The 461,373-nt window shown below is 50.8% G+C and carries 432 protein-coding genes, 3 tRNA genes, 11 pseudogenes, 2 riboswitches and 1 other annotated feature (1 of these 449 only partly in view); of the genes and pseudogenes, 104 read left to right on the top strand and 342 right to left on the bottom strand.

The features are described from left to right. Positions 1-15: 15 nt before the first annotated feature. The gene (gene lpdA / locus ABIE48_RS04750) at positions 16-1,407 is read right to left on the bottom strand and encodes a dihydrolipoyl dehydrogenase (protein WP_192715197.1); all 1,392 of its coding nucleotides are present in this window, start codon (positions 1,405-1,407) and stop codon (positions 16-18) included. A 185-nt stretch (positions 1,408-1,592) separates the two neighbouring features. On the opposite strand from lpdA, the gene ABIE48_RS04745 reads away from it, so the two are divergent. Continuing rightward, on the top strand, positions 1,593-2,171 hold the full coding sequence (locus ABIE48_RS04745; protein WP_192715383.1) for a TetR/AcrR family transcriptional regulator: 579 nt from the start codon (positions 1,593-1,595) through the stop codon (positions 2,169-2,171). A gap of 197 nt (positions 2,172-2,368) precedes the next feature. After that, complete coding sequence (locus ABIE48_RS04740; protein ID WP_192715198.1) at positions 2,369-2,815, top strand: GNAT family N-acetyltransferase; 447 nt, start codon at positions 2,369-2,371, stop codon at positions 2,813-2,815. Between the two features lie 106 nt (positions 2,816-2,921). Here ABIE48_RS04740 and ABIE48_RS04735 read toward each other — a convergent pair whose 3' ends face one another. Both ABIE48_RS04735 and ABIE48_RS04730 read right to left on the bottom strand, forming a co-directional pair. Continuing rightward, positions 2,922-4,007 carry a Gfo/Idh/MocA family protein gene (locus ABIE48_RS04735; protein ID WP_192715199.1) on the bottom strand — a complete coding sequence of 362 codons (1,086 nt, stop codon included), beginning with the start codon at positions 4,005-4,007 and terminating at the stop codon, positions 2,922-2,924. Positions 4,008-4,056: 49 nt separating this feature from the next. Beyond that, positions 4,057-5,241: a Gfo/Idh/MocA family protein gene (locus ABIE48_RS04730; protein WP_192715200.1), complete on the bottom strand. Its 1,185-nt coding sequence runs from the start codon at positions 5,239-5,241 to the stop codon at positions 4,057-4,059. Positions 5,242-5,405: 164 nt separating this feature from the next. Here ABIE48_RS04730 and ABIE48_RS04725 point away from each other — a divergent pair, with 164 nt between their 5' ends. Continuing rightward, positions 5,406-6,284: an AraC family transcriptional regulator gene (locus ABIE48_RS04725; RefSeq protein ID WP_192715201.1), complete on the top strand. Its 879-nt coding sequence runs from the start codon at positions 5,406-5,408 to the stop codon at positions 6,282-6,284. Between the two features lie 75 nt (positions 6,285-6,359). Here the strand turns inward: ABIE48_RS04725 and ABIE48_RS04720 are convergent, their stop codons facing one another. The 4 genes from ABIE48_RS04720 to ABIE48_RS04705 form a co-directional block, all read right to left on the bottom strand. Continuing rightward, the gene (locus tag ABIE48_RS04720; protein ID WP_354518395.1) at positions 6,360-6,743 is read right to left on the bottom strand and encodes a hypothetical protein; all 384 of its coding nucleotides are present in this window, start codon (positions 6,741-6,743) and stop codon (positions 6,360-6,362) included. Between the two features lie 14 nt (positions 6,744-6,757). Beyond that, positions 6,758-8,077 carry a hypothetical protein gene (locus ABIE48_RS04715; protein ID WP_192715203.1) on the bottom strand — a complete coding sequence of 440 codons (1,320 nt, stop codon included), beginning with the start codon at positions 8,075-8,077 and terminating at the stop codon, positions 6,758-6,760. 92 nt (positions 8,078-8,169) lie between these two features. Beyond that, complete coding sequence (locus ABIE48_RS04710) at positions 8,170-8,562, bottom strand: hypothetical protein (RefSeq protein WP_145025249.1); 393 nt, start codon at positions 8,560-8,562, stop codon at positions 8,170-8,172. Between the two features lie 31 nt (positions 8,563-8,593). Then, positions 8,594-9,157, bottom strand: coding sequence for a hypothetical protein (locus tag ABIE48_RS04705; RefSeq protein ID WP_145025251.1), 564 nt, complete (start codon positions 9,155-9,157; stop codon positions 8,594-8,596). A 338-nt stretch (positions 9,158-9,495) separates the two neighbouring features. On the opposite strand from ABIE48_RS04705, the gene ABIE48_RS04700 reads away from it, so the two are divergent. The 3 genes from ABIE48_RS04700 to ABIE48_RS04690 all read left to right on the top strand — a co-directional run bounded on the left by ABIE48_RS04700 (position 9,496) and on the right by ABIE48_RS04690 (position 13,593). Further along, positions 9,496-10,989, top strand: a complete 1,494-nt coding sequence (locus tag ABIE48_RS04700; RefSeq protein ID WP_354518392.1) for a metallophosphoesterase — start codon at positions 9,496-9,498, stop codon at positions 10,987-10,989. Between the two features lie 82 nt (positions 10,990-11,071). Continuing rightward, entirely contained in the window at positions 11,072-12,229 is a 1,158-nt protein-coding gene (locus ABIE48_RS04695; protein ID WP_192715205.1) for a HupE/UreJ family protein, read from the top strand. A gap of 23 nt (positions 12,230-12,252) precedes the next feature. Next, complete coding sequence (locus ABIE48_RS04690; RefSeq protein ID WP_192715206.1) at positions 12,253-13,593, top strand: tetratricopeptide repeat protein; 1,341 nt, start codon at positions 12,253-12,255, stop codon at positions 13,591-13,593. Between the two features lie 371 nt (positions 13,594-13,964). Here ABIE48_RS04690 and ABIE48_RS04685 read toward each other — a convergent pair. The 6 genes and pseudogenes from ABIE48_RS04685 to ABIE48_RS04660 form a co-directional block, all read right to left on the bottom strand. Then, positions 13,965-14,192: pseudogene (locus ABIE48_RS04685) on the bottom strand (helix-turn-helix domain-containing protein); the annotation flags it as partial. Positions 14,193-14,823: 631 nt separating this feature from the next. Further along, a complete protein-coding gene (locus ABIE48_RS04680; RefSeq protein WP_192715208.1) occupies positions 14,824-17,349 on the bottom strand; it encodes a DEAD/DEAH box helicase in 2,526 nt (841 codons plus the stop codon). 352 nt (positions 17,350-17,701) lie between these two features. Continuing rightward, positions 17,702-19,648 carry a UvrD-helicase domain-containing protein gene (locus ABIE48_RS04675; protein ID WP_192715209.1) on the bottom strand — a complete coding sequence of 649 codons (1,947 nt, stop codon included), beginning with the start codon at positions 19,646-19,648 and terminating at the stop codon, positions 17,702-17,704. Next, positions 19,641-21,620 carry an ATP-dependent nuclease gene (locus ABIE48_RS04670; protein ID WP_354518389.1) on the bottom strand — a complete coding sequence of 660 codons (1,980 nt, stop codon included), beginning with the start codon at positions 21,618-21,620 and terminating at the stop codon, positions 19,641-19,643. The genes ABIE48_RS04675 and ABIE48_RS04670 overlap by 8 nt, the downstream gene beginning before the upstream one ends. A 731-nt stretch (positions 21,621-22,351) precedes the next feature. Beyond that, positions 22,352-22,525 carry a helix-turn-helix domain-containing protein gene (locus ABIE48_RS04665; RefSeq protein WP_192715210.1) on the bottom strand — a complete coding sequence of 58 codons (174 nt, stop codon included), beginning with the start codon at positions 22,523-22,525 and terminating at the stop codon, positions 22,352-22,354. Between the two features lie 109 nt (positions 22,526-22,634). Then, complete coding sequence (locus ABIE48_RS04660) at positions 22,635-23,486, bottom strand: hypothetical protein (RefSeq protein ID WP_354518387.1); 852 nt, start codon at positions 23,484-23,486, stop codon at positions 22,635-22,637. 235 nt (positions 23,487-23,721) lie between these two features. Here ABIE48_RS04660 and ABIE48_RS04655 point away from each other — a divergent pair, with 235 nt between their 5' ends. Genes ABIE48_RS04655 through ABIE48_RS04645 form a run of 3 tightly spaced genes read left to right on the top strand, consistent with a single transcriptional unit; the run spans position 23,722 to position 27,311 of the window. Further along, a complete protein-coding gene (locus ABIE48_RS04655; RefSeq protein WP_192715212.1) occupies positions 23,722-25,200 on the top strand; it encodes a tyrosine-type recombinase/integrase in 1,479 nt (492 codons plus the stop codon). 11 nt (positions 25,201-25,211) lie between these two features. Further along, on the top strand, positions 25,212-26,342 hold the full coding sequence (locus ABIE48_RS04650; RefSeq protein ID WP_192715213.1) for a tyrosine-type recombinase/integrase: 1,131 nt from the start codon (positions 25,212-25,214) through the stop codon (positions 26,340-26,342). A gap of 3 nt (positions 26,343-26,345) precedes the next feature. Continuing rightward, positions 26,346-27,311 carry a tyrosine-type recombinase/integrase gene (locus ABIE48_RS04645; protein ID WP_192715214.1) on the top strand — a complete coding sequence of 322 codons (966 nt, stop codon included), beginning with the start codon at positions 26,346-26,348 and terminating at the stop codon, positions 27,309-27,311. Between the two features lie 425 nt (positions 27,312-27,736). On the opposite strand, the gene ABIE48_RS04640 is transcribed toward ABIE48_RS04645, so the two are convergent. Further along, positions 27,737-28,735 carry a DGQHR domain-containing protein gene (locus tag ABIE48_RS04640; protein WP_192715215.1) on the bottom strand — a complete coding sequence of 333 codons (999 nt, stop codon included), beginning with the start codon at positions 28,733-28,735 and terminating at the stop codon, positions 27,737-27,739. An 83-nt stretch (positions 28,736-28,818) separates the two neighbouring features. Beyond that, complete coding sequence (locus ABIE48_RS04635; RefSeq protein WP_192715216.1) at positions 28,819-29,067, bottom strand: hypothetical protein; 249 nt, start codon at positions 29,065-29,067, stop codon at positions 28,819-28,821. A gap of 282 nt (positions 29,068-29,349) precedes the next feature. Here ABIE48_RS04635 and ABIE48_RS04630 point away from each other — a divergent pair, with 282 nt between their 5' ends. Next, positions 29,350-29,700: a helix-turn-helix domain-containing protein gene (locus ABIE48_RS04630; protein ID WP_192715217.1), complete on the top strand. Its 351-nt coding sequence runs from the start codon at positions 29,350-29,352 to the stop codon at positions 29,698-29,700. Positions 29,701-30,445: 745 nt separating this feature from the next. Here the strand turns inward: ABIE48_RS04630 and ABIE48_RS04625 are convergent. Together ABIE48_RS04625 and ABIE48_RS04620 are read right to left on the bottom strand one after the other, a co-directional pair. Then, positions 30,446-31,822 (bottom strand): S-layer homology domain-containing protein, encoded by a 1,377-nt coding sequence (locus ABIE48_RS04625; RefSeq protein ID WP_354518383.1) that lies wholly within the window; start codon positions 31,820-31,822, stop codon positions 30,446-30,448. Positions 31,823-31,953: 131 nt separating this feature from the next. After that, positions 31,954-32,691 (bottom strand): CAP domain-containing protein, encoded by a 738-nt coding sequence (locus tag ABIE48_RS04620; protein ID WP_354520587.1) that lies wholly within the window; start codon positions 32,689-32,691, stop codon positions 31,954-31,956. 676 nt (positions 32,692-33,367) lie between these two features. Between ABIE48_RS04620 and ABIE48_RS04615 the strand changes: the two genes are divergently transcribed. Next, positions 33,368-34,174, top strand: coding sequence for a hypothetical protein (locus tag ABIE48_RS04615; protein WP_192715220.1), 807 nt, complete (start codon positions 33,368-33,370; stop codon positions 34,172-34,174). Between the two features lie 965 nt (positions 34,175-35,139). On the opposite strand, the gene ABIE48_RS04610 is transcribed toward ABIE48_RS04615, so the two are convergent. From ABIE48_RS04610 to ABIE48_RS04600, 3 genes are all read right to left on the bottom strand, one after another. After that, a complete protein-coding gene (locus ABIE48_RS04610; RefSeq protein ID WP_354518381.1) occupies positions 35,140-35,757 on the bottom strand; it encodes a WG repeat-containing protein in 618 nt (205 codons plus the stop codon). Positions 35,758-36,104: 347 nt separating this feature from the next. Further along, positions 36,105-36,440 (bottom strand): YolD-like family protein, encoded by a 336-nt coding sequence (locus tag ABIE48_RS04605; RefSeq protein WP_192715222.1) that lies wholly within the window; start codon positions 36,438-36,440, stop codon positions 36,105-36,107. 14 nt (positions 36,441-36,454) lie between these two features. After that, positions 36,455-36,733, bottom strand: coding sequence for a LexA family transcriptional regulator (locus ABIE48_RS04600; RefSeq protein ID WP_192715223.1), 279 nt, complete (start codon positions 36,731-36,733; stop codon positions 36,455-36,457). Positions 36,734-36,883: 150 nt separating this feature from the next. Here ABIE48_RS04600 and ABIE48_RS04595 point away from each other — a divergent pair, with 150 nt between their 5' ends. Then, the gene (locus ABIE48_RS04595; protein ID WP_192715224.1) at positions 36,884-37,741 is read left to right on the top strand and encodes an ATP-dependent DNA ligase; all 858 of its coding nucleotides are present in this window, start codon (positions 36,884-36,886) and stop codon (positions 37,739-37,741) included. Positions 37,742-38,335: 594 nt separating this feature from the next. Further along, on the top strand, positions 38,336-38,722 hold the full coding sequence (locus tag ABIE48_RS04590) for a response regulator (RefSeq protein WP_192715225.1): 387 nt from the start codon (positions 38,336-38,338) through the stop codon (positions 38,720-38,722). A 484-nt stretch (positions 38,723-39,206) separates the two neighbouring features. Here ABIE48_RS04590 and ABIE48_RS04585 read toward each other — a convergent pair whose 3' ends face one another. Continuing rightward, positions 39,207-39,959 carry a creatininase family protein gene (locus tag ABIE48_RS04585; protein WP_192715226.1) on the bottom strand — a complete coding sequence of 251 codons (753 nt, stop codon included), beginning with the start codon at positions 39,957-39,959 and terminating at the stop codon, positions 39,207-39,209. A gap of 112 nt (positions 39,960-40,071) precedes the next feature. Here ABIE48_RS04585 and ABIE48_RS04580 point away from each other — a divergent pair. After that, positions 40,072-40,286, top strand: a pseudogene (locus tag ABIE48_RS04580) (IS1595 family transposase); the annotation flags it as partial. Positions 40,287-40,289: 3 nt separating this feature from the next. Continuing rightward, the gene (locus ABIE48_RS04575; protein ID WP_192715227.1) at positions 40,290-40,754 is read left to right on the top strand and encodes a hypothetical protein; all 465 of its coding nucleotides are present in this window, start codon (positions 40,290-40,292) and stop codon (positions 40,752-40,754) included. 253 nt (positions 40,755-41,007) lie between these two features. Here the strand turns inward: ABIE48_RS04575 and ABIE48_RS04570 are convergent, their stop codons facing one another. Both ABIE48_RS04570 and ABIE48_RS04565 read right to left on the bottom strand, forming a co-directional pair. After that, positions 41,008-41,919 (bottom strand): copper amine oxidase N-terminal domain-containing protein, encoded by a 912-nt coding sequence (locus ABIE48_RS04570; protein ID WP_192715228.1) that lies wholly within the window; start codon positions 41,917-41,919, stop codon positions 41,008-41,010. Positions 41,920-42,016: 97 nt separating this feature from the next. Beyond that, positions 42,017-42,910 carry a copper amine oxidase N-terminal domain-containing protein gene (locus tag ABIE48_RS04565; RefSeq protein ID WP_192715229.1) on the bottom strand — a complete coding sequence of 298 codons (894 nt, stop codon included), beginning with the start codon at positions 42,908-42,910 and terminating at the stop codon, positions 42,017-42,019. A gap of 591 nt (positions 42,911-43,501) precedes the next feature. Here ABIE48_RS04565 and ABIE48_RS04560 point away from each other — a divergent pair. The 4 genes from ABIE48_RS04560 (at position 43,502) to ABIE48_RS04545 (ending at position 49,146) form a co-directional block, all read left to right on the top strand. Next, positions 43,502-43,969 (top strand): hypothetical protein, encoded by a 468-nt coding sequence (locus ABIE48_RS04560; protein ID WP_192715230.1) that lies wholly within the window; start codon positions 43,502-43,504, stop codon positions 43,967-43,969. A 428-nt stretch (positions 43,970-44,397) separates the two neighbouring features. Continuing rightward, entirely contained in the window at positions 44,398-46,326 is a 1,929-nt protein-coding gene (locus ABIE48_RS04555; RefSeq protein WP_192715231.1) for an AAA family ATPase, read from the top strand. Continuing rightward, on the top strand, positions 46,319-47,458 hold the full coding sequence (locus ABIE48_RS04550) for a hypothetical protein (protein WP_192715232.1): 1,140 nt from the start codon (positions 46,319-46,321) through the stop codon (positions 47,456-47,458). Before ABIE48_RS04555 ends, ABIE48_RS04550 begins: the two co-directional genes overlap by 8 nt. An 824-nt stretch (positions 47,459-48,282) precedes the next feature. Further along, the gene (locus ABIE48_RS04545) at positions 48,283-49,146 is read left to right on the top strand and encodes a hypothetical protein (protein WP_192715233.1); all 864 of its coding nucleotides are present in this window, start codon (positions 48,283-48,285) and stop codon (positions 49,144-49,146) included. Between the two features lie 243 nt (positions 49,147-49,389). Here the strand turns inward: ABIE48_RS04545 and ABIE48_RS04540 are convergent, their stop codons facing one another. The 10 genes and pseudogenes from ABIE48_RS04540 to ABIE48_RS04505 form a co-directional block, all read right to left on the bottom strand. After that, positions 49,390-50,892 carry a cysteine peptidase family C39 domain-containing protein gene (locus ABIE48_RS04540; protein WP_192715234.1) on the bottom strand — a complete coding sequence of 501 codons (1,503 nt, stop codon included), beginning with the start codon at positions 50,890-50,892 and terminating at the stop codon, positions 49,390-49,392. 96 nt (positions 50,893-50,988) lie between these two features. Then, positions 50,989-51,681 carry a 4'-phosphopantetheinyl transferase family protein gene (locus ABIE48_RS04535; RefSeq protein WP_192715235.1) on the bottom strand — a complete coding sequence of 231 codons (693 nt, stop codon included), beginning with the start codon at positions 51,679-51,681 and terminating at the stop codon, positions 50,989-50,991. A gap of 64 nt (positions 51,682-51,745) precedes the next feature. Further along, on the bottom strand, positions 51,746-52,444 hold the full coding sequence (locus ABIE48_RS04530) for a thioesterase II family protein (RefSeq protein WP_192715236.1): 699 nt from the start codon (positions 52,442-52,444) through the stop codon (positions 51,746-51,748). 13 nt (positions 52,445-52,457) lie between these two features. Continuing rightward, positions 52,458-54,935 (bottom strand): amino acid adenylation domain-containing protein, encoded by a 2,478-nt coding sequence (locus ABIE48_RS04525; protein WP_192715237.1) that lies wholly within the window; start codon positions 54,933-54,935, stop codon positions 52,458-52,460. Positions 54,936-54,999: 64 nt separating this feature from the next. Further along, the gene (locus ABIE48_RS04520) at positions 55,000-56,397 is read right to left on the bottom strand and encodes a condensation domain-containing protein (RefSeq protein ID WP_192715238.1); all 1,398 of its coding nucleotides are present in this window, start codon (positions 56,395-56,397) and stop codon (positions 55,000-55,002) included. Between the two features lie 198 nt (positions 56,398-56,595). After that, positions 56,596-58,191: pseudogene (locus tag ABIE48_RS34450) on the bottom strand (condensation domain-containing protein); the annotation flags it as partial. A 105-nt stretch (positions 58,192-58,296) separates the two neighbouring features. After that, positions 58,297-59,646 (bottom strand): annotated as a pseudogene (locus ABIE48_RS34445) (amino acid adenylation domain-containing protein); the annotation flags it as partial. Positions 59,647-59,778: 132 nt separating this feature from the next. Further along, positions 59,779-70,665 (bottom strand): annotated as a pseudogene (locus tag ABIE48_RS04515) (amino acid adenylation domain-containing protein); the annotation flags it as partial. A 131-nt stretch (positions 70,666-70,796) separates the two neighbouring features. Further along, positions 70,797-72,560: an ABC transporter ATP-binding protein gene (locus ABIE48_RS04510; RefSeq protein ID WP_192716604.1), complete on the bottom strand. Its 1,764-nt coding sequence runs from the start codon at positions 72,558-72,560 to the stop codon at positions 70,797-70,799. A 980-nt stretch (positions 72,561-73,540) separates the two neighbouring features. Next, the gene (locus ABIE48_RS04505) at positions 73,541-74,575 is read right to left on the bottom strand and encodes a hypothetical protein (RefSeq protein WP_192716603.1); all 1,035 of its coding nucleotides are present in this window, start codon (positions 74,573-74,575) and stop codon (positions 73,541-73,543) included. A 190-nt stretch (positions 74,576-74,765) separates the two neighbouring features. Between ABIE48_RS04505 and ABIE48_RS04500 the strand changes: the two genes are divergently transcribed. Together ABIE48_RS04500 and ABIE48_RS04495 are read left to right on the top strand one after the other, a co-directional pair. Further along, a complete protein-coding gene (locus tag ABIE48_RS04500) occupies positions 74,766-74,915 on the top strand; it encodes a hypothetical protein (protein WP_192716602.1) in 150 nt (49 codons plus the stop codon). A gap of 842 nt (positions 74,916-75,757) precedes the next feature. Beyond that, entirely contained in the window at positions 75,758-76,936 is a 1,179-nt protein-coding gene (locus ABIE48_RS04495) for a tyrosine-type recombinase/integrase (RefSeq protein ID WP_192716601.1), read from the top strand. A gap of 163 nt (positions 76,937-77,099) precedes the next feature. On the opposite strand, the gene ABIE48_RS04490 is transcribed toward ABIE48_RS04495, so the two are convergent. Together ABIE48_RS04490 and nrdR are read right to left on the bottom strand one after the other, a co-directional pair. Continuing rightward, positions 77,100-77,172 (bottom strand) — tRNA-Ala (locus ABIE48_RS04490). A 243-nt stretch (positions 77,173-77,415) separates the two neighbouring features. Continuing rightward, positions 77,416-77,883, bottom strand: coding sequence for a transcriptional regulator NrdR (nrdR, locus tag ABIE48_RS04485; RefSeq protein WP_076170449.1), 468 nt, complete (start codon positions 77,881-77,883; stop codon positions 77,416-77,418). Positions 77,884-78,097: 214 nt separating this feature from the next. Between nrdR and ABIE48_RS04480 the strand changes: the two genes are divergently transcribed. Further along, positions 78,098-78,316, top strand: coding sequence for an alpha/beta-type small acid-soluble spore protein (locus tag ABIE48_RS04480; protein WP_076170450.1), 219 nt, complete (start codon positions 78,098-78,100; stop codon positions 78,314-78,316). Positions 78,317-78,407: 91 nt separating this feature from the next. On the opposite strand, the gene ABIE48_RS04475 is transcribed toward ABIE48_RS04480, so the two are convergent. From ABIE48_RS04475 to pnpS, 10 genes are all read right to left on the bottom strand, one after another. Beyond that, on the bottom strand, positions 78,408-78,971 hold the full coding sequence (locus ABIE48_RS04475) for a lytic transglycosylase domain-containing protein (RefSeq protein ID WP_076170451.1): 564 nt from the start codon (positions 78,969-78,971) through the stop codon (positions 78,408-78,410). Then, positions 78,968-79,564, bottom strand: a complete 597-nt coding sequence (gene coaE, locus ABIE48_RS04470; protein WP_145025258.1) for a dephospho-CoA kinase — start codon at positions 79,562-79,564, stop codon at positions 78,968-78,970. The genes ABIE48_RS04475 and coaE overlap by 4 nt, the downstream gene beginning before the upstream one ends. Before the next feature lie 14 nt (positions 79,565-79,578). After that, positions 79,579-80,349: a manganese efflux pump gene (locus tag ABIE48_RS04465; protein ID WP_116232274.1), complete on the bottom strand. Its 771-nt coding sequence runs from the start codon at positions 80,347-80,349 to the stop codon at positions 79,579-79,581. A 141-nt stretch (positions 80,350-80,490) separates the two neighbouring features. Next, a complete protein-coding gene (mutM, locus tag ABIE48_RS04460; protein WP_192716600.1) occupies positions 80,491-81,324 on the bottom strand; it encodes a DNA-formamidopyrimidine glycosylase in 834 nt (277 codons plus the stop codon). A 128-nt stretch (positions 81,325-81,452) separates the two neighbouring features. Continuing rightward, the gene (polA, locus tag ABIE48_RS04455; protein ID WP_192716599.1) at positions 81,453-84,119 is read right to left on the bottom strand and encodes a DNA polymerase I; all 2,667 of its coding nucleotides are present in this window, start codon (positions 84,117-84,119) and stop codon (positions 81,453-81,455) included. 179 nt (positions 84,120-84,298) lie between these two features. After that, positions 84,299-84,958 carry a phosphate signaling complex protein PhoU gene (gene phoU, locus ABIE48_RS04450; protein ID WP_116232271.1) on the bottom strand — a complete coding sequence of 220 codons (660 nt, stop codon included), beginning with the start codon at positions 84,956-84,958 and terminating at the stop codon, positions 84,299-84,301. 49 nt (positions 84,959-85,007) lie between these two features. Beyond that, positions 85,008-85,763: a phosphate ABC transporter ATP-binding protein PstB gene (gene pstB / locus ABIE48_RS04445; protein ID WP_076170457.1), complete on the bottom strand. Its 756-nt coding sequence runs from the start codon at positions 85,761-85,763 to the stop codon at positions 85,008-85,010. Between the two features lie 145 nt (positions 85,764-85,908). Next, complete coding sequence (locus tag ABIE48_RS04440; protein ID WP_192716598.1) at positions 85,909-87,099, bottom strand: methyl-accepting chemotaxis protein; 1,191 nt, start codon at positions 87,097-87,099, stop codon at positions 85,909-85,911. 155 nt (positions 87,100-87,254) lie between these two features. Further along, entirely contained in the window at positions 87,255-87,989 is a 735-nt protein-coding gene (locus tag ABIE48_RS04435) for a response regulator transcription factor (protein WP_076170458.1), read from the bottom strand. Positions 87,990-88,154: 165 nt separating this feature from the next. Continuing rightward, entirely contained in the window at positions 88,155-89,960 is a 1,806-nt protein-coding gene (pnpS, locus tag ABIE48_RS04430; protein ID WP_192716597.1) for a two-component system histidine kinase PnpS, read from the bottom strand. Between the two features lie 243 nt (positions 89,961-90,203). On the opposite strand from pnpS, the gene yfbR reads away from it, so the two are divergent. Next, positions 90,204-90,863 carry a 5'-deoxynucleotidase gene (gene yfbR / locus ABIE48_RS04425; protein ID WP_192716596.1) on the top strand — a complete coding sequence of 220 codons (660 nt, stop codon included), beginning with the start codon at positions 90,204-90,206 and terminating at the stop codon, positions 90,861-90,863. Between the two features lie 179 nt (positions 90,864-91,042). Here the strand turns inward: yfbR and ABIE48_RS04420 are convergent, their stop codons facing one another. From ABIE48_RS04420 to ABIE48_RS04360, 13 genes are all read right to left on the bottom strand, one after another. Beyond that, the gene (locus tag ABIE48_RS04420) at positions 91,043-91,918 is read right to left on the bottom strand and encodes an SDR family oxidoreductase (RefSeq protein ID WP_076170461.1); all 876 of its coding nucleotides are present in this window, start codon (positions 91,916-91,918) and stop codon (positions 91,043-91,045) included. A gap of 233 nt (positions 91,919-92,151) precedes the next feature. Continuing rightward, a complete protein-coding gene (locus tag ABIE48_RS04415; RefSeq protein WP_076170462.1) occupies positions 92,152-92,577 on the bottom strand; it encodes a hypothetical protein in 426 nt (141 codons plus the stop codon). Positions 92,578-92,712: 135 nt separating this feature from the next. Then, on the bottom strand, positions 92,713-93,654 hold the full coding sequence (gene mdh / locus ABIE48_RS04410; protein WP_145946997.1) for a malate dehydrogenase: 942 nt from the start codon (positions 93,652-93,654) through the stop codon (positions 92,713-92,715). A 15-nt stretch (positions 93,655-93,669) separates the two neighbouring features. Further along, positions 93,670-94,962: an NADP-dependent isocitrate dehydrogenase gene (gene icd / locus ABIE48_RS04405; RefSeq protein WP_145025270.1), complete on the bottom strand. Its 1,293-nt coding sequence runs from the start codon at positions 94,960-94,962 to the stop codon at positions 93,670-93,672. A 124-nt stretch (positions 94,963-95,086) separates the two neighbouring features. Next, complete coding sequence (gene citZ, locus ABIE48_RS04400; protein WP_089545820.1) at positions 95,087-96,202, bottom strand: citrate synthase; 1,116 nt, start codon at positions 96,200-96,202, stop codon at positions 95,087-95,089. Positions 96,203-96,540: 338 nt separating this feature from the next. Further along, positions 96,541-96,942 (bottom strand): FxsA family protein, encoded by a 402-nt coding sequence (locus ABIE48_RS04395; RefSeq protein WP_076170466.1) that lies wholly within the window; start codon positions 96,940-96,942, stop codon positions 96,541-96,543. Next, the gene (locus tag ABIE48_RS04390) at positions 96,939-97,448 is read right to left on the bottom strand and encodes an acyl-CoA thioesterase (protein WP_105441752.1); all 510 of its coding nucleotides are present in this window, start codon (positions 97,446-97,448) and stop codon (positions 96,939-96,941) included. The genes ABIE48_RS04395 and ABIE48_RS04390 overlap by 4 nt, the downstream gene beginning before the upstream one ends. A gap of 180 nt (positions 97,449-97,628) precedes the next feature. Next, entirely contained in the window at positions 97,629-99,053 is a 1,425-nt protein-coding gene (gene pyk / locus ABIE48_RS04385) for a pyruvate kinase (protein ID WP_192716595.1), read from the bottom strand. A gap of 136 nt (positions 99,054-99,189) precedes the next feature. Beyond that, entirely contained in the window at positions 99,190-100,173 is a 984-nt protein-coding gene (locus tag ABIE48_RS04380) for an acetyl-CoA carboxylase carboxyltransferase subunit alpha (RefSeq protein ID WP_192716594.1), read from the bottom strand. Beyond that, complete coding sequence (accD, locus tag ABIE48_RS04375) at positions 100,174-101,064, bottom strand: acetyl-CoA carboxylase, carboxyltransferase subunit beta (protein WP_192716593.1); 891 nt, start codon at positions 101,062-101,064, stop codon at positions 100,174-100,176. It abuts the gene before it with no gap. Positions 101,065-101,142: 78 nt separating this feature from the next. Next, complete coding sequence (locus ABIE48_RS04370) at positions 101,143-101,331, bottom strand: glutamate decarboxylase (protein WP_076170471.1); 189 nt, start codon at positions 101,329-101,331, stop codon at positions 101,143-101,145. Between the two features lie 135 nt (positions 101,332-101,466). Continuing rightward, positions 101,467-101,973, bottom strand: a complete 507-nt coding sequence (locus tag ABIE48_RS04365; protein WP_089545818.1) for a phosphatidylglycerophosphatase A family protein — start codon at positions 101,971-101,973, stop codon at positions 101,467-101,469. 228 nt (positions 101,974-102,201) lie between these two features. After that, the gene (locus ABIE48_RS04360; RefSeq protein ID WP_192716592.1) at positions 102,202-105,870 is read right to left on the bottom strand and encodes a DNA polymerase III subunit alpha; all 3,669 of its coding nucleotides are present in this window, start codon (positions 105,868-105,870) and stop codon (positions 102,202-102,204) included. 155 nt (positions 105,871-106,025) lie between these two features. On the opposite strand from ABIE48_RS04360, the gene ABIE48_RS04355 reads away from it, so the two are divergent. From ABIE48_RS04355 to ABIE48_RS04345, 3 genes are read left to right on the top strand one after another with little or no spacing between them, the layout of a single operon-like run. Further along, on the top strand, positions 106,026-106,352 hold the full coding sequence (locus ABIE48_RS04355; RefSeq protein ID WP_076170474.1) for a YtrH family sporulation protein: 327 nt from the start codon (positions 106,026-106,028) through the stop codon (positions 106,350-106,352). A gap of 3 nt (positions 106,353-106,355) precedes the next feature. Then, complete coding sequence (locus ABIE48_RS04350; protein ID WP_145025280.1) at positions 106,356-106,859, top strand: sporulation membrane protein YtrI; 504 nt, start codon at positions 106,356-106,358, stop codon at positions 106,857-106,859. A gap of 23 nt (positions 106,860-106,882) precedes the next feature. Next, positions 106,883-107,221, top strand: coding sequence for a YtpI family protein (locus ABIE48_RS04345; protein WP_308737496.1), 339 nt, complete (start codon positions 106,883-106,885; stop codon positions 107,219-107,221). A gap of 187 nt (positions 107,222-107,408) precedes the next feature. Here ABIE48_RS04345 and ABIE48_RS04340 read toward each other — a convergent pair whose 3' ends face one another. The 3 genes from ABIE48_RS04340 to ABIE48_RS04330 all read right to left on the bottom strand — a co-directional run bounded on the left by ABIE48_RS04340 (position 107,409) and on the right by ABIE48_RS04330 (position 109,591). Beyond that, a complete protein-coding gene (locus tag ABIE48_RS04340; RefSeq protein WP_145025282.1) occupies positions 107,409-108,743 on the bottom strand; it encodes a DRTGG domain-containing protein in 1,335 nt (444 codons plus the stop codon). Positions 108,744-108,871: 128 nt separating this feature from the next. Further along, complete coding sequence (locus ABIE48_RS04335) at positions 108,872-109,159, bottom strand: hypothetical protein (protein ID WP_076170477.1); 288 nt, start codon at positions 109,157-109,159, stop codon at positions 108,872-108,874. 84 nt (positions 109,160-109,243) lie between these two features. Further along, positions 109,244-109,591: a YlbF/YmcA family competence regulator gene (locus ABIE48_RS04330; protein ID WP_089545814.1), complete on the bottom strand. Its 348-nt coding sequence runs from the start codon at positions 109,589-109,591 to the stop codon at positions 109,244-109,246. 291 nt (positions 109,592-109,882) lie between these two features. On the opposite strand from ABIE48_RS04330, the gene ABIE48_RS04325 reads away from it, so the two are divergent. From ABIE48_RS04325 to ABIE48_RS04300, 6 genes are read left to right on the top strand one after another with little or no spacing between them, the layout of a single operon-like run. After that, a complete protein-coding gene (locus ABIE48_RS04325) occupies positions 109,883-111,250 on the top strand; it encodes a YheC/YheD family endospore coat-associated protein (RefSeq protein WP_145025283.1) in 1,368 nt (455 codons plus the stop codon). An 11-nt stretch (positions 111,251-111,261) separates the two neighbouring features. Next, positions 111,262-112,383 (top strand): YheC/YheD family endospore coat-associated protein, encoded by a 1,122-nt coding sequence (locus ABIE48_RS04320; protein ID WP_145025285.1) that lies wholly within the window; start codon positions 111,262-111,264, stop codon positions 112,381-112,383. Further along, positions 112,383-113,759: a YheC/YheD family endospore coat-associated protein gene (locus ABIE48_RS04315; protein WP_076170481.1), complete on the top strand. Its 1,377-nt coding sequence runs from the start codon at positions 112,383-112,385 to the stop codon at positions 113,757-113,759. The genes ABIE48_RS04320 and ABIE48_RS04315 overlap by 1 nt, the downstream gene beginning before the upstream one ends. A gap of 2 nt (positions 113,760-113,761) precedes the next feature. Beyond that, complete coding sequence (locus ABIE48_RS04310) at positions 113,762-114,868, top strand: YheC/YheD family endospore coat-associated protein (protein ID WP_145026353.1); 1,107 nt, start codon at positions 113,762-113,764, stop codon at positions 114,866-114,868. Positions 114,869-114,890: 22 nt separating this feature from the next. Next, positions 114,891-115,412 (top strand): GNAT family N-acetyltransferase, encoded by a 522-nt coding sequence (locus ABIE48_RS04305; protein WP_089545810.1) that lies wholly within the window; start codon positions 114,891-114,893, stop codon positions 115,410-115,412. Next, positions 115,394-116,554 carry a YheC/YheD family endospore coat-associated protein gene (locus ABIE48_RS04300; protein ID WP_145025292.1) on the top strand — a complete coding sequence of 387 codons (1,161 nt, stop codon included), beginning with the start codon at positions 115,394-115,396 and terminating at the stop codon, positions 116,552-116,554. Before ABIE48_RS04305 ends, ABIE48_RS04300 begins: the two co-directional genes overlap by 19 nt. Positions 116,555-116,616: 62 nt before the next feature. On the opposite strand, the gene ABIE48_RS04295 is transcribed toward ABIE48_RS04300, so the two are convergent. The 5 genes and pseudogenes from ABIE48_RS04295 to ABIE48_RS04275 all read right to left on the bottom strand — a co-directional run bounded on the left by ABIE48_RS04295 (position 116,617) and on the right by ABIE48_RS04275 (position 118,912). Further along, a complete protein-coding gene (locus tag ABIE48_RS04295) occupies positions 116,617-117,303 on the bottom strand; it encodes an HAD family hydrolase (RefSeq protein WP_145025294.1) in 687 nt (228 codons plus the stop codon). Between the two features lie 123 nt (positions 117,304-117,426). Next, positions 117,427-117,810: pseudogene (locus ABIE48_RS04290) on the bottom strand (manganese catalase family protein); the annotation flags it as partial. Between the two features lie 166 nt (positions 117,811-117,976). Next, complete coding sequence (locus ABIE48_RS04285) at positions 117,977-118,312, bottom strand: YolD-like family protein (RefSeq protein WP_354518365.1); 336 nt, start codon at positions 118,310-118,312, stop codon at positions 117,977-117,979. 14 nt (positions 118,313-118,326) lie between these two features. Beyond that, positions 118,327-118,605, bottom strand: coding sequence for a LexA family transcriptional regulator (locus tag ABIE48_RS04280; RefSeq protein WP_192716591.1), 279 nt, complete (start codon positions 118,603-118,605; stop codon positions 118,327-118,329). 85 nt (positions 118,606-118,690) lie between these two features. Continuing rightward, complete coding sequence (locus tag ABIE48_RS04275) at positions 118,691-118,912, bottom strand: helix-turn-helix domain-containing protein (protein WP_192716590.1); 222 nt, start codon at positions 118,910-118,912, stop codon at positions 118,691-118,693. 136 nt (positions 118,913-119,048) lie between these two features. Between ABIE48_RS04275 and ABIE48_RS04270 the strand changes: the two genes are divergently transcribed. The 4 genes from ABIE48_RS04270 (at position 119,049) to ABIE48_RS04255 (ending at position 122,192) form a co-directional block, all read left to right on the top strand. Next, entirely contained in the window at positions 119,049-119,174 is a 126-nt protein-coding gene (locus ABIE48_RS04270; protein WP_354518363.1) for a hypothetical protein, read from the top strand. 248 nt (positions 119,175-119,422) lie between these two features. Further along, complete coding sequence (locus ABIE48_RS04265; protein ID WP_192716589.1) at positions 119,423-120,280, top strand: ATP-dependent DNA ligase; 858 nt, start codon at positions 119,423-119,425, stop codon at positions 120,278-120,280. Positions 120,281-120,410: 130 nt separating this feature from the next. Continuing rightward, positions 120,411-120,875: a hypothetical protein gene (locus ABIE48_RS04260; RefSeq protein WP_192716588.1), complete on the top strand. Its 465-nt coding sequence runs from the start codon at positions 120,411-120,413 to the stop codon at positions 120,873-120,875. 321 nt (positions 120,876-121,196) lie between these two features. Further along, positions 121,197-122,192: a phosphotransferase enzyme family protein gene (locus tag ABIE48_RS04255; RefSeq protein ID WP_192716587.1), complete on the top strand. Its 996-nt coding sequence runs from the start codon at positions 121,197-121,199 to the stop codon at positions 122,190-122,192. Between the two features lie 105 nt (positions 122,193-122,297). Here ABIE48_RS04255 and ABIE48_RS04250 read toward each other — a convergent pair whose 3' ends face one another. The 47 genes from ABIE48_RS04250 to ABIE48_RS04020 all read right to left on the bottom strand — a co-directional run bounded on the left by ABIE48_RS04250 (position 122,298) and on the right by ABIE48_RS04020 (position 155,896). Next, positions 122,298-122,498, bottom strand: a complete 201-nt coding sequence (locus ABIE48_RS04250) for a hypothetical protein (RefSeq protein WP_354518360.1) — start codon at positions 122,496-122,498, stop codon at positions 122,298-122,300. Between the two features lie 498 nt (positions 122,499-122,996). Continuing rightward, positions 122,997-123,638, bottom strand: a complete 642-nt coding sequence (locus ABIE48_RS04245; protein ID WP_354518358.1) for a DUF3800 domain-containing protein — start codon at positions 123,636-123,638, stop codon at positions 122,997-122,999. A gap of 129 nt (positions 123,639-123,767) precedes the next feature. Continuing rightward, positions 123,768-124,568, bottom strand: a complete 801-nt coding sequence (locus ABIE48_RS04240) for an N-acetylmuramoyl-L-alanine amidase (protein ID WP_192716585.1) — start codon at positions 124,566-124,568, stop codon at positions 123,768-123,770. A gap of 6 nt (positions 124,569-124,574) precedes the next feature. Then, positions 124,575-124,835: a phage holin family protein gene (locus ABIE48_RS04235; protein ID WP_354518356.1), complete on the bottom strand. Its 261-nt coding sequence runs from the start codon at positions 124,833-124,835 to the stop codon at positions 124,575-124,577. Positions 124,836-124,861: 26 nt separating this feature from the next. Further along, positions 124,862-125,239: a hypothetical protein gene (locus ABIE48_RS04230; RefSeq protein ID WP_192716583.1), complete on the bottom strand. Its 378-nt coding sequence runs from the start codon at positions 125,237-125,239 to the stop codon at positions 124,862-124,864. 32 nt (positions 125,240-125,271) lie between these two features. Then, entirely contained in the window at positions 125,272-125,466 is a 195-nt protein-coding gene (locus ABIE48_RS04225) for a hypothetical protein (RefSeq protein WP_192716582.1), read from the bottom strand. 70 nt (positions 125,467-125,536) lie between these two features. After that, the gene (locus ABIE48_RS04220; RefSeq protein ID WP_192716581.1) at positions 125,537-126,112 is read right to left on the bottom strand and encodes a stalk domain-containing protein; all 576 of its coding nucleotides are present in this window, start codon (positions 126,110-126,112) and stop codon (positions 125,537-125,539) included. A gap of 41 nt (positions 126,113-126,153) precedes the next feature. Next, positions 126,154-128,244 carry a phage tail protein gene (locus ABIE48_RS04215; protein ID WP_192716580.1) on the bottom strand — a complete coding sequence of 697 codons (2,091 nt, stop codon included), beginning with the start codon at positions 128,242-128,244 and terminating at the stop codon, positions 126,154-126,156. Between the two features lie 46 nt (positions 128,245-128,290). Next, a complete protein-coding gene (locus ABIE48_RS04210; protein ID WP_354518354.1) occupies positions 128,291-128,743 on the bottom strand; it encodes a phage distal tail protein in 453 nt (150 codons plus the stop codon). Positions 128,744-128,808: 65 nt separating this feature from the next. Next, positions 128,809-128,955 (bottom strand): hypothetical protein, encoded by a 147-nt coding sequence (locus tag ABIE48_RS04205; protein WP_192716578.1) that lies wholly within the window; start codon positions 128,953-128,955, stop codon positions 128,809-128,811. A gap of 1 nt (position 128,956) precedes the next feature. Continuing rightward, positions 128,957-129,223, bottom strand: coding sequence for a hypothetical protein (locus ABIE48_RS04200; protein WP_192716577.1), 267 nt, complete (start codon positions 129,221-129,223; stop codon positions 128,957-128,959). A gap of 15 nt (positions 129,224-129,238) precedes the next feature. Continuing rightward, positions 129,239-130,789: a hypothetical protein gene (locus ABIE48_RS04195; protein WP_192716576.1), complete on the bottom strand. Its 1,551-nt coding sequence runs from the start codon at positions 130,787-130,789 to the stop codon at positions 129,239-129,241. A 14-nt stretch (positions 130,790-130,803) separates the two neighbouring features. Further along, on the bottom strand, positions 130,804-131,205 hold the full coding sequence (locus ABIE48_RS04190) for a phage tail fiber protein (RefSeq protein WP_192716575.1): 402 nt from the start codon (positions 131,203-131,205) through the stop codon (positions 130,804-130,806). A gap of 27 nt (positions 131,206-131,232) precedes the next feature. Further along, entirely contained in the window at positions 131,233-131,769 is a 537-nt protein-coding gene (locus ABIE48_RS04185; RefSeq protein ID WP_192716574.1) for a phage tail domain-containing protein, read from the bottom strand. Continuing rightward, entirely contained in the window at positions 131,762-135,751 is a 3,990-nt protein-coding gene (locus tag ABIE48_RS04180) for a phage tail tape measure protein (protein WP_192716573.1), read from the bottom strand. The genes ABIE48_RS04185 and ABIE48_RS04180 overlap by 8 nt, the downstream gene beginning before the upstream one ends. Before the next feature lie 3 nt (positions 135,752-135,754). Then, a complete protein-coding gene (locus ABIE48_RS04175) occupies positions 135,755-135,991 on the bottom strand; it encodes a hypothetical protein (RefSeq protein WP_192716572.1) in 237 nt (78 codons plus the stop codon). Positions 135,992-136,047: 56 nt separating this feature from the next. Then, positions 136,048-136,446 carry a hypothetical protein gene (locus tag ABIE48_RS04170; RefSeq protein WP_192716571.1) on the bottom strand — a complete coding sequence of 133 codons (399 nt, stop codon included), beginning with the start codon at positions 136,444-136,446 and terminating at the stop codon, positions 136,048-136,050. Positions 136,447-136,501: 55 nt separating this feature from the next. Beyond that, a complete protein-coding gene (locus ABIE48_RS04165; RefSeq protein ID WP_192716570.1) occupies positions 136,502-137,044 on the bottom strand; it encodes a hypothetical protein in 543 nt (180 codons plus the stop codon). Positions 137,045-137,057: 13 nt separating this feature from the next. After that, positions 137,058-137,432 (bottom strand): minor capsid protein, encoded by a 375-nt coding sequence (locus tag ABIE48_RS04160; RefSeq protein WP_192716569.1) that lies wholly within the window; start codon positions 137,430-137,432, stop codon positions 137,058-137,060. Next, complete coding sequence (locus ABIE48_RS04155) at positions 137,432-137,830, bottom strand: hypothetical protein (RefSeq protein ID WP_192716568.1); 399 nt, start codon at positions 137,828-137,830, stop codon at positions 137,432-137,434. The genes ABIE48_RS04160 and ABIE48_RS04155 overlap by 1 nt, the downstream gene beginning before the upstream one ends. After that, on the bottom strand, positions 137,830-138,141 hold the full coding sequence (locus ABIE48_RS04150; RefSeq protein ID WP_192716567.1) for a hypothetical protein: 312 nt from the start codon (positions 138,139-138,141) through the stop codon (positions 137,830-137,832). Before ABIE48_RS04150 ends, ABIE48_RS04155 begins: the two co-directional genes overlap by 1 nt. After that, positions 138,141-138,704 carry a phage gp6-like head-tail connector protein gene (locus ABIE48_RS04145; protein WP_192716566.1) on the bottom strand — a complete coding sequence of 188 codons (564 nt, stop codon included), beginning with the start codon at positions 138,702-138,704 and terminating at the stop codon, positions 138,141-138,143. Before ABIE48_RS04145 ends, ABIE48_RS04150 begins: the two co-directional genes overlap by 1 nt. 12 nt (positions 138,705-138,716) lie before the next feature. Then, positions 138,717-138,923 (bottom strand): hypothetical protein, encoded by a 207-nt coding sequence (locus ABIE48_RS04140; RefSeq protein ID WP_192716565.1) that lies wholly within the window; start codon positions 138,921-138,923, stop codon positions 138,717-138,719. A gap of 58 nt (positions 138,924-138,981) precedes the next feature. Continuing rightward, positions 138,982-140,166 (bottom strand): phage major capsid protein, encoded by a 1,185-nt coding sequence (locus ABIE48_RS04135; RefSeq protein WP_192716564.1) that lies wholly within the window; start codon positions 140,164-140,166, stop codon positions 138,982-138,984. Between the two features lie 45 nt (positions 140,167-140,211). Beyond that, the gene (locus ABIE48_RS04130) at positions 140,212-140,790 is read right to left on the bottom strand and encodes an HK97 family phage prohead protease (RefSeq protein ID WP_354518348.1); all 579 of its coding nucleotides are present in this window, start codon (positions 140,788-140,790) and stop codon (positions 140,212-140,214) included. Between the two features lie 22 nt (positions 140,791-140,812). Beyond that, complete coding sequence (locus ABIE48_RS04125) at positions 140,813-142,093, bottom strand: phage portal protein (protein WP_192716563.1); 1,281 nt, start codon at positions 142,091-142,093, stop codon at positions 140,813-140,815. Positions 142,094-142,101: 8 nt separating this feature from the next. Next, positions 142,102-142,290, bottom strand: coding sequence for a hypothetical protein (locus ABIE48_RS04120; protein WP_192716562.1), 189 nt, complete (start codon positions 142,288-142,290; stop codon positions 142,102-142,104). Next, the gene (locus tag ABIE48_RS04115) at positions 142,283-144,016 is read right to left on the bottom strand and encodes a terminase large subunit (protein ID WP_354518345.1); all 1,734 of its coding nucleotides are present in this window, start codon (positions 144,014-144,016) and stop codon (positions 142,283-142,285) included. The genes ABIE48_RS04120 and ABIE48_RS04115 overlap by 8 nt, the downstream gene beginning before the upstream one ends. Then, the gene (locus tag ABIE48_RS04110; protein ID WP_192716561.1) at positions 144,016-144,549 is read right to left on the bottom strand and encodes a phage terminase small subunit P27 family; all 534 of its coding nucleotides are present in this window, start codon (positions 144,547-144,549) and stop codon (positions 144,016-144,018) included. Before ABIE48_RS04110 ends, ABIE48_RS04115 begins: the two co-directional genes overlap by 1 nt. Positions 144,550-144,702: 153 nt before the next feature. After that, entirely contained in the window at positions 144,703-144,891 is a 189-nt protein-coding gene (locus ABIE48_RS04105) for an HNH endonuclease (RefSeq protein ID WP_354518343.1), read from the bottom strand. A gap of 381 nt (positions 144,892-145,272) precedes the next feature. After that, entirely contained in the window at positions 145,273-145,980 is a 708-nt protein-coding gene (locus ABIE48_RS04100) for a nuclease-related domain-containing protein (RefSeq protein ID WP_192716559.1), read from the bottom strand. Positions 145,981-146,240: 260 nt separating this feature from the next. After that, complete coding sequence (locus ABIE48_RS04095; RefSeq protein ID WP_192716558.1) at positions 146,241-147,431, bottom strand: hypothetical protein; 1,191 nt, start codon at positions 147,429-147,431, stop codon at positions 146,241-146,243. A 383-nt stretch (positions 147,432-147,814) separates the two neighbouring features. Then, complete coding sequence (locus tag ABIE48_RS04090; protein WP_192716557.1) at positions 147,815-148,360, bottom strand: tyrosine-type recombinase/integrase; 546 nt, start codon at positions 148,358-148,360, stop codon at positions 147,815-147,817. 479 nt (positions 148,361-148,839) lie between these two features. Then, a complete protein-coding gene (locus ABIE48_RS04085) occupies positions 148,840-149,238 on the bottom strand; it encodes a hypothetical protein (protein WP_192716556.1) in 399 nt (132 codons plus the stop codon). A 102-nt stretch (positions 149,239-149,340) separates the two neighbouring features. Next, positions 149,341-149,562: a hypothetical protein gene (locus tag ABIE48_RS04080; protein ID WP_192716555.1), complete on the bottom strand. Its 222-nt coding sequence runs from the start codon at positions 149,560-149,562 to the stop codon at positions 149,341-149,343. Further along, positions 149,544-149,912, bottom strand: a complete 369-nt coding sequence (locus tag ABIE48_RS04075; protein ID WP_192716554.1) for a hypothetical protein — start codon at positions 149,910-149,912, stop codon at positions 149,544-149,546. Before ABIE48_RS04075 ends, ABIE48_RS04080 begins: the two co-directional genes overlap by 19 nt. Then, positions 149,906-151,096, bottom strand: coding sequence for a DNA cytosine methyltransferase (locus ABIE48_RS04070; protein WP_192716553.1), 1,191 nt, complete (start codon positions 151,094-151,096; stop codon positions 149,906-149,908). Before ABIE48_RS04070 ends, ABIE48_RS04075 begins: the two co-directional genes overlap by 7 nt. A 193-nt stretch (positions 151,097-151,289) precedes the next feature. Further along, the gene (locus ABIE48_RS04065; protein ID WP_192716552.1) at positions 151,290-151,469 is read right to left on the bottom strand and encodes a hypothetical protein; all 180 of its coding nucleotides are present in this window, start codon (positions 151,467-151,469) and stop codon (positions 151,290-151,292) included. Beyond that, the gene (gene dnaB / locus ABIE48_RS04060) at positions 151,466-152,818 is read right to left on the bottom strand and encodes a replicative DNA helicase (protein ID WP_192716551.1); all 1,353 of its coding nucleotides are present in this window, start codon (positions 152,816-152,818) and stop codon (positions 151,466-151,468) included. Before dnaB ends, ABIE48_RS04065 begins: the two co-directional genes overlap by 4 nt. Further along, the gene (locus ABIE48_RS04055) at positions 152,787-153,131 is read right to left on the bottom strand and encodes a replicative helicase loader/inhibitor (RefSeq protein ID WP_192716550.1); all 345 of its coding nucleotides are present in this window, start codon (positions 153,129-153,131) and stop codon (positions 152,787-152,789) included. Before ABIE48_RS04055 ends, dnaB begins: the two co-directional genes overlap by 32 nt. Continuing rightward, positions 153,118-153,894 carry a DnaD domain protein gene (locus ABIE48_RS04050; protein WP_354518338.1) on the bottom strand — a complete coding sequence of 259 codons (777 nt, stop codon included), beginning with the start codon at positions 153,892-153,894 and terminating at the stop codon, positions 153,118-153,120. Before ABIE48_RS04050 ends, ABIE48_RS04055 begins: the two co-directional genes overlap by 14 nt. Before the next feature lie 33 nt (positions 153,895-153,927). Beyond that, positions 153,928-154,230, bottom strand: a complete 303-nt coding sequence (locus ABIE48_RS04045) for a hypothetical protein (protein ID WP_192716548.1) — start codon at positions 154,228-154,230, stop codon at positions 153,928-153,930. After that, entirely contained in the window at positions 154,208-154,489 is a 282-nt protein-coding gene (locus ABIE48_RS04040; RefSeq protein WP_192716547.1) for a hypothetical protein, read from the bottom strand. The genes ABIE48_RS04045 and ABIE48_RS04040 overlap by 23 nt, the downstream gene beginning before the upstream one ends. 10 nt (positions 154,490-154,499) lie before the next feature. Beyond that, positions 154,500-155,015 (bottom strand): helix-turn-helix domain-containing protein, encoded by a 516-nt coding sequence (locus ABIE48_RS04035; RefSeq protein WP_192716546.1) that lies wholly within the window; start codon positions 155,013-155,015, stop codon positions 154,500-154,502. Positions 155,016-155,118: 103 nt separating this feature from the next. Then, entirely contained in the window at positions 155,119-155,361 is a 243-nt protein-coding gene (locus ABIE48_RS04030; RefSeq protein ID WP_192716545.1) for a hypothetical protein, read from the bottom strand. A 21-nt stretch (positions 155,362-155,382) separates the two neighbouring features. Then, the gene (locus tag ABIE48_RS04025; protein ID WP_192716544.1) at positions 155,383-155,628 is read right to left on the bottom strand and encodes a hypothetical protein; all 246 of its coding nucleotides are present in this window, start codon (positions 155,626-155,628) and stop codon (positions 155,383-155,385) included. Between the two features lie 19 nt (positions 155,629-155,647). Next, positions 155,648-155,896, bottom strand: a complete 249-nt coding sequence (locus tag ABIE48_RS04020; RefSeq protein WP_354518336.1) for a helix-turn-helix domain-containing protein — start codon at positions 155,894-155,896, stop codon at positions 155,648-155,650. 165 nt (positions 155,897-156,061) lie between these two features. On the opposite strand from ABIE48_RS04020, the gene ABIE48_RS04015 reads away from it, so the two are divergent. From ABIE48_RS04015 to ABIE48_RS04005, 3 genes are all read left to right on the top strand, one after another. Continuing rightward, positions 156,062-156,409 carry a helix-turn-helix domain-containing protein gene (locus ABIE48_RS04015; protein ID WP_192716543.1) on the top strand — a complete coding sequence of 116 codons (348 nt, stop codon included), beginning with the start codon at positions 156,062-156,064 and terminating at the stop codon, positions 156,407-156,409. A 76-nt stretch (positions 156,410-156,485) separates the two neighbouring features. Beyond that, positions 156,486-157,334: an ImmA/IrrE family metallo-endopeptidase gene (locus tag ABIE48_RS04010; protein WP_192716542.1), complete on the top strand. Its 849-nt coding sequence runs from the start codon at positions 156,486-156,488 to the stop codon at positions 157,332-157,334. 39 nt (positions 157,335-157,373) lie between these two features. After that, the gene (locus ABIE48_RS04005) at positions 157,374-158,957 is read left to right on the top strand and encodes a recombinase family protein (RefSeq protein WP_192716541.1); all 1,584 of its coding nucleotides are present in this window, start codon (positions 157,374-157,376) and stop codon (positions 158,955-158,957) included. 20 nt (positions 158,958-158,977) lie between these two features. Here the strand turns inward: ABIE48_RS04005 and ABIE48_RS04000 are convergent. The 9 genes and pseudogenes from ABIE48_RS04000 to ABIE48_RS03960 form a co-directional block, all read right to left on the bottom strand. Next, positions 158,978-159,178: pseudogene (locus tag ABIE48_RS04000) on the bottom strand (manganese catalase family protein); the annotation flags it as partial. Positions 159,179-159,213: 35 nt separating this feature from the next. Further along, positions 159,214-159,489, bottom strand: coding sequence for a spore coat protein CotJB (locus ABIE48_RS03995; protein WP_076170486.1), 276 nt, complete (start codon positions 159,487-159,489; stop codon positions 159,214-159,216). After that, positions 159,473-159,715 (bottom strand): spore coat associated protein CotJA, encoded by a 243-nt coding sequence (locus ABIE48_RS03990; RefSeq protein ID WP_145136083.1) that lies wholly within the window; start codon positions 159,713-159,715, stop codon positions 159,473-159,475. The genes ABIE48_RS03995 and ABIE48_RS03990 overlap by 17 nt, the downstream gene beginning before the upstream one ends. Positions 159,716-159,961: 246 nt before the next feature. Then, positions 159,962-160,993 (bottom strand): sporulation integral membrane protein YtvI, encoded by a 1,032-nt coding sequence (gene ytvI / locus ABIE48_RS03985; RefSeq protein ID WP_076170488.1) that lies wholly within the window; start codon positions 160,991-160,993, stop codon positions 159,962-159,964. A gap of 10 nt (positions 160,994-161,003) precedes the next feature. Further along, positions 161,004-162,366, bottom strand: a pseudogene (locus tag ABIE48_RS03980) (hemolysin family protein). Between the two features lie 19 nt (positions 162,367-162,385). Further along, a complete protein-coding gene (gene yfkAB / locus ABIE48_RS03975) occupies positions 162,386-163,516 on the bottom strand; it encodes a radical SAM/CxCxxxxC motif protein YfkAB (RefSeq protein WP_192716538.1) in 1,131 nt (376 codons plus the stop codon). Positions 163,517-163,814: 298 nt separating this feature from the next. Then, positions 163,815-164,897 carry an HD-GYP domain-containing protein gene (locus ABIE48_RS03970; protein ID WP_354520584.1) on the bottom strand — a complete coding sequence of 361 codons (1,083 nt, stop codon included), beginning with the start codon at positions 164,895-164,897 and terminating at the stop codon, positions 163,815-163,817. Positions 164,898-165,031: 134 nt separating this feature from the next. Then, on the bottom strand, positions 165,032-165,859 hold the full coding sequence (locus ABIE48_RS03965; protein WP_192716537.1) for an undecaprenyl-diphosphate phosphatase: 828 nt from the start codon (positions 165,857-165,859) through the stop codon (positions 165,032-165,034). Between the two features lie 21 nt (positions 165,860-165,880). Continuing rightward, positions 165,881-167,317, bottom strand: a complete 1,437-nt coding sequence (locus tag ABIE48_RS03960; RefSeq protein ID WP_483312680.1) for a bifunctional metallophosphatase/5'-nucleotidase — start codon at positions 167,315-167,317, stop codon at positions 165,881-165,883. Between the two features lie 130 nt (positions 167,318-167,447). On the opposite strand from ABIE48_RS03960, the gene ABIE48_RS03955 reads away from it, so the two are divergent. Together ABIE48_RS03955 and ABIE48_RS03950 are read left to right on the top strand one after the other, a co-directional pair. After that, positions 167,448-168,176: a molybdenum cofactor biosynthesis protein MoaE gene (locus ABIE48_RS03955; RefSeq protein ID WP_192716535.1), complete on the top strand. Its 729-nt coding sequence runs from the start codon at positions 167,448-167,450 to the stop codon at positions 168,174-168,176. Positions 168,177-168,265: 89 nt separating this feature from the next. Next, positions 168,266-169,315 carry an HD-GYP domain-containing protein gene (locus ABIE48_RS03950; protein ID WP_192716534.1) on the top strand — a complete coding sequence of 350 codons (1,050 nt, stop codon included), beginning with the start codon at positions 168,266-168,268 and terminating at the stop codon, positions 169,313-169,315. Positions 169,316-169,551: 236 nt separating this feature from the next. Here the strand turns inward: ABIE48_RS03950 and sufB are convergent, their stop codons facing one another. The 6 genes from sufB to ABIE48_RS03920 form a co-directional block, all read right to left on the bottom strand. Beyond that, on the bottom strand, positions 169,552-170,949 hold the full coding sequence (gene sufB / locus ABIE48_RS03945) for a Fe-S cluster assembly protein SufB (protein WP_076170496.1): 1,398 nt from the start codon (positions 170,947-170,949) through the stop codon (positions 169,552-169,554). 21 nt (positions 170,950-170,970) lie between these two features. After that, entirely contained in the window at positions 170,971-171,402 is a 432-nt protein-coding gene (sufU, locus tag ABIE48_RS03940; protein WP_116232670.1) for a Fe-S cluster assembly sulfur transfer protein SufU, read from the bottom strand. After that, positions 171,402-172,613 carry a cysteine desulfurase gene (locus tag ABIE48_RS03935; RefSeq protein ID WP_076170497.1) on the bottom strand — a complete coding sequence of 404 codons (1,212 nt, stop codon included), beginning with the start codon at positions 172,611-172,613 and terminating at the stop codon, positions 171,402-171,404. Before ABIE48_RS03935 ends, sufU begins: the two co-directional genes overlap by 1 nt. Then, positions 172,610-173,914 carry a Fe-S cluster assembly protein SufD gene (gene sufD / locus ABIE48_RS03930; protein ID WP_145025309.1) on the bottom strand — a complete coding sequence of 435 codons (1,305 nt, stop codon included), beginning with the start codon at positions 173,912-173,914 and terminating at the stop codon, positions 172,610-172,612. The genes ABIE48_RS03935 and sufD overlap by 4 nt, the downstream gene beginning before the upstream one ends. A 25-nt stretch (positions 173,915-173,939) precedes the next feature. Further along, positions 173,940-174,722, bottom strand: a complete 783-nt coding sequence (gene sufC, locus ABIE48_RS03925; RefSeq protein WP_076170499.1) for a Fe-S cluster assembly ATPase SufC — start codon at positions 174,720-174,722, stop codon at positions 173,940-173,942. Between the two features lie 616 nt (positions 174,723-175,338). Beyond that, entirely contained in the window at positions 175,339-175,800 is a 462-nt protein-coding gene (locus tag ABIE48_RS03920) for a Dps family protein (RefSeq protein WP_076170500.1), read from the bottom strand. A 321-nt stretch (positions 175,801-176,121) separates the two neighbouring features. Here ABIE48_RS03920 and mtnK point away from each other — a divergent pair, with 321 nt between their 5' ends. Continuing rightward, complete coding sequence (gene mtnK, locus ABIE48_RS03915) at positions 176,122-177,345, top strand: S-methyl-5-thioribose kinase (protein WP_192716533.1); 1,224 nt, start codon at positions 176,122-176,124, stop codon at positions 177,343-177,345. After that, positions 177,342-178,427: an S-methyl-5-thioribose-1-phosphate isomerase gene (gene mtnA / locus ABIE48_RS03910; protein ID WP_192716532.1), complete on the top strand. Its 1,086-nt coding sequence runs from the start codon at positions 177,342-177,344 to the stop codon at positions 178,425-178,427. The genes mtnK and mtnA overlap by 4 nt, the downstream gene beginning before the upstream one ends. A gap of 121 nt (positions 178,428-178,548) precedes the next feature. On the opposite strand, the gene ABIE48_RS03905 is transcribed toward mtnA, so the two are convergent. Beyond that, positions 178,549-178,851 carry a YunC family protein gene (locus ABIE48_RS03905; protein ID WP_192716531.1) on the bottom strand — a complete coding sequence of 101 codons (303 nt, stop codon included), beginning with the start codon at positions 178,849-178,851 and terminating at the stop codon, positions 178,549-178,551. Positions 178,852-179,067: 216 nt separating this feature from the next. Between ABIE48_RS03905 and ABIE48_RS03900 the strand changes: the two genes are divergently transcribed. Next, a complete protein-coding gene (locus ABIE48_RS03900; protein WP_105441770.1) occupies positions 179,068-179,598 on the top strand; it encodes a hypothetical protein in 531 nt (176 codons plus the stop codon). A 107-nt stretch (positions 179,599-179,705) separates the two neighbouring features. On the opposite strand, the gene ABIE48_RS03895 is transcribed toward ABIE48_RS03900, so the two are convergent. After that, a complete protein-coding gene (locus ABIE48_RS03895) occupies positions 179,706-180,086 on the bottom strand; it encodes a DUF423 domain-containing protein (RefSeq protein ID WP_192716530.1) in 381 nt (126 codons plus the stop codon). 176 nt (positions 180,087-180,262) lie between these two features. Here ABIE48_RS03895 and ABIE48_RS03890 point away from each other — a divergent pair, with 176 nt between their 5' ends. Both ABIE48_RS03890 and ABIE48_RS03885 read left to right on the top strand, forming a co-directional pair. Continuing rightward, the gene (locus ABIE48_RS03890; RefSeq protein WP_192716529.1) at positions 180,263-180,700 is read left to right on the top strand and encodes a hypothetical protein; all 438 of its coding nucleotides are present in this window, start codon (positions 180,263-180,265) and stop codon (positions 180,698-180,700) included. A 49-nt stretch (positions 180,701-180,749) separates the two neighbouring features. Then, on the top strand, positions 180,750-181,601 hold the full coding sequence (locus ABIE48_RS03885; protein WP_105441773.1) for a DegV family protein: 852 nt from the start codon (positions 180,750-180,752) through the stop codon (positions 181,599-181,601). A 36-nt stretch (positions 181,602-181,637) separates the two neighbouring features. Here the strand turns inward: ABIE48_RS03885 and ABIE48_RS03880 are convergent, their stop codons facing one another. The 6 genes from ABIE48_RS03880 to ABIE48_RS03855 form a co-directional block, all read right to left on the bottom strand. Further along, positions 181,638-182,795 carry a phosphodiester glycosidase family protein gene (locus tag ABIE48_RS03880; RefSeq protein ID WP_192716528.1) on the bottom strand — a complete coding sequence of 386 codons (1,158 nt, stop codon included), beginning with the start codon at positions 182,793-182,795 and terminating at the stop codon, positions 181,638-181,640. Between the two features lie 183 nt (positions 182,796-182,978). After that, positions 182,979-183,755, bottom strand: a complete 777-nt coding sequence (pdaA, locus tag ABIE48_RS03875; RefSeq protein WP_076170508.1) for a delta-lactam-biosynthetic de-N-acetylase — start codon at positions 183,753-183,755, stop codon at positions 182,979-182,981. Between the two features lie 85 nt (positions 183,756-183,840). Further along, positions 183,841-184,227, bottom strand: coding sequence for a response regulator (locus ABIE48_RS03870; protein ID WP_186326018.1), 387 nt, complete (start codon positions 184,225-184,227; stop codon positions 183,841-183,843). A gap of 114 nt (positions 184,228-184,341) precedes the next feature. Then, positions 184,342-185,022, bottom strand: a complete 681-nt coding sequence (locus ABIE48_RS03865; RefSeq protein ID WP_145025325.1) for a Na-translocating system protein MpsC family protein — start codon at positions 185,020-185,022, stop codon at positions 184,342-184,344. Positions 185,023-185,168: 146 nt separating this feature from the next. Next, positions 185,169-186,344 carry a DUF4349 domain-containing protein gene (locus ABIE48_RS03860; protein WP_192716527.1) on the bottom strand — a complete coding sequence of 392 codons (1,176 nt, stop codon included), beginning with the start codon at positions 186,342-186,344 and terminating at the stop codon, positions 185,169-185,171. 156 nt (positions 186,345-186,500) lie between these two features. Then, entirely contained in the window at positions 186,501-187,253 is a 753-nt protein-coding gene (locus ABIE48_RS03855; RefSeq protein WP_145025329.1) for an SDR family NAD(P)-dependent oxidoreductase, read from the bottom strand. Positions 187,254-187,539: 286 nt separating this feature from the next. Here ABIE48_RS03855 and ABIE48_RS03850 point away from each other — a divergent pair, with 286 nt between their 5' ends. Continuing rightward, positions 187,540-188,214, top strand: coding sequence for a TetR/AcrR family transcriptional regulator (locus ABIE48_RS03850; protein WP_192716526.1), 675 nt, complete (start codon positions 187,540-187,542; stop codon positions 188,212-188,214). 88 nt (positions 188,215-188,302) lie between these two features. Here ABIE48_RS03850 and fba read toward each other — a convergent pair whose 3' ends face one another. From fba to ABIE48_RS03775, 15 genes are all read right to left on the bottom strand, one after another. After that, a complete protein-coding gene (fba, locus tag ABIE48_RS03845; protein ID WP_076170514.1) occupies positions 188,303-189,166 on the bottom strand; it encodes a class II fructose-1,6-bisphosphate aldolase in 864 nt (287 codons plus the stop codon). Between the two features lie 22 nt (positions 189,167-189,188). Next, on the bottom strand, positions 189,189-190,193 hold the full coding sequence (locus ABIE48_RS03840; RefSeq protein ID WP_192716525.1) for an ROK family protein: 1,005 nt from the start codon (positions 190,191-190,193) through the stop codon (positions 189,189-189,191). Between the two features lie 30 nt (positions 190,194-190,223). Continuing rightward, the gene (locus ABIE48_RS03835; RefSeq protein WP_145025334.1) at positions 190,224-191,009 is read right to left on the bottom strand and encodes a DeoR/GlpR family DNA-binding transcription regulator; all 786 of its coding nucleotides are present in this window, start codon (positions 191,007-191,009) and stop codon (positions 190,224-190,226) included. 20 nt (positions 191,010-191,029) lie between these two features. Then, positions 191,030-192,091: an SIS domain-containing protein gene (locus ABIE48_RS03830; RefSeq protein WP_192716524.1), complete on the bottom strand. Its 1,062-nt coding sequence runs from the start codon at positions 192,089-192,091 to the stop codon at positions 191,030-191,032. A gap of 280 nt (positions 192,092-192,371) precedes the next feature. Next, positions 192,372-193,328 (bottom strand): ROK family protein, encoded by a 957-nt coding sequence (locus ABIE48_RS03825; RefSeq protein ID WP_483312644.1) that lies wholly within the window; start codon positions 193,326-193,328, stop codon positions 192,372-192,374. Positions 193,329-193,360: 32 nt separating this feature from the next. After that, positions 193,361-194,065: a copper homeostasis protein CutC gene (locus ABIE48_RS03820; RefSeq protein ID WP_145025340.1), complete on the bottom strand. Its 705-nt coding sequence runs from the start codon at positions 194,063-194,065 to the stop codon at positions 193,361-193,363. After that, positions 194,062-195,519: a leucyl aminopeptidase family protein gene (locus ABIE48_RS03815; protein WP_192716522.1), complete on the bottom strand. Its 1,458-nt coding sequence runs from the start codon at positions 195,517-195,519 to the stop codon at positions 194,062-194,064. Before ABIE48_RS03815 ends, ABIE48_RS03820 begins: the two co-directional genes overlap by 4 nt. Positions 195,520-195,561: 42 nt before the next feature. Further along, positions 195,562-196,995 carry a dipeptidase PepV gene (gene pepV, locus ABIE48_RS03810; protein WP_145025344.1) on the bottom strand — a complete coding sequence of 478 codons (1,434 nt, stop codon included), beginning with the start codon at positions 196,993-196,995 and terminating at the stop codon, positions 195,562-195,564. Then, positions 196,992-198,011, bottom strand: coding sequence for an ABC transporter ATP-binding protein (locus ABIE48_RS03805; protein WP_192716521.1), 1,020 nt, complete (start codon positions 198,009-198,011; stop codon positions 196,992-196,994). The genes pepV and ABIE48_RS03805 overlap by 4 nt, the downstream gene beginning before the upstream one ends. Beyond that, positions 198,008-199,018 carry an ABC transporter ATP-binding protein gene (locus ABIE48_RS03800; protein ID WP_076170523.1) on the bottom strand — a complete coding sequence of 337 codons (1,011 nt, stop codon included), beginning with the start codon at positions 199,016-199,018 and terminating at the stop codon, positions 198,008-198,010. Before ABIE48_RS03800 ends, ABIE48_RS03805 begins: the two co-directional genes overlap by 4 nt. Before the next feature lie 12 nt (positions 199,019-199,030). After that, positions 199,031-199,945, bottom strand: a complete 915-nt coding sequence (locus ABIE48_RS03795) for an ABC transporter permease (RefSeq protein ID WP_354520580.1) — start codon at positions 199,943-199,945, stop codon at positions 199,031-199,033. Between the two features lie 13 nt (positions 199,946-199,958). Beyond that, positions 199,959-200,894, bottom strand: coding sequence for an ABC transporter permease (locus tag ABIE48_RS03790; protein ID WP_076170525.1), 936 nt, complete (start codon positions 200,892-200,894; stop codon positions 199,959-199,961). 124 nt (positions 200,895-201,018) lie between these two features. Next, positions 201,019-202,668, bottom strand: coding sequence for a peptide ABC transporter substrate-binding protein (locus tag ABIE48_RS03785; RefSeq protein WP_192716519.1), 1,650 nt, complete (start codon positions 202,666-202,668; stop codon positions 201,019-201,021). Positions 202,669-202,915: 247 nt separating this feature from the next. Further along, the gene (locus ABIE48_RS03780; RefSeq protein WP_192716518.1) at positions 202,916-203,923 is read right to left on the bottom strand and encodes an asparaginase; all 1,008 of its coding nucleotides are present in this window, start codon (positions 203,921-203,923) and stop codon (positions 202,916-202,918) included. A gap of 24 nt (positions 203,924-203,947) precedes the next feature. Beyond that, positions 203,948-205,126, bottom strand: a complete 1,179-nt coding sequence (locus ABIE48_RS03775) for an ROK family transcriptional regulator (RefSeq protein ID WP_192716517.1) — start codon at positions 205,124-205,126, stop codon at positions 203,948-203,950. A 484-nt stretch (positions 205,127-205,610) separates the two neighbouring features. Here ABIE48_RS03775 and ABIE48_RS03770 point away from each other — a divergent pair, with 484 nt between their 5' ends. Next, positions 205,611-206,846, top strand: coding sequence for an MFS transporter (locus ABIE48_RS03770; protein ID WP_192716516.1), 1,236 nt, complete (start codon positions 205,611-205,613; stop codon positions 206,844-206,846). A 140-nt stretch (positions 206,847-206,986) separates the two neighbouring features. Here ABIE48_RS03770 and xynC read toward each other — a convergent pair whose 3' ends face one another. From xynC to ABIE48_RS03730, 8 genes are all read right to left on the bottom strand, one after another. After that, positions 206,987-208,273, bottom strand: coding sequence for a glucuronoarabinoxylan endo-1,4-beta-xylanase XynC (gene xynC, locus ABIE48_RS03765; RefSeq protein ID WP_192716642.1), 1,287 nt, complete (start codon positions 208,271-208,273; stop codon positions 206,987-206,989). 467 nt (positions 208,274-208,740) lie between these two features. After that, positions 208,741-209,757, bottom strand: coding sequence for an endo-1,4-beta-xylanase (locus tag ABIE48_RS03760; RefSeq protein WP_192716515.1), 1,017 nt, complete (start codon positions 209,755-209,757; stop codon positions 208,741-208,743). A gap of 156 nt (positions 209,758-209,913) precedes the next feature. Next, positions 209,914-210,873, bottom strand: a complete 960-nt coding sequence (locus ABIE48_RS03755; RefSeq protein ID WP_186326057.1) for a carbohydrate ABC transporter permease — start codon at positions 210,871-210,873, stop codon at positions 209,914-209,916. Positions 210,874-210,875: 2 nt separating this feature from the next. Next, positions 210,876-211,835 carry an ABC transporter permease gene (locus ABIE48_RS03750; protein WP_145025362.1) on the bottom strand — a complete coding sequence of 320 codons (960 nt, stop codon included), beginning with the start codon at positions 211,833-211,835 and terminating at the stop codon, positions 210,876-210,878. A gap of 87 nt (positions 211,836-211,922) precedes the next feature. Beyond that, positions 211,923-213,617 (bottom strand): ABC transporter substrate-binding protein, encoded by a 1,695-nt coding sequence (locus ABIE48_RS03745; protein ID WP_192716514.1) that lies wholly within the window; start codon positions 213,615-213,617, stop codon positions 211,923-211,925. Positions 213,618-213,748: 131 nt separating this feature from the next. Beyond that, positions 213,749-215,293 (bottom strand): response regulator transcription factor, encoded by a 1,545-nt coding sequence (locus ABIE48_RS03740; protein WP_192716513.1) that lies wholly within the window; start codon positions 215,291-215,293, stop codon positions 213,749-213,751. Between the two features lie 26 nt (positions 215,294-215,319). Next, a complete protein-coding gene (locus ABIE48_RS03735) occupies positions 215,320-217,122 on the bottom strand; it encodes a sensor histidine kinase (protein ID WP_192716641.1) in 1,803 nt (600 codons plus the stop codon). Between the two features lie 4 nt (positions 217,123-217,126). After that, on the bottom strand, positions 217,127-218,689 hold the full coding sequence (locus ABIE48_RS03730) for a response regulator (protein ID WP_192716512.1): 1,563 nt from the start codon (positions 218,687-218,689) through the stop codon (positions 217,127-217,129). Between the two features lie 255 nt (positions 218,690-218,944). Between ABIE48_RS03730 and ABIE48_RS03725 the strand changes: the two genes are divergently transcribed. From ABIE48_RS03725 to ABIE48_RS03705, 5 genes and pseudogenes are all read left to right on the top strand, one after another. Next, positions 218,945-220,720, top strand: coding sequence for a sensor histidine kinase (locus ABIE48_RS03725; RefSeq protein ID WP_192716511.1), 1,776 nt, complete (start codon positions 218,945-218,947; stop codon positions 220,718-220,720). A gap of 2 nt (positions 220,721-220,722) precedes the next feature. Then, the gene (locus ABIE48_RS03720; RefSeq protein ID WP_192716510.1) at positions 220,723-221,517 is read left to right on the top strand and encodes a response regulator transcription factor; all 795 of its coding nucleotides are present in this window, start codon (positions 220,723-220,725) and stop codon (positions 221,515-221,517) included. A 119-nt stretch (positions 221,518-221,636) separates the two neighbouring features. Next, positions 221,637-222,975, top strand: a pseudogene (locus ABIE48_RS03715) (extracellular solute-binding protein). A gap of 205 nt (positions 222,976-223,180) precedes the next feature. Further along, on the top strand, positions 223,181-224,062 hold the full coding sequence (locus tag ABIE48_RS03710; protein ID WP_192716509.1) for a carbohydrate ABC transporter permease: 882 nt from the start codon (positions 223,181-223,183) through the stop codon (positions 224,060-224,062). 54 nt (positions 224,063-224,116) lie between these two features. Next, the gene (locus tag ABIE48_RS03705) at positions 224,117-224,962 is read left to right on the top strand and encodes a carbohydrate ABC transporter permease (RefSeq protein WP_397344938.1); all 846 of its coding nucleotides are present in this window, start codon (positions 224,117-224,119) and stop codon (positions 224,960-224,962) included. Between the two features lie 81 nt (positions 224,963-225,043). Here the strand turns inward: ABIE48_RS03705 and ABIE48_RS03700 are convergent, their stop codons facing one another. The 6 genes from ABIE48_RS03700 to thiE all read right to left on the bottom strand — a co-directional run bounded on the left by ABIE48_RS03700 (position 225,044) and on the right by thiE (position 233,024). Next, positions 225,044-227,923 carry a DUF5704 domain-containing protein gene (locus tag ABIE48_RS03700; RefSeq protein WP_354518319.1) on the bottom strand — a complete coding sequence of 960 codons (2,880 nt, stop codon included), beginning with the start codon at positions 227,921-227,923 and terminating at the stop codon, positions 225,044-225,046. Positions 227,924-228,432: 509 nt separating this feature from the next. Then, positions 228,433-229,665, bottom strand: a complete 1,233-nt coding sequence (locus ABIE48_RS03695; protein WP_192716507.1) for an S-layer homology domain-containing protein — start codon at positions 229,663-229,665, stop codon at positions 228,433-228,435. A 570-nt stretch (positions 229,666-230,235) separates the two neighbouring features. Continuing rightward, the gene (gene thiO, locus ABIE48_RS03690) at positions 230,236-231,381 is read right to left on the bottom strand and encodes a glycine oxidase ThiO (protein WP_192716506.1); all 1,146 of its coding nucleotides are present in this window, start codon (positions 231,379-231,381) and stop codon (positions 230,236-230,238) included. 26 nt (positions 231,382-231,407) lie between these two features. Beyond that, entirely contained in the window at positions 231,408-232,187 is a 780-nt protein-coding gene (locus ABIE48_RS03685; protein WP_192716505.1) for a thiazole synthase, read from the bottom strand. 8 nt (positions 232,188-232,195) lie between these two features. Beyond that, positions 232,196-232,393: a sulfur carrier protein ThiS gene (thiS, locus tag ABIE48_RS03680; RefSeq protein WP_089545768.1), complete on the bottom strand. Its 198-nt coding sequence runs from the start codon at positions 232,391-232,393 to the stop codon at positions 232,196-232,198. Continuing rightward, the gene (gene thiE, locus ABIE48_RS03675; protein ID WP_192716504.1) at positions 232,377-233,024 is read right to left on the bottom strand and encodes a thiamine phosphate synthase; all 648 of its coding nucleotides are present in this window, start codon (positions 233,022-233,024) and stop codon (positions 232,377-232,379) included. Before thiE ends, thiS begins: the two co-directional genes overlap by 17 nt. A gap of 143 nt (positions 233,025-233,167) precedes the next feature. After that, a riboswitch (TPP riboswitch) is annotated at positions 233,168-233,277 on the bottom strand. 238 nt (positions 233,278-233,515) lie between these two features. Here thiE and yhbH point away from each other — a divergent pair. Further along, positions 233,516-234,673 (top strand): sporulation protein YhbH, encoded by a 1,158-nt coding sequence (gene yhbH, locus ABIE48_RS03670; protein ID WP_089545766.1) that lies wholly within the window; start codon positions 233,516-233,518, stop codon positions 234,671-234,673. A 277-nt stretch (positions 234,674-234,950) separates the two neighbouring features. Here the strand turns inward: yhbH and ABIE48_RS03665 are convergent, their stop codons facing one another. From ABIE48_RS03665 to ABIE48_RS03610, 12 genes are all read right to left on the bottom strand, one after another. Next, positions 234,951-235,505 (bottom strand): riboflavin biosynthesis intermediates N-glycosidase, encoded by a 555-nt coding sequence (locus tag ABIE48_RS03665; protein ID WP_192716503.1) that lies wholly within the window; start codon positions 235,503-235,505, stop codon positions 234,951-234,953. Between the two features lie 86 nt (positions 235,506-235,591). After that, a complete protein-coding gene (locus ABIE48_RS03660; protein ID WP_192716502.1) occupies positions 235,592-236,311 on the bottom strand; it encodes a DUF1266 domain-containing protein in 720 nt (239 codons plus the stop codon). A gap of 15 nt (positions 236,312-236,326) precedes the next feature. Continuing rightward, on the bottom strand, positions 236,327-237,673 hold the full coding sequence (locus ABIE48_RS03655; RefSeq protein WP_145025396.1) for a tetratricopeptide repeat protein: 1,347 nt from the start codon (positions 237,671-237,673) through the stop codon (positions 236,327-236,329). After that, a complete protein-coding gene (locus tag ABIE48_RS03650) occupies positions 237,670-239,373 on the bottom strand; it encodes a molecular chaperone HscC (RefSeq protein WP_145025398.1) in 1,704 nt (567 codons plus the stop codon). Before ABIE48_RS03650 ends, ABIE48_RS03655 begins: the two co-directional genes overlap by 4 nt. A gap of 130 nt (positions 239,374-239,503) precedes the next feature. Continuing rightward, positions 239,504-240,511, bottom strand: a complete 1,008-nt coding sequence (locus ABIE48_RS03645; protein WP_145025400.1) for an AAA family ATPase — start codon at positions 240,509-240,511, stop codon at positions 239,504-239,506. Then, positions 240,511-241,185 carry a nicotinamide riboside transporter PnuC gene (gene pnuC / locus ABIE48_RS03640; protein ID WP_105441885.1) on the bottom strand — a complete coding sequence of 225 codons (675 nt, stop codon included), beginning with the start codon at positions 241,183-241,185 and terminating at the stop codon, positions 240,511-240,513. Before pnuC ends, ABIE48_RS03645 begins: the two co-directional genes overlap by 1 nt. Before the next feature lie 209 nt (positions 241,186-241,394). Beyond that, complete coding sequence (locus ABIE48_RS03635; RefSeq protein WP_145025404.1) at positions 241,395-243,122, bottom strand: ABC transporter substrate-binding protein; 1,728 nt, start codon at positions 243,120-243,122, stop codon at positions 241,395-241,397. 500 nt (positions 243,123-243,622) lie between these two features. Then, on the bottom strand, positions 243,623-245,320 hold the full coding sequence (locus ABIE48_RS03630) for an ABC transporter substrate-binding protein (RefSeq protein ID WP_145025406.1): 1,698 nt from the start codon (positions 245,318-245,320) through the stop codon (positions 243,623-243,625). Between the two features lie 109 nt (positions 245,321-245,429). Then, positions 245,430-246,329 carry a carbohydrate ABC transporter permease gene (locus tag ABIE48_RS03625; protein WP_076170554.1) on the bottom strand — a complete coding sequence of 300 codons (900 nt, stop codon included), beginning with the start codon at positions 246,327-246,329 and terminating at the stop codon, positions 245,430-245,432. A 16-nt stretch (positions 246,330-246,345) separates the two neighbouring features. Next, positions 246,346-247,329 carry an ABC transporter permease gene (locus ABIE48_RS03620; RefSeq protein ID WP_145025408.1) on the bottom strand — a complete coding sequence of 328 codons (984 nt, stop codon included), beginning with the start codon at positions 247,327-247,329 and terminating at the stop codon, positions 246,346-246,348. A gap of 243 nt (positions 247,330-247,572) precedes the next feature. Beyond that, the gene (locus ABIE48_RS03615) at positions 247,573-249,117 is read right to left on the bottom strand and encodes a response regulator transcription factor (protein WP_145946929.1); all 1,545 of its coding nucleotides are present in this window, start codon (positions 249,115-249,117) and stop codon (positions 247,573-247,575) included. Continuing rightward, positions 249,110-250,897, bottom strand: a complete 1,788-nt coding sequence (locus ABIE48_RS03610; protein WP_145025412.1) for a sensor histidine kinase — start codon at positions 250,895-250,897, stop codon at positions 249,110-249,112. Before ABIE48_RS03610 ends, ABIE48_RS03615 begins: the two co-directional genes overlap by 8 nt. A 264-nt stretch (positions 250,898-251,161) precedes the next feature. Here ABIE48_RS03610 and ABIE48_RS03605 point away from each other — a divergent pair, with 264 nt between their 5' ends. Then, entirely contained in the window at positions 251,162-252,598 is a 1,437-nt protein-coding gene (locus ABIE48_RS03605) for a SpoVR family protein (RefSeq protein WP_192716501.1), read from the top strand. Positions 252,599-252,644: 46 nt separating this feature from the next. Here the strand turns inward: ABIE48_RS03605 and ABIE48_RS03600 are convergent, their stop codons facing one another. The 4 genes from ABIE48_RS03600 to ABIE48_RS03585 all read right to left on the bottom strand — a co-directional run bounded on the left by ABIE48_RS03600 (position 252,645) and on the right by ABIE48_RS03585 (position 254,659). Continuing rightward, a complete protein-coding gene (locus ABIE48_RS03600; protein ID WP_192716500.1) occupies positions 252,645-253,112 on the bottom strand; it encodes a hypothetical protein in 468 nt (155 codons plus the stop codon). Positions 253,113-253,267: 155 nt separating this feature from the next. Next, a complete protein-coding gene (locus ABIE48_RS03595; RefSeq protein WP_192716640.1) occupies positions 253,268-253,705 on the bottom strand; it encodes a hypothetical protein in 438 nt (145 codons plus the stop codon). After that, the gene (locus ABIE48_RS03590; protein WP_354518311.1) at positions 253,689-254,144 is read right to left on the bottom strand and encodes a MerR family transcriptional regulator; all 456 of its coding nucleotides are present in this window, start codon (positions 254,142-254,144) and stop codon (positions 253,689-253,691) included. Before ABIE48_RS03590 ends, ABIE48_RS03595 begins: the two co-directional genes overlap by 17 nt. A 377-nt stretch (positions 254,145-254,521) precedes the next feature. Beyond that, the gene (locus ABIE48_RS03585) at positions 254,522-254,659 is read right to left on the bottom strand and encodes a hypothetical protein (RefSeq protein ID WP_192716498.1); all 138 of its coding nucleotides are present in this window, start codon (positions 254,657-254,659) and stop codon (positions 254,522-254,524) included. A 143-nt stretch (positions 254,660-254,802) separates the two neighbouring features. Here ABIE48_RS03585 and ABIE48_RS03580 point away from each other — a divergent pair, with 143 nt between their 5' ends. Next, a complete protein-coding gene (locus tag ABIE48_RS03580; protein ID WP_192716497.1) occupies positions 254,803-255,135 on the top strand; it encodes a hypothetical protein in 333 nt (110 codons plus the stop codon). 140 nt (positions 255,136-255,275) lie between these two features. On the opposite strand, the gene ABIE48_RS03575 is transcribed toward ABIE48_RS03580, so the two are convergent. The 8 genes from ABIE48_RS03575 to ABIE48_RS03540 form a co-directional block, all read right to left on the bottom strand. Beyond that, positions 255,276-256,379 (bottom strand): TolB family protein, encoded by a 1,104-nt coding sequence (locus ABIE48_RS03575; RefSeq protein WP_192716496.1) that lies wholly within the window; start codon positions 256,377-256,379, stop codon positions 255,276-255,278. Positions 256,380-256,533: 154 nt separating this feature from the next. After that, positions 256,534-258,003, bottom strand: coding sequence for a sensor histidine kinase (locus tag ABIE48_RS03570; RefSeq protein ID WP_192716495.1), 1,470 nt, complete (start codon positions 258,001-258,003; stop codon positions 256,534-256,536). Further along, entirely contained in the window at positions 258,000-258,698 is a 699-nt protein-coding gene (locus tag ABIE48_RS03565) for a response regulator transcription factor (protein WP_192716494.1), read from the bottom strand. Before ABIE48_RS03565 ends, ABIE48_RS03570 begins: the two co-directional genes overlap by 4 nt. A 198-nt stretch (positions 258,699-258,896) precedes the next feature. Continuing rightward, positions 258,897-259,919 (bottom strand): LacI family DNA-binding transcriptional regulator, encoded by a 1,023-nt coding sequence (locus tag ABIE48_RS03560; protein WP_192716493.1) that lies wholly within the window; start codon positions 259,917-259,919, stop codon positions 258,897-258,899. Between the two features lie 148 nt (positions 259,920-260,067). Beyond that, positions 260,068-261,075 (bottom strand): globin-coupled sensor protein, encoded by a 1,008-nt coding sequence (locus ABIE48_RS03555; RefSeq protein WP_089545748.1) that lies wholly within the window; start codon positions 261,073-261,075, stop codon positions 260,068-260,070. 110 nt (positions 261,076-261,185) lie between these two features. Then, the gene (locus ABIE48_RS03550) at positions 261,186-261,908 is read right to left on the bottom strand and encodes a MerR family transcriptional regulator (RefSeq protein ID WP_192716492.1); all 723 of its coding nucleotides are present in this window, start codon (positions 261,906-261,908) and stop codon (positions 261,186-261,188) included. Between the two features lie 32 nt (positions 261,909-261,940). Beyond that, positions 261,941-262,828, bottom strand: coding sequence for an Hsp33 family molecular chaperone HslO (locus ABIE48_RS03545; RefSeq protein WP_192716491.1), 888 nt, complete (start codon positions 262,826-262,828; stop codon positions 261,941-261,943). A 154-nt stretch (positions 262,829-262,982) separates the two neighbouring features. Continuing rightward, a complete protein-coding gene (locus ABIE48_RS03540; RefSeq protein WP_145025428.1) occupies positions 262,983-264,878 on the bottom strand; it encodes a PrkA family serine protein kinase in 1,896 nt (631 codons plus the stop codon). A 288-nt stretch (positions 264,879-265,166) separates the two neighbouring features. Between ABIE48_RS03540 and ABIE48_RS03535 the strand changes: the two genes are divergently transcribed. After that, the gene (locus ABIE48_RS03535; RefSeq protein ID WP_192716639.1) at positions 265,167-265,943 is read left to right on the top strand and encodes a DUF2161 domain-containing phosphodiesterase; all 777 of its coding nucleotides are present in this window, start codon (positions 265,167-265,169) and stop codon (positions 265,941-265,943) included. On the opposite strand, the gene ABIE48_RS03530 is transcribed toward ABIE48_RS03535, so the two are convergent. Continuing rightward, complete coding sequence (locus ABIE48_RS03530) at positions 265,940-267,163, bottom strand: aminotransferase-like domain-containing protein (protein ID WP_145136222.1); 1,224 nt, start codon at positions 267,161-267,163, stop codon at positions 265,940-265,942. The genes ABIE48_RS03535 and ABIE48_RS03530 overlap by 4 nt on opposite strands. A 97-nt stretch (positions 267,164-267,260) precedes the next feature. Further along, complete coding sequence (locus tag ABIE48_RS03525) at positions 267,261-267,917, bottom strand: response regulator transcription factor (RefSeq protein WP_076170630.1); 657 nt, start codon at positions 267,915-267,917, stop codon at positions 267,261-267,263. 297 nt (positions 267,918-268,214) lie between these two features. Between ABIE48_RS03525 and ABIE48_RS03520 the strand changes: the two genes are divergently transcribed. Continuing rightward, entirely contained in the window at positions 268,215-268,622 is a 408-nt protein-coding gene (locus ABIE48_RS03520; RefSeq protein WP_483312679.1) for a hypothetical protein, read from the top strand. Beyond that, entirely contained in the window at positions 268,619-269,686 is a 1,068-nt protein-coding gene (locus ABIE48_RS03515) for a phosphodiester glycosidase family protein (protein ID WP_192716489.1), read from the top strand. Before ABIE48_RS03520 ends, ABIE48_RS03515 begins: the two co-directional genes overlap by 4 nt. 351 nt (positions 269,687-270,037) lie before the next feature. On the opposite strand, the gene ABIE48_RS03510 is transcribed toward ABIE48_RS03515, so the two are convergent. From ABIE48_RS03510 to metA, 20 genes are all read right to left on the bottom strand, one after another. Further along, on the bottom strand, positions 270,038-270,292 hold the full coding sequence (locus ABIE48_RS03510) for an AbrB/MazE/SpoVT family DNA-binding domain-containing protein (RefSeq protein ID WP_076170632.1): 255 nt from the start codon (positions 270,290-270,292) through the stop codon (positions 270,038-270,040). Between the two features lie 203 nt (positions 270,293-270,495). After that, positions 270,496-270,960: a tRNA (uridine(34)/cytosine(34)/5-carboxymethylaminomethyluridine(34)-2'-O)-methyltransferase TrmL gene (gene trmL / locus ABIE48_RS03505; protein WP_076170633.1), complete on the bottom strand. Its 465-nt coding sequence runs from the start codon at positions 270,958-270,960 to the stop codon at positions 270,496-270,498. A gap of 158 nt (positions 270,961-271,118) precedes the next feature. Continuing rightward, complete coding sequence (serC, locus tag ABIE48_RS03500; RefSeq protein ID WP_192716488.1) at positions 271,119-272,207, bottom strand: 3-phosphoserine/phosphohydroxythreonine transaminase; 1,089 nt, start codon at positions 272,205-272,207, stop codon at positions 271,119-271,121. Positions 272,208-273,601: 1,394 nt separating this feature from the next. Next, positions 273,602-275,026 carry a type I glutamate--ammonia ligase gene (glnA, locus tag ABIE48_RS03495; RefSeq protein ID WP_076170635.1) on the bottom strand — a complete coding sequence of 475 codons (1,425 nt, stop codon included), beginning with the start codon at positions 275,024-275,026 and terminating at the stop codon, positions 273,602-273,604. 260 nt (positions 275,027-275,286) lie between these two features. Beyond that, positions 275,287-276,345, bottom strand: coding sequence for a 3-deoxy-7-phosphoheptulonate synthase (gene aroF, locus ABIE48_RS03490; protein WP_145946913.1), 1,059 nt, complete (start codon positions 276,343-276,345; stop codon positions 275,287-275,289). 271 nt (positions 276,346-276,616) lie between these two features. Continuing rightward, positions 276,617-277,573, bottom strand: coding sequence for a 4-hydroxy-3-methylbut-2-enyl diphosphate reductase (locus ABIE48_RS03485; protein WP_192716486.1), 957 nt, complete (start codon positions 277,571-277,573; stop codon positions 276,617-276,619). 47 nt (positions 277,574-277,620) lie between these two features. Further along, on the bottom strand, positions 277,621-279,081 hold the full coding sequence (locus tag ABIE48_RS03480) for a sensor histidine kinase (protein ID WP_105441831.1): 1,461 nt from the start codon (positions 279,079-279,081) through the stop codon (positions 277,621-277,623). A 3-nt stretch (positions 279,082-279,084) separates the two neighbouring features. After that, entirely contained in the window at positions 279,085-279,774 is a 690-nt protein-coding gene (locus tag ABIE48_RS03475) for a response regulator transcription factor (RefSeq protein WP_076170639.1), read from the bottom strand. A gap of 144 nt (positions 279,775-279,918) precedes the next feature. Then, positions 279,919-281,586, bottom strand: a complete 1,668-nt coding sequence (locus ABIE48_RS03470; protein WP_192716485.1) for a S1C family serine protease — start codon at positions 281,584-281,586, stop codon at positions 279,919-279,921. A 135-nt stretch (positions 281,587-281,721) separates the two neighbouring features. Beyond that, on the bottom strand, positions 281,722-282,378 hold the full coding sequence (locus ABIE48_RS03465; protein ID WP_192716484.1) for a response regulator: 657 nt from the start codon (positions 282,376-282,378) through the stop codon (positions 281,722-281,724). A gap of 44 nt (positions 282,379-282,422) precedes the next feature. Continuing rightward, a complete protein-coding gene (locus tag ABIE48_RS03460) occupies positions 282,423-283,436 on the bottom strand; it encodes a histidine kinase (protein ID WP_192716483.1) in 1,014 nt (337 codons plus the stop codon). Positions 283,437-283,440: 4 nt separating this feature from the next. After that, a complete protein-coding gene (liaF, locus tag ABIE48_RS03455; protein WP_192716482.1) occupies positions 283,441-284,547 on the bottom strand; it encodes a cell wall-active antibiotics response protein LiaF in 1,107 nt (368 codons plus the stop codon). Between the two features lie 214 nt (positions 284,548-284,761). Next, complete coding sequence (locus ABIE48_RS03450; RefSeq protein WP_181909105.1) at positions 284,762-284,938, bottom strand: hypothetical protein; 177 nt, start codon at positions 284,936-284,938, stop codon at positions 284,762-284,764. Between the two features lie 197 nt (positions 284,939-285,135). Continuing rightward, positions 285,136-285,681 carry a 3D domain-containing protein gene (locus ABIE48_RS03445; protein WP_483312678.1) on the bottom strand — a complete coding sequence of 182 codons (546 nt, stop codon included), beginning with the start codon at positions 285,679-285,681 and terminating at the stop codon, positions 285,136-285,138. 395 nt (positions 285,682-286,076) lie between these two features. Further along, entirely contained in the window at positions 286,077-288,017 is a 1,941-nt protein-coding gene (thrS, locus tag ABIE48_RS03440) for a threonine--tRNA ligase (RefSeq protein ID WP_089545737.1), read from the bottom strand. A gap of 410 nt (positions 288,018-288,427) precedes the next feature. Further along, complete coding sequence (locus ABIE48_RS03435) at positions 288,428-289,327, bottom strand: putative sporulation protein YtxC (RefSeq protein WP_145160290.1); 900 nt, start codon at positions 289,325-289,327, stop codon at positions 288,428-288,430. Between the two features lie 294 nt (positions 289,328-289,621). Continuing rightward, a complete protein-coding gene (mqnC, locus tag ABIE48_RS03430) occupies positions 289,622-290,755 on the bottom strand; it encodes a cyclic dehypoxanthinyl futalosine synthase (RefSeq protein ID WP_089545734.1) in 1,134 nt (377 codons plus the stop codon). A gap of 186 nt (positions 290,756-290,941) precedes the next feature. Next, complete coding sequence (locus ABIE48_RS03425; RefSeq protein ID WP_192716480.1) at positions 290,942-292,123, bottom strand: aminotransferase class I/II-fold pyridoxal phosphate-dependent enzyme; 1,182 nt, start codon at positions 292,121-292,123, stop codon at positions 290,942-290,944. Continuing rightward, complete coding sequence (locus tag ABIE48_RS03420) at positions 292,120-293,304, bottom strand: PLP-dependent transferase (protein WP_076170649.1); 1,185 nt, start codon at positions 293,302-293,304, stop codon at positions 292,120-292,122. The genes ABIE48_RS03425 and ABIE48_RS03420 overlap by 4 nt, the downstream gene beginning before the upstream one ends. A 24-nt stretch (positions 293,305-293,328) precedes the next feature. Further along, positions 293,329-294,264 (bottom strand): homoserine O-acetyltransferase MetA, encoded by a 936-nt coding sequence (metA, locus tag ABIE48_RS03415; RefSeq protein WP_145025454.1) that lies wholly within the window; start codon positions 294,262-294,264, stop codon positions 293,329-293,331. Positions 294,265-294,386: 122 nt separating this feature from the next. Next, positions 294,387-294,513, bottom strand: a riboswitch (SAM riboswitch). A gap of 424 nt (positions 294,514-294,937) precedes the next feature. On the opposite strand from metA, the gene corA reads away from it, so the two are divergent. Continuing rightward, positions 294,938-295,873 carry a magnesium/cobalt transporter CorA gene (gene corA / locus ABIE48_RS03410; protein ID WP_076170651.1) on the top strand — a complete coding sequence of 312 codons (936 nt, stop codon included), beginning with the start codon at positions 294,938-294,940 and terminating at the stop codon, positions 295,871-295,873. 125 nt (positions 295,874-295,998) lie between these two features. Here corA and ABIE48_RS03405 read toward each other — a convergent pair whose 3' ends face one another. The 6 genes from ABIE48_RS03405 to ABIE48_RS03380 form a co-directional block, all read right to left on the bottom strand. Then, positions 295,999-297,006, bottom strand: coding sequence for an HRDC domain-containing protein (locus tag ABIE48_RS03405; RefSeq protein WP_145026371.1), 1,008 nt, complete (start codon positions 297,004-297,006; stop codon positions 295,999-296,001). 228 nt (positions 297,007-297,234) lie between these two features. After that, complete coding sequence (locus ABIE48_RS03400) at positions 297,235-298,401, bottom strand: ROK family protein (protein WP_192716479.1); 1,167 nt, start codon at positions 298,399-298,401, stop codon at positions 297,235-297,237. Between the two features lie 115 nt (positions 298,402-298,516). Beyond that, positions 298,517-300,145, bottom strand: a complete 1,629-nt coding sequence (locus ABIE48_RS03395; RefSeq protein ID WP_145025458.1) for a glycoside hydrolase family 43 protein — start codon at positions 300,143-300,145, stop codon at positions 298,517-298,519. A 61-nt stretch (positions 300,146-300,206) separates the two neighbouring features. Beyond that, the gene (locus ABIE48_RS03390; RefSeq protein WP_192716478.1) at positions 300,207-301,673 is read right to left on the bottom strand and encodes an MFS transporter; all 1,467 of its coding nucleotides are present in this window, start codon (positions 301,671-301,673) and stop codon (positions 300,207-300,209) included. 610 nt (positions 301,674-302,283) lie between these two features. Continuing rightward, positions 302,284-303,165 carry an ROK family protein gene (locus tag ABIE48_RS03385; RefSeq protein ID WP_192716477.1) on the bottom strand — a complete coding sequence of 294 codons (882 nt, stop codon included), beginning with the start codon at positions 303,163-303,165 and terminating at the stop codon, positions 302,284-302,286. Positions 303,166-303,336: 171 nt separating this feature from the next. Then, on the bottom strand, positions 303,337-304,197 hold the full coding sequence (locus ABIE48_RS03380; protein ID WP_145026373.1) for a 5'-3' exonuclease: 861 nt from the start codon (positions 304,195-304,197) through the stop codon (positions 303,337-303,339). Between the two features lie 314 nt (positions 304,198-304,511). Here ABIE48_RS03380 and ABIE48_RS03375 point away from each other — a divergent pair, with 314 nt between their 5' ends. Next, the gene (locus tag ABIE48_RS03375; protein WP_152400814.1) at positions 304,512-305,573 is read left to right on the top strand and encodes a Gfo/Idh/MocA family protein; all 1,062 of its coding nucleotides are present in this window, start codon (positions 304,512-304,514) and stop codon (positions 305,571-305,573) included. Between the two features lie 24 nt (positions 305,574-305,597). Continuing rightward, the gene (locus ABIE48_RS03370) at positions 305,598-306,440 is read left to right on the top strand and encodes a Gfo/Idh/MocA family oxidoreductase (RefSeq protein ID WP_192716476.1); all 843 of its coding nucleotides are present in this window, start codon (positions 305,598-305,600) and stop codon (positions 306,438-306,440) included. Between the two features lie 97 nt (positions 306,441-306,537). Here the strand turns inward: ABIE48_RS03370 and ABIE48_RS03365 are convergent, their stop codons facing one another. From ABIE48_RS03365 to ABIE48_RS03325, 9 genes are all read right to left on the bottom strand, one after another. Next, the gene (locus ABIE48_RS03365) at positions 306,538-306,897 is read right to left on the bottom strand and encodes an arsenate reductase family protein (RefSeq protein WP_116232167.1); all 360 of its coding nucleotides are present in this window, start codon (positions 306,895-306,897) and stop codon (positions 306,538-306,540) included. A 15-nt stretch (positions 306,898-306,912) separates the two neighbouring features. Beyond that, positions 306,913-307,929: an RluA family pseudouridine synthase gene (locus ABIE48_RS03360; RefSeq protein WP_192716475.1), complete on the bottom strand. Its 1,017-nt coding sequence runs from the start codon at positions 307,927-307,929 to the stop codon at positions 306,913-306,915. Then, positions 307,926-308,495, bottom strand: coding sequence for a cob(I)yrinic acid a,c-diamide adenosyltransferase (locus ABIE48_RS03355; RefSeq protein WP_076170668.1), 570 nt, complete (start codon positions 308,493-308,495; stop codon positions 307,926-307,928). The genes ABIE48_RS03360 and ABIE48_RS03355 overlap by 4 nt, the downstream gene beginning before the upstream one ends. Before the next feature lie 77 nt (positions 308,496-308,572). Beyond that, positions 308,573-309,115, bottom strand: coding sequence for a hypothetical protein (locus ABIE48_RS03350; RefSeq protein WP_076170670.1), 543 nt, complete (start codon positions 309,113-309,115; stop codon positions 308,573-308,575). A gap of 93 nt (positions 309,116-309,208) precedes the next feature. Continuing rightward, on the bottom strand, positions 309,209-309,472 hold the full coding sequence (locus ABIE48_RS03345) for an aspartyl-phosphate phosphatase Spo0E family protein (protein ID WP_076170672.1): 264 nt from the start codon (positions 309,470-309,472) through the stop codon (positions 309,209-309,211). A gap of 114 nt (positions 309,473-309,586) precedes the next feature. Further along, complete coding sequence (locus ABIE48_RS03340) at positions 309,587-310,798, bottom strand: aminotransferase class I/II-fold pyridoxal phosphate-dependent enzyme (protein WP_192716474.1); 1,212 nt, start codon at positions 310,796-310,798, stop codon at positions 309,587-309,589. 13 nt (positions 310,799-310,811) lie between these two features. Next, complete coding sequence (locus tag ABIE48_RS03335) at positions 310,812-311,312, bottom strand: Lrp/AsnC family transcriptional regulator (protein WP_076170676.1); 501 nt, start codon at positions 311,310-311,312, stop codon at positions 310,812-310,814. A 248-nt stretch (positions 311,313-311,560) separates the two neighbouring features. Beyond that, entirely contained in the window at positions 311,561-311,953 is a 393-nt protein-coding gene (locus ABIE48_RS03330; RefSeq protein ID WP_145025473.1) for a spore coat protein, read from the bottom strand. Between the two features lie 20 nt (positions 311,954-311,973). Further along, on the bottom strand, positions 311,974-312,210 hold the full coding sequence (locus ABIE48_RS03325) for a hypothetical protein (protein WP_145025475.1): 237 nt from the start codon (positions 312,208-312,210) through the stop codon (positions 311,974-311,976). Positions 312,211-312,381: 171 nt separating this feature from the next. On the opposite strand from ABIE48_RS03325, the gene ABIE48_RS03320 reads away from it, so the two are divergent. After that, positions 312,382-313,623, top strand: a complete 1,242-nt coding sequence (locus tag ABIE48_RS03320; protein ID WP_192716473.1) for an NAD(P)/FAD-dependent oxidoreductase — start codon at positions 312,382-312,384, stop codon at positions 313,621-313,623. Positions 313,624-313,746: 123 nt separating this feature from the next. On the opposite strand, the gene ABIE48_RS03315 is transcribed toward ABIE48_RS03320, so the two are convergent. The 4 genes from ABIE48_RS03315 to ABIE48_RS03300 all read right to left on the bottom strand — a co-directional run bounded on the left by ABIE48_RS03315 (position 313,747) and on the right by ABIE48_RS03300 (position 318,561). Then, a complete protein-coding gene (locus ABIE48_RS03315; protein WP_145025479.1) occupies positions 313,747-314,967 on the bottom strand; it encodes an MFS transporter in 1,221 nt (406 codons plus the stop codon). 78 nt (positions 314,968-315,045) lie between these two features. After that, on the bottom strand, positions 315,046-315,624 hold the full coding sequence (locus ABIE48_RS03310; RefSeq protein WP_145025481.1) for a hypothetical protein: 579 nt from the start codon (positions 315,622-315,624) through the stop codon (positions 315,046-315,048). A gap of 103 nt (positions 315,625-315,727) precedes the next feature. After that, positions 315,728-316,156, bottom strand: coding sequence for a DUF350 domain-containing protein (locus ABIE48_RS03305; RefSeq protein WP_105441850.1), 429 nt, complete (start codon positions 316,154-316,156; stop codon positions 315,728-315,730). 38 nt (positions 316,157-316,194) lie between these two features. After that, positions 316,195-318,561, bottom strand: a complete 2,367-nt coding sequence (locus ABIE48_RS03300) for an endonuclease MutS2 (protein ID WP_145025483.1) — start codon at positions 318,559-318,561, stop codon at positions 316,195-316,197. 159 nt (positions 318,562-318,720) lie between these two features. On the opposite strand from ABIE48_RS03300, the gene ABIE48_RS03295 reads away from it, so the two are divergent. Beyond that, on the top strand, positions 318,721-319,074 hold the full coding sequence (locus tag ABIE48_RS03295) for a phage holin family protein (RefSeq protein ID WP_145025485.1): 354 nt from the start codon (positions 318,721-318,723) through the stop codon (positions 319,072-319,074). Between the two features lie 50 nt (positions 319,075-319,124). Here the strand turns inward: ABIE48_RS03295 and ABIE48_RS03290 are convergent, their stop codons facing one another. After that, positions 319,125-320,240: a GGDEF domain-containing protein gene (locus tag ABIE48_RS03290; RefSeq protein ID WP_076170694.1), complete on the bottom strand. Its 1,116-nt coding sequence runs from the start codon at positions 320,238-320,240 to the stop codon at positions 319,125-319,127. 254 nt (positions 320,241-320,494) lie between these two features. On the opposite strand from ABIE48_RS03290, the gene ABIE48_RS03285 reads away from it, so the two are divergent. After that, positions 320,495-320,881, top strand: coding sequence for a cupredoxin domain-containing protein (locus ABIE48_RS03285; protein ID WP_145025489.1), 387 nt, complete (start codon positions 320,495-320,497; stop codon positions 320,879-320,881). A gap of 130 nt (positions 320,882-321,011) precedes the next feature. Here ABIE48_RS03285 and ABIE48_RS03280 read toward each other — a convergent pair whose 3' ends face one another. The 4 genes from ABIE48_RS03280 to abc-f form a co-directional block, all read right to left on the bottom strand. Next, positions 321,012-324,569, bottom strand: a complete 3,558-nt coding sequence (locus ABIE48_RS03280; RefSeq protein WP_192716472.1) for a cell division protein ZapA — start codon at positions 324,567-324,569, stop codon at positions 321,012-321,014. A 115-nt stretch (positions 324,570-324,684) separates the two neighbouring features. After that, on the bottom strand, positions 324,685-327,135 hold the full coding sequence (pheT, locus tag ABIE48_RS03275) for a phenylalanine--tRNA ligase subunit beta (protein WP_145025493.1): 2,451 nt from the start codon (positions 327,133-327,135) through the stop codon (positions 324,685-324,687). Positions 327,136-327,176: 41 nt separating this feature from the next. Continuing rightward, positions 327,177-328,211: a phenylalanine--tRNA ligase subunit alpha gene (gene pheS, locus ABIE48_RS03270; RefSeq protein ID WP_145025495.1), complete on the bottom strand. Its 1,035-nt coding sequence runs from the start codon at positions 328,209-328,211 to the stop codon at positions 327,177-327,179. Between the two features lie 150 nt (positions 328,212-328,361). Beyond that, positions 328,362-328,651: a binding site (T-box leader), on the bottom strand. 189 nt (positions 328,652-328,840) lie between these two features. After that, the gene (gene abc-f, locus ABIE48_RS03265) at positions 328,841-330,682 is read right to left on the bottom strand and encodes a ribosomal protection-like ABC-F family protein (RefSeq protein ID WP_192716471.1); all 1,842 of its coding nucleotides are present in this window, start codon (positions 330,680-330,682) and stop codon (positions 328,841-328,843) included. Between the two features lie 600 nt (positions 330,683-331,282). Here abc-f and ABIE48_RS03260 point away from each other — a divergent pair. Genes ABIE48_RS03260 through ABIE48_RS03250 form a run of 3 tightly spaced genes read left to right on the top strand, consistent with a single transcriptional unit; the run spans position 331,283 to position 333,682 of the window. Beyond that, complete coding sequence (locus ABIE48_RS03260; RefSeq protein WP_192716470.1) at positions 331,283-331,735, top strand: CcdC protein domain-containing protein; 453 nt, start codon at positions 331,283-331,285, stop codon at positions 331,733-331,735. A 46-nt stretch (positions 331,736-331,781) separates the two neighbouring features. After that, positions 331,782-333,002 (top strand): sensor histidine kinase, encoded by a 1,221-nt coding sequence (locus ABIE48_RS03255; RefSeq protein ID WP_192716469.1) that lies wholly within the window; start codon positions 331,782-331,784, stop codon positions 333,000-333,002. An 8-nt stretch (positions 333,003-333,010) separates the two neighbouring features. Next, positions 333,011-333,682 (top strand): response regulator, encoded by a 672-nt coding sequence (locus tag ABIE48_RS03250; RefSeq protein WP_192716468.1) that lies wholly within the window; start codon positions 333,011-333,013, stop codon positions 333,680-333,682. A gap of 93 nt (positions 333,683-333,775) precedes the next feature. Here the strand turns inward: ABIE48_RS03250 and ABIE48_RS03245 are convergent, their stop codons facing one another. The 4 genes from ABIE48_RS03245 to xylA form a co-directional block, all read right to left on the bottom strand. Continuing rightward, positions 333,776-335,809 carry a beta-galactosidase gene (locus ABIE48_RS03245; RefSeq protein ID WP_192716467.1) on the bottom strand — a complete coding sequence of 678 codons (2,034 nt, stop codon included), beginning with the start codon at positions 335,807-335,809 and terminating at the stop codon, positions 333,776-333,778. 177 nt (positions 335,810-335,986) lie between these two features. After that, positions 335,987-338,395 (bottom strand): glycoside hydrolase family 95 protein, encoded by a 2,409-nt coding sequence (locus tag ABIE48_RS03240; protein WP_192716466.1) that lies wholly within the window; start codon positions 338,393-338,395, stop codon positions 335,987-335,989. Positions 338,396-338,908: 513 nt separating this feature from the next. After that, positions 338,909-340,405, bottom strand: a complete 1,497-nt coding sequence (gene xylB, locus ABIE48_RS03235) for a xylulokinase (protein ID WP_192716465.1) — start codon at positions 340,403-340,405, stop codon at positions 338,909-338,911. A 162-nt stretch (positions 340,406-340,567) separates the two neighbouring features. Further along, a complete protein-coding gene (xylA, locus tag ABIE48_RS03230) occupies positions 340,568-341,884 on the bottom strand; it encodes a xylose isomerase (protein WP_076170725.1) in 1,317 nt (438 codons plus the stop codon). A 188-nt stretch (positions 341,885-342,072) separates the two neighbouring features. Here xylA and ABIE48_RS03225 point away from each other — a divergent pair, with 188 nt between their 5' ends. Both ABIE48_RS03225 and ABIE48_RS03220 read left to right on the top strand, forming a co-directional pair. Beyond that, positions 342,073-343,236, top strand: coding sequence for an ROK family protein (locus ABIE48_RS03225; RefSeq protein WP_192716464.1), 1,164 nt, complete (start codon positions 342,073-342,075; stop codon positions 343,234-343,236). Between the two features lie 227 nt (positions 343,237-343,463). Then, positions 343,464-343,688: a hypothetical protein gene (locus ABIE48_RS03220; protein WP_258169034.1), complete on the top strand. Its 225-nt coding sequence runs from the start codon at positions 343,464-343,466 to the stop codon at positions 343,686-343,688. Between the two features lie 615 nt (positions 343,689-344,303). On the opposite strand, the gene ABIE48_RS03215 is transcribed toward ABIE48_RS03220, so the two are convergent. The 3 genes from ABIE48_RS03215 to ABIE48_RS03205 form a co-directional block, all read right to left on the bottom strand. After that, a tRNA-Gly gene (locus ABIE48_RS03215) sits at positions 344,304-344,377 on the bottom strand. 65 nt (positions 344,378-344,442) lie between these two features. Further along, positions 344,443-344,516: transfer RNA gene (locus ABIE48_RS03210), tRNA-Pro, on the bottom strand. 74 nt (positions 344,517-344,590) lie between these two features. Next, on the bottom strand, positions 344,591-346,648 hold the full coding sequence (locus tag ABIE48_RS03205) for a putative bifunctional diguanylate cyclase/phosphodiesterase (protein WP_354518293.1): 2,058 nt from the start codon (positions 346,646-346,648) through the stop codon (positions 344,591-344,593). 255 nt (positions 346,649-346,903) lie between these two features. On the opposite strand from ABIE48_RS03205, the gene ABIE48_RS03200 reads away from it, so the two are divergent. Together ABIE48_RS03200 and ABIE48_RS03195 are read left to right on the top strand one after the other, a co-directional pair. Next, complete coding sequence (locus tag ABIE48_RS03200) at positions 346,904-347,227, top strand: YbjQ family protein (protein ID WP_105445850.1); 324 nt, start codon at positions 346,904-346,906, stop codon at positions 347,225-347,227. 8 nt (positions 347,228-347,235) lie between these two features. Continuing rightward, positions 347,236-347,478 carry a hypothetical protein gene (locus ABIE48_RS03195; RefSeq protein ID WP_076173228.1) on the top strand — a complete coding sequence of 81 codons (243 nt, stop codon included), beginning with the start codon at positions 347,236-347,238 and terminating at the stop codon, positions 347,476-347,478. Between the two features lie 66 nt (positions 347,479-347,544). On the opposite strand, the gene ABIE48_RS03190 is transcribed toward ABIE48_RS03195, so the two are convergent. The 6 genes from ABIE48_RS03190 to leuB form a co-directional block, all read right to left on the bottom strand. Then, the gene (locus tag ABIE48_RS03190; RefSeq protein ID WP_089545713.1) at positions 347,545-348,510 is read right to left on the bottom strand and encodes an aldolase catalytic domain-containing protein; all 966 of its coding nucleotides are present in this window, start codon (positions 348,508-348,510) and stop codon (positions 347,545-347,547) included. 160 nt (positions 348,511-348,670) lie between these two features. Continuing rightward, the gene (locus tag ABIE48_RS03185; protein WP_192716462.1) at positions 348,671-350,215 is read right to left on the bottom strand and encodes a leucyl aminopeptidase; all 1,545 of its coding nucleotides are present in this window, start codon (positions 350,213-350,215) and stop codon (positions 348,671-348,673) included. 105 nt (positions 350,216-350,320) lie between these two features. After that, complete coding sequence (locus ABIE48_RS03180; RefSeq protein WP_145025517.1) at positions 350,321-351,430, bottom strand: ATP-binding protein; 1,110 nt, start codon at positions 351,428-351,430, stop codon at positions 350,321-350,323. Between the two features lie 387 nt (positions 351,431-351,817). After that, entirely contained in the window at positions 351,818-352,225 is a 408-nt protein-coding gene (locus ABIE48_RS03175) for a hypothetical protein (RefSeq protein ID WP_076173231.1), read from the bottom strand. A 318-nt stretch (positions 352,226-352,543) separates the two neighbouring features. Continuing rightward, entirely contained in the window at positions 352,544-353,092 is a 549-nt protein-coding gene (locus ABIE48_RS03170) for a peroxiredoxin (protein ID WP_076173232.1), read from the bottom strand. Positions 353,093-353,386: 294 nt separating this feature from the next. After that, complete coding sequence (gene leuB, locus ABIE48_RS03165) at positions 353,387-354,466, bottom strand: 3-isopropylmalate dehydrogenase (protein ID WP_076173233.1); 1,080 nt, start codon at positions 354,464-354,466, stop codon at positions 353,387-353,389. Between the two features lie 258 nt (positions 354,467-354,724). Here leuB and ABIE48_RS03160 point away from each other — a divergent pair, with 258 nt between their 5' ends. Then, the gene (locus ABIE48_RS03160) at positions 354,725-355,705 is read left to right on the top strand and encodes an aldo/keto reductase (protein WP_116232141.1); all 981 of its coding nucleotides are present in this window, start codon (positions 354,725-354,727) and stop codon (positions 355,703-355,705) included. 102 nt (positions 355,706-355,807) lie between these two features. Here ABIE48_RS03160 and ilvC read toward each other — a convergent pair whose 3' ends face one another. The 3 genes from ilvC to ilvB form a co-directional block, all read right to left on the bottom strand. Next, positions 355,808-356,800 carry a ketol-acid reductoisomerase gene (gene ilvC / locus ABIE48_RS03155; protein ID WP_076173235.1) on the bottom strand — a complete coding sequence of 331 codons (993 nt, stop codon included), beginning with the start codon at positions 356,798-356,800 and terminating at the stop codon, positions 355,808-355,810. 153 nt (positions 356,801-356,953) lie between these two features. After that, a complete protein-coding gene (gene ilvN / locus ABIE48_RS03150) occupies positions 356,954-357,439 on the bottom strand; it encodes an acetolactate synthase small subunit (protein WP_076173236.1) in 486 nt (161 codons plus the stop codon). A 2-nt stretch (positions 357,440-357,441) separates the two neighbouring features. Next, positions 357,442-359,184, bottom strand: coding sequence for a biosynthetic-type acetolactate synthase large subunit (ilvB, locus tag ABIE48_RS03145; RefSeq protein ID WP_192716461.1), 1,743 nt, complete (start codon positions 359,182-359,184; stop codon positions 357,442-357,444). A 588-nt stretch (positions 359,185-359,772) separates the two neighbouring features. Between ilvB and ABIE48_RS03140 the strand changes: the two genes are divergently transcribed. Next, positions 359,773-360,219, top strand: a complete 447-nt coding sequence (locus ABIE48_RS03140; RefSeq protein ID WP_192716460.1) for a GNAT family N-acetyltransferase — start codon at positions 359,773-359,775, stop codon at positions 360,217-360,219. A gap of 55 nt (positions 360,220-360,274) precedes the next feature. Here the strand turns inward: ABIE48_RS03140 and ABIE48_RS03135 are convergent, their stop codons facing one another. The 9 genes from ABIE48_RS03135 to ABIE48_RS03095 form a co-directional block, all read right to left on the bottom strand. Further along, positions 360,275-360,598: a hypothetical protein gene (locus ABIE48_RS03135; RefSeq protein WP_192716459.1), complete on the bottom strand. Its 324-nt coding sequence runs from the start codon at positions 360,596-360,598 to the stop codon at positions 360,275-360,277. A 246-nt stretch (positions 360,599-360,844) separates the two neighbouring features. Then, positions 360,845-361,807 carry an ABC transporter permease gene (locus tag ABIE48_RS03130; RefSeq protein ID WP_094595544.1) on the bottom strand — a complete coding sequence of 321 codons (963 nt, stop codon included), beginning with the start codon at positions 361,805-361,807 and terminating at the stop codon, positions 360,845-360,847. A 1-nt stretch (position 361,808) separates the two neighbouring features. After that, positions 361,809-362,888 (bottom strand): ABC transporter permease, encoded by a 1,080-nt coding sequence (locus tag ABIE48_RS03125; RefSeq protein WP_145025521.1) that lies wholly within the window; start codon positions 362,886-362,888, stop codon positions 361,809-361,811. Beyond that, positions 362,888-364,423, bottom strand: coding sequence for an ABC transporter ATP-binding protein (locus ABIE48_RS03120; RefSeq protein ID WP_192716458.1), 1,536 nt, complete (start codon positions 364,421-364,423; stop codon positions 362,888-362,890). Before ABIE48_RS03120 ends, ABIE48_RS03125 begins: the two co-directional genes overlap by 1 nt. 127 nt (positions 364,424-364,550) lie before the next feature. Beyond that, positions 364,551-365,588, bottom strand: coding sequence for a BMP family lipoprotein (locus ABIE48_RS03115; protein ID WP_192716457.1), 1,038 nt, complete (start codon positions 365,586-365,588; stop codon positions 364,551-364,553). A gap of 573 nt (positions 365,589-366,161) precedes the next feature. Next, positions 366,162-366,521 carry a 50S ribosomal protein L20 gene (rplT, locus tag ABIE48_RS03110; RefSeq protein ID WP_076173244.1) on the bottom strand — a complete coding sequence of 120 codons (360 nt, stop codon included), beginning with the start codon at positions 366,519-366,521 and terminating at the stop codon, positions 366,162-366,164. A gap of 30 nt (positions 366,522-366,551) precedes the next feature. Further along, entirely contained in the window at positions 366,552-366,752 is a 201-nt protein-coding gene (gene rpmI, locus ABIE48_RS03105) for a 50S ribosomal protein L35 (RefSeq protein WP_076173245.1), read from the bottom strand. Positions 366,753-366,770: 18 nt separating this feature from the next. Beyond that, positions 366,771-367,268 (bottom strand): translation initiation factor IF-3, encoded by a 498-nt coding sequence (gene infC / locus ABIE48_RS03100; protein ID WP_076173246.1) that lies wholly within the window; start codon positions 367,266-367,268, stop codon positions 366,771-366,773. Positions 367,269-367,538: 270 nt separating this feature from the next. Continuing rightward, positions 367,539-368,777 (bottom strand): glycosyltransferase family 2 protein, encoded by a 1,239-nt coding sequence (locus ABIE48_RS03095; RefSeq protein WP_076173247.1) that lies wholly within the window; start codon positions 368,775-368,777, stop codon positions 367,539-367,541. Between the two features lie 807 nt (positions 368,778-369,584). Here ABIE48_RS03095 and ABIE48_RS03090 point away from each other — a divergent pair. Together ABIE48_RS03090 and ABIE48_RS03085 are read left to right on the top strand one after the other, a co-directional pair. Continuing rightward, positions 369,585-370,112: a phosphatase PAP2 family protein gene (locus ABIE48_RS03090; RefSeq protein WP_076173248.1), complete on the top strand. Its 528-nt coding sequence runs from the start codon at positions 369,585-369,587 to the stop codon at positions 370,110-370,112. A 51-nt stretch (positions 370,113-370,163) separates the two neighbouring features. Then, positions 370,164-371,297, top strand: a complete 1,134-nt coding sequence (locus ABIE48_RS03085; RefSeq protein WP_116232134.1) for an MGDG synthase family glycosyltransferase — start codon at positions 370,164-370,166, stop codon at positions 371,295-371,297. A gap of 22 nt (positions 371,298-371,319) precedes the next feature. Here ABIE48_RS03085 and trmB read toward each other — a convergent pair whose 3' ends face one another. Beyond that, entirely contained in the window at positions 371,320-372,081 is a 762-nt protein-coding gene (trmB, locus tag ABIE48_RS03080; protein WP_145025527.1) for a tRNA (guanosine(46)-N7)-methyltransferase TrmB, read from the bottom strand. 198 nt (positions 372,082-372,279) lie between these two features. Beyond that, a complete protein-coding gene (locus ABIE48_RS03075; protein WP_076173251.1) occupies positions 372,280-372,477 on the bottom strand; it encodes a hypothetical protein in 198 nt (65 codons plus the stop codon). Between the two features lie 380 nt (positions 372,478-372,857). On the opposite strand from ABIE48_RS03075, the gene mnmL reads away from it, so the two are divergent. The 4 genes from mnmL to ABIE48_RS03055 all read left to right on the top strand — a co-directional run bounded on the left by mnmL (position 372,858) and on the right by ABIE48_RS03055 (position 376,574). Further along, positions 372,858-373,811: a tRNA modification radical SAM protein MnmL/YtqA gene (gene mnmL / locus ABIE48_RS03070; protein WP_192716456.1), complete on the top strand. Its 954-nt coding sequence runs from the start codon at positions 372,858-372,860 to the stop codon at positions 373,809-373,811. A 1-nt stretch (position 373,812) separates the two neighbouring features. Beyond that, positions 373,813-374,394 carry a tRNA 5-(aminomethyl)-2-thiouridylate-methyltransferase MnmM gene (mnmM, locus tag ABIE48_RS03065; protein WP_192716455.1) on the top strand — a complete coding sequence of 194 codons (582 nt, stop codon included), beginning with the start codon at positions 373,813-373,815 and terminating at the stop codon, positions 374,392-374,394. Between the two features lie 218 nt (positions 374,395-374,612). Beyond that, positions 374,613-375,581, top strand: a complete 969-nt coding sequence (locus tag ABIE48_RS03060; protein WP_116232131.1) for a type I phosphomannose isomerase catalytic subunit — start codon at positions 374,613-374,615, stop codon at positions 375,579-375,581. 69 nt (positions 375,582-375,650) lie between these two features. Continuing rightward, the gene (locus tag ABIE48_RS03055; RefSeq protein WP_192716454.1) at positions 375,651-376,574 is read left to right on the top strand and encodes an alpha/beta fold hydrolase; all 924 of its coding nucleotides are present in this window, start codon (positions 375,651-375,653) and stop codon (positions 376,572-376,574) included. A gap of 143 nt (positions 376,575-376,717) precedes the next feature. On the opposite strand, the gene ABIE48_RS03050 is transcribed toward ABIE48_RS03055, so the two are convergent. Both ABIE48_RS03050 and recQ read right to left on the bottom strand, forming a co-directional pair. Continuing rightward, the gene (locus ABIE48_RS03050) at positions 376,718-378,487 is read right to left on the bottom strand and encodes a B12-binding domain-containing radical SAM protein (RefSeq protein ID WP_192716453.1); all 1,770 of its coding nucleotides are present in this window, start codon (positions 378,485-378,487) and stop codon (positions 376,718-376,720) included. An 18-nt stretch (positions 378,488-378,505) separates the two neighbouring features. Next, the gene (gene recQ / locus ABIE48_RS03045) at positions 378,506-380,362 is read right to left on the bottom strand and encodes a DNA helicase RecQ (protein ID WP_192716452.1); all 1,857 of its coding nucleotides are present in this window, start codon (positions 380,360-380,362) and stop codon (positions 378,506-378,508) included. 319 nt (positions 380,363-380,681) lie between these two features. Here recQ and ABIE48_RS03040 point away from each other — a divergent pair, with 319 nt between their 5' ends. Beyond that, the gene (locus ABIE48_RS03040) at positions 380,682-381,233 is read left to right on the top strand and encodes a hypothetical protein (RefSeq protein WP_192716451.1); all 552 of its coding nucleotides are present in this window, start codon (positions 380,682-380,684) and stop codon (positions 381,231-381,233) included. Positions 381,234-381,406: 173 nt separating this feature from the next. Here the strand turns inward: ABIE48_RS03040 and ABIE48_RS03035 are convergent, their stop codons facing one another. Beyond that, complete coding sequence (locus tag ABIE48_RS03035; protein ID WP_192716450.1) at positions 381,407-381,946, bottom strand: hypothetical protein; 540 nt, start codon at positions 381,944-381,946, stop codon at positions 381,407-381,409. A 90-nt stretch (positions 381,947-382,036) separates the two neighbouring features. Further along, positions 382,037-382,333 (bottom strand): DUF6509 family protein, encoded by a 297-nt coding sequence (locus tag ABIE48_RS03030; RefSeq protein ID WP_105445864.1) that lies wholly within the window; start codon positions 382,331-382,333, stop codon positions 382,037-382,039. A gap of 115 nt (positions 382,334-382,448) precedes the next feature. Here ABIE48_RS03030 and ABIE48_RS03025 point away from each other — a divergent pair, with 115 nt between their 5' ends. Next, entirely contained in the window at positions 382,449-382,721 is a 273-nt protein-coding gene (locus ABIE48_RS03025) for a SemiSWEET family sugar transporter (protein ID WP_076173260.1), read from the top strand. A 29-nt stretch (positions 382,722-382,750) separates the two neighbouring features. Here ABIE48_RS03025 and ABIE48_RS03020 read toward each other — a convergent pair whose 3' ends face one another. Together ABIE48_RS03020 and ABIE48_RS03015 are read right to left on the bottom strand one after the other, a co-directional pair. Further along, a complete protein-coding gene (locus ABIE48_RS03020) occupies positions 382,751-383,680 on the bottom strand; it encodes an AEC family transporter (RefSeq protein ID WP_192716449.1) in 930 nt (309 codons plus the stop codon). Between the two features lie 30 nt (positions 383,681-383,710). Then, a complete protein-coding gene (locus tag ABIE48_RS03015) occupies positions 383,711-384,331 on the bottom strand; it encodes an NUDIX hydrolase (RefSeq protein WP_192716448.1) in 621 nt (206 codons plus the stop codon). 136 nt (positions 384,332-384,467) lie between these two features. Between ABIE48_RS03015 and ABIE48_RS03010 the strand changes: the two genes are divergently transcribed. Beyond that, a complete protein-coding gene (locus ABIE48_RS03010) occupies positions 384,468-384,629 on the top strand; it encodes a hypothetical protein (protein ID WP_163878816.1) in 162 nt (53 codons plus the stop codon). Positions 384,630-384,756: 127 nt separating this feature from the next. Here the strand turns inward: ABIE48_RS03010 and ABIE48_RS03005 are convergent, their stop codons facing one another. The 5 genes from ABIE48_RS03005 to ABIE48_RS02985 form a co-directional block, all read right to left on the bottom strand. Then, positions 384,757-385,365 carry a HEAT repeat domain-containing protein gene (locus ABIE48_RS03005; protein ID WP_354518283.1) on the bottom strand — a complete coding sequence of 203 codons (609 nt, stop codon included), beginning with the start codon at positions 385,363-385,365 and terminating at the stop codon, positions 384,757-384,759. 91 nt (positions 385,366-385,456) lie between these two features. Beyond that, on the bottom strand, positions 385,457-386,404 hold the full coding sequence (locus ABIE48_RS03000) for a S8 family serine peptidase (RefSeq protein ID WP_192716446.1): 948 nt from the start codon (positions 386,402-386,404) through the stop codon (positions 385,457-385,459). Positions 386,405-386,524: 120 nt separating this feature from the next. Continuing rightward, positions 386,525-387,796, bottom strand: coding sequence for a 2-oxoglutarate dehydrogenase complex dihydrolipoyllysine-residue succinyltransferase (odhB, locus tag ABIE48_RS02995; RefSeq protein ID WP_145025553.1), 1,272 nt, complete (start codon positions 387,794-387,796; stop codon positions 386,525-386,527). Between the two features lie 5 nt (positions 387,797-387,801). Beyond that, positions 387,802-390,669, bottom strand: a complete 2,868-nt coding sequence (locus tag ABIE48_RS02990; protein ID WP_145025555.1) for a 2-oxoglutarate dehydrogenase E1 component — start codon at positions 390,667-390,669, stop codon at positions 387,802-387,804. Positions 390,670-390,923: 254 nt separating this feature from the next. Continuing rightward, on the bottom strand, positions 390,924-391,811 hold the full coding sequence (locus ABIE48_RS02985) for a DUF72 domain-containing protein (protein WP_145025557.1): 888 nt from the start codon (positions 391,809-391,811) through the stop codon (positions 390,924-390,926). A 178-nt stretch (positions 391,812-391,989) separates the two neighbouring features. Here ABIE48_RS02985 and ABIE48_RS02980 point away from each other — a divergent pair, with 178 nt between their 5' ends. The 3 genes from ABIE48_RS02980 (at position 391,990) to ABIE48_RS02970 (ending at position 394,740) form a co-directional block, all read left to right on the top strand. After that, positions 391,990-392,727: a YwaF family protein gene (locus ABIE48_RS02980; protein WP_105445872.1), complete on the top strand. Its 738-nt coding sequence runs from the start codon at positions 391,990-391,992 to the stop codon at positions 392,725-392,727. Positions 392,728-392,871: 144 nt separating this feature from the next. Further along, positions 392,872-393,795, top strand: coding sequence for a cysteine synthase A (cysK, locus tag ABIE48_RS02975; protein ID WP_192716445.1), 924 nt, complete (start codon positions 392,872-392,874; stop codon positions 393,793-393,795). A 180-nt stretch (positions 393,796-393,975) separates the two neighbouring features. Beyond that, entirely contained in the window at positions 393,976-394,740 is a 765-nt protein-coding gene (locus tag ABIE48_RS02970; protein ID WP_145025561.1) for an SDR family oxidoreductase, read from the top strand. A 99-nt stretch (positions 394,741-394,839) separates the two neighbouring features. Here ABIE48_RS02970 and ABIE48_RS02965 read toward each other — a convergent pair whose 3' ends face one another. From ABIE48_RS02965 to ABIE48_RS02890, 16 genes are all read right to left on the bottom strand, one after another. Further along, on the bottom strand, positions 394,840-395,367 hold the full coding sequence (locus ABIE48_RS02965; RefSeq protein WP_089545691.1) for a hypothetical protein: 528 nt from the start codon (positions 395,365-395,367) through the stop codon (positions 394,840-394,842). 209 nt (positions 395,368-395,576) lie between these two features. Beyond that, positions 395,577-396,275, bottom strand: a complete 699-nt coding sequence (locus ABIE48_RS02960) for a YjjG family noncanonical pyrimidine nucleotidase (RefSeq protein WP_145025563.1) — start codon at positions 396,273-396,275, stop codon at positions 395,577-395,579. A 179-nt stretch (positions 396,276-396,454) separates the two neighbouring features. Further along, positions 396,455-397,336 (bottom strand): serine/threonine-protein kinase, encoded by an 882-nt coding sequence (locus ABIE48_RS02955; RefSeq protein ID WP_192716444.1) that lies wholly within the window; start codon positions 397,334-397,336, stop codon positions 396,455-396,457. Positions 397,337-397,351: 15 nt separating this feature from the next. After that, a complete protein-coding gene (locus ABIE48_RS02950; protein WP_192716443.1) occupies positions 397,352-397,639 on the bottom strand; it encodes a hypothetical protein in 288 nt (95 codons plus the stop codon). 5 nt (positions 397,640-397,644) lie between these two features. Beyond that, on the bottom strand, positions 397,645-397,956 hold the full coding sequence (locus ABIE48_RS02945; RefSeq protein WP_354518279.1) for a hypothetical protein: 312 nt from the start codon (positions 397,954-397,956) through the stop codon (positions 397,645-397,647). Between the two features lie 71 nt (positions 397,957-398,027). Continuing rightward, complete coding sequence (locus tag ABIE48_RS02940) at positions 398,028-398,834, bottom strand: inositol monophosphatase family protein (RefSeq protein ID WP_192716441.1); 807 nt, start codon at positions 398,832-398,834, stop codon at positions 398,028-398,030. Between the two features lie 109 nt (positions 398,835-398,943). Beyond that, positions 398,944-399,138: a DUF4177 domain-containing protein gene (locus ABIE48_RS02935; RefSeq protein WP_076173494.1), complete on the bottom strand. Its 195-nt coding sequence runs from the start codon at positions 399,136-399,138 to the stop codon at positions 398,944-398,946. Between the two features lie 95 nt (positions 399,139-399,233). After that, complete coding sequence (locus ABIE48_RS02930) at positions 399,234-399,830, bottom strand: HAD family hydrolase (protein WP_192716440.1); 597 nt, start codon at positions 399,828-399,830, stop codon at positions 399,234-399,236. Between the two features lie 32 nt (positions 399,831-399,862). Continuing rightward, on the bottom strand, positions 399,863-400,768 hold the full coding sequence (locus tag ABIE48_RS02925) for a sugar phosphate isomerase/epimerase (RefSeq protein WP_192716439.1): 906 nt from the start codon (positions 400,766-400,768) through the stop codon (positions 399,863-399,865). A 173-nt stretch (positions 400,769-400,941) separates the two neighbouring features. Then, a complete protein-coding gene (locus tag ABIE48_RS02920) occupies positions 400,942-401,718 on the bottom strand; it encodes an aminoglycoside adenylyltransferase domain-containing protein (protein WP_192716438.1) in 777 nt (258 codons plus the stop codon). 61 nt (positions 401,719-401,779) lie between these two features. Continuing rightward, complete coding sequence (locus tag ABIE48_RS02915; protein WP_192716437.1) at positions 401,780-402,175, bottom strand: VOC family protein; 396 nt, start codon at positions 402,173-402,175, stop codon at positions 401,780-401,782. Between the two features lie 161 nt (positions 402,176-402,336). Beyond that, on the bottom strand, positions 402,337-402,771 hold the full coding sequence (locus tag ABIE48_RS02910) for a histidine phosphatase family protein (RefSeq protein ID WP_354518276.1): 435 nt from the start codon (positions 402,769-402,771) through the stop codon (positions 402,337-402,339). A gap of 259 nt (positions 402,772-403,030) precedes the next feature. Further along, positions 403,031-403,885, bottom strand: a complete 855-nt coding sequence (locus ABIE48_RS02905; RefSeq protein ID WP_192716436.1) for an ABC transporter ATP-binding protein — start codon at positions 403,883-403,885, stop codon at positions 403,031-403,033. A 289-nt stretch (positions 403,886-404,174) separates the two neighbouring features. Further along, the gene (locus tag ABIE48_RS02900) at positions 404,175-405,044 is read right to left on the bottom strand and encodes a serine hydrolase domain-containing protein (RefSeq protein WP_354518273.1); all 870 of its coding nucleotides are present in this window, start codon (positions 405,042-405,044) and stop codon (positions 404,175-404,177) included. Between the two features lie 15 nt (positions 405,045-405,059). Continuing rightward, positions 405,060-405,656: a serine hydrolase domain-containing protein gene (locus tag ABIE48_RS02895; RefSeq protein WP_192716434.1), complete on the bottom strand. Its 597-nt coding sequence runs from the start codon at positions 405,654-405,656 to the stop codon at positions 405,060-405,062. A 23-nt stretch (positions 405,657-405,679) separates the two neighbouring features. Continuing rightward, entirely contained in the window at positions 405,680-406,189 is a 510-nt protein-coding gene (locus ABIE48_RS02890) for a GNAT family N-acetyltransferase (protein WP_192716433.1), read from the bottom strand. Positions 406,190-406,346: 157 nt separating this feature from the next. Here ABIE48_RS02890 and ABIE48_RS02885 point away from each other — a divergent pair, with 157 nt between their 5' ends. Further along, a complete protein-coding gene (locus ABIE48_RS02885; RefSeq protein ID WP_192716432.1) occupies positions 406,347-407,810 on the top strand; it encodes an ATP-binding protein in 1,464 nt (487 codons plus the stop codon). 83 nt (positions 407,811-407,893) lie between these two features. Here the strand turns inward: ABIE48_RS02885 and ABIE48_RS02880 are convergent, their stop codons facing one another. The 7 genes from ABIE48_RS02880 to ABIE48_RS02850 form a co-directional block, all read right to left on the bottom strand. Beyond that, the gene (locus ABIE48_RS02880) at positions 407,894-408,310 is read right to left on the bottom strand and encodes a GNAT family N-acetyltransferase (protein WP_145025591.1); all 417 of its coding nucleotides are present in this window, start codon (positions 408,308-408,310) and stop codon (positions 407,894-407,896) included. A 76-nt stretch (positions 408,311-408,386) separates the two neighbouring features. After that, a complete protein-coding gene (locus tag ABIE48_RS02875) occupies positions 408,387-408,869 on the bottom strand; it encodes a DinB family protein (protein WP_192716431.1) in 483 nt (160 codons plus the stop codon). Next, entirely contained in the window at positions 408,859-409,425 is a 567-nt protein-coding gene (locus tag ABIE48_RS02870) for a GNAT family N-acetyltransferase (RefSeq protein WP_192716430.1), read from the bottom strand. The genes ABIE48_RS02875 and ABIE48_RS02870 overlap by 11 nt, the downstream gene beginning before the upstream one ends. Positions 409,426-409,473: 48 nt before the next feature. Beyond that, on the bottom strand, positions 409,474-410,052 hold the full coding sequence (gene pgsA, locus ABIE48_RS02865; protein ID WP_192716429.1) for a CDP-diacylglycerol--glycerol-3-phosphate 3-phosphatidyltransferase: 579 nt from the start codon (positions 410,050-410,052) through the stop codon (positions 409,474-409,476). Then, a complete protein-coding gene (locus ABIE48_RS02860; RefSeq protein ID WP_186326033.1) occupies positions 410,049-410,396 on the bottom strand; it encodes a glyoxalase superfamily protein in 348 nt (115 codons plus the stop codon). The genes pgsA and ABIE48_RS02860 overlap by 4 nt, the downstream gene beginning before the upstream one ends. 46 nt (positions 410,397-410,442) lie before the next feature. Further along, positions 410,443-411,111, bottom strand: coding sequence for an HAD family hydrolase (locus ABIE48_RS02855; RefSeq protein WP_354518269.1), 669 nt, complete (start codon positions 411,109-411,111; stop codon positions 410,443-410,445). Positions 411,112-411,151: 40 nt separating this feature from the next. Then, the gene (locus tag ABIE48_RS02850; protein ID WP_192716638.1) at positions 411,152-411,868 is read right to left on the bottom strand and encodes a Type 1 glutamine amidotransferase-like domain-containing protein; all 717 of its coding nucleotides are present in this window, start codon (positions 411,866-411,868) and stop codon (positions 411,152-411,154) included. A 940-nt stretch (positions 411,869-412,808) separates the two neighbouring features. Between ABIE48_RS02850 and erm the strand changes: the two genes are divergently transcribed. Then, positions 412,809-413,669 carry a 23S ribosomal RNA methyltransferase Erm gene (gene erm, locus ABIE48_RS02845; protein WP_192716427.1) on the top strand — a complete coding sequence of 287 codons (861 nt, stop codon included), beginning with the start codon at positions 412,809-412,811 and terminating at the stop codon, positions 413,667-413,669. Positions 413,670-413,700: 31 nt separating this feature from the next. Then, positions 413,701-414,573, top strand: a complete 873-nt coding sequence (locus ABIE48_RS02840) for an alpha/beta fold hydrolase (RefSeq protein ID WP_192716426.1) — start codon at positions 413,701-413,703, stop codon at positions 414,571-414,573. 52 nt (positions 414,574-414,625) lie between these two features. Here the strand turns inward: ABIE48_RS02840 and ABIE48_RS02835 are convergent, their stop codons facing one another. The 12 genes from ABIE48_RS02835 to ABIE48_RS02780 all read right to left on the bottom strand — a co-directional run bounded on the left by ABIE48_RS02835 (position 414,626) and on the right by ABIE48_RS02780 (position 422,475). Further along, positions 414,626-415,105 carry an NUDIX hydrolase gene (locus ABIE48_RS02835; protein ID WP_145025607.1) on the bottom strand — a complete coding sequence of 160 codons (480 nt, stop codon included), beginning with the start codon at positions 415,103-415,105 and terminating at the stop codon, positions 414,626-414,628. Between the two features lie 3 nt (positions 415,106-415,108). Continuing rightward, positions 415,109-416,338 carry an aminopeptidase gene (locus tag ABIE48_RS02830; RefSeq protein ID WP_192716425.1) on the bottom strand — a complete coding sequence of 410 codons (1,230 nt, stop codon included), beginning with the start codon at positions 416,336-416,338 and terminating at the stop codon, positions 415,109-415,111. Between the two features lie 40 nt (positions 416,339-416,378). Then, positions 416,379-416,684, bottom strand: coding sequence for a hypothetical protein (locus ABIE48_RS02825; RefSeq protein ID WP_192716424.1), 306 nt, complete (start codon positions 416,682-416,684; stop codon positions 416,379-416,381). Between the two features lie 35 nt (positions 416,685-416,719). Next, positions 416,720-417,259 carry a ribonuclease FAU-1 family protein gene (locus ABIE48_RS02820; protein WP_192716423.1) on the bottom strand — a complete coding sequence of 180 codons (540 nt, stop codon included), beginning with the start codon at positions 417,257-417,259 and terminating at the stop codon, positions 416,720-416,722. After that, positions 417,256-417,699 (bottom strand): hypothetical protein, encoded by a 444-nt coding sequence (locus ABIE48_RS02815; RefSeq protein ID WP_354520576.1) that lies wholly within the window; start codon positions 417,697-417,699, stop codon positions 417,256-417,258. The genes ABIE48_RS02820 and ABIE48_RS02815 overlap by 4 nt, the downstream gene beginning before the upstream one ends. Before the next feature lie 84 nt (positions 417,700-417,783). Beyond that, positions 417,784-418,581, bottom strand: a complete 798-nt coding sequence (locus ABIE48_RS02810) for a GNAT family N-acetyltransferase (RefSeq protein ID WP_192716421.1) — start codon at positions 418,579-418,581, stop codon at positions 417,784-417,786. A 56-nt stretch (positions 418,582-418,637) separates the two neighbouring features. Continuing rightward, on the bottom strand, positions 418,638-419,081 hold the full coding sequence (locus ABIE48_RS02805; RefSeq protein WP_192716420.1) for a GNAT family N-acetyltransferase: 444 nt from the start codon (positions 419,079-419,081) through the stop codon (positions 418,638-418,640). 126 nt (positions 419,082-419,207) lie between these two features. Next, a complete protein-coding gene (locus ABIE48_RS02800; RefSeq protein WP_192716419.1) occupies positions 419,208-419,726 on the bottom strand; it encodes a GrpB family protein in 519 nt (172 codons plus the stop codon). A gap of 43 nt (positions 419,727-419,769) precedes the next feature. Then, a complete protein-coding gene (locus ABIE48_RS02795) occupies positions 419,770-419,982 on the bottom strand; it encodes a helix-hairpin-helix domain-containing protein (protein WP_192716418.1) in 213 nt (70 codons plus the stop codon). A 2-nt stretch (positions 419,983-419,984) separates the two neighbouring features. Next, entirely contained in the window at positions 419,985-420,539 is a 555-nt protein-coding gene (locus ABIE48_RS02790) for a hypothetical protein (protein WP_192716637.1), read from the bottom strand. Positions 420,540-420,734: 195 nt separating this feature from the next. Then, positions 420,735-421,340, bottom strand: coding sequence for a hypothetical protein (locus ABIE48_RS02785; protein WP_192716417.1), 606 nt, complete (start codon positions 421,338-421,340; stop codon positions 420,735-420,737). A gap of 58 nt (positions 421,341-421,398) precedes the next feature. Continuing rightward, positions 421,399-422,475 (bottom strand): M42 family metallopeptidase, encoded by a 1,077-nt coding sequence (locus tag ABIE48_RS02780; protein WP_483312643.1) that lies wholly within the window; start codon positions 422,473-422,475, stop codon positions 421,399-421,401. Positions 422,476-422,754: 279 nt separating this feature from the next. Between ABIE48_RS02780 and fabV the strand changes: the two genes are divergently transcribed. Continuing rightward, complete coding sequence (gene fabV, locus ABIE48_RS02775; RefSeq protein ID WP_192716416.1) at positions 422,755-423,948, top strand: enoyl-ACP reductase FabV; 1,194 nt, start codon at positions 422,755-422,757, stop codon at positions 423,946-423,948. Positions 423,949-424,206: 258 nt separating this feature from the next. Here the strand turns inward: fabV and ABIE48_RS02770 are convergent, their stop codons facing one another. Both ABIE48_RS02770 and ABIE48_RS02765 read right to left on the bottom strand, forming a co-directional pair. After that, positions 424,207-425,061, bottom strand: coding sequence for a GNAT family N-acetyltransferase (locus ABIE48_RS02770; protein ID WP_145025635.1), 855 nt, complete (start codon positions 425,059-425,061; stop codon positions 424,207-424,209). A gap of 101 nt (positions 425,062-425,162) precedes the next feature. Then, positions 425,163-425,684, bottom strand: coding sequence for a PadR family transcriptional regulator (locus ABIE48_RS02765; RefSeq protein ID WP_145025637.1), 522 nt, complete (start codon positions 425,682-425,684; stop codon positions 425,163-425,165). A gap of 227 nt (positions 425,685-425,911) precedes the next feature. Here ABIE48_RS02765 and ABIE48_RS02760 point away from each other — a divergent pair. Further along, a pseudogene (locus ABIE48_RS02760) lies at positions 425,912-427,145 on the top strand (cytochrome P450). Positions 427,146-427,198: 53 nt separating this feature from the next. On the opposite strand, the gene ABIE48_RS02755 reads toward ABIE48_RS02760, so the two are convergent. Both ABIE48_RS02755 and ABIE48_RS02750 read right to left on the bottom strand, forming a co-directional pair. Further along, positions 427,199-427,966: an AAA family ATPase gene (locus ABIE48_RS02755; protein ID WP_145025641.1), complete on the bottom strand. Its 768-nt coding sequence runs from the start codon at positions 427,964-427,966 to the stop codon at positions 427,199-427,201. 76 nt (positions 427,967-428,042) lie between these two features. Then, entirely contained in the window at positions 428,043-428,963 is a 921-nt protein-coding gene (locus tag ABIE48_RS02750) for an aminoglycoside phosphotransferase family protein (protein WP_145025643.1), read from the bottom strand. A 128-nt stretch (positions 428,964-429,091) separates the two neighbouring features. Here ABIE48_RS02750 and ABIE48_RS02745 point away from each other — a divergent pair, with 128 nt between their 5' ends. After that, the gene (locus ABIE48_RS02745) at positions 429,092-430,060 is read left to right on the top strand and encodes a helix-turn-helix transcriptional regulator (RefSeq protein ID WP_145026391.1); all 969 of its coding nucleotides are present in this window, start codon (positions 429,092-429,094) and stop codon (positions 430,058-430,060) included. A gap of 108 nt (positions 430,061-430,168) precedes the next feature. Next, positions 430,169-430,828 carry a peroxiredoxin-like family protein gene (locus tag ABIE48_RS02740; RefSeq protein ID WP_145025645.1) on the top strand — a complete coding sequence of 220 codons (660 nt, stop codon included), beginning with the start codon at positions 430,169-430,171 and terminating at the stop codon, positions 430,826-430,828. A gap of 85 nt (positions 430,829-430,913) precedes the next feature. On the opposite strand, the gene pdxR is transcribed toward ABIE48_RS02740, so the two are convergent. Beyond that, positions 430,914-432,335 carry a MocR-like pyridoxine biosynthesis transcription factor PdxR gene (gene pdxR / locus ABIE48_RS02735; RefSeq protein WP_145025647.1) on the bottom strand — a complete coding sequence of 474 codons (1,422 nt, stop codon included), beginning with the start codon at positions 432,333-432,335 and terminating at the stop codon, positions 430,914-430,916. Positions 432,336-432,432: 97 nt separating this feature from the next. Here pdxR and ABIE48_RS02730 point away from each other — a divergent pair, with 97 nt between their 5' ends. Further along, positions 432,433-433,680: an MFS transporter gene (locus tag ABIE48_RS02730; RefSeq protein WP_192716415.1), complete on the top strand. Its 1,248-nt coding sequence runs from the start codon at positions 432,433-432,435 to the stop codon at positions 433,678-433,680. A gap of 81 nt (positions 433,681-433,761) precedes the next feature. On the opposite strand, the gene ABIE48_RS02725 is transcribed toward ABIE48_RS02730, so the two are convergent. After that, positions 433,762-434,256 carry a cysteine hydrolase family protein gene (locus tag ABIE48_RS02725; protein ID WP_192716414.1) on the bottom strand — a complete coding sequence of 165 codons (495 nt, stop codon included), beginning with the start codon at positions 434,254-434,256 and terminating at the stop codon, positions 433,762-433,764. A gap of 200 nt (positions 434,257-434,456) precedes the next feature. On the opposite strand from ABIE48_RS02725, the gene ABIE48_RS02720 reads away from it, so the two are divergent. From ABIE48_RS02720 to ABIE48_RS02710, 3 genes are all read left to right on the top strand, one after another. Beyond that, positions 434,457-435,764 carry an SPFH domain-containing protein gene (locus ABIE48_RS02720; protein ID WP_192716413.1) on the top strand — a complete coding sequence of 436 codons (1,308 nt, stop codon included), beginning with the start codon at positions 434,457-434,459 and terminating at the stop codon, positions 435,762-435,764. A 31-nt stretch (positions 435,765-435,795) separates the two neighbouring features. After that, on the top strand, positions 435,796-436,542 hold the full coding sequence (locus tag ABIE48_RS02715) for a DUF2730 family protein (protein ID WP_354518262.1): 747 nt from the start codon (positions 435,796-435,798) through the stop codon (positions 436,540-436,542). Between the two features lie 76 nt (positions 436,543-436,618). Further along, positions 436,619-437,425 (top strand): hypothetical protein, encoded by an 807-nt coding sequence (locus ABIE48_RS02710; RefSeq protein WP_192716411.1) that lies wholly within the window; start codon positions 436,619-436,621, stop codon positions 437,423-437,425. A 22-nt stretch (positions 437,426-437,447) separates the two neighbouring features. Here the strand turns inward: ABIE48_RS02710 and ABIE48_RS02705 are convergent, their stop codons facing one another. After that, positions 437,448-438,680 carry an MFS transporter gene (locus ABIE48_RS02705; protein ID WP_192716635.1) on the bottom strand — a complete coding sequence of 411 codons (1,233 nt, stop codon included), beginning with the start codon at positions 438,678-438,680 and terminating at the stop codon, positions 437,448-437,450. Positions 438,681-438,980: 300 nt separating this feature from the next. Between ABIE48_RS02705 and ABIE48_RS02700 the strand changes: the two genes are divergently transcribed. Further along, positions 438,981-439,562 (top strand): TetR/AcrR family transcriptional regulator, encoded by a 582-nt coding sequence (locus ABIE48_RS02700; RefSeq protein WP_192716410.1) that lies wholly within the window; start codon positions 438,981-438,983, stop codon positions 439,560-439,562. A gap of 60 nt (positions 439,563-439,622) precedes the next feature. On the opposite strand, the gene ABIE48_RS02695 is transcribed toward ABIE48_RS02700, so the two are convergent. The 5 genes from ABIE48_RS02695 to ABIE48_RS02675 all read right to left on the bottom strand — a co-directional run bounded on the left by ABIE48_RS02695 (position 439,623) and on the right by ABIE48_RS02675 (position 443,723). Beyond that, a complete protein-coding gene (locus tag ABIE48_RS02695) occupies positions 439,623-440,591 on the bottom strand; it encodes a phosphotransferase family protein (protein WP_192716409.1) in 969 nt (322 codons plus the stop codon). 23 nt (positions 440,592-440,614) lie between these two features. Continuing rightward, positions 440,615-441,364, bottom strand: coding sequence for a protein-L-isoaspartate O-methyltransferase family protein (locus ABIE48_RS02690; protein ID WP_192716408.1), 750 nt, complete (start codon positions 441,362-441,364; stop codon positions 440,615-440,617). Between the two features lie 47 nt (positions 441,365-441,411). Then, entirely contained in the window at positions 441,412-441,978 is a 567-nt protein-coding gene (locus ABIE48_RS02685) for a histidine phosphatase family protein (protein WP_192716407.1), read from the bottom strand. 294 nt (positions 441,979-442,272) lie between these two features. Continuing rightward, positions 442,273-442,788, bottom strand: coding sequence for a dihydrofolate reductase family protein (locus tag ABIE48_RS02680; RefSeq protein ID WP_152400625.1), 516 nt, complete (start codon positions 442,786-442,788; stop codon positions 442,273-442,275). Further along, entirely contained in the window at positions 442,785-443,723 is a 939-nt protein-coding gene (locus ABIE48_RS02675; protein ID WP_192716634.1) for an alpha/beta fold hydrolase, read from the bottom strand. Before ABIE48_RS02675 ends, ABIE48_RS02680 begins: the two co-directional genes overlap by 4 nt. Before the next feature lie 191 nt (positions 443,724-443,914). Between ABIE48_RS02675 and ABIE48_RS02670 the strand changes: the two genes are divergently transcribed. Next, on the top strand, positions 443,915-444,262 hold the full coding sequence (locus ABIE48_RS02670; RefSeq protein ID WP_145025663.1) for a winged helix-turn-helix transcriptional regulator: 348 nt from the start codon (positions 443,915-443,917) through the stop codon (positions 444,260-444,262). Positions 444,263-444,427: 165 nt separating this feature from the next. Here ABIE48_RS02670 and ABIE48_RS02665 read toward each other — a convergent pair whose 3' ends face one another. The 4 genes from ABIE48_RS02665 to ABIE48_RS02650 form a co-directional block, all read right to left on the bottom strand. Continuing rightward, complete coding sequence (locus ABIE48_RS02665) at positions 444,428-444,892, bottom strand: peptidase M56 (protein WP_354518258.1); 465 nt, start codon at positions 444,890-444,892, stop codon at positions 444,428-444,430. Positions 444,893-445,052: 160 nt separating this feature from the next. After that, positions 445,053-445,793 carry a hypothetical protein gene (locus ABIE48_RS02660; RefSeq protein ID WP_354518256.1) on the bottom strand — a complete coding sequence of 247 codons (741 nt, stop codon included), beginning with the start codon at positions 445,791-445,793 and terminating at the stop codon, positions 445,053-445,055. Positions 445,794-445,951: 158 nt separating this feature from the next. Continuing rightward, complete coding sequence (locus tag ABIE48_RS02655; protein WP_260869410.1) at positions 445,952-446,251, bottom strand: GNAT family N-acetyltransferase; 300 nt, start codon at positions 446,249-446,251, stop codon at positions 445,952-445,954. Positions 446,252-446,278: 27 nt separating this feature from the next. Continuing rightward, on the bottom strand, positions 446,279-446,485 hold the full coding sequence (locus tag ABIE48_RS02650; protein ID WP_260869411.1) for a hypothetical protein: 207 nt from the start codon (positions 446,483-446,485) through the stop codon (positions 446,279-446,281). A gap of 285 nt (positions 446,486-446,770) precedes the next feature. On the opposite strand from ABIE48_RS02650, the gene ABIE48_RS02645 reads away from it, so the two are divergent. Next, a complete protein-coding gene (locus ABIE48_RS02645; protein WP_076173321.1) occupies positions 446,771-447,688 on the top strand; it encodes an aldo/keto reductase in 918 nt (305 codons plus the stop codon). A 51-nt stretch (positions 447,689-447,739) separates the two neighbouring features. On the opposite strand, the gene ABIE48_RS02640 is transcribed toward ABIE48_RS02645, so the two are convergent. The 4 genes from ABIE48_RS02640 to ABIE48_RS02625 form a co-directional block, all read right to left on the bottom strand. Beyond that, positions 447,740-448,216, bottom strand: coding sequence for an SRPBCC family protein (locus ABIE48_RS02640; RefSeq protein ID WP_192716405.1), 477 nt, complete (start codon positions 448,214-448,216; stop codon positions 447,740-447,742). 56 nt (positions 448,217-448,272) lie between these two features. Beyond that, entirely contained in the window at positions 448,273-448,713 is a 441-nt protein-coding gene (locus ABIE48_RS02635; protein ID WP_145025669.1) for a hypothetical protein, read from the bottom strand. A gap of 15 nt (positions 448,714-448,728) precedes the next feature. Next, positions 448,729-449,184 (bottom strand): hypothetical protein, encoded by a 456-nt coding sequence (locus ABIE48_RS02630; protein ID WP_192716404.1) that lies wholly within the window; start codon positions 449,182-449,184, stop codon positions 448,729-448,731. A gap of 87 nt (positions 449,185-449,271) precedes the next feature. Further along, positions 449,272-449,727, bottom strand: coding sequence for an NUDIX hydrolase (locus ABIE48_RS02625; protein WP_192716403.1), 456 nt, complete (start codon positions 449,725-449,727; stop codon positions 449,272-449,274). 108 nt (positions 449,728-449,835) lie between these two features. Between ABIE48_RS02625 and ABIE48_RS02620 the strand changes: the two genes are divergently transcribed. Next, a complete protein-coding gene (locus ABIE48_RS02620) occupies positions 449,836-450,105 on the top strand; it encodes an excalibur calcium-binding domain-containing protein (RefSeq protein ID WP_192716402.1) in 270 nt (89 codons plus the stop codon). Between the two features lie 100 nt (positions 450,106-450,205). Here the strand turns inward: ABIE48_RS02620 and ABIE48_RS02615 are convergent, their stop codons facing one another. From ABIE48_RS02615 to ABIE48_RS02580, 8 genes and pseudogenes are all read right to left on the bottom strand, one after another. Continuing rightward, complete coding sequence (locus tag ABIE48_RS02615) at positions 450,206-450,601, bottom strand: VOC family protein (RefSeq protein WP_192716401.1); 396 nt, start codon at positions 450,599-450,601, stop codon at positions 450,206-450,208. A gap of 135 nt (positions 450,602-450,736) precedes the next feature. Beyond that, on the bottom strand, positions 450,737-451,339 hold the full coding sequence (locus ABIE48_RS02610; protein ID WP_192716400.1) for a dienelactone hydrolase family protein: 603 nt from the start codon (positions 451,337-451,339) through the stop codon (positions 450,737-450,739). Positions 451,340-451,387: 48 nt separating this feature from the next. Beyond that, complete coding sequence (locus tag ABIE48_RS02605) at positions 451,388-451,732, bottom strand: nuclear transport factor 2 family protein (RefSeq protein ID WP_354520573.1); 345 nt, start codon at positions 451,730-451,732, stop codon at positions 451,388-451,390. Between the two features lie 24 nt (positions 451,733-451,756). Continuing rightward, positions 451,757-452,299: pseudogene (locus tag ABIE48_RS02600) on the bottom strand (O-acetyl-ADP-ribose deacetylase); the annotation flags it as partial. Positions 452,300-452,345: 46 nt separating this feature from the next. Continuing rightward, entirely contained in the window at positions 452,346-452,549 is a 204-nt protein-coding gene (locus tag ABIE48_RS02595) for a GNAT family N-acetyltransferase (protein ID WP_354518252.1), read from the bottom strand. Next, positions 452,521-452,892 (bottom strand): GNAT family N-acetyltransferase, encoded by a 372-nt coding sequence (locus ABIE48_RS02590; protein ID WP_354518250.1) that lies wholly within the window; start codon positions 452,890-452,892, stop codon positions 452,521-452,523. The genes ABIE48_RS02595 and ABIE48_RS02590 overlap by 29 nt, the downstream gene beginning before the upstream one ends. 33 nt (positions 452,893-452,925) lie before the next feature. Further along, positions 452,926-453,363 (bottom strand): GNAT family N-acetyltransferase, encoded by a 438-nt coding sequence (locus ABIE48_RS02585; RefSeq protein WP_145025683.1) that lies wholly within the window; start codon positions 453,361-453,363, stop codon positions 452,926-452,928. A 218-nt stretch (positions 453,364-453,581) separates the two neighbouring features. Beyond that, complete coding sequence (locus ABIE48_RS02580) at positions 453,582-453,791, bottom strand: KGG domain-containing protein (RefSeq protein ID WP_076173330.1); 210 nt, start codon at positions 453,789-453,791, stop codon at positions 453,582-453,584. A 350-nt stretch (positions 453,792-454,141) separates the two neighbouring features. Here ABIE48_RS02580 and ABIE48_RS02575 point away from each other — a divergent pair, with 350 nt between their 5' ends. From ABIE48_RS02575 to ABIE48_RS02565, 3 genes are all read left to right on the top strand, one after another. Continuing rightward, complete coding sequence (locus ABIE48_RS02575) at positions 454,142-455,317, top strand: AGE family epimerase/isomerase (protein WP_192716398.1); 1,176 nt, start codon at positions 454,142-454,144, stop codon at positions 455,315-455,317. After that, positions 455,314-456,495, top strand: a complete 1,182-nt coding sequence (locus ABIE48_RS02570) for a glycoside hydrolase family 130 protein (RefSeq protein WP_192716397.1) — start codon at positions 455,314-455,316, stop codon at positions 456,493-456,495. Before ABIE48_RS02575 ends, ABIE48_RS02570 begins: the two co-directional genes overlap by 4 nt. 178 nt (positions 456,496-456,673) lie before the next feature. After that, positions 456,674-457,690 (top strand): substrate-binding domain-containing protein, encoded by a 1,017-nt coding sequence (locus tag ABIE48_RS02565; protein ID WP_192716396.1) that lies wholly within the window; start codon positions 456,674-456,676, stop codon positions 457,688-457,690. A 53-nt stretch (positions 457,691-457,743) separates the two neighbouring features. On the opposite strand, the gene ABIE48_RS02560 is transcribed toward ABIE48_RS02565, so the two are convergent. The 6 genes from ABIE48_RS02560 to ABIE48_RS02535 all read right to left on the bottom strand — a co-directional run. Then, positions 457,744-458,289, bottom strand: a complete 546-nt coding sequence (locus tag ABIE48_RS02560) for a GrpB family protein (RefSeq protein ID WP_192716395.1) — start codon at positions 458,287-458,289, stop codon at positions 457,744-457,746. 85 nt (positions 458,290-458,374) lie between these two features. After that, on the bottom strand, positions 458,375-458,515 hold the full coding sequence (locus ABIE48_RS02555) for a hypothetical protein (protein ID WP_186326037.1): 141 nt from the start codon (positions 458,513-458,515) through the stop codon (positions 458,375-458,377). A gap of 33 nt (positions 458,516-458,548) precedes the next feature. Further along, positions 458,549-459,319, bottom strand: a complete 771-nt coding sequence (locus ABIE48_RS02550) for a nucleotidyltransferase domain-containing protein (protein ID WP_192716394.1) — start codon at positions 459,317-459,319, stop codon at positions 458,549-458,551. Positions 459,320-459,378: 59 nt separating this feature from the next. Continuing rightward, positions 459,379-459,765: a tautomerase family protein gene (locus tag ABIE48_RS02545; protein ID WP_192716393.1), complete on the bottom strand. Its 387-nt coding sequence runs from the start codon at positions 459,763-459,765 to the stop codon at positions 459,379-459,381. A 49-nt stretch (positions 459,766-459,814) separates the two neighbouring features. Next, positions 459,815-460,747: a cysteine synthase A gene (cysK, locus tag ABIE48_RS02540; protein ID WP_192716392.1), complete on the bottom strand. Its 933-nt coding sequence runs from the start codon at positions 460,745-460,747 to the stop codon at positions 459,815-459,817. Between the two features lie 136 nt (positions 460,748-460,883). Continuing rightward, positions 460,884-461,373, bottom strand: partial view of a DJ-1/PfpI family protein gene (locus ABIE48_RS02535; protein WP_192716391.1) — the 3' portion only. Its footprint extends 92 nt past the window's final position; only the last 490 of its 582 coding nucleotides appear in the window; its start codon lies off the right edge, out of view — the gene reads right to left on this strand; the stop codon is at positions 460,884-460,886.

Raw genomic sequence — 461,373 nt, 5'->3', positions numbered from 1 at the left:
GGTAAAAGTCCGCATTTATTTTGCCATTCTCATTTTTCTCACCGCGTTCTCGGCCGCCTCCATAATGACTTCCCCTAACGTAGGATGGGGATGAATCGTCATCGCCAGGTCCTCTACGGTCGCTCCCATCTCGATCGCCAAGGCCAGCTCCGATATGAGGGTTGACGCCTCTATGCCTACGATTTGCGCTCCTTTAACGATCCCCGACGCTTGATCCGCAATAATTTTCACAAATCCTGGCTCTTCTTTCAGTGCCAAAGCTCTGCCATTAATACTAAAGGAGGATTTGCCCACGATAACCGGGATGCCTTGTTCCTTGCATGCCGTCTCTGTCAGACCAACGCTGGCCAATTCAGGTTCGGAAAACACAACAAGCGGAATAGCTCTGTAATCCACGATAGAAGGTTTGCCGGCGATAGCTTCTGCCGCGACTTTAGCTTCGTAGGAAGCTTTATGGGCCAGAGCCGGACCTTCCGTAATATCACCGATCGCAAATATATGCGGAACCGCCGTTCTGCACTGAGCGTCCGTTTCGACCAGCCCCCTGACTTTTGTCTGCAAGCCGATGTTCTCGAGCCCTAATCCGCCGTCCGTATTCGGTCTTCTTCCGACAGTCACCAGCGCATATTCTGCTCTAACAGTACGCTGCTCATTTTGACATACATAGCGGAGTGTCAGCCCGCCCGCATCCTGTTCTGCATGGACGGCTATAGCCTCCGTAATGATGGTTACACCGTCTTCGTTTAACTGCCGTACAACCGGAGCCACAAGGTCCGCCTCAAATCCGGGAAGCACCTGTCCTCCTCCCTCCAGAATCGTAACTTTGGTTCCGAATTTGGCATACATTTGCCCCAGTTCAACGCCGATATAACCGCCGCCGATAACGACCAGGCTCGATGGAATTTGTGAAAGGGACAACGCTTCAGTGGAAGACATAATACGTCCGCCGTAGAGCAAAGCCGCAAGCTCAATTGGACGAGAACCGGTTGCTAAGATGGCGTGTTTAAAAGAAATCCTTTGTTCGGCTCCCGCTTGTTGAATGGAAGCGGTGTGCTCGTCAATCAAGCGGGCCTCTCCTTCAAGAATCGGAACTCCGGCCGTCTTTAACAAATATTGAACTCCACCGGCTTGCTTGTTCACGACGGCTTGTTTGAAGGCCTGAGCATCCTCAAAGGAAGCAACAGCAGCAGCAACTGTGTGATTCCATTGCTTACGCTGCTTGAAGCGATGCGCCTCCCCAATCAACGCTTTGGAAGGAATGCAGCCTATATTGGTGCACACTCCACCGACCCGGCCGCGCTCAACGACAGCCGTTGTCATTCCAAGCTGTGCTGACCGAAGCGCCGCCACATAACCTCCCGGACCCGATCCTATTACCAGGGTGTCTACCGATTTAAGGTCAATCATAACTTTACACCTCCGAAATAAAATATGATGAACGTAATATATTATAGTCATCATATTTTACAACAGTCAATATCATCTGCCCATTTGCCGCAAAACCAAACGATTGGACCGAGTGAAATTGACACATTTTATTATGATGCCTATAATATTTTAAAATGCGTTTTTTGCCACTAGGAGTGATTGCTTTGCCTTATCCGGAAGGTCATAAATTAAAGGTTCGCGGCCGTATTATTGAGAGTGCAGCCAAAGCCATTCGAGCCAGCGGAGTACGCGACATCAGCGTTCCCTTTATTATGAAGGGGGCCGGTCTGACGCATGGGGGGTTCTATTCACACTTTGACAATAAAGAGCAATTGGTCGCTGAAACTTGCCGCTTTGCGATCAGCGAGACCATTGCCCTGCTGCAGAAGGCGGCGGACCAGGAAAAGGAAGCACCCAAGATCCACGCGGTCATTCATTTTTATTTGAGTCCGCAGCATCGCGACCAGACCGAGGTGGGCTGCATTCTTCCCGCCCTTTCCGCTGAAGTATCCCGAATGTCCGAAGAGGTGCGCCAAGTCTTTACCGAGGAGCTGCAGCGCATGATTGATTTAATCTCTGACCTGGCAGAAGTCGATCCACTGACTGGCCAAGCTTTGCTGAGCCTTATGGTCGGCACGATTGTACTGGCGCGTTCCGTTAGTGATGCCGAGCTGAGTGACAGTCTATTATCGACAGGAAGGCAGCATGCCAAAGATCTTATCAAGACAAGCGCACAGAGCTAAATTGAGATTGAGATGGTCACAGCATTTTTGTCATCAGACCAACCAATATGATTTTTTCAAGCCCCGTTATTTGGGGCTTTTTTGCTTCTCGTTGGTGTTTTCAACCGCAGAGATTTATTTTTATTGCATTTACAATATAATTCGTCCTATAATTTGAATCACGATCATTGAATACATCATGAAAGGGACGAAAACGATTGTTAACCCAAAGAATTAATCTACCTGAAGAGTTAGAGGCTGCATTTGCTATCCGGAGGAACGTATTTGTTGAGGAACAGGGCGTGCCGCTGAATGATGAATTCGACGAGTTTGATACTTTGGGTGGACCATGTGAGCACATCATCGCCTATTATGATGATCAGCCCGTCGGGACGGGAAGGATACGAATTCATGAAGGATCCGGGAAGCTGGAGCGGATTTGCATCCTGCAGCCTTACCGCAAATTCGGAATCGGGAGAAGGATCATTGCATCGTTAGAAGAAATCGCTAAAGACAAAGGGGTACAGCAGGTTAAATTGCAAGGGCAAAGTCAGGCGGAAGGGTTCTATAAGAAACTTGGGTATCGAACTTCTTCGGAGGAATTTATGGAAGATGGCATACCTCATATCCTCATGGTCAAACAACTGACAAATCAACCTAAATAACGAATAAGGGAGGGATGTATGATACATACGCGGCCCTCCCCAGCTTATTTTTAACAGAAGCAGTTTTAAGCAGCTGACCCATGACCTTCATGGCTTACTCATACAGTCAGCTGCCGCTTCGGGTCACGTTCATCGCCATTTCCTGCGCTTTCAAACACAATTCCGCCGCCATAAACGCATGCTCCTGCGTCATGGCATTTTCGGTCCGGTTCAGACAGTCAAGAATGAGTTCTCCAAAGAACGGATATCCAACCTGTCCGCCAACATGAAAATAGTATTCCCCTTCCTGATTGACCAGGTAAACATGATTGCCGGTCCGGTCGCGGGCGATATCGATATATTTTCTTAGCTCAATATAACCTTTGGTTCCCAAGATGATCGTACGGCCGTCTCCCCATGAACCTAAGCCGTCCGGCGTAAACCAGTCCACCCGGAAATATTGCGTGGCCCCGTTGTCCCCTAGCAGGGTAGCATCGCCAAAATCCTCAAGCTCCGGATATTCAGGGTTATTGTAGTTTGCCACTTTACTGTGCAGAACCTCCGCTTGTTTACAACCCGCATAAAAAAGAAACTGCTCGACCTGGTGGCTGCCAATATCGCATAGAATACCTCCGTATTGCTTCTTTTGAAAAAACCACTCCGGTCGAGACGAAGCATTTAATCGATGCGGTCCGAATCCCGTCACCTGCAGCACCCGCCCAATCGCGCCCTGCTCAATGAGCTGCCCGGCATAAACCGCCGATTCGACATGCAGCCTTTCGCTGTAATAAACCATATACTTTCTTCCGGTTTCACGCACTTTGGCGCGGGCCGACTCCAGCTGCGCAAGCGTTGTAAAGGGGGCTTTATCCGTAAAATAATCTTTGCCTGCGTCCATCACCCGAAGCCCCAGCGCACAGCGTTCCGAAGTAATGGCTGCTCCTGCAACAAGCTGAACCTGCGGATCTGCCAGAATCTCTTCCTCGGAGGCTGCAATCGTTACTTGAGGATAGGTTCGTGCGAATGCTTCAGCTTTGGCCCGGTCACGGTCATAAACCCACTTTAATGTAGCGCCTGCCTCGATCAGTCCGTTGACCATTCCATAGATGTGCCCATGATCGAGCGCCACCGCGGCGATCACAAATTCACCCGGCCCGACTACTGGATTGGGTTTTCCTTTCGGGGCATAATTCATTCCGTCGTTCTTCTGCATTTCCTTCATCCCTTTCGCGTTTAAGGTTCTCCATCCCGATGATCGGGATTTACTGTTCGCCTGACGTTTGTCCGTTCGTTACGCCGCCGTAACGGCTTCCTGTCGTTATTTTCAGATCCGCAAAATTTTCAATGCTGCTGCCCTTTTCGTAAAAATGTGGTGCATTCTTCATTAGGCCTTCCCGCGTATAAAATGGATCGTCCTGCTGCAGGGGAAGTTTGACCTTTTCTCCGGTGCTGGCGGATTTGTAAATACTCATAATGAGTTCCAACGTATTCCGTCCGCAGATTCCATCAATCCATACCGGCGCCCCGGTCTCGATGGCATTCAGCACATTGTCGATCTGTGCCGTATGGCCTTCATATGGCAGATCCGGCAGTTCGTTGTAGTATTGCTGAATTTTGTCCTCTAGAGATGGTTCCCGCTCCGGGAAGCCGTTCGGCAGTGACCTGGAAGCTGTGACCCGCCACGGCGCCGAGATCCGGGCATGCTCACCCTGGAAAATAAACTGCTGTTCTTCACCATGATGAACGACGGAGCTTGTAATTTGCCCTAAGCTGCCGTTCGGATATTTCAAAATCGCGATGGACAGATCCTCCACTTCCGCATTGTCATGCGCGACGTTGCTCATATAAGCCTGAAGCTCGCTGGGCTGACCCAGCATCCAGAGCAAGGCGTCGATATGATGAACCGCATGATTCAGCGTCGGACCGCCTCCCTCCTTCTCCCACGTGCCGCGCCACCATAGATCGTAATAGCAATGGCCCCGCCACCAATGCGAATCCACCTGGGCATGAACAATCCTGCCGGCCAATCCGCTGTCCACAACGTGCTTCAGCTTCATAATCGGATTTCTGAAGCGATTTTGGGCAATGACGGATAATACTTTCCCGTTTTGTTCCGCAGCTTTGATCATGGCGTCGCATTCTTCAAGAGAAGAAGCCATGGGCTTTTCCACGATCACATGACTGCCTGCATTAAGAAAATCAATAGTAACAGGCGCATGAACAAACGGAGGCATACAAACGGAAACGAGGTCGATCTCCTGATCAAGCAGTTCCTTGTAATCCTTAACGATGACAGCGTCCAAACCGTATTGCTCCCGCTTGCTTTCGGCTTTCTCGGGATAAAGATCGCATAACGCGACAATTTGGCAGCGGTCCTTCAACTGCAGATAACCTTCGATATGAGCGGACGAAATCGCCCCGGTCCCAATAATCGCAACCTTGATCATCCATTTAACCTCCCCTGAGCTTTCTTCATTGGCATATAAGGATATTAACTGAAGCTGCGAGAACATTGTGCTTCGCTGTGGGGGAAAAAATAACACTGGGTTGCGGTTCTGCGATAGAATAGATCGAAAGCGAGTACATACGGGGGAAGAAGGAGGCAGCGGCCATGTCTTTTGTAGCGGGTAACTATAGCGAGGTGCCCCTGCATTTTGCCTATAAACGTAAGAGCGTCAACTATGAGCACAAAGAAACCTTCCATTCCCACCTCGGGGTGGAAATATTGTTGATCCATCAAGGGAAAGGGACGATGATCGTCAATAACAACCGCTACGACATCAAACCGGGCATGCTCTGCATTTTTCAGCCTTATCAGCTTCATCATCTCAAGCTCGAATACGACGAAGGCCAATGCTTCGAACGTTCCCTTGTGACCTTTGAACCGACGATGTTTGAGTCTTATTTTGAAAAATGGCCTTCTCTGCACTCCTTTTATAAATTCATGTATTTAGGTGAACTCCCTGTTCCGTGCTTGTATGACACCGGCGATGAACTTCACATCTTGGACGCTGTCTACAGAAGCCTGGATGATCAATTACCGATGCTTTCAGAGGCAGAAAGATATGAGGAATTTTCTTTATTTCTCGTCATGCTGTACCGTTCGATCCAACACGTATGGGATCAGCGGACGGAAGCCGGGCTGCCCAAACCGGCCCTTCGCCAAAATCATCAGGTGGAGCACATATTGACATGGATCGAGGCCAACTATACGTTACCGTTTCGATTGGACGACATGGCTAGGTCGCTGCATTTATCCTCTTATCATGTATCGCATCTCTTCAAAGAGGCGACAGGCATCAGCATCTCCGAGTACATCATGGCCCGCCGGGTCCATCAATCCGTTCTGCTGTTAACGACTACTAAAAAACCAATCTCGCTCATTGCTGAGGAGATTGGTTTGGCGAACAGCTCTTATTTTTGTAAATTGTTCAAGCAGCGCATGGGCACTACCCCACACCAGTATCGGAAGAAGTGGGCCAGGGCTTAAAATCATAATAAAATAAAAGAACAAGAAAACCCTTGATTCCCAAGGGTTTTCTTCTTGATTTTCATTGGCCGCGAATTACCAACGAAAATGCCTTATATTGCCCATCGTATCGTGCACATCGATCGTTACATTGCGCACGCTCAGCAGCCTGCGCTTGTAACTATGGCCCTGATCGTCAACGAAATCGGATAACGGCAGGCTGGATTTGACGGCAGGCAGTACATCCACTTTATAAGTGTACTTGTCATCGATAGTGATTTTGGCATTGAACCATACATGTCCGGTGTGGTTTTGTACCAATAGGTGTCCATTTGTAACGGCAATCTCGGCCAGGGGGACTGGGCTGGTTGGTGCGGGGACACATCCCGTCATCATGCTGGCAAGGCAGACGATCAACAAGAACGATGAGCCGATTCTCATTGCAGGCTTACTTATGAAATTCATCAGGTTTATCCGCATGATCCACGTTCCTTTCATTCTGATTCAACAGACAATGCCAGGTCAAAGAACAGATTGGGCGAGGAGGGGTGGCTGCGGTGCACCTCAACAGCTATGACATTAGCACCCTTCAGCAGCTTGTTCAAATGGGCTTTTAGATCAACTCTTCGATAAAAGGAAAACTCATTTGGAAATGCCAGCGAGGATTCAGTTAAGATCCCCGATAGAATGGCGTCCCGGGATACTTCCTGGCCGTTCAGATAAACGGCGTAACCGTCCTCATAGGCGATATTCAAAACTAAATCGGATAGCTCCTTCGGATCGACATCCAAGTCAAACGACTTGCGAAAATAATAAGTTGGGGATTTTACGGCCTCCAAGTTTGTTTGAACATAAGTCTGCCGCTCCTTGTTATTCGTATTTCCCAAAGGAGCCCTGCCGAACTTCCAGTCGGAATCGTTGTATTCCGGACTGCGCCAATCGTTAGCAGGCAGTGGAACCGTTTCCGTATGAGATGTTTCAATGATCGGCCCCTCTCCCACCAGGTCCACCCCTTCCGGTAAAGCGGATTTGATTGCCTCGCTGCCCGGATGATAGCGCCATATAGATTGAATCCCCACGAGAGGGATTTCCTGTTTTTCCTTCAACGTCGTCAGATTCCAAGATGCCAGATTCTGCGCATCCTGTTCCAGTTGATCCAGCACCTGTCCTTGTTTATTTTCAGCTTTAATGAACAACGTATTATCTGTGGCTTCCAATACCGTAATGAAGGGCTTTTCCTTCAGCCTGTTCAAATCCCAAACTTCCCAGCCCTCATATTCGTTGGGCATATCATCGGAAGACTGCTGCGTAACGGCCAATTGAAGAACATATACGGAATCACCGATGAAAACTGCGTTAATTCCGGCGGTTCTGAACGCGTTCCATACTTCGGGAAGCTTCGGATCTTTGCTCAGCCAGACGAAGTTGAAAAGCTTCTTATTTTCATTAGCCGTCCTGCGAATCCAATCCAACTGATCGTCTCCCGCACCCGATAACCGATCGGCGTTCAGGAAGAACATCCTGGTGTTGCCATGACTGGCCGCATACACCGTTTTCCCGTAACCCGGAAGAGTCCCGGTAGGCACATGGGGATAAGCTTGGTTGAAACGCTGTTCCGTTGTGGAACTGTCATATATGGGATAAATCTGGGATGCTTGCGCTTCCGGATGATTCTGCAGCCACTGATCGGATGCGACAAAGTACGAAATGTCTTGGAATTGCTTGAGCGAATCCCCGATTTCCCCTCCCTGCTCACTAAAATAACCGAATCGAAATGAGATGGACGATGCGGCGGATGTTTTGAATCCTGCCATCGGCACTCTTGTCCAATAAAAAGAACACCAAAGAACACAAATGAATACCAGCAGCGATAATGAGAGTTTATATTTGGAAATAATCAGCATGGCTAACCTTCACCTCCGGGCAGCGTGTTCGGAAGGGCTGGCCACCACAGGATCGTGTGGTAAACCGTAGGCCACAGGATGATCAGATTGCCAACAAAGGCAATGGCAAATCCGATCGTCCATGGTCTCAGATCAACCTCTTTCCGTCCGATCGTCCAGTGGAATATAGCCCATGAGACCAACCAAACGAGCAGTCCTACCGTTTCTTTACCGGCATAGGGACCGATACCCCACCAAGAGGGAATCCAGGAGCCTATCTTCAGCAAAATCGCATTCGCTTTGAGCGGATTGTAATAACTCCATAAGTGACTGGCCGTTGTCGCAAGGATACCGAGATATACTGACAGCAGAACGGATGCGACCTCGCCCGTTTTTCGTTGCTTGTCTTTTTTCATGATGTTCTCCCCCAGTGGATCGTCTTCAGATTCATACCATTCTCAGTTTCGCTATGCCGATGCCAAACGCAAATCCAATCAGCAGACAGATCCAGAATAGCGTGATCAATAAAGCGATGATTCCGCTAACCGCCGAGCCAGGTTTGAGCGTATGGCGAAACCGGCGCAATAAAAAGCCTGCCGCAATTCCCAAGGGGAGCGGATACAGCGAGACGAATTCTTTATATTCCATGAGGATCAAATGTACCTCGGGGCTGTGGAACATCAGCCATTCCTGCGGACCGTCAGGTCCCCGGTATGCGATGTAGAGCCAGTTACCGAACACGATCGTGAGCAGAACCATAACATTCGTGAGCCAGAGCACCCATTCCAGTTTTGCCGCAGCCCCTTTCTTGCCCCGCAGCATGGGATAGGTCAGGTGAATCATTTGGCAGCTCATGATAACAGTGACGGTTGCCCCCAATCCGTGAAGGACGGCTTCAAGCTTATGGTTGCTGAATCCGATCACATTGACCAAAGGAATAGATAAAAAAAGGGCAGCGGCTACACAAGCTTGCGTAACCGCAAAATCTCTTGCAGTGAACAATGATTTCATCGGCTGTCCATCTCTCTCTCGTTGATTGCTATTATTATCTCAATGAAGTTTACAGAAGAATTGTAAGGGGAATATCATAGCAAGTTCAGGAAACTGAAAAATTATTGATTCTATTAAAGGATTCAATAACATTACGATATGGTGGGACTTGAGAACATTAATATTAGCTTAAAGAACTCTTACAACAGAATTTACGTTAGACGAGTAAGATGTGATTTGCTCGGACAGTCGGAAGAAACCTGTTAACCGTAATTTCTTAAAAATGTCAGTGGGTGAAAGGAGGTTGGGAAGCGGTTTCCTGTGTCTCCGACTACTAGAATGAAGTTGAGAGGAAGTTCATGATGAAGGAAAAATTAATAGGCAAGTTGAAAGGCAAGTGGAAAAGCGTAACCGCACTTGTAAGTGTTAGTACTCTTCTTTTTACGGTTGGTATGTTCAATGCGTCAGCTGAAAGCAACTTTATTAAAAGCCCGTATTTGCTGTTCGAAGGTTCCAACACCTCAATGAGCCTACTTTGGCAGACGAGCGATGACCAAGCAAATGTCATCAAATGGGGTACCGATACTTCCTATACGATGGGACAAGAGACCGTCGGGACATACGGTACCGACCACCAGCACAAGTTCACCATCAATGGGCTGAAGCCGGCTACCAAATATTACTATGATGTAGACGGTCAGACTGGTTCTTTCGTCACCGCGCCTGCGGACGATGCTACTTCCGTGAAGTTCCTGTCTTACGGCGACAGCCGTACCCAACCAAGCTATCAGGAGCAGGTAGCCGGCCTGGCGCTTAAGGCTTATGCCGCCGATCCTGCCTACCAGACTATTCTCTTGAACAGCGGGGATATTGCCTCGAGCGATACGGAGAGCAACTGGACAGCTCAATACTTCGTTCCCGGATCCACCTACCCTCAGCTGCACACTCTCCAGTCCGAGGTTCCTATGGTTGGAGCAAGGGGCAACCATGAGGGAGCAGGATCTGTCTATGGAAAGTACTTCCCTTACCCGTACGTGTCTAATTTCTACTGGTCCTTCGATTACGGCCCGATTCATATTACAGTACTGGACGAGTATTCCGACTATAAACCCGGCTCGGCTCAGTACAACTGGCTGGTCAACGACCTTGCCTCCACAACCAAACCGTGGAAGATTGTGATGGCCCACAATCCAGCGTGGGGTGCCGGTACTCATGGAAACGACACGAATGTTCAGAATGTCATCCATCCCCTCCTGAAGCAGTATGGAGTACAGTTGTACCTCAACGGACATAACCATAACTATGCCCGTGCGGAATACGAAGGGATCGAGTACCTCACCTCCGGCGGCGGCGGCGCTCCTTCGTATGCAGTAGATCCGACATGGCCGAACATTGTTAAAGCCGAAAGTGCGTACTTCCTATCCGAGTTCGATGTGAATGGAAAAACTATGAAAGTCACTTCCCGCCGGATTGACGGCTCGGTCATTGAGACCGTGACGCTCAACAACAACAAGGTACCCGCTGCTGATGCCGGACTTGACCAGACGGTGACTGACGACTGCAACGGCAACAGCTGCAATAATGTAAACGCACCGAAAAGAACCGGACCCAAAGATCCGGGTTACGAAATGATTACCCTAGACGGGACCAAAAGCTTGGATCAGGACGGAACGATCTCTTCCTATGTCTGGAAAGAGGGGGAAACCACGATTGCCACCGACGCCACTCCGAGCGTCAAGCTGGCTGTTGGCACCCATACCATTATTCTTACGGTGACAGATGATGATGGCGCCACTGCCACGGATACTGTGGTCATCACCGTGAATCCGAGCTTGAAAGATAACAACAAGTAGTACCCGCATTGAAAAATAAAACAGCGGCCGCAGGGAAAACCTGCGGCCGCTCCTAACTTCAAGAAGAAACGAGGGCATCATCATGCCTATACAATGGTTCCGAAAACTAGCTCCAATGATTCTGATGTTCGGTTTGTTTTTTGGCGGAGTTACCCCCGTCTTCGCACATGACATGTATCTAGGAGGATCAGAATGGGCCGTCGGCAAGGATCGCATTCTGTTCACGATTGACCTTGATCCCGCCATATTACAGCAAATCAATGGGTTCAAGGAACTCGGAGTTAACCTTGACAGTCTCACCGATGAGCAGCTCCTTAAAATGGAAACTGATTTCATCCAACCTTACATGAACGAGAAGCTCTCGGTCTCCGTTAATGACCGTTCTTATCCAGTTAAGGTAGAGAAAATGGAGAAGGAAGGGACAGTATTCAGAACATGGATGAGGGTTAGTGATCTAAGTTTAAACCAGCAAGACAACAAGATTAAGATTAATTACCATCTTTTGTTTAAGGAAACCAATAATCAGCATGTGAGTATCGGCTATATTTATTTTGCCGATGCCGATGACGATTCGGTGAAGCAGGTTTTCAATTATAGCCAACCGGATTTGATGTATACGTTCGATTCCGGTCATACGGAATTTGAGTTCTCGGTTAAATCTAAAGCCGCCGCTTTGCAGTCGCAAATCTTTACCTTCTTAGTACTTGGAATCAAGCATATCCTGACCGGATATGATCACATAACCTTTTTGGTTGCTTTAATTGTGATAGGTTTATCCAACCGGGAAGCCCTAAAAATTATCACTTCATTTACTTTGGCTCACAGCATTACTTTGCTGCTGGCGGCCATGCATGTGATCAATCTGAACTCTAGATTTGTCGAGAGTGTGATTGCCCTCTCCATCTGTTATATCGCGTTGGAAAACTTGTTCGCAAAACAGGTCAATTATCGATGGCTGATCACCTTTGTCTTCGGATTGGTGCATGGGTTCGGCTTTGCCAGTGCTCTCGAGGAGCTCGTCAGAGGAAAATCCAATCTTGTTCTCTCGGTGGTCTCGTTTAACGTCGGCGTGGAGGCGGGACAGTTGATGATCTTTTTAATCCTGATGCCCCTTCTGTACCTGATAAGGAAAAAGTTCTCGATTAGAAGAGTAGCCGCCGTAGCATCCGTAGCCATTTTTATTGTTGGTTTCCTCTGGTTCGTCGATCGGGTGTTCAATTTGCAGCTGATACCGTTCTAAAAATAACAGGAAGAGAGAACGACATGAAGAAAAATACTTCATCTTATTTTTTTGTTTCCATCATGGTTGCTTTTATTGTCTTCATTACGAGTCCTGGCACCGTCATGGCTCAAAGCCGCTCTGCCGACTTTGAACAGGAATACAGCAAGAAAGCGAACCAATTCATTGCCGACAAAAATTATGAGCAGGCAGCTTTAGTTTTGGAGGAACTCCTAATAAAGAATCCGGAACTGAACAATGAAAGGGTCTACAAGCAACTGACCCATATCTATGATGATTACCTCTTTAATTTTGGAAAAGCGTTGTCCGTGTATAAAAAGTATCTTGACCAATTCCCTGAAGGAAAATTTGCCAATGACTTTCGGGTAAGGATCGCTTATCTGAATGAAAGACGTTCTGAATGGCAGGCATTGCGAGATTTTAGAAAAGTCCAGTTGGAAGAAGACCATATTCCCCTCAAAGATAGCCTTGAGGAAGTTGAAACCATTCTATCCAAGAATGAGGACACATTGATTGCGCCGGAAATGCATATTTATTTGGCTAATAACTATTTTGAAACTGCCGACGATCAAAAGGCGAGAGAGCATGTGGAAAAATATATACAAAACTTTGATAAATCCCTCATGTCAACTACAGACAAAGCCCTGGCCCTGCAGTTGTATTCCGACATTCTCGTTAAGCAGCATCATTTCAAAAAGGCCATCGGAGCTTTGGATCAGGCAATGGAGTTGGGGAATCCGGGAGAAGACTTTAATTATGCAATAAAAAAAGGCCATATTATTAACCAAAGGAACATGTTGTATGGATTCATGTTTTGCCTTTTGTATTTTATAGCGGTGGTACTATTGCTAATCCCTTTAAAATCTTGGAGGCAGATTAATTCACGAAAATATGCCGGGCGGCTTGCCACGCCTTTATTGCTTCTTGCCCTCATATCGCTAGGTCCTGTCTTGATCCTAAACTTCATTGAAGTGCCTGAAGTCGACCTGCGGGTTTTCTTTGGCCAGTTGGGCTTATCGATCCTTTCGCTTATGATCATAAAGCTTCTTGCCCCGCTGTCATTGAAAACAGGTCGATTGGTTTATGTATTGATGAGTTGTTTGCATATGGCTGCCGCTTCTTTCATGACCTATCACATGACTATTTACAGGGGGACGAAAATCGTTATGAACACTGTAATAGAGGCTGATAAAGACCCCATGGCTTCCTTGTTTCTGATGTTAATGTGGAGTTCGGCCGCTGCAGCCTTATTGATAAACATCATTTATGCCATTATTTTTTCAAAAAAGGAGCAGATGGCGAATATATTTTGTCGGAAATCGCCCAATTCGTCCCCAACTTCAAATTTAATTAAGCCAAACTGAAAATAAAAAAACAAAAAACCCTTGATTCCCAAGGGTTTTCTTCTATGGAGCCTAGGGGGATCGAACCCCTGACCTCATCGCTGCCAGCGATGGATACGTATTATGTTTGAATTGGCTAGATTGTGAAAAAGCCTGATTTTTATGGTTTTTCAAAAGTACATATACGATCGTTTAGGCTCCTTTAAGGGGTAATATGGCGGTTTTCGTCCCCAATTCGTCCCCAAAATAAGGAATTAAAAAGCTTTATGCCAGCTAAAAAAATCACCAAATTGAGTAAACTTAATTGCTCACAACATTCTTTAATATATGTATTTAAATGTCTAATGTATTGATTTTAAACTTTGTACAAGATTCAATTTTATCGGGTTATTTTAAAGAGATATGTAATGTCCGTCGCCAGCTTTTGCTTGGGCTAAAAGCGTTAAACTTCCGCCCTTGAGTCGGTTGGGATAGACGACGGAGGGGGTATAGCTGGAAGATTTGCGTTTCTTCCGAATGACCGAGGAAATCGACAACTTCTTCATGAGTCGCCACACTTTCTTATTGTTAATGATATATCCTAGCTCTCGCAAAGCGACCTTCATACGGGGACATCCGAAATAGGGATCAGAAGGTGAATCGCTACCATGTGCTTCTTGATTTCATTACTCGTGAATATCGTTCCTAGCGTGCGGACGCAGTTGCCCCTTGTAATAGCTTGCTCTCGGGACTCCAACAAGGGTGAAGAGCAGCGTCCCTGGAAACTGTCCCTTTAATTCTTCGATAATCCTGTAGTGCCCGTGTAGGCTGAGCTTCCCTCGAATACCGCTTTTTTAGGTAATCCACCTGCGCTTTCAGCTAGTCCATTCTTCCTTCCTCCACCGTTTTAAACTTCGTACGTTGGCGTACTTTAGGAGGACTCTCTTTACGTGTGTCGTAAACCTCTCCCACTTTGTACTTCTTCACCCAGTTCATAAGTTAGGTCTTACTCCGAATACCGAGTTGCTTACTGAGCGATTCATATCCGCCTTTCCCTTTCAGATAAGCACGTACAGCTCAGTTTGAATTCCTCGGTGTATGTCTTTAATGTCTGACCCTTGATGGCCGTATAAAAATCCCCTCCAAGTATTCTCCGACCTCATAACATCATGAGGTCTTTTGGGAGTGTCTAATTAGAGAGGATAATACCAATTTGGATGTTCTTTTTCACGATTACAGCGCTGTAAAGCGAATCAACAAATTTTATTTTCTTTATTCTACTGATATTAAATAATTATAAATTAATCTTTTATTTAATTTATACTCAGTTAATTTAGCAGCGATTTCTGAAATGGTAAGATGTTGAGGTTGGTTGCTTGCGATATCTCTAAAGAACGCTTTTACATTTTCAGTTAAACTCATTAAACCCTGTGGTAATAGAACAACAGTACCTTTTGGTGCAAATGCTTCTCTATGCGTTTTATTACTCGGATGAACTAAAACCGGAGTTCCTTTCATACCAGCATACGTATCATTGAACCAGTTCATACTATTGCTTATCTGTTCTGATTCGGACTTATAAATTTCCGTTCTTGAAATCTCCACTTCATTTTTGGCTTCAATAATCAAATAATCATCGTCGTATAGGTTCCAAAGAACATCACAACCAACACCAAATTCTCTTTCTGGTTCCTGGCTTTCAAAACCAAGTAAGCGCCCCATTTCTGCAAAAGCATTTTCAAATTGTTTAGAAGTCCCTGGTGCAAAGGCAATCTTATCAAGTAGATTACTAACATGTAGAATAATTCCATTAGACTCACTAAATCTTGAAATAAACTCTTTTACTTTAGCAGCTTGAATGGTATTCCGAGCATTTATTTTAGAGTATTGTATTCCCGCTGGAGGCTTAAGCAAGAAAGTGTTTATCTTGTGAGAAGAAAGCTGAATCTCCATGGCTCTTGCTCTATTATCTTCATACAAATAAGAAGCTGCCAATTGCATAAACCAACTCTTATCAGTATCCTCAAGCTGAGGATTTTGATTTATGAATTGTAACAAAGTTTCGCCCGCTTGAGTAAGTTGACCTGAACAAGCTAAATCAAATGCTTGTCTTTCTACTACTGATGAATCTACATATTGAACGTACACAAACGGTTTATTAGATTTTGCAATCTTTTGTTTGTGTAGTTTTACCCACTTCTCATCTCTAGCTATACTTCTAGTTATTGTTGAAAGGAGAACTTGAATCGGAGTTTCTGCTGTCTCCTGTTTAATGAGTCCAACTACTTGTGTTCCAAGTTTAATCTGTGCAACAGTTTGAGGAGAAACCAACGTATCAAACTCATTAGTCGAAACAAATGAAACCAAGTCAGAACCACAAAGAAGGACCACGCAATAATCATTTACTGATCTTACTGCCCTTCCTAGTCCCTGCTCAATCTTCTGAGCTTGTGCAACTTTTAGCATTTTTGATTCTGGTCTTGCATACAAACAAAACTGCTCGAGCAACGTTGTTGCATTAGGTAAATCGTGTATTATCAGTATTCTACACATTTCATCTGGTAGATCTACTCCATCATACCTATTAGAAAGCACGACCTTGTTTCCGACAGATGATCTCAGTTTACCTAAAACATTTTTTATTTCGTGGGGCTGAGGCCTTTTAAAGACATTCCTTTCCCATAGCTTAGCTTTATTATCAGATGCGACGAGACTAACTATATTCAGACTGTTAATTTTAGAGAGAGTTTCAGCAATATTTACTGTATTCAAACTGGAATCAATCAGAAATGGTGAAAGAATCATCCGTTCGCCAATATCACTTGCAGATTCCGGCGAAAGTGGACTTAAAACTGCTTCTTTTGAGACCTGCATGTCTTTAATCAGTGCAGAATCATCATTCAAAGTTGCGGACATAAAAATACGCCTTTTTGCTTTCTTAAACGATGGTATCTTTTGTATCGGCAAACATTTTGGGGTTATTTCAATCCTATCAGCAGAGACTAACATATGATAATGTTTTAAAAAATCCCTCACAATAGCCCATTTAAATACTAATTCTTGATCATTGTTATTATCACGAGCATAAACTGAAATTTTTTGTGTAACAACTTCGACCTTCTCAATCCACGCCCAATAAGGTACCATGAGGATACTAAACTTGTCGCTACCTTCAACAATATCTGTTGCTGTACCTAGAGATTGAGCCTTGAGACTCTCCATAAACATACCAGCTAATTCTTTATATAATGAGTGAGTACTTTTAAAGCTTAGTGTGAATACTTCTCGAGCTTTTGATAAAGCAGCGTGTGCATCGTCAACCACTATACTCCCTACATTTGTAACAACTTTCGTCACATCACCTTGTATACCGAACACTGACTTTGCATTGAATAGTTTTTGAAAAGTTGTCACTAGTACAGCATTACCATTTATAAAATCAATAGGAATTGAGTTGTCAGCCTCAAAAGTTACACATCTAACTCCCAGTTTACTTCCGTCCTCTATTACTTGATCTACTAATTGATTGTCTAGGCACAAATATAGCGCGGGACCACAACCCTCATTGAGAGAAGATTGTAGAAGCAACAACCCAACGGTTGTTTTACCTGCTCCAGTATTCATTTTAACAATTAGATCATCATCATCTCTTCTGTCAAACCATTTTAAGAGAATCTCCTGCTGATCCCCTCGAAGATATGAAAACTTCGGATCTCGGATCAAAGTATCGAATATCTCCTTAGGATGAATAGGTGCTTCTTCTTCTGAATCTTCAAGTAACTTTCCAAAATCTATCATTTAAGCCACCCCACTCTATGTAATAAGCATCTTAGATTATACATACTCAGCTATAAAAAGTTTGTCGCAAAATGTCTAATACACTAGTAATAAATCACAAAATAAAATTCCCGTTTACTAATGGCTATTTCCCGTTACTATTGTAGAGAAAACAGGGCCTCCCACCAAGGGTTCCAGTATACTTCAAAGGCGCGTGAACCTTTCTGTTAACTGCATTAATCTTTTAAATCGTTGTTTACCAAGGATTCGAAGTACATTATTATCCCATTTCCTCAAACAACAAAATATTTATCTAAACTATCGCATGATCTGTTCAAATTAGGTAAAGAGATTAATTAGCTAATCCAAATCATTAATTTTCAATTGCCTGTTTGAAGCCATAAGACTCAATCAAAGCTCTCTCTTCATCCTTTAAAATTGGGACACCCCAAACTAAAAAATACTTTGCCCTAGTATTTGCAACATATCCAATACGTCCAGATTCTAACTCTCTTTCAATCCACTGTTTCCAATAACCACTTCCTGAAGTGTGGCGACTTGAAACCAACATTACACTATCAAAATCCTTGCCTTTAACAGAATGAATTGTGTTAATTGAAATGTTGCTTATATTGCCTTTAGTAGTATAAGCAGAAATACGAGAATTAGCAGTACCGCGTGGAGATATTATTTTAGGTAAATCTTCAAAGCCTCTCTTCTCACTATCAAAATCAGAAAGGTCTTTATACGCTTCTTGAAGTATGCGCTTATAAATATTGTTAAAATCCTTGTACCACGTGGAATATTCAATATCATTAAACCTCACCAGTTCCGGGTATGCAGCACATCCATCCAAAAAGTCTTTAATAAAGATTCTCCATCTATAAACAGAGTCAATTGCAATTGGACAATAGTAGTTACTTCTTGTTTTTGCGCCCCCAAACCATTTATGAATATGGCTACTTGCAAGTTCCAATGCCAACATCCGTGAGTTGGGTGTGTTTTCAGTCCATAATTGTAGGGCATCTAAAATTGGATGCTTACTTTGGTTAGTGTTTGTCTCAAAATCCTGTTTTAATGCTTGCTGCCGCACCAAGATAGCTGACCTTCCGAAGGGTATATCTAGTTTCTCAAGTAAATTAGCATATTGTTGTTTAAGCACTGCTAAGTCCTGATATTCCAAGTAACAAACACTTTTATCACCAAATTTATCAACTGCTAATCCACGTATTGGTAATGTAACATCTAATAGTTTATTGGATATTTTCACGATTGAATGACTGCTTCTAAAATTATCAGTTAAATATAACTTTTTAAAACTAGACAAATAATTGATCGTAGTCGCTGGATCTGCACCTTTAAATTCATAAATTGATTGGTTAAGATCCCCAACAAAATGTAGGATAGCACCGCGCTGCTTTAATTGATCAAGAATGTTAATTTCTATCCAGGAGAGATCTTGACACTCATCTACAATAATAAGAGGAAACCGCGTAGCTATTAGCGAAGCTAAATAAGCATCCTTTTTTAAAACTCTATACGCAATACTATTTATATCCTCAAAGTTAGCGAATCCATCCTCAAAAAAAGCCTGTTTCACTTTTCCTATTTCTTTTTTTATGTAATCAAGACTTAATAATCGATCATTCCTTTTCCTTTTTCTATAATCCTTAACAAACTCTTGCACTCTAGTTAACTGATAATATTCTTTCAATGGAAGCTTATAATTTTCTGAATAATAAATAATAATATCTTTTATCTTATAATCGTAATATATTTGGTGTGCATATACATCTTTTCCTGATGAATTTAGGTTCATGTACGGAAGCTTATATTTTTCCAGCCAGTGATTTTTATAGATAGCTAAGCTTTTGTCAACAAGCCTATACGAGGCGTCTCCTCCTCTATTTTTATGTTTAAAGTATTTATATCCGTAACTCTGAGCAATAAACCCGTGAATGAATCCAGATAAGGTGCCTATATAGTGTGGGTATAACGTATTTAAACCAGAAAATATTTTCACCCGCTCTTTAATAGTATCTGTCGCCTCGTTAGTAAAAGTAAGAACCGCAATGCCGCTGTTCTTAGAACTCCATTTATTGATCTCAAATGCTGTCTTCATTCCAACAACCTCAGTCTTACCACTACCTGCACAAGCTTCTAAAAAGATGTTTTCTGTGGTAGGCGAGAGAACATATTCTAATTGTTGATCTGTTTTTTCCCTCACTTTATTTTGTATCAGAGATATATATGTACTCGTAGCTCCCTTATTACTACTCAAAGTGCTTATGACCTCTCGTTCCATTTCTCCCTTATTCATCTTCAATCTCACCACCACAAGCCCAAATTATTGATTTTCTAATATAATCAGGAATGTTTATGATATTACTTATGTTTGCGTAAATATCTTTAATATTTGATTTTGTAACATTGATATTATCCAACTTCTCTCTTATCTGAGATTCCAAATGCTCTGTTAACTCTTGTGCGTAAATTCCTTTCCCAATTTCATCAGCATCAATATGTTTGAATATGTATTCAGCATCTTCCCTTAGTTCATGTTCATTTTCTAAGTATTTATTATTTTTTGAAACTATTGAATTGCATCGGTTTTTTACTGCTCCCTCAGTCGGCCATAGATCATGAACTACCTTTGCCATTATCTTTGTGTTACCATTTATGGCTAAGTCGTACTCAAATGTTTTTAATGGAGAAGAAAACAACCGCCCCCACGTACTCTGATTAATATCATTAACAAGTTGAAGTGCACTATTGGCACCTATAGGCGGCTTGCTCGGTAAAGGAAAAGTATCTTCAAGTTTAGTTAAGGGTTCATCATCTTTGTCCATTTTCAGCTGACCCTGCTTATCATATACAAGAACCTTAAGTTTAGGAGGATCATTATCTGTAATTCCTGAACAAAAAATAGGCAAATGTATCACACTTGAAGAACCTTCGCAATTCGAAAACAACTTCATGAAATGTTTAAAGTTAATTCCATTGATATTTATTGTAGAAACACCAGCTTCCTCCAAGGAAGTTGGTAACAATCTTCTGGATTCATCTAGGGCCTCTTTATTATATTGGGCCAACACTATCTTTGCGAAAGTAGGTATAAGCATAGCCTCACTGATGCCTTCTACAAAAATTATACCTTTTGAAAACAATAGTGTAGATTTTGTAACATCAAGCCACCTATTAATATAGTTTTTGCTTTCACCTAAATCTATCTCCTTTAATGGAGTTGCAATAATCTTATCTTCCATTTGCGAAATATGAATTATATTATTTGAATCAATAGAAGAGGCTAGCACTGGAGAATGTGTAGTTATAACAACCTGCAAGTTCTCCAGATTTCGGGTTACCTCTTCCAAATACTTTATAAATTTCACCTGAAGCTGGGGATGTAAATGTGCCTCTGGTTCCTCAATTAATAAAACAGTCATCATATTATTTTCTTTTAACAGTTCAAGCTCTGCAAATACAGTAGCAATATATAACAAGTTGTTGTATCCCAAACTATTGGTAGCAATATCTCTAAATTTATCTGGATCACTCTGCTGGATACCAGGGAAAAACACCATCTTTATATTTTCCACAATTTTATTGAATGATGTCTCTGCAAATTGAAGATTTATACTCTGTCCAAGTCGTTGCCCCAAGGCATCCTCAAGCTTAGTATTAATATTATTCTTCGCGGTTTCAATTTCATTGTACTTATTTTCTGCATTACTTGTAATTTGTTCATTGAACTCACTTACATTCTGTACAAGTATCTCCTTATTGTTGCCATATTGTTTTTTTAGAAGCTGTGCAAGTCTGGACCTCTTTCCGTTAACAAGTTTCTCCTCAGCATCTCGAAGAGGGGGAAGGTAGATACAATCAATATAATCAAAGGTTTCCTCTTCAAAGATGCTTGACTTTGATGCCCCACCCCAAATTTCTTTCTTATAATAACCCTTTCTATTTGGATTTGAGCTAACCTCTAAATGCAATTGCGCATCGAAGTCTGCATCGCACCAAGTTAGAAATGTAACTTGTTCATTTGATTTCAAGGACTCCAAAGTAAGGTCTATTCTTATATTAGGGGCTGAGTATTGCTTATCCAAAGAAATAAAAAAATCGTCCTCATCTATATTCATATAAGAGAACTCGTTTTCCCGAAGAATAAGTCTTAATGCATTTACAATAGTTGTTTTACCAGAACCATTTTCCCCCACGAGCACATTGAGCCCTTTGTTAAGCCTTATTTCAGAGCTTCCTTTAGTGTTTTTATAGCCCGTAATATTCACCTTAGATATATACACCATATAACCCACCAATCATTTTTTAGCTGGAGTGAAACGACTACAAGCACAGAGAAGGAGTAGGGCATGTTAACCATTTGTCTTTATTAGGCGCCTTAATCCAACATATAGATGTGGCAAGATCTATAATTCCAAATAAGGAAATCAACTAGACGGTTTACTTAGTACAGAAGTTAAAATGCCTAGTTTGTCCTCACTGTATCATATTCGCAATATTTTAATATTCGACACCAAAACTGTTCTCCCTGCCTTAAGACCTATTTGTTAAAGACGAAAGAAACACATCCCCTCAAGTCAACGGGGCTGGCTTTAATTAATAGCTTCATAATTATAAATATTCTTACTTAGAAGGCCTAGGAACAAGTTCTCAGTAAAACACAACAAAAACTGACATAGCTCATGAAACCACGTCTTCAAAGTCCAAAACATGTCGCCATACGTCACACTCAACCTGTTCCCATATCAATATTTGCAATCTTAATAATATCCCCCCAAATTTTACATTAAAAATTTAAATCTAGTCCCTCCAACATAACATTAGAAAAAAACGAGAAGAGTTACGCCCCGGTTATCCGGTTCTTTTGCAGCCCGGCCGTGCGTGTCATTCTCGCCTTTTCTATACTTATATATTATCACAATAAAAATGTCCGATGATATTCAAAATCCCTCTCCAATTGATTGATACATGCTGACATACTAATTCCAAGAAACGAGAGCTAAGACGAGCAAGATCGGAGCCACTCCTCAATAGTTTCCTTATGAAAAATAATTCTTCTCCGTATTCTCAAGAAGGGTATTTGCTTTTCCCTAACCATTGTATAAATGGAGTCAGGGGAGACTCCGAGTAATTCTGATAACTCAGCAACTGAGTATGTAATTTTTTGACTCAACCTTTATTCCTCCTTTATAAAAGGTACTAAAAAACCAATCCTTTTTACAATAAGGATTGGTTTTTTAACTTGTTTATATGGGAGTACTACATATTTGTAGCAAAGCATCTCACGTTAGAAACTCAATTGGAAGTTCAACTGTACCGGTATAAAATGTGGCATTTACTCGTCCAGGTATAACAGTTTCCATATATCCGTACTTACAATTGAATTGCTCCAGTATTTGTCTTAGTAATTTAAATTCACGTCCTGAAATTTCAGGGTTAAGCAGTTCAACAATAAACCCTTCTGGCTGTGTCTCAACTCGCAACTTTAGTGAAAACTGCAGATCATTCAGCACTGCGCATCTCACAACATGATACTCATTTCTTTGACCCTGGAGAAGTGAAATCAATTCATTAATTGTATTTACCCTGTCGGGAATAAGTGCAATATAACCTATATCCCATTCGTCATCTGGTTCTTCATTCATAAGCCAACTTAATGGAACTCTGCATAACAAGGCAAGATTTGCGAGGAGTCGATAATCATATCCACGCTTCGCTTCATTTTTAATAAAATTATTCAATTGAGGTGCATTAATACCAAAGCAATTCTTAATATCTTCCCAAGTCATACCCGTTGATGCCATATTAAGTAAAGCTTTGCGCCGCGTACTTACAGATAACCTTCGAAGGTATCTTCTGAAATCATCATACTCCTTTTTTATTTGGGGTATCTCATACCAAAACTTTTCCCCATCATTTTCATGATTGAGTACATACTCATCTTCAATTAGTTGATAAAGATACCTATTAGCTTCTTCAGTTGATTCAATTTTGTCTTTATTTGAATTTGAATTATTCAACCAGGCTTCGTATTTTGCCTTACTTTCTTTAGTCATAATGTTGTTCATTAAATTGTTGTAATATTTCAAATGCTGAGTTGTTCGATATTTAGAACCGGATCTTGGTTTATACATCAAAATCACCAAGTCCAGAATAATTCTTATTCATTGAAATTAGAACTCTGCTACAAATTCGTAGTGCATGTGAGTTTTATCGACTTCATGGAAATTAATAAGGTCAGTCCCAAACAATAAATTTTCACCAGACAGTTAACAGGAGCTTGTTCTTGTCCTCGACTAAATGTATGGACATCCCTCACCTCCTAAGTACTGATAACCGCGTAAAATAAATGTTTAAGGAGAAGTCGATATGAAAAAAAATGAGCAATTTGTTTCGAATAGTGATGTTGCAGGAGTTCAAGATTTGTGGAAAGGGGCGAACATTTTTTCGTGGTATGCTTCTACCACGCATAATTCTTCGCACATGAGTCTAAATGTTCCCCTTTCAGTTGATACTTTTAATAAAGAAATCTCCGGGGGAGAAACCACCATGGAACATGAAAATAATAAACCAGTTGGTGAAATTCACTGTTTATACGAGTGGATCTCCATACATTTAATTGATCATAATATTGGCCCAAACTCAGTAAAAGAAATTCTAAAAACGACTAAAGTTCGTTCACCAATTAGGCTTTACAATCTTTATATTTATACATTATCACTTCTGGATTTTTTCGAATTTCATCTAAATGTATCTCCCTCATACCTTCGGGATGAGGACCTCTATAATAATTACCATTTATTTGGAGAGTTTCTTCAAAACAAGACTTGTCCATCGATTCGATATTACAAAAGTCTAATGAAAAAAATTGGCTTAAGTAAGTCGAACATTGAAAAAGTAATGAGCAGGGCTAAGTCTTCTTCTTGGAAACCAAAATTTTCATCAGAAGATTTTATAAATCCTTATTTTGAAGCTCACAAGAAATATTTACGCCTTCTCGGGATAAAGGAAGATACGATTCGCCAATATTCACAGTACCACTTTTTGTTTGTGAATTGGCTTATCAAGACCTCCTTTAACTCTTATGAGCCCAATGATTTCCCATTGGAAATGGTTACATCAACACATTTAGAAAATTTTAAGTACTACTTGCTTCAACTCGTTAATGAGGAAGTTTACAGGGAGCATACAGCCAGTAATATTTTCTACGAAATCAGATCAGTGTTTAACAATTTGTATAAGAAGGGAATCCTGAGGCATTGGATATCTAGAGAAGTGACACCTATAGATTTTAAACATTACCAATACCGGGAGATACCAAGTGATCAAGAAATTAAACACTTTTTGAAAATCGTTTCTCAATATTCACCTTTCCCAGAATACCATTTACTCGGTTACTTGCTTATGTTAAATCTGGGATTACGTAAAAGCGAAGTAGGGAATCTAAAATGGGAACATATCAATTTTGAATCTAAAAGTGTTATCATTCACGGCAAAGGCGGATATACAGATGAACTGCCAATTCCGTCAAACATTTTACAGCTAATGATAAAACTACATTCTCACCAACCCCATCATCAAGGTGTATTCCAAGAGTTCGCAACGAATATCGAAATATCACTTTACGAATACAGCAAGCTATTCGCAACAATGGCGGATTGGAAATCTCCAGGTGGATTACACTTGCTAAGACATACCTTTCTCACCAGGCTGTCTAAACATCCAAACTGTACACCTCAACAGCTTATGAAGCTAGCTCGACACCGACGGCCAGAAACGACGGCTCTATATATCCATAGGAACCATAGCGACTTAATCGATGCCATTGAAAAAATCAATTTTAAATAGGAGGTATTATGATGAGTTTCATTGAACGGAAATCCAAAATTTCCTCACTGAGAGAGGAGTTACTTTCGCTAATTAGTCAGTACGGACATCAAATAATGACAGAAGCAATTGAAAGTTCTATGCCAAATTTAATACCCAATACAAAAAAGGATAATGGCATGGAGCCCTCATTTCATGAAGCTTGCACGTATTTTCTACAAAGTGGTAAATTCAATTCGCTAAGCGATACTACAAAAAAGAGCTACCGCTCAGAAATTGCCCAATATTCGAAATTTATTAGCAAGACTATTTCTGAAGAGAACCCTTCACTCTCAACAGCAATAAGGTCTGAGTACCTTCTAAAATTTCTTGAACCATATAAGAAAAGCAATACTTATATGAAAAAGAGTGCCTTTTTTAGAACGTTTATGCAATGCATATTCTCATATTATCATGGTAAAACATTGGACCAAGACATGAAAGATCTATTGCCTATAATCTGGAGTAGAGATGAGCTCCCTAAGTCCTTCACCAAGTTAGAAACAGCCGAGTTACTTTCATTAGCATCATCAACGAATCATGGTGACAGAGACTACGCTATTTTATGGACCCTTCTTTCGTCTGGCATACGCCTCAATGAACTTTGTAACTTACAAATCAAAGATATTCTATTTGAGGAACAGATAATAATGGTTACCCCCAAGCGTAAACCACGTGATAAATCCACAAGCAAAGTTAAACGTATAATAACTAAATTGGGTCTATCAATCCTAACAGAATTCATTAATTCCCGGTATCACCATAAGAAAATGACTTTATCAGATGATAAGTATGCGAATTTGTATATTTTCTCTGCTTCTAAAGGAGACAAACCGATATCTGGGCGAGCTATTCAATATATGGTTCGAGATTTAGTTAATTCTGCAGTCAGTATTCCTACCGCAAGGAAGCCGCTGCTTACTGTTCACTCATTTAGGCATACTTTTGCAATATACGGCCTGGAATCTGGACTCGATATTTATACACTCAGCAAATTTCTAGGGCACAGTTCAGTTCAGTCTACTTCTCAATACTTAAAGCTTGCAGATGATCAACTTAGAAATGCCATAAACAGACATCCGTTTGCAAAAGAGATATATCTAAAGATGGAAAGGAGTTTATAAAATATGTGTATAATTCTAAGCACCCATTATTATAAACAATGGTATAACCATTCCCATGTTGCGCAAACAACAAAAGCTGCTATGACTAATGAATTAAGAAGACTTGAAGATTTTTTGATTCAAACTGGTTTTCCAGCGGAAGAAAAGATAAATTTTGATCGCTTCTATTATGATCCTACCACCGAAGTATATGAACCATTTGATGAAGAGATGATTGATAATTATATTCTTCACCTGAAAATGAAAAATTCTTCAGACAACTTACTATATAATTCAATTGTCTATCTAAGATCCTTTTTTAAATTTTTAAAGGCAGCTAATCTAATTAAACATAATCCCGTTGCCTTCTATCGTAACTCACACTATAAAAGGCCAATACGGAATAAGTGGCTGTCAGTGGATGAATGTAATAAGTTACTTCACCTTGCCATAAATAAAGACCCAGATTTGAAACAAGACTATGTATTACTGCTATTGATGATTTCAACCGGACTCCGAAATAGCGAAATAACCAACTTATGCTACCATCAGATAGATTTTGAAAGAGATGTTATTTATGTTGATAAAGGCCATAAAACTACAGCGAGTACAGTTTATATGACTAATACTCTTAAGAGGGTTCTCAAAGAATACACTAATCACCCCGACTATAAAAAAAGGTTGAGTAATGGTAATCAGCGGTTATTTTATACGGACACCGGAAGAGAGCATAGTCCTGCGAGCTTAAACATTAAAATAAAAAAACTATGTAAAAATGCAGGGATAACTCATGTAAATGTTTCCCCTCATTCTTTTAGATTTACTTGTGCACGTCTAATGTTCGAGAGTGAGATTAGTCTCGTCACTATTCAAAGGCAACTAAGACATAAATATTTAGCCACCACACTTAGATACTTAGGTTTAGATTCTGCATCTAAAGAATTAATTGAAGACCTTAGTAATATTACACCAGATGTTGATTATGAATGACATAATTATAAATGCTGTACTTTCAACATTTTTTTAGAATTGGCTACGTTCTTAATGCAAAAAAAATTTAATTTCAGCTTAGAATAATGGGGATATAAGCTTTCAAAGATACCTAAGAGGAGATATCCAATTTGGCTTGAGGAGAGCCATTACGAGCATCTTAGAGGTAAAAGATGCCAATTTAGTGTGGTAAATAAATATTAACTAAACATCACGAATTTGTAAAGCATTAAAAAGTAAGATATAGGTTCATAAGCTAGAAACTGTTTTGATAAAAGACTGCAGTTTTTGCCAGCCTTTAATTATGATTAAGTGACAAATGATAGAACATTGACTTTGTCACTTTAATCATAATTATTATGTTGATTCTTCACAAATTCGAAATGCATAAAGTCCTTCTCATAGATTTTAAAAAAAACTATATCTCATGTGTTGTTTAATGCTGTAGCTAAAATATCACTCGCCAACATCCTCGCTCCACTAATTCCTTTAAGGTATTTCAACGGGCCTTCTGCACCCCATTCCATTCCTTTTAATCGCTTAACAGACTTTTGTATAAGGTTGTAATCTATTTTTCCCTGATGCTTGGTTACTGCCGCCAAAAAGATTTCAGCTCCCGCGATTGCCATTGCATTCAGGCAAACAATGTGTGTTAAACGATATTCTTTGTAATTGAGCCACTCCGTATTAAATTGTTCTTTAATGGCATTAAAATAGATCAAACAAAGTGTTAGTTTTTCTTCTTTACTCAGTGACGAGATTTCATCTGGTTTAGTAAGCAGTTCTAAAACTTTATATAAATTTTGAAGTGTTACATGACGTCCCGATACCCGTTTACCGGTGACCGTACCGATAAAATGAAAGGGACTGTCCCCTCTCGTTATCAATTCAGTCGCGACCCAGCTATTTTCATCAGAATTTCGATGGAGATATTTACTTAAAGAAGTACCAATTCCCTTAGCCTTGGTATTAATGGTGTCAAACAGTTCTATCTCTTCGTCTTCATCCAGATAATGAAAAGCCAAGAAAGGAACATTGATTTCTGAATTTGTGTCCTGTGTATAGCGTTTTATTCCCCCTAAACGATGCTGCCCATCCATTAAGGAGGCCTGACCTTTGCATATTAATCGTCCATAAGTTGCTCTTGATTTGTCATAAGGGCTAAATTCCCACCTAGATTCTGCATTTAGCAATATCGGTGTAAACAGCGCGTTTTCTCCTTTGGAGAGATATAAAGCAAAGTCATTACAACGTTTATTATCCACCGGTCTTTGGTAACCTTTCCCCGATGGGTGATCATATGGCTTGACATAGGTAATTTGTAAAGCAGAAGTAGCAGAAAAGTTGCCCAGGTAAGCTACTTTCCCACGCATTTTATACTGAAGAACATTCTCAATAACTTGGTGATGTGGCAATGATGTCATTTGATATTCTCCTTTAAGTAAATTTCTTATTTATACTTCAGAACATATAGTACCTAGGTTAGTCATCTAAAATTTCTAGGCCATTAGCATCCTCCTCTATGTCTTGCAGATCGAATTTTTTTCAGTGTTTCATCCGAATAGATGTGAGGATAATTTGTTTTTAAATACAAAGGCCCGCCATCCATTAATCCACTTTTATATGCATCATTAAGCAATTGAGTAATTGTTTTAGCCCACTCTTCATTTTCAAATTCAATAATGGGCTTATCAAAAACACCATCAGTAAAAACAACTTGATATGTCTTATTAGAATTCAAAAGGTATCGATACATTTTCTCACCCCCTCAGTCCATTGATCCGTAGGACTCAGACTTATCTTCGCCTTTTTGATAAAATAATTCGCATCACTCGGATGTTCGTGTGGCACGCATTTATATTGGAGAACATTCTCCTAACTTGGTGATATAGCAATGATTCATTTTTGATATTCTCCTCTAAATGAATTTCTTATTTATATTTTAGGATATATAACACCTATAATCAATTGGTATTATGTAGTTTAACAACCTTCATTCCTGATCGAAACTTGCCTACTCTTAAATAGAGGTGGCATGATGTCAAATCCATATCTTCAATTAGGTAAAAAGATTAAATTGTATCGGAAAGCAAGGAAATTAACGCAAGAGGAATTAGGGGAGTACTTGAAAATTGATCAGTCTTATATAGGAAGAATTGAACGAGGAGAAGTTAATATCACTTTAGAAACACTCTATAAGATATCAAACGCTCTTCGAATAAACCCTGTTCAACTTTTTGAGGATGACAAAAACGAACGACCCCGGAAGTTAAAATCTGATGTATTAGATAAAATTGATACTTTATTAATCCCTTTAACCGCTAATGAGCTGCAGGGTATCCATCGAGTAATAAAGGAAGTATTAGCACTAAAAAACGGACGCTCTTAATATGACTTATTTAGAACAAAAACACCCTCATTGATATAAAGGGTGTTTTTGTTAATCCCGCATTTAAATATTAATCTATCTTCCAACGTTCCCTGTAAATCTTCTCAGTTTCTTCTTTTGGTAGTTTCAAGAACTCCTCAAAATTAAGGATGACATCAGCTGCATCCATCGACTCAGCATAACCAACTTTATCGAATGCTGCTATTAGTGAGCCGACTGCCTGTTTGGAGGTAAAGCGTAAATCTCAAGACAAGTTGTCTATATATAATTCACTATTAGAAATTGCAGCTCTTTGAAGACCGGGGTCTTTAGCTTTTAGAAATCCAAGAATATTCTCCAGATAATTTGTGATGTTCCCCTCGTTCGAGAGTTTCTTCGTATGAAGCTCTAAAAGTTCGATTAGTAAAGCAACTTTCTCATTATCATTTAACAATTATTTTTCACCCCATTGTGATCGTTTGTCTTCTGATCAATCCTCTATTATGTTACGCGAGACCCTCGCTTAAGTCCTAAGATATCTATTGGCTAATGCGTTAAATAAACCGGGCATTGCCCCCTTGTTAAATTGTTTAACTGGATCCTCGCTTTAATAACCTTACAGTGTAGCCTTTTTTGTGAAGGATCACCGTCCGCATAATGGCTGATAAAAAAAACAAAAATCCTAGAAAACACAGAGGTTTTTAAACATTGCTTCATTTATGATAACAAAGATGGCAAAGACTTTTACTTTTACTCTACAATCTGACTAATTAAGCTTAGTGTATGCATAAGAGTATGTGGTTTCTTTCCCTTGATCAACATCTATGTAATAAGAGTAGTCACTCCGGATTTTGACATAAATATTGAGCGAAGAAGCCTCAATGGGACCCGTATCTAACTTAAAGTTCCCATTGGAGTCGACCATTACCTTTTCTGAACTTATCAATTTAGTAATACCATAAATATCAACTGTAACGGTGCTATTCGCCATTTCAGTCAGATTTCCGGTAAGTTCTAAATTTTTCTCTTCCGTAAATTTTGCTCTAATTGTCAAATCAGCAAGCCATCCGTTTTTTTCATTATCAGAAAGCTCTGAGATATTGTCTGGTTTCCCTAAGATGATATAATCATGCTCCGATAAATTTTTAAGAAACACAATGGCTTCAGCACGGGTGAGAGAATCCTGACCAGCAAACCCCTGAACAGAGGGACCATTCTTACCGGTTGCGTACCCCATTACTAGTAAATATTGAATAGCCTCTTCATTGGTTTTGAAGTTTTTGCCCCCAAGTCCAGCAATAATTTTCGCAACTTCATTTCTAGTTATGAAGTGCTTTCTATAAGTTCTATCAGTAACGCTCTTGTCTAACTCCAGATTCAAAAATTCAGCATATCGGTAAAACTTATCGTCCCAGGATTTATTTGATATTGATTCCTTATTGGTATCAATCCTTTGGATTGCATCAGAATCTTTATAGAGTGTAAATAGCATGGATAAGAACTCAGCCTCTGTTACAGGTTGATTCGGTTTAAAGGTATTGTCAGAATAACCTCCAGCCATCCTCTTTTCTAGTGCCCATTGTATTGCTTGTTTTGCCCAGTGAGACTGGACATCTGCAAACTCTGGTACACTATAAACATCAATCTTTAAAGCAGTAATTTTTCCTTTATATTTTATTTCTACTTTAGCCTCTCCTTGCTTAGCACCGATAACTTTTTGGTCATCAATATGAATGGCGTCAGAATTAGATGTAAGCGATACTTCAGGGGTTACATCGAACGAATCTCCCCCGTTGTAGTGAGCTATCACATTTGGGATATTAACGGCTTCACCTACCCTAATGGATAGAGTTTGTTTATCCGCTTTAATATCCACAAGGTTATCATTAACTTCAGGAATAATATTGAAAAAATGCGTTTGATATGAAATCTCTGCTGAGGTTCCATCTGTCTTCTTGAGGCCTGTAACAACGACAGTAAAATCATCTCCATTATGTATTGGTGATGTAAGTGACGGGCGGAATATAATAGCGTAATTTCTCCCGTAGCTTGCTGTATCTACATTAAAATAATTTTGTTTAAACCAAGCTACGTTACCAGAATCTATTTTCGTATATTGGCTTGGAAAATCTTCAGGCTGCATGCTCTGGTTAAAAATCCACTTATGGTTATCTGATACTGGAGTTAGTTCTATACTTACTTCCGAGGATTCAGGTTTTTGAAAAACAGCAGGATTCAATAGTACGGACCAAGATTGCTGGTTGGTAAACGCCTCTAAAGGAAATGCTCCTTCGCTGGGATACAACGTGTAATTATAGGAGAAATTCGAGCGACTCGATCCAAAACTTGCATTGGTGAAAAAAAACTTTTCTCACCATCTTTTTCTACCCTAAAAGCAAGACCAAATCCGATTTTCTGAAGCCCGGGATTGAGAATCCAACGTCGGTGACCAAGTCGATCAATATTACTTAGATCAGAGTCGTCCATGTATGCTCTAACACTTTTTCTGAGAATGTTTTCGTTAGAATTGAATGTTTCGAATAGGTTAGAACTACTTGTAGAATCCTTACCTCGTTTATAAGTTTCCTCTGGCATATCCGCAGGTTGGGATGGGTAGTGATTTAATTTGCCTGTAGCAGCCAACAGAATTGCACCGAACTGTGCCTTATTGTTTAATTCATCATCTAAGGTTAAATCCGAAGGAAGGCCAGCAATAAAGCGATAAAAGTTCGCTGAATCAACTCCCTCTTGAAGATAACTCTCTTGCAATTTGCCCACTTGATAAGGAAATTGACTGGTTGGTTTTTCGATAAAAGGATCCTCTTGCGGCAAAGCAGGCTTCATCCATTGGTTCCATTTTTCAATAACATCTTTTTGAGTACGCTCAGGGAGCCGACTGTCAATCTCTTGTGCAGAAACCTGTTTTGACACTGCTAGTGAAATCAAGATACAACCCATTACCATTAATGCTGATTTTCTTCCATGCCTAAGCTTCCATCGATTCATTTGCATCACTTACCCTTCCTCCAATAATCAAGCTTATACTAATAACCCTCTGTTATAGATCTATTTACATATGTATAATATCGGATTTAGGGGAACATTTTTCAAATTGTGATGATTAACGGTTTAATCTGGGGACCTTCGTAACTTTAAGCAACCGGACACCCGAAAAAGAGATACATCAGGTAATAATAACAAAGGTATCAAAGCATAGCTAAAAAAACATGAGTCCGGTTATGTACCGAACTCATGTCTTTAATGAAACCTAACTTCTTTGGGGGCACTTCAACATCGAGGTTTTTAAAATTTCTAAAAATTGAAGCCACCACTATCCGGCTTAGTAGGATTAGATATTATTCCGAAAGTAGATAGAATACCAAGATAATATCAACAACGGATAGTATATCCAGTTTGAGTATATCTGTTAATATCAATGGTTAAGTGGCCAATAAGTTCTACGAGAAGCAGGACTTGAGAGTATAGTTCCTATTAGAAACACTCTCAGGGCTAGTGAATCAAAGCAACGCTTCAGAGCATAAGTCTGGATAGCGAAACAAGGATCCCTCAGACCTGCCGAGCTGCAGGTACAGATGAAACTCAGCACGGTAGCTTCTTTGCTTGAAATATTATCAATTTATGAAGATAAATTATACAGTTGTAGTCCTCATCAGAAAAGAGGTGTAATATGAAAAAAAGAACCGATCTCTTATCCATCAAATTTTCAGGTGTACTTTTAATCTTATGGTTAAGTTTTACTTTTTTATCATATAAATATCCGCTGTTAATAATTTTCCCGTTTTTAGCTTTTATTTGGTACCTATTCCCCATAATCCCATTGGTAACATTGCTTTATTTAATAATGAAACACAAGAAGTGGACTATTTCAGAGTCAATTGTTCTTCTTATGTTCATCATACCCGCTTCTTACATATACTTTGTTCCAAATATCATTCATGAAGTTAAAATTCAAACTACTATTCCCACCAATAAAATAGTAAGACAGTTTATGGATCAATATTTTGCTGGAACTGCTTCATCACTGGATAGATCATCTCCTTTGATAAACTACAATGAAAAAACAAAGGTATTAGACATTTATCTAAAAGCAAACCCCGATAGATTCATAGAAAATCGAGATAAAGAGGATAGCAAAAATTTATTGCCTACAGAAAAAGCAAAAATCTTTATTAATGGACTTTTTTTCGAAATGTTTTTACTCCCGATTAATCTTCAGGAGAAAACAACTGTTCCGAGTTATATACATGTATATTGTTATTGGGGGGATACCCTAATATCTAAGCTCAATATTAAGAAAAAAGATGGCCACTATAAACTTATCGAGCCTTACCCAACAATTAACTTAGTTGGGAAAGAAGATTCGTGGTTTTTAGAGTTCGAAATTGATGGTATAAGAGATGAACTGTTTATAAAAAAAGAGCCCCTCACTAATTTCAGTATCAGTTTTGATCCTTGGATACAGCAAATAAAATAGGTATGATCAAAATAACCACTTGAAAGAAGCCAAGACTTTTATCTTAAGTCCCTTTGGTTTCTTATAAATTAACCTAAACCACATCAGCAATCATAAATTACGCAGCAGGTCTCAGAAGGTAGTTAAAGTAATAAAAAGAACCATGACCCTCTATTGAGGTCATAGCTAAAATGGAGTATTCTTCCTGAGGAGGTGATTCTAAATGAACAAGTACATGAAGACCTTAACTTCCCCTATCCATTTTCACACAGCATTGTTGGATGGAACATCAATTTGTGTATTTAACGGACAAGAACTAGTCGGAAGCGGAAAGATTGAGAAGATAACAGAACTTAGTATTAAAATAGCGAACGAGTACTACGTAATATCAGCATGCACGTTTAAATATGCGAGTTAAACAATAAACCGAGTGAATACTGGGCTACGCAGGAGTCACGCCTTAGTCCAGTTTCTCGTTTTGACTTCAGCGCGTATTCGCGGCTCGAGATACACAAAATTCTGATCCTCCCCGGACATAATCCCCTTGCTTTCGCCATAAAAAGCTTTCTTTTCCTTAGGCCAAGGGACCAGCTCAATGATTCCGACTGGCCGCATCTTTCCGGCTCCATCTTGAATGGCTGATAGCCCCTTTTTGTGTATCAATATTTAATTTTGCATTCTGCCAACTCTCCAGCATGGAGTTCCAATACTCAGGTCGAATTGGTAGACAGTCGCTCACTTCTTTCAAGAAGCCATATTTATTGCCAAGCTCAAGAGGTATGATCGTGATCTTTACCCAGGCCCAGTTGTAGAGTGCAGAATCGAGGATTAACTTCCTAGAATTTAATTTGATTGTATAGTCATTTATTCTTTTAATAATATTAATGCTATCATCCATTTGCCATTAGAATTGTTAGTTTCGATAATTTCATTAGCTGTAATGCGCTCTTTTTCCGATACAATCCGTGAAGCTCGGTTGTTCTGCCTTACTGTAGTTTTGTCACTCCGTTCGGAAGTTCGGAAGCCGGCGGCCAGACGATCGCTCCGCTGCGGTTCACGTACCCTCTGATTTCCTCGCGCGAATTCAGAACGAGCAAACTGATCACCGCCAATTCGCCGTTAAAATCGTCAGCCCAATAGAATTTCGACTTGATCACAAAGCGGCCGGATGTATAGCCGTACCTCTGCCCCTGGCCGGCCGGAGCCAGGCCGCCCTTGAACAAACCTCCGGCTTTAAAGCCCTGGATGACTTTGGTGCCCTTCTTGTTGATATAAAAGGTGACTCCATTACGCTCGACAAAAGCCAGTCCTTCCAAGAACGGCTGCGCCATGCTGAACTGCGGTGTTAGCAGGTAATTGCCCTTTTTGTCGATGTACCCGTATTTTCCGTTCACGTAAACTACTGCCGCCCCGTTTGAAAACGGTGTGGCGTGATCATACCGGGGTGTAATGCGGAGCTTGCCGGTGGTGTCGATATAGCCGTATTTGCCGCCGAACGCAATCATTACGGCCGCCATACCTTCGGAGAAATCGGACGTCGAGCTATACCGGTATGGAATGACCAGCTCGCCCTTCGTGTTGATGTAGCCCGATGCTTTGCCCACATTGACCCGAGCCATATGCCTTGGCGTAGATGGGCTGTATGCTCACCTTGCCATGGCTGTCTATATATCCGTACCGTGTCGCCGTACCTCGGTCAGCGTCCTGAACAGAGACTATTTTCCATCCTTTAGTATTGACGACGCTTGTACCGGTTTTGTTGTGAGTGATTGGGAATAAATCACAAAAACATTCGCTTAATCCCACATTTCGCCCGCCCACATACTGCTGATCATAAAATGCTGTTTCGTTCCGTAGTCTTACGGACACAGGAGTTGCTATTTGGTGAAATATGATTATTCTCTACTTACCGCACTACTAGCTCATTACGGGAAACCCATTCACGATTTTTTTATGTACTGGCTGCGATGATATCGCCGAATTTAATCCATTCCCATTCATTCTGGGCTATCGATAATTTAATTTCTTTGCGGAATGTATTTATGACCGTCACGAATCCTGTGAGGTCTCGTGTATGAAATGGGTCAAACACGGTCAGTGTCACCTTGATATGTTCATTGAACGAATCTTGAAGTACTTGCCCGATCAGCTGCCACTGCTGTTCATCGATGGTCGGCTTCGTTTCGCTCTTCACCCCCATTTGATAGGCCAGGATCGCGGTTCTGTGCTGCGGCAGCATCATCCGTGAACTATCAAACAATCCGTTATCGGTTAGCTTCTTACTCATGGCTAGTACCCTCCTCAATACATGGTCCAGTAATCGGCCCCGCGGCTTATGTTAGGGCTCTTTGCAGGTCCAGCACCTCTCTCCCACGCTTGCAAAATTATGATGTGCTTCACTGATGGTTTGTTTTCCCAGCGGATGTATTCCTGTTTCTCTAACTCCCTTAGGGACTGAATAATTTGATTCTTGCGCTTGCCGGCCATGGTTTCAAGCTGCTCCAAGGTCGGCATTTTATTATGCCGGGTCAGGTAATTACTCATGATCCGCAGGAGCTTTCTCTCCGAGTCCATAAGCAAGTCAACCCCCTCCTTGCCAAACATCTGCTCCTGTATTATACCCAAACATTTGTTCGTAAATCAATGTAAAAATTCCCCCTGCCCGTCCCCAGAACTTACCTCCTGATTTCGTTTCTGAGGAACGTTATAATGACGGGAAGAGGTGTTTTTATGTTCATTGAACCGATGTTACTCGAAACTGCACCGAGTCCTTTTTCCCACTCGGATTATATATTTGAACCCAAAATCGACGGTCACCGGATGATTTTCTCTCAGGAATCCGGAGTGATTCGCCTATATACCAGGCACCATAACGATTGCACGCGGCAATATCCGGAGCTGCTCATTCCGTTTGATGATGATATTGTCCTGGATGGCGAGGTCGCGTGCGTGGACCCTGCTACCGGTATTTCAGATATTGATGCTGTCGGTGCCAGATTCAAAGCAGGAAAGCATGATAAGATCGCACGCTTGCGCAAATTGTTGCCGGCAACGTTCGTTATCTTTGACATCCTTCAATACAAAGGCCAGGACCTTCGACGACTGCCCTTAATGGAGCGAAAGGCAGTCCTTATCTCCCTTAGCTTACCGAGTACAGCTTTCGGAGTCGTTCCCTATATCGAGGGGGCTGGAGAGGATTTATTTAACCAGATCAAGGCATGGGGCATGGAGGGCATGGTCGGCAAACGAAAAAATAGCCGATACGTCAGCCACCGATCGATCGCCTGGCAGAAGGTTATCAATTGGTCGTATTGCGAGGTATTCATCACGGGATACCGTAAAGAGAAGTTTGGCTGGCTTACTGCTGTGTTGGATGGGACCGGCAAGCTCCGGCCGACCGGGATCATTGAGCACGGGCCGGGCCCCAAAGCAAAGAAGGCCTTTTACGGTGTAAGTAAGGGGATTATTTCCGGCGAGAGTAAAGACTTTGTATACTTGGACCCCCTGATTCGCGCCGAAGTTAAAATGAGAAACTGGACCAAGGCCGGGCTCCTTCGCGATCCTGTCTTCACACGGTTTATCGTTTAGACAGCAGCATGTTTAAATGTGCATGTTTCACGCTATTTGAATGATTCGGTTGTGTACCTAACTAAGGTTGACTAAATTTCTGATACTCCAAAAAATACCTGCTGTAAAAACTAAAATTTGACCTCTGAGCTCCGAGGTTATAAGAATGCGATCAGATTATATTCTGGTCGCTTTTTTCGTATTGTTTGAGTCACCTGACTCTGTATTTGCAATTAACCGATGAGCTAATCTTGGCTGGTATAAATTGAAGAAGGTCGAACATTCCCATTTTTTAATAATAGAAGACGACGAGTTTTTCTTTTCTTACAAAGCGTAGAATCTGGAGTTATTTATTCAATTTCATCAAAATTCGTCGTCTTCTGTATAGAGAAGACGACAAACAGATATTCGAAAATTCTCGAAGAATAATTTCGTCAATAAACAGAACTATGAGCATAACCATACACTCAGAAGTGCTGATAAAAATTATCACAATTTTGTAATAACTGATTCAATTTGATTCTCGGGTGGGTAACTTTATACATTAACTTAACGCCTCATATACCACTTATCCCTCTGACCAGTTCCTTCTTATCTAAAAAGGATGATGTGCTCATGACTATACTCGTTGTAGATGACCATGAAATTGATCGCACGGTATTAGTTCGTATTCTACAAAAGCTAGGTTATACAGCAGATATTGCAACAAATGGCTTGGAGGCTGTAGCACTCGTTAAAACCAAACCTTATCAGCTTGTTTTCATGGACATTCACATGCCCGATATGGGTGGTATTACGGCAGCTTCGGAAATCCTTTCTTCTACTCCTTCCCCTCTACATATCATCGCAGTTACGGGGGATGGATATAAACGCAAAAGGTGCATAGAACTTGGAATGGTAGACTTAATCGAAAAACCCATTGGGATTCAGCGAATTAGACAATCCATAGATTCTCTTTCCTTATTTCCTTGGCCGGATCGTGAAATCCTGACTGATGTGTAGTCAAACACTGCCTAAGAAAAAAGCCAACTCATTCATCTGAGTTGGCATTTCCCATATTTATCCTCTTCATCGATAAAGAACTCAATCGCGTCTACTTCGTCCACCCCTGAAACCCGCTTGCCGTAGCACTTCCCCATGATTTTACCCAATTATCTTTCTCCACTATTTATTAATTTTCCTCTTGTAGAGCCTATCTATAAAATGAATTAAAATATGTATTATTGTAATAAGAGATGCCATCTGTATGGACTTTATAAAGCTAACCCCTACAAAGTAATAACTCATAAGCAAAGTTGCAAAAAAATAAACTCCCACTCCTAATATAAACTTAAACATATTTACACCCCCTACCTTCCCAATATTAACATTTATCACACTTTCTATATTGAGTCTAACTGCCCGTTAGCTTAATGAAGCTGCCGATCAGCGCCGGCAGCTTAGTCTTGGTCGTTTATTCAACTATCGTTTCCCGTTAGTTGAATAGTCATTGAGTTTTTCGGCGGTATCCTTCTTCAATAATTTGTTTAAGATCTTCAGTTCTTCTTTGAATAAAAGTGTTCCAAAAAGATTTACCTTTCTCAGCTAATTCTTCTGGAGAATAAATCCCTTCATCATACTTTCCCCAACAACCGTCCTTGGTTAGTTTCTCCCATCCTATATAATCTGCGTAGAAACGGTTTTCTGAAGGTATGTCTGAACCCATGGAACTAGATTTAACTAGTTCAGGACAAAGCCACATAGCCGTGCAAACGGACAATAGACCACCGTGCATTTCGTTTAAGCCCCTTAATCCAGCTACTTCAATTGCTTCTTCCCATGCAAGATGATTATTGTGGTTTGCAGAAATTACGATAATCTCTGGGTATTTGTAATTGATATGCTTAATAAATGCACCTTCCCAGTAAGATCCGCCATGTCCTGTGCAGACTAAGAACTTTCTAAATCCTTGTCTTGTTAAGTTGCTAATAATATCTTCCAACATTGCTGTTAAGACGTTGGGGCTTACGGTAACAGTCCCCTTGAAGTTGGCATGTTCTTCAGATGTGTTAAAGGGAATTACAGGTAGCACATAAGCATTCAATTCTCTTCCATATGCGGTAGCATATAACTCAGCAATAATCGTATCTAAATGCATGGGCAAGTACGGTCCGAACTGTTCCGTCGCCCCAACTGATACAATCGCTGTATCAACACCACTATTTGAAATATCCATTGTTGTGTTTCTATAACTAACCATAATAGCACCCCCTATATCAGCTAAATAACACACCAAATTGTACCATTTTTTAGGTGGTAGAAAACAATTAAATTAAAACCTGGTCTTATATTTAACTATCGTGTACCGTTAGTTGAACAAGGTAAACAGTTATCATAGTCGCTTAAAACGCTGGATTGACCGTTTCAACGGCGTTGCAACGAAGTATTTGCAACATTACTTGGTTGGTTCCGTTTTATAGATAATAAGGAGTATGAGAATACCAAGGCAATTAAGAAACATATGTTGGTCACATCATGTTTGTTTAGGACAATGAACACAAATTCTTCGATTCGAACAGGGGTGTGATATTTGAAGTATTTGATTCCAATTCTGTTGTTCGTATTATTAATTGGTTGCACAAAAAATAACGAAATACCGAAAGAACAGTTCGTTTCGAAAAGCTATCTTGAGAATAAGGGCTTCCAGGTAATTTCTTATGAAGGGCGTGCTGAGAGTTACGAACTGACAAAACAGAAAATCGTAACACTACCTTATTTGATATATTGGGGATTGCAACCTGTTGACCCATCCATGTATTTTGGCAAGACAATAAACGTTGAAAAGTTCATCGTTAAAAATCATCCGCTATCTCAAGGAGAAGTTGATGTTTATGTCTACGAAGTTAATGGGAAACCCATAGGAGGTACTTCGTATCCACATGGCGATACATCAGTTGGTGGGTATTGGTCAATAGAAGGTAAAACATTGGAAGAACTCCAACCTAAGTCCTTGCAAGATTGGCAAAAGGATTGGAATAACAAATATAGTAATTAAGCGAATGGGCGTAATTAAACGCCCATTTATTTTGAGCTTAAATCAACAATCTTGTTTAACATAGCCTTTATTATATTCATGTCGTTCCCGCTGACACCGCTAAGCGAGTGGATAGGTCGTTGAAGGGAAGGATTATGGTGTTCTGGTCGTTGGCAACCAAATTTGTATCAAAACCCACAATGGAGTCACTTATGTGTCATTAGACAAAAAAAGTTGCACCAAGTAAAAGAAGTGTCTTTGTTCAAATTATTAATTATTTATTTATCGGAAGTTTTTGAATAATATCGGAATATATCTTTATGGAACCTGAACTAGAAAATCTTTTAATGTTACCTTCATCATCTGTATAGTACGTTAAAGTCGTACCATTTAAATTCTTGCTGTAGTTTACATTATCTTCAAACAATGGTCTCAACACAGGGTCCGCAAGATCCGTAAAGTTGCCTGCAGTATATGCAAAGTCTGATCTCGCGCCATATACATACTGACCAAGTACTACCGCCTTTCCATCCTTTATTTCCACAATAGAAGATGTGTAGCTATCATTAAAAAGAAACATATCCGCCCTACCGGCTGGGAAAGTATAGTTGTGCAGGGCCTTCGTGCTAAAACCAAGCGTTTTAAAGCTTGCCTCGAATGGCAATGAGATGGCAGCTTTGCGCGCAGCTTGCAAATCCTTTTGGCTTAACAAACTGACATCAAACTTATAAGCATTCGAAGTAATAAAGACGATTTTACGGATGGTTTCATAGTTCACGTGATAGCCTAAATTCTCGGATACAAATCGGATAGGAACCAGTACACGTCCGTTCTTGATTTGTGCAGGTGCGTCCATTTGTTCATCGACTCCATTGATAAAGGCCATTTCATTACCTACTTTAACTTCCAATTTCACCCCCTCCATCTCTTTACTTTGAATAGTTGTAGTTTGGGATGAAGGATCCCAGCTATAAGATAGTCCTAAAGATTCAAGCGCTCGGATGGGAATGAAAAGACGATTCTTGTCCAGTACCGGATGAACATCCATGTGAACGAAATGACCGTTCACATTTACTTCGGCCTGAGCTTCATACGCATCGTAGTCCGTTGCTGCATCAGATACTAAAGGATGACTCAACAAGCCCAAACCAATAGTCAAGATTAATGCTGACAAAATTTTTCTCATAGCTTATTCTCCTTCTCTATTAGATAACTTCAAGAAGACAAACTCGTTTGACCTCTGGATGCCCCCGAAGTCTAAGCCTCAGGGGGCATTTCCAAAATTACTTAGTTACTTTGTCTGTTCTGACTTCATTAGGAATCGGTTGAATCATTCCAATCAAGAATTCCGTGCCAAGACGATCAGCATTTCCTTTTAATTGCTCCCTAGCTTTCAATCTTCCATAGGTCACATCGTTGGAGTCTCTTGCAAGATCGAAATAAATGTCTTTCGCTGCCGATGGTTTCTTTCCATATTCTTTTGTTATGGTACCGGGTTGGCTATTGCTTTCTAGCCCCTCCCAAACCAAATAGCTGACATCATTCTTTACTTCATAATAAGATACTAAGTTCCCCCAAACGTGGTAAAAACGCAAGGCTTCTCCTTCTGGGAAAAACAATTGATGCGATGCCATTTCCTTCCCCATACTCAGCTTGTTTTCACCCATTACTGGAAGAGATACAGCAATCTTCCGAGCTCCGACAAGGTCGTCACCTTTATACAATGTATTGTAGGTCTCCATCTTATCTTTACTTCGAATAACAATCGTATTTTTATCTTTGTCCCAGTTTACTTCGGATTGAAAAGCTTCACTAATAAAACGTAAAGGAACCATGACACGATTATTTCTGAGTTGAACTGGGGAGTCCAGAGGTATTTCCTTATCTCCAAACGCAGCCACTTTATCACCAACTTTAAGCACCAACTTATCCTTATTGACCTTCGTGGTTACAGTAACGATTTTAATTTTTGAATTCCATTCTAGCGTAAGATTCAGTTCCTTCAAGGAGTTCAATGACACCAATGTACTTCCATTGATGACGACGGGGGGTGAATCCGGATTAATAACTTCACTGTTGATAATGAGCTTAACATTAGACGATGCTGCCTGTGTTGGAATTGAGGCAATCAGATATGCAAAGCACATTACTAAAAGAGAACTCAATAATTTATTCATTTCTTATGACACCTCCAAATTGTTGTTATTGGCCTAATTATAGACGTCTAGATTTGAAGAGAAGTTTTGCAAAAAATAAATATAAAACGATACTCTCTATTCCCAATTCACGAGATGCCGTTCTGGGTTTTGATCCTTCGCCGAAACCCGGCCATATCCGATCTTCATTTTTGTACCCTCTCTGCTGTTTTCTGTTCCAAAATCCCCCTCTTACAAGTGGGATGTTTCTAAATATATTTCAGGACATTTTGGAACAAGGAAACAGTCCCTTTCTAGCTGTTCCAAAAAGCATGCTTTATGACACATTCATTCGAAAAAACCGTAATTACATCATAAGGTCAAAGTGACAGTGGCCTTACTTCTTGGTAAATACGAACTCTTTCCGATACACGCTGTTTGCCGCTAAAACTACGACGAACCATTGCTACCCGAATTTAATGTAACAACAGCCCACAATCTATGAGCCCGGTAACTTTCTCGGGAAAATGGATATGGGGTAATGTGTTCATCATAGAATAAGATTCATGAGCAAAGACGTGGGTTTATTTCCAATAGTTATGGTCAAGACTACGTATTGAGGTGATAAGTATAATGGAGAAAAAAAATAGCTGGTCATTGAATGATGATAATCTCTTAGCCGAGGTAGTTTTGGCGCACATTAAGAACGGAGAAACACAAATTAAAGCTTTTGAAGCCGTTGCTACAAGGTTGGGGCGTACAACTGGAGCTTGTGCTTTTCGATGGAATAGTACAATTAGAAAGAAATTTGCTGACACTATAATCAATATAAAGAACAATCAACAAACCTCAACCAATTTATTTGAGAGTCATAGACAAATTCAAGAAGAAGATGGTAAAAGCACCACCTTAATTGAGGAAATCACGGACTATGTTAAAGAATTAGAAAATAAAATCGAACAGTTGCAAACCGAAATTAAGAAGTTAAGAGAACAAGCCAGTCATAATAAAGATAAGTACTTAGCTAATGAGGATTTCCAAAAGCTCATTAGTATCATTACGAATGCTAGAGATAAGGGATTTCTAAATCGAGCAAACTAAAAAGAGCTGGATGAAATCTTTTATTCTGCATGACTCAATGCATATTGTATGAGTTTAATCGATATACTATTAACAAAGACAGCTGCTAAAAGAAACCAAGAGCAAATTCCTGCTCTTGGTTTCTTTTTACTGATCTTTTGATTTCTAGAACCTCATCTGGAATACAAATGACGTAAGGCAGCCACTTGAAGTTTATAGCGCCTTAGATGTTGCTGACCATCAAATATCATGTCCTCAGAAATCATTAATATGTTTAAGCTGAGGAATAATCGGTAGTCAGACTACCAACATATAATTCGATTCAATTACAGATGATGGAACCTCTAGCACGCTCCCTTTTTATTTCATCACCTCTCGCTAAAAAATGAGGCAGCTCTTATAATAAATGGGAATGCTATGTTGCTTCCAAAGGAGAGACACTGTCGCAGATGAGTCCGCAGCTATTGTACATTTACCTTCATAAACTTGGCACATGCTATGAACAGCAAAATTTTATCTTTACTAATGAGTTTGACATCACTTATAAGCCAGCGTCCAGCGAATTAAAACTTGCGCCCAAAAACAATCCGTACGAAGGTCTTTGGAACGAGCGGATTCACAATATCAATCTGATTATCGGTAAAAACGGCGCCGGCAAAAGTACGTTGCTCGATCTGCTAGGTTCGGTCAAGCAAAACCGAGTCAACCGTTTTCCATTCGAGGAAAATAGATGGTTCGCGATCTATCATGTCGTTGCCGAAACTTTTTTGATTGAAGGCTATCATTCGGAGTTGCTCGGCAACGTTCAAGGCTTACCACTTGATATAGACGTCGAATACTGTATTACGGTCAAATATGAACAAGAAACCGGGCAGCTTTTCGCCTCCGACTATATCCAGCATGCAACAAACAACCAAAGTTATCCAATCAGAGAGCTGCTTCTGCCACTTTACCTGGCGAGTGGTGTCAAGCAGCCATGGTACAGCGGCCAATCAAACCGGTCCATGCCCGAAACCTACGTCGGCTTTCAAAGGGAGTATTTAGACCAGCCACACTACGCCAATTTGTATCAGTTTATGACGAAGGAATATCGCCTGCTGGAGCAGGATTACACGATTGCGGATGCCTTGCTTTCTTTGAACCGAGAAGAAGATATTTTCCCTGCATACAGCACGATTGAAGAAAAAAAGAAGTTGCTCGATCTCAACCTATACAACAAAAAAGCAGAAGCGCTGATTTTCAAGCCAGACGTTTCCATTCGTCTTTACCATACTTCAGACCCGCAAGACCGGTGGACCGCTAAGGAAAAGTTCATCATTCGTCACCTTGAAGCGGCACTTATTTCACTTTGGATCCGGCTCAAACAAAGCCGTAATAAAGAAGGTCTCCAAACCTTCCGCTCTCTGCTTGCCAAAATCAAATTGGACAGCGACGGCTTAATTGGCCGTACAAAATATTTACTGCAGGCGCTGCGTGAACTTCAAAATTCGAGGACCCCGGTCATGAATGAATTCAATCTTCGCTTGGATTGTGATGCTCTTGAACGAATCATATGGGATCTCATTGAACTCGATGAACGCTACTTCATTTCTTCAAAAGCAGTCACAGTCTCGTTAAAAGAAGACATGGATCCTCACTTGGTTCGCTTCTTGCAACACTATGATAATGAGAATCCACGGGTTGGCGGCTCTTCCTTGCATGTCTCGTTCAAGCGCATGAGCACAGGCGAGCTGGAATTCATCAACGGCTTCGCCAATCTGTACAAAGCTGTCCATCAAGCTCTTGGCCCGCAAGTCGAAACGATTCTGCTACTCATTGACGAACCCGACGCCTCCTTCCATCCGGAGTGGTCGAGACGTTATATCGCGAACCTGGTCAAGTTTCTCGGGCAAGGTCATTTTACACGACCGGTCAAATTCCAGATCCTACTTACTACGCATTCGCCATTTATGGTTTCTGACGTGCCCAAGGAGCATATCAACTGCATTAAAATTACAAACAATAGCGGGAAAATCAAACGAGTTGTACAGCAAGCAGACTTCGGATTGATGAGCAATATTTATGATATTATGAAGAGCGATTTTTTCATCGGCGCTCCGATTGGCGAATTTGCAACGCAAGTGTTCAAGCACATGCTGTACCGGATTGAGCGGCTCGATGCGTACGACTCTCTCGAGGTGGAGCAAATCAGCAGGCTGATCGACGGCATCGGTGAAGACGTTCTACGCAAAAAACTGACGCAAATGTTGAACGACCGGATCGCCAAACTGGAGCCCGAACTGCTGCAAATGAAAAAAATCGAGCAATTGGAAAAAGAACTCAAGCTTGAGCGGGAAAAACTGAACAGACAGCGCAAAGGCAGAAACAGCAATGATTAAAATTGATTCTCAGCGCCTGTTGATCGTCAGCGACTATTATTATCAAGAAATTCAAAGCGCTGTCATTGACCGCTTCCATACGGTAGCTCTGGGCAACAATCCATTTACAGGTAACAACCTGCGCCTTTGGTTCGTAGACCCGGCAACCGGCAGGTTGAACAAGAGCTTTCTGAAAATATTGCTGACAGGCACATTTGATGAAATAATCTCCGCCAATCCCGAAATCAATTACTATTTAGAAACATGCAAATTTCTTCACTACAGCTCTGAGCAGGTCGATGCCAAGCTTCTCGGTAAGAAAAAGGTTGCCCGCATCGCCATTCGCCAGGCTCATGTGGAAAAGTACCGTAATCCTTGGCTGAACAAGCATGCAAATGCGCCTGGCCATCTCTCCTTTTTCAGCTCTAATCAAAACTATAATAAGCTCGTTCGCAATGTCAGAGCCGATATGGATCAATTAAACACCCTTATCGCTCAAATAATCGACTATTCGTACATGAGCAGCGAATTACGACATGAGTTGCTGCACCGGATAGGCGTAGAAGTTTGTCCCTATTGCAACCGTCAGTATATAACGAATTACATAGACCACACCGAAAAAAAATCGACGGCCGATCTGGACCATTTTTATCCCAATTCCGTTTTTAAGCTGTTTTCCCTGTCGCTGCACAATTTCGTGCCTTCCTGTCAAATATGCAACTCCCGTTTCAAGCTTGCGAGGGGGACTGAGATCTTAAATCCATACAAGCACGGCTTTGACTGCGATACTTATTTTGACATCGCGCTTACATCTGCTTCGAACAGCGATTCCTTGATCGGTGGCAATACATTTTTTAATATAGAGCTACATCAGACGCATACCGGAGATCGAGCGAATCCTTTGGAGGGTAGCATTCGGCTTTTTCAGTTGCAAGAGGTGTACCAAAGCCATAAAGAATACGTAAGAGAACTGCTTTACAAACAATATGTCTACAAGGACGCCTATAAAAAGGATCTGACCGCTCTATTCGACAATATGCAGCTCACGGAGCAAGAAATCCAGTTGTTCCTCTACGGACAAGTGCTGCAAGAAGACAAGCTTGGCGACCGGCCGTTAAGCAAGCTGGCGTACGATATTATCACGCGCGGGTAAGCTGGGATGCGTCAGCAAAAAACACGACCTTCTCCTAGAGAAGGCCGTGTTTTTTTCCGCATCATCCATAACGCCGTTCCGGCACGCCGCTGTGTTGTGAAAGAAATAGCATCGCCCGCCGGCGATATCAGAACGAGCTTCGATTGGACGTATGAGCGGCTGCGGGCTGGTACTCGATAGCCCGATCCTCTGATAAAAGATCGCGTGCGCCACGACCTACGATGCCGACGACAGGTTCCTGCAAGTGAAGACGAACACATGCATCACTACAGCGCGATCGACCATTAGGCATGACAGCCCGCTCCTGCAGCTGAAACGAGTTTCGAACGTCCTGACGTGTCCGGCAGCGTCGGTCTACCGCCAGGCGGAGCGACGGCCACTTCAAGCCAATGATCACCCATATCTCATTCTTCTAAATGCGAAAGCCTCCCTAATAAGGAGCGGCGTTCAAGTTAATCCACACGATGAGTTTTTGCTTGGTCCCAAATATCATCTTTGATTTTAATTGGAACGATTGTCGATTTCACAATGCCATTCGAATAGGTCAACGTAAAACCTAAAGTTATAGGTGCCATCAATTATCTTATTAGTTACAGTTAACTATATTTGTTCTTGTCATTTTCGACTAACAATATATGTTCTTTACGTGTGTTTTGTCAAGAACATATATCGTTAAAAAAGGCCGCAGTTACGCAGCTTTTAAGCGTGTATGTTCTTGTCATTTTTACACATCATCCTAGGATTGTAATAAATACTCTTGGAATTTCAGCCGATATTAGTATAATGAGGATGTTGTCTCGATTCGTAAATTGGAGGAGTTTCATTTGAAAACACCTTGGATCGTTATAGGCGTTTGTATAGTTTTGGTTTTCGCTGCTTTTTTGCGTTTATCCGGACAGGAAATACCTTCATTAGCAATAGCATCCTTTTCAGTCACTGCCCTCTTTACAAGCCTTGCAGATCTACTTGAAGTTCTTCGACTTAAAAGACGATATCAAACAGTATCACTTATCTTATCAATGTTATTTTTCGTTATAGCATTAATCGTTTGGTTCTTTCCTCCGAACTTAGATCCGAAAATTGCTCAGTATGTTGGAGATGCATTTACAATACTGGGTATTGCATCTGTAATTGTTATTTTTGCTGTCAAGGAATTAAAGGCTCCGGTTGCTCCCATTACGTCAGTTAGCGAAACAGAGGCCCCTACGGAAATAATTGATACAGAACTCGAATTTTACATGACAAAACACGAGTATGCAGAAATGTTGAACCTAAATGATATAATTGAACAGTTAAAGCTAATTGATGAAGAAACTTTCCCATATCATCGAGTTCATAACGGGTGGGCTATGCTATACGATACAATTGTAGAACACTGGCATAGAGGGCAAGGTCCTTTTTACGATGGATTAAACCGTCAGATGTACTTAGACTTCATCCTAAAGCTTGATCATGCAACCGAAAATATATCCAATATAGCTGATACAGATCCAAGAACATACCGGGAAAGAAATATTAAAATGTGGAATGAAAATATCTCTGTTACGATCCAACCGGCTTACTATAACCAACACGTGCCAACGATTCAACAAGTCCATACTTATTTAACCACTTCTCTCAACGCTTGGGATGATATAAAAAAACAAATATCTGAACGGTTTGAAAAGTCACGTGTAACAAAACTTTAATCAGGCACACATTAAATTTTTTATATTACAGGCCAAGGCTCCTTTACCCAATTTCCACAGTATTTGTTTTAGAAGGATCTCAAACTTTCCAGTTTTCGATTCATGGGAAAAAGACCTTACTTCTGTGAATTATGTTATAGGCAACATAATCTACAAGAAAGGTCTTCTTTTTTCTATTTTCTATATTATTTCTCTAGAATACTCGACACTCTATCTTTAAATTGATCTTTTAGATAATTTACTTTAAATAGTATTCAAACGAATTGAAAATATATGTAAATTGGGGTAAAAAGGTAATTGTAAAGAATGCAACTCTTCTGATGCATTTATTGGTATTATTAATTGTTTAATAAATTTTTCATAACCTTCGTCACTAATTCCTTTCCAATGTACCTTCAAATTCTCTTCTAATTGCTCTTCTTCCCCCCAATCTGAAAAATAGATATCCTTAATTACACTAAACTTCTCATATTGCAATTTAAGGTTAGTATGGCACCCTCCAAACTCACTACAACCATATATTAAAATATGGTTATAAAACCCTTTTGGAACTTCTATTATCTGATTCTCACATTTAACATTATCGTTTCCGTCAATGGATTGTTCAAAATATTTCTTGTCACTTAACTTAAGGTGGATGTAACGTCCTTCACCATTAAAATCTGGTTCAATACCACTATTATCTCCTTCAACTAAGAATGTCTTATTATTATAGTAATCCTTAAGAGGAATTATAATGGAGTTTTGTTTAACATAATTAGAATTACTGGTGTTTTTTGGATGACTTAAATTAGAAGAATAGTTATTTTCAAAAAAGAGCTGGATATTTTTCTCACATTCATATACTTCTTTTAAATAATTATACATATTTTGTATATTTTTTTCTTCAGAGGTTTTTGTATAATACATTTTTGTTATTATTGATCTGACCATCTCCCATTTTCTATATGACAAAAGAGCATCTTTTTCTATTACCTCTATTTCACTATAGTGTTTTGAGAAGTATCTAATAAATCGAAGAAGGTAATACCTACCAAATATTATTTTGTCTAACTCAATCCATATTTTGGTTCCCCAAATATCTTTTTTTCCATCAATCTCATATTCAATACTAAAACTACTTTTTAGACTGTCAGCGAAAATTAAAATATCTTTAATTTTGTTTTTAGTTTCAAGTTGATTTTTTATTTTGCTGAGTATTGTACCAATGGCATCAGAAGTTAGCTCCATCGGTATTTCTTTTGTAAACACAACAAGCTGCCCATTATTTCCTTTTAGAAACTCATTATAACTTAATGTTTCTAATTTATTGCTATATACTGGATCAATACAGTATAGGACTGACAACTCATGATCATAATCTACAACCAAACAAGTATGATTAGCGTGAACAGTCCTATATGAACCGTGTATATGCCAAGGAGTATAGAACGTGTCTAAATGAATAGCCGCCAATTTTTCTTCATCAATAATCTTCATAAGTAAGTCAAGAGATTCTTCAGAAGAATTCATTTCCTTATATTCCATCTTAATACCATGATACTTTTCAGACATATCATAAGTTGTTATCCTATTAGATACTAGACTCTCGCCTAGCCTTCTTCCTTGTTGATTATTAAATTCGAACTCCATACTTTCACAGAAAAACAATTCATAATCAGTTCCCCAATGGTTGGAGACCGTGATAATTAGATCTTGAAAACAATCAGTTCCTTTGCCTCTAATTGCCTTTACTTCTCGCTTCATTTGTCTTCTCCGCCTTTTTGATGATAATATTTACCCATAGATTTTATCGGCATTATATCTCAACAATATGTGTTAAGTTTATTTCATTTACATTCCTCACATTTTCTTCATAATCGAGTTTATTATTGTTTTACATAAATATGAATTACTTATTATCGTGAGTGAATTAGGAAATTCAACATTTTTTTGTAAAGCACAAATACTAAATTTGTAATTTTTATCAATCTCGTACTGTTTAAATGTCTGCTTCTCAACCGATAGTAACAGTTCGTCATATAAAGAAAATGAAGTTATTGGGGTAGACATTCCAGTTCCAATAGCCTTGATAAAACTTTCTTTATATGTCCAAAGGTCATAGAAGAAAGCTAAGAACTCAGCACCAGTTCTTTTCATAAGCTCCTTGTATTCGTCTTCCATTAATATATTTTGCATTAAGGATATATCTATTTCTTTTATTTCTTCGATATCAATACCTAAAGGTATATCTCCACAGGCACCAACTACCCATCGACCTGAATGAGAAATATTAAAATAAAAGTCCTGTTTCCCATTCAAAATTGGCTTCCCGTATTTATTTTTTGATAAACTTATATCTTTTAAAGGTATATTACATTTTTTTATCATATATAATATTAATAACTCCCCCAATAAACTTCGTTGGGCGTCTTCGAAATATTTAAACCTACAAATTCGTTCACGCTTTTCATTATTTAACAATAACAAACACTCATTAAATGTTGCTCTTGGAAGGGGAGCTACTACATTGACAGCTATTATATGCTTTATCATAATTTTATTCTCTCTTTAGTATAAAAATTAGTCTAAACTAATCCTCATTAAAAATAATACTTTTTTAAACTGCTAAAATTGAATTCAAGTAATTCAATACTTTAATTTCCTGAGCTATAACAAAAAAATGTCCTCCTTCAAACTTTTGAAAATGGCAGCGACCATTAGTTTCTTTTTTCCAATTCATTAGTTTATTACCATTATTACTTACATCTGTATTGCCGAATAATATATATAAATCCTTTTCTAATTTTCTATGATTATTGGCTTTATATTCCTCTGTTATTTTATAATCCGCTCTAAGAATAGGTCCAAAGAGATCTTTCAGTTCATCATTCTCAAAAACCAACGCATTGGTTCCTCCCAGATCAAATATTTCTTTAAAAAAAAGTTCATTTGGTAGTAAATGAATTTGATTATTTTTTCTTTCTAAAGGACAAGTACAACCTGATATAATTATTTTTTTAGGCATTTTAATTTTTTGATTGGCAATTCGATGGGCCAACTCGAAAACGAGCAGCCCCCCCATACTATGTCCAAATAAAGCATACTCAGAATAATCATCTATTTGATCAATAATTCTTAAATAAACATCATCTACAGCCTCATCGAAAGTATTGTATAAGGGTTCGCTTATTCTTGACCCCCTACCTCTTAGTTCAATCGGCACTACTTCTATATTTTTGTTCATTCTCTTCCATTTATTGAATACAGTTGCTGAAGCGCCTGCATATGGAATACAAAACAACTTTAAGTTAATCATTTTATCTCCTTTCTTAACTCAACTTTTTAAAATAAGAAGCCATTTCCATAATATTCCTATATGAATACACTAAAATTTCTTCTACTTGAAATCCGCTCTTTTCTAACTCAATTTCTAATTTGACTGCTTTAATTGAATCTCCACCTATTTCAAAAAAATCATCGAGAATACTTATTTCATCTAATTCAAGAATTTTTCTCCAAATTATTGAGATCTTAGTTTCTAATTCATCCCTCGGAGGATAGTAATAATTGGTTTTCATTAAATGTGTCTCTCCAGAAGGTAACTTATTACGATCTATCTTACCGTTGTGCGTCAAAGGTATTTCGTCTAATTTAATATACCTACTTGGAATCATATATTCAGGAAGTATCTTCATTAAATCCTCGATAATTAGTTTTGGATTTAAAATATCATCACCCAAAATATAGGCACACAATATTTCATTTTCAATTACAGTTACAATTACGTTTTCAACTAATGGATTCTTTCTTATTGCATTTTCTACCTCTTCTAATTCAATTCTAAAACCATTTAATTTAACTTGATGGTCTTCTCTACCAATATACTCTAAGTAACCATCTCTATATTTTTTAGCTAGATCACCTGTTCTATAAAATCTTTTATTGTCTAGTTGAATAAATTTCCGTGTTGTTAAATCTTTACGATTATAATAGCCTCTCGCGAGACCTTCTCCTGATATATATAATTCCCCCATAACTCCGTATGGCTGTTCTGTTAATTCATTATTCAAAATTTTTATTTCAATATTTTCCAACGGTTCACCTATATTCATATCGAACTCATCTCTAACTTTATTGATTGTTGTCCATACTGTTGCTTCTGTTGGACCATATAAATTATAGATATTTGCATTAGAAATCTCAGTAAGTTTGCTGTACAAGTCATTAGGGAACTTTTCTCCACCTATTAGAAATTCTGTAACAGAACCATAACTATATAGACCTTTTTTCATTTGATTAACTAATAAATTTATTTTTGAAGGAGTTGCCTGAATCATATTTATTTGAGTCTCAGAAATAAACTGACTCAATCTCTGATAGTTATCCTTAGACTGATCATCTGGAAATACGATATGCATACCATTACACAATGGAAGTAAGGACTCTACAATAAATATGTCAAATGAAACGGTCGTTAAGGCAATTATCTTCTTGCCTTTACTGAAATCAATTTTTTTACTCATTCCCTCAATAAAATTAACTACGGAAATATGCTCAATCATCACACCTTTAGGTTGGCCCGTTGATCCAGATGTATATATAAGATAAGCTAAGTCTCTATTGCTATTTATGTTCTCTATTATTAATGATTTGTTATTATCTCGCTGCCTAGAAGACACATCAATAATTTTCCCCTGAAAAGTAATACCATTAAAGTTTTTACTTCTTGCAATGATAAATTTGGCATCACTATCCTTCAGCATATAATTAATTCGATCTTTAGGTAGTTTTATATCTATGGGCAAGTATGTGCCTCCTGCTTTTAATATTGCTAACATAGATATGATAAATTCTATTGATGGTTCCATGAAGATTCCAACTAAATCTTCCCTTTCAACGCCTTCATTTCTTAATCTAGTTGCCAACTGATTAGCCAATTGATTCAATTCACTGTACGTGAGACTAGTCCCATTATGAGTAACAGCAATTTGATCTGACCAATTATTTAATCTTTCTTCAAAGTATTGGTGTATGGCTGAATTGCTATAATTCCTTTTTTTTATTTCTACTAATTCTTTATTATTAACTAAATTAATTTGGTTGATTTTTTTATCTTTATTTTCAATTATTTCTACAAGTGTTTTCTGAATATCCTCTACTATTTGTTTAATATAGAAGAGATCATATCGCGTATCATTAAAATCTACTTCTAATTCTAAGCCACTTTCTGTTTTGTTAAACAAAAATGCTGTATCATAATAAACATCCTTCATATGCTCTTTACTATGAATTGGGGTGTAATGCACTATAGTATTTAATATTTTCTTATTTGCTTTATTACAATGTAAAAATATATCTATCGGAAAGTTTTGATTACTTAGAGCGTTCAGATAATTTTTTTTTGTTTCCTCTAACCCTTCACTTAAGCTCATTGTGTCAGTTATTAATGATTTTAACAAAAGCCAATTTGTAAGTTCATTCGTTTCACTACTATTCAAAACAGGGATTGCAATTGTTATTTCATTTATATTGGAATACCTAAAAATAACAAATTTTATTGCTGATACCAATAATACGAAAATAGCTTGATCTGAGCCTTTACAGATTCGGTTTATTTTTTCGTATATTTCTTCGGATATACTCATACGATAATTAGTATCATTAGTATTTTTGCTAATATCAAGATCTTTCAATTTTAAAAATGAACTTTGGGTAGTTTCTTTTGTAATTAGGTTCATCCAGTATTCACGTTCTTTTTGAAATTGTGGTTCCGTTAGTACAATATTTTTATTGATTGAAGTATTCATAGTTTTCCTCCAAGATAAGCTATAGAAAGTCAAAATAAATTACAATTTAATGGGGATATCCACTTTAAAAATCAAATACTATTTCTTCTATCTGCTGCACTACTTTTCTTATATTTTTTTCCTCTGCTGTCATGATATCAATCTCATCCATCGTTATGTCCGGATTCGCTATGACCTGCTGCATCACATGCTGCACATGGCCTTTCATCCGTTCCACGCTTCCCGATTCAAATGCATTCAGATTGTAACTGAATTTTATTGCAAATTCCTTCCCAGGGATAAGGATCATATTAAAATCATAGGTCGTCTGTTCAATTATTTTGAAATTGGATATTTCCAACCCTATTCCGTCTGTCTGTCCCATTTCCTTCAAGCGATCATCCGTCGGGTAATTTTCAAATACCATAATATGATTGATCAAATCTTGTTTTAATGTACTCTGGTTTTGGATGTCATATAACGGGTATGAACTATATGTATCTGACACAGTCGCTGCATCTTGAACCGCCTGCAATACCTCAGTAAACGATTGTGCCGGGCTACTTGAAATTCGGACTGGGATGGTATTAATAAACAGGCCCACCATTTTCTCAATTCCAGGGATCACGGCCGGTCTTCCCGAAACTACGGCGCCAAACACCACATCATTCGTTCGGTTGTATTTCTGTAAGACTATCCCCCAGATCGTTTGCATCATAGTATTCAAAGTGACCTGGTTTTGGTTCGCCACCTGTTGGAGTTTTCGCGTCTGTTCCTCATTCAGCGCAAACCACAGTTCCTCTTGCTCATAGCCTTCCGTCGTCTTTTTATATCCCGGCAGGGTAGTCACTTCATCGATGGGCTGCAAATAATTGTTCCAGTAATTCGATGCTTTTGCTTTATCTTGTTTCTCTAACCACTGGATAAAGCGGCTGTAAGGCTGGGCTGTCTCCAGTTGTAAAGATGTTCCCTTGTTTAAGGACTCGTAGATTTGGAGTAATTCACCGAATAGAACGCCTAACCCCCAACCATCCATTACTATGTGATGGAAGCTCCAAATCACTTTGAACTCATTTACTCCTGTCTTAAAAACAGCGACTCTCATCGGAATGGTGTTGGTCAAGTCAAAGCCCTTGCCTTTATCTTCTTCCAAATATTTAAATATTATATCTTTCTTAACATTCTCAAGTTTAATGGAAATATTCTCATATTTAATTCGGAACTTTTCCTGCCTTTTTAAAACAATTTGCACTGGTAACTTAGTACTCTTATGGGAAAAAACAGTCCTTAATACTTCATGCCTCTCAATAAGTAGATTGAAGCATTTTTCTAAAATCAATACATTTAACTCCCCCTTCACACTAAAACTAATCTGCTCGTGATAGACAGCATCCTTATGATAAAGGGACTGAAACAGCATTCCCTCTTGCATAGGTGATAAGTAGTATACATCTTTAAAATTAGTCTTCGAAAAAAGGTTCATAAATTTCAATCTCCTAGTATCAATCAATAATTTTCAATTACTAATTTTACATTGTGGATACTGATATATTCGAGAATCATTCTTTTCTTTCCTCACACTAAAAAAAATGAACGATCGGTATAGCCAATTCTTAGGGTTCCAAATTTTTTATATTTGGAACCCTTGTTTTAATCCACTATCGAAGGAAATAATATTACTTTAGTCTATAAATGATTGATATAATGCCTCTAAATCTTCAAATGAAATATTTTTACTACTCAAATCACTTGGAGTCAGTTCTGTACCCTCTTTCTCCACGCAGTGTGTAATAATTGCGGTTAGCTTCTCCATGTAACAGTCAGCAAGATTCTTCATCTCTTGCTCAAGATACTGCTTTCCGTTGTAACCAAACGCAAACCGCATTCTTCCTTCTTTCACCATACCACTTACTTCTAATCCACTACTTCGCTTTAGTTCTGGACTTGCCATATCCCCTACAGGTAACGAAGAACCTTCGAAGATCGCGGTTTGGAAGTCTTGGTCAAACTGGCCCAAGTAGTTGAAACTAATGCCGGATACGTTCGACCCCACTCCTTGGCCTTCCTCACTCCAGTAACGGTACATGCCGTACCCGATTCCTTTGTTCGGAATGGAACGTAGCGCTTCTTTTATCGTTTTGATTTGTCTTCCCAGTTCCTGTTCTTGGACTGGAAGGATCACTGGATAGATACTTGTAAACCATCCTACCGTTCGGGTAATATCTAGACCCTCGACCAATTCCTCTCGGCCATGACCCTCCATATCTATACAGATTTCTTCCCTTCCATCCCATTCATGGATGGACATCGCGAGGGCTGTCAGGAGAATATCGTTAATTTCGGTGTTGTACGCCTGGTTGACCTGACGAAGTACTTTTTCCGTCTTGTCCTCATCCAGTTGTACTTCGATATATTTTCCATCGCCGATTTGTCCGACTTCTTCCGCCGTTAATCCCGTTCCTGCTCCAATGGCCTCAGTTACGTGCTGCCAGTAGCTCTTTTCTGCCGCGAAGGCTTCACTGCGGACATATTCCTTCATCCGGCTTGACCATTCTTGGTATGATGCGGTCTTCGCCTGGAATTTGATCTCTTCACCTTTCAGCGCTTGAGCGTATCCCGAAGCAAAATCTTCCAATAGAATCCGCCATGATACACCGTCGACTACTAAGTGATGGATTACAATGAGCAAGTGATCCCCATCGTCTGCTCGGAACAGCCCCAGTCGTATCATTGGACCTTTTTCCAGGTCGATACTTTCTTGAATACGCGTGGCTTGTTTCTCTACTTCTTCCAGGCTTTTACCCCTTATTTCCAGTACCGGTACCTCTAGCATCCATTCCTGAGTACCCTTGTTGAACTGATGCACCGCGCTTTCCGTTTGTTCATACACCATGCGCAAAGCATCATGATGCTCCATCATACGCTGCATCACTTGCTGTACGATATCTTCCCGATAACCTTCCTTGCGATACAACATCACACTCTGGTTAAAGTGGTGGCGTGCCTTCTGTTGTCCTTCAAAGAACCACTGTTGGATCGGCGACAATTCCACTTCTCCTTCTACAGTTCCTTGATGACTCAGTTTAGTCTGCCTTTTCAAGTATGGACTAACCTGCTCTACACTTGGGTTTTGGAACAAGTCCCGGATTTCCATCTTCAAGCCATGCCGCTGCAATCTCGCAGATACTTGCACGGCCTTAATGGAATCTCCACCTAGCTCAAAGAAGTTATCTGTTCGTCCCACTTGCTCAATCCCCAATACTTCTTTCCAGATCTCGGCAAGCTGCTCTTCCATTGCACCTTGCGGAGCAACATATTCATTTCCTCGCATCCAACCTTCTGCTGGTAACGGCAGAGCCTTCCGGTCTACTTTTCCGTTGGCAGTGAGTGGCATTCGCTCTACCTGGATAAAATAGGCGGGTACCATATAACTTGGTACGTGCTTCTCCAAATGTCTTCTTATTTCGGTGACATCTACGATAGTCTCACTCACGATATATGCACACAGATACTTACTGCCACCATCCTCTGATTCCCGTGCCATCACCAGCGTTTCGTTAACCGATTCATGCTTCAACAGCTGCGCTTCGATCTCGCCACATTCAATCCGGTATCCTCGAATCTTCACCTGATGATCCATCCGCCCCATATATTCCAGCGTTCCATCCGGTAACCACCGTGCCAAGTCTCCACTCCGGTACATCTTTTCTCCGGGCTTAAACGGGTTCGCTACGAATTTTTCAGCGGTTAATTCTGGTTGATTCAGATAACCTTTTGCCAGTCCTTCTCCCGATATACATAGCTCGCCTATACTTCCCATCACCACTGGATGAAGCTGTTCATCCAACACATAGGTTCCCATGTTGTCTGCCGGTCTGCCTATCGATACGGACGCCTTCTGTTCCGACGGGTCGTACTCATAAATCATACATCCCACAGTGGCTTCGGTCGGGCCGTATTCGTTGTAAATAGTGACCTCTCCGTTGAACTGCTGATGCACTCGCTCTGCCAAATCTCTTTTCAGATCTTCCCCGCCTGTAATAAGAACCTTCAAATTCCTACTTTCCAAATTCAGCTCTACTAGCAGCTTCATATGAGATGGAGTGATTTTCAGCATTCCTACTCTATCATCCGTCAGCACTTCGGTCAGAACAACCGCTGCATCGCTTCCCCCATAGATGAACAAGGTTTTTCCGGTAATCAGCGGCAAGTACAGGGACGTGACTGTTAAATCAAATGCTATGGACGAGTACAACGCACAGTGATATGCTTCGTCTTTAAAATAAGATTTCTTCGCCCACCACAAATAATTCAGCAATCCTTTGTGCGGGATCATGACCCCTTTTGGATTCCCTGTGGATCCCGAGGTATACATGATATAGGCAAGATCCTGTGATCCGGTAGAAGAAAGTATATTCGTATCCTCATAACTATCTGTAGGCATAGATAGATCTACCACAGTTTCACAATATAATCCCTCTGTCTTTAAGTGTGCCTGGGTGAGTACTATCTTCGCCCCACTATCCTTCAACATATAATTCATGCGGTCCATTGGAATGCTCGGGTCTATCGGTAAGTACGTTCCCCCTGCTTTTAAGATCGCCAATATTCCTGTGACCATATCTATTGAACGATCGGCCATGATCCCGACTACTTGATTCGCCGTAACACCGCACTCCTGAAGATATCTCCCCAGTTGATTCGCCTTCTGATTTAATGAACGGTAGCTCATTGAATCCTGCCGATGTACCAGAGCAAGATGATCCGGGGTCTTCTCAACTTGTTCTTCAAATAGCACATGCAGTGTTTTTTCTTTCGGATAATCGGTCTTCGTTTGGTTGAATCCATATACCAGCAGTTCTTTTTCCTCTGCTGTCAAGATTTCAATCTCATCGATCGTTGCGTTCGGATTCGCTATGACCTGCTGCATCACATGCTGCATATGGCCTTTCATCCGTTCTACGCTTCCGACTTCAAATGCATTCAGATTGTAACTGAATTTTATTGCAAGTTCCTTCCCAGGGACCAAGATCACATTAAAGTCATAATTTGTTTGCTCAAAGGTATGGAAATTAGAGAGTTCCAAGCCGACTTCCGCTGCTTGACTCATATCCTTCAAACGATCATCCATCGGGTAATTTTCAAATACCATAATGTGATTGATCAAATCTTGTTTTAATGCACTCTGATTCTGGATCTCATATAACGGGTATGAACTATACGTATCTGAAAAAACCGCTGCATCTTGAACTGCCTGCAATACCTCTGTAAACGATTGTGCCGGGCTACTTGAAATTCGGACTGGGATGGTATTAATAAACAAGCCCACCATTTTCTCAATTCCAGGGATCACAGCCGGTCTTCCCGAAACTACGGCGCCAAACACCACATCATTCGTTCGGTTGTATTTCTGTAAGACTATCCCCCAGATCGTTTGCATCATGGTATTCAAAGTGACCTGGTTTTGGTTCGCCACCTGTTGGAGTTTTCGCGTCTGTTCCTCATTCAGCGCAAACCACAGTTCCTCTTGCTCATAGCCTTCCACCGTCTTTTTATATCCCGGCAGGGTAGTCACTTCATCGATGGGCTGCAAATAATTGTTCCAGTAATTCGATGCTTTTGCTTTATCTTGTGTCTCTAACCACTGGATAAAGCGGCTGTAAGGCTGGGCTGTCTCCAATTGTAAAGATGTTCCCCTGTTTAGGGACTCGTAGATTTGGAGTAGTTCCCCGAATAGAATACCTAATCCCCAACCATCTGTTATGATGTGGTGGAAACTCCAAATCACCTTAAACTGGTTTTCTCTTGTCATAAAAACAGCGACTCTCATCGGAATGGTGGTGGTCAAGTCAAAGCCCTTGTTTTTATCTTCTTCCATATAACGTTGCATAACTTCTTCTTGCTCTGCATCGGATTTGTCCGCGATCTTCTGCACATCAATGGTGAACTTCCACTGCTCCAATACCACCTGTAACGATCTTTTTATATTCTCAAAGACAAATACACTTCGAAGCACATCATGTCTGTTAACGAGCTCCTGGTAACTTTGCTCCAACAAATCGATATCCAAACTGCCTCGAACCTCGAAGCTCGTTTGCACAAAATACTGCAAGTCTCCCTTGTTCATTACATGGTGGAATAACATTCCTTCTTGTAGTGGGGCCAAAGGATACATTTTCTCTATGGTTAATCCTGGGCCTACATTGCTTGATGTTTGAGCGTATACATCTTCGATTTCCTCGATGCTCATGTCATGCACCATGACATCACTTGGAGTCAGCTCGGTACTCTCTTTCTCCACGCAGTGTGTAATAATCGCGGTTAGCTTCTCCATGTAACAGTCAGCAAGATTCTTCATCTCCTGCTCAAGATACTGCTTTCCGTTGTAGCCAAACGTAAACCGCATTCTTCCTTCTTTCACCATACCACTTACTTGTAGTGCACTACTTCGACGCAACTCAGGACTTGCTACTCCCCCTACAGGTAACGAAGAACCTTCGAAGATCGCGGTTCGGAAGTCTTGGTCAAACTGGCCCAAGTAGTTGAAACTAATGCCGGATACGTTCGACCCCACTCCTTGGCCTTCCTCACTCCAGTAACGGTACATGCCGTACCCGATTCCTTTGTTCGGAATGGAACGTAATGCTTCTTTTATCGTTTTGATTTGTCTTCCCAGTTCCTGTTCTTGGACTGGAAGGATCACTGGATAGATACTTGTAAACCATCCTACCGTTCGTGTAATATCTAATCCTTCGATCAATTCCTCTCGGCCATGACCCTCCATATCTATACAGATTTTTTCCCTTCCATCCCATTCATGGATGGACATCGCGAGGGCTGTCAGGAGAATATCGTTAATTTCGGTGTTGTACGCTTGGTTGACCTGACGAAGTACTTTTTCCGTCTTGTCCTCATCCAGTTGTACTTCGATATATTTTCCATCGCCGATTTGTCCGACTTCTTCCGCCGTTAATCCCGTTCCTGCTCCAATGGCCTCAGTTACGTGCTGCCAGTAGCTCTTTTCTGCCGCGAAGGCTTCACTGCGGACATATTCCTTCATCCGGCTTGACCATTCTTGGTATGATGCCGTTTTCGCTTGGAATTTGACCTCTTCACCCTGCAGCGCTTGAGCGTATCCGGAAGCGAAATCTTCCAATAGAATCCGCCATGATACACCGTCGACTACTAAGTGATGGATTACAATTAATAAGTGATCCCCATCATCTGCCCGGAACAGCCCCAGCCGCATCATCGGACCTTTTTCCAGGTCGATACTTTCTTGAATACGCGTGGCCTGTTTCTCTACTTCTTCCAGACCTTGGCCTCTTACTTCGATCACAGGCACTTCGATTAACTTTTCCTGGGTACCCTTGTTGAACTGATGCACCGCGCTTTCCGTCTGCTCATACACCATGCGCAAAGCATCATGATGCTCCATCATACGCTGCATCACTTGCTGTACGATATCTTCCCGATAACCTTCCTTGCGATACAACATCACACTCTGGTTAAAGTGGTGGCGTGCCTTCTGTTGTCCTTCAAAGAACCACTGTTGGATCGGCGACAATTCCACTTCTCCTTCTACAGTTCCTTGATGACTCAGTTTAGTCTGCCTTTTCAAGTATGGACTAACCTGCTCTACACTTGGGTTTTGGAACAAGTCTCGGATTTCCATCTTCAAGCCGTGCCGCTGCAATCTCGCAGATACTTGCACGGCCTTAATGGAATCTCCACCTAGCTCAAAGAAGTTATCTGTTCGTCCCACTTGCTCAATCCCCAACACTTCTTTCCAGATCTCAGCAAGCTTTTCTTCCATTGCACCTTGCGGAGCAACATATTCATTTCCTCGCATCCAACCTTCTGCTGGTAACGGCAAGGCCTTCCGGTCTACTTTTCCGTTGGCAGTGAGTGGCATTCGCTCTACCTGGATAAAATAGGCGGGTACCATATAACTTGGTACATGCTTCTCTAAATGTCTTCTTAATTCGGTCACATCTACAGGGGTCTCGCTCACGATGTAAGCAGCTAAATACTTACTGCCATCCTCCGATTCTCGTGCCGTCACCAGCGTTTCGTTTACCGATTCATGCTTCAACAGCTGCGCTTCGATCTCGCCACATTCAATCCGGTATCCTCGAATCTTCACCTGATGATCCATCCGCCCCATATATTCCAGCGTTCCATCCGGTAACCACCGTGCTAAATCTCCACTCCGGTACATCTTTTCCCCGGGTTTAAATGGGTTCGCTACGAACTTTTCAGCGGTTAATTCTGGTCGATTTATGTAACCCTGAACTAAACCATCGCCTGCTATGCATAGTTCCCCAACTACACCTATTGGTTGTATTTCTCCCCCATTCATAACATAAATTTCCGTATTCGATAGTGGTCGACCAATAGGAACAGTTTTAAGTTCATCTGTTACTCTAGGTATTTCATAGGCTGTAGCAAATACCGTACTTTCAGTCGGGCCATATACATGCATGATCCTACAATTCGTTTCTTGAAGCACTCTCTGGATATGAACAGCTGAATGGTTCTCTCCTCCAGTTAAAACCTGTTTAATCCCTTTTAATGCCGCTATATTCTCATCGACCAACACATTAAATAATGCTGTGGTTAAAAACACGGTGCTTATTGCCTCTCTCTGAATCACTTCACCCAATCGCTCTGGCGCTAGTATCTTATCCCGGTCCAGCAATACTAGCTTAGCTCCGTTCAAAAGTGCTCCATAGATGTCAAAGGTTGATCCATCAAATGCAAAGTTGGATAATTGAAGAATATTGTCTTCATCTGTTATCTCAATATAATTTGTCTCTTTTACTACCCGGCTCACGTTATAATGCATCGTCAAGTTTCCTTTTGGTACGCCTGTCGAGCCCGAAGTATATATAACATATGCTGGATCTGAAGAACTGTTGAGATGACCTAGATTACTTTCCTCTTCTTCCACATACAATTGGTGAAGCTCTTTCCAACTCCATATTTCCTGATCTTTTGTAATCTCACTGAGAACGTCTTTATCTTCTACGATAATATGCTTGCTTCCGCTATCCTCCAGAATGAGCTGAATACGTTCCATTGGCGCTGCCGAATCGATCGGTAAGTATGCCCCTCCAGCTTTCAAGACCCCTAGCATTCCAATCATTCTTTCGATTGAACTTTCCATTAGTAGACCGACAATGCTGTTTCTCTTTACACCTTGACGGCGTAATACACGCGCTACCTGGTTTGCTTGCGCATTAAGCTCTGCATAGGTTAAGGACTGATCGTCCTTCACTACTGCTATATGATGTGGTGTCTTCTCAACTTGTTCTTCAAATAGCACATGTAGTGTTTTTTCTTTTGGATAATCGGTCTTCGTTTGGTTAAACCCATATACCAGCTGTTCTTTTTCCTCTGCCGTCACTATTTCAATCTCAGATAATTGAAGTTGCTCTTGCTCTACTACCTTTTTTAAGATCTGCATGAAATGTCCGGTCATGCGTTCTATCGATTCTTTTTTATATAACGATGTACTGTATTCCACGTTACATTCAATCGCGCCATCCTGCTCTTCTACTGCTTCCCAAGTCATATCAAATTTAGCTACTCGATGATCTACTCCAAAAGGACGACCTGTAATTCCACCCATCTTTAACTTCGGAATATCCATGTTTTGAAGTATAAACATCGTGTCAAACAACGGATTACGTGCTGCATCGCGCTGTACTCCCAACTTCTCAACTAGCCGTTCAAACGGATAGCTCTGATGCTCATTTGCTTGAAGAACGTGTTCTTTAACTTCTTCTAAAAATTGACTGACTGTTTTTCCTTTAGCCGGAAAATGGCGTAATGCTAACGTATTAATGAACATACCTACGGTTTGTTCCACATCTGCATGGGTTCGCCCAGCCGTGGCAGTCCCTACGACAATATCTTCTTGTCCTGTGTATTTTGACAACATGATGTTATATGCTGCTAACAACACCATGTACACTGTACTTCCTGTCTTTAATGCCAAATTACGAATTTGCTCTCCTAATTCCGATTCAATCGTGAATTGGATTGCATCTCCTTTAAAATCCCGCACCAACGGCCTTGGATAATCGGTTGGCATATCTAGTACCGGTACTTCCCCAGCATAGATGTCTAACCAATAATCTTCTTGCTTGTTCATAACCTCTACTTGATGCTCTTCTTGCTGCCATACAGCAAAATCTTTGTACTGTACAGAGACTTCAGGTAACTCCTCTCCCTGATACAAGGACATGAATTCCTTCATCAAGATTCCCATCGATGTTCCATCCGACACGGAATGATGAATATCGAAGAATAGAAGGTGTCGTTGATCCGTTAGATGAACCATTCCAACTCGGCAAAGAGGGCCTTCATTCAAGTCAAAAGGTTGTATCCATCCCGAGACAATGTCTTTTGCTTCAGCATCATCTGCTGCTTTTGCATGCATCATTTCGATATCTACCTCATGATGAACACGTTGCATCAATTCTTCATTTACCCATGCAAAGGACGTTCGCAGTGATTCATGTCTTTGTATGATTTTTTTCCAGATGTCAGTCACTAATTGGATATCCATTAAACCAATAAGTTCAAATAAAGCCGGCATATTGTAACTGATACTTTTCTTATCTACTTCATTTATCAGAAGAATTCTCCGCTGAGCAGAAGTAGTCGGATACCATTCTAATTTCGGAGCTATCGTTATTGAGTTAAATCTCCCCTTCTCCGAATATCCTAAAATTTCTGCCATGCTATACAACGTCTGATAAATGAATATTTCTCTGATTGCAAGTTCAATTTGCAAACATTTTCTTATCTGTGCTATTAGGCGAGTTGCTTTTAGTGAGTGACCACCTAGCTCAAAGAAGTTATCTGTTCGGCTAACTTGCTTAACCCCTAGTATTTCTTTCCAGATCTCAGCAAGCTTTTCTTCCATTGCACCTTGCGGAGCAACATATTCATTTCCTCGCATCCAACCTTCTGCTGGTAACGGCAGAGCCTTCCGGTCTACTTTTCCGTTGGCAGTGAGTGGCATTCGCTCTACCTGGATAAAATAGGCAGGTACCATATAACTTGGTACATGCTTCTCTAAATGTCTTCTTAATTCGGTCACATCTATCGGGGTCTCGCTCACGATATATGCACACAGATACTTACTGCCATCCTCCGATTCTCGTGCCATCACCAGCGTTTCGTTTACCGATTCATGCTTCAACAGCTGCGCTTCGATCTCGCCACATTCAATCCGGTATCCCCGAATCTTCACCTGATGATCCATCCGCCCCATATATTCCAGCGTTCCATCCGGTAACCACCGTGCTAAATCTCCACTCCGGTACATCTTTTCCCCGGGTTTAAATGGGTTCGCTACGAACTTTTCAGCGGTTAATTCTGGTCGATTTATGTAACCCTGAACTAAACCATCGCCTGCTATGCATAGTTCCCCAACTACACCTATTGGTTGTATTTCTCCCCCATTCATAACATAAATTTCCGTATTCGATAGTGGTCGACCAATAGGAACAGTTTTAAGTTCATCTGTTACTCTAGGTATTTCATAGGCTGTAGCAAATACCGTACTTTCAGTCGGGCCATATACATGCATGATCCTACAATTCGTTTCTTGAAGCACTCTCTGGATATGAACAGCTGAATGGTTCTCTCCTCCAGTTAAAACCTGTTTAATCCCTTTTAATGCCGCTATATTCTCATCGACCAACACATTAAATAATGCTGTGGTTAAAAACACGGTGCTTATTGCCTCTCTCTGAATCACTTCACCCAATCGCTCTGGCGCTAGTATCTTATCCCGGTCCAGCAATACTAGCTTAGCTCCGTTCAAAAGTGCTCCATAGATGTCAAAGGTTGATCCATCAAATGCAAAGTTGGATAATTGAAGAATATTGTCTTCATCTGTTATCTCAATATAATTTGTCTCTTTTACTACCCGGCTCACGTTATAATGCATCGTCAAGTTTCCTTTTGGTACGCCTGTCGAGCCCGAAGTATATATAACATATGCTGGATCTGAAGAACTGTTGAGATGACCTAGATTACTTTCCTCTTCTTCCACATACAATTGGTGAAGCTCTTTCCAACTCCATATTTCCTGATCTTTTGTAATCTCACTGAGAACGTCTTTATCTTCTACGATAATATGCTTGCTTCCGCTATCCTCCAGAATGAGCTGAATACGTTCCATTGGCGCTGCCGAATCGATCGGTAAGTATGCCCCTCCAGCTTTCAAGACCCCTAGCATTCCAATCATTCTTTCGATTGAACTTTCCATTAGTAGACCGACAATGCTGTTTCTCTTTACACCTTGACGGCGTAATACACGCGCTACCTGGTTTGCTTGCGCATTAAGCTCTGCATAGGTTAAGGACTGATCGTCCTTCACTACTGCTATATGATGTGGTGTCTTCTCAACTTGTTCTTCAAATAGCACATGTAGTGTTTTTTCTTTTGGATAATCGGTCTTCGTTTGGTTAAACCCATATACCAGCTGTTCTTTTTCCTCTGCCGTCACTATTTCAATCTCAGATAATTGAAGTTGCTCTTGCTCTACTACCTTTTTTAAGATCTGCATGAAATGTCCGGTCATGCGTTCTATCGATTCTTTTTTATATAACGATGTACTGTATTCCACGTTACATTCAATCGCGCCATCCTGCTCTTCTACTGCTTCCCAAGTCATATCAAATTTAGCTACTCGATGATCTACTCCAAAAGGACGACCTGTAATTCCACCCATCTTTAACTTCGGAATATCCATGTTTTGAAGTATAAACATCGTGTCAAACAACGGATTACGTGCTGCATCGCGCTGTACTCCCAACTTCTCAACTAGCCGTTCAAACGGATAGCTCTGATGCTCATTTGCTTGAAGAACGTGTTCTTTAACTTCTTCTAAAAATTGACTGACTGTTTTTCCTTTAGCCGGAAAATGGCGTAATGCTAACGTATTAATGAACATACCTACGGTTTGTTCCACATCTGCATGGGTTCGCCCAGCCGTGGCAGTCCCTACGACAATATCTTCTTGTCCTGTGTATTTTGACAACATGATGTTATATGCTGCTAACAACACCATGTACACTGTACTTCCTGTCTTTAATGCCAAATTACGAATTTGCTCTCCTAATTCCGATTCAATCGTGAATTGGATCGCATCTCCTTTAAAATCCCGCACCAACGGCCTCGGATAATCGGTTGGCATATCTAGTACCGGTACTTCCCCAGCATAGATGTCTAACCAATAATCTTCTTGCTTGTTCATAACCTCTACTTGATGCTCTTCTTGCTGCCATACAGCAAAATCTTTGTACTGTACAGAGACTTCAGGTAACTCCTCTCCCTGATACAAGGACATGAATTCCTTCATCAAGATTCCCATCGATGTTCCATCCGACACGGAATGATGAATATCGAAGAATAGAAGGTGTCGTTGATCCGTTAGATGAACCATTCCAACTCGGCAAAGAGGGCCTTCATTCAAGTCAAAAGGTTGTATCCATCCCGAGACAATGTCTTTTGCTTCAGCATCATCTGCTGCTTTTGCATGCATCATTTCGATATCTAGTTCATTATGGATTCGCTGCACTGGTTCTCCAGCTATCCAGACAAAAGTAGTCCTCAACGATTCATGACGCATTATTATTTCTTTCCATGCTTCATCCATTTGTGCAATATTTATAGGTCCACTTAGCTCCATAACAAGAGGTATGTTATATACAATACCCCCCTTATCTATTTCATTAAGTACAAGCAACCGATTTTGTGCCGGAGTGATTGGATACCATTCTTGCGTTTGAACTCTTGCAATAGATGAATATCTCCCATGTCCTGCTTCTTCAATTTTCTTTGCCATAGAAGCTAGTATAGGAAATTCAAAAACACTTCTAACACTAAAAATTTTCCCGAACTCCTTTTGTAGGCGTGTCGATAGAAGTGTAGCTTTTAATGAATTTCCCCCTAAAACAAAAAAATGATCGTATCGTTTAACTTCTTTCAGATCCAATACTTCGCACCAGATACTAGCTAGTTTATTTTCGAGTACTCCTTCTGGGGGTAAATTTACTTGTTTGCTGTGTAATTCAATTTCCTGAATAACACTTTTATATATACCTGACTTAAACTCATTTGATAAAAAATATCTTTGCACCTTGCCACTGGTGGTTTTAGGTACTTTTCTAATTGGTATAACGTGTGCTATAGAAATATTCATGTATGTAGCAATATTTTCTTTAATTGATATACTTAAAGGAATGAAATCCTCAATCTTATTTTTAAAGTATACAAAAATTAATATTTCATCTTGTCCCAAATCTTCATTAAATGCGCCACATGCTACTACTTTTCCTAAATCTACATGATTTAAATCAGTTACAACTCTTTCTATATCATGAGGATAATAATTCTGCCCATTTACGATTATTATATCTTTATACCGACCTGTAGGGATTACTCTACCCTGATCAACAAATCCTAAATCGCCCGTAATCAACCATCCATCCGAAGTAAATAGACGTTCTGTTTCTATCGAATTGTTATAATATCCTTGGCTGACATTCCTACCTTTAATCTGGATATGTCCTACCGTACGATCTTTTAGCACTTCTCCAGAGTTGTTGCATATTCTTACATCACAATGCTCCATCGGTTCGCCGACACTAACAAAACTGACATGTAACTCATTTTTTGAAACCTCTCTTATTTCAGACCCAATACTAATAGATTCTCTATCTAAATAATATGTTGAAAGGTCTTCTCCAAGCCCCGTAATTGCAACAGCAACTGTACCTTCAGCAAGGCCATACCCCGCCGCAACAATATTCCGTTTAATCCCAGTATGTTCAATAGCGTCAAAAAACTCATCGCAAAGTGATTCCGATATTGGCTCTGCACCGTTATAAAGTGTTTTAACTTTAGATAGATCCCAGCCTATCGATGAACCAGGTTTAAATAAAGATAAAAAATGCTTATAGCCAAAATTTGGTGAGGATATTATAGTCACATGGTGTTCCGATGCTTTTTTTAACCAAAGAGATGGTCGATGAATAAAGGTGTTTGTATTCATGTTATACTGATCAATTTTAGCCTTAATAGGCATTATATGACACATAATGAGTCCCATATCATGGGTTAAAGGCATCCAGCTTAGTTGAGAATCATCGTATGAAATACTTCTTCCTTTAATAATATCCGTGACATTTATGAATAAATTCTCATGAGTTAAAATAACTCCTTTAGGAGTTCCAGTCGATCCGGAGGAAAATTGAATAAAAGCAATATCATCGGGTGCTGGATTAAATAGATCTTTCGATTCTTCCCCAAGATTAATCTTGTCAATTATAATGACTCGATCATTAATCAGATTAAATAGACTAAATGATTCATTTGAATTTTGGCGTAAATACTCTGCAGTCTTATTTGTTGTTGCAACAAATGGATTATTCAATACATTGATAATATTAATTAATTTTAAACGGTGCGCTTCATTACTACCAATAGTAACAGGAATAGGTATAATACCACCTAAGATACAAGCCCAAAATAATAAAAGAAACTCTTTGTTATCCTCTATTTGAAAAACTAGCTCATCTCCTGCTTTTAGCCCTATCTTTTGAATTTGATTTAAAATCTGTAATGTTCTTTTATAAAAAGAATGATATGACATATATTCTTCTTTCTTATCGCTGTAAATAAAAGTTATACCTTTATCTGTTATTGTTTTTATTTCATGAAACATGCTAGTTAACGTATTACTCATTATATAGGTCCCCCCAAGGTCGTAAGCGTGACGGTACTGCACTTAAAAGCATTACACTCAAAAACAATAAAAAATATTCCACTATAGAATATGCGATTCAAATATGGTAGCTATGCTTCCATAATAATATTTTCAGTACCTTCATTTTCCTCTAATTGCGTATAGTACAAAGAATGATATCGACCACCAGCTAGAAGTAACTCGTCATGCGTGCCTTGTTCAACAAGATTCCCGTTTTCCATAACTAAAATTAAATCTGCATTTTGAACCGTAGTAAGGCGATGTGCGATAACAAGCGTAGTTTTTCCTACCATTAGTTTTGATATAGCATCCTGTACTATCTTCTCGGATTCATTATCTAAAGCTGCAGTTGCCTCATCTAATAGTAATATTGGTGCATCTCGTAAAATTGCTCTTGCAATGGCAATCCTTTGTTTTTGTCCACCTGACAACCGACTGCCACGCTCCCCTATTGCTGTATCAAAGCCTTCACTTAATTTCATAATAAAATCATAAGCATTTGCTTTCTTTGCTGCTGCAATAACACTTGCCTCATCTGCCTCTAAGTTACCATCCAAAATATTATCTCTAATCGTTCCTGTGAAAAGAATTGTTTCTTGAGGAACAAGCGAGAAATAGTCTCGATATTCCCTTAAGCTCATTGACTCTACATTTCTATTATCAATTTCAATCACTCCACTTGTTGGAGAATACAATCCAAGCAATAATTTAAATAATGTAGACTTCCCTCCCCCACTACCACCTACTATGGCTATTGTCTGTCCCGCTTTCACATGAAAGTGAACGTTTCTAAGAACTAAGTCTTCCTTAGAATTTGAATAAGAGAATCCAATATTAGATACAGTTAAACACCCAAAAGATTTTGCACAACCCTGTTCCGGAAGTTTTTCATATTCCTTAGGCGCATCAATGATTTGAAAGATCCGCTCAGCACCAGCCAATGCTTGCTGCATATTTGACCAAAGCGCGGGTAGTTGCGAAAACGGCTGGACTAGATAGTTCATGAGTTGAACAAATGCGAGCATAGCACCTACTTCTAAGTTCCCTTTTGCAACAAAGAAGCCAGCAATTAGGATTGCAATAATAAAGCTGAGACTTGCAATGCTTCCTGATATAGCATTTGCACTCCCTTGTACTTTACCTTGACTCCGCTCGATTTCAGAAATCCTTGTACTATACTGTTGATATTGCTTCGAGATTTTCTTCTCTAGACCAAAAATTTTATATAAAACACTGGCGCCCAATACATCTTGCAAGAATGAGGTCGCCGTACCAATTGCTTCTTGCAGAATGATGCTCTTCTTACGCATAGCTTCACCGAATAGTTTCCCTGCCAATATCATGAGCGGTCCTATTGAAATTGAAATCAAGGCGAGTGGCCAATTAATGTTCAATAAATAAATAAACGCACAAAGTGCTAGTAACGGATTTTTAAGAAGACCCATTATAATGTTACCACTTGCTTCTCCTACAGCTTGATTATCACTTGTAAAACGAGCTAGCAATTCACCTGAATGATTCTTATCGTAATACGATTGAGGTAATCTTAAGGCATGATCTAATGTATCTAGCCGAATGTCGTTTCTTACCTTTAAAGATGCCTTTTGTTTGAAGTATGTATCAATATATGAGTTCAAGGCCATAAAAAGCAAAATTCCCACAGCTATCAAAATCAATTTTGACCAAGCCTCAACTTCTCCTTTTACAGCAGCGTTTGTTATAAGAGACAAAAACCACGCAACAGAGAGTTCTAAAAAGGTACCCGCTACCATTGTAATGATCAAACAAAAATATAGTAACTTATATCTTCTCATATACTTTAACAACCGAGTAAAAGAACTTTGTCTATTCATGCCACACCTCTTCTATGTTTCCGTTATTTCCCGTCTCCAGCAAAAATAAAGCGCTGCCAAAATGAACTATTTTAGGCATTTGATATAATGAACATCTCAAGAAAGCGCAGTCATTTATTAGCTAACCTCCTCTTGGAAAACTCTGACTATATACAAGCAGTATAGTTAACTCGCTTATTATTAGTAAATATGTAATTTTTGAGTATTAATCTCAGGCAAAATCTCCAAAATCATAAACTCAAATGCATAACGCAATATATACATATCTAATAATCAATCCATGAGGTTATGGATTTTTTCTTTATTTTCCCATATAGCATCTCAATAAACACGGGTATGACTGATACCGCAATATGTTATTATTGATATTCTATCTCAGAGGTTGTGATTTCTCTTTATTTCTCCATCTAGCATCTAAATAATCACAAGTACAACTGATTCCGCAATATGTTATTATTGATAATCCATCTCATAATTGGACTCTAAACAAATATGATTTCTCTTCACCAGAGTTCATTTATGAACCTCTGATATTCTCCTGTCAACTTAGTAAGAATCATTTGAACGATGCTCGGACTACTTCATCAAATTCGTTATAGGAATTCTCCACATACTCGCTCCATGACCTGCAGGTTCGAGAGGAATAATTTTTATTTAATTGATCGGTGTTTTGCTCCATGACTGATATATACTAGAAGATCCGGCTTTGAGTATGAGACAGAAAAGCAAAATATTTCGACAATTATTATCCCCCACAAACACTATATAGTTTTATAAATAAAATCTTATGAAGCAAAAGAATTCTGAACAAGAATATCAATATCCATAATCGCCGAAAATTTAAAACAAGAATTACATATTGCCATAAAAGGCTCACTAACTTGTCTAAAAAAATTTCTACAGACTCAAATTATAGTTGCATTCCTAAGCAAACAGAATCTACGTTTTTTAAGTTGTGCAGATTGCAGGGTAACCCTATACTACTTATCGAAATAATGTTTTGACCTTTCTAACACAGGAATCATTTCCTCAAGAATGTTCTTTTCTTTAATAAAAATGTTGTTTAAAGAACACTTTAACCTTGCTAACATCCCAGATTCTCTAGTAATGTTATACTTTAATACCATATTTCTAACCTCGAGAGCTCTTTTTTCTAATGAGTCATACTGACTTATAAAAATGTCAAGATCTGTTCCAAACCTATTCATATAATTCAATCTCGCATTCATTGTCTTTTTATGCTCCCACAAGACGTGAAATGGCCTAATATCAACACCATATGTATTATTTTGATGAATATCTAAGTATTCTTCTAAATATTCATATGTTTTTAATCCAAAAAAAGCTTCTTGGTCTGGTTTTTCAAAATGTCTAATTTTTTGATCAGAAGGAATTGAACCATGATATTCTTTCAACCCCTCGATAACACAGTTTATGTCAAATTCATAACTTGATGATGGGTTTTTTTTGTATAATTGCAAACGATTAATCCATAGATTATTATGATCAGGCTTTGCATTGGTATACCCCTGTTTAACAAGGTCAAAATCAACAAGAACAGATTCATATTTATAATTATTAAAAAATCCACTAACATTAAAACTACGTTTTAACCTATTGTAACCATATATAAATACTGGATGAAAAAATGGACTCTGTTTATATCTCGGAGATTGTGGTATGTAAGACTCATCTATATTAATGTGAACATAGAAATCTGCATCGATACAATTAATAATAAAATCTACTATATCAATTTCGCTTATACTGAGCATTTCCCGTTGAAGCACTTGACTGGTAGTCGTTAGAAGAGGATTATAATGATATGCAGGATCAAGTGTATAAAAGTCAAACCAAATACTACCTCGCCTATAATCAACACACTTCAACTGAATATAATTACTAAAAAACCACCCCAAATAGTCATCCGAGCAGGATAAAACTGACAAGTAAAAAGCATGATTAGCATAAGAAGATATTGGAGGGTTCGCAATAGGCAGTACCTTAAAATCCATCCTTATCAATTCTCCTTTTTGTAAAGGTTATTAAATGATGTTTATATCGAATTTAACATAAGGACACATTAGAATAAAATATTGGAAGTTAACGATTTGTATTTGATATTAACTTTTATAATTTCGAATAATCTGATCCCTTGAGCGACAAGATTTTCTGAGCAAACCCGAAATTTGGGAAGGTATTCAAATGACCAAACCAGAAACCCCAATAGGGGAAGTCACTTTGTATATTATCCAAGGTAGTCCTATTTTTCTTAAAAAAGAATCTAAAGAACGCTTGCCTATTTCTTTCATTTCAAACGACTCACGCAAATTGAATTCCCTCTACAATATGTAATTATTTACTTCTATCACATATAAATCACTTTTCACTGAGTTTCTACTATAACATTAATAAGAACAAAATACGTATCTTATCATCGAATCGAATCCTTATTATTACACACGGGAATGAGTACATGTGATAAGCTGCTGCATCAGGTGCATCGACAAAATACATATTGGATACCAAATTACAATTTAACAGAAATCCGTACAGACTTGTTCCCTTCGCAATTATCAAATGTCTAGTTACTCTCCAAACCTAACGTGCTTGCCAAAGTGTAAGTAACACAGAAGAGTGGCTGATTGCTGCATCATCGCCTTAAATCCTGTTCCTTGTTTCTGAAACTTCTCTTGAATAACATGCCTTGTTATTTACTAATCAATTTCTCAACCATTGGGACGGCAAGAACCATTTGTAATTGGCTGCGAGAGAAGTTAAGAGCTCTACATTTGTGGTAGCAACTTGAGACGCTTTAATATTCCCCACCTTGTTCCAGAGATAAGTGCATCAGCACATCTAAAGCGGAGTGAATTTTGATGTATTTCATTATGTGACTGCTCTCTAAAACAACTAATGGCTTCGCCCCTCATGCAAGGGACGAAGCCATTAGTTGTGCATTGTTTGATGTCAACTAGCGAATAGACACCAATTCTTTTTAAAAACACTATCTTTATAAAGGCTCTAACAATATGAACTTGAAGTGCCTGGCACGTTAGTGTTTTTAAATTTAAGGCACTACTCTTTTGTTGACAAAAATATAAAAAACTCATTATATTACTTAATTAATTTCTGGTATTCCAATTATATTATTTGACAATACTGTTTTCTATATAAAGCTATTAGAGGTGATATTCATGGCTAGTATAGAAAAGAGAGGGAAAAACTCTTATCGTTTGATTGTTGAAGCAGGATATGACACGGAAGGCAAACGAATAAAGCGCTCTAAAACAATTAAAGCAACAGGGAGAAGAGAGGCAGAGAGGGAGTTAGCCAAATTTCAGGTTGAAGTTGAAGCTGGAGAATACATTGCCCCAGAAAAGATGACTTTCTCCAGTTTTATTGAGGAATGGAAGCATAAATACGCTAATAAACATTTGGAACTTAAGACTATTGAAAATTACTCCCACATGTTAAAAAACCATATCCTTCCAGTATTCGGAGGTAAGCAGTTGAATGAAATCAAACCATTACATATTGTCAGTTTTTTAAAGGATCTTGAACAGGAAGGTGCACGGAAGGATGGTAAAACCGGTGGTTTAACTTCAACTTCTATTCGATTCATTCACCGAATCATGAAAGATGTCCTTGATCGGGCTGTTGAGTGGAAGATTATTAAGGATAACCCCGTTTCATCAGTAAAGCGGCCAAAAATTTCAACATCTAATATTGAGGTATATAACGAAGATGAGGTAACCCTCTTAATAAAGGCACTAAATGACGAACCAATTCATTGGAGAATTATGATAATTCTGGCCCTTACCACGGGTTTACGCCGGGGTGAATTGTTAGCCCTTGAATGGCAGCATATAAATCTTGAAGATGGTGTTATCGATGTTAGACAATCGCTGAGTTATGTCAATGGTGAAAATGTAATTAAGATGCCAAAGACCAGGAATTCAATACGTAAAGTTTCAGTACCAAACGGCTTGATTAACGATTTAAAGGAGTACCAAAATCATGCCAATCTCATCAAAGAACAGGCAGGTGATAAATGGGAAGGAATGAATAATCACTTCTTTGTTTTCTCAACATGGAATGGCAAACCATATTATCATACAGTTCCTGGGACATGGCTTCGACGTTTTATCAAAAGAAAAAAACTCAAGCCAATTCGTTTTCATGACTTACGACATACATCTGCAACGTTACTTATTAATCAAGGTATCCACGCCAAAACAATTTCAAGCAGGTTAGGACATGCAGATATTAGAACAACTATGAATATTTATGGGCATGCACTTCAGTCAGCCGATAAGCTTGCTGCAAATGCTTTTAATACAATTATTTTTCATCAAGGCAATGACACAAATTGAACAATTCCAAATAAGTCAAGCGCCAATTTCAAGCGCTTGACTTATTTTGTAACTTTAAGGGAACTTAACATTTGTCCCCAATTCGTCCCCAACTTCAAATTTTATTAAGCCAAACTGAAAATAAAAAAACAAAAAACCCTTGATTCCCAAGGGTTTTCTTCTATGGAGCCTAGGGGGATCGAACCCCTGACCTCATCGCTGCCAGCGATGCGCTCTCCCAGCTGAGCTAAGGCCCCTTATGATTTTCTACTGATTTATTATGTATCAGCGACTCTTATAATTTATCAAAGATTTATGCATGTGTCAACAATAAAATTCAAAAAAGATTTTGGAGCTCACGCAAGTGTTCAGCCTTATGCTCCCATGCCATGGCCACCACCAACGCAAAAGGGCCCTTAAAGAGCCATGAAAGGCCCTTTTGCTCTTCGGGTGGTTCCCATCCTCTGTACAGACCGGCCAAGCAGTGTGCTCCCTTACGGTTAGTCCTCCACCGTATTTTTGGACAGCAGCCCCTTCAGCTCTTTCATGAACATGTTGATATCTTTAAATTGGCGGTAAACCGACGCAAAGCGGACATAAGCCACCTCGTCCACGGGATACAGCTGCTCCATCACCAGCTCGCCGATCTGGCGACTCTCCACCTCCGCCACGGCGGTGTTGCGCAGTGATTTCTCCACCTCGGAGACGATCATGTCGAGCTGCTCCACGGATACCGGGCGCTTCTCGCAGGCGCGAATCAGGCCGCGGAGGATTTTATCCCGGCTGAACTCTTCCCGGCTTCCATCCTTCTTGATGACCATCAGCGGCGTTTCCTCCACCATCTCAAACGTGGTAAAGCGCCGGCTGCACTTCTCACACTCACGCCTGCGGCGGATCGATTTATTTTCGTTAGCGGGCCGTGAGTCCAGCACTTTCGTGCCGGCATAATCACAGTACGGACATTTCATGGTAAACTCCCTTCCTTTGCAAATCACGGTGTATATAGAACAAAATCACGAACATTCACAGGGTCCGAATACCGCAAACCCTTATCCCGTCAGGGATTAACTTGCCGCCTCACCGAAATGTATTAAATTTCCAACAAAAACTTTTCAAAAAGAGTAATGAACTTTTGAGCTTCGAGACATAATACATTTACAAACAGCGAGGAGGTGAACAACAATGGCTTCCAACAACAACAGCTCCAACAACCTGGTAGTACCTAAAGCTACCGCAGCCCTGAACCAATTGAAATATGAAGTCGCTCAAGAACTGGGTATCAGCATCCCACAAGACGGATACCAAGGCAACATGACTGCATATGAGAACGGTTCGATCGGGGGACTTATCACTAAACGTTTGGTGACCCTGGCTGAACAACAACTGGCTGGTCAATTCTAATTCGGTTTGATACCCGAAGAAGTGTTGGAGACGCTAACCTAGCTTCTCCAATGCTTCTTTTGTTATGTTTAGCGATTGAACAGTGCTTCCTTTAAAACTCGCTGTAAATCCGCGTGTACTGATTGTAGTAATAAATGACCCGCTGAACGTAGTGCCGGGTTTCCCCAATGGGAATATTTTTGACCGAGTCGTAGGTCCCGTCCCATACGCCTCTTTTCAGCCAACCATCCACTTTACCAGGCCCCGCGTTGTATGCGGCGATGACGGCAATCCGGTTTCCTTTAAACTGCTCCGACAGCGTTTTGAGATACCAGGTGCCGATTTCGATGCTGGCCTCCGGCTCATGCTTAATATGGTCCAGCGTCACCTCGGGAAGCTTGGCCTTTTCCATCGCCCAATTGGCCGTATCCGGCATTAGCTGCATCAAGCCGAGAGCCCCTTTCTTGGACTCCTTGCCCAGCTTGTAATTGGATTCCACCCGGATAATCGAAGCCACCAGGAACGGGTCGACGTCATAACGCTCAGCCTGCTCACGAATGTTCTCTTTATAATGAATCGGGTAAAACCACGACATCCAGTTCGTATTAAAAAACAGGATGACGACAAATCCTAAGAACAACAGAAGAAGCACTCTTTTTTTGCGTAAAAACTTCATAGCAGGCCCTTCCGGTTCCAAAATTCATCCACTTGGCGCTCCGTCTCGGAAGGTTGTCCACTGTTGTCGATCACAACGTCGGCCCGCTTCTTCTTCTCTTCGATATCCATTTGGGAACGAATCCGCGCGACCGCTTCATCCTTCGTCAGCCGGTTCCTCTCCATCAGGCGTACCACCTGAACCTCGAACGGGGCATAGACCAGCAGGACCTGCTCAAACATCGCTTCCAAACCCGATTCAAACAGGAGCGGGATGTCCACCACCACCAGGCGGTCCGGGTGCTCCCGTTCAAAGGTCTGCATCTGCTCCCTGATCTCCTGACGGATCGCAGGATGCGTAATATCGTTCAGAGCTTTGCGCTCGCCGGGATCGCGAAACACGATATCCCCCAAGCGTCTGCGGTCCAGCGTTCCGTCCGGAAGGAGGATGGCTTGTCCAAAATGCTCAACGGCCGCCGCCAAAACCGGATGACCCGGGAGCATGACTTCCCGGGCGATGACGTCGGCGTCAACAAGCAGCGCCCCCTTGCTGACTAAGAGGGCGGATACGGTACTTTTTCCTGTCGCTATTCCTCCGGTTAACCCGATGTTCATATCCTTAACTCACCTCATAACAGCTTCATTATTCCCATTACAATTAATAATATTGCCGGCAGCACCGTAAACCGGCGCATCCACGTTCGGGACGCAAAGCGCAGACCCGTCTTCATTCCGACGACCAAAAAGGTGCCGCTGAAGAGAGCGATCACGACGGCGGTCAGCAGCGGCGAAAATCCGAGCAATGCCGCGCCTAGACCCGCGCCGAACGCATCCAGGGATAAGGCGATACCAAGCCACATGGCCTCCCATCCGGAGATGCTGCCCGACTTATCCATATCAGCGGAAGACGGCGTCCGCAAAATACGGATCACGACGCCCAGCTTCCGGATTTCCAGTGAAAACACCGTCTGTTCAGGTGCTTCATGCTGGGCAGGGTCCAGTGTACCTTCTCCGCCGGAGCTTTGCAAGCCATGCCCCCCTATCCCGCTGGTTTGGGCGTCTTTAGCCTGCTTGGCGACCTCTGCGTCTTTGGCTTCCAAGACTTCTTTGCCTTCCCCGCTCTTCTCCTTCTGGATCCACATCTGTACAAGCGACCAAGAGCCCATAATGATCAGGATGACCGCTCCAATGATGGAGGCGATCGAAGGGGATACGAATTGGGCCAGCAGCACACCCACCTGCATGGACACATAGATGATGACCCCGGAGCATAAAGAAATAATCGCTATCGATAACGGCGAAATCCTCATTTGACGAAGGCCGTATGTAATGCCGACACCAAAACTGTCCAAACTTAATGCTAACGCAAGCAGCAGCAGTGCAAGAACATGACTGAGCACCCCGTTCCCTCCCTGTGACAGAAGCGGTGCCCCGAAAAAGCCTGCAGTATGGATCAGGCATTCGGAAGCCCCGCTTCATAAGATATCTCTACCTCAGTATATGGAGGGTACAAAAAAGGGGTGCACGCCCAGTTCGAATTGTTACGATTTCAGGGTTTGGCAGGAAGGGCAGAAATGGGTTCCGCGCCCGCCAACGACCGTTTTCTCCACCGCGGTCCCGCAATTTACGCACGGCTGGTTCTGCCGGCCGTAAATCTTCAGCTGGTGCTGGAACATACCCATCTCACCTTGTCCATTGACATAAGACTTGATGGACGATCCCCCCACCTCAACCGACTCGGCGAGCGTGGCTACAATCGCCTGATGGAGCGCTTCGAGCTGCCCATCCGTCAGCGTATCGGCCGGCTGCTCGGGGTGAATGCCCGCCCGAAACAGCGACTCATCCACATAAATATTCCCGATGCCGACGATATATGCCTGGTTGAGCAGGACAGCCTTGATTTTGGTCTTCTTCCCCTTCAGCGTTTCTTTGAAACGTTCCAGCGTAAACGCCGGATCCAGCGGCTCCAATCCCAGCTTGGAGAGCGGGGGAAGCTGGAATTCCTCTCCGGGCTGGAACAAATGCATCGTTCCGAACTGCCGCACATCCTTGTACCGCAGCTCGGTGCCGTCGGTAAAGTGGAAAATGACATGCGTATGCTTTTCCACCGGATCGCTGCTCTGGTATACCCCGTACCGTCCCTCCATCCGCAAATGGGAGACGAGCACGAGCCCGTCCAGCAGGATCCGCAAAAATTTGCCGCGCCGCTCCACACCTTCAATGGTGTGTCCGGCCAGCATCCACGCAAACTGATCTATATCATCGGGGCGCTGAATGATCCGCGCCAAGTTCACACTAACGCGGTCAATCACTTTGCCCTTCACGAGCTGATTGAGTGTTCTTTTGACTGTTTCGACTTCCGGCAATTCCGGCATGATGACTTCACCTCAACCTCTATTATAGCGTAAGACAACCCCACAAAGCGGCGCTTTTTCTTCGAAGCCTGCTCAAGTACTCCGCGGGGCCCCCGTAAAAACCTGATTACGGGCGCTTACGGAGCCCTTTATTTCGCCTCGTACCAATTGACTCCGTAGCTCACTTCGGCTTTGAGCGGTACGGACAGGGCCAGCGCATGCTCCATCGTCTCCGGCACCAGTTTTTTCATGAGCTCCAGCTCGTCCTCAGGGACTTCGAATACCAATTCGTCATGCACCTGAAGCAGCATGCGGCTCTTCAGCTTCTCTTTGGCCAGCGCCGCATCCATCTGAACCATAGCCAGCTTAATGATATCGGCGGCAGTGCCTTGGATCGGCGTGTTCATCGCCGTCCGCTCGGCGAAGGAACGCAGATTAAAGTTGCTCGCATTGATTTCCGGCAAATACCGTCTGCGCTCCAGCAGCGTGGTGACATAACCGTCGCGCTTGGCGTCTCTGACGATATCGTCCATATATTTGCGAACACCCTGGAAGGCGTCGAAGTATTGATCGATAAATTGGGCCGCTTCCTTCCGGGTAATGTTCAGGTTCTGGGACAGACCATAGTCGCTGATGCCGTACACGATACCGAAGTTAACCGCTTTGGCGGACCGGCGCATATTGGCGTCAACGTCTTCGGCTTTAACACCGAACACGTCCATGGCCGTCTTCGTATGGATGTCCATATCGTGCAGGAAGGCTTCCTTCAGGCCTTCGTCCCCAGAGATATGGGCCAGCACCCGCAGCTCGATCTGCGAGTAGTCGGCGGCCAGAATGTACCAGCCCGGTTCGGATGGCACGAACACCTTGCGGATTTTCCGTCCTTCTTCCAGGCGGATCGGAATGTTCTGCAGGTTCGGGAACTGGCTGCTTAGGCGCCCTGTAGCCGCAATCGTCTGGCGGTAATACGTGTGCACCTTGCCCGTTTCCTCCGAAATTTCCTTCAGCAGGCCTTCCACATACGTCGACTGAAGCTTGGCGATGGTCCGGTACTGCAAAATCAGGCGTACGACATCGTGATACGGTGCAAGTTTCTCCAGCACTTCGGCGTCAGTGGAATAGCCGGTCTTGGTCTTTTTCACAACAGGCAGGCCCAGCTTGACGAACAGAATCTCTCCCAGCTGCTTCGGCGAGTTGAGGTTGAACTCGGTGCCTGCAATTTCATAAATCTGCTCGACCAGCGACTTGATCTGGGACTCGAATTCCGTTCCGAGCGCCTTCAGATCGTCCTTGTTGACCGCGATGCCCTGCTTCTCCATGTCCGCCAAAATCCGCGACAGCGGCATCTCCAGGTCATGGAACAGCGAGCTCATCTCATTGTCCGCAAGCTCCTTCTCCTGAAGCGGAATGATCTCCAGCAGCGCGGCGCTCTTCCGGGCCAGATGCCCGCTCAGCACGTCCAGCTCCGGCACCTTGTATTTTGCGCCCTTGCCGAATACGTCCTCATCCGCCGCCAGCACCGTCAGCCCGTATTTGGATGCAAGTGCGTTGACATTCTGGTTGGCTTCCGTCGGATCGAGCAAATACGCGGCCAGCTGCACATCAAACGACGCCCCGGCAAACGCGATTCCCTTCCAGTGAAGCGCCAGATCCGTGCGGTGCAGGTCATATCCCCGTTTCGGAACATCCGGGTTCCCCAGCCACGTCCGCAGCGGCTCCGCCCAAGACTCGTTCATTCGCTCGAACGGAACGTAGTAATGCTTCGGCTCGGCGGAGAAAATGACTCCGATCACGTCGGCGTGATGCGGGTTCTCTCCGCTGGTCTCGACATGAATAAGCTGCACGGCGTCCAATGCAGCGACCAGCTCGTCCGCATTTTCGCCGTCAACGACAGTGACCTCGATCTCCCGTTCAGCAGCCTTGGCCTGCTCCTCATCCGAGTGCGTGTTACCGTCCGCATGGAAGGACAACCGCTCCAGCAGCGATTTGAATTCCAGCTTGGCGAGCGCAGGCCCTGCCGTTTCTTCCTTCAAGCCCGGGAATACCATCTCGTTAAACGACTTGTCCAGCGGCACCTCGCGGTAAATGGTCGCCAGCTTCTTGCTGAGAACGGCGTCATCCGAATGGGTTTCGATCTTTTCCTTCATCTTCCCCTTCAGCTCGGCCGTATTGGCCAGCACTTCCTCGACCGATCCAAATTGGTGCAGCAGCTTGAGCGCTGTCTTCTCGCCGACGCCCGGAATTCCCGGGATGTTATCCGACGGGTCCCCCATGAGGCCCTTCAGGTCAATGATTTGAAGCGGGGTCAGTCCGTAACGCTCCTTGATCTGCTCAGGTGCGTAGGTTTCGATTTCCGTTACCCCTTTGCGTGTCAGGCCCACCTGAACATGGTCCGAAGCCAGCTGCAGCATATCCTTGTCCCCGGTCACGACGAGAATTTGCTGCCCTTCCTCCTCGGCGATGCGGGAGACGGTCCCGATGATATCGTCCGCCTCATAACCGCTCAGCTCATATTGGGCGATGCCAAAGCTCTGCAGCAGCTCCTTGAGCAGCGGGAACTGTTCCGACAGCTCCGGCGGCGTCTTTTCCCTTCCGCCCTTGTATTCCTGGTAGCCCTCGTGGCGGAACGTCGTTTTTCCGGCGTCAAACGCAACCATCATGTGCGTCGGCTTATGGTCTTCGATCAAACGCAGAAGCATATTCGTAAATCCGTACACAGCATTCGTATGCAGACCCTTGGTGTTCGTCAGCGGGGGCATTGCGAAAAATGCGCGGTAAATAATACTGTTTCCATCTATCAAAATCAGCTTGTTCATTGGGCACCTTCCCTTTATCAAACGTCCTTCATTTATGATACCATACACGCCCCTTTTCGAGAAAAAATTAGGCCGTTTAACCGCAAATCTCCTAAGCGTAATTTCTGACAATTCCTTTACGACAAAAAAGGAGCTTCCCGCCTGTGCGGGTCAGCTCCTTGATCTCATGTATGATGATGCTATTGATTCAAATCAGGACGCCGGCCGGTAACGAGATACACCGTGCTCTCCCCGATATTCGTGGCGTGATCGGCGATCCGCTCGATGTACCGGGCAACCAGTGTGAGCAGCATCGCTTGTGACAGCGTCTCGGGGTTCGAGGCGATATAGCCGTACAATTCCGTGATGATCCGGCTGTAGAATTGGTCCACCTGATCGTCGTCCTTGGCCATTTTATAAGCAAGGTCGGTATTTTCGTCCAAATAAGACGTAATAGACTCCTCGATCATTACTTGCACCAGATCAGCCATTTGTGGAATGTCGATCAGCGGCTTGATCAGCTCCTGCCCCTGCAGCCGCAGCGTCACCTTGGCAACGTCCAGGGCAAGGTCTCCCATGCGCTCCAGGTCGCTCGAAATTTTAAAGGCCACGAGAATTCTCCGCAAATCCTTGGCTACCGGCTGCTGGGTGACGATCAGGCGAGAACCGATGTCCATGATTTCCTCTTCCATCGCGTTCAGCTTGGCGTCATCCTTGACGATTTGCTGTGCCTTCACCGCATCGAGCGTTTTCAGGCTGATAACCGCCTCTTCCAAAGCATGCACCACATGCGCGCCCATCTGGCGAAGCAACGTGCGCAGTACCTCTAAATCCTGATCCAACTCTTTTCTCCGAATCATCGCTGCCCTGTTCCCCCTAGGATATATTTAATGCTCACCTTGCTGCCGGTTACCCGAAACGCCCGGAAATATAATCTTCGGTACGGGAGTCCCGCGGGTTGGTAAACAACTCCTTGGTATCGTCGGCTTCGACGACTTCCCCGTTCAGGAAAAATACCGTGCGGCCGGAAATCCGGGCAGCTTGATGCATATTGTGAGTAACCATAACGATGGTATAGGTCTCCTTGAGCTCCTGTACCAATTCCTCAATCTTTAGTGTCGAAATCGGATCGAGCGCAGAGGTCGCCTCATCCATCAGAAGAATGTCCGGCTGAACCGCCAATGCTCTGGCAATGCACAAACGCTGCTGCTGTCCGCCCGAAAGGCTGAGGGCCGAACGCTTCAAGTAATCCTTAACCTCTTCCCACAGCGCAGCCTGGCGCAGGCTCTGCTCCACAATTTCGTCGAGCACCTTCTTATCGCGCGTGCCGTGCAGACGGGGGCCGTAGGCAATATTGTCGTAAATCGATTTGGGGAACGGGTTCGGCTGCTGGAACACCATGCCCACCTGCTTGCGAAGAGCTTCCACGTGCACGTCATTGCCGTAAATATCTTTGCCACCGATTTTGACGGAGCCTTCGATATGCGTGCCTGTGATCATGTCATTCATCCGGTTCAGCGTCCGCAGCAGGGTCGACTTGCCGCATCCGGAAGGGCCGATAAAGGCAGTAATCGTTTTCTCGGGAATGTCCAGGTCTATATTTTTAAGCGCATGAAACTGCTCGTAGTACAAGTTCAACTGCTCAATATCGATAATATCTTCCATTTACAATCGCTTCTCCTTTTTTCAAAAAGGGTCTATGAAGTTCAGTTCATCTATATGGCACCTATCTATAGTAATGCCGTTATGTAAATACTGTGTCCCACAATTGTAAACGCAGTGTAAAATGTGTAAACTAGCAGATCCAATATTAAGCAAAAGAACTTCCCTTTTCCAGTTCCTGCCTGATGACGGCGGCCCGCATGGCCGTATCTCCCGCCAACCGGTTCACGGTTTCGCCGGTCCCCTCTACATGCTCGACCGCCTTTTCCAGCTCACCGAACATCCGGCTTCCTTCGCCTAGCAGCTCCGCGCTGGCCGTGATCTCGCCCACTCCGGCCGTGGTTAAAGCTCCCGTTTCCTTTGCCAGCCGGCTGATGCTTCCGAGCAGTCCGGAAATATCCGCCGCCAGCTGCCGTGTCTGTCCTGCCAGCGATCTGACTTCAGCAGCGACGACCTGGAAGCCGCGTCCGTGTTCGCCGGCATGCGCCGCCTCGATCGATGCGTTCATGGCCAGCAGGTTGCTTTTATCCGCCAGCTCCGAAATGCTCCGGTTTAATGCCGAGATCGTGTCGACATCCTGGATCAGCCGGGCAACCTGATGCTGGTTGGCGTTCATCCGCTCTACCACATTGGAATAGGACTGGCTGACCTCATCCAGCTTGCTGCGTCCGTACAGCGACCATTCTTTCATCTGGCGGCATTCTATCAGCGTAGCGTTCGCCGCCTCCGCTACCTGCTGCAGCGATTCCTCCATCCCGGTGACATGTCTGAAGCTCTCCGCTACCGTCTGCCTGCGCCGCTGCTCAGCCCCCGTCTGGAGCAGGCCCGACATGATCATCAAATCCAGGACCGTCAACACACCTGCCAGCTGCCCGTGTTCCGTCAAAATGACACAGTCATAAAATTGGGATTCGGGTCGGTCCAGCGCCTGCTGGATCAGCAGTCCGGGATCGGCTCCAATGTCGGCGATCAGGGGCTGCATATCCGCAAATCTCTCCACCGGACGGGCAAAATACAGATCGGCACCGAACCGGCCGGTCAGCTTCCGGTAAAAGGTGTCCCGCATGACCAGCCCATACGGCTCGCCCTCTTTCCCTCCGATGACCACGCAGGGAAGATCCGGCTGCTCCTTGATCAGCTCCAGAACTTCACGGCAGCTCGTCTGGGCGTCCAGCAGCGGAACCATACGGCAGTATTCCGCCGGCGTGGGGCGATCCCCGGAATCCCCTCCCTCTTGCGTGCTTGCTTCAGTATGGCCTTGCGCGGAGGCGTTACCTTCTTGAGCTGGGTTTCCATTTGCACGAATGCTTTGTTCCAGATCGGCGTACAGTGTGGACACTATGGCCCTCCCCCTCTTCGGCTCTCTAGTCTTTAGCCGCATCATACCTCCCGAGCGTTAAGAGAATATGCGGACAATGTAAATTGTATGTAAACCTATGATCAAAGAACTAGTTCCTTAGGTCTAATGCATGCAAAAAAAGAAGCTCTCTCCTTTTATTCCACAGGATGAGAGCTTCTTTTTTTATTGACGACCAGCTTATAGCCAACGCCGCGGATGGAATCGATATGAACGGATTCGGGGTCGAGTTCCAGCTTCTTGCGCAGGGAGCTGACATGCACATCCACCGTCCGCTGACCCCCGATGTAATCAAAGCCCCACACCGCGTTCATCAAATCATCCCGGGTCAGGACAACACCGGGTTTGCGGGCGAGGTACAGCAGCACTTCAAATTCCTTCGGCCGCAGATTAATGCTGGTACTGCCCAGCATCACCTCGTATTTCTCCGGATAAATCTCCAGCTGTCCGAGCGTGATGGCTGAGGTAGGCGATTCCGGAACGGCCGCCGCTTCCTCTCCGGGACCGGACACTCTGCGAAGCACTGTGCTTACGCGCGCCAGCAGCTCCGAGACCCCGAACGGTTTCGTAATGTAGTCGTCGGCGCCCAGCTTAAGGCCCTGCACGACCTCTTCCTCCGCGTTTTTGGCCGTCAAAATAATCACCGGCGTCTCCATTCCCTTGCTGCGGAGTTTGCTCAAAATGTCAAATCCATTCATTCCCGGCAGCATCAAATCCAAAATAATGAGGTCGTAAGGCTCATGGGCGGCCCGCTCGTACCCGGACGTGCCGTGGTCTTCAATCGTGACATCGTAGCCTTCCTGCGTCAAGTTGTACGAAAGTAATCTGGCGAGCGTCGGCTCATCCTCGATTACCAACAATCGTTGAGTCATATTCACCGGTCCCCCTGTTTCTTGTATCAAATGAATGAATGCTGACAAGCAACATCTTATCATCTGATTGTTAACGCTGTGTAAAAGAATACATAATGTTTACCTTTTTCGAAAAGATAAGCCTATTGTCTCTAACGAAAAGGAGGAATATTCCATTTCCCCCGTTTACAATCCGTCCGGTTCCTGAAGCATCGGAAGCTTAACGGTAAACGTGGTGCCGATGCCGAGCTCGCTTTCCACGGAAATCGCTCCGTGATGGAGTTCAACCAGATGCTTCACGATCGAAAGCCCCAGCCCGGTTCCTCCCGAGCTTCTCGATCTTGCCTTATCCACCCGGTAAAAGCGTTCGAAGATCCGCGGCAGGTCCTTCTTCGGAATGCCGATGCCGGTATCGGAAACGGCGAATACGACTTGTTCGTTCCCGTCGGCGTCCTGCTGATCGCGTACGGACAGCTCGACTCTACCGCCATCCTGGGTATAGCTGATCGCGTTCGAGAGCAGATTGATAAAAATCTGCCGAAGCTTGTCCTCATCCGCTTCGATAAACAATTCATCCGGAATGTCCGTCTGCAGCGTGATCCTTTTTTTCCTGGCGACCGTGCCGAGCGTCTCCATCATCGTCCCAAAGAACGTGGACACGTCGACGGGAGCGTAATCCATCGGCGACTGCTTCGATTCGATTTTCGACAAATCCAATATATCGCTGATCAGACGGTTCAGCCGCTCGCTTTCATCGAAAATGATCTGTAAAAACGACTTGGCTGTTTTCTCGTCATTGACGCCGCCGTTCAGCAGGGTTTCGGCAAAGCCCTTGACCGCCGCCACCGGCGTCTTGAGCTCATGGGACACATTGGCCACAAATTCGCTGCGCATATTCTCCAGCCTGCGGATCGCGGTAACGTCCTGCAGCAGAAACAGCATGCCGCTGAACTCTTTGCCGCTTTGCTCCCGGAACATCGGGACCCCGTCCATGCGGAGGATCGTTTCCTGCGGAATGTAGACCTTCCGCTCCTCGTGGATTTCGATGCGCTCGGAGATCCCTTCCTTGATCAGCTTCGTCAGTTCGTAGTACTGCTTCAGCTCATCATAAGAGCGGCCGGTAATGTTCTGGGCACTCACGCTCAGCATATTCTCGGCAGCCGGATTCACCAGCGCGATCTTCCCTTCGGCATCCACAAGCAGAATGCCTCCGGTCATATTGTCGAGCACGCTCTGCAGCAGATCCTCATTGTCCTGGATCGTTTTGAGCTGTGTCTGCAGACTGTCGGCCATCCCGTTGATCGCCTTGCCCAAAAGGCCGATTTCGTCCTTTCTGCGCAGGTCGACGCGGGCGTCGTAATCCTGCTGCGAAATGCGTCTGGCCACCCGGGTGATCTTCTCCAGCGGCGATGTCATCCCGGATGCGATGCGGTAGCTGATCAAGGCAGCCGCGGCAAACAGGATCACAAGGCCGACGGCCATGACCATCCAGCCGTTCCGGACACCCTCATCGACGGATTTCAGGCTGACCGACAGCCGGATGAAGCCGTCGAAATTCTCGCCGGAAGTCACCGGCACCGCCACATACAGCATATTCTGACGGAGCGTATCGCTGTAACGGATGGCGTGCCCCACCCCTTCTTTCGAAGCCGTCACAACCTCCTCCCGCTTTCTGTGGTTGTCCATCTCCAGCGGATTGCTCTCCGAATCGCCGACCACGGTGCCGTCCCTTTTAATAAAGGTCACCCGCGCTTCCGTCAGCTTGCCGAGCTTCCCGGCTTCGCCGGTATAATAGCTGACCGCATCCGCCCCCTGCATCGGCATAAAGTCAAACGTCGTGCTGAGCAGTTTTATTTCGCGGACCATATTCTCTTCAAGTCCCGTAATATGCGATTTCTTGAACACCTGGGCCATCGTGATGCCTGCCCCGAGCATGGATACGCCGATCATCACCATAAGAATCAGCGTCAATCTGATCCGAAAAGGTTTCATGGGTCCCTTCCTTTATCCTCAAGTTTCCTCTTTTCTATTCCTAATCCTAACGTGAATCCCGCCCTTTGACCAGTGGAAAATGGACAGCCCTGTTCCGGGGTGCCTCTTCCCGGATATAATAGGATTATCCAGATAGGATGAACAAAAAAAATGAAATTATAGGCCTCTGCTGGGCCTTTACAACAGGAAGTCTAATGCAAATCTTGAGTTCAATCTATCCAGCTTCGAAAGGAGAACCGAACGTTGAACTATCATTTTTCCGCTTACATGTACCGTCTGCAGTATATCCAGCGCTGGAGCCTGATGCGCAGCACCTCGCCGGAAAATGTGGCGGAGCACTCGTATCACGTCGCTCTGCTCGCACATATGCTCTGCCATATCGGCAACGTCTTCTTCGGGCGCAAGCTCAACGCGGACCGTGCCGCGTCCCTCGCCTTGTTTCACGACGCGGCGGAGGTGTTCACCGGCGACATCGCCACGCCGGTGAAGCATAACAACCCGCGGCTCCTCGGAAGCTTCCGCGAGATGGAGCAGATCGCCGCGGAGCGCCTCGCCGGCATGGTGCCTCCGGAGCTGCAGGCGGTCTACGGCCCCCTCCTTCATCCGGATACGGTGGATGAACAGGAGTCCGAGCTGCTGCTCTATGTCAAAGCCGCCGACCGGCTGGACGCGTACCTGAAGTGCACGCGCGAGGTTGCCGCAGGCAACCGGGAATTCGCCGCCGCCAAGGAGCAGACACTGGCGAAGATCCGCCAGATGAAGCTCGCCGAGGCGGATTATTTCCTGGAAAATATGGCGCCGAGCTTCGAAATGTCGCTGGATGAGCTGTCCGCCGACGATGAAGGCGGCAGTAATCCAGCCGACACTGCCGACGATGGAAATCACGGTAGCAGTCCGGAATGAAGCGGCCCTCTGACACCACCACCAAAAAAGGTTGTACCCGGAAAAAGAGACTCCGGGTACAACCTTTTGTTCAAGGGATGCTTGAAGTCAATCCCTATGGATAACAACCGATCCAAATACAGGCTGCGGCTGCCAGACGTTTCAAGGCATCGCTGCCCTTTTTTAACGTTCCGCTCGGCTTAGCCGTTTACGACTTCGCCGCCGTTCACGTGGATCACCTGTCCGCTGACATAAGACGAGTCATCCGACGCCAAATAGACATAGGCCGGCGCCAGCTCTTCCGGCTGACCCGGACGCTTCATCGGCTGCGACGCGCCAAACTGGCTCACCTGCTGAGCGTCGAACGTGGACGGAATGAGCGGGGTCCAGATCGGCCCCGGAGCAACCGCGTTCACCCGGATGCCCTTCTCCACCACGTTCATGGACAGCGCGCGCGTGAAGCTGACGATTGCGCCCTTCGTCGAGGAGTAATCGATCAGCGTCGGATTGCCTTTATAGGCCGTAATAGAGGCCGTGTTGACGATCGCGCTGCCATTCTTCAGATACGGCATCGCCATCTTGGTCATAAAGAACATGCCAAAAATGTTCGTACGGAACGTCTTTTCGAGCTGCTCCTTCGTAATGTCCTCAATTTTCTGCTGCGGATGCTGCTCCGCCGCGTTGTTGATTAGAATATCCAGTCCGCCCAGCTCCTGTACCGACTGGTTGACGGCGTTTTTGCAGAAAGACTCGTCTCCGATATCGCCAGGGATCAGCAGGCATTTGCGTCCTTCCTGCTCGATCTGGCGCTTCGTTTCTTCGGCGTCCCCATGCTCATTCAGGTATACGATCGCGATATCGGCACCTTCTTTAGCGAAAGCTACGGCCACCGCACGGCCGATTCCGCTGTCGCCGCCGGTGATGATCGCCTTTTTGCCCTGCAGCTTGCCCGCGGCTTTGTAATCCTTGGGCTCGTATTTCGGTAGAGGGTTCATTTCCGATTCCGTCCCCGGCTGATGATTCTGATGCTGAGGAGGCAAAGTCTGTTTAGATTGCGATTGCGAATTTCCTGACATCATTCATTCTCCTTTCACGGATGGGTTTCATCGGTGCACATGCCATCACATTCCGTATTAGGATGGCATATGACGGATGGATTATTCTCTACCGTTGATACTTACCACATCGCCCCCGGAGTTAAACAGCAGAAGACCGCTCTCCATCAAGAAAAAGCAGCCCATGGTCATTATTCTCAAAAAAAAGATGACCCCGCAATGCGGAGTCATCTTCAAACGTTAGAACCTATTACTTAAATAATGTGGTTGTAGACCATGAAGAAAGTCATGATCAACAGGCAGATCGCCAGCAGGGCGCTGAGCGTACGAATTTTCCCCATTTCTACGGAAATATCCCTTTTTTCCTGAATGCCCTTGATCGCCAGACGGAGCGGCTTGCCCATGATTCCGCTGATTGCGCCGAGCGCCAGCAGCAGGATGACAATAATGATCATCCACGGCACGGAATAGTCGCCTTGGCTCATCAGATAGCCGCCTGTCAGCAGCTGGATCACAAGGCCTACCTGAGCAAACGTATTGAGGCTGCGGATCGCTGCCGCGCTGCCTTCCTGAGCAGGGAGTGACAAACCGGCCACTTTACCTACAACGAATGGCAGAACCAGATAGAATCCGAGAGCCAACGCTCCCAAAATATGTACGAAAAACATCACAGTGGTCATTCCATTTCCTCCCCGCGTGCTTGTGTTTCCATAACATTCATTATACTTATAAACCTTTGAAAAGAAAAGAAAACCTCCATGGTTGTCACACATTAGAGGTTTTCTTGTTCAAAGTTTGGACACGAATGGTCCCGCTTATACATTCACTACAGCGATGACATTGCGGACCGAATCGGCCGATTGATCCAGCGCCGCTTTCTCTTCGGCCGTCAGCTCCAGCTCGAAAACTTTCTCGATGCCGCTGCCGCCTAGAATCGTCGGTACGCCTAGGAAAATGTCATGGTAGCCGTATTCGCCGTCAAGGCGCGCGATGACCGGAATAATCCGTTTCTTGTCCTTGAGGATGGCTTCCGCCATTTGCACCAATGAGGCTGCCGGGGCGTAATACGCACTGCCGTTGCCGAGCAGGTTGACGATTTCGCCGCCGCCGACGCGGGTGCGCTGCACAATCTCCTGAATGCGCTCCGGCGATATCAGCGTGTCGATCGGAATACCGCCGACGCTGGAATACCGCACGAGAGGCACCATGTCGTCGCCATGGCCCCCAAGCACAAAGCCGCGCACATCCTCGACGGAGACGTTCAGCTCCTGCGCGATGAACGTGCAGTAGCGGGCTGTGTCAAGAACGCCGGATTGGCCGATCACACGGTTTTTAGGGAAACCGAGTGTCTTGTAAGCGACATGCGTCATGGCGTCCACCGGATTGCTCAAGATGATTACGATGGATTCCGGCGCGACGCGTTTTACGTTGTCGCAGACCGATTTAACGATGCCTGCATTGGTGTTCACGAGGTCGTCACGGCTCATGCCCGGCTTGCGGGCAACGCCGGCCGTAATGATCACGATGTCGGAGCCAGCCGCATCATCGTAATTCGAGGTACCGATGATCTGACTGTCAAAGCCTTGAACAGGACTCGCTTCCAGCATGTCCAGCGCCTTGCCCTTGGTTGGGTTCTCCAGTTGAGGAATATCCAGCAGCACCACGTTGCCAAGTTCCTTTTGCGCGAGCATCAGCGCCGTCGTGGCACCGGTAAAACCGGCACCCACAACGGTAATCTTTTTACGAGTCAAGGCCATGATCGGATCTCTCCCCTACATGTTTTTGATAACTTCGTCAGCAAACTCGGAGCATTTAACTTCCGTAGCGCCTTCCATCAGACGGGCGAAATCGTAAGTTACCGTCTTATTGTTAATCGACGTTTCCATGCCTTTGTAGATCAGATCAGCCGCTTCCTGCCATCCCAGGTGCTCAAGCAGCATAACGCCGGACAGGATAACCGAACCCGGGTTCACAACGTCTTTGTCCGCGTATTTCGGAGCTGTTCCGTGCGTTGCTTCAAAGATCGCGTGTCCTGTCACATAGTTGATGTTCGCTCCTGGAGCGATACCGATACCGCCGATTTGGGCAGCAAGGGCGTCGGACAGATAGTCACCGTTCAGGTTCAGGGTTGCAATCACGTCGAAGTCCGTCGGACGAGTCAGCACCTGCTGGAGAGCGATGTCGGCAATCGCATCCTTGATGATGATTTTGCCTTCGGCTTCAGCGGCTTTTTGAGCGGCATTCGCAGCGTCTACGCCGTCTTTTTCCTTGATGACGTCATATTGCGCCCAAGTGAACACTTTATCGCCAAACTCCTGTTCAGCCACTTCGTAACCCCAGTTTTTGAAGGCGCCTTCGGTGAATTTCATGATGTTGCCTTTGTGAACGAGCGTCACGCTCTTGCGGCCGTGCTTGATGGCGTATTCTACTGCAGCGCGAACGAGGCGCTTGGAGCCTTCGGAAGATACCGGCTTGATACCGATACCGGAAGTTTCAGGGAAACGGATTTTGTTAACGCCCATTTCTTCCTGGAGGAATTTGATGACCTTCTTCACTTCCTCCGAGCCTTCCTTGTACTCGATACCTGCATAGATGTCTTCCGTATTCTCGCGGAAGATGACCATGTCGACCAGCTCAGGATGCTTAACCGGAGATGGCACGCCGTTGAAGTAGCGCACAGGACGCAGGCAGACGTACAGGTCGAGCTCTTGGCGCAGGGCCACGTTCAGGGAGCGGATACCGCCGCCGATCGGCGTAGTCAAAGGTCCCTTGATTGCTACAATGTACTCGCGGATAGCTTCGAGCGTATCGTTCGGCAGCCACTCCCCGTATGTATTGTAGGCTTTTTCACCGGCAAATACTTCATACCAGGCGATTTTTTTCTCGCCGTTGTAAGCTTTCTCAACAGCCGCATCCAGAACGCGCTTGGAAGCTCTCCAAATGTCGCGGCCGGTGCCGTCGCCTTCGATGAACGGAATAACTGGATTGTTCGGAACCTGCAGCTTGCCGTTCGTTATTTCAATCTTTTCACCTTCGGTAGGGAGTGCAAATTTCTCGAGTTTCATGAATAAATTCCTCCTTATAGTTTTCGTCGGGCATCAGATTTCTGCCGGGACAAGCACAAAGCCAGAGGGAACCGCCCGTGCCCGGGTTGATCGTTCACGGTGTTCCCCCTTTTTCTATTATACCTTAAGAACGCTGCTCAATCGGAACATATTTTTGATCCGTTTGGCCGACATATTCGGCACGCGGACGGATGATGCGGTTGTTTTCATATTGTTCCAGAATGTGCGCCGTCCATCCCGACACGCGGCTGATCGCAAAGATCGGCGTGAAGAGCTCCTGCTCGATGCCAAGCTGAGTATATACGGAAGCGGAGTAGAAGTCCACATTCGGCTTCAGCCCCTTCTGGCCAGTCACGATGTCCTCCACTTTGACGGACATTTCGTACAGGCTTGTATCCCCTTTCATTTCACCCAGCTCGCGGGACATCTTCTGCAGATGCTTGGCGCGGGGATCCCCGTTTTTGTAAACGCGATGGCCGAAGCCCATAATTTTGTCTTTATTGTCGAGCTTCTCTTGAATGTAAGGCTCAACTTTGTCGATGCTTCCGATTTCGTTCAGCATCTTCATGACCGCCTCGTTGGCACCGCCGTGCAGAGGGCCTTTCAATGCGCCGATCGCCGATGTTACGCCGGAGTAGATGTCCGAAAGCGTCGCCACGGTTACGCGCGCAGCAAACGTCGAAGCGTTCAGCTCATGGTCGGCATGCAGCACGAGCGCCTGATCGAGAGCCTTCACCGAAGTCTCCTCAGGTGTTTCACCTCTGAGCATATACAGGAAGTTTTCGGCAACCGACAAGCCTGCTTTCGGTGCGACAGGCTCCTGGCCTTTGCGGAGGCGGGCCATAGCCGCAATAATCGTAGGGAGCTGCGCCTGCAGGCGGATCGCCTTGCGCTCATTGGCTTCACGGCTCATATCGTCGGCTTCCGCATCGTACAGCGCCAGGGCCGATACGGCGGAACGGAGAGCTGCCATCGTGCTCATATCTTTAGGGTACAATTTCATTTGTTCGATCAAAGCATCCGGAATTGCGGCATAGTCGCTGAGGTCCTGCTGAAGACGACTCAATTCGTCCTGATTCGGCAGTTTTCCGAACCAGAGCAGGAATGCCACTTCTTCGAAGCTCGCGTTCGCTGCCAGGTCATCAATGTTATAACCGCGGTATGTGAGCACACCGTCGACAATCGAGCTGATGGAAGAAGCTGCGGCAACAATTCCTTCCAGACCTTTGGTAGCTGTCATCGTACATCTCTCCTTCGTATAACGGAATTTTAACAACATGCATGAACCGTGAAAACAGTTACATTTTACTGAAAAGAAAAACGTCCATCGACGCAATCCACAGCAGACAGGCCGTGCCATAATGCCGTTAACGCGGAACCGGGCGGGCTGTACTCTCCTGTTCGGAACCCGCAAAACCGTTGTCCGCTACTCTACCTGACACTAATCGCCAAGTAATGGAACCATATATTATCATAAAGTATTTTGACGTCTATGTGAACAATTACAAGGTGACAGAAAACATCAAATTGTTTTATCAGCCAAATAAACAATTTTTTATCAGGTATGCTCTCCTGCCGCTAACGGCGGTAAATCTTAATGTTTCCGTCTTTCATCTTCCGCTCGATCCACTTCAAAATGACATAGCGGTACAAGGGCCGAGTCAGCGGAAATACCATCGTAAACCCGATCAGGTCCGTTACAAAGCCAGGAAGGACAAGCAGCATCCCTCCGATAAACACGCATAAGCCATCCACCATGCTCCGGCCGGGAACCTGGCCCGAATTCATTTTGGCCCGCGAATCCTCCAGCACCTTGCGCCCCTCAAAGCGCATCATCAGCATGCCGATTCCGGAGGTGACGATGGTCAGCAGCAGCGTATTGGCCGCTCCTACCCGGGTAGCCACCCATTCGAAGCCGAATATTTCGACCACCGGAACGATAATGATCAGGGCCAGCAGCCATTTTCTGAACGCGGTCATGCTTCTCCTCCTGTAATCGACTTGGACAGGGCCGTATACAGCGCAGGCGAGTGTTTGTCAAGCCTTACGGGCTGCCAGTCCCGGTTCAGCCACACATGCTGCGTCGAACCCGTGACGAGCACTTCTCCAGGCAGTTCTTCGCCGATCTTATACCCGCTGCCGGCAAACGTCGCCTGCTCCTGTTCGGATAGTCTTCGAATTTCATAGATATAGTCAATCCGCAGTTTGGTGAACCGCGTCATTCTCGTAAAAATGGTAATCATGTCGTCATAGCGCGCCGGCTGCACAAACTTCATGTCAAGCTCTGTGACGGGCAGAAACAAGCCCTCATCCTCCATACTGCGGTAAGTAATGCCCAATTCGCGGATCATTTCGGTCCGGCCGATTTCAAACCAGTTTAAATAATTCGCATGGTAGACGACAGCCATTTTGTCGCTTTCCTGATAGCGTACCCGGAGTGACGTCGTAAACCAGCGGCTGAGCTGAATGCCGTTATCTTTTCCCATCCTCCACTGTTCCCTTTCTTGCTGTAATTAATGTCCTTCAGTTTAGTATAACATAAGGGATGCCTGCTTCTGAAATTTGCCCGGTATCAGCAAAAAAAGCCTGCCAGGAGTGAATCCTGACAGGCTTTTCTATGAAATGGATCTATCTGTAGGCTAGCGGCGGTTTGCGCCGCAGTCCTCTTATTCGTTTGGAATTTGGCTGACTTTCACCAGGTTCGTCGAACCGGATTGTCCCAGCGGAACCCCTGCAGTAATAACAACCAAATCGCCCGGTTTTACGAGACCGGACTCCAGGCCGCCCTTCAAGGAGTTCTCGAACATTTCATCCGTCGATGTAGCAGTCTTGCCCGGGACCGGTGTAACGCCCCAAGTCAGAGCCAGACGACGCAGCGTGCGCTCCTGCGTAGTCACTGCGATGATCGGTGCTTCCGGACGGTACTTGGATACCATGCGTGCCGTATGGCCGGATTCCGTCGAAGAAATGATTGCCTTGGCGTTCAGATCCAGTGCGGAAATCGCCACCGATTGGCTGATCGCTTCAGTAATTGTCGTTTCCTGGGCAATCCGCTGCTTCAGGAAAATCTCGCGGTAGTTCAGCGCGGATTCAGCCTTCTCGGCGATGCGGGACATCGTCAGAACGGATTCCACCGGATATTTACCGGCAGCCGTTTCCCCGGACAGCATGATTGCATCCGTGCCGTCAAAGATCGCGTTCGCTACGTCACTCGCTTCGGCGCGTGTCGGACGCGGGTTGCGCTGCATGGAATCCAGCATTTGCGTCGCCGTAATGACCGGTTTGCCGGCAACATTACACTTTTCGATCATGTGCTTTTGCACCAGCGGTACTTCTTCAGCCGGAATTTCCACGCCGAGGTCGCCGCGGGCAACCATCAGACCGTCGGACGCTTCCAAAATTTCATCGAGGTTGTCCACGCCTTGCTGATTCTCGATCTTGGAAATGATCTGGATGTGCTCTGCGTTGTGCTTGGCGAGCAGCTCGCGGATTTCTTGAACGTCACTTGCTTTGCGTACGAAGGAAGCTGCGATAAAATCGATGCCCTGTTCGATCCCGAATACGATATCGTTCGCGTCTTTCTCTGTGATGCCCGGCAGAGAAATCGCCACACCCGGTACGTTCACGCCTTTTTTGCTCTTGATCGTACCGCCATTGACAATACGGCATTTAATTTCAGTGCCCTCAACTTCCACAACCGTCAGGCCGATCAATCCGTCATCGATCAGGATCGTCGAACCCGGCTGCACATCACTAGGAAGGTCTTTGTACGTGATCGAAATCCGGTCTTTGTCACCCAGAATTTCTTCGGTCGTCAGCGTGATGTACTCATCCTGCACCAGCTCGATCGGCTCCACGGCAAGCTTGCCTGTGCGGATTTCCGGTCCCTTGGTGTCAAGCAGGATGGCAACGGTTTTGTTAAGCTCGCGGCAGGCTTCGCGGATGTTGTTGATCCGGCGGCCATGCTCCTCGAAATCGCCGTGCGAGAAGTTCAAACGGGCAACGTTCATGCCGGCCATAATCAATTTTTTGGTGTTTTCCAACGATTCACTGGAAGGACCGATGGTACATACGATTTTTGTTTTACGCATTTGGGTTTCCTCCGATTTATTCTTTAAAGTCTCTCTACCCTACATATCTTTATCCAAAGATTAAATTTACTACAAAACGAAAGTTTTGTATAGGAAGTTTGAAAGTTTGTCATAATACATCATTGCCCAGATGGAACTAATCTATCACACCGACATGCGAAGATTGTTCATAGGCAAACTTGCCGATCTTGCGGAACTTCTGATACCGGTCTTCCTTCAACGCATTGCTGTCGAGTCCCGACAGTTCGCCCAGATGGCGTACCAGGCTGTCCTTGATGGCAGCGGCTGTCGCCTCATAATCCCGGTGCGCTCCGCCTTTCGGTTCCGGCACGATCTCTTCGATCACTTCGAATTCAAGCAGGTCTTTAGCCGTAATCTTCATGGCCTCGGCCGCCTGATCCGCTTTGGACGCGTCCTTCCAGAGGATCGAAGCCGCTCCGTTCGGCGAAATCGCCGAATAGATCGCATGCTCCAGCATCAGCACACGGTTGCCGACGGCCATCGCAAGAGCACCGCCGCTTCCACCTTCGCCGATGACCACACAAATAACAGGAACACCCAGCGCGGCCATCTCCCGTAAATTGCGGGCGATTGCCTCGGATTGTCCCCTCTCTTCTGCTGTATTACCCGGATACGCACCTTTTGTATCAATAAAAGTGATAATCGGGCGTTTAAACTTGTCCGCCTGGTGCATCAGCCGCAGCGCTTTGCGGAAGCCTTCCGGATGCGCACTGCCGAAGAAACGGGCAATGTTGTCCTTCGTATCCTTCCCGCGCTGTTGGCCGATCACGGTGACCGGAGTCCCGTTCAGCTTGGCCAGCCCGCCAATGACCGCGAGGTCATCACCAAATAGACGGTCCCCGTGCAGCTCGATGAAATCGCTGAAAATCAGCTGGATCAAATCGAGTGATGTGGGACGTTGATGATGCCGGGCCAAATGCATTTTCTGGGCGGCCGTAATATTTGAATACACCTCTTCTTCCAACTGGGCGTATCTTTCTTCCAATCTCGCAATCTCGTCGCTAAAATCAATACCCTTGTCCGCTCCGAACTGCTTCAGCTCATTGATCTTCTGCCGCATTTCCACAAGGGGCTTTTCAAAAGGCAATTCTCCTGCCACTTAATATCCCCCTTTCACGGTATGCATCTCGATCAGCTTGTACAGCATTTGGCGCAGCTCTTTCCGGTGGACGACCAAATCCAGCTGTCCGTGCGCCAAATTGAACTCCGCCGTCTGGAAATCATCCGGGAGCTTCTGGCGGATGGTCTGCTCGATAACGATCCGTCCGGCAAAGCCGAACACAGCCCCCGGCTCCGCGATGTTAATGTCGCCGAGCGTGGCAAAGCTGGCCGAAACCCCGCCTGTCGTCGGATCGGTAATGACCGAAATGTAAAGGCCGCCTTTTTCGTTAAAACGAGACAAAGCAGCGCTTGTCTTCGCCATTTGCATCAAACTCAGAATACTTTCCTGCATACGCGCTCCGCCGGAGGTCGAGAAAATAATGAGTGGGAGATTCCTTTCGGTCGCAATTTCGATCGCCCGGGTAATTTTCTCACCGACGACCGAACCCATGCTTCCCGTAAAGAAATCGAAGCTCATGACAGCGACGACAACCGGGAGTCCTTCAATGGTGCCTTGTCCGGTAATAACCGCTTCGCGCAGACCCGACTTGAGCGCCTGCTGCTCCAGCTTGTTGGCATATCCCGGAAATTGGAGCGGATCGACCGATACCATACCGCTGTCAAACTCTTCAAATTCTGCATCGTCCAGCGTCATTTGGATCCGTTCCAACGCATTCAGACGCATGTGGTGTCCGCAGTTGGGGCAAACCTTCAGATTTTTCTCCAGCTCTTTGCTGTATTGAATGCTGCCGCATTTTGGACATTTATTCATCAAGCCTTCGGGAATTTCCCGGCGCGGTCTTTCTTCACCCGGCTCGCTGCCTCTTCCTACACGTTCTGAAGGAATGGTCGCGTACTTTCTTTTTTTCTGGAACAAGTCTTTAAACACAACTACACCTCTCAGCCGTTAATTTGCCCAGCCGCTCTTCACTCTGCCTCTATAAACGTCACTTTGTTTCCTTAAAAATTAAGGATGCAAGATGGAATTAAGCACTTCCTGGACTTCCTCCAGCTCACCAGAGGGAACCAAAATCTCGAACTGCTGCTTGGATAAATTGATCGGACGGCTTTTAACCAAAAATCCCTCTTCCGTTAATTTGGTCGTGATCATTTCCGCTACCTTGGCGGTAGGTGCGATATAGATGACCGTCCACATTCCTTGCAGAACCCCCTAATCTCATGTTCTGAGCACGTATAATAGAGTAATGATAACATAACTCCGTTTTTTCCCGCAACAAAGTGATGGGACGCGGGCAGGCCGATCAGAGGGTTCGTTCAAGGCCTTCGGGCGTTACAACCCGGAATTTCCGGAAGCGGACGGATACTGCTTGGCTCCCTTGTACCGGTGGGCGATCCTCGCGGATGCCGCGGCGGCGAGCCCGGCGACCAGATCATCGAGAAAAACGTGGATCTCGTCCTTTTTATTGTTCAGAGTATCGATAATACCGATTTTTTCTTTATCCAAAAAACCAAAACTTGTCAGTCCGATCATGCCGTACACGCTCGTAATGCCGAGCGCCAACGTCTCGTCCACTCCGTACAGCGGTTCGTCCGCCTCCATGATCGCCTGCAAAGGCTCGGGAAGAAGCTTCTTCTCCGCCAGCTCGTCAAGCGCCATCCCGGTCACCAGCGTGTACTGCACTTCCCTTTTGCCGAGGACGGCGTTCACGCTCTCCACGCATTCGTCGATCTCCAGTTCCGGATGGTACGGGATTTGCAGTTTATACACGATATCGGCAATGTCCCCGACTTTGACTCCCCTGCGGCTCAGCATGGCAATCGCTGCATCATATGACATGTTTATTCCTCCCGCACGGCACGCCCGCCCCCGGGTCCTTCGAAAAGATGCGTCTGCCCAAGGCAGCCGGGCGGCACATGATAATGTTGTCCCTAGGTGTTCCTAAGTGTATGCGGGAGGCTCGGGAAACGTTCGTAAAATCTGTGTCATTTCCGCAGAAGCCCGGAGGGTCATTGAACTATTGAACTGTTGCCGGCGGCTGTGCCAGCCGCCCTTTGATCCGTGCTTCTATTTAATCCGGACCGTCCCTTTGCCGAGCATGTTTTCGATCATTTCGAAAAATTCGGGCGACGGTTTGATCCGATAGTTGTCGCTGAGCGCAAGCAGCTTTTGGCTTTGCTCGTAAAAGAGCACCGTAGCCACCGGACCCGGATGCTCCTGAAGCAGCTGCTTCAGCCTGGCAAGCAGGTCCGGGTTCTCCGCTTCCGGCGAAATCTTAACGAAGACGCGCTGCTCCGCCGTTTTGGGGCGGCGCGCTTGTTCCTTCGCCGGGGCGGTTGCACCGCCGCCCTGCTCCTTGCGCGCCGGTGCGTCGGCCGGCGCGGCGGCATCGCCGGCGGCTGCCTGCGGAGCGGGGCGGCCCGCAGGCGCGCCCTGCCGCCGCGATGGCCCCGGCCCCGCGGCGAAGGATCTGCCGCCGGCTGGCGCCTGGTTCCGCTTGACCATCTGGGCAAGCGGGGCCCCGGCCAGCGGCAGCACTTCCTCGGCGAGGAGCTTGAAGCCCTCGTCCTGCTGCTGCACCTTGGCTCGCAGCGCCAGCAGCTCGCCCTTGCCGACATAGCTCGAGCTGCGCTTCCAAACTTCAGGGAACAGCACCACTTCGCAGCGTTCGATCTGGTCTTCCAGCTCCATGAAGGCCATCGCTTTGCCCTGCTTGGTCGTGATCGACTTGACCGACACGACCATGCCCGCGACGACCACCTTCGCTTCATCCGCCGCCTCGGCCAGGTTCATCAGCCGCTCCACGCCCGGTTCGTCCAATACTTCATCAAAGTCGTCCAGGGGGTGGCCGGAAAGATACAGACCGAGCAGATCGCGCTCGTGCTCCAGCTGCTGGGAAACGGAAAACGGCGGAATGTCGGGATATTCGATCTCCCAATTCGTCGTTTCGACAAAATCAAACAGCTGGATCTGCAGATCCTCGCGTTCCTTGCGCCATTTGACGGCGGCATCGACGGTCTCGTCCAGCATGGCAAGCAGCTGCGCGCGGTGGCCCGGCAGCGAATCGAAGGCGCCCGCCTGGATCAGCGATTCGATCACCCGTTTGTTGCAGACGCGCAGATCGATCCGGCGGCAGAAGTCGAGCAGGCTTTCGAACGGCTTCTCTTCCCGGACGCGCATCATGTTTTCCACCGCCTGGGTACCCACGTTCTTGATGGCCCCCAGCCCGAACCGGATATGCCCCGGCCCTTCGGCCGGCTGTCCGTCCTCCGCGCTTACCGCCACCGGTGTAAACAGCACGCCGCTCTCGTTGACGTCGGGCGGCAGCACCTTGATGTTCATCCGGCGGCACTCCACCACATATTCCGCGACCTTCCGGTGGCTGCCCATGACGGCCGTCAGCATCGAGGCCATGAACTGCACCGGATAGTGCGCCTTGAGATAAGCGGTCTGGAATGCCAGAACAGCATACGCTGCCGCGTGGGCTCTCGGAAAACCGTAATCGGCAAAGCGCACGATCATGTCGTATACCTTGTTCGCATCTTCTTCGGTATATCCCTGCTTCAGGCTGCCCTCCACGAAGTGGCTGCGCTCACGGTCGAGCACTTCCCGCTTCTTCTTGGATACGGCGCGCCGCAGCAGATCGGCTTCCCCGAGTGAGAAGCCCGCCATCAGTGAGGCGATTTTCATGATCTGCTCCTGGTACACAATGATACCGTAGGTGTCGGCCAGGATCGGCTTCAAATCGTCATGCGGGTAGTCGACCTGGATGGTGCCATGCTTCGCCTGAATGAAATTCGGGATAAACTCCATCGGACCCGGGCGGTACAGCGCCACGACCGAGATGACGTCCTCGAATACGCTTGGCTTCAGCTCTTTGAGCACCCGCCGCATGCCGGCGGACTCCAGCTGGAACACGCCGGTCGTATCCCCGCTCCCCAGCATCTCGTAGGTCAGCGGGTCATTGTCCGGAACCTGCGCGAAGTCCGGCGCGCTGCCGGTCATTTCCCCGATCCAGCGCATGGACCGCTCGATGATCGACAGGGTGCGCAGACCGAGAAAGTCCATTTTGAGCAGGCCGATGCTTTCCAGCTGCTCCATCGGATATTGGGTCAGCGCGGTTCGCTCGCTGCCCTCCTGCAGCGGGACCGCATCGGTCAGCGGGTCACGCGATATGACCACGCCCGCGGCGTGGGTCGACGCGTGCCGCGGCATGCCTTCGACCTTCATGGCCATGTCGAGCATCTCGCGGGTTTTGGGGCTCTGCTCGTACAGCTTCTTCAGCTCGTCGCTGATTTCCATCGCCCGGCGGATGTTGATCCCGTGCGCGTTCGGAATGAGCTTGGCCGCCTTGTCCACCTCGCCGTACGATACGTTCAAGGCGCGTCCCACGTCGCGTACCGCCGCGCGGGCGGCCATCGTCCCGAAGGTGATGATCTGTGCGACGTGTTCACTTCCGTATTTATCCGCCACATACTCGATTACTTCGTCGCGGCGCTCATCGCTGAAGTCGATATCGATATCCGGCATGGTCACCCGTTCCGGGTTCAGGAAGCGTTCGAACAGCAGGTTGTACTTGATCGGATCGACGTTCGTGATGCGGAGCACGTATGCGACGAGACTGCCCGCGGACGAACCCCGTCCGGGACCGGTCACGATTCCCCGCCGGTGTGCATAGGCGATAAAATCCCAAACGATGAGGAAGTAATCGCTGAACCCCATGCTCCCGATCACGCCGAGCTCGTAGTCGAGGCGCTGGAGAAGGTCTCTTTTTCCTTCTTCGGTGTCCCAAAGGCCGGTCGTGCTGTAGCGGCTTTCCAGTCCTTCCAGGCACAGGGCCCGCAAGTATTCGGCAGCCGTCTGCCCCTCGGGAAGCGGGCGGTATTCCGGCAGAATGGACCGGCCGAATTCCAGCTCCAGGCTGCATTTGTCCGCAATGAGGAGCGTATTGTCCAAGGCTTCCCGGACATGCGGGAACAAGCGGGCCATTTCGTCGCCGCTCTTCAGGTACAGCTGGTCCGTCTGAATCTGCAGCCGATCCTCGTCCTCTACCGTTTTTCCTGTACCGATACAGATTAGCACGTCCTGCATGGAAGCATCCTCACGGACGAGATAGTGGACGTCGTTGGTCGCCACGAGCGGAACGTCCAGCTCCCGGGCGAGCTCGATCAGCTGCGGATTGACCCGCTTCTGTTCGGGCAGCCCGTGGTCCTGCAGCTCCAGGTAAAAATCTTCGCCGAAAATGTCCCGGTACCGCAGCGCCGCCCGGCGCGCCTCCTCGGTCCGGCCGTGCAGCAGATGCTGGGGCACTTCCCCGCCGAGGCAGGCGCTCAGGCAGATGATGCCCTCATGATGTTTCGCGAGCGCATCCATATCGATGCGTGGTTTATAGTGAAAACCTTCCAAATGACCGATGGAGCACAGCTTCATCAGATTGCGGTAACCCGTCTCGTTCTTGGCCAGCAGGATCAGGTGATAGATCGGCTGATCCTTGCGGCTGCCGCGCTCTTTGCGGGAACCGGCCGTCAGGTAGGCCTCGCAGCCGATGATCGGCTTGATGCCTTCCGCCACACAGGCTTTATAAAATGGCACCGCGCCGTACATGACCCCGTGGTCAGTCAGCGCCAGCGCCTTCATTCCGTTCTCCGCGGCTCGCCGGACAAGGTCCGAGATCCGTGCCGCTCCATCCAGAAGGCTGTATTCGCTATGCACGTGAAGATGCACAAATGAACTCATGTCTCGTCTCCTTTTCGCCGCAGTGATCACTGGTTTTTAACGTTTCATGCACTATTTATTATTTTATCATAATCCGCCTAGGACCGCCCATAGAATGGAATAAGGAAACCGCTGGACAAGGCGTTTCCGACCTCCTTGGGAAAGGACTGGGAATCATGAGCGTGTTTTTATCCAAAGCCATACTGGATTTCTTTATCGCTTTCGGCATCGTGCTGGGCGGTGCGATGGTCGGCGGGATCGGTGCGGTCATCTCGCTGCAATCACCGACACACACCATGCTCGAGGTGGCCGATCGGATTAAAATATGGGCGATGGCGGCGGCGATCGGCGGCACGATCGATCCGATGCGGGTCATCGAGAGCAATTTTATGGGAGGCAATCTCTCCCCCGCCATCAAGCAGGTTCTGTTTCTCCTCTTCGCCTTCCTCGGCGCCCACATGGGCAGCGAGCTGGTCAAATGGGTTTGCGGCGGCAGGGAATAGCCGATGCGAATTCCTCCGTTCAGCCGATACCGCCATTTCTCCCAGCTGACCGCTGTCTTTGTCTTGGGCGCCGTTATCGGAAGCGTCGTGTATAATTCGGTGTTCCACTCCAGCTTCGACATGCTTTGGGCGTCCAATCAGGACCTGGAGCTTCGAATCCAACAGTACGAGGATGACATCAAAACGCTGAAAAAGTACAACAACCAGCAGACCGTGATCAAGGAAATCAAAATCCGCGCGGAGCAGCAGGACCCTCCTCTCGATCCGGTCATCGTCAAGGAAGTGATCCGCAAGCTCGCCGAGGATCTGGAGGTGCTACGGGGCCGGAACATTTTCGATATCGACGAGGACAGCAAAATCGCCCGGAACCTCCTCAATCGCAAAATTTACAGGGTGCGCGATAAGGAATACTCCATCGAAATCAAGACGATGCTGGTGGCGGAGGGCGTGCTTCAGATCTGGATCGACATCGAGCCTCAAAGTGTCGCTTCGGTCGGCAAATCGTGATACAATGAGGAATATTGAAGTTATTGACAGTAAAGGAGCTGCAGCATTCGATGATTTCCGTCATCCGCTATTGCCTATTTGCGCTGCTGGTGATTACCTGTTTATGTTCCGCTTACTACAGCTACCGCGCGCGGCGTTCCGCCGATGTCCGTGACAGGGGCTTGTACGGCTCGAATATGAATATCTGCCTTGGAATGATGCTGGTCGTGCTTGCGCTGATCTGCATGTTTATTTTCCATGGATCGACCGTTGCGGTCGTTATCGAGGGGCTGTTCCTCGTCCTCGGGGCGTTCAATATTTTCGCGGGCATCCGGAATCGGGGACATTTCAGCCGCATGAAATCCTCAGATACGAAAGCTTGAACCTGATGCTGCAATTGCGCAGAGTAACCTGAATCTTCCAAGCGTGGACAAGACCCAAACTTTAATGTGCGGGAGAACATCGGGGCCACACACAACAAATAACCGGCCGTATCTTTGATCAAAGATGCTGCCGGTTATATTTATGTCTGGCTAAGACCATGGACAATCCAGCCATACCCGTTACCTGTTATCCATGCTCGATAGAATGAAGCGTCAGCACAGCTTTGGCCACCAGGCTCTCGTCATGCAGCATTTCGATTTCGATCTTGCACGTCCGCCGGCTCGCCTCCAGCAGCCGCGGCATGACGGTCACCGGATCCTCGATCTGCACCGGGCGGACGAAGTACGTTGACATGTTATCCAGGACAAAGTCATTCCCCGTCATATCCTTCGCCGCCCGCAGCGCCGCCTGCGTCATCACCGTGGTCAGGATGCCTTCCGAAATCGTACCGAGATCCGTCGCCATCTGCGGCGTAATAAAGCCGTGGAAAAAGAGCCGTCCCTCCTCATCCCGCTCATCCGCAAATCCGTTCCAGATCAAATGGTCGAACGTCTCGCCGAGCTGCGGCTGCTTGCGGGCGTCGCGCATGGCCTGAAGCACTTCTTTCCGCGACACGGTCGCTACCAGCTTGCGGTTGCGGTCGACGATCGGCAGAAAGTCCACGCCTTCCCACATCATGAGCTGTGCTGCGGACGCGAGCGAAGTCTGCAGTCCGGCCGTGACCGGATTGCGGACCAACAGCTTCTCGATGCTCTGCCCATCGGGCAGGTCCTTCATATCGCTCCGGTTTACGATACCGAGCACCCGGTTCCACTCGTCGATGACCGGCAGCCGCAGCTGTCCGGTCTGATCCGCCAGCGCCTTGCAATCCGCCACGGTGCTCGACAGCTTGAGAGCGTGGATTTTGGCCCGGGTGTTGACGATGTCCTCCACGATCATAATTTTCTTCTTGATCAGGCGGTCGAAAATGGCCCGGTTGATCAGCGACGCCACCGTAAACGTGTCGTGGCGCGATGAAAAAATCGGCAGGTCGAGCGTGTCGGCCAGCTCCTTGACCTCCCGGCTCGTTCCGAATCCGCCGGTGATGAGCACGCCCGCTCCCTGCTCCAGCGCCAGCGAATGCGCGTCGGCGCGGTTGCCGACGATGAGCAGGCTGCCCGCGTCGATGTAACGGGCCATGGCGTCCACCTCCATGGCGCCGATGACGTATTTATGCAGATGTTTATTAAGTCCATCGGCTCCGCCGATCATGTGGCCTTCCACGATCTCGACCACGTCGGCGAAGGTGAGCTGCTCGGAAATATTCCGCGGCTTCTTCTCGACCCGGACGGTGCCGATCCTTTCCTTGGTCACGACGATGCCCAGGTTTTCGGCGTCCTTTACCGCCCGGTAAGCGGTCCCTTCGCTAACGGACATTTCCTTCGCCAGCTTGCGGACCGAAATCTTGGTGCCAATTTTCAGTCCTTCGATATGCTGCAGCAGCTGCTCATGTTTCGTAATCGTTTCATCGCGGCCCTCCAACTGTTACACCCCCACGCTTCTATCTGTACCATACTGTACTATTATATCATGGTTGAGGCCGGAAAATAACAACGCAAAAAAAGCCGCCTCCACGCAATAACATTGCGCAAGACAGCTTTTTATCGCATTTATACATTTTCCTGGCGCTGCTGTGTTTCCTCCGGCCATTTCAGCTGCCACTGCTGCAGCTTCGCCTTGCGGATGCGCTCCAGCGCTCTTTGCTTCTCTTCGTCCACCCCAAGCAAATAATGCAGGTGCGAGCCGATTATCAGGAAGGCAAACACGGCCCAGGCCGCTCCGAACCCGGAAGCCCAGGTCCATCCGCCGCTGAAGTTGATCCGGGGCAGAGCGTACACCAGCATCGCCAGAGCGAGAAGTAGGTAAATGGAATGCTTCAGTTTGCTTCTTTTTTTCATCTCATCGCAGCTCCTTCATTTGGTAACTCTATATTTCTACTCTATGAAGGGGTCTGCAAAAATATGAGAAAAGTTTTGTCCAACCTACAGGCTTTGTCCCCCGTACAGATGCTGGAGGCTGTCCGAAATGATTTTATTCACGTCCTCAATGATCGTGCTGAGGCGGCGCTCCGCTTCAAACAACCGGCGGATGTTCAGGTTCAGGCTGAGCACGTCGAAGAGCTTCTCCATCTTCTCCATCTCCTCCTGGGATGGCATATCCCCGGACATCATCCGCTGCTGAATTTCCATCTGCCGCTGGCGGAAATCCTCAAGCATTTGTTTGCTCTCCGGATCCGCTTCAATCAGACTCATCGCCGAGCTGATTTCCTGGACCTCCGAGCTTTCCTTTAGGGCTTTGGCCAAATCGTGCGCTTTGTCATAAATGTTCATAGGTTGTCATTTCCTCCTTAAATTTGGGCAGTTACCAATCGACGTGTTTTATGGGAGACGGACCGCTGACTCCCGCGGAAGTGAATCCTGCGATAATCGCAAGCCTTTGCTTTGCTCACAGCTTATCAATCCGACCTTCTCCGAAAAAATGAAGGGCTGAAATCCCGGTTTTTATAAAAGTGGGTCAATCACCAAGGGATATATGTCCTCATATGATGCATTACATGCAATATTGCAGATGCTCCTTATCTGCCCTGTAGACATCAAGTTGTTGTTGGAAGGAGATCCACGATGTCCAAAAAAAAGCTACCGGTCCAAACGTTCAGCCCGGGCATTGTGAAAGAAAACACCGTCATGCTCGGCGAGAGACTGATCAAACAGTGGAAGATTCCCACCGACCGGCCTCTGCAGCTGTCCTTTGGTTCCTTTAGACAAGAGATCACCGTTATTTCCGCAGCAAAATATTCCGGCCTGCGCATCAGCGAGCCACTGGCCCGCAAAATGGGCTTAGCGTCCCGTCCCGTGCTCCGAGTGGCATACAGCCCATCCAGCAAAACGCTCAGGCTGGGTCCGCTCATCAGTGTCCTGATCAGCCGGGATTATCCTGACACACCGGAAAAGCCGTTCGGTTCCATTTCCATGTTCTGCAGGGAACTCGTCAACGCCTGCCGCAAGCAGGGTGCATACGTATACTTCTTCACTCCGAATCACATCACCGAGAGTGCAAGCAGCATACAGGGCTGGATCTATGACGGCGGATGGCGCCAGACAACGATGCCTATCGCAGATGTCATCAATAACCGCCTGACGACACGCAAAATGGAGAATAAACCTAGCGTACAGCATTTTATGAAAGAAGTAAAATCCCGCTACGGGAGCCACATATTCAACGAAAAGTTTTTGGACAAAAATGAAGTGTTCGACACGCTGAAGCAGGACTCCTCCTTATCCCGGCTGATGCCTGAATCGCACCTGCTGACCGGCTATTCCATCCTGAAGAAGATGTGCACCCAGTATCCGGTTGTTTTTCTGAAACCGGTGCGGGGCAGCCTCGGCAAAGGGATCATCCGGATCTCCAGGCAGTCTGACGGCACCTACCAAACTTTGGCAACATCAGTGGGCGGACCCAAAAAACAAAGCTATCCCAACATTAACAAACTATTTACCAACGTCTCCGGAAAGATGAAAAGCACCCGCTACCAAATTCAGCAGGGCTTGACGCTCATCGACCACAGCAAACGGCCCATCGATTTCCGTGCGCTCGTCCAAAAGAACGGGCTCGGCAAATGGAGCGTGACCTCGGTCGTAGCCCGGATCGCGGGCGGGAACCATTTTGTCTCGAACCTCGCCAGAGGCGGAACCCTCAGCACCGTAACGGAAGCTGTGAACCGCTGCGCCCTCCCGTCGGCCGTGAAAAGCACCGCACACGCCAAGCTGCAGCGGGCTTCGCTGGACATCGCCAAAGGCCTGGATGCGCTGCTGCCCGCCCATTTCGGCGAACTCGGCATCGACCTGGCTATGGATACCTCCGGTAAAATATGGTTGCTCGAGGTCAATTCCAAGCCTTCCAAAAACGACAATACGCCACTCCATGAACAGAAAATAAGGCCTTCCGTCAAACGCCTGCTGGAATACTGCGCCTTCTTGTCAGGGTTTTAGGAGGTGACGCGATGAAAACAACCACACTCGGAACCATTGGGATCCTAAGTTCCTCTACACCGGGCTCCCCTCCCTTCTCGGGAGAAGGATACGCCCGCCGATTGGCTGTGGCCGGCAGGAAATACGGTATTCAGGTTGTCGTTTTTTGCCCTGACGGCGTGCCGAAGGGACAGGAGAGCATCCAGGGATATATTTTCAGCAATGGGGAGTGGCACGCTGCCACGGTCCCCTTTCCGGATATCGTCTACGACCGCTGTTTTCCGCAGCGAGGCAGCGAATACCGGGCAGCGGCGAGGCTGTTGGCGGACGCCCCTGCAGGGAATAGGTGGATCCTGTGGTCTCGAGGACTTCCCGGGAAAGGGCATGTGGACCAAGTGCTCCGGAAGGAGCCCGGCCTGCTGCCGTTTCTTCCCCCGACTGCCGTCTATCGCGGGAGCAGCCAATTGCTGCGCTCCTTGGAGAAATATGACGGCGAGCTGTTCATGAAGCCGATGAGCGGATCCCAGGGAAAAAATACGCTTCGCGTCACGCGCCATGCCGCAGACGGATCTCTGACGATCCGGGGAAGAAGCGCAAGCAACCTGCCGTTTGTGAAGCGTTTCGACGATACGCGCTTGGGCCTGGCATGGATCCGGCGGTTTACCGGGGACCGTTCGTACCTGATTCAGCCCTTCCTGCATTTGTACAGCGCAGACGGCGCCCCTTTTGACGTAAGAGTGCTGATGCAAAAAAATGAAACGGGTTCGTGGATGCATACCGGCATGGCGCTGCGCCTGGGCAACCCGGACAGCATTACCTCAAACCTTCACGGCGGAGGAAAACCTCTGTCTGTCCTGCCTTTTCTGACCGAACAATTCGGGGCTGACCGGGCAGAACACATAAGGGATCGTCTTCATAATCTGTCGGAGAAGATTCCGCCGATTCTGGAAAGCCGTTATGGCCGGCTCGGAGAACTGGGTATCGATTTTGGCATTGATACGAAAGGGAGAATCTGGCTGCTTGAAGTCAATTCCAAACCGGGGCGCACCTCCTTCCGGCACATTGGGGAACCAGGCAGCGATGTTCTCGCTACGGAAAATCCGCTCCGTTATGCCCGCTATTTATTGCTTCGACAACTTAGGAGGGTAAATTGATGAGTTTGACATTTTGTAATGTTCATTTTTCGCAGCAGCCCGAGAAAGTCGTCTACATTTCGAATTCGCTGATGAAAAGCCTCAAGCTGTCCGGCAAAAAGAATATTCAGCTCCGTCTGGGAAAAGACATGGTTAACGCAACCGTTAAGCCCATAAAAAAGACGGGTAAGCATCTGTTCCTCAGCTCCGGTGTCCGAAGCGGCATCCACGTTCCAAACGCCGGCGGGGTCATGCTGAGAAACCTCCAGGAGGACGAAGTCCAGCTCGGTCCTCTGATCGGCGTGCTCTCGGATGGACCCAGCACGTCGCCATCGCAGCCGTTCGCTTCCCGGACGAATTTTATCAAACAGCTTCTCCGCGAGGGGAAAAGGAAGTCGTATATTTTCGCCTTTACGCCCAAGGACATCAACTGGCAGCAAGAGACGGTCCGGGGCTATTTTCTGAACGACAACGGCACCTTTTACCGTAAAACCGTTCCGCTGCCCGATGTCGTCTACAACCGCCTCCCGAGCCGGAAAGCGGAAACCTCCTCTTCCATCAATCAGCTCAGAGAGCGGCTTACACGCAAGAGAATCCCGTTTTTTAACTGGAGCTTCTTCAACAAATCCGACATCTACCGCCTGCTTGAAGACGACAACACGGTGAACCGGTACGTGCCCGAATCCCATATCAACCCTTCCCCGGAACGGATCAAGGATATGCTTGAAAGGCATCAGTTTCTGTACTATAAGCCTTCCGCAGGAAGCTTGGGTAAAGGCATCTATCGTTTGACTTACCTCCCGAAAAGGGGATATTTCGCCCGTTACCGCAAGGGAGGCGGCAACGTCCTGCTTCGTTTCAGCAACTTCAACAGCTTAATGCGGATGCTTAAATCCAGACATGGTCGGACCCTGGAAACGTATGTCATTCAGCAGGGAATCCGGCTGGTCGAAATCGACAACTGCCCGATTGACTTCCGCTTCCACATGCATAAGAACGGCAGCAACAAATGGGTTGTTGTCGGTGTCGGCGCCAAAAAGGCTGGCCGCGGCAGCGTAACGACCCACCTGAAGAATGGCGGCTCCCTCCTTACTCCTGAACAGGCATTGAGCCGGACCTTTGGCGACAGATCCGACGAAGTGCTGCAAAACGCCAAAAAAGTCGCGATTACCCTGGCCGAAGCGATTGAGTTCCATCACCAGCACCTCCTTGGAGAAATCGGTTTTGACCTGGGTATCGACCAAGACGAGAAAGTATGGATGTTTGAAGCGAACGCCAAGCCGGGCCGTTCCATTTTCAGCCATCCTTCCCTCAAGGCGGAAGGCAAGGCATCCGTAGAGCATATTCTTGAACACTGCCTGTATTTGAGCAAGTTCCGCAGGAGGGATGTGGAGTGAACATCCGGAGTCATACCGACAACAAACCCGTAGTGGCCATCCTGACCATGTCGGATTCCCACGGTTATTTCCGGGGAAATCAACAGAATTTTGAAGATATTGTCAAGACAGGACAGAAAATGGGATTTCCTGTCTATGTAGTCACAGCTAAAGATCTGAAGCTGACGGAGGATCGGATCAAGGGATTTACGCTGAATGATGAGGAGACCTGGGAACAGCAGTATTTTCCGCTGCCCCAGGTCATCTATAACCGGATTCCGCAGCGTGAAGACGAACTCCGGCCCGCTGTGCGCCAGAAAATCAAGGAATGCATGAAACATCCATCCATTTCGCTGTTCAATCCGCACTTTTTTAACAAATGGCATCTGTTCGAATGGCTCAGAAGCTCCAAAGCGACGGAGCATCTGGTACCGAAAACCAAACGCTTTACAAGCGTGAGCACGCTGCAGAAAATGCTTGAGCGTTATCCCTGCCTCTACCTCAAGCCCGAAAGCGGAAAAGCCGGAAAAGGCATTATGATGCTGAGATACCAGAAGGACAAACTGCTTCCCTACCGGCTCAAAGTTCAGCACCACCGATCCAGCACCACGTACAAAACGCGGAATCTGTACCGCCTCTGGGCACGGATCAAAAGCGAAACCGGCAGCGCACGCTATATTATTCAGCAGGGCATCGAGCTCGCATCCGTCAACAACCGGCACTTTGACCTAAGGGCGCTGCTGCAAAAAAACAACAAAGGCTTATGGAGCGTTACCGGTGTCGGAGCCAGAATGGCGGGTTCTAAGAGCATTACGACCCATGTGCCGAGAGGCGGCACGATCGAGGATCCCAGCAAGCTCCTGTCCGATGTATTCGGATCCGAGATGTCGGCCGTGATTCTGAACCGCGTCCGAACGACGGCGATCATCATCGCCCGCCAGATTGAGAAGGCTTCCGGCTACGAACATGGAGAGATGTCGATGGACCTCGGGATTGACGAGTTAGGAAATATCTGGTTCTTTGAGGCAAACGCCAAGCCGATGAAATTCGATGAACCGCATATCCGGAAGCGGTCTCTCAAGCGAATTTTCCAATACAGCGAATATCTCTCCAATCAACCTAAAATGTAATTGCAAGGGAAGTGATTGACAGGTGCAGATCTTAACGATAACCCCGACCCGTGAAGATTGGCTGCGCCAGCACGCCAAAATTCTCAAATTTGTGTTTGAACACGGCGGAAATCAGGCGGCGCGCGCGGAGTTCATTCTTCTTGCCCGATTGACGGCGGAGCAGCTCGCTGCGCCGGGAACCTCGCTTATGGCCGCAACCGTCCGGTGCGAAGACGGGGAACGTCTGGCCGGTGTCAGCTTTGTATCGGGCTACGGGACCGAGGGGTGTCTCGTCGTCGTCCATCCGCTGTACCGCGGAAGAGGGATCGGCACCTCCCTTCTGGCCTCGCAGCTGCGGCAGTTAGGCACCATGCGATGCGAGGCTCTTCTGAGCCGGCTTCCTTTTGTTAAAATGTGCTTTCGCGCCGGACTTCACGCCGTCGCCGTCCACCAGGGGGCTGCCGGAGAGCCCGCCCTGGTCATGGAGGGGCCGTGTGGAGATCCGGATGGTGCATCCATTACTCTGACCCAAGAAGGTGATCCCCTGTGCCGCTACCCGTGTTAGGCATCTTGACGCTGTATCTGAACGAGCATAAGCATTTGGAGGAAAAACCGATCTATCAGAAAATGATCGTTGAAGGCGGCAAGCTGGGACTTGACGTATTTGTGTTTACCCCGATGGACGTCAGCGACAGCAAGAAAAAAATCTTTGCCATGGAATACGACGCAAAGCAAAAGAAGTGGACCCGGCGATGGAGAAACTTCCCGGATATGATTTACGACCGGTGCCGCATCCAGAAGAGCCCCCGCTTTGCCCAGCTTCTGCAGTTCCGGAGCCGGTACAGCAAGATGCTGTTTCTGAACAAACCGCTCCGCAACAAATGGACCATTCACGAGGTGCTGTCCAAAAAGGTGGAATTCCGGAAGTTTCTGCCGGAAACGCGCCTGTATCACGGACTGACAGACGTCCACCAAATGCTGAAGAACAGGTCTGTCGTGTTTCTAAAACCGATCAACGGAACCGGCGGGCGGGGTATTTTACGGATTGAAAAATTGAAGGCTGCTTCCCAGTACTACATTCAAGGACGGAATCAGCAGCGGAAAATCATCTCTCCGCAAAAAATCCACGCTTCACGGCTCGGCGCCATTCTGAGCGGCTGGAATATGAAGGACCGGTATTTGATCCAGGAAGGCATCGCCGTGGAGCTTCCCGACGGCCGGGTTCATGACTACCGGATGCTGGTGCAGAAAAACAAGGAGGGGCATTGGCAGCTGACCGGCATTGCCGGCCGGGTGGGGGCGCCGCGAAGCGTCACCTCCAACCTGCACGGCGGCGGAAGAGCCGTTCCCGCCCATCAAATGCTGTCTTCTTGGATCACAGACGAGGAGCAGCGGCAGGAGGTGATCTCGACGGCAGGCAAGATGGGCGTGGACATCGCCTCTTATCTGGAGAACCAGTACGGACCGTTGTGCGAGCTGGCGCTCGATCTCGCCATCAACCGGAAAGGCCGGATTTACCTGCTCGAAGTCAATCCCAAGCCCGCGAGGGAAGTCTTCTCCCAGATCGGCGAGCCCGAACTGTACCGCACGGCCATCACCAGACCGTTGGAATACGCCCTGTGGGTTTACAAGCAGAAGACGGAAACCGCAAATAAAGCAAATACAGCAGATACAGGTGAAACAAAAGAAAACAAACCGCAGCTCTAGCGCGGTTTGTTTTCTTTATATGCAGCTATGATGATTGCCTTCAAAGGCGGCTCATCACCGATTTACACCGATGAGGCATACAGCCCCAGAAGTTCGTCGAACGAGCTGATGAGGACGTCGGACCCTGCCAGTTCATCAGGGTTTCCAAACCCGGCGTATTGGCATCCGATGACGGCGAGGCCGTTCTTCCGGCCGGCTTCCACATCCGAAGATCGGTCGCCCACCATCCAGGCCGTGCTTACGCCTTCGCGCTGAAGCAATAATTCCACCAGATGCACCTTTGATTTGGTTCCGTGCTCCCCGGCACTGTACAGGCCGTCAAAAAGGTCCAGAATGCCGTGGGCCTCCGCGATCCCCTTTACGTAATGCTCCAGCCCGTTGCTTGCTACATACAGGCGCACGCCCTGCTCCTTCAAACGTGCCAGCGTTTCCTTCACGCCGGGATAGAGCTCGGTGTTCCCTGCCTTGAGCCCCTCCAATTCCAGCTGGAGAAGGAGCTCGTTAGCACGCGCATGGGCACGTTCGCTGCCGTCCGGCATAACCACTTTCCAAATGTCTTCCAGCAGCATCCCGAGACTGCCCATCATCCGTTCCGCCGGGGGTGTCGGTGCAGTATACAGCCCCTCCTCCCGCAGCTTGTCGAACAACCGCTGATGGGCCGGCAGCAGCAGCGATTCGGTTTTGAACAGCGTGCCGTCCATGTCGAATAATATCGCCTGCGGCTTGTTCAATGTCTTCTCTTTGTCCATCGGTTATCTTCCCTTTCATTGCCTGCTTTAATGCGTAATACTCAGTATCACCCAATTACATGCCTATGATAAGGGAAGTGCCAAGCCTTGTAAACTTCGGTCGTTCGTAAAAAAGGTTAACTTTTAGAAGAACCGTTTTTTACCCCGGTCATCTTTAATGATCTCCACGGCCTCCCTGAACCGGGTCGAATGGACGATTTCCCGCTCCCGTAGGAACTTCAGTCCATCCTGCAGGTCGACGTCGTCCGTCATGTCAATCAGCCACTGGTATGTAGCCCTGGCCTTTTCTTCTGCGGCGATGTCCTCATACAAATCGGCGAGCGGATCGCCTTTGGCCTGAATGTACGCCGCCGTCCATGGGACTCCGGCTGCATTTTGGTAAAACAAAGCTTTGTCATGACTGACATAGTGATCTGCGAGTCCGGCCGCTTTCAGCTGATCCGGCGTCGCATCTTTTGTCAATTTATAAACCATGGTAGCAATCATTTCCAGGTGGGCAAATTCTTCTGCACACTGTAGTTATCAATTAGGTATCCCGGACGTTTTTCTACCTATTATATAACATATTCATTCGTAGGCTGCATTGACCAATATTCATTGTTTGAAAATCATTCGCAAACGGATATTTGGTAATAAAAAAAGGACCTCCGATAGTACCGGAAGTCCTTTTGCTTTATGTACTGGCTGCGATGATATCGCCGAATTTAATCCATTCCCATTCATCTTGGGTTATCGAAAGTTTTATTTCTTTGCGGAAAGTATTTATGACCGTCACGAATCCTGCGAGGTCTCGGGTATTGAATGGGTCAAAAACGGTCAGGGTCACTTTGACATGGTCGTTAAATGAATTTTGGAGAGCCTGCCCGATCAGCTGCCACTCCTGCTCGTCTATGATCGGCTTCGTTTCACTCTTCAGCCCCATTTGATGGGCTAGAATCTCGCTCTTATGCTGCGGCAACATCATCCGTGAACTGTCAAACAATCCGTTATCGGTTAGCTTCTTGCTCAAGGTTATTTCCCTCCTCAATACATGGTCCAGTAATTGGCCCCGCGGCTAATGTTAGGGCTCTTGGTAGGAGCCGTCCCTCTCTCCCACGCCTCCAAAATCACAACGTATTCCACCGACGACTTGTTTTCCCAACGGATATACTGCTGTTTTTCTAGCTCTCTCAGTGACTGAATAATTTGATCCTTGCGCTTGCCGGCCATAGTTTCAAGCTGATCTATGGTCGGCATTTTATTGTGCCGGGTCAGATAATTACTGAGGATTCGCAACAGTTTTCGTTCAGAATCCGCAAGCATTCAAACCCCTCCTTGCAAACATCTGTTCCTGTATTATACCCAAACATTCGTTCGTAAATCAATGTAAAAAAAAGACACCTGGCGGTTATGCCTCGGTGGCCTTTTCGTCAACATATTCAATCAATTCAGAAACGTCCTTGAGTTCCAGGACTTCCATTATTTTTTCCAAATTCTCTACCGTCCACCTTTTGGATCGGTTCTCCATCATGTCATCTATTGTATTCCAGCGAATCTCCGTGGCATCGGATAGCTGTTTAGCATTCCATCTCTTTTCGAACATGACTTCCCGAAGCTTCAACCTGAGCATCACAATCACCTCCAACCAAAATATACAACTTAAAACGTTAAAAATCAACGGTATAATCAAAATAAATCAACTTTTATAGTTGATATTCAACGTTAAATGTTGTATAATTAATTATAGAAAGGAGGTGGACAAGACAATGAAAGATTGGGTAACACTCTTCACAGCAATCATTCAAATGGTCACAGCATTCATCCTGTACATGAAAACCTGTGAGGAGAAGAAAAAAGGAACCCCTAAACGGCGCGTCCGGCGCAAACGTTAGAAAGGTTCCGGAGAGGTTGGTCTCGCACACCAGCCTCTCATTCCCAATCTTATCACACGCGTAAACCAAAATAAACGGGAGGGATTCGAATGTTAAACGTGGTCACTTGGGTCGTTGTTATCGCGGCCCTCATATCGTCGATACTCGTCCTTATAATGGTACTTCGTAATCGCCGGGGCTAGTATTACCAACACTTACCGCCTCAACTTGCAATTACCTAACGCTATAATCGGCATAGAGGTGGTTTTATGTTTATCAGCCCGATGTTACTGGAAACGGCGATTGGTCCGTTTTCACATTCGGATTATATATTTGAACCAAAGATCGACGGGCACCGGCTGGTTTTCTCGCAGGAGTCCGGAGTGATTCGGCTGTATACCCGGCACAATAACGACTGCACCCGGCAGTACCCGGAACTACATTTTCCCTTCGAAGACGATATTATATTGGACGGGGAGATTGCATGCGTCGATCCAGCCACCGGTATATCGGATTTTGAGGCAGTCATGACTCGGTTCCAGGCCAAGAACGCAGACAAAATCGATCGTTTGCAGCGAACCCTTCCGGTCACGTTCGTCGTCTTTGATATTCTGCAATATAAAGGGCGCGACCTCCGCAAGCTGCCGCTGACGGAACGCAAGGCAATTCTCAGCAGTCTGACATTGCCGAGCCCATCTTTCGGCGTGGTTCCCTTTATTGAAGGCGCCGGCGAGGAGCTTTTCGAGCAGGTCAGAGCCTGGAGTATGGAGGGCATGGTTGGCAAACGAAAAAATAGCCAGTACGTCAGCCGCCGGTCTGAAGCATGGCAAAAGGTTATTAACTGGTCGTATGCTGAGGTAATTATCACAGGGTATCGCAAAGATGAGTTCGGATGGCTCACGGCTGTCCTGGATGGATCCGGAAAGCTTCGGCCAACTGGGATCATTGAGCACGGACCGGGACCGAAGGAAAAGAAAGCTTTCTATGGGGTTAGTAGAGGAATTATTTCAGGTGAGGACAAGAACTTTGTTTACCTGGAACCGCTGATCCGGGCCGAGGTAAAAATGAGGAACTGGACCAAGGCAGGGTTGCTGCGCAGTCCAGTGTTCACGCGGTTTATAGTTTAACCCAGCAAAGGAGCAGTTTGCCGTTGGCAACTGCTCCATTTTTCGTTAAGCTAACGGGCAGGATAATGGTAATTTATGGGGAATGTTTTAAAGCATGAAATAATTGTTGGTATAGAAAGGGTGAGGAAATATGTTAAAAAAAATATACTTAATAGCCTTTGCAGTAACTATCATTTCAGTAGTGGCATTAATATCCAATTCAAAAGAAGACTCCTATCCAGAAATGGTAACCGTAAATAAGACAGAGGAAAATCTTGTTAAAGCTAATTTTTCAACAAATAACGTGAAATCCGTAGATTCAGTAGAAGTCGCAGAATCCGTAGAATCAAGACTCGCTAAAATGTATTTTAGTCAACTATATACACCTTATGGCATGTTCGTGCGAGCAAATGAACAAAGTATCTTTAAGGAATCTGAGATAGCAAGAAAGTTAGACCAAATCGGACCTAATACGAATCAACTAATTATTGAAGGCGAGTTTTTTTTAAAAGTAGATGAATCAACATTTGCGAAATTGTATCCCAGTTCGTTACTTATAAATGAAACAAATGAAAACCTGGCTGATGATGATGTTCCATCAAGTTTATCAAAATAGTAAGTCATAAAGAAGGAGCCGTTGTTTTTCGACAATGGCTCCTTCTTCGCTTTCATGTTTTACTTAAGGCCACAATCTATAAAAGATTAAATTTATCTTCAGGATACAATGGCGGCTGTCGAGGGACAAGAACTTGTTCCGATTACCGCCCAACTGGGTACCCATGCAAAAATTCATTAAGCTAACGGGAAACGATAGTTCAATAAAGACAAGAAGCCAGCCGATCACTTTGACCGGCTGGGTTTATTCAACTAACGGCAGTTTAGCGTAAAGGAATTTATTACTTCATGAAGAAGAACTTTATGAGGAAGGAGGAAAACAGTGGATAAAATAATTGATGCATTAACTACAAATCCAATTGCACGATATATACCCAACTTGTCTGAAATTCAAAAAATCTGTAATGCTTTTGAAATTGGTGAACTGGTAAGTATAGACGGTGAATTAGGTGGGTTATACAATGTTAATTTAAAAATCATCACAAAATCAGGACAATACGTAATACGCGTACATTCTGGATTAAGCCGCCGAAATCATATCGATGCTGAAGCAGTATTGCTAAAAAAGTTAACTGAACGTGGGATTCCTGCATTAACTCCGTTATATACACATACAAACGATAATTACTTATTACTGCACACCCGTTTTGTTCAAGTTACTCCATTCATTCAAGGAATACCATATAGACACTCAAAGGAACAAGTTTATCAATGTGGTAAAATGTTGAGAAAATTCCATGATGTTTTAATGGAGGAAGAAGATGTACCTGTTCCATATTGGTCAAACTATCCATCTCATGCCATACTTCAAGAAGGTATGGACAAATTGAAACTTGAACAAAGCCATGTTCATGAATCTTCCTTGATAAAGGATGTGTTATACCTACATCAAAAAGTTATGGAATATTGGTTACCGAATGAGGATGAATTAATAAAAACAATCATACACGCCGACTGGCATCCATGGAATGTTTTATTCGATGAGAATTCAAAAATCAAGTTTATCCTAGATTTTGACTTTCTCCAAAAAGGTGAACGTATTCATGATATTGCATATTTTCTTTGGGCTATTCGGGAATCAGAAAATTATAAAGAATTAGGACGGAGCTTTTTAAATGGTTACGCCCCATTAACGTCGGTTGAAATTGAAATGTTGCCTGTTGCTGTTGCAAGGGCTAGTCTATTTTTTTTATGCACTTCTTCGTTCGTCTCAGACCCAGTTCTGGAGTTACAACAACAAATGAAAACACAGAAACCTTACATTGAATGGTTATTGACCAGTGAAGGGATGTTAAGCATAAATAATCTGTTAAACTAGCGGGAAACGTTAGTTCAATAAAAAGGAGCAATTGCCGGTGGCAGCTGCTCCTTTTAAGCTAAGGTCAGGGTAAATTATCTATGGGTTTAGTCAGTGGGTATTAGTTTAGACCGCATATTTAAACGTGCAGGCTTCGCGCACGAAGAATTCGTCACCGATTTTCACTGCGAAGTCTGTAATTTCAACGATTTTCCCGCTGCCGATCATTTCTTGGTCGCTAAAGACGGCCACAGGGATTTGCTCTATCATTGCTGTATGGAAATGGATCGGGGAAGTCAGGGGCTTCATAAATCTATTGCTTTTCATAAAGTTTCACCTCTTCCCGTAATTTTACCATATTTCTAAAGGAAGTGGTAAAAAACGACTAGCTTTGAATAACTGGCAACAAAAATAAGACCCAGTCTCCCAACTGGGCCTTATTCATTATTTAAAGCGCCTAACTAAAGTGGGTACTTAGATACCACAGGATAGTGAGCTATCCAACACTTTAGTTCCGGACCTACCTTTAAATAATTTTAAAAATTCACGTTGATCGCAGTACCCTAGAGATGAGACCTTAAAGGCCAGTAGCATTAAGTGCTCCACTCATACTCAACTGGTTTTTACCTGCACTCTTAGTTTATGATCTGATGCACTAATATTATACACAAATTAGCGGAAAAATTAAACATCAAAAAACAGTAGTATCCGGGAACCTTTGTAATCTATGTATAATTTTCGGTTTTAATAAAAGATAGAGTGACATAAACTTATATACATTTCTGTGATCAAATCCATCTGCATAATGCACATTCTTATAATATTCTAGAACAGTATTTGCAATAAAATCTGCTGCTTGAAGTAATCTATTGTTTGGGGAACTGTCATAGTTGATTTTGAAATTATAGTCCAACTATAATTTGTATTCCACTCAGGTAAATTGATTCTTAAAGATAAGTATTCGTGTAATCTTAAAGGCGATTCACCACTTCGTAAAGGGGAGCCATCTATTGTTATTATAGCTGTATTAGAGGTTGAATCCTGATATGGATAAGCCAACCTTTTTATAACTTTACTAAGAAAGTAATTCTCGCTTTGTTCTTTACTTCTTGATAGGGCAGCATTAAATGACTTTTGATTTGTAGTAATCATTCTTTTATCGACAACAACATAGCAAATTCTCAGTGAGCCAAAAGACATTAAACAATCAAAGACTTCCTTGATTTCTTCAAAAGTTGCATCAAGTGCCTTTTTCTCGTTGTAACCCTTAGAGTTAGGGAATTTTTTAAAAATCTCATCTAAATCCCTTTCTAGCCTTCTGTACCCGGACTTTATAGAGAAACCAGCCCATACGTAAAGTTTACCATTATTGCTATCGATATTACCTGAGTCATCTAAATATATATACAGAGAAACCACCCGCCTGTTTACCAAAAATAATACAGAACTACGTAAAAATAACCACACTAGTAACAAACCAGCGTGGTTATTTACCGATTCCATACACTATATTAATATTTTAAATTGAATGGTTAGCTTTGTAAATATTCCACCAATTAAATAAGTTGAGATTAAAAAATCACTTGTTTTCTGCCATTAGATTTTGCCCTTTTCTATTAACTTCATGCGGTCATCCAATGACTTGATATCCTGCGTGTTTCCGGCTATCAATTTCAGCAAATTTGCCCGCAACCGGTTGAAAATGACTGCTCCCTCTTCCCGCGTCATGGTATCTCCTGGCCGCGTTCCGTCAACATAGCCGTTTTGAGTCATCGCTTCCCATGCATCAGTAGCCCAATCACTTACTTGGTTAATATCACGTTCCTGTTTCACTGGCTTCTCCTCTATTCGCTCGAGTTCCAGATATTTAGCGATCCCGGCAACATGACCATCGATCAAGGCGTTAGTGATTTCCTGACGTTTAAGTCTGGCTGCATCGGTTGCCACATCGATAAAGAGGTTTTCCGTCAATACTGCCGGCATTTTGCTCTCACGGCACATGTGGAGGTTTGCAGCCTTTTGGTTGCGATCGATGACACCAAATGGTTTAAGCCGTGACATGATTTCTGTGTGTAATAAGTTTTGAAAGGTAACTGAAGCAACTGACGCCGAAGTATACCGGTATGTCTCAAAGCCACCAGAGCCTCCACCAGCGTTACAATGGATGCTCACAAGGATATCTGCACCGGCTGCATTTGCCTTATCGGTTCGGTCCTTCAATTCTAGGAACACATCTGTACTACGGGATAAAATGACTTGAACGCCCTCATATTCAGATTCCAATTGCCTTTTGATTGCAAGCGATACCTCAAGTACAACGTTCTTTTCTTTCAATCCGTTAGCAGATGCACCCGGATCCTTACCGCCATGCCCTGCATCAATCCATACTTTTTTCATTCCTTATCAGCGTCCAATCTGGGCCTGCTTCACAACCTGATGGCCAAACACAGCAAAGGCACCGGCGAGGATACCCTGTATGACCGCCTCAGAGGTCCAGCCCAGCATCCAGACCGTGAGCACAACAGCCAAAATCAGTACAATATAAACGATACTCCAATTAGGTACCCATGGTGTCTGCTTCAACACATACCCAATCACCCAGCACACGGCCACTACAATGAGCAGCTTAGGGTCTATCAATTGCCAAATCATATTCCAATCCATAGTCCATCAACCTCTTCCCATATTTTTTATGATCCTGCAAGTTTAACCGCAGCCCAGACAGCAGCAACGATTCCGCCGGCGATGCCGGTAATAATCGCACCATAGAAAGTGCGCTTAAACCACTTCTGGTCCTCTTTCTGCGACTTTTGCTCAGCGATGGCTTGTTGAGCTGTCCGCAGCGCTTCATCTGCTGTTTCTTTGGCCGTCTGAAGCATATCGAGCCGATGATGCGCGGATTTCGCAGATTGGTCAGCGTTACGCGCCAATTCTTTGGTTGACTCCAGCGTGGCGGCCAAGGCCGGCACGGCTTCAAGAGTTTTTTCAATCCTCCCGAGCTGCACCTGAATATCGACCAAAGCCTTCGGATATTCTTCCATTTCACCCACCCCTTTAAAGTCGTCCACCCCTAATTCCCCCTTTGAAGGCTTGGCTTTTTCTAGGTTTCGTTTTTCTCTGTCTTCTGCTGTACTTCTAAATCGGATAATGCCATGCCGACTTGCTCGTCCACCTGCTCGAGAATTTCGAGTTTTTGGCCTGGATGCAATTGCAGCATGAGTGATATAAACTCAGCGATTTCTTCTACCGGTTTGGACACGTCGACCAACAGTTCGTACTTAGGCGTTGCCTTCAAGGGATAACCTCCTTCAGTGAAATCAAAAAGGCCTCGCCATAGGCGAGACCTCCAAATGGTTTGAAATATTCTATTTTTCCAGCGCAGCAAGGGCTTCGTCGATCTGTTCAACTTCTTTGGTGTATTTCACGATGTCGGCATCCAGAAGGGCGATTTCAGCCTGAATGTTTGCTATTGCCTTATCATCCTTGGCAGCTTGGGCAAGTGAAAGCATCTCCTCTTGCCGCTTTTTGCTTTCCTTAGTTGGTGCCAAGATGTTTTTCTCGTAACTTTCTTTCGCCTTCAGCAAACTTTCTTTCGTACTACCGATGTACGGGTTTTGAGTGCTACTGGCTGAACTTCCAGTATTGCTTTTGCTACTGGAATCAGCTAGTGCTTCAGAATCCGCTGTAGTAATTGAGATTGTTTTACCTGACACTTGTACATCAGCTCCCAAAGCTTCCGACAAGGCGCGTACCGGAGCATTCGCTTTGCTGTCTATTACCGCGCCTTTATCGCTCAAAGTTTTTCCATCCACAATAACCGTATATTCACCAGTAACCTTTTTACCAACCAGACTTTTTACCTGGTCAGCAAAAGCACTGCTGGAAGTAGCGATAATTGCACCGATAACGACGCCACTAAGTAAATAAGTCCACTTTTTCATAACTTCTCACCTCCGTTGTCAAAATTATCCTCATGATAACATTACGGGGTTGAAGTTGTGAAGTTACCGCCGTTCGCCGGCCAATTTTGGTTTTGCGGGTTGCCATGATTATGCGTGCCGATATTCACATTATGGGTATGGTTGTAAAATAACTGCGACAATGTGGTTATCTGCGTTTGTAAGTCATTCAACCGCGAAGATAACCCACTAATATTATCAATGGTAATTCCACTAATACCAGAATTGAATGTAACCAGACCATTGAATCTAGTTGCCCCATTCATACTAATCGGATTTGCGGTGTTATTTGAACCTAGAAACAATGAATCCGATATGATGTTTAACTGATTCAGCGACTGATACGAATTAATCTCCCCGGCGAATCCTCCGCCTGTCCCAAAGAACGAAATCGCCGACACGCCATTATCATTCCCGGTATTGATGTTAATCCGGTTCCTTCCGCTGCTGTCATAGGTCCTGAAGCCGCTGGCATCATGCTCGATCCTTCGTCCACTGGCTGCCGTTCGAATTAGGGCGCCCGTAATGGTCCCGCCCTCGATCTCATTGCCTACGATCCTGCTAGCCTGAATTAGAGAGCTCAGCATCGTGGAATTATCAATCTGTCCCGTCAACTTGATGGACCGGGCTATGACATCTCCATTCATGGCGACCTGGAAAGGAGCACTATTAAAATTCGCATGGCCGGCTGCAATCCCGTTCTGATTGATCTGGGTCACATTGTTCCCGTAACCGATCAGCAGCGAAACGAAATTACCGAACTGACCGACAATGGTCTCAGCAACCACGCCGCGAGCTGTGACGGCGGACCTCACGGTTTTCCATCCATCCGTTGAAATCCCCAGACCGGCAGCCGTCAATCGGACCTGATTCAGCTTATTGCCTTTCTCCTGTGCAAGAATGCCACCCTCAGGTGGATAGATCAGTTCTGTTTTGGAGTTGTTGATATCCGTAATCGCCTGTTTGGCGAATGTTTCAAAGGCTTCCGTGCGAATCCTCCCGCCGCTCAGCAGACCGTCCAGAATCGTTTTTGAGCGCTCCAAATCAGCAATGATATCCACGTAGTCTCGCAGTACGTAATTCGCCAAGGTGACCTGCGTATGCTTGTCCTGCGCGAAGGGATACTCGGTCATATCGGTGATCCGTGCCGTAATATTTATCATATCCATGTCCGGGTCGATTAGATGAACCGTATCCCCCATACCCGGGACCTGCTCTGACGAATCGATCTTATGGATGTCAGCAGCATTGACCGAGATATCCAGTTCGGGCACCTCGCTTTTCCGAAGTGCCTCCCGGGTCGCCTTTAAGAGCTCGATCGGGTCCTCGATATTCTGGTCGATGAGCTCACCATCATAAAAGGTATTCGTGCTGTTCGCCCAGTACTGGGCAAACGGAGAGATCAAATAATTGACCATGATCTTTCCGTTTTGAATCGCACCCGGGATAGCCTGCAGCAGGCTTAATTCTTCGTTCATCAGGTTCGTGGCGTCCTGCCCGATCCACGTCCGACCATCCTTCATTTGGGCATACATCCGGGTGACGAGGTTGGCGCCCTCATCCTTAAAATGGCTGGATACGATATTCTTTTGAATCCGGTACTGAAACCCTCTATCGGCTCCAAGCTGTTTATGGACATGAATCGTAAAGTTGTCCGGCTCAATCTCGCATCCATACAGTCCTACAATCTGATTCAGGGCGGCCAGTGCCGTCGTCCGGCCAAAGTCCTTTACATCCCGGAGATCGAATGTGTCGTGGACAACGAAGGTGTATTTCCCTCCCGTCGCCGCTGATATCCGGTCCAGCATGCTCACGATCGGCACGCCATACATCTCCTCGATGTAGTCGTTATACGGGATCTTGAAGTCATTCATCTTGAACATGATGTGCGTTGCGGTGATCTGTGCGGTTAACTTCTTCCCATCCCTGACGCGCTGCCGGGTATTGATCACATAAAACTGGCCGCGTTCGTCTTGAACGTGGCCCTTAATTTGAATTTTCTCCCGGTAGTCATCGCTGGTCATGGGAACCAAAAAAGACAGCTCATAATCGGAATTGAGCCGTCTTCTTCTCTGAACGTCGGTGGCATCCAAAAGCGTGCCAATCCTCACCATATTCTTATCAAACGTCTGTAGGGTCCTCAATCCTTATCACCACCATTCAATACAAGTATTTATCCCGGTGCGTAATCCGGATCAAGACCTGCCGCCCCGTCTCGGGGTCGGTATAGGTCAGATTGTTGGTGCCCAGGTTTAAGGCAAAGAAATCCCCTTCATAGAGGTGTGAAGCATTGACGCCGTTCTGTGTAATCTTGAATTTACTCGAGTCGATAACGATCCGGTCCCCGGGCCTAAATTCACCGATAAATTCGATTTCGTCTACATGGTAAAGAGAAAGGTTTGTGCTAAATTCAGTCGATGATTCAAATGGAGCTTTAAACTGACGTTCGCGGACCATGGCCGTCACGATCTCGGTGGATGATTCAAAGATTGAGCCAAACGGGATTTCCCGTGTCATATCTGCTGCCAATTCCGTTTCCATCTCAAAGGCAGCAGCCATAGACATTTCCAAGCTCATTTGCGAATCCAAATCGGTCTCAGATTCAAACGTCACAGAAAATACGACCTCTAAGTTTAGGGTACGGTTAAATGGTAATCGATTAAAAGGTCCGCTGAACATTATTCGGCACTCCGTTCAGTAGCCTTAATGGTTTCCGCTTCTCCCTCTGTGATTAGTTTTTTTTCTACTGCACGGTCAATTTGTTCTTCAGTAGCGCGGTTGTTAATCCAGTTACGAAGGAAAAGGTTATATACTGCATCGCTCACATTAAGCGCCTCCTAACATGATTTGCATGATAAGTTCGTCCTGATCGGCTTGCGATTTTTCCATTTTTTCCATACGATCTAGCTCTATCTGTGCATAGTCTGGCATGAATTTTTCGTCAGACCATTTACCATCTTCGTACTTCTTGTACGAATAAAAATCGAAATCCATATTTTCGATTTCGATATGTCTTCCATCATCAATCATTTCATTTACCATTTTTACACCGATGCAAACATTATTTGCGTTTAGTTCCGCTAAAATTACCATTTTCATCCTCCTTTTTTATTGAAACTCTACCAAATACCACTCGAAGTTATTCGTCCCGTTAACATCCATTCTTAGGTTAGCTTGCGTTGGGCTAGCAAAATTGTATCCACTAGCAAAAGTTAATTGGGAACCATCATTTGTACGATAAGTATAGAATATTAATGATTTAGCTGGATCGACAGCAGTGAAGTATATAGCCGCGTTACCACCCTGGAAGGTTCCGCTACCTTTTTGGATGCTTTTTGCATTTTCAAATTCAATTATTTCGTAGAAAATATAATTATCAAAACTTCCCGTGAAATTCCTTCGAAAGACTGCGCTTATAGCAGAATCAATTCTTGCGGAAATGTGGGCGTTTCTGAATATAGATTCCGTCCCTAAAACCATCATTCTAACGATGGATTTAGTAACATCAACGGCAGAAAATATTGCGGATACCTGTGATTCTGATGCCCCCATTGTTAATTGCCCTCTTTGGATATTCAGAGACACTCCGTTTGGTATCTGCTCAATCTTATCCGCTAAAACTGGGAATGTATCGCTCCCTGAAGCCGGGACACCTTTGTCAGTAATGGCGGAAGCGATAGCGTTTTTCCCATTACTGACATATTGAAAAAGCGCAAGTTCATCATATTCCGTTGTGTACTGCGTCTCTTGGTCACCGGCCGAAATCTTCATACGGCTGACAGCTCTGGTCGCACCAGCTGATACATTAGATACAACTATCCGAACGACGATAGAAGCTACGCTTGAAGGAACTGTGAAAGTTACCGTCTTACGGTGCCACGATTTATTCAGGTCTGCCCCAATTGATGCAATAGCTTCCCCATTGACATTTGCTGCGTCTTTAATCTCTGTGAACAACGATCCCGTATTTGTTCCTGTTGTATAGAAAGAAACAGAATACGTATAAGTACTGGATCCTACACGTATAGGATCACTGTCCAAAATCGCATATGACCCTGATGCGATAGCACCGTCGGTATAGAAAAATTTCCCTATATCTGAAGTGCCTGTTCTCCAGCCGCCGCCTAAATCGGAAGTCTTTTTCCAATTATTAAAGTCAAACAATGCACCTGAGTTTTTGATCAGATTTGGGGCTGTTAAAGTGCTCTTTTTAAAAAAATTATTGTCAGCATATGCTTTGGCTTCGTTAACAGCGTTCGCCTCTGCCGTATCTGCTTTTTCTTGTGCTCCCTCCGGCGTTTCCGCTGTGTCTGCCGTTGCTTGAGCTGTCGTTACGCGTCCATCCAAGTCTTCAATGTTCGCAATAAATGTATCATGGTCATACCCCGTAAAGTTCCGAGCCACCTTCGCGCCAGTAGACCATCCTTTCGCCGCAGTCCCGTTGAACCCACGCGTACATCCAGTCAGTTTATTTCCGCTCTTGCCAGAATACAGAATAGTCTCTGCTGTTTCGTCGTTCCCCACCGTAAACAGGTTAGGGGCTGCTGGCAGTTTACTTGCATCCAATACGGAAATCTCTGTATCTGAAGCGCTGATATCTGCGGATAGTTCCGTACCCGGGCTATTTGCCATGGCTGCGTACATTGGTGTTTGTGCCAATTAAAGGACCTCCTCTACTGGTTGAATCGGACGAGCGTGCTGTCTTTATAGAACTTTGGTTTATCTCCAACTTGGACCGTACGGGCATTCTCACCCAAAGGTTTGGACCACAATAAATTCCCACCTGTAGCCGCTGTACGCAGAGCCACGTGGGTAACAAGCCCCCAATCCGCAGTGACAGTCGGAAATTCTACATCCGCGGCGTTTTTGCTTGTTGTCTTGCCACTTTCAAGCTCGGCAAGCGCAAACGGAATCGGTTGCCGTGCATAACCGCCTCCCGTTACCTCCTGCCCAGTATCCGCGGCCGTGGGATCACTCGTGTAGAGTGCCAGATAAACGATATCAGGCGGTGTAAATGGCTTTTTGCAAAGAACCGCATTTAGAATTTGTTCAGATAGCCAATTTGATATTTGCATTGAAGTTCACACACCCTCGCTTTGAATTTATATTTTATACTCGTTTGTGATTTTGAAGCTTCGAATGGTATTCGTCCCTGTATTCGTCAGGGTAATGATCGGATTGGCCCGCACGTCTCCATCTGAGTCAATGGCAATGACTTCAGGCACTCGTGTAATGGTCACCTCTTCCACACGCTCGTCACTGTCTGGAAAGGGATCGTACATCTTTAATGGGATATCCAACTGCCTGTTCACGGATGACGCATCAAAATCCATCGTCCCCCGAAACTGGGCGACATACCTCCGGCCTGGAATGTCGGAGAAACGAACTTCCAGTTTTTCGCGTCTAATGTTAAATATCGCAGCGAGCTTTGCCACCGTCCGATGATAGTCGTCCAAAATAAAAAGACTCAATCGGATGATTCGAGTCCCGTACGTGCTGCCAAAATCCAACTCCCCATCTGAACCGGCCAGCTTTATTTTGTTTTCCTCCGCCTCTGGTAGGACGGGGATGGTCCTGGAAAGGACGGTTACCGGGAGCTCCTGACAAAGCCATTGCCCGTTCACGGACACATCAAGCATTGCTCTTCACCCCCCTCGTCTGAAGCCTGCGCGCGACTTGTTCACGCTCATCATACAGGGACTGGATATCCGCTTTGTCCGAGAGCTCCACACCGTTCACAGACATATCAATGTGGTTAATGATATCGCCCGATCCGTTCGGATTGGATGGATTCGCAACCGGCACCAACCGGGGAACCTCTAACAAGCGAAACAGGTTTTCCAAGTGCTGCTGGTTAAATATCGCCTCGCCGCCGTGGACGATAGCCGGCATGGGGGCACCAGGAGGCCCCGGAACGATACCACCTACATCAAAGTTCGGCAGCTTTCCAGTATCTTTGCTGATGTTATACAACTTCCGCAGCTGTTCATTCCGGGCAGATAAACGGGCCATTTCCTCCGTATCTCCGCGCTCCTTGGCCGCCTGCCAGGCGTCCTTGTTGGCGTTATACTCCTGAAGGTCCAGGTCGGGATTTGAGACTCCCGAGATCGAAGCAACGGAGGCCATCTTGGCCTTGTACTGCTCCAAAAAGGTGTCCAGTCCGCTGAGAACGGCCTGATTCGCTTCTTCATTCGCGCCAATGCGGAAGTTTTTGATAGCCTCTTCGATGACCTGCACATTATCCTGATAGTTCTCAAAAGCGTCGGAGAGCAACTGGTACCGGGTTTCCGCATCCTCTTTCTCTTGATCGAACGCTTTTTCCCGATCGTCCTTTTCATCTTCAAGCGATTGTTTCTGGTCTTCCAGATCGCGCCGGCGAATGTCCCGGCTGTGCTCCAATTCCATTCGCTCAATTTCGGCGGTGATGTCGGCCAATTCCTTTTTACCTTCGGGTGAAACGGCCGTACTCAACAACTGCTGCCGGGCTCTCTTCTCGGCCAGCTTGGCTTCATAGTCAAGATCACTATTCGCCTGATCTTCCTTCTTCATCAAATCGTCTAGGGCTTTGATTTTTGCGTCCTGTTCGTCGACGAAAGCCTTTTTACGCTGTTCGATGGCATCCAGTTCGGCCTGAAGCGCGCTTTCCATGCTTTTCTTTTGGACGGAAACCAAGGATTCCGTCTCTTTGGTCATATCCTGCAGCAGGCTCTTCTGCGCGCGGTAGACTTCCTCGTCCGCCTTCTTGTATTCATCCGAGTCTTTCTTATACCGATCGCGAACACGGGTCCAGGCATCAAGCTTCATTTGGTTGATTTGCATCTCGGATTTCCCGGACTCCTCCATGCGTCTCTCCTCTTTGTCGATCCATTCGGCCGAAAAATTATACTGGGCTTGGACCAAGTCCTTTCGGGCCTGATAGAGCTGATCGTCTGCGTTTTTATAGAACTCACTCTCTTTGCCGTATTTGTTCCGCAGGCGCTCCCATGACTCGACTTTCATCTGGGCGATTTTCACTTCACTTGCGCCCGACTCCTCCATACGCCTTTGTTCCCGGCTGATCCATGCCGTAGAGGCATCATAATTGGACTTGGCGCTGTCTTCCCGAAGGTGCTTAATCTGCAGGTTCATTTCCCGTTCGTCTTCGATGGATTCCTTCAGATGCACCTTGTGCGCCACCTTGATTTTTTCGAGCGCCTTGATTTGCTGATCGGCGGTTTGGTCGTAATACTCGGCCATGTACCGAGCCGTAGCCATCGCAGCATCATAAGCCTCTTTCCGTTGGTCCTTGGCGATTTCGGCCGCACTCTTTCCGCTGGCTTGCTTGGTGGTGCCCTTTTTGGTCTTGGCTTTCTTGGTACTGTCGGTGGCTCCACCGCCATAGTTCGGCGCTGAGTACTTGAAGGCATCCAAGTTCCCGGAGGTCAGATTCGCCAAAGCACGCTCCGCCTCCAGCTCGGCCGCGGCATATTTATTTTGCTCCGTTGATTTCTCGCCGATCTTCTGATTCAGATTGGCTTCCACACCGGCAGCGGCAATCCCGCCGACGATGCTGAGTACCTTCTTCGCGCCAGTGGTTTCACTAGAAGCTCCAATACTCAGCGCCTTCCCGGATATTTTGCTCATCACACTCGCCAGCTGCTGATAGTTTTTAATCTGAGCCTCCACGGCGGCCTTCTGCGCGGCAGCCGTATTTCTGAGATTCGTGATCTGAGATTTGGCACTCTCCACGGAGGCGGACACCAGGCTTTTCTCAACCCCGATTTGCTGGTTTACTGTATCGATATTTTGAATCCGGATCCGGCCCTGCTCGTCCATCAGAGCGTTCAGCCCGGGGTATTGCGCCTTCAGCGTATTGGTAATGGTCACGAGTTCCTGCTTTTTGGCTTCATCCAATTTCTGTGCCTTATCGAGCTCCTGATACCGTTTGACCAGCTTCTCCATTTCAAGGACTTTGCTGTTCTTGGCCGCGACATCCTGCAGCTCTGATTTTGTCACTTGAATCAAAGCCGGCACCGATTTTTCAAGCTCGCTGCGCATTTCTTTGAGCTTATCCTTCGCCTGGTCGACATTCTCAAAGTCCAGTTCCTTGAGCTTTTCGTCGAACCCCTCGACCGCCGCCTTCGCGATGTCCAGCTCGGATACCATACCGCCGAAAACTTCCCCCGAGCCGCCGGACGCATTTAATTGGTTCAGCCTTTCTTGCCACTGGGCGCGCTGCTCCAGAAGATCATTCAGGGTTTTCACATCATCCTGAAGCTTCTTCACGTCTTCTGCTGTCCGGTTAGCCGGCGATTCCTTCAGCTTTTGATTCAGCAGCTCCTGATTCTCGGCAAATTCAAGCGTTGACTTGGACGCCGCATCGGATGCCACTTTGTAGGTTGCAAATCCTGCGGTGAGGACCGCGATCCCGGTAATCGTCCAGCCGATCGGCCCCATGGCCAGGTTCATGGCACCCAGCGCAGCGGTAACCGCCCCGACGGCCACGGCTAACGTGCCCAGAACCGTAATGAGCCCCAGCACCGCCGTTGCGCCGGCGGTCAGGCCAACGATCAATTCCTTGTTCTCCGTCACCCATGTGGTGAAGCTCGCAATCAGCGGTCCCACCTTTTTCATGATGTCTTCCAGGATGGGAATGAAAGCCGCGCCCAGTTCTTGCCGGGCCGTGACAATCGTTTGGTTGAAATGGGCTTGGGTGCCTGTATAACCATCCATCGCACTGGCAGCATTGCCGGCAAACAGGGATGCCTCCTGCATCATTCCGTTATAGGCGGCCTGCAATTTTTCGGCATCCGTCAGCTTTGCGGCGGACTTTCCGATCGAGGCGGCGTATCGATCGTACATGACCGATAGGTTCGTCGTTACCCCCGCGGCGTCCGTCAAACTGGATTCCTGTTGTTTGATCCCTTGAATGGCCTGTACCACCGCTTCGCCCCAACCGAGGTGAGCTTCCCGGTTATAGGCTGCGGCATCGGATAAAGCGTTAATGAGCTGAATGGACTGCTGCAAGTCATACCCGGCGGCCAAACTGGTTTTGAACGCAGTGGCGGCCTCAGTCGCACTCATAAACCCGCGCTGCACCAGATCGTCCACCGCTTTCTGCACCTCTTGGGTGTTCTGCCCCACGGACTTGGATACTTCAGTCAGACCTTTATAGGCGTTGCTGAGCTGCTGTGCTTCGTGGGTAAGGGTCCGAACGGTCTCAATGATGCCGCTCAGCGCAGCTCCGGCCCCTATCGTCCCGATCACCGTGGACAAGTTACTGAAATTCCGCGTTGTCTTCTGGGCCTCATCTTCTATGCCCTGCATCTGCTGCTTTATGCGAGCAATGTGTTCGCTGCTGACCCCCATGGCTTTCAGCTGCTTATCGACATTTGCGAGCTGCTTTTCAACAACATCAGGTTTTAAGCTAAGCAATTCGGTTTTTATTTTTCGGATTCCCTTCGAATCCACGCCGGCATCCCTCAGTGACTTGGAAACGCCCTTGAAGTCCTGGTTAAACTTCTTGGCTTCATCCGTCACCTGCTTCATCCCGGCCTTGGCTTCGTCCATGCCCTTTTTGAATCCTTCGGCATCCAGACCAAGCGTCGCCTGGACACCGCCGACATTCACCGCATCCGTCATGATTTACCTCCCCTCGATCCGCAGACGCAGGGCGGCCAGTGCCGCTCCGTCAAACTCCTCATCATCTGCTTGGTCCGTTTCAAGAGGCCTAGCGAAATTCTCCACCAGCTCCTTGAACGCTTTTTCCTCCATGTTGGGCGCGATGGATATTTGCAGCTGAGCCAATCGGTCCTCTGCGATTTGCTGGGCTTTCTTCTGCAAGAGAGACGGCAAATCGACCATATAGAATTCTTCCTCCATGGCAGCCGTGGAGACACCTAGCAGTAAAGAGGCTTCCTTCAGCCAATCTTCTAGGGTCAGTTGACCACGCCGGCCGCCGCGGCCGCTTTGTTTGCTTTGGCGAGCACGGCTTGGAACTTTTTTGCGGCTTCGCTCAAATCGTTCTTTTTCACCGTTTTCATGATAAAATCGATCAAATCATTATGATCTGCCGTGTCCTTAATGAACGCTTCATCAAGACCCGTAAGGCCCGCCACCAGCATTACCGTTTCTTCCAGAGCGAGTGAAATGCCCACAATCAGGGAAGCTGTGAAATGATCTGTTCCCCTCGTCGAGAGTACATTGACGATCAACTGCGGCAGCGTCTCGATATTTTCAAAAAGGACCATCCATTTCCCCACGGTTAATTTGGGGATCTCCACCCGTTGCTCGCCAAAATAAACAAAGTCATCATCATTTCGATTGAATTTAAACATGGTTTCCCCTCCTGAATGAAAAATGGCGGAGCGATGAAGCCCCGCCTTGCTTGAATTAAACGGTCGGTACGGTATCTTTGACAACCGAATCGTCGCCAAAGCTGATTAATCTGCCATCTTCCCCTGGGTATCCTTTAAAACTGACGTTGGTGACCAATTCATTCTCGTAAGAGTACGTATTGTTGAGCTGGACCCGCGGTGCCGCCTTCCGCAGGATCACCGTGTCCTCCTCCGTCGCCGACTCTGCCAGCGGAACAATTTTGACGACATCCGCATAATCCATGAGGCTGATAATTTTGTTGGCATATACGTCTACCCGCCGCTTGGTCGGGTCGTCTTTATCGACAACCATCTCGGCTCCCGGAATAAAGGTTTTCAGCTTGTCCAGATCGTTACCGACCATGGGGACATCGACATTCGCGGCGCGCTTCGTGATCAGCTCGTCTACCGGCGTATCCCCCGTTTGGTCGATGGTAATTTCCCGGGTTGTCTCTTCGTATGTCAAAACGACGCCGCCCTTTGTCCTGTCGATGGTTACCTCGTCGGCACCCTTTTTGAACACGACTTTGCATGGACCCAGTTTGATTTTATCGGACATATAATATCCTCCCTTATGCGATCACGCATGTGAAATTGATGGAATATAAAAGCCGACCATTTTCATCGCGGCCCACATAAATCGGGCTCGACTGGTCGGCTGTACAAAAACGGATATGTTCCTCCCCCACATCAAACTCCCGTTTTTGGTGGAGGAAGGTATGAATACGATCGGCCACGGCTTCCGTTTGCACAGCTTGCGCTGCAGGTCCGCGGACAATGACCTGGAATGACGGATGGGCCATGGATGTCCATTCGCTTGGCGCATAACCCCCGGTCAACCGGACATAGGCCGACGATTCTTCGCCGTTCACCGGAAATTCGTTGGCGTAGAAGGTAAAGGCGATCGCTTCCTGCAGGAAATCGGCCAGGGCTCTAGGCTTGATCATCACGTCAACTCCTTTCGGATCTCTTCCGCAATGAGCTGCTGATACCTGCGGTACCTGGCCTTCAAAGGACGCTCCAGAAATTTGGGACCCGTCCCGGGCGTGGTCGGGTCCCAATTGGAGGCTTCATGCAAAAACACCGCATAGTCAAAGCTCCATCCGGATTTGGACCTTTGAATCGCTGAATATGATACCGTTGCGGTGACACGGACGCCGCTTTTTACCTCCATGGTGACTTTCCGGGAAGCTACGAGCGCTCCTTGGTCTTTTGGGGCGAGCCTGGCGGACTCATTTGCCAATTCATTCGCCGCTCTGCCCACACCCCGAATCGCACCTTTCATCACCCTGTCCTGGGCCAGGTCCAGCTGCTTCAGGAAGGCGCTGATGTTTATGTCCAGCATCAGAGATCCACCACCGTCATTCGCGGCCGGTACTCCAAGTCCCGGGAGACCTTGTAATGAATCGGGTTTGACCTTCGCTCGGTTCCGTTCAGGTCCCTCCAGACCAGCTCGTCCGTATATTCGATGGCGACGGCTCCGGGGAGCCGGATATGGACATTACTGACCACATCCTGTCCGTTCTGGTCCTTCACCAAACGCGAGGAGTAATCAATACGGCATCGGTATTCCTTGGGGTCGGCTGCCTCTTTGCCGCCGGCCCAAGGGTCCCCCCCTTTATTTTTGACGATCGTCACGCGATCCCAATACTCCATTAGCCCAGCCTCCAGACATGGCGGCTACACAAGGACTGGATCACCGGAGGAAGGTCCTCCGGCCGGTCCGGCTTCGTATAGGTCACCGAGTATTCACCGTCAATGCGTTCCGTATCCTTGCCCCATTGCCCGGTATACATCATTTTGGCGAGCATCAGGCAGGCCATCTCGATTGTTGACGGGAGATTCGATGCCGGGGCACCGGCTTCTTCGCTCGGCAAGTCGTATCCGCCCTCATAGGTCACCGAGATGTTATAATCTCCGCGAGGCCAGCCGTGGGCGTGAAACAGCATCCCATCGTCGAGCAGCGTGTAATCGGTAATGGGCCGTGAATCCCCATCCAGCGCAAGGATGGAATGGACGGGAAAGTTACGCAAGGCCAGATACTTCGATGCCGTGCCGTTTCGGCGCTCCGTGTAGGTTCCTTTGGCGAACTTGCGTCCGCAGTGATCCTCGATCGCATCACTGGCAACCATCAGACAAAAGGTGAGCCTTTCGTTCTCCGTGGTATCCTCCGGCGGCATGTACAGCATCGGCTTCAGTTTATTTAAGGTAGCGAGCATATTTCCACCCGCCTATTCCTCTTTTTTATCGCTTTTCTTTCCGGTAGCCGGTTCTGCCGCATCTTCCCCTGGCATGTCAGCCAAATACCCGCGCTCTTTCAAGAAATCAGCGCGTTCTTTGCTGTCTGTTTCATATTCTGAACCGGTCAAATAAAGCTTCTGGGTGTCCTTGTCCCTGAAGTCTTGAATAACCTCATATTTTTCCTTCTTCGCTGCCATACTCAACGACCTCCATATCGGATGATTTTTTTCAAAAAAAAGGACGGTTCCCCGTCCCCTACACTACCGGCGCGACATCAAGCTGACCATAGATGACTGCGCCCGGATCCCAAATTTTAATGTCATCCCGCATGATCGTACGCAGGTCCGTCGTATCCCGTTTGAACGCATCCCCGCCCTCTTTGGTCGAAGCCAGTTCAAAGAATTTGCGGTTAAACAGCACGACGCCTTGCTTCAAATCGCCAACAATAAACGGCGCTTTGCCGTCGACGCTTGGCAAATACCGATTGGAGGCTACCGCAACCGGCAGGCCCTTGAAGAGCTTGCGCCCAGCCTGCGTGATGTCATCGGTCAGCAAATAACGACCGTTGGTGTCCTTTTGCTCGTCCAGCCAGTTATAGCCGTCCTGGTTGGTCAGAATCACGCTGTTGGCGCTGATCGCAGGGTCCAAGCTGACGTTGATCGCCTTCTTCACGGCGTCCAGATTATCAAATGCCGTTTTGGTGAAGGTGTTGAGCAGACCTGTGATCAGCAGGTTGCGCGTGACGACCGCTTTACGCCCGATCCAATCGGTAATGTAGTTCAGAATGTTCTGATCGGAATCGGAAAGCAGTTCGTTCGTGATTGGCAGAATACCCGCCCGTTTTTTGACACTGTATGAAATCAAGTTAAATTTCGGGTTATCCGTTTCCGGAATCAAGCCGTACTCCTCGACCAACTGGAACGGAGTCATGTCCTCGTTTTTCTCCAGGACCCGGCTGCCCGACAAGGCGGTCACGTTTTGCACGTTGACGTATTGGGACAGGTCGTTGAACGATCGAATGACCGTATTGATTTTGGTTTGAATATCTTTGGGCACAATCAAACCGGAGTCCCCATCCGGCTGGCCCGTCGCCCCGCCCTCGTGCATGACGGCACGCTGCTCATATTCACGGATGATGCTCCGCTCATCGGTTGAAATGCTGCGGCGGCGGATGCCCTTCATGAATACGCTTCGGTACTCATTTTCCAGCTCGTCCTCGCTGCGCTTGTCCCGTTTTTCGTCCTCAAATTCACGACCGGGGTTATAATCGCGTTCTTCGTCATCTTCCAGTGACCGCTGGACCTCGATTTTTTTCTGCAGAGCCCGGACGTCGTTCATCCGTTTTTCGGCTTCATCCACCTTGTCCTGCCCCATCAGGGAACGAACTTCGGCTTTCATGTTATCCAGCTGCTCCAGCAGCGCGCGCAATTCTTTTGTCATTGGGTACCTCCATAGGGTTAGTTTTGGTCACAAAAAAGGAGTCGATCAAGAGAGATCGAGCTCCAAGGCCAACATCCGTTTCCGGTATTCATGCAGCGAACGCTTCTCCTCCGCTTTAAATTCTTCAAGGGAGCGAACGGAAACCTCATTTTCCGGATAGGCTGCAAAGGGTGTCATTGAAATCTCGGGCAGGGTCGCATTCAGCACGGTCCGCTTATACAGCTGCTTCCCGTCACGCTCAATTTTTGACCAGCGGTCCCCGTTCGTGCGGATATTAAACCCGAACGAAACGCCGTCGACGTCCCCTCTTTGGATGCTTTCATAGGCATCGTTCCCCCAGCTGCTGTTCGGCAGGTCCAGTTCAAAGCGCAGCTCGGCGGCTCCGTCAAATAGCCGCAGGGTGCCGGACTTCGTATTTCCGAGAATTTGATCCGTCCGATGGCACCATAACGAAATCGTGTTGTTCTCCCGCATAAACTCGGAGAACGCACCCGGGGCAATCACCTCGACAAATTCGTCACCATACCAATCCCGCATGACCTGGGATTCGGAGTCATATTTGATAGACCCCGTAATGGTTCGTTTCTCGCTGTCGCCCTCGGTCTGCCGGATCTCCAAGCTCACCGGGACAGCTCTTTGTTCAGGTTCATGTGTCTTTGGACTCTTCTCCAGTTCCTTCACCCCCTTTCACATACTGCTTGCCTACCATGGTCAAAGGAATCATGTTGCCGTTAACAATCAATTGATCCCCGCCCTCAAGTGGCTCCCATTCCTCTTTGGCCCGCGCCTGGTTAGGCGACATGAAGCCGCCTTGAATCGCTTCCTTGTACGCTGCGAATCTGGTTTTGATATCCGCGCGGAGGATGGCGTCGACATTGAACCTCGCATAGTGCCCCGCATCCAGCTCGCTTTGGCTGAACAATTTAAACGTCATTTCCTGCTCGTACATGGTGAGAATCGCCTGCAGGGTATCCGTATAAAATTGCTGCTGTTGCTGCTCGATATTGGTATGCGTTGCCTTGGACAGGTCGTTGAGTTGGTGCATTTTAATGCCCCAAGCCGCCGCCAATTGCCGAATCGTCAATTCCGTGTTTTCCAGAAACTGCGCATCCGCCATGTTCAAACTGATCGGCGTAAATTGATAGCCGATCGGCAGCAATGAAATCCTGTGACTGTTGCTCAGACCGGAGGACATACTCTCAAAGTTTTCCCGGAACACTCTTTTCGCCGGTTCGTCCAAGGTGCCGGAATATTGAATCAGTCCCTTGGTCTGTAGCCCGTTTTTGTAAAAGTTATTGATGAACTTTCCGGCGGATGCCGCATTTTCAACGGTGGATCGTAAGTAGTCAATCGGCGATATTCCCACGATGCCGTCCAAAGTGATCCCGTTTTTAAAATGGAGCATGGCATCCGGCATGACCTTCCGCTTTAGGCCGTTACCGATATCAATTTCATACCAAAGGCGGCTGCGGCTGTTAATCCAATCCCCCAAGATCCCTGCATCATCGACCATAATCCTCACTTTGCTGGCATCCACCGGCCAAAGCCCAGCCACCTTCCCGGTTCTGCGGTTGAAATCGATGTAGGCGTACGAGTTTCCATAGATACTCCCTTGCGCCTCGATGCATTTCCAGAAGTCAAAGGCCGACATATACGGATTGGGCCGCAGTTTCAGGAGGCTGTACAGCTCATGCCTCGCTACCTTTTGAATGCCGTCATCGTCTTCCTGGTACACTTTGAGCGGCAGCTTGGCTACCGATTCGGACCGGATTCGGATGCAGGCGTATACGGTTTCAACGCGAAGCGCGCCTTTTCCGCGTACATTCACATCCCCGACTTCAATGCCAAGCATCTCCAAAAGCCGGCGGTCGTTGAGATCGACCGTTTCCGGGGCGCTGCGCTTCTCCATGGCTTTTCTAAATAGCATTTACACCTTCACCTCCCCCTGGGCGGCTGACGCGCCATACGGGCCAGCACAACGCCCACAGCAACCAGTGCTCCTCCGATACAGTACAAGCCGGCAGTTGTACTTAACCTGAAGGTGGCGGAGATAATGAAGATCAAGCCGGCAGAAATCAAAAAATCCTCCGCATAGTCGCGCAGGAACTTCCATATTCTATTCATTTTTAAGCCCCCACAGTTTTTTTAACATATCATCCTCGGCAAACTCCGAAACATCAATTTCCGGAAGAGCCAAGGAAGCCCGGACATGCGCGTCAATGGCCGCGGCCACCGGGTCGATGCGGTTTGTTGACTTCTGCTTATCCAGCAGGACATTTTCTTTCGGGTCCACCTTAAGAACTGCGTTCCCCATGGCCCAGGTGAGCAGCTGGTCCTTGCCGTGAATGATCTTCTTCTGCAGGACCAATTCCCGGAAATTCTTGATCGGCTCCGAGAGGGTCTGAATTCCCTGTCTGATTTCCACGATGACATGGCCTTGGGCGGCCATATTTTGCGCAAATTGCGTCGCCTGGTATGGGTCATAACATATTTCCTTAACCACAAATCCCATTTCTTTGGACTTCTTCTCGATCCAATCCTCGATCCACTTCTGATCGACGACCGGCCCCGGCGTGATCACCAGCCAGCCCTTCTTGATATACATATCATACGGCACTTTGTCCGTTTTCTTCTTCCGCTGCAGCGTGTCTTCCGGCATGAAAGAACAATGCAGTAGATAGAACTTTCCGTCAGGCAGCGGAAATTCGAAGACCACGGATGACAAGTCGGTTTTCATCGACATGTCCACGCCCGCGTAACACTCCAGCCCCTTGATGTCCGGCGGCTCGTCGGTCCCGCACGCTGCCCAGGCATCCATCGGCATGTATTTCTTCTCCCCGCCGTTGATCCAGACGTTCATGTTCTTCGTCAAGAAGTCTTCCATTTTCTCCGGCGCATTCAAGGCGTTCCGCAGGCGCTTGCGGATGTTTTCCTTTCCTTCCGGGTAGGAACAGGCAATCGGGTTTGCTTTTTCCCATACGGATTCATCCGTAATATCGTCGATCAGGTTGCCATCATCGTCTTTATCCAGCTCATTGACCATGGCGAAGTAGTCATCATTCTCCATGGGGTCACTTGGATTGAGCAACCTGGAGACCATTTCGTATTCGATCCGGTAGCAAGGGCTGTTCAAGTTCTTGCCAGCGGTCGTAATAATCATCATGAGGGGCTGCGGGCGTGCAATCATCCCCGAATCGATAACATCATACATCTCTGTCGTTTCATGGGCATGATATTCGTCTACGATTCCGCACTGCGGGCTGAATCCATCGCCCTTTTTGCCGTCCTCTTTACTGAGCGGCTTGATAATGGACCGGCTCTTGAGATGATTGATGACGCCGTAAGAGGTTTTGAACTTGCCTTTCAGCTCCGGGCAGCGCTCGATCATGACGTCGATTTCGTTCCAGACGATTTTGGCCTGGTCCTTTTTGGTGGCCGTGCAGTAAACCTCCGCCATATCCTCGCCCATGGCTGCACTTTCGTAAGATCCGGAAACGCCCAAGCTTTGCGACTTGGCGTTTTTCCGACCTACCTGCCAATAGCCGTACTTGAACCGGCGATAGCCCGTCTCCCGATGCACCCAACCGTAAATATTGCCGAAAATGAAATACTGGATGTCATGAGGCACCAGCCTTTGACCCTTGAGTACCCCCTTTGTATGCCGAAACAGGTGCATCCACTCAAAAAAGCGCATGGCCTTGTCTTCGTCGAATACATACGGGAACTCATCCGTGTTCTCCCTGCCAATATCCCGCAAATACCGCATGCATGCCCAAATATGTTTCTTACAGGCGACCACATGCCCATCGATGACATCCCGGGAGTAGTCGATCAAATATTGCTTGATCACTACACATCCCCGAACCTTTCATCAAACCCGGTTTTCTCCTGCTCCTCTTTTTGAGGAACAACCAGCTTGCAACGGGAGGAGATCGTCAGACCCAGATCACTGGCCGCCTGCCGGCACTGTTTAAACAGCTTGTCCTGGTTCAGCAGCAAATCGGCATAAACGCCACTCACCGACTCGATCAGGGTCGTATTTGGTATATGCTCCCCTTCCACGTCGTTGTATTCGTCCTTTTCATATTGAACGATCGGCGAACGTTTCAGGAGCTCATCCGTGACCTGCAGGTACATTTTTCTCGATATCAGATACCGAGCCAGGGCATCCACATCCAAATTTGACATGATGCCAATCTCGATCAGATCATCCGATATTTTTTTGAAATCCCGGCGCAGGTCCTTCGGCAAATACGACGGCGCCCGAATTTTATCAGCTGGAGCTTTGATTTCAGCTGCCTTGCGTTCTTCAATTTCTTGTTTGGTCAGATTTTTCTTTCCCTTGTACAAAAGCAAATCAATCGGCTGCCGCGGTCTCGCCATCGAATCGCCCCCTTTCCGAAATTTCATTTAGGGAATTTTGTTCATACAAGAGGACCCATCCGGTTTTGTCCCTACCCTCGCAAAATTCTCACCCCGCCCCTCCCCCTCGGAGGATGCGAGTGACCATTCGCGAGTCCGAGTTGCAAGATGTCTCTAAGGGTCCTTTCCGTTCGTCTGCGTTGGTCTGCCAAATCCGCCATCCTCTGTTGCGGTCTTGATATCATGATGCCTTTTACAAAGGGGCTGCCAGTTGTTTTCGCTGTCCCAGAATAACGCTTTGTCACCTTTGTGCGGAATGATATGGTCGACCACGGTTGCCTCCGTCAGCTGCCCCTCATTCATGCAGTGCGCACACAATGGATGCTTCTTTAGGTACCCGGCCCGGGCAGACCTCCATTTGCTGTCATACCCTCTTTGCGTCGCTGTCTCTCGATTTCGGTCCTCGTACTGCCTCTGCTCTTTCTTGTGAACAGGGCAGCGGTTACCATCGGTGGTTAGTTCCCTACAACCAGGATGGACACATGGACGTTTAGGTTTGGTTGGCATGTCTTCATCACTCCTAAGCTTTTGTCGACACTTCAATAAAACAGAAAACAGCCGCATAAATGCGACTGTTCATCCTTGCTTATTTTAATATTTCTTTCAGTATCCATAATACTTTTTCCCGACCTGCAGTGCCTCGCGCTAATATCACATAGTTTCCCAAGTCGCCTCTAAAGGCGACTAATCAGCTTCATCATCTGAATTTTCTAATAAAGCAGGGTGTTTTTCCTCAAGGAATTTATCGAAGTTTGTCTGGATTCTTAGTGCTTTCATTTTTGAATCAATAATTTCCAGCAAACTCTTACCTTGCTCTATCGCTTTGAAATCCTTAATATTGATATCGATAATATATGTACGATCCTCTAGTTTCTCCCTAAGCAAGAATACTTTCCTCGTTAATCCGGTTGCTGAATTCCAATTACTCCCGGCAAGCCCATAGTAAGAAAAAAGAAGACCACTCTTAGATTGATTTGAGGCAAGAAGTGTATAGAACTTTCCAACCCATGTTACACTGATTTTTTTATTATAGTTCTTACATTCCGAGAGAAACATTTCCCCAGGAAGAGGAATAAACTCCTTTAGTCTTTTTCCAATATAATTTAGCTCGAGAAGATGGTCAATTTCATTGGTGGTATTCCTTATATTCTTATACACGTCAAACACACTGGATTTTTCAAGGAGAAATGTCACCAAATTCTCTAGAGCTTTTCCCTTATCCGCTGTAGATGCTTTACCTGATCCTTCGTGTAAATTGATTAGCTCTTCAAGAAGAACTTTATATTCATGTTTGTCTTTTTCATCAAGTCTGGTGATTTCTCTAAACCTCTTTTTCTCATCAGCAAATTGACTTAAGAAATATTCTTTAGCTGTAAGCCCGAAGTCACTCATCAGAAACCACCTTGTAAATAACTATGCTGTCATTAATCGGATCTAATTCAGTCATACATTCTTCGCACTCAACATATTGTGGCAGTTGGTTAATTGTTTCGTATCCAATCCCTGTAAATCTCCTGCAAGCTCTACAGTATAACTCGTAATGTGGTCTTATTATCCCAAGATCCTTTATGGTTTCTAAGATGCTATATACTTCACTCATCGGGATATCTAGATGTCTTATTAATGCGCCTGGGTAGATATAATTTCCTTGTTTATACGAACTGATTATCGAGAGTAAGGTCTCTAGTTTGCTCGGCGTTATCTTTTTCGATTTCTCTAAGCTCTTTTTGATTTTCAATAATATACTCGGTGACATAATTCATCTTCTCCATCTCAGAATGACGACCGTAATACTGTAATATTGTATAATCTTCATCTGTGACACCGAACTTGAACTTTACTTTGGTCTTGTCGCTTTTCCAAACTAAAGTAATCCATGGTAAGTCCGCGAGAGTTTCGGTTTCAGTGACGAAGGTTTCAAGTAACTTTTTTATTTCTGGATTGTTATCAAAAAGTTCTTGATTAGCTCTTATCAATTCCTTCAATTCACCGAGTAAAGGAAGAACGTAATTTTCATTGATTCCATTTTCAAGTATAGCCTTTCCGCCTTTTTGGAAACTCATTGATTGAGCATCTACTACAACTTCGGCTTGCTTATTTTTTTTAATGTATTCAATAACTGGAGGGAAATTAACTGGTGTAAAAGAAGCCTGAAGTTTTCTTTCAAACCAATCTAGAACAGAGTCAATTTGTGATTCATAGAATAAATCAGTTGGTCTATAAATCGCACCTGCGCTATCCAATCTCACTTCAAGGATATTCATGTGCTTAAAATAAATACCCAGAATAGGGTATTTGATTTGTTTTTTCTCTTCCGATCCGGGAATATGACCACTTAGAACTTTACTAAACTTAAACATGAAAACATTCTCAATCACCAGACTAGTTGGTTTGGCAACACCTTGTAATATATTTGTAGAGAAATCATGATTATAACTAGGACTTAAAAAGTCGTTAATTTCCCCTTTATCTTGTAAGTCCTTAATTAGATCTTCATTTATTTGATCTACATGAAATACTGCAGCGTATTTATACGATTTGTAAAATTCGTTCCGCTCGATATGCTTTACTGCTTTCTGTTCACGGTCAATAGCCAGTGAAAGTTGCTCAATCGTACTTTCTACCTCTGATAGATCAAGGATGTCTTTGCCTCGAGGTGTCTTCTTCCCTTTTTTTAAAAGCAAAACCTCTCCCTTCTCCATTTTTTTTAGTAAGCTGTCTTGCATATACTTTGGGTATCCTTCAGATATCGTAGATGTTAATAACTTTTTGTAAGAGGATTCAGAATCATTAACATTTTCTGCTTCAAATATATCCGTCATATAGACCACCTGTTTTATCATTTTGGGTAATTCTTCCTAAAATAATAACACAGATTATAGAAATAGGAACCATTTAGAAACAGATTTTTGAATACTGTAACATAAACTGTACCGCACCGTTAGCGGCTCAATTTATACAAGCAGTTTGATTCAGCGAAACATTCTCGGCAGTGCTCTGGATCACATACCTTGCCTCCTTATAGGTCTTGGACAGGCTCTACCCTCCTCAATCTTTTCCTCGACAGCTTTTTGGAACTGCTCATAATTCATAACCATTCTCCTCTGCTCTATGAATTATCCATATCTTATATAGTGAATAATTGCTGAACGCTGTGTATCCGTTGGCCTGCTTGGTTTTCAGGATTTCCCCTAAATGAATTCAGACTATGTCTCGTTTTGAATAACTAAACCCTAAAACTGCGGGTTGCTGCGTTAATGGTATCCTGAACGATTCCGATATACCGCAGTGTGAACGCTGGGTCTGAGTGGTTAAAGATTTTCTGCAGCATGGCAATATCACCGGTCTTTTTGTAAAAGAAATAGCCATACGTCTTTCGGAGTGAATGGGTGCCAATTCCGTTTACCTTGTATTTCTCTCCAAGCGAACGAAGGATCTTGTAAGCCATGTTTCGGGTGATCGGCTTATTCACGCCTTCACGGCTTCGGATAAGGTATTCGTCATCGTCCCGATCCTGAAGGAGATCCAGCAGCCCACGTCGTACCGTAGGATTCATTTCGAATGTCTTCTGTTTTCCGGTTTTAATCTCGGTCATGTACAAATACTTTTGCTTCAGGTCTCTGACCCTCAATTGCAATATATCCGAAATACGAAGTCCAGTATTTATACCGACTTCAAATAATATGTAATTACGCAGATTCTTCCGGTTTAGCAAATCTTTCTTTATGGCTGCGATGATTTCGGGATCCCGGAAGGGTTGAACGAATTTCATCCCTTATCACCTACTTTGGGCATGGAGCCCTTGGCACATAAATCATTAGGTTTGGAGCAGAACTGAGCAGATGCCTCCCATTTGCCCCATACACATCCTCTGCATTTTAATGGCTGCTTTACTAACGGCTTGTCTTGATTCACAACTCAGCACCTCCTATGGGGCGGGATAAGAAAAAGCCACCCGTTAACCGGATGGCAACAAAAAAAGGATATGAAGAGAATTTTGACCGGCCTTAACAGGATTCGAACCTGTAGATACCATGAAGGCCATAATATAAAATTGCGGTGCTCTTAACCGCATCCCCACAGTCCGCACCCTTGACGATTCACGTCTAAGGTCATATGATATGACCCACAGCACAGCCGAGCGCCTACAGCGATAAGGGGCAGTAGACATGTACCCAGGTAAGATTTACCTGTGTCTACTGTATCCCTTAGTCACTGTCAGAACGCCGTCATGGTACCACCGGATTACCCTCACTTTTTGGGAAGGAATCCCCACAATTTCAGGCTGTCTGCAATAGCTTCTACACCTTTATCAATGTAACGATCTACAGTGCTATCGCTCATTTTTCCCCGATAGAAAATGACCGTTTCTTTATAACGTCTGATCTTGAAATACCTGTGCTCGATAACACGTTTTATTTCCGGGTCTTGGATCAAGTTGAAAGCCAGTTCTATATTTTCGACTTCTTCCTTTCTTAGCAAGTAGACCTTCTGCTTTTGCTCTGTCAAAGTGGACTTCTGGGCAAATGCTTCTACCATCTGCTTGTTCTTCATGTAGTTCTCTAAAAGCTTGCGCGTGAACAACTTATCAGCAGCCGTAACTGACGGAAAGAGCTCCCCTTGCTCCCATGATTTTTCTGCCAATAACATTCCCCTCATTCCCCTCATTTGGTATAATTTAATGAGAGGAACATTTGTTTGAGTCCACCGTGCGACGGCCAAATCACTGCGGTGGATTCTTTTTGTGTCCAATCATATTACCCCGGGAAAGTCGAATAGGTCGACCTGCCCTTCCTTCATCACCTCCTTTGCAGTGGAGTCAGCAATCAACCCTTGTTCGAGCCATTCAGCCGGCGCTGCTTGAAGATAATGGGGCCAAACTGGCTCCCCAACCTTGGAATATCGCGGGTTTTTATTTGCTGCCTTCTGGGTCCATACCCAATACGTTTGAGCCCTTACGGTATTGCCAGACATGCTTTCTCCTCCTCCGGTAGTAATAACCCTTGCTCACAGAAACAAAAGAACATTGTCGCAAAAGCTCGGTTTCTGATTATGGTGTAAGTGTCCTTGGATATTGGACGGTCAAGGAGTGTTTCGAATACCACTTTGTCACTGCAGTAGAAGTCATTCATGTATCGTTTTGAGATCAGTTCTTTTTCTCTTGATGCAAGGCGCCCCACGGCTGACTCTACAGCCAAAACATAGCTGTCACGTTCCGGATTCCCCGGTATCCTTTTACATAAGTCGTATTGTTCAAAAATGCGTCTCATCAAGCGATTTAATTCAATATTATTAACATCTGGAACAACTGACTTCACTACCAACTTGTACCCTCCTGTTCTGGATAGAGGCAGGAATATGCCTCCATCCTTGATAATTCATCGTTAATTGCCTTAATGGCTGCTAGGACTGGGTAAATTTGAACTGGGTTAACGGCATTCCCCAAAGCCTTCAGCCGGCCCACACGATCTTTAACACCAGTTGCAACTCTTGGTGGCTCCCAATCAAATTGTGGTTGCCCTATACCTGCAGGCCATCGATATTGGTCCACCCAACTGGAAAGCCCATCAAGCACTCCACCCAGTCTGGATTCAATTGTCCGCTCTGTTCTGATGCACACATTGAGAGATTCACTTGCTTTCCCTTCTCCACTCTGCGTCGAATTGTAGGATTTGAAAGATTCCCTCTGTCCCTGTTGTCCGACGCTTGCGGGGTAGGCCAAAGCCTCACCGCCCCCGGCAAACCATTCCTCGGATCTTCTGCATTGATGTTCCCTCTCTTTTCGGGATCGTTCGCTCTTGGTGTCGGCCACATCCTCACCTGATCGTTCAAATTCTGGCTCCATCCATGTTCGTGTTTTCTGTCTTGACGGGGAGAGCTCGGGTTGTCTCCACTCCTGAAATCCCTTGCTTGTGGAGTTGCCCATAACCCCTTTTTCCAGTTCGAGATGTCTGTCCTTAGTGACTTTCCCTGTCCGCCCCCGTGACTCCCTACAGCATCTGATGCACTCGGTGTACCCCAAAACGATGACCCTGTCTCTTCTGTGCGGTGCACCGACGGCAGCAGCCGGAATAACAATCGCTTCTGCGGTGTAGCCGTCGTCTTCCAAGTCAGATAGCACAGTGTCGAGCCCCAAAGAGACGTGCCCAAACACATTTTCACCAATAAACCAACGGGGTCTGATCTCCTTAATGAGTCTGCGAACTTCTGGCCAGAGCCAGCGGTCATCTTCCTTGCCTTTTCGCTTCCCGGCAGTACTCTCAGGCTGGCAAGGGTATCCTGCGGAAATAGCGTCAATTGTTCTACCTGGGCCAATGATTCCATCCTCCTCTAGCCTTTTGGCTGTTAATGTACTTACATCGTCATATATTGGAACGTTGGGCCAGTGCTTTCTCAGCACCTTCTGAGGAAACAGCTCTCGTTCGCAAAATGCTACCGTCTCCATACCGGCCCAATGTGCTGCCAAATCTATTCCACCGATCCCATTGAAAAGGCTAAGCTTCCTCATTTGTTTTTATCCCCTCCTGTTCTAAAATGTAACTATTTGGAATTCATTGCGTTTTGTATATAAAGGAGTTGATTGATTTGGGTATTGCATATTGGCTTGTTTTGGTTGCAAGCATAGTTATAATTGGTGGACTGTTTAGCGTTAAGAATCGCAAGTGATATGGAAGGTTATTCTGTGGTAAACCGGGTTCGATTTATATAGCCTCAGCCCATCGGCTTATTCTGGATGTGAACTCCTGAATGCCGTCCTCAACCTCTTCCGGGTCAATCCCAACAAATTCGGCATCAAGCTCCTGCCGGGTCGGAATGTGCCCGGTCGCCAGCGTCCGGGTCTTCAGGTATTCGTACACGGTCCATTTATCGTTTCTCGTCACGATGCATGCCCCCGATCATAGTTCACGAATTTATTGAAGTTCTTTAGGAATACCAACTCCACGGTGCCTACTGGGCCGTTACGCTGTTTTGCAAGGATGACCTCGATGATGTTCTTCTTTTCGCTATCCTGGTTGTAGTAGTCGTCCCTGTATAGGAAGGCCACGATGTCGGCGTCCTGCTCGATCGATCCAGACTCCCGAAGATCGGACATCATTGGACGCTTGTCCTGGCGTTGCTCCACTCCCCGGCTAAGCTGGGATAGAGCGATTACCGGAACTTCGAGCTCTCGCGCCATTTGCTTTAGCGTCCGGGATATTTCAGACACTTCCTGCTGACGATTTTCACCGCGCTTGTTGCTACCGGAAATGAGTTGCAGATAGTCGATAATTACAAGATCAAGTCCTTCTTGCTGCTTCAGTCGCCGGCACTTATTTCGAATCTCATGTACGGTTAAGGCGGGAGTATCATCAATGAAAATATTGGATTCACCTATGTAACTTACTGCCGTCGCTGTCTTTTCCCAATCCCCTATTTCAAAATGCCCCGTCCGTAATTTGCTTGCGTCAATATTCCCTTCAGCACTAACCATACGCTGGACAAGCTGCTCTGCCGACATTTCAAGACTGAATACGGCTACCGTTTCCTTTCCCCTCACCGCGACGTTCTGGGCGATATTCAAAGCGAATGCGGTTTTTCCGACTGATGGCCGTGCCGCCACGATAATCAAGTCGCTTTTCTGGAAACCGGACGTCATCAGGTCCAGATCTTTGAAGCCACTACCTACACCTGTTAACCCGCCGTTGTCCTTGTTCGAGTATCGTTCCTCGAAGTTTTCGTACACCTGCATGGCAACGTCCCGGACCTTTTTGAACTCTTTGGCGGGTGCTGACTGATCCGACAGGCGCGTTGCGGCAACCTGCATTTGTGCGATGGCTGTCTGGGCGTTCCCGTTTTCCGCCGCCTCCCGGATCTGATTCATTCCTTCTTGGATGACCTGCCGGAGCATATGTTTTTCCTTCAGGATGTCGGCGTAATATTCCACATTTGCAGCGCTTGGAACGGATTTAGCCAGCCTCGTAAGGTATTGAACCCCGCCTACATCGGTTAGGTATTTCTTCTGGTCCAATCGTTGGGACAAGGTAACGATGTCGACGGGCTCACTGGCCTCTCCTAGCTCCGTAGCTGCTTCGAAGATAAATTGGTGGGCTTTGTTGTAAAAAGCCTCTAAAGGGAGCGCTGAGGCGGTTTCCAGTGCCGATGCATCGATAAGGATAGCTCCCAGGACTGACGCCTCAGCGTCAGGGCTGTGCGGCATCTCAATCCCCATCATTTTTTCGAAGCTTTGCATATAGTGCCTCCTTTAACCCGGCCGGCGGCGGCGCGGCTCCATTTCTCCAAGAGTCGAGTTTTTCAAAATAGGTGCTCGTCTCTGTTTCCATCCGCTGTTTCTCCAACTGCTCCCCGATCCTACCCCGGATATCTGAGATCCCGGGCGGCCATTTCGTTGTCTTTATGTGCAGCTCGACATTACGCAAAGCAGCTTCAAATGGGAAATCTTTAAGATATTTCAAGTGACGATCAATCTCTTCATCACTGTCGTTGAATTGCGGATACTCTTGCTTGATTTCGATGAATAGGTCGATTACTTCAGCTCTGTTCACGCTGTCGTTCCTCCCTTGCTCGTCTTCGTAAATCCTCAAGCGCCTGCTGTTGCTTTTTCCCTCGACGATCAGGCAGCTCTCGAACTACAGTTTGATTCGTCTTAGCCGCCTCGTACTGCTCGTCCAGGGCAATGGCTTCCGCAAGCGTTCTGCAATTGGACCGGAAGTAGTCGTCTAAAATCTTGGTAATCAGGTTAAACCTGTAGCCCTTTGCTGCTAGGGCTGCGCGTTCCATTGCCCGGATAACCACGGACTCCTCCATGCCATCCTGGTCGATATATACGGCCAAATTTCGTGCTTGAAATGGATTGCACTCAAAGCCAAATACTCTCTTGTGCGCTTCATAAAATGATTCATAGGGCGCCGGCTCAGCAGAAGTAGAAGCAGAAGAATAAAGATCTTTAAATAATGCTGAACCTTTTGCCTCACCTTTTACCTCACGGTTTACCGCAGGTTTTACCTCATGGTTTACCGCAATATTTGAGGTAAGAGGAATCATTCGATATTTGCCTGCCTTCTGTTTCCCTTGGGGCTTGTACTCAATGCGGCCTTTTTGAATTAACGTGTTCCTATGCTTTGTCAGAGTGTTTTCTGAAATGCCTGCCTTAGCCTGCAAGAGGGGATTGGCTACCGCAAACCACTCTGGATATCCGCTCTTATTTGCAATCACCATCAGGTGAACCCACAAAGTTTGTGCGGATGGCTCCAATGGGTTTGTTTCGAGCCAATCAGTAAAGGCAGTCATTTCCGCTATGAAATCCAAATTGCTCACCTCTGAGGGGCTGAATCGGACGCCCTACCTCCGAAGGAACCGGATCTGAAGGGCGTCGAAAGCCAACTTTTTATTTTTGTCATCAAGACGATCCATGCCCGACATATCGACCTTGTTGCTTGGATTAAACAAATGAAGAGCCAAATCAAGAATGAATTTTTCCGAAGACGACCATGCTTTGGCGGATTCTCTCAGCTTGCGAACATGCACGGTCGCTCCTGTAATATCGATGTACTTCGAGGTCAGATACTGCGATAGCTTGGGGTGATTCTTGAACAGATATAGAAGGCTGTCCCAATACCGATCAAAGCCCGTGAGCGTGCTCATGCAAAGATTCCTCCTTGTTGTCGTATTGAGAAAACGGTATAATGTGGTTAACAAAGTTTTTGTCTTGTTCCGAAAAATGGTGGCCGTGCCGGGCTGCCATTTTTTCTTTTGCCGCCGCAATTTCTTGTTCCAGTTCGTTGATGCCTTCCAGCAAAAAATTTACGTTATGCTCATTCAGCAAGCCCCTGTAATTCAACCATCGATACATCAGAGTCAATTCCTCAATCTGTTTTCGTGCAGCTTTGAAATCATATTTCATGCCTTACACCTCACTTCAAGTATTTTTTGGACTTCAGGTACGCCCTGTGTTCTTTCCAAACGCTCATCCAAGAAAAGCAGTATTCCTTGCATAGAACCGCGACGTAATGGGTCAGTGCTGTGATCGCCTCGACGCACTCCATCATGGCAAGCTTGATCTGTTTCAAATCAGCTTCACCAAGCTGTTCCTTGGTCTTCGTTATGGGCGCTTTCTGTAAAGACTCCATCGCTTCGCTCAGCTCTTCCATGGTTTTTAGATGGACACTTGATCTATGTAAATCCACATTGTTTAGCCAAGGGATAAAGGCCCCTTTGGTTACCTCGCCGGCGGCTGCTATGTAGAGCTGCCCGTCATCAAAATGTTCAACCGTTGAGGACATAACCTCGTTTGATGGTTTCCGTGTGCCTTTCACGATTTTACCGATCAAGGAGCCATCGACATGGGCAGCAGCCCCGACTTGGCCTCTGGTCACGCCTTTACGTTTAAGAACTTCCTCTAATGCTGGTCCGAATGGTCCGATTGCCATTGTTTGCTTCGTCTCCTTTGTCCATTTATTGGGATGCTTTAGGACAAGAGGCTGGTATATGATTTATTTGTAAGCAAGACCTTCCCCTTATTTCCCATTCCCCTCAACCGCCGTTGGCAGCTGGTACCGCTCTGACGGCTCTTTCTTTAACCTTTAACAATTCCTTGTGTGATTCTCTTACCAGACGCTTGTGTTCAATCTTAGAAATTGACTCAGGGTTTAATGCATACATGGGGAGTGACAGCTCAAGCGCCACTTCTACATCAATACTTTTCAAAATGGAGCGTGTGACAGTTGCCGATATACATGCTGCTCGGGACGACTCGCGTCGCCAACCAAATTTCATGCTTGTCCACCTCCGGGAAGCCTAGACGGCCCCTCCTTTTTCCTGAATATCTCGAATAATTGCCCAAGCCTTTTCGTGCATATCCATAACGACCTTGTTGATCTCTTCAGGGGTTTTAGCCATGTAGTTATCGCAAATATGAACCTTGCTTTCCCCGATGCTGTATGTCTCAACGATGTTGGCCTCTGGCAGAGGCAAATTAGTTTTTGGCACCTGAGCATCCCTCCCGGGATTATCTATATGCGGTGCACGTTGGGGGACAACCATTGACCTTCCTCCTCCGGATTTATTTTGCTATTTTAGCAAAATCACGCTCAAAAAAATTTCCAATGCTGCATTTCAACTTTTTTGCTAAAATAGGCAAATGATTGGCCTTCAAGCTATAGGTCCCATCCTCATACTTCATGTATGTCGATGCATTCTTCAAACCCATTGCATCAGCCATTTCTTGCAGAGATAAATCAAGAGCAAGCCGACGGCGTTTTACGAATTCTAAATTCATTGCCTCCAGACTTACTGATTTAGTTGTCTTCATTCAAGCACCCCCTTTGCTAAAATAGCAAAACCTGTTGTTTTAAATATACTTTGCTAAAATAGAAAAGTCAATATTATTTTTGTTAATTTAGCAAAATCATTTTTTCTGATTTAGAAAAATGCTAATATATTATTGCTGAATCAGAAAAGGCGGTGAATTTTTGTAATGTCCGTAGCCGGAGACCGCATCAAAAAATTGAGGGAACAAGCTGGGCTTACTCAACTTGATCTCGCAAGCAAATTAGGGATTAACAATAGTGTTTTATCAAGAATCGAGGCGGGTAAACGTCCAGTAGAAGATACGGAAATGAATAAATTTGCTGACTTTTTTGAAGTCACAAGTGATTATCTACTTGGTCGAACCGATAAACCAAACGAGGATGAATCAAACATCTCCTTTTTTGGCGGTCCTGATAAATACACATCTGATGAAATCGAAGAAATGGAGGCCGCTCTCAAACGATACCGAGAGATGAAAAGAAGAGCAGCGGAGCAAGCGCGTAAACAAAATTAAACTTAAGCCAGAAATGGCTTTTCTTTTTAATCACATAACCGAACATATATTCCCTTATTAACGAGGTGCATACAAAATGAGGTATCAATACTATAAGCAAACAGCTTTAGAGGAATTTATTGCTGAGAGGTATATCTCCCACTCGCTCCTGAAGCCTGACGACCTTGACATCCATCAGATTGCAGACTGCTTCAAAATCGAGATTTACTACGACAATTGCATCCCTTGTTCGGACAACGAGAAAAGAGTTATTTTTCTGAATCTGAAATACAAAGAAAGAGAACTCCGGGAAATCTTCTTCCATGAGCTATGTCATGTCCTTCGACATGTAGGGGATCAGAGACGGCTCCCTTCCTTGTTCAAGGAGGGGCAAGAAGTTGAGGCAGATCAGTTCAAATTTTACGCAGCCATACCATTTCATATAATCAATAATTTGCCAGTACCTCAGCAACGAGGCCAAGCGATAAAATACATAGCGGACACCTTCCAGGTAACCAAAGAGTTCGCAGAGAAACGATTGGACCAACTGGAACGACGTGAATTACAAGGTAAGATCGATGCCGCATTTGTTAACCTGCAGAAATCGTTCCAAGGTGTCCACGAGGTCTCTTCAGAAGGAATACAACTGTTTGCCTTTTATGACTCAATGGCGGACATCCCAGGCCCATCCCAGCTGGTTATCGAAGCAAACTCAGAGGCTATGGATTCCCAGATTACTTTTTTCTTTAACCCTGAAGGACCATTTCAAAGATTGGAGGTGGAAAACTACTACGGATATAAATGCATACGATTAAGCGAGCAGGACCTTATTTATAAAAAGGGAAGGATCGGGGTGAATTTTGCAGTCCTCAATCTGAAGTATGGACGAGCTGCCCAAAGGTTTGTCATCCAGATGAAGGACGTAGAGCTATTGAGCAGTTTTTAAACACCCACAGCATATAAATCACATCAAGGGGGCGTGAGAATGGAAACTTACTGCATTTACTTGCGTAAATCTCGTGCTGATGCTGAGGCCGAAGCCCGCGGTGAAGGGGAAACGCTAGCTCGCCATGAGCGGAACCTGCTTGAACTGGCCCATAAATTAGGGCTCCAGATCACCCAGGATAGCATCTACAAGGAAATTGTATCTGGGGAGACGATTGCACAGCGTCCCGTTATTCAAGAGCTTATACAGGACGTTGAAGACGGCAAATGGTCAGGTGTGCTCGTCATGGAAATTGAACGTCTTGCACGGGGAGATACCATCGATCAGGGCATTATTGCCCAGACCTTTAAATATGCCGGCACCCAAATCATTACTCCAACAAAAACGTACGATCCAAACAACGAGTTTGACGAAGAATACTTTGAATTCGGTCTGTTCATGTCACGTAGAGAATACAAGACGATCAATCGCAGGCAGCAGTCCGGCCGGAAGGATTCTGTCAAAGAAGGCAAGTTTATCGGTAACATCCCTCCTTACGGATACGACCGTCAGAAGCTTGAGAAAGAGAAAGGATTTACCTTGGTGCCTAATCCGGATCAGGCTCCTATTATCCAGATGATTTTTGATATGTATGTAAACCAAGGCTTGGGAACCAGCCGGATCGCCAACAAATTAAACTCCCTGGGTGTTCCGACGGCCCGAAATAGTGTATGGACCCTGGCAACGATAAATGGCATTATTCGTAATCCGGTCTATTACGGTCTCATCGCATGGCAGCGCCGCCCTCAAAAGCGGACTCGCTCTAAAGGGGTTGTTACCAAATCGCGTCCGCGGGTGGCTGAAACGGAGTGGCTTACAGGGGTGGGCAGGCATGAACCTCTCGTATCCAAAGAGTTGTGGGACAAAGCCCAAGAGATCCTAAATTCACGTACGCATGCTCCAGCGCCAGCTGGTGTTGTAACAAGTTCCTTAGCAGGACTTATCAAATGTGAACTATGCGGTAGATCGATGGTGAGAAGGCCCTATACTAGCAATCAGCCTCCTTCACTGATTTGTAACACACCTACCTGTAAAAATATCAGTTCTGCATTTGAGTTGGTGGAAGAGCGAATACTCGAAGGTTTAAAAAAATGGCTGAAGGAATACAAGGCTCAATGGGAAATAACATTGCAACGTCAAGAGTCCCACAGTGCCGACGATTCACTTGTAAATGCGAAGGAATCTATTGTCCGGTCTCTTGAAAAGAAACTGGCCGATTTGAAGAAACAAAACAGCAGCCTCCATGATTTTTTAGAGCAAGGGATCTACACGGTCCAAATCTATATGGAGCGCTCTCAAGTCTTGGCGGAGCGAATCGCAGAAACAGAGTCCGCCTTGCAAACAGCCTTGGAAGAATTCAACCTGGAGCAGAAGAGACAGCACGCCAAGGTAGAAATTATCCCAAAAGTTGAACACGTACTCGATGTCTATCCCCAAACTGAGGATCCGGCATTACGTAATGAACTGCTGAAATCGGTACTGGAAGTCTGCACATACAAAAAAACCGTCAGAGGTCACTGGTCCCGCCCCGACAGCATGCGTATGTTCGATCTGAAGCTATATCCTAAACTCCCGAAGAACTGAATTTATAAATGATAACTACAGTGTGCAAATTCTTCCGTGCCGATGTCGTTGAGAATGCCGATGACCTTATCCGGGATGGTGTACCGTTGATTCAAATATCTCAAGGCAGCGGCCAATTCCCCGTCGGCACCGCCGTACTGCTCCAGCAGCAACCGGGCCATATATGGATCACACTTGCCGACCCTGACCGGATACTGCAGCTTTTTTTCATATATCCACATGCGGGACATTCGCCTCCTTTAGATTCTTTTGCCGGTTACACCTGCCATGGCCACGGGGCCTGCGGCCATTCAAACGGGAACTTCGAATAGGCATGGCCGAAATGCATCAACGGTCCATACGATTCCTGAAACTCCCGGACGATCGGGATCCGCTCCTGGGCGAGCCGGTTGTACTGCTCGATGCTTTTTAAATCGTCCGGATGCGTATCCAGGAACAGATTCAGCTCGACCAAGGCAAAATCGATCATCTGCAGCTTTTCAAGCAGCTCGTAATAGCGCTGATCCACCGCCGGTTTAGACTGGTTCTCCATCACTCCCCACCTCCTCCACTCTTTTGCTTTTAGATTCATAAGGGCTGTAAAGGTTCGGCCAAAGCGTTCCCAGCTTCAGCGCCTCGGCGAGGCTGAATTGCGGCCAGTCCAGAGGCTGGAACACGATATACTGGTTGGGCGGGACGACGTACGTCCTGTAAGGCAGCGGCGGGCACGGATCAAACGGGCCAATGAAAGGCTTATACACTCGTACCTGTGAGTTCACCACTTGCTCCTCCTTTTTGTTGTCCATACTAAAGTCGCTGATTTCCCTCGAGAAGGCGAAAAATCAGACACTCTTCGTAATTAAACATATGACCCATCCGCGGAATCTGAACAAAAAAGTTCATGGGACAACAAAAAGACCCCTGATTTGCGGTCGATTTACCGCCAAGGGGTCAGTGTAAAGGACTCTAGCAGCTCCTGTCGAAGCACTGGATGAAGCGCGAGCCTTCAATGAGATGATGAACTTTTAAAATCTGATCTTGATCTGGAACAGTCCCGCTTTCCGGACCGCCGAATAAATAATGACCACCAGCGGGCCGATAAATACGCCGATCACGCCGACGAGCTTGAAGCCGATATACATGCTCACCAGAGCCGACAGGGCGCCGATGCCGACCGAATCGCCGATGATTTTGGGCTCGACCACCCGGCGGGCAATCGTAATGACCCCAAACAGCAGCATCAGCCCAAAGCCGGTATAAGAGTCGCCCACGATAAACAGGTATACCGCCCAGGGAATCAGCACCGAGCCGACCCCCAGAATCGGCAAAATATCGACGACCATGATCAGCAGGGCAATCGCCAGCGGGTAATGAATGTCGAGGATGAGCAGCCCCGTGAGCGTCAATACATAGGTAAAAGCGCTCAGGATCATCTGGGCCTGAATAAAGCCGAAGATGGACCGCTTCAGGCTGTGCAGCACCTCGTTGATCTGGTCTTGCGTCTCCTCCTCGAACAGGGATAGAATCCCTGCCTTGATCGTCTCCAGTCCAAAGCTGAACAGATAGACGGCTACAAAGAAAACCACCAAAAACACGAACGTGCCCGGGATGCCCTTGGCAAAAGATAAAAAGGTTGACGACAACGAGTTGATGAGCGACTCGGCGTATGACGTCAGATTGGTCAGCATTTCCCTCAGGCTCTCGGCAAGCTCCGGCTGAAACCGGTCAAACAGCCCTCTCGCCTGGATCAGCGTCGTCTGCACGAAATCGTCGGCCGACGCAAAGTATGCCGGCGCATTCTTCCAGTATTCCAGCAGCTGGGCGAAAACCTGAAAACCCAGCATGTACACCAAAAGAAGAATCATAAGCATAAACAACGTACATGTAAGCGAAGCGGCAGCGACACGGTTCCATTTCAGCCTCCCGATCAGCATCCGGTTGATCGGTTCCAGTGAAACGGCCACGAGCGCAGCCAGTACAAAAGGGGCGCCTGCCGTAAACAGCAAATACAGCAGGAGCAGTCCCACACCGACGAACACCAGCTGTTTGCCAGTCATGCTTCACTCCTTAATCCCCGTTATCCGTCCCTTCCTGTTCCTCCTCGTCGATGACTTCCGTATCGGCAACGCGGTGAATGTTAACCCCGGGTAATCCGGAGCTTGGTCGATTCCTCGACCTCAAACACGAAATTGCTCACCTGGACCTTTTTGCCTTTTACCGGATTGCCTTCCAGCTCCTTGAACAGCCAGCCGCCGATCGAATCAACCTCGTCATCCTCAATGATGACGCCGGTCAGATCGTTGACATCCTCGATCAGCATCCGCCCGTCAACCGAGATGACATCCTCCTGGATTTCGACATCGGGACGCTCGTCCTCAAATTCGTCATAGAGCTCCCCGACGATTTCTTCGAGGATCTCTTCGGCCGTCAGCATGCCGGCCGTGCCGCCGTATTCGTCGACGACCAGCGTCAGCTGGGCATGCTTCTTCTGCATGAGGCGCAGCACATGGCTGATTTCCATCGACTCCGGCACGTTCAGAATCGGTCGGACCAGCGTGGTCAGCTCCTTCTGGTGCTCGGCGTCGGCCAGGAGAAAATCGGTAATATGCACAAATCCGATAATCTGGTCCTTGTCCTCCACGGCGACAGGATAACGGGAATGCTTCGTATCACTGATGATCTGCAGGTTCTCTTCCAGCGTATTCGTCGTGTACAAGCAGTCCATATCCGTCCGTGGGAGCATGATTTCGCGCGCCAGCAGGTCGGAGAACTCGAAGATGTTGTCCATCAGCTTCATCTCGTCCTTATCGATGACCCCGCTTTTGGCGCTCTGATTCATTAATATGCGGATTTCCTCTTCAGAATGCGCAGCTTCTGCTTCGCTGGCCGGATGAACGCCGAACAAGCGAAGCAATCCGTTGGCGGAAGCGTTGAGCAGCCAAATGAAAGGAAAAAATATTTTATAAAAGGCCATCAGCGGTGCGGACAGCAGCAGTGCGGCCCCTTCCGTTTTCTGAATGGCAAGCGACTTGGGGGCCAGTTCCCCAAGCACGATATGTAAGAAAGTAATGACACAGAACCCGAGCACCACGGATACGGTGGCGATGAGCGTTCTGTCGGTAATGCCCATTTTATACATCAAAGGCTCTACCAATAGTTCCGAAATGGCCGGCTCCCCGATCCAGCCGAGACCGAGGGATGCCAGCGTAATGCCGAATTGGGTAGCGGACAAATAAGCGTCCAGTTTGTTGTTCACCCGGAGCGCATAGCCGGCCAGCCGGTTGCCTTCGCTGACCAGCTGCGTCAGCCGGGACTGCCTCATTTTTACAAGCGAAAATTCGGCGGCCACAAACACGCCGTTAAAAAATACCAGCAGCAGAACAAAAAAGAGGTTTAAAAGCAGTTTGCCTATTTCTAACTCCCCGTCCAATGACAACGCCCCATTTCTATCATAAGTTCGCTTTTTTCACGGTAAAATCGGTATCTTTATAATACATGTCCTTCACGAGCAGATTCGGACCGCAGCAGCCCACAGCGTCGCAATGGCAGTTTACCGTCTTGTTCAGCGGATGCCCGGTCTGCCACGCATTAAAGATGTCGTCGAGGCGGCCGGTTTGAATATTGCCGAACGCCGGAATATCGGAAAAGTCGGTGACGTAGACGTCGCCCGAGAACAAATTGACGTTGACGCGGTTGCGGCCGTCAGGATCGTTGCGCACGGTAACGTTCGGCGCATCGGCTAGCCTGCGGATCAGCTTCAGATCCTCGTGAATATCGCTGCACGCGAAGAACGGGAGCGTTCCGAACAGCATCCACATCTGCGGATCGCGAACATCCAGCAAGCTATGGATCGCCTTGCGCGTCTCATCCAAAGAAAGCATCGGAAGCTCTGTGGCAAAATTGGAGGCATACATCGGATGCACTTCATGGCGGCGGCAGCCCATTTCCCCTATTAGTTTGTGAATTCCTGCAAGCTTTGTATGCGTCCGGTAATTAATCATGGACTCTGCCGAAATGAACATGCCCGCTTCGCTCAGCTTCAGGGCGTTCTCCATCATTTTGTCATACATGCGGTAGGCGGTTTCCTTCGGAACCGGATGGTTGCTGTTGGCGAAGCCCACCTCATGGAAATCGTCTCCGTTCAAATAGTTGAACGAAATATGCATCACGTCAAGGTACGGCAGCATCGCCTCATATCTGCTGATATCCAGCGTCAAATTGGAGTTGATCTGCGTGCGGACTCCCCGGTCCTGAGCATATTTGAGCAGAGGGACGATCACCTCTTTCACCGTCTTCTCCCGGAAGGAGGGCTCGCCTCCGGTCAGGCTGATCGTCTGCAGATGCTCGACCTCGTCCAGACGCCGCAGCATCAAATCCAGCGGAAGAAATTCTGCCTCTTTCATAACGAGCATATCGCCGACCGCACAGTGCTCGCAGCGCATATTGCACAAATGCGTCACCGTCATTTCGACACTGGTCAGCACATGCCGGCCATATGTACGAAGGGATTCAATCGGATCCCATGGGTCATTGCTCGGAGATAAGGGGGCAAGTGCTCCCCGGGTATTTACAGTATTCATTATTTACTCACCTTATTTCTTTATTTAACCCAAAACACGGTTTTTGTGTAACCTTTATTTTCCAGACCCAGAGCAGTCCGGTTGTCTCAGGATGAATATGTCATTCCTTCTATCATACCATGAAGCGCGAAAAATCTCTCTGTCTGAATAGGTATGCCGGGACAAGAAGAAAAAAGACCCCTAAACCGGCGGCTCCTGCGGGCAGCAGGGAAATCGAATTTCCACCGCATCCATTACCGCCCGATACCGCTCGCTTTATGGGTCTTCCGGTCATGACAAATCCTAATTTCTGCTCTCCCTAATCCCCGAGAACGCCGTCAATAATAACGGAGAGCGACTGGGACAGATCCACCTCGTAAGGTGCCTTAAGCAGCACCCCTTCCGGATCCTGCAAGATGCGGACCACGGGACGATGGGGCATATGGGCGTGAATTTTCGACACCACTCCCGTCTCCCCGGTACTCAGCTTGACCGACAAGCCGGGCGGGTAGATCGCCACTTTATCCCGGAACAGCTCCAGCTTCTTTTGGTCGTACAAGGTACCTGCCCCGCCGTACAGCACTTCAGCCGCCTGATGTGGAAGCATCGCAGGCCGGTACACCCTGTGCGAGGTCATCGCATCGTAGGAGTCGGCGAGCGCCACCCACTGGGCATATTCGTGAATATCATCGCCCTTGATGCCGCGAGGATAACCTGATCCGTTAATCCGTTCATGATGCTGAAAGGCGCAGTGCGCGGCCAGGAGCGGAATATTCGGCTCGTCCTTCAGGATTTTAAAGCCGATTTGGGCATGCGCCTGCATGAGGCGGAATTCTTCATCATCCAGCTTTTGCGGCTTGAACAGCACTTTTTGGGGAATTTGGGTTTTTCCGATGTCATGCAGCAGCGAGCCCAGCCCCAGCACCATCAGCTGGTCCTGCGTATAACCGCTCGCAATCCCCAGCACAAGTGAATATACGCACACATTTAAGGAATGCTTATATAAGTAATGATCTGCGGTGTTCATGTCCATCAGCATGATCATGCAGTCCTCCTGGGAACTGACATCCTCAAGAATGGACTCCATCACCTTGGAGAACTGCTTTCCGAGATGGTGATACCCTCCAGTAATCGGAGAGGCTTCGGATAACCGCTGAAAATTGACGCGAATCTTCTGAAGAGCCTGACGCCTCGTTTCCTCCCGGAGCATTTCGGGAATATCGATGCCTTCCGTCAGATGATCTTCCACATAAATATAACCGATGTCCAGCTTTTGCAGGCGGCTGATCAGCAAGGAGGTGAGCTCCACGCCTTCCGCGAGAAGCACAACACCCTCGTCGCTGTATATCTTTTTGCCGATTTTCATTCCCTGCTGCAGCATCGGAACGGGTACCAAACGCAACACGATCCACTCCTGCCTAAAATCACGGCCGCCCGGTTATTGCTTCCCAGGTCCGTTTACCTAGTTTCCCCATGCCATCCTATGTAGCCCATTCACGCTATGCGGAATTAGTCCATCACATTGCGGTTCTTGAATCAGCGCATAACGAACAGCCAGAACACGGCGGCAAGCACAAACCGGTAAATGGCGAAATGGGTCAGACGAATTTTTTGAATCAATTTCATAAAAGCAAGCACAACGACATAGGCCACCACAAAAGCTACGATAAATCCGATGACGAACATGCCGATCGTATCCTTGGTCATATACTTGTACGAATCCAGCATCTCATAGCCGGAAGCGGCGCACATGATCGGAATCGCGATCAGGAACGAGAAATCGGCCGACGCCTTGTAGCTTGCCCCGCTCAGCATCCCTCCGGAAATCGTGGATCCCGAACGCGAAAATCCCGGCCATACGACAGATAAAATTTGATAAAGCCCGATCAACAGCACCTGCTTGTACGACAGGTCATCCATCGTTTCGGCGGTGATTCTGGCTTTGGACTTGTTAAACCACTCGGCAAAAATCATGAAGATCCCGCCCACGATCAGCGCCCAGATCACCGTATTTGCGCTGAACAGGCTCTTGATAAAGTCCCTGGCAAAAAAGGCCACGACGAGTGCAGGGGCGATCCCGATAATAACATGCAGCAGATTCAGCTTCTTGCCGGACCGCAGGCTTCCGGATTCGGGCATGGTCCGCTTGATGCCCAGCAGATCCAGAATCCGTCTCCAATAGACGAGGGCGATCGCCAGAATGGCCCCCAGCTGAATGACGATTTCAAAGGTTTTCATAATTGGGTCCTGCTCATCATAGCCCAAGAGCTTGGACGTCAATATCATGTGCCCCGTTGAAGAGACCGGAATAAATTCCGTAACCCCCTCCACAATCCCCAAGATAATTGCAGTAATGGTATCCATTTCTTCCTCCTATGGTCCTTCTTAAACAACCTCGATCCAACGGTGCTTGCCGCAGGTATCCAGACTTCCGGGACGCTGGAGCTCAAGTCTCAGCAGGTCCCGCAAAAACTCGGGAAGCAAATATTTCGGTTCTTCCCCTTGAGAAATCTGCTCGTATCCCGTCCCGAACGTAAACATGTCCAACGTTCCAACTGTGTACATCCGGTCGTCCCGCAGCGGCTCCCCCTGAAGCGAAATTTGAACAATCCTATCATAAGGGATGCGGCTTGGATCGTACAAGACTTCAATTCCGTCCACCGCGATATTGCCGAGAACATTGCCGCGGAACCCGAATCCCCGGATTTCCTTGCTCCAATATTCCGGCAGGAGGCTCTCCTCCAGGCTTCGCCGGATATGCTCCCCTTTGAGGCTGATCACGCAGGGGTTAATCGGAGATGGGCAGAGCTCGTGAAGGAGCCCCGCTGTAATTTCCCCTTCCGGCAAATCGCCCAGCAGCTGCCCCGTGTTGACGAGCGACAGCTCCGCGCCGGTAAACTGGCGGACCGACTGCGCCAGCAAATTGCCGAACGGCGACTCTCCTGTATGCGTCAGGGACAGCGGCCGGTCCGTAACCGCCACAGGCTCTTTCAGGGCTTCTTCGGCCCGCTCGCGATGAATTCCAAGGGCCCGGGACACCGTTTCATCCAAAAGGCCGGTATCAACCGGCTGGCATCCTCCCTCGATGACACGGAAACGGCCGTCATCCTGTTGAGTCATGACGACCTTACCGACGTATTGACCGTACTTTCCCGCTGCGCACAGCACCGTATCACCGATCCGCAGCGGCTCTTCCAGCAGATGGTGGGTATGCCCGCCGAGAATCAGGTCGATACCCGGAATCCGTTCTGCCATCAGCCGGTCGGTAGACAGCCCGAGGTGGGATAAAACAATCACGATATCGGCCTCCGGACGCAGCGCCTCCACCTGCTCCTGCAACGCTTGCAGCGGCTCCAGGGCATCCCAGCCGAGCAGTTTGTAGAAGTCTGCGAACGGAGCCGTAGCTCCCGTCAGACCGATCCGGATCCCGTCCTTGTCCAGAATGACGCGTTTCTTCATCCATGCAGGTGGCGCCGAGCTGAGCTGCTCATGGATGTTGCAGCAAATAACCGGGGATTGCAGGCCCGCATAAAGGCTCTCCAGTACGTCTGGCGTAAAAGTCAGCCCTTCGTTGTTGCCGATCGTCACCGCCTCATATCCCGTTAAATTCAATATGTCGATGTTCGTCTGGCCCATCGTCCCTTCGGTTTCAACGGCCGTCCGGTCCATATGATCTCCTATATCCACCAGTAAAAGAGGACTCTCCGCCGCCTGAGCGCGTTCGGCGGCAGCCAGGGCTGCAATGGAACTAACCGTTTCAAAGTGGCTGTGTATATCATTCGTATGCAGGATTGTAATCGATTTTGCCTGGTTCTGCAGCATCATTGGGTAACCTCCCCTTTCACTGTTCTCGCCTTGTTAGGCCCAAATGCTCCTAGGGATAAGCATAACATTTTCAAGGTGGATATGGTATATTGAAGACATGAACTACCACGCCCGAGGAGAGAAAGAAATGCAGCTTGATATTCGATTGTTTGCCGGTCTTGCAGAACGGCTCCAAACCTCTGTTTTACCTTTGTCCGTCGGAGGGGAATCCATCACAGCCGACGGCTTGAAACAAAAGCTGACCGAATTGTACCCGGAGGCTGCCGCGCAGATCTCCGTTTCTTTTGTTGCCGTTAATCAGAATTATGCGCCGGGTGACGCGCTTATTACGGAAGATGACGAAGTCGCCCTGATTCCGCCCGTATCGGGCGGAGACGGAAGTAGCTCAGTACAGGAAGCATCAGCAGACGGCTTATACTGTATTACCGATCAGCCGCTGTCCGTTGATGAGGTGACGTCCAAGGTGCTGGACGACAACCATGGCGCCACGCTGTCTTTTGTCGGGACAACCCGGGAAATGACGGGTGAGCAGCGCACCGTTCACTTGGAATACGATGCGTATATCCCGATGGCACTGGCGCAGCTTGAATTGATCGGCCGTGAAATCGCCGAACGTTGGCCGGGCACGCGCTGCGCGATTTCGCACCGGATCGGTACAGTCGATGTGAAAGAGATCAGTGTCATCATCGCGGTATCGACCGGACACCGGGAGGCTTGTTATGAAGCGAGCCGGTATGCGATTGAGAAGCTCAAACAGTCCGTGCCCATTTGGAAGAAGGAAATTTGGGAGGACGGGTCGGAATGGAAGGGACATCAAAAGGGGCCATGGGACCCGACGCTCCCCCCCTCCGTCTAAGAAGAGTTCGTTGATAATCCATATTTTTCTTGCTAATATAGATTTCAAAACAATAGGTTCCAATCTGAACAATGAGGTGACGATCAGTTTTGAGAGTTCATGTCACGGAATTACGGCCCGGTGATCGGCTTCAAGCCGATACGTTTAACGATATCGGGCTTCATGTGCTCCACAAAGGGAAGGAACTGAAGCTTGAAGAGATCAGCAAGCTGATTCAACATGGCATCGCTTATGTGGAGGTTGACCCCTCCCGGCCGGATGAGCCGACCGCTTCATCACCGTTCCTTTCCGGTCAACCTGCTTCCAAGGTGGAAGAACAGGTTGGACAAGCGGTGGACGGGTTTGAGTCGCTGTATCTGGAAGCCCTTTCGACAGGCCGGATCAACACGACCGTCGTCAATGACATTATGGAGCCGCTGGTGGACCGGCTCAGCACCCATACCGACGTGGTCTCCCTCCTCTTGTCCATCAATCCGGAAGACGAATATACATACCAACATTCCGTTCAGGTCGGCATTCTTTCCTACTACATATCTACCTGGCTCGGGTATGCTCCCGAGGAGGCCTACGCAGCCGGAAAAGCGGGTTTTTTGCATGACATCGGCAAATGCCTCGTCCCCGCCGAGCTGTTGTACAAACCCGGCAAGCTTACGCCGGAAGAATTTGAAGAAATGAAACGTCATACCGTCTACGGTTACGATATCATCCGAAGCTCCACCAACGATGAAATTCCCGCGCTGGTCGCGCTGCAGCATCATGAACGTGACGACGGGAGCGGCTATCCCCACCAGTGCGGCGAGCTTGAAGTCCATCCTTTTTCGCGGATTACCGCAGTGGCCGACGTGTTTAGTGCGATGACAACGAACCGTGTGTATCAGACGAAACAGGAACTGCTGACCGTGCTCCGCGAGCTGTACAGCCTCAGCTTCGGTAAGCTGAGCCCCCGGGCAACCCAGGCGTTTATCAGCCATATGCTCCCGAACTTTATCGGCAAGCGGGTCACCCTGACTTCCGGGGAAACCGGCACCATTATCATGACCAATCCGGCGGATTTCTTCCGTCCGCTTGTAAAGACCGAGGACCGGTTCATCGATCTGTCCTCTGACCGGAATATTGCCATCGATCAAATTTATATGTAACCCGGTCAATGCAAAAAGAAGCCCTCAGTTGAGGGCTTCTTTTTGCATGTGGCCAGAACCAAACCGTGTATCGGCGGACTTTCATAGAAGATAGACCGCATTTAGGAGTAGTTTTTCTTGCGACATAAGGATGCCGTAGTCTCAGGAGCTTATACTTTCTTCTTATATCTAATAAAAAAGCGCGCCCCGCGAAGCCGCCGTAACGGCTGCGCAGAACACGCTTTGTCTGCTTACTATTAACCGATGGAGCCTTCCATCTCGAACTTGATCAGGCGGTTCATTTCGACCGCGTATTCCATTGGGAGCTCCTTCGTGAACGGCTCGATGAAGCCCATAACGATCATTTGCGTCGCCTCGGCTTCCGTGAGTCCGCGGCTCATCAAGTAGAAGAGCTGATCTTCCGATACTTTGGATACCGTCGCTTCGTGCTCCAGAACGATGTTGTCGTTCTTGATCTCGTTATACGGAATCGTATCCGAAGTGGACTCGTTATCCAGGATCAGCGTATCGCACTTGATGTTAGCTTTCGCGCCTTCCGCGTTGCGGCCGAAGGAAGCGAGACCGCGGTAAGTGACCTTGCCGCCGTGCTTACTGATCGACTTCGATACGATCGTGGACGTCGTATCCGGAGCCAAGTGGATCATCTTGGCGCCTGCATCCTGATGCTGGCCTTTGCCTGCAACCGCAATGGACAGCACCATGCCTTTCGCGCCGCGTCCTTTCAGCAGCACTGCCGGATATTTCATCGTCAGTTTGGAGCCGATGTTGCCGTCTACCCATTCCATCGTGGCGTTCTCTTCAGCTACCGCCCGTTTGGTAACGAGGTTGTAGATGTTCGGCGCCCAGTTTTGGATCGTCGTGTAACGCACGCGTGCGTTTTTCTTACAGATGATCTCAACAACCGCACTGTGCAGCGAGTTCGTGCTGTAGATTGGAGCGGTACAGCCTTCGACATAATGCACGAAGCTGTCTTCGTCCGCAATGATCAGCGTACGTTCGAATTGGCCCATGTTCTCGGAATTGATCCGGAAGTAAGCCTGCAGCGGGATTTCACATTTAACGCCTTTTGGAACGTAAATGAAGCTTCCGCCGGACCATACCGCACTGTTCAGCGCAGCAAATTTGTTATCGGTAGGAGGAACGACAGTCGCAAAGTGCTCTCTGAAAATTTCAGGATGCTCTTTCAGCGCCGTGTCGGTATCCATGAAGATAACCCCTTGGTCTTCCAGGTCTTTCTGCATGTTGTGATACACAACTTCGGATTCATACTGGGCGGATACACCGGCCAGGAATTTCTGCTCGGCTTCCGGAATACCCAGCTTGTCAAAGGTTTCTTTGATCTCAGCCGGTACTTCTTCCCACGTCTTTCCTTGCTTCTCGGAAGGTCTTACGTAGTACTGGATATCGTTGAAGTCCAGTTCATCCAGGTCGCCGCCCCAGCGAGGCATAGGCATTTTCTCGAACTGCTCCAATGATTTCAGACGGAATTCAAGCATCCATTCCGGCTCGTTTTTGATTTTGGAAATTTCGGTAACAATCTCACGGGTAAGTCCTTTACCGGTTTGGAATACCGCTTTATGTTCGTCGCGGAATCCGTATTTATACTCTTCTATTTCAGGCGCTTTTTTGGCCATGAGTATTCAGCCTCCCTATCGTTAGTGGTTAATGCGTTCCTCGTCAATACCTTTCCGCAGTGCATTCCAAGCGAGCGTTGCGCATTTAATGCGGGCCGGGAACTTGTTAACTCCGGACAGGGCTTCGATATCTTCGTAATCGTCAAAATGAACGTCCTCACCCTGCATCAGCGACGAAAAGCGCGAAGCCATTTCCTTCGCTTCCTCAAGCGTCTTGCCTTTGACCGCTTCGGTCATCATCGAAGCGGAAGACATGCTGATGGAGCAGCCCTCGCCTGTGTATCTGGCATCTTTGACCATGCCGTTATCGACAATAAGCTGAAGCGAGATTTTGTCGCCGCAGGTTGGATTGTTCAGATCCACCGTCACGGCTTCATTTTCAAATTTGCCCCGATTGCGGGGGTTTTTATAATGATCCATTATGACACGCCGGTACAAGTCGTCAAGTTCCATCATCCAAAATACTCCTTTGTCTGGATTAAGGCGCTGATCAGACGATCTACATCTTGTTCGGTATTGTATAGATAAAAGCTTGCACGGGCGGTGGCACTGGCCTCAAGCCAACGCATGAGCGGCTGGCAGCAGTGATGGCCTGCGCGGATCGCAACCCCGCTGGCATCCAGAACCGTAGCCACATCATGCGGATGCACATCTCCCAAATTGAAGGTGACCAAGCCCACTTTACGTACACGCGGACCATAAAGCTTCAGGCCTTCAATTTCCGATAACCGCTCGATCGCATACTTCGCGAGCTTCTGCTCATGCTCCTCGATTTGATCCATGCCGATTTCCTCGAGAAAATCGATGGCTGCAGCAAGCCCAACCGCTCCGGCGATAATCGGGGTGCCCCCTTCAAACTTCCAGGGCAGCTCCTTCCAGGAAGAATCGTATAGTCCGACATCGTCAATCATTTCACCGCCGAATTCCACCGGTTCCATGGATTCGAGCAGCGCCTTTTTGCCGTACAGTACACCGATGCCGGTAGGACCGCACATCTTGTGGCCGGAGAAGGCGTAGAAGTCGCAATCCAGATCCTGAACATCGATCTTCATGTGAGGCGTGCTCTGGGCTCCGTCCACGACCATATACGCGCCGTGGCGGTGCGCCAGCTCGGCAACTTCCTTCACCGGGTTAACCACGCCCATGACGTTGGACACATAGCCCATCGCGATGATCTTGGTTTTCTCGGTGACGACTTTCTCGACTTCGGCCAAGGTGACTGAACCGTCTTCTTGTAGTTTAACATATTTCAACGTGGCGCCGGTGGCTTTTGCCACCTGCTGCCAAGGAATTAGATTACTGTGGTGTTCCAGCGGGGTCAGGACGATTTCATCGCCTTCCTGGCAAATCGAGCGCCCGAACGAGGAAGCCACCAGGTTCAGGGCTGTCGTCGTTCCCCGCGTAAAAATAATTTCCTTCGTGCTCTTCGCATTAATGAACTTAGCTACCTTCTCGCGCGCGCCTTCATAAGCATCCGTTGCACGGCTTCCAAGCGTATGCACCCCGCGGTGCACGTTGGCGTTGTCATGCTCGTAATAGCGTTTGACAGCCTCGATCACAGCGAGCGGTTTCTGGGAAGTCGCCGCATTATCAAGATATACCAACGGGTGGCCGTTTATTTCCTGATTCAGGATGGGAAACTGCTCGAGAATGTCGCGGTTCATTGTCCCAACTTCCCTTCGATGACCGATTGAAGCTGCGTGCGCAGGCCTTCAAGCGGAATCTGAGATACGACCGGTGCCAGGAATCCATAGATGATCAGGGATTCGGCAACTTCGCGGGAAATCCCGCGGGACATCAGGTAGTAAATTTGTTCAGGGTTGACCTGGCCGACGGATGCAGCATGACCTGCCTTAACGTCGTCCTCGTCGATCAGCAGGATCGGGTTTGCGTCACCGCGTGCTTTTGGACTCAGCATCAGCACTTTCTCCGTTTGCTGTCCGTCGGATTTGGTCGCGCCCTTCTCGATCTTGGTGATGCCGTTGATGATGGCCTGTGCTTCTTCACGCATGACCGCACGGGTAATCATTTGGCTCTCGGAGCTCTTGCCGAAATGGTTCGCACGAGTCGTGTAGTTCAGCTTCTGAGAACCGGAGCCGACGGCGATGATCTTGGAATCGGACGTCGATCCGTTTCCTTTCAGAATCGAGTAAGTATCGCTGGCGGTATCGCCGCTGTTCATTTCGCCGACTATCCATTCCATGGACGCGTCGTTCTCGATCACGGCACGGCGGTAGCTGATGTCCGTCACGTTCGTGCCCATTTGATGAATGGTCGCAAACCGGACTTTCGCTCCCGATTTGGCGAACACCTCAACGGCGCCGTTATGAGTGACCGGTTTACCGGATGTACCGGATACATAGTTATCTACATAGGTTACAGAACTGTTCGTATCGGCAATGACCAGAATATGAGGAGCAAAGGTCGCTTCCTCGTCGTCTGTCAGCAGAACGGCCTGCAGCGGTACGGATACCTCCACATTTTTTGGAACATACAGGAACACCCCGCCGTTCCACAATGCGGCATGCAGTGCGGCTACGGAGCTCTCATCCGCTGTAACAGCCGTGTGCAGGTGAGCCTTAACGAGATCCTCGTGCTCCTTCACCGCCGTCGCCAGATCGGTGAAAATGACGCCTTGAGCAGCCAGCTCAGGGGACAGCTTCGTATACACGGTTCCGGAATTGCGCTGGATAATCAGGTTGCCCGCTTCCTGGTCCTTGATCAGTTCCCGAATCGATTCAGGAGCTTCAGCCAGAGATGCAATCGGGCTTACCGATTTGAAGCTTCCGTAGTTTTGAATGTCCCAGCGTTCGATTCTCGTTTTTTCGAGTTTCGGCAGCTCGAGGGTTGACGCGAGTTCCAATGCTTTCAGACGATTTTCCGTGAGCCAGGCCGGCTCGTTGCTGCCCTTCGACAGCGCGCTCAGGCCTTCAGCGTTAACCGGAAGAATGGTTTGTGTTGTCATCTTCGTTCTCCTCCTTCCGTTATCTTTACGCTTCTTGACCTACAGTTTCGTCTTCGATGCCGAGCTCTTCCTTCACCCAATCGTAACCTTCCGCTTCCAGGCGCTCCGCCAGTTCAGGACCACCGGATTTCACGATGCGGCCCTGCATCATAACATGTACAAAATCAGGCTTCACATAGTTAAGCAGGCGCTGATAGTGGGTAATAATCAAGAAACCGCGGTCGTCGCTGCGCATCGCGTTTACACCGCTGGCAACAATTTTCAAAGCGTCGATATCCAGACCGGAGTCGATTTCGTCCAGGATGACGATGCTTGGTTCGATCATCATCATTTGCAAAATTTCGTTCCGCTTCTTCTCACCGCCGGAGAAGCCTTCGTTCAAATAACGATGGGCAAACTCAGGGTTCATATCCAGTTCTTTCATCTTCGCTTCCATTTGACGGATGAAACGAATCAGCGAAATTTCATTGCCCTCTTCACGGCGTGCATTGATGGCACTGCGAAGGAAGTCGGAATTGGTCACGCCCGTAATTTCGCTAGGGTACTGCATAGCCAGGAACAGGCCGGCGCGCGCACGCTCGTCAACGCCCATTTCCAGAACGTCTTCGCCGTTCAGGGTTACGCTGCCGTCGGTTACTTCATATTTAGGATGTCCCATCAAAGCGGAAGCAAGTGTACTTTTACCGGTACCGTTGGGTCCCATGATGGCGTGGATTTCTCCGCCCTTCATTTCCAGGTTGATGCCTTTCAGGATTTCCTTGCCCTCGATTGTCGCTTTAAGTCCTTCAATGGTGAAATTAGTAGCCATATTCGTTTTTCCCTCCGTTAAATGTTTTGCCGAAATCAGAAAGTCTATTTCAACAGGGACGCGCTCCCCGATTTCAATCAATCATTATTATCAATTTGTAATGAGTCTAAATTGATTCTCAATGATTATCACAATTTTATAATAAATGGCGAATCATATCAACCGCCCGTCGGAGTAAACCTGGTGTTTCATTACAGAAACAGGCTTCGCCGCGGTTGCAGCCAAGCCTGTTTCCTTACAATATCAAATTTTTCCATGGATGCTGTTCATGACGAACGGTTTCGCGGAAGTTCTGCAGCATCCGGCAACGGAGCCATCGTTCTCATCACCGGCTGGCGTTTCGTGAACATTCTGCGATATGTTATGGATTGCATTACCATATCCAAGGAACAGCAGCATGGAGGATCCTGACAACCGCGCAGACGCTCGGATTCATGACCGGGAACAGCCGCCAGAGACCGGATCCCATTTCTCAATTTCCCGTACGTCCGATTCATGTCTGATTAATCAAAAAGGGAACGCGGTCTTATACGTTATGCCGTCAAAAGCTGATCCGGGACACAAAAAGTGCGCTGGCGGCCAGCGCACTTCCGGGCTTTCGCGAAAGAAGCATCCCTTACCCCAGGTAAGAACGGAGCATCCACATATGCTTTTCGAGATCGCTCTTGATCTTGATAAACATATCGGCCGTCGGATGGTCGCCGGCTTCCTCCGCCAGGCTGATTCCTTCGCTCATTTCCTCGGCAACGGTGGCAAAGTCCTCGATCAGGGTCTGCACCATTTTGCGCTGGTCTTCATTGCCGGAAGCTTCCTGAATGGTTGCGATGTCCAGGTACTCCTTCATCGTCGCAGCCGGGCTTCCTTTAATCGTAAGCAGCCGTTCAGCCACTTCGTCCATTTTCAGCGTAATATCGTCGTACAGCTCTTCAAATTTTACGTGGAGGGTAAAGAAATGCTCACCCTTTACATACCAATGGTAGTTATGGATTTTGACATACAGGACGTTCAGGTTCGCAACTTGTTGGTTTAGGATTTGCTCCAAAGTGGATGTTTTCGATTTGGATGACGTTTTTGCCATGAATATCCCTTCCTTTTTTAAGTATATGGCCTTCTCTCTCCATTGCCGCATACAACGGCAGCTTCGGAGTCCGGCTGGAGTTTTCGTATAAGTATGGGGAGGCTCTTCCGAGAGTAATCTGGGCTGCGTGCCTCCCTGCCCTTATCTTACCCTTCAACCCGCTGCACGAAACAATTGCCCATAAATGGCAGGGTCTTTCGTTTTCATACGCTCTCACTGAAAAAAAGATTCAAAAGAGGTCGGCAATCCGATATACTGTTTTATAACCAAGTGAACAAGTTGGCTTTATTCGCGTTTCCTTATTATACGGAGGTGACTTCCATGTCCACATATCACCCGCTCACCGTCCAAGACGCCATTTCTCTCGTCCGCGGCATTCCGGGGCATTTCACGCCCGATGCGCAGCTGGAATGCAAAGAAATCGGTGACGGCAACCTGAACTTAGTGTTCCATATTACGGACCGGAACAGCGATAAAAGTATCATTGTCAAACAAGCCCTTCCTTATGCGAAGGTGGTCGGGGAATCCTGGCCGTTGTCCCTGGACCGGGCACGCATTGAACGCGAGGCGCTTCAAGTGCAGTACCGCCTGTGTCCCGGACTGGCACCGCAGGTATTCTCCTACGACGATGACCTGGCGATAACCGTCATGGAAGACCTGAGCGACCATACGATTATGCGCAAAGGGCTGATCGAAGGACAAGCCTATCCGTTGTTTGCCCGCCATATCGGCGAATTTACGGCCAGAACGCTGTTCTATACCTCGGATCTGTTCCTGAGCCCGCAGGAAAAGAAAGAACAGGTACGTAAATTCATCAATCCGGATCTGTGCAAAATTACCGAGGATTTGATCTTTGACGATCCATACCGGTTTTCCGATAACAACAACTACCCGGACTACCTGGAGGATGAGGCGAAGGAGCTGCGGGAAAACGGCAAGCTCCATCTGGAAGTCGCCCTGCTCCGGGAAGCCTTCCTGACCCGGACCGAAGCGCTGGTTCACGGCGACCTGCATACCGGCAGCATTTTCGTCACACCGGAATCGACCAAAGTGATCGATCCCGAGTTTGCCTACTACGGGCCGATGGGCTTCGACCTCGGCGCCGTCATCGGCAACCTGCTGCTGAACTACGCTTCCCGGCCAGGCTGGGATGCCGCGGAGTCGGAGGTTCTCGGCAAGCAAGAGCGTCTTCTGCGCATGGTTTCGGACGTATGGTCCGAATTTGAAATCCGCTTCCGCAAGCTATGGGATGAGGATGCCAGAGACCCGCTCGCGAAAGCACCCGGCTACCAGGACGCCTACGTGGCCAAAGTACTGCGGGATGCCTGCGGATTCGCCGGCTGCAAAATGATCCGGCGCATCGTCGGCTTGTCCCATGTGGCCGACATCGACACGATCGCGGACGTAAAGCTGCGGGAGAAGGCGCAGCGATCGGCGCTGGCTATCGGTAAACAGCTCGTTCTATTCAACCGGACCATCCAATCCGGCGAAGACATCGTCCGGCTGGTGAAGGAAGCCGAGCCGCTTAAAGGAGCCGTAAAATGAGTAATGACAACCAAGAACAAACACAACGACGCAGCAAACCATTAACTTCCGTCCAATGGGGCGGCGACAAGCTGATCCTGCTGGATCAGCGCCTGCTTCCGGACGCCATCGTCTATCTGGATTTATACACGCCGGAAGAAGTGTGGGAATCGATCCATGTGATGAAAGTCCGGGGCGCGCCGGCCATCGGCATCGCCGCCGCTTACGGCGTAGTGCTCGGGGCGCGCCAGTATGGAGGCGTCGATGCCGCCGCCTGGGACGACCATGTCGTCAAGGTCAGCGCCTATCTGGCCACCTCGCGGCCGACGGCGGTCAATCTGTTCTGGGCGCTTGACCGGATGAAAGGGAAAGCGCATGAGTTGGCCGGCCGGGGAGGCAGCGTTGCCGACCTGAACGAGGCCCTGCTCGCCGAGGCCAACGCGATTCAAGCGGAGGATGAGGAAGTGTGCCGCCGCATCGGGGAGAATGCACTGCCCCTGTTCCGGGACGGCATGGGCGTACTTACCCACTGCAATGCAGGCGGGCTGGCTACGGCCAAATACGGAACGGCGACCGCGCCGATGTATTTGGCCCAGGAGCAGGGCATACAGCTGAAAGTGTATGCCGATGAGACGCGCCCTGTGCTGCAGGGCGCGCGGCTGACGGCCTTCGAGCTGCAGCAGGCCGGAATTGACGTGACGCTGCTCTGCGATAACATGGCAGGCATGGTCATGTCCAAGGGATGGGTGCAGGCGGTGATCGTTGGCACCGACCGGGTGGCCGCCAACGGCGACGTCGCCAACAAGATCGGCACCTACAGCCTCGCCGTGCTGGCCAAGGCCCACGGCATTCCGTTCTACGTCGCCTGCCCGTTGTCGACGATCGATCTGAACACCCCTACAGGGGACAACATCCCGATTGAAGAGCGGCCGGCTGAGGAAGTCACCGAGGGTTTCGGGAAGAGAACCGCTCCCGAAGGCATCAAGGTCTACAACCCGGCGTTTGACGTCACGCCTCACGAATATGTAACAGCCATCATCACGGAAAAGGGGATTGTCAAAGCGCCGTTCGCCGAGAACCTCGCCGCCCTTTTCCAAGCTTAAGAAATATTGCCGATGTGGTTACGTTTCGGGCTAGCGTCTGCAAGCGCCGAAATGCCACCGGCTCAGCCAGCCCTGCCCGGGCTGGCTTTTTATTGCTTTCCAGTCGGCGGCCGTGAGGCCATTACACCATTTTTAACAGAGCTTCATGTCCAGGCATGCCTGGGACAATTCCGAGCTCCTCGGCCTCGGTCGTCACTGACTCCAGCGGCGCTTCAAGCAGCTCCTGCAGCGTCTTAACGCCGACGGCCCGGCCTGCAATGATTTTCCGCTCCGCCAGTCTCGTGTTAAGCAGGCCTACGTCCAGCGCCCCGCACATAATGTACCCTTTCGGCGTGTTGATCGTGAGCAGCGTCGTTTTGGGCAGCTTGACCTCGACCCCGACAAAGCTGTGGCCCCCGACGGTAATCGGCACCATGGTCACCATTCAGCTGTACACCTCCCCAGGCGTGATATCCATCCAGCATCATTGTATTCGCCCTGGGAAGGAGGTGACTGTGCGGACGTCCATAACCAAAATGCGCCGAAATAAATAGGAAGAAAGTTGCTTTCCACTCCGACATTAGGACTATGATTCTATTCACATTCATGATATTATTTAGTCACTTTCATATCTAATTTGAACGTATAGTTTGGGGGATCCATGGACAACAATCAATCCAATGACGAATCGGGATTTTTATTCAACGTCGACATCTTAGTGAAAAGTCCCTCTAATGCCCTGGCGCTTCAAGAACTCCTCGGCATGCTGAACGGCAACGGGCATATTGCGGATTTTCGCATCAAATCGGGAATTGAACTGGGGCGGTTGATTGAATCGATGCTTCAGGACAAGCGCAAATCTCTCCTTTCCAAAGAAGAGCCTTCCCATCCGTCCGTTCCCCCTGCTCCGATCAAGGAAGCGGAACTGCGTACAGCGGCCGTGGGGAAAAATGCAAAAAGCCAGCCGCCCCGAAACCCGGTGCATGGCGGTTCGGACATTTATGATTGGATTCAGGTATACATCCGTGACAACCGGCTGATCCGGCTGACGGCCAACCGGAGCGGGCAGCACATTCATATGCCGTGCCGGATCCTGAATTATGATGAGGAACACCAGATGCTGAACGTATATCACGTGGATGAGAAACAGGTTTATACCTTTAAGCTGAACGAAGTGGACGAGGTCATCTAATAGGATAAGGATGCCGTTTCTCCGAAGCTTATAACACTAAAACAAGCCCGTCCCGGCTCACTAAGCCGAAGACGGGCTTTCTTCTGTTCTCCTCCGATATGGACGGGTCAGGCTCGTCTGTGCGATGCGGCTTCCGCAATCAGGCAGATCCAGCCGATGATGAAGGCAACGCCTCCAAGCGGCGTAATGGCGCCAAGCACTTTGATCCCCGAGATGGCGAGAACATACAGACTTCCGGAAAACAGAATGATCCCGGCCAGCAGCAGCCATCCCGCCCAGGCCAGCTTGCGCGAATCCCCCCATAACCCCGCAACGACCCCGATCAGTATGATCCCCAAGGCGTGCGCCATATGATATTGAACCCCAGTTTCATAAACCTTCATCGCCGACTCTCCGACGATAGGTTCCAGCATGTGGGCTCCGAATGCTCCGATCACCACGGACAGCATCGCCATCAGGGCGCCGGTCAATATAAATTTGCGCTGCACATCGACAACTCCTTTGGATGTTCCTAATCTACTAACAAACTGTTAACTATTTTAACCGATCGGACTCCGTCTTTTCCACCACCATGGCTCAAGACTGCTCAAATCAGCTTGATTTTTACGGGATCTTATGGAAAAGTAAGAAGCATATCTATCGATTCGAAGGAGAGAGTGATTTCATGGATTCAAACCAGCCTCCGCACCAGCCGGACGAATTCCAGCAGAACCCGGGGCCCCATTTGCCCCATGCTCAGTTCGTTCCCCCTGCTGCGCTGAAGCATTCCGGGCCCGGCATCGCATCCTTTGTCATGGGCCTGGTCAGTTTGCTGGGTTATATCATCAGTGCCGCGGCAGCAGGCGCCATTATGGCTCCTTATCTCGAAGAAGGCATGCTGGACGGTCCGAATTCCAATGCGGTCCTTGGCCTCGGTGTTGTCGGTCTGCTGATGATCGCACTGGTTGTCATCAACGTGGTCGGAACGATTCTGGGCATTGTGGGGACGGCCATCAAGAACCGCAAAAAGATCTTTGCCATCATCGGGCTTATTGTGAATGCCGTCATCGTGCTCAGTATCGGCTTGTTCTTTATATACTTCATGGCCTCTGCCGCAGTCTAGCGGATTTTACCCGCAGTCCAGCAGTCTATTAGAAGAAAAAGGTGATCTTATGTCTCAAGTCAAAATATTTGCCGACAGCACATGCGACCTTCCTCACGATTGGATCAAAGCCCATGACATCGGCATTATTCCGCTGTACGTTACGTTCGGGGATCAAAATTACAGGGACGGCGTCGACTTAACGACACCCGAATTGTATGCCAAGGTGGAGCAGACGGGCAGCCTTCCCAAGACGGCCGCTCCGTCTCCGTCCGATTTTATCGCGGCATTCACCCCGTTTGTGGAAGAAGGACGGGATATCGTTTATATCAGCCTGTCGTCCGAGCTATCCTCGACTTATCAGAACGCGCTGATCGCAGGTGAGGAGTTCCCGGAGGGACGAATCACGGTCGTGGATTCACGGAATCTGACCACCGGCATCGGCCTGCTGGTCATGAAAGCGGTGGCCGCGGCAGAACAGGGGAAAAGCGCCCGTGAAATCGCCGGCATCGTGGAGACCGTTAAGCCGCTCGTAGAGACCGAATTCGTCATTGATTCGCTGGAATACCTGTACAAGGGCGGACGCTGCTCAGGCATGCAGAACCTCATGAGCAGCCTGCTCAAGATCCGGCCGGTCATCAAGGTGATCGACGGTAAGATGACTCCGGCCTACAAGGTCCGCGGCAAGCGGGAAAAGGCTCTGGAGCAGATGGTCAACAATGCGCTCGACAAGAAGGACGAGATGGACAACGACCTCATCTTCGTCACCCATTCCATGGCGGCTGAGGACGCGGAAGCGATCAAAAGGCTGCTGGAACAAAAAACCGGCGCCCGCGAGGTTGCCCTCTCGGATGCCGGCTGCGTCATTAGCTCCCACTGCGGTGCCAAAACGATCGGAATCATTTATTCCAAAAAAGCCTGATTTTCAGGCTTTTTTCTTTTATCATATAAACGATTCCTACTTCTTCGAAGGGTCGATGTCCCTCGGATTGAGGCCCGCCCATATATTCGGGATGTCCGCCTGCTCGGGGTGTTCAAACACCAGAAACGCGGTAGGCAAATACCGTTCCCCGTATTCCGATGACGGTTTGTTCACAATTTCATTATCTTTGACGAGGACGGTGGAGGATCCTCCGTCCAGATTGGCAGCGATCACCGCTCCGTGCTTCAGCATGATCTGCTGGACATCGTATAAATTGGCTCCGACGCTGTACGTCGGCTGTCTTCCGTCAATGACGACAAACAGGATGGCCCCGTCCTCACGCTGGCCCATGGCGGTCCGCGGCGCGATGCCCCAGCCTTCGGCGGCATTCTTTATGAGTCCTTTGCCGTTGACGATGATCCTCGGCTGAAACGTCACCGCTTCCTGAACCCCCATCCGGTCCAATTCTTTCAGCGAATAGTTGCCGGCGATCATTTTGCCGTCCCGGTCAATGCCTACCACCTGGGTGGTCGCATTTTTTCCCAATCCGTTGTAATACAGCTTCCCCTGCGATATGACGATGCCGATCGGCTTAAATCCGTTCCCTTTCCAGTTCGGATCGGCGAATCCGCCTCCGTTCACGCCGGCGATCGCGCCGTAGCGCTTGACCATGCTGGATACTTTCTCGCCTTTGCCGCGCTTTGCGGGAACGCCCAGACGGATTTTTTTCGGATCGTGAACGGTCATTACATAGCCGTGATACCCTTTACCCGAAACTTCCTCTATCTCCACAAGGGGCGGCTTCTCCGTCTCCTTGCCAGCTTCGGCGGAAGCCGTCTGGGTTTGCACCGGCAGCTTGATTTGGTGCGTATCTTTTTCGACGCCCATGGCTTCAAACCGCTTGTTGTATTCCGCCACGCGCCTGTTCAGCTCGTCCTGTCCAATAATATATTTCGCCAAATAGCGATGCTGTGTCGTAATGAGCGTATCCGCTATCAGATAACGAAAATGATTGCCGGATACCGTAAGGAACAACCACGCGGCCGCCGCGGCACCGATCAGAACCAGGCTCCAGAACAATCGTATGCTGAATCGCAGGAACCCTCCCTTTTTCTTTTTCCTTTTCTTTGTTCCTTTTGGAGCGGGCCGTTGGTTTCTTACGCTTGAACGTTTGGGCAGCGATGCTTGCTCCATGGTTACTTCCCCCATCTCATGAACTCGGGTCCTAAGTCCCACGTAGAATAGACGCGAAATCAGGGAGGAAGGTTTCATATATTCGGGCATTATCAACAATATTATACAAATATTTTCCAATGCCGCTGCCGTAAAGCACAAAAAAACGCCAAGCCTTATTGGCCTGGCGTCTTCCTATTCGGATTAGTAAGTTGGCCGCTTCAGTTGGTCCAAGCTTTTGAACTCATAGCCCTGCTTACGGGCATCGTCGATGATCCGGGCCAGCGCCTCCGTGTTATCCTTCGAAATGGAGTGCAGCAGAATGACCGCCCCCGGATGCAGCTGCGCCATCACTTGACGGTAGGCATAGTCAGCCCCCTTCTGATCGTTCACGTCCCAGTCCTTGTACGCTACGGACCAGAATACCGTCGTATAGCCTTCAGCGCGTGATGCTGCAAGCGTGCGGTCGCTGAAAATCCCCCGGGGAGGACGCACGTATGCCATCTCCTTCTGGCGGGTCGTCCCGGTTACGCTCTGCTTGACCTTATCCAGCTCTTCCTTGAGCTGCGCGTTGGAAATCTGGGTCATATCCGGATGCGTCCAGGAATGATTGCCCACCAGATGGCCCTCGGTGACCATCCGGGTTACGAGCTCCGGCTTGTCCTTTACATAATGTCCCGTCAGGAAAAAGATCGCCGGCACTTTCTTTTCTTTCAAAACATCCAGTATTCTAGGCGTGAACCCGTTTTCATACCCGTTGTCAAACGTCAAATACAGCTCTTTCTGGGTTGTATCCCCAAGGAAGATCGCACCGTTCTTCTGCAGAATGTCTTTAAAGCCTTCTTCGTTGATGGAAGGAAGCTGACCGTTCCTGCTTTTCTTAAAGCCAAAATGATAAGGGCTGTCCGCAGCCGCTGTCTCCTGGAAAAATCCGCAGCACAGTAACAGTGCGGCAACCGCAGCAAACGCAAAACGCTTCATCTTGAAATTTCCCCCTGCGTTGGATTATGGCTACTCAAAGCTATAACGTAATATGCCACATCCGATGCAAAGTTATGTGATATTTTCAAAATGGAAGCCGCCGGAGGATGGAATCGATCACCTGAATAAAGTGCTTAATGTAGAATGGCTTCGTAATGTATTCAATAAAACCTGCCTGTCTCCCCTTGGCAATATCCGACGCCATCGCGTAAGAGCTGACGGCCACCACCGGGATTACCCTTGTCTTCTCATTGGCCTGGAGGCACGCTAGAGCATCGTATCCACTCATTCCGGGCAGCTGGATGTCCATGATGATCAGATCGGGGCATCTGGCCGTGGCGATCTCTACCGCTTCCTCCCCCGTACAGGCCTCCCACATGGTGGCGTTAGGAATTTTTTTGAAAATATGCCGCATGAGAGACATATTAATTCCATCGTCCTCCACGCATAAAATGTCATAATTGCTCTTCATTTTTAAACCTCCTACCATGAAAAAAAGCCAAAGAAAGAGCCATCCAGCTCCTTCTTTGGCTTATGTTCAGCTCATGTTCCAATCATGTCTGACCCATTACCGCCTGGTGACCGCCTAATCCTGGAAAGTGCAGGCAATCACGCTTTTATCCCTATCAAAATCCCAGTCCACGTAAAAATCGGCCAGGGTCCGGCCCAAAATTCCCCCCAGCTGGGTTTCTTCCTCAAAATACCGCTTCTCAAGCTTTCTCTTCGTTGTCCGCAATACTTCATCAAAACCGGTACTAATTAATTCCTTCTCGATCAGAATCAGAATTCCTTCCCGGACGACAATTAAAGTTTTGGGGTTCATCCACCAGGAGTACACCTTCCTGGGAACCTTCTGGACAATACCGGTGATCCGGTTAACTTCGTTATGTAGCGCTTCACGACCCGCATAATCCTCGGCTTCGATGCTCTGATCTGCCTTAAGACCGACAATGATCCCCGAAGCGTTATGTAATCCCCAGTCGTAGTATACCTCTTCCAAACGGATGTCCATTTCCTTCTCCAAATACGCCTTCAGTTCGGGAAGCAAAGACTCCATCAGCAGCTCGCGGGTATATCGAAAAGCTTTCTCCTCTTCTTTGTTTAACAGGAACTTCTCGACCGGCCCGATGAAATTGCGGATATGGAGTGCGATCGCATAGTTCCCGACGGAGACGTGCACCGATTCCGGCCCTTTGCCGAACCTGTCCCTTAACAGCTTGCCGGTAAATGCCGCGATTTGGTTGGTGTGATTGGCTGTATACAACATGACAGCTCTCTCCTTCTCATCATAGTGCAACGCTTACGTTAATTCAATTGATTTCATCTTGCGTCATTATTAAGAGGTATATACCCAAAAAGATACCGGGCGCAATCAGGTGCGTCCGGCTCTTTTCTTCCATCCATGGGATGGCCTTATTTATGGGGGTCGGCATCGGGGTCAGAGTCGGGATCGGGTTGCTTGGGAGCTTGCTCGCTTCGTTCCGCCCGTGTAGGAACCGATTCTTCCTGCTGCTGTTCTATAGGACCGTCTGCAGGACCGACAGGTCTTTGGCGCTCCTCTTTCCATGTCTTCCTCCGCGCGGCGGCTTCAGCCCGCTGCTGCTTCCGGCCTTTGCGGACTATCCAGACGATCAGAAGCACGATCGCAGCAAGAATCAGAACAGGAACGGCTCCCGACAGGATGACGATGATCCACTGGACAATCTGCGTCAGCACGTCCATGCTTCCCTGCAGCGCATCTCCCGCACGCTTGCCAAGGGGGGCCTGCTGGCGATCGGGCTCGGCTTTGGGCAGCGTCTTCTCCGGCTGGTAAATGCGCAGCTCCACCGTGGAATAAGCCACATTCTGATCAATATAGCGCATGCGGCCCTTGATCTGCTCGATTTCTTCCTGAACCCTCTCCAGCTCTTTGGCAAACGCCACGAGGTCGCTGGTTTTTGTCGCCTTTTTCATAAAAGCGATATACTGCTCCTCCATCACCTGCTTAGCCTTCAATCTCGCCTGCAAATCCACGTATTCTTCGGACACGTCCTGGCCTTCAATGCTGCGCTGAAGGGAATCATGCTTGATCTGCTCAAGCCGATTCAAAAAGGACGAGAAGCCCGATGCAGGAACCTTGAGGATAAAGGTACCTCCCCGCTCGCTGGCTGAATCCGTTTCGGAAAAATTGACGATATAACCGCCCGACAGCGTTACCATATTTCTCACTTCGGTCTGCGCCTTGGCATAGTCCTGAATCTCCATTACCAGATGCGCCTTATAGATGAGCTTCTTGTTTAACCCGCCGGCCAGGTCCTGGGCGGTGAACCCGGCTTCCGGCGCAGTGTCCGCCTCCAAAGCCTTTACCGTATCGGCCTGCTGCGCCGGCTCCGCCGCCTGCGATGACTTCTCATCAGCCGTTGATGCCGTAGATGTAGATGCTTGCTGGTCCTGATCCGCTGCGGTGTTCGCCGCATGGTCTGATACGGCGGAGCTTTCCACGGTCCCGCCGGCGCTGCTGGCGCTGTCCTTTGAACTCCCGGACGAGCAGCCGGTTACCAACAGAATGACAAACATGAATGCGGCAAGCCATGACCCCCAAGTGCGCATACTTCATTCCTCCTCAGAAATGGAAAATATTTTATATTTTCCTATCTAACGTCAGGAGGCCTCCGAAGGTTGCGGGCCAAATAAGAAAAAAAGCCCTCGGGTGTAACCCGGAAGGCTTTTATGCTTCCCATGCCTATGGATTCGCCGAATCAAAAATCAGGTCGCGGATACGCCGCCGTCGATGGCCAGCTCGGCTCCGGTAATAAAAGAGGATTCGTCGGATGCCAGGAACAGCACGCCGGCCGCAATGTTCTCCGGTTTGCCCAAACGAGGCAGCGGCGTTTTGGAGCGGAACCAGCCCGTCATTTGGTCGCTCGCAAACAATCCTTCGGTCATCGGTGTTTCAATGTAACCCGGATGGATCGAATTACAGCGGATATTGTCCTTGCCGTAATCCACAGCCACCGCCTTCGTCAGCATCCGGACAGCGCCCTTGCTTGCGGTGTAAGGTCCTGCTCCGTTGCTTCCCGTGAGCCCGGCAATCGAAGAAATGTTGATGATGGAGCCTCCGCCCCCGCGCTGCATCACCGGTACCACGTATTTCAAACCGAGAAAGCTGCCTGTCAGGTTGATGGACATGACCTTGTCCCAATCCTGCATGGACGTGTCTACGAGCGATTTGGCCAGCGAGATGCCGGCATTATTGACGAGAACGTCGATCGTGCCGAACGCTTTGACCGTTTCGTCCACGATATGCTGCCACTCCTCCTCGGAGGTAACGTTATGACGGAAGCCAATAGCCTCTCCGCCCTGCTGTTTGATCTCTTCCACGACAGCCTGGATTTTGTCCTCCTGAATGTCGGTGACGACCACCTTGGCGCCTTCCTCTGCCAACAGAACGGCGTCCGCCTTGCCCATGCCTCCGGCTGCACCGGTGACGATCGCTACTTTCCCCTGTACTCTGCCCATATTGTTAAGACTCCCTTCCCCTATTTGCTCCAAGATGATTACGAACGAGGCAACATACAGCCCATATTGGGCGTGCATGACCTTGTAAAACCAGAGGTCGTGATAGCATCAATATCATGACAAAACCAATTATATCACCGTTTGTTTTTCCCTTCAATCTTTCCAAAGGTCATCCCTTTGTTTTCCTGGTACCCTGCACCTGGACAACGTTGACTTCTCCGGGGGGTTTTGATAGCATTTTTTACGATTTTATCTTTACATCCGGAAGGCGAGTTGACTCACAATTATGGATCCGAAGACTAGATGGGAACAGGAACGGCTGGAAGGTAAAAAAGCAAGAGAGAGCAGCATTATCGAGGCAGCGGAGCGGGTTTTTAACCGCAAAGGGATCGACAAAGCGACGATGCGGGATATCGCCGCGGAAGATAATGTGGGGATCGCCACGGTGTTCCGGTATTTTCCCAAGAAGGACAAGCTGATCGTGGCGGTCGCCACGCATTTGATCAGCCTGGAGGAAGAGGCGTTCCGGGCAATTGCCGCCACACCGGTGACAGGCATCGAGAAGCTTGAGGCGCTGCTGGATCATTTCCTGAATCTCCAACTGCCGGAATTGAGCAGCAGGAGCCGGTTCCTTGAGGCGTTTGAGAGCTATGCCGCCCAGCAGGCCGAGCCGCTGGAGGATATTCAGCAGTACAACGACGTCCACCGCAAGGTATCCGATGCGTTCGCCGAAATCATTGCCAGCTGCACCCAGGACGGTTCAGTCCGCTCCGATCTCCCCATAGAGGAAACCCTGTCGACCGTGGTCAATGCATTCGGCATTTTTTCGAAAAAGCTGTCGCTGCAGCGCAGCATCGTCATGTTCGAGTCCATCGTCAGCGCGGACGTCCAGCTGGACCTGCTGAAACGGATGTTTCTCGACTATTTGCGGAACCCGGGATCTGCCTCTTCAGATTTATAACATCCCATGAATTTAAAAAAGCCTGCTTTCCCGGCTCCCCGGGCCCTAAGCAGGCTTGTTTCATTTATTTTGTGAATGGCGTTGGCGTTTAAAAGTCCCCTGCCCGGCCGGCGCAGCCGCACAGCTGCATTTTCTCAATGACCGCCGCTTTCAGCGCCTTCTTGGCAGGAACCATGTATTTCCGCGGGTCGTTCTCATCCGGGTTCTCTGCAAAGACATGCTTGATGGCATCGGAGAACAGGATGCGCAGTTCGGTAGCCACGTTCATCTTGGCCATGCCGAGACTGACCGCCCGCTTCACCTGCTCCTCCGGAATGCCGGAGCCTCCATGCAGGACGAGCGGAACATCAACGGCTTCGGCAATGCGTCCGATCCGGTCGAAATCGATATTCGGCGTCCCCTTGTAGATGCCGTGGGCGGTACCGATCGCAGGGGCGAGCGTATGCACGCCCGTGCGCTCCACGAATTCGGCGCATTCTTTCGGATCGGCGAGCAAGGCGTCGCGTTCGTCGACGACGATGTCGTCCTCGACGCCGCCGACCTTGCCGAGCTCCGCCTCCACGTTGATGCCAACGGCGTTGGCGGCTTCGACCACCTTCTGGGTCATGGCCACATTTTCCTCAAATGGGGAATGGGACGCATCGATCATGACGGACGTATAGCCCGCCCGGATACAGCTGATAATGACGGAAAATTCGTTGCAATGATCCAAATGAAGTGCGATGGGCACGCTGGCGCGGTCCGCCGCCACCCGGGCGGCAGCAGCGATATAATCGGCCCCCAGATGCTTGACGGTCCCCACCGTAGACTGGATAATGAGCGGCGACTGTGCTTCTTCGGCCGCCTCAACCACGGCCTGCAGCATTTCCAGTGTATGCACGTTAAAGGCCCCAATGGCGTAATGTTTGGCCCTTGCTTCTTGCAGTAAAGACGTAGACGAAACGAGTGACATGGTGTTTTCCCCTTCCCGTTTGTTATGCCTTGCTGTCCTGTATTGATCCGCTCAATGCGGTATATTTATGCTTTGCGTACATGGCGCTCCCGGTCACGCCCGCATCGTCGTTATGCATGGCGGGAACGATCTTGAGCCGATCGCGGTAATCAGGCAGGATCCGGCTCATCAGCTCCCGCTCCAGCGGCTTCAAAATACGGTCCCCGGCCAGCGCCCCGCCGCCACCGATAATGATCATCTCCGGGCTGTTCAGCGAAACGGCGTAGGACAGCGCCCGGCCGAGCAGCGAACCCGCCCGCTCCAGAATGGAAACGGCCAGCGCATCACCCTGATCGTACGCCCGTGACAAATCCGCCGCGGTCAGCTCCGCGAGGCGTTCGCCCGGAAACCAGCTGCGGAGCACCGTCGGCTCACCGGACTCTATCGCTTTCCGGGCCTGCCGCACCATACCGGAGGCGGAGGCGTAAGTCTCCAGGCAGCCCCTCAAGCCGCATGGACACGGATCGCTGAGCCCCTCCATGACGATATGCCCCAGCTCCCCGGACATATGGCGGAAGCCGTAGAACAGGCTCCCCTCATTAACCATAGCCGAGGCGATGCCCGTGCCGATCGTCACGCCGATGACGTGGCCGGTGCCTGCACCGGCTCCATACAGCGCCTCGCCAAACACATACGTTCTGACATCGTTATCGATAAATACCGGCAGCTGCAGCCTGGCCTTCAGACGGCTGGCGGCCGGAAGGTCACGCCAGCCGAGGTTGCCGGCAAACTTGGCGATGCCTTCCTCGGGATCGACCAGCCCCGGCAGTCCGATTCCCGCTGCCGCGAGCGTTACAGGCTGTCCGTCTTCCCCGCGGTACGAGGCGACCGCTTCCTCGATCATTGCGGCGATTCTCTCCAGTACCGCATCCGGACCGCGTCCGGCTTCCGTCGGCCGCTTCAGCTTATGAACCACTTGTCCGGCGGAAGATACCAGACCGCATACGATATTCGTTCCGCCGACATCGACTCCCGCAAACACTTCCATGCTGAGCACCTGCCCTTATTTCACAGAATGTTATTGCGCGACATGCACCTGCACCCCGGATTCTTTCAACCGGCTGCGGAGCTCCTCCCCGGGATCCTCATCCGTAATGATTCCGTGCAGGGCCGCCACGGGCGCCACCTGAAACAGGGAATTGCGGCCGTTCTTCGTATGGTCAAATACGGCGATGGTACGGTTGGTGCGCTTCATCATGATCATCGCCGTATTCGCTTCAAGCTCGGAATAAGTGCTGGCCCCCTGTTCCGCCGAAAAACCGTCGATCCCCATAAACATCGTATGAATGTTGATCGCCTCCAGCGTCCGCTCGGCAAGCGGTCCGCACAGCTCGAAGTTTTTGCTGCGCAGCATGCCGCCGGTCAGCACGACCTGAAGGTCTTCGTTCTCCGACAGCTCCATCGCAATATTGACGGCATTGGTCACCACCGTAATATTGCGGCGGTTCTTGAGTGCCCTCGCAATGAGATACGTCGTGGTCCCGCCCGTCAGGCCGACCACGTCCCCCTCTTGCACGAGGGAAGCCGCCATGGCGGCAATTTTTTCCTTTTCCTGGTACAGCTTGTTCTGCTTCTCGTGAAATGGAATTTCCCTTCCGGCGGTGATTCCCGCGGATTTGGCGCCTCCGCCCATCGTGCGGATGACCCGTCCCGATTTCTCAAGCGCCTCCAGATCCCGGCGTGCCGTAGCCTCAGAGCATTTGAAGCGGGCCGTCACCTCCTGAAGGGAAATAGAGCCGTGCTGCAAGATGTAGTCCAATATGTGTTCCCGGCGTTCTTCTTTCGATCCATTTCGTTCACTCAAAGCGATTCTCTCCTTATGGTTTAAATTTTGACCACCTGGGTCAAATTCCGCGGGCTGTCCGGATTTCTCCCCTCCCGCAGTGCGGTGTAATACCCAATATATTGAACCAGCGGCATGTACAGCACCGCTCTCGCCTCATCGGACAGCACCCGGCCTCCGGTCTCGAACACGAGATCTGCAAAGCCGGTGTCTCCGCCCTTGTCCGCGGTAATAATGACAACATGCGCGCCGTATTCTTTCATCTCCTGCGCTACCTTGATCTCATAGTCCCTTGCGGTTTCCGACAGCAGCAGGCAGACCATCGTTCCCGGCTCGACGACCGATTTCGGTCCGTGCCGGAATTCCATCGTGCCGAAGCTTTCCGTCCAGACGCAGGACATTTCCTTGATCTTTAGGCAGGCTTCCTGCGCCAGCCCGTAATAGGATCCCATGCCCAAATAGATGAATTTGTTCAGCTCCGGATGGCCGGAAATCAGTTCCTTGGCGGCTTCGTCCGCCTTGGCTACCACACCTGCGCTGAGCTCCACGGCTTCCTGAAGCTCCTTCAGCTGCTCCGTCTTGCCGGCAGCGCGAGCCATCGCCGATTGGAGCATAAAAGTCATGCTGCTAAAAGATTTCGTCATGACGGTGCTTTTCTCCTTGCCGAGCGGTGACAGCAAGTATGGAGCGAGCTTCGCCATTGTGCTTTCCTCATCGCAGGTGATGCTGCAGATCGTCCAATCAGGCAAATCCTTCACCGATTCCAGTGCGAGAATAACCTCCGTCGACTCTCCCGAACGGGAAATCCCGACGAGCAGCACACGTTTTCCGGGCGGAACCGCCTGCTCCCGGAACAAGAAGATTTCGGATGACGGATAGGCCGCACCGCTGCGCCCCGTCCATTTGCGGAACGTGGATGCGGCGGTCTGCGCCAAATAATAGGAAGTCCCCGACCCGATAAAAATCACTTCATCAAACGAAGAATTGCCGATAAACTGGGAGATCCACTCCTGCTGCGTCTCAAGCTGCTTCCAGGCAGCCGCCAGCGCGTCGGATTGTCCGCCGATCTCTGGATACGTCAGTACGCCTTGAGTCTGTGCCAATGAATATCCACCCCGATCTCATCATATTGGTAATATTGCGGTTGTTTCTATTGGCATTATATTGCAATACATTGAAATATTCAATCATTAAATTGATGTAAAATTGCAAAATCAACTCCCAATTAGGATCGACGCACCCTCTTCAAAACTCAGCAGCTCCAACAAAAAAAGGGCAAATCCATAGCATATATGGATTTGCCCTTCCCTCTTAATTCATATCAATGCTGGCTCTTTAAAATGCACGCATAATGCATAAGATGGCGGCTAATTTTTGAGCCGTCTATTCCACGAACAGCGCTGCAGCCCCAATAATGCCCACATCGTCTTTTAGCTCAGCGGGTTTGATGGCGTAAGTGCCCCGATAAGGCTCCATGACCAGCTCCCCGGTCTTCCCGCGGAGCGGCTCGAAGAAGGCAGCCCCGGCGCGGCTGACGCCGCCGCCAATGACGATGCAATCCGGATTGAAGCTGTGAATGATGTTCATGAGTCCAAGGCCCGTGTAATGTATAACCTGCTCCAGCGTCTCTTGGGCCAGCTTGTCGTTCATCGCCGCGGCTTGAAACACATGCTTGGCGCTCAGCGGCACGCCTTCCGCTTCGGCCAGCGCGGTCATCTGCGTCATGCCTTCCGCCGCCGCTGCAGCCGCCTCGGATGCCTGGCGGGCGATGGCCGTCCCCGAAGCATAGGTCTCCCAGCAGCCCCGCTGGCCGCAGCCGCACAGCGCCCCGTTCGGGTCGACCACCGTATGGCCGAGCTCGCCCGCGAAGGAGCTTGTCCCCAGGTACAGCTTCCCGTCAAGAACCAGGCCCGAGCCGATGCCGGTGCTCAGGGTGACGTAAACCATACTCTGTACCCCGCGTCCTGCACCGTACACGTATTCTCCCCATGCCGCCGCGTTCGCGTCATTGATCAGCTTGGCCGGCACTTGCAGCCGCTTCTCCAGCTCCGCCTGCAGCGAAATGCCGTTCCATCCGGGCAAGTTCACCCCGTTGCGGATGATTCCCCGGCGGGTGTCGACCGCCCCCGGGGAGGCCAAGCCGACACCAGCGATTTCGTGTTCTCCACTCACTTCCGTTATCGTATCTACGATCGCCTGAATGACCTCTTCCGAGCTTTTCAGCCCTGCGGTCGCCTTCTGGCTCCGGGCCAGCATCCGTCCGCTGGCGTCCAAAAGCCCTGTTGCGATTTTCGTTCCGCCGAGATCAACCCCGACGATCATCTTAGGTTGTTTGTCCAATGATTTCACCACAGTAATCGAGTATTTTGTTGTTACCCTGCTGACTTTGCGATGGATTTCACCGTCTGCGCCGCCGCCTTCACCCGCTCGGAATCGAGCGGCAGCAGGTAATTCCCTTCCGCTCTCAGCGCCGAGCCGAAATGGACCTCAGGCACGCCCGTCTTCTGGACGAACTCCGATAGCCCAGGTACGGTCAAACCGTATCCAGCCAAGATACGGATGCCGGTTCCGGCTGATGCCTCGACCAGTGCTTGGATGCGGTCCGTCGACTCCGGCGCGGGCCGCGGCCCTCCGGAAGTCAGAATCCGGTTAATCTGCGGATATGCCGATAACGTCCGGAGCGCGCCGAGCTGATCGTCGATTTCGTCGAAGGCCCGGTGGAACGTCACGTTCAGACCGTCGGCCTCCTTCAGCAGCATTTCCAGCGCTTCGGTATCCACCGTGCGGTCCGGTTTTAGCGTTCCAAGCACGATTCCCGCCGCTCCGCACTCTTTGATAAAGGCGATATCCTCACGCATCGTCAGCAAGTCGTATTGGTCGTAGACGAACGACTGGCTGTGCGGCCGGACCATGACATGGACCGGAATGCTCATCAAGCCGACGACCTTGCGGATCATGCCCGGACCCGGCGTCAATCCACCTTCCATAATGCCCGTCACCAGCTCCAGGCGATCCGCTCCCGCGTTCTCGGCGACGAGCGCGTCGTACAAATTGGTTGCGATCACTTCCAGCTTCACTCCGCAGTGCCTCCATTTCCAGAATTGGCCTGTTCCGTCACAAAATCGGCGAGCAGCCGGACTCCGTAACCGGTAGCCCCGGCAGCTTTATACCCCCGGTCCGCCGGGACCTGGGACGTATTGGCCATGTCGATATGGCACCAGCGCGCCTTAGAGGGCACAAACCGCCGCAGGAACAAGGCCGCCATATTGGCTCCTCCATAAGGGCTGGAGGCCAGGTTGGCCAGGTCGGCGTACGGGCTGCCCAAGAGCTCCTCGTCCTCATCGACGAGCGGCAGGCGCCAGATCGGGTCGCCGTTCTTGCTGCCGATCCGCATCAGCTGCTCAGCAAACCCGGCGTCGCCCCAGATGCCGGCCACCCGCAGCCCCAGCGCGTGTCCCACCGCACCGGTCAGCGTCGCAATGTCGATGATCCGCTCGGCTCCGTTCCGGGCGGAGTGCAGGATGGCGTCGGCCAGGATCAGCCGTCCTTCGGCATCCGTGTTGACCACCTGCACGGACAATCCGTTCGGATAGCGGATCACATGCGACGGCAGGATGGCGTCCCCATCCGGCACGTTTTCCGCGATCGGAATGAGCGCCGTGATTCTCGCCTTCACTTCCAGCCGGGTGAGCAGATCCATCGCGCCGATGACGGCCGCGGCCCCGCCCATGTCGAAGCGGGCGTCGCTCAGATCCCGGGCGACCTTCAGGTTCATGCCGCCCATGTCAAACGTGATCCCCTTGCCGATCAGCGCAAGATGCGGGGCGTTAGAATCGCCGAAGTATTCGATCTCTACCATGGCCGGCGGATGCTTGCTTCCGCTGCCGACAGCCAGCAGGCCGTTCATCTGCCGCTGCTTCAGCTCCTCTCCCTGGTACACGTGAAGCTTCACGTTCCGGCCGGCAAAGACCGTCTTGATCCGCTGCACGAAGCTGGCCGGATGAAGATCATTCGGGGCCTCGTTGCACAGGTCCCGGGCCAAGGCGACCGCTTCGGCCCGCGCGCGTCCGAGCCAGGCCGCCTCCGCATAGCTGCGCTCGGCATCTGACTCGATCCGAATCCAATCCACCTGCCCCTTCTTGTGGCGCGATGTATATTTATCAAACACATATGTGCCCAGAAGCCATCCTTCGACCCAGGCGACGGCCGCCTGCTCGGGCCATTCGCCTTCCCCGAAAATGTCACGGAGGGCCGTACCGTCGATCGACACGGTTCTCAAGGACGCCTTGCGGATTTCGCGGCCCGCCCCGCCGGCGGCTTCCCGCAGCGCCTCCATGCCGAATTTGTCCCGGCTGCCCAGACCAACGACGAGAATATCCTGCTCCCCGTGCCGTCCGTAAAACCAATGAACGGCGCCGCGGCCGCCCATCCCATCGCGAAGGGTGAGCCCAGCGGCTTCGCCTTCGCTGTCCTCAAACACAGGGTAGATCGTTACATCCGCCGGTTTCCCTGTTCCTGATATCAATTCCATCAGCTGTACATTCCTTTACAAGAATTTTGGTTAAGCCGCAGATTATAGGTTCAGATTGGCCAGCTCATGCATCGCCCGGGCATAGATTGCCGTCGAGCGAATCAGTGCGTCGATGTCGATATGTTCGTTCCTTTGATGTGCCGAATTGGCCATGCCCGGAAATACCGGGCCGAAAGCGACGCCGTTAGCGATATACGCCGCATAAGTTCCGCCGCCGGTGGACAGCAGCTCGGCCGGCTGCCCCGTCTCCGCCTCGTATACCCGCTGCAGCGCTTCGATCATCGGATGATCGTCCGGCACGCAGTGCGGATGTTTCAAGCTCGGCGGTTCGATTTCTAGGCCGCAGGCCGAGGCCCGAACCCCGATGTTCTCCAGAATATCCGCTTGATTGCCGCAAACCGGATATCTCAGGTTGATGTGAAAATACGATTCTCCTTCCGGATCATACTGCAGCAGCCCTGTGTTGACCGTCAGCGGTCCGGTGATCTGGTCTTCCATCGCAATGCCGAAGGCACGCCCGTGGATATCGCCATACATCAGCGCATCGACCGTATGGAGATAATGCTCCGCACCCGAAGGGAACGAGAACTCCTTCAGAAAATGGATCAGCTTGAGGCCCGCATTAATGCCGAGCTGCGGCTCCATGCCATGGGCCGTCTTACCGGTTAGCGACAGGCTCGCCGTCTGCCCGTCCGCATCGATCTCAAAGCTTCCCTTCAGCCCTTCCGACGCGCAGTAGTCCTCATGAGCCTTCTGCATCGCACTCAGGCTCCCTGCATCTCCCGCTACCACGGCGCGCGCCCCTTCTGGCACGCTGTTGGCCACCTCGCCGGCCGTGAACAACCGCAGCCGGTACTCGTAGCCGGACGAATCGCTCTCCTCGATCGGCTTAAAGAGCAGCCGCGTATTGATCTGCCCCTTCTCGGCCCGAACGATCGGAAAATCGGCATCCGGCGTAAATCCGCAAATCGGTGCCGGCTCCAGCTCGTTATATTTCTGCATGCACTTCCCTGTCCGCTCCTCGTCCGTTCCAAAAATAAGGCGGATCCGGTGCTTCAGCGGAAGCCCCATGTCTTTGACAATTTTGAGTCCGTAAAACGCAGCCATCGCCGGGCCTTTGTCGTCCTCGGCGCCGCGGGCAAAAATTTTGCCGCCCCGGACGGACGGCTCGAACGGAGGGGTCGTCCACTTCCCGGATGCCGGAACGACGTCCAGATGGCTCAGAACGGCCACATAGTTCTCGGCCGATTCCGGGCCGAATTCGGCGTACCCAACATATCCGTCCAGGTTCCGGACCCGGAAGCCTTCGGCCGCGCACAGGTCCAGCATATATTGCAGTGCCTCCGCGACACCTTGGCCCATCGGCTGCCCTGGGCCGCTGGTGTCCGGATCATAGACACTGTCGATTCTCAGAAGTCCGGACAGATCTTCAATCAAGGCCTCTTCCCGCTCTTCGGCCATTTCATACCAGCTCATGCGCCGGCTCCCTCCTTATTTACAGTCATATTTTTACTTGGATCATACAGATGGCAGGCTACCCAGTGCCCTTTTTCCGCTTCCCGCCATACCGGCGTTTCCGCAGCGCACAGCTCCGTGGCAAACGGGCAGCGCGTTCGGAAACGGCATCCGCTCGGCGGGTTGATCGGGCTTGGCAGGTCTCCCTGCAGCACCAGGCGTTCCCGGCTGCGCTCCAGCTTCGGATCGGGAATCGGGATCGCCGAAAGCAGCGTTTTCGTGTATGGATGCAACGGATTCTCAAACAGCTCGTCGCTGCTCGTAAGCTCCACCATGCCCCCGAGGTACATCACCCCGATGCGGTCGCTGATATGCTTCACCATCGACAGGTCATGAGCGATGAACAAATACGTTAATCCCAGCTCCTGCTGCAGCTTCTTCATCAGGTTCACGACCTGTGCCTGGATCGATACGTCCAGCGCCGAAATCGGCTCATCGGCGATCACGAACCGCGGATGAACCGCAAGCGCCCGGGCGATGCCGATCCGCTGGCGCTGGCCGCCGGAGAATTCGTGCGGGAACCGCTCGGCGTGGCTGCGGTTAAGTCCGACCGTCTCCAGCAGGTCGTAGACCATCTGCTGGCGCTCCTTGCGGTTCTTAGCGATGCCGTGGGCGTCAATGCCTTCAGCGATGATGTCGGTCACCGTCATCCGCTGGTTCAGCGATGCGTAAGGATCCTGGAAAATCATCTGGATGCTCCGGCTCAGCTTCTTCCGCTCGGCATTGGATTTACGGCCGTGCACCGCCTCGCCGTCAAAGCTGACCGTCCCCTCCGTCGCTTCATAGAGACGGATCAGTGTGCGGCCCAGCGTCGACTTGCCGCAGCCCGACTCGCCGACAAGACCGAAAGTCTCCCCCGGATAAATGTCGAACGAGACGTCGTCCACCGCTTTCAGAATCTGTCCGCGGCCCACGTCAAAATGCTTCTTCAAATGCTTGACCTCGACCAGCGGTTTTGTCCCCTTCTCATGCTTCATGGCCGATCACCTCCCGCAAGCGGACTCTGCACTTTCGGCGCCCGGCTGTCCTGCAGCCAGCAGGCCGCGCGGTGCGTCTCCGAGTGCTCTGTATATTCTGGCATATATTCGTGGCAAATTTCCATGGCGTACGGACAGCGTGCCGCAAACGGGCATCCCTTGGGCGGGTCACTGAGGTCCGGCGGCGTGCCGGGAATGGCCGTCAGCTCCTCCGATTTCTCATGCAGCTTCGGCATGGAAGCGAGCAGCCCCCAAGTATACGGATGCTTGCCTTCGTAAAAGATTTCGTCTACCGTACCGGTTTCCACGATTTTACCGGCGTACATGACCGCTACGCGCGACGCCATATTCGCGACTACACCCAGATCGTGCGTGATCAGCACGATGGACGTGTCCAGCTCCTCCTGCAGCTTCTTCATCAGCTCCAGAATTTGCGCCTGGATCGTCACGTCGAGCGCGGTCGTCGGCTCGTCGGCGATCAGCACCTTCGGGTTGCACGCCAGTGCAATCGCAATGACCACGCGCTGGCGCATACCTCCGGACAGCTGGTGCGGATACTGCTTCAGCCGCTTGTCCGGATTCGGGATGCCGACCTGGTCCAGAAGCTCCACCGCCCGCCGGTTGGCTTCCGCGCCGCCGAGCTTGCGGTGCTTCTTCAGCACCTCGGTGATCTGCTTGCCGATCGTCATCGTCGGGTTCAGCGACGTCATCGGGTCCTGAAAGATCATCGAGATGTCCCGGCCCCGGATATCCTGCATCTGCTTTTCCGGCAGCGACGCAATGTCCTTGCCTTCAAAACGGATCGAGCCGTGTTTAATTTTTGCGGACTTCGCCAGCAGCCTCATGATGCTTTTGGAAGTCACCGATTTGCCGGAGCCGGATTCCCCCACGATCGCCAGCGTCTCGCCCCGGCCCAGGGAAAAGCCAACGCCGCGCACGGCCTGCACTTCGCCCGCATATGTGAAAAAGCTGACCTGCAAATCCTGCACTTCGAGCAAGTTGTCCATTCTCTCTTCCCCCTATTTCCGCATTCTCGGATCCAGCGCATCCCGCAGCCCGTCACCCAGAATATTGAACGTTACCATGATGAGGACGATGACAATCGAAGGGTACAGCAGCAGGTATGCCTGCGTATTCAAGGATGCGAAGCCGTCGTTAATCAGCACTCCGAGCGACGACATCGGTGACTGAAGTCCAAGGCCGATAAAGCTCAGGAACGCTTCGGTAAAGATCGCCGATGGAATCGTGAACATCGTGTTGATGACGATGATGCCGATCGTATTCGGAATCAAATGCTTAGTAATAATGCGCCCGGTGGACGTGCCCAGCGTACGGGCCGCCAAGACGAATTCCTGCGACTTCAGCTTCATAATGTGTGCCCGGACCAGCCGGGCCATGTTGACCCAGCCCGTAATGGACATCGCGACCATGATGGTCACAATCCCCGGCTTCATCACCATCATCAGCAGGATGATAATGATCAGGCTCGGAATCCCGGTCAAAATTTCGACGATCCGCTGCATCACGTTATCGACTCTTCCGCCGAACAGGGCGGAAATGGCGCCGTAGGCAACCCCGATGACGAGGTCGAGTGCGGCGGCGAGCACGGCGATCAGGAGCGATACGCGCGTTCCCTGCCATACGCGGGCCCATTGGTCCCGGCCGAATTTATCGGTGCCGAACCAATGATCGGCGTTCGGCTTTTGATAGACGGCATTATAATCGGTAGAGTAATAGTCGTGATGTCCGATCCACGGACCAACGATCGCCAGCAGCAGCATGATGACCAGGATGACCAAGCTGACGATCGCCGCTTTGTTTTGTCTCAGCCGTCTCCAGCTGTCCTGAAAAGCCGTCAAGGATTTGCCCGAAATCTTCTCCCGTTCGTCCGGCCTTGCGGCGGCCGGCTTAAACAGCGTATCCACGTTATCCATTTGCGTCATGTCCTCACTCCTTTCCCGATGCCAGACGGATCCGCGGATCCACCAGGCCGTACAGCAGATCCACGATCAGCATGACGAACACATAGAAGGCGCTGTAAAAAATCGTGATCCCCATAATCGTGGAATAATCGTTCATTTTGATCGAGTCGACGAACAGGCTCCCGATCCCCGGAATCCCAAAAATATTCTCAATGACGAGCGAACCTGTCAGCAAATTGACTACGATCGGACCAAGAATCGTAATGACCGAAATGAGCGAGTTGCGGATCACATGCTGGAACATGATGCGCGCGAACCCGAGCCCTTTTGCTTTAGCCGTCGTGACATAATCCTGCTCAAGCACCTCCAGCATCTCTGTCCGTACAAACCGGGCGATCAAGGCGATGACGCCGACGCAGAGCGCAATGGACGGCAGGATGGAGCTGGGATAGCTCTCCCAGAATGCGACCGGCAGAAGCCCCCATTTGAGCCCGACAAAATACTGCAGCAGCGCCGCAAGCACGAAATTCGGCACCGACACGCCGAGAACGGCGATAATCATGGTGGCGTAGTCCCAGCCGGAGTTATGGCGGTAAGCGGCGATGATCCCGAGGATCATGCCGATGGCCAGTCCCAGCAGAACCGCTTGCAGACCGATCAAGGCCGAAGGTCCGATCCGGCTCATGATGATGTCCTTTACAGGTTGACCGGTGTAGAAAAACGACGTTCCCAAATCGCCTTTGACAATATTTTTTAAATAGTTCACGTACTGCACACCAACCGGCTTGTCCAAGCCGTAGCTGGCATAAATCATCTGTCTTTGTTCCTGCGGCAGCTGCTGAAGCTTCTCTTCATCGAACGGAGTGCCAGGCAGTGCTTTCATCAGGAAAAAGGTGGCGGTCGTAATAATAAACAACGTCAGCAGTAAGTATACGATCCGGATGCCGATATACCGTTTCAATGTTGCACCTCCCAATACGCGGGGCCTTCAAAATTTTCATTACGTCCCGGAGCTTGATCCAGGAAAGGGAAAGAGAGAAGCCGCGCTTCTCTCCTCTCCCGATACATGCCCATGTGAAGCGGCATTACTTGATGCTTGCATATTTAAAGTCAACCGGGTTGCCGTATGGATGGTAGTCCAGTCCTTCGACTTTATCGCTCAGCAGGTAGGAGTATCCGCCGAAGTAGATCGGAACGACCACGACATCTTCTGCCGTCAGAATTTTTTCGGCAGCCAGCAGCATGTCGATCCGTCTTGCTTCGTCCGTTTCTTTCTTGGCGTCAGTGATCAGCTTGTCGTACTTCGGATTTTCATAGTTACCGCGGTACGGCGTGTGGTTTGCCCACAGATCCAGATACGTCATGGCATCATCATAATCGGCGCCCCATGCGGTAATCGCCATTTGATACTGGCTGTTGTCCATCAGCTGTCCGCGGGCTTTCGACGTTTTGGTGTCGATGGCCACGTCGATGCCGAGGTTTTTCTTGAACTCGCTCTGCATAAAGGTAGCGACGTCCTTCGTTTCGGAGGTGTCCGCTACGAGCATCGTAATTTTAGGCGCTTTACCCAGCTCTTTAACCCCTTGCTCCCAATAAGATTTGGCTTTGGCCGCATCCGGCGTGATCAGGTCGCCCTGCATTTCGCGGAAGCTTTTGCCTCCCGTTGCGCTCATTTGGTCCGGAATCAGTCCTGTAGCGGCTTTGGAACCGTTGTTCAGCACCTGGTCCGCCAGCAGCTTGGAGTCGAAGCCGTATTCCAGCGCTTTGCGGATGTTGATGTTGCTCACGCCGTCCGCCTTCAGGTTGAACTGCAGGTACGTCGTTCTGAAGTTGATGCCTGTTCCGAATCCAGGGTCGGACTTGGATGCATTGACATCGGAAGACTGCAGCAGCACGCGGTCAAGCTGTCCGGCTTTGTAAGCGTTCAGCGCCGTGCTCTTTTCCTTGATGACTTTCAGGTCCACTTTGTCCACCTTGACGTTCGCAGCGTCCCAGTAGCCGGCATTCTTCTCGAGCACCGCTCCGCTGGCTGCATCGACCGAAGTCAGCGTGTAAGGACCGTTGAACAGCATGTTTTGCGGGCTCAGCGCATAGCTTTCGCCCTGGGACTTCACGAATTCCTCTTTCATCGGGAAGTACGGAGCCAGCGAAGTCAGTCTCAGGAAGTAAGGCGTCGGCTGCTTCAAATGAACGACCAGCGTCTTGTCATCCTTCGCTTCGATGCCGACTTTGTCCGCCGAACCGCCTTCTGCGTACTCGGCTGCACCCACGATGTAGTCCGTCATAATAAAGGAATACCCGTTGGTTCCGGTTTTCGGATCCATTTCACGCAGCCAGGCGAACTTGAAATCGGCTGCCGTTACCGGCGATCCGTCGCTCCATTTGGCGTCAGCGCGCAGCTTGAACGTATATGTCAGCTTGTCTTCGGACAGCTCCGAGCTCTCTGCCATGGCCGGCTGGGGCTCGTTCTTCGGATCGAGGCGGTACAGCCCTTCTCCGATATTGTTCAGCACCGTAAACGATACGTCGTCGGATGCCGCCCATTGATTCAGGTCTTTAATTTCGCTTTCTACGGACAGTCTCAGCTCTTTGGACGCCGTCTGTGCGGCATTGCCCGTGTCCCCCGTCGTGCCCGAGCTCGCGCCTTTACTGTCGCCGCCGGTGAACGAGCATCCTGTGAAAATGGCCGATACGACAAGCAGCGTCGCCAGCAAGCTTACCTTTTTCCTTTTCATTGCATGTCCCACTCCTTTATGTCCCCTTTGTGAATGTATGATTGCACCGCCGTTTCCGAAGGAAGCCGCGGGTGAATCCGAATCTCTTGTGCTCATTCATGCTGAAGAACTTCCGGTACTGCGTGTCAATGGCAATCAGGTGCTTGGTCTCTCCTGCTTCCTCTATTCGTTACTGCCGAAATGCTAGTTTCGTAAATCGAAGAATTTTTCAAAAAAGGAGAGTATTACTTCAATTAGATGCTTGCGTTTACTTACCTGCCAGGGTAAAAGCGGCTCTGCGCTCGCCGACTACAATGTGGTTGTCGTTCTTGATTTCCTTCGGAACGACCGTATACAGACGGTCAATCGTGGCCTGGTTGCTGTATCCGATTTGCTCGAGGATCGAAGCAACGGCGATCGGCCACGGTGTCTCTGAGCCGTCGATCACTTTCAGCGCAAAAGCGACGCGTTCCCGAATTAAAGAGAAGCAGTAGACGCCTTTGGCTCCTCCCTTGGCGACGATATTGTCGTCCCGCAGCAGCTCCGAGCAGATAAACTGATGGCTCGCGATACTGTCCGGCGCCGCGTGCATATAGCGGACCATACGCTGTACGGCTTCCCGCGTCCCGGCATCACGGATCAGCTCTGGGCAGGCCAGCTTCAGGTATGCCGTGGCGATCGATTTCAGCGGCAGTGCAAAGATCGGAAATCCGCAGCCGTCAACGCCTACTTTAATCTGATCGACCGGATATTCGGCCAAGTCCGCGAGTGTGTGAAGGATGTCCTGCTGCAGCGGATGCGATGGCTGCCAGTAAGTCTCGGTCGGCAAGCCCATCTCCCTCGCCGCGGCCAGAATGCCGAGATGCTTGCCGGAGCAGTTATGATACAGCTTGCGCGGCGGTTTATTTTCCCGCATGAGGGCGAACTTCGGCTCATCGTTCAGCGGATAGGTCGGGCAGCACAGCAGCTGCTCTTCTTTGAGGCCGGTTTTGGCCATAATGGATTCCAATGCTTCGATATGATACGTTTCGCCCCGGTGGGAGGCGGCGAACATGGCGGCTTCCGCATCCGTCAGCCCGTACTTTTCGGCGATGTTCTGCTTCATGACCGGGATCGCCTGGAACGGCTTGGCCGCCGAACGCAGGAAGGTCATATGCTCCGCATCGCCCACCTCATAGATGACTTCTCCTTGATCCGATACGCCGCACAGCACGCCGAGATGCACGTTCTCCAGCACGCCGCCGCGGTATTCCTCCACCAACGGTTCCAATTTCATACGTCAACACCCGCTTCGTTAAATTTAGTCTGCCTGCTCCATCTGTCTGTCGATGTCCAGGAACAGGTTTTGGGCCAGTATGCCCGATCCGATCACCACGCCGTCGCTCTCCAGCGCCGAGTAGACGATTTGGAAGGTTCCGCGCAGCGGCTCCCACACAAATTGATCCATGCATTTGTCCGAAATGAAGTCCCGGACTTCAGGGAAGCTTTCCACCAGCTTGCCGGTCAGAATCACCGTATCCGGGTTGTATACGCAGGCGATGTTGCTGACCGTGACCGCTACGAAAGTCATGGCCCGGTCCACAATGCTCGCCGCCCAATACTCTCCGTCCTTCCTCGCCTGAAACAATTCCTCCAGCGATCCGATCGGTTTGATTTTGTTGGCCTGCTCAACAAGCGACGCTTCGGCGATATAGGTCTGCAGGCAGCCGACCTTGCCGCACTCGCACAGAAGGCCTCCCGGATCTACTACCGTATGCCCGATTTCCCCGGCACTGTTCGTCTCCCCGCGATAGATTTCCCCATCGATGATCAGGGAGGAGCCGACCCCGCTGCCGAAGCCGATCAGCACCGACCGGCTCGATCCTCTCGCCGAGCCATATTGGTGTTCGGCAAGCGCACGGACTTTCAGCTCGTTATCCACGGCGACCTCAAATCCGGTCAGCCGCCGGAGCTCCCCGGCGATGTCGGTCTGCTTCCAGCCGAGCTGCGCGGACAGTACCACACTGCCCCCTGCGTAGTCGACAATGCCCGGCAGTCCGACGCCGATGCCGACCACCTTGCGGCGGTCGATGTCCGACGCCTGAATCAGCTCCTCTATGGCCGAGGCGATACGCTCCAGCGTTGCCTCCGGCGTTTCGCGGGAATCGCGCGTCACCTGCGTACTGTGGACCACTTTGCCATCCAGGTCCACAATGCCGATCCGGATGCCGCTGCGGTCGATTTCAACGCCCACGGAGAGCACCGAGCCGGGATTCACATGCAGCATCACAGCTTTCCGTCCGACGCTGGTCGTCGCCTGCTCGATCTCATGCATAAAGTCCTGCTGGTACAGCTCGGAAACGATCCGGCTGACCGTCGTGGGACTCATTCCTGTCAGTCTGGCGATCTCGGCACGGGACAGGGGCGAGTGTTTACGGATCAGTTCAAACACCGTACTTCTGTTTTTCCTCCGGATATAATCCTGATCGTGCTTCTGCATCGGAGACGGTCCTCCATTTTAATTAATTTCACCTATGGAGAAAATCTTGGTACGAAAATGGAAAACAGTGGATTTAAACTCGGCATTTAGGGATAATTACCCGAATTGGCGTCCGACTTTGGTCTTATAATTTCTCCAGTGATGTTATTAATTGAACTTTAATAGAATTGAGATTTCGTGTCAATATATATGTCATGTTTTTGTCGAAATTCGTCTGAATTTCCGTTTTTGAGGAAATTCCATCGAATGAAATGCAAATTTTCAGATTTAGGTTTTCAATGAAAATACCAATTAAACCGCTTACTATAACACTTTGTGTCAACTTTTTCTTTCAAAGATTAGAACGTTTCGGCCCTTTACAAGCACCCTATCTAACCAGTAACCGTGAAACTTTTTCTGAAAATCTCCTGTTTTCCTGTTACTATGGAGGAAGAACATTATCCGGACGGCGACCGTCTGGTTCCAGAAAGGTTGAAGCTGCAGCATGAACTCTACTTCTACTCCAGATTTGCATCCCCGTACGGTGGCAAAGGGCAAGGAACCCTTTCCTGTCTCTCTTCTGTCGCTGACGGTGGGCGCCTTTGCGATCGGCATGACCGAATTCGTGATCATGGGCATTCTGCCAAATGTAGCCGATGATCTGAACGTAAGCATCTCCACAGCCGGTCAGCTGATCACAAGCTACGCGCTTGGCGTGGCGGTCGGCGCCCCGATCCTGACCATCTTAACTCACCGGCTTCCGCAGAAGCTGCTGCTCTGCCTGCTGATGGCGCTGTTCATTCTCGGCAACGGCATTGCCGTCATCGCACCGAACTATACCGTGCTGATGGCAGCCCGCCTCATAACGGCGCTGTGCCACGGCACCTTCTTCGGCGTCGGCGCCGTCATCGCTTCCGGCCTCGTCAAGCCGCATAAACGGGCCGGCGCAGTATCCATCATGATGGCGGGCCTGACAATCGCCAACATTATCGGCGTGCCGGTGGGCACCTTTGTCGGCCAGCACCTGGGCTGGCGCGCCTCCTTCGGCGCGATCATGGTGATGGGGATCGTGGCCCTGATCGGCATCGTCCTGTTCATCCCGCGGATCCGCCGCGATGAGTCGGCCAGCCTGGGCAAGCAGTTCAGGGCGGTAGCCCAGCCCAAGCTGCTGATCATCCTGCTGGCCTGCGCCGTCGGCAACTCAAGCTTGTTCGCCGTCTTTACGTATATCGCCCCTCTGCTGGAGCAGGTGACCGGATTCCATGAAAGCAGCGTCACCTGGATTCTCGTCCTGTTCGGCATCGGGGTCACGGTCGGCAACATGCTGGGCGGCAAGCTCGCCGACTGGAAGCTGATGCCCGCGATTCTGGGCATCTTCCTTTCCATCTGTGTGCTGCTGACGATTTTCACTTTTACCGTCAAAAGCCCAGTTGGCGCAGTCGTCACTATCTTCCTGTGGGGAGCCGCTTCGTTTGCGGTCATGCCGGGCATTCAGGTGAAAATTATGAACCTGGCACAGGAAGCCCCCGCGCTCGCCTCGACCTCCAACCACTCGGCCGGCAACCTCGGCAACGCGTTCGGCGCCTTCTTCGGCGGATGGGTCATCGACGAGATGGGGCTCACCTCCCTGCCTTGGATCGGCGCCCTGCTCGTCGGACTCGCCTTCCTGATCGTGCTGGCCGTCTATATGCAGGAGCGCAGACGGCGGACGGTTCCGGTGGCAGGAACGGTTAGCAAGTAAGGCCGGAACTTTGAGCATATACCTGAGATTGCAGGTAAGCAAAAGAACACCTCCCTTGGAAGGGAGGTGTTCTCTTTTTGTTACATATCGTTCCCATTTAACGTTCCGGTGGGCCGAATCCATCACCCTGTCCGCACCGTTTAATGCGCCAATTCGCCTACGAAGGTTGTTACGCTTTGGGCAGGAAGCTGGGCCGTAAAAGAACCGCCCTTTACTTTAATCGAAGATCCGGCGGTCATATTTCTGCTGGCGTCCGTTACCCATGGGGTGACCTTCGACGCCTTGCCGTTTTGCAAGGTGAAGGTTTGGCTTACCGCTGAGGTGCCTTTGTTAATGGCCACAATCACGACCTTGTTGTTGCCTTTATATGCAGAAGTGTAGACGTTGGTATCGGGGTTCTTCGTTGCATCGACCCTGACATAACCGGGGCGGACAAACTTGGAGAAATGAGCCATATTATACCCGCGCTTGCTTATCGTACCGTCCTCTTTCATAGGACCATACTGCCTGCGGATATACCACCACACGTAAGCCTCGAAATCTCCCTCTACCATCGCATTATGAATATGATAGGACACGTCAAGCGCCTCGGGCCACCGATCCGCAGAGTTAGCATCGCTGTTCGGATAGTATACTTCCGTCATCCACAGTTCTTTGCCCGCTCCCTTTTGCTTAAAGAGAGGATACGCGAAATCGCTGATCTGGGTTCCGTAGAGGTGGGTACCCAAAATGTCCATATTGGCCAGGGCCTGCGGATCGTTCAGAATAGGGTCGGACATGTTTTTCAGGTATTGGAACGATTCCGGCGCGATAACCCGGCAGTTAATGGAGCCTGCATTTTCCTTCATAAAACGAAGCATCTCTTCAGGGGTCCACCACGTCCAGGTATGGGCATAATCAGGCTCATTCTGGACGGATATCGCATATAGATCCACACCGTTATTCTTCATGAACGTAACGAAATCGTTAAGATACTGGGCATAGTCGGCATACTTGTCGTATCTTAGCCGTTTGGCCGAAGTATCTCCGTTCCGGTTGAACGTCTCTGTCATATCGCTCGGCGGATTCCAAGGGGATGCAAACACAATGGCTCCGTGTGCAATCGCACTCTTGGCCGTTTCGACTTCCTTGCTCCAATTGTTCCGATCTTCATCCACATGAATTCTGAGGATAGAAAAGCCGAGCTGGTTGTCCCCATTGCCGAAAGCCGTTTCTCTTTGGACTTCCGTCAAATCTCCGATCCAGACGGGGTGGTTGATTCCCCCAAAACCGCGAATCACCTGTTTTTCCGCCGATAAGTTGATGGTGGCGTTACTTGAAGCCGACACCTGAGCCGGCCCCGGCACGGCCAGTACGATCGACAGGGCCGTTACACCAGCTAACAATCCGCAAACCGATTTTTTCAGACGTGACCACGTTGCGTGCATTTCCATCAATACCTCCATTCTCTTGATAGAATCATTTAGCTATATAGATTGAACAAAAGTGTTGCACTAAAACTTCCTGTTATAACGGCCCAATACGGCCTATAACATTCTTTTTTTAGTTCATTCTATATTGCCGGATTAAAATTCGGTTCCCTCTCACCCCCCTGTTTAAGTCTCGATTTCCCCTTCATCTCAGATTCGGATAACCATCGATGGACGAGACCCCAATCCCTCACTCAGCCAGCCGCTCTTTGATATCAACGCTTCCCTGTCGGTAAGACGCATGACGTTTCTGCCCGAACCCCATCGAAGTTTCCATGCAACGAATGTATTCCGATTTAGAACATCCAACGGGTAAAGGAATGAGCCGTCCCCCGTAGATCAGAGGAGAACGGCATCATCGAATACCAGGCGCTTGCTTGCTGCAAGCCGCAAGATTCCGCTTCTTCGCTATTTTGCGTTTCCGCCTACTCCGCAAACAACACGGCGATCCGGTCATAAGCCGGCTTCGGACGGTGCTGCGCATCGAACAGCATCGGCCAGTTTTTGCGGCCGCGCACCGGAAAATCGTCCAGCCACGTATAGTCGTCGGCCGCCCCCCAGAACGTCACCCCGCTGATGACGTCGCGGTACTCCTTCAGCAGACCGAACACGCCCTCGTACAGCTCTGCCTGACGCTCGAGCATGCCCGGCTCCGGCGAAGTCAGATCGGCCCGCCTGTCATCGAAGCGGAAGAGCGACACATCCAGCTCTGTGAGCTGCAGCTGCAGGCCGAGCGAAGCATATTTCTCGATCGCCGCGCGGATATCGTCCAGGGACGGATCGAACAGGTTCCAGTGCGCCTGCAGGCCGATGCCGTGGATCGGCGCGCCTTGCTCCAGCAAGGACTTCACCAGCGCGTAGATTTTATCCCGCTTGGCGGGATGTGATTCGTTGTAGTCGTTGTAGAAGAGCAGGGCTTCCGGATCGGCGTCATGGGCGTATTCGAACGCCCTGGCGATAAACTCCGGCCCGGCGATGTCCAGCCACTTCGACGGACGCAGAAGCGCGTCGCCTTCGTCGGCGATAACCTCGTTGACCACATCCCAGGCATAAAGGCGGCCCTTGTACCGCCCCACCACCGTATCGATATGCGAGCGCAGCCGCTCAAGCAATAAGGCCTTGCCTGCCGGCCGTCCCTGGCTGTCCTCGAACAGCCAGTCCGGGGTCTGATTATGCCAGACAAGCGTGTGCCCGCGCATCGCCATTTGGTGCCTGCCGGCGAAATCGGCCAGCAGATCAGCCTCCTCAAACGTATACACGCCTTCCTCCGGATGAACGCTGACGAACTTCATTTCGTTTTCCGCGGTAATGCTGTTAAAATGGTGTGCCAGCAGCTGCTCTTGCGACCGGATCGTCCGCGGATTGACAGCTGCTCCGATCCGGAAATGCTGCGCGAAAAGACCCTTCAGCGCTTGCTCGGTATGCGTGCCCGTAGAATTCATGACAGACTCCCTCCTGCCTATGGGTGTTAATTTGGACTTTAGTGAAATCCGGCGGCTGCCACGATGACCGCTTGGGAGGCCACTAAAAGGCGGTATGCGGTTCCCTTAAGGTTCGAGGAATCGCCGTCCACTGCGCTTTTCCGTTCTTTGACTCGGTTACTCTTTCACGCTTCCGACATTCAGTCCGACCACAAAATACTTTTGCAGGAACGGATAGACCACCAGGATCGGCACCGAAGCCACAATCGTTATGGCTGCACGGATCGAGAGCGGAGTGACCATCGACACCGCCGATTCCTGGGTCATGCCGGCGCCGGCCGCCACGTTCGGGTTGCTGTTGGAGTTCATGCTCGACGACAACAGCTTCATCAGCTCATACTGCAGCGTGCTGAGCTCCTGTCTGGAGGACGTGTACAGAAATGCGTCAAACCAGGAGTTCCATGCGCCCACGGCCACGAACAGCGCGATGGTGGCCAACACCGGCGTACACAGCGGAAAAATGATCCGCAGGAAAATTTTAAAATCACCGGCGCCGTCGATCTTGGCGGATTCGACCAGGCTGTCCGGAATCGTTCCGATGTAAGTGCGGATGACGATCATGTTAAATGCGCTGATCATGGACGGGAAAATATACACCCAGAAGCTGTTCAGCAGGTGTAGGTCCTTGATCAGGAAGTATCCCGGAATCAGGCCGGCGCTGAAGTACATCGTGAGCACGAAAATGACGGTGATCGGCTTGCGGAAGACGTATTCCTTCCGGCTCAGCGTATACGACAGCATCGTTGTCAGGAAGATGTTCAGCACCGTGGACAGCACGGTCCGTGCCACAGAGATCCAGAATGCGTCATAAATCGTGCCCGATGCGAACACCGCCTTGTAGTTCTGCAGCGTCCATTGCCGTGGCCATAAATAAATGCCTCCGCGGATCGTATCGTTACCCGCATTCAGCGACACGGCGATCGTGTTCAAAAACGGATACAGCGTGACAACCACCAAAAAGATCATAAAAATCGCATTAAACGTATTGAACAGCACCGGCTCAACCTTGCTCGAGCGCATGCCTTTGCTTATCGTAACACCAGCCGCTCCCTGCGGGCTGATTTGATGATTTTCCATACTCATAACAGCCTCTCTTCCCCAAGCCGCTTTGCGGTCCAGTTGGCCACCAGTAACAGGGCGACGCTCACGACCGTTTTAAAGATCCCGCCGGCTGTGGCAAGTGAATAGTTTCCTTGAGCAATCCCGTATTTCAAGACAAAAATATCAATCGTTTCGGCCCAGTCCACGACCAGCCCGTTGCCGAGCAGGTACTGAACCTCAAAGCCAGCGTCCAAAATATGGCCGATGGACATGATGAGCAAAATGACAATCGTGGATTTGATCCCCGGCAGAGTTACATGAAGCATCTTCCGGTAGCGGCTGGCTCCGTCCATCTCCGCCGCTTCGTACAGCGCGGGATCGATCGACGCCATGGCGGCTAGATAGATGATCGTGTTCCATCCCACTTCTTTCCACACATGGGAAGCACCGACGATGCCCCAGAAATACTTTCCTTCGCTAAGCCATAAAATCGGTTCCTTGATCAAATGCAGCTTCATCAAAATATCGTTGATAATGCCGTCGGATGCGAGCGAGGTGGCTACGATCCCGGTCACGATAACCCAGGACAAAAAGTGCGGCAGGTAAGAAATCGTCTGTACGGTTCTTTTCCAAACGACCTTCCGGATCTCATTCAGCAGCAGCGCGAGCACAATCGCCGTCACAAAGCCAAGCACGAGGTTAATAAAGCTCATGGCAATCGTATTGCGCAGCACCCGCATAAAATCGTCGTCGGTAAACAGAAATTTAAACTGCTTGAATCCGACCCAATCCTGCTGGCTGAAGGAACGCGCCGGCTTGTAGTTCTGGAACGCCATCGTCCATCCCCAGACAGGAACGTAGGCAAATAAAATGATATACAGCGTCAAGGGCACGGACATCCAGATCAACTGCTGCTGGCTCTTCAGCACAGCCCAGGTCAGCGTCCGCTTCTTCTCTGGCTTCCGGACAGCTTTCTTTTTAGTTACAGTCACAGCCATACGTTTGCTCTCCTCACCATATTCAAATTCAAGAGCAGGTTTCTAAAAACGGAAGGCGCTCTGCGCGCCTCCCACTTTCCATAACTCTTATTTGCTCCAATTCTCGATTCTCCACTTGATTTGCTCGTTGATCTTGTCCTCATATGCCTTAACATCCACCTTGTGAATCTGTGAAGTATACTCGTTCCATACCGAATCAAATTCGGACGGGTTCGCCAAAATCGCTTTCGGCAAATACTTGGTGGACAGATCGTTCAGCTTCGTGTTTGCCACTTTGGCTTCCGATCCTTCGACCAGATCGATCGACCAGGCCGGATAGTAGATTGGATTCTCCGGCGGCTCGCTGAAGAAATCGACGTAGCTGTCAAAGCCGTAAGCTTCCAGGAATTTTTTGTCGTAATCGTTCAGGCCGGCCTTGTATTCTTCCGGTTGTGCAGCGGCATCGGTGGAGTTGCCGTCGCTGAAGCTTCCTTCGATTTTCGGAAGGTTTCCGAAAAGCGCGTCTGCTTTATTCGCCAGTTTCCATGTTCCATCCGACTGCTTATCGCGCTGTTCCTGCGTTCTCATGAATCGGCCCTGGTCATTAACGATATAATCCTCGCCTTCGATGCCCCAAGTGAATGTTTTCTGCCAGTCTTCGGTGATCAGCGTATCCAGCAGCTTAATGATCTTGACCGGATCCTTGGCGTTTACGCTGATGCCGAAGCCATTGTTCAGGTTAAGCGGCGCGCGGTCGCGGTAGTAATCCTTCGTGCTCTCGTCGTACACGAGCGGAAGTCCCACATACGTCCGGTTAAACTTCTTCTGGGTGATCAGCGAGTTTTCGGCGTTCTGGAAGTTCCAGTGCTGATCGAACATGCCGAGCACCGTACCGCTGGACAGTTTGGCCAGATACTGGTCAAAGTTCTGTACGAACGTTTCCTTATCGATCAGACCCTGCTCATTCATTTGGTTCAGCTTCTGGTAGTACTGCTTGGCGTAATCCTTATCGGCAAAAATTTCGGCTACGCCGTTATTCACGACCACGCCGCCGTCGTTCGGGTGACCGATCAGATGCTGAGGCGGGTTAAAGAGTCCCCAGTTTTTCCAGTCGTAGTTCAAAATCTCAAAACCGATCGTCGGACTGCCGTCGATGGTTGGATGCTTCGCCTTATACTTGGCGATCAGGTCGAAGTATTCGTCCAGCGTTTTCACTTTCGGATACCCGGCCTCAGCCAGCACGTCCTTCTGAACCCAGAACGCCGGCCCGGCGTACCAGGTGCTGTTCAGCTTGCCGTTAAATACGCCGTAGTTCGGCAAAATATAAATGTGCCCGTCGTTCGGGTCTTTCATCATGTTCCAATAGGCTTCATAATGCTTTTTCAAATTCGGCGCGTATTTCTCGATCAAATCCTCCAGCGGAATATAAGCGCCTGCCGCGGTCAGCTTCGTGTTCCCGGTCATCAGATCCGGGTAGTCGGAGCCGGCAATCATGACGCCCAGCTTCTGGTTGATGTCGCCTGCCAAAAACTCAAAATTAAACGTAGCACCCGTTTCCTCTTTGATCTTTTTGTAAATCTTGTTGTCCGGAGTGGGCTGCTGTCCGGCTTCACCGATAAAGACGCTGATATTGAACGGCTCCACCTTTCCGTCGCTGCTGCTGCCCGTCGCTGTCTGCCCTGTAGAGCTGCTGCCGTTGTCTGCGCTGTTGTCTTTGCTGCCGCCGCAGCCGGACAGGACTACGCTGAACGTCATCGCCATGAGTATGCCAAGACGAACCAGCGGTTTAAATCTTCCCCCCATGTAAAGCACCTCCGTCAAATTTTAGCCACACCAAGCTTTTTATTGTAAGCCTTTTCATGTAACTGCCTTTATTGTAAAAGCGCTGCCATAGCCGAAACTATATCGGAATTAAAGGAGTCACCTTCAAAACTTTAGAACATCCTTTTTTTGTATTCATTGGGGGACATCGCATGCCTCGCTTCGAACTGCTTGAGGAATTGGCCGTAATGGCCGTACCCGACGCGCTCCGCAATTTCGCTGTTCTTCAAACTGCTGTTTTCCAGCAGGCGTACAGCCTCTTCAATCCGCAGGTTATGCAGCATTTCGTTAAAGCCGATGCCGTTCTTCTTCAGCAGCAGCTGGCCGAGATAAACGGGATGCAGGTAGAAGACCTCAGCCAGCTTGCGGATCGTCAGCGGCTCCCGGTAGTGCTCGCGGACGTAGTCGATAATTTCCTGGGCAATGCCCTGGGACTGCCGCTGCTGTTCCCGCATAAAAAAGTCAATGCAGCCCTCGGCGCAGGACAGCAGATCGCCCATCACGTCGCCAAGCGTCATCACAGTGCCGGATATCCGGGGAATGTCGTACTTTTCGATCCAGGGCTCCGCTGCCGGTCCGGCTGCTTCGCGCATATGGCTCATGATTTGATACATGACATGGATGGCGATTTTTTTGACGAAGTCCGGATTCGGCATGGACTCCCGCAGGCTGGAATCCGCTAACTGTACCGCCTTTCGCAAAGACGGCTTGTCCAGAAGCGATACGGCCTGGAACATTTCTTCAAACAGATCAAACCGCTCGAAATGATCCTCAAACTGGAGATGCTCCACCTGCTCGTAAAGGATCAAGCCTGGGGCATGATCAAGGTAAAAGGCATATTGTATGGCCTTCTTCGCCGCCTTGCAGCAACGGCTGATCCGAAGCAGGCTGTTCTCCGCCTGCCCTAAAGCCATAAACACCCGTTGTCCGTCCGCGATTTCCGTCAGCAGCTCCTCCGCCATCGCGTAAGCTGCCTTATCGTTATCCTCTGCCGAGTTCCAACCGTACACGATCCCGAAGCTGCTCGGCTCCAGATCGACCAGATATATGTATTCGCCCGCCCCTGCCATTGCGGCAGCCTTCGCCCGCAGCCGGGAAAGAGCATCCGGCGCCGCCTGCACCAGGCACATGTTCCATGCCGGCATGGCATCCGACAGACGGGTGACCTCTTTCTCCCTGCCGTCCAAGGCGTCCGGGCTGCCGTTCAGCAGAACTTTAATCATCGAAACCGCTTCTTCGTAAGAAGCGATCTTCGTCAGGCTCTGTTCCTCCCGCTCCCGCACGAGCTCCCGCCGGATGTCCCGGATCTGCTCAGCCGCCTCCTCCGGAATGACCGGTTTGAGCAGGTACGCATTGACGCCGTATCTCAGCGCCTTCTGGGCGTATTTAAATTCGCCATATCCACTGACAATGGCGAATTTAACCGGCGCTGTCCCCTCCCGGCTCCACGCCTCGATCATTTCCAACCCGTCCATCAGCGGCATCCGGACGTCGGTGATGACCAGGTCCGGCGCCAGCTCCCGAATGAAATGCAGCCCTTCCTTTCCGTTGCTTGCGCGGCCGCACACCTCAAAGCCCAGCTCATCCCAGTCGATCCACAGCTCCAGCCCCTCCAGGGCAGCGGGTTCGTCATCGATCAACAACACTTTAAATGTCATGGTTCCCCTCCTGTATTACGGATCGATCAGCCTGCCATACCGCTTAGAAACTTGATCGGAATTTCAAAAAATACGGTCGTGCCCTGCTGCGGGCTGCTTACGATATCAAAGCGCACCTGATCGTGATAGTACAGCTCAAGTCTCCGGTACACGTTGCGGATGCCGATATTGGCGCCGGACTCGTCTTCGGTTTGTACCGCCTTTTTAATTTCCTTGAGCCGCTCCAGCTCCATGCCTTTGCCATTGTCCGCAATAACGATGCGCAGACGCTCGTCGGTAACGTACGCGCTTACCGTAACGATTCCCTGTCCGTCGATCGCCTGAAGCCCGTGTTTGCAGGCATTTTCCACGAGCGGCTGAATGCTCATTTTCGGGATTTTGTACTGCAGCGCGTCCGGATCGATATCGAAGCGGTATTCGAATTTGTCACGGAACCGGAACTTCTCGATTTTGAGATACATGTCGATAAACATAATTTCTTCCTCCAGCGTCACGATGTCTTCCTTCCAGCTGAGGAGCCGCCGCAGCAGCTTGGACAGGCTTTTGACGATGTCGGTTACGTCCGTGTAGTGGTTTTTCGTACAGACGACGAGGATCGCATTCAGCGTATTGAACAGAAAATGGGGATTCATCTGGCTCTGCAAAAAGTTCAGTTCGGCCCGCACCCGCTCCATCTCCAGGTTTTTCTGCTGGATTTCCAGCTTGTAGACGTTGTTGATCAGGAACTTGATCCGGCCGGTCATCTTGTTGAAATTGCGGATGAGTCCGCCGATTTCATCGCGCCCCTCGTCGATCTGGATCAGGTCGAACTTCTCATTCGTCACCTTCTGCATATGCCGTGCCAGCCGCTTCACGCGGTAATTGTAGGATCTCAGCATAATGAAAATAAAGCCCGTCGTGAACAGGGTAATCCCCGCTGCGACGATACCAACATACAATCTCATTTCGTTCATCGCCTTGGTGATGCGCACACCCTTGGTGATCCCGATCAGCCGCCATCCCTTGACGTATTTGGCGGTGCCGATATTGACCGAATGAACGTCCTGTTCCTTGTCCTCAGCAGACAGTTTGAACACCGGGTACGCGTCCGTCGTGCCGGTCTGGTATCCGCTCTGGACCGACATAATGATTTGGTTCCGCTCATTGACCAGGTAAAGATCCAGGTAATCTTTTTCCCGGATAATCACGTCATAAATTTTGTTCAGGTCGATGTCGATTCGCAGCAGCTTCTGATAGTGGTCGTAGTTATCAAAATAATCCATCCGCTCGATCACGCTCAAATAAGGAGCCGTAAACACGCTGCTGTTGGCTTGGTTGGCCCGGTACGCTGCGACGAACACCGGATTCTGCGAGTCCTTCCACAATTTATACCAGTCGCTCGCCCGGACCTCGTCATCGATGACGTGGTAGTTCCCTCCGTCGACGATCGTCGGATTATCCGTGAAAATGCTGATGCGCTCGATCTGGTTGTTCACCGGAATGTAGCTGGTCACCCGGTTGCGCAGCTGCTCGTCAAAGGCGTCATAAAAATCGATCTGGCTCGCATATTTCCGGTCGAGCATTTCATACAGCGTCTTATCGCTGCTTAAGGCATGGCTGACCGCTACTCCGCCGTCGATGAAATCATGAATATCCTTCCTCGCCCGCTCAATCGAGATATCAAGGTTCTGCTCCTCCCGCGCTTTGATCAGGTCCGACAGGCGGTCCGTCACCACCAGGTTGATGACGATCACCGGGAGCAACACCCCGACGATAAAGATGAGCAGAAATTTATAATTCAGCGGAATATCGTTGACGATCTTCCGGAGCTTGAATTTGCGCGTGGACATCATTTCATCGCTCCCCCATCGGTCCATCCGGCGAATTTCCGGCATCCTGCTTGTAGGCCGAAGGCAGCATGCCGGTTTTCAGCTTGAATTTGTTAATAAAATAGTCCGTGTTCGGGTAGCCCACCTGGAGCGCCACGTCGGAGATTTTGAGCGGGGAGCGCTTGAGCAGCCTTTTCGCCTCTTCGATTCGCTTGTCACCCAGGTATTCGTTAAACGGCTTCCCCGTCGTTTTCTTGAACAGCTGGCCCAAATAAGTCGCGTTCATATGAAAATGCCGGGCCAAATCCTGCAGTTGCAGCCTTCCGCGGAATTCGCGGTCGACGTATTGCACGACCTGGTAAATGGTGTTGCTCTCGCTGCTCTGCTTCAGCTCGGACAGAAGGGCGCCCGCCTGAAGGCAAAAACGCTCCACATAGGCCTGAAGTGCCCGGTAATCCCTGATTTCGCCAAGCGTGCCAAGCTGCCTTTCCTGTGCCTTCATCAAAATGGCCGGCTCGCCGTTCAGGTCCTTGATCAGGCCGCAGACGGACCATTCCATATCCGCCACATGAGTCTTCACCCATTCCAGCTCCACAGGACCCGCGGCAATCCATGCGAAGGATTCCTTGACACAAGCGGTGATTCCTTCCGAATCCCCTTCCTTCACCGTTTCCAGAAGCGTTTTGAATGTTTGCAGGAGCAGCTCCCGGTTTACCGGACGGATGCACTCCTGATAGAAAAACACCCCGCTTTTCCCCAAACAGCCCTTCCGCTCCACCACCTCCACCGTTTGGGCATACAACTCCCGGATCGAGCGCAGACTGCGTTTCGGCTCGCTGACGGCGATAATGACCGGCCCGTCCAGCCGTTCAGTCAGCTCCCGGTGAATCTGGATCGCGGCATCCTGCAGACGTCCCGAAACTGCGGCGCCGGACTGCACGACAAATCCCATTCTTCCGCATCCGTCCTGAAAAAGACAGCCGGTTTCTCCCTCAAATCCTCGAGTCAGCAGCGGACTTACCTCAGCGGGATCGAATACGTTTTCTATCCATACCAGCAAGCATTGCAACTCTGAATTGCCCTCCAGCTTCAGGGAGCGCTTGATCTGCTCCTCCATGGCTTCGCCGTGCTCTCCCTGTATCAGCCTGTTCATCATATGGCTGACGGCCAACAGCTCCTTTTTCGCCTGAGAATGCTCTGCTTCAATTTCATCGCCGATCTTCCGGCTGAGCTTGACAAGCAGTTCGCCGATCTCCTCGTCATCCACCGGTTTAAGCAGGTATTCAGCCACCCGCTGCCGCATCGCCGCCTGGGCGTACGAAAAGTCGTCATAGCCGCTCAGTACGACGAATTTGGGTGGTTTGGCCAGCAGCTGATTCGACTGCTCGATCAATTCGATGCCGCTCAGCACCGGCATGTTGATGTCGGTGACCACCAGCTCCGGACGATGCTCCTGAATGAACCGCAGCGCATCCGGTCCGCTCTGTGCCTCCCCGCAAACCTGAAAACCGTATTTGTTCCAGTCGATCATCGTCCGGAGGCCCTCAAGAACCCACGGCTCATCGTCCACCAAAAGTACGTTCAACATGATCCTCGCTCCTTACTCATTGACCCACCCGTTGTAAGCGCATTCACAAAGGTGTGTATGGCAGGTTTCCCTCTATTACCTTCTAAGTTAGCCTGATTTTAGCAAAAGAGTCGTAAAAAAGAAACCGTTCTCTTTCTGCATCTTTACGCCAAACCCGCCTGAAAAAGGATAATGACAGAAACCGCTGACTTAGGTTACATTTCAACTATGTCATTCCTCTTCCATACCACTCTCCGTTCAGAAAGGTTGACCCTGATGCGAACGAAACTGAACCGGTTCAACACGCTCCGGAACCAGATGCTCTTCGGCTTTCTGTTTGTGATGCTCATTATTTTGTCGGTCGTGGGGATCGTGAACTTCGATACAGTCTCCAGGCTGCTGAAAAACAACGCGGAGAAGCATATTCAACAAACGGCCATTCAGGCGAGCGGAAGGCTTGAGGCCGTTCTGAACCAAATCGATTCCCTGACCACTCAGGTCGCCACCAATACCTACGTTCAGCAGGTGCTGCTGAACGAGTCGGCAGGCAGGCACGCGACGTTCTCGGAACGTCAGTCCTTGCTGAACAGCATCAAAATCGTTCAGACCTATGCCGACGGCGTCAACTCGGTCGAGCTGTACAGCGGCAGCAAACGCAGGCTGTTCCCGCTGGATGAAGGCCATCTGAACAGCAGGATCAGCCAGAAGTGGATCGATAACGCGCGCGAGGAAAAGGGGCGCATCGTCTGGATCGGGATCGATCCGTTGGATCCGAATTCCGTGCTGGCGATCCGCAGCGTCAGTCTGATGGACCAATGGTTCAGGCCGGGCGGGTATCTCCTCATCCGGATGAACCGTGAGATTTTTCAAATCGATGAGGCGCTGAACGTGGATGGCGGCCGCGAAACGATGCTGCTTGCCGACCGGAACTACAGCCTCATCGCCGTGAACGACGACCAGGTCACGCCTTGGCGCATCAAGTCCCTGGTGGATACGAACGACGCGGTCGTCGCCATCGACGGACAAAAGTACATGCTCGTCAAGCAGCAGTCCGCCTTGACCGGATGGACACTGCTGATCCTGACGCCAATCAGCGCGATCACAAGCGGCATTTCGGTACTGCGCACCGCGATCCTGGTCTCCGCGGGCATCGGCAGCATCCTGTTCATCCTGCTGTCCTTCCTGCTGTCGACCCTGATCACGCGGCCGGTCTTCCGCCTGATCAAGACGATGCGCAGCGCCCGGCTCAGCGGCCTCAAGCCGACGGTGCAAATTTCGTCCACCATTGAAATCAACGAGCTGAATCACTCCTACAACCAAATGGTTGAGCATATGAACGAGCTGATCGGGCTCGTTTACGAGAAGGAAATTTTGCAGAGCCGCACGGAATTGAAAGCGCTGCAGGCCCAAATCCATCCACATTTTCTGTTTAACACGCTTGAAGCGCTGTACTGGTCTCTCATGGAAAAAGACGAAGACGAGCTGGCCGAATATGTCGTGGCGATGGCCGATCTGTTCCGCTATACGATCACCGGGCCGGGCAAGGAGGAGTGGGTCCGGCTCGAAGATGAACTCGAGCATATCGAGCGCTACCTGCTTATCATGAAAATGCGGCTCGGCGACCGGCTGTCCTGGTCGATCTCGTCGCCGCCGGCCTTGGCATCGGTGCCGATGCCAAAGCTCCTGATCCAGCCCTTGGTGGAGAACGCCATCCTGCACGGCATCGAGGGCCGGATCGGCCCCGGCAAGGTGTCGGTCGGCGTCTCCCTGTCCGCGGATCAGATGCATCTGGTCGTCACGGTGACCGACGACGGAAAAGGCATCGACGAGGACAGCCTCCGCCGGATCGTCACGGCGCTCCAGACCGGAATGACGCCGCCCTTCAAAGGCTCCGGCATGGGGATTTTTAACGTCCAGCAGCGGATCAAGCTCTACTACGGCGGGGACCGGCCGGATGAATCCGGGCTGGCGATCGACAGCCAGATCCACCGGGGAACCCGGGTAAGCTTAACCATTCCGATCCAGACAGGGATCCAGACAGGAGAGATGTAACGATGGTTAAATCGAAAACGATTTTAGTCGTAGATGACGAACCCCGAACGAGACAAGGATTGACCCGCATGCTGGAAACCTGGGGGAACGGCGCATGCAGCGTCATTTCGGCGGACAACGGCCGCGACGCCCTGGACCTGCTGGAGCGCGAGGCGGTCGATCTGCTTATTACCGATATCCGCATGCCGGAGATCAGCGGACTGAATCTGGTGCAGCAGCTGGAATCCGGATCACCGGCCTCCCAGCCGGCCATTATTCTGATTTCCGGCTACGCCGAATTCGAGTATGCGCAGCAGGCGATCCAGCTGGGCGTCGTCAATTATTTGCTCAAGCCGATCCGCAAGGACAAGCTGTTCGATGCTGTAGAGAAGGCGCTCCAGGTTCAGGAGGAACGCTCGCGGATGAGCAAAATCCAGCGCATGGTCGACAGCAAGCTCCTTGACGCCACCGGGGACATGAATACGCTGGCAGAGCCGGTCCAAGAAGCGCTTCAATACGTGTCGCAGCATTTGGATCAAGGCTTCGGTCTGCGGGAAGTGGCCGATCACGTCCATTTAAACCCCAGCTATTTCAGCGTCCTTTTTAAGGAGCAGATGGAAATGACCTTTATCGAATACGTCACCCGGCTCCGAATCCAGAAGGCCAAGGAGCTTCTCCTGCAGACAAAGCTGCCGGTCTCGGAAATCGCCGAACGCGTCGGCTATCAGACAACCAAGTATTTTAACAAGGTCTTCAAGGACTACGAAGGCGCAAGCCCTGGCGCCTACCGCAAAGGCGGTCAGGCAGCACCCAAATAAAGTGGAACTATACCCAAACGCTGTGCCCTTATGTCCTCCTAATACGGGATGCTACACTTGGCTTCAGAGGGAAAGCGCATACATCTCTCGCGATGATACGAAGGGGGAAACGGGCATTTATGAAAAAGAAATGGTTATCCGCATCCATGCTGCTGCTGGCATTGACACTCGTGCTGTCGGCCTGCGGCGGAAGTAAAAACAGTTCGGACGACGGCAAGACGGCCGCCGGCGGCGGGAGTTCATCCGGTGGTTCCGGTGATAAAGTCACGATCAAAATGATGCACTTGTGGCCGGACGGCAGCAATTCCGCCCAGAACAAGCTGGCGAAGCAAATCATCAGCGAATACGAGCAGGCCAACCCGAACGTCAAAATCGAAACGGAAGTGCTTGAGAACGAGCAGTATAAAAATAAACTGAAGGTCCTCTCCGCCTCCAACAGCCTGCCGGACGTCGGCTTTACATGGGCTGCCGGATTTTTGGAGCCGTACGTTAAAGGCAACATGTTCGCTCCGCTGGACGACCTGCTTCAAGGCGACCTGAAAGACAAATTTGTAGCGGGGAACGACCGAAGCCTACGCCGTGGACGGTAAAACATACGCGCTGCCTGTCGAGCTGAACATCGTGCCTGTTTATTACAACAAAGAGATTTTTGCCAAATACAATCTGCAGCCGCCGAAAACCTATGAAGAATTCAAAAATATCATCAAAACGCTGAACGACAACAAAGTCACCCCGATCGCTCTTGGATCGAAAGACGCCTGGACCGGCTCCTTCTGGTACATGTACCTGGCTGACCGGCTCGGTGGTCCGGACGTGCAGGATCAGGCGGTAGCCAGCAGCACATTCAGCGATCCGAGCCTGATCCAGGCCGCAAAGGAAGCCCAGGATTTGGTGAAGAGCAATGCCTTTGTAAAAGGCTTTAACGGGCTGTCCAACGACGAGGCCAAATCCGAATTCATGAACGAGAAAGCGGCCATGTACGCTATGGGAACGTGGGAAGTGCCTAACTATACGACCAATCCGGATATCCCGCAGGAATTCAAGGACAAGATCGGCTTCTTCAAATTCCCGACGATCGAAGGCGGCAAGGGGAACATTAACGACTGGGTCGGCGGCGTCGGCGTCGGTATGTTCGTCTCCGAAAACTCCAAGGTCAAAGAGGATGCCAAGAAGTTCGTCAACTACTTCGTCAAAAGATGGGGTGAGTTGTCCGTGGTTGACGCTGGCATTATCCCGGGAACAAAGGTCGACACCTCCAGTGTCAAGCTGCCGCAAATGTTCATTGACGTCTTGAACGAACTGAATAACGCCAGCAAAGTCATTCTCTATCTGGACGTACAAATGAAACCGGGTGCCGCAGAAGAACATTACAACCTGATCCAGGCACTGCTCGGCAATGCCATCACACCGGAGGAATTCGCCAAAAAGCAGGAAGAGGCGTTAAAGACCGGCAAGTAACCGTCATGGTAGGGGATGAAAGGACGACCCGGCGAGCTCCGACGGGGCGTCCTTTTCTCTAAGATATAAGAAAGTATAAGTTTCGAAGACTCGGGCTTCCTTATATCGTAAGAAAAACTTCCTCTAATGGCGGTCTGTCTTCTGTGAATTTACGTCGATAGACGTTTTTCTTCTCCGACTAGCATCGTAAGGAGGCTTCCTAGTTATGGACAAAGTGATGTCGAACAAAAAGATCATCGCCCTATACGTGCTGCCGTCCCTGCTTCTGATTATGGCCATCATTTATATTCCCATCGTTCTTACCGGATACTACGGCCTGATGAAATGGGATGGCGTCAGCAGCATGAGTTTTATCGGGATGGAGAACTACTCCAGCCTGATGAAGGACAGCGCATTCTGGAACAGCGTGTACCATTCATTATTATTCGCGGTACTATCGACGGTGAGCCTGGCCGTTTATATGATCGTTGCACTGATCCTGGCCGGGAACATCAAGGGGGCGGGACTCCTCCGGAAAATCTACTTGATTCCGATGCTGCTCTCTTCGGTAGCCATTGCCCAGCTGTGGCTGAAAATCTACCATCCGACAAACGGCATCCTCAATACGTTTCTCGTGTCGCTGGGCGTGGAGGATCCCCCAGCGTGGCTGTCAGATCCGATGCTCGTGCTGTACGCACTGTTCATTCCGATTCTATGGCAGTACGCCGGTTTCTACATCCTGATCTACTACGCCGCCCTGAAAAACATTCCGGCATCGCTCATTGAAGCAGCCCGGATCGACGGAGCCAATCCGTGGCAAATTGCCCTCCGAATCAAGCTGCCGCTCGTTTCCGAGGTCGTCAAAGTCACGATTGTGCTGGCCGTCGTCGGGTCGTTGAAATATTTCGATTTGATCTACGTCATGACAGACGGCGGGCCGAACGGGGCCAGCGAAGTGATGGCGTCCTATATGTATCAAAAGGCGTTCCGCGGATTCGATTTCGGCTACGGCAGTGCGATCGGCTTCTTCCTGCTGATCATCTGCATGGTCGCCACCTGGGCGATCCGCAAGGCAACCGCCTCCAAAGACACGATTCAATATTCCTGATAAGAGGAGGTGCTTATAATGAGAACCGCAAGTCCGGCCGTATCCGTTCCCGTGATGCGGTCTTCCCGGCCTGTTGGCGCCAGAATCGGCTCCGGCCTGCTCTATGTCGTGCTGATTGCGGGAGCGGTCCTGCAAATTTTGCCGCTGGTATGGCTGCTTTTGTTTTCCTTGAAGAATAACCAGGAGGTATTCAATCTTCCTCCTTTCGCCCTCCCCAGCCATCCCAAATGGGAGAACTATGAAAACGTATGGCAGCAGGGAAATATCGGCCGTTATTTTATAAACAGCGTCCTGATCACCGTCATTGCCGTCGTGCTGACGATTCTGCTCGCCAGCTTCGTAACCTTTGCGATCACCCGGATGCGCTGGAAGCTCAGCTCGCTCGTCCTCGGCCTGTTCATGGTGGGCATGATGATCCCGGTGCATTCGACCCTGATTCCCTTGTTCATCCTGTTTCAAAAAGTGGGGCTGACGGACAACCAGCTCAGCATCATCCTGTCCTACACCGCCTTTAACCTGCCGATCACGATCATGATCCTGCTCGGCTTCTATTACGCGCTGCCGCGGGAAGTGGAAGAGGCCGCCATTATGGACGGCTGCTCCGTGAACCGCATGTTCTTTCGCATCGTGATGCCGATGACGTTCTCCGTTATTGCCACGGCTGCGATCATCAACATGATTTATAACTGGAACGAGTTTATTTTCGTCAACACCTTCATCAGCTCGGACAACCTGAAGACCTTGACGGTCGGCGTCCAGAACTTCGTCGGACAGTACACGACCGACTGGGGCGCCATCGGGGCGACGCTGATGATCAGCATCCTGCCTATTCTCGTCATCTTCCTGGTGCTCAGCAACCGGATCGTGGAGGGCATTGCCGCCGGGTCGGTCAAAGGCTGATACATTTCGCGCACAAAAAAAAGGGCTGTCCCCAAAGGTCACAAACTGACCTAAGGGCAGTCCTTTTTTACTGATTTCCCGTTAATGCGGCACCTGGCTGCTGAAGTCATCCCTGCTGGATTGATCGGTCTGGTAAAAGATGACGTCGCCGTCTTTTAGCGCAAACCGGTTCCCGTAGGCATCCTGGATGTTCCGGTTAAAGCCCTCCATCTGCCACTGATTCAACAGCGGGGCGTAAATGTACTGCAAATGCGGATTTTTCAAGTCGCCCTCCTGAATGGACTCGATATTGAAGTTCACGACGATGTAGCCGTTCTTCAGAAAAATCGGGGACTTGTCGTCCAGCCCGCCGTGCGTGCGCCCGTATTCCGCTACATTCGTCCCCGCTTCGACCACATAGGGATCGGCCGGCAGGCTGTACTCGCCGTACCATTTCTGGATCGATACGTCCGCCCGTTCGCGGTCCACCGATTCGGGTACGGGATCCTTCAGGCTGAGAAACGTCCGCAGCTGCTCAGGCAGAATCAGCAGGCTGTAGCCTCCGACCGGCGTCTTTTGCTTCGTATACTTGTTCAAATAGCTGCTGATGTATTCGTTCCGATTCAGCCCCCCGGCTGCACCGCCATGATTAAACTTGTAGCCTGCCGTATCCCGCAGCTCCTGCGCGGGCACGTTCCGGAGCCGGTCATTTAAGATGACGTAACGCTGGACCTGATCCGCGGACGAGCCGATTTTCACAAAATGCTTCGAGCTGGTGCTGTAGTACAGATCCACCGGAATCCGCGTATCCCCGTGGCCGTTGACGGCCTTCCCGTCTTTTCTGACATAATAGAAGGTTGGCGTGATGCGGATGCCGTCCAACGGGCCGAACATATTCCCTTTCGTTTTAAAATCAAACTTGAAATGGTAACCGGTCTTGACGGACACGTTCTTGAAACCCTGCAGCGGGCTGCTTCCCGGACGGATCGGCAGCGTAAAGACGGCTGCATTGCCACGCGGATCGCCATCGATCCCTCTCTGACCAACCCAATAGGAGACGCCCGTCTGGATCGCGCTGCCCTTCTGGGACCGGAACACGTTCTCCCAATTGTAGTCGGCAATATCGGTCACGTGAAAATCGTACAGCCTTCCAATGACATCAACCGCCACCTCATCGTATGCGGCATGATGCACCAGGCTCGTATTGGCGTCATTTTGCTGCGTATAGTCGGCCGGGGCATTTTCGGCAATATTGCGAAACGCGATCTGGTATGGACCTTCGTCCACCCATACCGGCAAATAAAAGGTCGTGTCCAGCTGGCCGACCGGAATGTCCACCCATGTATTTTTCGGAATAAAGGTGGTCCGGTTCCCATCATAGACGTCAAAAGGGAACTTGACCTGCTTGGTGCGGAAATACTTGGCGTAATCCCGGTTGCCGTAACCTGGATAGCTGACATGCTGCCCGCTCGTCGGAATCCGGACCGTGAACGGGCGTTCCAGAATTAGAGCGGACCGGCCGGCGTCCGGATTCGTTTTCTGGTTGTGCGCCGCATCGTCCGACACGGAGGAATCGTTGACCACAGGCGTATGGACCGTCACGGTGTTGATGCCGTAGATCGGAAACTCCTGGTTCTGCCCTCCGTTTATATTTCCCGGCATCAGGTCATATTCGATTTTACCCGCGCTCGGCGTATCCTTTTTATTGGTTTTGCTGCGATCGATCAGATTTCCCGGGCTGTACAGCACGTTATCGCCAATCTGGGGCGGCTCGGGAATCTGCGACGGTGTCGGGCCCGATTCCTCAACCTTCTGGTTATTCATCATCGTCTGCCCGTTAAAGACCAGCGAGTCATTCGTCACCTGGATTTTGCCGACGGCTTTCTCCGCTTCCCCTTTTAGGGCGCCTTCGTCATTCGGCACCGACGGCTTGGACTTGCCCCCGGTCAGTGTCTGTCCGGCAGCCGTAAGCTCTCCGGGCGGGGCAGGCGGATCGTAATTTCCAGTCGTCGCAGCGGCATAATACGGTGGACTGTACCCACTCGGCTGGATCGCAATCCGGCCGCCCGGCAGGGCGTAATTGTCGAGAATCGCTTCGCGGATTTGGTAGACCTCCAGGTTATCGATTTTCCAGAAAGCATACCGCCGCTCAATTTGGTAGGTATACGTTTTGCTTTCGGTCTCGCTCTGCGGATCCGGCTCGATATGCGTTCCTTTGCCGTCGGCGTTCGGCACTTCCTTGCCCGGATCCCACTTCAGCGTGTACTCCTTGGTTACGTTAACCGTATATGTGCACGTCCCGGTCATCTGTACGAACTTGTCCTGGTACAGGTGATTCCGGGCGAGCACATTGCCGTATAAGCTCTCGGAAGTCGGAATGCCCTGTAGCACGTCAAACCGCTCGCTCCCGCGGGCATCAGCTTTGATTTTGGCTGTCGCGACGGGGTCCATGTATTTGCCGGTCATCGATTGACCCGGCGCTGGGGTCGTGCAGCTTACCCCGGGATCCGGAGGATCGACCGGCGGCGGTCCATCCCCACCCCCATCGCCGACAGTCACGGTGGCTGTGCCGTACAGGTAGTATAGACCGCTTTTCCATACGGCCGTGATTTTGGCCGTGCCTTTGCCTACGGCGGTGACGTTCCCGCTGCTGTCCACCGTCGCCACCGCGCTTTTGTCGGAGCTCCACACCGTTTCGGTTCGTGTGGTCACGTCAACGAAATCGCCGAAGCTCGTATCGCCCTTCACGCTGAAAGGCTTCGTGCGCACCTCGGCTTTAAAGTTCTTCTTCTCCCCAGGTTTCATCGATGCACTCGCGGGAGTCACCCGCATTTCCTTGATTTCTTTGGCGGTGCCTTCCCAGGTGAGGTTAAGGTTGATGTCGTACTCGACCAGGTATTTAGGGAAGCCGTTGGGTCTGTGTTTGATGTCGAGTTCTTTACGAGTAGTAAAATTAGCTCCTCCAGTAATTGTATAAAACAAAATGCTTATATTATCCGGCAAGATAACAAAATTTGGTTGAGTTTTTCCTGGAGTGAAGTAAATAGGGTCTCCAAATGTTGTTTGGTCCTTTAGTAGTTTTACGTTTTCAACTGCTAGTGCAGGAACGCTGATGTTATCTTGATCAAGAAAATTACCAGGCTGGTATTCCAAAGTGTTAATCTTTGTAGCTGTCTCAGTTTTCTCTGGATAAGGGTTATTTTCGTTGTCTCCTATATTTCTAGCAGTATAATGTAAATTTTCCTGTTCGATATCTGCTTGAAAGGATCCATCATCCATTTGATACCAATATACCCCCGGACCCGGAGTAGCTTTTGCAGTCACTTTTTTTGTCACTACTTTCCTTGTTTGGGGACCTGGAGGTTCAACTTTACTATCCGAAGGATAACTTTCAGCAAAAAGAATATTCGTGGGAAGAAGTAAAAAAATCATTAACGAACATGACCACAATACACTAGTTAGGTATTTGATTCTCACGACATTAAAGCCCCTTATTCTGACTTCTTCATAAGAATTCCGCCATAAGTTCCGTCATCTGCGAAATAACTTTCGCCTGCACTATTGCCACTTGTAATATATCTAGGTACTGATGAAGTAACCCAAAATCTTGTTTCACTTACCTTAGAGAAAAACTCGTCACCCCCATCAGTCGTCAACGTTTTAAATCCAAACTTAGGAGCTGTTGAACTAAACAATCTATACCCACCTTGTAGCGCAGCATTGATACCATTTGAGTAACTTCTGTTGTTGAAATTTTTACTAAGAGTTTGCACAGATGTATCAATAAAAACAATGTAAGATCTATCAAAAAACTTAGTCGCCTTATCTACAAACATTCTGCCATAAATACTCCCGGTTTGTTCTGCACTCAAACCACTCATAAAAATATAATGATAGACTTTAACTTTACCTTCTCCATTCCTTAGGCTCGAGCTTTTCCCAAGAATTGATTTTAAATCATGCCCCTCCGTATACTGATACGCCGGGATCACCGTCCGGAGATTCGTCCCCGTCGTCCCCACTTCCCGCATTTCATTCAACCCTTTAAAAGCGCTTGGCGCCTTCGTCTGCGTCGTCTCGTAACGCTGAATAATCACCGCTACCTCCGCGCGCGTGGTCGTTTTGCCGCCGCCGAAGCTGTCGTCCGGGTACCCGGACATCAGCCCCGTTCCCAGCATGACCGACACATACGGGTAGTCGGCCTTGTTCAAGCCGCCTTTGTAATACTCCGTCACCGGAACGATGGTGTCCTTCGTGTCCTCGATCGCCTGCTTGTACTCTCCGTCGCGGGCCGCCAGTCCCGAGGCCATCCACTTCGCCATTTCCACCCGCGTCAGCGGAGTGCCGGGTTTAAAGCCGTTTGCATAATCGGCCGGACTGAAAAAGCCCTTCCCCGCTGCCTCGCTCACTTCCTTTTCGCTCCAGTGCCCGGCCAAATCGGAAAATGCCGCTGCTCCGCCAGCGTTTTCGTTCGTCGACACCCTGGCCAGAATTGCCGCAAACTCAGCCCGTGTAACCGGGTCGTTCGGTCTGAATTTTCCGCTGCCGTCTCCTTTGAGGTAACCTTTGGACACCGCATCGTTAATGGCCTGATACGCCCAGTGGGACGCCGGCACATCCTTAAAGGCCGCCGCCGCTGCGGCCGGCACCGGCTGCTCGATTGCTCCTGCCGTTCCAAGAATCATCGCCCCGGCAAAAATGGTCATCAACATCGCTTTGAACATACTTCTTCCGCTCCTGTTCTCCTAAAATATGATGCTTTGCATTTACTAAATCTCTTAACTTCCCTGATCCCTTCTAACTTTCTGACTGTTTCCGATACCCAGGTACCATCTAACTTACTGACTACCAGGTAACCTCCTGACTTCCTGACTGTTCCAGACAATCTGATACCAACTGAATTCTTGCTTCTTTTGTTGCTCTAAACTCTCTTGCTAAAAAATATGTTTTCTTAACCGACGGGACTGCTTGCCCACGCGTGGCCCTAAGCAGCCACACCTCCTTATGTATTCCTGTGAAACTTCTTTCCTATTTAGCATAGGACTACTTGCAGTATACTACAGGATTTTCGCAAAATTTGTCATTAATTGTCACTATACATCATCACTTCAATTATATGGGTTTAATGGATATATAAGATGCACGTGCTGCAAATAGCTTTTGCGACGCCCGACACAAAAAAACAAAGCAGGGATGCATTCCTGCTTTGCCATGGCTTCATGCCAAACGAATAACTTTATATTGTCCGTACTTTTATCAGCTAGAACAAGCAATGTTTTAACGACGTCAATCCTTTATTTCCCCGAAAAAGCACCCGCCTGCACCTCACCGAACCGGTTCGGCCGGAACGCTCCACACCACTCCGGCAGCGGTTTGCCCTCTACGCTATCGGCGATCAGCGTCGCCGTGACCGGGCTGAGCAGGATGCCGTTGCGGTAATGACCCGCGGCCACAAAAACATGGCCGGCATCGTCCAGCCGCCCGATCAGCGGCCGGCCGTCCAGCACTGCCGGGCGCAGTCCCGCCCAGCGGTGAAACGGCTGCACCTCACCAAGAACAGGCAGCACTTGCTTGTTCCACTCCGTCAGCCGCCGGATCCCTTTGTCCGTGACGGACGTGTCGAACCCGGCGATATCCTCCGAAGCGCCGCACACGAGCGTTCCGTTTGCTTTTTGGACCAGGTACCCCTGGCTGGTGAACACCAGATGCCGAAGCGGCTCGCGCCCCTCGTTCCAAGCGTAGGCGCAAATTTGCCCCCGGATCGGATGTACAGGAATCCGGATACCGAGGGATTCCGACATCTCCTGTACCCACGCACCGGTGCTGATCAGCAGCTGGTCCGCTTCAAACTGCTCGCCACTCTGCGCCCTCAGTGCAACCCGCTCGCGCCATTCAGCCAGCTCGATCCGGCCAAGATGCTCATGAATCTGCACGCCGGAGGCCAGGCAGGCCCGCTTGACCGCTTCCGTCAAATCCGGGGCATACACATGGCTCTCCACCGGTGTCCGCAGGGCGGCAACTGCCTCGCGGGTCAGTCCCGGCTCGGCATCGAACAGCGCGCTCCCCGTTAATATTTCGCCACCGGAACCCCAGCTCCGCTGCCATTCCAGCCGGCTCTCCAGCGCCAGCAAATCCGCCTCATGCCTCGCGACGTACAAACTGCCGGTTTCGGCATATTCGAAGGAGACGCCGGAGATGTCCTTCACCGCCTGCTGCCACTGCGGATACAGCGACAAGCTCTCGCGGCACAACCGGAAGAACTCGTCCGGGGACTCTACGTTCTCCGAATACGGAGCGAGCATTCCTGCCGCCGCACCGGAGGCCTGCCCGCCGCAGGGACCCTTTTCGAGCAGCGTGACGTTCAGGCCGCGGCGGCGCAGCTCCAGCGCGCAGGATAATCCGATAATGCCGCCTCCCATGACGATGATGTCTCCGCTCATCGTTACAGCCCCCTGTCCATCCTTTTTTATTCGATGACGAGCGATTCCAGGCCGCTGCTGGCCGAAGCATATTTCTTCTTCGGAATCCGCCCGGACAAGTAAGCCAAACGCCCGGCCTCAACCGCCAGCCTCATCGACCGGGCCATCATCACGGGATCTTTGGCTTTGGCCACCGGGGTATTCATCAGAATGCCGGAGACTCCCAGCTCCATCGCGAGCGCCACGTCGCTGGCCGTCCCCAGCCCCGCATCTACGATGACAGGGACCGACAGCTCTTCCACGATCAATCCGAGATGGTACGGATTCAGAATGCCGAGGCCGGTCCCGATAGGCGCTGCGCCGGGCATAACCGCGGCTGCCCCGGCCTCCTCCAGCTTTTTGCAGATCACCGGATCGTCGGAGATATACGGCAGTACCGTAAATCCTTCCTTGACCAATATTTCCGTTGCTTTTAACGTTTCTATCGGATCGGGCAGGAGCGTGCGCTTATTGGCGCTAATCTCCACCTTAACCCAGTCGCTGAGTCCCGAAGCCCGCGCCAGGCGGGCAATCCGGACAGCCTCATCAGCCGTTGTCGCCCCGGAGGTGTTGGGAAGATAGATGTATTTCTGGGGCTCCACATGCTGCAGAATCGAGTCATCCTCCACCGAATCGAGATGGATCCGGCGGATAGCGAACGTCAGCACCTCGGTCCCCGAAGCCTTGATCGCCTCCATCTGCACATATGGATCGGGGAACAGCCCGGTCCCCAAAAACAACCGCGACGACAGTTCCTGTCCGCCAACCTGCCAATTATCTCTGCTCATTTTCCCCCTCAACCTCCCGCTACGAAATGGACCAGCTCCAGCTTCATTCCAGGTACAACCGGAGTCGTCTCCCACTGCTCGATCTTCAGCACCTGTCCGTCCGCTTCCACCATGACCGGCCTGCCGGACAGCCCCAGCAGGCGGAGGACATCGGCTACCGTCTCGGCCGCCAGCTCCCGCTTTGTTCCGTTAATGACCAGTTCCATCCGCTGCTCCTCCTCTACCTTCAAGCTTGTGAATGAACGCCCGGCATACCGCTTCCGGGTCAGGGCTGCCGACGATTTCGCTCACCGCGCAGACGCGGCTCGCACCGGCCCGGATCACTTCGTCCACGTTGCCCAGCTTGATGCCGCCAATCGCCACAAACGGGATCTGGATGGCCCCGGCGACTTCCCGAATATACGAGAGGCCGACCGGATCCACCACATCGGCTTTCGTAGCCGTCGCATAGATTGGCCCAACGCCGATATAATCCGCCCCTTCCGCTTCGGCGAGCTGAGCTTCCGAAATCGCATGGGTGGATATGCCGATGATCTTGGAGCCGACAAGCTTCCTGGCTTCCGCGATCGGCATATCGCCTTGACCGAGGTGAATTCCGTCCGCGTCCACCTCCATCGCAATATCAACGTGATCGTTCACGATAAAAGGGACACCGTAGCGGCGGGTCAGCTCCCGCAGCTCCGCCGCCTTGCGCAGCAGCTCTTCCCTTCCGCTTGTTTTGTCGCGGAATTGAACGATGTCCGCGCCTCCCCTAATGGCTTGCTCCATCACGTCCACCAGCCGGCGTCCCGGATGGAACGTCTCGCCGGTAATCGCATACAGACGAAAATCGACCATGACTGCTTCTCCTCTCTTCCCTTTGCCTTTCCCTCCATTTCATGCCGGCTTCTATCATCGCGAAGGGTAAGCCCTCATCTTGCGAAAGCGCCCTCTTACCCGGTTAACACAAAAAAACCATTCGAGAAATACACGAATGGCACCGCAATTCGAATGATATTCTCTACGCCAGCATTACCTGGATCAGATTAACGGTCCGCAGCATAAGGCTGCCATCTCAGCCGGACTTCATCCAGCACCCGCATTCCTATTTAATTTCACAACCACTATAGCCCAAACTGCTGACTTTTGGCAATAGCCAGAGTGAGATCACCGGCATCGGAACACCTATCTCATCCATAGGAGCGATTCTCGCAAAATTTCATATATTTGGGTGCGGCAAACTTCTTATTTTATCTCTTGCGTCATCACATATCGTCCCCGCCCGTGAATATAAATGTTTAACAAGCCAAAGTTTGTGCTGAGTATGGGAACATGGGAGGTGCCTGAACATGCCATCAGACGATCATTCGCTGTTTGTGGTGTCCAAGGAGGACTGGTCACTGCACCGGAAAGGGTACCAGGATCAGGTCCGCCATCAGGAGAAGGTTAAGGAAATCATCAAGCAGAACCTGCCCGACCTGATCACAGAAGAAAACATCGTGATGTCGGACGGTAAGCAAATCATCAAGGTACCCATCCGGAGCCTCGATGAATACCGTTTCATTTATAACTACCAGAAGCAAAAGCATGTCGGCCAGGGAGACGGCGACAGCCAGGTGGGAGACGTGCTGGGCAGGGATCCGGTGCAAAAGCCGGGTCAAGGCGAAAAAGCCGGCGACCAGCCTGGCCAGGACATTATGGAAGCCGAGATCAGCCTCGAGGACTTGGAGAACATGCTGTTCGACCAGCTGGAGCTGCCGAATATGAAACCGAAAGAGCAGCAGGAAGTCGAAACCGAATCGATCACGTTCAACGACATCCGCAAAAAAGGCATGCAGTCCAACATCGACAAGAAGCGGACGATCCTGGAAAATCTGCGGCGCAACGCCACCAGCGGCAAGCCGGGAATTCACCATATCAGCCCCGACGATCTGCGTTACAAAACGTGGGAGGATGTCGTCGTTCCCCATTCCAGCGCGGTCATCATTGCGATGATGGATACGTCCGGGTCGATGGGCACGTTTGAGAAATACTGTGCACGCAGCTTCTTCTTCTGGATGACCCGCTTCCTGCGCCGCCAATACGAAAAGGTCGACATCGTCTTTGTGGCTCACCATACGGAGGCCAAAGAAGTCACCGAAGAGGATTTCTTTACCCGGGGCGAAAGCGGGGGCACGATCTGCTCGTCCGCCTACCAGAAAGCGCTGGAAATCATCGACCGGCGCTACCCGCCCGCCAAGTACAATATTTATCCGTTCCATTTCTCGGACGGCGACAACTTGACTTCCGATAACGAACGCTGCGTGCGGCTGATCGGCGAGCTGCTCAAAGTCAGCAACATGTTCGGCTATGGAGAAGTCAACCAGTACAACCGGAGCAGCACGCTGATGTCCGCGTACCGAAATATCAAGCTCGACCAGTTCATGTATTACGTCATCAAGGAAAAGGGCGAGGTCTACCAGGCGCTGCGTACGTTCTTTAAAAAGCAGGAAGGCGCATTGACCTAAACCGAAGGACCGTCTCTGGAACGCAAAATTATGGCATATAAAAAGGTCGTTGTCCCGTTACGCTGAGTAACCGACAACGACCTTTTTGCATGGCCGGGTGACCTCTATATAGCATGACCCTCGATTTGCGGCCTTTTTCCCACTGTCGACTGATCCTGACTCCTGCCAGACTCCTCACCGACGGCATGCTCCTCATTGCCAGCGTGCTCCTTACTGCTGCCAAGTTCTTCACTCCCGCTAGGCCCCGCATGCACGACGTGCATGTTTCGTACTTCCGCTAGGCTTCTTCCGCCTGCAGACGGTCCCGAACCTCCATCAAGGCAAAGCCAAGCAGGTTCTTCCCTTTCCACAGCAGCGGGTTAAGGACTGCCTCGTCGTCCGCGGCCAACCCCACGCCCCAGATCGAATCCACCGGACTCGCCTCTACCAGCACCCGCTGCCCGGTGCCCAGCAGAAATTGCTTCAAATCGTCGTTTTGGGAAAACTTCGCTTCGTTTCCTCGGACCACAATGGAGTACCCGTCCCGGTCCCATACGGCCGGATCGATTCCTCTCACCTTCCGCCCCAGATCTTTAGCCTGCTTCGGATGCTTGGCTGCGAGAATCTGCTCCCTGATCTCTTCGTCACCGAACAGTCTGGCTTTCTCGGCCATCATATAATGCTCGGCACTTGCATATTCCACGCCGTCCACGGTAAACTTCGCTTCCCACCACTGGCTGAAGCAGCTCTTCGTAATAGATCCATCCGCCGCGGGCTGGTGCCCCCAGAAAAAAACATATTTCAGCTTGGCCCCTTTCCGGAATGCCTTTCGGAGTTCTTCCAAGGTATACATCCAATTTCCCCCTTTATAAGAGCATCCCGTGTACTTAAGCCCTACAATCTTAAGGCCTGTGACCCGCATGCCCGTTGATCACCGCCTCAGGCATCCAGGCTGGCCGATCCCTTGCGGTACGCTGCTCGTTCGCCTCCAGGCTCAAGCGGAATATCCCATGGCGCCTTCCGGGAAGCGAAGGTCCCCATCCCCAGAAGCGTCTGTCCGCGAGTCATGATATAGACTACATTTGCAAACTGCTCCTCCGGTTTCCAAAAGCGGCTGGCGGCCATAAATGCGATTAAATACTCTTCCCAGCTGCGGTAATGCTGCTGCACATACCCGGCCGCTTCCAATTTGATGGCCCAAGCCTCTTCCTTCGTCAAATATCCGTAAGCGAGCCCAACCCGGCTCAAGAAAATCGCCCATCCGCCCCCGAAGGCGGCTATTTCTCCGGCGGGCAGCTGTGGCAGAAACGTCTGAACTACGCTCATCCGGGCATATTCCGGATGATCTTTGGACGCCTCCATCCAGTTTTGCCGTGCCTGTTCCGGCATCGCCGACAGTTCGACGTGCAGGGCATTATAATCGTCACGGTTCCCGTCCTCCAGCAGCCAGCGAATCCGGGTCTTTAAGGACTCGGCGTCCTTGATGTCCCAGAGCCGCAGCCCCTTTTTCAAAACCCGGTTCCCGAGGTAACGCTCAAATTTCAAAAACTCGTACGGCACATAATAATAAGCCAGCACGCTGTCGATGCATACGCTGGAGAGACTGCGGAAGTACAGCTCCAGCTGTTTGATTTGCTTCTTCTTGTAATCGCTGCGCATGTCGTCCTCCATCCTCTAGGTTGATAGCACCCGGTGTGCTCTTAATGTTCTGTATAAATACCACAGCAGAATGGCCACGAACACCCCCGTGACGATAACGGGCACGTCAAAAAACAACTGCAGCACGATATACACAAAAATATAAAGCCAAGTTAACCGAAGAAATAAAAAACCGTCGAATATAATATTGTTTTTGACCACCTTGCGGTGCTCGGCCGGGTCGATCTTCCCCTGATCGTAGTGATGCTTATTTGCGGTAGACGACCAGTACATCAGGGTGCTCATATGCCGATTGTTTATGTCAAAAGAACGCTTCATCCGTTCCTTGGCCTCCGATATCCGTCCCATCGCGGTGAGGCACCGTCCCGCCAAACAGAGTGCATCCTGATCGTCCGGATGGGCAGCCAAAATTCGCTCGCAATCCAAAAGCGCCTCTTCATACTGCTGATCATCGTATCGAAGCTGTGCCGCGTACCGGTAAGCCTCCAGATCATCCGGCTGCAGCAGGATCGCATGGCCGAAACATTCCAGCGCTTCCTGCCGGTCGCCCGCGGCCAGGTTATATTTTCCCAACAGCAGCTGCAGATCCAGGTCGTCCGCAAACCACGCCGAAGCTTCGGCCAAGCACGCTTCCGCTTCTTCCAGCTCGCCTTCCATCAGCATATCCAGCGCAGACTCCCGCAGATCCAAAAATCTTTCAATGTCCGCGGCATCCCCTACAGGAGCGTTAGCGAGCGAGTCATAACGCAGCTCCCGTGATCCGTCCAGCTGCTGCAGGATGTATTCGGCAAAATATGTTGGATACCGCTCCCGCAGTTCTTCGGGATCTTCCGTAAAGTAAAACGTGCCGTCCAGCAGTTGCCAAACGTCTCGCGGGAGATGCCTGCAGGACATCAGAAAGGACACGAACGCATGCTGCAGCTCCGGCCCGCGTTCGACGTCCCATACGATATCCTCGTTCAGCAGCCGCTCCCACGACTCCACCCGAATCCGGGCCGGAAAGTCGTCGTACAGTTCCTCGGCCTGATGAATCCACAGGCTGACCGGATCTGCGCTTGCCGTGGATTGGAATATTTCATTTGAATATGTGGTTTGTGCAATAGGCGCGCCATGTTGATCAACTTCCCCTTTGGTATCCTCCGGTGGGTAGATCGGCATGGAAAGCTCGTCCTCATCCGTCTCGCGTACCGTTGTCTTGACCTCTTTGGCGAACTTGGATGCCGCCTCATAAGCTTCCCGAAGCTGCTGATAGCCCTCGGGATCGTCCTCGGGATGATGCTGCTTCAGCTTGGCGGCATAAGCTTTCTTGATGATGCGCAGCTCCGTGGTCCGCTCGATCCCGAGCCTTTCCCAGATGTTCATGTGAAGCTCATCCACCTTTCCAGCTGTTCCAATCGATCCTTGAATGCCTCGGCAGCTTTTTTGATTTCGCGGTCATCCTGGGTATGCAGTGCCTTTTCGAACTGTCCGATATAGGCAGCGATCACTTCCCGGCTCTCGCCCAGCGCCTCTTCGTACAGCCGCTCGCCCCTGGCCAGCAGCAGCCGGTTTTCCGCCCGGTCTCTCGGGTGAATTTTGATATCCTGAAGCTCCAGCAGCCGCGCCTCGATCTCTTCCTTCGTCATGCTGCCGGCGTTCTTCTCGATGACGGCGCGCTTCTTCTCTCCGGTTGCAACGCTGGTCACCTCGACCTCCAAAATCCCGTTAATGTCATAGGTATAACGGACGTCAATCTTCTGTTCGCCGGCAGGGGCCGGCGGCACCTTAATGTGGATCTCGCCGAGCTTGATGTTGTTCTCGACACGCCGGCTCTCGCCCTGATAAATATCAACGGTTAACCGCCGCTGGTTGTCAGACACCGTGCAGAGCCGCTCAATCCGGCTGACCGGGATCGGCGTGTTGCGCTCGATGATCGGGAAGAAATGCCCCGATGAGAATCCCCCTTTGCCCAGTTCCTGCACAATGCTGGTACCCAGAGTATACGGGCACACGTCGGTAAGGATCATCTCGTTCAGCGCCTCATTCCGCTCCTTCAGCGCCGACTGGATGGCCGCACCGACGGCAACCGTCTCATCCGGATTGATGTCGCTGTACGGCATGCGCCCGAACATGCGGCCGATGACGCTTTTAATAAGCGTCATTCGGGTGGCTCCTCCGATCAGGATCACCGCATCCAGATCGGATGGGGACAAGGACGCGTCTCGCAGCGCCCGCTCGATCGGCTGGCGCAGCCTCAGGAGCAGCGGATGGGCCAGCTTTTCAAATTCGTTACGGTCAAGCCGCACTTCATACCGGGTCCCATCGATCGTCAAAGCCATTTCAGCCGACGTCTCCCGTCCCAGGGCAAGCTTGCAGTTCTCCGCCTGTTTATGTATAGCCGATCTTGTTTTCGGGTCCAGAGCCTCCCACTCCATTTGGTGCGTCTCCAGAAAATGCGTCACGAGCAGCTCCGTAAAGTCTTCACCGCCCAGGAAATTGTCCCCCGCGATTGACTTTACCTCCATGACTCCCTCGAACAGTTCCAGGATGGAGACGTCGAACGTTCCTCCGCCCAGGTCGAATACGAGAAACTGGGTTTCCGGCTGCTCCTGGTGCAGGCCGTAGGCCACCGCCGCCGCGGTCGGCTCGCTGATCAGCCGCTCGACACGCAGTCCGGCGATTTCGGCGGCGTGCTTCGTCGCTTTGCGCTGGGCATCGTTGAAGTATGCCGGAACGCTGATCACCGCCTCCGTCACGGGTTCCCCCAGATAACTCTCGGCGTCCTCTTTCAAGGCCTTCAATATAAAGGACGACAGTTCCTCCGGTGTAAAGGAGTGAGGGCCAAGCTCGTACTTTTTCTCTGTTCCCATAAACCGTTTAAAAGTGGCAGCCGTCCGCTCCGGATGGGTAATCAAGCGCTCCTGGGCAATCCGGCCGACCACAATTTCGCCGTTTTCGTCCACGCTGACGATGGACGGCGTCAAATGTTCTCCGAGTACGTTGGGAATGACCACCGCACGGTCCTGGGCCCAGCAGGCCACCAGGCTGTTGGTCGTTCCCAGATCGATTCCGATCACAGCCAATGAAATCCCCCTCTTTCCTGTTGAATGTTCCCTATTCATTAGCCGGCCCGAGCCTCAGGCTCAGGCCAATCTAGCAATCCGTTCTCTATTCTACCAGCAGCCCCCTCTTTAATCCAATAATTGGGCTGGCTTAAACAAGGCTTCCAAAATAGTTGCTGTACGGAACAAACGCCTTCAGTACCTCCTCGACCCGCTTGATCCGCTCTTCCAGCGATCCACTCAATGGGATGTAAGGAATCCGGCGCTCCTTCAAATCGGCAATAATCTGCTTGTGGAATACATGCCGCTTCTGGTCCCCGCTGCGGTCCCACGTATCGTCATACGGGATATCGTCCTCACATAGGAAAAAGAGATCGTATCTGCCGGCGTTCTCCAACGCCAGCCGGGTCAGCAGCTCCGGAGCCCGGCCGTGATAATCCAGCGCGAACATATACGTCGTGATGGCGTTCGTGTCCACGAACAGATACCGGTTCGCCTCCAGCAGCGCCTTCTCTTCGCGCTCGATATGCCCCGCCGCAATCTCATCAAAAGCCTCGAAGCTGATCCGCCGGTCCACCTGATGCTCCGTCCAATAATCCCGGCCGTACTCGCTGGCATAAGTTGTGTTGTATTTGCCGGCCAGCGCCTCCGTCAGCGTTGACTTGCCGGTCGACATCGCTCCGACGAAGACCACCTTCGTAATGAGATCACGGTATACGATGTCACTTACAAATTGCCGGTGTTTATACGGGTCCTCCCGAATCATCGTCGCCGAAATCGGCACCACGCCCCTCGCCTCATCGACGCGGCGGTCCACGGCGCCAAGCGCCTTGCTCATGTGCTCGCCGTAAAACTCGCTTGAATAAAAATGCGTAACCTGCTCGCCGTCAAGCAGCCCCAAAATATACTGCTCCTCCCGGATTTCATGCTCCCGGTCATTCGAATAGCCGTCCGGACCGTCCCACGCTTCGATCACCCTGACGCCCGGATACAGCTTCCGGATCCAGCCGGCGCGGATATGCAGCGGAATGGTCGTGACCGTCGTATCGTAAATGACCACGATCAGTTCATCCACTTCCTTCAGCGCCGTCTCCACCATGTATTGATGCCCTTTATGAAAAGGGGCGAATTTCCCCAACGTCAGTCCCAGCTTTTTCATCAGTAAGCCTCCTTTGCCCCTTTGTTCCAGGTGTAATAACCGTATGCCGCATTGATGAGATATGCGCTCCACATGACGATCATGAGCAGCCCGTCAGGACTGCCGTCCAGGGTACGCAGCACCCACAGCAGCACGGTAAAAGCATTCAGCACGATATACACCAGCCATTGTTCCTTATAACGCCATACCATCAGGAAGGTTGCGACAACCGACAGCACGTTGGTGATCGCATCGATGTACGGCGAGTTCTGCGTCGGTATCAGCGACAGGAAAAAACCGATCATCACGCTGCCCAGCACGCAGGCCGCTCCGGTCCACAGAATCCCTCGAAGGTTCATGCGGCGCATCTCAAGCTTGCCGCCGTCCTGATGCTTCCGCCACAGGAAGAAGCCGACCACGTTCATCGGAACGAAGAACAGCAGATTCAGCAGCATCTCCCCGTAAATCCCGTTCGTATAAGCCAGGTACGCGTACCCGAACGTGTTGTACATCCCGAATACATAACTCATCAGGTTGCCCTTCGCCGCCAGCACCACGCACAGCACGCCTGTCAGAAACACGGTAAACCCGAACAGGCTATCCTTCATGACCACCGTAAGTCCGACCGCAATTCCGCAAAATACGCCGAGCCATACCAGCTCGTAGGCGCTCCATCCTTTAAACCATTTTCCCATGTCCGTTCCCTCCAGCTGCTCCATTACGCCTTCACAGATCCGTGACCGATGAGGGTAATGATGAGATATTAATAATATCAATTTGATATTATCAATTTGTTGTTTACATCTTAGCAGGATGTTCTCCCGGAAGCAATGGTTTTTTGGAAAAAAACAAAAAAGAGCCCCGGGATAAATCCCGGGACCCTCGCTCCTCTGATCAGGCCGGCTTATTGAGCGCTTCCGCCCCAGAGCTCGACTCTTTCCTTGATCAGTTCCGTATATTGTTTTTCGATTTCTTTAGCACCTGCAGCATCCAGTTCTTTCAGCATGTTGTCATAAATGCTGTCGAACTGTTCCGGCTTCGCCAGGATGGCTTCCGGAATCCGCTTGCGGATAATATCCTGCGTTTTTTGGTAGATAACGTTATAATTGCCGTCCTGAGGAGTAGCCATGTTGTAGGCTGCGCCCCAAGGTTTAACCGGGAATTCCTTTTCAGACGGGAACAGGTCTTTCCATGTTGTTGCACCGTATGCTTTCAAGGTGTCTTTCTCCGGCTGCGTATAGGAAGCTACGATTTGATCCGGGAAGTTCGTTGTATAGTAGTTGCCGGATGGATCTTTCACGCCGTCGCCGTAGTGAGCGGAGAAGGTAGTGTACAATCCGATGCCGGACGTTTTCGTAAAGTTGGTGTTATCGTTGACTTTCTTGTCCTGTACGTCATCAGGAATAACGCGCTTGCCGTCCACCATGTTGTAGTGCTTGCCTTCGATACCCCAGTTGCGCAGCACTTGGCCTTCGTCGGATGCAAGGAAGTCCAGGAACTTGATCAAGCGGACCGGATCCTTACATGCCGTTGTAATGCCTACGCCCCAACCAGCCACGAATCCGGTATCCTGGAAGGAATGGTCTTTGTATTCATCCGACAGCGTTACAGGGAAGTGAGCATAAGTGCGCTCCGCTTTGCCGGCGGTCTTGAGCGCATTCTCGGCGTCGGAATAGCCCCACTCTTGGTCGATCAGACCCAGGACGCGGCCGCTGGCGATCTTGGATTTATATTGGTCACTCTTTTGCACGAACGTATCCTTATCCAGCAGACCCACATTGTACATATGGTTGAGCCAGCGGAAGTATTCTTTCTCTTCCGGACGCTTGTAGTGCAGCTGAGCTTCGTTGGTTTCAGGGTTAATGAAGTATTCGCCGTCATCCGGAGCGCCTGTCGTCAAGAAGGCCGGGTTCGTTACGGTGATCATGATTCTCCAGTCATCCGCGTCCAGTGTCAGCGGAATCGTCGGCTTGCCGTCAATCGTCGGATGTTTGTCTTTGTATTGCTGGAGAACGTTTTCAAAATCCTTAACGGTTTTTACTTCCGGATAGCCAAGCTCTTTCAGCACGGCGTTCTGGATTTCAAATCCGCCGCCGGCGTCAAAGTACTGCTGATCCACCGCTCCGTTCGTCGGAAGCACATAGATGGCTTTATCATCGTTGCTGTAAGGCAGACGGTTCATGTACTTGCCGTATACCTTCTTGAGGTTCGGGCCATACTTGTCGATCAAATCAGTCAGGTCGATCATCGCGCCGGCTTCCACCAGCTTGTCGACGTCGCCTTTGGCAAAGATAAAATCAGGATAGTCGCCGCTCGCAGCCATCAGGGATATTTTATCGGTGCCTGCGCCGGATACGGCATACTCCGCATTGATGGTCACGCCAGTTTTCTTCGTAATTTCTTTACCGACTTCATCCTGCATCTTGTTCCAGTTCGGGCTGGCGTCAGCGCCAAAGAACGAGAACGTGATCGGGCTCGTATCGTCAGCCTTCGCATCCTGCGCCGCATTGGAAGACGAGCTGCCGGAACCGGCGGATTTGCTGTCGCCCCCTGAGCTGCTGCAGCCTGCGGAAACGAGCAGCACACTGGCGAGGAGCAGCATCCCAAACTTCTTCTTTGTGTTTCCCTTCATGTGAATCATATCCCCCTTCATTACTAATGGAATTACTTCGTGCTGCATTCAAGAGCCGGCATTGCATCAACGTTGCACTGACGCTGGGCGCTGCCGCATGTTGTGCCGAAACCTAGATGAATTGAATACGTTTACAAAACTCAGATAACTAAACTTCCTCACATCACATCTCTGGTTTCTTGTTCGACTCCACCTCTTTGTTTAAAACGTTTTCGAAAACAGCCTGCAGGGAAAATGTGTAATGAAAGTGCTTTCATATTTGAATCATAAAAGATTTGAAAACGACTGTCAAGTCATTTTAGTACATATTTTTAAATTAAATTTCGATGCGTTTACGATCACAAATTCTCGTAATAATACTGATAAAACAGTCTATTACGGCATTTATATTATATAAGGTACAAAAGCAAACAAAGTCACAAAAATCCATCACAAATAGAACCTGCTGCTATGAGCAGGCCCTACCTGATGAACTTATTGCTCTTTTTTAAAAATTCGGATTACTTCGCTTCGGTCGTTCCGCCCCACAACTCGACACGGTCCTTCACCAGCTCGGTGTATTGCTGTTCCATTTTTTCCGCTCCGGCGGCGTTCAGTTCCTTGATCATGTTGTCATAGACTGCGTCGAATTTGTCTGGCGTCGTCAGGATCGCTTCCGGAATGCGCTTGCGGATAATGTCCTGCGTTTTCTGGTACATTACGGTATAATCTGAGCCCTCTTCAACCGAGATGTTGTACGCTGCTCCCCAAGGCTTAACCGGGAAATCCTTCTCTGAAGGGAACAGGTCCTTCCAGGTCGTAGCGCCGTAAGCTTTCAGCGTTTCTTTCTCGGCTTCCGTGTAGCTGGCTACGATTTGATCCGGGAAGTTCGTTGTATAGTAGCTGCCTGATGGATCTTTCACACCGTCACCATAGTGAGCGGAGAAAGTCGTGTACAGGCCGATGCCCGATGTTTTCGTAAAGTTGGAAGCGTCTTTGATTTTCTTATCCTGAATTTCTTGAGGAATGACGCGCTTGCCATCTACAACATTGTAGTGCTTGCCTTCGATACCCCAGTTGATCAATACTTGCCCTTCGTCGGAAGCGAGCCAATCGAGGAATTTAATCGCCCGAACCGGATCCTTACAGTTGTTCGTGATACCGATGCCCCATCCGGATGTAAAGCCTGTGTCCTGGAAGGAGTGGTCCTTATATTCTTCCGACAAGGTTACCGGCAAGTGAGCGTAAGTTCTTTCATCCTTGCCAGCAGATTTCAATGCGTTCTCTGCGTCGGAATAACCCCATTCCTGGTCGATCAGGCCAAGCACGCGTCCGCTCGAAATTTTGGACTTGTACTGGTCGCTCTTCTGTACAAACGTTTCCTTATCCAGCAGGCCTTCGTTGTACATATGGTTCAGCCAGCGGAAGTACTCTTTTTCCTCCGGACGCTTGTAGTGCAGCTGAGCCTCATAGGTTTGCGGATTGATGAAATACTCGCCGTCATCCGGGGCTCCAGTTGCTAGGAACGCCGGGTTCGTTACGGTGATCATGATTCTCCAGTCGTCCGCATCCAGCGTTAACGGAATGGTTGGCTGGCCGTCAATCGTTGGATGCTTCTCTTTATAAGCCTTCAGCACGTTCTCAAAATCCTTGACGGTTTTTACTTCCGGATATCCCAACTCTTTCAGCACGGCATTCTGGATTTCAAAGCCGCCGCCGGCGTCAAAATACTGCTGGTTCACCGCCGCATTGGTCGGCAGCACATAGATGGCTTGGTCATCGTTGCTGTACTTCAGACGGTCCATGTAACCGCCATATACCTTCTTCAGGTTTGGCGCGTACTTGTCGATCAGATCGGTCAGGTCGAGCATCGCGCCGGCATCCACCAGCTTGTTGACGTCGCCTTTCGCGAAGATCAGGTCCGGATAGTCACCGCTCGCGGCCATCAGGGAAATCTTATCCTGACCTCCGCCGGATACGGCATACTCCGCGTTGATCGTAACGCCTGTCTTCGCAGTGATTTCCTTGCCGACTTCATCCTGCATTTTGTTCCAGTTTGGACTCGCATCCGCACCGAAAAAACTGAAGGTGATCGGCGATGTCGTATCGCCTGTATCTTTGGCCGCGGTATCCTCCTTGCCTCCGCCACAGCCCGCAACCGCTAGCATTGATGCGATGATCAGAGAAATCGCGGTTACCTTGTACGCTTTCTTTGGCATTGCGTAAACCCTCCCCATGATGTCTAATCTTTTTCTTTATCTATTTTGTATAACAGGCTAGCCTGCTGATACCTCTATATAAGAATGTAACTTCTGAAAAAGCGTTATTTTACGATTTGACCGCGCCCAGCGTCATGCCGCTGACAAAATATTTCTGCAGGAACGGATAGACGATCAGGATCGGCACGGTCACGACGATGGTAATGGCCATCTTGATCGATTCCGGCGAAATCTGGGCCATTTGCTTGGCCATATCGTTGGCGTTGATCGCTCCGCCGCCCTGCTGCGTGCTCTGCAGCACCTTCATCAGCTCGTACTGCAGGGTGGTCCAGGTGGCGTTGCTGCCGTTATACAGGTACGTATCGAACCAGGAGTTCCACTGACCTACGGCAAGGAACAGCGCGATCGTCGCAAGAACCGGTTTACAAAGCGGCAGGATAATGCGCCAGTATACCGTAAAATCGTTGGCTCCGTCCAGCTTGGCCGATTCCTGAAGGGCATAAGGCAAGCCGTCGATAAAGGAACGGACGATAAATACGTTGAATGCACTGACGAGACCCGGCAGAACATATACCCAGAACGTGCCGATCAGGTTCAGGTCCCGCATCAGGATGTATCCCGGGATCAGGCCGCCAGAGAAGTACATCGTCATCGCCAGGAATGTCGATACGAACTTCCGTGCCTGAAAATCAGGCCGGCTGAGCGTATAGGCAAGCATCGATGCACTGAGCAGCCCCAGAACAGCACCGACGATCGTACGCAAAATGGAAATTTTCAAGCCTTGAAGCAAGGTGTCATAAGCAAATATCGTCTTATAGTTTTCAAATGTGAACGCACGCGGCCAGATGGTGATGCCACCACGCACCGTATCGATGGAATCGTTCAGCGATATGGCGAGCACGTTCAGAAAAGGATACAGCGTAACGATCAGTACGATCGCCATGAAGATGATGTTGCATATATCGAAGATCTTATCGGATCGGGTCGCATTAAACGCTTTGTTTGGCATCTCGACTTCTCGCCTCCTACATAATGCTTTCTTTCGTAACCTTTTTGAAAATGCCGTTAGCCGTAAACAACAGGATGATGCTGACTACGGAGTTGAATATGCCGATGGCGGTACCGTATGAGAACCTGCCCATATTCAGACCGTAATTCAGTGCGTACAGATCGAGAACCTCCGAGTAATCCGTCACCAGGTTGTTGCCGAGCAGGAACTGCTTCTCGAAGCCGATGCTGATCAAGTGGCCAATCGACATAATCAGGAGAACCGAGATCGTCGAGCGGATGCCCGGCAGCGTAATGTGCCACATCTGTCTCCAGCGGCTCGCACCGTCGACGCGGGATGCTTCGTACAGCTCCGGGTCAATCCCTGTAATCGCTGCCAAATAGATGATCGTATTCCAGCCTGTTTCCTTCCAGACATCGGAACCGGTTACAATGTACCAGAACCAGCTTCCCTTCGCCATGAACTGTATAGGTTCGTCCGTGAGGTGGAGCGCCATCAGAATCTGGTTGACCGCACCGCCGTCAATTGAAAGCATTTTCGTAATAATGCCTGCTACAACGACCCAGGATACAAAGTGCGGCAGGTAAGAAACCGTCTGCACGAACCGCTTGAAGAACATGCCCCGCAGCTCATTAAGGAGAATCGCGAAGAAGATCGGAACCACGAATCCCAGAATGAGGCCCATGAAGCTCATCGCCAGCGTGTTCCGCAGCACCAGATAAAACCGGTCGTCTTGGAACAGCTCATGGAAATATTTAAATCCTACCCATTTTTGCTCGGAGAATGACCTTGCCGGTTTATAGTTCTGAAAGGCCATCGTCCAGCCCCAAAGCGGCAGGTAACTGAACACGAACACCCAAATGACAAAAGGGAGCGACATTAAATATAAATATTTTTGCTGGAGCACCGTACTCCAGAAGCCACCCTTTCGTTTACGCTTTGGTGCTTTAGCAGTATCTTGACCGCTGCGGGGAATGGTGTTAGGTGTGAGCGCTTCCATTCAATAACCCCTCCTCTAATTGATACCTTCATCTTACTAAATGAAGCGCTTATAAAAATACCCATCGGATTTCACCTAAAATCATATAAAAATTAGATATAACGCTTTCATAGTCGAAATTTGACATGACTTTACACAAAAAATCCCCCGAAAATCTAATTTTCAGGGGGAAATTCACCTCGAAAACGTTTTTGAAAGACGGTATAGCCAAAATCATCCCGCAGGATCTTGATAGTTAAGAGACTACTCGGACGGCTCCTTTTTCCGGAATGACGACGGGGACGCCCCGACGTATTTCTTGAATTTGCTGTGAAAATAGTCCACGTTCGCATATCCGACACAGGCCGCCACTTGATGCACCTTGAGTCCCTGGGATAACAGCTCCTTCGCGTGCTCAATCCGCACGTTGTCGAGGAACGCGTTGAAATTCTCGCCCGTATAGTTTTTGAACATTTTCCCCAAGTAAGCGCTGTTGTAATTAAACACCTGGGCCAGAAGCTCCAGCTTCAGGTTCTCCTTATAGTTCCGGTGAATAAAATCGATCATCTGCTTCAGCACCGCATCCTTGCTCCCGCCGCCGATCCTCTCGATCAGGCTGCTCAAATGGGCGGCCGCCACCGCTTTCAGCTGCTCCCATGTCGGCTGGCGGAACGCCTCCGTAATGAACAGCGGCGCATCCTGCAGCAGTGGATACAATGCCTGGTTCTGCCCCGACAGCTTGTTGATGGCCATGGTCAAAATATGGGTCACCGCCGACTTCACGGCCTGCTCGGCCTGCCCGAAGCCGACAACCCTCTCCTCCAGCTCGTCAAAAAAGCGGCCGACCGCTTCCATGCTCCGGATGTCCAGCGCATAATACAGCATATCCGACAGTTCGATTTCTCCCGTTGGATCGAGCGGCGCCTTCTCCGGGTATGACTCTGCCATTAGGGTCAAATCCCCGGGCAGCATCAAACGCTCTTCATGGAACAGAAAACGATGGTGCAGCAGCTCGGCGGCCTCCGCATACGATTGTCCAATGAGCGAAATATCGGTGACCGTTCCCCCGGCGGCGGCAAACCAGCCCTTGTTATCCGGCAGCAGCGCATTCCATACCGCGTAACAGTGGGCAGCATCGTCTTCCCGGGACATCCCCCGGTCCCACAGCAAAGCTTCATATGCCCCCGCTGGAAACACAATGACGCGATCCGCTTCGTCAAAATGGCCCGACAGCTTTCGTCTTAAGGCCGCTAAAGGTGCATCGTCCGCCGATCCATGGATTTCGAGCAGGACGATCTGATACCTCGTCCAGTCCAGCCCCAGCTGCATGACCGTCGCCGGATCCCGAAGCGCTTCTTCCTGCAGCAGAAAGGATTCAAGCAGATGCGCACGGTAGACATGGTCCTCTTCCGCGGAACGATGCGATTGCTTCTCCCGGGTCAGAATCGCCCCGATCCGCTGCAGCTCCTCCCCGAGCTCCTCCTCATCCAGCGGCTTCAGCAGGTATCCGTTTACGCCGTAACCGATCGCCCGCTTGGCATAATCAAAATCGGCATATCCGCTCAAAATTAGAAAATGCGTCGAGATCATGGCGGCCCGGGCCTCTTCAATGACGTCGAGACCGGTCATGCCCGGCATGCGGATATCGATGATGGTCAGATCGGGCTTCAGCTCTTTGATTTTATCCAGCCCATCCCGGCCGTTGGCCGCCGTATCCACCACCGTAAACCCGAAGCTCTCCCAGTCGATGATCGTCTTGAGACCTTCGCGGATCATCGGTTCGTCATCCACAATCAAAACGTTAAACATGCATTTCTCCCCCTGTTGGTATCATGAATTCCATCTTGGTTCCCTGTCCCGGGATACTCGTAATATGCAGTCCGAAGTCGTCTCCATACGTCAGCTTAATTCGCTGATGGATGTTCCGCAAGCCGATGCGATTGCCTTCCCCTTCTTCCGCATCCAGCGTCGCCAGAACAAATTGCCTGCGTTCCTCCGACATGCCGGCCCCGTTATCGATAACCTCGACATGCAGCATGTCTTCCTTCATCGAGCAGCGGACGCGCAGCATCCCGTCCACTTCCTTGCCTTCCAGGCCATGGATAATCGCATTCTCCACCAGCGGCTGAATGATCAGCGGCGGAAGCAGCACCCGTTCGGTTTCCGGCTCGACGATCAGCTCGTAGCTCAAGCGGTCCTCATAGCGGAATTTCTGGATTTCCAAATACGCGCGGACAATGTCCATTTCCTCTTTCAACGTTTTTTTCACACTGCCGACTTCGAGGTTTTTGCGCATCAGCTTGCCCAGCAGCCGCACGATGTTGGCGATTTCCTTCTCCCCATTCAGATGAGCCTTCATCCGGATCGATTCCAGGGCATTGAACAAAAAGTGCGGATTGATCTGGCTGGCCATCATTTTGAGCTTGATTTCTTTTTGCGCAACCTCAAGCTTGGTGTTCTTCTCATTGCTCTCATACACCTGGTTCAGCAGGTCGTTGATGCTACGGACCATATAGTTGAACTGGCGGGAGAGCTGCCCGATTTCGTCATTGCCGTCCAGGAAGGAAATCGTATCGAAGTTCCCCCGGGCCACCTTGTTCAGCTGTCTGCTCAAATGCAGAAGCCGGTTGGTCGTCAGCTTGGATACGACGAATATCAGCGTGAGTGCCAGGATCAGCACGCCGATCACCAGCGCCATGCCGATCCATCCGACCTTTTTGGCGTCCTGGACAATGCCCTGGGTCGAAAAGACAGATACGACGCTGAGGCCGTTCAAGCTCGTCTGCGGCGTCAGCTTGTCCACGATAATGTTGGAGGACACCCCGTTGACGCGCCGGCTGATCGTCTGTTCCTGTCCTTGATGCATATCGATGTTCAAATCCAGCTGTTTCAGCGTTTTGCCGACGTTCTGCGGATTTTTGGCGGCCACAATGTATCCGCTGTCATCCGCAATGAGCGTATTGAACGTTTCCTTGCTCAGGATCGAGTTCAGCATGCTCTGGTTGAGCGTAATGACCAGCACTCCCGGGGTTCGGTAATCCTTGAACTTGATCCGGCGCACCAGGCTCAGCTTCTTTTCGGTGCCGATGTCGCTGCCCTCCATAAAAAACCAGCCGATCCGCGGGTTGTTCATGGCCGTTTGGAACCATTCCTCCCCCTCAATCTTGGCGGTAACGTTAATAAACTGGGTGTTGTTGATCATCGTCCTGTTGTAATGGTAGAAGCGGACGTTGCTGATTTCGTTATAGAGCCGCGGAAGCTCATCAAAATCGTTGTATTTCGAATAGGCCTGCACCATTTGCAGAATGGTCGTGTAATTTGTATTGACCAGGTCCTTTAGATTATCGTCCAGGTAGAGCTTGTTAGAAATCGAGATCGGAACGGACAGCATAGTGGACAGCTGACTTTTGATTTTATCCACATCATTGGAAGTCTGCTCTATGGCATTGTCCAGTGCATCCTGTCTGAAATAGGCGGTAATGATGCCCCCCACGATCAGCACGGGGATCATGACGACGAACAGGTAGGAAAAGATCAATTTATTCCGGATCCTCATGTTGTTGGTAGCTTGCACAAAGTACTTCCACATGGTAACGCAGTCACCGCCCGCAAAAATATAAAACGCTTTCGTAAATAGGAAACCTTAGAGTCATGCTCTTATATTCTAACATAAATCGACATGAAGACTGCATTAATTTCCGGGCTGCTGGGATTTGCCAACAACATGATCCGGGACAGAATCCGGACTTTCGGCCGGCCATGTCAGTTCATACTTGAGGTGCTGCTGAATATATTGAAATATAGTCCCGATATCATATTTTATTCTTCCGCAGAAGGAAGGAGCAATGAACGAATGAGCGACGAGATCAAACAGCTGGAATACGCCATTAGTGAAATTATGGAGATCGCTGACGGCTTCGGCCTGGATTATTATCCGATGCGTTACGAAATTTGTCCGGCGGACATTATTTACACCTTCGGTGCTTACGGGATGCCTACCCGTTTTTCACACTGGAGCTTCGGCAAAACGTTCAACAAAATGAAAATGCAGTACGACTTCGGCCTGAGCAAAATCTATGAGCTGGTCATCAACTCCAATCCGTGCTACGCCTTTTTGCTCGACGGCAACTCCCTGATCCAGAACAAGCTCATCGTGGCCCACGTCTTGGCGCACTGCGACTTTTTCAAAAACAACTACCGCTTCTCCGCCACCAACCGCAACATGGTCGAGAGCATGTCGGCCACCGCGGAGCGAATCAGCCAATACGAACTCGAGCATGGCACCGAAGTCGTGGAGCGCTTCATCGATGCCGTACTGGCCATCCAGGAGCATGTCGATCCGCAGCTGATCAAGCCGCAACACCTGGATAAGCAGCGCTACATGGAAATGAAACTGAAAGCGCAGAAGGAGTCCGGCAAAGTGCAGACCCAGCCCGGCGAGTACGACGACTTGTGGAGCCTCGATCACAAACCTGAGCCTGAGGTCCAGGAAACAGCGGTTAACCGTAAATTCCCGCCTGAACCGGAAAAAGACATCGTCTGGTTCATCCAGGAATTTTCCGAAGTGCTGGAGGACTGGCAGCGCGACATTATGACGATGCTCCGCGACGAAATGCTCTATTTCTGGCCTCAGATGGAGACCAAAATCATGAACGAAGGCTGGGCTTCGTACTGGCATCAGCGGATCATCCGCGAGCTGGACCTGACGAGCGACGAGACGATCGAATTCGCCAAGCTCAATTCTTCGGTCGTGCAGCCGTCCCGGCACAGCCTGAATCCATACTATTTGGGGCTGAAAATTTTCGAGGACATCGAGCGCCGCTGGGACCATCCGACCAAGGAGGAAATCGAATTCGGCGGCCGGAAACCCGGCCAGGGCCGTGAGAAAATTTTCGAGGTGCGCGAATACGATTCGGACACTTCCTTTATCCGCAACTACATGACGAAGCAGCTGACCGAGGATCTGGACCTGTACGTCTTCGAGAAAAAGGGCCCCGAGTGGAAAATCACCGACAAAAGCTGGGAAAACATCCGCGACCAGCTCGTCTTCGCCCGAGTCAATGGCGGCAGCCCTTACCTCGTCGTCGAGGACGGCGATTACCTGCGGACCGGCGAGATGGTGATCAAGCATATGTATGAAGGCATTGAGCTCGACCTGAAGTACATGGAGCGCACGCTGCCTTACGTGTACCAGCTGTGGGGCCGCGCCGTGCATCTGGAGACCATCGTCGAGGACAAAAAGGTCATGTTCTCCTACGACGGCAAGAAGCTGCATCGGCGGTTCGTGTGAGTGGAGTTCTCTCGCCCACTTTGCACTTTAGCCCGTAGCAGTCTTCTTATTGCATGATCAAAGAAGCGGATCTTACTGATGCCAAATGTTGAGCTTCGATGACCGCTCCGATGCCGGATCGTTCTTCCGATCGCTGTTGCCCCCAGATTTCCCGGATCGGTAACATGCCAAGGTGGAAATCCGGGGACAAAGGCGACCGCTGACCGCTTCTCCAGAACGATTCCGTCCTCTCCGCTGACCACTGTATCTCTAAGCCGCTCTTAGGAGCAGATCTTGTAAATGCATACGTTGAGCCTTGAAGCCGCTCATTGGGCAGATCATGTAAATGCAAATGTTGAGCTTCGATGACCGCTCCGATGCCGGATCGTTCTTCCGATCGCTGTTGCCCCCAGATTTCCCGATCGGTAACATGCCAAGGTGGAAATCCAGGGACAAAGGCGACCGCTGCCCGCTTCTCCAGAACGATTCCGTCCTCTCCGCTGGTGCGTGCAAATCCGGTACGTGTAATTAACATCAAATACCTCTGGACCAAAAGTAATCTTTACGCAAAAACCTCCCGAGCTGCATGGTGAACCCTATGCACGCTTGAGAGGTTTTTGGTTTGGTAAGGAAAAGCCCGAACAACCGACAACTCAATCACTAACTCCCATTGATGACCTTTATTCCTCCCTATTGAAATGTAGCTTCTGACTTCCCAACTTTTTTGGGCTTTATCCTTATCCCCAAAATGATAAAGGCCACATAAATTACGATTGCAACCGAGTCAATTAACGTATCCGTAACGGACGAAGCGTCTTGAAATGCGGTTACGCCAAGAATGACCATCAGCCGTACGCTCAGAAGCGACACGATCATCCAAGCGGCAAACCGGACCTTCGATCGATCGCCTTGGAATGACATCCATATAAAACTGACCCCGAAAACCAGATTTTCCGCCGTGATGATGTGCCAAACATACATGAATACCGTCCGTGTCCCCATGGAGATCGCACTTATCTGGATCTCCGGAAGAACAGCGGATTGCCCGTTCCATGCGTGCGTAGCGGCAAACAGTACCGCAAATATGCCTGCGATCAGGTAATAAAAATTGCTAACCTTGATGATCATCACATCCCTCCCCGAAAATTTCCGTTTCCTTCTTACGGATACCCTGATAAATTTCGCGCACGATCTCCGCCAGCCGCTGGTCTTTTTCTGGATTGAAGTCTCTTAATGTATCGGCGGCTGCGTCGAGCAGCTGACTGACCTTCTGAAGATGATCAATCTTTTTGCGTGTCTCGGCATTCTTGGCATCGAGGAACGCAGCAACCTCCTGGTAGTGAGCAGGGTCTACCTTTTCCATCCTGTGGAACCCAAACTTCCCCTTAATTTCGTCAAGAGAAAAGTCCGCGTACTGCATAATTTGAATGTTCATCAAGTCGATGAGGTCGTTCTTCGAGTACCTGCGGTACCGATTGTTTTCCCGGGTCGGCGAGACAATTCCGAGACGGTCATAATAGCGGAGCGTATCCTTCGGGATTCCCAGCATCCGTGAAGCTTCTTGCATAGAATAAAGTTTTTCCATGAGTTCACAATAACATTGGAGCAGACTTCAAGGTCAAGTCGGTTTTTACATTTTTTTCTTATAAAAAATCAAGAATCGCTATCTACCTCCATTCCTTGAAGTTCTCCAGCCAGGCGGACTGAACTCCGGGGCTCGCTAACTATACAAAAAAGCCACCACATTGAGTGGTGACTTAATTTCTAAATATGACCGCCATCGCCTCGAGCATAAAGCCTGATCAGCACGTTCCAAGTTTCCCCTGATAACATGCCTGCTACAAAGCACTGCCCCTTGCCCACTCCCGTCCTTGCGGTGCTGCACAGCCACCGCAAGGACCTTACTCCTCCCACTCGCCGCTGGCAGCAGCGGAGCGGGCGGAATCATGCCGGAGAAGCGGCAGCGGTCGCCTTTGTCCCCGAATTTTTACCTTCGATTCCATTCTCCAAAAATTCGGGGGCAACAGCGATCGGAGGCATGATCCGCACGCGCAGCGGGCTTCCCCGCACACATGCGCTCATCCATCGAGCGCTCTACGCGCAACCTGAAGAGCCGCCGCTCTGCTTCGAAGCATTAGCCCGCGCTCACCGTCGCCCGCACGAAGCCTGCTCAGCTTCACGCATAGCACGCGCCAGCCGAACGCTCTGCACCAAAGCACAGCCCTATGCCATGCCCCGTCCTTGCGGTGCTGCACAGCCACCGCAAGGACCTTACTCCCTCCACTCGCCGCTGGCAGCAGCGGAGCGTGCGGAATCATGCCGGAGAAGCGGCAGCGGTCGCCTTTGTCCCCGAATTTTCACCTTTCATTCCATTTCCAAAAAATTCGGGGGCAACAGCGATCGGAGGCATGATCCGCACGCGCAGCGGGCTTCCCAAGCACGCACAGTACGCGCCAGCCGAACGCTTTGCGGTGCTGCACAGCCACCGCAAGGACCTTACTCCACCACTCGCCGCAGGCAGCAGCGGAGCGGGCGGAATCATGCCGGAGAAGCGTTAGCGGTCGCCTTTGTCCCCGAATTTTCACCTTCGATTCCATTCCCAAAAAATTCGGGGGCAACAGCGATCGGAGGCATGATCCGCACGCGGAGCGGGCTTCCCAAGCACGCACAGCACACGCTCCGCCGCTGACCGCGGCGATCACTTCAGGTGGACCATATACGTCACATTGTTCGACTTCTCGCCTTCGTACACAGTCTGGTACACCATCAGCGACTTGCCGTCCGGGCTCCAGACAGCCGGGGAGTCATAGGCCTGAATTTCCGTGGACAGCGGCGTCGTTTTGCCGCTCGCCTTGTCGAACACGTACATACCTTTCATGCCCTGCTCGCCTTCGGTGTACACCGAGAAGGCGATTTTGCTGCCGTCCGGCGACCAGCTCGGCCGGCCGAGAAGCGTTCCTTTGGCCACGGTTCCCAGCTTCTTGCCGCTGGCATCGATGAGCTGAAGCTCGGCGTCCTTGGTCGTGTTCCACTCGCGTCTCTCCAGGGCGATCGCGCTGCCGTCCGGCGACAGGCTGAATGTCACGACGCCTTCCTGGATCGTCTTGGCCTCAGGCGCCGATGCCGTAAACGACTTCAGCACGGTGTAGCCTGCATGGACGCCCAAATAGTAATAACGGTCGCCCGCTTTGCTCGCCATGCGCGGCACGTTGTCGGACAGCTCCGGATCCGAGAATTGGACCGGGGTCCGTTTGCCCTGCAGGTCGATCAATTGAAGCTTGCTGTCATCCGTGCTGACGAGGATATGCTGCGGATCGGTCCAGAACATATCGGACAGCATGGAGAATGCGCCCGTTTTCGTTACGGTTCCGGAAGCCGCATCCAGGAGATAACCCCCGATATCATACTTGTCTTTCGGGTTGCCCCCCGTAAAAAAGACATGCTCCCCGTCCGGCGACGCGGCGGCCAGATATTGACCGGCCGTGGCCGGATTTTCCGTCAACTTGCGTTCGATATTGGAGGCAAAGTCATGGATCATCAGCACATGATTTCGTTCCACGATGGCTTCGTGGTCCGACAGCCAGGTCCGGCCGTACACGTCTTTAAGCTTTTCGATTTGCTCCACCTGGATTTCTCCGGTATTTTTCCGGCCTTCGGCGGCCGTATCTATAACGGTGATCTGCTTGCCCGGCTTGTCGATGACCTCCCGGCTTGCATTGCTCTGCGGCGAACCGCAGCCCGCCAAAAGCGCACCTGCCATCATCACGCCGATCACTGGAGGAAGTAGTTTATGTCGTTTCATCTTGAGCTTCATCCCTTCCTGATTTCTTACCCCCATCCTACACGCCAATGATATCCGGCATACGTCGAAATGTTTCCAAGTTGTAAACTTTTATTGAAAAAGGCATCAGCTAAGCGCGGTTCATTCCCTTGGGAGAAACATCGGCTATGTTCTCCTAGTTCTCCCGGCTGGCGTGCCGCGGAAACGTAACGGTAAATTCGGTTTCGTCCGCATCAGAACGGATGAGTTCAAGCCGGCCCCCCTGCTTCTCCGCGAGCTGGGACGCCAGCGGCAGGCCCAGGCCGGTTCCGCCGGTAGAGCGGGCGCGGTCTTGGTGCAGCGTGGAGAACGGCTCGAACAGATGCGCCCACCATTCCCGCGGAATGATCCGTCCCGTGTTACGGACCGATACGCTCACTTCGTCTCCCGAAGCCCGGCTTTGAATGACAATCAGGCCGCCGGGCCGGTTGTATTTGATCGCATTATCCAGCAGATTCATAAAAATATGAATGAAATGGTCCCGGTCTCCCCACACCCGGGCAGGTACGAGGTCGGTCTGTATCGTTAAATCGTATTTGGTGGCCTTGGCGCTGATCCGGGATACGACATCCTGCAGCAGATCCGCAAGCTCCACCTCTTCCGCCTGGGATTCAAAATCATACTTCTCCAGCAGCGACAGGCGCAGCACATCCTCGACCAATTGATACAACCGCTCCGACTCTTTGGCAATTGCACTGCGCGCTTCCTCGATCAGCTGCGGATCGTCACCGTACATGCCCAGCAAATCCGTATAAGCCTGGATCGACGTCAGCGGTGTTTTAAACTCGTGGCTCACGTTATTGATAAACTGCTTCTGCTGCTGCTCGAGCGCCTGCAGCTTCTCCACGGCCAATTGCAGATGGTGCTTTTCCTCCTGGAGCGCAGCCATATGCCCTTTGATGTCACGGCTCATATGCAGAATGCCGGTTCCGAGCTGCCCGAGCTCGTCTTTCCGCCGCAGCGGGGAGCGCTCCGGGTACTCCCCGCGGGAGATTCGGTCCGCCTCCGCCTTCAGCTTCACGATATCCCTGACCTGACGGTATACATAAATAAATCCCAGAATAAAGCTCAACAGCAATACGATGCCGCCTGTCCAGACCAGCCGGTACGCCATCCGGTTATAAAATTCATGCTGCGCCTTCAGCGACGTATGGAGCTGGACAACCCCCAGCATGCCGTCAGGCCCCTGCATCGGCGCAAGATAGATCAGGGAATCCGCTTCGGTAATGTAGGCGATTTTACCTTTCAGCGCATAAGACAGGGCATCTCCGACATCCGGTTTTTCCGCCAACGGCAGGGAATTGCCCACCTCTTGACCCTTCGCGTCGTACAGGATCACCCGCATGTTGGTGGAAATGCCAAGGTCCACGGCCAGCTCCTGCCCCTGTTTTCCCATAAAATCCACCGGTTTCAGCCGTTCGCCCGTCAAATAATCCTGCTTGACCCTCATTTCGGCCACGTCGGCCTGCCGCTGCAGGCTCTCTTCCATCTGCTCGCGCTGATTGGTCTTGATTCCGCTGAGTACAAGCCAGCTGAGCACGCCGGTCGTAAACACCAGCAGCACTGCCAGGAACAGCGGAAACTTCCATTTCAGACCGAGGCTCATGTGCCCTCCTCCAGCGCCTTATAGCCGATCCCGTATACCGTCTGCAGCATATAGTGGGCGTCGCCCAGCTTTTTCCGCAGCCGCTGGATATGAATGTCCACCGTTCGGGTGCCCCCCGCATACTCCATGCCCCATACGAGATCCAGCAGATCCTCACGGGTGTACACTCGCCCGGGGTGAAATACGAGCAGCGACAGCAGATCGAATTCCTTCGGCGTCAGCTCCAACAGCCGGCCGCTGATCTCTGCTGTGCGTTTGGCAGCATGAACGGTCAGCTGTCCAAGCACGGCCTTTTTCCCGTCCGGCGCAGGCGCAGGATCTTCCACTTTATCCAGCCGGCGGACGATCGATTTCACCCGTGCGACCAGCTCGCGGATATCGAACGGTTTGGTCATAAAATCGTCGGCCCCAAGCTCCAGCCCCAGAACCTTGTCAACGATATCGTTTTTAACGGTCAGCATCAAAATGCCGAGTCCCTTGCGGTTTTCCAGCCGGCGCAGCACCTCATAGCCGTTAGCCTTGGGCATCATGACGTCCAGCACCAGCATATCGGGGCGGAAGGCATCCGCCTGCTGCAGCGCCTCCTCACCGTCCGCGGCCGTTTCAACGACGAACCCCTCCCGTTTGAGCGCATAGGAAATGGCGCTGCGGATGCTCGGCTCATCGTCGGCCACCAGAACTCTTTTTTCCTCCATCGACTATCACGTCACTTTCATCCGTTGATTATAAGCGGTGCCTGATTTTCTACCATTATAAGATATTGTGCACCATTCACAACATTTCTTGACCTAAGCACATACCCTTTGTAACACCCGGAAATTAAACGCAATCATAAATGACCAGACAGGACGCAAAAAGGGACATGCCTGCCCGGCACATCCCTTCCCCCTATTTTAACGCGATTGATCTTCAGAAACCTTCACTTTACCGGTCGATTGGCGGATAACCAGGCTGGCCGGCTCCATAATTTCCGGCGGCGAGTATTCCGGATTTTCGATCATGGAGATCAGATGCTCAATCGACCTTGCGCCGATATTGTGTATGTTCTGGTTCACAGTCGTCAGGCTTGGCTTAAACACCTTGGCCTCAAAAATGTTGTCAAAGCCGACAACCGAAACATCCCCGGGAACGGAAAATCCCCATGCTTCAATTTCATGAATCGCCCCCATCGCAGCCATATCCGAAGTACACACGACAGCGGTAGGGGGAGCCTGAAGATGAAGGAGCTTCCTCATGGCGACCATGCCGCCTTCAAAAGAATAATCACACACTTCCAGATATTTGTCCCTGTATTCGATGGAACAGTCCGCAAGGCCCTGCTTGTATCCCTGAAGCCGCCGTTCGGCTACCGCATGGCCGAGGGTACCGGCGATATAGGCGATATCCCGATGACCCAGCCCGTACAGATGGGAGACGGCCATACGAACGCCGTTCACATTATCCGACGTAATATTTCCGACCCGGTTTCCCATGACGTCCGTATCCACAAACATGGTAGGAATATCGGAGCGGATCAATTCGCCGATAATCCGATGGTCCCGCTCCACGCCAAAGATGACGACCCCATCCAGGTTTCTGCTCTCGCAGTGGTCGATAAAAGAATAACTTTCGTCGTTAAGCCGGGCAGAGAGGCGCATGAGATCATAGCCGCTATTCTCCAGCGCCGTTTTGATGCCTTCCAGCAGCTCGGCCACATAGGGGTTCGTAAAGGGAATGTTGATCAGCACACCCACGGTCCACGATCTCCCGGTGACGAGTCCGCGTGCAATGGCATTGGGCCGGTAACGAAGAAGCTCAATCGCCGATTTTACTTTTTTCCTTGTTTTATCGCTGACGTCCGGATAATGGTTAATGACTTTGGAAACGGTTGCGACAGATACTCCAGCCTCTTTCGCCACATCATGAATGGAAGCCACTATACAATCACCTCAAATACAAATCAGTTGCCGATCAATTCAAAAATTTACGATTTCAAATATTCATGATGACGAATCTATTATACCTGAATGGCGAATGATGAGGTACTGGAACAAATGAAGCTTCCTTGACGCTCCTCGTCGGCGTTTACTGGTGATTCTGAATCTCCGCCAGATCCAGCGTCAGCTTTTCGATCGTCTTCACGAAAGCCGCCAGCTCCTGGGAGCTCTCCGCCTGTGCCCTTGCATGGACCGATGTCTGCCGTGTTTCCTGCTGCACGCTCTCCAGCCGGACCATGATGCCAGACACTTTATCCTGGATCGTCTCCAGCGCTTCCCGCGAATGGGCCGCGAGCTTGCGCACCTCGCCGGCTACGACGGCAAAACCTCTGCCGGAATCCCCGGCATGCGCCGCCTCGATCGCCGCGTTCAGTCCGAGCAGATGCGTCTGGTCGGCGATGCCCTTGATCAAGCCGCCCATGTTCTCGATTTGGGTGACATCCTCCTGCAGCTCGTCCATCAGCGAATGGGCCAGGTCCTGGGAAGCCGCGGTCACTTTCGCCGTCTCGGCGATTTGGCCGGCACTCTCGTTCAGCTCGGCAATCATGCCGGTCAGCTGCTGAACAACTTCGGTTACCGCCCGGAGCACCTGCTCCCGCTCGTCGGCAAGCTCTTGGATCTTTTCCTTTTCCTTCATATCATAAGCTTCCAGAACCAATTGCGAATCGAGGTTAAACATCTTGGTCAGGGGATGGATCACCTCGATCCAGCGGTCCGGAATAGCCTTCTTGAACAGCTCAACAGCGATGTCCAAATAAACCATGTAGCTGCCGAGATAATAATCCGTATTTAAGCCAACGCGCGAATGTACCAGCCCGATGGCGATTCTTTTCTCCAGAAACGGCTCGTCAATTACACCTTCAGCCAGCGACATCCAGTATTCCCGCTGGGTCGTCTTCAGCCTGTCGATCGTCGTTTTCCGTTCAATGATGCGCATGAGCTCCGGCTCCGAAGTGATATGCCGATAAAAATGGTCCACGACTTCATCGACCACCTTGCTGAATACGGGCTGGTGCGTCCGCAGAATCTCCAAATCCTTTTCCGTCAGTCCAATAAATTTCAGCTGCTTATGCCGCGCTTCCGATACTTGAATCATGTAGAATGGCTCCTTTGGAATTTCCCTGATTATACCAATTTTAAACAATCTAACTTTGTCTATTATAGTCTATATCGACGACTAAACAACTAAAATATAGTGCATCCGACTTATATTTTTAGTACGGCTTTACGAATGAATTGGTATAGCTCGCGGTCCATTCCAAAATGGAGGGCCTGGTCGGAGTGATCCCGGTAATAGCTTTCCGCCGACCGGCTCAACAGGTCATAATCACCAGCTGCATCCTGGAAGCAGCTCTTCCATCGTCTTGCAAGGTCTAAAACGACAGGATCGTGTTCCGGCGTTCCCTTCCCCATTTCCGAGCGGAACCCGGAAATCAGCGTCCGGAATTCTTCATCCTTCTCCTTCATTTCTTCTGAATTCAAAGAAGTATAATTCCGCTGGATTTCCCTTACCATCTCCCGGCTAAAATGCTTGCACCGGCTTATATTGATCATTTGCACGACTTCTATGAACCTGGTGGAGTCAACGGGCTGTCCGATCTGCATCAAACTGTAAATATCGTTTAGGCAATCCCTTACGTCCAGCTGCATTTGAATATGTTCATTAATGCGTGCAAGCTGGTGTTCCAGCAAATGTAAGGGGTTGAATTCCGGATCGCTGATCGACCGCTTCACTTCTTCCAGCGAAATTCCCAATTGTTTAAGTAAAATGATATGGTGAAGCCGCAGCAAATCGTTCTCTACGTACAAGCGGTGACCTTTTTCCGACGTGAGTGTTGGATGCAATAAGCCGATCTCGTCATAATGATGGAGCGTCCTGACAGTTAGGCCGGTTAATTTGGCGATTTCTCCAACTTTCCAGGTTTTCATCGTTCTGTTCCTTTCTGTAGGCTTGATGAGGGTTATGGGATCGTTCTTCTCCCTTGCAATATGTCGAGCAAGCTCTGAATCTCAATGGGACTAAATCCGTATTTCTCCCCGCAGTGGCTGCAGACCACTTCTGCCGGCTCCGCCTGCAGGACGAGGCTGGCCAGCTCCTCCCGGTCAAGGCTCAGCAGCAGGCCGCTAAGCATTTCCTTTGAACATTCACAGTACCACTGCAGCGGCTTGGTTTCCAGAATCGCCCCTCCTCTCGGCGGGCTCAGAAGCAGCTCATGATGCGCTTTATCTTGTTGATAACGGCTCAGCATAAAATCGCTGCCATTCACCATTTCCTTTACTTGCTGCATCAAACCTGGATTTCCGCCCGGGAGCAATTGCGCCAATATTCCTCTGGATGAAGATACCCGCTGCTTCTGATGATCTATGCAAAGGTTTATGGTAACCCACGTCAATGTTTGTTCGCTTTGGCCATAATAATGGGAAATATCATCCGTGATATTGGCGTAAGGCATATCCGTAATTCCTGTAAACATCCGATTCGTTCCTGTTTCCTGCACGACCTGCATGGTGCCCCTGCTCCCAATAATCTGTTCAAGCGATAAGCCGTCCGAAGGCAGTTGGAACCACTTTTCACTGAGATATCCCCGAACGTTACCGGAAACGTCTGCATCCGCAAATATGTTTGCGCCGGGGCTGCTTGTCTTGATTTTCAGTCTCATCTGCTGCGGCTCTTTTAAAAGGCCCGCAATCAGCCCTGCCGCCGATACGGTTCTGCCTAATGCCTCTTTCATCACCGGGCTCATTGTTCTTCGATTAAAGAGTTGTTGGAGCAAATGGGTATTATCCATAAAAATGATACGGACTTTTCCGTCAAACGCAATCGATTTTGCAATCCAGCTGCTCTGCATTTTCTACATTCCTTTCCGTGATTCCAGTATCCCCACATCTTACTTCCTAACGTTACGTGAGGTTCAAGACCCGAAAAAGAAAAAAACATAAAAAAATGGCCCCCGAAATGAATCAGGAGCCATTTGACGCTGGAATTTATACGGTTTCGGCTGATTACCGGTTCAGTAAGCTTCCCACATAGCGCAGCAGCTCGTTCGCGCATACCGGGCAGTAGCCGTGCTCGTCGATCAGCCGTTTGCTTACCTCGTTAATCCGCTTGAGCTGGGCGGCATCCGGCGTTTTGGTCGACGTCGTTATTTTTACGATATCCTTGAGGTCTGTAAACAGCTTCTTCTCGATCGCTTCGCGCAGACGGTCATGATTATGGTATTCGAACTTTTTGCCCTTACGGGAATAAGACGAAATCCGGATGAGGATTTCTTCGCGGAACGCTTTTTTGGCATTTTCGGAAACGCCGATCTGCTCCTCGATGGAACGCATCAGCCTTTCGTCCGGATTCATCTCTTCGTCGGTGAGCGGATCGCGGATTTTCGTCCAGTTGCAGAACGCCTCGATGTTGTCGAGGTAATTCTCGAACAGCGTTTTGGCCGACTCCTCAAAGGAATAAACAAAGGCCTTCTGCACTTCTTTTTTCGCCAGCTCGTCGTATTCTTTCCGGGCCACCGCGATGAAATTCAGATAACGCTCCCGTTCGTCCTTCGTAATGGAGGCATGCTGGTCAAGTCCGTCTTTGATGGCCCGCAGCACATCCAGCGCGTTAATGCATTGAAGGTCCTGCTTAATCAAAGCACTGGAAATCCGGTTGATGACATACCGCGGATCGACGCCGGACATGCCTTCTTCCAAATATTCAGACTGCATTTCCTTCAAATCGGCTTCTTTATAGCCTTCAATCTCTTCGCCATCGTACATTCTCATCTTTTTGACGAGGTCCATTCCCTGCTTCTTCGTCTCCTTGAGACGGGTCAGAATGGAGAAAATCGCGGCGGAACGCAGCGCATGCGGCGCAATATGGATATGCTTCATGTCGCTTTGCGAAATGAGCTTGCCGTAAATTTTTTCTTCATCCGATACCTTCAGGTTATAAGGAATCGGCATGACGATCATCCGGGACTGCAGCGCTTCGTTTTTCTTGTTGGCGATAAAGGCCTTGTACTCCGATTCGTTCGTGTGGGCAACGATGAGCTCGTCGGCGGAAATAAGCGCGAACCGGCCTGCCTTGAAATTGCCTTCCTGCGTGAGCGAGAGCAGGTTCCACAGAAACTTCTCGTCGCATTTGAGCATTTCCTGAAATTCCATCAGGCCGCGGTTGGCCTTGTTCAGCTCTCCATCGAAACGGTAGGCACGGGGGTCAGATTCCGAACCGTATTCCGTAATGGTAGAAAAGTCGATGCTGCCAGTCAGGTCGGCGATATCCTGGGACTTCGGATCTGAAGGGCTGAATGTACCGATCCCGACACGGCTGTCTTCCGAGATCTGCACCCGGGTGACGGGCATTTTCTCGATGTCGCCGTCGTATTCGGTCTTCAGGCGCATTTGGCAGGAAGGGCATAAATTGCCTTCGATCCGCACACCCAGTTCTTTTTCCACTTCTGCCCTCAGCTCCAGCGGAATGAGATGAAGCGGTTCCTCATGCATCGGGCAGCCGTCAATGGCATATACCGCGCCTTGCGGCGTTCTCGAAAATTTCTCAAGCCCCCGCTTCAGCAGGGTTACAATCGTCGATTTCCCGCCGCTGACCGGCCCCATCAGCAGCAGAATCCGTTTACGGACGTCGAGCCTGCGGGCCGAGGAGTGGAAATACTCCTCCACCAGCTTTTCAATGGCACGATCCAGACCGAAAATTTCCTGTTCAAAAAATTTATAACGTTTATGGCCGTTGACCTCTTCCACGCCGTATGATTTGATCATGTCATAGACGCGGGCATGCGCCGTCATCGCCGGTGATGGGTCCTGACGAAGAAGGTCGATGTATTCTTTAAAGGTGCCATTCCATGCCAGTTGATCGCTCTCTGCCCGATATGCCGCTACGCGTTCGAAAATATCCATGCAAGTACCTCCTATGACTCGGTTATGAAATCGCAAGCTACTCCTACAAAATGCGTCAAGGGTCAACTGCTCCCATCGATTCTTAAAAAGTGTATTACATACCTATGCGGGACCGTGGGATTAGTTGACCTCTTTTTTCGCCCATGTCAGATTGTCTTTTTCTATAAAAGCAAGGGTGCTGCGACTTTCCCGGCGGGATATCTGCCCTTAGGATTCGGGTTCTTCATTTGAAATGATATAATGAACAAAGAATTCAGAAGCGGATCACCGCAGAAGGAGAGCCTGAACATGTCCGTCCAGCATGAAACCGAACTTTACGAGCCATTGAAGGCTTTTTTTGAGCGGCAGGGCTACGAGGTCAAAGGCGAAGTTCGCCACTGCGACCTGGTGGGCCTGCATCCGGACGAGGAAGAGCCGCTGATCGTGGAAATGAAAAAGACGTTCAACCTCTCCCTGCTGCTGCAGGGAGTCGAACGTCTCAAGCTGAGCCCTCATGTATATTTGGCGGTAGAGCGCAACCGCAGCAAACGGGGTGCCGTGAACCAGCGCTGGGATGACATCACCGGTTTATGCCGCAGGCTGGGCGTCGGTCTGATCACCGTCACCTTCTATAAAACCAAGAAGCCGCTGGTGGAAGTGCTCTGCGAGCCGGGAATGCCTTACGTGCCAACCCGCAGGATGAAAGTCCGCAAGTCCCGGCTGCTCTACGAATTCCGCGAACGCAGCGGCGATTATAACGTCGGCGGCACCACCCGGGCAAAGCTGATGACGGCTTACCGGGAAAAAGCGCTTCGCGTCGCCGGCGCCCTCGCAGGCGCACCGGAAGGCGGCCTGTCGCCCGCGCATTTGCGGGAGAAAAGCGGCGTGCCGAATGCGGCGGCCATCCTGCAGAACAACTATTACGGCTGGTTCCAGCGGATCTCCCGCGGCCGCTACCTCCTGACGCCAGCAGGCACCGCCGATCTCGAGCGCTATGCCGGCATCCTGGAGACGGGGGCATCCAGTTTGCCCGCTCTTGTGGAAACGGCGAAGCCGGCACGTGCCTCACGCCGCAACAAGACTTAGCTGCGCGCCGTAAATTCGCCGATCGCTTCGCCGATCAGATTCATGCCCAGCAGCAGCTCGTCACGGCCGGGGTGGGTGAAATTCAGCCGAATCCAGCCGCTTCCCCGCCCGTCCGGGTAGCACAGCGTGCCGGGGAGAAAAGCTGCGCCCTTACCCAAGGCGCATTTCAAGAGGGCCAGACTGTCCAGCCCATCCGGCAGCTGAAGCCAGATAAACATCCCCCCTTTGGGGATGACGTAGCTGGCATCCTGCCATGCCGGCCGCTGCAGCAGCCCGTTCATCAGCTTCAGGCGGGTGTCGTATTCGCGGTTCAGCATTTTGATATGCTCATGAATATCGAAAGCGGAGGATTCCAGCATGTTGTGCAGGAAGCGCTGGTTCAGCGTGCTGGACTGCCAATCGGCCAGCTGCTTGGCGGCGGCCAGCATATCGATCAGCGGCCTGCTTCCGGCGGCCCAGCCCGTACGCAGCGCCGGGGCGATCGTTTTGCTGAACGAACCGATGTAGAGCACCCCCTGTCCGCTGCCCGAGCCGTCCAGCGCAAACAGGGAGGGGTACAGACTGGTGAATTCCCGCTGCGATAACTTTTCAAAATAAAGATCCCCGTAAGAATTGTCTTCTATAATGAGGATACTGTGCTCCCTGCACAGGTCAAGCACTTCCTTGCGCCGCTCTAAGCTCCAGAGGACCCCCGTCGGATTGGAGAAGTTCGGTGAGGCTACCAGCAGCTTCGGCTGCGTCCGCTCAATCTGTTCCAGCAAACGTTCCGGAATCAGGCCATTCTGGTCGCTGTCCACCGGAATAACGACAGCCCCCTGCATCTTGAACACCTGCAAGTATCCCGGCGAAGCCGGACTTTCCACAAGCACGCGGTCCCCTGGCTCCACATAGACGCGGGCCAGCAGATCCATTGCCTGCTGCACGCCGGTCGTCAGCAGAATTTGATCCGGACCCACATCGATGCGCTTGGTGCGCTTCCAGTCCTCCGACAACCATTCGCGCAACGGCAAAAAGCCCTGCGGCTCCCCATACTGAAGTGCCGTAGGACTATTCGAAATCACTGCTGCCGCTGCTGCCTCCAGAGAAGATACGGGAAATAACTCTTCGGCCGGAAGCTCCTCTGCAAAAGAAATGAAGGATTCCCGATTTGCCAAGGACCGGATGAGATGAAGCGGTGACGACAGCATGACCTCCGTACGGGCTGCAAAGGAATACTGCATGGTCTCTCCTCCCATTTATCTCTTATTGGGTTCGGTCTCTCTATATAATTTACAACCCTAAAGTATGTATTCAGAGACGCATGGAATTATGCCGTATTCAAATGTACATCGCTCGCTTCTGACGTGAATGAAGCGCAAATTTTTCGATGGCCTGGGCACGGGTGGACACCCCTAGCTTGACGTAAATTTTGCGCAGGTAGTTATCGATGGATCTTCGGCTGACGGTAATTTCCGTTGCGATCTTATCGTAGGTAATCCCCTGTACGATCCGTTCCATAATAAAAATCTCCGTCTCGGTCAAATCAAACATCCCTTCCGCCGAGGGAGCCGCCTGCATCTGCCAGATCCCCTGCTTCAGCCATTCAATCGGCAGGGCGGCAAAGCCTTCGCGCAGCCCGTCGATCATCAGCATGAGCTGGGAGGCCGAGGCCTGTTTCGACAAAATTCCGCTCCCCCCGTGATGAATGATCGGATGCAGCAGCTTCAAACCGTCATGATCCGTCAAGATGAGGACATGGCTCTCCGGAGAACTGCTCTTCAGCTTCTCCAGCAGCGGTTCCGCTGTTCCCTCGGGCATCTGGTAGTCCAACAGAACCAGATCGGGCTGGTGCTCGATCACCAGCACCAATCCTTCGTCCCAGGTTGAGGCCATCCCCGTTACCTTCAGATTCTCCCGTTCCTCCAGTATCAACTTGGTGCCCAGCATACTTGTGGGGTGGCTATCGATAATCACAACCCGCCAAACTCTCGTCATTTCAATGGTAACCTCCTGGTACTGATCGTATTGAATATAAAGTACAGCAGCGTTTCTCCTCCGCTCACAAGCGCGTTAAACGCTTGTTTTAAGACGTTTCTATTTTCATATCAAGGCTCGCTAAACGGTTATGTATAATATAAATCTATCAGTCTTAAACAGATTGTATCGCACCCCTATTATTTCGTGCAATCTATTTTTAGGTATTTTTATGACTTGTATTCATTTTTGCGAAAATAATAGGGTAATGATAGAATGGGGACTGGAAAAAAATCAACGAAAACCGAGGTGATGACATTGCAAACTTCGACAGGGCCTTCCGTACCATTCGGAAACCAGCCCAAGAGGGAGAAGCAACCCTCCGTCAAGTTCGTGCTCCTGATATGGATACTGCTGATTGTACTGGGCATCGGCGCTGCCTATTTATATAGCAATCATGTGAAACAGGAAATGATAAAGCAGCTTCAGGCAAGTACGGAAAACCAGATGAACGATTTAAAAAAAAGTTACGAGGCTCAGTTTAACGAACTGGCGGGGCAAGTTAAAGAGCTGGAGAGCAAGGTGCAGTCCTTTAACGAACTGCTGACGTTCACCAAGGATAACGCCACGAGCAAAACCGATAACAGCAACAAACTGTACACCCAGCTGAACGAAGTGAAGAAACAGCTGGACACGCTGCAGAAAAAGATGGATCTGCTCAAATGAATGTAAGCATCAAACAGATCAACCGCTTTTTTCTGCTCGTGACCGCTCCGTTCGTTGGATTGTTCATCTATTTGCTGTTCAGCCTAGGTCCACTACATATCCAGGTCGATACCGCAGCGTACGTTCCGGCAGATACGCTCAAGCCGCATACCGACTCGCTGCTGAAGGAGCTGGACAAGGCCGACAAAACTGTGAAAGTAACCATTTCGTCCATCAGCAAAACGTCCAGACTATACAAGCAGACGACTTCAGCGATGAATGCGATCGAGGCAACGGCCAAGACACAAGCCGGACGTCCCGAGTTCATCTACAATAAACGGATTACGTCCAAGCTCGGCGTCCCTATTGAACGCGTCGATAGCGACCGAATCCGGATCGAGCTCTACAAGGTCAACCCGGGTGTGTATAATGGATATGCCATGAAGGTGAAGCTCAAGGATCCCTCTGCCATGGGCATGAGTCTTGCCAAGGACAAGCTGGGAAGCTCCGAAACGACGCTGCAGGCCGTAAGCCGGCACGGCGCCGTGGCCGGGATCAATGGCGGAGGATTTGCCGACAACAGCGGCAAGCGTTATCCGCTCAGCACCACCGTCATGAACGGAGAGTATCTCACGGGATTCCAGTCCAGCTTCAAGGATCTCTTCTTCGTGGGGCTGAACAAATCCGGCAAGCTTATCGGCGGCAAGTTCCAGAATCAATCCGAACTGGACCGCCTGCAGCCCAAATTCGGGGCGACCTTCGTGCCGATGCTGCTAAAAAACGGCCAGCCCGTTGAAATCCCGCTCAAATGGAAGCAGTCTCCCAACCGTGCGCCGCGGACCGTGATCGGCAAATACAAAGACGACCAGCTGCTGATCATCGTCGTGGACGGGCGCAACGAAAACGGCAGCTCGGGAGCCACCCTCCAAGAGCTGCAGAGTAAAATGTTCCATCTCGGCGTCATCGATGCCTATAATCTGGATGGCGGTGGCTCTTCGACCCTGGTGCTGAACGGCAGGGTGGTCAACCACCCGTCGGACGGCAGCATGCGCCCGGTCCCGACCAACTTTTTATTTTATAAATAATGTATCCTTAAGCTGCAAAAAAATTATGAACAAAATGACGAATTCATTTATTTTTCCAGCAAGTGTGGGTATAATAGGCTTATTGAGCAATGGTAGTTCAGCGGGAGGTGGCCTTAAATGTCGTTCTCATTAACTTTTTGGATTTGTATGGTGGTGCTGCTAATGTTCCTGGTCGGCATCCTAACCGCAGCTTATAACGATGATAAAACTAAAGGACTGTAAGGCCGAAGAGGCTTCCTGTATAGGAAGCCTTTTTTCATGGAAACCTGATCCATAAAAGCGAACCAGGTTATTAACAGACCTGGCTATAAAAGAAAAACACCACGAAAACTCGTGATGCCCAAATGAATGTTATGCATGCTTTTGCAATTGCAGCATGTCGGATTGACACTGGCCGCAAATATACCGCTCTTTGAATTCCGTCACCTCGTCCATCGAACCGCAAAACACGCATTTCGGACGGTAACGCTCCAGAATGATGTGGTCCCCCTGCACCAGAATCTCGACAGGATCTCCTTCGTTCATCTGATAACGTTTTCTAAGCGACTTCGGCAGGACGATTCTTCCGAGCTGATCTACCTTGCGTACAACACCGGCAGGTTTCATGTTCAACACCTCTCCCTATGACTAATCGAATGTAAAGTGATTAGAAAGTACCCCCTGTGATCATTATTCATACTTTCCAATCCAGAAATATGGGTCTTTTCTAATAGTTCGATGTGACGATGTCGAATCCTGCTCCGGATTAAAATTTTATTACTTTATTTTAGAAGCTGAATTTTTCCGTGTATTGTATCTAAATACAGTCCTTATTCCATCCCCGGATAATCGAGCTGCCGCAGCGCTTCATACACGATGATCGCCGCCGAATTGGACAGGTTCAACGAACGGACCTTATCCGTCATCGGCATGCGCATACACGTATCAGGGTTGGCGGCAAGCAGTTCCTCCGGAAGTCCCTTCGTTTCCTTGCCGAACACGAGAAAATCCTCGTCCTGGAACTGAAAGTCCGTGTATCGTTTGTCGGCTTTTGTCGTCGCATAGAAGAAACGCCGGCCGGCGTACATCTCCTGCACCTCTGCAAAAGATTCATGGTATTCAATATGAACCGCATACCAGTAATCCAGACCCGCGCGCTTCAACGTCGCGTCATCGGTGCGAAAACCAAGTGGCTTCACGAGATGCAGGTGAGCTCCCGTCGCTGCGCAGGTTCTGGCGATATTGCCGGTATTAGCGGGAATTTCAGGTTCAACAAGTACGATGTGCAATGCCATAGATCGTTTTCCACTCCATTCATTTTCTATACAAAATGAACTAAAGGCTACTCATGCTTCACCTTTTTAGTTCAAATGATATTGCTAAAGTTTAAAAAGCCTCTCGCCGAAAAACGGCGAAAGGCGCTCACTCATGGATGTTCTGGCTTCAGGCTTTATTACCCATGATTCTTTTGAAAATGGTTCATAAAATCAGCCAGTGCTTTAACATTCTCGTAAGGAACGGCGTTGTAAATCGAAGCGCGCAGACCGCCGACGCTGCGGTGTCCCTTCAGACCTACAAAACCTTCCTGTTCCGATTCCTTAATAAACTGCTTCTCCAGCTCTTCGGAAGGAAGACGGAATGTAATATTCATAATCGAGCGGCTACCCGCCTCTACCGGTCCGCGGTAGAAGCCTTCGCTGCTGTCTATTGTATCATAAATCAAGCCGGCTTTCCCCCGGTTGATCTTCTCAACGCCGGCTAGAGAGCCTTGTTCTTCGATCCACTTCAGCACTTCGTTGACCATGTATACCGAAAAGGATGGTGGGGTGTTGTAAAGAGAGTTGTTCGCCGCATGCGTGCTGTAGCGCAGCATCGTTGGAATATGCTTCGGCGACTCAGCCAGCAGCTCTTCCCGGGCGATGACGACCGTTACGCCGGAAGGTCCCAGGTTCTTTTGCGCTCCCGCATAGATAAAGTCGAACTGATTCACATCGAACTCGCGGCACAGGATGTCGCTGGACATGTCCGCAATCAGCGGTACGCTGCCTGTATCCGGGTACTGCTGGTACTGGCTGCCTTCGATCGTTTCATTGGACGTTACGTGCAGGTATGCGGCATTTTCCGGAATTTCGATGCTGCTCAGATCCGGTATCGACATAAACTTATTGTTCTCCGAAGAAGCGGCAATATGCGTCTCCCCGATCAAGCGCGCTTCCTTCTCCGCTTTGCTGGCCCAGCTGCCTGTCAAGACATAGCTTCCGGCCTTGCCGGCTGTCAGAAAGTTCATCGGCACCATCGCAAACTGGGTGCTGGCACCCCCCTGCAGAAACAGCACCTTGTATCCCGAAGGATTGCCCAGGAGAGACAGCAGACGGCTTTGCGCTTCGTTATGGACTTCCTCGTAGACCTTGCCGCGGTGCGACATCTCCATGATGGACATGCCTGTCCCCCGGAAATCCACGAATTCAGCTTGTGCGCGTTCCAGCACTTCCAGCGGCAATGCAGCAGGGCCGGCGTTAAAATTGTATGCTCTCTTTGTCAAAACAACTCCCCATCCTCTCTCTTATCGCGAATGATAATATGGCAATGATAGCAGTATTCCCAAGGGCCATCAAGTACAAAAAAGCACATAGTATGACGCCTTGTGGACGTTTGTTTTTATCTATTACTTTAACACAGTTTATTTAACGGAGTAAAGCACTGCAGGAAATGGCAGATCAAAAGTCGACAGTATTCGGCAGAACCAGCCAGGGGGTCCTCGGTAGCCGTCATCACCGGAGTTTTCTCAACAGTCCTACTCCTGCTCGCTGCCCCCGAACTGCCCACACTTACTCCTCTGCTTAGCGGAGCGGACACCGCAATTCCGGAACAGCGCAGCGGTCGCCTTTGTTTTCCCGTTTCTACCGCGGACAGCGGCTAAATTCGGGAAACGGGAAAACAACACGCGAGTGGAGGAATACGGTGGACGCGAACGCTGGCCCGGCATGGCATATGCTGCCGCATGCAGGCTTGGCTCTCCTTGGCAGATACATCCCCCTCTTCATAGAGGCTGCTGACATGTTGTCTCCCTGAGCACCAGCACAACTGCTTCCCTGAGCCGCCCACACTTACTCCTCTGCTTAGCGGAGCGGACACCGCAATTCCGGAACAGCGCAGCGGTCGCCTTTGTTTTCCCGTTTCTACCGCGGACAGCGGCTAAATTCGGGAAACGGGAAAACAACACGCGAGTGGAGGAATGCGGTGGACGCGAACGCTGGCCCGGCATGGCATATGCTGCCGCATGCAGGCTTGGCTCTCCTTGGCAGATACATCCCCCTCTTCATAGAGGCTGCTGACATGTTGTCTCCCTGAGCACCAGCACAACTACTTCCCTGAGCCGCCCACACTTACTCCCCTGCTTAGCGGAGCGGACACCGCAATTCCGGAGCAGCGCAGCGGTCGCCTTTGTTTTCCCGTTTCTACCGCGGACAGCGGCTAAATTCGGGAAACGGGAAAACAACACGCGAGTGGAGGAATACGGTGGACGACCAGCCCTCCCAAGGAAAGTGGTGAGCAGAGCCTTGCCCAGGATGCGGTGTACGCGAACGCTGGCCCGGCATGGCATATGCTGCCGCATGCAGGCTTGGCTCTCCTTGGCAGATACATCCCCCTCTTCATAGAGGCTGCTGACATGTTGTCTCCCTGAGCACCAGCACAACTACTTCCCTGAGCCGCCCACACTTACTCCCCTGCTTAGCGGAGCGGACACCGCAATTCCGGAACAGCGCAGCGGTCGCCTTTGTTTTCCCGTTTCTACCGCGGACAGCGGCTAAGTTCAAGAAACGGGAAAACAACAGCAAGTGGAGGAATGCGGTGGACGCGCAGCGTCCCCCCAAACAAAGAGGCTGCCCCTCCAGTCATCCCTGACCGGAGAGGGCAGCCATTTCTTGATACGAATTAGCAGTCGAAGTACAGGCCGTACTCGTGCGGATGCACGCGGATCGAAACGGCTTTCGCTTCAGCACGCTTCAGGCTAACGAAGTTATCAATGAATTCTTTGGTGAATACGCCGCCTTCCAGAAGGAAGTCGTAATCAGCTTCCAGAGCGTCCAATGCTTCGTCCAGGGTACCCGGTACGCTGCGGATTTCCGCTTTTTGATCGTCGGAGAGCTCATAGATGTTTTTGTCCATCGGTCCGTATCCGAGCTCAACCGGATTGATTTTGCGCTTGATACCGTCCAGACCAGCCATCAGCATAGCCGAGAAGGCCAGGTATGGGTTCGCCGTGGAGTCCGGCGTACGGAACTCGATGCGGCAGCCTTTAGGCGTTACAGCGGCGACTGGAATACGAATCGCTGCGGAACGGTTACCTTTCGAGAACACGAGGTTAACCGGTGCTTCGTAGCCAGGAACCAGACGCTTGAAGGAGTTTGTCGACGGGTTCGTGATGGCAATCAAGGCCGGAGCATGGTACAGGATACCACCGATGTAGTTCAGCGCCATTTCGCTCAGGTTCGCATAAGCGCCTTTTTCATAGAACAAAGGCTCGTCGCCATTGAAGATGGACTGGTGAACGTGCATGCCGCTTCCGTTGTCGCCAAAGATCGGTTTTGGCATGAAAGTAGCCACTTTACCGTATTGACGGGCTGTGTTATGAACGATGTATTTGTACAGCAAGAGGTTATCCGCTGTTTTCTTCAGAGTATCGAAACGGAAATTGATTTCCGCTTGGCCTGCAGTGGCCACTTCATGGTGATGACGCTCGATGCGGAGGCCGGCTTCTTCCAGCAAACGACACATTTCGCTGCGGATGTCTTGTTGGGTGTCGACCGGTGCAACAGGAACATATCCGCCTTTCACGCGTACTTTGAAGCCAAGGTTGCCGCCTTCTTCTTTACGGTTCGTGTTCCACGAAGCTTCTTCGGAATCCACGAAGTAAGAAGAACTGTTCATGCCGCTTTCGTAACGGACGTCGTCAAAAATAAAGAATTCGGATTCAGGTGCAAAGAAGGCTGCCGTACCAACGCCGCACTGTTGCAGATACTCTTCGGCTTTGGCTGCAATGCTGCGCGGATCGCGCTCATAGCGCTCGCCGTCCGGCGTGTTGATGTTACACATGATGTTCAGTGTCGGATGAGCGGTAAATGGATCGACAAAAATCGATTCCGGATCTGGCATCATAACCATATCCGATTCTTCGATTCCCCGGAAACCGGCGATGGAAGAGCCGTCGAACGCAACCCCGTTCACGAACGTTTCTTCATCCACTTCAGAGGCAGGCAAAGAAATGTGATGCGCACGGCCAGCCAAATCTACGAAACGGAAATCCACCCACTCAATTGCTTTCTCCTGAATTGTTTTTAATACGTTTTCAACCGACATGCTCTCTTCCTCCCAATTTCCGAACATTTCCCCGCATTTAAAACGTAAACGTTCAGTATCTAATGATTTATGTCGTCATTATAAAACTTCAAACCTGACATCGTCAATATGTATGTAAGGTATTTTTAAAAATGGTGTGAGGTATCCTTACACTTTTCAACACTTTATTTGCACTAATTGCAAATAGCCTGCACGGACTGATTTTCTGGGGAAAATCAGCCGGCAGGCTTAGATGTCGATACGGTATTACCGGGGAAATATTATACCCCTACTTTAAAGGCTTCAGCAGGTGCCTTGGACGTATTGAATGTACGCCCGACGAGCGGAGCCAGCTTCTCTAGGTCTTTAAGAAGCGCGGCGAACTGGTCCGGAAACAGAGACTGCACGCCGTCTCCGGTCATCGAGTTGTCCGGGTCTGTATGCATCTCGATAATCAGTCCGTTAGCCCCAGCTGCAACCGAGGCTTTGGACATAGGCTCAACCAGCTCTCTGCGGCCCGTGCCATGGCTCGGATCGGAAATGACTGGCAGATGGCTCAGCTGCTGCAGGACAGGAATAGCCGACAGATCCAGCGTATTGCGGGTATAGCTTTCGAATGTACGGATTCCGCGCTCACAGAGCATGACGTCCGGGTTGCCGCCAGCAAGGATGTATTCCGCCGCATTCAGCAGCTCATCGTAGGTGGCGCTGAAACCGCGCTTGAGCAGTACCGGCTTACCGCAAGTTCCCAGCTTGCGCAGCAGGTCAAAGTTCTGCATATTCCGCGTACCCACCTGCAAAATATCGGCATACTCGGCGCAGATATCCACGTATTCCGGTGTCATGACTTCCGTAATGGTCAGCAGGCCGTGCTTTTGTCCTGCTTCAGCCATCATAATAAGACCTTCGACACCGATCCCCTGGAAGCTGTATGGTCCTGTCCGTGGCTTGAAGGCCCCGCCTCTCAGCACCTGTCCGCCGGCAGCCTTCACCAAGCCCGCAATTTCATCGATCTGCTCAGGGGATTCAACCGCACAGGGTCCTCCCATGACGACGAGCTCGTCGCCGCCGATTTCCACGCCTTTTATCTTGATCACCGTGTTCTCCGGATGAAAATCACGGCTTGCCAATTTGTATGATTTGGTAATCTTCACTACATTCTCTACTCCCTTCATTTGACGCAGGTGCTCAGCAAGCTGCGGGTTGACCTGACCGATCAGCCCAATGACCGTCCGGTCTGCGCCTTTGGAAACAGAAGCCTGCAGTCCTTCCTTCTCAATCACACGCACAATATCCGCAATTTGTTCTTCCGGAGTTGTATTGGATGTAATTACGATCATGGCTATCATTCCTCCTGTGAAGCGCCTCGCTTCAGCGTACGCTTCTAGTATATTTTCAAATGATTCGGTATCTTTATCTGGTCTACCGTTCTCGCCTCTCACTTCACTAATACGCTTAAACGCGTTTTCGCTTTTAAGCTTTTATCCGCTAAAGCAACTATATCGGAAATCCACCTATCCGTCAACCCTAAATCTAAAATGGGCATCATCCCCAAATAAAAAAAGAAGCAGGCTCCCATTAAATGGAAGTCCTGCTTCATCTCATTCGTTATTACGCCTTGGTGCTACCTGCCGCTTTTACGGGCGGAAGCAGTTTCTTCATATTGACCGTGCGCTTGATTTCCCACGTATCCGGATTCCCCGGATCGTATTGTTCCAAATATGCGATCACTTCCTTGGTGATCGGGGTCGGAGTGGAAGCGCCGGAAGTGACGGACACTTTGGATATGCCTTCAAGCCATTCGCGTTTCAGCTCGGTAATGTCGGCAATCCGGTAGGCCTTGACGTTGGCAATTTCTTCGGAGACCTGGGCCAGCCGGTTGGAGTTGTTGCTCCGCGGGTCGCCGACAACGATCACCAGATCCGCTTGTCCAGCCTGCTCCGCGACCGCTTCCTGCCGCACCTGGGTGGCCAGGCAGATCTCATTGTGGACCTCGGCGGACGGATACAGTTCCAGCAGCTTTTTCATAATGGCCTTAATGTCCCATTGGCTCATCGTCGTCTGGTTCGTAATAATGATGCGGGAGGCGGATATGCGCAGATTGGCAATCTCGTCTTCCTTCTCGATCAGATGAACGTGATCCGGCGCAATGCCGATGGCGCCTTCGGGTTCGGGATGGCCCTTCTTGCCGATATAAATCACCTCATACCCTTCCGCCACCTTCTCGCGGATCAGGTCATGAGTCTTGGTGACGTCCGGACAAGTCGCGTCAACGGTCGTAAGACCTTTGTCCCGGGCCAGCTTCCGGACTTCCGGCGAAACGCCGTGGGCGGTAAAGATAACCGTGCCGCTGTCCACCTGGTTCAGGATCTCCATCCGGTTCGGTCCGTCGAGCGTGATGATCCCTTCGTCTTCAAAAGAATTCGTGACATGACTGTTGTGCACGATCATGCCCAATATATAAATCGGCCGGGGGAGGTCCAGGTTCTGGGCCGCCTGGCGCGCCAGCACCATGGCATCGACCACGCCGTAGCAGTACCCCCGGGGCGAAATTTTAATCACTTCCATGACTTTCACCTGCTTTCTCTGGCATGCCTTATCCTAACCATTATACCCTATTCCAAAGGGACGGGAAAGACGACCGGCAGCCAGATAATGAAGGTGGTACCTTCTCCTTGACGAGTAACGACCTCGACCGAGCCGTTCAGCTCGTCGATAATCCATTTGGCGATGGACAGGCCCAGCCCGATGCCCTCCGTCATGCCGCGGGACTGATCCGCACGATAGAAGCGGTCAAAGATATATGGCACCTCGTCCTTGTCCATGCCGATGCCCGTATCGGCAATCCGGATGCCCACCTGATCTTCATACAGCAATGCGTCAAACGTCACTTGCCCTTCAGGCGTATACTTAAATGCGTTTTCAATAAAAATGAATAGCATTTGCTGCATATAGTCCTTATTGCCGTTGACATAGACGCCGTTCAGGATCGAAAAGTCACCAGTGATCCAATCGGCCTGCCGCGGCAGAAATTGGGCCCTTCTGGCCACTTCCTCCACGAGAATTTCGAGCGGAATCGGCTGCTTGTCAAACGTCCGTCCCGTGTCGGCCCGGGCCAGAGAGAGCATGTCGCCGACGAGCCGGCTCATCCGCTTGGATTCATCGGCAATGTCGCTGATGGCCTCCCGGGTCATCTGCTTCAGCGTCGCTTCGTCCAGCTTCGGACGGTCTCCTTCCTCGTCTGACCACATTTTCTCCAGAAGATCCACGTTGCCTCGGATCGTTGTCAATGGTGTCCGCAGCTCATGCGAAGCGTCGGATACGAACCGGCGCTGCGTCGCGTAAGATTCCTCGAGGTTTTTATAAAAGCCTTCCATGCGCCCCAGCATACTGTTGACCGTGTCGATCAACTGCCCGACTTCATCCTGGGGCCCGTCATAATCAATGCGGACGCTGAGGTCCTGACCGTTCTGGATCTGGCTCGCCGCCTCGATAACGTTGCCGATCGGGCTCATCGATTTGCGGGCCAGGAACAAACCGAGCGAGGAGGCCACAATGATCATAATCGTTGCGCTGATGACCAGAATATTCCGCAGCAGGGTCAGCAGTTCCACTTCATGTCCCGTATAAATGGCTACCTGAAGCATTGCGATAACCTGACCGGTATTGCTTTCCGTAATGGTGCGCTGATATAAGTAAAAAGGATTTCCCTGAATATACGCGGGTTTAAAACCCTGCTGTTTCACCGCATGGTCGTAGTCGGGATAAGGAAATTTGATATTTAAAGCCCCCAGATTTTCGGATACGGATAATTTATTATTCACGTAATCAATCATCTGTACGTAAGTTTGCGAGGCCAAATCGGAAGGCGCCGAAAAACTCAAATAATTACCGTTGCGATCATTCCAGTTCAAAACTACGGCCGGCTTGATTTTATCAAATTGCTGAGCCAGCCGGTCCCTTACGGAGTTATACGTATTAAAATGAACGACCCCATAGACCGCCGAACCGAACACGATCAGCGTTACGGCCAGGATGGCGGTGTACCAGGCGGTCAAACGCAATCTTATGGACATCTCTTATGAATCCCCTCTCAGGATATAACCTGCGCCGCGGATCGTTTGAATGACACGCTTCCCTCCGTGTTCTTCCGTCTTCTGACGGAGCATCGCAATGTACACTTCCAGCACGTTGGACTCACCGCTGTAATCGTAACCCCAGATTTTATCCATAATTAAGTCGCGGGACAGCACCCTTTTCGGATTTTGCATAAACAAATGAAGAAGCTCAAATTCCTTAGCCGTCAGCTCGAGGCGCTTGCCGCCGCGCAGCACTTCCCGGGAGTCGACGTCCAGCACGATGTCCTCGTAGGTCAACCGGTGGTCTCCGGCTTCCTCCTGCCCCGGCTTCCGGCGCAGCAGCGCGCGCACCCTGGCCAGCAGCTCTTCCAGCGCAAACGGCTTGACGAGGTAATCGTCCGCCCCAAGGTCAAGCCCCTTGACCCGGTGCTCGATTTCATCCTTGGCGGTGAGCATCAGGATCGGCACCTGACTGCCGCCTTCCCGAAGCCTGCGGCACACTTCAAATCCGTCCACCTGCGGCATCATGACGTCCAGCACGACGATATCGGGCTCCCCATTCAAAATGACCTTCAGTCCCTCTGCCCCATTGTTAGCGGTAATGACGTCGTACCCTTCAAATGCCAGCCCCCTGCGCAGCATGGAAATGATCTTTTCATCATCGTCAATAATCAAAATTTTCGATCGCATTAACGGACTACTCCTTTATCTCTTTATCTTGTATCATGGCACAAGCCTCTGCTTCTTATTGTAGCAGTGAACATTTTCCTTTGCACCATGGTACGACAACAGCGGAAGGGAGTTCCCTTCCGCTGTCATCTCGTAGCGTATGGTTTACTGGCCGCTGACCGCGCTGTTGTCCGTGAATTTATTTTTGTCGCCGATGGTGACCTGCAGGTCCATCTTCTTGTTGTTGCGGACGATGTTCAGCGTCACTTTCGTGCCGACCTTTTGTTTCTGGATAAACGCGGTCAGATCGGAATTGGTTTTATAAGCCGTACCGTTCACGCCGGTAATAATGTCGTAAGGGCGGAGGTCCGCTTCGTAAGCCGGGGATTTGTAAATAACCTCGGCGACGACGGAGCCCTCTTTAACATCGGAATCCATTTGCTTAGCCACTTCTTCAGTCATCGTCATCAAGGACGCACCGATAAACGGAACCGGATCCTTCGGAATTTCCTGGTTTTTCTCCAGCTTGTCGACGACATTCTTGATCGTGCTTGTCGGAATCGCGAAGCCGATGCCTTGGGAATCGGCGCTGACGGCTACGTTCATGCCGATGACTTGGCCGCTCAGGTTGAGCAGCGGTCCGCCGGAGTTACCCGGGTTGATCGAAGCGTCGGTTTGCAGCAGATGCTGATATTTGCGTGTGCCGCTGCCCGATTCCTCGCTGATATCGATGGAACGTTCGCGGGCGCTCAGCACACCTGTCGTTACCGTATGGTCAAAGCCCTGCGGGTTACCGATCGCTACAACCGGCTCACCGACTTTCAGGCTCGAAGAATCGCCCAGCGGTACTGTCGGGAAGTTGTTGTTGCCTTCGATTTTCAGAACGGCAAGGTCGAGATCTTTGCTGCTGCCCAGAAGCTTCGCTTCGTAGGTCTTCTCGTCGTTCTCGATGGTTACCTGAATGACGTCGGCGTTCTCGACCACGTGCTGATTGGTCAGGATATAACCTTCCTTGTTGTAGATAAAGCCGGAACCGATGCCGTAAGGAACGAGCTGCGAAGGATTCGAACCCGAACCCGAGCCTTGGGATTGGGAATCCGATCCCGATCCGCCGTAACCCGAATCGCCGCCGAACTGGTCTCCAAAGAAGTAGGAGAACGGATCGTTCAGGTAAGGATTACTTTGAGAATTGGTACGGCTGCTCTGTTTAACGAGCGTTTCAATTTTAACGACCGCCGGGCCCGCTTCTTGTACTACCCCGGATACATCCGTCGGTTTCGAAAGCGGCAGCGAAGTCGTGTTCGCCTTGCCGGTAGTCTCGCTGTTATCGGCTGCAGCCGACACCGTCGTGGCTGCTTCTGATGTGAGCGAAGTATTAGGCGTAAAAAGATTCATGCGATCCGCCGTAAACATCAGCCCGGTGATGACAACCATGCCGGCGAGGAAGGAAATCAGCACTGTTTTAACCGATGTCTTCGGACGCTGGTTAAACTGCCAGTTACTGCCGTTACCGCCGCCATTGTTACCGCCACCGCCACCCGAACCTCCGCTGCGTCCGGAGCTGCCGGGCTCGCCGGAACTGTGGTACTGGCTGGAGGTTACCGGAAGCTGTCTGACCGGATTCGGAGGAGTGATCTCCACTTCCTCCGAGTGTGGCCTGTCGGAGGGCTCACTGCCTGGATGCTCTGTATTGTTGTCTTTTCCAAGGGACTTAAACGGCCCGTAGGAATAGTAATAAGATGAATTATTCGAATCGGAAGACGGCTGTTCACGCTTTGTTGGCTCTTGATCAAACGAATCTTCCGGCTGGCCAAATCTGTTTCTTTCGTCCATGTGATTCATGCCTCCTGCTTTCCCTGATTTATAGCGTTCCGTTAGGGATATTGTTTAACTGTTTATATCATGTACTATAAACCTTAATGACAGATTAAAAACAATTAAAAAGCAGATAAAACATGTCGGGAAAGGCTATGACTGCGCCCATCCTTTGCGGTGGGCGTAGATGGCCAGCTGTGTCCGGTCTTCCAGCTCGCATTTCATCAGCAGGTTGCTCACATGGGTCTTAACTGTTTTGATGCTGATATGCAGCTCCTCAGCGATATCCTTGTTGCTCTTGCCTTCGGCGACGAGCAGCAGCACTTCCTTCTCACGTTCGGTCATCCCGGTGGAATCCCCCTGAACGGTCCGCTGGCGGATGCCTCTAGTCAGCGCCTGGGACACATCCCCCGTCATGACCGGCATGCCCCGGTTGGCCCCTTGCAGCGCATAGATCAGTTCGTCGGCCGAGACGGTCTTCAGCACGTAGCTGACAGCTCCGGCTTCCACCGCGTCCACCACCAGGTCGTCTTCGAGAAAGCTCGTCAAAATAACGATTTTGATCGAAGGGTATTTCGCCAGAACGGCCCGCGTCGTTTCAGCACCGTTCATCACCGGCATCATCAGATCCATCAGCACCAGATCGGGATGCTCCTCCTGCGGCCGCTGGCCCAGCCAGTCCAGCAGCTCTTTGCCATTGCCTGCTTCCCCGATCACTTCAAAGGAAGGCTCCAGCATCAAATATGTTTTCAGTCCCATTCTCACCATATCGTGATCATCCACGATGACCACCTTCACGCTCTCTGCCATTTCGATTTCCCCCTGCCTATATTGTTGAACCGTTCAAGATAAACTTATGTAAACTTCGGTATATGTACACGGATGGTCGTGCCCGAGCCTTGGCGGCTCATAATTTCAACCTGTCCGCCCAGCTTCTCGGCCCGCTCCCGCATCGTTGAAAGTCCGTACGATCCCGGTCTGTGCGGAATCGAGTCAAACCCCTGGCCGTCGTCACTGATGCTGAGCACCACCTGCCGGCTCTCTTCGCGAAGCGACATGCTGACCAGTCTGGCGTGGGCATGCTTCACAATATTCGCCACCGCTTCCTGAATGATCAGAAACAGCTGATGCTCGATCGCTTCCGACAGGCTGCCCTTCAGTTCGACCTCCTTCATGCCTTTGAGGCCGTTCTGGCGGCAGTAGTCCGGGAACCAGACTTCCAGCGCTTCAGCCAGGCTCTTGCCCTCAAGCTCGACGGGACGGAGCTGCGCAATCAGCGCCCGCATCTGCTTCTGGGCCATCTGGGACATCGTGATGAGCTGCTCCATAACGACTTTGCCCTGCTCCTCGTTCCGTTCAAGCACCCTCGGCAGCGAAGATGCCGACATATGAATGGCGAACAGCTGCTGGCTGACGGTATCGTGCAGATCCCGGGCCATCCGCCGTCGCTCCTCGATAACAGCCGATTCCGCGGCTTTTTCCTTTTCGATGACTTCCTGCTCGCCCATCCGCTGCAGCAGCTCCATTTTCTTTTCAATGGAATCCATCACATTGTTGAACTCATGATAGAGCCGGGCAAACGTCGGGTCATCGGTTTCGCTGATCCGCACCGATAGATTTCCTTTGGAAACCTGAAGCATGTTAAGCTCCAGCACATCAATGCGTCTCTGAATCCGCTGACCAGCCATGTATCCGATGATGATCGACAACAGCAGAAACCCCAGGCAGGAATAAATCCATACCCAGGTTCCTTTAATAACGAGATATCCGCTGTCGCTGCCGATATAGAAAATCGCCGTCATCAGAAGGCCGGTCAGCAGAAAGTAAAACAACAGCATCCATTTGGTATTTTTCATGATACTTTTCATACGATCAACCTACTTTGTTTACTTTAATATCACCGATAAACGCGCTGACGTTAATTTTGATTTTTTTGCGCGCTTCCTTGTAATACGGCGTTCGGGTCGAAATGTTGCCCGCAAATCCGCTCCGCGATTCGTTCAGCACCGACATATCCCCGATAAAGGAGCTTGTGTTCACCGTGACGCCCAGATCGGTATCTTCCGGGATGTACACCTTGATATCGCCGATAAACGCGGAGATGTTGATTTTGGTCTCCCCATAAGGAATATGCGCCCGGGTCAGGTCCAGTACCGTGTCTCCGATAAATTGGGACAAGTTGGTCGGCTTCAGCTGGAAGGAATCGTGTCCGAGATAAATATCCCCGATAAAAGAGGACTTGTTGATTTTCCCGTCGTGGTCGGATTCGCTGAAAGGACCGTGGTGGTCCCACTCATGATCACCCGGTTCACGGAATGGTCCGCCCCGGCGGGCTTCCTCTCTGGCGTAGTGCTTGTAGTATCTTTTGTAGTGCCGCTTGTACTTGTTCTTGTAGTGCTTCTTCATCCGGTCCATTTCGTCGTCATCGTCCGAATCAAAATCGTCCATATCAACGTCTTCCTCATAGGAGGATTTCGGCGGAACGCCCTGCGGTCCCTTCTCCTTGCTGTACGGAATGCCAAACTTTTCCTCGAACTGCCGGTCCAGGGACGAACCGTCAAGCTCTACCGGCTCCGGCGGCACCGGAGGTTCCGGCGTAAACACGGGCTCCTCGGGACGGCGCTTGTCGGCTGGCGGAGGGGTCCGGTCATTCGGTTTGAAAATGACATACAGCCCGCCGATAATCAGCAGCGCAGGAATGATGATTTTAAACAGATTGCCTGGCGAGATCCAGAGCCATCCCAGATTACGGCCCAGAAAATAAGCCCCGATCAGGAGCAGGATCGCCCCGCCAAAGAATGAGCGCCGGCCCTTGGCCAGCTCTTTGAGCCCCAAAACAACCAGAATCACCGGCCAGTAGTCTCCGACCAGTCCCCAGAAGCTGACGTCGATATATCCGAGCTGATTCAACAAAAACACAACTCCGATCGCGATCAGCACCAGGCCTCCAAAAAGGCGGTCCACCCATTTTTTTTGCATAACCGTATCTCCTTTAACTCCATTGTTCATATCCCATAAAGTTCGCATCGCTTGCGAATCTGATATCAGTGTACAATAATGGCGGCCAGGCCGACAGCGGCGGCGGAATGATCCTGTTCTCGGTCCCCAGACCGAGGCGGATTACTTTTTTTTCCAGACAAAATAAAACACCCGCTTTTCAGCGGGCATTTTAGCAAACTTGACGAAAGAATGATTATTGTTGATCGTTTTGTTTGAATTCTTCGTCAAACTTTTGGTTAGGTGTTTTAAAGTTGCTGCTTTGGAATTTTTGCTTTTGCGTAGTGGAAGATGCGCTCTCGTTTCCGATTTCTGCAAACTCCTCGTCAAACTTCTCGTTTGGCGTTTTGAAGTTGTCTTGTTTCTTTTGCATTTGGGTTCACCTCCCTGTAGCTTGTCTGGCCGGGGATTCAAAGCATCGCTTTACCCCTGTCGTAGTATGTGAAGCCTCCTGGAATTTATACCGTTCTGCGGCAAAATTAAAGCATAGAAAACGATACATAAATGGCATCGGAAAACAATAAAAGCCCTGGAGCGCCGCATTTCGGGCCCAGGGCTTCCTTATTAAGTTTAAACCGCTTCATCCAGCAGCGAAGCCGGGACGGTCTTATACGTCTGGATCGCTTTCCCCAACATCTGCAGCATTTCCTCGCTGCATTTGCCGTTCCCCCGCTTGATTACAAACACGTCCACCTCTTTTTTTCCCCACTCCTTATACACCTGCTTGGTCGTGGAGAAATACAGGTCGATCTTACGGCCCTTGATGGCCGAACCGGTATCGGCAACAACACCATAACCGTAGCCTGGCACATAAAGGATCGTTCCGAGCGGGAACCATTTCGGGTCGGCCGCGATCGTCGAAATCGTATTTTTGTCCCTGCGCACCTTTACGCCGGAATACGTAATGCCGTATGACGGATGGCTCGGATGTTTGCCCGTGGATTCATAACCCGCGGTGTATCCAGTCGCTGTGACTTTGACCTTGCGGATGACCTGCTCCTGGCGCGGCATCAAGACCGGCATGGACGGCTCCTTAACGGCACCCGCCTCCTGCTGCGGCTTAACCTCGGCTTTGCCGATCGCGGGAACAGCCGCCTTGGCCGTATACTTGGGCATGAATTCATTTTGCTTAAATACGTTCTGCTCCGCCCTTTTTTTCAAATCAACCACCTGAAACATTTCCGGCTTCGTTGCATATTTTAACGGCTTTTGATAATAGTCATTCGCCGCCAGCATCGGACTCTTTGCACTTTCTTTCCCCGTAACCCCGTCACTCTCCAGCAGCGAGAAGGATGCCGCATACATCTTGGGCGCCCCTGCAAGCATGCCAAACAGAAACATACAACACAAAATCCTCTGCCATGTTTTCACCTTGTTCATATGAAATCCTCCCCCTTTACTTGCGAGGATGTCCATATGTTCCGGCGTTTATACATGTAGAAGTGAAGTCGTCTCACTTTGCAGAGGATTGTGCAAGCTTATCAAGTTATCGTTTCACACAAGTTTGTGTCTTAGAAAATTTCGCGTTTCGCGATTTGTTCACGGAGCAGCGAAATCGCCTCATCCACGGTTTTGGCCCCGATGTCGCCTTCGCCGCGTTTGCGGATCGACACGGTTCCCGCGTTCATTTCGTTATCGCCGACGATGAACATGTACGGTACTTTCTCAAGCTGGCCTTCGCGGATTTTGTAGCCGAGCTTCTCATTGCGCACGTCCGCTTCCACGGATACACCCTGAAGCTTTAGCTTCTCAGCCACTTCCTTGGCATAGCCTTCGAATGCGATGGAGACCGGAATGACCTTGACCTGCACCGGAGACAGCCACAGCGGAAGGTTGCCCGCGAAATTCTCCAGCAGGAAGGCCGTAAAGCGTTCCATCGTGCCCAGAATGCCGCGGTGGATGACCACCGGACGGTGCTTCTGCCCGTCGTCGCCCACGTATTCCAGTTCGAAGCGCTCAGGCAGCAGGAAGTCCAGTTGGACGGTAGACAGCGTTTCTTCCTTGCCAAGGGCGGTGCGGATCTGCACGTCGAGCTTCGGACCGTAGAAAGCGGCCTCGCCTTCGGCCTCGAAGAACGGGATGCCTGTCTCTTCCACAACCTCGCGCAGCATGCGCTGGGACATTTCCCACATGGCATCGTTCGGGAAGTACTTCTCGGTATCCTCCGGATCGCGGTAGGACAGGCGGAAACGGAAATCGTGGATGCCGAAATCTTCATACACCTTCGTGATCAGCTGAATAACACGCAGGAATTCTTCCTTGATCTGATCCGGACGGCAGAAAATGTGGGAATCGTTCAGCGTCATCGCGCGTACGCGGTGCAATCCTGTCAGTGCCCCGGACATCTCGTAACGATGCTGCATGCCGAGCTCGGCGATCCGGATCGGCAGATCGCGGTAGCTGTGCATTTCGCTCTTGTACACCATCATATGATGCGGACAGTTCATCGGACGGAGCACCAGCTCTTCGTTGTCGAGCTCCATCTTAGGGAACATGTCCTCTTGGTAATGCTCCCAGTGGCCGGAGGTCTTGTACAGCTCTACGTTACCGAGAACCGGCGTGTAGACATGCTGGTACCCCAGGCTTTCTTCAAGGTCCACGATGTAGCGCTCGAGGGTGCGGCGCAGCTTGGCGCCTTTCGGCAGCCACATCGGCAGGCCTTGTCCCACCAGCTGGGAGAAAGTGAAGATGTCGAGCTCTTTACCGAGCTTGCGGTGGTCGCGCTTCTTGGCTTCTTCAAGGAAGTGAAGATGCTCATCCAGCTGCGCTTTCTTGACAAAAGCGGTTCCGTAGACCCGCTGCAGCATTTTGTTCTTACTGTCACCGCGCCAGTATGCACCGGCCACGCTCATCAGCTTGAACACCTTGATCTTGCCGGTGGAAGGCAAATGCGGTCCGCGGCACAGGTCGAAAAATTCGCCCTGCTCATAGATGGTGATGACACTGTCCTCAGGCAGCGCGTTGATCAGTTCGAGCTTGTAGGGATCCCCGAGCTCGCCGAAAATGTCCAGCGCTTCCTTACGGCTGACTTCCTTGCGGACGATCGGCAGGTTTTCGCCTACGATGCGCTCCATTTCTTTTTCGATCTTCTGCAGATCTTCCGGATTGAGCGGATGCTCCAGATCCATGTCGTAATAGTATCCGTCCTCGATGACAGGTCCGACGCCGAGCTTGACCTCTTTGGCCCCGAACAGGCGCTTCACGGCTTGGGCCGTCAAGTGTGCCGTACTGTGGCGCATCACTTCGAGGCCTTCCGGCGAATCGAGCGTAACGATTTCCACCGCGGCTCCTTCCACGAGCGGAGTGGACAAATCGACCACGATGCCGTTCAATTTCCCTGCGGCCGCATTTTTCTTCAGGCCGCTGCTGATCGAAGCGGCGACGTCTTCAATGGTGCTTCCGTCCGCATATTCGCGAACCGAGCCGTCTGGCAGTTTGATGCTTACTGACACGTTGTATTCCTCCTTGGCATTTCGGCGGACAGCCGCCCTTTTCAAAATCGTACAGGCAACGCAAAAAAACACCCATCCCTACACAAGGGACGAGTGTTTGTACCCGTGGTTCCACCCAACTTCGACAGACCTCCATATTCCCTGTTCCAGGTGAATACGAGATTGCTGTCCTTCAGCATCAGATAACGGAATGACCCGGCGGCTTATACTGAGCTTCCCCGACTGATCAAGAATCCGGGTAAACAGGTTCCAAACCGCAGCTGTAGAGGGGTAGACCGAAGCCGGAATTCGTGAGGGAATTTCAGCCAAGTTCCCTCTCTCTGACCGTCCGTATCTTCAGGTCCATGTCTCTGTCGACGCTTTTATCGAATTATGTGTAATTATAAATCCCTGTCCAGCGGCGAGTCAAGCTATATCTTCCCTGTTTCGCGGAAATAGGCGTGGCAGTCCGGGCAGTAACGGCAAATTTCCACCCGCTCATCGAAAATCTGCATCAACGTGCGAACGACGGTCATATGCGGTTCCCGCGTATGAATGACGATTTTGGCAGGCGATACGGAAATCAGCGTCGTGACGACCGTATCCTCCATTTGCAGGTCCTGCTGGTCCAGCCGCTCCACCACAACACCTTCGTCATGACGGTACTCCAGCGGCCTTAAGTCGCCGTCCAGCACGAGCAAATCCTGGCCTCCCTTATGAATGACATGGGCGATCGGCATCTGCGGCTGCTGGAAATAGACGAAGTATTTCAGAATGCTGACAAACTCCTCGTACTGCCGGTCCATCAAAAACTCATCTACCGCGTACTCCACGACTTCCTTCAGCTCTTTAATGTAAGCAGCGGCACGAAAGGTCAGAAATCCGTCGACATGGAGCAGCGGCCGTTCGCTCAGGCACTGCTTGATGCCGCGAACGAGCATATCGTAACGGCGGGACCATGCGCCCCCTTCGGAACTTTTTTCCAGGCTTATCCGGCAGTGCTTCAAAATTTGCTCTTTTTCCTCCGGATCGGGAAAATCAAAATCATCGGCCAGAATCTTCTCGATTAGCCGCTGCTCCTTTTCCTGCAAAATGTAGTGGGCCACCGTCTTGGCGGCAGCGGCGTACACCTGCTGCAGATGATGCTCCTTAAAGAACCGCGGATCGTCCTCCCGGCAGCTCCACAGCATCATCTCCTCATGGACCGTACAGCTGATTGCGAGTGATTTGTACTTGTTATGTAAAACCTGGTTCGCTTCCGAAACCATGCGCTTATATTCCTCCGCTTCCTGCGGACTAAAGGTTCGGGCTGCTATGCTGAACAGTTCCATGGAGAACACTCCTTTCAAATTCCTTCTTACAAAGTATATGTTTTAGCCGGGGGGATATACGGGAGGGATCGATGGAAAACAGGCTAACATTTCTCAGTTAAAATCGACATGAAATGCTTGGTAAACGGGCGTTTCCGCTGAATAAAAAGGTGCCTTTTGCCGGGAAATAATAAGGGGCCTCCCCCTTTGAACACCAAAGGAAGAGGCCCCTATTCATATCTGAAATCGATGGGTACAAAAAACCGCCTCGCTAAGCGAGGCGGCCGGTTGTATCAAGAAATATGGAGATCCGTTTTAGTTCTGCATGACGAAGTCGCGTTCCACCTGGGAACCTTCTTCAAAGACGCGAAGCGTCTCGTATCTCGTGTTCCGCTGTGCCGGGATTTTACCTGCTTCGCGGATCAGCTGCAGGATGGAAGTGATGTTAACCTTATGCACCGCACCGGCGGAGGACACGACGTTCTCTTCCATCATGGTGCTGCCGAAGTCGTTGCAGCCGTAGCTGAGCGACAATTTGCCGACTTCCGGTCCCATCGTGACCCAGGAGGACTGCAAATTCGGCACGTTGTCCAGCACCAGGCGGCCGATCGCCACTGTCTTCAAATACGCTTCCGGCGTTTCGCGTTCCCGCTTCAAGCCCGTATTGTCCGGCTGGAATGTGAACGGAATAAAGGCGAGGAAGCCTTTCGAGTCGTAGCCGTTCGCGATGCATTCGTCCTGCGCGTCGCGGATGCGCAGCATATGCAGGGCGCGCTCTTCCATCGATTCACCGAAGCCGATGACCATCGTGGCCGTCGTGTTCATGCCGATTTTGTGCGCCATCTGCATGACGTCCATCCAGTCGCGCCAAGTTCCTTTATGCCGGCTGATCTTGGAGCGGATCCGGTCGTCGAGGATTTCGGCGCCGCCGCCCGGCAGGGAATCCAGTCCCGCCGCTTTCAGCTCGCGCATGACTTGTTCCAGAGACAGCCCCGACACTTCCACCATTTTGCGGATTTCAGCCGGCGAGAAGGAGTGCATCGTGATGTTCGGGAACCGCTGCTTGATGCCCTTCAGCAGGTTCGTGTAGTAATCGAACGGCAGGTATGGGTTCGTTCCGCCCTGCATCAAAATTTCCGTGCCGCCCACGTCTTCGGTTTCCTTGATTTTTTGGAAAATCACTTCGTCGGGCAAGGTATACCCTTCTTTGTGCCCAGGGACACGGTAAAATGCGCAAAATGTGCAGTATGTATCGCACACGTTTGTATAATTGACGTTCCGTCCGATGACGAAAGTCGTAATTGGATCGGGATGAACCCTCTTCATCATGATATCGGCAGCATGACCCATTTTCTCCACTTCATTGCTTTCGAACAATGTCACGCTGTCTTCCAAATTCAGGCGTTCGCCCCGCAGTGCTTTATCCAGGATACGGTCAACCGCACTCATATTTGGCAGCCTCCTATCATATGTGAATTTTGTAACATAAATTAAAACATGACCACTACCATCTTAACACAATTGGCGCACGGGGCAAACGAAATTCATAGAATCCGTTGGCCGAACGTGGGCTGACGCGGACGTCGCGGGCTGAACGAAGGAAAGGCACCGCCGTAGCGGTGCCTGCTTGATGATTTAACCTTGAAGCGCCTGATCCAGATCGGCGATCAGATCGTCGACGTCTTCGAGGCCGACGGAGAAGCGGAGCAGCCCGTCAGTAATGCCGCGCTCCAGCCGGACCTCTGCCGGCATTGCCGCATGGGACATCATCGCCGGATAGGACAGAATGCTCTCCACCGCGCCCAGGCTGACGGCCACGAGCGGGATCTGCGCGCGGTTCAGCACCTGCTTGGCCCGCTCGCCGGAGCCCACGTCAAACGAGACGACGGCCCCGTAGCCGGTGGACTGCTTCTCGTGAATCTCTCTGCCGGGATGATCGATGAGCCCCGGGTAAAAGACCTGCGTAATATCATGACGCCCTTTGAGCCAAGCGGCCAGTACGGCGGCGCTCTCTTCGCTGTGCTTCATGCGTGCCTGCAATGTTTTCATGCCCCGCATCAGCAGCCAGCTCTCCTGTACGCCCAGCACCGTTCCCAGGCCGTTCTGCAGCTGCTTCAGCTGGCGGCCGATTTCCTCGGTGCGGGCGACGGCCAGACCGGCCAGCACATCGCTGTGTCCGCCAAGGAACTTCGTGGCGCTGTGCAGCACGATATCCACGCCAACTTCGATGGGACGCTGGTAATACGGCGTCATAAACGTGTTATCCACCATGGTGAGCAGATCATGCTCCTTGGCCCACTTGGTGACGGCTTCGATATCGGTAATTTTCAGCGTCGGGTTCGATGGGGTTTCCATATATACAGCCTTGGTGTTCGGCTTCAATGCAGCCTTCACCTGATTCAGGTCGGTCATGTCGACGAAAGTGCTCTCAATGCCGTGCCGGTTCAAAATGCTCGTAAGCAGGCGGTAGGTTCCGCCGTATACGTCCTCGGTCACGATCATGTGGTCGCCGGCCGACAGAAGCATAAACGTGCTCGAAATGGCCGCCATGCCCGACGAATAGGCGAACCCGCGCACTCCGCCTTCAAGCAGGGCGATATAGTCTTCCAGCGCCTGGCGCGTCGGATTGCCTGAACGGCTGTAATCATGCACCGGCGGATTGAAGATATCTGCATGGTGGAACGTAGACGCCTGATAGATTGGCACGCTGGAGGCTCCCGTCGCACCATCGATTTCCGAGCCGAAATGGAGCAGCTTGGTCGCGAATTTCCGCTCCTGCTTGCCTTTGTCCTGATGTCCTTTGCCCAAATCACTCATCCTTGGCTGCTCCCTTCCACTTCCTTGATTGCGGCATCCAATGCGCCGCCCAGATCCGCAATCAGATCATCGATATGCTCGATGCCTACAGAGAAACGGAGCAGGCGGTCGTCGACGCCGACGGCTTTGCGGATTTCTTCCGGTATATCGGCATGCGTCTGAACGGCCGGGTAGGTCATCAGCGACTCGACGCCGCCAAGGCTTTCCGCAAAGGCGATCAGCTGGATGTGGCGAAGCACGGGCTCTACGTAACGGGCGTCCTTCACTTTAAAGGAGAAGATCCCCGTATTCCCCCGGGACTGCCGGCTTTGGATGTCATGTCCGGGATGGTCCGGAAGCGCCGGATAGAATACTTCGGCAACCGCCGGATGTGTCTGGAGGTACTTGGCCATCGCTGTTGCGTTGCTTTCATGGCGCTCCATCCGCAGGGCCAGCGTCTTCATTCCTTTCATGAGCTGATAGGAATCCGTCGGCCCGAGCACCGCCCCGATGGAATTGTGCAGAAACGCTATTTCCTCGGACAGCTCTTTGCCTTTGGTCACGATCAGGCCTGCAAGGACATCGTTATGTCCGCCCAAATATTTGGTCGCGCTGTGCACGACGATATCCGCGCCGAGCTCGATCGGACGCTGGAAGAACGGCGTGAGGAGCGTATTGTCCACGATGGACAGCAAGCCGTGGCGGTGCGCCCAATTGGAGACGGCCTCGATGTCCGTAATCATCATGAGCGGATTCGTCGGGGTCTCGATAAACACCGCTTTCGTGTTCGGGCGTCTGGACTGTTCCAGCTCGTCCAGATTGTTGGTGTCGACATACGTTGCGGTAACCCCGTATTTGGAAAGGATTCTTTCCAGCAGGCGGTATGTACCACCGTAAAGGTCCAGCGAAACGATCAGGTGATCGCCCTGGCTGAACAGGGTGAAGATGGTTTGCAGCGCAGCCATGCCTGAGCTGCAGGCAAAGCCGGCGTCCCCAGATTCCAGTTTCGCTGCCGCGGCTTCGAGCACTTTGCGGGTCGGGCTGGCGGTCCGGGCGTAATCAAAACCGGTGCTTTGCCCAAGCTTCGGATGGCGGAAGGCGGTTGCCTGATAAATCGGGAAGTTTACCGCTCCGGTCACAGGTTCTTCGACGGAGCCGATTTGGGCCAATCTGCTTTCAATTTTCCATGGTTCCTTTTCCATGTGCGTATCCTCCTGTAGGGTCGACTAAATTTGCGGCCAGACTTCAAGACTCTCCCCGATATCATAAGGAGTCTCCTGATATACATAGTAATTCAGCCAATTTGCGAATAATAAGTTGGCATGCGAGCGCCAGATGGCGAGCGGAGCCTGATTCGGATCGTCGTTCGGGTAGTAGTTAACTGGAATTTTCATGTCCATGCCTTTCGCGATATCGCGCTCATACTCCCATTTCAGCGAGTCCGGATCGTATTCGGAGTGGCCTGCCACAAAGATCTGCTTGCCGTCTTTGCTTGCTACCATATGAATGCCGGCTTCCTCTGACTCCGAGAGAATCTCCAGCTCCTCCACATGCTCGATATCCTCGCGCCGCACCTCGGTGTGGCGGGAGTGCGGTACATAGAATACATCGTCGAAGCCGCGGAGAAGCTTCACGTTGTTCTTCATCACCCGGTGCGGGAATACGCCGAAGCATTTCTCCTTCAGGTCCCACTTCGGAATGCCGTAGTGGTGGAACAATCCGGCCTGGGAGGCCCAACAGATATGCATCGTCGAAGTGACGTTCGTTTTGGTCCAGTCCATAATCTCGCGGAGCTCATCCCAATAGTTCACGTCTTCAAAATCCATTTTTTCGACCGGCGCGCCGGTGATAATCATACCGTCAAAACGGCGGTGCTTCACTTCATCGAACGTTTTGTAGAACGACTTCAGGTGCTCCGAAGGCGTGTTCTTGGAAATATGGGAGCCGGGATGAAGCAGCACAATGTCGACCTGCAGCGGCGAGTTCCCAAGCAGGCGGAGAAGCTGGGTTTCTGTCGTTTCCTTGGTCGGCATCAGATTGAGAATCGCGATGCGCAGCGGACGGATGTCCTGGTGATACGCTTTGGTATCGTCCATGACGAAAATATTTTCCCGGGTAAGAACTTCTTTCGCCGGTAAAGTGTCGGGAATCTTGATCGGCATCGTTATCATCTCTCCTTTTTTCTGAAGACCGCGAAAATCGTAGCTTGAGAAGAAGCCGAGTATACAAAAATGACCTTTCCCACACAAAAGAGAAAGGTCATTACACGCTCATTACCGCGCCTCTCTCATCTGTCAGGAGACAACGCCTAAAGGCCGCTGCCATGCTCCTGCAAGAATTAGCACCGTGCGTAAATACCGCCGGTTGCCGGGTTTCATCGGGCTAGTCCCTCCACCTGCTCTTGATAAGATTTCGCTGTATTCAATTTTACATTGTCTTGTTCCTTACTTTAAATCATAAGCCCATCCTTCGTCAAGACGCGGATTTGTCATTTTCGGCAGCATTTCGTGCACCGATCGAAGGTCGCTTCCATACCCTGTTATCGGGACCTGCCGGCCGCCATTTTGTTCTTGAAAGGAATAAAACCCGGCGTTATACTAGACAAGTGTTTCATACCCCGATATGACTGAGGTGACATGAAAGATGGAAGGCGACCCGAGCCCGAAGCTGAATGCATGGAAAACACAACTGCATAGACCTGAGATCAGCTTGCCGGCAGAGGGAAGTTTTCGTTTTCATGCCCGTACGTTTATTCAGTACTCCCCCGAATCCCGCTGACCGGCAGCGCTGATTTCTTTTCTATGCTCAAACATCTTGAGCAAGGAGTGAAGTCATATGAAAATCCGGTTGGTAAACGAAGGAGTATTTACTCCGATCGATGACCTGCAAACTGTACTAACCCCGCCTTTGGCCGGCTTTTACTGGATCGACGCCGACGTCGACGACCTCGCGGAGCTGCAGCCGCTGTTTTCGCTGCATGATCTGGCGGTTGAAGACTGTCTCAGTGAAGAGGAGCAGCGCCCGAAGATCGAAATTTACGAAAACCACTATTTCATCGTGGTCAACAGCATCCGGTTTGACGACGAGGAGATTTTTCTGCGCGCACTGAACGTTTTCCTCGGAAGACACTTCATCATTACGGTGACGAAACAGAAAATCAACGAGCTGCGGACGCTGAAGCCGATTCTGTGGGAACAGGAAGTCAGCGGACCTGACCGTTTTCTGTACCTGCTGATCGACCTCGTGGTTGACAACTACTTCGTGGTCGGCGACCGGATCGAAGCCAAAATCGAGAAGCTCGAAGAAGACATTCTCATGCACACTAAAAAGTCTCATTTGAACGAAATTATCGGTCTGCGAAGCGAGATTCTGTGGCTGAAAAAAGTGCTGGGTCCGCAAAAGGATGTCATCAATACGTTAAATAAAAAAGACCTCCGGCTGATTGACGATCAGCTGCAAAAATATTTCAGCGACATTTACGAAAATGCGGTCAAAATTTCCGAAACATTCGACACGTACCGCGATCTAATGAGCAACTTGCGCGAGGCCTACCAGTCAAGTATCGCCAACCGCGCGAATGAGATCATGAGAGTGTTTACGGCCATGACCGTGATCTTCATGCCATTGACGATCATTACAGGAATCTATGGCATGAACTTCGATAACATTCCGGAAATTCATTGGAAATACGGTTATTTCATGATCCTCGGCATCATGCTTGTTCTTGGTCTCGGCATGGTTGTCATTTTCAAGAAAAAAGACTGGATTTGAAAGTCAGCGCATCACCCCATCATCATGCATTGGAAAACAGGACGAAGGAGACGGCCGCATGCGGTTAGAGCCTTCGTCCTTTTTGTATGGTCACCATCCGTAACTTCGGCGGGGAAGCATCCCGTTCACCCCACGCTTCTGCGGCTGCCGGGCTGCCGGCGGAACCGGATGCGGATCAGACGGATCCGCTCATAACGCTGCTCCATACCGCTTCCCGAGGCGGCATCCTCTCCGTATACTTGCAGCAGCACCGGCTTCAAGAGCGCATCGCCCAGCTCCTCCAACGCGGCCCACACCCGCTCCTGCTCCTCATTCGGCACCTCCTCCAACTCGCTTTGGATCAGCCGCTCGGTATCATACCCTTCCTTCTCCAACTGCTCCAGCGCCTCCACCAGGTCTCTGCGCGGCATACCGCATTCCTGTTCCAGCTGCTGCAGGTTCATCCCCTCATAAATTCCCTTCAGCATGGTGCGCCGGGTACGGTATTTATCCAGGTCCTGCTTGTACTTATACTCCTTTTGCTTGTAGGTCCACGATAGATATGACTGGTCGTCCAGGGCGTCATTCACCCAATCGAGCGGAAATTCGTGGCTGCGCTGCACCGTTCCCGCAATCTCGATCAGGTCGGCTCCGTACTCCGACGCCTTGCTCTCCCCGACGCCCGGAAGCTGCAGCAGCTCTTCGATCGTATGCGGCACGAAGGCGCTGATCAGACGGAGCACCCGGTTGCTGGCGATAAAATAAGGAGCCTTGCGTTCGCTGGCCGCTTTCCTTCTCCGCCAGGCGGTGAGTTCGGCGTACAGCTCCTCGTTGTTGTGCAGTTCGCTGTAGCAGTACAGCTTCTGTACAGCATGGCTGCGGCCCTTCAGCTCCTCCTCCTCATGGAACGTGCCGTCGATCAGCGGGCGGAATCCTTCGCCGAGCTTGACCGCCAAGCCGTGTCTGTAAATGTACAGCATCTCATTCCAGGATCCGCCTTCATACCAAGCGGTATCCATGGCTTCCCCGGTCATCTCCAGATCTCTCCATCCGAGATGCCAGGTTCCCTCCTCTTCGCCGATCCATACCTGCGCGAGCTTTTCTCCCTCGCTTCCCGCATCCTTCACAAGCCGGTTCATAAAAACGATTTGCATGTTCACCAATTCCTCCATCCACGTAGGGTAATCAGCACAACGCAAAAAAGCACCTCTCTTAATTTAAGAGAGGTGCTTCCCCATTCGTGCAGATGTGCTGTTATAGTTGATCATACCATATCATGTAAAATGGTCAATGGGTTTTTCGCCAAATTGCATTCAAATGGGATGATTACAAATGAGATTTATGCCAAAACATTTCGTTCCGGTTCATCGTAAATGCCCGGATTACTTGGTAAAAAATAAATCATACGATTCCAATCCGAGAATTTTTCTGGAAACCAAGGCAACTCCGCCAAAGAGCGTTAATTCATGAATATGGTGGTCAAGCGAAATAATTTGCGTGGAGCCAAGCGGATCAAGTGAAGAATATTCTTTAATAATCTCGTCTAGTAGGCGTGGGAAAAAGGCGATAAATCGTGAGGAAAGAAACACAGCATCCGGAGCGCTGTATTGGATTAAATTATAAGTGATTTGTGCAATGGCTATGACCCATTCCTCCATGATAGCCGCAATTTGTTCATCCTTTATCTCCATTAAAAGAATAAAATCCTCTAACGTAAATCCTGGTCTGTTTTTCAATTTGCCGATCCGGTCAAGAACCGCTTTTTCGGAATAGACTTCTTCTAAACGCCGAATTTTTTTATTTTCCGACATGATAATTGATCGTCCTATTTCGCCGGACAATCCGTTTAAGCCCTTATACAGGCGTCTCTCGATAATCGTTCCTACGCCTATTCCGTTATGAATGTTTAAGGCTAGAATGTTATCGAATTGAATATCCTCGGCATGACGGTAAAAATCCCGGATATAAATCGCCGTGAGATTGGCTTCATTCTCGATGATAACGGGAACGTCGACCAGTTCCTTCAACGCATCAATTAAATTTAAGGATTGAAAGTCCAGGAAAGGACTATACAGGATCTGATTATCCAATACCGGTGCGTGAAGCGAAATGCAGATTCCGACCAATCCGTTGATCGTATCATACTGTTCCAAATTCAAAATCACATTTTTCATCAATGCAAAAATATCTTTTACTTTGTTCGTATATAATTTTAATGACACATGATGAATAAGCTCGCCATTAATATAATTGACGGAATATTTTAAATAATTTACGCCTATATCAAACGCCAATACAAACCCAAACTTACGATTAAAGCGTATTAAATTGGGCCGACGCCCGCCAATGTTGGATGCTTCTCCTATGCCTAGCTCTTCAATCAAACCTTGTTCTTGAAGCTCGCGTACAATAGAAGAAACCGTGGATTTTTGAAGATTGATTTGGTCGGCTATTGAACTTCTAGACGTCTGATCAGTATTAAATAGAGCTTTTAATACTAACTTTTTGTTATTTTCTCTCATAACATCCTGATCAGTTTTCATAATCATTTGTTGTAATCCCTTTCAAATGTTATCGTACTAGAAGTATAGCATATTAATTCACATTACTACTACTAAGAAAGAGCCGGAAGTCATATTCTTCCAGCTCTTTTTGGGATCATAATTAATCATTTTCAAGCTCTTTATACATAAAATAATCGAAATCAGCCGGCAAATCATAACCGGAATAATCAACATTAGCCATCCCGACAAACGCTCCCGTAAAGAAGCCGCCGTAGGACTGTACCACGTAATCGTCCGACAAAATCGCGGCATCCAGCGTTACGTCGATATCCGTCCACTGCTCGCCGTCGAAGGAATAGGCGTAGGTATACGTTTCTTTCCGGACCTTCACTTTAAAGTGCACGTATTCCGCATGTTCGGGAACTTTAACGGCTTTATCCTTCAGAAAGCTCGTCAGAACGCCACGGTCATTTTGCGTTACTTCAATAACTCGTCCATTGATTTCGTTCCATGTCACATGGATCATCGACCAATGTCCCGTATTGTAATAGTTCACGAGTCCGGCCATCTGCTGGAAGGTATAAGGCGAATACGCAACTGCCGTCTGCGCGTCAAAATAAAAGGACTGCCAGCGTCTTGCGACAAGCGACTGCTCGTGTTCATTCGTTAAGGAACCTTTGCCGAACAAGCGCAGGTTCCCCGGCTTTTCCGTCAGAGAACCCATCTGCCCATCAAACGGAACCCGCAGCGTACTAAAATTGATATTTAATGCCGCGGAATCAAAATGATCCGTTTCCGGATAGGTCGGCGCATACTTCGTTTCCGTGCAGCCTTTAGGAGCTTCGACAAACCGGCTCCCCTGCTTGCCGCCTACGATATACGGCCACTTTTCCTCGTTCCACTCCACTTTTTGAATCGCCGTTTCTCTCCCCAGCGTGCACCAGCCGCGCGGATCACGGATCGATTCGGTCTCGCGGTGCCATGGGCGTCCCGTCAAATGCGCGAAATACCATTCGCCCGACGGCGTGTCCACCAATGAGCCGTGCCCGCATTTTTGCAGCTCACCGTCAGGGGAATCGAATGCGGTCAGGAATACGTCGCCAGGCTGCGTTTCGTAGGAGCCGAACAGTTCTGTCGAACGGGCAACCACCTCTTGGTGGGTATAAACCGTACCGCCTTCCGCGCAAAACAGATAATAATACCCAAATAATTTATAAATATGAGGGCCTTCCACCAGCTTAACGTCGGTCCCTTTATAAATGATTTTTGCCGTCTCCGGAAGCAGTCTTTGTTGCTCAACCGAGTATTCCGTCAGCTTAATGCCGTTAAATGGATGGTGATACTCTCGATGATCCCATTCCATTTGGACAAGGTACTTTTTTCCGTTGTCGTCATGGAATAGCGAAGCGTCAAACCCTACTCCGTTCAGCTTAATCGGGTCGCTCCAAGGACCTTCAATGCTTTCGGCGGTAGTCAAGTAATTAGTCATGTCCTTGAAGGCGCCCTCCGTCACTTTCACGTCGGTATAAACAAGCCAAAACTTCCCTTCGGCATAGGACAGATCCGGTGCCCAAATGCCCGCCGAATCCTTGTTCCCTTTCATATCCAACAGCGTTCTCGTGGAGAGCGGGTGAGTAATCAGCCTCCAATTCACCAAATCCTTCGATTCATGAATCTGCACGCCCGGAAACCATTCAAACGTCGAGCTTGCAATATAGTACGTATCGTCAACCCTTACGATGGACGGGTCCGGATTGAACCCCTTTAATACCGGATTTTCGATTTGCATAAAAGTATCCCCCTGATCGATTCAATCTATCATTTCGTGAAATCGTATTCAAAATCACCTTTTACGCTTTCATTTCAGCGCGTTTTTCGTCAAGTTGTTTGTTGATGCTGTCAACGTCCTTATCAGACAGTGGATAGAGCTTCATCACAATCATAGAAACAACAGCAAGAGCAGCAGGTATCCAAATAGCAGTCATATTAATTCCTGAAATGGCAAGAGCGGTTTGGTGATGGGCATGTTCGTCAAATCCATAAGCAGCAAGGAACCACAGTGGAACAGCACCGCCAATCGTGAAGCCAATCTTGAAGAACAGCCCCATAATCGCGTTGATAATAGCCGCATTACGTTTACCCGACTTCAATTCGCCATATGAAACCACTTCAGGAACAAGGGCCCACATGAAACCAGTCGCCGAAGTCAAACCCCACTGTTTGATGAAAGTCGAAACATAAGCCAACCAAAGTTGATCGTGCATACCGTCAAGACTCCAAACCCAAGTCAGTATTTCGCCGACCACAAACATACCGAGGAAGAAATAGAAGAAGCCCTTTTTACCGAATATTTTCTTAAGTTTTGGCCAGAATGCTGCAAAAGCGATACCAGGTATGGAGGCAATCAGCCCCACAGCACCCATCCACTCCGAGTGATCGACAGTGTATTGGTTAAAGTATCCGTTAACCGTATTCATGAAGAACATAAATGTAAATGCCAACATGAAGAATAATCCCAAGATAACCAATGGCTTATTATTCTTAAATTCAACAAAGAAATCGGAGACTTTAACATGTGCCGATTGTTCAGCATTGGCGACAACGCGTTCTTTCGTCAGCTTGTAGCAAAGGAACAGCGCAATGGCCCCAATAACCATATAAACGGCATAAACACCAAACCAAGCATGACCTGCAGAAGGGTCCGTATAAGTTCCCATATGAAGTTTTAGCCCAAACAAGCCGGTGTCTTTGAGTTCGCGGTCCTTAGGTGCAGCCATTTGAACAAACATCGGGAACAATGTATAGACAAGAAGATTGGCACCGTTTGCAAGCATCATACGCGTCGTTGTGATTTGGTCAACAGATTTAGGATCGCGGGTCAATGAAGCGTTCAACGAACCGTAAGGAATATTGACGACGGAATAAACCAAGTCAAGCAAGAGATAAGTAATGAAGGCATAGGGCACAGAGTCGCGAATCCCAGGAATCGGCGCAAACAGCAGCGCAGCCAAAATAACGAGCGGAATGCCTGCACGAAGTAGCCAAGGACGATATTTGCCTGCTTTTGATGTGCGTTTATCGACAAAGGTACCGACCATTGGATCCCAGATAACATTGATGATCCGGACTATGGCGAAGATAAAACCTGCTGTTGCTGTACCGATAGCATTGACCGTCGTCATATAGAGGGCAAGGAAGCCTCCCACTGTACCAAAGACAAGGTTTTGAGCAAAGTCTCCAAAACCATAGCCAAGACGTTCAGCAAGACTAAGCTTGTGATACTCATTTTGCTGAACTTCATTTGTGTTATCACTCATGATGAAAACTCCTTCTAAGATGTAAATTTTACCAACACATTAGATCTGCTTTTCACTTCACTAAACTTCTAAACTCAAGTTAATCTTCTCAATTCGTAGGGGAAAAATTATACGAAACCAAATAAAAGCCCTTACATTTTCACAAATCATCCGGCTCATTATTTTTTTCCCCTGGGTTAACTTTTGAAATCGATATTAGTTCGTCCATCAAACTAACTAATATAAATTTAACATAATAATTATCAATTATCAACTTCATGATTTAGACATTACGCGTCCAGTTTCACCCATCTGTATCCGTTCAGAAAACATAAAAAACCCGTAATTATTTACAATTCACGGGGCTAAACTTATAATTTCTGTTATTTTTCTTTTTCAAGTGTAAAAAGCTCTGCGACCAATTTTATTAGCAAACGGCTGCGAGTGAATACGGCGCGAAAGACATAGGGCCAATGTGATCACTGCAGGAACGACGATGACCGAAATGATCCAGGGAGGAATCTCATTTTCATTCGGCATAAATGCGAAAAAGAGGGCTTTTCAGCCCTCTTTCCTTTTTTTCGATGCAAGCCACCACATGAAAGCCTGCTATTTGGTATGAGCCTTAATCTTAACCCGCCGCCAGCGCTTTCTTGGCGAGCGCGAGCGCGCCGCACAGGCCGGCGTTGTCGCCAAGCTGCGGCGGAACGATGTAATTCTCGATATCGTCCATGATGGCTGGAACCTGTACGTAGCCGTTCAGCTGTTTGCGCAGCTCGGCATGAATCAGCGGGAACAGCTGCAGCTGTTTCATGACGCCGCCGCCCATAACGATTTTTTGCGGAGACAGGATCAAAATGTAGTTCATCAACGCCTGAGCGAGATAGTAAGCTTCCATCGCCCAAGCCGGATGGTCCGGCGTCAATTCCGCACCCGGAACGCCCCAGCGTTTGGACAAGGAAGGTCCGGCTGCCAGCCCCTCCAGGCAATCCCCATGATATGGGCAGAAGCCTTCGAATTTGTCCTCCGGATGACGGCGGACCAGAATATGTCCCATTTCCGGATGAGACAGGCCATGGATCAGCTCGCCGCCCACAACCGCACCGGCGCCGATGCCCGTGCCAACGGTAATGTACAGGCAGCTTTCGAGCCCCTGGGCTGCTCCCCAAGTCGCTTCGCCCAAGGCGGCCCCGTTCACATCGGTATCAAATTCGATCGGCAGATCGAAGTGCGAATGCAAATGTCCGACCATATCGAAATTGCTCCAATAAGGTTTCGGCGTCGTCGTAATCCGTCCGTATGTAGGACTTCCCTTTACCGGGTCAATCGGCCCGAATGAACCTGCTCCGATCGCCGCGATGTCTTTGCCCTTAAAGAAATCGACCACCTGGGCCATCGTTTCCTCCGGCGTCGTTGTCGGGAAGCTGATCCGTTCCACAACGGTACCGTCCTCTTGGCCGATTCCGCATACGAATTTCGTTCCCCCTGCTTCAATTGCTCCTAATAGACTCATTGTAGTCGTTCCCTCCTGCAGCGGGCCTCCCCAGCCCTGTATAAATGCCATATACCTTCTATCTTTATATCAAAACAATCACGGGCATTATAGCCCAGTTAATCCTTGAAAGTCAATCGAATAGAGCACAAAAGAGCCGGCGCTTCTACAAACGCCAGCACTCTGCATTCGTTAGCCGATGGCCAGTCCCATTAGAGAACACAGGCTCTTCATTTCCAGTTCTTCAAACTTGCTGATCACCTGATGGTGATCAAGAGACAGCTGGCACACATCCAGCGAGCAGGCGACGGGCACGCAGCAGTGAATCTCGGCCAGCTTGCGCGACAGGTGCAGCATGTCAAGGTCGGCCTCGATCTTGGCGCGGACGCTCTTGGACAGCTGGTCCAGATTTTCGAGAATCCCTTCAACGGATTCGTATTCCTGCACAAGCTTGATCGCTGTTTTCTCGCCGATGCCCTTCACGCCGGGGTAGTTGTCGCTCGTATCGCCCATGAGCGCCTTCACGTCGATAATCTGCCGCGGGCGCAGCTGCTTCTCTTCATACAGGGATTCCGGTGTATACACCTTATAATTGCCGTGCCCTTTTTTCATAATAATGACCGTCGTCCGATCGCTGACGAGCTGCAGCAAATCGTTATCGCCGGACAGGACCATCACGTCCATCTCCCGTCCGAACTGGTCGGCCAGCGTCCCGATGCAGTCGTCCGCTTCATACCCTTCCGCGCTGATATTCGGAACGCCGAGGCTGTCCATCACGTCGCGGATCATCGAAAACTGCGGAATCAGATCGTCTGGGGCGTCCGGACGGTTGCCCTTGTAAGCGGCAAACTGCTGTCCGCGGAACGTACCGCCGCCGAGATCCCAGCAGCAGACCACATGGGTCGGATTAAACGTTTGCACTGCATCCCAAAAATAACGAATAAAGCCGTAGATCGCGTTTGTCGGAACCCCCGCCTTCGTGCGGCGAATGTAGCCGCTGGACGCGGTCGCGAAATAAGCTCTGAATAATAAGGCCATGCCATCCACGAGCATCACGGATTGGCGTTGTTCATTTGCTGTCACTTCTTGTTTCTCCCCTTGTCTGCCTGTTTCCCCTGGATTCCAAGGTTCGGCACTGCTTCCTCTAGTATAGCATATCCGCCAGGGCATGAGGCCCTTCCTGATATCACCATTCCCGGCTTATTCCTGCCTTTTTGTCCCGCCCGTTCAAGTCATAAACCAGACAGCCTGTAACATAAAATTTGTGAAGAAGATCTCCCTTCATCCTGAATTATCCGGCAGGAGTTATTCTCCAAATATCGAATCTTGAAAAGGATAAACCCACCTAACAAGCAGGAGGAATGAATATGGGAAAAACGATCAAGGTTGCTGTCATCGGCTGCGGGACCATTGCCAGAGCGGCGCATATCCCCAACTATTTGAAACATCCGGACGCCGAAATCAAATATTTTTGCGACTCGGACAAGAAGAAGGCGGAGCAGGCGGTCAAGGATTATGAATGCGGCACCGCCGTGGAAAATTACCGTGACATTCTGGACGATCCCGAGATCGATGCCGTCTCCGTATGTACCCCTAACGATGCTCATGCCGCCATCTCCATCGATTTTTTGCGGGCGGGCAAGCATGTCCTGTGCGAAAAGCCTGCGGCCCGCACCTACGCGGAAGCGCTGGAGATGCAGAAAGTGCAGCACGAAACGGGCAAAGTGCTGAATATCGGGGTCGTGAACCGGTTCAACAAAAGCGTGAACATGATCAAAAACCTGATCGAAAGCGGCGAGCTTGGCGAACTGTACCATATCTATGCAAGCTTCCGCGCTCACCGCTCCATTCCGGGACTTGGCGGCGCGTTTACCACCAAATCAATTGCCGGCGGGGGCGTCCTTATCGATTGGGGCGTCCATTATCTGGACATCGTCATGTACTGCGCCGGCGATCCGCGCCCGTTGACGGTATCCGGCCAGGCCTACTCCAAGCTGGGTCGGGACCTGCCGAATTACGCCTACCTGAACATGTGGGCAGGACCCCCGAATTACGCCGGTACGTATGATGTCGATGACTTTGTCACGGCCATGATCCGCACCGAAGGGCCAGGCATTACGATCAACGGCGCCTGGGCGCAGAACATCGGCACGCCCGAAACCTACATCGATTTTCTGGGCGACAAAGCAGGGATCCGCCTACAATACGGAGGCGACTTCACCATTTACGGGGCCAAGGACGGAGCTTTGCTGGAAACGAAGCCCAAGTATTCATCGAGCGACCATTTCGAAAACGAAATCAACGGCTTTCTCGAATGCATCCAGACCGGCGTAAAGCTGCCCTCCCATATCGATACCGTCATCGTCACCTCCAAGATGATTCAGGCGATCTACGACTCTTCCGAGCAGCGCCGGGAGATCGAGCTGTAATAAGCGACTGAGGGGGATTGCTGCTTGAAAACGATCGGTTTTATCGATTATTACCTCGATGAATGGCATGCCGAGCATTATCCGAAGTGGATTGAACAGGCATCGGGCGGCACCATGAAGGTGGCCTATGCCTATGGAATGGCCGATTCGCCTTCCGGGCGCACCAACGTTCAGTGGAGTGAAGACAAAGGGATCGAACTGCTCCCTTCGATTGCCGAGGTCGTGGATCGAAGCGACTACATCATTGTCCTTTCGCCCGACCATCCGCAGTACCACGAGCCGCTCGCCCAGCTTCCGCTTCAATCCGGCAAGCCTACCTATATTGACAAAACCTTTGCCCCGGACCGCCAAACCGCTCGGCGCCTGTTCAAACTAGCTGAGCAGCACGGGACGCCGCTGTTCTCCAGCTCGGCGCTTCGCTTCGCCGCGGAGTACGCCGGGGCCGAGCGCGCCGGCATCGAGAACATCATCAGCTTCGGGCCGGGGCGGTACGACAACTATTCGATCCACCAGATCGAACCGATCGTCTCGCTGCTGGGCCCCGGCGTCCGCCGGATGATGTATACCGGAACGCCTCACGCCCCATCGTGGCTGATCGGATTCAGCGGGGGCCGCCAGGCCGAGATCCATCATCTCGGCGGGGGATGTCCCTTTTCGCTGACGGTCAGCTATACATTCGGTGAGACGAACATGCTGAAAGCGGACTCCGATTATTTCGGGCTGTTCGCTGGGGCGCTCGTCCGCTTCTTCGAAACCGGCGTTCCGCCTGTCGATCCGGCCGAGACGGTAGCGATCATCACGATCATCGAACAGGGCTTCAAGGCGATGGAAACGCCCTACCAATGGGTAGAGCTCCCTTCGGAATAGATCTTCGAACGCAAAACAAAACGGTGGCAAAGCCTCAGGGAAATCCTAGGACCCTCCCCTGACGGTCACGCCACCGTTTTTTTTACGGAATCCCAGGCTACGCCCAGTTTTCCTCGTACATGTCCTCTTTAAAGCCGACCGTCACCTTGCTGCCGTCGGTTACGATCGGACGTTTGATCAACCGGCCGTTACTGGACAGCAGCTTGATCTGCTCTTCCCGGCTCATGGCCGGCAGCTTGTCCTTCAGACCCAGCTCCTTGTACGCCTCTCCGCTGGTATTAAAAAACTTCTTCAAATCAAGCCCGCTCTTCTCGACCAAGCGGGACAGCTCGTCCGGAGCCGGCGGCTCCTCCCATAAATGCTGGAGCTCCAGCTCGTGGCCGTGCGCTTCCAGCCATTTAACCGCACTGCGGCACGTACCGCATTTGGGATAATGGTATACTTTCAATTTGCTCATCGTTGCTCACTCTTTTCATTGATCAAGTTCATGTTGCTTCGCCTCGGCAATCAGGCGGGTCATGTCGGGCGGCAGCGGTGCCTGAAAGGTCATCCGCTCCCGGGTGACGGGATGCTGGAAGGACAGCTCCCAGGCGTGGAGCGCCTGCCGCGAAATGCTGTGATCCAGCAGCACCACGGTCCGCTCGGAGGGGGTTAATCCCTGCGGCAGGACGGTCTCCGGGGCCCCCTCTTCCTCAGGCGGAAGCATCCGGTAGACCGGATGCCGGTACAGCTTATCGCCGATCAGCGGGCAGCCGATGCTGGTCATATGGACGCGGATCTGGTGGGTTCTGCCCGTTTCCAGCTTCAGCTGGACGAGCGAAGAAGACGAGCCGTACGCCTCAACGACCTTATACCGCGTCAGCGACGGATACCCGTCAGGCGTGACGATACGCCGATGCGGCTCTTCCGGGTCGCGGTCGATCGGTCCGTTCACCGCCCCTTCTTCCGGAGACGGAACGCCATGAACGAGGGCCAGGTACCTTTTGTCCACCTCGTTTGCGATCATTTGCTCCGAAATATGCTGGTGGACATACGGATTTTTGGCGATAGCGATGACGCCCGAAGTTTCCTGGTCCAGCCGATGCACGGCTCGAAAGCGGTACGCCTCGCCCTTGTCCCGCCAATAGTGAACCACGCCGTTCGCCAAGGTTCCCGTATAGTGTCCGTGCGTCGGATGCACGATGATGCCGGCTTCCTTGTTCACGATCAGCAGGTGCTCATCCTCGTACAAAATGCGAAAAGGAATGGGCTCTGGCAGAATATCATCCGAAATTTCTTTCTCCATCCGGATTTCCACCACATCCCCATCCCTGACCGGAACGCTGATGTACACTCTTTGGCCATTCACGGTAATCCCCTGTTCCGTCAGCTTCAGGCGGGACTGCAGCTTGCGGGATACGTGGAGTCTCTTCTGCAGAATCGTCTTCAGCAGCCACCCGTCTTCCGAAGGCGGAACGGTATATGAAATCGGGGGATAGTATTCGCTCATTTTTTCCGTCCAAATACCTTTTTACTGCGCACGTATTCGATATCCGCCACGCCGCTCCGGGCGTTGGCCGTCCGGGCCACAACGAAGAAGTAGTCTGACAGACGGTTCAAATACCTGCGCACGTCGGGATTAATTTCTTTCTCCCGCCCCAGCGTCACGACTCTGCGCTCTGCGCGGCGGCAGACCGTGCGGCATACATGCAGCGTGGATGCCAGCAGGGTGCCTCCAGGCAGAATAAAGCGCTCCAGCTCTGGCGTCTCCTCCATGTAAGCATCCATCCACTGCTCGAGCCGCGTCACTTTGTCGGGACCGACCTTGTATTTGCTCTCGCTCAGCTTCACAAATGCCAGATCGGAGCCGCAGTCAAACAGTTCATGCTGAATCTCGATCATATTTTCTTTCAGGTCCTGCAATGACTCCGCTTCCATTAGGCTGATCGCCTGGCCCACAAAGCAGTTCAGCTCGTCAATCGTGCCGTAGGCCTCGACCTGAAGGTCGTCCTTCAGAACGCGCCCGCCAATGACGGACGTTTCGCCTTCATCGCCTGTGCGTGTGTAGATTCTCACCAGCTTCTTCTCCCCTTTATCGCGTTATATCATACATCAAAGGAATCGCGGAAGCCGCGTCCCCTGTGCTGGCTTCTTTACTCCGTCAATGCCTTGAGCGCCTTTACCGCATTGTCGACCGACTTGGCCGAGATCGGGATCGTGGCGTACAGCTTCTCCGGAACGTATTTCTGGTCTTTGAAAAATTTCATTTCACGGACAGGAATGCCGTACAGATGCTCGGTCGTATCCGTCGTGCCGTCTTCTTTTTCCTCGTTGCTCGCGAACACGCCATCCGGATATTTTTTCGGGTCAAAATACGAATCGAGCACGGTATGACCGCCCATTTTGGCGTAATTTTTCATATCGTCCTCCGGCAGAAAAATGATGTCATGCCCGCCGGCAGCATATTCAACCATCAGCTTCTCCGGGTTATAAATCGGACTTGCCGATACTTTGACCTTCAGGTCGGGCCCCATCACTTCCTGAAGCTTGTCCTGCACCTTCTCATACACCTGAGACGGATCGGATTGATTGTCAATCATAAAGACCGATAACGCGTTTTTATCTCCCTTGCCGCAGCCCGTCAGCAATAAAACGGCAAAGACAACCAGCAGCGCCAGCTTCCCGTATACCTTCAACTCCTGCTCCCCCTTTTCTCCGATAGGTTCAATATATCACAACCTGATGAGAGAAAAAAAGAAGACCCCGTTCCGGGGTCTTCCGCCTGCCGATTAAGACTTCTTCTTCGGGCAGCTTTTCATATATTCGTTTATTTTCAAATCCAGCAAACTGCTGATTTCGATTACGATTTCCGATGTAAAAGACTGTTCCTGCATAAAGATCTGTTCCATTTTTTTGCGGAGCATCATGATTTCGTCTTCCAAGGATAAAGTTTTCGTCTGATCTGTCGTTTTGGTTGACCATTTTACATTATTGCTGCCTTCAGCTGCGTAATGTCCGCGGAATGCAGGCAAATCGTATTCAGCGCAAAACAAGGTCATCCCTCCTTGGCAAGTCAATTTTTGCTCCCAAAATAGAATTATAACATACAAATAAATAAATAAAAGTGAAATTTATGTTAAATTCTACTAGAAACAGGGAATTATTGTTCAGCTGGTTTTCAGTTTGTGGACAAATTCTCCAATACGCTCCAGAGCCTCAGTCAGTTGGGCGACGGAGGTGGCGTACGAGCAGCGGAGAAAGCCTTCTCCCCCTTGTCCGAAGGCCGTTCCAGGCACTGCGGCAACCTTTGCTTCCATCAGCAGGCGCTGGGCGAATTCATCCGAGGACAGCCCGGTCTCAGCGATGCTAGGGAAAGCATAAAAGGCACCTTGCGGCTCATGACACGGCAGTCCGATATCGACGAAGCCCTGCACGATCAAACGGCGCCGCTGATTGTAGGACTCGATCATCCGGTCCTTTTCTTCCAGCCCGTTGGTCAGCGCCTCCAGCGCGGCAACCTGCCCCATCACCGGCGCGCACATCACTGTGTACTGGTGAATCTTCAGCATGGCGGCGATCAGGTCGGGATGGGCGCAGGCATAGCCCATACGCCAGCCGGTCATGGCGAACGCCTTGGAAAAGCCGCTGACCAGAACCGTCCGGTCCATCATGCCGGGAATCGAGGCAAAGCTGACATGCTTTTGCGTATATGTCAGTTCGGCATAGATCTCGTCGGAAATGACGATCAAATCATGCTTCTCCACCACTTTGGCGATCGGCAGCCAGTCCTCATACGTCATGATGGCGCCGGTCGGATTGCTCGGGTAGCATAAAATCAGCACCTTGGACTTCGGTGTGATTTTGGCCTCAAGTGCCTCTGCCGTCAGCTTGAAGTCGTTCTCTGCGAACGTCTCGATGCCAACCGGAACCCCGCCGCCGATCGAGGTGATCGGGGAGTAGGATACGTAGCAGGGCTCGGGGATAAGAATCTCGTCCCCAGGCACGATCAGCGCACGCAGCGCCAGATCGATCGCCTCGCTGCCGCCAACGGTCACTAGAATCTGATTGGACGGCTGGTAGGAGACCTGAAAGCTGTCATTCAAATACTGGGCGATAGCTTCCCGGAGTTCGATCATCCCGGCGTTGGAAGTGTAGGCCGTGCGCCCCCGCTCAAGGGAATATACGCAGGCTTCTCTCACATGCCATGGAGTCGTGAAGTCCGGTTCCCCTACGCCCAGTGTAATAATGTCCTTGCTTCCTTCGGCCAGGTCAAAAAATCGGCGGATTCCGGATGGCGGAATATCGCGGACCAAAGGAGCCAAATACGATTGCATCGATTTCGAATTCTGCTGTTTCTTCGTTTCTTCATTCACGATCATGACACATCTTCCTTTACGGTGAGATCATGAGACGGTTATCTTCTTCACGGTCTTCAAAAATAATTCCGTCCTGCTTATATTTCTTCAAAATGAAATTTGTCTTCGTCGACAATACCGAGTCAATTGGCGACAGCTTCTCGGAAACGAAGTTGGCCACTTCCCGCAGGTTGCGCCCTTCCACTTCCACAAGAAGGTCGTAGGCTCCCGACATGAGATACACGGATTTGACCTGCGGATACAAATAGATCCGCTCCGCGATCCCTTCAAAGCCCCGCCCGCGCTCGGGCGTTATCTGCACTTCGATCAAGGCGGTTACCGTCTCGTCTTCAATCTTGCTCCAGTTCACGACCGCCGCATATTTTACGATGACATGGTCTTGTTCCAGCTCCGCGATCGCTTCCTTGACCGCTTCCTCTTCAACACCGATGAGCGTTGCCAGCAGGGCCGGGGACCGTCTCGCGTCTTCGTTCAACAGGTCGAGGACCTTCAGTTTCAAATCCGTCAGTTGTTTCATACAGCATCCTCCAGCGCTTGTTCCACGGGCCTTCTTCACTATTACGACAAAGGACCCGGGTTCGAGATTAATACTAATATTACATGAAATTATCATGCATGCAAAGCAAAACCGTCTCCCCGGCGTGGGCCGAAATGGAGACGGCAAAATGGGTCCATGCTTCATAGAAGCAGGATTTTGGGTACTTATTGTTATCCGCTTGGTGACGCCGCACATGAGAACTAAACGGCGCCTGCACCTCTGGCAAATTACATGTAATACGGGTTTTGGGAGCTTTGCTGCTGCTGGTACGGATTGGATGCCTGGGCATATTGGCCCATGCTGCTTGTTTTTTGCTGCACGAACTGACGGTTCTTTTGCTGCAAATTTCGCGCATCCTGAATCGACTTGTCCACATCTTGGCGAAGCGCCTTGGATGACGTAGAGTACATATTCAGCTGCTTCATCAGATTGTATAATTCTCCCTGCATGCGGAGCGTATCGTTCGTCAGCTGCGTAAACAATTGCCGCACGGTCGGGCACGAGGATTCCGTCGTTGCCGTGGTGTATTCGCGGACCGTTCTTTTCAGATCGGCCAGAATGGTGTACAGCAGATCCTCGTCCTGCATGAATTGCGAGTTACTGGAAGTTTGATAATACATTGTGCACGCCTCCTAAGCGATCATTGTTGGGGACTCGTCGGCGCCAGCGGCTGGTGCTGCTGAATGGCCTGTACGAGTAAATCGATATGGTGGTCCATCGACCGGATGTATTGCTGGCACGCCTGCTGAATCGTCGGGTTCTGCGTAGCTGCGGCCGTTGCCGCACACTGCTTGATCAGCAAATCCTCATTGGAAATCGAATCGACGATATATTCCAGCTCTTTGCCGGTGATCGCCTGCATTTGATTGGACTGCATCGGTATTCCTCCTCTGGATATCTTAACTCAGTCCGTATTATGTCCCAGGAGAGGTTTTCTATGTATTGTCAGGCATGATCTGCTTCATCCGTCGATTCCGTCTGGAGCAAGCTATAAATTGCCCAGATGGAGCGAATACTTTGAATACTACCGATAAGGGGCGAAAGACATATGATTTTGAATAAAGGAAACTTAGCTTGGCCGTCGACGCTGAATCCGGCACCCGCCTATCCGGAACTTACGGAACATCTGTCCTGCGACGTATTGATCATTGGCGGCGGTATGGGCGGAGCCCTTCTCGCACACAAACTGGCCGGGCTGAATCTTCAGACCGTGCTGGTGGAAAAGGGCCGGATCGCCGAGGGGAGCTCATCGGCCAACACAGGCCTGCTCCAAAGTTTCAATGATAAATCGCTGACTTCCATCATTCATACGTTTGGTGAGCAGACCGGTATTACCTTTTATCAAATGTGCAGGGAGGCAATGCGCAAACTGAAAGAAGCCGCCGGCGGCCTCAAGCTTGAACCCGAGCTTATTCCCCGAAACAGCTTGTATTACGCGAGCACCGAGGAGGATGTGGCTTACCTGAAAGAGGAACACGAAACTCTACGCAAGCACGGTTTTGAAACGTCATATTGGGATTCGTCCGATATCGCTTCGCGGTTCCCCTTCTCCAAGCCCGCGGCGTTGTATACGAGCGGCGATGCCGAAGTCAACCCTTTCCGGTTTGTGCACGCCCTCGTTCAATATGCGGCGGATTATGGGGTACGGGTGTACGAAAACAGCCCGGTCATTCATTTGGAATATGAAGAAGACGGCGTGGTTTGTTATACGCGCACCGGCCGGATCTTCGCCCGTAAAGTCGTCCATGCGGGCGGCTATGAAACACAGGAAGAGAAACCGGACCGCAATGCGCTGCTTCAGACGACCTATGCGATCGTCACGAGCCCCGTACCCAATTTTACCGGTTGGCACGAGCGCTGCCTCATCTGGGAGACGGCACGGCCGTACCTTTATATGCGGACCACCCCGGACAACCGTATCGTAGCAGGGGGTCTGGACGAGCATCCGGTCGATCCGGAGGAGAGGGAAGGAAGAATCCGGCATAAAAGCGAAATGCTGCTGAACGAGATTAAGGCCCTTTTCCCCCGTTACGCCGACATCCAAGTCGACTATGCATGGGCTTCCCTGTTCGGGCTCACCCACGACGGACTGCCCATGATCGGGCCGCATTCCCGGTTTCCTCATAGTTATTTTATTGAAGCCTATGGCGGCAACGGGACGGTCTACTGCATGATTGCGGCGGATCTGCTGAGCGATGTCCTTTGCGGGAAAACGCGCCCCGAGCTGGAAATTTTCTCACTGGAGCGGACCTCTAAACCGTCCCCCAATGCTCAGGTTCCCGGCTCCTGATCGGCAGATAAATCTTAAACCTTGCAGCCAGGTTGGGCTTCCGTAAGTTCAATCTCTTCCCTACAGAAAAATCCCCTGACTCCGAATGAAGGAATCAGGGGATTTGCTGTGTAACACGATTGTTCAAGTGCGTGCCGATTTCCCCGGCTTGAGCAGCCGTCTCACGCAGATCCAGCTGAGGATCGGTGATGCGCCAAGCACGAGCATCAGCACGGTTATGGTGCTCTGGTCTTTGCTGAAGGACAGCACGATGATGAATATCATCGTACCGAGAAGGCGGCCGACCATCAGACTGAGCTCACGCAGAACGACCAGCTCGACCCGCTTTTCCACGTTTTCGTCACTGGTTCCCATCAAGTCGAAACCGGATGAGACCATCGGAAGGATGTACAGCGGCATAAAAATAGCCGTACCTATGCCGAGCAGCAGCAGTGTAAAATAATTGACCTTCCAGATAAGCGGTACCATGACTACCCACAGCAGCAGGGCGCCCACCAGCATGCCCGCGCTCCGATAGGCCGGTTTGAACCATTTGCCTGCCAGCCAGTACGTGGCCAGGGATACTGCGGACGTAATGAGCGAGAACTGCCCCAGCTTCGACTCCTGCTTCGTGGCAACAAACACAAGGAGATTGATCAGAAAGGCGAACACCCCTTCCCGAATCCCCTGCGCCGCCAGACCCGGGGCCATGAGCCGCCAGGGGCTGCCTTTGTCCTTCAGCTGCTTCACAGGCTCGAGCCAGGCATAGGTTCCGCCCTTTTTCCTCTTTTTCAAAAAGAAGCTCAGCACCACGCCGAGGGCATAAATGATCAGGGACGTCGTAAAAATGATACGATACCCCCGGTCGCCCTTCAGCATGGAAATCAGCAGGCCGGAAAACCAGGGCCCGACAATACCCGTAATGGAGCCGAGCAGGCCGACCCACCCGTTAAACAGGTCCCGGTTCTCAGGATCGGTGACTTCGAAATACACCACGTTAAAAGCAATCCAGAACAGCCCGATCGCAATCCCGAGCAGTATCCCGAGCGGCCATATATAATAAATTGCCTTTTCCCCAACCCACAGAACCAGCAAATAAAAAAGGCCCGTCAGCCCGATCCCCAGCCTGAGGGCGTTCATTTTGTTATACTCCTTCACCCATTTGCCTGCCAGCCAAAAGGTGAGCCCGACGGCCAGCTGCTGGGCGACGGTAAACCATCCGATCATCGCGTAATCCTGTTTGCTTTTCCATAAATATACGTTGAGAAACGTGCCCGACAAGGCGCCGGATAAAACGATCAGCCCGTTAACGGCAAGCAGCAGTATAGTTTGCCGGTTCAGCCGCGCAGATGATTTTGATTTCATAATTACCCCCTTCATATCCGGGTCTACCTCATTAGTAGTTCCCTAAAAGGGGGCAAATCATCGGTCGGTTTGCTTTATTTACGAATTCTTCTTCTCTTGGCTCAAGTGGTCGACCATCCGCAGCCGGTCTTCCTCGGCCAGATTGTATTCGACATGGAAGCATCCCGTGCAAATATACATTTGAACTTGAAAAGGCGGAGTCAATACCGGACCTTGGAGCACGCCGAAAGCCGCGGGCTGAAATTGGTCTCCCACTTGATGCGTGCCGGCAAGCACCATATAATCCCGGCATTTCGGGCATTCCGGCACTTCCTCCTGCTCATCCAGAATTTGCTCCACTGTCTCCTCGTAGTTCATGAGGTCATGGCTGTCCTCATACTTATCGAGCGTCCGGATCGACGGAGGCAGCTGCTGCATGTCTTCCTCATTCCAAAAAGGAACGGCTTTATCGTCATCCTCAGGAAGCTCCCAATCCGTACCTTCGATTCCATCATGCTCTTCGTCTACGTCCGCTTCCTCTTCATCCGCACCCAGCTGGATGCTCAGCGTCCGGTAACCTTTCAGCTCATTGTGGCAGTAAGGGCATTCCTCCTCGGGGCCCAGTTCCTCGTCCCATACGATTTCCGTCTGGCACCAAGGGCAAACGGTAGTTTCCATATGATCCATCTCCTTAATGTTTCATCAAATATACGACGCCCACAACAAAGAAGGCGACCGCAGCGACGAACAAAATCCTCGCCAAATTTTTCATGTGTTCCTCCTACATTAAACAGGCTCCAATCACATATGAAAGGGACACCGGGATCAGCATAGAGATCAGGCCGACCGCCCGGTTATCCCGTTTAATTTCTTCGTCCACGGAAAACACCGGGGTTAAAAATTCGTACAGCAGGTAGGCGATAAACAGCAGCAGAAAGCCGTAGAAGGCCCACTTCATCATGTCATAAATCGACGTTTTGGACTCGATGCTGTACCTCAGCACATTGCAAAGGCCGAAAATTTTGCCTCCGGTAGCCAAAGCGGCAGCAATATTGCCTCGTCCGATTTCATCCCAGCACTTGTACCTCGCCACGATTTCAAAACAGTACAGAAAGACGATCAAGCCCAGAATCGCTACCGAAAAATAACCAATCAGCGTACCGATCGGATAGGCCAACAGCAGATCAGCCCCGTTCTTCACTCCCAACATCCCCCTGTTCCCGGCTGAAATTCAGGCTCACACCCATATTATTTAAGCTCAACCACCGTCACACCGGTTCCGCCTTCGCCGTAATTTCCCAGACGGTAACTTTTAATATGCTTGTGCTTACGGAGATATTCCGAGATTCCCTGTCTCAAAATTCCCGTGCCTTTCCCGTGAATCAGGTATACTTGGCCGAGGTTGCCCAAAAACGCTTCATCGATAAAACGGTCGACTTCGATCAGCGCCTCTTCCAGATTCGCGCCCCGCAGATCCAGCTCGCTGCGGATGTTGTCATCCCGCGTGCGCTTGACCGTAGTCGCATGCCGCTGCACCTGCTTCTCGGCCGGTTTGTTCGCATTCACCAGCTCGAGGTCGTCCAGGCTGACCTTCATCTTCATGATGCCGAGCTGCACCACGGCCTCCTTCGCGCCGGACAGCTCCACGACATTGCCCTTCTGGTTCAGGCTGTAGACCATGACTTCATCGCCGGGCTCGATCTGGCGCGGGGCCTTGGCCTTCGGTTTGGCCGCTCCCTTCTTGCGCTGCTGCGGCTCAGCCTCATCCAGCTGCCGGCGGGCAGCGATCAGCTTATGCTCCTTGACCGAAGCCCCTTCCTCTTTGGCCAGCTGCCGCAGATCGGCGATGATCTGCTCCGCTTCGCGGCGGGCTTTGGCAATGACTTCCTTGGCCTCGCCCCGGGCCTTCTCGATCAGCCGGTCGCGCTGCTCCTCGAGCTTCTCGAGCTCCTGCTGGTGCCGGCTTCGGAGCTGCTCCATTTCCTGGCGCAGTTTCTCGGCCTTCTCACGTTCGTTTTCGGCGCCCAGCCGGTTTTCCTCGAGGGAGGCGATCATATGCTCGACGCGCTGATCTTCCTCTTTCACTTCCCCGCGAGCATAATCCAGGATCACCTGCGGAAGTCCGAGCCGCTCCGCAATCGCAAACGCGTTGCTTCGTCCCGGAACGCCGACGAGGAGCCGGTAAGTCGGACTCAGCGTGTTGACGTCAAATTCCATGCTTGCGTTGATGACGCCTTTGCGTTCATAGGCATAAGCCTTGAGTTCGCTGTAGTGGGTAGTAGCCACCATCCGGCAGCCCAGGCTGTGGATATGCTCCAGAATGGAAATAGCGAGCGCCGAGCCTTCCGCCGGATCAGTCCCGGCCCCCACTTCGTCAAGCAGCACCAGACTCTTCGGCGTCATATGGTTCAAAATGCGGATAATATTGGTCATATGGCTGGAGAACGTACTCAAGCTCTGTTCGATGCTCTGCTCGTCCCCGATATCGGCGTAAATGGCATCGAACACGCAGAGCTGGCTTCCTTCCTCCGCGGGAACGAACAGACCGGACATCGCCATCAGGCTCAGCAATCCGATCGTCTTCAGCGTGACGGTCTTACCGCCGGTATTCGGCCCGGTCACGATAATGGAAGTGTACGAGTTGCCCAATTCCACGTCGATCGGCACAACCTTCTCCATATCGATCAGCGGATGGCGTCCTTTCTTCAGCTTCAAGTATCCCCGGTCGTTCATTCTCGGCTGGCTGGCCTTCATGACATGCGCCAGACGCCCCTTGGCAAATATAAAGTCGAGCTGACCCAGCAGATCGATATCGAGCAGAAGAAGATCCGCTTGTTCACCGACGAGCGCCGTCAGCTTTTGCAAAATAATTTCAATTTCGCGTTCTTCCTTCATCCGGGTTTCGCGCAGCTTGTTGTTCATCGCCACGATCGATTCCGGCTCAATAAAGAGCGTCGCCCCCGAACCGGACTGATCATGCACGATCCCGCCGAAATACGAACGGTATTCCGCTTTAACCGGAATGACAAACCGGTCCCCCCGGATCGTAATGAGCTGGTCCTGCAGCATTTTGGCCACGCTGGAGGAACGGATCATCGAATCGAGCTTCTCCCGGATCCGCACCTCGCCAGATCTCAGCTCCCGCCGAACCTGGGCAAGCCCCGGACTGGCGGAATCGAGCACCTCGGCGCTTTCGTCGATGCATGCTTTAATGGCATCTTCCAGCGGCTTCTGCTCGGATAAATTTTCACTGATCCCCTCCAGCAGGGGAATCGGCTCGTCCTCGTGAACATTCGCGATGAACCGCTTGATCCGTCTCGAACCGTTCACGGTGTTGCCGATGGCCAGCAGCTCGTGCGGGCTTAAGGTGCCGCCGATTCTGGCGCGCTTCAGCGGAGCGGCGATGTCCGTGATGCCGCCGAAGGACGGATTTCCCTTCAGACGGTCCACGGTATACGCTTCGTCGGTTGCCTGAAGCAAACGCTTTACCGATTCCAGATCGGTATCGGGCTTCAAGGACTCGGCCGCTTCCCTCCCCATCGAAGTTTGGGTATAGGCAGCGCATTTATCTAAAATCTTGCGGTATTCGAGCGTATGCAAAATCTTGTCGTCCAACAGTATTCACTACTCCTCTCGTGCAATGCCTTTATTATATACGAAATGTTTGCCGCTTCGCCATTTTGAGCGCTAAATCATTCCATACATAACATGGCGAAAATTGAATATAATAAGGTTTGCATAACACAGTATCCATGTGTAAAGGAGGCCAGTTGCATGCATTTTCTGGGTCATGTCGTTCGCTTTATCGTGTCTGCCATCGTCCTGCTGATCGTAGGCTGGATCGTTCCCCAGTTTTCCGTCGGAGGGTTCTGGAGCGCTCTGCTGCTCGCTTTGGTTATCGCACTGCTGGGGTGGATTATTGAAGGAATCTTCGGCAAAAGGGTTACTCCCTTTGGACGCGGGATCGTCGGTTTCATCGTCAGTGCCCTCGTCATATACATCGCCCAATTTATTGTCAGCGGCGTTGAAGTTACCCTCCTTGGCGCCATTCTCGCCGCCCTCGTCATCGGTATTATCGACCTGTTTATCCCGGTGTCCGCATTTAATGCCGGAAGGGACAAGCGGTAAACCAATTCCCGAATGAAAACCCCTGCCTAAGGACAGGGGTCTTTCCTTTTTTATCCGGCATAATCGGCTGCGTCTTCACCCGCGGTCACCACTTTATTTTTTCCCGTCCGTTTGGCCTGGTACAGCGCCATGTCCGCTTTTCGAAATAATGATTCCTTGTCGTCCCCCTGCTGAAAATTGCAAAGTCCGATGCTCACCGTAACCGGCTTCACCGTATGCGGCAGCTCGGTTCTGGCGATCCGTTCACGCAGCTGCTCAGCCATGCGTTCTGCTTCTTCCAATGTCTTATCCGCCATAATAATGGCAAATTCCTCTCCGCCATAACGGGCGGCAAAATCATTCGGCGTCATCGTCGACATCACCTTCGAAGCAACCTCTTTCAGCACGACATCGCCCACCCGATGCCCGTAATTATCGTTGACCTTTTTAAAATTATCGATATCGATAATTGCCAGCTGCAGCGGAAGCTGATACTTCTCACATTGCTCCAGCAGAGCCTCCAGGTATTCGTGAAACGCCTTGTGATTGTATAGCCCGGTCAGTGCATCGATTTTGAGCAGCTTGTCCGATATCGTTCTTTCCACCAGGAGCTGCTGCTCCGACTTCATGACCGATTCCAGATGGCGCATAAATTCCTTGACCCGGACCAAAATCGTATGACCAATCATGATGCTGACAATAAACACGCTTTGGATTTGGATGAATTCCTGAATGGGTTTCTGATAAAGGGAGCGTTCGGTGAGATAGATGAGACAGTACAGGAGGATCGTTAACGAGCCAAAGCCATATAGAAGTTTGCGATCAAAATAAACGACGGAAATCAGAACGGGCAGAAGGAGCGCCATCTGTGCCCCGTCCACGATCGGTTGAATGATGAAATAAAACAGGTAGGAGAGCAAAAATCCGCAGCCGACCACAACCTGCTTCCGGTATTTAGGTTCGAATCGCAGCCAGGTCTGTGCCGCCAGCATGAGCAGCAGGATGCAGCCGTCAGGGATGCCCAGACGCAGCCAGTCCTCCGGCCCGTCCCCGGCGGTCACGGAAGGAATGCAGCCCAGCAGCAGCAGAACCGCCTCCGCCGCGAAAAACATCAGCGTCACGATCCAATAGGCGTTCAATATTTTGCGATGCCATAAATCTTCCAAAATCAACCCTGTGCGATTCATTGGAATGTCATTCCCCTAATCTTCTTAACAAGAATATTTGCGGGCTTCGTACATCGTCAATGCTCATTATATCTTAAATCCAAGATAAGCACTATCTTTTTTCCAGCTGATCCTTTTCCTGGGCGCGGCAAAATCAACGGGTGCTGCGTTCACCAATTTTTCAAATGAGCCTCGCCCAGACATATCCAACTTAAGGTATGATAAGGCATGGAACCAATTAAAATGATGAAGGTATACATAAAGGAGGATCACAAGTGAAGAAGACCCTGGCTGTCGTCCTTTCCTGCGTGCTGCTTCTGGTGCTGGCTGCTTGCGGACAATCCAAGAGCGGCGATTCCGCATCGGGCAGCGGAGTCACCGAAACCGGTGCAGCCCCGAGCGAGGAATTGGTGATCAAGGCGACAAACTATGCATTCGATCAAAAAGAATATCATCTCAAAAAGGGCGTACCTGTCAAAATTACGCTTGAAAACGATGAGGGAAACCACGGCGTTCTCATTCCGGGTCTCGAACTTCAGCTTGACGGTAAAAACAAGTCCGCGGTCGTCACGCCGGAAAAAGCCGGCACGTTCGAAATGGCCTGCTCAGTGTTCTGTGGAGCGGGACATTCCGGCATGATTGCCAAAGTCATTGTGGAATAAAAGTTAGGCAGACTTGAACCCAAAAGTTAAAATCCCCTCGAAGTATGCTTCAGGATGATGCATGATCCGTCCTGCCGCTTACTCCGAGGGGATTTTCATTTAGGTGTGAAATGTGGGTGGTCTTTAGAAGTCAGCTCTGATCCTGTTCGATCAGCTCGATCCACTCGTTATATTCGGTCTGCAGCTTGGAATACTCGTCCTTGAGCAAGCGGTACTCTTCCTCCAGCTTGCCGGTCTTCTCCAGCTGAATCTCATGCTCTGCCTGCAGCAGGCGGTATTGATGCGTCACCAGCTCAAAGCTTTCGCCCACTTGGCGAAGCTCATCCGCGACCGACTCCTTCTCGCTCTGGATCCGGGTAAGCTGCTGCTCGCCGGCAGCGATCTGCTGCTGCCAAGCCTCAAGCTCCTCTTGCAGTTCCAGCTCCCGGCTGCCCCACGCTTCCTGCTGGTCCATCATATCCTTCAGCTTATCCTGATAAGACTGCATGGATTGCTCGGCACTGCGCAGCAGTCTGCGCAGCTCGGTCTCCCGGTCGGCCGCTTCATCCAGCTGCAGCGATGCTTCCTCCAGCTTCTTCACAGCGGCCTCTTTCTCCTCCAGCAGAAGCAGGTATTCGATTTCGGTATCCTCCTGGCGGCTCTGCGCCTCCTTCACCTGGCGCTGCAGCTCCTCATACTGCCGCTGCAAACCTTGATACTGCTGGTTCAAGCTGTTGTACTGTTCGCGCTGGGCTTCGGTTTGGCTCCGCAGCTGTTCATTTTGCTCCTGAGCTGCCCGGTTCACCCGCTGCAGCTCTTCGTACTGAGCCTGAACGTCCTTGGCTTGAAGCTCCAGCTCTTCAAACCGTGCTTCAGCTTGCTCCTGCTGCTGGCGCAATGTGCCGTTGTCGCGGGCATATTCCTCGGACTGCTGCCGCAGGCGCCCGATCATTTCCCGGCTGTCCTCCAGCTGCTGCTCCAAATCCGCCAGCTGCTCTGCTCTGGCGTCATGCGCCTGCTGCAGTTCCTGATACAGCTCCTGGTGGTCATCATATTCCATCCGAAGCTCGTGATACTGCTCCTGCCGTTCTTCCAGCCGGAGCTGCAGCGCACGATACTGCTCTTGATGACCTTCGCTCTGCTGCTGTAAGGTTAAATATTGCTCTTCGAGATCTTCAAGCGCCCGGCGGGCCGTCCGATGCTCCGCCTGCTGTTCCTCGAGCTGCTCCTGAACCTCCAGGTACTGATTCTCGAGGTCTTCCAGCGCCTGGCGGGTCGTTTGGTGCTCCTGCCGCTGCTCCTCCAGCTGCCGCTGTACCGCTCGATACTGCTCTTCGCGTTCCTTCAGCGCCTGGGCGGCCGTCTGCTGCTGCTCACGCTGCTCTTCCAGCTTCTGCTGCAGCGCTGCATTCTGCTCTTCGCGCTCCTTCAGCGCCCGAGCGGCCGTCTGCTGCTGCTCACGCTGCTCTTCCAGCTCCTGCTGCAGCAATGCGTACTCCTCTTCGCGTTCCTTCAGTGCCTGGGCGGCCGTCTGTTGCTGATTTCGCTGCTCTTCCAGCTCCTGCTGCAGCAATGCGTACTCCTCTTCGCGTTCCTTCAGTGCCTGGGCGGCCGTTTGCTGCTGCTCACGCTGCTCTTTCAGCTCCTGCTGCAGCAATGCGTACTCCTCTTCGCGTTCCTTCAGTGCCTGGGCGGCCGTCTGCTGCTGCTTCCGCTGCTCTTCCAGCTCCTGCTGCAGCGCCGCATACTGCTCCTGCTGCTCTTCGAGCAGAAGCTGGGCGAGTTCGTACTGCTCCTCATGCTCAGCTACCTGCTTCCGCAGCTCGCCGCACTGCTGCTCGTATTCGCCTGAACGGCTCTGCAGCTCGGTATACCTTGCCTGCTGCACTTCCCACTGCTCCTTTAGGCCGGCATAACGTTTCCGTTCCTCTTCCGCCTGAAGCTCCAGCTCCGCGTGTACTTCCCGTCTTCTCTCCAGCTCCTGCTGCAGGTTTTGTACGTTCTCATGCTGCTCCTCCGATTGGATTTCGAGCTCGAGATACAATTCCTGCTGTTCCTCCAATTGAAGCCGAAGGTCCTTGAGCTGCTGCGCATATTGGCTCGACTGCCGCTCCAGGCCTGCAATCTGCTCCTCTTTGGCCTCGATCTGCCGGCCGTAATCCTGCAGATCCTGCTCCCGCCCTTGCAGCGCCTGCTTCAGCGATTCCAGCTCTTGCTCTTTCGCGGCCAGCACCTCCTGCTGGGCTTCCAGCTGCTTCTCCAAACGCTGAAGTTCCTCTCCCTGTTCCGAGGAAGAACGCTCTTGCGCCTGCAGCTTCTGCACCTGGGCTACGAGCTGCTGCTGCTTATCTGCCAGCTCCTGCGCAAGCTGCTGCAGCCGCTCCTCTTTCGCGGCCAGCTCCTGCCGGAGCGCTTCCCGCTGCTGCTCAGCTTCCTGGCGGAGATTACTCTCGCCGTCCGCCTGCTCTTTCAGCACGCTCAGCTCGTCATGCAGCGAAGCCATGCCCGACTCCAGCGTCTCGTTCTGCTCGCCGGCTTCCAGCACCTGCAGCTCCAATTCGCCGATCTCTTCCTTCTGCTTCTCGATCGTGCCTTGAAGGGTTTCGGCTTCGGCCGTCAGTTGGGCGATTTCGCCGGTCATTTTCTTGGAAGCCTCGCTGTAATCCTCAAGCAGCTTCTGCATGCGGCGGTGTTCCTCTTCCGAAGCTGCCGCCTCGTCCTTCAGCTTGCTGATCTGTCCGTTCAGCGCTTCCTCCTGCTCGGTCAAAGCCTGCACTTGCGCCTTGGCCTCCTCCTCGCGCACCAGCACGACTTGATGCTGCTGCCGCAGTCTGGAATAGGCCTCCTTGGCGTTCTTCAGCTCCTGCTCCATGTTCTGCAGCTTCTCCTGAAGCTCGCCGCTGCTGCCGCGAAGCTCGGTCAGCTGCTCCTGCAGCTCCTGAATAGAGGCTGCATGCTTCTCTTCGAGCTCCTTGACGGCTCCCTGATGCTTCTGCTCCAGCTCGGTGATCTTCGCGCGGTTGTTCTCCTCCGCCTCTTTCAACGCTCCGACCCGCTTCTGTTCGGCGGATTGCAGCGCTGCCGCATGCTTCCGTTCCAGCTCCAACACGGCAGCTTTATGCCGTTCCTCCACAGACTGCTTGTCCTTCTGCATTTGCTCTGCGGCCTGTTTCTCCTTGCGGAGCAAAGATTCCTTCTGTTCCGTCTCCCGCTTCAGCGAAGCGCGGAGCTGATCCAGCTCCTTCGTCAAAGAATTCCGGGTCTGCTCGAGCCGCGCCGTAAGCTCGGACTTGGACTGCTCCAGCTCTTTCGCAAGCGCAGCCTTCTCCTGCTCCAGCCGCTTTTGCAGCTCTTCCTTCTCCTTCTTGATCTGCTGCGCTTCTTCCTTCTGCTTGTTGACTTCCGCCAGCTGCTCGTCCCGCTCGGACTGCAGCCTGGTGAGCTCCGAGCGCAGTTCGCTGCGCTCGCCGGTCAGCATCTTCACTTCGTTGCGGAGATCCTGCATCTGCACGGCTTCCTCCGCCATATGTACCGCGGCCAGAACGGCAATCCTAGGGGTGTCCAGCCGGGAATTGCTTTTGGAAATAGCATTCATCCGTTCATCGACATAACTGGCAATCTTTCGCATGTAATCGGCACTGCTGCCGACCAGTTTATAAGAAGTCCCGTAGATCTCCACGGAGACGCGTGTACGATCAGGTGTAGTCACAGTTGTGCCCTCCTTCATATGTGTGTTGACTCTAAGATGTCTTGTTCTCTCCAATAAAAAAAATCACATCGAATCTCTGTGTCTAAGGATTCGATGTGATTGGATTCAATTCCTGCTATTTTCTTAATTCCGCTTGAAACTTTTGCTCAAGGGCGCTGACGACCCCGGCATGCGCCGCGGTGACTTCCTCATCCGTCAGCGTGCGCTCATTGTGGCGGTAGACGAGCGAAATCGCGACGCTCTTCTTGCCTTCGCCGAGCTTGCTTCCGGTAAACACATCGAATACCTGTACGTTCTGCAGGAGCTCACCCGCGGCTTCGCGGATCGTCTCAAGCAGGGAGCCCGCTTCCACAGCGCTGTCCACCACGACTGCAATATCCCGCTCCGAAGCCGGGAAGCGCGGAAGCTCCTGATATCGGATATCGAAATCGGCGTGATCGTACAGCGGCTGCAGCAGAATTTCGGCAACGTACACATCGCCGAGCCCGCGCTCCTGCTGCAATTCGGGATGCACCTGACCGAGCGTTCCGATCAGCACCTGCTCTCCGCCGCCATTGATCAGGTAGACGGAAGCTGAACGTCCGGGATGATATCCGGCCGGCTGGTTCGCCACGTACCGGATCGCTCCCTCCAGACCCAAATCTCCGAACAGCGTCTCCAGGGCACCCTTCAGGTCGAAGAAATCGACTTTCTCCGGCGCATGGTTCCACTGCTTCTGCCCGCGGCTGCCGCACAGCAGCAAGGACAGCACGTTCAGCTCTTTTGGCTGAACCGTCAGCGTCTCCTCCTGTGAGAAGAACACGTTGCCCACTTCGAACAGCGCCAGATCGTACTGCTTCCGGTTCGCGTTGTGAACCGCGATATCGAGCAGCTGCGGCAGAATGCTCGTACGCAGCACGCTGCGCTCCTCGCTCATCGGCATCGACAGCTTCACCGGCACGCTTCCTTCCGTCAAGGCCGGGAACAGCGCGGCCAGCTCCGGATGGGTGAAGGAGTAGCTGATCACTTCCTGCCATCCGCCATGGGTGAACAGTCTGCGGATTTCGCGGCGGATCGCCTGAGGCTTCGTATAGCCCCCCGGCGTTGTAGGCCCTTCGATCGCCGTCGTCGGGATATTGTCGTATCCGTACAAGCGGGCGATTTCTTCAATCAGGTCGACGTCTTTCGTAATGTCTCCGCGGCGCGTCGGCACCTGCACTTCAAGAATGCCCTGGGCGGTATCCGCAGCGTGGAAATGCAGACGGCCAAAAATCGTCTTCACTTCCAGCATCGACAGCTCCGTTCCAAGGAACCGGTTCAGCTTGTCGAAGGACAGAACAATCACCTTTTCTTCCGCCCGCGAGGCACCGGCTTCGACGATGCCCTTATGAACCGTTCCTGCGCAATAACGGGCGATCAGCGATGCAGCCCGGTTCAGCGCCGGAATGACCGCACCCGGATCGACTTCCTTCTCGAAGCGCTGGCTCGCTTCGGAGCGCAGTCCGAGCTGGCGGGACGTCTTGCGGATGGTACCTCCGTCGAACTTGGCGGATTCGAGCAAAATGTTCACGGTGCTGTCCGTAACCTCGGAATCCAATCCGCCCATGACGCCAGCTAATCCAACCGGCTTCACGCCGTCGGTAATGAGCAGCATGTGAGGCTCCAGCTTGCGTTCCTGGCCGTCCAGCGTCACGAGCGTCTCGCCTTCACGAGCTAGGCGAACATCTACGGCCCCGCCTGTCAAGCGGTCCGCATCGAATGCATGCAGCGGCTGGCCGTATTCAAGCATGACATAGTTGGTGATGTCCACGATGTTGTTGATCGGACGGACGCCTGCAGCCATGAGGCGGTTCTGCATCCACTGCGGCGACGGAGCGATCTTTACGCCCGTAATATAACGCGCGGTGTAATGGCTGCAGTGCTCAGGCGAGCTGATTTTGACCGAGATATGGCTGCTTGCCGCGTCAGCTACCTCAACCAGTTCCCTTTCGGGATCAGGCAGTTTGACGTCGCGGCCCAGAATGGCCGCCACTTCGTAAGCCGCTCCGCGCATACTGAGGCAGTCGGAACGGTTCGGCGTCAGGTCAAAATCGAGTACCTTGTCGTCCAGGCCGAGCACGGAGGTGATCGGCGTTCCGATCTCCGCGTTCTCCTCCAGGACGAGTATGCCTTCCTGCTGCTCCTTCGGCAGCAGCTTGTCGTTCATGCCCAGCTCTTTGGCGGAGCAGATCATGCCTTGAGAAGCGACGCCGCGCAGCTTGGCTTTTTTGATCTCCAGCCCGCCGGGCAGCAGAGCGCCAACCAGGGCAACGGGTACCTTTTGTCCGGCATCCACGTTTTTCGCGCCACAGACGATCTGCAGGTCTTCGCCCTGTCCCGCGTCAACGACGCAGACGTTCAGCTTATCCGCATCGGGATGCTTCTCCTTGCTTTTTACATAACCCACGACGACTTTCGAAATGCCGTGATTGCGGTGCTCAACCTCGTCGATCTCGATGCCCGCACGCGTAATCTGCTCGGCCAGCTCTTCGGCCGTTACATTTTCCAGTGATACATAATCGGATAACCATTCTGTCGATACTTTCACTTACGTTCCCTTCCTTCTTCCCGTATTCGCTAACCTTACGCTTACATGCGGGCAAACTGCTTCAAGAATGCCACATCGCCGCCATAAAAATGACGGATATCGTCGATTCCGTACTTCAGCATCGCAATCCGGTCCGGCCCCATGCCGAACGCGAAGCCGCTGTGCACTTCCGGATCGTAGCCGCCCTTGCGCAGCACTTCCGGATGCACCATGCCGCAGCCCAGAATTTCCAGCCATCCCGTATGCTTGCACACCCGGCATCCGCTGCCGCCGCATCTGGCACAGGTTACGTCGACCTCCGCGCTCGGCTCTGTGAACGGGAAGAAGCTTGGACGAAGGCGGATCTGCGTGTTCGGTCCGAACATTTCCCGGACGAATTGCAGCAGCGTGCCTTTCAAATCGCTCATGCGGATGTTTTCACCGATCACCAGGCCTTCAATTTGGTAGAACTGGAACGAGTGCGTCGCATCGTCGTCGTCTCTGCGGTATACTTTGCCCGGGCAGATGATCTTCACCGGCACCTTGCCCTGCATGCTCTCCATCGTCCGGATCTGCACCGGCGACGTCTGCGTTCTCATCAAGAGCTCCTCGGTAATGTAGAACGTATCCTGCATGTCACGGGCCGGGTGGTTCTTCGGCAGGTTCAGCGCTTCAAAGTTATAATAGTCAGTCTCCACTTCCGGTCCTTCCGCAATGTGGTAGCCCATGCCGATGAAAATCTCCTCGATTTCCTGGATGACTTTGTTGAGCGGATGGGTGCCGCCTTGGGTCATTTTGCGGCCGGGAAGCGTAACGTCCACCTTCTCCGCCTGCAGGCGCTGCTCGGTTTCGGCCTTTTGGAAAGCCTGCTGCTTGGACTCGATCAGTCCTTCGATCGCTCCGCGCACATCATTGGCCACCTGGCCGATCAGCGGACGTTCCTCCGCGCTAAGCGCGCCCATGCCCCGCAAAATCTCGGTCAGCGCCCCCTTTTTCCCCAGATACTTCACGCGCAAATCGTTCAGCGTCTGTACGTCAGCGACGTCATTCAGCTGCGCGATCGCTTCCTGCCGCAATGCTTCCAGCTTTTCTTTCATGAACTTCCTGCCTCCTTCTTGAAATCGCCAATACATTTTTGACCAACAACGCCCCGCAAAGCAGGGCTTTTGCCCCGGGTGACTGCTCAGGTACTTGGCGGGGATCCTCAGAAAAAATTCCCAAGAAATACAAAAAGGCCTTTTCTCCCGAAAAGGGACGAAAAGACCGTGGTACCACCCTTGTTAGACAAGCGAAAAGCCGTTTGATACGCACACGCGCACCTCTGGCCAGCTTGATCTCACTCTCACTCGATGTAACGGATCGAAAACCGTTATCCCCTACGCGGAATCCTGTCAGCAAACATGCTGGCGCGTGGATTCATTCAGGGAACTGCTCCGGAGGGAATTTCAGCAGCCTGTTTCTGTAGAGACGCTCTCAATCTCCGGCGTCCCCTCCCTGTAAAGAGGCACTGCTTACTTATCTCCATCAACGCATTTATCTTGACACATAAATTGGATTGCAATGGCTGATCCATACGGGTCATTCATTCACCGGGATCAGTCCGTTGACTATAGTCAATAATTATAGGCAAAAAAAGCTGTATTGACAAGTCCGAATCGCCTAAATCAATAGGCGTTCCCTTTCTCAGCATGCCCATTTTTTGCGGAACCAGACTTCATTCCTCAAATTAGAGCTGTTCCAGCTCGCTCCGGAGCCTGCGGATATTCGTAATCCGTGCGGCAGCCTCCTCGTCGCTCCCGCCGTCTTCGTTCAGCAGCCGGGTCAGCTCCCATTCCAGCGCCAGCCGGGCGTTTTCCCGGTCGGTATCCTCCTTCAGCGCTCCGTTATGTCTGGCCAGCTGCTCTTCCTCTTCTTGAACCGTGCCCTCAAACAGATGCGGTTCTTCCGTATGAGAGACGGTCAGCAGCCGGTCCGCGAGCTTGCGTATCAGCATCCGGTCGTGGGACACGACGACCAGAGCACCCGGATATGCGGATAACGCCTCCTCGATCACTTCCCGCGTCGAGATGTCCAAATAGTTCGTCGGCTCATCCAGCACGAGCAGATTGGCCCCGGAGAAATACAGCTGAACGAAAGCCGCACGGCATTTTTCCCCCATGCTCAAATCCCCGATTCGCTTGAACACGTCCTCCCGCTTGAACAAGAAGCAGCCCAGAAGCGTCCGCGCATGCGTCTCGGTCATCGAAGGCAGGCGGAGCAGGCTGTCCAGCAGCGTCTCCTCTTCATTCAGCACCTCCAGCTCCTGCGAGAAGTAACCGATCTTCAGGGCCGGATGCTGCCATACCGTTCCTTCGCTTGGCACAAGCTCGCCCATAATCAGCTTGAGCAGGGTTGACTTGCCCGCTCCGTTCGGCCCCCGCACGGCCAGCCGGTCGCCGCGGGAGAGGATCAGGCTGAACTTGTCGAACAGCTTCTTCGTCCCGTAGCCGAAGGACAGCTGCTCTAGCCGCACCAGCACACGTGCGGAGAACCCGCCCTCGCCCAGCTGCAGGTTGACCTTCGGTCCGCTTTTCGGCTTCTCCACGCTTTCGCTCTCGAGCCGCTCCAGCTCTTTTTGCTTGGCGTGATACCTGGAGATGTTTTTCTTGGCTTTCGCTTTGTAGTAAGGCAGCGCCGCCTTCGTTTCCGTATTTTTATCCGCCGATTTCTCGGCCTGGTGGAACCATTCCTGGTATTTGCGGATCGATTCCTCCAACGCTTCCCGGGCCTGCTTCTGCTTCTTATAGAGCGCCTCCTGCTCCCGAAGTTCGCGGTCCTTTTCCCGCCGGTAATCGGAGTAGCCGCCCTTATATTTTTTCAGCCCGCTCTCGGTCAATTCGCAGACTCCTGTCACTACCCGGTCCAAAAAGGTCCGGTCATGGGAAACGACAATGACGGTGCCTTCGTAGTGACGAAGCCAATCCTCCAGCCAGTTCATACTCTCCTCGTCCAGATGGTTGGTCGGTTCGTCAAGGAGCAGCACCTCCGGCCTTTTGACCAGCAGAGCCGCCAGCCTGACCCTGGTTTTCTGGCCGCCGCTCAGATCGGCAAAAGGGACCTGCCACAGCTCTTGACCAATGTGGAGCATGGTCAAATGCTTCTCCAGCCCGGTCTCCCAGTCAAAACCGCCGCTGAGCTCATACTGCTCAAGCCACTGTCCGTATTCCTCCAAGAGATTGGAACCGACTTCGCCCGTCGCCATCGCCTGCTCCAGCTCCTTCAGCCGACGCTTGATCTGCCACAGCTCGCCGCTTTCGCGCCCCGCCGCATCCAGTGCGGTTAGATGCATTAACTCTTCCGACGTCTGCGTCATATATCCCCACTGCTCCAACGGGACTCCACGCTCCACGGTGCCGCGGTCCGGCTCCAGCTGCCCGGTCAAAATCTGCAGCAGCGTCGTCTTCCCCGCGCCGTTGACGCCGAACAGCGCCAGCCTCTCGCCTTCATAGATTTCCAGGTCAATATTTTCAAAAACGGTCTTCCCTTTAAATTCTTTGGCTATATGTTTCGTTTTTACGATATTCAACATTAAGCATCACCCTTTAAAACATAAATTTGAATTTCCGTCGTTTCAGACAAACCAGCCGTTTCAGTCCAGCCCCGGCCTCTGATCCATTTCACGAATCAAAAAAGCCGCAGGCAGCATCGCCTACGGCAGGAAATTCGTTATCATTGTCTATGTCAAAAAAGGGTTTACCCGTTCGAAATACCGCCCCGAACATGATGATCCGGGCACGATATTACCCCATGAACACGTCAAAAATGCACAAAAAAGCATTATCCGTATCCATCGGCGAGGTATCCAGTCTCTGAAAATAGACATAACGATTCTCTTCCCTGCGGCAGGCGCAGAAACTGCATGGTTTCAACATTAAGTTGGTTTGCAGATTAGAGAGATCAGTCATGTTTATCCATCGGCTGTGTGGTTACCTCGTTTTCTTCAGGATGAAATGCTTGCTGCCATTTTAACAAATTTATCGGAAAAAGAAAAGCCCAAACCTGTTCGTCCACAGTCATGTACATCTCCGGATGTACATCGGCCGAAAGAAAATCACCACACGGTTCGATTACGCGGCCGGTCCTCCTTGGTATGCTGGACTCATCACGAAAAATGAATGAGGTGTTAGCGATGGATCAATACTCAACTTATATTATTATCATCCTGCTTGTCATTTGGCTTACCGCAAGGGAAAGAACCTTCCGCCCTTCCAGCATTTGGATCGTTCCCTTGTTATGGGGAGGAATGACCCTTTCCTCCATCCCGTGGGCATCGGTAGGTCCGATTGAAGTCGTGCTGTTCGCCGTGTTTGCCGCTGCCGGTTTGGCAACAGGTATCATCCGGGGTAAAATGGAAAAAATGCGCATGGGAACGGACGGCCAGGTTACCGTGCAGGGTTCCATTGCCAGTATCCTGCTGTTTCTCGCCGTGCTGGTTTTGCGGGTGCTTGCGCAGTCCTGGGGGCAGTCACACGCCTTCTATCACATCGCCAATGCGCTGATGTTCATGCCGCTCGGTTCCATTTGCACACGCCGGTACGTCATTTACCGGAGATATCAGGCGATGATGGGACAACGGGCATAAAGACCTGAATCACCGGCGTCAATGTGCCAGCTAAAGGAGACCTGCTATGGAAACAGGCAACGATGAACGAACAATACTGTCATCCAATCCGGCCAGAAGGGCGCTGCTGAGTTTGCTGATCGTGTATTCCGCGATTCAGAACGGTATGTACGGTGAGCCCCGCGCGTTCGTTCCCGGCGTGCTGTTGACGTTGGCCGCGTTGTGCCTGCAATGGCGTTCCCGGTGGTTTACCCGCCGGGGGCCGGCTCCCGCTTTTGCCGTGTGTGCCTTGCTTGGTATCTCTTCCATTGGGGTCATCCTGGGACTTGACGGCAGCTTATATATTATCGTTTTTTTTCTGCTGGGATGGGTGAGCTACCGGCTGCCGGCATCGTACTCGGCCTCATATACCGTTCTAAATATAGCTGCCGCAGCGTGGATCCTGCTGGCTCAGCATCGGACTTTGGAAGCAGTGATGACCCAATGCCTGATTCTCGCGGCGGTCTATCTTCTATTTTTGGCCGGCAGGCTACGCAGAACGACCCGAACGATGAAAGAAACGCATCTGCAGGAGCTGACGTCCGCTCATCAGGAGCTGGAGGCGGCTTACCGCAGCCTGCGCCAAGCTCACAAGGAGCTGGAGGAGACTTCCGAGCAGGCTCTGCGCTATGCGGTACTGGAGGAGCGCAGCCGGATCGCAGCCGACATCCATGACAGCATCGGTCACGGCCTGACCTCCGTGATCGTGCAGCTGCAGGCGCTGCCGTATATGATCGAAGCGGCGCCGGACGAAGCCCGCTCGACGCTCAGGCAAGTGACGGATGTGGCCCGCGGATGCCTTCAGGACGTCAGAACGGTCGTCCACGAAATGGGGCTTGTCCGGCCTGGCGAAGGGCAGAAGGAGCTCAGGAAGCTGGCGGACACCTTCAGTGAGCGAAGCGGGATTCCGGTGGCCTTTACGATGGATATCCCCGGCACCATCGCCCCGGAGCAGCTGTACGTCCTTTACCGCATCCTTCAGGAGGCACTGACCAACATGATGCGCCATGCCCAGGCCACCCAAGCTGAGGTCCGGCTTATAGGTAACAAGGAAGGCCTGGTCTTGACTATCCGGGATAACGGCGTGGCGCAAGGTCCAATCCAGCCGGGATTCGGACTGACCGCCATGCGGGAGCGATGTGCAAAAGCCGGCGGACGCCTGACGTTCACCTCCCTCGCTCCCCATGGCCTGGAGATTACCGCAAGCCTGCCGTTTTCCGCAGCGACACCCAATAACAGAGGGGAATGAATGCTAATATGGACCCAGAACGTATCCGCATCATCATCGCGGATGACCAGCCCCTGATCCGGCACGGCATCGGGTTTATTATTAAGGCGCAGCAGGACATGGAATGGTGCGGGGAGGCCGGCGACGGCCGCGAAGCCGTAAACCTTGCGGTCCGAACGCGGCCGCATATCGCCCTGATGGACGTGCAGATGCCCGGCATGAACGGGATCGAGGCGACACGGGAGCTCCGGCGGCAGCTGCCGGAGTGCAAAGTCATCATCCTCACCACCTTCGATCTCGAGGAATACGTGTACGAAGGCATTCGGGCCGGAGCCGTCGGCTATTTGCTGAAGGATGCGGCGCCGGAGGAGCTGCTCCATTCCATCAGGGCGGCGAGCCGCGGCGAAGCCATATACCGGACGGGAGCCGCGGCCCGGATGATTTCGGAGGCGCTGCGCCAGACGGAATCGTTCCAGGACCGGCAGGACATGCGGCTGTCCCTGCCGGACCCGCTGACCGACCGCGAGCTGGAAGTGCTGCAGGAAATGGCCTACGGCCTCAAAAACGAGGATATCGCCGCCAAGCTCCACATCAGCGAAAGCACGGTCAAAACCCACGTTCACCGCGTCCTGCAAAAAATCGGGGCCGAGGACCGCACCCAGGCCGTCGTGCTGGCCATACGCAATCAATGGGTGCAGTAAATTGCCCTTACAAAAAAGCAGGCTTTGCCGGGATGTCCCGCAAAGCCTGCTTGTATTGGAATGGAAACGTATTTTAGCCGCGATACCTTGTCTTTACTCTGCTTCCTCCAGAATCAGGACGCCGCGTCCCGGCACCTCGGCCGCTCCGTCTACGGTTACGCCGCTGAGAAGGTCCCGGCGTTTGACGTCCCCCGTGCGAACTGTCGCACTCTCCGCGTTATGGTTCAGCACGAACAGGAACGAGCGTCCATCTTTAACGCGGCGGGCAACCTCTACGCCGGCCGGAAGCTCCGGCACCAGCGGCTGAACGCCTTTCTCGGCGCAGACGGTCCCGAGGAAGCCTTCCATGAAGTCGCTGTCCGCGCTGGTCGCCACATAGTACGCTTTGCCTTCACCAAAGCGGTTCACCGTGAGCGCAGGCATGCCTTTGTAGAAGTCCGAGCCATACTCGGCCAGCACTTCCGCGCCTTCGGCATGGATGAGATCAAACAGCATCTCGCATTTATAGCTGCCCGTAAGCTTGCCGTACGGCTGCTTCATGACGATTTCATTGTACTGTCCGAGCGGCAGTGCGTCGATTTCCTCCGCCCAGATGCCGAGCAGATTGCGGAGCTCGCCCGGATATCCGCCGAGGGTCACGAGATCGGTCTCGTTCACGATGCCGCTGAAGAACGTCGTAATAAACGTGCCGCCGGCAGCGGTGAACGCCTCCGACTTCTCGGCAAAGCCCGGCTTGACCATATACATGACCGGCGCGATCACGATGTCGTACTTGCTGAAGTCGGCTTGGGCGCTGATCATGTCCGCCTCGATGCCCTGCTTGAAGAGGGCGTCGTAAAACTTATGCACCTCGCGCACATAATTCAGCTCAACGGTCGGACCGCTCGAGAGCTCCATCGCCCACCGGTTTTCCCAGTCGTACACGATGCCAACCTTAGCTTCCGTCACAGCATCCAGCAGCGTGTCCCCAAGACGGCCAAGCTCCTCCCCGAGCTGCGCCACCTCACGGAATACCCGCGTATTCTCATGACCGGAATGCTCAATGACGGCGCCGTGGAACTTCTCGCAGGCGCCCTTGGAGCGCCGCATTTGGAAGAACATCACCGTATCCGCGCCGCGGGCAACGGCCTGATAGCTCCACAGGCGCATCACGCCGGGACGCTTGAGCGAGTTGTACGCCTGCCAGTTCTGCTGGCTCGGCGTCTGCTCCATCAGCATGAACGGCGCCCCGTGCTTCAGACCGCGCATCAAGTCATGTGTCATGGCGGTTTCACTGACCGGCGTCGTCAGAGACGGATAGTTATCCCACGAGACGATATCCATATGCTTCGCCCAGTCGAAGTAGTTGAGCAGCGGGAACGTCCCCATCAGGTTGGTCGTGATCGGCACGTCCTTCGAATGCTCGCGGATCGCTTCCGCCTCGATGTTGTAGCATTCCAGCAGACTATCGGACATAAACCGGCGGTAATCCAGGGAAATGCCCTGGAACGCGCTGACGTTGCCTTCCCCCTCTTCGCTCAGCCCGTCCGGGAGCACGATTTCGTCCCAGTCATAGAAAGTGTGGCCCCAGAATCGGGTATTCCATGCTTCGTTGACGGCATCAAGGGTGCCGTAACGCTTTTGCAGCCAGACGCGGAATTCGGCGGCACAGTTGTCGCAGTAACAGAAACCGCCGTATTCATTGGATACGTGCCAAAGCAGCAGCGCCGGATGATCCTTGTAGCGCTCGGCGAGCTTGCCCGCCATCAAGCGGGAGTATTTGCGGTAAGTCGGGCTGTTCGGGCAGGAGTTATGCCTTCCGCCGAACTTTCTTTTCCGTCCGTAAAAATCGACGCGGGTCACATCCGGATGCCGCTTGGCCATCCAGGCCGGATGCGCCCCGGTACTCGTCGCCAGTACGACGCCAACGCCGTCCTTGTGCAGACGGTCCATCGTTTCGTCGAGCCACCCGAAATCGTAAGTGTCCTCGTCAGGCTGGTTTAACGCCCAGGAAAAGACGTTGATCGTCGCCACGTCGATCCCGGCCAGCTTGAACATCCGCTGGTCCTCTTTCCATTCTTCCGGTCCCCACTGTTCAGGGTTATAATCTCCGCCGTACCAAATCTTAGGCAGTTTATCGTTAATCACGTACCCACTTCCTTTCTCTTGTTGAATCGCCGATAGCTCGTAACCTTGGCCCGTGACGTGACTTAGCCCGTAACAAATAAAATGTCTTCTCCGGCTTCTTGTACCGTAGAAGATGTCCCACGGTTTTTTTAGGTTATCTTCCGCTTCCTTCGGCTTCCTAAGGCTTTCATTTCAGCCTCAACTCACCGATACCTTTTCCTTGTCCCGTGGTGTAATTCGGTACGTTTCGCCTGCTGCCGTAATAAACCCGTCAGCCGGTAGCTCCTGCCCATCTGGTCCCTGCACCCGGTACAGGGAATGGTCCGCGATCCGGCAGGTCCCGCCGTGCGTGGAGGTTATTCCTGCTTCCTTGATCGTTCCGGCGCTCCAATTCATGTCCACCACGAAGCCGCCTCGCGCCCGCAGTCCTTTGGCTTCCCCTTCGTTCCAGGCTTCCGGCAGAGCCGGCAGCATCCGGATCTCGCCCTGGTGGCTTTGCAGCAGCGCTTCCGCAACGCCGGCCGCATAACCGAAATTGCCGTCAATCTGAAACGGCGGGTGGTTGCCGAACAGGTTCGGCAGGCTGGAGTCGCTGAGAATCCGCCGGATGGAGCGGTACACGTTCGCCGGCTCCTTAAGCCGAGCGTACAGGTTAAAGATCCAGGCCGCACTCCAGCCCGTGTGCCCGCTTCCCGCCTCAATTCGCTTCTTCAGCGACAAGGAGGCGGCTTGCAGCAGCTCCGGCGTATTCTCGTTTACGGCGTCTCCCGGGTACACTCCGTACAGATGGGATACATGGCGATGCCCCGGCTCGTTCTCGCCGAAATCGCGCTCCCATTCCCGCATCCGCCCGTCCGGCCCCATGCCGGGATGTACCAGCCGCTCCCGTTTTGAAGACAGCTCCTGCCGGAAATCCTCATCAATCCCGAGCACTTCAGCTGCATTGATGCAGTGTCCGAACAGCTCGTCAATGAGCGCCATATCCATCGCCGAGCCGGCAGCCGTGCTGCAGAGCTCTCCCGATTCGGTCAGGAAGACGTTCTCCGGTGAAGTCGAGAGACCCGTCGTCCATCGTCCGTCTGAAAGCTGGACAAGCCAGTCCAGGCAGAACAAGGCGGCTCCTTTCATCAGCGGATAAGCCACCTCCTGCAGGTAGGCCGCATCCGGCCGGAACGAATACCGTTCCCACAGATGTCTGGACAGCCACACGCCGCCCATCGGCCAGAACGCCCACATGGCCCGCCCATCCGAAGGCGTCGACATCCGCCACAAATCGGTGTTGTGATGAGCCGTCCATCCTCTTGCACCGTAATGGATCGCCGCGGTCCGGCTGCCGGTGACGCTCAGTTCCCGGATCAGGTCGAAGAGCGGCTCATGACATTCTCCCAGACCGCACACCTCGGCCGGCCAATAGTTCATTTCGGCATTAATGTTCGTCGTATAATTACTGTTCCAAGGCGGCTGCTTGTGCGGATTCCAAATGCCCTGCAGGTTCAGCGCCTGCGTACCCGGACGCGAACCGGCAATCATTAAATAGCGTCCATAATGGAAAAGCAGCGTTTCGAGGGCCAGATCGACTCCTCCTTGGCGATACAGCTGCAGGCGCTCGTCCGTCGGCATTTCCGCTTCAGCCTGCGGCAGCTGTGGGCTCAGCCCCACCTGCAGGTCCACCCGGCCAAATAGCGCGCGGTAATCATCCAAATGCCGCTGTTTCAGATGCAGATAATCACTGTCCGCCGCGTCGGCATGTTCCCGGCACAAGCGTACCGGATCAATGCCGGATGCGCCCGGCATGACGTCAAAGCCTGCGAAATCGGTCGCCGCAGCCAGCACAAAGGTGACCGTGCTCGCTTTTTCGATCCGCAGCCGCCCTTCTTCCGTCTGCACCTCTCCGTCGGTCCGCACCGTCAGCACGGCCGCAAACCGGAGTCCCAGTCCTTCTTCGTAGAGAACCGACTGAGGATGATCCCCCAAGTAATTGTCCGCGACATGCGACGGAGCTTGTCCTGTCAGGACCAAAGACGCCGGCTCCGCGCTCACATTGCTAAGATGCGGAGAGGTGAGCCATGCCGTCAACTCCGGCAGCTCCGCCTTCCCGGCCGAACCCCCGCTCTCTGCGGGCTCCGCCCGGAAATGGACGACGATAACCTCATCCGGCCGGCTCGCAAAAGCTTCGCGAATGACGCGCACCCCGCCGGTTTGAAAAGAAACCGACGCGACCGCATGCTCCAAATCCAGCTCCCGCTCGTAATTGGTAATTTGATCCATGCGGCCAAACGCAAAATGCAAATCGCCGAGCGGCTGGTAAGATTCCGTGCGTCGTCCAAGCATTCCGGCTTCGATCAGCGTCTCTGCTTCGGCATACCGGCCCTCGGCGACCAATGCCTTGGTCGGCTCCAAATGCCGCAGGGCATTATAATTAACCCTGTCCCGGGGAAATCCAGACCACAGCGTGTCCTCGTTCAATTGAATTTTCTCTTCTTCCGCCCCGCCGAACACCATGCCTCCCAGCCGTCCGTTTCCGATCGGCAGCGCTTCCTCCCACACGGAGGCCGGCTTGCGGTACCACAGCCTTTTATTGACGGCGCGTTTGCTGCTTTGCTCCACGCTTATCTCTCCCTTTATCCGCGATGAACGGTTGTTTCGTCGAGCACCTTGCCGGACCGGCGGCCAAAGCGTGATTTCGTAAACAGGCTGCCATAAGAAAAACGTCTATCGACGTACCTTCAAAGAAGACAGACCGCTTCTAGAGGAGGTATTTCTTGCGAGATCAGGAAGCAGAAGCTTCGAAACTTATACTTTCTGATCTCTTAAGAAATTACGGGAAGCCCGATGTGTTGGATCGGACTTCCCGCCCTATTTGCTTTCAGCATTATAAATGAATGATCTTCAAAACGTTATTGACAGCACACACCAAGCCGAACAGAGCCTTCCGGTCCGCAGTCTCAGGTATTCCCCGCTATTTTTACCGCCAAATAGGCAAGGTACTGATGATCTAACCTTATTCTAAAGTTCTGAAAGCGATTGCAGTACCCCGAAAATTCGATAAAAAATCATGTCTAAATTAGACATTAAGCAGGGCCTTCCGCATCTCGTCCGCGCAAGGGAGGCACCGGCTTCCTAGTTCCGGTAAGGAACCAGCTTACGGTTCAGCTCGCGGGTTTGGCTGTATACTTCCTGATACAGGCTGAACAAGCCGCTGTACAATTCGGCCCGCTCCGCATTCGGCGCATACGTTTTGGCCGGGCGAATGAACGCCTTCGCACAATCTGTCAGCGATGGGAACCAGCCGCAGCCGTATGCAGCCAGCATTGCCGCTCCCATAGCCGGGCCCTGCTCGCTTTCGAGCTTGATAATTGTCGCGTTGAAAATATCCGCCTGCATCTGCAGCCACGTTTCGTTCCGTGCACCGCCGCCAATGGCCACGACCTCTTGGATCTCTTTGCCGGATTCGCGTACGATGTCGATCGATTCCCGAAGCGAGAACGTAATGCCTTCAAGCACCGCTCTGGCAAAATGGGAAAGCGTGTGGCCGGAGTCCATGCCGATAAAGCTTCCGCGGATATCCGCATCCGGATGCGGGGTTCGTTCCCCGGAAATGTATGGTGTGAAGAGCAAGCCGCTGCTGCCCGCTGGAATGGACCCGATGCCTTCAAGCAGCTCATCGAAGCTTTTTTCCTTGGCGAACGTTTCCTTAAACCAGGTCAGGCTGTGACCGGCCGCAAGCGTGACGCCCATAACATAGTACGCGTCCTTTTCGCTGTGATTAAAGAAATGCAGCTTGCCGTCGACCTCCAGTTCCTTGCGGCTTTCAAAAGAGAGGACGACGCCTGATGTGCCGATACTGCACATCGTTTGCCCCTCCTGCAAAATGCCCGCCCCGATGGCGCCGCAAGCATTGTCCGCTCCGCCCGCGAATACCTTGGTCGACGGCAGCAGGCCGGACGCCTCGGCGATGTCAGGCAGCAGCTTGCCCGTTTGATCGAAGGATTCCACGAGCGGAGGACAAAGCGACAGCGGCAGATCAAATGCTGCGGCAATGTCCTGGCTCCACGTTTTGCCCGAGACATCCAGCAGCAGCGTGCCCGCGGCGTCGGAGTAATCCATCGCGTATTCGCCGGTGAGCCGGTATCTCACGTAATCCTTCGGCAGCAGGAACAAGCTGGCTTGGGACAAAATGTCCGGTTCGTTCTCCTGCACCCACAAAATTTTAGGCAGCGTAAAGCCTTCCAGGGCGCGGTTTTTGGCAATACCGAGGAGCTTCGATTCCAGCGTGTTCTCGATCTTGCGGCACTGCGCCGTCGTGCGCGTGTCGTTCCACAGAATGGCCGGACGCAGCACCTTGCCTTCCGCATCCACCAGCACGAGGCCGTGCATTTGGCCGGAGAAGCTGAGGCCCTCCACTTCCTGCGGGTCGGCACCCGACTTTTCCATCAGTCTGCGGAGACTGACCAGCGTCTTGTCCACCCAATCCTCCGGATTCTGCTCGCTCCAGCCCGGCTCAGGTCTGCTCAGCGGGTAAGCTTCAGAGTGCTCGTGCACGACTTCTCCCTGGGGATTCACCAGTACCGTCTTGACGGCGCTTGTTCCTAAATCAACACCAATAACGTATTTCATACTTTTTCCTCCTGTATGGATCGAATGGACATCAACGACTAACCAAGGATGTTCCGCATGGAAATCCGGTTCAAAAAAAGGCTGCCCGAAGAAGCTTTCTTCAGGCAACCTTCGTTGCATTTCAAAGAGATTTCATGATCGGTTTTGTAACGATGCTTGCTTCTACTCAGCCAGGATGTACTGGTTCAACTGAGCTTTCAGCAGCTCTTGGCGGCTGGACTCGTTGCGGCGCGGATTTTCATTGTTCAGCGCATACTCGGCCAGGGAAGCCAGGGTCGCTTTGCCGGATACGACGTCTGCGCCGATACCTTCCTTGAAGCTGGCGTAGCGCTTGTCGATGAAGTCGTCGAACACGCGATCTTCGATCAACTTAGCGGCTACCTTCAAGCCTTTTGCGTAAGTATCCATACCTGCGATATGCGCCAGGAACAGATCTTCCGGCTCGAACGACTGACGGCGTACTTTCGCGTCGAAGTTAATGCCGCCTTTGCCGAGACCGTCGTTCTTCAGCACTTCATACAGTGTAAGCGTGGAATCGTAAATGTTCAGCGGGAACTCGTCGGTATCCCAGCCGAGCAGCATGTCGCCTTGGTTGGCGTCCAGGGATCCGAGCATACCGTTGATACGGGCTACGCGAAGCTCGTGCTCGAACGTGTGTCCGGCCAGCGTTGCATGGTTGGCTTCCAGGTTCAGCTTGAAGTGCTTGTCGAGATCGTATTTTTGCAGGAACGAAATCGTCGTCGCCGCATCAAAGTCGTACTGATGCTTTGTCGGCTCCTTCGGTTTTGGTTCGATCAGGAACTGGGCGTCAAAGCCGATTTCCTTCGCATAATCCACAGCCATGTGGAACAGGCGGGCCATGTTGTCCATTTCAAGCTTAAGGTCCGTATTCAGCAGGGTTTCATACCCTTCGCGTCCGCCCCAGAATACGTAGTTTTCCGCACCGAGCTGTTTGCCGACTTCGAGGCCTTTTTTGACTTGGGCTGCAGCATGGGCATACACGTCCGCGTTGCAAGTAGAACCGGCACCGTGCATGTAGCGTGGGTTTGTGAACATGTTGGCAGTGTTCCACAGCAGCTTCTTGCCGGAGGTCTTCATGCCTTGGCCGATCAGGTCGACGATTGTGTCGATGTTGCTGTAGAACTCACGCAGGCTGCTTCCTTCCGGTGCGATGTCGATATCGTGGAAGCAGAAGAACTGCAGGTTCATTTTGTCCAAAAATTCAAAAGCGGCTTCCACACGGGCTTTGGCCTTGTCCATGCCGTCGTATTTGTCCCAGCTGCGGACAGCCGTCTCTACGCCGAACGGATCGGAACCACCGGCAGTCAGCGTATGCCAGTAAGCCATTGCAAAGCGAAGATGCTCTTCCATCGTTTTGCCTGCTACCACTTCTTGCGGGTTATAAAATTTGAACGCGTACGGATTGGTCGAACGGCTTCCTTCATAAGCGATCTTCCCAACGTTCTCAAAGTATGCCATGTATAATCCTCCTCAAAATTTGCTTATCGCAAACGTTTACAGGAACATAGTAACACATCCGATCAACTTTGTATATTGGTTAAACAAAGTTTTTTTTGGAAAGTGATTTCGGGTTGCTTTTTGCCGCGGATGGCTCTAGACTAATTGATTATGTACTAGTGGGATTACTCGAAGGATGTGCGATATACATGAAAGTCACCGGCGACCAGGCTCTGGTCAAAAAAATAAACCGCTCGCTTGTGCTTCACACGATCCGCAAGCATTCCTCCACCCTCTCCAGAGCCCGGGTATCGGAAATGACCGGCCTGAACAAGGCGACCGTCTCCAATTTGGTAGCCGAGCTGTGCGAACAGCAGCTGGTCACCGAGGTCGGGCCGGGCAAGTCCAGCGGTGGGCGTAAGCCGCTGCTGCTGCATTTTAACGCGATGGCCGGCACTGTCATCGGCATTGAGCTGCGGGTGAAGCAGCTGACGGCCGTGCTGTGCGACCTGGGAGGCAACGTACTGGAAGAGCGGGATCATACGCTTGCGCGTCACGATTTGTCTTATGTGCTTGAAGCAATGAAGAAGGTGATCTCCAGTCTTATGGAAGCGGCTCCGGACACGCCATACGGCACCGTCGGGATCGGGGTCGGTGTGCCCGGCATGGTGGATGAAAACGGGATCGTTTTATTTGCTCCCAACCTCGGCTGGGAAATGGTTCATTTGCGGCAGCTGCTGGAGGAAGCCTTTTCGGTGCCTGTCACCATTGATAACGAAGCTAACGCCGGGGCGCAGGGCGAGCTGAATTTCGGGGCAGCAAAAGATGTGCGCCACCTGCTCTACGTCAGTGCTGGCTCGGGTATCGGTTCGGGTATTATCATCGGCGGGGAGCTGTACAAAGGTGCGCGCGGGTACGCCGGCGAGACCGGCCATATGTGCATCGAAGCCGACGGAAGGCCCTGCACCTGCGGAAGCCGGGGCTGCTGGGAGCTCTACGCCTCGGAGAAAACGTACGATACGGCCGGCACTTCCTTGCCGGCCCACAATACGCCGGAGCTGGTGCGCCTGGCTTCCGAGGGAAATGAGGCTGCCCGGGAACAATTCGCCCAGATGGGCAAATATTTGGGCATCGGCGTAACCAACCTCATCAACAGCTTCAATCCCGAGCTCATCGTGATCGGCGGGGCGCTGTCCGAAGCCCGGGATTGGCTGGCCGGGCCGATGCAGGCGGTCGTCGCGGAGCGGACGCTGCCTTACCATAAGCAGCAGCTCGAGATCACCTTCTCCCGGCTTGGCAGCCGGGGAACGATGATCGGCGCAGGCTTCGCCGCCGTCATGCATTTTCTCGGCCACGCGCGCGTCACGCTGTAACCGGGGTATACAAAAGGCCGGAGATCCATGGATCTCCGGCCTTTTTCATCTATGGTGCGGGGTAATTGACCGCACGGACGGTACTCGACATTCTTATCCAACAGCGAGCCTTTGGCTCGCCCTCAACTAGAAGTTGACGTGCGTCCTGCAGAAGCATGTAAGAAGCTAATTTTTATAATATCCAGATTACTCAAAAGCTCGTAAGATAGTGTCATATGGAGGTGGAGATGTTGAACAATAAAAACATGAAACTCAGGATTGGCTGGATTATTCCAAACGTTTTTATGTATCTTCTTTTTATAGGTGTTGGAACCTTTGTACTTATTAATGCAGATGGTCTAAGAGATATCCATCGACTTGGCATTTGGGTATTCATGCTGCTTCTTATACTATTTGCGGCCTTGTTTGGTTCATATCGAATTTGGACATGGATAAAGCAAGGAAAAATATAGCATAAAGAAGGGAGCCTGCACGGACGGTACTCAACATCCTGATCCAACATCGAACCTCCGGCTCGCCCTCAAGGTAGATGTTGACGCGCGTCCTGATCGGGTTCCTTCATAGATGCCTGCACGGACGGTCGCACCCACGCGCGTGGGTTCTCTCCCATACAACCACTCCAAAATAAAAAAAACGCCATCGGCGTTGTTTGTTTTAACTAATATGGAGCGGGTGATGGGAATACTCAACATCCCGATCCAACAGCGAGCCTCCGGCTCGCCCTCAAGGTAAATGTTGACGCGCGTCCTGATTGGGTTACTTCATAGATGCCTGCACGGACGGTCGCACCCACGCGCGTGGGTTCTCTCCCACACAACCGCTCAACAACAAAAAAACGCCTTCCGGCGTTACCTTTTTTGTTTATGGAGCGGGTGATGGGAGTACTCAACATCCCGATCCAACAGCGAGCCTTCGGCTCGCCCTCAAGGTAGATGTTGACGCGCGTCCTGATTGGGTTACTTCATAGATGCCTGCACGGACGGTCGCACCCACGCGCGTGGGTTCTCTCCCGCACAACCGCTCCAAAATAAAAAAAACGCCATCGGCGTTGTTTGTTTTAATTAATATGGAGCGGGTGATGGGAATCGAACCCACGCTATCAGCTTGGAAGGCTGAAGTTCTACCATTGAACTACACCCGCATATCACCTGTAAAAGCAAAGCCGCCAAGGCGAATCTCGTACTTTCTCAGGGTGAATGTCTAGTATCGGGATGACACGATTCGAACATGCGACCCCCTGGTCCCAAACCAGGTGCTCTACCAAGCTGAGCTACATCCCGTTGCATTCAAGATATATCATCTTGTGAAGACAAGAAATAATATACCACGGATGCCGTGGGATTGCAATACTTTTTTAATTCAGCAGAAAGGTCCGTTCGAAATCCTCGGGCGAAATCGGCTTGCTGAAATAGTAGCCTTGTCCCTCGTGACAGCGCTGCTCTTTCAAGAAATGGAGCTGCTCCTCATTCTCTACGCCTTCAGCCGTTACCTTGAGCTGCAGATGATGCGCCATCGATGCGATCGTGGAGACGATCGCCGCATCGTTATGGTCGCTCATCACTTCGTGGACGAAGGAACGGTCGATTTTCAGCCGGTCGATCGGCATGTTTTTCAAGTAATGCAGCGAGCTGTACCCCGTCCCGAAGTCATCGATACTGATGAAGACGCCGAGCTGCTTCAAGCGCCGAAGCTGCTCAAAGGCCGTCTCCTTGTCAAACGTCATGCTTTCCGTAATTTCCAGCTCGACGTACTTCGGATTCAAGCCGATTTCCTCCAGGATGGACCCGATGCGCTCAGCCAGCTGGGGCTGAAGAAACTGGCGCATGGATAGATTAATCGATACGCAGATCGGCTTATACCCCGCCTGCTGCCATTTTTTATTTTGCATGCACGCCGTGCGGAGAACCCATTCGCCAAGAGGAACAATCAGACCGCTCTCCTCTGCCAGCGGAATGAATTCGGCCGGCGAAACGAATCCCCGTTTCGGATGCCGCCAACGCAGCAGCGCCTCCATGCCGACGATCTCGCTGCTCTCCAAATGAACGAGCGGCTGATACTCCAGGTAAAACTCTTCCCGCTCGATCGCTTTGCGCAGGTCGTTCTCCAGGCGGAGCCGCTCCTTCGCCTTCATCTGCATGGATGGGACAAAGTGACGGACGTCGACTCCATAGTCTTTGGCATGATGAACGGCGGTGTCCGCATGCTGAATCAGCTCCTCGGCCGTGTCTCCGTCCTGCGGAAAGACCGCCATCCCTGCGCAGAGCGTGATATGATAATCGTTTTCCTCGATGACGACGGGCTTTTCAAAGAGCTTCAGCAAATAGCGGATCCGCTCCATCCCCTCTTCCACGCCGGCAAGCGCGGGCAGAATGATGGCGAACTCATCGGCGCCCATACTGAACACTTCCTCGCTGGATCGGGTATTCCGTTTGAGGCGGTCGCCGACAAGCTGCAGAATCCGGTCCCCCGCCTGATGCCCAAGGGAGTCATTGATATTTTTGAAGCGGTTGACGTTAAAAACGACGACCCCTGTCATTTCATGTCCCGCATTTTTGATCTTACTGGAAATGCGCTGAGTCAACCGGCGTTTGTTCGGCAGTCCCGTCAGGTCATCATGGAACGCCAGATAGTTCATCCGCGCCTCCACCCGCTGTTGTTCCCGGAATGGATCCTCGATCGTCAGGCGGTAAACCCCTTTGAGCATCAGATAGTAAGCCACACCTCCGGAAAGGGTGCCAAGCAGGTAATTCCACTGGTATGTATGATTCGCCGTCATCATCAGCCCCTGTCCGAGAGCGGAGTAAATCAGCGCCCGGATAATAATAAGCAGCGATGGGGCCCGGTCCTTTCTGCCCCGGTACATGATCGATCCGATGCCAATCAGGCATACCGCAATGATCACCAGGTCCAAATATTTCTTCAGCCAATTGATGCTGCCATGGTTCATCAGCAAAGGAAGTTTCTGATGCCACAGGAAAAAGGCAAGCACACCAAATACGATCACGGCCGGCGTGATCATAAATGCGAAGCGTTTATGGGTAATCGACACCATCGTGTCTTTCAGATTATAAATCGACAGAAGCCCAAGGGCGCATGCCCCCTTGGAGATAATAAGCAGCCACATGGCATCGTCCTGGTTTAATGCATAGCCGAATAGAGGAATTCCGAGCAAGCTGACCGTCTGCAAAAAATCAAATACAGCCAGAGACAAAAACAGCGCAGCCGTATACAGCCTATGCCGCGACAGTTTGTGCGAAAATAACAGCCATCCCTGGGCGAACACGGCAAAGCTGACAGCCACGCTGCTCCAGCCGGCAAGGATATAAACCGTCTTGAACCAGCCGGCGCCATCATTACTGTATAAAAATGCAGTTTGAACGATCTGAACCGCAACAAAAAACAAGATTCCCACCAAGGCCGTCCTGATTGTTCGTCTTTTCTCTACTCTGGTATGCATGCAGTCCTCTGACCCCCGGGCTTTTTCTGAAATATTTATATATGAATTTCATGCTAAATAATTCCACGTTTATGCCGACATTCCTGCTAACATTAGACAATAATTTTGCATTGGGGCCATCGTTCGACATGTGTCATTTTGCAAAAAAATGAATCCTCATCCTCCTTCATCCGTATTGTAGATTATAATACCTAAGGGGTGTGGCATTGTATGATCATTACAACAACCGAAAATGTAGCCAATCATGAAATTATCGAGGTACTCGGCACCACGTTTGGAGTCGTCGTTAGAGCCAGAGGCATCGGCGGGGACATTATGGCTTCCCTCAAGGGTCTTGTCGGCGGCGAGGTGAAGCAGTACACCCAGATGATTGAGGATGCGCGGCGGCAGGCGGTGGACCGGATGGTGCAGAACGCGCATGCCATGGGCGGGGACGCCATCGTGATGATGCGCTTTGACAGCGGGGATATCGGCAATAACATGAGCGAAATTGTTGCCTACGGCACGGTCGTTAGAACCCGTCCTGTTAGCTGATGGGAGGTATGGTCATTATTCTGCTCATATACGCCTTGGAGCTGGTCGCCTTTCTGCTGCTGTTATGGGTAAGCTGGCGCTTCTTCGACAAAAGATACCGCCGCCGGGACGACAGCGGGGGCAGCAGGGACATCATGAACGGATCGTTTACGCCGACTTCAGAAGTATTTATTGACCCGAAAGACGGTCATAAATACCAGGTCTATTATAATCACCGTACCGGTGAACGCGAATATATCAGACTCGATTGAAGCCAAAAAAGGGCTGCCCGTACTTGTGACGGGCAGCCCTTTTTCCAATGAATCAAATGAAGCGGTTTACTTGTGTTTCGGATCAAAGTTGACTTCCGGAGTCGTCAGCTTGTCGTAGAAATCCACATACTTGTCCTTATCCTCCGATGCCCGGAGCGCCATGGCGGAACGTGGATGCTCCCCCAGTGTTCCCGTAACCATGTAAGGAATCAGGTAGCCCCATTCCTCCTTCTCACGAAGCGGAATCATCAGGCGTTCGATCAAATCCAGCACCGGACGAAGGTTGTAATGGGTATTTTTCAGATGGGTGACGAGCAGCTCGGTCGGGCAGTTGCCAGCCGCGCGGCCCATTCCGTATACAGACGCATCCAGCAGCTCCACGCCCAGCTCCGCAGCGGTCAGCGTGTTGGAGAAGGCCAGCTGCATATTGTTATGCGTATGAACGCCAAGGCGCTTGTTCGGCAGGTGCTTCTTGAACTTCTCGACCAAATACTCCATGTCCTTGTGGTCAAGGCTTCCATAGGAGTCGACGATGTAGACGACATCGACCACGCTCTCCCGGATCATTTCGAAGGCTTCCAGCAGCTCGTTCTCCATGACGTTGGACAAAGCCATAATATTCAGCGTCGTTTCGTAACCGCGTTCATGGAACGTCTGCACCAGTTCCAGCGCTTTATCCACGTCCTTGATGTAGCAAGCAACACGGATCAAATCCAGCATGCTCTCTTCGCGCGGCAAAATATCATTCTCATCGACACGGCCGATATCCACGAGGGCGGACAGCTTGGTTTTGCCCTTCTGGGGGATCACTTCACGCAGGAAGGAATCGTCCAAAAAGCGCCAAGGTCCGGCAGATTCGGCGCCCTTCAGCAGTTTGGGTGAATTTTTGTAGCCGATTTCCATATAGTCAACACCGGCCTCATTCAGTCCGGCGTATAAAGTTTGTACAAACTCGACGCTGAAGTCCCAGTTATTAACCAGTCCCCCATCGCGAATCGTGCAATCGACAATTTTACAAGGGTTCGTTTTCATCCAACAAGCTTCTCCTTCCGGCATAAAATTTATTCCTTCATCATACTTGAAGGTGACCAGAAAAGTAAAGGTTAATTGTCCGGACGATTATGACCGCGAAATGACGGCATACGAAATAAAGCGGCTATCCCGCTCAGGATTCCGCTTTACGTTCATGGTCTTATGAGGATGCCGCTTGCGACAAAATCCACTCCAGCAGGGTCCGGACCATCACCCCGGTGCCTCCCTTGGGATTCACACCCCGCTCTTTTTGGGCGTAGGCCGTTCCGGCGATATCGAGATGAACCCACGGCAGCCCTTCGGCAAAGGTTCCGATAAACAGGCCTGCCGTAATCGCAGCCCCCCTGCCTCCGGTGCTGTTGCGAATGTCCGCCACGTCGCTTTTGAGCATATCCCAAAATTCCTTGTAAGCAGGAAGCGGCCATACTTTTTCACCGGATCTTCTCGAAGCGAGGATCAGCTCCTGGAGAAAAGTGTCATCGTTCGTTACCGCTCCAGTCGCCACATCCCCTAAAGCCGTCACGACGGCGCCTGTGAGCGTCGCCACATCGATGAGACGGACCGCTCCGAGCTGCCTGGCATAAGTCATGCCATCGGCGAGCACCACTCTGCCTTCCGCATCGGTGTTCAGCACCTCGATCGTCCGCCCGCTGAACGACCGGATCACGTCCCCCGGCTTAAAGGCACCGCCTCCAGGCATGTTCTCGGCACTCGGAATGACAGCCACGACGTTCACCTTCGGCTTCAGCGTTCCAAGTGCGTTCATGACACCCAGCACCGCAGCGGCTCCGGCCATATCGCTGATCATCTCTTCCATGCCGAGCCGCTTCTTCAGCGAGATGCCCCCGGTATCGAACGTAATGCCTTTGCCGACAAGCCCTATAACGTCATCCCAGCTGTCCCTTCCTTGATACTTCATCACGATCATCCGCGGAGGTTGAATGCTCCCCTGGCCAACCGAGAGCAATCCACCCATGCCGAGCGCCTTTTGCTCTTCGACATCCAGCGTGTGTGATTCCATGCCATGCTTCCGGGCAATCCGCTGCGCATGCTTCGCCAGATCTTCTGGAACCAGCATATTCCCAGGGAGATTCGTTAAATCCCGCGCCAAACAGGTAGCTTCGGCCGCCGCTTTCCCACGGACAATGCCTTGACGCCATTCTTCAGCTTCCCGGGGATCTGCGTTTCCTTTTCGAAAAAGCACCAGCTCTTTAATTCCATGGTACGTCGGATGGTTTCGTTTGTACTGCTTGATCCGGTATGCTCCCAGAATGAACCCTTCGGTCAGGGCCTGGGCCGCAGTTAGCGTGTTCTGTTCCACAGTAAATCGCATCATGGTCATCGGCACTTCCCATGCCAGGCTTTGGGCTTGGATTTTGAGCGCGGTTTTAGCCGCCTGGGCGGCAGCAAGCCTGAGTTCTTCGGAGGTCAGCGGACGTTCGCCGATCCCGACAAGAATAACGGCGCGATGGCCGCTTGAATCAGGCACAGGCAGTGCGTGGATTTGATTGAAGGCAGCACCGAACAAGCGGCTGTCCCTGAGCTGCTGCACAACGGGTGCAAGACTGGGAGAAAGTGCGTTATCCTCAAAGTCCTTTTGGGAAACCATAACAACAAGCGCATCCATACTGAGCTGAGTAGCCTCCGTATGATCCTTCCATGTGACCGTAATATCTTGTCCTTCGGAAAACGGATGTCCATTCATCGGCGTCATCTTCCTTTGTCTTCAAGTTTTCGGACGATAGTCATATATATTATTCCACCGTTGTCCAAAGCAACTCCAAAGACAAAATGTTCCTGCTGTGCCGAATCAGGACATTTCAACGATCGGAAGCGAGATCACAAACTCTGTTCCCTTCCCTACTTTGCTGTCCACAGAAATATATCCCCGGTGATTCTTGATGATCCGGTAACTGACGGACAGACCAAGGCCTGTCCCGCTTTCCTTGGTCGTAAAGAAGGGATCGAATAAATGGCTCAGCGTGATATGATCCATACCCTTTCCGTTATCCGAAATACATATATTCACGTTTTTCTGGTCCTTGCGCGTGCGGATTTCAATCCTCCCGGTATGCTCATGTCCCTGATCAGCAATCGCATCCATGGCGTTTTTAATGATGTTGAGAATGACCTGCTTAATCTGCTTTACATCGACGGAAATATAAAGGGGCGTAGACTCATCGAGCAAAACAACCTCGCAGCCATTCATCAGCGCTTCGCTCTCCGTAAGGAGAACAACTTCCTTTAGCAAAGACGAAACCGGAATGACGGTCGTTTGCGGTGCAGATGGCTTGGACGAATTCAGAAATTCATAAATAATGTCGTTCGCCCGGTCGATCTCGGTCAATATAATGCGAGCATACTCGTCTTTTCCGAGCTTGGTCAAATGAGGTCTCAGCAGCTGAATGAATCCACGGATGGCCGTGAGCGGGTTGCGGATTTCGTGGGCGATCGATGCCGAAATTTTGCCGAGCATCGCCAGCTTGTCGTTTCGGTAGGCGGTTTGTTCGATCTGCTTGAAATCGGATACATCCTTGACACTAAATAAAAAATCACCGTCCATTTGGTCGCCGTAGGTGACCGTAAGAAGCCACTGTCGTCCGGTTTCATCACTTAGCTCATGGTATCTTTTTCGGTGAAAAATGGTTTCGCGGTAAATACGCAATATTTTCTTCTTCTTATACCGGCTTAACTGGGGATGACGCAAAATTTGAAGCAAGGTTAGGCCAGTCAACGACTTACGGGAAATTTCCAACAACCTCGCCATTTGCACATTAATAAAGGTCAAAACGCCCTCACTGTCGAAAAGAATTACCCCACTGTCCAAGTGCTCCAAAATGTTCTCGTACTTGTTCTTCACAAGCTGCGTAGATTGAAACGCCTCCAGGGACTGCAACAACGTCTCTTGGATTTCGCTCACACGATGCCCCCCCTTTATAAGGAAATGACGGAATTGGCAAATCGTTAGCAGGCAAATATTCCATCTTTTGGCCAGTAATAAAGATTAGTTTAATCATAGACAAGCTCGCCGGAAAACTCAACAAGAGATACTGTCGAAAAAAGAAAAAATGGTCCCAGCCTGAAAATGATGGCCGTCAATCGGTGCTCTTTCTTAGCCGAAAGTCCCCGCTTATGCAGAAGTTTCTCCTGTAAAAATAAGGATGTCGTCTCTTGCGAAAGCGAATCTTAAAACAAAAGCATCAGACACAAAAAATTTATTTTTGTACCTGATGCTATGTCATGACCGGGCGCTCAGCCGGGACGATTTCCGCCGATTCGACGGCAGGCCCGGGTATCCGATGAAATTTTATGATTTATGCTGAAGACGCAGCCGGCGCTGGCTCATGACCGCGAGTCTTTTCTTCAGCTCGCTCTGCCATTTCTCGTCTTGAATTTGCTTAGCGACCGTCAACAAATCAAGGGCCATGTCAATCTGGCTCTGAATGATGTCTTTCGGATCTTCCTTCTCACAGTTGACCACATTTTCAAAAATGGTCTCTTCGTCCTCGATCACATAATCCTGAAAGTCAATTTCTGCCGCCCCGTCACCATGCGCATATTCGGCCAAAATTTCGTATTCATTCTCAACCTTGTAATGAACCTCAACCCGGTGGCACACGGGACAGAACAACAGGGGAACATTATGGACTTGAGTGCGATAATGTTTAAGTGTACCTTTCGTTCCAACCATACTTGCTCCGCAGCAATAACTCATTCCAGTTCACCCTCCTCTGGATTCCACCGTATTTCTTCATAATGTATTCGATTCCAAGCTCGACAATTCCTTTTTTTCAACCCTGACGGGACCCAAGTTTTATCATGTATGCCTGCTCTTTGGTTTTCTATATCGCCCTGTTCAAATCCTGCTAAATAGATGAGTTCATTCTATATTAATGCCACAACAAGACGTTATGCCGCTCCTAGCCATATTTCAACTTCCCCGAGACATTCTAAACCCAAAACCACAGTTGATGAAAAACCCCCTTGGCCTGCATCAAGCAAGGCAAAGGGGGCTTGTCCGAATATTTAAAAATTAGTTGGTTACCAGATTTTTGTCGCCTGGTTTCCAGTTCATTGCGCACAATCCGCCGGATTGCAGCGCTTGGAGGACGCGAAGGGTTTCTTCAACGCTGCGGCCGATATCGTTGTGGTTAACCACTTGATATTTCAGCTCGCCTTCAGGGTTGATGATGAACAGACCGCGAAGAGCAACGCCCTCTTCTTCGATGTACACGCCGTAGTCTTTTGCAACGGATCTCGTGATGTCGGAAGCCAGTGGGAAGTTGATTTTTCCAAGACCGTTCGAGTCGCGCGGTGTGTTGATCCAAGCCTTGTGGCTGTGGATGGAGTCCGTGCTCACACCGAGAATTTCAGCGTCAAGCGCTTTGAACTGCTCGTAAGCATCGCTCAGCGCAGTGATTTCCGTAGGGCATACGAAAGTGAAATCGAGTGGATAGAAGAAAAATACGAGCCATTTACCGCGATAGTCAGTCAGGCTTGCTTTGCTGAAATCCGTGCCGTCACCTGTTACAGTTTCCATCGTAAATTCAGGAGCCGGTTTACCTACTAAACGTTCTGCCATGTCAAAAATTCCTCCTTTAATATAAAGAACAACTGCTCTGTTCTAGATTAAGTATCGTATTGCATCCCAAGTGGAATCTACATTTCAAATGGTATCATTCGACGAAATCAAAGTCAAGATTATATAGGTTATTTATTTATAATAATTATAAATAAGAAAAAATCGTGAACTTTTCAACGAATCTTCAGCAGACGGATGTAAAAAAAAGGGGCCGCCGATCACCCGGCAGCACCCTTTCCAAAAAAATCCTTTCATTTATATAGCGTTAAAACGACCTCAATATTACGTTGAAAATTACTTCTTCATCGCAGCCACGATCAGGTCGCCCATCTCCCGTGTGCCGATCGCCTTGCTCTTATCCACAGCGATGTCGCCTGTGCGATGTCCAGCATTCAGCACGTCAGCCACAGCTGCTTCAATCGCGTCTGCCGCATCCCCGTATCCAAACGTGAGGCGGAACATCAGCGCCAGTGACAGAATCGTGGCGATCGGATTCGCCAGGTTCTGACCCGCGATATCCGGTGCGGAGCCGTGAACCGGCTCATACAAGCCGAACGCGCCTTCTCCCATCGAAGCGGACGACAGCATACCGATTGACCCTGTCAACATGGCGGCTTCGTCGCTCAAAATATCGCCAAACATGTTCTCCGTCACGATGACGTCGAAGCTGGCTGGCCGGCGCAGCAGCTGCATGGCGCAGTTGTCGACAAGCACATGCTCCAGCTCAACGTCCGGATAATCCGGAGCGACCCGATTCACCACTTCACGCCACAGGCGGGAAGTTTCGAGCACGTTCGCCTTATCGACGGAAGCGAGCTTCTTGCGGCGCTTCTGGGCGATTTCAAAGGCTTGGCGCACGATCCGTTCCACTTCCGCCACATTGTACACGCAAGTGTCCACCGCTTCTTCGCCATGCTCGCCTTGGCGTCTCAGCTTGTCACCGAAGTAAATGCCGCCGGTCAGCTCCCGTACAACCATCAGGTCCGTGCCTTCCAGCACCTCAGGCTTCAGCGTCGAGGCGTCCTTCAAGCAGTCGAATACCACGGCCGGACGCAGGTTCGAGAACAATCCGAGCGCCTTGCGGATACCGAGCAGGCCAGTCTCCGGACGGAGTTCCTTCGGATTGTTGTCCCATTTCGGTCCGCCTACCGCGCCTAGCAGCACCGCGTCTGCATTTTTACATACCGCCAGCGTCTCTTCCGGAAGCGGGGTCCCCTTCTCGTCGATTGCGATTCCCCCGAACAGCGCATGCTCTGTTTCAAACGAGTAGCCGAACAGCTCCTCCGTGCGCTTGAGCACTTTCTCCGCTTCTGCGACAACCTCCGGCCCGATGCCGTCCCCTGCGATTACTGCAATCTTTTTAACCTCTGCCATAATATCAGTCACTCCTCCAGGTACAGGTACCTCGTTTTCACTGTCCTAATTCTCTATATACTGTTGTAACACATGAAGGAGAGCATTGACCAAGATATAGAATCTATGACCTTAATAGTATTTTCCTATAAGCTGACCGAATGGATTAAATTATTCTATACCTGCCTTAACAAGGCACATTTCTTTTCCTGATTAATCCGGGTACAATGGTATTGTTTGGACTTATACTCTTCAATCGCAAAGGAGTTGAACGGATTCATGCAGTATACGTATTTGGGAAAATCCGGTTTAAAAGTGAGCCGCTTGTGCCTGGGAACGATGAACTTCGGACCAGCGACGGACGAGAAGGAAGCGTTCCGCATCATGGACGCGGCGCTTGACGCCGGCGTTCAGTTTTTTGATACCGCTAACATTTACGGCTGGGGCGAAAATTCCGGCTTGACCGAAACCATTATCGGCCGCTGGTTCGCCCAGGGCGGCGGCCGCCGCGAAAAGGTGGTCCTCGCCACCAAGGTTCATGGCGACATGAGCGACCCGGCGGACGGTCCGAACGGGGCGCGGGGCCTGTCCTCGTACAAAATTCGCAGACACCTGGAAGGATCGCTCCGGCGCCTGCAGACCGACCATATCGAGCTGTACCAAATGCACCATGTCGACCCGAACGTCACTTGGGACGAGCTGTGGGGCGCATTTGAAATCGCGGCGAACCAGGGCAAAATCGGCTACGTCGGCTCCAGCAACTTTGCTGCCTGGCAGCTGGCCATCGCCCAAAGCGAAGCGAAGAACCGCCATTTTCTCGGCCTGGTGTCTGAGCAGCATAAATACAGCCTGAACTGCCGCCTTCCGGAGCTGGAAGTGCTGCCGGCTGCGCAAAGCCTCGGCCTCGGTGTGATCCCGTGGAGCCCGCTCGACGGCGGATTGCTCGGACGCAACGCGCTGAAGAAGCTGGAAGGCACACGCAGCGGCGGAAGCGCGGAGCGCATCGAGAAGCATCGCGCCAAGCTCGAGGCGTTTGCCGAATTGTGCAATGAGCTCGGCGAGCCACAGGATAACGTCGCGCTTGCCTGGCTGCTGAGCAATCCGGCGGTGACGGCGCCGATCATCGGGCCGCGCACGCTGGAGCAGTTCGAAAGCTCCCTCGGCGCGCTCGAAATCAAGCTGGATGAAGCCGTGCTGAAGCGGCTGGACGAAATCTTCCCGGGACCGGGCGGCGCCGCTCCCGAGGCGTATGCCTGGTAAGCGGGCATAACGGCTTAACATCGCCGCTCCTGAAATGCAAAAGGCGGATCCCCTCTAAATCCGGGGATCCGCCTTTTTTTATTGATGGATGAGTGCCGTATGTTATTTCTTGATCCAATGCATCATTTCGCGCAGCTGACCGCCGACAACTTCGATCGGATGGTTAGCTTCGTTACGGCGCGTTGCATTCAGGAATGCACGGTTGGATTGGTTTTCAAGGATAAAGTCGCGGGCGAATTTACCTTGTTGGATGTCGGACAGCACTTCCTTCATCGCTTTCTTCGTTTCTTCCGTTACGATGCGAGGTCCAGTTACATAGTCACCGTACTCAGCCGTATTGGAGATGGAGTCACGCATGTTAGCCATGCCTCCTTCATAGATCAGGTCAACGATCAGCTTCATTTCGTGGAGGCACTCGAAGTAAGCCATTTCCGGAGCGTATCCAGCTTCAACCAGCGTTTCGAATCCGGCTTTGATCAGCGCAGTTACGCCGCCGCAAAGTACGGCTTGCTCACCGAACAAATCGGTTTCGGTTTCTTCACGGAAGGAAGTTTCGATAACCCCTGCGCGGGTACAGCCGATACCTTTTGCATAGGCCAGTCCGATTTGCTTCGCATTGCCAGTAGCGTCCTGCTCGATGGCGATCAGGCCAGGAACCCCGAAGCCTTCGACATACGTGCGGCGAACCATGTGACCTGGGGATTTTGGAGCAACCAGGAGCACGTCGGAATCTTTAGGAGCAACGATTTGTCCAAAATGAACGTTGAAGCCGTGGGAGAACATGAGCGCAGCGCCTTTTTTCAGGTTAGGCTCGATTTCGTTTTTGTACACGGATGCTTGAGTTTCGTCCGGCATCAGGATTTGTACTACGTCCGCTTGGCTTGTTGCTTCGGCAACGGACAGAACTTCGAAACCGTCGTTTTTGGCTTTATCGAAAGATTTGCCTTCGCGAAGACCGATAACGACCTTGACACCGCTGTCACGCAGGTTTTGCGCCTGTGCGTGGCCTTGGCTTCCGTATCCGATAACGGCAACGGTTTTTCCTTTTAAAGCGCTGAGTTCTGCGTCTTGCTCGTAATAAGTTGTAACTGGCATGTGAATAAATCCTCCTTTGTTTTTAAAAAGAACCCTTCATAAAGAGCGGGTGTTTCAAAGGACCCTGCACCCGGTTTGTCCCGCTTTCGGGATACGATCCTCTCAAACCCCCGCTCTTTAGCGGGAATTTATTGAATATGTTGTTGTGTATGATTATGCATTTCCGCGAATCATGGCGGTGACTCCGGTGCGAGACAGCTCCCGGATTCCGTACGGCTTCAAGAGCTCGATCATGGCGTCGATTTTCGAGGAATCCCCGACAACTTGAACCATGATGCTGCCGCTTCCGATGTCGACGACCGAAGCGCGGAACGTTTCTACGACGCCGAGGATTTCCGGACGTTCCGCCGGCTCCGCGCTGACTTTGATCAGCGCCAGCTCGCGCGCCACCATTGGCTTGGAGCTAAGGTTGATAACCTTGATGACATCGATCAATTTGTACAGCTGCTTCTCGATTTGCTCCAGCGTCATGTCGTCACCGATCGTGACGATGACCATGCGGGAGAGCCCCGCTTCTTCCGACTGCCCGACCGTAATGCTCTCAATGTTGAAGCCGCGGCGTCCAAACAGTCCGGATACCCGCTGCAGCACGCCCGGCTGGTCATTCACTAGAACGGCAATGGTATGTCTCATGCTCATAATTATGCATCCCCCATCAACATTTGATCAATGGTCGAGCCTTGAGTTACCATCGGATACACGTTCTCACCCTTGCTGACCACAAATTCCACAACGACAGGTCCCGGCGTTTCGAGCGCTTCTTTCCAGGCCGTTCTGGCCTCTTCCTTGTTCGTCGCCCGCAGTCCCTTCACTCCGTAAGCCTCGGCCAGTTTGACGAAATCCGGGCTTCCTTCCAGGTCGATATGGCTGTAACGGTTATCGTAAATCAGTTCCTGCCACTGACGAACCATACCGAGCACCTGGTTGTTGATGATGACGACCTTCACCGGTATGTTATTGATGGCGCAGATCGCAAGCTCCTGGGAGCACATCTGTATGCCGCCGTCACCGTTCACCGAAATGACGAGCCTTTCCGGATTGGCCATTTGGGCGCCGATGGCGGAAGGAAGTCCGAATCCCATCGTTCCGAGTCCGCCCGAAGTCACCCAGGAGCGCGGCTGATTGAACTTATAGTACTGTGCAGCCCACATCTGATGCTGGCCTACGTCAGTTGTGACGATCGCTTCGCCCTTCGTCGTATCGTTCAGCAGCTCGATAACCCATTGCGGCTTGAGCTCTGTATCCGAATCAGCGTAGCGGAGCGGGTGCTCCAGCTTCCACTGCTGAACCCGGGTTCTCCAAGCTTCAGCCTTGCCGGCCCGCTTCACATCGTTGTTCAGCATTTCCAGCACCGTCTTGCAGTCGCCTACGATCGGAATGTCTGTCGGCACGTTTTTGCCGATTTCCGCCGGATCGATGTCGATGTGCACAATCTTCGCTTTCGGGGCAAATCCGTTCAGTTTGCCAGTTACCCGGTCATCGAACCGTGCGCCGATGTTGATCAGCAGGTCCGACTCCTGAATCGCCATGTTGGAGGCGTAAGTTCCGTGCATCCCCGGCATGCCCGTCCAGAGCTCATGCCCGCTAGGGAATGCTCCCAGACCGAGAAGCGTTGTCGTGATCGGTATTTCGGTCCGCTTCACGAATTCGTACAGCGCTTCATGTCCGCCGGAGTAGATCACGCCGCCGCCGGCAATGATCATCGGCCGCTCGCTCTCTTCGATCGCTGCAACCAGCTTGTCGAGCTGAAGCTTGTTAGGCACCAGGCGCGGGTTGTACCCGCGAAGGTTAATGCTGTTTCCCGGTTCGAACAGCGTAAGCGCCGCTGATACGTCCTTCGGAATGTCGATCAGCACCGGACCTTTGCGGCCGGTCGAAGCGATGTGGAATGCTTCGTGAATAATTCTCGGCAGATCTTTGACATCTCTGACGAGATAGCTGTGCTTCGTAATCGGCATCGTGATGCCTGTAATGTCGGCCTCCTGAAAAGCATCCGTTCCGATCAGGCTCGTTGCGACGTTACCCGTGATAACAACCAGAGGGACGGAATCCATATAAGCGGTGGCAATTCCTGTGACCAGGTTGGTCGCCCCCGGTCCCGATGTTGCTATACACACGCCGACTTTGCCGCTGGCCCGGGCGTAACCGTCTGCCGCATGGATTGCTCCCTGCTCGTGACGAGTCAGCACATGTTTGAAATCCTTAAATCCATACATCGCATCGTAAATGTAAAGCACTGCCCCGCCCGGATACCCGAAAACACACTCGACACCTTCCAGCAGAAGGCTGCGAAGCAGTATTTCCGAGCCGGAAATGACTTCCGGCTTCATCCATTTCTCACGTAATTGTTCTGTAGACCGCACTTCAGGAATTTGCGCGCTCATCAGTCATCCTCCTCTCAAGAATACGTTCATTTTTTTGTGATGGTAAACAAAAAAACCTTCCATCCCTCATCACACAATGTTCTTGTGTGAGGGACGAAAGGTTGTTCTTCCGTGGTACCACCCATATTTGCTCCGCACTTCACAGTGCACAGCCTCAGCAGGTATAGAAAATCAGGAACGGTGCCTCTTTATCGATGGCTCATCCGTTTCCATACCTTGAGTCCGTAACGTGGACCTGACGATTCTCCCTAATAGGCTTTAGCGCTTTTCAGGAGAACAGCTCCGAGGTGAGCTCGTATAAAAGGGGTTTTGGCGGAGGTTGCAGCAGATCCTCTCACTCTCTGTTCAAAAGAGCCCTTTAAACTTCGTCCTCTTCATTGCCGATGACTGTATACTCGTTAAAATGTTTAGACACATTATATGACCCATCGATTCTATAGTCAATACCCAGATTCGGATAAAAAAATACATGTCCGCTTTTGTCCTTCATTTTCCCGGGAACTTTCGGCACACCGCCCACCCCTATTTTCATATGATGACGTATGTCGCTCATGGATGAATTGGGCAGCAGAACGGAGGACAGACTCTATGATTAGATACCGCAGACCCAAGCAGGACGATGCTGTCATCATGCATTTAATCGAGACCCAGCTTGTCCCGCTGTCCCATATGACCAAAAGCCAATTGGAGCAGGTGCGAAAGGATCTTCCCGGACGCATGAACCGAGGCGTGACGCTCATCGCTTCCCCCTACTACGAAGGGGATCCGGTAGGATTTGTCCACTTTATGCTTCACGGCGATCTGCTCTATATCGATATGTTAGCCGTCGCACCCGAATCACAACGCAAAAGATGGGGAAACCTCTTGATGGCCCATGCGGAAAGATTTGCGTTGTCACGCGGGTGCAAACGGTCGAAAGTCATGGTTGATTCCGGGAATGCGAATGGGATGATATTCTACCAAAAGTTAGGATATTTCGATATCAAGTACCACGCCAAAAACCAGTGCCACGAATTGGAAAAGCGGCTTTCCTAGCCGTGCCGAGAACCTCCTGCACTCCCCTTAATAAGTGAACCGGTAATTTAAGGTTTTACCAGAATCCACCGCCGTAAGGATAAGCCCCCGGATATCCGACGGGGCCGTATCCAGGGCCGTATCCGCCGTAAGGTACTCCGCCGTATCCCCCATAAGGGCCGTAGGCGTAAGGGGCCGTTCCAATCGCCAGCAGGTCAAACAAGACGAGCGGAATGATCGCTTTGGTGTGGACCTTTTTCCCTTTTTCGCGCTGCAGAATCAGGCGGTTGCCCGAAATGCGCAGCAATTTTCCGGTCACCAGGCTTCCGTCTTTTTTGGCAGCCACAATATGTTTACCAACAAACTTCTGGGCGTGTTTACGAGTCACAGACTGTTGCATGTAATCCCTCCTCCAATGGTCTTCACATCAATCTATTCGAATGCCCCGCACGGCGCTTGTTCCATAGCCCGGTTCCCGGGAAGATGGGTGAAGCAGGCATCACTGGCGCAAGCATTGGAAGCATGTACTGCTGTCGGGAGAAATCCGCTGCTGCATAAAATGTCATGCCGCCCTGTCAAGTTGGCACTTAATCAAAAAAAGCTGCACTCCAGTTGAATGGAATGCAGCCTCTTTGCGGTTCGATCATTATCTTTTTCCCGGATCGTATGGTTCCCCCAGCGCAGCCGGCGCAGACGAGCGTCCCACGGCCGCCACCAGAACGATAACGGTGAGTACGTACGGAAGCATGTAAATAAATTCCTGCGGAATATCATGCGCCCAATCGAAGAGCTGGAAGTAGTTTCCGATAGCCTGGGAGAAGCCGAAAAATACAGCTGCCCCGAACGCACCGAGAGGATTCCACTTCCCGAAAATCATCGCAGCGATCGCGATAAAACCTTGGCCTGAAATTGTATTATGCGAAAACGTGCTCGTCGTCGTGAGCGTAACCGTGGCTCCGCCGAGCGCAGCCAAAGCACCGCTGATCATGACCCCGATATACCGCATCCGGCGTACTTTGACGCCGACCGTATCGGCGGCGCTTGGATGCTCTCCGACCGCACGCAGACGAAGGCCGAAGGAGGTTTTGTACAAGATATACGAAGCGACGATGACGACAATAATAGCCAGATATGTTGTCGGGTAATTGCTGAATATGCCTTCCCCGATAATCGGAATTTTGGAAAGGAAAGGAATCTTCCACTTTTGGAGACTCTCCATCAGCAGTGGAGTTTCTCCCGCACCTTCAAACATCAGCTTGACCATATACAGCGTGCTTCCCGTTGCCAGGAAGTTGATCACGACGCCGCTGATCACCTGATCCGCCTTAAAGGTGATCGAGGCGACGGCATGAATCAGCGAAGCGACTAGCCCGATCACGATCGCAGCGAGCATGCCGATATAGGGGGAAGCTGCCCCCATCCCGGCATCTTCCGCGTAATAGGAAGCGACGCCGGCCGCAAACGCACCGAAGGTCATCAAACCCTCAATCCCGATGTTCGTTACACCGGAGCGTTCAGAGAAGATGCCGCCCATGGCAGCAAAGATGAGCGCCGTCGAAAAAACGAGCGTCGTATTCAGCAGCTGGCCAATTGTTGTGATCCAATCCATTTTACAACACCTTCTCTTTCTTGCGCTTCAGATAGAAGGGCTTCAGAACCCAGCGCACAATGCCTTGTGCAGCAATAAAGAATATGATGGATCCGATAACGATCCGGATGATTTCCGGCGGCACTTCCGCGCCAAAGCTCATGCCCGCGGAGCCGTAAGTCAGCGTACCGAACAAGGCGGCGGACAGCAGAATGCCGAACGGATGGTTCATGCCGATCAGCGCCACCGCGATTCCGTCAAAGCCGACGCCCGGAGACCCCGTGAAGATCGCCTGGTAATGGAATACGCCAAGCACCTGAAAGGCACCGCCCAATCCGGCAAAAATACCGCTGATGAACATGGCTTTCACGATATTGCTCTTCACGTTCATCCCCGCATATTTCGCGGCATCCCCATTATGTCCTACGGCCCGCAGCTCATACCCCTGCTTGCTCTTCCACATGAACACATAGAAAAACACAGCTGCTAGAATCGCAATGACGGTTCCCCAGTGCATACGCGCATCACTGAACATGTTGGATAGCCAGCCAATCGAAATTGAGGCCGTGTTCTTGATATCTTCTGAACGTTGCTGACCTTCAAGCAGTAAAAAATTATTAACAATATAATTACTTAAGTACAAGCCTGTCCAGTTCAGCATGATCGAAATAATAACTTCGTTCACACCCCGTTTGGCCTTGAGATAGCCGGTAATGCCCGCCCAGATCCCTCCGGCCAATCCGCCGGCGATGATCGCGACGATGGCATGCAAAACGATCGGCAGCCCGGTCAGCTTGATCCCGACCGCTGTCGCGGCGGTCATGCCGACGATGTACTGCCCTTCCGCCCCGATGTTGAACAGGCCTGCCCGAAACGCAAAGGCGACAGCAAGACCGGTCATAATCAGCGGCGTAATTTCGCGGATCGTTTCCCCAAAATCGTACAGGTTTCCAAATACCGTGCTGAACAGGGAACTGTACGCCAGAATCGGATCGTAGCCCCCGATCAGCATAATGATGGCCCCTACGATGAGTCCAAGCACGATCGATACGAGAGGCGTCAACAGGCTGTTGACAGTAAAAATTTTAAATAATTTATTCATTAGGCCTTACCTCCCGCAACCTTGCTGCCCGCCATCATCAGACCCAGCTCCTGGTCATTCGTGTCCTCCGGCCGCACTTCGCCGACGATTTGTCCTTCGTAAATGACCGCAATCCGGTCGGACACGTTAATGATCTCGTCCAGCTCGAAGGAGATCAGCAGCACGGCTTTCCCCTTGTCCCGCTGCGCAACAAGCTGCTTCTGCACAAACTCGATCGCACCGACGTCAAGTCCCCGCGTCGGCTGCGCTGCGATGAGCAGATCCGGATCTTTATCTATTTCCCGGGCTATAATCGCCTTCTGCTGATTACCGCCGGATAAAGCACGAGCCTTCGTCTCAATGCTCGGCGTTCTGACGTCAAATTGCTCGATCAGGCGTTTCGCCTGGTCGTCAATGGCGCTTTTGTTCAGGAAGCCACCTTTGTTGTAAGGGGCTTTATAATACGTTTCCAGCACCATATTTTCACTCATGGAAAAATCAAGGACAAGCCCGTGTTTATGACGGTCCTCCGGAATATGGGATACCCCGCTCTCCGAGATGAAACGCGGTGGTTTGTTCGTAATATCCTTGCCGTTAATTTCGATCAGGCCGCTATCAACCTTGCTCAGGCCCGTCAGCGCTTCGATCAGCTCGCTCTGCCCGTTCCCGTCAACGCCAGCGATACCGAGAATTTCCCCTGCACGCACCTGGAGATCAAGCCCGTTCAGAACGGGAATTCCCTCTTTGTTTTTGGACACTAAATTTTTTACATTTAGCACGGTTTGCTTCGGTACGGACGGCTGCTTGTCCACCTTAAAGGAGACGCTGCGGCCCACCATTTTCTCTGCAAGCTCGTTCGGATTCGTCAGGGACGTCTTCAAGGTGTCGATGACTTTCCCCCGCCGGATGATCGTCACCGTGTCGGAAATTTGCATAATTTCTTTAAGCTTATGCGTAATCAAAATAATCGATTTGCCTTCGGCGACCAAGCGCTTCATAATTCCCATGAGCTCGCCGATTTCCTGCGGTGTAAGCACCGCTGTCGGCTCGTCGAAGATGAGAATGTCAGCGCCGCGGTAAAGCGTCTTCAAGATCTCGACGCGCTGCTGCATCCCGACGGATATGTCGTGAATTTTGGCATGCGGATTAACCCTCAAACCATACTGGTCGGACAGGGCCTTGATCTTGGCAACCGATGCTCTGTAGTTCAGATGCACCCCGGCAATTTTGGGTTCCATCCCCAGAATGATATTTTCGGTTACCGTAAACGGTTGAACCAATTTAAAATGCTGATGCACCATGCCGATACCCAGCTCGATCGCTTTATTAGGACTGTCAATGATGACGGGCTTGCCGTTTACTTCGATACTGCCCTCATCAGGCTGGTACAAGCCAAACACGATGTTCATCAAGGTCGACTTCCCCGCACCGTTCTCACCGAGCAGTGCATGAATTTCGCCCTTGTGCAGCTTCAAGCTGATGGAGTCGTTGGCAACGATGCCGGGAAAGCGTTTGGTAATTTGCTTCAACTCAACGACAGGGGTCGCTGCATCCATGAGATCACCCTTATCACATATTTTGCGGCCTCTGTTTGGGCCATAACGTAAGACAAGGCTAGTCATAATAACCAGCCTTGCCGTTTGGTACACATGAATTATATCGGTTCAAATTATCGTTATGGAATTATTCTTCAGGAACTTTGATCTCGCCGTCGATGATTTTTTTCTTGAATTCATCTACTTTTTTCAGAACGTCTGCAGGAACGTTTTTGCTCGAAGTGTCGGCCAGACCTACGCCGTTTTCCTTCAGGCCAAGTGTCTCGTGACCGCCTTTGAACGTACCGTCGATCACTTCTTTAGTCACTTTATCTACCGCAGTGGTTACGCCTTTAACCATAGAAGTCAGCGTCACTTCGTCGCCAAATTCCAGGGATTGGTCTTTGTCTACGCCGATAACCCATACTTTTTGGCCTGCTTTGTTGCGGGCAATCGCTTCGTTAAATACGCCTGTGCCTGTAGCACCAGCTGCATGGAAAATGATGTCCACGCCGTCGTTGTACATCGTGGCTGCAGCTGCTTTACCTTGGTCAGGCTTGTCAAATGCGCCAGTGTAGTTGATGATCACTTTAGCGTCTGGATTCGCGGCAGTCACGCCCGCTTTAAAGCCAGCTTCAAAACGTTTAATTACCGGAATTTTAGATCCGCCAACAAAACCGATTTTGTTCGTTTTTGTCATGGAGCCCGCTACGACACCAACCAGAAATGCCCCTTCGTTCTCCGCAAACGTCACGGAACGAACGTTAGGCGAATCTACTTCGGCATCAATAATAGCCAACTTAGCATCTGGGTTTTGCGCGGCTACCGTCTTCATGTCTTCACCAAGGTCAAAACCGATCCCCCAAGTGAGGTCATATTTGCCTTTAACATATTTGTTCAGGTTCGGAACATAATCTTCTTTGGACTTACTTTGCAGATACTGGGCTTCGATCCCTTTATCTTTCTTCAATGTTTCCAATGCTTCCCATGCGGATTGGTTAAAGGATTTGTCGTTAACCCCGCCTACGTCAGTCACGAGACCGACCTTCACGCTGGATTTTGCTGCGCCGCCTTCTTCGCTGCCGCCGGACGAGCTGCTCGTATCTTCGTTCTTTTTACCGCAGCCGGCCAGTACAACTGAAAATGCAAGCAGCATAATCAGCGACAATTTGAACATTTTCTTCATTAACTTATAGTCCCCCTAGAATGAATTATATCCTTTCACCTGTCTTCGCCCCTCAGCAATTGATCTATGGTCAATTAATTGCTTGTGAAGGCTTGTTCAAATGTCGGACATTCCACAGAACAGATTATACATTTTACCTACGCCAAAATCCAGCAAATTTACGGCAGAAAATAAAACTTTTTTAGTGAAAAATCAAGGGAAAACGCTTTATTTTGCCATAAATCACACAGCCTGTTATTTCCATGGAAGAGTAGCTGTCCAGAAGTTCACCTAATGTCGATTCTCAAATGAAAAGATGCGTGAAATTAACATTCATACCCATTCATGAGTGCGGCACCCGGTACCTGCGGTTCTAGGTTCTGATTTATGTTAGCTAGCGGGGCTTTTTCTTGTTGGGGATGTTACTGTTATATCTAAAGAAACACGTCTATCGGTGTACGTTCTATGAAGCCAGACCGCTTTTAGCGGAAGTCTTTCTTGCGATATAAGGTAGTTTAGTCTCTGATGTATTTTCTTTCTTATATCTTAAAAAAACCGCCGGTTAGGGCGGTTTTAATATGCATTACAAGTATATTACGCGTTGACTTTCTCTTTGGCAACCGATGCGATCGAGTTGAACGCGTTGATGTCGTTAACGGCCAGGTCAGCCAGCATTTTGCGGTTGATGTCCACGCCAGCCAGTTTCAGACCATGCATCAGTTTGTTGTAAGACAGTCCGTTCATGCGGGCTGCAGCGTTGATACGCACGATCCACAATTTGCGGAAGTTCCGTTTCGTCTGACGACGGTCACGGTATGCGTACACGAGGGATTTCATAACCTGCTCGTTAGCTGTTTTAAAAATGCGGTGTTTGGAACCGAAATAACCTTTTGCAAGTTTCAATACTTTTTTATGTCTACGACGAACGACGAATCCGCCTTTTACTCTTGCCATAATATAAACCTCCCAAAAATGTGTGATTAACTATTTCAAGTTCGCCAAGCCTTGTTTCAAGCGTCTTACGTCCCCCGGCGCCATTTCTGGGTTGCCTGCCAATACGCGTTTAGCGCGCTTGGACTTGTGGGAAAGCAAATGGTTTCTGTAAGCTTTGTAGCGAGTCACTTTACCGGAACCAGTAACTTTGAAGCGGCCTTTAAGGCTGCTGTGTGTTTTCATTTTAGGCATTGTACTTCCTCCTCAGGATCATTGGGCTTTTGGAGCCAAAATCATAATCATGCTGCGTCCTTCCAGCTTCGGCTGACGCTCAACGCTGGAGTGCTCGGCAACTTCTTCCCTTACACGCTCCAGAATCTTCTGGCCGATGCTCGCATGCGCGATTTCGCGTCCGCGGAAACGAACGGAGCATTTGACCTTGTCGCCTTCCTTCAGGAACTTGACGACATTGCGGAGCTTAGTCTGGTAGTCGTGCTCATCAATGTTTGCTCGGAACCATACTTCTTTAATATCAACGATTTTCTGATTCTTCCGGGCTTCCTTCTCTTTCTTCTGCTGCTCGTAGCGGAACTTGCCGTAATCCATGATGCGGCACACCGGCGGCTTCGCCTGCGGCGCCACGTTCACCAAATCCAGATTCAAATCCGCTGCCATCTGCAGAGCCTCACGAAGGGGCTTGATGCCAATCTGTTCGCCTTCAGCGCCTACCAAGCGAACTTCCTTCGCCCGGATCTCCTCATTGATCATATGTTCCTTACTGATAACCGTCCACCTCCAGATCTAATAGGTATTTCTGTGTGCAGAAGCAAAATAAAAAGGGATGCGGGTATCAGCACCCAGCATCCCTATGATCAACTCTTCATGAAATATCGCATTCACAAATCATTGGATCAATAACCCGCCAACCTTCGTCGGTCAGGTGAGAAGCTGGAGCTTCTGCTTTGAATCCATTTCGTATTTAAAGCACTCAAATAATTTAACACAGGGCCCGGACAATGTCAACCTGCTTCCATGCGTTTACCCCTGCTTGCTCTGAACCTCTTCCAGTCTTACCACGCGGGTATGCTGGGTATGGCTCCACTGCTTGTTGTTCTGCGTGAAGAACGCATAGAACGTAATTGGATACCAGGAGATCAGATAGATCGGGAAGAGCACCAGGTATAAATAGACCTTTTTGAAGGTGACCTTCTCCAAAATCATCGCAGCCAGGAACGTAAAGACGTTGGCACCGATCGCCACAAAGCTCAGCCACAACGGCAGATAGCCGTAGAGGTTGGCGATGTTCGGACCGTCGAAGAACGTATTGTCCACCCAGATTGTGGCCGTCATCAGGAATGTCAAGAGAACGATGTATACGTTCGCCCCGTACAGCGCCAAATCCAACTTGACGATGCTGCGTTCCTTGATACTTTGCCAGATCAGCGGGAAGAAATAGCGGCGTGCCACTGTAAAGTGTCCCTGCATCCAGCGCAGGCGCTGTCTTGCGGAAGCCTTGAACGTCAGCGGCTTCTCGTCGAACACCTTGGCGTCGTAGTTGAATTTTGGATAGACGCCGCGCTTCACGCTGCGCATCGTAAACTCCAAGTCTTCAACCAAGCTGGTGGCCCCCCAGCCCATCTCCTTCAGCAGGTTGGTTTCAAAACACATCCCTGTACCGCCGAGGAAGTTGGCCATGTTCATGTTATGGCGCGACAGCTGCCACAGACGGTTGATGTACCAATACGAAATCCCGTAAGCAGCCGTAATCCAGGAATCCTCGGGATTCTTGGTGTCGATGTATCCTTGAATAACGCGTGCGCCGGAGCACAAATCGTCGTTCATTTCTCTCAAAAAATTCGTATCTGCCAGGTTGTCGGCGTCAAACATGACGACCGCATCATACTGGCGGGGCATGGCCCACAATTCCTTCAGCATCCACTCGATGGCGTAGCCTTTGCCGCGAAGGTTGTTGTTGGTTCGTACGCAGGCGTTCATGCCATGCTCGCGCACGATGCGTGCCGTACCGTCCGTGCAGTTGTCACAGATGACAAACACGTCGTACAGCTCCTTCGGATAATTCAGCTGCTTCAAGTTCTCCATCAGAGCCCCGACGACCTGCTCTTCATTGTGCGCTGCAACGAGCACAGCGAAGGACTTGGTCGGTTCAAAATGCTGCTTCCTCTTTTTCCTGTACAGTCCCAAAATGGAAAATACAAACTGGTACACACCGATCGCGGCCAGCAAAACCTGGAGCGCGATAAAAATGGCGTCTAACATGACTCTCAGAACCCCCCTTTTTTACCCCTCATAATCAATGTTTCTCTCTGTAGATAGATTGAACTAAAGTTTGTTGAACTTCCTGTTATAACGGTCCAATACGGCCCTGTAACGTTCATTTCTTTAGTTCATTCTATATAGATTACGGTAAAGCCGTTACCCTTTTCTAATTCTTTATGACCCTTTTGACCTTTTACATTCTTTTACGTTTTGTTAACGCTTCGGATGACCCTATCGATTTTCCACACTTTTCAGTCATTTGTCAAAACCGTAAAACCTCGTAATCGTCTAAAAAAACGGTAATGAGGCGGTTTCCTGACGGTTCAGCCCCTTACGGGCTCCTATTCATGACTGTTAGTTCTTATTTTCATCTCTTTTCCGGGTTTTTATTTCTCAGGTCCCCCCTTTTTTTAGTCATCAGTTTCCATGATTATCGGCATACTTTATAAATAAACGAGATAAAGCCAAGAAAAGTTATACTTTAAACATCAATTCTTAATAAACGGATTGCACCCGTTTGAATCATTGTAAAGGTTCCTCCGGGGGAAGTCAAAGTTGGCCAATTCCTTGCCGGGCCCCATTTTTCCGCGAAAAATGGCTTTGGACAAGATCGGCCGATTCCCGACAAAGTTCTCGGGCGGTGTCAAATAACGACCCGGTATTGGGTTATATATTATAAGAAGGGGACTTACGAAGTTATAGTTTCTGCTCCCTTCGGAAATATGATAAAATTTAGAAAAACATCGCATGAGTTGTCCATGATCTGCCATTATCTCATAGAAGATTGGCTGTACACGGAGGGATGGAATGAGACGTTTGTTCAAGAAACTTCAATTATGGGACCGGCGTCTTTTCCAATGGATCAACGGACGTCTTCATAATCGTTTTTTCAATTTTTGGCTGTATTATTTGACGCATCTCGGAGGGGCTACGTTTACGATCTGCGCCTGCCTCCTGTGCTGGGGCCTGGCCCCGCCGTCATGGAGCACCCAAGGCGCCCAGGCCGCCGTCGCTCTGGCCGTCAGCCACATTCCGGTGGCGGCAGCCAAGAAAATGTATCCCCGTGTCAGGCCGCATCTCGCCCTGCCGGGAACCCGCACCTTTCGCAAGCCGCTGGTGGACCATTCGTTTCCATCCGGGCATACGACGGCAGCATTTTCCTTGGCAGTTCCTATGATGATCGGGCATCCTGAGTGGACCGCGCTTTTTTTGGCTTTAAGCCTCGTGGTCGGATTTTCCCGGATGTATTTGGGACTTCATTACCCATCCGATGTGCTTGCGGGAGCTGTAATTGGTACTTCCGTAGCTACAGCAACAGTTGCATTGTGGCCCTAAAGTCGATATGGTGGGTATAAGGAAAAACATGCAGGAACAGGTGAATTGAGAGTGATGAAAAAAAGAGTATTGTTATTATCTGAAGGCTTCGGTGCGGGACATACTCGAGCTGCTTACGCACTCTCAAGCAGTCTGCGCAAGCTGTCGCCGAGTGTGCAAACCAAAGTGCTTGAGCTCGGAAGCTTCCTGAATCCCAAGGTCGCACCGCTCATTATTACCGCCTACAAGAAAACCGTTCTTTCGCAGCCGAGGCTGGTTGGAATGATGTACAGGCACCAGTATAAAAAGTCACTGAACCGGTTTACGACATTAGCGCTTCACCGCATTTTTTATACACATACCAAAAATATCGTCAATCAGCTGCGGCCCGACATCGTCGTCTGCACGCATCCGATTCCAAGCGCGGTCATTTCCCGCTTGAAACGGCTCGGTTCGAACATTCCGCTGTGCACGGTTATTACGGATTACGATGCCCACGGCACCTGGATCAGCCCGGAAGTGGACCGCTACCTGGTCTCCACCCAGGAAGTGAAATCGAAAATGCTGGAGCAGGGCGTTGCCGCATCCAAAATCGAGGTCACCGGTATTCCGGTGCATCCGAACTTCTGGGAGCATCCGGTCAAGGAAGAGATCCGGGAGAAGTTCGGGCTGAAGAACATGCCCACGGTGATGGTCATGGGCGGCGGCTGGGGCATTATGAATGACGAAGTCATCAACAATTACCTGACCCGCTGGAGGGACCAGATTCAAATCGTGTTCTGCCTCGGCAACAACGAGAAGGTCCTACGCAAGCTCGAACAGGATCCGAGCTACAACCATCCCAACATCCGGCTGATCGGGTTTACCCCCGAGGTCGATAAGCTGATGGAAGTTTCTGATCTGCTCGTGACGAAGCCTGGCGGCATGACCTGTACGGAAGGTTTGGCCAAGGGCATCCCAATGCTCTTCCATCACCCGCTCCCCGGACAGGAAGAAGAGAACTGCCAGTACTTCACCGCCCAGGGCCTTGGAGAGCCGATATCCTCTCTGGAGGTCATCACGAAGTGGATGAACAAATTGATTCACGAATACGATTCGATCCAGCAGCGCCGCGAAGAGCAGCTGAAGAGCATTGACCGCTACCGGCCGATGCAAAGCGCCCAGAGCATCATCGACATGCTGGAATCAAATAAGGTGCCTTCCTGAGGGAAGGCACCTTATTTCGTATCTATGGTCGCTCGATGGAGACCTCTTCCGGCTGCCCCGGCTTGTCCGGCCGCAGCCCGTATTTGTCCAGCCGCTGTTTCTGATACCGGCTAAGCGCTTCCTTGCCCACAATCACCTCACAGCGGTGAATGTTGATGCCCTGGCCCACAAATTTAGTCTCATACTCGGTCATGACATGCTCTTCGTTTGGTCCCTCGCGGTGCAGATTCAGCGAGATATTCGTCATCTGCAGACCGTAATCCGCAAAGGAATTCAGCGAAAATTCAAACAGCGTCTGCGAGTCGGTCTTCAGATGAATTTCACCGTTATCGTTGAGCAGACCGCAGTATTTGTCGAGGAAACGGGGATGTGTCAAACGGCGGCGGGCATGTCTGGCCTTCGGCCAAGGATCGCTGAAATTCAGGAAAATCCGCTCGAGTTCTCCCGGCGCAAACACTTCCTCCGCATATTCGACATTGGCCAGCGCCAGCCGCAGATTCGGCGGATATTCGACCTCCCGTTCGGCCCAGGCGAGCTTGGCTTTCTCGCTGGCCCGGCGAATCAGTTCATCATACATATCGATGCCTATAAAATTAATGTCCGGGTTGCGATAGCTCATCTGGCTGATAAACTGTCCTTTGCCCATGCCAAACTCCACGTAGATCGGCCGGTCGTTGCCAAAGAGCGATGACCATTTTCCTTTATACGACCGGGGGTCCAGAACGACGAAGCCCTGCTGTTCTTCCAGACTTTCCCGGATTCCTTTTCTTCCGCGTAAACGCATCTCATACCTCCGCTAGTTATACTTCCGTCCTGCCGCGGCACTTGCGGCTACTGCAATATTGTGCCGAACTTAATCCGAAATGTAAAGAGGGAAAGCTTGACTCGCCCCAAAAGAAAAAGAATCCCGGTCTCTCTCATGCGAACACGAGGAATACGGAATTCTTTTCCATTATCTATTTGGAATTGGGGTCCAACGGTTTCATTGTTGATAGTCTACCGCATCTTGATGCTGAAAATCAAATGTCTTTTCGAAGGCGTTGCGAATTTTGCGACGGGCAGCCGCTTTCACTTCCGGATTGCCGTTAAACTCTACGCCTGTCAGGGCAAGCGCCTCATCAGGAGTCAGCTCTACAGAAATCTTGCCTTTACCTTGTGTCTCAGCAGTTGAAGAATTCATCATTATCACCTCACGGTTAATATGTTGGCCATGACGTCACGCTTTTATGAATTCTATAAAATATTTACCCCGAAAACGGGGTGCTGACGCTAATTAAAATATAACACTTCATGTAAGTTTTATCAATGGAATATTCGCCTGATTAGCGGCATAGCGGCGCTGTTTTTGAAACATTTTTTTGCAGTCTATGAACTTGAAATATCCGGGTATTTCGCCCCGATTCATGGAGAACCTTTATATTAAATAACGGCTCAAAATCCAAGGGGAGAAAAGCCCGTAAGTCTCAGCGTTTCCCCCGGGCCTCCTCATACCCTTTAGGCCTGATTTTTGTTACAATAGAGCAAGCGTAAGCCGCAATGCACAATAAAGGAGTACCATCCATGAACAGCCCAACCCTTTCTTCTCCCCTGCTGTGGGGCGATAAAAGATTCCATACGTGGAATTACGAGATGCGGGAACTGTTTAACGATAAAGTGTTCAAGGTCATGCTGGATGCCGGATTCACCTGCCCCAACCGCGACGGTTCAATCGCAAGGGGCGGCTGCACCTTCTGCAGCGCCCGGGGCTCGGGCGATTTTGCCGGCAGCCGGCGCGACGACCTGATCACCCAGTTTAACAGCATCCGGGATAAACAGCATGAGAAGTGGCCGAGCGCCCGATATATCGGTTATTTCCAGGCCTATACCAACACGTACGCCCCCGTCGATGTGCTGCGCGAGTACTATGAAGTCATTTTAGAACAGCCGGGCGTTGTTGGCTTATCGATCGCCACGCGGCCGGACTGCCTGCCGGACGATGTGATCGAGTATTTGGCCGAGCTGAACGAGCGGACCTATCTGTGGGTCGAAATGGGGCTGCAGACCATTCACCAGGAGACATCCGATCTGATCAACCGTGCGCATGACACCCAGTGCTTCATCGACGCCGTGGAGAAGCTGCGGAGGCATGGCATCCGGGTATGCGCGCATATCATTTACGGCCTCCCGCAGGAAACCCACGAAATGATGCTGGAGACCGGGCGCGCCGTGGCGAACATGGACGTTCAAGGCATCAAAATCCATCTGCTTCACCTGATGAAGGGTACGCCGATGGTCAGGCAGTATGAAGCGGATCTGCTCCGCTTCCTGGAACAGGATGAATATATTAAGCTGGTCGCGGACACGCTTGAATTTCTGCCGCCCGAAATGATCGTTCACCGCCTGACGGGCGACGCCCCGCGGAAACTGCTGATCGGCCCAATGTGGTCTCAGGAGAAATGGGAAGTGCTGAACGGCATCGACGCCGAGCTTGAGGCACGGGACAGTTGGCAGGGTAAGTATTGGAGGAAAGTATAGCATGGGGTTTCTTTCCGTTCTTAGCTTTGCCCACAAACAAATCGCCGAGCGTCTGAGTCCCGGGGATATTGCCGTGGATGCCACGATCGGTACAGGGGCCGATACGCTCTTTCTGGCCAAGACGGTCGGTCCCAAGGGGCACGTCTACGGCTTTGACGTGCAGGAGCAGGCGCTGACCCTGACCCGGCAGCGGCTGGCGCAGGAAGCACCGGAGCGGATCGCTCCGGTGACGCTGTACCTGCAGAGCCATGCCGCGATGCGGGAGGCGCTGCCGGAGGGCGTGCACGGCCGGGTCGGGGCGGTGATGTTCAACCTCGGCTACCTGCCTGCCGAGGAGGCGGACAAAGCCGTCATCACCACGCCGGACAGCACGATTGAAGCGCTGGAAGCCGGCTTGTCCCTGCTGAGACGGCGGGGCATTATGACGGCCGTGCTGTATCCGGGCCATGCCGGCGGCGATCTGGAGGCTCAGACGGTAACGGCTTGGGCCACCGCCCTGCCGCAGTCGTCGGCCCAAGCCGTCATATACAGGCAGCTGCAGCGCACGGATGCCCCTTATGTCATTGCGCTGGAGAAAAAATAGCGCGCTGGCCGCTGATGCGGCTCGTGCCGCGAGCTTCCGCCTCACTGGGAGGCGCGGCATACTGAAACACTTTGAAACCGTTGTGCCCGGGGCCCGGCCGCCCTCTTCATCCGGATTGATTCCGGTCCAAGTAGATCAGCCCGGCCCAAGGTATTGTTTTACATAGTAGCGGTTTATCCCAAGCGATCACACGAACCCAAGAAAGGAACGATGAAGACATGACACAACCTTATCCATTATTATTTCAGCCGGAGTTTAAAGAACGCGTATGGGGAGGCCGGGCGCTCGAGCAGTTTGGGCTGCAGATTCCGGAGGGACATATCGGCGAGGGCTGGATGATCGCCGATCATCCGAACGGCACGACAACCGTGATTAACGGCGAGCTGAAAGGCCAAGGCCTGGACCAGGTCCGCGAACAATTCGGCAAGGAATGGTTCGGCGCCAAGGGATTTTCCGAGAAAAACGGCCGTTTCCCGCTCCTGATCAAGCTGCTGGACTGCAATGACGACCTGTCGGTCCAAGTGCATCCGACTGACGACTATGAGGGGCTGCCGAAAGGCGAGCTGGGCAAGACGGAAATGTGGTACGTGCTGGACGCCAAGCCGGACGCCAAAATCATCTACGGCCTTAAGGAAGGCGTTACACGCGAGGCGATGAAAGAAGCGCTCGAGAACGGAACCGTCATGGACAGCCTGCAGGAAGTTTCCGTCGAAGCCGGAGACACGTTCTATATCCCTGCCGGCACGGTGCATGCGCTGTGCGCCGGTGTAGTCGTGGCTGAAATCCAGCAAAACTCCGATACGACATATCGCCTCTACGACTACAACCGTCCGGGATTGGACGGCAAGCCGCGCGAGCTGCACATTGAAGATTCGCTGAACGTCATCGCCTACGAAGGATCCGGCGCCACAACGATGAAGACCGCCGGCAGCGCTGCAGGCGAATGGCTGCAGCTGGCGAAGTCCCCTTATTTCATCGTGGAAAAGGGAATCGTGGACGGAGCCTGGAGCCTCTCCACCACGCCGGACAGCTTCACCATCTTGGTCGTATGCGACGGCAGCGGCTCCATCGCCTGGGACGGCGGCTCGCAGGACTACAAAGCCGGCCAGTGCTTCCTGCTACCGGCTAATCTCGGTCAATATGAGCTAAAAGGAAATGCTACCGTTCTTCGTTCCTACCTACCTTAAGCCTATAAGGCGCGGGGCATTTCTTCTGATTCATCTGTCATTCACGAAAGAATGAAGGAGTGACCTCCATTGCGGGAACAAACGTTTACGATGACGGATCCGCTGGGCACGCAGATCCATGTCTATGCCTGGCTTCCCGACGAGCCGGCTGGAGTGAAGGCCGTCCTGCAGATCACCCACGGCATGTGCGAAACGGCCGAACGCTACAAACGGCTCGCCGCGCTGCTGACGCGGTTCCGCTATGCCGTATATGCCCACGACCAGCGCGGGCACGGCTTGACCGCCGGCAGTGTGGAGCGGCTCGGCCATACCGGCAAGGGCGGCTTCCGGCATATGCTCCAGGACATCCAGCAGCTCGGCGGCATCGTTCGTGACCGGCACCCGGATATTCCCCATTTTTTGATGGGGCACAGCATGGGGTCGTTCCTCGTGCAGCGGGTGATGGAGACGGACGGCGGACCGTATACCGGCTTTGTTCTGTCCGGCACGAACGGGCCGCGGAGCATGCTGAACGCCGGCAAAGCGGTCGCCAGGCTGCAGGGCGCACTCCAGGGGGAGTCGCACCGCAGCATCCTGCTGAACGCAATGGTCTTCGGCAGCTACAACCGCAGCTTTGCCCCGACCCGGACGCGGTTTGACTGGCTCTCCCGGGATCCGAAGGAAGTCGATAAATACATTGAAGATCCGTACTGCGGAGCCATTTGCACGACCTCATTCTTCTACGACTTCTTCAGCCTGCTGCAGGATATTCAAAATCCCGGCAGCTATGACGGCATTCCCCGGGATAAGCCGGTGTACCTCTTCAGCGGGGAACTCGATCCGGTCGGGGAACAAGGCAAGGGCGTCCGGCGGCTGGAAGACATTTATCGCAGCATCGGCATCAAGGACGTGGAATGCAGGCTGTACCCGAACGGACGCCATGAAATGCTGAACGAGATGAACCGGGACGAGGTCATGACCGAGCTGCTCGATTGGCTAGAGCGGCATGTGTAGTGCCCTTCCCCTACTTCGAAGAAATACTCGCAGGTTCAAGGCCTGAATGAAGAAAAGCCGCTGCACGGTGGTCATAACCCCGTGCAGCGGCTTTTCTTTGCATATGATCGACGCTCAAAATTTGCCGATCTTAACGCGTTCAATTACAGCAACTCCGCCGGCTGCAGCTTCATTGTATAGAACACAGGCAGTTCGCTCTCGTTCTGCTGGTACAGCACGATCAGCACCGTCCCCCCGGAAGCCTCCGCTCCGTTGTCTCTGCCGCCCAGCAAGTCATCCAGCGCAAACGGCAGCACTTCAAGCACTGCATGCTTTTGCAGCTCCCGTTCGGACAAGCCCAGGGAAGCAAAGTTCCCCGAGACGAGCTCCGGATGCTCCGTAACCTTTCGCATCAGGCTGCTCCAATCGTCCTTGGCGAGCGGCTGCTCCCACCATATTTTACGCGGCTTGTATTTATGGTTGAGGAAGTAATCCAGCTTCATCAGCCCCAGAATCACATCCATGCGCTTCGTCTCCCGCTGCTTCAGGAAGGCGGCCAGACGCGTGAACAGGTCCTCGAGCTGATGGCCGATCTTCTGCCAGCCCTGCCCTTCCCAATAGTCGCCGAATTCCTGGAAGAAGTCGAAAGGTGACGGAAATTCATGGGTCATGAGATAATTCAGCGTATGATCCATCCGGTGCGCGTTCCAGTATTTCTCAAGCACATCCTCCAGCCGCTTAAGCCGGACGATGTCGGCAAATGGCAGCTTATGGCTGCCAAGAATTTCGTAAGGCGCCTGATCCATGTACGTGTAATCGTACTTGCCGGCATCGCGGCGCAGGCCGGTGCCCCGCAGCATTTTCAGAAAACCGAGCTGCAGCTCTTCCGGTCCCAGGGCAAACACGTCGTTAAACGTCTTGCGGAACGTTTCATAATCCTCTTCCGGCAGACCGGCGATCAGATCCAAATGCTGGTCGATTTTGCCGCTGTTTTTAATAATGCTGACGGTCCGGGACAGCTTCTCGAAATTTTGCCGCCGCTTGACGATAACGTTGGTCGGATCGTTCGTCGACTGTACGCCGATTTCGAACCGAAAAATCCCCGGGGGCGCGTTGTCTGCAAGATATTGCAGCACTTCGGGACGCATGATGTCTGCCGTAATTTCGAACTGGAACACGCAGCCGCGGTTATTTTTAATGAGAAAATCAAACATCTCCAGCGCATACTGATGGTTAATGTTAAACGTGCGGTCCAGAAACTTGATGATCTTCGCGCCGTGGTCGATCAAATACGTAATATCGGACTTCACCCGCTCGATGTCGTAATACCGGACGCCGTTCTCAATGCTGGAAAGGCAGAACTGGCACTGGAACGGACAGCCGCGGCTCGTCTCGAAGTAGACGATTCGCTTCCCCAAATTCGGGATATCCTCGGGAAAACGGTGCGGCGTGGGCAGCGTATTGAGATCGCTCTTCGGCCGCGGCGGGTTGATGATCACTTCGTCGCCCTTCCGGTAAGCAACGCCATAGACAAAATGGAACTTTCGGTCTCCTTGAATCACCTGCAGCAAATGGTGGAAGGTCTCTTCGCCGTCGCCCATGACGATGAAATCGACCGCCGGCATCCGCTCCATCCAATACTGGGTGTCATAGGAAACTTCCGGTCCGCCGAGCACGATCGTGACTTCCGGCATGACCTTCTTCACGATCTCGATCACTTTCAGCGTCTCTTCGATATTCCAAATATAGCAGGAGAACCCGATGACGTCGGGTTTCCGTTGAAACAGGTCGGACACGATGTTCATGACCGGGTCTTTGATCGTATACTCAGCCAGCTCGATATCAAATTCATGCTGGCTGTATGCCTTGAGCAGGCGGATCGCGAGGCAGGTATGGATGTATTTGGCATTCAGGGTGGATAACAGGACTTTCATCGGTTCACGACCTTCTTCTTATTCATCATATCCGCCGGCGTAGGCATCATCGCCCTGGTTTTGGAAAAAATCAAGAAACGGTCTGCCGTACTTCCGGAACTTCACCTCGCCGACGCCTTTAATATTCAGCATTTCATCTTCGGTCTGCGGGCATACCACGCTCATCTCGCGCAGCGTCGCATCGTTGAAAATAATATACGACGGCACATGCTCCTTGCCCGCGAGCTCGCGCCGGATCAGGCGCAGCTGCTCGAACACGGTCTCGTTGACCGCCGACGGCGAGACGTCGCGGCTGCGGGAGCTTCGGCTGCCCGTTTGCGCCGCTGCCGGGCGCGCGGTGCGCTGCAGCACCTGCCGCTGGCCCTTCAGCACTTCGGCCGCCAGCGGCTGCAGCCGTAGCACCGGATACTGGCCTTCCGAAAGCGCCAGATACCCCTCTGAGGCGAGCACGTTAATGATCTCGGAAATTTCCTTCTCCGTGCGGTTCGCCATCGTCCCGTAAGTGGACAGGCTGTCAAAGCCGTACTGCAGCACCTTTTTATTCTTCGAGCCCTTCAGCACCGCCGCCACCAGCGACACGCCAAAGCGCTCGCGCATCCGGTGGACGCAGGAAAAAATTTTCTGGGCATCGACCGTCATATCGACCAGCTCGCGGTCATCCGTACAGGAGCTGCAAATCCCGCAGGGCTTGTCCTCGTGAGACTCGCCGAAATAGTCCAGCATCGCGCTGCGCAAGCAGCGGGTCGTATAACAGTAATCGACCATTTGCTGAAGCTTGCGGTATTCGTTCGATTTGCGGTCCGTTTCCTGCGGGTTCTGCTCGATCAGAAACTTCTGCGTAATAATATCCTGCGGGCTGAACAGCAGAATACATTGGCTCGGCTCGCCGTCCCGGCCGGCGCGTCCGGCCTCCTGGACGTAAGCCTCCATGTTTTTCGGCATGTTGTAGTGAATGACGTACCGGACGTTGGACTTGTCAATGCCCATTCCGAACGCGTTGGTGGCAACCATCACCCGGATGTCGTCGTACAGAAAAGCCTCCTGGCTGGCAGCGCGCTCTTCATCGTTCATCCCCGCATGATAGCGGCCTGCGGCCAAACCTACGCTGCTCAGACGCTGGTACAAATCGTCCACGTCCTTGCGCGTCGCCGCGTAAATAATTCCCGGCTGGCTGTTATGCGCCTCGGCGTAGCTCATGACAAAATCGCGCTTGTTCTCCCCGCGCAGCACCGACATGGCCAGATTGTCCCGGCCGAGCCCGGTGACGAACACTTCCGGCTCCTGGAGCCTTAGCAGGCGGACCATGTCTTCGGTCACTTCCGGGGTAGCCGTCGCGGTGAACGCTGCCAGGATAGGCCGCTCAGGCAGCCCTTCCACGAACGGAGCTACCGACAGGTAGCTCGTCCGGAAGTCATGCCCCCACTGTGACACGCAATGGGCCTCGTCGACGGCCACGCAGGAAATTTCCAGCTGGGCCATTTCGTCGCGGAACCAGTCGAGCTCAAGCCGCTCCGGCGCCACGTACAGGAGCTTCAGCTCCCCCCGCTTGGCCGCGCGGATCCGCTCGTTCACTTCCTTACCGCTCAGCGTGCTGTTGATGTAAGCAGCGGCGATGCCCATCGCTGTCAGCGCATCGACCTGATCCTTCATCAGGGAGATCAGCGGCGATACGACCAAGGTCAGGCCCGGCAGCATCAGCGCCGGAATCTGGTAACAGATCGACTTGCCCCCGCCCGTCGGCATAATGCCCAGCGTATCCTGATGCTTCAGAAGGCTGGATACGATATGTTTCTGGCCCTCCCGGAAGTCGGGATAGCCGTAATATTTTTGCAGCATTTCCTGTGCCCGTTCCAAAGAAGGGGTCTCCACACTCATAAATAAGAACTCCTAACGATGCAAATTCAGCGGCGGCCCATGCAGCTTCCAAGGCTGCGCCACTTTTTTAAACTCAACCTTTGACTTTAGGGAATAGATACATGATGACTTTCGAGAATGACTTGATTCAGTCCAATTCTAAGTTTACCGGGGTTTCCGGGAATGAGCAACCGTGGTGAAGGGATTCTGCCCGTGCTGGGAGTGCATTTCTTGTTGGTAAAACAGAATGTGCCAGCGATGGTTGCAGCTTAAGCGGAACATGGGATGCAACTCCTGCCGACCGGTTCTCGTCATAAAAGATACATGGGGAGGGAGTGCAATGAAAAGAGGATTGTTTTCTTTGCTTATCGCTATGACGTTCCTGGCCGGGTGCTCTCAGGATTCTGATTTGGATAAAGGTAGCGCTGCACCTTCAGCAGAGATGGCAAATCAGGAGGATGGTATCCCCGTAGACATGCCGGATGATTTTAATTTCGTTGTCCGTTTTGGTTATGGCGATGTCACTAAAAATGAGATAAACACCTTTCAAGGGACCGTAACGAAAGATTTAATTACGAAAGGTACTGCAACAGCTCACCTAAAGTTCACCCAAGATGAAATGCGGGAGATTTACGGCAAAATGAGAGAAATCCACATCATGGCACCAAAGAGATTCACGAAAAGCCATAGCTGCTCCAAGTCGCCAAGCAATGAAGATGAGTGGACGGTAACCGTCGATGGTAAAACGGAGTCATTCTCGTGGACGGACCGGAATTGCGAACTGTCCGACGATGCGATTGCGTTGTTGGAATTAAGAAATTTCATTCAATCCATCGTAAACACCAAAGTGGCCTATCAGGCCTTGCCGGCAGCTGAAGGCGGTTATGACTAAGGGACGCTTGTTCATGGCCGAAAAAAAGTCGGCAGCCCGCCAGGCGCCTCCCATGATCGATGGGTCCATATGCACCGGCGGACTGCCGCTTAGCGGCGGTATTCAGCTTTTGTGGAGCTACGCCTCGTGAAAAGTTCGTTAAACATCGAATCGATCCGGCGCGGCTTACCAGGTCAGCGCTGTTTCGAGACCGCTCCTTGAGCGGTATCCCAGCGGTGGCTGTACTGCTCAAGCTTCGGATGCACCGCCTCCGGCTCCTCCGTCAGCAGCAGCCTCAGCTTGACGATCCACTCCCCAAAAGTGCTGTAGCTCGCAAACCGATTCGCCATATCCGGCGACATCAGCAGAAAATGCGGCGCGGGATATTTCTCCGTCAGATGGCGAAGGGCGGCTTCCACCGGCGTGTATTTTTTCCGGCGTCCCTCCCAGTTCTCGATAACCGTCTTCCCGTGTCCTTCAGACCTCCAGGCTTCCAGCCGTTTCTCCCGTTTATAATACGGGCTGACCGGTTCCTTGGTCATTCTCCGCACCGTCTCCTCATGCAGCGGATACAGCACCAGCTTCGAAAAGGACAGCACGCCGGCCAGCGACTCCGCTTCATTCAGACCTTCTTCATCGGTCTCTTCAAACGTATCGTAATAAATGAGCGTCCCCTTACGCTTCTGCACCGGAGGCTCGTACCCGTAGGGAACCGTCTGTACCGTATGCTTCATCCTCATCACTCCCCAGATTCATCCTATATGTAATGTACCCGGCAGCGGATGACGTGATCACTCCACTCCAAGTTGCGGAGGTTCGCAGAGTTATTCGTCGACCTCGTCCAGATGGTCCCGGCAGAAGTTTTCGAGCAGCTCCACTTCGTCCTCCTCCAGGTCAAAATCGAGGTACTGCCCCGTCGTTTTTTCATAAATTTCGTATTTCACGATCGCGGATTGGTCTTCGTCGACCTTGTAAATGACCCGGACATATAGTCCATTCTCCGTATAAAGCTCATCGTCATCAGGCACCTCGATGTCGAGCTTGAATTCATAGCGGGTTCCCTGCAAAATGCGGAACGGGTCCTTGACCTTCTCCGCTTCGTATTCCGTTATCGTCAGCATGTTGTCATCCTTTCATTCATCCATCCTATTCTTTATTGTACCAGACCTGTCCCGGTCCATTCACGGACACGAGCCCGCCGGGCATATAATAGCCCCATAAAGGGAGGCGTTAGCCATGATTTATGCAGTCATGCAGCTCATCGGCGGATTTATTTTGGCGTTCGGCTGGATTCCGCAAATTATTCAGGTCATCCGGACTAAATCGGTCGCGGATCTGAGCCTGAAAACGTTCGGCTCGCTCGTAGCCGGCATCGGCCTGATGGAAGTCTATGCCGTTCATATCGCGCAGGGCGGTGTCGGCATTCCGTTTCTGATCACCAATACGCTGTCGCTGGTGTTGATGCTGATTATGATCGGCTGCATTTTAAAATACCGCAAGCGGCCGTAGCGCAATACTAACGCATACTTTCTGCCCCATCAACCCAGCCATCCGATCATCAGCGGCAGCAATACAAAGGAAGCGAGCGTCGTCCATAATATGCACCGGGTCACGACTTTGGGGGCCGCATCAAACTGCTCGGCCAATATGACCGCGTTCACTGCAGCCGGCATGGAACTGAGCACCAGCATAACGTTAAACAATACGCCCTGAATGCCGAGCAGGTATAAGAGCAGCGCGGACGCCACCGGTGAGATCACCAGGCGCATCGCCAAACCGGCGTAGAAAGCTTTGTTCATCGCTGCCGTATAAGCTGTCTTCCCGCTCCTGACACTGACCATCTGCGCCCCCAAAATAAACAGAGCCACCGAGGAATACGCGCTCGAAATCATCGATATTCCTTGATTCAGCTCCTGCGGCAGCTCCACATGCGCTGTCCGGCAAATCACGGCAAGCACAGCCGCGTAGATCGACGGCAATTTGAAGATCGACAGCGCCGCCTGCTTTACGGAAAACTGCGAACGTGCGGCAAAATACACGCCCAGCGTATTGACGATGATGATCTGCAGAATAACGTACACTGATGCCTTATCCAGCCCCGCTTGCCCAAAGGCCAGCAGCACCAGCGGCAGACCATAATTGACGCAGTTCGTAAACAGCGCTGTCAGCGTGAGGCCTGATTGTTCGGCGGCCGGTAGCGACCACGCTTTTCCAATCCCTACTGCAATCCCCCACAGCAGCAGCATATTAAGGACCGTGAACAAAACAGTATCCGTAATCTCTCCGTAGCTGATGTCAGCCCCAATCAGCGTTTCGAAAATAAGAGCCGGACTCAGCAGGTACAGGGACAGCGTGGAGATCGGCTTGGTATCGATCGGCTTAAAATGCTTGATCAGCGCCCCTCCGATCACCGGCAGCGATATCGGTAGAAACACCTGGTACACTGTAGTCACAAACGTCTGCAGCATATGTAATCCTTTCCTGTCTTTGTGCTATGTTTAATCCCAGACGGGGGCCTTCTCCGGATGCCGCTTCAATTCAAACATCAGCCTGATCTGCTCATCCGTATTACGGATTTGCGAAAGGGCGGGAAGGTCGTCCTCTGCAAAAAACTGAACGCCGCTCGTCTCTACCCCCTCAGCCGCTTCGCCGCCGGTGATTTCGCAGGCGATGAATATTTTATACACATGATACGGGCCCGGCGGATTATGCTTCAGGTTATCGAGCACGGCCAGGAGCCGGGTCGGTGTAACCACAAATCCGGACTCCTCCCGTACTTCCTTCACGGCAATTTCGGAAGGCGACAGCCCGATATCCGCCCAACCGCCTGGCAGCGACCATTCCCCTTCGGCCTTTTCGCGGACAAGTAAAATTTGATTTCCCTGAAAAATCACCCCTCGCACATCCACCTTCGGTGTGGCGTATCCGTCTTCCCCGGCAAAAAGTGCCGTCAACAGTTCGGTCTCAACATTGGTGTACTCCCGCATAATCTCTACGCTCAGTGCCCGAAGCTGTTCAAAGCGTTCCAGGTCATATACGTCCCGCGAGTAAGCCAAGCCTGTCTGGGCCACGGCTTGAATCTGTTTGGCCCACTCCAGCCATTTCAACGGTTTGTTCATCGGCAGGTCTCCTCCTCTGAATCGAATTCAACATTTTTTCATGAAAATTATTGAGAAAGATTATCATTGAGAATGAATGTGTGATACAATGATCTCGAGTCATCATTCATTAACATATCATAAGGAGTCGACGACCATGGTGAAAGCCCCTGATCAAAAATACGCTTCTTTGCGGGTTGACGATTATCTTGACCTTTTAAACCTGGCGAAGCAGCTGCAAGACACCCGGTGGCAGAAGGAAATTATCCGCAAGCTCGAACGCCTCAACAATACATCGATCCATCCATTGTCCTGTTAACATAGAAGACCGCGGGGCGCGTATTTTGATAGTACCATGCCTTCGGGGGAATCTGAACATATTTTCCAAAAGTATACCGTGAGTGTATTTGATATTACAGCAGGGGTGCCCAGAAGGTGCTTCTGCTTTATTTGTGTTGGTCACCCTGCGTCTTCAGCCAATTTTCCCACCGGCTGGTCATGGACAAGCGTGCCTCGGTGCTTCGCTCGGAATAGGTGCCCTGCCCTTCCATCCACTCCGGTACAGGCGGAAATTGTACACCTGTAATCCGTTCCAGTGCATTGCAGCGCTCGCCAAAGGTGGAAGCCCGTTGATGATTCGCTTCCTCGGCTAATCCCGCTATCAAGGGCCGGACAAACAGTGGATCATTGATGTTTGCTGCGAGACGGACAGCCCAATACCGAATATCCAAGCTCGGGTCCCCAAGCAATGGAACGAGCTCCTCTGTGATTTCATCCCACCATTCTGGGTGCCTCTGGATCGCATACACCCCAGCCATGCGAACGTGGGGACTTGGGTCCCGAAGCAGTTCCCGTACCAATCCGGCTGTGCCCCTTTCCGAAAGTTCCGACAATAAAAGGGCGGATACGCAGCGAACTTTTTCATCGGGATGCTGAAGCCATTTATACAGTGGTTGTTTCAGTTCGATTAGGGAGGCATCGGAGTAAAAGGAGAGCAGCGACTTCATCACTTTATCGGTGTCACCACTCTGCAACGCTTGCAGCCTGTCGGCCAATCCTTTTCTTTTCCACCGTTGCCAACAAGCGTAAGCCCCCTCCCCCTGTATTTTCTCGATTCCATGATCAAAGTTCACAGCTGCATAGACATCAACAACGCCCTGCCTGCAGTTCGTTCCATATCGGGAGCGAGGATCGGCTGGTCGCCAGTAGAGCAGACCTCACCTGCCGGGAAGACCAGTTTGGTCTAGCCTCCCAGATGCAAGCGGCAGCTCCCAAGATCATTGGGGCCGCAAAGGAGGTTCCTTCTGTCCTGGCATAGCCCCAAGGCAAAGAATCGGATGAGGCAGTGAAATGGTTCAGAAATTCCTTTCTGGACTGGAACGGAGTGGGCAGTACGATATTAGCTGCAGGGGCCAAAATTTCCGGAGTCCACTTATTTTCAAACGTCACGCCTCTGCTATTGGGATACGGGAGCGCATGCTCCGCCTTTCCATCTTTCGGAATGATCACACCGCCTACCGACAAAACCGACGGGGCAGCCGCGGGTGCGTTGCTAATCAGCTCATGGGTATTCCCACATGCCGAGACCAACAGCAGTCCTTCGCCGGCCAACTCTTCGCATAATCTGCGAATGGGGTCAGCCTGCCAAGGCAGCAGCCCGGTGTCTCTGGAAGCGCTCACGGTCAAAACTGCCCCGCGAATGCGGTATTGGCGCCAGTTCGCTTTTAACCAGAGGAGTGCCCCTCCAATTTTCTCTTCAAGATCCTTGGGAGTGTGGAACGGTCCTGCTTCGAGTAAAAATAAATGGGCTTCAGGTGCTGCCCCAGCGTACTCTCCTTCCGAAAGCTCACCGGATCCGGCAGCAGCGGCTGCGCTCATTAATCCGTGATGCCCTCGATCCCAAGGGCCTTGGTCAGCAGCTAGAAGTTCAGGCAGTGCCTGAGAGTCTGATGTGCGGACCAGATATGTGTCCCGCCGTTTGTTTGATGCAATGTCAGGATGGTGCGGGAAAATGCCGTCAATGACGGCGATATTGACGTTCTTCCCCGTTAAATGGTCTGGAATAGCCAGAAATGATCGAATCGATGGCCACATGCTAATCTCCTCCCTCATTTTGGAATGAAATGCTTACTGCTGCCTCTCCTCACACGCACGAAAAAACGGACTGCCTCCAGGCAGTCCGTTTCGTTGTATACGTTCTGGTAAAATATGATATTAACCTTCGAGCAGCAGAGATTCCGGATCTTCCAGCATCTCTTTGATCGTCACCAGGAAGCGTACGGCATCAGCGCCGTCGACGATCCGGTGGTCATAGGACAGGGCGATATACATCATTGGACGGTTCTCCATCCGCTCGGCGTCGATGGCCACAGGGCGAAGCTGGATGTTGTGCATGCCCAGGATACCAACCTGTGGTGCGTTCAGGATCGGCGTGGACAGCAGGGAACCGAAGGTTCCGCCGTTCGTGATCGTGAACGTTCCGCCTTGGAGCTCGGACAGCGCCAGCGTATTGCTGCGCGCCTTGCCGGCCAGCGTGGCGATCTCTCTTTCGATGTCGGCAAAGCTGAGGCGGTCGGCATCACGGACGACAGGCACGACGAGGCCTTCTTTGGCCGATACGGCGATACCGATATCGTAGTATTTCTTCACGATAATGTCTTCCCCGTCGATCTCCGCGTTCAGGTGAGGGAACTTCTTCAGCGCACCCACCACCGCTTTTGTGAAGAAGGACATGAAGCCGAGGCCGATGTCATGCTTCTCTTTGAAAGCATCTTTGCGGCGTTTGCGAATGTCCATGATCGCCGTCATGTCCACCTCGTTGAAGGTCGTCAGCATGGCAGCCGTTCTTTGCGCTTCCACCAGGCGTTTGGCGATCGTCGCGCGGCGGCGGGACATGCGTGTGCGTTCCGCCGGTTTGCCCGGCTGGGATACTGCTGCTGGAGCGGCTGCCTGCGGCGCCGGTGCAGCAGCCTTAGGCGCTGCCGGAGCTTCTGTATGGTTCTTCACGTTGTCCGGATAAATGCGGCCTTTCGGATCACGGCTCGATACCTGATCCAGGTCGATGCCCTGCTCGCGGGCCAGCTTGCGTGCGGCCGGCGACGCGGCGAGGTAACCTTCGCCTTCGCCGGAACGTGCAGGCTCGGCTGCTGCTGGCGCTGCCGGTTGGGCTGGTGCCGCCGCAGGAGCAGAAGGCTGCTGAGCCTGCGGCGCCTCTTCCTTCGCTGCCGGTGCGGATGCCGGTTTGGCGTCGCCGCCGGTGCCCATACGTCCGATCACTTCACCGATTTGAACCGTATCCCCGTCTTTTCTCAGAATTTTCTCCACCACGCCGTCTTCTTCGGCACTGATTTCCAGATTGACCTTATCCGTTTCAAGTTCGAGGAGAACGTCGCCCTGGCTGACTGCCTGGCCTTCCTCCACATGCCATTTAAAAATCGTTCCTTCTGTGATGGATTCTCCCATTGCCGGTACTGTAATATCGCTCACTGCCGCTACCTCCCCAGAGTGATGTTATGTTTAATGGATTTTTGATTCAATGCTGCCGCAACGATTTGCTGCTGCTCGAAGGCGTGTACTTGTTGGAAGCCGCTCGCCGTACTGGAGCGTTCCGGACGGCCGTTGTAGTTCACCGGCGTATCCTTCGGCGCCACCTTGCGGAGCTTGGACTCGATGTAGCGCCATGCTCCCATGTTCTCAGGCTCTTCCTGTACCCACAAAATTTCCTTCACGTTCGTAAAGCGGGCCAGAATGCCGGCGACTTCCTTCTCAGGGAACGGATACAGCTGCTCCACACGGAGGATGTGCAGCCATTCGTTCGCCTCGCCGCTCTTCTCCAGCGCCTCCTCCAGTTCAACGGCAATCTTGCCGCTGCACAGGATGATGCGCTCTACGCGCTCCGGACGTCCGCCCAGACCTGGCTGTTCCAGCACAGGCTTGAAGGAGCCTTCGGCGAATTCGGCCGGGCTGGAAGCCACGCGGGCATTCCGGATCAGGCTCTTCGGCGACATCAAGATCAGCGGACGCGCATCTTCGCTTTCGGTCAGTGCCGCTTGACGGCGCAGCAAGTGGAAGTACTGGGCTGCCGTCGTAACGTTCGCTACAGTAAAGTTCTCTTCCCCGCCGAGCTGCAGGAACCGTTCCAGACGGGCACTGGAGTGCTCCGGTCCGGCGCCTTCGTAGCCGTGAGGCAGGAGCATCACAAGGCTCGATTTCTGTCCCCATTTAGAGCGGCCGGCCGAAATGAACTGGTCGGTGATCACCTGTGCCACGTTGGAGAAGTCACCGTACTGGGCTTCCCAAATGACCAAGGTCTCCGGCGAGTACACGTTGTAGCCGTATTCGAATCCGAGCACCGCTGCTTCGGACAGCGGGCTGTTGTAAATTGCAAAGGATGCCTTGGCATCCGGCAGATGATGAATCGGGCAGTAAGTCGAGCCGTTCTTCGTATCATGCAGCACCAAGTTGCGGTGCGCAAAAGTGGCCCGCTCGGCGTCCTGACCGGTCAGCCGGATCGGCTTGCCGTCCGCGACGATCGAAGCGAACGCCAGCGTCTCTGCAAGACCCCAATCCACCTTCTCCCCTTCGTTCAGCGCGGTTTCCCGGCGTTCCAGAATACGCTGCAGCTTAGGATAGACGTTGAAGTCACCCGGACGGCTCAGCAGATCCTTATTGATCTTGCGCAGCTTGCCAATCGGCACGGCCGTCTTGATCTTGCCGATCCGCTCTTCGGCTGGCGTCTGGTGATGCGAGTTGGCCGGATCCTGTTCCTTGTCCTTAATCCGGTCGTATGCCGCCTTCAGGCGCTCCTGAACCTGCTGGATGATCTGCGCGGATTCTTCCTTACTGATCACGCCTTCCTTGATCAGGATATCCGCATAAATGGCGGCAACCCGCGGATGAGTCTTCACTTTCTGGTATACGAGCGGCTGGGTCGTATCCGGATCGTCCGTTTCGTTGTGGCCGTAGCGGCGGTAACCGACCAAGTCAATCAGGAAGTCCTTCTTGAACTTGTTGCGGTATTCGCTGGCCAGGCGCATCGCGTTGATGCACGCTTCGGGATCGTCGGCGTTCACGTGAACGATCGGAATTTCATAACCTTTCGCCAGGTCACTTGCGTAATGCGTCGAACGGGAGTCTTTACTCTCCGTCGTAAAGCCGATGTTGTTGTTCGCAATAATATGAATCGTTCCGCCGTTCTGGAAGCCCGGCAGCTTGTTGAAGTTCAAGGTCTCTGCCACGATGCCTTCGCCCGGGAATGCGGAATCCCCATGAATCAGCACCGTCGCGGCTTTGTTTACGTCCTGCTGCGGATATCCCGGCTCGGTGCGGTCCTCCTGGGCGGCGCGGGCAAAGCCCTCGACCACCGGATTAACGTACTCCAGATGGCTTGGGTTGTTCGCGAGCGTGATCTTCGCTTTGACGTCGCCGCCTTCAACGGTGCGGTTCGCACCCAGATGGTATTTCACGTCTCCGGTCCAGCCGAAATTGATGCCCATCGATCCTTCCGAAGGGAACATCTTCTTGTTCGGGGAGTGATGGAATTCCGCGAAAATTTTATCGTAAGGCTTGCCGAGCACGTGAGCCAGCACGTTCAGACGGCCCCTGTGGGCCATGCCCATCAAAATATGCTCCGCGCCTTCGTCCACCATGTGGTGGACAAGCTCATCCAGCATCGGAACCATCGTGTCGGTTCCTTCGATGGAGAAGCGCTTCTGCCCAACAAAAGTTTTGTGAAGGAACTCTTCGAATTGATCTACTTCCACCAGTCTTTCCAGCAGCGCCTTTTTCTGCTCTGCGTTCAAAGGAACCACAGACTGGTTCTCGACCTGGCGGTTAAGCCATACGCGCTCCTCCACTTCATGGACGTGGCTGAATTCATAAGCAATCGTGCCTGTATATGTTTGACGCAGTTTCTGGATGGCTTCCCAGCCAGTTCTCACGTTATCGGGAGCTCCGTCCCAGATCAATGAAGCCGGAAATGCTTCCAGGTCGGATTGGCTCAGCCCGTACTGATCAGGCTCAAGCACCCGTGTGTCGGCTTTGGGGAGAATGCCCAGCGGATCAATGTCTGCCGCCAGGTGTCCGTAAGTGCGGATGTTCCACACCAGCTTGCCTGCGTCAACGCCCTTCTTCAGCAGGTTGCCATCCAAAGCAACGGATTTCGGTGCCGCAGCCGGCTCCAGCTCGGCAGACGCCATCGGCGGCGCTCCCCACAGCTGGAACACTTTACGGTACGTTTCGTCCACCGATTCCGGATCATTTACATAACGTTCGTACTGTTCCTGGACGTACCCCAGATTGGGCCCGTAATACGATTCCCAAGCCCCCTGCGCTTGCTCGTCTCTCTTATTGGTTATCATCGTTAACGTGATACCTCCGCCTTGATTTTTTAATAGTCATATAGAATGAATAAACCGCTTCATTGTTCAATCTATATTTGGACGGAAATCTGAACAATCAATGCAATGTAATGTAAGCCATTTCACGAAAATGTAAGCGGCTCAATTTCTATTATAAACAATTCGGAGCCAGACCTGAAATAACCATTTAATATAGTTATCATCTAAAAAACAGATGGATTAAGTTTGTCACCCATTCTCGTATATGACAATATTTACAGCTCCTCTTCGCCAAAAAGCGACAGCTGTCCCGGAGGCTTCTCCGGGGTCTTCATGCCGAGCTTGTCCATCAGCTGAATTGCATTGTCCGCCGCATCCCCGCCCGAATTGTTGTTAAAAATGACCCAGCATTCCCGGGTTTTCTCCAGCAGCTTCCCGATATGCTCCTTCCATTCCTCAAGCTCCTTGTCGCTGTACCTGTACAAATACCGGACCTCCCGCCAATTGGGCTGACCGCTGGAATGCCATCCCGCCGCATTGCGGCCATGCAGACGCACAAGCGACACGTCTTCACGGGTCGCTTCCAGAACGAGCGGCACCGATCCCTCTCCGGCCTGAGGCTCGTCGCAGACGGTATGAATCCATCCTTCTTCCTTCATAAAAGCCAGCGTCTTCTCCCTCATCTCCCCGGCAAACCAGCTCTGATGGCGGAATTCCAACGCCAGCGGAAATCCGTCCATCCACTCGCGGGTCCGGCGCAGAATGTCCACATGCTTGCGCTCACAGTCAAACCACGGCGGATACTGAAACAGCACGGCGCTCAGCTTGCCGGCCTGGCGCAGCACCTCCGCAGACTCCCGGAATGCTTGAAACATTGTCCTGGAATCAGGATAAGGGCTTTTGCCCCGGGCGTGTCCGGTCATTCCCTGATAGGCTTTCACCACAAAACCGAAGGAATCCGGCGTTTGGGCAGCCCATTTCTCCATACGCTCCGGCGAGGGAGTTGCATAGAATGAGTTATCCATTTCTACAATGGGGAACACGTTGCCGTACATCCCCAGCTTCTCACCCGCCTTGGTTCCCTTTTCGTAAATGTCGTCATGATCCCCCCAGCCGGAAAGTCCGATTCGAACCCGCTCGGCGGGGGTTATCGTCTCATCCATAGCCATCGACTCCATCCATAGTATTGACCAACAATAATTTTCCAAGTATAAATCCGCTTACCATACCTATACCCGATTGAAGGAGGCGTCCTTCAGATCTTGCGATATTCCAGAAAGTGGATATGATAAGAGATATGCGTCAGCTTTACGATCTTTAGTAGCAAAGGAGCATGAATGTATGAGCCATTCGTTCGTCATGTTTTCCGGCCCGCACCTTGCTGCTCTGACGGTCTTCGTGCTCGCCTGCATCCTGCTGTTCCTTGGCAGAATCCGCCTTCAGGACAGCATGCCGGCCAGACAGACGGTCCGTTACTTGATCATCGCCTGTCTGATCGCCTCCGAAATCGCACTCGACATATGGAACATAACAGAAGGCTACTGGAACATCAAGTCCACGCTGCCGCTCGAGCTGTGCAGCATTACGCTGCTGCTCTCGGTCGTCATGCTGGCCGTCCGCAGCCGCTTCCTCTATCAAATCCTATTCTTCGCCGGGATCGGCGGCGCCCTTCAGGCCCTCATCACCCCAAGCCTTGATTTTGCCTACCCTCATTTCCGGTTCTTTCAATTTTTCGCGGCCCATATGCTTATCATTTTGGCATCCCTGTACATGACCTGGGTCGAAAAGCTTCAACCCACCTGGAGATCTATCGGCTGGACAATGATTTTTCTGAACGTTCTTGCACTTGGAGTTGGCGTCATCAACTGGATGCTGGGGTCCAACTACATGTTTCTGATGCACAAGCCGCCAACCGCTTCGATTCTGGACTTTCTCGGTCCGCACCCCTTATATTTACTGGCGGAGGAAGGAATCGCCCTGCTGATTTTCGCATTGATGCAGCTGCTGTTCTTTGTCCTGCCCGCGAAAATATCCAAAGCGTCCGCGGCAGCCAAAGCCAGGGACAAAAGCGTTCTTTAAGCCGGCCATAAAGCCTTTCACGCTGCCCTCGCCGGTATCTCCTTCCGCTGCCTCTACGTTGTGATCTCCCTGCCGAAGTTCTATAATGAACGGAAAGCTTAGAAGCTGTGAACCGGCTGATGAACTGACAAGGAGATGGACCCCATGACTGGACCGAAAGTTGTGCAAAATATTACCGAGCTCATCGGCGATACCCCGGCGGTCAAGCTCCGCCGTTTGGCGGGAGAACAGGATGCTGACGTGTACGTGAAGCTCGAATACTTCAACCCTAGCGGAAGCGTCAAGGACCGGGCCGCTTATAATTTGATCGCGCAGGCGGAGCAGGACGGCCTGCTGAAGCCGGGCTCGACCATTATCGAGCCAACGAGCGGCAACACCGGCATCGGGCTGGCGATGAACGCGGCGGCCAAAGGATACCGCGCTATTATGGTGATGCCCGACAACATGACCAAGGAGCGGATCAATCTGCTGAAGGCATATGGAGCCGAAGTGGTGCTGACGCCAGCAGCGGAGCGGATGCCTGGTGCTATCCGCAAGGCGCAGGAGCTGCAAGGGGAAATTGAAGGCAGCTTCATCCCCCAGCAGTTCGAGAACCGGGCCAACCCGGATATCCACCGCCGTACGACGGCGCTGGAAATTCTGGAGCAGATGGAAGGGCGGCTGGATGCCTTCGTCGCAACGGCGGGCACCGGCGGAACCATTACCGGCACGGGCGAAGTGCTGAAGGAGAGACTCCCCGGCATCGGCATCTATGTCGCCGAGCCGAAAGGCTCGCCCGTGCTATCCGGAGGCCAGCCGGGACCGCATAAGCTGGTGGGCACCAGCCCCGGATTCATCCCGCCGATCCTGAACACGGACGTCTACGACGAAATTTTTCAGGTCAGCGACGAAGACGCCATCGGAACGACGCGCAGGCTTGCCGCCGAAGAAGGCATCCTGGTCGGCCCCTCCTCAGGCGCTTCCGTCTGGACCGCGCTGCAGGTAGCCCGGCGTCTGGGACCCGGCAAACGGGTGCTGTGCATTGCGCCGGATACCGGAGAACGGTATCTGAGCATGGGTATTTTTTAGTCGTGCGCAAATCATCGAAAGGCATCCACCGGTTTGTATACCCGGCTGATGCCTTTTTTGTGTTCATCGGTTGAGACGGGTATATGCCCGAATGGGAGAGCAACATCTCAAAATCCGTCTCATGCTATAAATGACTCAAGCAGGCCACAGCCTGTTAAACCGATGAGGAGTTGACAATACATGAATAGATTGACTGGAAAAACAGCACTGATTACCGGAGCGAGCCGCGGCATCGGCCGGGCTATCGCGCTACGCCTGGCCGCCGAGGGAGCGCTGGTGGTTCTCCATTATGGACAAAACCGCTCCGCCGCCGAGGCGGTCGCCCGCGAGATCGAGCAGCAGGGCGGAACGGCGCTGCTCCTCGGGGCGGACTTCAGATCCGTTCGCGGCATCCCGGGGATGTATGAAGCCCTGGACGGCCTTCTGGAGAATCATACAGGCAGCCCCGGCCTGGACATTCTTGTAAACAATGCGGGCATCGGACTTTCCCTTCCCATCGAGGCGACAACGGAGGAAGCCTTCGATGAGGTGATGAACGTGAACGTCAAAGCACCGTTTTTCGTCATTCAGCAAGCACTGCCGCGGCTGCGGGACGGCGGGCGGATCATCAACATCTCCTCCGCGACGACCCGGATCTCGCTTCCGGTTATTCCCGCCTACAGCATGTCCAAAGGGGCGATCAATACGCTGACCCTGAACCTTTCGACTCAGCTTGGCTCCCGCGGCATTACGATCAACGCGATCATGCCGGGATTCGTGGAGACCGAGATGAATGCCGAGACGCTGCAGACGCCGGAAGGCCGCGAGTTTGGCGCGAACTTCTCGATCTTCAAGCGATGGGGACAGCCGGAAGATGTCGCCGATATCGCCGCCTTTCTGGCATCGGATGACAGCCGCTGGATCACGGGCCAGCTATTGGACGCCAGCGGCGGAACGCATCTGTAACGGGGCTTGCCGTGCCTCGCGCCCGGTTGCCATGCAGAGAGCCATTAAAAGCAAAAATCCAGTGCCCTCGGCGGCACTGGATTTTCTTTTACACGAGATTTATGGAATATACTGCTGCACCACTTTGACGACTTTGCCGTCCTTCACCGTCAAATGAAACGGAAAAGAGCGGATGTCCAGCAGCTTGTCGTTATGGTAAATCGCCAAAAACTTGTTCAAGCTGACCGGTTCGTTCCACTGAATGTTCATTCCTTCATAGGTTCCGTCATGATCATACAGCTGCATCAGCACTTCAGCATCCGGAGCGATTTCGTACGTCTCCAGCGTCTCATCGTCGTTGACGATGTAATACCCGTCAGGAGCGCCGCCCAGCTCTTCGGCATCCGGCTCCCGTTCAAGGAACTTCTTGTCTGCTGCCGCTCCCTCATACCATTCGATCGGATCCACCGTCACATAGAGGTGGCCGTTCTTGTTCCCGATGGTGGACAGCATCGCCGTCACCGTGTCCTCGGTTTGCGGAACCGGCTTATATTCGTTATCAGACCCGACTGCACTCGTTGAAGTCACGACCAACCCCAGCAGAAAAACGATCATCAGGGAAGCGAATACGGTCATCTTTTTTTTCATTTGAAAATATCTCCTTTATGGAATCATGATTTCTATCCATATCAACCATTACCCTGCGGGATTGTTTTCAAACGCTGCGAGAGGGCTCTGTGATGTAACTTTATTGTAAGCCACAACCGAGGCCAAATCGTCACAAATTCGTTACAGCCGAGTCAAATTGTTGTAAATTCTTCAAGCGCTTTCGTGAATGAAGGAGCCGACAAGCCCGGTCAGCCCTTCTTCTCCAATATGTCCTTGATCTCCGCCAGATCGTGGATCTCATAAGTCGGGACGATGGCGGTTTCGTTGGGCAGGCGATTCGGGTTGTACCAGCACGTGTCGATGCCGATATTGTTGCCGCCCTGAATGTCCGAGGTGAGGGAATCGCCGACCATCAGCATTTTATCCTTGCGATCCTCCTGAATCACCCGGAAGGCATGCTCGAAAATGCCCGCCTGTGGCTTCTGGAATCCCGTATCCTCGGAGACGATGACCGCCTCGAAAAAATCCTTCAGGTCGGAGCGGCCGATCCGTCCGAACTGTACCTCTTTGATGCCGTTCGTGATGATGGCCATTTTGTAACCGTGCTCCTTAAGATAGAGACAGATATCCAGAGCGCCCGCCAAAATAAACGCGCCTTCGGCGAGCGATCCCAGGTAACGTCTGCTCAGTTCCTCGGCGTCGTCGCTCAGCCCCTGCTCGCGGCCGAATCGGCGAAAGCGCTCGACCCGGAGCTCCGCCGAGCTGATCTGTCCCTGTTCAAATTCGCGCCAGAGCTCCTCATTGATCCTTTTATAGCAGCCCGTTATTTCCGTATCGTTCGCGTCCAGGCTGCAGCTGGTGAGCAGCTGGTTCAGCGCGTGGCTCTCCGACATTTTAAAATCGAACAGCGTTTCATCCGCATCAAACAAAATCCATTCGTACGACAAGATGAACCCTTCTTTCAGTAAAGTGATATAAACGGCGTCACTGTGCCTTCAATTTTCAAACTTCATGCAAGGCATCACTCGGCAGGTTTGTCTTTCCTATTGTACCATGCCGCCAAAAACGCCTGCTTGCGTCCGTGTCCGTGGCCCAAACAAAACGAAAGGGTGATTCATCCTGGGACTCATCTGCCATCTGGCTCTTGGAGAGCCTTACCCCAGGCAGACGCGAAGTCGGCCACAGAGGCGTACCGCCCGGCCCGATCGGCATGAACCGCCTTCAACGCAATGTCATACAGAGACCTGCCGGCATCCCATTGGTCATAGGAGCGGTCCATCTCCCCGCCAAAGATGAAAAAGGCTGTCGCCCCCATATTATACACATTAGTGATGCCGTCAATCGCAGCGCCGTATTCAAACTCCTCGGGGGACATAAAGCGGGACGATCCCCACAGCCTGCCCATCCGGTTCTCAAAAGAGCCTTTCTGGTACAGGTCGATATCGCAGATTTTCGTCGTGTCAGTGGCAAAATCGTAAAGAACGCTTCCGTCATAGAAATCAACCGCTATGTACCCTTTTTCCTCGACGTGGACATGAAAATCAAGAATAGCCCTGTAGGACGCCAGCCGCTTCTCCAGCGGCAGCCTGCGATATCGATAAAACGGGGACCTCGGGTCATCATATTTGGCCGGAGGCGGAAATGCCCAATGGGGATGCAGCGACTCCCCGTCAAACCATTCAAATACGGCGGCGTAGCCGGTTCCGGCTTCAAAATGGCTGAGCAGCCGCACCAAGCTGGGGTGATCCAATTCCTCGTAAATTTGCACAGCCTGCTTCAAATGCAGGATGGCGTCCGCCGGTTCGCCCTCGAACTCCGTGGTTGCCGCTCCGGCGTACTTGATGAACCGTCTGATCCCGTCCTTTTCCACGCCAAACGAAAGGTTGCCGGAGTCCTGCTTGTCAAAAACCGCAAACGCCTTGCCCCAGGCTGGCAGCCATTCCATCGGATGCGGCTTTTTCAATTGAAATGTTACTTCATCGATCTTGATCGTTAGCGGTTGATCCATCCGTTCAACTCCTTTTTATGGTTGGTCTCGGCTTATTCTATCTTCAAATTCCCGATTTTGCTGCTGAATGTCTGAGGCAATTCGTTTATACAAAAACAGGAATAAGCCCAGGACGGCAATCACGATACCGCCAACCAGCGTAATATTGGTGATATTCCAAATATAATCCGGCGTTAAATCCTTTAGTGTATACACATCGTTAATATTTTGGGCCCGCGCTGCATAAATCAATACTTTTTCAAAACCGCCGAGCCCGACAAGCAGCAATCCTGCTCCGAGCAGCATCATTCCCATCAATCGCATGCCCGTTATTCCTCCCTCTTGGTAGGATTGCGTCCCTTTTCCGCTTCTTCGGCACTGCCGGGTTCCGCATCCAGCTCCCGTTCGAGCTCCGCTTCAATGTCCTCGTCGCTCATCCGGTAATCATCCTCTTCCGACACGCCCAGCTTCCTTTCCAAAGAGCTCACCCTTGCCCTCAAGTCTTCCACCATGCCGTACAAATAGCTCAGCAGGCCGGCCATAACCAGAAGGGTCAGAACTGTCCCCCAGGGGCCAAACACCCAGGTTGCGATCAGCCCCCCGGCAAGAAACACGACGATTCCCATGATAAAATAAACCACTGCTCACTTCCCTTCTCCCGCCGGTTCAACAGCACCACCCTGGGGCTGCTAACTGCCGCTGCGGCAAGCCCCTACCGGGCGCCCAACCCTTCCGCTACCATATTCAAAAAGTAATCCCGGTGCTCCGGATGACAGGCGATCAAATAAGGCTCTTCCGTCATGGCGTCAAAAGGATTCCCTTCAAAGTCCATCACCAGCATCCCCGCTTCCTTCGCGATCAGAACGCCGGAGTAGAGGTCCTCCCCTTCGGAGTTATACAGAATGATGGCATCGATGTTCCCTCTCGCCAGCATGCACCACTGCAAGGTCGGCGCCCACAGCCGCATCATCCGCTTCGTATGCAGGTCGATATGGTTTCTAAGCCGGATGGCTCGGTCATCGCTGCCTACCACATGTCCCTGGATCCAGGCGACCGTTGCTTTATTGAACGCCGGTGCAGGCCCGTTCGTTACTGGCTGCCCATTGCAGGTTGTTCCACCGTTACGGGTGGACACGAACAGCCGATCAATCATCGGTTCATAAACCACGGCCACGACCGGCTGCCCTTGGTGCATCAGCGTAATCGAGCAGGAGAACGCAGGCAGGCCGATCGCATAGTTGTTCGTTCCGTCCAAAGGGTCTACCAGCCACAGCCAGTCGCTGCGCTGGCCATGATCCCCCGATTCCTCGGCCCGGATCCGGTGATCCGGAAATGTACTGCGGATATGCTCAAGGATCCGCTCCTCGGCCAAATGGTCCACCACCGTGACGAGGTCGCCGTTATCCCCTTTTTGTTCAACCTTTTCCAGCTTGTCAAAATAAGCCTTCGCGATGGCTCCCGCTTCCTTGGCTGCGGCGACCGCCAGCTGCTTTGCCTCTTCAATGATCCGTTGATCCATATGTACCCTCCGCTCCTTTTGCCTAGTGTTCATATTGCTATGCCCGCACGCCCGCCTTCGCTCCTTCAAGAAAGAAAAAACCCTGTGCGTCAGGGTTTAATGTCAAGCATTATACTTTACGTTTGAAAATGGCGATGACGTCCCTTGACTGTCCCTGGGATACACTCGTGTCAAAGCACGATACCAGCTCCCAGCCCTCGTAGCCATAGCTGTTCAGCAAATCCTCAAATTCCTCCTCGTCCACCTTGCCGCCCAAAAAGCCTCCTGTTTTATACTTCACTGTCTTGTAAGACCATTGTTCCATCATTTTACGCTTCCTTTCATCGTATCGTTTGGCCGCTCACGACATGCCAATGCATATGTTTGGATTCCTGGTTCGACACGCCGCTCACCCTTTCCTTATCGCTGCTGCTTCAGCAGCTGCGAAACCTCCTCCATCCAGCGGCCTTCGGGATCCGCGATCACCGTATGCCAGCCCAATGCCCTGGCAGGGATCAAATTTTTCTTCTGATCGTCCACATAAATGCGGGGTCCTGCCCCATCGCCGAGCTGCTCGCATACGAGCTGATAAATGCGGGGATCCGGCTTGCAATACCCTGCTCTGCTGGATATGGTAAGGCTCTTCACCTGCTCCTTGACGGGTGCCAGCAGCCCGCTCAGCCATTCCTCACGGTGATTGCTCAGCAGGTGAATATCCGCGTCCCTACTCCATGTGGCAATACGCCCCAAGGCGGGGAGGGGTTGCAAATACCTCATCGCCAGCCCGCTAAGCCGTTCCATGCTCAGATCTGGTCCATGCCCGGCAAGCCAGTCCCTAAACTGCTCAATGGTGATGCCGCCTGTCCAGAACGACTCGCGAATTTCCCGGCTGAAGCTGTCTTTTAACTGACGATAGGCCGTGCTTCCAGCCATGGCAGCAGCCTCTTCCCAAAATCCAGGCGAGAGGTTCGTTGCAATGACACCGGCGACATCCAAAATAAGCTGGGGTCTGTTCATCGGCTCCTCCCCTTCCAAGCTTCCAGTCATCATCAGCTGGGATTGGTGCTGCGCAAACATTCGTCTACCCATTCATAACAGCGCTGCAGATTCTCATGGCTGACCAGGTCGGAGCGGTGCTCGAACTGAATTTTGACTTGCGGGTTTTCCTCGCGGATAACGGTTAAATAATCTCCGATCGGGGCCCAGCCGTCCTCCGGACGCTGTTCCGGCAGCACCGGGTAGCGCAGCTTGACGGACGATTTCGTGTACTGAAGATTCCACAGGTGGATAACCTCCGCATACTTCGCATATTTGCGGATGACCGGCAGGACCTGAAAGAAAGGGTCCACGTTCTGCTGCAAAAACAGCCTTCCCGTATCCAGGCACAGCCGGATGTCCGGGTACTTCTTCAGCAGCGCTTCCAGCACGTCATGCTCATAAATATAAGAATTCAGCGCATCGAATTCCAAAACCGGCGTGAAGCCGTAATCTCGGGAAGCGACGCTAAGCCAGGCAAAAAGCTGATCGCTGCGCTCCGCAAACAATTCAAGCGAATAATCGCTATCATAGACATACTCCGTTCTGTCGGAAAAATGCCATTTGTCCCAGTTCACCCGGTCATCCAGGATGACGGGCTTCGGATAATGGAACAATACGTAATCCGGCCGTACGTTCCTTAAATAGTCGAGCTCGTCCCGGATCAGCCGGAGCGCTTCATCACGGACATGTTTGTCCGCATCCAAAAACAGGGCGTCCCGAAGCAGCGACTTCCCCGCACGAAGGGGAAAATGTACACCGATGCGAAAGTCCCGCGCTCTGGAGGCGCTCAAGAGCCTCTCCGTGTCCGCTTCATTTTCAAACAGACAGGCCTCGATTCCGTAAAAAACGTCTCTGAAATCGCGCTCCATCTTTTGCTCGTCAAACGAGCCGTATTGCCCGATTAAAAATCGCCTCATCGTCATTCCTCCGGCAGCGGGTTGTGAACTATCCGTATGAAAATTTAACCATTACTTCCACGTTTCGTCCAGTATTCATTGAACCCAGCCTGCACGAAAGCCTATGAATCTATCAAAACGAATTGAAATCGATGATGGGAGCAAGTGCGTAAAATGTGCCCGCGATCGGATAATCAGGGACGAATCCCCTCCTCCGTCATCCGCTGCTTAATCTCGTTCAGCATATCCCGGGCAAAAGCCTGAAGCATCCGAGGTTCCACGCTCACTTCATCCGTCTGTCCTCCATACTGAAGAAGACACTGGCGCAGGAGCGGCTCATACGCAGGCGGAAGGGACGCGTGCCCCCATTCGCCGCCTTCCTTTTTGGAGGAAATTTCGCCTTCCCGCAAAAATCGCAAAATTCTGCACAGATTTAGCGTGTAATACACCGGCGCCTCGGCGATCTGCTCCACGGCATGCTCCACATCGGACCAGATCGACCGGATGTACATCTCTTTCTCCGGTCTGAACACGGACGGTGCGGGCTCCCCATACAGCGTTATCCCACGGTGGTAAATGACCATCATATGGGCCGCAAGATCAGGGTCTTCATAACCGCCGCATACATACTGCGCATCAGATTCATACCGCTCCCGGTGAGCCTCCGAATAATGGAATTCAAACGGTGTTGGGTGCAGCGGCTCCCCGGCGTACTGCCTGAGGATGACGCTGACTTCCATCCCGCGGTGCCCCGGCATCAGCCCGTGAAGCTCAAGAAGGCCTCGGGCAAGCCGAGTCCAAACCTCGGGGTCGAGCTTCTCTTCAATGACCGCCAGGAGATCGATATCGCTCCGGTCTTCACGGTAACACCCCATCGCCAGCGAGCCGTGCAGATATAACCCGGTCAACGGTGCTCCGAGCTTGGCAATAAAAAGCTGTGTCAAACGGTCCAGCACCTGCTGCGTATTCATAACTTTCCTCCAATATAGAAAAATGGCTGCTCCCTTCCCGGGAACAGCTGTCATTTCGGCACTATGACTCCTTTTTGCCTGATCCGAAAGCAATCGCATACCGATCCGGATCGACCAGCACGAAGTCTTTCCAGTCCCCCCATCCCTGATGTTCCAGCACAGGCTCCTGAATGAACTGCGCTCCTCTAGCTTTGAAATGCTCATACAATTGATCCAGTTCTTCATGCGTTTCGACATATGCGTAAGTGTCCCATGGAACCATCTTGTTGTCCCCGGAGGGGTTGGGACGGACATCTTCTGCCTTTGTCGCCTGAATCAATTTGAAGCCGAGGGCAAAATCATCCCTTACCGCCCAAACGTCCGACACGTCACAGCCGAGCACATCCGCATAATAGCGCTTGGACCTCTCTAAATCCGAAACCAATCGAACCTGAACCGAAAAGTGAACTTTACTCAAATGAACATCATCCTCCGAATGGTCAATTCTCCTTCGTGCGCTCAACCTCTTCCTTGATTGGCCGCAAGGCCAATGGATGAGCTCGAAGGGTTGCCCTAGGAAACTGGCAGATACAGCGCTTTCAGTCTATCACAAATTTTAACAATGATACATATGATTTCCTACTCCTTCCACATTCTCGTCACTTGCCGCAGGATCTCTCCCTCCCACTCCGTCTTGTAAATATCCGGCATGGAAGTGGATTCCCAGAAGGCGTAATCGAACCGCAGGTCAAATTCGCCCAGCATCAACGTCATAATATCGCCGTGAGTCCCAATGACAATCCGCTTTCCGGCATGCTCATCCAGCAGTTTCCGGATTACCTGGGCTGCTCTATGCCGCGCCTGCAGGCTCGACTCTCCCCCCGGAAAAGCAAAAGCGGCATCGACGTATACCTTTTGCTTCGCTTCTTGAAACGATAGGCCCCCGATCTGCCCGATTTCCCGTTCCCTCAAATCTTCTTCTATGATGATTTCCTTGCCCGCGGAGTCGGCCGCATCCCGAATCGTTCGCACGCAGGTCAATGCCTTCACCCAGCAGTCTGTCCTTGACCGCAAGCGCGTCTGCCAGCCCCTGACGGGACAGTCCCCGTGTTCGTTCCCTGCCTTCCTCATAAGGCGATTCGGCATGCCGGACAAAATAAAGAATCGTGCTCCGCTTCAGGTGATGTACTGAATTAGCAGTCATGAACCAGCAACCTTTCCATTTTATTGGGTTAAAAAAAGAAAAGCACCCGCTTCAACTCCATCATACCAGCGATTCTGACGCTGACATAACTGAAAGTTTCACGGGTGCTTATATTAAGATAATAACGGTTCAAGCTCTTCTCGCCAGCTCGTAAGGCAGACACAGCGGGACTCCCGTCCGGGGGTCGACGAGGATGTCGGCTTCAATAGCGAAGACCTCCCGCAGCACTTCCCGGGTCATGACTTCGCCGGGTGTTCCCTCCGCCACGACCGTGCCTGATTTGATCGCCACCATATGCTGCGCATACCGTGTGGCATGGTTCAGGTCGTGAACGACCATGACGATCGTGCGTCCCTCTTCCTCATTCAGCTTCTGCAGCAGCTGCAGCACTTCCAGCTGATGCGCCATATCCAGGAAGGTCGTAGGCTCGTCGAGGAACAGAATATCCGTCTGCTGAGCCAGCGCCATGGCAATCCATGCCCGTTGGCGCTGGCCGCCGGACAGCTGGTCGATCGCCCGGTCCCTAAAGGCCCCGAGCCCCGTAACGTTAATGGCCCACTCGATAACCTCACGGTCCTGCGCGCTGATGCTGCCAAATCCCCGCTGATGCGGCGAACGGCCGAAGCCGATCAGCTCGGTTACGGTCAGCCCATCCGGGGCCGTGGGGGTTTGCGGCAGGATCGCGAGCTGCTTCGCCACATCCTTGGTCGGCTGGCTGTGGATCGATTTGCCGTCGAGCAGCACCGCTCCGGAGGATGGCTTCATCAAGCGGGCCATCGTTTTGAGAATCGTCGATTTGCCGGAGCCGTTGGAGCCGACCAAAGCCGTAATTTTACCTGCCGGAATGCTCAGGTTCAAATTGTTGACAATGAGCGTATCGGCGTATCCGATGTTCAGCTGCTCGGTACCGAGCCTCGACTGAAGCTGCGGTTTATCCTCCGTGACGATCTCTTGCTCCGGCCAAGCCAATGTGTTTTGTACCATACCGTATCATCCTTTTTTAGGGATTGTATTTCGCGGCGGATTCGCCGCTCCGCATGCAGGGTGCCTTATGCTATGTTCAACGTTGTCGAAATGCCGTATCGTCTAACGCATGATTGCCTTTGTTGACACATTATGCGTGGAAAAGTGCAATTTATGTGTATGTATACACACTTATTATGATAATGATTCTCAATTTCATTGTAAAGAGTTTTTTCCCTTTTCTCCGTCTTATCTCACGAAAAAAGGACAATGGAACTCATGGTCCCATTGTCCAAATATTGCATCCGGCTTAACTACTCAAAATGTCCTTCAGCTGTTCCTGCTTTACGGCCGTGACCCGGGTCGTCTTCTTGTCAAAAGAGACGTTGACCTCCTCCACAAGCTCAACCTGCCCCTCCGCGAACGTTAAGATGAGCGTGACCCTATAGGGTGTCTCGATGTACACCACGGTTAGCTCCAGTTGCAAATCCTCGGTCAATCGGGCCGAAATAACGGCTTCCTGCCGATGCATGGCCAGATCCTTCCGGAAGATGTCCTTGGTGCTTACCTTCTTCGTCAAATCAAAGGGAAGTTCGCGCCGGCTGCCATCGGCATAACGGAGCCGAAGCTCGGACCGCTCATCCAGGCTGCACACCGTAATCTCGGCAACGCCGCCTGTCTCTGGAGCCTGAACACAGTATTGCCCTGCCCAATCATCCGGTATGGCGGACGAAGCAGAAGGTACCAGGTGCTCAGCGTCTTCCTGCATTCGCGCGATCCGCCGCAGAAGCAGCGGGTACGCTTCGGAGCTGACTTGTTGCGATCGGTCTACCCGGTCCACGATATGCTCATAGATGAGGTCCAGCAGCTGCGGCAGCTGCTTTTTCATACGGCTCATGCCGGAAGCGGCCGCAATGACAATGCCGTGCTTCGGAGCAACAAAGCAGAGCTGCCCGAACCCGCCGTTTCCCATATAACACCCCTGCCGGCACCGGAAAAATTGGTAGCCATACCCTTCCGAAAAATCGGCTCTCGTCTCATTGCGGCGGTTATCGCTCTGCTCCGCGGTGGCTAACCGGATGTACTCCGCCGATACGATTCTCCGGCCGCCATACACGCCCTCGTTCAGCAGCATCTGACCGAACTTTGCCACGCCGTCGATGGGAATGCTCAGCCCCATGCCGCCTGCGGCCACTCACATCGGGCAGGTTTCCCAATCCACCAAGCCAATACCAAGCGGCTCGAACAATCTCGGTTTTACATATTCGACGAGGCCCATGCCGGTCGCTCTTTCCAGAATGGCGGCAACCATATAGGTCGCATGGGTGTTGTACACGTAATGGCTTCCCGGCGGATGCTCCGGCGCCAAGGATAAGAACGTTTGGGCCCAGTCGGGCCCGGATTCCATCACCCGGCCGTAAATGTTGTCATGATGTCCTGTATTCATCGAGAGCAGATGGTGGATGGTCATCTGGGATAAGTAGGGCGGGACGTCACCGGCAAGCTTATCGGGAAAATACGAAACGACCGGATCCGTCAGCCGAATATATCCTTCGTCCCTGGCAATTCCCGCCGCAATGGAAGTGAAGCTCTTGCTGAGCGAAAATAATAACGTGGGTGCCTCTTCCCGATACGGCTGACGGTTGAAACGGGCCGTAACTTTTCCATTCTGAAGCAGCATCAAACGGTTGACCTGAAGCTCCAGTTCCTCGATCCGTTCTAAGAACCGAAGTACATCGCCGGACGACAGGCCGTGGCTTTCCGGCTGTGCGGTTTCCAGTTCCAATCCCAATCGAACACCTCCAACATTCCCTTTTATTGAAGTTCCTTAATAAAAAAGAGATTCAGATCATCGTCCACCCGGACCATCTCGCCCGGCACGACCGGCTGGTTCTTATACACGATGCCGTTGCCATCGGGAATGTAACCTCTGCGGCAGTAAATGCGCTGTGCCTTGCCGTAGTCCTTGAATAAGCCCACACCGATGCCGATCCGTTTGCCCTTACGGCTTACGATCGATTCAAACTCCTCCAGGATCCGGTTGCCGATTCCTTGGCGCTGGAAGACGGGGAATACGTTTAGATCGTTCACTTCCGGAATGCCCTGCTCTTGGAAAGGGGGGTAGTCCGATTCGTATTTCAGGTGACATACCCCGGCGACCTGGTCATCTGAATAGGCGATGATCGTTTCACGGACACCCGCTGCGTTTTCAGCGAGACATTTGTCGTAATACTCATCAGGGCGAAAGATGTCCTGTTCGGTAAAAGCCTGCTTCCACTGCTGCTTTAATTCCTCTGAAGTGAGCAAAGTCAGCATGATTTTCATATACAGCACCTCCATATCGAATATATTTTTGTTCCCACGTTTCGCGGCTCTCTTATAAAAGTTAATGTTCACTTACTTTAGCATTGATGATTAAAGAGATTCGCGATTATAATATGTATAAATATACCACGGCTTGATAGTAGAGAGGGGAACTGCCATGCGATCCGCTGAAGTCCATAATTACGACTTTGCCTTTAGGCAGGCCGCGATCGGCATGGCCCTTATCGCGCCTGACGGAGCCTTCCTAGAGGTCAACCCCGCTTTATGCACCCTCCTCGGTTATACACCTGACCATTTCACTTTGCCGGATCTTCTTCTTCCCGCAATTCAGGAACTGTCCCGCGACATCGTTAAGTGCGGGGAGTGGCTGCAGTCCATGAAACGGGATCAGCACCGGATCGATCAGCATTACTATCATCCTTCAGGACAACGGTTGTCCCTTGATATCCGCATCTCCTTGATTCGAAATGAGGCCGGGAAACCTGAGATTTACTTCACCCAATTCGAGAACAGGACCCAGATGATGCAAATGGAAACTAGGCTGCATTATACCGAAACCCATCTGCACGAGCGGGAGGATTCCTTCATGCAGCTGCTGGATGGCCTCCCCCTGTCCGTGCTGATTACGAACCACGGCCAGATTCAGTATGCCAATCCTGCCGGACTCAGGCTCATTCATGCAGACAGCCTGGAAGCCGTAATCGGCATGTCAACGGACGATTTGGTCGACGCCGCCGACCACGAAATTCTGGCCGAGCGCAAGCAGCGGCACTACAACAACAGGCCCATTGGCTCCGTGCGCTACCGCATCCGCTGTCTCAATGGACAGCTGAGGCATGTGGAAGGATTTTCACTAAAGATTACCTATCAAAAAAAGCGGTGCGTCATCGGGATCTTTAAAGATATCTCCGACCAGAAGCTTGAGGAAGACCGGCTCATGCAGTCCGAGAAGCTATCGACGGCAGGGCAGCTTGCCGCAGGCATCGCTCACGAAATCCGCAATCCGCTGACCGCCATTTTCGGCTTCTTGAAGCTCCTCCGCACCTCCAGCCAAAACAACGACCAGTACTTTGCGATCATGGAATCCGAGCTGAAGCGGATCGAATTTATCGTCAATGAGCTGCTGGTACTGTCCAAACCCCAAGTTTCGCATGCGAGCAAGCCAATGGACATTTTGCCGCTGCTGGACCAGGTGATTACACTGATGAACGGCCAGGCTGCATTAAAAAATATCGAGATCGTTTCCGCCTTCTCCGAACCTTCCATCTGGATTGCCGGCGAGGCCAACCAGTTGAAACAGGTCTTCATCAACCTGCTCAAAAATGCGATGGAAGCCATGCCGCAAGGCGGCATCATCCGGATCCACGCTCTCTCCCGGAACAACGAGGCCTTCATTAGCGTTCAGGACGAAGGCTGCGGCATGACGGCGGAGCAGATTCAGGCGCTGGGCAAGCCCTTTTTCACGACCAAGGAATCAGGCACCGGTCTTGGGTTTATGATCACACACAACATCATCCATAATCATGGCGGGAACATATCGGTCCAGAGCGTGCCCCAGGAGGGCACCACGTTTACCGTGACGCTCCCCGTTATTTCCGAACCGGAGGCAGCCTCATCATAACAAGCCTAATCCGGTGATCAGCCGATAATTTTAAGTTTCACATCCTGGGACCAAAAAAAGGACGGTACTCCCGCGTTATGCTCCTATGTATTGGAGGAATACAGCAGAATGCCGTCCCTCCGGCTCCAGCCTGATTTGGCCCAAAAATAATTGCCGATCTCATTCTCCTCGATCACCATGATATGGCACTTGGCGATGCCCTCTTCCCGGAGCTTATCCAGCCCGGCTTTCGCCAGTTTTTGCCCGATGGCTCGGCCCCTGTAGGCCGGATCAACCGCAACGTGGTAGATATACCCCCTTCGCCCGTCATGGCCGCACAGAATGGTCCCGATCACCCGATCACCCTCGGTGGCGACAAAGCTCATGCCCGGGTTCCGAACCAGGTACCGGTGTATCGATTCTTTCGAATCGGCGTCGCTCAGCGCCATCCCTTCCGTATTGCCCCACAGCTCCATGCATTGTTCGTAATCCTCAATCAACAGCTCTCGCAGTGTTTCCATGATGTTAGTTTCCTCCAGTCATTGATATGAACAATTTTCTATCATAGCGTCTCTATGAAAATAGACCGCCTCCGGCCTATTTTCCGGCCTCCGCCCGCTCTACCGACTCCGGACCGAGAATCTGTCCAAAGTGGTGCCGCATATGCTCCAGGTAATCGTTCACCAGCCAATCCAACGTCGCTTCACCGCCGCCGGGAAGAATGCAGGTTTTGCCGTAATCCTCCGCGGTCAAACTCTCGAGAACATGGACAATTTGCCTGTTCAGCATATTCCACAGCGTAATGATATCCGGCTGGTTGTATTGCTCCTGATACCCGTGCAGGTCCACCCACCGGTCCTGATCGTATCCCTCAAGGGATACCGGATGCGCCGACAGTTTTATTTTGACAAAACGAAGATGGTTGTTCGCCGCCGAGTCGCATAAGTGGCCTACGATCTCCTGCTTCGACCACTTGGCGGGTCCTTGCTTGTGTCTGAACACCTCTTCGGGCACAGCTTTCAGTTCGCTCTCAAAATATCCGACTAAACGGTTCAAGGTTTGACTATAACTATGATTCATCCCGCTTCTCCTCTCCATTGGCTGCACTGTATTCGATCAGCCAGCAATCGCGATACTCTCCTTCATGCCATTCGCGTTTTTCCAGCAGCCTGATTTTCCGGAAGCCGCATTTTTCGTATACGCGCAGGGCCCTAGCGTTCCAAGTTTGCGGGTCCATGACGATTTTATCCGCTTGAAGCGTGTTGGTCAGATAAGAAACCATGCCTTGAATCAGCCTTGTGCCGATTCCCTGGTTCCAGCAGTCTGGCTCTCCGATAAACTGATCCATGCCCAAAATCCGCCCGTCCCCTTCGCCATAGCCATATACCTCGCGTTCCTCCGGGTCGACATAATAATACTGGATATAGCCGATATCCCGGTCGTCCAGTTGAATAATGCAGGCTTCGATTTGATCATCTCGGTAAAAGTGCTCCTGCACCATGGCCATATCATGCGGGCGGTCCCTGCCTTCATAATATTCGAGGACGCGTGCATCGCTGAGCCAACGGACCAAATGGTCCGCATCGCCCGCCTTCAGTTTCCTTACGCTGACCCCCTGCTTGCTCCAAAGAATCAAAATTACGCCTCCTCCCTCATAACTCAAGCACGAAGCTTTTGAGCCATTTTATATGAAAAGCTTAACGTTTTTGACCACGTAGTGGTACCCCGATAAGACGGTCATCATCACGGCGATCACCATCAAGAAGGAATCGACGCGAAGACTCGTCAGCCATTGAAAAGGATAGTTATTCAGCAGCACGGCCGTAATGGCGACGACCTGGGACACCATTTTCCACTTGCCGTACCGGTCTGCCGCCAGAGCGATCCCTTGGGCCGACGCCGCCATTCGCAAAGCTGTAATAATGAATTCACGGCCAATCATCACGAAGGCCATCCAGGCCGGAATCATTCCGGCTTCGACCATCATGATCAACGCCACCGAAACAAGCAGCTTATCCGCAAGCGGGTCCAATAGCTTACCGAGATTGGTAACCAGGTGGTATTTGCGGGCAATATACCCGTCCAGCTTGTCTGTAGCGGAAGCAAGAATGAATACGCCCACCGCCATATAGGTTCCGTACTGATTCAGAAATTGAATGAACGCGTTGGAATCCGCCAGCCTTACGGGGTACTCTGCGAAAAAAACGATAAACACCGGGATCAGCATGATTCTGGCCAGCGTCAGCTTGTTCGCCGGGTTCATGCATCCTTCCTCTCAAAAAACGTGATCCGGTTACCGAAAGGATCGATCACGCTCACCTCCATATCCTCAAGCCCAGGGCGCGCATGCTTGTACTTCTTCGCTATCAGCTTGGCATGGAGGCTCCGGATGTCTTCGACTTCCACACGGATCGCCGAGCCGGGGGTGCAGTCGCCGTGATGCCCGCTCAAATGGATCTCGCAGTCCCCGCTGGACACCTGCATGTATAAGGGAAGATCGTCTTCATAGCGATGCTCCCAGTCAATCCGGAATTCCAGGAAATCCACGTAAAACTCCTTGGCCTTGTCCTCATCGAAAATCCGAAAGATCGGTGTTATCTTCTTCATCACTTATCCTCCTCTAAAAGTTCATCCAAACTTATGCCCGGCCCGGCTAACGTATAGGCAATGTGGCGGCAAGCTGCATAGGTGCCGACAGTTGAGCGTACCGGCTCTCCACATAGGGATTGAACCAGACCGCATGGATGACCTTCATCCCTGCCTCATGCGCCCCATCCAGCTCTCCGGAGCCTCCGTCACCTACAAACACGCAATCCTCCGGGAGTATTTGCAGTCGTCGGCATGCGAGTTCATAGATAGCAGGGTCGGGCTTACAGCATTGTACCTCGTATGAAAAAATAACATCGTCAAAATACCCGGCCAGCGGGGAATCTTCCCAGCCCCGGACTTCCTCCTCCGAACAGTTGCTGATCAGTCCCAGCTTCCAGCCATGGGTACGGAGGTTTTCGAGCATTTCCAAAATGTCAGGGCGAACGGCTTCAAAAGGAATCCTCTTCTCCTGGATCCTAGCCTGGTAGAGCGACTGCACGGACTGTTCGTCCGCATCCAGGCCCCTGCTTCGGCAAATATCCCGGATGACATCCGGAAAACTTGCCAGCTCCCCGCGCATCCGCCGCTCCACCCGGCTTCTCCATTCCAGCTTGAACTCTTCCTGGCTCAGGCCAAGCAGACCCGGGTAATCGTAGCGACGCCTCGATATCCGCCGGCCATCCGCATATTCGGTGATCAAGGTCTCGAACAAATCGAACAAAACGGCTTTCATGCCCAAACGGCATCCTCCTTATCGGTATTCGGGATTCCGGTTATATCATAGCCCGGCCCGCTTCCCCCAAATATACGGTTGGAATGACCGTCTCCACCACATGCCCTTCCACGGCTCGCACCTCATAGGCTTTGGCCTCAGGACGAGAGCTTACCGCCCGGTGAAAAATACTATCCACATAATGCAGTGCCGCCCCGTCATCTGCGGCTATTCCTCCACCGATTTGGCCGCTTTGGATCAGCCGGTGATAACTGGGCCTTCGGTCCGCTTCCCCGTCATAATGGGGGCAGTGGCTTCCTGAAAGCAGGCCGAGGCCCTCCAGCCGGGTCAGATCGCCAGGGATGGAATCCGTCACGCCTTCCTCAAACCAGCAAATGGAACCGGCGCTTAGCCCGGATAGAATCACCCCATTTTCCCAGGCCGTCTTTAAGTATCGATCCACACTCCGTTCCTTCCATACCGCAAGCATCGATTTCGTATTGCCGCCCCCGACATAAATAATATCCTTGTCCAGAATAAAATCCTCCAGATCGACGGTTGGTGGTTGGACCAGGGAAAGATGAGAGGGGGTGCATTCCAAACGCTGAAACGCATCATAAAAACGATCAATATACCCTTGCGCGTCACTGCTCGCCGTTGGTACAAAGCAAATCTTTGGGCGGCCGGTGCCTGCCTGCCGAAGAATGTAAAGATCCAGCAAGGGGTTATCCGGTTCCATTGAGAATCCTCCGCCACCCATAGCGATAATTTGTTTGATGCTGACGCCCTCCTTTCCATAACGTGTCATAAATTCCAAGTAAAACTGCCGCAAGCGATGTTAATTTACCTATTCGACGGGAAAACGCCATACCCTTTCTTCGCCGGATACTTGCTAAAAATGGATCGATATGGTAGCCTGTTAGTAATTTACGAAGAATGGAGGGTTACGTGTGGTAGATCAGTTTATCCGGGTTCGCACGTTTTGCAACTAACATATTGCAAAATTCTCTGCTTGTACGCGGAGGACTCAGGATTGGTCTGCCATTTTTTAAAGGTAACCCAGGTTTTATAACGACTATGGCTGAAGCATCGTCTGCAGGAACACGCATGATCATGTCCGGCCTGCCTTTAAAAATTCATCTCACATGAACGCATTGCGGGATCGTACCCTCAAGGGATAGGAATGATAGTCTCTCCCTGCCCTTGGGCCTCTTCCGGCTTTCATGTAAGACCTCATATCCTGCGGCCGAGGAACGTTTGTTCCTTGGACCGGTCGGTCCTTTCGCGAAACGCTGACACAGGCAGACAGCCTGTGTTTTTTTGTGCTTATTTTTAGGTGAACGATGATTTTGGCAAGGAGGGTTACGTGTGGTAGATCAGTTTATCCGGGTTCGCATGGTGTACAGCTGCTAAGAAAAAAAGCCGTTGGCTTTGCTGTGTACAGAGAAACTCAGGATAGGTCTGCCCTTTTTGACAGGTAACCTCCTTTTGCTCAGGAAAAAATATCGCTTGGTCGATGCATAATGTGCCGCCACCCGCCGCTCCAATGCCTGGCTTATATGCCGATGAACTGCTCTTTCATGCAGTGCGTCCGGCCCGCGCGGGTGCCTTTCATTCGGTGAAATCCGCCGGATCCCGCGGCGTTATCCTGAGTCTCTCCACTTCACAGCACAGCCGATGGGCAAGAAACCATCGCTGGATTACGGAGGGATTCATGGATGCATAAACATCGACAACGTCATATAAAGACGCACTTGAACATAGAGAAACCCGCAGCAAAAGGACAGCACCTGCTGCACCACGAGCCGGTCATTCACGACATGATCGGAATGGCCGGACTCACAAACGCCGACACGGTGCTCGATCTGGGCGCCGGGCAGGGAGCTATCACATTCCCGCTAGCGAAGAAGGCGGGCAGAGTGCTGGCCATTGAGAACGACGCCAAATTCGCCACCGCCCTTCGGCAAAAGGCGGTTCCCGGCTCCAATGTGGCCGTTATTGAAAGGGACATTCGCGAGGCTTATCTTCCGAAGGAGCCGTTTCATGTTGTAGCCAACATTCCATTTTTCATGACGACATTCATTCTCGAGAAGCTGCTCGACCCGCCGGGGTCTGCGTTCCAGGGGGCGGTGCTGATCGTGCAGCATGGAGCAGCCAAGGGATTTACGGCAAGGCACATTCGCAGCCCGCGTCTGCTCAAGTGGCGGATGTGGTTTGACTTCGAGCTGGTGAAGCTTGTGCCCCGGCGGCATTTTTCACCCCCACCTCAGGTGGACGCAGCCGTACTCCGCATTCGGAGACGGAAAACACCTTGGCTGCAGACGCAGCATCATCATGCGTTCGGCGGATTGGCCGAATACGCGCTGAACGAGCCGGCACTGCCGGTGTGCGAGGCACTGGCGGGGATTTTTACACCGGTGCAAATCAGGCACCTGCTGCAGCAAATCCGGGTAGAACGGAATACGCCGGTATGCTTGCTGCGCGAGCGGGATTGGGCAGCCGTATTTGATACGATGCGGGAGAAGGTCCCCTCTTATCGCTGGCCGAAAGCACCAACGAAGAAAAAGAGCGCCAGGTAGGCGTGAATGGAAATCTAAGGAGGATTCACAAATGACAGAACAACTCATTAAGGTAGATGGTATTGAACTGTGCACCGAAAGCTTTGGACGAAAGGAAGATCCGGCCATTCTGCTCATTATGGGCGCTACCGCCTCGATGATCTGGTGGGAGGACGAATTTTGCCAGCGACTTGCTGACGCGGGACGGTTTGTCATCCGTTACGATAACCGTGACGTCGGCCAATCGATGAATGATGAGCCCGGCAACCCGCAGTACGGCTTAGAGGACATGGCCGATGACGCCATCCGCGTGCTGGACGCCTACGGAATTAGCCGGGCCCATGTGGCAGGCATGTCGCTCGGCGGCCTGCTGACGCTGATGGCTACGGTCAAGTATCCCGAGCGGGTGCTGAGCGATACGCTGATCATGACCTCATCGTTCCGTGACCCGAGTCTGCCGGAAATGGAAGAAAAGGTCGCTGCCTTTTTTGCTTCAGCCGATCAGGTCAATTGGGAGAATGAACAGGCGATCCTGGACTTTAGCGTTCAAAAATGGAACCTGCTCCGCGGGTCAAAGCACGCTCCGGACGAGGATAAAGTCCGCCGGCTGGCCGCACGGGAGCTGCAGCGGACCCGCAATTGGACGGCGAGCATGTTCAATCATGGCCTGCTGACCGGCGGAGAGGATTTGATTGCCCGGGTACCGGACATCCGGGTGCCGGCCCTTGTCATCCATGGCACGGAGGATCCGATCATCCCTTATGTCCACGGTGAAGCATTGGCACGGGAAATTCCAGGAGCCCGGCTGCTGACCCTGGAAGGAACCGGCCATGAGCTGCATGAGGACGATTGGGATGCCATTCTGGATGCGATCATCCAGCATACCGCAGGCATCCACCAGAGCGAATCGGGATCAGTAAAGTAATTAGCAAAACAGCGGGCAGGGATGAGTCCCTGCCCGCTGTCTGTATGTAACCCTACGGTTGATGAATCCGATGCTTCAAGTCAGCGTTGCCGTCAATCATCGACATGATGTCTATCTTCAGCTCAACCGGATATACCGACAAGCCCTGTAATTCCTCAATTGTAAACCATTTGAAGATCAGTCTGCCGCCATCCTCAATGCCTGGGAACTCGCCCTCCCGATCCAGAATTTCATGGCCATCGGGAAAAGAAAACGTGTAATAAAATCCGATTTCATGGTATTTCATTCGGTCGTATTCGAAAAAATCCTCATTGACATATAACAGCTTGTCTATCTGTATATCGATACCCAGCTCCTCCCGGATCTCCCGGATGAGAGCCTGGTCCGTCGATTCCTGAAACTCTACCCGCCCGCCGGGCAGGTTCCAAAAGTCGTCCTTCAGTGTTGTGTGCAGCAATATCCGATCGCGGTGAACGGCGATTCCCGCAACCCGAAAATTAAATTTGTTCTGCCCTTCCGAAAAGGTAATCATCGCTCACACCCAGCTTCCGTTTCGCAGCAGCGGCTCGATCGTGCCGTCCTCATGCTCCGCATCGATGCTCAGTTCCGCCGAACCGACCATAAAATCTTCGTGCTGCATGCTGACGTTGGCTCCGCGGGCAAGCAGCTCCTCATCGCCGAGTCCCGCCCCGCCCAGCAAATTGGTCGGATACGCACTCCCGAGCGCAAAATGGCAGGACGCATTCTCGTCGATGCCCACGTTATAGAAAACCCGGTTCAGACGGGAGCTCGGCGAATCATGCGGTACGATCGCGAGCTCCCCCAAATATCGTGTCCCCTCATCGGCATCCAAAAACTGCTTCAACGCCTCATATCCGGTCTCCGCCGTAAAATCCACCACACGTCCCTCGCGAAACGTCAGAGTGAAGCGGTCCACCAGCTGGCCATTCAGCACAAACGGCCGGGTGCTCGACACCGTTCCGTTTGTTCCCGTGCGGTGCGGCATCGTATATACTTCCTCGGTCGGCATGTTTGCCACGAACGGAATCCCGCTCTGATTAACCTGGCCGCCGCCAAGCCAGATATGGCCGGGAGCGAGTTCGACCGTCAGATCGGTGCCGGGTGCCTTGTAATGCAGCCTGCGGTACTGCTTCGCGTTCAGCTTATCGGTGACGGCTCGTAAATGCTGCATATGCCTCCGCCAGGCAGCCACCGGATCCTCTTCATCGATATGGTTCATGCGGAAAATCGATTCCCATAATGCGTTCACCCGCTCTTCCTGCGGGCGGTCGGCAAACACTTGATCTGCCCACGCCTGGCTCGGCACGTTGACGATGCACCAGCTGATCCGGTTGGTGCGCACGTATCCGAGATAGTTCCGGCGGGCGGCGGCGGCGGCTTTCCGGGAAGCCGATATTTTCGCCGGATCCACGCCCTCATACAAATTCGGATTCTCCCCGTCCAGCAGGAGAACCGCTCCCCCGGACTCCGCGATGCTCTCCATCATGTGCGCCGTCCAAGGGGGATAGAACGCAAACGACTCCGGCCCCGCCAGGTCATAGCGCATGCGCACCACGGTCTCGTCACGCCAGTTTAACTGAACATATTTGGCCCCGGCCTGGTAGGCTTTAGCCGTAACCAGCCGCGCAAAATCAGCCGACTCTATAGGCGATTCCACATAGAGCACCTGGCCCGGCTGCACATTTACGCCCACTTGGACGAGCAGCTCCGCATATTTTTCCATTTGCTTCTGAAACTCCGTCAATAACATCCCCTGCCTTATCTAATTATAACTAGTACGATCTTCATAACGAGCCGATTATCCGGGTGACCAGAGGAAACGCATAAATGACCACCATGCAGGCCAGCAAAATCCAGCTGAGAATCCGCGGATACTTGGCACGGTACGGTCTCACGGTACCAAATATGCCCGCCACGAGCAATGCCAAACCGGCGATGACCGGCAGATGATACCCGGTTGAACCCCCTGTCCACGGATCCAAACCTAAGCTTGAAAAAATCATGTCCCCCACGGATACATCCTGATGATTTTGCACCAAAAGGACCAGCGCGGCCAGAATCATCAGGAAATAGGGTATTCCCTTTTTCACGCTTAATCACCTCCCTCGGAATCTGCTCCGCTTCACTAATTCCTTTCCAGCATCCAATCCAAGTGTTTCTTACTATGGTTCCATATCCAATGGGTCCCCGTCTCGATCTGGGGCAGCAGCCCATTCAGGGTTCGGTGCGCGAGCACGAAGTCCTCCTCCGTAATAGCCGAACTGCGAAGCGCTTCGCTCAACTCGTCTTCATCTTTGATCACATAGCTGCCGTCAGGAAAGACGACCAAGTCCAGATACAAGTCATCCCAGTAAGGAATGCCCTCCCCGCTCAGGCCGTTCCGTTTCGTCATATCTACGTACCACTGGATGATCTCTAGCTCCGCATTAAACATAGTGGTGACCGCGTAGTGCTCCCCTTCCGGAAAGTGCTGCATCCAAACGTATCCCTGATCAGCCAGGCACAAGTCCCGGTTCTGCATCTGTACGACAAGAGGCTCGCTGATTTGATGAATCGAGATGAGTGTCACATGCCCGTTAAATTCTTCGGATTGGAGCCGCCTGCAGGCAAAATCTCTTTCCAGCACCCGCCGCCAATCCTGCCGGTCGGCATATTTTCGCTTCACTTGCTCCCCTCCTGGGCTCTCCGCTTCTGCATAACTCTGGCCGCCGCCGCTAAGCAAGCGACTGAGACGATGCCGATCCCCGCGTACAACCACCATATCGTTCGCATCTCCGGCCCTCCAGAATAAGTTCCCTGCTGAATCGCCAAAATGTACGAATTGTCACCGGTTCGAACCGCGATGGCCTCCTGGCTGCTCCGCCCGTGAATGGCGTAGTAACCTGTTCCTTTGGGATACATATTGGAGAAATTCCCCCGATACGTTCCTTCCCGGTCCGAATACTTCGTGACTTTGCCGATTTTTTGGCCGATGTCCTCGGGCTGAACGGCTTGTTCAGTGACCTGGTAGATATGGCCGGAGTATACGACAAATGGATAGGCCCAGCTTGCCGAGGCGATCGATAGCGGATAAAGAAGGATGAAACCAAGGAATAGAGGCAGCACTCTTTTCAAATGACATTCCTCCTCCGAAAAAATAGCCATCAGCAAAAACGCTAATCCGTGACTTTTTACACGACAACCGGCACCTTATGCCTGAACCCATGTTCCCCGGGTATAGCCCAGCTTCAGACCTGCCCGCTCCATGTTGCGGTAGCTGGTCGAGGCGTAGGCCGCCTGGCCGACCACGATCCGGCAGCCGCTTTGATGCGCTTCTGTGATCCTTTTTTCCAATAGCGCCTGCTGAACCCCCTGGTTGCGGTATTCCGCAAGTGTAGTGGCAAACGTCAGCGAAGCCGCGTCATCCTGGATATACATCACGCCTACGCCGGCCGGTCTGCCGTTGACCCATGCCGCATAGAATTTCCATCCATCCCTGTCATAAAGAACGATGTTGTTGTCAGCAATGTGGTGTTTGCCGGATATCGGCAGACCGGTACCCAGGCAATGAATTTCGGCATACAAGTCCATTTCGTCTGCGGTGATTTCCCGGATCGTAATATGCTCTCTTACTGTATCACAAGAGCGCGGTTCGCCGTATAAAGTCGCATGATACCCGGTCTGGTAATAACCCTGATCAAAGAGAGCCTTCATCAGCTTGGGATGAGATTTGGAAGGAGCCACCTCAAATTGGCATCGGCCCTGCCGCTTCCGATAAAATTCCAGAATTTCATCCAGGCGCTCAGCCTCTCGCTCTCCAATTCCCTTCACCGTATTAAACTGCGGCCATGGCATCGCTTGACTATAGAACGCGGCGGCACCGCCAAAAGTTTGAATGTCGATCCCCATCGGATTGCCGGGCCGCTCCTGAATCGCCTTCATTCGGTCGATCATGTAATCGATTTCGGAGTGCTCCATCAGATCGGCCAATTCTTTACTTATGTACATATTATGACGTCCTTTCGGGCTTGATCATTAAAGAACCTATCGGAAAACGCAGCACATCAAGCGCGCTCATCGTTCTTTTCCCCTTCCGTAACCTTCGCTGCCTCGTGACTCTTATGCATGACGACCTGCCGGGTCGGCTTGTAGCCGGTCTGTTGATAAAAATCCACCAGGCCGCTCTCGCAAAATAAGCTGACCACGTGGATATTTTTCAGTTCTGCGGTGATACGGTCGACGATCTCCCGTCCCAAGCCGCGTTTTCTGTAATCCTCGTGCACGCCCATATCCTCGATATAAGCACGGAACAAGCCGTCCGAGACCGCTCTCGCAAACCCGACCAGCCTGTCCTCGTCCCAGGCGCCGACAGCAATGGATGAGCCGAGCATGGATTCGATATCGGCCAACGTTCTTTCCGGCCACCAGCCCAGGTGATCATACAGCTGTTTCACTTGAGCGGCAGGGATATTTTTCTCCTGATACGTCCGTACAGTGATTGGACTCATAATTTTAGCTCCTTAATATGGAAATCTTCATTTGCATTAGATCCTCAAACACAGGCCGCTGAACGGAACTGATCGGCAGCTGTTCGATTTCATCCATGGACTTGAATTCAAGCTGAAGCGGCGAAATCAGCTTTTTGCCCACTCCCGCGCTTGCTTTAACAGCTCAACAATCGTTCCGGACTTTTCATCCGAGTATTTCAGCAGCGTGTTGATGCCGCTGGCCACCGTGTTCCGTTTGGCCTGTGCATAGGCATTCGCTTGTTCCGGATGGGTACGCAAATAATCCCTGAACAGCAGGTTATCCCGCCAAATGGCGGAGTCCCACTCGGTAATTTGCAGATTGATCTTCTGCCCGGTACGTTTACGGTAATGAATCCGCCCCGGCACTCCCGCCTCACCCATGCTCTCATACTGTAAAGCAACCAGCTGCCGGTCTGTACACTCGTCAATGTGAAGCTCCTTGAGACCGATCAGGATATCGACAATCGGTTTGGCTGTCATCCCTTCAACAGACGTGCTACCGATATGGGCAAACTCCACCACTTGTTCCGCAAACACAGGCTCCAGCTTCCTTTTCTCTTGCTCGTAGATGTCCTTCCATTCATCCTGATAAGATGACAGCTCAATGATTTCATCAATACCCATCAGTTCCCTCCGATCCGATCATTGCTCCTTTTTGGACAGCTCCTTATTTGGAAAAATCCAGTCCCTTGTCGGCCATTGCCCGCCGAAGCTGTTCTACCGCTGTGAGGCCGATGCCGTGAAGCTGCTTCAGCTCCGGTTCGGTGAGTTTCGCGACCTCTTCTAGCCGGGTAATGCCCGCATTCCGGAGCGCACGTACCGCCGGCTGAGCCAGCTTGGGCAAATCGCTTTCCGTCAAATCCTGCTTGTCATTTGGCATGCTTAGATACCTCCTCGATCAGATGGATAATACCTTCCAATCACTTTTTCATCCCAAATCTGTGCCTCAATGTATCGCTCTGGCCCCCGGTCCCCATGCTTGTTCCATTCCTGCGGCAGCCCGTACCTGGCAATCACTTCCCGGATTTCATCCTTCGTATACACCTGCTTGCGGTAGGGTTTGCCATCATCATAGCGCATCGTCGGAAACAGATCGCCGTACGTAAAACTGATCGAACGATCATCAAATTCGTCCCAGCCGATTTGAATCACGCTTGGCTCTACATACCATGAACACAGCCAATCGCAAGGTCCGAGAGTCATATAATGCGGATACGGATTTGCTGGCTGGCCTCCTTTGGCTATAAACGCCTCTCTGACCCGGCCCTCCAGTTTGAGCCTGATATCCATATAATCGCCTGCCCTTTTACTGGCAAACGTTTTTCCTTCCTTGGCGATCTGCCCTAAAATCTCACGGGCTTCTTCCAGCGGCAGACACGACAGGTTTCGAAAAGGACCCCGTGCTGCTTCATAGTAGTGATACAACACCAGCATCATGGCCATCGCCCCTTCCGGCAGCTTTGTTGCACTGAGCCCCACTCAAAAAATAAAGCATCAGAACATACCGATGATGTCTGACGCTTTACGTTTTATTCCAATTTAGTCAAAAGGAACATCCTTCTCAACGAAAACTGTTGTTTTTAGTGTAAAAGGATTCCTCCGCCGGGAAGGCGCTTTGAAACACGTGATCCGTCATTGGAAAATTGAATCATAACCCAGCCACTCCTCGTTGATTTTCTTCGCATAACGATATACATTAAAATCGCTGTACTGCACATAAAATCCGTCACGGATCAAGTGGTAGTCTTCCGGATTTATTCCAAAGGAAAAGGATATCCCGGGACCTTCACCACATTGCCCGACAGGGATTTCATGTCCGTTCATGTCGGTTAACCTCAGGTGTGGGCCTTGTAGAGAGACGGAACCGTCCGGATTTAACTTCCCGTTATACATAAATTCACCCGATCGATGTTCCCACCCGGGGAACGCCTCGAAACTGAAATAAATGTCATTGCCCCGGTTCAACACATCGTTAAGCAGGATACGCGTATGATTCATCTCAAGGACTTCGACTTTTAAATCTTTCCGTTCGTCCTGCCCGAATGCGATCCATTCCGGTTTGACAAAAATGTTGACGGGGACCTGTTCCTTTACGAGATTCACGTCATACCCCTTATGGCCGATGACATGATCCATAATGCCTTCATCCGAATAGTTCAATGCATAGATCCGGTATCCGCCCACAATGACGATGATCACCGCAATGATCACTACTGTCCGTTTTCTTTCTGTGCTCATTAAAAGGACTCTTTTCAGCCACCCATGAAAATAATAGTATATAACGCGTTCCACCGCCCTACCCGATCAGCTTATCCACCGTTTCACGGTCCAGCTTCTTGATCACCGCCGTCAGCAGGTCGGCGGCCTGGCTGAAATCGGATTTGGACATCACGGAGTTATGGCTGTGGATGTAACGCGTGGCAAATCCCACGGACAGCGTCGGGCAGCCGATGCCGCTCGTATGAATCCGGCCTCCGTCGGTCGTGCCGCCGGTGATGGCATCAAACTGCAGGGAAATGCCCAGCTCCTCCGCCGTGTCGATTACAAGGTCCCGCAGGGCGGTATTCGGAATCATCGAAGCGTCAAAGATGAGCACCAGCGGTCCGTCGCCCATATTGCATTTCATCGGGTTCGACTCGCTGCCCGGCGTGTCATGCGCGATACCGACATCCAGCGCAAAGGCTACGTCCGGCTGGATGAGGTTGGCGGCCGTTCCCGCACCCCGGAGACCTACTTCCTCCTGCACCGTCGCTCCCGCATAAATGACGTTCGGATGCTGTTCATTCTGCAGACGGGACAGGATTTCGACCGCCAGCGAGCAGCCGGAGCGGTTGTCGAGCGCTTTGCCCGCCCACAATTCGCCATCTCGCATCGTAAAGAAATCGCTCACCGGTACGACCCAGTCGCCCGGACGAACCCCCATCTCCTTGGCGTCCGCTTCATCTTTGGCCCCGATATCGATATACAAATCCTTCAGCTTCATGACCTTGGTCCGCTCCTCGGCCTCCAGCACATGGGGCGGCTTGGAGCCGATGATGCCGATGTATTCGCCTTTGCGCGTCTTTACTTTCACCCGGTGGGACAGAACGTTATGCGCCCACCAGCCGCCCAGCTGGTTAAATCGCAGAAATCCCTTCGGCGTAATCTGGGTGACCATAAACCCGATCTCATCCAGATGGCCGGCAAGCATTACTTTAGGTCCCCCGGCAAGGCCGGTTTTCACCCCAAACACGCTCCCGAGCCGGTCCATAACCAGCTCTTCGCTGAGCGGTTCAAGATAGCTTTTCATTTGGGCGCGGACGGCGCCTTCGTGTCCGGGCACCCCGTCGCACTCGGTCAATACCTTCATTCGCTGCGTCATTTCATCCATCATGGTTATTCAACCTCCAAATCTGCGTTTTAAAAAGTATAGCATTCGGACGAACTTATCCATGTTTCTTCGTATATTGCTTCGCCCTCACCAGCCAATTACCTCCCTTGGCGTGGGAAATTGCTTTTTGGGCATTCCCTTTGCACTCCCCGGCTCGAGCCTACGCGTCTACGATGACTGTTCATACACTTCCGCTTACCGAATGACACCCGTTTTTCTTTTCAAAACAAGAGAGGTACAATATTTCTAGACTTATCTTCGCAAAGAAAGGACGCACTCCCTATGATCATTACACCCAGAACACGCGGTTTCATCTGCACGACGGCGCATCCGGAGGGCTGCGCCAAGCAGGTGCAGGAGCAGATCGATTACATACAGCAGCAGCCCAAATTGAACGGCCCGAAACGGGTCTTGGTTATCGGAGCCTCCACAGGGTACGGCCTGTCGGCCCGGATCACCGCCGCTTTTGGGGCGGGAGCCGCCACCATCGGCGTCTTCCGTCCCAGCTCCGCGCGGGATAAACGGACCGCATCGGCGGGCTGGTACAATTCGGCGGCTTTTGAGCGGCGGGCCGCTGAAGCCGGCTTGACATCCGTCAGCATTACAGGCGATGCCTTTGCGGATGAGACGAAGGACCGCGTCATGGACACGATTGCCAAGGAGTTCGGCCAAGTGGACCTCGTCGTGTACAGCGTAGCTTCGTCCCGGCGTACCGACCCGGACAGCGGCAAGACGTACAACTCGGTTTTGAAGCCGATCGGAGCGCCCTTCACCGGCAAGGCCGTGAACTTTCATACCGGCGAAGTGACCGACGAAGTCACGACCGAACCGGCGGAAGGTGACGACATCGCCCAGACGATTGCCGTAATGGGAGGCGCCGATTGGCAGCGCTGGATCGACCGGCTTCGGCAGGCGAACCTCCTGGCCGACGGAGCGATGACCATTGCCTACTCCTATATCGGCTCGGAGCATACCCGGGCCATCTACCGGGAAGGCACCATCGGCAAAGCCAAGGAGGATCTGGAGGCAACCGCGCAGCGGCTGACTCGTGAGCTGTCCGCTTTAGGCGGAAAAGCTTTCGTCGTCGTCAGCAAAGCCCTAGTCACCCAGTCCGCTGCTGCCGTTCCGGTCTTCCCTCTGTACATCGCCGCGCTCTACAAAGTAATGAAGGAAAAGGGCATTCACGAAAATACCATCCAGCAGACGTACCGCCTGTTTGCCGACAAGCTGTACCACGAGGGCGGAACGCCTGTAGACGAGGCGGGCCGAATCCGCATCGACGATTGGGAACTGCGTCCGGATGTCCAGCAGGAAGTGGCCAGGATCTGGGATCAGGTCACAACGAATAATGTATATGAGCTGACGGATCTGAAAGAGTACCGGCGCGAGTTCTTTCAGCTGTTCGGATTTGAGACGGACGGCATCGACTACACCAAGGACACGAATCCGGACGTATCCCTTTTAAACGCAAGGTAAGAAAAACGTCTATCGACGTACCTTCAAAGAAGACAGACCGCGTTTAAAGGTAATTTTTCTTGCAATATCAGGAAGCTATGGCTCTGGAGTTTATACTTTCTGATATTATAAGAAAAACGTCTATCGACGTACCTTCAAAGAAGACAGACCGCGTTAAGGGGAAGTTTTTCTTGCGAGATCAGGATGTTTTGCTCGGAAACTTATACTTTCTGATCTCTAAAGAAAGGCAGCCGGAGAATCCGGGCTGCCTTTGGTTTTTTATACGCTATCCTTTTTTGTTGCTCTCCAGGTATGTTCCGCAAAGCTAGACACTACTTTAAATTGATGCCTCTCATACAGCCTTTTGGCACCCTGATTGGTTTTGGCGATGCGCAAGTAGATTCTTGGGATCTGCTTACCCATCATATGCTGGATGCAGTGAGTAAGGATGGCACTGCCATATCCGCGGTTTTGCTGATCCGGTGCTACAACGATGTCCTGAATATACTCACCAGAAATAATATAAGCTCCAATCAGAGTTCCCTCATTCCAAAACGAACGAAACTCATCATTTCGGACCTTATCCTCCAACCTCTCATGAAACAAACTTATATTCATGCGGTGTTCGTCCAGTGGCCAGCCGTTTTCTACATTCAATGCGGCGTATGCCCTGTCAAATAAGTCGGCCAAAGGAGTCAACATACTCGCTTCATATGTATTTACGATGAGATCCGTATTGGATAGATCGGGTTCATGAGGCCCGTCATAAAACAAATGATAGCCCTCCATATCCGTTTGAAAGCCCAATTGACGGACAAAATGAATCGCCCGTACGTTCTCTCCGTATAAATTGAAACACAGCTCCTTGGTGCCAGTCTGCTGAAGGTAAGGAGTCATGGTATTCGCAATGAGATCAAGGAGGGCATCAGAATCCGTTTCCTGTATGAATGAAAAATATGCAATAACACATTGATCATCCTCGACGATACAAAAAACACCATGTTCCCGCTCTGTTGCTTTATGATAGATAACATCAAGCTTTTCATTCCGAACAGCCAGCTCCACATAATCCCTTGCTTGTGGCGAGATATAGGCAATCAACCCGAGAATGTCCGCTATTGTTTCGGTATTCACACGCCCCCACCTTTTTTACCAAATAATCTAAAGTTATCAGGATATCTTCCCTGCCCCAATTGTGGCCTCTGATCTTCCCCAAGGTATGTCCTATAATTTCTTCATTCATCACTCATCGTCTTACGAATCAGCTCGTCGATCCAGCGGATCTCCCCTACAACCCGGGATATCGTTTGCTGAAGAACCTCATTCAGGAACAGGTCATGAGCCACGCTTCCTTCCTGGCGCTGCTGAATGCCAGCCAAGAGGGATTCGAGGTCCTTTTTGCGCATTTCCAGAATCCTCAGCCGATTCTCACGGGAAATACGGTCAAACAGGGATACCCGGATCATGAACTCAATTTCATGCTTGGCGTCCTTTTCGGTAAAAGCGTTGATCAGCTCGGCGATTTTTGCCCTGCCCACATCGGTAATTTCGTACACGTACTGGCTGGGCCGGCCTTCCTGCTCATTACGCTTTCGGATAATGGCCCCTTCCGACGTAAATCGGCGCAGCGCCGGGTACAGCAGGTTATGATTCACATCCATCAAATAGCCGAGGTCTTTTTGGATCTCTTTTTTGATTTCGTACCCGTGTTTGGGGGATTTTTCAATCTGGATTAAAATGAGTAAGTCGATATACATAGATCCTGCCCTCTCGTCTGAATTGACTGCTGTCCGGGTTTATGTATTTAATAGCATACCAATTCGGATATGGTTCTTCAACGAATTCCGACAAACTCTGCATTTCCCACTGCACCCAAAGTCATGGGGCGTTGGGCAGTGGCTCCCCTTCGGCCAATATGTTAAATTAACATATGATATTTTAAGCATGAAGTCACCTACTATTCTTCAACACGGGAGGGAATGGAATGCAAGAAATCATTGCTTTGGCCGATATCACCCAGTTCCGATCACGATCCGAAGAATTCAACCCGTACGATTGGTACCGGGACAAGCTGCAGAACGAGCCGATCAGCTACAACGAAGCCACGAATACCTGGAACGTATTCCGCTACGACGATGTCAAACGGGGTGCTCAGCGACTATGAGTATTTCTCCAGCGTGAGAACGCGGACGACGATCAGCGTCGGCGCCGACAATGACGAAGGCCGGGGAAACGACAAAATCAACACGATCAATGCCGATCCGCCGGAGCACCGGAAACGCCGTTCCCTGCTGTCCGCCGCTTTTACACCGCGAAGCCTGAAGCTGTGGGAGCCGCGGATTCACGAGGTCGTCCGCCAGCTGCTAGATGAGATGGGGGATGCTCCGGTCATCGACGTGGTCAAGGATTTTACCGGCGCATTGCCCGTCATTGTGATGGCGGATCTGCTTGGGGTGCCCTCCAAAGACCGCCTGCTGTTCAAAGAGTGGGTAGACACCTTGTTTCTTCCGTATAACAAAGACAAGGCAGCCCAAATCGGCGAATTGAAGCGCAAGGCTGCCACAGAGTACTATACTTACCTTTTTCCTTATATTGTTAAGAAAAGATCCCAGCTCGGCGATGACATTATTTCCGATTTGATCCAGGCTGATGTGGAAGGAGAACGGTTCACGGATGACGAGATCGTCCGCACCACGATGTTCCTGCTGGGTGCTGGCGTAGAAACGACAAGCCATCTGCTCGCCAACTCGTTCTACTCGTTCCTGTACGATAACGATCAGATCTACGGGGAAGTCCGGGCGAACCGGGAGCTGGTTCCAAACACCGTGGAGGAAATGCTGCGTTACCGCTTCAATATTTCCAAAATGGACCGTACCGTCAAGCAGGATAACAACGTGCTCGGCGTCGATTTGAAAAAAGGCGATGTCGTCGTCGCCTGGATGAGCGCCGCCAACATGGATGAACAGGTGTTTGAGGACCCCTTCACCGTGAATATTCACCGCCCCAACAACAAAAAGCATCTGACCTTCGGGAATGGGCCGCATTTCTGCATGGGTGCGCCACTGGCACGCCTCGAGGCGAATATCGGGCTGAAGCTGTTCATGGATTACTTTGAGATGATCGAGCCGGTTCCCGGCTTCCAGCTGGAAGAGAATTTGACACCTTCTGCCGCCGGCCAAGGGCTGGTAAGCCTTCCTGTGCAGGTCAAGCGGGCTTAAGATTGGTATATGAAAAGCCGCTTCCGGTAATCGGGGGCGGCTTTTGTTATCTTCTATTCAGGATCTTCCTCCAGCAAAATGTCCAGCATCTGCCCCGGGCTCTCCATCATTTTTCGGGTGATCACGTAATGGTCCGTATCCTCCAGCTTCACCGGGCGCATGCCTTGATCGTCCAGCAGCCAAATTTCAGCATGGGGATACGACATCAGGATCGGCGAATGCGTGGCGATAATGAATTGCGACCGCTTTTTCACTAACTGGTGGATCCGCGACAGCATGGACAGCTGCTTCAAGGGAGAGAGTGCGGCCTCCGGCTCGTCCATCAGGTACAGGCCCCTTCCCCCAAACCGATTCATAAACGTCGCAAAGAAGCTCTCCCCATGGGACTGCTCATGCAGCGACTTGCCTCCATAGGAATCTCTGATGAATGGTTGAGGCACGTCCATATCCGCATCCAACTGGTCGATATTCGTCGCCACATTATAATAGCTCTCCGCCCGGAAGAAAAAACCGTCCTTCGGCCGGACGACGCCGCGCACGAGCCGCATGTACCGATGCAAATCCGAGTGGGAGGACATCGTCTCAAAGGAGAAATTAATCGTGCCTCCTTCGGGATTAAATCCCCAGGCGACCGCCATCCCTTCCAGCAGGGTGGACTTGCCCGATCCGTTTTCGCCGACGATAAACGTCACCGGCTGCTGAAACGACAAGCTATGAAAGTCATGGACAGCCGGCAGGCTGAAGGGATACGCACGAAAGGACGGCACTTCCTCTCTCCTCAGCATCACGCTCCGCAAATATAATGAACGTGCATCCAGCATGAATCGATCTGCTCCTTTCCATCAGAAAATCATATGTTTAAATCCTTCCTTGACGTAGAGGCCCGCCCCGTCCTCCTTATTGCAGGCGGTACCATGCCGGGTGCCCTCCGTTTTGAAAGTCATGCGTGTTGATCGTCCGCTCGATCTTTTCCAGCGTTTCCTGAACTCTATCATGTTGGATGCCCCCGATCAAGGTCGCGTGCTGGTTCAGCGCCACGAACAGGTTGTATTTCGGCCAAAGGTCATCCGGAATGCCATCTTGGAAATATCCGTGGACCTGGCCCTTGGCAAAATACGGGCTGACCTGGCAAGTATATTTCGGCAGTTTGAAAAATTCCTCCCAGGGGTCTCCCCAGTCAAACCGGCCAAAGTCGATCACACCGGCAAGGCACCCATGTTGAAAGATCAGGTTGGACGGGTGAAAATCGTCATGCTGGAAGGTTACCGGACTCTTTTCAAGCAGCTCCAGGTGATCGTCTATGTAGCTCTCCAATTCGTTCTGCCGATGAAAACGAAGGTCCATTTCCCGCACCTTCTCCCTTTTCTGCCTGTATTTTTCTGCACGCCGGGCCGCCCAGTTTATAGGGACCTCAGGAGTGACCTGATGGATCTTTCTTAATTCTCTTCCGGCTGCCGCCCCCTGCTGAAGTTGAGCTTCCGGCGCTAATCCGGGCAAAACTTCATCCCCACTAACGCCAGGGATGTAGGACAGCAGCAAATAGCAGAGGTCAAGATGCCCAGCCAGGCCCGCCACCAGCGGCTTGGAGCAGCGGACCTGATTCGCTTCGTGCTTTCGGAGCAGCTCGAACTCCATCCGCTGTCTGGCATACGTGCTTCCTTCATGTATCCGCAGCAGGTACACCGGGGTATCCGCCTGATACAACACAAATTTCCGCGCGTCCGAAAATCCCTTCTCAAGTGGCTCAGCCCGGCCATACTCAACTTGCTCCCTGATTTCGGCAAGTAACTTCCGAATCCGCTCCTCGATCGGTTCCATCCCTCTCCCCCTCCGTCCATCCGTTATCACGTTGTTCTCCTCTTCTCCGCACCATCCACCATATAGAGATCCCAACGCTATAGCCGTATAATGGTATCACAAATATACAGGAAATGGGTGCAAAGGAAATGGCATTGCCTGACGTTCACCACAATTTTAGGCAGTTCTTTGACGGATTGCAGATGCATGGTTCATCAGGACGCCGGTACGAACGCATGAGCCTTCATTCATGGATGGGAGAAGGAACGGTGCAGCGACTGGCTCCCCGGCAGGATCTAGGGGTGGCGGCAGTCGATTTTCGTTTGAACGATGACTATACTGTAGCCCTGCACACAAGGGTGCCGATGGTCGAGCTGAGCTGCTGTGTTCAAGGCTACCGGAGGGTTGAGGTGTCCGGCAGGGAGTTCGAGATGAAGCCGGGCAGCTGGAGCCTCCAGTTTGCCAACCCGGCGGAAGCCCGCATGCCTTTTTCCAAAAATCAGCCGTTTCAAATGATGAGCATCGCCATTCCCGTCACCGCCTTCCATCATTTCATGGAAAATGGCGAGGGCACCCGGGCCTTGGATTTTCATCAGATTATCGGAACGCTGCCATATCGGGTGTTCCAGGAAGCCTATGATCCTGCTTCGGCCTACCTCCTGCAGCAGATGATGGAAGCCTCTGCCCGACCGGATTCGCTGAGCTTAGAAATGGAGTGCCGAATTTTGGAGCTGCTGTCCCACGCGTTCCGTTCGATGCTTTTGGGCAAGGAAAAGAGGCCCTCCGGCCTGTCCAGAACGGATCTGTCCAAGCTGGAACGGGCGAGGGAAATCATACTGGATCGAATGAGCCACCCGCCATCCTTATCGGAGCTCTCCCGCCTCATCGACCTGAACGAATTCAAGCTGAAGACCGGCTTTAAGGACCGGTACGGCAGCACCGTGTTCGGCTATCTGAGGGAGGCTCGGCTGGAAACGGCATACCGCCTGCTTCAAGAGCCTGATGCCAGCGTTATCGACGTATCCGTGTCGGTCGGTTATTCCAATCCCAGTTATTTTGCCGAGGCGTTCCGCGGGAAGTACGGCATGAACCCGGGTACGCTGATCAGGAAATCGTAACGCTCACAAAAAAATCCCGCCAACCAGCATCCGGCTCCTTCTACTGGTAGTGCTTCATTCCCCGGCCACGATATGATGAGCGCATATCCTACAAGGGAGAGTGAAGATATGTCCGATTCACCCCAATGGAAGCTGAATGACGAACTGGCGGCCACAACCCGGCACGGACTGGAAGTGCTGCCCGCAGCCGTTACCGAAGCGTTCGAGCGCTCCGTCGAGGACTTACGCACATCCGGTGCCGCACGCGGCCTGATGGTTGGAGATGACGCACCCGATTTTACGTTAAGCAATCAGACAGGTGACCCCGTTACGTTATCTGAAGAATTCGCGCATGGTCCGGTCATTCTGACCTTTTACCGCGGAGCATGGTGCCCGTTCTGCAATTTGGAATTAAGGGCCTACCAGCGGCTTCTGGACCGTATTCATGAGGCTGGAGCCCGGCTGCTGGCCATTAGTCCCCAAACGCCGGATCACTCCTTGTCCATGCAGGAAAAAAACGGACTCGGTTATCATGTTCTAAGCGACCTGCACAACAAGGTGGCGGAGAAATACCGGCTGACCTTCCGTCTGGCAGAAGACGTGCAGCAGGTGTACCGTTCCCTCGGTTTTCCCCTGGACCAATTCAACGGTGACGATTCGTGGGAGCTTCCCGTGCCCGCCACTTACGTCATCGATTCGCAGGGCGTGATCCGTTATGCCAGCGTAGACCCGGATTACCGGACGCGGGCTGAGCCGGAGGAAGTGGTGCAGTTCGCGGAAAGCATCTAACGGAAGCCTTTCCGGCGAGATTAGAGACGCTCACGCTGTACAAAAAACAGCCCGGAACGACCTATAGGGTCATTCTCGGGCTGTTTCATTGTTCTCCCAGTTCCCTCAGCACCTCTGCTATCCGCCGGACTCCCTCTGGAATCTGCGGCTCGGCTACATCGCCGAATCCCATAATCAGCCGGTCCTCGAACCTCCCTTTCACGATGGCATACTTTTCGGCCGGATAGACCCGGACACCCCCTTCCGCCAATGCTTGGACCCGTTCCTCGTCAAAAATATGCCCAGAAAATTCTGCGATCAAATGCAGTCCCGCGGCGTCGCCGCTCACCAGAATCCGGTTCCCGAACGTTTCGCTCAGACTGCGGATCAGCAGCTTTCTTCTCCGGCTGTATACCCGCTTCATGCGGGTGACATGGCGCTGTAAATGCTGATCCGCGATAAACCGCGCCAGGATGGCCTGATCCAACGTAGGCGTATGCATATCCATAAGCCGCTTGATCCCTTCTATGGGCGCAACCAAGTCCTGAGGCAGAACCATATAGCCGATGCGAAGCGCCGGGAACAGATTTTTGCTAAAGGTGCCGATGTAGATCACCCGCTCCGCATCCAGCTCCCTTAACGCATGGACCGGCATGCCTGCATAACGAAACTCGCTGTCATAATCATCCTCAATAATGTAGCAACCGGTATTACGCGCATACTCCAGCAGTTCCATCCGCCGCCCGATGGATAAGATGCTGCCGAATGGAAACTGATGCGACGGCGTGACAAAAACAAGATGGGGGCGGGCCTGGCCGGGAATATCCTGAACCCGCAGCCCATGGGCATCCACCGGAACCGGCACGATGTCCGCGCCGGCCGTCTGAAAAATCCCATGGATAAACGTGGATGTCGGGTCCTCCGAGATGACCGTCTCTCCCGGCGGAAGCAGCAGCTTGCACACCAGCGTGATCGCCTGCGTCGCACCGGCCGTAACGACGACCTGTTCGGGATCGCATAGGATGCCCTTCGTATTGAGCAGCATTTCGCATATCTGCAGGCGCAGCCCCCAGTGCCCCGCGGGACCGGCATATCCGTATTCCCGGTCGTCCAGCTGGTCGTATACCTTATAGGCGACCTCGCGCCACTTTTTGCGCGGAACATGCTCCATCGACGGAAAGCTCGGCCGGAAATCGACTCCATCGAAACCATAACCGTCATCAGGCTGTTTCCGGGAGAAATGAAAGCTCTGGTCCGACTTCTCGAATCTTGCAGGCTTCCTGTTCTCCAAATCGACCACATACGTCCCCGATCCGAGCCGCCCTTCCAAATACCCCTCCGCTACCAGCTGCTCATATACGCTGACGACCAACGTGCGTGACACGCCGAGCTCCTGCGCCAGCTCCCGGCTCGACGGCAGGCGCATACCCGCGAAATATTGTCCCTGGAAGATCCGCTCTCTGAGCAAGGAGTAGATTTGTCTCGTTTTGGTGTCTGCTGCCTGCACGCCTGTAGGGTCCTGTGCCAATACGGCTCACTCCCTTCCTTTTCAAATTGGTATGTTCAAAATCACTCCAGAGTGGTGCTTATTACAGCCAATCTAGCATGGTAGGATGGATTTTGCAATGAATGGAAGGAAGGTGACGCCTATGTATCGGTCTCCAAAACCAACCCATGGCGGCCTCATGACCGCCGCTCTCTTTCTGGCCGCTTTGAACTTGCGCCCTGCCATCAGCTCGGTATCCCCGCTGCTCGCACTCATCCGGGACGACCTGGGCATGTCGTCCGCAACGGCAAGCCTGCTGACATCCATCCCTGTGCTGTGCATGGGATTGTTATCCCCCGTCTCGGCCAAGCTGGCCGGACGGGTGGGAACTGAACGCGTGATTCGCTGGTCCCTCATCCTTATCGGATTCGGAACGGTCCTGCGGCTGTTCGTGCACTCGGCCGGCGTATTGCTGCTGACCGCCCTGATTGCCGGGCTTGGCATTGCAGCCATGGGTCCCCTGTTGTCCGGATTTATTAAGCAGCATTTTCCAAGCAGCGTTCCTGCGATGATCGCCGTCTACTCGGCCGGCTTGTCTCTTGGGGCTGCGCTCGCTTCGAGCTTGTCCCTCCCCTTGCAGGCGGACTCCCAATCGTGGCAAGCCGCCTTAGCCGTATGGTCGGCACTCGGGGCGGCCGGAGCCGCCGTCTGGTGGACCCTGCACCGGGGGAGCCGTTCCGGTCCGCGAAAGGTTAGCGAAGGCCCTGCCGCCAGCCTGCCTTGGCGGAATCCTAAAGCATGGCTGCTCACCCTGCACTTCGGCCTTATGGCATCCTGCTTCTATTCCCTCCTCGCCTGGCTGCCGCCCGTGATGCAAAGCCTGGGGTACACTTCGTCGGAAGCAGCCGTCATGCTCACCATCTTTGCCATCACGCAGATTCCGGCCGGTACGATCCTGCAGCGGCTGCTGAGGCGCTACCCTTCCCGCCTGCTGTGGCTATGGGTATCCTCGATTACGCAGCTGGCCGGTCTGATCCTGCTGTTCTCGCCTCTGCCCTGGCTGGCCGCGGCCGTGATCGGCCTGGCCAGCGGAACTTTATTTGCGCTGGGCCTGCTCCTCCCGATGGACGCAGCCGCAACCAGCCATGAAGCCGCATCATGGGCCGCCATGACGCAATCCGCCGGTTATTTGATCGGGGCCGCCGGACCTTTTCTCATCGGCCTCATCCATGATGCCGCAGGTCCATTTTCGTTTGCCATTTACGGCTTGATGGGAGTAACGGTGGCGCTCATCGTCGTTCAATGGTTCGTAGCTCCTTTTCAAGCACAAAAAAAGGCAGGTTCCAAGCCAGCGCCTCCTGCAAAGAGGGTGGATCTCTCCGAATAGGAAACCGCCTGAATGGAAACCAAAAGACCCGCAGCGGGGATCGCCTCCCTTCATGCGGGTCTTCGTTTGATTTTTTCCGGCCTAGCCCAGTTCCACCAGTGCCTCGATGACAGGATACGAAATGAGATGCCGATCACGGTAAATGTCCTGCACCGCGCCCTGCTTCGTGCTCACAATACCCCTTTGCAGGATAGCTGCCTTGAACCCTCTTTCCAGCGCACCGTTATAGGTGAACAGGACACAGTATTCCGCGGCAAAACCGGACACCACCAGCAGATCGACGCCCTTTTCCGCAAGGATAGATTCCAGTTCCGTTTTCCAAAACGCATTGGAATAGGTTTTATGAACCACCGTATCGCCGGGCTCCATCTGAATCCCCGGGATAAATCCGATTCCGTCGTCATTGACGTCCTCCGCGCCCTCCACATCTTTTATATGGATGACCGGATGACCCTTCGAGCGCAGCAGACCGGCGGTATAATTGATATACTCGCAGGCCCCGTCAATCGTTTGTTGATCCACGTACCCGTTCAGCAGATGCTTCTGCATATCGATGACCAGCAGACCCAGTTTCAAATGGATTCCTCCTCAACTTGTTTACCTCATATAAAATACAATTCGAATTTCTATGCAAAATTTCCTTGTTCGAACATGTTTTTTCCAAATTTCGACCCTCAAATAGGGCTAATATCGTATACAATAGTAGTCAATTAGTACCTTTTTCCATGGAATGTTATGGGATGAAGGCGAACCGTGTCAGTAAAGGAGTGCAGCAAATGGCTATCATTGAAGTAGTGGAATACGAAGGACCACCAGGGGTGTTCGCCTGGCGCTACCCGAACCAGGAGCTCGGGACCTGGACCCAGTTGATCGTTCATGAAACGCAGGAAGCAATATTATTTAAAGGCGGCAGGGCTCTCGATTCCTTCGTGGCAGGACGCCACACCTTGAGCACGGCGAATATTCCGATCCTCTCCAACCTCATTAATCTGCCATTCGGCGGCAAATCGCCGTTTACCGCAGAGGTATGGTTTGTGAATAAACTCCGGTCGCTGGATGTGAAGTGGGGAACCGCATCTCCCATCCAACTGCAGGATCCGAAGTTTAACATTATTGTATCGCTCAGAGCCTTCGGCCAATTTGGGGTGGAGATTGAAGATGCACGCAAGTTTCTGCTGAAATTGGTCGGCACGCTTCCATCGTTCGATCAAGATACACTCGTAAAATACTACCGCGGGGTTCTGACCTCGAACATTAACGAAATGATTTCCTCTTACATTATCCATAAAAAAATCAGCGTGGTTGAAATTAACGCCTACGCCGCCGAAATTTCCAAGCATGTCCGGGACACGATCGCACCGTCTTTTGAGGAAATGGGCATATCCCTTGTGAATTTCTTTATCGATTCGATTAATTTTCCGGAAAATGATCCGTCTACGCAGCGCATTAAGGAAGCACTGGCCAAAAAAGCGGAAATGGACATTATCGGCTTCACCTATCAACAGGAACGTTCCTACGATACGCTCGAAAGCGCCGCCAAAAATCCGGGCAGCACCGCCGGCATCGTCGGCAGCGGACTCGGCATGGGGTTGGGCATGGCAGGATCGATGTACGACGCCGTCCAGCAAATGGCCGGAAATGTGAAGGTTCAAACCACTAGCGATATGGACGTTAAGCAAAAAGCCTGTGTGACATGCGGGCAGCTGAACGCCGCCGATTCGAAATTTTGCTCTGCCTGCGGCCAGAGTTTGACGTTAGGAGCAGCCGGCATCCCGGCGAAAAAAATCGTCTGCAGCGATTGCGGACAACCGCTTCCGCCGAACGCCAAGTTTTGCCTGAACTGCGGCGATCCGTACAACGCCTGCCCTGCGTGCGGCTATGACTTCAAGATCGGATCGGTGAACTGCAGCAGCTGCGGAACCCTGCTGCCGAAGCTGTGCCGCGAGTGCGGGGAATGGATGGACCCGAAGGCCCGCTTCTGCTCGGGCTGCGGAACCAGCAGCATCCTGAAATGCTCGAACTGTCAGGCGGAGGTACAGCAAGGACAGAAATTCTGCATGGAATGCGGCCATGCCCAAACCTGATAACGAGGCCAAAGGAAGGGGAACCACACTGATGCATAAAAGCTGGTTTTTTACCGCTGTCATCCTCATTCCCTTGATTGTCTTCATCGGGTTTGGGTGGAGCGGCGGCTGGGCCGAGAGCCGGTCCTGGATATCCGGTGCCGGAGCGGGCTGCGCGGCAGCAGCTGTTCTTCGGTTTGTATATCGCATGCTTAACCGCCGTCAGGGTCCAGGAATGCCTGCTCCCTTTTACATTGGCTCCGGTATAGCAGCTGGACTGTACGCCGGGGCGGTGCTGCTGGAGATTTTGTTGTTCAGTCTTTGGACCACGCTCTCCGTCACCTCTTATGTATGGAGCCAGATTCTCACCTTGATCGGATTCATCATCCTCACGGGGACGGTGGAACTGTCCGGAACCTATGCTGCCAGGCAGGAGCGGCGGGATCACCGCAACTGGAGCAAAGGAAGGGATACGGTAAATCGGCTGGTGACCATCCGTCAGAAGCTTCAATCACTGCCGGAGCAGACCCGGCTCGGTCATGTTCAAGAGCAAATCCGCGGCCTGGAGGATACGCTCCGGTACAGCGACCCCAATTCGGTTCCGGCCTTATACGAAGTGGAGCAGCTGCTTCTGCAGAAAATATCGCTGCTGGAGGATCAGGTGAGCCTGATCGCTACCGCCGTGCCGGACCAGCGTGAACAATTAGCCAATGAAGCTTTACTCCTAATCCATGACATCGAGCGTACAGCACGAGAAAGAAATTCGCAGTTACTTCAAGCAAAAGCTGGTTCTTCATAGATTGATCTAAAGTTTAACCATTTCTTTAGATCATTCTATATACATAAATAACATCATGCATAAAGGAGACTATCATATGGAGATCCCGGTTCCATATAAAGTTAGATTTTCGACATTTGACACGTGGATTATAATCCTCACCCTGCTCGTATTTCCCGTCGGCGGACTGCTCGCCTTCATCCGCTTGGCATCGACCCACCATCATAACAAAGCCAAAGGCAGAAACTTACGGCTATTGGGATGGGCTATGGTCTTTTCCTATATCTCCATCATGATCATTCTCTATTTGACCTACGATACGTTTGGAGAGGAGGAGCAGATTGATTATTTGACCTCAGGGATTGTTCTGGCGATATATTGGTTTCTTCCTACCCTGATCTTTTTCCTGGTCGGCCATAGGCTCGATAAAAAATTCGGCTCCCTGCTTCAGGTCTATCAGGAAACCGTTGTAAGCATGCGCCTGACCTCCGTTGAGCAGATTCGCAGCCTTTCACAGACATCCCCCGCCGATGTCACCCGGGATTTGACGTTTATGTTTGAGGAAGGGCTCCTCCCGGAAGGCAGAATCATCAACGGAACCGTCTACATTCAACAACAGGCCCTTGAGGATTATCTTAGCGGAGAGTATGAAGAAGAATACGATGACGAGTACGATGAAGAAAATGATGAAGAGTACGACGACGAGTACGATGACGAGTATGATGAAGAGGACTCTGCCTCTGATGAAAACGGTCATGGTCGGCCTTCGGGATTTCAGTCCCCCGTTTCCGGTCAGTCCTCCTCTCCGAAAACCGTCGAATGCCCAGGCTGCGGGGCAAGGGTATTTCTGGGCGCGGAGCGGGAAAAAGAATGCGAGTATTGCGGCAATGTCGTTTGTGCCTAACCGCTTGGTGCTTAGTACGACCTCACCCTTCCTTTTCCCCGCTTCTCCGGGTCCAGGCCCAGAATAAAAGCGCAAACGCACTGACGCCTGCCCCGAGCATGCACACCCCGTCCCAGCCGAATCGGGCATAAATGCTTGTCGAGGCTATGGAACCCGTGGCGCTGCCGATCGAGTAAAACGTCATGTAAGCCGCAGTCAATCGGCTGCGGGCTTCCGGGCGTACGCTCAGAATCATGCTCTGGTTCGTCACATGGACGGCCTGTACCGCCATATCGAGCAGTAGGATGCCCAGGATCAAGGACAGCAGCGAGTGCTCCGTATATCGGATCGGAAGCCATGAAACGAGCAGCAGCGCCAAGGCGACACCTGTGGTACGCTGTCCCATCCCCCGGTCGGCCAGCCGGCCGGCTCTTGCCGCTGCGACCGCTCCGGCGGCCCCGGCGAGTCCGAACGCTCCGATGGCGCTGTGCGACAGGGCGAGCGGCGGGCTGCTGAGCGGCAGCACCAGCGAGGTCCACAATATGCTGAACGCCATAAAAATCAGCAGCGCCAGCATGGCGCGAACACGCAGGATCCGCTCCTGCACGAACAGGTCCAGCACCGACCGAAGCAGCTGAGGATACTTCAGCGAAGTCTTCTCCGGATCCTTCCCCGGCAGTACCTTAAGCAGAATGCAGGCCACGATCAGCATCAGACCCGCAGACGCCAGGTAGACGGAGCGCCAGCCGGCGGCATCCGTTAGCAGACCGGCGAATGTTCGGGCCAGTAGAATCCCGATGACCACCCCACTCGTTACTACGCCGACGACCCGCCCCCGTGATTCGGGGGCCGCCAGCGTCGCGGCATAAGCAACCAGCACCTGCGTGACCACGGCCACGAGCCCGACGACAGCCATCCCTCCAAGCAGAAATCCCCGGTTAGACGCCGTACCTACGACCACCAGTGCAGCCACGGATATCAGCATCATGCCTGGAATTAACCTGCGGCGGTTCAACAAATCTCCCAGCGGAACGAGCAGAATCAAACCTATGGCATAGCAAATCTGCGTAACGGTAATGACCATCCCGACCGACGAATGCGAAATCCCGAACTGCGCCGCCAAAGAATCCAGCAGCGGCTGGGCGTAATAGACGTTGGCGACCGCCAAACCGCACGCCGCAGCAAACAGCAGCGCGGTCCAGCGGGTTATCGGCTGCACGGATGCAGCCGTTGCGGCGGTTGGAACGGCGGCCTTTTTTTCCTTTTCCTCCCCCATCCTTTCTCCGGTTACCATCGATTCGGTTTCCTGCAGGTTGTTCACAACGAACCCCTCCCGATCTTTCAATTATCATAACATACCAATCGGTACATAATGATTTGTGCTTACCTTACCTTCCCGAGCAAAGTGCTGTCAAGAGGTTCGTGGATCGAATTTGTTAATGGGCCTGAATTTAACGGATTACGCAAAATATTTATACGCTAGTCCGATCACTGATCTTGGCTGATCGAATTGACAGAAGGAGAGGAATATCCTACACTCTAAACATACCGATCGATATGAAATGAGGTGCCGAAAATGGTTAGGCAGCGTGAATTCGATGTGGATCAGGCGCTGGAAGACGCCATGCATATATTTTGGAGTAAAGGCTATGAGGCAACGTCCTTAAGCGATCTGACGGCGGGAATGGGCATTCAGCGCCCAAGTATTTACTCCGCGTTCGGGGATAAGAAGGAGCTGTTTGAAGCGGCTCTGCGGAAATATACCGCCGCGCATGCGGCACAGGCCAGATCCGTGCTTCTGCACGGCGAATCCGTTAAGGAAGCCTTCAGACGTTATTTTGCGGGGATTGTCGAGGAGTCTTATGCTGACCCGCAGAATCGCGGATGCTTCTGCATTAATACGATGGTGGAGATGGCTCCGCATGATGAAAAATTTGAGGTTTTGACACGGGAGCATGAGATGTATTTGGCGGCGATTTTTCAGGAGGCGATCGAACGCGGGGTCCGTTCAGGCGAGCTGCACACCGGTGTGGACGCCAAGTCCCTGGCACAGACCCTGGTCGTCTCCTTGATCGGTCTGACGGTGATGATGAAAGCCCGCCCGGAGCGTTCCTTTGTCGATCATTCGGTTGAGGTGATTCTTACCTTGATTCAATAAGGTGCATGAACGGAACCGGCAGTTGTGTTGTGCTCAGGGGGAAAGCCTTGGAGCAGCAGATTAAGCCGAGTCCCGCTCGAGCGATAGGCTCGTCAGGCATCCTTTTAAGCCGGCGATCGCTTCTTCCTTTTGTGTCAGCAGCCGTTCCTGCGGCCAGACGCTGTCTCCCCGTTTCAAGTCGCCTGAAATCAGGAGCAGCATCCAAATGGAAAACACGGTCGAGAAGCGGCAGTAATCGCGGATAAAATCGCCAAGGTCCCACTCCGCGCCATACAGCGCCGACTGAGCTACGTAATAGGTCAGGAGCTTTTCCCGATCTTCAGCGGTCACCTGTTTCGGAAACAAAGGGTGCGACATGTCGATGAGATGATACAGGTCCCAGAACGGGGTATTCAGGTGGGCATGCTCCCAATCCATGATGTACAAGCGGCCGTCAGCCGCAACGGCATAATTGCCCAAATGCAGGTCCCCGTGGGATACCACCTTTATTTTCGGGAGTGCCCGGCCCTCCGCAAAGCTGAGTATCATGCCGTCCAGCTCCCAGGGCTCGCCGATTTCGTTCATAACCGCCACGGCCTCATCCCGTCTGTTCATGAGATCGGCGGCGATCTGCTCAATCTGCGGCTTAGGCCCCGACCCGCTCAAACCCTCCCGGCGCTCCTCCGGCAGCGCATGCCACCAGGCGATCTGCTGTACCACTTTCATGGCGGTTTCTACATCGTACTCATGGCGAAGGGGGCCAAGGTCTTCAAAAATCGACCATCCCTCCTCACCGGCTCCTTCCTCCGAAGAGGCGAGCAGCGCCGGGTAAATGTCCGGAAAGCCGGACAGCACATGCCGGTAAATCCAGGCTTCCCGGTCCACGCTCTCCCCGTTGGTCAGCGGCTTGAAAATGTAGCTGTGCTGCCGATCCAGGTAGAACCGTTCCACGAATTTGCCGTTCATGCCTTGGTACAAGGCCTCCCGCTTCCACAGCCCCTCTCCGCTCAGCGTTCCGTTCGGCAGAACGAATTGGCTCAGGTTGTACATTAAAAACTCCCCCTTCGGCTTGTTTACAAACCGATGTATTCGAAGTCCCATGCGTCAAAGCTCGCTTGGTCCGTCCATGTATTTTTTCGGTCCGGATTCCGACGAACCCTGATTTGTAAACGATCTATGTCGAAGTCGATTTCGACCACATTCGGCTTGCCTGACTTTAGAACAAGCTGCTCAACGGATGGCGCCATCCTCATGAAATTGCCTTTCATAAGAATAAGACTGACTAATAAATGCTCCGACACTTTGTTAAAAGCAACCACGTAGGCGTCACCAAGCGCCTCAAGATCGAGCGGCGTAACCAATATTCCGCCTATACCTAGCTGATCGATCCAAGGCTGCGGAAGAAACGGCGGCTTCGCTGCCGCTATAATTCTATCGTATGGAATTGACTGATGATATCCGTAAAACCCGTCACCGCAGATGACTTTTACATTTCTGATTCCCGAACTGTCCAGCTTCGCCTTTGCCCGTTTGGCAACAGACGGATCCACCTCGACCGTATGCAATGCCCCTTCCGGTCCGATCAAGTTGGAGATTAGTGCCGCATTGAATCCGCTTCCGGTTCCGATTTCAAGAACGCGCTGTCCCTTCTGAACCTGAAGACACTCAAGCATTTCCGCCATAAAACGAGGATTGGTGCTTTGAATGACCCGGGAACCGTCCTGGTGGAAGAGAAACTCGGCACCGTCGACCTGCTCAAACGCATTTAGGATAGACGGTGATACATGTAAGCCATCCAACTCGATAAGATGATTGGGATTCATCCTTATTCCTCCCACATGAATTTTTTCAGGTGAGTAATTCTGCTGATTTATTCATACTTCGCCTGGTATACGCCCGCTTCTCCCAGAAAGTCCTTCCGGGTCAGCCCCTGTTCGCCAAGGAGCACGCGATAATTCGTAATCGTCCCGTCATGGGAAACGATGATAACACGTTCCGCCTGTGCCTTGCACCAATCCAGCAGCTGCCTCCCATAGGTCTCGAAGGCTTCCTGTCCAATACGGTTGATCCCTTCTTCCCAAAGGTCCAAGCCAAAATCCACGATCACGGCATCTGGAACCGTCTCGCGAATCTCGTCCTTCGAATAGATTTGATCGCAGACGAAGGGCGAATACGAAGGATCTTGCGGGAACATGCGCGGCCCTGCCAGCGGAGAGATCACAAAAGGACCGTCTGACAGTAAGATCCTCGCCGTTTCGATGGTACGTTTAGTCGGGCTGACGACAACCTGCTCATTACCGTTCAGCAATAAACGCCCCCGCAGCTCATTCACCTGTGACTCTCCATACAGCGTTAACCCGGGATGCAGCATGTTCAGCTGGTTAGGATAATCCAGCAAATGCTCCCCGTGCCCATGACGGACAAATACGGCTTCCACTCTGATTCCCCCGATTCTAAAAAAAGGATATGAGCTTACACTTATATTTCGTTCTTCGATGTCCGTTGTGATGTGGATCTATTTTAGCATGGATTTTAGGCCGCAGACTCACCATTTTTAAACAAAAACTGCTTATAAATAGAGAATGCACTAAAGAAATTGAAATAGATGTAGAGGCAAGTACGTAAAATGTCCCTGCATCACTATCGTCACTGCAAAAAGAGAAAGCTTCCTCCCTATGCATCAGGAAGAAGCTTTCCTTATCGTCCGCTTATTTTTACACTTACACTGCATCTATAATGAACCCGTGACCGCATAATGCAGCTGCACCACACCGGATCCCAGCGGTTTGCAATCCAGCAGCTCCACATCTTTAAATTGATATTCATGTTGGTCCGTGACCAGGTTCAGCCCTTTTCCTTCCAGCACCGGAGCTACATTGAACACCAGCTCGTCGACAAGCCCGCTTCCCAGAAAAGCATTATGCAACTCGGCCCCTCCCGCCAAAAGCGCGGTGGAATGCCCCCGGCTCGCGAGATACTGCAGTGCTTCTTCGGGAGAGCTCACGACCGTCACGCCTGCGATCTCCTTGACACGCTTGGTGACAACCACGATATCTAGCCCTTCAAAGGCCGCTCCGCCGCCGCCGGCCTGCATCCCCTCAAAGGTTCTGCGCCCCACGATAAAGTTCCCCGATCGGCCGGCATGGGCCGCAAAATCGGCCAGAGCTTCCGGCTTCGGCGGGTTGTCAGGCCCCGACTGCGCATAGTTTCCGTTGGCGGACAGCGCCGCCCAAAGAATCGTTTTCATATGGATATCCTCCTCGATTTCGTCTCTGTAAATTTAATCGTGTTCGGCCGCTTCCCTGCGCCATTTGTTCTTTCCAGTACTCTGCGGATCGACGCCGCCACCCGGTCCGGGCGGTCCTCCTGCACATAATGGGATGCATCGCTCAAAGCTTCCGTTTCGTGCATTCGCAAAATGCCCTGCCAGCGCTGCATTTCCTCTACCGGAAAACCGGCACTGTCCTTCAGTCCCCACAAAATTTGCGCAGGAATCTCCGCCAGCAGAGGCTGTCTGGATTCAATTTCAGCCAGCCAAGGTCCGGCTTTGCGAATGCTTCTGGGGAACACCCAGGTCGGTTTGCGAAGCGCCGGGGTAGGAAAAGGATCGGTATACGCCTTCCGCAAGGCTGCCGTGACCTTCTCCTTATGGTGAATGCCGCCGGGCACAATCGTATGGGCAAAAAAGTTCCGCCGGGTCTGAAGCCAGTATCCGAGCGGCCAGCCTCCCATGGCCATCGAAAACAGCTTCATCGGCAAGATCTTGGCCTGCCATGCCCATGTATTCATGAGGACGATGCCGCGTACGTTGTCATGGTGATGCACTGCATAATGGAGTCCAACCGGTCCGCCCCAATCCTGAACGACGAGGACTACATTTCGCAGATCCAGCTGCTCGATCAGTGCCGTCACTGCTTCCGCATGCTCCTGGGGAGTAAATCCATAGCCCGTAGGGGCCTTCGACATCCCGAAGGCGGGATAATCCGGCGCGATCAGCCGGCACTGGCCGCTCAGCTCTTTAATCACATTCCGGTACAAATAGGACCATGTGGGGTTGCCGTGCAGGAGCACGACAACCGGCCCCTCGCCTTCATCGATATAATGAACCGCACCGTCCTGGTAGGGCAGCCAACGATCCTGAAACGGATATTCCGAAGCGTCTACCTCAAAAGGTCTTTGCATCATATGTCACCTATCTTCATACAAGTTTATTCCAAGACTTGGATCCAGCAAGCCCGATAATCGATTATGGGTCGTGAACGGAATTTTATGGAATCCGTTCCCTTTCCTAAGATTAGTCGACTGTGGTACATTTGAAAAGTAGTTACATTTAAGTGCACTAGTTTCAAAAAATGAACTAGGAGGGTTTAGTCATGATCGATCCCAAATGCCCGGATACGATTACCCCGGTCATCGAACTGCTGGAGGGAAAATGGACGCTCCTGATTCTGCGCGACCTGTTTAACGGGTTAAATCGTTTCGGGGAGCTGCGACGGTCCCTGCATCCCATCAGCCCGAAAACGCTGACCGACCGGCTGCGCCTCCTGGAGGAGAATCACATCGTCACGCGGACCATTTTTTCAGAAGTGCCGCTGCATGTAGAATATGAGCTTACGGATAAAGGCCGGCGCCTTCAGCCGATCTTTGCCGCCATGCGGGAGTGGGCCGAGCAGCCCTGTCCAACGACGCACACAGCGGAGCTACAGGAAGCCAAGGCCTAAAAACACAAACCCCCTTCCAAATGGAAAGGGGTCCGGATATTAAAGTAGGTATCTGCAAACGCGTAAACTCAAGGTGCCCGGATAAGATAAGTCAATAATTCATTGCGTCTTCATCCGTGAATACAGAGGCTAATGCGGTCGATTGTTCATTTATTCCTCAAATGGCTAAAGGAACGACAGCTGCCCGCCAATTTGACGGATGTGGTTGACGTCGGCCCACAGGATAAAATAATTGTAGAACGTTTCCCCGATTTGGATAGGGCGGGGGTACCTCACGATAAGGGCGGCCTGTTTATTCATTTCCGCAGGTTGGTCGGCCGAAGGAAAAATGAAGCAGGCCTCTCTGTTTTGTATCATCTGCATGACAATCCGAGGAGAAGAGCCGTAAGGCATCAATGGATGAAAAGCTTCGGAGCTGCATACATCGGCAATGCTGTCGCCCGCTGAAATTGCAGATACCTGAAAGAAACCGTCCGGCCCTTCGTATCTCTCTTCGCTGACCCGGCGCCAGGTTGCGGGATACGGAAAGGTTACCCGGTACACGGAGCTTGTGTAGATATTTTCCGGAACCCTTTTGACGCGAGGAGACCACTGCAAAGCAGTAATCCGGCCGCCGCTGAGGACTTTCACCGGTATCGTCCCCCTAATATCGACTATCCAGATCTGACTTGCGCCTTCTACACCTGCACATCCAGATAAATAGGCGATTTTGCCGCCGTCCGGCGACCAGCCTACGGGAGCGGCAAAACAGTCGGAAACTGCCAACGTTCTTTGATTCTGACCGGTACAGCTATCGATTTGGATGAGAGAAATAATAGTTTGGCTCCTTATAAGCGGTTGCGCTATAGGCGATGCTCCGGGAGTCCGGGGACCAAGTCGGTAAAAAGTTTTTGGCAAGCGGTCCGCCCTCCAGCCTGTAGATGGTGCCGCTAGCCAGATCCACCGTCGAAATGATGGAGATACTGACACCGGGGAACGTATAAAGAGCAAAGGCTCCGTCCGGAGAAAGCCGAACGTCATGTAGCGGTCCGTCCGTATTTTGCGTGATTTGTCTCCGATCTGCCCCATCAGTCCGGATGCGGAAGAGCTGGGTGATGCCGTTGGTATCCGGAGCCGCGAACAGAAGCTCCGTACCTGAAGGAAACCACTGGACATCGCTGGCGCCCTCCTCCGGGATGGTATAGCTTCTATGGGAGAAAGTATCATAGATAACGATTCGCCCGTTTTTGACATACGCGAGAAAACGGCTGTCCGGGGACCAGTCCAGCAGCGTGTAGGGTTCGATTTGGTCGATTCTTGCGACGGCAAGCGTGACAGTATCCAGCAGGTGAACCACGTTGCCAATGCCGATGAAAGCGATTCTCCTGCTGTCCGGAGACCAATAGGGAACCGAAAATTCCGCACCAAGCCCTATCGTGAGTTGAAAATTAAGACCGTCCTGCGGTCGGTAAAGCCAAATGTCGAACGTTCCACCGCGGTCCGACGTGTAGGCGATCCATCCTTGAAGGAGATCATAAGGAACAGCTTGCAAGGCCAACATCCTCTCCTGAATCATCTTATACTTCAGATGTATTCAGTTAGGGGCGGTTAGGCGACAGCCCCAGACGAGTGGGCTGCCTTCAACTGTCTTTATTAAGCTATCGTTTTCCTTTAGCGTAATTGCTAACGAAATAAATTGGATTCCATCAATTATTTAATCGACCAGGGAATGGGTGTAACCTGATTGTTCTCCCAGTCTACCCTAATCACCGCGTAACCAACGGAGTCAAATAATAGCCCGGCTTGTCTCCAAGATTTACGATGATACGCTTCCAATACGAACAACGATTTAGCAAACAGAGCACGCATAGCCGTGTTATCCACTCTGGTATGTCCTTCAATGCGGATCGCTTCCGGATATTCAGAAAACACGTGCGAGACGATCCACCTCAAAGCTGACTTTCCGATACCCTTGCCCCGATACTTGCCTCGGATTCTCAAATCGAACATAACAATCGGATCAGAGACGTCGAGCAATCATATCAACCCGATTTTCTGATGCCCGCCTTGATCAATGATCCAGAACGTTCGAGTATTCTCATTGTGATAGGCGCCATTTTCATAAGCCTTTCTGATATCCGCTTCAGAAGGGTTCTCAACTCCATGATAAGGCCAGCTGTCTGATGTAAGGAACTGTACAAGCTCCTCAACTTCCTGTTTAACAGACTCAAAAGTGATATTCACGGTAATAACCCCTTTCTGTGGCTATGTGAATATTCCACAATTCAAAAAAAATTCCTCCTATGCTCTCTTCCCACCTCCAGTTTCCCGCCATAAACTCATAATCTGCTATTTTCCTCATAAAAAGACTTGAATCCTGCCACACGCAGTGTCATTATAAACAGGGGACTGTCTGCAAAACTATTCATCACTAGATCACGCTTACTAGAGGAAACTTCAGCAGGAAGCCGGAACTTTCGTGTTGGAGTCGAAACATCCAAACCCATATGAATACGGAGGACAGGATTCATGAAAACGATTAAGCTTGGCAGCAGCAGCTTGGAAGTACCTGTAGTTGCAGTAGGCTGCATGCGCATCAACTCCCTGGACAAAAACGAAGCGGAGCGTTTCGTACAAACGGCACTGGAGCAAGGGGCTAATTTCTTTGACCATGCCGATATCTATGGCGGCGGTACATGCGAGGAAATTTTCGCAGACGCCATCCATATGAACAGCGACGTCCGTGAGCAAATTATTCTTCAATCCAAATGCGGAATCCGTCAGGGCATGTTCGACTTTTCCAAGGAGCATATCCTGAATTCGGTAGACGGGATTCTGAAAAGACTGAAAACCGATTACCTGGATGTTCTGCTGCTGCACCGCCCGGATGCATTGGTTGAACCCGAAGAGGTTGCTGAAGCGTTCGAGCAGCTGGAATCCTCCGGCAAAGTGCGCCATTTCGGCGTATCCAACCAGAACCCGATGCAAATCCAACTGCTGAAAAAATTCGTGAAGCAGCCGATTGTAGCCAACCAGCTGCAGCTCAGCATCACGAACGCCACTATGATTTCCGCCGGCATTAACGTGAACATGGAAAATGAATCGGCCGTGAATCGTGACGGCAGCGTCCTGGATTTCTGCAGACTGAACGACATTACGGTTCAGCCTTGGTCGCCTTTCCAATACGGCTTCTTCGAAGGCGTGTTCCTTGGAAACGACAAATTCCCGGAATTGAACAAGAAGATCGACGAAATTGCCGGTAAATACGGCGTAACCAATACGACCATCGCTATTGCGTGGCTCCTCCGCCATCCGGCCAACATGCAGCCGGTCATCGGCACGATGAACCTTGAGCGTCTTCAGGACTGCATCAAAGCAAGCGATGTGACCTTGACCCGCGAAGAATGGTACGAAATTTACCGCGCAGCCGGTAACATTTTGCCATAAATCATTGCATAACGGCCGCTCGTATGTACAGACGGCAAAACAGAAGCAGCCTCAAGTCGACGACTTGGGGCTGTTTTCGTTTTCGATGAGTGCCTTGAGCGTCCGCTGGCGGTAGCGGATAAAGGACCTCATATATTTTTCCAACACGAGCGCATCGAACACCCGCCCGACCCATCCGAACGGAGCGCTGAAATCGAGAATGTCCCTGACCAGCGTTCCTCCGGCAATCTCCTCAAATTCATGGCGGTGAGTCAAATGGCGAAAGGCCCCCTTTTGCATCTCGTCGGTAAAAGAATAGGGCTTATCCATCTCGGCCACCTTCGAGGTCAGCCGCTGCCGAATCCCAAAGTGCCTTGCTTCGAACACCACCGTGTCTCCGGCTTCGAGCAAACCGCTCATCCTTCCCGCGACGACCCGCTCATGGGTGTGAGGCCAGACCGTTCGGGAGTGGTCATCCACATTTCGGGAGGCGTCAAAGCAGACGTCGATCGGGGCATATATCATCATTTCTTCTCGTATCGTCGACATACCGTTCATCCTGTCTTGATGGTTTAAAATAGTGTACTGAACTGAATTCCTAAAAGCTAGTACAGCATCAATCCTTCGATCCCTCTAAATTGCAAAATTTCCTCCCGGTCATCCGTCTTGATCCACGCTTCATGCTCATGGGCGATATTAACGAGCCAAGGCTGACTGCCTTTAAAAAAACATAAATCCTCCAATAAATTGGGCCACACCCAGTCATACAGGCCATCAGCGGACTCCAAAATCAGCTTCTCCAATGGCGGCTGGCAATCAAAATAAAATACGTCGGCATAATGCCCAAACAGTTGAGTTCCCGGCCAAGCGTCCTGCTTCTTGACCGTTTTGACGTAAGGCTTTAATCGTTCGGCCAGCGCCTCCATTGCAGGAGTTAGCGTTAGTTGATCCCTTTTGACTAGAATGAATTCATCGCACACACGGAATGCCATCGAGATCAAACCCTCATAAGCTCTGCCGCGGGGTTCCTCTAAAATGTATATCAAAAGCCCCTCCCTTGCTTACCGCTGCGACATCGTGCTAAAAAAGTTCTTCCCCTGGATCATCCAATACCGTTCCGCTTCCGGCACCAGTTCCAAAAAATCACGATATTCCCCAACCCATCCCTCGGGGACATAATGCTCGAAGGACATCGGTTCCGGGAACAGCGAATACAGCACGCGATCATCGAAATGGACGTAAAGCGCTGGAACAAACTCGAGAACCTCGTCTTGATGCTGAAAAGAGCCCTGCAAATCTACGAGCATTTGAGAGAGCTCCGTTGAAGACACCCGAAAGTCCGCGATAAGACGAAAAAATTCCGCTGCCGTGGTTTCATCCAGCACTTCAATACCGAAGCGGTCTTCCATTTCCACATTCAAAAACCAGTATTCCCTCTCCGTTATGTACCAGCTCCACTGGTTTCGAAAAACCACACCAACGATAATATTGTGGGCGTATTCAGGCATTAGCTTCATGCTGCTCTCCTAACGGTTACAAGATGGTTCTGCCCAAAGACAGGCTCTTTCGTTCTTTACTACTATGCTACTCTATTTCCATGATACTCACCGAATCATTCCATGAAATACGTCAAGCGGGTAGAACTCTTTCCGTAACAACCGCCCTGTGATCTGCTTGATGACTTTCGCTTCCCGCAGCTGTTCATCCGGCTGATGGAGCAGCGTATCGATGGCAACCCACCGGCCATCCATAATTTCATCATTCTGTACTCTTAAAGCATCACCCGCTGCTTCGCCGACAAAATGAAACAGGATCACCTGCTGACCACTGGCGCTTCGAAACGGGTACACACCAGTAACAGCCTTCAGCCGTACGTCCAGCCCAGCCTCCTCCTTAACTTCCCGAACAGCGGTCTCGGCTAAATCTTCCCCCGTCTCCCGCCGCCCTGAAGGAAAGTTCCATAGACCATACGCGGAGGCCTTCTTCTCCTGGATCATGAACACCTCTCCGTTCCGCAGAACGGAAACGCTGGCGACAATGATATTTTCTTCTGAGCTCATTCCATCTCTCCGTTTATGTTCAATTTTCCCCTCCAAATTCCCGATACCGCATGCTATGATAGCGATGGGCCTATGAACCATAATAGACGAACAGGGGTGATTTGGAGAATGAAAAAAAGCATTTTACTTTCTCTAAGTGTGATTCTATGTACCGGGATCAGTCTGGGCACCATCAGTCATGCGCAAGCGGCAGGTCAAGTGAAGAAGTACCAGAACTGCGCTGAATTAAACAAGGATTACAAGGGGGGCGTCGCCCGCTCGGCTTCTGTCAAAAACAAAGGCGGCAAGACCAAATATAAGCCTTATGTTTCTAAGGAGCTCTATGACGCCAACAAAAGCAAAGACCGGGACAACGATTTGATTGCGTGTGAAAAATAACGAACAGATTATTACCAGTGTTCTAGCAGCATGATCCCTTAACTATGGGGTCGTGCTTGTTTGCGTTTTGACCCGTTCTAAGATGGCCGCATGACCGGCTCTAGTAAACCAGTTCGCAATCCCGATGCTCCCATACGTCAAACAGGTTGCCGTCCAAATCCTCGAGTACGAAAAACTTCCCGTACTTCCCTTCGTCGCTTAGGCTGCCGACCTTGACGTCCCCGGCCTGTAACCGCCTGTGCAGCGACACGATATCGTCCGAAAAAAAGGTGATGACCCAGCGCTTTCTACCGTTCACTTCGAACACCGCTCTCGAATCGTGCTCACTTTGGATCAGATCAAGAATCGGCCGGTTCTCTCTGAACAAACTCAGATAACCGTCGCGCTTATTGCGAATGTTAAATCCGAAATGCTTCACAAACCATTCCGCCGATTTCTCCACATCTTTCACCGGAATAACATTATAAGCAATCCCTAGAATTCGCCCAGATTCCATATCTGAACCCCCATTTGGAATTTATACCCAAATATATTTTATAGGAATGTATGTTCGCATGTAAAGCAAAAATATTAGATATCAATCTGAGGTCCCGATCCATACTTGGCTCGCTGTCATCTGCCGAAGCCTCGACTACATTTCCCCCTTCGCTATCCACTGCAAAAAGTCAAAGCTCCTCTCCAGACATGCCTGATAGGCTTGGGGAAGGTAGCTTTTGGAGTAAGGGTTCATGAAACCATGCTCCCCTTCGATGACGTGGACGTGCGTGTTCTGACGATGCTCCAATTTTACAACGAGCTCTGATACGTTAAAGGATTTTTCGTTCCTTGCAAAAAACAATAAAGCCGGGCACTCCGGCTCCGTTTCGGCGTAATTGCGAATTCTTGATCCGTAAAATCCGATGATCCCGTCGATTTCGGATGCACTGCACAGCCAGGCAATGGTTGCTCCAATGCTGAAGCCGACGATCATGATGCAGTCGTATGGATCCCGGTGATCTCGTACAATTTGCCTCACTTCATCAACGGCCCGGTCAAAGCCGATCTGGCTCACGAAATAGGAGTAGGCTTCTTCCTCTTGTTCATACGGAAAAGGCTCCCGTTTCAGCAGGTTCGGGGTCAGCACCTTGTAACCCGCCTGGGAGACCTTATCGCCAAAAGCAAGAATATGCTCGTTAAGCCCATAGATTTCATGGAGTATGATGACCAGTGCCTTTCTGGATGTTTGAAAATTCATGTTTGCCATCTCTTTCTATAGTAAATCGTTAGAGCTCTGCTTTTATGATTAGCTGTAGTCCTCAATAAGAGACAGCTTTCCATCCCTGATCATAAAGATCGACCTTCCTTGTAACCGAATGGTATCTCCAGCCTTTACACCGTCAGGAAGATCCGACGCCAGCACACCTGTGTAATCAATGTCCGCCTCAATCCGGCCGTTTATCTCCCGAAGCTCCAAGATCGTTTGATGCCGGATCGAAAACAGGGCTGCCGCCTTTTCCGCCAAAGCCCGAAATGACTGCAGTCCATTCGTTTCCACCGTCACCTCGTTACCGACGATATTTCTGAATATGACATCCGGATGAAGCACACTTAACATCCCCTCAATATCAAAAGAATTATAAGCTTCGATATAACGGTGAATGAGCAGCTCGGCATCCTGTTCTAACAGTTTCCGGTAAATCTCTTCATTTTCCTCGTCAAAGCAAACGAACTGCACCTTCTTGATGGTGGTCTGCGGATGAGCGGATAGAAACTCCTTTACCGCACGGATGGCAATCGGCGCTGCCAACGTCTTGGGAAAACCATAGATTCCCGTGCTAATGTTTGGAAAAGCTACGCTTTCCAGCTCGTACTGATCAGCCAGCGCAAGCGATTGGATATAGCAGCTGTGCAGCTTGGCCTCTTCCTCATGCTGTCCGCCGTTCCACACGGGCCCCACCGTATGAATAACATATTTGGCCGGCAGCCGGCCAGCCATCGTGATCACGGCTTCGCCTACGGGGCAGCCTCCCTGTCTAGCCCGGATTTTCTTGCATTCCTCAAGAATTTCGCTCCCGCCGGCACGATGAATGGCCCCGTCGACGCCGCCCCCGCCCAGCAGGCTCGAATTCGCAGCATTCACGATGCCATCCACTTCAGCGCGCGTAATGTCTCCTTGGACGAATTCGATCACGGTAGATTGAAAGTTTCGTTCCACGCTTCGTCTCCTTTCCGCCTGAATCTTCTAGCGATGGTTCTCTATTCTATCTAACTAGGGCATACATCTTCAAATCCTGATGGACGCCTTTCGTATAAATGCTTTTTCTTAACAGGCCTTCGAACTGCATGCCCGACTTTTCCATGACGCGCGAGGAGCCCACATTGTCCGGGTGGCAGCGAGCTTCGATCCGCACCAGATCCATCTGGTTCAACCCCAGCTCAATGATGCGTTTCACGACTTCGGTCATGTAACCCTGACCCCAAAAGTCCCTTTGATATGGCATACCCCAACTCGGCCTTCCCATGATGCACATCCCAGCCTACAAACCCGCAAGTTCCAACGAGCCTTCCCGATGCTTTGTCCTGAATTCCCCATGGGGCCACCTGCTGCTGGCTGTACCTCTGGAGAATCCTTTCAATATATCCCCGGGAATCTTCGAGCGATGCATGCGCGTACCACGTCGTGTATTTGGCGACCTCTTCATCCGAACAATACGCAAATATATCACAGTCGTCCCGGATCGATATTTTACGAAGCACGGTTCTAGCGGTTTCCAGCACGGGGAGGTCTTGATAGACGTTTTCTCCCATTCCCCTCACCCTTTCTGATCGATACGGACCGTTTTATACGGAGCCGCCTTTATCCATATTTCTGATATAATCCGCCATGCGCCGCATCATTTCCATTCTTGTAAAGTGGTATTGTTCGTATAGCCCGTGCGCATCTTTGGTGCCAAGCAGGCCGTTCAAATCTTTGAACTCATCGGCATTGGTAATCGTCCCGACCAGCTTTTTCCCGATGCCGTGCCCCCTATACTCCTCATCCACAAACACGTCGCACAACCAATACATCGTGGCCCCGTCGGTCACGACCCGCGCAAAACCGACCAGCCTGTCTCCGATATAAGCCCCGTAGCAAATGGAATTTTCGATCGATTTCAGGATCCTTTCCCTGGGCCGTTTATTCGCCCAATAGCTCCGCGACAGAAAATCGCAAACCTTATCCACGTCAAGTTTCGACTTGTCGGTGCTGATCACCAAATCTCCGTCAATATTTTCCATATATATCCACCCTTTATGTATTTAAGGGCAATAGTATCAAGTCTGATTCCAAAGTTCAATCGTTTTTTTGCAAAACAAAAAGAATAAGGCCCGAGAATTCCCGGGCTTTATTCTTAGGCTTGGGTTCTACGGATCGCCAGACCCGGTTTTCCTTTCGAAAAGCCGGCTATAAGCGCCGTTTACCCTAATGTCATTTTCCAATTTAGGGGATCATCGTATTAATCGTTGTCACGCTGACGCGCACGGGCTTCGCCGCCTTTTTCACCGATTTTACGGTAAAAGTCCTTGTCATGCGACTCGGCTGTAGCCTCTCCGCCTTTGCGGCCGATTTCCTGATAAAATTCTTTGTCATGATTTTTCGCCGTGGCTTCTCCACCCATACGGCCTCGTTCTTCCGGACTCATTTTGCCATTTTGGTTATTTGCCATGATCAATCACTCCTCTGAATTTTTGGGAATTTCCTTCACGACATGTATTTAACCGCATGAAAAAATATTAAACAGGTTCTCTTCCCATTTGCCGGCATGAAATTTTTACCTTACGCCCATGCGGCTTAATCCGTCATCCATTACCTAAACGTTTAAGTTATTCAATGCAATACTAGGCACCTATTTCTGTATCACGTTATATTCAAAAAGGGGAGCATCCCCACTCTGTTTGCTGCGGCTTCTTGTATAGCTTCGCCATTCCTCTTTTCTCATTGACAATATCGTCCCTAGATTATTAATATTAATTTGTAAAGTTAACGATAACTTAATAAAAGGAAGTGTGTTGGGCGTTGAAATCCATTGAACAGGAAATCCGCAGGGAATGGACCGAGCATATCCTCCCCTTTTGGGCCGGATTACGGGATGACCGGCATGGGGGATATTACGGCGAAGTGAGCGTTGACCTGCAAACGGACACTCTAGCTCCCAAGGGAGGGATCGCCACCGCGCGCCAGCTATGGTCTTTTTCCGCAGCCTACCGGGTAACGGGCGAAGAAGTGTGGGCATCCCATGCAAAGCATGCCTATTCGTTTTTGAAGAACCGGCTCATTGACCGGGAGCACGGCGGCATGTACTGGATGGTCGATCATGAGGGACAGCCGCTGGACACGCGCAAGCATGTGTATGCCCAGTCTTTCGCCGTCTACTCGCTCAGCGAATACAGCCGGGCCACCGGCGATGCGGAGGCGCTTGAGCTGGCACGCGAGCTTTTCGGGCTGATTGAAGAGAAGGGCTACGATACCGGCATTCAGGCTTATAAAGAAGAGTTTGACCGCGAGTGGCATGAGCAGCCAAACGAAATGCTCAGCGAAAATGGGCTGAACGCGGACATCACAATGAACACCACCATTCATGTGCTTGAGGCATATACGACGCTGTATCGCGTATGGCCGGATCCCCGGGTCCGATCCGCACTGGAGAATTTACTGTCTATGCTATACAACCGGATTTACGATCCAGAGAAAAAGCGCCTGAATGTGTTTTTTGACCGCAGCTGGAACTCCCTGCTGGACCTGACCTCGTTCGGTCATGACATTGAGGCCAGCTGGCTCATTGACGATGCGATGAAAGCCATCGGTTCCGACCATGCCGATTACGCGAAGATGGTGGTAGACATCGCTTATCAGATCGCCGATACCGCAGTTTCGGAAGACGGCTCCCTGATCAACGAGCAGCACGGCGACCGTATCGACGATACCCGTATTTGGTGGGTTCAAGCCGAGTCTATGGTCGGTTTCTACAACGCCTATCAGCGGACGGGCGATACCCGTTTTCTGGATCTGATCGACCGGATGTGGACGTATACGAAGACCCATATCATTGACCCTAGAGGCGGCGGCGAATGGTATTGGTCGGTTCAGGCGGACGGGCAGCCGGACCGCCGTGAAATAGCCGGACCTTGGAAGTGCCCTTATCATAACAGCCGATTTTGTATCGAATTGATCGAAAGGATGAATGAAGCATGATCCATGAAAAATATGCCGAGCTGGCTTCCCGCCAGGAGGAACTGTTGTCCCGGCCCAATGAGCGGAATACGGAGTTTTACAACGGAGTCTATGACCGATACAAGTACCCTGTGATCACCCGCCACCACGTGCCGATCCATTGGAGATTTGACCTGGATGCCGAGCGCAATCCGTTCTTTATGGAACGGCTGGGCATTAACGCCACGCTGAACCCGGGAGCTATTTATCACAATGGTAAATATATTCTGGTCGTACGGACCGAGGGCCTGGACCGCAAATCGATATTCACCCTGGCTGAAAGCGAGACCGGAATCGATAACTTCCGCTTCGTGGATCAGCCGCTGGTCTGGGACGATATCGACCCGAACGAAACGAATATGTACGACATGCGCCTCGTCAAGCATGAGGACGGCTGGATTTACGGGATCTACTGCTCCGAGCAGAAGGACCCGGACGCACCGGCTTACGATACGTCGAGCGCTGTAGCGCAGGCCGGACTTGTCCGCACCCGGGACCTCAAAACCTGGGAGCGCCTGCCGAACATTCAGACCGGTTCACCGCAGCAGCGGAACGTGGTCCTTCATCCGGAATTCGTGGACGGCAAATATGCGTTCTACACGCGTCCGCAGGACGGCTTCATCTCCACCGGTTCGGGCGGCGGGATCGCTTTTGGATTGTGCGAGGACATCCTGAATCCGGTCATTGACCAGGAGACGGTGATCGACGAGCGCCGGTATCATACGGTCTACGAAGTGAAGAACGGCCAAGGGCCGGCTCCCATCAAAACCGACCGCGGCTGGATCCATATCGCCCACGGCGTCCGCAACACGGCGGCGGGTCTCCGCTATGTCCTGTATACCTTTGCAACCAGCTTAGACGATCCTGCCAAGGTTATTGGCAAGCCAGGCGGCCACTTCATCGCACCGTACGATGACGAACGCGTCGGAGACGTCTCGAACGTGATTTTCTGCAACGGAGCCGTCGTCAACGAGAAGAATGAGGTCTTTATTTATTATGCTTCAAGCGATACCCGCATCCATGTGGCCACAACGACGGTAGACCGGCTGGTCGACTACACGTTCAACACGCCGGCGGATGAGTTCCGTTCGCTGGATAATGCGGCCCAGCGCGCCAAGCTGATCGCACAGAACGAACAGCTGCTGGGCGAGCGCGCTTAAGCTTTAACCAACACTGTATAACCCCGGCCTCATTTAGATACATCTATCTTTATTCGCTTGCCAAAGCAGGCTATACTTGTACTATATGATGTATGGAGCGTCCGGCTGCCGCAAGGCAGCCGGCGTTCAATGTAACGGGCCTTTTTCGAATAACCAATTGTTGTAAGGAGATGGTGGAATGAACAAGCATATCACCTTGCGGGACATCGCCGAGCGAATGGGCGTCAGCAGCGTCACCGTCTCAAAGGCTTTGAATGACAAGGAAGGCGTCAGCGACGAATTAAAAGAGCGGATCAAGCAGCTCGCGGACGAAATGGGGTACCGCATCAATAAAGTCGCCAAATCAATGAAAGAAGGCTTAACCTATAACATCGGCGTCGTCATTCCCGAGCGTTTTACCGGACAGACGCAGTCTTTTTACCTAAAAGTGTACCAGCAGATTTCGATGGCCCTTGAGCCATACGGATACGACGGCATTCTGCATATTTTGTCCGCCGAAGACGAGAAACTGCTCCACCTGCCGCGCATCTACTATGACCGCAAAGTGGACGGATTCATCTTCCTTGGCCAGATCAGCAAGCCTTATATCGAAGCGCTGGAGCATATGGAACAGCCGAAGCTGTTTCTCGATTTTTATGACGAGCATTCCGACATCGACTCGGTGACGACCGACAATTTCTACTGTGCCTATGAAATCACGAACTATCTGGTCCAGCAGGGACACCGGAAGATCGGCTACGTCGGCAATCTGTATTCGACCAGCAGCATCCAGGACCGGTACCTGGGTTACTATAAGTCTTTGCTCGAGCACCGAATCCCGTTGAACGACCGCTGGATCGTCAATGACCGTGATGAGGAAGGAACGCTGATCGATATGGAACTGCCGGAGGATATGCCTACCGCCTTCGTCTGTAACTGCGACCGGGTTGCCCATTTGCTCGTCCTCAAGCTCAAATCGCAGGGTTACCGTGTACCCGAGGACTGCTCAGTGGTCGGGTTTGATAATGATGTGTTCGCTACCCTGACTAAACCGCATCTGACGACGGTAGAGGTCGATACGCCGCAAATGGCCCAGACCGCCGTCCATTCCCTGCTGAAGAAAATCAGCTCGCCGGAAATGCGCTTCGGCCGCGTTCTTGTTCAAGGCAAAATCATTTACAGAAACTCCGTGAAGAAAGCAGGCTCTACAGCTTGAGCCAGACCGTGATCTCACCTTACGATACTGCGGCATGCTGATCTTCCGCTTCGCTATGCATCCGATTTCGGCGGCGTCCAGCCGGTCGCTTGCGACCAATCATGCGCTCTCTGCAGAATCTCCCATACAACAGGCCCTTTCCCCTCCACATATTTCTCGCGTTCGTGCTGAAACCGCTGTATCAGGCGGTGCTTCTCGGCCGCATAACGCCGGCAGTCTTGGGGATGCTCGCGCAGGTAGTCCCGGAACAATAAGGTCAGCTGCTCGGACCAGCTCCCTGCCTGCCGCACATGGATATGCGTTCTGCGGGTGCCGGGAACTTCACGAAAGTACTTTTTTGTCAGGTCGGGATTATCCTCCCTGTGCACAAAACCGACAGACTCCATCTTGTCCCGGTAACGGGCAACATCCTGCAATGCCGTAACCGACACCTGAACATCAATAATCGGCTTCGCATCCATCCCGGGAATAGAGGTCGATCCCACATGGTCGATGCGCACGGCCGCCTCCCCCAAGGCTCCTCTTAATTTCATCCCCAATTCAGAAAAGAGATGTCTCCACGCCGGATCGTACGGCGCAATTCTCCACTGGTTTTCCATATCTTGCTCCTTTCCAGGCGACACAAAAGAGAGGAATCCACGCGGACGCCTCTCTGTCTTCATTTGTATCGGATGCACGCCGGCGTTATTCCCTGCTGCGGTCGCTTAATTTATCGCTGATCTCCCGCAGGGTTTGCTGCAGCGCATCCATCTTCTTCAGGCTTGCATATTGGTTATTGATGATGGCAACCAGAGCGATCAGCAGGATGACAAACAGAAATAGCATGTGATCGTCCTCCAATCGTTATAACTGCTTACATTAACTCCAAACCACCTTCAAGTACTTCCGAAATAATTCATCCAGCAGCGGCGTCGGATCTTGGAGTTCAGACTTAAAGTCCTTCAAAAAATCGATAATATGCTCAATTTCGGCTTCGATAAAGTCATTGATGCGATCGATCCGCTTTTCATAATCCAGTTCCTCCCCAGCCATCTTGCGGCTTAAGAGCGAATGAACTTCTTCTAAAAGGGACTCATCCGTAATCAAATCCGCAACGAGATCCTGAAAGAGAATCGGAGGACTTGTGTTATACTTTTCGATCCATTTGCATGCCAGAATGGGCCTCAGCACATAGAAGTACTTTTTAATCTTCACATGCTCACCGCGCAAATACTCACGGAAATTCCCTTGAGCCATACTTAGATAATGATGCATGGATGCTTTGGGAGAAAACACCTTCTCTTTAATGTCTAACAATTCGTCTTTAAATCCATAGTTTTCATCATAAACGATGTCAGAAACGAGCCATTCCAGCAGCGGAGGATTGGATTTTCTAAAAAGCTTCAGCGCTTTTCGGATGTCCCATCCGTTAATATCCAGCATATCGTTGATCGGCAGTTCGATAACGTCCCTTTTATCGTCGATCGACAGGTACCATTCGGGTCTGTTCACATAGACAAAACGAACATCGTAGTCGCTGTCTTTGGAAGGAAAACCCCATGCACGGCTTCCTGATTCCACAGCGAAAAGAATCTTAACCTGATGCTTCTGTTCAATTTCCACTAGACTCTGCTTTATGATCTCTTTCACGGTTTGCCTCCTCCGGGTAGTCCGCCTCCATTTCCCTGTCCATTGCCGCTCCCCTTGCTCTACACGTCAACCCGATAATTGAGATGCAGCTCGTCCCCCGGAAGTCCGCGAATTCCCCAGTTCGCTTTCGGTGTTTCAAAAATCGTGATCTCCAGGTCCAAAACACCGATCCCCAAGGTGGGAATTTTTTCAAAAAGAAGCTGGATCAGCTGCTTTTTCGCGGCAGCCGATCGTCCTTCGAACATGCTGATTTCAATAATCGTATATTTGTCGGTGCGGTCACCGGGGTAAATGAAGTCTTCTTGATCCATGAAAAAGAACCGGTGAAACCTTTTATCCTGAGGCAGCTGTAGCGCCTCCACGGCACAGACGTGAAGCACATCCGAAAAAGCGCTCTGGATCGGCTTCAGCGTGGAACGCAGACCGAAAATTTTAATTTGAGCCATCCGTCTCTCCCCTTCCATGAAATAGAATCATCCCGGGACGCTGATTGGGTTATACGTTAGGAAAAAGAGGCGTCGAGAGATATCTTTCCCCTGTATCGGGCAGCAGGACGACGATCCGTTTATTGTGATACTCCGGTCTTTTGGCCAATTGAATGGCCGCGTAGACGGCAGCTCCGGACGAGATGCCTACCAGTAATCCTTCCCATCTGGACAGCGAACGGGCCGTTTCCAGCGCGTCTTCGTCCTTGACCTGAATGATCTCATCTACGATGGACGGATTGAAGTTATCCGGAACAAAACCCGCTCCGATGCCTTGAATCTGGTGAGCCCCCTTCTTCCCCCCGGACAGAACCGCCGAGGTAAAAGGCTCCACCGCCACGATCCGCACAGACGGATTTCTTTCCTTCAGCACCTCACCAACGCCAGTGATGGTGCCGCCTGTCCCAACGCCGCTGACGAAAATGTCCACGTCCCCGCCGGTATCTCTCCAAATCTCTTCCGCTGTTGTCATCCGGTGAATCGCCGGATTAGCCGGGTTGTTAAATTGCTGCGGAATAAAAGAGTTCGGGGTTAATGCCGCGATTTCTTCGGCTTTGCGGATGGCACCGCCCATCCCTTCATTCGCCGGTGTCAGCACCAGTTCGGCTCCAAGCGCAAGCAGCAGCTTGCGGCGCTCCAGACTAAAGCTCTCCGGCAGGGTAATAATCAGCTTGTAACCGAGAGCCGCTGCCGCAAAAGCCAGGCCTACCCCGGTATTTCCGCTCGTCGGCTCAATGATCACCGAGTCCTTGTTCAGCAGTCCGCGCTCCTCGGCGTCCTTGATCATGGCATAACCTATGCGGTCCTTTACGCTGCCTGCCGGGTTAAAATACTCCAGTTTCGCAATGAGGGTCGCCTGAAGCTCGTGCTTCTCCATCACATGGCCCAGCTCCAGCAGCGGCGTATTTCCTATAAGTTCAGTCAAGTTCTTGGCAATTGTCATTTCCGTTAACACTCCTGAATATAAAATCCAACTTCCTCCGTTGGTCATTACTTCAAGTTATCATTTCCGGAAAATAAAAACAATCCATGCGACCCGTGAAGCACCTAAGACAGGCTGCTTACCCGCGCTGCCCTGGTCATACCTCTACAATACCGGCGGCTTGGTATGGGTAGTCGATCTGCTTTTTCACGAGCTGCGCCGCTTCTGCTCCTGCGAATCGTTCGATGACGTATACGCCCAGATCAATGGAGGTGGCCACCCCGCCGGCCGTGATGAAATGGCCATCTTTTACAATCCGGGCCTGAACCACCTCTTCACAGTAAGGCTGCAGCAAGTCGTAGACGTTGGGATGGGTCGTCGCTTTCCGTCCTTTTAAAAACCCCGCAGCTCCCCACAGCAGCGAACCTGTGCATACAGACACTTTGAATTCCGCCGATTCAGCCGTCCGAATCCAGTTGATAAAATCCGCATCCTCCCGCAGCTTTCGCGTTCCCATTCCCCCAGGGATGAACACCAGGTCATACGTCGACAAATCCGGCCGGATTACATTCACGCTGACCCGCATCCCCAGTTTATCCGTCACTTCCTCCGTTAAGCCGCAAATGTCCCATGTCGTATCTTTCGTT

Source organism: Paenibacillus sp. OAE614, assembly GCF_040546645.1.
In the GTDB taxonomy this organism is placed as follows: Bacteria; Bacillota; Bacilli; order Paenibacillales; family Paenibacillaceae; genus Paenibacillus_AQ; species Paenibacillus_AQ favisporus.
This window is presented reverse-complemented; position numbering and strand designations above follow the sequence as displayed.

Bases quoted from the DNA above. Each gene is read 5' to 3' on its own strand.
- lpdA (WP_192715197.1), bottom strand. From the start codon at position 1,407: ATGATTGACCTTAAATCGGTAGACACCCTGGTAATAGGATCGGGTCCG.
- ABIE48_RS04735 (WP_192715199.1), bottom strand. From the start codon at position 4,007: ATGCAGAAGAACGACGGAATGAATTATGCCCCGAAAGGAAAACCCAAT.
- ABIE48_RS04730 (WP_192715200.1), bottom strand. From the start codon at position 5,241: ATGATCAAGGTTGCGATTATTGGGACCGGGGCGATTTCGTCCGCTCAT.
- ABIE48_RS04725 (WP_192715201.1), top strand. From the start codon at position 5,406: ATGTCTTTTGTAGCGGGTAACTATAGCGAGGTGCCCCTGCATTTTGCC.
- ABIE48_RS04720 (WP_354518395.1), bottom strand. From the start codon at position 6,743: ATGCGGATAAACCTGATGAATTTCATAAGTAAGCCTGCAATGAGAATC.
- ABIE48_RS04715 (WP_192715203.1), bottom strand. From the start codon at position 8,077: ATGGCAGGATTCAAAACATCCGCCGCATCGTCCATCTCATTTCGATTC.
- ABIE48_RS04710 (WP_145025249.1), bottom strand. From the start codon at position 8,562: ATGAAAAAAGACAAGCAACGAAAAACGGGCGAGGTCGCATCCGTTCTG.
- ABIE48_RS04705 (WP_145025251.1), bottom strand. From the start codon at position 9,157: ATGAAATCATTGTTCACTGCAAGAGATTTTGCGGTTACGCAAGCTTGT.
- ABIE48_RS04700 (WP_354518392.1), top strand. From the start codon at position 9,496: ATGATGAAGGAAAAATTAATAGGCAAGTTGAAAGGCAAGTGGAAAAGC.
- ABIE48_RS04695 (WP_192715205.1), top strand. From the start codon at position 11,072: ATGCCTATACAATGGTTCCGAAAACTAGCTCCAATGATTCTGATGTTC.
- ABIE48_RS04690 (WP_192715206.1), top strand. From the start codon at position 12,253: ATGAAGAAAAATACTTCATCTTATTTTTTTGTTTCCATCATGGTTGCT.
- ABIE48_RS04680 (WP_192715208.1), bottom strand. From the start codon at position 17,349: ATGATAGATTTTGGAAAGTTACTTGAAGATTCAGAAGAAGAAGCACCT.
- ABIE48_RS04675 (WP_192715209.1), bottom strand. From the start codon at position 19,648: ATGAATAAGGGAGAAATGGAACGAGAGGTCATAAGCACTTTGAGTAGT.
- ABIE48_RS04660 (WP_354518387.1), bottom strand. From the start codon at position 23,486: ATGTATAAACCAAGATCCGGTTCTAAATATCGAACAACTCAGCATTTG.
- ABIE48_RS04655 (WP_192715212.1), top strand. From the start codon at position 23,722: ATGAAAAAAAATGAGCAATTTGTTTCGAATAGTGATGTTGCAGGAGTT.
- ABIE48_RS04650 (WP_192715213.1), top strand. From the start codon at position 25,212: ATGAGTTTCATTGAACGGAAATCCAAAATTTCCTCACTGAGAGAGGAG.
- ABIE48_RS04645 (WP_192715214.1), top strand. From the start codon at position 26,346: ATGTGTATAATTCTAAGCACCCATTATTATAAACAATGGTATAACCAT.
- ABIE48_RS04640 (WP_192715215.1), bottom strand. From the start codon at position 28,735: ATGACATCATTGCCACATCACCAAGTTATTGAGAATGTTCTTCAGTAT.
- ABIE48_RS04635 (WP_192715216.1), bottom strand. From the start codon at position 29,067: ATGTATCGATACCTTTTGAATTCTAATAAGACATATCAAGTTGTTTTT.
- ABIE48_RS04630 (WP_192715217.1), top strand. From the start codon at position 29,350: ATGTCAAATCCATATCTTCAATTAGGTAAAAAGATTAAATTGTATCGG.
- ABIE48_RS04625 (WP_354518383.1), bottom strand. From the start codon at position 31,822: ATGCAGCCTGAAGATTTTCCAAGCCAATATACGAAAATAGATTCTGGT.
- ABIE48_RS04620 (WP_354520587.1), bottom strand. From the start codon at position 32,691: ATGCAAATGAATCGATGGAAGCTTAGGCATGGAAGAAAATCAGCATTA.
- ABIE48_RS04615 (WP_192715220.1), top strand. From the start codon at position 33,368: ATGAAAAAAAGAACCGATCTCTTATCCATCAAATTTTCAGGTGTACTT.
- ABIE48_RS04605 (WP_192715222.1), bottom strand. From the start codon at position 36,440: ATGAGTAAGAAGCTAACCGATAACGGATTGTTTGATAGTTCACGGATG.
- ABIE48_RS04595 (WP_192715224.1), top strand. From the start codon at position 36,884: ATGTTCATTGAACCGATGTTACTCGAAACTGCACCGAGTCCTTTTTCC.
- ABIE48_RS04590 (WP_192715225.1), top strand. From the start codon at position 38,336: ATGACTATACTCGTTGTAGATGACCATGAAATTGATCGCACGGTATTA.
- ABIE48_RS04585 (WP_192715226.1), bottom strand. From the start codon at position 39,959: ATGGTTAGTTATAGAAACACAACAATGGATATTTCAAATAGTGGTGTT.
- ABIE48_RS04570 (WP_192715228.1), bottom strand. From the start codon at position 41,919: ATGAGAAAAATTTTGTCAGCATTAATCTTGACTATTGGTTTGGGCTTG.
- ABIE48_RS04565 (WP_192715229.1), bottom strand. From the start codon at position 42,910: ATGAATAAATTATTGAGTTCTCTTTTAGTAATGTGCTTTGCATATCTG.
- ABIE48_RS04560 (WP_192715230.1), top strand. From the start codon at position 43,502: ATGGAGAAAAAAAATAGCTGGTCATTGAATGATGATAATCTCTTAGCC.
- ABIE48_RS04555 (WP_192715231.1), top strand. From the start codon at position 44,398: ATGAGTCCGCAGCTATTGTACATTTACCTTCATAAACTTGGCACATGC.
- ABIE48_RS04550 (WP_192715232.1), top strand. From the start codon at position 46,319: ATGATTAAAATTGATTCTCAGCGCCTGTTGATCGTCAGCGACTATTAT.
- ABIE48_RS04540 (WP_192715234.1), bottom strand. From the start codon at position 50,892: ATGAAGCGAGAAGTAAAGGCAATTAGAGGCAAAGGAACTGATTGTTTT.
- ABIE48_RS04535 (WP_192715235.1), bottom strand. From the start codon at position 51,681: ATGATAAAGCATATAATAGCTGTCAATGTAGTAGCTCCCCTTCCAAGA.
- ABIE48_RS04530 (WP_192715236.1), bottom strand. From the start codon at position 52,444: ATGATTAACTTAAAGTTGTTTTGTATTCCATATGCAGGCGCTTCAGCA.
- ABIE48_RS04525 (WP_192715237.1), bottom strand. From the start codon at position 54,935: ATGAATACTTCAATCAATAAAAATATTGTACTAACGGAACCACAATTT.
- ABIE48_RS04520 (WP_192715238.1), bottom strand. From the start codon at position 56,397: ATGAACCTTTTTTCGAAGACTAATTTTAAAGATGTATACTACTTATCA.
- ABIE48_RS04510 (WP_192716604.1), bottom strand. From the start codon at position 72,560: ATGAATAGACAAAGTTCTTTTACTCGGTTGTTAAAGTATATGAGAAGA.
- ABIE48_RS04505 (WP_192716603.1), bottom strand. From the start codon at position 74,575: ATGGATTTTAAGGTACTGCCTATTGCGAACCCTCCAATATCTTCTTAT.
- ABIE48_RS04500 (WP_192716602.1), top strand. From the start codon at position 74,766: ATGACCAAACCAGAAACCCCAATAGGGGAAGTCACTTTGTATATTATC.
- ABIE48_RS04495 (WP_192716601.1), top strand. From the start codon at position 75,758: ATGGCTAGTATAGAAAAGAGAGGGAAAAACTCTTATCGTTTGATTGTT.
- nrdR (WP_076170449.1), bottom strand. From the start codon at position 77,883: ATGAAATGTCCGTACTGTGATTATGCCGGCACGAAAGTGCTGGACTCA.
- ABIE48_RS04480 (WP_076170450.1), top strand. From the start codon at position 78,098: ATGGCTTCCAACAACAACAGCTCCAACAACCTGGTAGTACCTAAAGCT.
- ABIE48_RS04475 (WP_076170451.1), bottom strand. From the start codon at position 78,971: ATGAAGTTTTTACGCAAAAAAAGAGTGCTTCTTCTGTTGTTCTTAGGA.
- coaE (WP_145025258.1), bottom strand. From the start codon at position 79,564: ATGAACATCGGGTTAACCGGAGGAATAGCGACAGGAAAAAGTACCGTA.
- mutM (WP_192716600.1), bottom strand. From the start codon at position 81,324: ATGCCGGAATTGCCGGAAGTCGAAACAGTCAAAAGAACACTCAATCAG.
- polA (WP_192716599.1), bottom strand. From the start codon at position 84,119: ATGAACAAGCTGATTTTGATAGATGGAAACAGTATTATTTACCGCGCA.
- phoU (WP_116232271.1), bottom strand. From the start codon at position 84,958: ATGATTCGGAGAAAAGAGTTGGATCAGGATTTAGAGGTACTGCGCACG.
- pstB (WP_076170457.1), bottom strand. From the start codon at position 85,763: ATGGAAGATATTATCGATATTGAGCAGTTGAACTTGTACTACGAGCAG.
- ABIE48_RS04435 (WP_076170458.1), bottom strand. From the start codon at position 87,989: ATGACTCAACGATTGTTGGTAATCGAGGATGAGCCGACGCTCGCCAGA.
- pnpS (WP_192716597.1), bottom strand. From the start codon at position 89,960: ATGAAACCTTTTCGGATCAGATTGACGCTGATTCTTATGGTGATGATC.
- ABIE48_RS04420 (WP_076170461.1), bottom strand. From the start codon at position 91,918: ATGTCAGGAAATTCGCAATCGCAATCTAAACAGACTTTGCCTCCTCAG.
- ABIE48_RS04415 (WP_076170462.1), bottom strand. From the start codon at position 92,577: ATGACCACTGTGATGTTTTTCGTACATATTTTGGGAGCGTTGGCTCTC.
- mdh (WP_145946997.1), bottom strand. From the start codon at position 93,654: ATGGCCTTGACTCGTAAAAAGATTACCGTTGTGGGTGCCGGTTTTACC.
- icd (WP_145025270.1), bottom strand. From the start codon at position 94,962: ATGAAACTCGAGAAATTTGCACTCCCTACCGAAGGTGAAAAGATTGAA.
- citZ (WP_089545820.1), bottom strand. From the start codon at position 96,202: ATGACAGCTACCAAAGGTCTGGAAGGAATTGTTGCCGCAGCTTCTTCC.
- ABIE48_RS04395 (WP_076170466.1), bottom strand. From the start codon at position 96,942: ATGACCGCGTTCAGAAAATGGCTGCTGGCCCTGATCATTATCGTTCCG.
- ABIE48_RS04390 (WP_105441752.1), bottom strand. From the start codon at position 97,448: ATGGGAAAAGATAACGGCATTCAGCTCAGCCGCTGGTTTACGACGTCA.
- pyk (WP_192716595.1), bottom strand. From the start codon at position 99,053: ATGCGTAAAACAAAAATCGTATGTACCATCGGTCCTTCCAGTGAATCG.
- ABIE48_RS04370 (WP_076170471.1), bottom strand. From the start codon at position 101,331: ATGTGGACGGTCATCTATATCGCACCTACCGCCAAGGTAGCGGAAATG.
- ABIE48_RS04365 (WP_089545818.1), bottom strand. From the start codon at position 101,973: ATGTCATATGATGCAGCGATTGCCATGCTGAGCCGCAGGGGAGTCAAA.
- ABIE48_RS04360 (WP_192716592.1), bottom strand. From the start codon at position 105,870: ATGAGTTCATTTGTGCATCTTCACGTGCATAGCGAATACAGCCTTCTG.
- ABIE48_RS04355 (WP_076170474.1), top strand. From the start codon at position 106,026: ATGAGCGTGTTTTTATCCAAAGCCATACTGGATTTCTTTATCGCTTTC.
- ABIE48_RS04350 (WP_145025280.1), top strand. From the start codon at position 106,356: ATGCGAATTCCTCCGTTCAGCCGATACCGCCATTTCTCCCAGCTGACC.
- ABIE48_RS04335 (WP_076170477.1), bottom strand. From the start codon at position 109,159: ATGAAAAAAAGAAGCAAACTGAAGCATTCCATTTACCTACTTCTCGCT.
- ABIE48_RS04330 (WP_089545814.1), bottom strand. From the start codon at position 109,591: ATGAACATTTATGACAAAGCGCACGATTTGGCCAAAGCCCTAAAGGAA.
- ABIE48_RS04325 (WP_145025283.1), top strand. From the start codon at position 109,883: ATGTCCAAAAAAAAGCTACCGGTCCAAACGTTCAGCCCGGGCATTGTG.
- ABIE48_RS04320 (WP_145025285.1), top strand. From the start codon at position 111,262: ATGAAAACAACCACACTCGGAACCATTGGGATCCTAAGTTCCTCTACA.
- ABIE48_RS04315 (WP_076170481.1), top strand. From the start codon at position 112,383: ATGAGTTTGACATTTTGTAATGTTCATTTTTCGCAGCAGCCCGAGAAA.
- ABIE48_RS04295 (WP_145025294.1), bottom strand. From the start codon at position 117,303: ATGGACAAAGAGAAGACATTGAACAAGCCGCAGGCGATATTATTCGAC.
- ABIE48_RS04280 (WP_192716591.1), bottom strand. From the start codon at position 118,605: ATGCTTGCGGATTCTGAACGAAAACTGTTGCGAATCCTCAGTAATTAT.
- ABIE48_RS04275 (WP_192716590.1), bottom strand. From the start codon at position 118,912: ATGCTCAGGTTGAAGCTTCGGGAAGTCATGTTCGAAAAGAGATGGAAT.
- ABIE48_RS04270 (WP_354518363.1), top strand. From the start codon at position 119,049: ATGAAAGATTGGGTAACACTCTTCACAGCAATCATTCAAATGGTCACA.
- ABIE48_RS04265 (WP_192716589.1), top strand. From the start codon at position 119,423: ATGTTTATCAGCCCGATGTTACTGGAAACGGCGATTGGTCCGTTTTCA.
- ABIE48_RS04260 (WP_192716588.1), top strand. From the start codon at position 120,411: ATGTTAAAAAAAATATACTTAATAGCCTTTGCAGTAACTATCATTTCA.
- ABIE48_RS04250 (WP_354518360.1), bottom strand. From the start codon at position 122,498: ATGAAAAGCAATAGATTTATGAAGCCCCTGACTTCCCCGATCCATTTC.
- ABIE48_RS04240 (WP_192716585.1), bottom strand. From the start codon at position 124,568: ATGAAAAAAGTATGGATTGATGCAGGGCATGGCGGTAAGGATCCGGGT.
- ABIE48_RS04235 (WP_354518356.1), bottom strand. From the start codon at position 124,835: ATGGATTGGAATATGATTTGGCAATTGATAGACCCTAAGCTGCTCATT.
- ABIE48_RS04220 (WP_192716581.1), bottom strand. From the start codon at position 126,112: ATGAAAAAGTGGACTTATTTACTTAGTGGCGTCGTTATCGGTGCAATT.
- ABIE48_RS04215 (WP_192716580.1), bottom strand. From the start codon at position 128,244: ATGGTGAGGATTGGCACGCTTTTGGATGCCACCGACGTTCAGAGAAGA.
- ABIE48_RS04200 (WP_192716577.1), bottom strand. From the start codon at position 129,223: ATGGTAATTTTAGCGGAACTAAACGCAAATAATGTTTGCATCGGTGTA.
- ABIE48_RS04190 (WP_192716575.1), bottom strand. From the start codon at position 131,205: ATGCAAATATCAAATTGGCTATCTGAACAAATTCTAAATGCGGTTCTT.
- ABIE48_RS04185 (WP_192716574.1), bottom strand. From the start codon at position 131,769: ATGCTTGATGTGTCCGTGAACGGGCAATGGCTTTGTCAGGAGCTCCCG.
- ABIE48_RS04180 (WP_192716573.1), bottom strand. From the start codon at position 135,751: ATGACGGATGCGGTGAATGTCGGCGGTGTCCAGGCGACGCTTGGTCTG.
- ABIE48_RS04175 (WP_192716572.1), bottom strand. From the start codon at position 135,991: ATGGAGGAAGAATTCTATATGGTCGATTTGCCGTCTCTCTTGCAGAAG.
- ABIE48_RS04170 (WP_192716571.1), bottom strand. From the start codon at position 136,446: ATGTTTAAATTCAATCGAAATGATGATGACTTTGTTTATTTTGGCGAG.
- ABIE48_RS04165 (WP_192716570.1), bottom strand. From the start codon at position 137,044: ATGTCCGATAAAATCAAACTGGGTCCATGCAAAGTCGTGTTCAAAAAG.
- ABIE48_RS04160 (WP_192716569.1), bottom strand. From the start codon at position 137,432: ATGATCAAGCCTAGAGCCCTGGCCGATTTCCTGCAGGAAGCGATCGCC.
- ABIE48_RS04155 (WP_192716568.1), bottom strand. From the start codon at position 137,830: ATGCTGGACATAAACATCAGCGCCTTCCTGAAGCAGCTGGACCTGGCC.
- ABIE48_RS04150 (WP_192716567.1), bottom strand. From the start codon at position 138,141: ATGGAGTATTGGGATCGCGTGACGATCGTCAAAAATAAAGGGGGGGAC.
- ABIE48_RS04145 (WP_192716566.1), bottom strand. From the start codon at position 138,704: ATGCTCGCTACCTTAAATAAACTGAAGCCGATGCTGTACATGCCGCCG.
- ABIE48_RS04140 (WP_192716565.1), bottom strand. From the start codon at position 138,923: ATGGCAGCGAAGAAGGAAAAATATGAGGTTATTCAAGACTTCAGGGAC.
- ABIE48_RS04135 (WP_192716564.1), bottom strand. From the start codon at position 140,166: ATGACAAAAGAATTGCGCGCGCTGCTGGAGCAGCTGGATAACATGAAA.
- ABIE48_RS04125 (WP_192716563.1), bottom strand. From the start codon at position 142,093: ATGCTATTTAGAAAAGCCATGGAGAAGCGCAGCGCCCCGGAAACGGTC.
- ABIE48_RS04120 (WP_192716562.1), bottom strand. From the start codon at position 142,290: ATGAATAGAATATGGAAGTTCCTGCGCGACTATGCGGAGGATTTTTTG.
- ABIE48_RS04110 (WP_192716561.1), bottom strand. From the start codon at position 144,549: ATGGCGAGACCGCGGCAGCCGATTGATTTGCTTTTGTACAAGGGAAAG.
- ABIE48_RS04105 (WP_354518343.1), bottom strand. From the start codon at position 144,891: ATGAATGAGGGGCAGCTGACGGAGGCAACCGTGGTCGACCATATCATT.
- ABIE48_RS04100 (WP_192716559.1), bottom strand. From the start codon at position 145,980: ATGAGTGACTTCGGGCTTACAGCTAAAGAATATTTCTTAAGTCAATTT.
- ABIE48_RS04095 (WP_192716558.1), bottom strand. From the start codon at position 147,431: ATGATAAAACAGGTGGTCTATATGACGGATATATTTGAAGCAGAAAAT.
- ABIE48_RS04090 (WP_192716557.1), bottom strand. From the start codon at position 148,360: ATGAAATTCGTTCAACCCTTCCGGGATCCCGAAATCATCGCAGCCATA.
- ABIE48_RS04085 (WP_192716556.1), bottom strand. From the start codon at position 149,238: ATGTTATTGGCAGAAAAATCATGGGAGCAAGGGGAGCTCTTTCCGTCA.
- ABIE48_RS04080 (WP_192716555.1), bottom strand. From the start codon at position 149,562: ATGTCTGGCAATACCGTAAGGGCTCAAACGTATTGGGTATGGACCCAG.
- ABIE48_RS04070 (WP_192716553.1), bottom strand. From the start codon at position 151,096: ATGAGGAAGCTTAGCCTTTTCAATGGGATCGGTGGAATAGATTTGGCA.
- dnaB (WP_192716551.1), bottom strand. From the start codon at position 152,818: ATGCAAAGCTTCGAAAAAATGATGGGGATTGAGATGCCGCACAGCCCT.
- ABIE48_RS04045 (WP_192716548.1), bottom strand. From the start codon at position 154,230: ATGAGCACGCTCACGGGCTTTGATCGGTATTGGGACAGCCTTCTATAT.
- ABIE48_RS04040 (WP_192716547.1), bottom strand. From the start codon at position 154,489: ATGAAATATGATTTCAAAGCTGCACGAAAACAGATTGAGGAATTGACT.
- ABIE48_RS04035 (WP_192716546.1), bottom strand. From the start codon at position 155,015: ATGGCAATCGGACCATTCGGACCAGCATTAGAGGAAGTTCTTAAACGT.
- ABIE48_RS04030 (WP_192716545.1), bottom strand. From the start codon at position 155,361: ATGAAATTTGGTTGGCGACGCGAGTCGTCCCGAGCAGCATGTATATCG.
- ABIE48_RS04025 (WP_192716544.1), bottom strand. From the start codon at position 155,628: ATGGTTGTCCCCCAACGTGCACCGCATATAGATAATCCCGGGAGGGAT.
- ABIE48_RS04020 (WP_354518336.1), bottom strand. From the start codon at position 155,896: ATGAAGACAACTAAATCAGTAAGTCTGGAGGCAATGAATTTAGAATTC.
- ABIE48_RS04015 (WP_192716543.1), top strand. From the start codon at position 156,062: ATGTCCGTAGCCGGAGACCGCATCAAAAAATTGAGGGAACAAGCTGGG.
- ABIE48_RS04010 (WP_192716542.1), top strand. From the start codon at position 156,486: ATGAGGTATCAATACTATAAGCAAACAGCTTTAGAGGAATTTATTGCT.
- ABIE48_RS04005 (WP_192716541.1), top strand. From the start codon at position 157,374: ATGGAAACTTACTGCATTTACTTGCGTAAATCTCGTGCTGATGCTGAG.
- ABIE48_RS03995 (WP_076170486.1), bottom strand. From the start codon at position 159,489: ATGGAGAACCAGTCTAAACCGGCGGTGGATCAGCGCTATTACGAGCTG.
- ytvI (WP_076170488.1), bottom strand. From the start codon at position 160,993: ATGACTGGCAAACAGCTGGTGTTCGTCGGTGTGGGACTGCTCCTGCTG.
- yfkAB (WP_192716538.1), bottom strand. From the start codon at position 163,516: ATGAATACTGTAAATACCCGGGGAGCACTTGCCCCCTTATCTCCGAGC.
- ABIE48_RS03965 (WP_192716537.1), bottom strand. From the start codon at position 165,859: ATGGATACCATTACTGCAATTATCTTGGGGATTGTGGAGGGGGTTACG.
- ABIE48_RS03960 (WP_483312680.1), bottom strand. From the start codon at position 167,317: ATGCTGCAGAACCAGGCAAAATCGATTACAATCCTGCATACGAATGAT.
- ABIE48_RS03955 (WP_192716535.1), top strand. From the start codon at position 167,448: ATGCAGCTTGATATTCGATTGTTTGCCGGTCTTGCAGAACGGCTCCAA.
- sufB (WP_076170496.1), bottom strand. From the start codon at position 170,949: ATGGCCAAAAAAGCGCCTGAAATAGAAGAGTATAAATACGGATTCCGC.
- sufU (WP_116232670.1), bottom strand. From the start codon at position 171,402: ATGGAACTTGACGACTTGTACCGGCGTGTCATAATGGATCATTATAAA.
- ABIE48_RS03935 (WP_076170497.1), bottom strand. From the start codon at position 172,613: ATGAACCGCGACATTCTCGAGCAGTTTCCCATCCTGAATCAGGAAATA.
- sufD (WP_145025309.1), bottom strand. From the start codon at position 173,914: ATGACAACACAAACCATTCTTCCGGTTAACGCTGAAGGCCTGAGCGCG.
- sufC (WP_076170499.1), bottom strand. From the start codon at position 174,722: ATGGCTACTAATTTCACCATTGAAGGACTTAAAGCGACAATCGAGGGC.
- ABIE48_RS03920 (WP_076170500.1), bottom strand. From the start codon at position 175,800: ATGGCAAAAACGTCATCCAAATCGAAAACATCCACTTTGGAGCAAATC.
- mtnK (WP_192716533.1), top strand. From the start codon at position 176,122: ATGTCCACATATCACCCGCTCACCGTCCAAGACGCCATTTCTCTCGTC.
- mtnA (WP_192716532.1), top strand. From the start codon at position 177,342: ATGAGTAATGACAACCAAGAACAAACACAACGACGCAGCAAACCATTA.
- ABIE48_RS03905 (WP_192716531.1), bottom strand. From the start codon at position 178,851: ATGGTGACCATGGTGCCGATTACCGTCGGGGGCCACAGCTTTGTCGGG.
- ABIE48_RS03900 (WP_105441770.1), top strand. From the start codon at position 179,068: ATGGACAACAATCAATCCAATGACGAATCGGGATTTTTATTCAACGTC.
- ABIE48_RS03890 (WP_192716529.1), top strand. From the start codon at position 180,263: ATGGATTCAAACCAGCCTCCGCACCAGCCGGACGAATTCCAGCAGAAC.
- ABIE48_RS03885 (WP_105441773.1), top strand. From the start codon at position 180,750: ATGTCTCAAGTCAAAATATTTGCCGACAGCACATGCGACCTTCCTCAC.
- ABIE48_RS03880 (WP_192716528.1), bottom strand. From the start codon at position 182,795: ATGGAGCAAGCATCGCTGCCCAAACGTTCAAGCGTAAGAAACCAACGG.
- pdaA (WP_076170508.1), bottom strand. From the start codon at position 183,755: ATGAAGCGTTTTGCGTTTGCTGCGGTTGCCGCACTGTTACTGTGCTGC.
- ABIE48_RS03870 (WP_186326018.1), bottom strand. From the start codon at position 184,227: ATGAAGAGCAATTATGACATTTTATGCGTGGAGGACGATGGAATTAAT.
- ABIE48_RS03865 (WP_145025325.1), bottom strand. From the start codon at position 185,022: ATGTTGTATACAGCCAATCACACCAACCAAATCGCGGCATTTACCGGC.
- ABIE48_RS03860 (WP_192716527.1), bottom strand. From the start codon at position 186,344: ATGCGCACTTGGGGGTCATGGCTTGCCGCATTCATGTTTGTCATTCTG.
- ABIE48_RS03855 (WP_145025329.1), bottom strand. From the start codon at position 187,253: ATGGGCAGAGTACAGGGGAAAGTAGCGATCGTCACCGGTGCAGCCGGA.
- ABIE48_RS03850 (WP_192716526.1), top strand. From the start codon at position 187,540: ATGGATCCGAAGACTAGATGGGAACAGGAACGGCTGGAAGGTAAAAAA.
- fba (WP_076170514.1), bottom strand. From the start codon at position 189,166: ATGTCACTCGTTTCGTCTACGTCTTTACTGCAAGAAGCAAGGGCCAAA.
- ABIE48_RS03840 (WP_192716525.1), bottom strand. From the start codon at position 190,193: ATGGAAGTGTTTGCGGGAGTCGATGTCGGCGGAACGAATATCGTATGC.
- ABIE48_RS03815 (WP_192716522.1), bottom strand. From the start codon at position 195,519: ATGGAATTGATATCAGGAACAGGGAAACCGGCGGATGTAACGATCTAC.
- pepV (WP_145025344.1), bottom strand. From the start codon at position 196,995: ATGAGCTGGTATGAAATGGCCGAAGAGCGGGAAGAGGCCTTGATTGAA.
- ABIE48_RS03805 (WP_192716521.1), bottom strand. From the start codon at position 198,011: ATGAAGCATGAGAAGGGGACAAAACCGCTGGTCGAGGTCAAGCATTTG.
- ABIE48_RS03800 (WP_076170523.1), bottom strand. From the start codon at position 199,018: ATGGACAACTTGCTCGAAGTGCAGGATTTGCAGGTCAGCTTTTTCACA.
- ABIE48_RS03795 (WP_354520580.1), bottom strand. From the start codon at position 199,945: ATGGATAACGTGGATACGCTGTTTAAGCCGGCCGCCGCAAGGCCGGAC.
- ABIE48_RS03785 (WP_192716519.1), bottom strand. From the start codon at position 202,668: ATGAAAAGGAAAAAGGTAAGCTTGCTGGCGACGCTGCTTGTCGTATCG.
- ABIE48_RS03780 (WP_192716518.1), bottom strand. From the start codon at position 203,923: ATGAAATTGGAACCGTTGGTGGAGGAATACCGCGGCGGCGTGCTGGAG.
- ABIE48_RS03775 (WP_192716517.1), bottom strand. From the start codon at position 205,126: ATGCAGAAGCACGATCAGGATTATATCCGGAGGAAAAACAGAAGTACG.
- ABIE48_RS03770 (WP_192716516.1), top strand. From the start codon at position 205,611: ATGAACTCTACTTCTACTCCAGATTTGCATCCCCGTACGGTGGCAAAG.
- xynC (WP_192716642.1), bottom strand. From the start codon at position 208,273: ATGCACGCAACGTGGTCACGTCTGAAAAAATCGGTTTGCGGATTGTTA.
- ABIE48_RS03760 (WP_192716515.1), bottom strand. From the start codon at position 209,757: ATGAATTCTACGGGCACGCATACCGAGCAAGCGCTGAAGGGTCTTTTC.
- ABIE48_RS03755 (WP_186326057.1), bottom strand. From the start codon at position 210,873: ATGGAAAATCATCAAATCAGCCCGCAGGGAGCGGCTGGTGTTACGATA.
- ABIE48_RS03750 (WP_145025362.1), bottom strand. From the start codon at position 211,835: ATGGCTGTGACTGTAACTAAAAAGAAAGCTGTCCGGAAGCCAGAGAAG.
- ABIE48_RS03745 (WP_192716514.1), bottom strand. From the start codon at position 213,617: ATGGGGGGAAGATTTAAACCGCTGGTTCGTCTTGGCATACTCATGGCG.
- ABIE48_RS03740 (WP_192716513.1), bottom strand. From the start codon at position 215,293: ATGACATTTAAAGTGTTGTTGATCGATGACGAACCCGCTGCCCTGGAG.
- ABIE48_RS03735 (WP_192716641.1), bottom strand. From the start codon at position 217,122: ATGTCCACGCGCAAATTCAAGCTCCGGAAGATCGTCAACGATATTCCG.
- ABIE48_RS03730 (WP_192716512.1), bottom strand. From the start codon at position 218,689: ATGTTGAACGTACTTTTGGTGGACGATGAGCCGTGGGTTCTTGAGGGC.
- ABIE48_RS03725 (WP_192716511.1), top strand. From the start codon at position 218,945: ATGCGAACGAAACTGAACCGGTTCAACACGCTCCGGAACCAGATGCTC.
- ABIE48_RS03720 (WP_192716510.1), top strand. From the start codon at position 220,723: ATGGTTAAATCGAAAACGATTTTAGTCGTAGATGACGAACCCCGAACG.
- ABIE48_RS03710 (WP_192716509.1), top strand. From the start codon at position 223,181: ATGGACAAAGTGATGTCGAACAAAAAGATCATCGCCCTATACGTGCTG.
- ABIE48_RS03705 (WP_397344938.1), top strand. From the start codon at position 224,117: ATGCGGTCTTCCCGGCCTGTTGGCGCCAGAATCGGCTCCGGCCTGCTC.
- ABIE48_RS03695 (WP_192716507.1), bottom strand. From the start codon at position 229,665: ATGTTCAAAGCGATGTTGATGACCATTTTTGCCGGGGCGATGATTCTT.
- thiO (WP_192716506.1), bottom strand. From the start codon at position 231,381: ATGAGCGGAGACATCATCGTCATGGGAGGCGGCATTATCGGATTATCC.
- ABIE48_RS03685 (WP_192716505.1), bottom strand. From the start codon at position 232,187: ATGAGCAGAGATAATTGGCAGGTTGGCGGACAGGAACTGTCGTCGCGG.
- thiS (WP_089545768.1), bottom strand. From the start codon at position 232,393: ATGGAACTGGTCATTAACGGAACAAAGCGGGAGCTGGCGGCCGAGACG.
- thiE (WP_192716504.1), bottom strand. From the start codon at position 233,024: ATGGTCGATTTTCGTCTGTATGCGATTACCGGCGAGACGTTCCATCCG.
- yhbH (WP_089545766.1), top strand. From the start codon at position 233,516: ATGCCATCAGACGATCATTCGCTGTTTGTGGTGTCCAAGGAGGACTGG.
- ABIE48_RS03665 (WP_192716503.1), bottom strand. From the start codon at position 235,505: ATGTATACCTTGGAAGAACTCCGAAAGGCATTCCGGAAAGGGGCCAAG.
- ABIE48_RS03660 (WP_192716502.1), bottom strand. From the start codon at position 236,311: ATGCGCAGCGATTACAAGAAGAAGCAAATCAAACAGCTGGAGCTGTAC.
- ABIE48_RS03655 (WP_145025396.1), bottom strand. From the start codon at position 237,673: ATGAACATCTGGGAAAGGCTCGGGATCGAGCGGACCACGGAGCTGCGC.
- ABIE48_RS03645 (WP_145025400.1), bottom strand. From the start codon at position 240,511: ATGAAAAAGCTGGGACTGACGTTGGGGAAATTCGCCCCTTTTCATAAA.
- pnuC (WP_105441885.1), bottom strand. From the start codon at position 241,185: ATGGGAAAATGGTTTAAAGGATGGAGCGCCTACGAGCTGGTATGGCTC.
- ABIE48_RS03635 (WP_145025404.1), bottom strand. From the start codon at position 243,122: ATGAAGGGAAACACAAAGAAGAAGTTTGGGATGCTGCTCCTCGCCAGT.
- ABIE48_RS03630 (WP_145025406.1), bottom strand. From the start codon at position 245,320: ATGCCAAAGAAAGCGTACAAGGTAACCGCGATTTCTCTGATCATCGCA.
- ABIE48_RS03625 (WP_076170554.1), bottom strand. From the start codon at position 246,329: ATGCCAAACAAAGCGTTTAATGCGACCCGATCCGATAAGATCTTCGAT.
- ABIE48_RS03620 (WP_145025408.1), bottom strand. From the start codon at position 247,329: ATGGAAGCGCTCACACCTAACACCATTCCCCGCAGCGGTCAAGATACT.
- ABIE48_RS03615 (WP_145946929.1), bottom strand. From the start codon at position 249,117: ATGTTTAACGTTTTGATTGTGGATGACGAACCGATGATCCGCGAAGGT.
- ABIE48_RS03610 (WP_145025412.1), bottom strand. From the start codon at position 250,897: ATGTGGAAGTACTTTGTGCAAGCTACCAACAACATGAGGATCCGGAAT.
- ABIE48_RS03605 (WP_192716501.1), top strand. From the start codon at position 251,162: ATGAGCGACGAGATCAAACAGCTGGAATACGCCATTAGTGAAATTATG.
- ABIE48_RS03600 (WP_192716500.1), bottom strand. From the start codon at position 253,112: ATGTTAATTACACGTACCGGATTTGCACGCACCAGCGGAGAGGACGGA.
- ABIE48_RS03595 (WP_192716640.1), bottom strand. From the start codon at position 253,705: ATGATCATCAAGGTTAGCAATTTTTATTACCTGATCGCAGGCATATTT.
- ABIE48_RS03590 (WP_354518311.1), bottom strand. From the start codon at position 254,144: ATGCAAGAAGCTTCACGGATGCTGGGAATCCCGAAGGATACGCTCCGC.
- ABIE48_RS03585 (WP_192716498.1), bottom strand. From the start codon at position 254,659: ATGAGCGCATGTGTGCGGGGAAGCCCGCTGCGCGTGCGGATCATGCCT.
- ABIE48_RS03580 (WP_192716497.1), top strand. From the start codon at position 254,803: ATGCCATGCCCCGTCCTTGCGGTGCTGCACAGCCACCGCAAGGACCTT.
- ABIE48_RS03575 (WP_192716496.1), bottom strand. From the start codon at position 256,379: ATGAAACGACATAAACTACTTCCTCCAGTGATCGGCGTGATGATGGCA.
- ABIE48_RS03570 (WP_192716495.1), bottom strand. From the start codon at position 258,003: ATGAGCCTCGGTCTGAAATGGAAGTTTCCGCTGTTCCTGGCAGTGCTG.
- ABIE48_RS03565 (WP_192716494.1), bottom strand. From the start codon at position 258,698: ATGGAGGAAAAAAGAGTTCTGGTGGCCGACGATGAGCCGAGCATCCGC.
- ABIE48_RS03555 (WP_089545748.1), bottom strand. From the start codon at position 261,075: ATGATTCAAGTATCGGAAGCGCGGCATAAGCAGCTGAAATTTATTGGA.
- ABIE48_RS03550 (WP_192716492.1), bottom strand. From the start codon at position 261,908: ATGAAAACCTGGAAAGTTGGAGAAATCGCCAAATTAACCGGCCTAACT.
- ABIE48_RS03545 (WP_192716491.1), bottom strand. From the start codon at position 262,828: ATGCAGAGCAGCTGGATTGCAAAATCGATTGCGTTTGACGGAAAAGTC.
- ABIE48_RS03540 (WP_145025428.1), bottom strand. From the start codon at position 264,878: ATGGATATTTTCGAACGCGTAGCGGCATATCGGGCAGAGAGCGATCAA.
- ABIE48_RS03535 (WP_192716639.1), top strand. From the start codon at position 265,167: ATGTCCGTCCAGCATGAAACCGAACTTTACGAGCCATTGAAGGCTTTT.
- ABIE48_RS03530 (WP_145136222.1), bottom strand. From the start codon at position 267,163: ATGCAGTATTCCTTTGCAGCCCGTACGGAGGTCATGCTGTCGTCACCG.
- ABIE48_RS03525 (WP_076170630.1), bottom strand. From the start codon at position 267,917: ATGACGAGAGTTTGGCGGGTTGTGATTATCGATAGCCACCCCACAAGT.
- ABIE48_RS03515 (WP_192716489.1), top strand. From the start codon at position 268,619: ATGAATGTAAGCATCAAACAGATCAACCGCTTTTTTCTGCTCGTGACC.
- ABIE48_RS03510 (WP_076170632.1), bottom strand. From the start codon at position 270,292: ATGAAACCTGCCGGTGTTGTACGCAAGGTAGATCAGCTCGGAAGAATC.
- trmL (WP_076170633.1), bottom strand. From the start codon at position 270,960: ATGGCATTGCACATCGTACTTGTTGAACCTGAAATTCCCGCTAATACC.
- glnA (WP_076170635.1), bottom strand. From the start codon at position 275,026: ATGTCGGTTGAAAACGTATTAAAAACAATTCAGGAGAAAGCAATTGAG.
- aroF (WP_145946913.1), bottom strand. From the start codon at position 276,345: ATGATCGTAATTACATCCAATACAACTCCGGAAGAACAAATTGCGGAT.
- ABIE48_RS03485 (WP_192716486.1), bottom strand. From the start codon at position 277,573: ATGGAAGTGATTAAAATTTCGCCCCGGGGGTACTGCTACGGCGTGGTC.
- ABIE48_RS03480 (WP_105441831.1), bottom strand. From the start codon at position 279,081: ATGTCCATAAGATTGCGTTTGACCGCCTGGTACACCGCCATCCTGGCC.
- ABIE48_RS03475 (WP_076170639.1), bottom strand. From the start codon at position 279,774: ATGCGATCGAAAATTTTGATTATTGACGATGATGAAAAGATCATTTCC.
- ABIE48_RS03470 (WP_192716485.1), bottom strand. From the start codon at position 281,586: ATGGACGAAAGAAACAGATTTGGCCAGCCGGAAGATTCGTTTGATCAA.
- ABIE48_RS03465 (WP_192716484.1), bottom strand. From the start codon at position 282,378: ATGGCAGAGAGCGTGAAGGTGGTCATCGTGGATGATCACGATATGGTG.
- ABIE48_RS03460 (WP_192716483.1), bottom strand. From the start codon at position 283,436: ATGAAAAGTATCATGAAAAATACCAAATGGATGCTGTTGTTTTACTTT.
- liaF (WP_192716482.1), bottom strand. From the start codon at position 284,547: ATGCAAAAAAAATGGGTGGACCGCCTTTTTGGAGGCCTGGTGCTGATC.
- ABIE48_RS03450 (WP_181909105.1), bottom strand. From the start codon at position 284,938: ATGCAAAAGAAACAAGACAACTTCAAAACGCCAAACGAGAAGTTTGAC.
- ABIE48_RS03445 (WP_483312678.1), bottom strand. From the start codon at position 285,681: ATGCCCAAGTATACGGCCAAGGCGGCTGTTCCCGCGATCGGCAAAGCC.
- ABIE48_RS03435 (WP_145160290.1), bottom strand. From the start codon at position 289,327: ATGGAACTGTTCAGCATAGCAGCCCGAACCTTTAGTCCGCAGGAAGCG.
- mqnC (WP_089545734.1), bottom strand. From the start codon at position 290,755: ATGAGTGCGGTTGACCGTATCCTGGATAAAGCACTGCGGGGCGAACGC.
- ABIE48_RS03425 (WP_192716480.1), bottom strand. From the start codon at position 292,123: ATGAGTGATTTGGGCAAAGGACATCAGGACAAAGGCAAGCAGGAGCGG.
- ABIE48_RS03420 (WP_076170649.1), bottom strand. From the start codon at position 293,304: ATGGAAAAGGAACCATGGAAAATTGAAAGCAGATTGGCCCAAATCGGC.
- metA (WP_145025454.1), bottom strand. From the start codon at position 294,264: ATGCCGATCAAGATTCCCGACACTTTACCGGCGAAAGAAGTTCTTACC.
- corA (WP_076170651.1), top strand. From the start codon at position 294,938: ATGAAAATCCGGTTGGTAAACGAAGGAGTATTTACTCCGATCGATGAC.
- ABIE48_RS03405 (WP_145026371.1), bottom strand. From the start codon at position 297,006: ATGCAAATCGTTTTTATGAACCGGCTTGTGAAGGATGCGGGAAGCGAG.
- ABIE48_RS03400 (WP_192716479.1), bottom strand. From the start codon at position 298,401: ATGATTATGAAAACTGATCAGGATGTTATGAGAGAAAATAACAAAAAG.
- ABIE48_RS03395 (WP_145025458.1), bottom strand. From the start codon at position 300,145: ATGCAAATCGAAAATCCGGTATTAAAGGGGTTCAATCCGGACCCGTCC.
- ABIE48_RS03390 (WP_192716478.1), bottom strand. From the start codon at position 301,673: ATGAGTGATAACACAAATGAAGTTCAGCAAAATGAGTATCACAAGCTT.
- ABIE48_RS03385 (WP_192716477.1), bottom strand. From the start codon at position 303,165: ATGAGTCTATTAGGAGCAATTGAAGCAGGGGGAACGAAATTCGTATGC.
- ABIE48_RS03380 (WP_145026373.1), bottom strand. From the start codon at position 304,197: ATGCTCGTGGATGGCATGGCCTTATTATTCAGAGCTTATTTCGCGACC.
- ABIE48_RS03375 (WP_152400814.1), top strand. From the start codon at position 304,512: ATGGGAAAAACGATCAAGGTTGCTGTCATCGGCTGCGGGACCATTGCC.
- ABIE48_RS03365 (WP_116232167.1), bottom strand. From the start codon at position 306,897: ATGAGCAAATTGAAAGTATACCATTATCCCAAATGCGGTACGTGCCGC.
- ABIE48_RS03360 (WP_192716475.1), bottom strand. From the start codon at position 307,929: ATGAGCGAATACTATCCCCCGATTTCATATACCGTTCCGCCTTCGGAA.
- ABIE48_RS03340 (WP_192716474.1), bottom strand. From the start codon at position 310,798: ATGATCGTGAATGAAGAAACGAAGAAACAGCAGAATTCGAAATCGATG.
- ABIE48_RS03335 (WP_076170676.1), bottom strand. From the start codon at position 311,312: ATGAAACAACTGACGGATTTGAAACTGAAGGTCCTCGACCTGTTGAAC.
- ABIE48_RS03330 (WP_145025473.1), bottom strand. From the start codon at position 311,953: ATGTATTATCAAACTTCCAGTAACTCGCAATTCATGCAGGACGAGGAT.
- ABIE48_RS03325 (WP_145025475.1), bottom strand. From the start codon at position 312,210: ATGCAGTCCAATCAAATGCAGGCGATCACCGGCAAAGAGCTGGAATAT.
- ABIE48_RS03320 (WP_192716473.1), top strand. From the start codon at position 312,382: ATGATTTTGAATAAAGGAAACTTAGCTTGGCCGTCGACGCTGAATCCG.
- ABIE48_RS03315 (WP_145025479.1), bottom strand. From the start codon at position 314,967: ATGAAATCAAAATCATCTGCGCGGCTGAACCGGCAAACTATACTGCTG.
- ABIE48_RS03310 (WP_145025481.1), bottom strand. From the start codon at position 315,624: ATGGAAACTACCGTTTGCCCTTGGTGCCAGACGGAAATCGTATGGGAC.
- ABIE48_RS03305 (WP_105441850.1), bottom strand. From the start codon at position 316,156: ATGTTGGGAGTGAAGAACGGGGCTGATCTGCTGTTGGCCTATCCGATC.
- ABIE48_RS03295 (WP_145025485.1), top strand. From the start codon at position 318,721: ATGCATTTTCTGGGTCATGTCGTTCGCTTTATCGTGTCTGCCATCGTC.
- ABIE48_RS03290 (WP_076170694.1), bottom strand. From the start codon at position 320,240: ATGAATCGCACAGGGTTGATTTTGGAAGATTTATGGCATCGCAAAATA.
- pheS (WP_145025495.1), bottom strand. From the start codon at position 328,211: ATGAAAGAAAAGCTGGAAGCATTGCGGCAGGAAGCGATCGCGCAGCTG.
- abc-f (WP_192716471.1), bottom strand. From the start codon at position 330,682: ATGTTGAATATCGTAAAAACGAAACATATAGCCAAAGAATTTAAAGGG.
- ABIE48_RS03260 (WP_192716470.1), top strand. From the start codon at position 331,283: ATGGATCAATACTCAACTTATATTATTATCATCCTGCTTGTCATTTGG.
- ABIE48_RS03255 (WP_192716469.1), top strand. From the start codon at position 331,782: ATGGAAACAGGCAACGATGAACGAACAATACTGTCATCCAATCCGGCC.
- ABIE48_RS03250 (WP_192716468.1), top strand. From the start codon at position 333,011: ATGGACCCAGAACGTATCCGCATCATCATCGCGGATGACCAGCCCCTG.
- xylB (WP_192716465.1), bottom strand. From the start codon at position 340,405: ATGAAATACGTTATTGGTGTTGATTTAGGAACAAGCGCCGTCAAGACG.
- xylA (WP_076170725.1), bottom strand. From the start codon at position 341,884: ATGGCATACTTTGAGAACGTTGGGAAGATCGCTTATGAAGGAAGCCGT.
- ABIE48_RS03225 (WP_192716464.1), top strand. From the start codon at position 342,073: ATGAAAGTCACCGGCGACCAGGCTCTGGTCAAAAAAATAAACCGCTCG.
- ABIE48_RS03220 (WP_258169034.1), top strand. From the start codon at position 343,464: ATGTTGAACAATAAAAACATGAAACTCAGGATTGGCTGGATTATTCCA.
- ABIE48_RS03200 (WP_105445850.1), top strand. From the start codon at position 346,904: ATGATCATTACAACAACCGAAAATGTAGCCAATCATGAAATTATCGAG.
- ABIE48_RS03195 (WP_076173228.1), top strand. From the start codon at position 347,236: ATGGTCATTATTCTGCTCATATACGCCTTGGAGCTGGTCGCCTTTCTG.
- ABIE48_RS03190 (WP_089545713.1), bottom strand. From the start codon at position 348,510: ATGAAAACGAACCCTTGTAAAATTGTCGATTGCACGATTCGCGATGGG.
- ABIE48_RS03185 (WP_192716462.1), bottom strand. From the start codon at position 350,215: ATGAATGGACATCCGTTTTCCGAAGGACAAGATATTACGGTCACATGG.
- ABIE48_RS03175 (WP_076173231.1), bottom strand. From the start codon at position 352,225: ATGAGTTATTGCTGCGGAGCAAGTATGGTTGGAACGAAAGGTACACTT.
- ABIE48_RS03170 (WP_076173232.1), bottom strand. From the start codon at position 353,092: ATGGCAGAACGTTTAGTAGGTAAACCGGCTCCTGAATTTACGATGGAA.
- leuB (WP_076173233.1), bottom strand. From the start codon at position 354,466: ATGGCAGAGGTTAAAAAGATTGCAGTAATCGCAGGGGACGGCATCGGG.
- ABIE48_RS03160 (WP_116232141.1), top strand. From the start codon at position 354,725: ATGCAGTATACGTATTTGGGAAAATCCGGTTTAAAAGTGAGCCGCTTG.
- ilvC (WP_076173235.1), bottom strand. From the start codon at position 356,800: ATGCCAGTTACAACTTATTACGAGCAAGACGCAGAACTCAGCGCTTTA.
- ilvN (WP_076173236.1), bottom strand. From the start codon at position 357,439: ATGAGCATGAGACATACCATTGCCGTTCTAGTGAATGACCAGCCGGGC.
- ilvB (WP_192716461.1), bottom strand. From the start codon at position 359,184: ATGAGCGCGCAAATTCCTGAAGTGCGGTCTACAGAACAATTACGTGAG.
- ABIE48_RS03140 (WP_192716460.1), top strand. From the start codon at position 359,773: ATGATTAGATACCGCAGACCCAAGCAGGACGATGCTGTCATCATGCAT.
- ABIE48_RS03135 (WP_192716459.1), bottom strand. From the start codon at position 360,598: ATGCAACAGTCTGTGACTCGTAAACACGCCCAGAAGTTTGTTGGTAAA.
- ABIE48_RS03130 (WP_094595544.1), bottom strand. From the start codon at position 361,807: ATGGATTGGATCACAACAATTGGCCAGCTGCTGAATACGACGCTCGTT.
- ABIE48_RS03125 (WP_145025521.1), bottom strand. From the start codon at position 362,888: ATGAATAAATTATTTAAAATTTTTACTGTCAACAGCCTGTTGACGCCT.
- ABIE48_RS03120 (WP_192716458.1), bottom strand. From the start codon at position 364,423: ATGGATGCAGCGACCCCTGTCGTTGAGTTGAAGCAAATTACCAAACGC.
- ABIE48_RS03115 (WP_192716457.1), bottom strand. From the start codon at position 365,588: ATGAAGAAAATGTTCAAATTGTCGCTGATTATGCTGCTTGCATTTTCA.
- rplT (WP_076173244.1), bottom strand. From the start codon at position 366,521: ATGGCAAGAGTAAAAGGCGGATTCGTCGTTCGTCGTAGACATAAAAAA.
- rpmI (WP_076173245.1), bottom strand. From the start codon at position 366,752: ATGCCTAAAATGAAAACACACAGCAGCCTTAAAGGCCGCTTCAAAGTT.
- infC (WP_076173246.1), bottom strand. From the start codon at position 367,268: ATGATCAATGAGGAGATCCGGGCGAAGGAAGTTCGCTTGGTAGGCGCT.
- ABIE48_RS03095 (WP_076173247.1), bottom strand. From the start codon at position 368,777: ATGTTAGACGCCATTTTTATCGCGCTCCAGGTTTTGCTGGCCGCGATC.
- ABIE48_RS03090 (WP_076173248.1), top strand. From the start codon at position 369,585: ATGAGACGTTTGTTCAAGAAACTTCAATTATGGGACCGGCGTCTTTTC.
- trmB (WP_145025527.1), bottom strand. From the start codon at position 372,081: ATGCGTTTACGCGGAAGAAAAGGAATCCGGGAAAGTCTGGAAGAACAG.
- ABIE48_RS03075 (WP_076173251.1), bottom strand. From the start codon at position 372,477: ATGAATTCTTCAACTGCTGAGACACAAGGTAAAGGCAAGATTTCTGTA.
- mnmL (WP_192716456.1), top strand. From the start codon at position 372,858: ATGAACAGCCCAACCCTTTCTTCTCCCCTGCTGTGGGGCGATAAAAGA.
- mnmM (WP_192716455.1), top strand. From the start codon at position 373,813: ATGGGGTTTCTTTCCGTTCTTAGCTTTGCCCACAAACAAATCGCCGAG.
- ABIE48_RS03060 (WP_116232131.1), top strand. From the start codon at position 374,613: ATGACACAACCTTATCCATTATTATTTCAGCCGGAGTTTAAAGAACGC.
- ABIE48_RS03050 (WP_192716453.1), bottom strand. From the start codon at position 378,487: ATGAAAGTCCTGTTATCCACCCTGAATGCCAAATACATCCATACCTGC.
- recQ (WP_192716452.1), bottom strand. From the start codon at position 380,362: ATGAGTGTGGAGACCCCTTCTTTGGAACGGGCACAGGAAATGCTGCAA.
- ABIE48_RS03040 (WP_192716451.1), top strand. From the start codon at position 380,682: ATGAAAAGAGGATTGTTTTCTTTGCTTATCGCTATGACGTTCCTGGCC.
- ABIE48_RS03035 (WP_192716450.1), bottom strand. From the start codon at position 381,946: ATGAAGCATACGGTACAGACGGTTCCCTACGGGTACGAGCCTCCGGTG.
- ABIE48_RS03030 (WP_105445864.1), bottom strand. From the start codon at position 382,333: ATGCTGACGATAACGGAATACGAAGCGGAGAAGGTCAAGGACCCGTTC.
- ABIE48_RS03025 (WP_076173260.1), top strand. From the start codon at position 382,449: ATGATTTATGCAGTCATGCAGCTCATCGGCGGATTTATTTTGGCGTTC.
- ABIE48_RS03020 (WP_192716449.1), bottom strand. From the start codon at position 383,680: ATGCTGCAGACGTTTGTGACTACAGTGTACCAGGTGTTTCTACCGATA.
- ABIE48_RS03015 (WP_192716448.1), bottom strand. From the start codon at position 384,331: ATGAACAAACCGTTGAAATGGCTGGAGTGGGCCAAACAGATTCAAGCC.
- ABIE48_RS03010 (WP_163878816.1), top strand. From the start codon at position 384,468: ATGGTGAAAGCCCCTGATCAAAAATACGCTTCTTTGCGGGTTGACGAT.
- ABIE48_RS03000 (WP_192716446.1), bottom strand. From the start codon at position 386,404: ATGTGGCCATCGATTCGATCATTTCTGGCTATTCCAGACCATTTAACG.
- ABIE48_RS02990 (WP_145025555.1), bottom strand. From the start codon at position 390,669: ATGATAACCAATAAGAGAGACGAGCAAGCGCAGGGGGCTTGGGAATCG.
- ABIE48_RS02985 (WP_145025557.1), bottom strand. From the start codon at position 391,811: ATGGATGAGACGATAACCCCCGCCGAGCGGGTTCGAATCGGACTTTCC.
- ABIE48_RS02980 (WP_105445872.1), top strand. From the start codon at position 391,990: ATGAGCCATTCGTTCGTCATGTTTTCCGGCCCGCACCTTGCTGCTCTG.
- cysK (WP_192716445.1), top strand. From the start codon at position 392,872: ATGACTGGACCGAAAGTTGTGCAAAATATTACCGAGCTCATCGGCGAT.
- ABIE48_RS02970 (WP_145025561.1), top strand. From the start codon at position 393,976: ATGAATAGATTGACTGGAAAAACAGCACTGATTACCGGAGCGAGCCGC.
- ABIE48_RS02965 (WP_089545691.1), bottom strand. From the start codon at position 395,367: ATGAAAAAAAAGATGACCGTATTCGCTTCCCTGATGATCGTTTTTCTG.
- ABIE48_RS02955 (WP_192716444.1), bottom strand. From the start codon at position 397,336: ATGGATCAACCGCTAACGATCAAGATCGATGAAGTAACATTTCAATTG.
- ABIE48_RS02950 (WP_192716443.1), bottom strand. From the start codon at position 397,639: ATGCGATTGATGGGAATGATGCTGCTCGGAGCAGGATTGCTGCTTGTC.
- ABIE48_RS02940 (WP_192716441.1), bottom strand. From the start codon at position 398,834: ATGGATCAACGGATCATTGAAGAGGCAAAGCAGCTGGCGGTCGCCGCA.
- ABIE48_RS02935 (WP_076173494.1), bottom strand. From the start codon at position 399,138: ATGGAACAATGGTCTTACAAGACAGTGAAGTATAAAACAGGAGGCTTT.
- ABIE48_RS02930 (WP_192716440.1), bottom strand. From the start codon at position 399,830: ATGAACAGACCCCAGCTTATTTTGGATGTCGCCGGTGTCATTGCAACG.
- ABIE48_RS02925 (WP_192716439.1), bottom strand. From the start codon at position 400,768: ATGAGGCGATTTTTAATCGGGCAATACGGCTCGTTTGACGAGCAAAAG.
- ABIE48_RS02920 (WP_192716438.1), bottom strand. From the start codon at position 401,718: ATGAATACGCAGCAGGTGCTGGACCGTTTGACACAGCTTTTTATTGCC.
- ABIE48_RS02905 (WP_192716436.1), bottom strand. From the start codon at position 403,885: ATGGTACAAAACACATTGGCTTGGCCGGAGCAAGAGATCGTCACGGAG.
- ABIE48_RS02900 (WP_354518273.1), bottom strand. From the start codon at position 405,044: ATGGGGCTGAGCATTCCCATCGACGGCGTGGCAAAGTTCGGTCAGATG.
- ABIE48_RS02890 (WP_192716433.1), bottom strand. From the start codon at position 406,189: ATGAAAATCATGCTGACTTTGCTCACTTCAGAGGAATTAAAGCAGCAG.
- ABIE48_RS02885 (WP_192716432.1), top strand. From the start codon at position 406,347: ATGCGATCCGCTGAAGTCCATAATTACGACTTTGCCTTTAGGCAGGCC.
- ABIE48_RS02880 (WP_145025591.1), bottom strand. From the start codon at position 408,310: ATGGAAACACTGCGAGAGCTGTTGATTGAGGATTACGAACAATGCATG.
- ABIE48_RS02875 (WP_192716431.1), bottom strand. From the start codon at position 408,869: ATGAATCATAGTTATAGTCAAACCTTGAACCGTTTAGTCGGATATTTT.
- pgsA (WP_192716429.1), bottom strand. From the start codon at position 410,052: ATGAACCCGGCGAACAAGCTGACGCTGGCCAGAATCATGCTGATCCCG.
- ABIE48_RS02860 (WP_186326033.1), bottom strand. From the start codon at position 410,396: ATGAAGAAGATAACACCGATCTTTCGGATTTTCGATGAGGACAAGGCC.
- ABIE48_RS02855 (WP_354518269.1), bottom strand. From the start codon at position 411,111: ATGAAAGCCGTTTTGTTCGATTTGTTCGAGACCTTGATCACCGAATAT.
- erm (WP_192716427.1), top strand. From the start codon at position 412,809: ATGCATAAACATCGACAACGTCATATAAAGACGCACTTGAACATAGAG.
- ABIE48_RS02840 (WP_192716426.1), top strand. From the start codon at position 413,701: ATGACAGAACAACTCATTAAGGTAGATGGTATTGAACTGTGCACCGAA.
- ABIE48_RS02835 (WP_145025607.1), bottom strand. From the start codon at position 415,105: ATGATTACCTTTTCGGAAGGGCAGAACAAATTTAATTTTCGGGTTGCG.
- ABIE48_RS02810 (WP_192716421.1), bottom strand. From the start codon at position 418,581: ATGTACATAAGTAAAGAATTGGCCGATCTGATGGAGCACTCCGAAATC.
- ABIE48_RS02805 (WP_192716420.1), bottom strand. From the start codon at position 419,081: ATGAGTCCAATCACTGTACGGACGTATCAGGAGAAAAATATCCCTGCC.
- ABIE48_RS02800 (WP_192716419.1), bottom strand. From the start codon at position 419,726: ATGGGTATTGATGAAATCATTGAGCTGTCATCTTATCAGGATGAATGG.
- ABIE48_RS02795 (WP_192716418.1), bottom strand. From the start codon at position 419,982: ATGCCAAATGACAAGCAGGATTTGACGGAAAGCGATTTGCCCAAGCTG.
- ABIE48_RS02790 (WP_192716637.1), bottom strand. From the start codon at position 420,539: ATGATGCTGGTGTTGTATCACTACTATGAAGCAGCACGGGGTCCTTTT.
- ABIE48_RS02785 (WP_192716417.1), bottom strand. From the start codon at position 421,340: ATGAGCACAGAAAGAAAACGGACAGTAGTGATCATTGCGGTGATCATC.
- ABIE48_RS02780 (WP_483312643.1), bottom strand. From the start codon at position 422,475: ATGATGGATGAAATGACGCAGCGAATGAAGGTATTGACCGAGTGCGAC.
- fabV (WP_192716416.1), top strand. From the start codon at position 422,755: ATGATCATTACACCCAGAACACGCGGTTTCATCTGCACGACGGCGCAT.
- ABIE48_RS02765 (WP_145025637.1), bottom strand. From the start codon at position 425,684: ATGTATATCGACTTACTCATTTTAATCCAGATTGAAAAATCCCCCAAA.
- ABIE48_RS02755 (WP_145025641.1), bottom strand. From the start codon at position 427,966: ATGCTGGATGCACGTTCATTATATTTGCGGAGCGTGATGCTGAGGAGA.
- ABIE48_RS02750 (WP_145025643.1), bottom strand. From the start codon at position 428,963: ATGGAACCGATCGAGGAGCGGATTCGGAAGTTACTTGCCGAAATCAGG.
- ABIE48_RS02745 (WP_145026391.1), top strand. From the start codon at position 429,092: ATGGCATTGCCTGACGTTCACCACAATTTTAGGCAGTTCTTTGACGGA.
- ABIE48_RS02740 (WP_145025645.1), top strand. From the start codon at position 430,169: ATGTCCGATTCACCCCAATGGAAGCTGAATGACGAACTGGCGGCCACA.
- ABIE48_RS02730 (WP_192716415.1), top strand. From the start codon at position 432,433: ATGAATGGAAGGAAGGTGACGCCTATGTATCGGTCTCCAAAACCAACC.
- ABIE48_RS02720 (WP_192716413.1), top strand. From the start codon at position 434,457: ATGGCTATCATTGAAGTAGTGGAATACGAAGGACCACCAGGGGTGTTC.
- ABIE48_RS02715 (WP_354518262.1), top strand. From the start codon at position 435,796: ATGCATAAAAGCTGGTTTTTTACCGCTGTCATCCTCATTCCCTTGATT.
- ABIE48_RS02710 (WP_192716411.1), top strand. From the start codon at position 436,619: ATGGAGATCCCGGTTCCATATAAAGTTAGATTTTCGACATTTGACACG.
- ABIE48_RS02705 (WP_192716635.1), bottom strand. From the start codon at position 438,680: ATGGGGGAGGAAAAGGAAAAAAAGGCCGCCGTTCCAACCGCCGCAACG.
- ABIE48_RS02700 (WP_192716410.1), top strand. From the start codon at position 438,981: ATGGTTAGGCAGCGTGAATTCGATGTGGATCAGGCGCTGGAAGACGCC.
- ABIE48_RS02695 (WP_192716409.1), bottom strand. From the start codon at position 440,591: ATGTACAACCTGAGCCAATTCGTTCTGCCGAACGGAACGCTGAGCGGA.
- ABIE48_RS02690 (WP_192716408.1), bottom strand. From the start codon at position 441,364: ATGAATCCCAATCATCTTATCGAGTTGGATGGCTTACATGTATCACCG.
- ABIE48_RS02680 (WP_152400625.1), bottom strand. From the start codon at position 442,788: ATGAAAACGATTCTTTGGGCGGCGCTGTCCGCCAACGGAAACTATGCG.
- ABIE48_RS02675 (WP_192716634.1), bottom strand. From the start codon at position 443,723: ATGCAAAGACCTTTTGAGGTAGACGCTTCGGAATATCCGTTTCAGGAT.
- ABIE48_RS02670 (WP_145025663.1), top strand. From the start codon at position 443,915: ATGATCGATCCCAAATGCCCGGATACGATTACCCCGGTCATCGAACTG.
- ABIE48_RS02655 (WP_260869410.1), bottom strand. From the start codon at position 446,251: ATGTTCGATTTGAGAATCCGAGGCAAGTATCGGGGCAAGGGTATCGGA.
- ABIE48_RS02645 (WP_076173321.1), top strand. From the start codon at position 446,771: ATGAAAACGATTAAGCTTGGCAGCAGCAGCTTGGAAGTACCTGTAGTT.
- ABIE48_RS02640 (WP_192716405.1), bottom strand. From the start codon at position 448,216: ATGTCGACGATACGAGAAGAAATGATGATATATGCCCCGATCGACGTC.
- ABIE48_RS02630 (WP_192716404.1), bottom strand. From the start codon at position 449,184: ATGAAGCTAATGCCTGAATACGCCCACAATATTATCGTTGGTGTGGTT.
- ABIE48_RS02625 (WP_192716403.1), bottom strand. From the start codon at position 449,727: ATGAGCTCAGAAGAAAATATCATTGTCGCCAGCGTTTCCGTTCTGCGG.
- ABIE48_RS02620 (WP_192716402.1), top strand. From the start codon at position 449,836: ATGAAAAAAAGCATTTTACTTTCTCTAAGTGTGATTCTATGTACCGGG.
- ABIE48_RS02615 (WP_192716401.1), bottom strand. From the start codon at position 450,601: ATGGAATCTGGGCGAATTCTAGGGATTGCTTATAATGTTATTCCGGTG.
- ABIE48_RS02610 (WP_192716400.1), bottom strand. From the start codon at position 451,339: ATGAATTTTCAAACATCCAGAAAGGCACTGGTCATCATACTCCATGAA.
- ABIE48_RS02595 (WP_354518252.1), bottom strand. From the start codon at position 452,549: ATGACCGAAGTCGTGAAACGCATCATTGAGCTGGGGTTGAACCAGATG.
- ABIE48_RS02590 (WP_354518250.1), bottom strand. From the start codon at position 452,892: ATGGGAGAAAACGTCTATCAAGACCTCCCCGTGCTGGAAACCGCTAGA.
- ABIE48_RS02585 (WP_145025683.1), bottom strand. From the start codon at position 453,363: ATGGAAAATATTGACGGAGATTTGGTGATCAGCACCGACAAGTCGAAA.
- ABIE48_RS02580 (WP_076173330.1), bottom strand. From the start codon at position 453,791: ATGGCAAATAACCAAAATGGCAAAATGAGTCCGGAAGAACGAGGCCGT.
- ABIE48_RS02570 (WP_192716397.1), top strand. From the start codon at position 455,314: ATGATCCATGAAAAATATGCCGAGCTGGCTTCCCGCCAGGAGGAACTG.
- ABIE48_RS02565 (WP_192716396.1), top strand. From the start codon at position 456,674: ATGAACAAGCATATCACCTTGCGGGACATCGCCGAGCGAATGGGCGTC.
- ABIE48_RS02560 (WP_192716395.1), bottom strand. From the start codon at position 458,289: ATGGAAAACCAGTGGAGAATTGCGCCGTACGATCCGGCGTGGAGACAT.
- ABIE48_RS02555 (WP_186326037.1), bottom strand. From the start codon at position 458,515: ATGCTATTTCTGTTTGTCATCCTGCTGATCGCTCTGGTTGCCATCATC.
- ABIE48_RS02545 (WP_192716393.1), bottom strand. From the start codon at position 459,765: ATGGCTCAAATTAAAATTTTCGGTCTGCGTTCCACGCTGAAGCCGATC.
- cysK (WP_192716392.1), bottom strand. From the start codon at position 460,747: ATGACAATTGCCAAGAACTTGACTGAACTTATAGGAAATACGCCGCTG.